This window comes from Canibacter zhoujuaniae (genome assembly GCF_011752015.1).
GTDB lineage: Bacteria > Actinomycetota > Actinomycetes > Actinomycetales > Microbacteriaceae > Canibacter > Canibacter zhoujuaniae.
This window is the reverse complement of record NZ_JAAIKA010000001.1, coordinates 346,029-807,401: the sequence shown is the minus strand read 5'-3', so window position 1 is coordinate 807,401 and position 461,373 is coordinate 346,029. Positions and strand designations below refer to the sequence as shown.

The 461,373-nt window shown below is 54.2% G+C and carries 418 protein-coding genes, 9 tRNA genes, 1 other RNA gene, 1 pseudogene and 2 riboswitches (2 of these 431 running past the window's edge); of the genes and pseudogenes, 289 read left to right on the top strand and 140 right to left on the bottom strand.

Annotated features, from left to right (window positions below; genetic code table 11):
- The 10 genes from secY to rplQ all read left to right on the top strand — a co-directional run.
- Positions 1–853, top strand: partial view of a preprotein translocase subunit SecY gene (gene secY / locus HCQ99_RS03755; RefSeq protein WP_166985885.1) — the 3' portion only. It extends 467 nt beyond the left edge of the window; only the last 853 of its 1,320 coding nucleotides appear in the window; the start codon falls outside the window, past its left edge; the stop codon is at positions 851–853.
- Between the two features lie 3 nt (positions 854–856).
- A complete protein-coding gene (locus HCQ99_RS03750) occupies positions 857–1,444 on the top strand; it encodes an adenylate kinase (RefSeq protein WP_166985883.1) in 588 nt (195 codons plus the stop codon).
- A gap of 8 nt (positions 1,445–1,452) precedes the next feature.
- Positions 1,453–2,292: a type I methionyl aminopeptidase gene (gene map / locus HCQ99_RS03745; RefSeq protein WP_166985881.1), complete on the top strand. Its 840-nt coding sequence runs from the start codon at positions 1,453–1,455 to the stop codon at positions 2,290–2,292.
- A 7-nt stretch (positions 2,293–2,299) separates the two neighbouring features.
- Complete coding sequence (locus HCQ99_RS03740; protein WP_166985879.1) at positions 2,300–3,115, top strand: PP2C family protein-serine/threonine phosphatase; 816 nt, start codon at positions 2,300–2,302, stop codon at positions 3,113–3,115.
- Positions 3,116–3,305: 190 nt separating this feature from the next.
- The gene (infA, locus tag HCQ99_RS03735; RefSeq protein ID WP_166985876.1) at positions 3,306–3,527 is read left to right on the top strand and encodes a translation initiation factor IF-1; all 222 of its coding nucleotides are present in this window, start codon (positions 3,306–3,308) and stop codon (positions 3,525–3,527) included.
- Between the two features lie 65 nt (positions 3,528–3,592).
- Entirely contained in the window at positions 3,593–3,706 is a 114-nt protein-coding gene (gene rpmJ / locus HCQ99_RS03730; protein WP_108715249.1) for a 50S ribosomal protein L36, read from the top strand.
- Between the two features lie 156 nt (positions 3,707–3,862).
- A complete protein-coding gene (rpsM, locus tag HCQ99_RS03725) occupies positions 3,863–4,231 on the top strand; it encodes a 30S ribosomal protein S13 (protein WP_166985874.1) in 369 nt (122 codons plus the stop codon).
- 35 nt (positions 4,232–4,266) lie between these two features.
- A complete protein-coding gene (gene rpsK, locus HCQ99_RS03720; RefSeq protein WP_166985872.1) occupies positions 4,267–4,665 on the top strand; it encodes a 30S ribosomal protein S11 in 399 nt (132 codons plus the stop codon).
- Between the two features lie 108 nt (positions 4,666–4,773).
- Positions 4,774–5,757 carry a DNA-directed RNA polymerase subunit alpha gene (locus HCQ99_RS03715; RefSeq protein ID WP_166985870.1) on the top strand — a complete coding sequence of 328 codons (984 nt, stop codon included), beginning with the start codon at positions 4,774–4,776 and terminating at the stop codon, positions 5,755–5,757.
- Positions 5,758–5,797: 40 nt separating this feature from the next.
- Positions 5,798–6,325, top strand: a complete 528-nt coding sequence (rplQ, locus tag HCQ99_RS03710; protein WP_166985868.1) for a 50S ribosomal protein L17 — start codon at positions 5,798–5,800, stop codon at positions 6,323–6,325.
- Between the two features lie 107 nt (positions 6,326–6,432).
- Here the strand turns inward: rplQ and HCQ99_RS03705 are convergent, their stop codons facing one another.
- On the bottom strand, positions 6,433–8,340 hold the full coding sequence (locus HCQ99_RS03705) for an acyltransferase family protein (protein WP_166985866.1): 1,908 nt from the start codon (positions 8,338–8,340) through the stop codon (positions 6,433–6,435).
- Positions 8,341–8,540: 200 nt separating this feature from the next.
- Between HCQ99_RS03705 and rplM the strand changes: the two genes are divergently transcribed.
- From rplM to glmM, 3 genes are read left to right on the top strand one after another with little or no spacing between them, the layout of a single operon-like run.
- Positions 8,541–8,987: a 50S ribosomal protein L13 gene (rplM, locus tag HCQ99_RS03700; RefSeq protein WP_166985864.1), complete on the top strand. Its 447-nt coding sequence runs from the start codon at positions 8,541–8,543 to the stop codon at positions 8,985–8,987.
- A gap of 31 nt (positions 8,988–9,018) precedes the next feature.
- Positions 9,019–9,495 carry a 30S ribosomal protein S9 gene (gene rpsI / locus HCQ99_RS03695; protein WP_166985862.1) on the top strand — a complete coding sequence of 159 codons (477 nt, stop codon included), beginning with the start codon at positions 9,019–9,021 and terminating at the stop codon, positions 9,493–9,495.
- Positions 9,496–9,516: 21 nt separating this feature from the next.
- The gene (glmM, locus tag HCQ99_RS03690) at positions 9,517–10,866 is read left to right on the top strand and encodes a phosphoglucosamine mutase (RefSeq protein WP_166985860.1); all 1,350 of its coding nucleotides are present in this window, start codon (positions 9,517–9,519) and stop codon (positions 10,864–10,866) included.
- A 6-nt stretch (positions 10,867–10,872) separates the two neighbouring features.
- On the opposite strand, the gene coaA is transcribed toward glmM, so the two are convergent.
- Positions 10,873–11,826: a type I pantothenate kinase gene (gene coaA / locus HCQ99_RS03685; protein ID WP_166985858.1), complete on the bottom strand. Its 954-nt coding sequence runs from the start codon at positions 11,824–11,826 to the stop codon at positions 10,873–10,875.
- Positions 11,827–11,921: 95 nt separating this feature from the next.
- Here coaA and glmS point away from each other — a divergent pair, with 95 nt between their 5' ends.
- The 7 genes from glmS to tsaD all read left to right on the top strand — a co-directional run bounded on the left by glmS (position 11,922) and on the right by tsaD (position 18,067).
- Positions 11,922–13,766, top strand: a complete 1,845-nt coding sequence (glmS, locus tag HCQ99_RS03680) for a glutamine--fructose-6-phosphate transaminase (isomerizing) (RefSeq protein WP_166985856.1) — start codon at positions 11,922–11,924, stop codon at positions 13,764–13,766.
- A gap of 5 nt (positions 13,767–13,771) precedes the next feature.
- Positions 13,772–14,134 carry a holo-ACP synthase gene (locus HCQ99_RS03675; protein ID WP_166985854.1) on the top strand — a complete coding sequence of 121 codons (363 nt, stop codon included), beginning with the start codon at positions 13,772–13,774 and terminating at the stop codon, positions 14,132–14,134.
- A complete protein-coding gene (alr, locus tag HCQ99_RS03670; protein ID WP_243854779.1) occupies positions 14,135–15,271 on the top strand; it encodes an alanine racemase in 1,137 nt (378 codons plus the stop codon). It begins immediately after the preceding gene.
- 118 nt (positions 15,272–15,389) lie between these two features.
- Entirely contained in the window at positions 15,390–15,866 is a 477-nt protein-coding gene (gene tsaE, locus HCQ99_RS03665) for a tRNA (adenosine(37)-N6)-threonylcarbamoyltransferase complex ATPase subunit type 1 TsaE (RefSeq protein ID WP_166986576.1), read from the top strand.
- Positions 15,866–16,534 (top strand): tRNA (adenosine(37)-N6)-threonylcarbamoyltransferase complex dimerization subunit type 1 TsaB, encoded by a 669-nt coding sequence (gene tsaB / locus HCQ99_RS03660; RefSeq protein WP_166985851.1) that lies wholly within the window; start codon positions 15,866–15,868, stop codon positions 16,532–16,534. The genes tsaE and tsaB overlap by 1 nt, the downstream gene beginning before the upstream one ends.
- Entirely contained in the window at positions 16,531–17,019 is a 489-nt protein-coding gene (gene rimI / locus HCQ99_RS03655; protein WP_166985848.1) for a ribosomal protein S18-alanine N-acetyltransferase, read from the top strand. The genes tsaB and rimI overlap by 4 nt, the downstream gene beginning before the upstream one ends.
- Positions 17,003–18,067, top strand: coding sequence for a tRNA (adenosine(37)-N6)-threonylcarbamoyltransferase complex transferase subunit TsaD (gene tsaD / locus HCQ99_RS03650; protein ID WP_166985846.1), 1,065 nt, complete (start codon positions 17,003–17,005; stop codon positions 18,065–18,067). The genes rimI and tsaD overlap by 17 nt, the downstream gene beginning before the upstream one ends.
- Before the next feature lie 3 nt (positions 18,068–18,070).
- On the opposite strand, the gene HCQ99_RS03645 is transcribed toward tsaD, so the two are convergent.
- From HCQ99_RS03645 to purU, 7 genes are all read right to left on the bottom strand, one after another.
- A complete protein-coding gene (locus HCQ99_RS03645) occupies positions 18,071–18,706 on the bottom strand; it encodes a hypothetical protein (protein ID WP_166985843.1) in 636 nt (211 codons plus the stop codon).
- Between the two features lie 109 nt (positions 18,707–18,815).
- On the bottom strand, positions 18,816–20,033 hold the full coding sequence (locus HCQ99_RS03640; RefSeq protein WP_166985840.1) for a cobalamin-independent methionine synthase II family protein: 1,218 nt from the start codon (positions 20,031–20,033) through the stop codon (positions 18,816–18,818).
- Between the two features lie 142 nt (positions 20,034–20,175).
- Positions 20,176–21,096, bottom strand: a complete 921-nt coding sequence (ppk2, locus tag HCQ99_RS03635; protein WP_243854563.1) for a polyphosphate kinase 2 — start codon at positions 21,094–21,096, stop codon at positions 20,176–20,178.
- A gap of 89 nt (positions 21,097–21,185) precedes the next feature.
- Positions 21,186–22,208 carry an EamA family transporter gene (locus tag HCQ99_RS03630; RefSeq protein ID WP_166985832.1) on the bottom strand — a complete coding sequence of 341 codons (1,023 nt, stop codon included), beginning with the start codon at positions 22,206–22,208 and terminating at the stop codon, positions 21,186–21,188.
- Positions 22,209–22,219: 11 nt separating this feature from the next.
- Positions 22,220–22,681 carry a GNAT family N-acetyltransferase gene (locus HCQ99_RS03625; RefSeq protein ID WP_166985830.1) on the bottom strand — a complete coding sequence of 154 codons (462 nt, stop codon included), beginning with the start codon at positions 22,679–22,681 and terminating at the stop codon, positions 22,220–22,222.
- Between the two features lie 20 nt (positions 22,682–22,701).
- Positions 22,702–23,061 carry a DUF2568 domain-containing protein gene (locus HCQ99_RS03620; protein ID WP_166985827.1) on the bottom strand — a complete coding sequence of 120 codons (360 nt, stop codon included), beginning with the start codon at positions 23,059–23,061 and terminating at the stop codon, positions 22,702–22,704.
- Between the two features lie 16 nt (positions 23,062–23,077).
- The gene (gene purU / locus HCQ99_RS03615; RefSeq protein ID WP_166985825.1) at positions 23,078–23,938 is read right to left on the bottom strand and encodes a formyltetrahydrofolate deformylase; all 861 of its coding nucleotides are present in this window, start codon (positions 23,936–23,938) and stop codon (positions 23,078–23,080) included.
- Positions 23,939–23,975: 37 nt separating this feature from the next.
- Positions 23,976–24,057: riboswitch (ZMP/ZTP riboswitch) on the top strand.
- Between the two features lie 44 nt (positions 24,058–24,101).
- Here purU and glyA point away from each other — a divergent pair.
- From glyA to HCQ99_RS07025, 5 genes are all read left to right on the top strand, one after another.
- Positions 24,102–25,385, top strand: a complete 1,284-nt coding sequence (gene glyA / locus HCQ99_RS03610) for a serine hydroxymethyltransferase (RefSeq protein WP_166985822.1) — start codon at positions 24,102–24,104, stop codon at positions 25,383–25,385.
- Between the two features lie 64 nt (positions 25,386–25,449).
- Positions 25,450–26,328 (top strand): bifunctional methylenetetrahydrofolate dehydrogenase/methenyltetrahydrofolate cyclohydrolase, encoded by an 879-nt coding sequence (locus tag HCQ99_RS03605; protein WP_166985819.1) that lies wholly within the window; start codon positions 25,450–25,452, stop codon positions 26,326–26,328.
- Positions 26,325–26,855: an adenine phosphoribosyltransferase gene (locus tag HCQ99_RS03600; protein WP_166985817.1), complete on the top strand. Its 531-nt coding sequence runs from the start codon at positions 26,325–26,327 to the stop codon at positions 26,853–26,855. The genes HCQ99_RS03605 and HCQ99_RS03600 overlap by 4 nt, the downstream gene beginning before the upstream one ends.
- 26 nt (positions 26,856–26,881) lie before the next feature.
- Positions 26,882–27,793 (top strand): mycothiol synthase, encoded by a 912-nt coding sequence (mshD, locus tag HCQ99_RS03595; RefSeq protein ID WP_166985813.1) that lies wholly within the window; start codon positions 26,882–26,884, stop codon positions 27,791–27,793.
- Positions 27,794–27,922: 129 nt separating this feature from the next.
- The gene (locus HCQ99_RS07025) at positions 27,923–29,287 is read left to right on the top strand and encodes a peptidoglycan DD-metalloendopeptidase family protein (protein ID WP_166985811.1); all 1,365 of its coding nucleotides are present in this window, start codon (positions 27,923–27,925) and stop codon (positions 29,285–29,287) included.
- 73 nt (positions 29,288–29,360) lie between these two features.
- Here the strand turns inward: HCQ99_RS07025 and ppa are convergent, their stop codons facing one another.
- A complete protein-coding gene (gene ppa, locus HCQ99_RS03585; protein ID WP_166985808.1) occupies positions 29,361–29,855 on the bottom strand; it encodes an inorganic diphosphatase in 495 nt (164 codons plus the stop codon).
- Positions 29,856–29,934: 79 nt separating this feature from the next.
- Between ppa and tilS the strand changes: the two genes are divergently transcribed.
- The 14 genes from tilS to HCQ99_RS03515 all read left to right on the top strand — a co-directional run bounded on the left by tilS (position 29,935) and on the right by HCQ99_RS03515 (position 45,296).
- Positions 29,935–30,942: a tRNA lysidine(34) synthetase TilS gene (gene tilS, locus HCQ99_RS03580; RefSeq protein WP_166985805.1), complete on the top strand. Its 1,008-nt coding sequence runs from the start codon at positions 29,935–29,937 to the stop codon at positions 30,940–30,942.
- Positions 30,943–30,951: 9 nt separating this feature from the next.
- Positions 30,952–31,503: a hypoxanthine phosphoribosyltransferase gene (hpt, locus tag HCQ99_RS03575; protein WP_166985803.1), complete on the top strand. Its 552-nt coding sequence runs from the start codon at positions 30,952–30,954 to the stop codon at positions 31,501–31,503.
- A 191-nt stretch (positions 31,504–31,694) separates the two neighbouring features.
- Complete coding sequence (gene ftsH, locus HCQ99_RS03570) at positions 31,695–33,629, top strand: ATP-dependent zinc metalloprotease FtsH (RefSeq protein WP_166986573.1); 1,935 nt, start codon at positions 31,695–31,697, stop codon at positions 33,627–33,629.
- Positions 33,630–33,634: 5 nt separating this feature from the next.
- A complete protein-coding gene (gene folE, locus HCQ99_RS03565; protein WP_166985800.1) occupies positions 33,635–34,213 on the top strand; it encodes a GTP cyclohydrolase I in 579 nt (192 codons plus the stop codon).
- Positions 34,210–35,433, top strand: a complete 1,224-nt coding sequence (gene folP, locus HCQ99_RS03560; RefSeq protein ID WP_208317154.1) for a dihydropteroate synthase — start codon at positions 34,210–34,212, stop codon at positions 35,431–35,433. Before folE ends, folP begins: the two co-directional genes overlap by 4 nt.
- On the top strand, positions 35,421–35,948 hold the full coding sequence (gene folK, locus HCQ99_RS03555; protein WP_166985797.1) for a 2-amino-4-hydroxy-6-hydroxymethyldihydropteridine diphosphokinase: 528 nt from the start codon (positions 35,421–35,423) through the stop codon (positions 35,946–35,948). The genes folP and folK overlap by 13 nt, the downstream gene beginning before the upstream one ends.
- On the top strand, positions 35,935–36,468 hold the full coding sequence (locus HCQ99_RS03550) for a DUF3180 domain-containing protein (protein ID WP_166985794.1): 534 nt from the start codon (positions 35,935–35,937) through the stop codon (positions 36,466–36,468). Before folK ends, HCQ99_RS03550 begins: the two co-directional genes overlap by 14 nt.
- Positions 36,469–36,529: 61 nt before the next feature.
- Positions 36,530–37,117 (top strand): PH domain-containing protein, encoded by a 588-nt coding sequence (locus HCQ99_RS03545; RefSeq protein WP_243854778.1) that lies wholly within the window; start codon positions 36,530–36,532, stop codon positions 37,115–37,117.
- A 6-nt stretch (positions 37,118–37,123) separates the two neighbouring features.
- On the top strand, positions 37,124–38,665 hold the full coding sequence (locus HCQ99_RS03540; protein WP_166985791.1) for a PH domain-containing protein: 1,542 nt from the start codon (positions 37,124–37,126) through the stop codon (positions 38,663–38,665).
- Positions 38,655–39,356, top strand: coding sequence for an NAD(P)-binding domain-containing protein (locus HCQ99_RS03535; protein WP_166985788.1), 702 nt, complete (start codon positions 38,655–38,657; stop codon positions 39,354–39,356). Before HCQ99_RS03540 ends, HCQ99_RS03535 begins: the two co-directional genes overlap by 11 nt.
- A gap of 131 nt (positions 39,357–39,487) precedes the next feature.
- Positions 39,488–41,029, top strand: coding sequence for a lysine--tRNA ligase (lysS, locus tag HCQ99_RS03530; RefSeq protein WP_166985785.1), 1,542 nt, complete (start codon positions 39,488–39,490; stop codon positions 41,027–41,029).
- Positions 41,030–41,039: 10 nt separating this feature from the next.
- Positions 41,040–41,210 carry a hypothetical protein gene (locus HCQ99_RS03525; RefSeq protein ID WP_166985783.1) on the top strand — a complete coding sequence of 57 codons (171 nt, stop codon included), beginning with the start codon at positions 41,040–41,042 and terminating at the stop codon, positions 41,208–41,210.
- A 3-nt stretch (positions 41,211–41,213) separates the two neighbouring features.
- Complete coding sequence (gene cls, locus HCQ99_RS03520) at positions 41,214–42,689, top strand: cardiolipin synthase (RefSeq protein WP_166985780.1); 1,476 nt, start codon at positions 41,214–41,216, stop codon at positions 42,687–42,689.
- Positions 42,690–42,779: 90 nt separating this feature from the next.
- A complete protein-coding gene (locus HCQ99_RS03515) occupies positions 42,780–45,296 on the top strand; it encodes an ATP-dependent Clp protease ATP-binding subunit (protein WP_166985777.1) in 2,517 nt (838 codons plus the stop codon).
- 82 nt (positions 45,297–45,378) lie between these two features.
- Here the strand turns inward: HCQ99_RS03515 and HCQ99_RS03510 are convergent, their stop codons facing one another.
- Positions 45,379–47,061, bottom strand: coding sequence for an FAD-binding dehydrogenase (locus tag HCQ99_RS03510; RefSeq protein ID WP_166985774.1), 1,683 nt, complete (start codon positions 47,059–47,061; stop codon positions 45,379–45,381).
- 1 nt (position 47,062) lies between these two features.
- Positions 47,063–48,298, bottom strand: a complete 1,236-nt coding sequence (locus tag HCQ99_RS03505) for a MalY/PatB family protein (RefSeq protein ID WP_166985771.1) — start codon at positions 48,296–48,298, stop codon at positions 47,063–47,065.
- A 41-nt stretch (positions 48,299–48,339) separates the two neighbouring features.
- Here HCQ99_RS03505 and HCQ99_RS03500 point away from each other — a divergent pair, with 41 nt between their 5' ends.
- A complete protein-coding gene (locus HCQ99_RS03500) occupies positions 48,340–48,954 on the top strand; it encodes a class II aldolase/adducin family protein (protein ID WP_166985767.1) in 615 nt (204 codons plus the stop codon).
- 9 nt (positions 48,955–48,963) lie between these two features.
- On the opposite strand, the gene HCQ99_RS03495 is transcribed toward HCQ99_RS03500, so the two are convergent.
- A complete protein-coding gene (locus HCQ99_RS03495; RefSeq protein WP_166985763.1) occupies positions 48,964–49,644 on the bottom strand; it encodes an NUDIX hydrolase in 681 nt (226 codons plus the stop codon).
- On the bottom strand, positions 49,644–50,258 hold the full coding sequence (locus HCQ99_RS03490; RefSeq protein WP_166985760.1) for a 5-formyltetrahydrofolate cyclo-ligase: 615 nt from the start codon (positions 50,256–50,258) through the stop codon (positions 49,644–49,646). The genes HCQ99_RS03495 and HCQ99_RS03490 overlap by 1 nt, the downstream gene beginning before the upstream one ends.
- Positions 50,259–50,345: 87 nt before the next feature.
- Here HCQ99_RS03490 and HCQ99_RS03485 point away from each other — a divergent pair, with 87 nt between their 5' ends.
- Together HCQ99_RS03485 and HCQ99_RS03480 are read left to right on the top strand one after the other, a co-directional pair.
- Positions 50,346–51,242 (top strand): UTP--glucose-1-phosphate uridylyltransferase, encoded by an 897-nt coding sequence (locus HCQ99_RS03485; RefSeq protein WP_166985758.1) that lies wholly within the window; start codon positions 50,346–50,348, stop codon positions 51,240–51,242.
- Between the two features lie 57 nt (positions 51,243–51,299).
- Positions 51,300–52,310, top strand: coding sequence for a hypothetical protein (locus HCQ99_RS03480; protein ID WP_166985755.1), 1,011 nt, complete (start codon positions 51,300–51,302; stop codon positions 52,308–52,310).
- Between the two features lie 15 nt (positions 52,311–52,325).
- Here the strand turns inward: HCQ99_RS03480 and HCQ99_RS03475 are convergent, their stop codons facing one another.
- Positions 52,326–53,048, bottom strand: a complete 723-nt coding sequence (locus tag HCQ99_RS03475) for a FadR/GntR family transcriptional regulator (protein WP_208317153.1) — start codon at positions 53,046–53,048, stop codon at positions 52,326–52,328.
- A 182-nt stretch (positions 53,049–53,230) separates the two neighbouring features.
- On the opposite strand from HCQ99_RS03475, the gene HCQ99_RS03470 reads away from it, so the two are divergent.
- The 10 genes from HCQ99_RS03470 to HCQ99_RS03425 all read left to right on the top strand — a co-directional run bounded on the left by HCQ99_RS03470 (position 53,231) and on the right by HCQ99_RS03425 (position 64,919).
- Positions 53,231–54,838: an ABC transporter substrate-binding protein gene (locus HCQ99_RS03470; RefSeq protein ID WP_166985753.1), complete on the top strand. Its 1,608-nt coding sequence runs from the start codon at positions 53,231–53,233 to the stop codon at positions 54,836–54,838.
- 97 nt (positions 54,839–54,935) lie between these two features.
- Positions 54,936–55,883: an ABC transporter permease gene (locus tag HCQ99_RS03465; RefSeq protein WP_166985750.1), complete on the top strand. Its 948-nt coding sequence runs from the start codon at positions 54,936–54,938 to the stop codon at positions 55,881–55,883.
- A 5-nt stretch (positions 55,884–55,888) separates the two neighbouring features.
- On the top strand, positions 55,889–57,928 hold the full coding sequence (locus tag HCQ99_RS03460) for a dipeptide/oligopeptide/nickel ABC transporter permease/ATP-binding protein (protein ID WP_166985748.1): 2,040 nt from the start codon (positions 55,889–55,891) through the stop codon (positions 57,926–57,928).
- Between the two features lie 2 nt (positions 57,929–57,930).
- Entirely contained in the window at positions 57,931–58,746 is an 816-nt protein-coding gene (locus tag HCQ99_RS03455; protein WP_166985745.1) for an ABC transporter ATP-binding protein, read from the top strand.
- 111 nt (positions 58,747–58,857) lie between these two features.
- Positions 58,858–59,778: a dihydrodipicolinate synthase family protein gene (locus tag HCQ99_RS03450; protein ID WP_166985743.1), complete on the top strand. Its 921-nt coding sequence runs from the start codon at positions 58,858–58,860 to the stop codon at positions 59,776–59,778.
- Positions 59,779–59,789: 11 nt separating this feature from the next.
- Positions 59,790–60,683: an ROK family protein gene (locus HCQ99_RS03445; protein ID WP_166985741.1), complete on the top strand. Its 894-nt coding sequence runs from the start codon at positions 59,790–59,792 to the stop codon at positions 60,681–60,683.
- Positions 60,680–61,366 (top strand): N-acetylmannosamine-6-phosphate 2-epimerase, encoded by a 687-nt coding sequence (locus HCQ99_RS03440; RefSeq protein WP_166985738.1) that lies wholly within the window; start codon positions 60,680–60,682, stop codon positions 61,364–61,366. Before HCQ99_RS03445 ends, HCQ99_RS03440 begins: the two co-directional genes overlap by 4 nt.
- A gap of 163 nt (positions 61,367–61,529) precedes the next feature.
- Positions 61,530–62,960 carry a hypothetical protein gene (locus HCQ99_RS07000; protein WP_166985736.1) on the top strand — a complete coding sequence of 477 codons (1,431 nt, stop codon included), beginning with the start codon at positions 61,530–61,532 and terminating at the stop codon, positions 62,958–62,960.
- A 1-nt stretch (position 62,961) separates the two neighbouring features.
- The gene (locus HCQ99_RS03430) at positions 62,962–63,990 is read left to right on the top strand and encodes an HAD-IIA family hydrolase (RefSeq protein WP_166985733.1); all 1,029 of its coding nucleotides are present in this window, start codon (positions 62,962–62,964) and stop codon (positions 63,988–63,990) included.
- 203 nt (positions 63,991–64,193) lie between these two features.
- Positions 64,194–64,919: an NlpC/P60 family protein gene (locus tag HCQ99_RS03425; RefSeq protein ID WP_166985731.1), complete on the top strand. Its 726-nt coding sequence runs from the start codon at positions 64,194–64,196 to the stop codon at positions 64,917–64,919.
- A gap of 378 nt (positions 64,920–65,297) precedes the next feature.
- On the opposite strand, the gene HCQ99_RS03420 is transcribed toward HCQ99_RS03425, so the two are convergent.
- Complete coding sequence (locus HCQ99_RS03420; protein WP_166985729.1) at positions 65,298–65,591, bottom strand: hypothetical protein; 294 nt, start codon at positions 65,589–65,591, stop codon at positions 65,298–65,300.
- A 145-nt stretch (positions 65,592–65,736) separates the two neighbouring features.
- On the opposite strand from HCQ99_RS03420, the gene HCQ99_RS03415 reads away from it, so the two are divergent.
- Genes HCQ99_RS03415 through HCQ99_RS03390 form a run of 6 tightly spaced genes read left to right on the top strand, consistent with a single transcriptional unit; the run spans position 65,737 to position 73,144 of the window.
- Positions 65,737–66,621, top strand: a complete 885-nt coding sequence (locus HCQ99_RS03415) for a TlyA family RNA methyltransferase (protein WP_166985726.1) — start codon at positions 65,737–65,739, stop codon at positions 66,619–66,621.
- A 2-nt stretch (positions 66,622–66,623) separates the two neighbouring features.
- Positions 66,624–67,529: an NAD kinase gene (locus HCQ99_RS03410; protein ID WP_341747198.1), complete on the top strand. Its 906-nt coding sequence runs from the start codon at positions 66,624–66,626 to the stop codon at positions 67,527–67,529.
- Positions 67,526–69,220 (top strand): DNA repair protein RecN, encoded by a 1,695-nt coding sequence (gene recN / locus HCQ99_RS03405; RefSeq protein WP_166985721.1) that lies wholly within the window; start codon positions 67,526–67,528, stop codon positions 69,218–69,220. Before HCQ99_RS03410 ends, recN begins: the two co-directional genes overlap by 4 nt.
- Positions 69,221–69,242: 22 nt before the next feature.
- Positions 69,243–70,493: an AI-2E family transporter gene (locus HCQ99_RS03400; RefSeq protein WP_166985719.1), complete on the top strand. Its 1,251-nt coding sequence runs from the start codon at positions 69,243–69,245 to the stop codon at positions 70,491–70,493.
- A gap of 31 nt (positions 70,494–70,524) precedes the next feature.
- Complete coding sequence (locus HCQ99_RS03395; protein ID WP_279586868.1) at positions 70,525–72,177, top strand: CTP synthase; 1,653 nt, start codon at positions 70,525–70,527, stop codon at positions 72,175–72,177.
- Entirely contained in the window at positions 72,155–73,144 is a 990-nt protein-coding gene (locus tag HCQ99_RS03390; RefSeq protein WP_243854777.1) for a site-specific tyrosine recombinase XerD, read from the top strand. The genes HCQ99_RS03395 and HCQ99_RS03390 overlap by 23 nt, the downstream gene beginning before the upstream one ends.
- Positions 73,145–73,156: 12 nt before the next feature.
- On the opposite strand, the gene HCQ99_RS03385 is transcribed toward HCQ99_RS03390, so the two are convergent.
- From HCQ99_RS03385 to HCQ99_RS03375, 3 genes are read right to left on the bottom strand one after another with little or no spacing between them, the layout of a single operon-like run.
- On the bottom strand, positions 73,157–74,332 hold the full coding sequence (locus HCQ99_RS03385; protein ID WP_166985715.1) for a hypothetical protein: 1,176 nt from the start codon (positions 74,330–74,332) through the stop codon (positions 73,157–73,159).
- On the bottom strand, positions 74,329–75,087 hold the full coding sequence (locus HCQ99_RS03380; RefSeq protein WP_166985713.1) for a TIGR03943 family putative permease subunit: 759 nt from the start codon (positions 75,085–75,087) through the stop codon (positions 74,329–74,331). The genes HCQ99_RS03385 and HCQ99_RS03380 overlap by 4 nt, the downstream gene beginning before the upstream one ends.
- Positions 75,080–76,117, bottom strand: a complete 1,038-nt coding sequence (locus HCQ99_RS03375) for a permease (RefSeq protein WP_166985710.1) — start codon at positions 76,115–76,117, stop codon at positions 75,080–75,082. Before HCQ99_RS03375 ends, HCQ99_RS03380 begins: the two co-directional genes overlap by 8 nt.
- Before the next feature lie 102 nt (positions 76,118–76,219).
- Between HCQ99_RS03375 and HCQ99_RS03370 the strand changes: the two genes are divergently transcribed.
- From HCQ99_RS03370 to HCQ99_RS03345, 6 genes are all read left to right on the top strand, one after another.
- A complete protein-coding gene (locus tag HCQ99_RS03370; RefSeq protein WP_166985708.1) occupies positions 76,220–77,071 on the top strand; it encodes a ParA family protein in 852 nt (283 codons plus the stop codon).
- Complete coding sequence (locus tag HCQ99_RS03365; protein ID WP_166986558.1) at positions 77,064–77,969, top strand: pseudouridine synthase; 906 nt, start codon at positions 77,064–77,066, stop codon at positions 77,967–77,969. Before HCQ99_RS03370 ends, HCQ99_RS03365 begins: the two co-directional genes overlap by 8 nt.
- Complete coding sequence (locus tag HCQ99_RS03360; RefSeq protein WP_166985706.1) at positions 77,966–79,087, top strand: prephenate dehydrogenase; 1,122 nt, start codon at positions 77,966–77,968, stop codon at positions 79,085–79,087. The genes HCQ99_RS03365 and HCQ99_RS03360 overlap by 4 nt, the downstream gene beginning before the upstream one ends.
- Positions 79,084–79,773, top strand: coding sequence for a (d)CMP kinase (cmk, locus tag HCQ99_RS03355; RefSeq protein WP_208317152.1), 690 nt, complete (start codon positions 79,084–79,086; stop codon positions 79,771–79,773). The genes HCQ99_RS03360 and cmk overlap by 4 nt, the downstream gene beginning before the upstream one ends.
- Before the next feature lie 2 nt (positions 79,774–79,775).
- Complete coding sequence (gene der, locus HCQ99_RS03350) at positions 79,776–81,314, top strand: ribosome biogenesis GTPase Der (RefSeq protein ID WP_166985703.1); 1,539 nt, start codon at positions 79,776–79,778, stop codon at positions 81,312–81,314.
- 106 nt (positions 81,315–81,420) lie between these two features.
- Positions 81,421–81,494: transfer RNA gene (locus tag HCQ99_RS03345), tRNA-Pro, on the top strand.
- 66 nt (positions 81,495–81,560) lie between these two features.
- On the opposite strand, the gene HCQ99_RS03340 is transcribed toward HCQ99_RS03345, so the two are convergent.
- Positions 81,561–82,082 (bottom strand): Lrp/AsnC family transcriptional regulator, encoded by a 522-nt coding sequence (locus tag HCQ99_RS03340; RefSeq protein ID WP_166985699.1) that lies wholly within the window; start codon positions 82,080–82,082, stop codon positions 81,561–81,563.
- Positions 82,083–82,276: 194 nt separating this feature from the next.
- Here HCQ99_RS03340 and HCQ99_RS03335 point away from each other — a divergent pair, with 194 nt between their 5' ends.
- The 6 genes from HCQ99_RS03335 to HCQ99_RS03310 are packed head-to-tail and all read left to right on the top strand — an operon-like array spanning position 82,277 to position 87,815.
- A complete protein-coding gene (locus HCQ99_RS03335) occupies positions 82,277–83,845 on the top strand; it encodes an ABC transporter substrate-binding protein (RefSeq protein WP_166985696.1) in 1,569 nt (522 codons plus the stop codon).
- Positions 83,829–84,920: an ABC transporter permease gene (locus tag HCQ99_RS03330; protein WP_243854556.1), complete on the top strand. Its 1,092-nt coding sequence runs from the start codon at positions 83,829–83,831 to the stop codon at positions 84,918–84,920. The genes HCQ99_RS03335 and HCQ99_RS03330 overlap by 17 nt, the downstream gene beginning before the upstream one ends.
- 9 nt (positions 84,921–84,929) lie before the next feature.
- Positions 84,930–85,811 (top strand): ABC transporter permease, encoded by an 882-nt coding sequence (locus HCQ99_RS03325; RefSeq protein ID WP_166985693.1) that lies wholly within the window; start codon positions 84,930–84,932, stop codon positions 85,809–85,811.
- Positions 85,812–86,669, top strand: a complete 858-nt coding sequence (locus HCQ99_RS03320; RefSeq protein ID WP_166985690.1) for an ABC transporter ATP-binding protein — start codon at positions 85,812–85,814, stop codon at positions 86,667–86,669. It abuts the gene before it with no gap.
- Position 86,670: 1 nt separating this feature from the next.
- On the top strand, positions 86,671–87,477 hold the full coding sequence (locus HCQ99_RS03315) for an ABC transporter ATP-binding protein (RefSeq protein ID WP_166985687.1): 807 nt from the start codon (positions 86,671–86,673) through the stop codon (positions 87,475–87,477).
- Between the two features lie 20 nt (positions 87,478–87,497).
- A complete protein-coding gene (locus HCQ99_RS03310) occupies positions 87,498–87,815 on the top strand; it encodes a hypothetical protein (RefSeq protein ID WP_166985684.1) in 318 nt (105 codons plus the stop codon).
- Positions 87,816–87,851: 36 nt separating this feature from the next.
- On the opposite strand, the gene HCQ99_RS03305 is transcribed toward HCQ99_RS03310, so the two are convergent.
- Positions 87,852–88,784 carry a LysR family transcriptional regulator gene (locus tag HCQ99_RS03305; protein WP_166985681.1) on the bottom strand — a complete coding sequence of 311 codons (933 nt, stop codon included), beginning with the start codon at positions 88,782–88,784 and terminating at the stop codon, positions 87,852–87,854.
- Between the two features lie 194 nt (positions 88,785–88,978).
- On the opposite strand from HCQ99_RS03305, the gene HCQ99_RS03300 reads away from it, so the two are divergent.
- The gene (locus HCQ99_RS03300) at positions 88,979–92,548 is read left to right on the top strand and encodes a proline dehydrogenase family protein (RefSeq protein ID WP_166985678.1); all 3,570 of its coding nucleotides are present in this window, start codon (positions 88,979–88,981) and stop codon (positions 92,546–92,548) included.
- 70 nt (positions 92,549–92,618) lie between these two features.
- Here the strand turns inward: HCQ99_RS03300 and HCQ99_RS03295 are convergent, their stop codons facing one another.
- Positions 92,619–93,986: an APC family permease gene (locus HCQ99_RS03295; RefSeq protein WP_166985675.1), complete on the bottom strand. Its 1,368-nt coding sequence runs from the start codon at positions 93,984–93,986 to the stop codon at positions 92,619–92,621.
- A gap of 156 nt (positions 93,987–94,142) precedes the next feature.
- Here HCQ99_RS03295 and HCQ99_RS03290 point away from each other — a divergent pair, with 156 nt between their 5' ends.
- From HCQ99_RS03290 to HCQ99_RS03235, 12 genes are all read left to right on the top strand, one after another.
- Positions 94,143–94,853, top strand: a complete 711-nt coding sequence (locus HCQ99_RS03290; protein ID WP_166985672.1) for an alpha/beta hydrolase — start codon at positions 94,143–94,145, stop codon at positions 94,851–94,853.
- Between the two features lie 90 nt (positions 94,854–94,943).
- Positions 94,944–95,675, top strand: coding sequence for a glutamine amidotransferase (locus HCQ99_RS03285; protein WP_166985669.1), 732 nt, complete (start codon positions 94,944–94,946; stop codon positions 95,673–95,675).
- A 172-nt stretch (positions 95,676–95,847) separates the two neighbouring features.
- Positions 95,848–99,297: a DNA-directed RNA polymerase subunit beta gene (rpoB, locus tag HCQ99_RS03280; RefSeq protein WP_166985666.1), complete on the top strand. Its 3,450-nt coding sequence runs from the start codon at positions 95,848–95,850 to the stop codon at positions 99,295–99,297.
- Positions 99,298–99,352: 55 nt separating this feature from the next.
- A complete protein-coding gene (gene rpoC, locus HCQ99_RS03275) occupies positions 99,353–103,246 on the top strand; it encodes a DNA-directed RNA polymerase subunit beta' (RefSeq protein WP_166985663.1) in 3,894 nt (1,297 codons plus the stop codon).
- Positions 103,247–103,442: 196 nt separating this feature from the next.
- Positions 103,443–104,552 carry a hypothetical protein gene (locus HCQ99_RS03270; RefSeq protein WP_166985660.1) on the top strand — a complete coding sequence of 370 codons (1,110 nt, stop codon included), beginning with the start codon at positions 103,443–103,445 and terminating at the stop codon, positions 104,550–104,552.
- 24 nt (positions 104,553–104,576) lie between these two features.
- Positions 104,577–105,110, top strand: a complete 534-nt coding sequence (locus tag HCQ99_RS03265; protein WP_166985657.1) for a hypothetical protein — start codon at positions 104,577–104,579, stop codon at positions 105,108–105,110.
- Positions 105,103–105,762: a spermidine/putrescine ABC transporter substrate-binding protein gene (locus HCQ99_RS03260; protein WP_166985654.1), complete on the top strand. Its 660-nt coding sequence runs from the start codon at positions 105,103–105,105 to the stop codon at positions 105,760–105,762. The genes HCQ99_RS03265 and HCQ99_RS03260 overlap by 8 nt, the downstream gene beginning before the upstream one ends.
- 126 nt (positions 105,763–105,888) lie before the next feature.
- The gene (locus HCQ99_RS03255) at positions 105,889–107,694 is read left to right on the top strand and encodes an ABC transporter family substrate-binding protein (protein ID WP_166985651.1); all 1,806 of its coding nucleotides are present in this window, start codon (positions 105,889–105,891) and stop codon (positions 107,692–107,694) included.
- Positions 107,695–107,880: 186 nt separating this feature from the next.
- Positions 107,881–109,401, top strand: a complete 1,521-nt coding sequence (locus HCQ99_RS03250) for an ABC transporter permease (RefSeq protein WP_166985648.1) — start codon at positions 107,881–107,883, stop codon at positions 109,399–109,401.
- 5 nt (positions 109,402–109,406) lie between these two features.
- The gene (locus HCQ99_RS03245; RefSeq protein ID WP_424945198.1) at positions 109,407–110,498 is read left to right on the top strand and encodes an ABC transporter permease; all 1,092 of its coding nucleotides are present in this window, start codon (positions 109,407–109,409) and stop codon (positions 110,496–110,498) included.
- Entirely contained in the window at positions 110,491–112,212 is a 1,722-nt protein-coding gene (locus tag HCQ99_RS03240) for an ABC transporter ATP-binding protein (protein WP_166985645.1), read from the top strand. Before HCQ99_RS03245 ends, HCQ99_RS03240 begins: the two co-directional genes overlap by 8 nt.
- Positions 112,213–112,219: 7 nt before the next feature.
- Positions 112,220–113,920 (top strand): DUF885 domain-containing protein, encoded by a 1,701-nt coding sequence (locus HCQ99_RS03235; RefSeq protein ID WP_166985642.1) that lies wholly within the window; start codon positions 112,220–112,222, stop codon positions 113,918–113,920.
- 27 nt (positions 113,921–113,947) lie between these two features.
- Here the strand turns inward: HCQ99_RS03235 and HCQ99_RS03230 are convergent, their stop codons facing one another.
- Positions 113,948–114,736 (bottom strand): HAD-IIB family hydrolase, encoded by a 789-nt coding sequence (locus HCQ99_RS03230; protein WP_166985640.1) that lies wholly within the window; start codon positions 114,734–114,736, stop codon positions 113,948–113,950.
- A 146-nt stretch (positions 114,737–114,882) separates the two neighbouring features.
- Here HCQ99_RS03230 and HCQ99_RS03225 point away from each other — a divergent pair, with 146 nt between their 5' ends.
- Complete coding sequence (locus tag HCQ99_RS03225; protein ID WP_166985637.1) at positions 114,883–115,320, top strand: DUF4190 domain-containing protein; 438 nt, start codon at positions 114,883–114,885, stop codon at positions 115,318–115,320.
- A 2-nt stretch (positions 115,321–115,322) separates the two neighbouring features.
- Here HCQ99_RS03225 and HCQ99_RS03220 read toward each other — a convergent pair whose 3' ends face one another.
- Entirely contained in the window at positions 115,323–116,564 is a 1,242-nt protein-coding gene (locus HCQ99_RS03220) for a class I SAM-dependent methyltransferase (RefSeq protein ID WP_166985634.1), read from the bottom strand.
- 156 nt (positions 116,565–116,720) lie between these two features.
- Between HCQ99_RS03220 and groES the strand changes: the two genes are divergently transcribed.
- The 6 genes from groES (at position 116,721) to guaA (ending at position 122,885) form a co-directional block, all read left to right on the top strand.
- A complete protein-coding gene (groES, locus tag HCQ99_RS03215) occupies positions 116,721–117,017 on the top strand; it encodes a co-chaperone GroES (RefSeq protein ID WP_166985631.1) in 297 nt (98 codons plus the stop codon).
- A gap of 159 nt (positions 117,018–117,176) precedes the next feature.
- Positions 117,177–118,679: an IMP dehydrogenase gene (gene guaB, locus HCQ99_RS03210; protein ID WP_166985628.1), complete on the top strand. Its 1,503-nt coding sequence runs from the start codon at positions 117,177–117,179 to the stop codon at positions 118,677–118,679.
- Positions 118,680–118,722: 43 nt separating this feature from the next.
- Complete coding sequence (locus tag HCQ99_RS03205; RefSeq protein WP_166985625.1) at positions 118,723–119,844, top strand: GuaB3 family IMP dehydrogenase-related protein; 1,122 nt, start codon at positions 118,723–118,725, stop codon at positions 119,842–119,844.
- A gap of 14 nt (positions 119,845–119,858) precedes the next feature.
- A complete protein-coding gene (locus HCQ99_RS03200) occupies positions 119,859–120,737 on the top strand; it encodes an SURF1 family cytochrome oxidase biogenesis protein (RefSeq protein WP_166985622.1) in 879 nt (292 codons plus the stop codon).
- A complete protein-coding gene (locus HCQ99_RS03195; RefSeq protein WP_166985619.1) occupies positions 120,730–121,209 on the top strand; it encodes a DUF3817 domain-containing protein in 480 nt (159 codons plus the stop codon). The genes HCQ99_RS03200 and HCQ99_RS03195 overlap by 8 nt, the downstream gene beginning before the upstream one ends.
- Before the next feature lie 89 nt (positions 121,210–121,298).
- Positions 121,299–122,885 (top strand): glutamine-hydrolyzing GMP synthase, encoded by a 1,587-nt coding sequence (gene guaA, locus HCQ99_RS03190; protein WP_166985616.1) that lies wholly within the window; start codon positions 121,299–121,301, stop codon positions 122,883–122,885.
- 49 nt (positions 122,886–122,934) lie between these two features.
- Here guaA and HCQ99_RS03185 read toward each other — a convergent pair whose 3' ends face one another.
- A complete protein-coding gene (locus HCQ99_RS03185) occupies positions 122,935–123,762 on the bottom strand; it encodes a Bax inhibitor-1/YccA family protein (protein WP_208317151.1) in 828 nt (275 codons plus the stop codon).
- Between the two features lie 209 nt (positions 123,763–123,971).
- Here HCQ99_RS03185 and HCQ99_RS03180 point away from each other — a divergent pair, with 209 nt between their 5' ends.
- From HCQ99_RS03180 to sucD, 3 genes are all read left to right on the top strand, one after another.
- Positions 123,972–126,620 (top strand): ATP-dependent helicase, encoded by a 2,649-nt coding sequence (locus tag HCQ99_RS03180; RefSeq protein ID WP_166985613.1) that lies wholly within the window; start codon positions 123,972–123,974, stop codon positions 126,618–126,620.
- A 163-nt stretch (positions 126,621–126,783) separates the two neighbouring features.
- Positions 126,784–127,953 carry an ADP-forming succinate--CoA ligase subunit beta gene (sucC, locus tag HCQ99_RS03175; RefSeq protein WP_166985609.1) on the top strand — a complete coding sequence of 390 codons (1,170 nt, stop codon included), beginning with the start codon at positions 126,784–126,786 and terminating at the stop codon, positions 127,951–127,953.
- A gap of 23 nt (positions 127,954–127,976) precedes the next feature.
- Positions 127,977–128,879 carry a succinate--CoA ligase subunit alpha gene (gene sucD, locus HCQ99_RS03170; RefSeq protein WP_166985606.1) on the top strand — a complete coding sequence of 301 codons (903 nt, stop codon included), beginning with the start codon at positions 127,977–127,979 and terminating at the stop codon, positions 128,877–128,879.
- Between the two features lie 204 nt (positions 128,880–129,083).
- Here sucD and HCQ99_RS03165 read toward each other — a convergent pair whose 3' ends face one another.
- Positions 129,084–131,270 carry an NADP-dependent isocitrate dehydrogenase gene (locus tag HCQ99_RS03165; RefSeq protein ID WP_166985603.1) on the bottom strand — a complete coding sequence of 729 codons (2,187 nt, stop codon included), beginning with the start codon at positions 131,268–131,270 and terminating at the stop codon, positions 129,084–129,086.
- Between the two features lie 137 nt (positions 131,271–131,407).
- Between HCQ99_RS03165 and HCQ99_RS03160 the strand changes: the two genes are divergently transcribed.
- The 8 genes from HCQ99_RS03160 (at position 131,408) to HCQ99_RS03125 (ending at position 140,592) form a co-directional block, all read left to right on the top strand.
- Positions 131,408–132,970, top strand: a complete 1,563-nt coding sequence (locus HCQ99_RS03160; RefSeq protein ID WP_166985600.1) for a cell division protein PerM — start codon at positions 131,408–131,410, stop codon at positions 132,968–132,970.
- A 137-nt stretch (positions 132,971–133,107) separates the two neighbouring features.
- Positions 133,108–133,217: riboswitch (TPP riboswitch) on the top strand.
- A complete protein-coding gene (locus HCQ99_RS03155; RefSeq protein WP_243854557.1) occupies positions 133,209–134,291 on the top strand; it encodes a thiamine ABC transporter substrate-binding protein in 1,083 nt (360 codons plus the stop codon). Its footprint overlaps the riboswitch before it by 9 nt.
- Before the next feature lie 2 nt (positions 134,292–134,293).
- Entirely contained in the window at positions 134,294–135,937 is a 1,644-nt protein-coding gene (locus HCQ99_RS03150; RefSeq protein ID WP_166985597.1) for an ABC transporter permease, read from the top strand.
- Entirely contained in the window at positions 135,930–136,586 is a 657-nt protein-coding gene (locus HCQ99_RS03145; RefSeq protein ID WP_166985594.1) for an ABC transporter ATP-binding protein, read from the top strand. The genes HCQ99_RS03150 and HCQ99_RS03145 overlap by 8 nt, the downstream gene beginning before the upstream one ends.
- A 9-nt stretch (positions 136,587–136,595) precedes the next feature.
- Complete coding sequence (locus HCQ99_RS03140; RefSeq protein ID WP_166985591.1) at positions 136,596–137,849, top strand: glycosyltransferase family 4 protein; 1,254 nt, start codon at positions 136,596–136,598, stop codon at positions 137,847–137,849.
- A gap of 9 nt (positions 137,850–137,858) precedes the next feature.
- Positions 137,859–138,443, top strand: a complete 585-nt coding sequence (gene purN, locus HCQ99_RS03135; RefSeq protein WP_243854775.1) for a phosphoribosylglycinamide formyltransferase — start codon at positions 137,859–137,861, stop codon at positions 138,441–138,443.
- 64 nt (positions 138,444–138,507) lie between these two features.
- Positions 138,508–140,172: a bifunctional phosphoribosylaminoimidazolecarboxamide formyltransferase/IMP cyclohydrolase gene (purH, locus tag HCQ99_RS03130; protein ID WP_166985585.1), complete on the top strand. Its 1,665-nt coding sequence runs from the start codon at positions 138,508–138,510 to the stop codon at positions 140,170–140,172.
- A 69-nt stretch (positions 140,173–140,241) separates the two neighbouring features.
- On the top strand, positions 140,242–140,592 hold the full coding sequence (locus HCQ99_RS03125; protein WP_166985582.1) for a hypothetical protein: 351 nt from the start codon (positions 140,242–140,244) through the stop codon (positions 140,590–140,592).
- Positions 140,593–140,693: 101 nt separating this feature from the next.
- Here the strand turns inward: HCQ99_RS03125 and HCQ99_RS03120 are convergent, their stop codons facing one another.
- Positions 140,694–141,716, bottom strand: a complete 1,023-nt coding sequence (locus HCQ99_RS03120; protein ID WP_166986540.1) for an agmatine deiminase family protein — start codon at positions 141,714–141,716, stop codon at positions 140,694–140,696.
- An 87-nt stretch (positions 141,717–141,803) separates the two neighbouring features.
- Positions 141,804–145,511 (bottom strand): multifunctional oxoglutarate decarboxylase/oxoglutarate dehydrogenase thiamine pyrophosphate-binding subunit/dihydrolipoyllysine-residue succinyltransferase subunit, encoded by a 3,708-nt coding sequence (locus HCQ99_RS03115; RefSeq protein ID WP_166985579.1) that lies wholly within the window; start codon positions 145,509–145,511, stop codon positions 141,804–141,806.
- Positions 145,512–145,738: 227 nt separating this feature from the next.
- Between HCQ99_RS03115 and HCQ99_RS03110 the strand changes: the two genes are divergently transcribed.
- Both HCQ99_RS03110 and HCQ99_RS03105 read left to right on the top strand, forming a co-directional pair.
- The gene (locus HCQ99_RS03110) at positions 145,739–147,118 is read left to right on the top strand and encodes a hemolysin family protein (protein WP_166985576.1); all 1,380 of its coding nucleotides are present in this window, start codon (positions 145,739–145,741) and stop codon (positions 147,116–147,118) included.
- A complete protein-coding gene (locus tag HCQ99_RS03105; RefSeq protein ID WP_166985573.1) occupies positions 147,115–148,161 on the top strand; it encodes a hemolysin family protein in 1,047 nt (348 codons plus the stop codon). Before HCQ99_RS03110 ends, HCQ99_RS03105 begins: the two co-directional genes overlap by 4 nt.
- A gap of 38 nt (positions 148,162–148,199) precedes the next feature.
- Here the strand turns inward: HCQ99_RS03105 and metX are convergent, their stop codons facing one another.
- Positions 148,200–149,414: a homoserine O-acetyltransferase MetX gene (gene metX, locus HCQ99_RS03100; RefSeq protein WP_166985570.1), complete on the bottom strand. Its 1,215-nt coding sequence runs from the start codon at positions 149,412–149,414 to the stop codon at positions 148,200–148,202.
- 76 nt (positions 149,415–149,490) lie between these two features.
- The gene (locus tag HCQ99_RS03095) at positions 149,491–150,783 is read right to left on the bottom strand and encodes a bifunctional o-acetylhomoserine/o-acetylserine sulfhydrylase (RefSeq protein ID WP_166985567.1); all 1,293 of its coding nucleotides are present in this window, start codon (positions 150,781–150,783) and stop codon (positions 149,491–149,493) included.
- Positions 150,784–150,891: 108 nt separating this feature from the next.
- On the opposite strand from HCQ99_RS03095, the gene HCQ99_RS03090 reads away from it, so the two are divergent.
- The gene (locus HCQ99_RS03090; RefSeq protein WP_243854774.1) at positions 150,892–151,653 is read left to right on the top strand and encodes a uracil-DNA glycosylase; all 762 of its coding nucleotides are present in this window, start codon (positions 150,892–150,894) and stop codon (positions 151,651–151,653) included.
- 102 nt (positions 151,654–151,755) lie between these two features.
- Here HCQ99_RS03090 and HCQ99_RS03085 read toward each other — a convergent pair whose 3' ends face one another.
- Together HCQ99_RS03085 and HCQ99_RS03080 are read right to left on the bottom strand one after the other, a co-directional pair.
- Positions 151,756–153,108 carry an NAD-dependent succinate-semialdehyde dehydrogenase gene (locus HCQ99_RS03085; protein WP_166985564.1) on the bottom strand — a complete coding sequence of 451 codons (1,353 nt, stop codon included), beginning with the start codon at positions 153,106–153,108 and terminating at the stop codon, positions 151,756–151,758.
- A 113-nt stretch (positions 153,109–153,221) separates the two neighbouring features.
- Positions 153,222–154,442, bottom strand: a complete 1,221-nt coding sequence (locus HCQ99_RS03080; RefSeq protein ID WP_166985561.1) for an MFS transporter — start codon at positions 154,440–154,442, stop codon at positions 153,222–153,224.
- 119 nt (positions 154,443–154,561) lie between these two features.
- Between HCQ99_RS03080 and HCQ99_RS03075 the strand changes: the two genes are divergently transcribed.
- A complete protein-coding gene (locus HCQ99_RS03075) occupies positions 154,562–155,707 on the top strand; it encodes an AI-2E family transporter (RefSeq protein WP_243854559.1) in 1,146 nt (381 codons plus the stop codon).
- Positions 155,708–155,785: 78 nt separating this feature from the next.
- On the opposite strand, the gene sufU is transcribed toward HCQ99_RS03075, so the two are convergent.
- Both sufU and HCQ99_RS03065 read right to left on the bottom strand, forming a co-directional pair.
- Entirely contained in the window at positions 155,786–156,256 is a 471-nt protein-coding gene (gene sufU, locus HCQ99_RS03070) for a Fe-S cluster assembly sulfur transfer protein SufU (RefSeq protein ID WP_166985558.1), read from the bottom strand.
- Positions 156,257–156,258: 2 nt separating this feature from the next.
- Positions 156,259–157,593 (bottom strand): aminotransferase class V-fold PLP-dependent enzyme, encoded by a 1,335-nt coding sequence (locus tag HCQ99_RS03065; RefSeq protein WP_166985555.1) that lies wholly within the window; start codon positions 157,591–157,593, stop codon positions 156,259–156,261.
- Positions 157,594–157,673: 80 nt separating this feature from the next.
- Between HCQ99_RS03065 and HCQ99_RS03060 the strand changes: the two genes are divergently transcribed.
- On the top strand, positions 157,674–158,327 hold the full coding sequence (locus HCQ99_RS03060) for a trimeric intracellular cation channel family protein (protein ID WP_166985552.1): 654 nt from the start codon (positions 157,674–157,676) through the stop codon (positions 158,325–158,327).
- On the opposite strand, the gene HCQ99_RS03055 is transcribed toward HCQ99_RS03060, so the two are convergent.
- Entirely contained in the window at positions 158,247–159,440 is a 1,194-nt protein-coding gene (locus tag HCQ99_RS03055) for an MFS transporter (RefSeq protein ID WP_166985549.1), read from the bottom strand. The two genes, HCQ99_RS03060 and HCQ99_RS03055, sit on opposite strands and share 81 nt — an antisense overlap.
- A gap of 55 nt (positions 159,441–159,495) precedes the next feature.
- Here HCQ99_RS03055 and rsmI point away from each other — a divergent pair, with 55 nt between their 5' ends.
- The 14 genes from rsmI (at position 159,496) to HCQ99_RS02985 (ending at position 175,970) form a co-directional block, all read left to right on the top strand.
- The gene (gene rsmI, locus HCQ99_RS03050) at positions 159,496–160,344 is read left to right on the top strand and encodes a 16S rRNA (cytidine(1402)-2'-O)-methyltransferase (RefSeq protein WP_166985546.1); all 849 of its coding nucleotides are present in this window, start codon (positions 159,496–159,498) and stop codon (positions 160,342–160,344) included.
- A gap of 126 nt (positions 160,345–160,470) precedes the next feature.
- Positions 160,471–161,457, top strand: coding sequence for an FKBP-type peptidyl-prolyl cis-trans isomerase (locus HCQ99_RS03045; RefSeq protein ID WP_166985543.1), 987 nt, complete (start codon positions 160,471–160,473; stop codon positions 161,455–161,457).
- A gap of 15 nt (positions 161,458–161,472) precedes the next feature.
- On the top strand, positions 161,473–162,801 hold the full coding sequence (locus tag HCQ99_RS03040) for a M50 family metallopeptidase (protein WP_166986530.1): 1,329 nt from the start codon (positions 161,473–161,475) through the stop codon (positions 162,799–162,801).
- A gap of 88 nt (positions 162,802–162,889) precedes the next feature.
- Positions 162,890–163,606, top strand: coding sequence for a tRNA (guanosine(46)-N7)-methyltransferase TrmB (gene trmB, locus HCQ99_RS03035; protein WP_424945204.1), 717 nt, complete (start codon positions 162,890–162,892; stop codon positions 163,604–163,606).
- Positions 163,607–163,649: 43 nt separating this feature from the next.
- Positions 163,650–163,722 (top strand) — tRNA-Arg (locus HCQ99_RS03030).
- A gap of 92 nt (positions 163,723–163,814) precedes the next feature.
- On the top strand, positions 163,815–165,263 hold the full coding sequence (locus HCQ99_RS03025) for a purine-cytosine permease family protein (RefSeq protein ID WP_166985537.1): 1,449 nt from the start codon (positions 163,815–163,817) through the stop codon (positions 165,261–165,263).
- Between the two features lie 9 nt (positions 165,264–165,272).
- Positions 165,273–166,931 (top strand): arginine--tRNA ligase, encoded by a 1,659-nt coding sequence (locus HCQ99_RS03020; RefSeq protein WP_166985534.1) that lies wholly within the window; start codon positions 165,273–165,275, stop codon positions 166,929–166,931.
- Positions 166,932–167,708: an LmeA family phospholipid-binding protein gene (locus tag HCQ99_RS03015; protein WP_166985531.1), complete on the top strand. Its 777-nt coding sequence runs from the start codon at positions 166,932–166,934 to the stop codon at positions 167,706–167,708.
- Positions 167,709–167,740: 32 nt separating this feature from the next.
- On the top strand, positions 167,741–169,123 hold the full coding sequence (lysA, locus tag HCQ99_RS03010) for a diaminopimelate decarboxylase (protein WP_243854772.1): 1,383 nt from the start codon (positions 167,741–167,743) through the stop codon (positions 169,121–169,123).
- A 53-nt stretch (positions 169,124–169,176) separates the two neighbouring features.
- Positions 169,177–170,490 (top strand): homoserine dehydrogenase, encoded by a 1,314-nt coding sequence (locus HCQ99_RS03005; RefSeq protein ID WP_166985525.1) that lies wholly within the window; start codon positions 169,177–169,179, stop codon positions 170,488–170,490.
- On the top strand, positions 170,490–171,398 hold the full coding sequence (gene thrB / locus HCQ99_RS03000) for a homoserine kinase (RefSeq protein ID WP_166985522.1): 909 nt from the start codon (positions 170,490–170,492) through the stop codon (positions 171,396–171,398). Before HCQ99_RS03005 ends, thrB begins: the two co-directional genes overlap by 1 nt.
- 119 nt (positions 171,399–171,517) lie before the next feature.
- Positions 171,518–173,467, top strand: a complete 1,950-nt coding sequence (locus HCQ99_RS02995; RefSeq protein WP_166985519.1) for a hypothetical protein — start codon at positions 171,518–171,520, stop codon at positions 173,465–173,467.
- Between the two features lie 19 nt (positions 173,468–173,486).
- Positions 173,487–174,560: a peptide chain release factor 1 gene (gene prfA / locus HCQ99_RS02990; RefSeq protein WP_166985516.1), complete on the top strand. Its 1,074-nt coding sequence runs from the start codon at positions 173,487–173,489 to the stop codon at positions 174,558–174,560.
- 15 nt (positions 174,561–174,575) lie between these two features.
- Positions 174,576–175,970 (top strand): MFS transporter, encoded by a 1,395-nt coding sequence (locus HCQ99_RS02985; RefSeq protein WP_166985513.1) that lies wholly within the window; start codon positions 174,576–174,578, stop codon positions 175,968–175,970.
- Positions 175,971–175,989: 19 nt separating this feature from the next.
- Here the strand turns inward: HCQ99_RS02985 and epsC are convergent, their stop codons facing one another.
- Both epsC and cysK read right to left on the bottom strand, forming a co-directional pair.
- Positions 175,990–176,562: a serine O-acetyltransferase EpsC gene (epsC, locus tag HCQ99_RS02980; protein WP_166985510.1), complete on the bottom strand. Its 573-nt coding sequence runs from the start codon at positions 176,560–176,562 to the stop codon at positions 175,990–175,992.
- A gap of 9 nt (positions 176,563–176,571) precedes the next feature.
- Positions 176,572–177,507 carry a cysteine synthase A gene (gene cysK / locus HCQ99_RS02975; protein WP_166985507.1) on the bottom strand — a complete coding sequence of 312 codons (936 nt, stop codon included), beginning with the start codon at positions 177,505–177,507 and terminating at the stop codon, positions 176,572–176,574.
- Positions 177,508–177,700: 193 nt separating this feature from the next.
- On the opposite strand from cysK, the gene prmC reads away from it, so the two are divergent.
- The 15 genes from prmC (at position 177,701) to ypfJ (ending at position 190,745) form a co-directional block, all read left to right on the top strand.
- Positions 177,701–178,573, top strand: a complete 873-nt coding sequence (prmC, locus tag HCQ99_RS02970) for a peptide chain release factor N(5)-glutamine methyltransferase (protein ID WP_166985504.1) — start codon at positions 177,701–177,703, stop codon at positions 178,571–178,573.
- 3 nt (positions 178,574–178,576) lie between these two features.
- Positions 178,577–179,242 carry an L-threonylcarbamoyladenylate synthase gene (locus HCQ99_RS02965; RefSeq protein ID WP_166985501.1) on the top strand — a complete coding sequence of 222 codons (666 nt, stop codon included), beginning with the start codon at positions 178,577–178,579 and terminating at the stop codon, positions 179,240–179,242.
- 3 nt (positions 179,243–179,245) lie between these two features.
- Positions 179,246–180,361 carry an MraY family glycosyltransferase gene (locus HCQ99_RS02960; protein ID WP_166985499.1) on the top strand — a complete coding sequence of 372 codons (1,116 nt, stop codon included), beginning with the start codon at positions 179,246–179,248 and terminating at the stop codon, positions 180,359–180,361.
- 18 nt (positions 180,362–180,379) lie between these two features.
- A complete protein-coding gene (locus tag HCQ99_RS02955; RefSeq protein WP_166985497.1) occupies positions 180,380–180,841 on the top strand; it encodes a Cg1360 family ATP-synthase-associated protein in 462 nt (153 codons plus the stop codon).
- A gap of 141 nt (positions 180,842–180,982) precedes the next feature.
- The gene (gene atpB, locus HCQ99_RS02950; protein ID WP_166985494.1) at positions 180,983–181,804 is read left to right on the top strand and encodes a F0F1 ATP synthase subunit A; all 822 of its coding nucleotides are present in this window, start codon (positions 180,983–180,985) and stop codon (positions 181,802–181,804) included.
- Between the two features lie 61 nt (positions 181,805–181,865).
- A complete protein-coding gene (gene atpE, locus HCQ99_RS02945) occupies positions 181,866–182,087 on the top strand; it encodes an ATP synthase F0 subunit C (RefSeq protein WP_166985491.1) in 222 nt (73 codons plus the stop codon).
- 41 nt (positions 182,088–182,128) lie between these two features.
- On the top strand, positions 182,129–182,695 hold the full coding sequence (locus HCQ99_RS02940) for a F0F1 ATP synthase subunit B (protein ID WP_166985488.1): 567 nt from the start codon (positions 182,129–182,131) through the stop codon (positions 182,693–182,695).
- A gap of 2 nt (positions 182,696–182,697) precedes the next feature.
- Positions 182,698–183,474, top strand: a complete 777-nt coding sequence (atpH, locus tag HCQ99_RS02935) for an ATP synthase F1 subunit delta (protein WP_166985485.1) — start codon at positions 182,698–182,700, stop codon at positions 183,472–183,474.
- A gap of 51 nt (positions 183,475–183,525) precedes the next feature.
- Positions 183,526–185,154, top strand: a complete 1,629-nt coding sequence (gene atpA / locus HCQ99_RS02930; RefSeq protein WP_166985481.1) for a F0F1 ATP synthase subunit alpha — start codon at positions 183,526–183,528, stop codon at positions 185,152–185,154.
- 74 nt (positions 185,155–185,228) lie between these two features.
- Positions 185,229–186,113 carry a F0F1 ATP synthase subunit gamma gene (locus HCQ99_RS02925; RefSeq protein ID WP_166985478.1) on the top strand — a complete coding sequence of 295 codons (885 nt, stop codon included), beginning with the start codon at positions 185,229–185,231 and terminating at the stop codon, positions 186,111–186,113.
- 23 nt (positions 186,114–186,136) lie between these two features.
- On the top strand, positions 186,137–187,585 hold the full coding sequence (atpD, locus tag HCQ99_RS02920; RefSeq protein WP_166985475.1) for a F0F1 ATP synthase subunit beta: 1,449 nt from the start codon (positions 186,137–186,139) through the stop codon (positions 187,583–187,585).
- 2 nt (positions 187,586–187,587) lie between these two features.
- A complete protein-coding gene (locus HCQ99_RS02915) occupies positions 187,588–187,851 on the top strand; it encodes a F0F1 ATP synthase subunit epsilon (RefSeq protein ID WP_166985472.1) in 264 nt (87 codons plus the stop codon).
- Positions 187,852–187,965: 114 nt separating this feature from the next.
- A complete protein-coding gene (locus tag HCQ99_RS02910; protein ID WP_166985469.1) occupies positions 187,966–188,802 on the top strand; it encodes a YaaA family protein in 837 nt (278 codons plus the stop codon).
- Between the two features lie 62 nt (positions 188,803–188,864).
- Complete coding sequence (locus HCQ99_RS02905; RefSeq protein ID WP_166985466.1) at positions 188,865–189,806, top strand: PP2C family protein-serine/threonine phosphatase; 942 nt, start codon at positions 188,865–188,867, stop codon at positions 189,804–189,806.
- A gap of 18 nt (positions 189,807–189,824) precedes the next feature.
- A complete protein-coding gene (gene ypfJ, locus HCQ99_RS02900) occupies positions 189,825–190,745 on the top strand; it encodes a KPN_02809 family neutral zinc metallopeptidase (protein ID WP_243854468.1) in 921 nt (306 codons plus the stop codon).
- Between the two features lie 60 nt (positions 190,746–190,805).
- Here ypfJ and HCQ99_RS02895 read toward each other — a convergent pair whose 3' ends face one another.
- Positions 190,806–191,825, bottom strand: a complete 1,020-nt coding sequence (locus HCQ99_RS02895) for an asparaginase (protein ID WP_166985463.1) — start codon at positions 191,823–191,825, stop codon at positions 190,806–190,808.
- 68 nt (positions 191,826–191,893) lie between these two features.
- Positions 191,894–193,231, bottom strand: coding sequence for an aminotransferase class III-fold pyridoxal phosphate-dependent enzyme (locus HCQ99_RS02890; protein ID WP_166985460.1), 1,338 nt, complete (start codon positions 193,229–193,231; stop codon positions 191,894–191,896).
- A 179-nt stretch (positions 193,232–193,410) separates the two neighbouring features.
- Between HCQ99_RS02890 and metG the strand changes: the two genes are divergently transcribed.
- Genes metG through rsmA form a run of 3 tightly spaced genes read left to right on the top strand, consistent with a single transcriptional unit; the run spans position 193,411 to position 196,888 of the window.
- On the top strand, positions 193,411–194,994 hold the full coding sequence (gene metG, locus HCQ99_RS02885; protein WP_166985457.1) for a methionine--tRNA ligase: 1,584 nt from the start codon (positions 193,411–193,413) through the stop codon (positions 194,992–194,994).
- Between the two features lie 56 nt (positions 194,995–195,050).
- The gene (locus HCQ99_RS02880; protein WP_208317164.1) at positions 195,051–195,950 is read left to right on the top strand and encodes a TatD family hydrolase; all 900 of its coding nucleotides are present in this window, start codon (positions 195,051–195,053) and stop codon (positions 195,948–195,950) included.
- Complete coding sequence (gene rsmA, locus HCQ99_RS02875) at positions 195,950–196,888, top strand: 16S rRNA (adenine(1518)-N(6)/adenine(1519)-N(6))-dimethyltransferase RsmA (protein ID WP_208317150.1); 939 nt, start codon at positions 195,950–195,952, stop codon at positions 196,886–196,888. Before HCQ99_RS02880 ends, rsmA begins: the two co-directional genes overlap by 1 nt.
- Before the next feature lie 19 nt (positions 196,889–196,907).
- On the opposite strand, the gene HCQ99_RS02870 is transcribed toward rsmA, so the two are convergent.
- The 7 genes from HCQ99_RS02870 to HCQ99_RS02840 form a co-directional block, all read right to left on the bottom strand.
- Positions 196,908–197,768: a metal ABC transporter permease gene (locus tag HCQ99_RS02870; RefSeq protein WP_166985454.1), complete on the bottom strand. Its 861-nt coding sequence runs from the start codon at positions 197,766–197,768 to the stop codon at positions 196,908–196,910.
- Positions 197,765–198,649, bottom strand: a complete 885-nt coding sequence (locus tag HCQ99_RS02865) for a metal ABC transporter permease (RefSeq protein ID WP_166985451.1) — start codon at positions 198,647–198,649, stop codon at positions 197,765–197,767. The genes HCQ99_RS02870 and HCQ99_RS02865 overlap by 4 nt, the downstream gene beginning before the upstream one ends.
- Positions 198,636–199,442, bottom strand: coding sequence for a metal ABC transporter ATP-binding protein (locus HCQ99_RS02860; protein ID WP_166985448.1), 807 nt, complete (start codon positions 199,440–199,442; stop codon positions 198,636–198,638). The genes HCQ99_RS02865 and HCQ99_RS02860 overlap by 14 nt, the downstream gene beginning before the upstream one ends.
- A 4-nt stretch (positions 199,443–199,446) precedes the next feature.
- Complete coding sequence (locus HCQ99_RS02855; RefSeq protein WP_166985445.1) at positions 199,447–200,394, bottom strand: metal ABC transporter substrate-binding protein; 948 nt, start codon at positions 200,392–200,394, stop codon at positions 199,447–199,449.
- 159 nt (positions 200,395–200,553) lie between these two features.
- Positions 200,554–202,374, bottom strand: coding sequence for an ABC-F family ATP-binding cassette domain-containing protein (locus HCQ99_RS02850; RefSeq protein WP_166985442.1), 1,821 nt, complete (start codon positions 202,372–202,374; stop codon positions 200,554–200,556).
- Positions 202,375–202,409: 35 nt separating this feature from the next.
- Positions 202,410–203,831 (bottom strand): amino acid permease, encoded by a 1,422-nt coding sequence (locus HCQ99_RS02845; protein WP_166985439.1) that lies wholly within the window; start codon positions 203,829–203,831, stop codon positions 202,410–202,412.
- 48 nt (positions 203,832–203,879) lie between these two features.
- Positions 203,880–205,388 (bottom strand): aminotransferase class I/II-fold pyridoxal phosphate-dependent enzyme, encoded by a 1,509-nt coding sequence (locus HCQ99_RS02840; protein WP_166985437.1) that lies wholly within the window; start codon positions 205,386–205,388, stop codon positions 203,880–203,882.
- 99 nt (positions 205,389–205,487) lie between these two features.
- Between HCQ99_RS02840 and HCQ99_RS02835 the strand changes: the two genes are divergently transcribed.
- Both HCQ99_RS02835 and HCQ99_RS02830 read left to right on the top strand, forming a co-directional pair.
- Positions 205,488–206,381 (top strand): LysR family transcriptional regulator, encoded by an 894-nt coding sequence (locus HCQ99_RS02835; RefSeq protein ID WP_166985434.1) that lies wholly within the window; start codon positions 205,488–205,490, stop codon positions 206,379–206,381.
- A gap of 3 nt (positions 206,382–206,384) precedes the next feature.
- A complete protein-coding gene (locus tag HCQ99_RS02830) occupies positions 206,385–208,379 on the top strand; it encodes an amidase (protein ID WP_243854771.1) in 1,995 nt (664 codons plus the stop codon).
- On the opposite strand, the gene HCQ99_RS02825 is transcribed toward HCQ99_RS02830, so the two are convergent.
- Positions 208,353–208,853: a MarR family winged helix-turn-helix transcriptional regulator gene (locus HCQ99_RS02825; RefSeq protein WP_166986514.1), complete on the bottom strand. Its 501-nt coding sequence runs from the start codon at positions 208,851–208,853 to the stop codon at positions 208,353–208,355. The two genes, HCQ99_RS02830 and HCQ99_RS02825, sit on opposite strands and share 27 nt — an antisense overlap.
- A gap of 87 nt (positions 208,854–208,940) precedes the next feature.
- On the opposite strand from HCQ99_RS02825, the gene HCQ99_RS02820 reads away from it, so the two are divergent.
- The 15 genes from HCQ99_RS02820 to HCQ99_RS02750 all read left to right on the top strand — a co-directional run bounded on the left by HCQ99_RS02820 (position 208,941) and on the right by HCQ99_RS02750 (position 226,982).
- Positions 208,941–209,012, top strand: a tRNA-Gln gene (locus tag HCQ99_RS02820).
- 48 nt (positions 209,013–209,060) lie between these two features.
- Positions 209,061–210,506, top strand: a complete 1,446-nt coding sequence (gene glmU, locus HCQ99_RS02815) for a bifunctional UDP-N-acetylglucosamine diphosphorylase/glucosamine-1-phosphate N-acetyltransferase GlmU (protein WP_166985431.1) — start codon at positions 209,061–209,063, stop codon at positions 210,504–210,506.
- A gap of 6 nt (positions 210,507–210,512) precedes the next feature.
- Complete coding sequence (locus HCQ99_RS02810; RefSeq protein ID WP_166985428.1) at positions 210,513–211,493, top strand: ribose-phosphate diphosphokinase; 981 nt, start codon at positions 210,513–210,515, stop codon at positions 211,491–211,493.
- A gap of 242 nt (positions 211,494–211,735) precedes the next feature.
- Complete coding sequence (locus tag HCQ99_RS02805) at positions 211,736–212,377, top strand: 50S ribosomal protein L25/general stress protein Ctc (protein WP_166985425.1); 642 nt, start codon at positions 211,736–211,738, stop codon at positions 212,375–212,377.
- Positions 212,378–212,488: 111 nt separating this feature from the next.
- Positions 212,489–213,070 carry an aminoacyl-tRNA hydrolase gene (gene pth, locus HCQ99_RS02800; RefSeq protein WP_166985422.1) on the top strand — a complete coding sequence of 194 codons (582 nt, stop codon included), beginning with the start codon at positions 212,489–212,491 and terminating at the stop codon, positions 213,068–213,070.
- Positions 213,071–213,088: 18 nt separating this feature from the next.
- The gene (gene mfd, locus HCQ99_RS02795) at positions 213,089–216,682 is read left to right on the top strand and encodes a transcription-repair coupling factor (RefSeq protein WP_166985419.1); all 3,594 of its coding nucleotides are present in this window, start codon (positions 213,089–213,091) and stop codon (positions 216,680–216,682) included.
- Positions 216,683–216,787: 105 nt separating this feature from the next.
- Positions 216,788–217,786: a dihydroxyacetone kinase subunit DhaK gene (gene dhaK, locus HCQ99_RS02790; protein ID WP_166985416.1), complete on the top strand. Its 999-nt coding sequence runs from the start codon at positions 216,788–216,790 to the stop codon at positions 217,784–217,786.
- Complete coding sequence (gene dhaL / locus HCQ99_RS02785; protein WP_166985413.1) at positions 217,786–218,421, top strand: dihydroxyacetone kinase subunit DhaL; 636 nt, start codon at positions 217,786–217,788, stop codon at positions 218,419–218,421. The genes dhaK and dhaL overlap by 1 nt, the downstream gene beginning before the upstream one ends.
- A gap of 113 nt (positions 218,422–218,534) precedes the next feature.
- Positions 218,535–220,991: a phosphoenolpyruvate--protein phosphotransferase gene (ptsP, locus tag HCQ99_RS02780; RefSeq protein WP_166985410.1), complete on the top strand. Its 2,457-nt coding sequence runs from the start codon at positions 218,535–218,537 to the stop codon at positions 220,989–220,991.
- Complete coding sequence (locus tag HCQ99_RS02775) at positions 220,988–221,710, top strand: MazG nucleotide pyrophosphohydrolase domain-containing protein (RefSeq protein ID WP_243854471.1); 723 nt, start codon at positions 220,988–220,990, stop codon at positions 221,708–221,710. Before ptsP ends, HCQ99_RS02775 begins: the two co-directional genes overlap by 4 nt.
- A 5-nt stretch (positions 221,711–221,715) precedes the next feature.
- Entirely contained in the window at positions 221,716–223,026 is a 1,311-nt protein-coding gene (hisS, locus tag HCQ99_RS02770; protein WP_166985403.1) for a histidine--tRNA ligase, read from the top strand.
- Positions 223,027–223,097: 71 nt separating this feature from the next.
- Complete coding sequence (gene eno / locus HCQ99_RS02765) at positions 223,098–224,378, top strand: phosphopyruvate hydratase (protein WP_166985400.1); 1,281 nt, start codon at positions 223,098–223,100, stop codon at positions 224,376–224,378.
- Between the two features lie 134 nt (positions 224,379–224,512).
- Positions 224,513–225,040 (top strand): FtsB family cell division protein, encoded by a 528-nt coding sequence (locus HCQ99_RS02760; protein ID WP_166985396.1) that lies wholly within the window; start codon positions 224,513–224,515, stop codon positions 225,038–225,040.
- Positions 225,041–225,047: 7 nt separating this feature from the next.
- Positions 225,048–225,539 (top strand): DUF501 domain-containing protein, encoded by a 492-nt coding sequence (locus HCQ99_RS02755; RefSeq protein WP_166985393.1) that lies wholly within the window; start codon positions 225,048–225,050, stop codon positions 225,537–225,539.
- 108 nt (positions 225,540–225,647) lie between these two features.
- The gene (locus HCQ99_RS02750; protein ID WP_166985390.1) at positions 225,648–226,982 is read left to right on the top strand and encodes an NAD(P)/FAD-dependent oxidoreductase; all 1,335 of its coding nucleotides are present in this window, start codon (positions 225,648–225,650) and stop codon (positions 226,980–226,982) included.
- Between the two features lie 91 nt (positions 226,983–227,073).
- Here the strand turns inward: HCQ99_RS02750 and HCQ99_RS02745 are convergent, their stop codons facing one another.
- Positions 227,074–228,594 carry a helix-turn-helix transcriptional regulator gene (locus tag HCQ99_RS02745; RefSeq protein WP_166985387.1) on the bottom strand — a complete coding sequence of 507 codons (1,521 nt, stop codon included), beginning with the start codon at positions 228,592–228,594 and terminating at the stop codon, positions 227,074–227,076.
- Between the two features lie 136 nt (positions 228,595–228,730).
- On the opposite strand from HCQ99_RS02745, the gene HCQ99_RS02740 reads away from it, so the two are divergent.
- Positions 228,731–230,536, top strand: coding sequence for a phosphoenolpyruvate carboxykinase (GTP) (locus tag HCQ99_RS02740; protein WP_166985384.1), 1,806 nt, complete (start codon positions 228,731–228,733; stop codon positions 230,534–230,536).
- A 190-nt stretch (positions 230,537–230,726) separates the two neighbouring features.
- On the opposite strand, the gene HCQ99_RS02735 is transcribed toward HCQ99_RS02740, so the two are convergent.
- Genes HCQ99_RS02735 through HCQ99_RS02725 form a run of 3 tightly spaced genes read right to left on the bottom strand, consistent with a single transcriptional unit; the run spans position 230,727 to position 232,631 of the window.
- On the bottom strand, positions 230,727–231,338 hold the full coding sequence (locus HCQ99_RS02735) for a CbiQ family ECF transporter T component (protein WP_166985381.1): 612 nt from the start codon (positions 231,336–231,338) through the stop codon (positions 230,727–230,729).
- Entirely contained in the window at positions 231,331–231,999 is a 669-nt protein-coding gene (locus HCQ99_RS02730; protein WP_166985378.1) for an energy-coupling factor ABC transporter ATP-binding protein, read from the bottom strand. Before HCQ99_RS02730 ends, HCQ99_RS02735 begins: the two co-directional genes overlap by 8 nt.
- A gap of 32 nt (positions 232,000–232,031) precedes the next feature.
- Positions 232,032–232,631: a biotin transporter BioY gene (locus HCQ99_RS02725; RefSeq protein ID WP_166985375.1), complete on the bottom strand. Its 600-nt coding sequence runs from the start codon at positions 232,629–232,631 to the stop codon at positions 232,032–232,034.
- A 115-nt stretch (positions 232,632–232,746) separates the two neighbouring features.
- Here HCQ99_RS02725 and HCQ99_RS02720 point away from each other — a divergent pair.
- Positions 232,747–232,828, top strand: a tRNA-Leu gene (locus tag HCQ99_RS02720).
- 43 nt (positions 232,829–232,871) lie between these two features.
- Here the strand turns inward: HCQ99_RS02720 and HCQ99_RS02715 are convergent.
- Positions 232,872–233,510, bottom strand: coding sequence for an SDR family oxidoreductase (locus tag HCQ99_RS02715; RefSeq protein WP_166985372.1), 639 nt, complete (start codon positions 233,508–233,510; stop codon positions 232,872–232,874).
- 159 nt (positions 233,511–233,669) lie between these two features.
- On the opposite strand from HCQ99_RS02715, the gene HCQ99_RS02710 reads away from it, so the two are divergent.
- The 3 genes from HCQ99_RS02710 (at position 233,670) to HCQ99_RS02700 (ending at position 236,792) form a co-directional block, all read left to right on the top strand.
- Entirely contained in the window at positions 233,670–234,245 is a 576-nt protein-coding gene (locus HCQ99_RS02710; RefSeq protein WP_166985369.1) for a LemA family protein, read from the top strand.
- Between the two features lie 20 nt (positions 234,246–234,265).
- Positions 234,266–235,141, top strand: coding sequence for a M48 family metalloprotease (locus HCQ99_RS02705; protein WP_166985366.1), 876 nt, complete (start codon positions 234,266–234,268; stop codon positions 235,139–235,141).
- A gap of 160 nt (positions 235,142–235,301) precedes the next feature.
- Positions 235,302–236,792: an aspartate ammonia-lyase gene (locus HCQ99_RS02700; protein WP_166985363.1), complete on the top strand. Its 1,491-nt coding sequence runs from the start codon at positions 235,302–235,304 to the stop codon at positions 236,790–236,792.
- Positions 236,793–236,900: 108 nt separating this feature from the next.
- Here the strand turns inward: HCQ99_RS02700 and HCQ99_RS02695 are convergent, their stop codons facing one another.
- A complete protein-coding gene (locus tag HCQ99_RS02695; RefSeq protein WP_166985360.1) occupies positions 236,901–237,767 on the bottom strand; it encodes a fumarylacetoacetate hydrolase family protein in 867 nt (288 codons plus the stop codon).
- Between the two features lie 59 nt (positions 237,768–237,826).
- Here HCQ99_RS02695 and HCQ99_RS02690 point away from each other — a divergent pair, with 59 nt between their 5' ends.
- Entirely contained in the window at positions 237,827–238,192 is a 366-nt protein-coding gene (locus HCQ99_RS02690; RefSeq protein WP_166985357.1) for an FKBP-type peptidyl-prolyl cis-trans isomerase, read from the top strand.
- 7 nt (positions 238,193–238,199) lie between these two features.
- Here HCQ99_RS02690 and HCQ99_RS02685 read toward each other — a convergent pair whose 3' ends face one another.
- The gene (locus tag HCQ99_RS02685) at positions 238,200–239,039 is read right to left on the bottom strand and encodes an inositol monophosphatase family protein (protein ID WP_166985354.1); all 840 of its coding nucleotides are present in this window, start codon (positions 239,037–239,039) and stop codon (positions 238,200–238,202) included.
- 163 nt (positions 239,040–239,202) lie between these two features.
- Here HCQ99_RS02685 and rpsO point away from each other — a divergent pair, with 163 nt between their 5' ends.
- Positions 239,203–239,472 (top strand): 30S ribosomal protein S15, encoded by a 270-nt coding sequence (gene rpsO / locus HCQ99_RS02680; protein ID WP_166985351.1) that lies wholly within the window; start codon positions 239,203–239,205, stop codon positions 239,470–239,472.
- 169 nt (positions 239,473–239,641) lie between these two features.
- Here rpsO and HCQ99_RS02675 read toward each other — a convergent pair whose 3' ends face one another.
- From HCQ99_RS02675 to HCQ99_RS02665, 3 genes are all read right to left on the bottom strand, one after another.
- Entirely contained in the window at positions 239,642–241,159 is a 1,518-nt protein-coding gene (locus HCQ99_RS02675) for an NCS2 family permease (protein ID WP_166985348.1), read from the bottom strand.
- A 157-nt stretch (positions 241,160–241,316) separates the two neighbouring features.
- Entirely contained in the window at positions 241,317–242,711 is a 1,395-nt protein-coding gene (locus HCQ99_RS02670) for an aspartate aminotransferase family protein (protein WP_166985345.1), read from the bottom strand.
- Positions 242,712–242,713: 2 nt separating this feature from the next.
- Positions 242,714–243,178 (bottom strand): Lrp/AsnC family transcriptional regulator, encoded by a 465-nt coding sequence (locus HCQ99_RS02665; protein ID WP_243854473.1) that lies wholly within the window; start codon positions 243,176–243,178, stop codon positions 242,714–242,716.
- Between the two features lie 132 nt (positions 243,179–243,310).
- Here HCQ99_RS02665 and prfB point away from each other — a divergent pair, with 132 nt between their 5' ends.
- The 7 genes from prfB to HCQ99_RS02630 all read left to right on the top strand — a co-directional run bounded on the left by prfB (position 243,311) and on the right by HCQ99_RS02630 (position 248,656).
- Entirely contained in the window at positions 243,311–244,429 is a 1,119-nt protein-coding gene (prfB, locus tag HCQ99_RS02660) for a peptide chain release factor 2 (RefSeq protein WP_166985342.1), read from the top strand.
- A 65-nt stretch (positions 244,430–244,494) separates the two neighbouring features.
- On the top strand, positions 244,495–245,475 hold the full coding sequence (ftsE, locus tag HCQ99_RS02655) for a cell division ATP-binding protein FtsE (protein WP_166985339.1): 981 nt from the start codon (positions 244,495–244,497) through the stop codon (positions 245,473–245,475).
- The gene (ftsX, locus tag HCQ99_RS02650; RefSeq protein WP_166985336.1) at positions 245,472–246,386 is read left to right on the top strand and encodes a permease-like cell division protein FtsX; all 915 of its coding nucleotides are present in this window, start codon (positions 245,472–245,474) and stop codon (positions 246,384–246,386) included. Before ftsE ends, ftsX begins: the two co-directional genes overlap by 4 nt.
- Positions 246,387–246,866: an SsrA-binding protein SmpB gene (gene smpB / locus HCQ99_RS02645; RefSeq protein WP_166985333.1), complete on the top strand. Its 480-nt coding sequence runs from the start codon at positions 246,387–246,389 to the stop codon at positions 246,864–246,866. It abuts the gene before it with no gap.
- Positions 246,863–247,429, top strand: coding sequence for a 1-acyl-sn-glycerol-3-phosphate acyltransferase (locus HCQ99_RS02640; protein ID WP_166985330.1), 567 nt, complete (start codon positions 246,863–246,865; stop codon positions 247,427–247,429). The genes smpB and HCQ99_RS02640 overlap by 4 nt, the downstream gene beginning before the upstream one ends.
- A gap of 83 nt (positions 247,430–247,512) precedes the next feature.
- Positions 247,513–248,106, top strand: a complete 594-nt coding sequence (locus HCQ99_RS02635; RefSeq protein WP_166985327.1) for a hypothetical protein — start codon at positions 247,513–247,515, stop codon at positions 248,104–248,106.
- Between the two features lie 22 nt (positions 248,107–248,128).
- Positions 248,129–248,656, top strand: a complete 528-nt coding sequence (locus tag HCQ99_RS02630; RefSeq protein WP_166985324.1) for a methylated-DNA--[protein]-cysteine S-methyltransferase — start codon at positions 248,129–248,131, stop codon at positions 248,654–248,656.
- A 69-nt stretch (positions 248,657–248,725) separates the two neighbouring features.
- Here HCQ99_RS02630 and HCQ99_RS02625 read toward each other — a convergent pair whose 3' ends face one another.
- The 5 genes from HCQ99_RS02625 to HCQ99_RS02605 all read right to left on the bottom strand — a co-directional run bounded on the left by HCQ99_RS02625 (position 248,726) and on the right by HCQ99_RS02605 (position 256,505).
- Positions 248,726–249,607, bottom strand: coding sequence for a carbohydrate ABC transporter permease (locus HCQ99_RS02625; protein ID WP_243854768.1), 882 nt, complete (start codon positions 249,605–249,607; stop codon positions 248,726–248,728).
- A 1-nt stretch (position 249,608) separates the two neighbouring features.
- Entirely contained in the window at positions 249,609–250,340 is a 732-nt protein-coding gene (locus HCQ99_RS02620) for a carbohydrate ABC transporter permease (protein WP_243854475.1), read from the bottom strand.
- A gap of 320 nt (positions 250,341–250,660) precedes the next feature.
- Entirely contained in the window at positions 250,661–251,914 is a 1,254-nt protein-coding gene (locus HCQ99_RS02615; protein ID WP_166985318.1) for an ABC transporter substrate-binding protein, read from the bottom strand.
- 163 nt (positions 251,915–252,077) lie between these two features.
- The gene (locus tag HCQ99_RS02610; RefSeq protein WP_166985315.1) at positions 252,078–254,132 is read right to left on the bottom strand and encodes a prealbumin-like fold domain-containing protein; all 2,055 of its coding nucleotides are present in this window, start codon (positions 254,130–254,132) and stop codon (positions 252,078–252,080) included.
- A 297-nt stretch (positions 254,133–254,429) separates the two neighbouring features.
- Entirely contained in the window at positions 254,430–256,505 is a 2,076-nt protein-coding gene (locus HCQ99_RS02605; RefSeq protein WP_166985312.1) for a hypothetical protein, read from the bottom strand.
- A gap of 401 nt (positions 256,506–256,906) precedes the next feature.
- Between HCQ99_RS02605 and HCQ99_RS02600 the strand changes: the two genes are divergently transcribed.
- The 5 genes from HCQ99_RS02600 (at position 256,907) to HCQ99_RS02580 (ending at position 261,043) form a co-directional block, all read left to right on the top strand.
- Positions 256,907–257,164 (top strand): hypothetical protein, encoded by a 258-nt coding sequence (locus HCQ99_RS02600; RefSeq protein ID WP_166985309.1) that lies wholly within the window; start codon positions 256,907–256,909, stop codon positions 257,162–257,164.
- A 189-nt stretch (positions 257,165–257,353) separates the two neighbouring features.
- Entirely contained in the window at positions 257,354–257,626 is a 273-nt protein-coding gene (locus HCQ99_RS02595) for a hypothetical protein (protein WP_166985306.1), read from the top strand.
- Between the two features lie 3 nt (positions 257,627–257,629).
- Positions 257,630–259,300, top strand: a complete 1,671-nt coding sequence (locus HCQ99_RS02590) for a cytochrome c biogenesis protein DipZ (RefSeq protein WP_166985303.1) — start codon at positions 257,630–257,632, stop codon at positions 259,298–259,300.
- Positions 259,281–260,009, top strand: a complete 729-nt coding sequence (locus HCQ99_RS02585; protein ID WP_166985300.1) for a response regulator transcription factor — start codon at positions 259,281–259,283, stop codon at positions 260,007–260,009. Before HCQ99_RS02590 ends, HCQ99_RS02585 begins: the two co-directional genes overlap by 20 nt.
- Positions 260,009–261,043, top strand: a complete 1,035-nt coding sequence (locus tag HCQ99_RS02580; protein ID WP_166985297.1) for a sensor histidine kinase — start codon at positions 260,009–260,011, stop codon at positions 261,041–261,043. Before HCQ99_RS02585 ends, HCQ99_RS02580 begins: the two co-directional genes overlap by 1 nt.
- Before the next feature lie 341 nt (positions 261,044–261,384).
- Here HCQ99_RS02580 and HCQ99_RS02575 read toward each other — a convergent pair whose 3' ends face one another.
- Both HCQ99_RS02575 and HCQ99_RS02570 read right to left on the bottom strand, forming a co-directional pair.
- On the bottom strand, positions 261,385–262,044 hold the full coding sequence (locus HCQ99_RS02575; protein ID WP_166985294.1) for a response regulator transcription factor: 660 nt from the start codon (positions 262,042–262,044) through the stop codon (positions 261,385–261,387).
- Positions 262,037–263,185 carry a sensor histidine kinase gene (locus tag HCQ99_RS02570; RefSeq protein WP_166985291.1) on the bottom strand — a complete coding sequence of 383 codons (1,149 nt, stop codon included), beginning with the start codon at positions 263,183–263,185 and terminating at the stop codon, positions 262,037–262,039. The genes HCQ99_RS02575 and HCQ99_RS02570 overlap by 8 nt, the downstream gene beginning before the upstream one ends.
- A gap of 445 nt (positions 263,186–263,630) precedes the next feature.
- Between HCQ99_RS02570 and HCQ99_RS02565 the strand changes: the two genes are divergently transcribed.
- Together HCQ99_RS02565 and HCQ99_RS02560 are read left to right on the top strand one after the other, a co-directional pair.
- Positions 263,631–264,452, top strand: a complete 822-nt coding sequence (locus HCQ99_RS02565; protein WP_166985288.1) for a hypothetical protein — start codon at positions 263,631–263,633, stop codon at positions 264,450–264,452.
- Positions 264,452–264,739 (top strand): hypothetical protein, encoded by a 288-nt coding sequence (locus HCQ99_RS02560; RefSeq protein ID WP_166985285.1) that lies wholly within the window; start codon positions 264,452–264,454, stop codon positions 264,737–264,739. The genes HCQ99_RS02565 and HCQ99_RS02560 overlap by 1 nt, the downstream gene beginning before the upstream one ends.
- 87 nt (positions 264,740–264,826) lie before the next feature.
- On the opposite strand, the gene HCQ99_RS02555 is transcribed toward HCQ99_RS02560, so the two are convergent.
- The 3 genes from HCQ99_RS02555 to ssrA all read right to left on the bottom strand — a co-directional run bounded on the left by HCQ99_RS02555 (position 264,827) and on the right by ssrA (position 266,785).
- On the bottom strand, positions 264,827–265,573 hold the full coding sequence (locus HCQ99_RS02555) for an ABC transporter permease (RefSeq protein ID WP_166985282.1): 747 nt from the start codon (positions 265,571–265,573) through the stop codon (positions 264,827–264,829).
- A gap of 3 nt (positions 265,574–265,576) precedes the next feature.
- The gene (locus tag HCQ99_RS02550; protein WP_166985278.1) at positions 265,577–266,290 is read right to left on the bottom strand and encodes an ATP-binding cassette domain-containing protein; all 714 of its coding nucleotides are present in this window, start codon (positions 266,288–266,290) and stop codon (positions 265,577–265,579) included.
- A 122-nt stretch (positions 266,291–266,412) separates the two neighbouring features.
- Positions 266,413–266,785: a transfer-messenger RNA gene (gene ssrA, locus HCQ99_RS02545) on the bottom strand.
- A 193-nt stretch (positions 266,786–266,978) separates the two neighbouring features.
- Here ssrA and HCQ99_RS02540 point away from each other — a divergent pair.
- The 3 genes from HCQ99_RS02540 to HCQ99_RS02530 all read left to right on the top strand — a co-directional run bounded on the left by HCQ99_RS02540 (position 266,979) and on the right by HCQ99_RS02530 (position 269,105).
- The gene (locus HCQ99_RS02540) at positions 266,979–267,437 is read left to right on the top strand and encodes a carboxymuconolactone decarboxylase family protein (protein ID WP_208317147.1); all 459 of its coding nucleotides are present in this window, start codon (positions 266,979–266,981) and stop codon (positions 267,435–267,437) included.
- A 61-nt stretch (positions 267,438–267,498) separates the two neighbouring features.
- Positions 267,499–268,698, top strand: a complete 1,200-nt coding sequence (locus tag HCQ99_RS02535; protein WP_166985275.1) for a trans-sulfuration enzyme family protein — start codon at positions 267,499–267,501, stop codon at positions 268,696–268,698.
- Positions 268,695–269,105 carry a DUF4870 domain-containing protein gene (locus HCQ99_RS02530; RefSeq protein WP_166985272.1) on the top strand — a complete coding sequence of 137 codons (411 nt, stop codon included), beginning with the start codon at positions 268,695–268,697 and terminating at the stop codon, positions 269,103–269,105. The genes HCQ99_RS02535 and HCQ99_RS02530 overlap by 4 nt, the downstream gene beginning before the upstream one ends.
- Before the next feature lie 159 nt (positions 269,106–269,264).
- Here the strand turns inward: HCQ99_RS02530 and HCQ99_RS02525 are convergent, their stop codons facing one another.
- The 3 genes from HCQ99_RS02525 to pdxY are packed head-to-tail and all read right to left on the bottom strand — an operon-like array spanning position 269,265 to position 272,536.
- Positions 269,265–270,914: an inorganic phosphate transporter gene (locus tag HCQ99_RS02525; protein WP_166985269.1), complete on the bottom strand. Its 1,650-nt coding sequence runs from the start codon at positions 270,912–270,914 to the stop codon at positions 269,265–269,267.
- Between the two features lie 57 nt (positions 270,915–270,971).
- Positions 270,972–271,682, bottom strand: coding sequence for an SDR family oxidoreductase (locus tag HCQ99_RS02520; protein ID WP_166985267.1), 711 nt, complete (start codon positions 271,680–271,682; stop codon positions 270,972–270,974).
- Between the two features lie 2 nt (positions 271,683–271,684).
- Entirely contained in the window at positions 271,685–272,536 is an 852-nt protein-coding gene (gene pdxY, locus HCQ99_RS02515; protein ID WP_166985264.1) for a pyridoxal kinase PdxY, read from the bottom strand.
- 55 nt (positions 272,537–272,591) lie between these two features.
- On the opposite strand from pdxY, the gene HCQ99_RS02510 reads away from it, so the two are divergent.
- The 7 genes from HCQ99_RS02510 (at position 272,592) to HCQ99_RS02480 (ending at position 280,167) form a co-directional block, all read left to right on the top strand.
- Complete coding sequence (locus HCQ99_RS02510) at positions 272,592–273,425, top strand: ABC transporter ATP-binding protein (RefSeq protein WP_424945184.1); 834 nt, start codon at positions 272,592–272,594, stop codon at positions 273,423–273,425.
- Positions 273,410–275,053, top strand: coding sequence for a hypothetical protein (locus tag HCQ99_RS02505; protein WP_166985261.1), 1,644 nt, complete (start codon positions 273,410–273,412; stop codon positions 275,051–275,053). The genes HCQ99_RS02510 and HCQ99_RS02505 overlap by 16 nt, the downstream gene beginning before the upstream one ends.
- A 26-nt stretch (positions 275,054–275,079) precedes the next feature.
- Positions 275,080–275,775, top strand: a complete 696-nt coding sequence (hemQ, locus tag HCQ99_RS02500) for a hydrogen peroxide-dependent heme synthase (protein ID WP_166985258.1) — start codon at positions 275,080–275,082, stop codon at positions 275,773–275,775.
- A gap of 160 nt (positions 275,776–275,935) precedes the next feature.
- Positions 275,936–276,808 carry a MetQ/NlpA family ABC transporter substrate-binding protein gene (locus HCQ99_RS02495; RefSeq protein WP_166985255.1) on the top strand — a complete coding sequence of 291 codons (873 nt, stop codon included), beginning with the start codon at positions 275,936–275,938 and terminating at the stop codon, positions 276,806–276,808.
- A 75-nt stretch (positions 276,809–276,883) separates the two neighbouring features.
- The gene (locus tag HCQ99_RS02490; protein WP_166985252.1) at positions 276,884–277,924 is read left to right on the top strand and encodes a methionine ABC transporter ATP-binding protein; all 1,041 of its coding nucleotides are present in this window, start codon (positions 276,884–276,886) and stop codon (positions 277,922–277,924) included.
- Positions 277,921–278,592 (top strand): methionine ABC transporter permease, encoded by a 672-nt coding sequence (locus tag HCQ99_RS02485; protein WP_166985249.1) that lies wholly within the window; start codon positions 277,921–277,923, stop codon positions 278,590–278,592. Before HCQ99_RS02490 ends, HCQ99_RS02485 begins: the two co-directional genes overlap by 4 nt.
- A 9-nt stretch (positions 278,593–278,601) precedes the next feature.
- Entirely contained in the window at positions 278,602–280,167 is a 1,566-nt protein-coding gene (locus HCQ99_RS02480) for a UDP-N-acetylmuramoyl-L-alanyl-D-glutamate--2,6-diaminopimelate ligase (protein ID WP_166985246.1), read from the top strand.
- Between the two features lie 30 nt (positions 280,168–280,197).
- On the opposite strand, the gene pdxR is transcribed toward HCQ99_RS02480, so the two are convergent.
- Positions 280,198–281,562 carry a MocR-like pyridoxine biosynthesis transcription factor PdxR gene (pdxR, locus tag HCQ99_RS02475; RefSeq protein WP_166985244.1) on the bottom strand — a complete coding sequence of 455 codons (1,365 nt, stop codon included), beginning with the start codon at positions 281,560–281,562 and terminating at the stop codon, positions 280,198–280,200.
- 83 nt (positions 281,563–281,645) lie between these two features.
- On the opposite strand from pdxR, the gene pdxS reads away from it, so the two are divergent.
- The 3 genes from pdxS to HCQ99_RS02460 are packed head-to-tail and all read left to right on the top strand — an operon-like array spanning position 281,646 to position 284,728.
- Positions 281,646–282,542 (top strand): pyridoxal 5'-phosphate synthase lyase subunit PdxS, encoded by an 897-nt coding sequence (gene pdxS / locus HCQ99_RS02470; protein WP_166985241.1) that lies wholly within the window; start codon positions 281,646–281,648, stop codon positions 282,540–282,542.
- The gene (gene pdxT, locus HCQ99_RS02465) at positions 282,536–283,147 is read left to right on the top strand and encodes a pyridoxal 5'-phosphate synthase glutaminase subunit PdxT (protein ID WP_166985238.1); all 612 of its coding nucleotides are present in this window, start codon (positions 282,536–282,538) and stop codon (positions 283,145–283,147) included. The genes pdxS and pdxT overlap by 7 nt, the downstream gene beginning before the upstream one ends.
- Positions 283,148–283,207: 60 nt before the next feature.
- Positions 283,208–284,728: an APC family permease gene (locus HCQ99_RS02460; RefSeq protein ID WP_166985235.1), complete on the top strand. Its 1,521-nt coding sequence runs from the start codon at positions 283,208–283,210 to the stop codon at positions 284,726–284,728.
- Positions 284,729–284,773: 45 nt separating this feature from the next.
- On the opposite strand, the gene HCQ99_RS02455 is transcribed toward HCQ99_RS02460, so the two are convergent.
- Positions 284,774–285,592 (bottom strand): inositol monophosphatase family protein, encoded by an 819-nt coding sequence (locus HCQ99_RS02455; RefSeq protein WP_166985232.1) that lies wholly within the window; start codon positions 285,590–285,592, stop codon positions 284,774–284,776.
- 499 nt (positions 285,593–286,091) lie between these two features.
- Between HCQ99_RS02455 and HCQ99_RS02450 the strand changes: the two genes are divergently transcribed.
- Entirely contained in the window at positions 286,092–286,646 is a 555-nt protein-coding gene (locus HCQ99_RS02450) for a tyrosine-type recombinase/integrase (protein ID WP_208317146.1), read from the top strand.
- On the opposite strand, the gene HCQ99_RS02445 is transcribed toward HCQ99_RS02450, so the two are convergent.
- From HCQ99_RS02445 to HCQ99_RS02355, 19 genes are all read right to left on the bottom strand, one after another.
- Positions 286,620–286,829 (bottom strand): phage holin, encoded by a 210-nt coding sequence (locus tag HCQ99_RS02445; RefSeq protein WP_166985226.1) that lies wholly within the window; start codon positions 286,827–286,829, stop codon positions 286,620–286,622. The two genes, HCQ99_RS02450 and HCQ99_RS02445, sit on opposite strands and share 27 nt — an antisense overlap.
- A gap of 10 nt (positions 286,830–286,839) precedes the next feature.
- Complete coding sequence (locus HCQ99_RS02440; RefSeq protein WP_166985223.1) at positions 286,840–287,145, bottom strand: hypothetical protein; 306 nt, start codon at positions 287,143–287,145, stop codon at positions 286,840–286,842.
- Complete coding sequence (locus tag HCQ99_RS02435) at positions 287,145–287,942, bottom strand: N-acetylmuramoyl-L-alanine amidase (RefSeq protein ID WP_166985220.1); 798 nt, start codon at positions 287,940–287,942, stop codon at positions 287,145–287,147. Before HCQ99_RS02435 ends, HCQ99_RS02440 begins: the two co-directional genes overlap by 1 nt.
- Positions 287,943–287,953: 11 nt before the next feature.
- Entirely contained in the window at positions 287,954–288,550 is a 597-nt protein-coding gene (locus HCQ99_RS02430; RefSeq protein WP_166985217.1) for a hypothetical protein, read from the bottom strand.
- A gap of 2 nt (positions 288,551–288,552) precedes the next feature.
- Complete coding sequence (locus HCQ99_RS02425; RefSeq protein ID WP_166985214.1) at positions 288,553–290,019, bottom strand: hypothetical protein; 1,467 nt, start codon at positions 290,017–290,019, stop codon at positions 288,553–288,555.
- The gene (locus tag HCQ99_RS02420; RefSeq protein WP_166985211.1) at positions 290,019–292,010 is read right to left on the bottom strand and encodes a phage tail tape measure protein; all 1,992 of its coding nucleotides are present in this window, start codon (positions 292,008–292,010) and stop codon (positions 290,019–290,021) included. Before HCQ99_RS02420 ends, HCQ99_RS02425 begins: the two co-directional genes overlap by 1 nt.
- A 148-nt stretch (positions 292,011–292,158) precedes the next feature.
- Positions 292,159–292,482: a hypothetical protein gene (locus tag HCQ99_RS02415; protein WP_166985209.1), complete on the bottom strand. Its 324-nt coding sequence runs from the start codon at positions 292,480–292,482 to the stop codon at positions 292,159–292,161.
- Positions 292,483–292,484: 2 nt separating this feature from the next.
- The gene (locus HCQ99_RS02410) at positions 292,485–292,868 is read right to left on the bottom strand and encodes an HK97-gp10 family putative phage morphogenesis protein (protein WP_166985206.1); all 384 of its coding nucleotides are present in this window, start codon (positions 292,866–292,868) and stop codon (positions 292,485–292,487) included.
- A 3-nt stretch (positions 292,869–292,871) separates the two neighbouring features.
- A complete protein-coding gene (locus tag HCQ99_RS02405; RefSeq protein WP_166985204.1) occupies positions 292,872–293,297 on the bottom strand; it encodes a hypothetical protein in 426 nt (141 codons plus the stop codon).
- A 2-nt stretch (positions 293,298–293,299) separates the two neighbouring features.
- Positions 293,300–293,647 (bottom strand): hypothetical protein, encoded by a 348-nt coding sequence (locus HCQ99_RS02400; protein ID WP_166985201.1) that lies wholly within the window; start codon positions 293,645–293,647, stop codon positions 293,300–293,302.
- Between the two features lie 2 nt (positions 293,648–293,649).
- Entirely contained in the window at positions 293,650–293,955 is a 306-nt protein-coding gene (locus tag HCQ99_RS02395; RefSeq protein ID WP_166985197.1) for a hypothetical protein, read from the bottom strand.
- 2 nt (positions 293,956–293,957) lie between these two features.
- A complete protein-coding gene (locus HCQ99_RS02390) occupies positions 293,958–295,469 on the bottom strand; it encodes an HK97 family phage prohead protease (RefSeq protein ID WP_166985194.1) in 1,512 nt (503 codons plus the stop codon).
- The gene (locus tag HCQ99_RS02385) at positions 295,462–296,592 is read right to left on the bottom strand and encodes a phage portal protein (RefSeq protein WP_166985191.1); all 1,131 of its coding nucleotides are present in this window, start codon (positions 296,590–296,592) and stop codon (positions 295,462–295,464) included. The genes HCQ99_RS02390 and HCQ99_RS02385 overlap by 8 nt, the downstream gene beginning before the upstream one ends.
- 238 nt (positions 296,593–296,830) lie before the next feature.
- Positions 296,831–298,291, bottom strand: a complete 1,461-nt coding sequence (locus HCQ99_RS02380; protein ID WP_166985188.1) for a hypothetical protein — start codon at positions 298,289–298,291, stop codon at positions 296,831–296,833.
- Positions 298,281–298,541 (bottom strand): hypothetical protein, encoded by a 261-nt coding sequence (locus tag HCQ99_RS02375; RefSeq protein WP_166985185.1) that lies wholly within the window; start codon positions 298,539–298,541, stop codon positions 298,281–298,283. Before HCQ99_RS02375 ends, HCQ99_RS02380 begins: the two co-directional genes overlap by 11 nt.
- Before the next feature lie 186 nt (positions 298,542–298,727).
- Complete coding sequence (locus tag HCQ99_RS07045) at positions 298,728–299,015, bottom strand: HNH endonuclease (RefSeq protein ID WP_166985182.1); 288 nt, start codon at positions 299,013–299,015, stop codon at positions 298,728–298,730.
- Positions 299,008–299,358: a hypothetical protein gene (locus HCQ99_RS02365; RefSeq protein ID WP_166985179.1), complete on the bottom strand. Its 351-nt coding sequence runs from the start codon at positions 299,356–299,358 to the stop codon at positions 299,008–299,010. Before HCQ99_RS02365 ends, HCQ99_RS07045 begins: the two co-directional genes overlap by 8 nt.
- 429 nt (positions 299,359–299,787) lie before the next feature.
- A complete protein-coding gene (locus tag HCQ99_RS02360) occupies positions 299,788–300,111 on the bottom strand; it encodes a hypothetical protein (protein ID WP_166985176.1) in 324 nt (107 codons plus the stop codon).
- A complete protein-coding gene (locus HCQ99_RS02355; protein ID WP_279586870.1) occupies positions 300,108–300,293 on the bottom strand; it encodes a helix-turn-helix domain-containing protein in 186 nt (61 codons plus the stop codon). The genes HCQ99_RS02360 and HCQ99_RS02355 overlap by 4 nt, the downstream gene beginning before the upstream one ends.
- 143 nt (positions 300,294–300,436) lie before the next feature.
- Between HCQ99_RS02355 and HCQ99_RS07040 the strand changes: the two genes are divergently transcribed.
- Positions 300,437–300,736 (top strand): helix-turn-helix domain-containing protein, encoded by a 300-nt coding sequence (locus tag HCQ99_RS07040; protein WP_166986499.1) that lies wholly within the window; start codon positions 300,437–300,439, stop codon positions 300,734–300,736.
- On the opposite strand, the gene HCQ99_RS02345 is transcribed toward HCQ99_RS07040, so the two are convergent.
- The 3 genes from HCQ99_RS02345 to HCQ99_RS02335 form a co-directional block, all read right to left on the bottom strand.
- Positions 300,698–300,770, bottom strand: a tRNA-Lys gene (locus HCQ99_RS02345). The two genes, HCQ99_RS07040 and HCQ99_RS02345, sit on opposite strands and share 39 nt — an antisense overlap.
- A gap of 121 nt (positions 300,771–300,891) precedes the next feature.
- Positions 300,892–302,196 carry a Na+/H+ antiporter NhaA gene (gene nhaA, locus HCQ99_RS02340; RefSeq protein ID WP_166985170.1) on the bottom strand — a complete coding sequence of 435 codons (1,305 nt, stop codon included), beginning with the start codon at positions 302,194–302,196 and terminating at the stop codon, positions 300,892–300,894.
- 114 nt (positions 302,197–302,310) lie between these two features.
- On the bottom strand, positions 302,311–302,577 hold the full coding sequence (locus tag HCQ99_RS02335) for a hypothetical protein (protein WP_166984537.1): 267 nt from the start codon (positions 302,575–302,577) through the stop codon (positions 302,311–302,313).
- Between the two features lie 97 nt (positions 302,578–302,674).
- On the opposite strand from HCQ99_RS02335, the gene ilvD reads away from it, so the two are divergent.
- The 17 genes from ilvD (at position 302,675) to HCQ99_RS02250 (ending at position 322,792) form a co-directional block, all read left to right on the top strand.
- Complete coding sequence (gene ilvD, locus HCQ99_RS02330; protein WP_166985167.1) at positions 302,675–304,369, top strand: dihydroxy-acid dehydratase; 1,695 nt, start codon at positions 302,675–302,677, stop codon at positions 304,367–304,369.
- A 41-nt stretch (positions 304,370–304,410) separates the two neighbouring features.
- Positions 304,411–306,207 carry an acetolactate synthase large subunit gene (locus tag HCQ99_RS02325; protein ID WP_166985164.1) on the top strand — a complete coding sequence of 599 codons (1,797 nt, stop codon included), beginning with the start codon at positions 304,411–304,413 and terminating at the stop codon, positions 306,205–306,207.
- Between the two features lie 6 nt (positions 306,208–306,213).
- A complete protein-coding gene (gene ilvN / locus HCQ99_RS02320; RefSeq protein WP_208317145.1) occupies positions 306,214–306,720 on the top strand; it encodes an acetolactate synthase small subunit in 507 nt (168 codons plus the stop codon).
- Positions 306,721–306,830: 110 nt separating this feature from the next.
- Positions 306,831–307,847 (top strand): ketol-acid reductoisomerase, encoded by a 1,017-nt coding sequence (gene ilvC, locus HCQ99_RS02315; RefSeq protein ID WP_424945192.1) that lies wholly within the window; start codon positions 306,831–306,833, stop codon positions 307,845–307,847.
- 87 nt (positions 307,848–307,934) lie between these two features.
- On the top strand, positions 307,935–308,378 hold the full coding sequence (locus HCQ99_RS02310) for a hypothetical protein (RefSeq protein WP_166985159.1): 444 nt from the start codon (positions 307,935–307,937) through the stop codon (positions 308,376–308,378).
- Positions 308,371–308,715 carry a hypothetical protein gene (locus HCQ99_RS02305; RefSeq protein WP_166985156.1) on the top strand — a complete coding sequence of 115 codons (345 nt, stop codon included), beginning with the start codon at positions 308,371–308,373 and terminating at the stop codon, positions 308,713–308,715. Before HCQ99_RS02310 ends, HCQ99_RS02305 begins: the two co-directional genes overlap by 8 nt.
- A 68-nt stretch (positions 308,716–308,783) precedes the next feature.
- Positions 308,784–310,376: a phosphoglycerate dehydrogenase gene (gene serA, locus HCQ99_RS02300; RefSeq protein ID WP_166985153.1), complete on the top strand. Its 1,593-nt coding sequence runs from the start codon at positions 308,784–308,786 to the stop codon at positions 310,374–310,376.
- Positions 310,377–310,688: 312 nt separating this feature from the next.
- Positions 310,689–312,974: a polyribonucleotide nucleotidyltransferase gene (locus tag HCQ99_RS02295; RefSeq protein WP_166985150.1), complete on the top strand. Its 2,286-nt coding sequence runs from the start codon at positions 310,689–310,691 to the stop codon at positions 312,972–312,974.
- A 173-nt stretch (positions 312,975–313,147) separates the two neighbouring features.
- The gene (locus HCQ99_RS02290) at positions 313,148–314,497 is read left to right on the top strand and encodes a M16 family metallopeptidase (protein ID WP_243854766.1); all 1,350 of its coding nucleotides are present in this window, start codon (positions 313,148–313,150) and stop codon (positions 314,495–314,497) included.
- Positions 314,498–314,524: 27 nt separating this feature from the next.
- A complete protein-coding gene (gene dapB, locus HCQ99_RS02285) occupies positions 314,525–315,274 on the top strand; it encodes a 4-hydroxy-tetrahydrodipicolinate reductase (protein WP_166985147.1) in 750 nt (249 codons plus the stop codon).
- Positions 315,274–315,750: a tetratricopeptide repeat protein gene (locus HCQ99_RS02280; RefSeq protein WP_166985144.1), complete on the top strand. Its 477-nt coding sequence runs from the start codon at positions 315,274–315,276 to the stop codon at positions 315,748–315,750. The genes dapB and HCQ99_RS02280 overlap by 1 nt, the downstream gene beginning before the upstream one ends.
- Before the next feature lie 145 nt (positions 315,751–315,895).
- Complete coding sequence (locus tag HCQ99_RS02275) at positions 315,896–317,473, top strand: APC family permease (protein ID WP_166985141.1); 1,578 nt, start codon at positions 315,896–315,898, stop codon at positions 317,471–317,473.
- A 28-nt stretch (positions 317,474–317,501) separates the two neighbouring features.
- The gene (locus HCQ99_RS02270; protein ID WP_166985138.1) at positions 317,502–318,308 is read left to right on the top strand and encodes a thymidylate synthase; all 807 of its coding nucleotides are present in this window, start codon (positions 317,502–317,504) and stop codon (positions 318,306–318,308) included.
- Positions 318,309–318,331: 23 nt separating this feature from the next.
- A complete protein-coding gene (locus tag HCQ99_RS02265) occupies positions 318,332–318,967 on the top strand; it encodes a dihydrofolate reductase (protein ID WP_166985135.1) in 636 nt (211 codons plus the stop codon).
- Positions 318,968–319,031: 64 nt separating this feature from the next.
- Positions 319,032–320,075 carry a lipid II:glycine glycyltransferase FemX gene (locus tag HCQ99_RS02260; protein ID WP_166985132.1) on the top strand — a complete coding sequence of 348 codons (1,044 nt, stop codon included), beginning with the start codon at positions 319,032–319,034 and terminating at the stop codon, positions 320,073–320,075.
- Positions 320,076–320,091: 16 nt separating this feature from the next.
- Complete coding sequence (gene dapA, locus HCQ99_RS02255) at positions 320,092–321,069, top strand: 4-hydroxy-tetrahydrodipicolinate synthase (protein WP_166985129.1); 978 nt, start codon at positions 320,092–320,094, stop codon at positions 321,067–321,069.
- A 22-nt stretch (positions 321,070–321,091) separates the two neighbouring features.
- Positions 321,092–322,792 carry a ribonuclease J gene (locus HCQ99_RS02250; RefSeq protein ID WP_166986489.1) on the top strand — a complete coding sequence of 567 codons (1,701 nt, stop codon included), beginning with the start codon at positions 321,092–321,094 and terminating at the stop codon, positions 322,790–322,792.
- An 83-nt stretch (positions 322,793–322,875) separates the two neighbouring features.
- On the opposite strand, the gene HCQ99_RS02245 is transcribed toward HCQ99_RS02250, so the two are convergent.
- Positions 322,876–324,039 carry a lipid II:glycine glycyltransferase FemX gene (locus HCQ99_RS02245; protein WP_166985125.1) on the bottom strand — a complete coding sequence of 388 codons (1,164 nt, stop codon included), beginning with the start codon at positions 324,037–324,039 and terminating at the stop codon, positions 322,876–322,878.
- A 55-nt stretch (positions 324,040–324,094) separates the two neighbouring features.
- The gene (gene murJ / locus HCQ99_RS02240) at positions 324,095–325,780 is read right to left on the bottom strand and encodes a murein biosynthesis integral membrane protein MurJ (RefSeq protein WP_166985122.1); all 1,686 of its coding nucleotides are present in this window, start codon (positions 325,778–325,780) and stop codon (positions 324,095–324,097) included.
- Between the two features lie 107 nt (positions 325,781–325,887).
- Between murJ and HCQ99_RS02235 the strand changes: the two genes are divergently transcribed.
- The 10 genes from HCQ99_RS02235 (at position 325,888) to dapF (ending at position 336,110) form a co-directional block, all read left to right on the top strand.
- Positions 325,888–328,731 carry a DNA translocase FtsK gene (locus HCQ99_RS02235; protein WP_166985119.1) on the top strand — a complete coding sequence of 948 codons (2,844 nt, stop codon included), beginning with the start codon at positions 325,888–325,890 and terminating at the stop codon, positions 328,729–328,731.
- A 13-nt stretch (positions 328,732–328,744) separates the two neighbouring features.
- The gene (gene pgsA / locus HCQ99_RS02230) at positions 328,745–329,317 is read left to right on the top strand and encodes a CDP-diacylglycerol--glycerol-3-phosphate 3-phosphatidyltransferase (protein WP_166985116.1); all 573 of its coding nucleotides are present in this window, start codon (positions 328,745–328,747) and stop codon (positions 329,315–329,317) included.
- Position 329,318: 1 nt separating this feature from the next.
- Positions 329,319–329,822: a CinA family protein gene (locus HCQ99_RS02225; protein WP_243854478.1), complete on the top strand. Its 504-nt coding sequence runs from the start codon at positions 329,319–329,321 to the stop codon at positions 329,820–329,822.
- Positions 329,823–329,951: 129 nt separating this feature from the next.
- Positions 329,952–330,275 (top strand): helix-turn-helix domain-containing protein, encoded by a 324-nt coding sequence (locus tag HCQ99_RS02220; RefSeq protein WP_166985113.1) that lies wholly within the window; start codon positions 329,952–329,954, stop codon positions 330,273–330,275.
- An 8-nt stretch (positions 330,276–330,283) separates the two neighbouring features.
- On the top strand, positions 330,284–330,505 hold the full coding sequence (locus HCQ99_RS02215) for a DUF3046 domain-containing protein (RefSeq protein ID WP_166985110.1): 222 nt from the start codon (positions 330,284–330,286) through the stop codon (positions 330,503–330,505).
- 257 nt (positions 330,506–330,762) lie between these two features.
- A complete protein-coding gene (gene recA, locus HCQ99_RS02210) occupies positions 330,763–331,815 on the top strand; it encodes a recombinase RecA (RefSeq protein WP_166985107.1) in 1,053 nt (350 codons plus the stop codon).
- 29 nt (positions 331,816–331,844) lie between these two features.
- Entirely contained in the window at positions 331,845–332,627 is a 783-nt protein-coding gene (locus HCQ99_RS02205; protein ID WP_166985104.1) for a regulatory protein RecX, read from the top strand.
- A gap of 24 nt (positions 332,628–332,651) precedes the next feature.
- Positions 332,652–334,199, top strand: coding sequence for a tRNA (N6-isopentenyl adenosine(37)-C2)-methylthiotransferase MiaB (gene miaB, locus HCQ99_RS02200; protein ID WP_166985101.1), 1,548 nt, complete (start codon positions 332,652–332,654; stop codon positions 334,197–334,199).
- A gap of 36 nt (positions 334,200–334,235) precedes the next feature.
- On the top strand, positions 334,236–335,213 hold the full coding sequence (miaA, locus tag HCQ99_RS02195) for a tRNA (adenosine(37)-N6)-dimethylallyltransferase MiaA (protein ID WP_166985098.1): 978 nt from the start codon (positions 334,236–334,238) through the stop codon (positions 335,211–335,213).
- Between the two features lie 9 nt (positions 335,214–335,222).
- Positions 335,223–336,110 (top strand): diaminopimelate epimerase, encoded by an 888-nt coding sequence (dapF, locus tag HCQ99_RS02190; protein ID WP_166985095.1) that lies wholly within the window; start codon positions 335,223–335,225, stop codon positions 336,108–336,110.
- Positions 336,111–336,145: 35 nt separating this feature from the next.
- Here the strand turns inward: dapF and HCQ99_RS02185 are convergent, their stop codons facing one another.
- A complete protein-coding gene (locus HCQ99_RS02185) occupies positions 336,146–336,757 on the bottom strand; it encodes a class I SAM-dependent methyltransferase (RefSeq protein ID WP_166985092.1) in 612 nt (203 codons plus the stop codon).
- A 63-nt stretch (positions 336,758–336,820) separates the two neighbouring features.
- Between HCQ99_RS02185 and hflX the strand changes: the two genes are divergently transcribed.
- On the top strand, positions 336,821–338,350 hold the full coding sequence (gene hflX, locus HCQ99_RS02180; protein WP_166985089.1) for a GTPase HflX: 1,530 nt from the start codon (positions 336,821–336,823) through the stop codon (positions 338,348–338,350).
- A 63-nt stretch (positions 338,351–338,413) separates the two neighbouring features.
- On the opposite strand, the gene lexA is transcribed toward hflX, so the two are convergent.
- Positions 338,414–339,124 (bottom strand): transcriptional repressor LexA, encoded by a 711-nt coding sequence (gene lexA, locus HCQ99_RS02175; RefSeq protein WP_166985086.1) that lies wholly within the window; start codon positions 339,122–339,124, stop codon positions 338,414–338,416.
- 210 nt (positions 339,125–339,334) lie between these two features.
- Here lexA and HCQ99_RS02170 point away from each other — a divergent pair, with 210 nt between their 5' ends.
- Genes HCQ99_RS02170 through HCQ99_RS02145 form a run of 6 tightly spaced genes read left to right on the top strand, consistent with a single transcriptional unit; the run spans position 339,335 to position 343,820 of the window.
- Positions 339,335–339,733 carry a hypothetical protein gene (locus HCQ99_RS02170; RefSeq protein WP_166985083.1) on the top strand — a complete coding sequence of 133 codons (399 nt, stop codon included), beginning with the start codon at positions 339,335–339,337 and terminating at the stop codon, positions 339,731–339,733.
- A gap of 12 nt (positions 339,734–339,745) precedes the next feature.
- Positions 339,746–340,819: a histidinol-phosphate transaminase gene (locus HCQ99_RS02165; protein ID WP_166985080.1), complete on the top strand. Its 1,074-nt coding sequence runs from the start codon at positions 339,746–339,748 to the stop codon at positions 340,817–340,819.
- A 29-nt stretch (positions 340,820–340,848) separates the two neighbouring features.
- Complete coding sequence (hisB, locus tag HCQ99_RS02160; RefSeq protein ID WP_166985077.1) at positions 340,849–341,457, top strand: imidazoleglycerol-phosphate dehydratase HisB; 609 nt, start codon at positions 340,849–340,851, stop codon at positions 341,455–341,457.
- A 3-nt stretch (positions 341,458–341,460) separates the two neighbouring features.
- Positions 341,461–342,117 carry an imidazole glycerol phosphate synthase subunit HisH gene (hisH, locus tag HCQ99_RS02155; RefSeq protein WP_166985074.1) on the top strand — a complete coding sequence of 219 codons (657 nt, stop codon included), beginning with the start codon at positions 341,461–341,463 and terminating at the stop codon, positions 342,115–342,117.
- A 40-nt stretch (positions 342,118–342,157) separates the two neighbouring features.
- Positions 342,158–342,895 (top strand): bifunctional 1-(5-phosphoribosyl)-5-((5-phosphoribosylamino)methylideneamino)imidazole-4-carboxamide isomerase/phosphoribosylanthranilate isomerase PriA, encoded by a 738-nt coding sequence (priA, locus tag HCQ99_RS02150; protein WP_166985071.1) that lies wholly within the window; start codon positions 342,158–342,160, stop codon positions 342,893–342,895.
- Between the two features lies 1 nt (position 342,896).
- Positions 342,897–343,820, top strand: coding sequence for an SseB family protein (locus tag HCQ99_RS02145; RefSeq protein WP_166985068.1), 924 nt, complete (start codon positions 342,897–342,899; stop codon positions 343,818–343,820).
- A gap of 11 nt (positions 343,821–343,831) precedes the next feature.
- Here the strand turns inward: HCQ99_RS02145 and HCQ99_RS02140 are convergent, their stop codons facing one another.
- Genes HCQ99_RS02140 through HCQ99_RS02130 form a run of 3 tightly spaced genes read right to left on the bottom strand, consistent with a single transcriptional unit; the run spans position 343,832 to position 345,253 of the window.
- Positions 343,832–344,161 carry a branched-chain amino acid transporter permease gene (locus tag HCQ99_RS02140; RefSeq protein ID WP_166985065.1) on the bottom strand — a complete coding sequence of 110 codons (330 nt, stop codon included), beginning with the start codon at positions 344,159–344,161 and terminating at the stop codon, positions 343,832–343,834.
- Positions 344,161–344,868: an AzlC family ABC transporter permease gene (locus HCQ99_RS02135; protein WP_166985062.1), complete on the bottom strand. Its 708-nt coding sequence runs from the start codon at positions 344,866–344,868 to the stop codon at positions 344,161–344,163. Before HCQ99_RS02135 ends, HCQ99_RS02140 begins: the two co-directional genes overlap by 1 nt.
- Positions 344,869–344,878: 10 nt before the next feature.
- A complete protein-coding gene (locus HCQ99_RS02130; RefSeq protein ID WP_424945193.1) occupies positions 344,879–345,253 on the bottom strand; it encodes a DUF1844 domain-containing protein in 375 nt (124 codons plus the stop codon).
- 237 nt (positions 345,254–345,490) lie between these two features.
- On the opposite strand from HCQ99_RS02130, the gene infC reads away from it, so the two are divergent.
- From infC to HCQ99_RS02110, 4 genes are all read left to right on the top strand, one after another.
- Positions 345,491–346,096, top strand: a complete 606-nt coding sequence (gene infC, locus HCQ99_RS02125; RefSeq protein ID WP_166986483.1) for a translation initiation factor IF-3 — start codon at positions 345,491–345,493, stop codon at positions 346,094–346,096.
- A 63-nt stretch (positions 346,097–346,159) separates the two neighbouring features.
- Positions 346,160–346,354, top strand: a complete 195-nt coding sequence (gene rpmI, locus HCQ99_RS02120; RefSeq protein WP_166985056.1) for a 50S ribosomal protein L35 — start codon at positions 346,160–346,162, stop codon at positions 346,352–346,354.
- 62 nt (positions 346,355–346,416) lie between these two features.
- A complete protein-coding gene (gene rplT / locus HCQ99_RS02115) occupies positions 346,417–346,797 on the top strand; it encodes a 50S ribosomal protein L20 (RefSeq protein WP_166985053.1) in 381 nt (126 codons plus the stop codon).
- Positions 346,798–346,877: 80 nt separating this feature from the next.
- Positions 346,878–347,675, top strand: a complete 798-nt coding sequence (locus HCQ99_RS02110) for a TrmH family RNA methyltransferase (protein WP_166985050.1) — start codon at positions 346,878–346,880, stop codon at positions 347,673–347,675.
- A gap of 6 nt (positions 347,676–347,681) precedes the next feature.
- Here the strand turns inward: HCQ99_RS02110 and HCQ99_RS02105 are convergent, their stop codons facing one another.
- From HCQ99_RS02105 to HCQ99_RS02090, 4 genes are read right to left on the bottom strand one after another with little or no spacing between them, the layout of a single operon-like run.
- Complete coding sequence (locus HCQ99_RS02105) at positions 347,682–348,911, bottom strand: Dyp-type peroxidase (protein ID WP_166985047.1); 1,230 nt, start codon at positions 348,909–348,911, stop codon at positions 347,682–347,684.
- The gene (locus tag HCQ99_RS02100; RefSeq protein WP_166985044.1) at positions 348,911–349,477 is read right to left on the bottom strand and encodes a copper chaperone PCu(A)C; all 567 of its coding nucleotides are present in this window, start codon (positions 349,475–349,477) and stop codon (positions 348,911–348,913) included. The genes HCQ99_RS02105 and HCQ99_RS02100 overlap by 1 nt, the downstream gene beginning before the upstream one ends.
- Before the next feature lie 43 nt (positions 349,478–349,520).
- Complete coding sequence (locus HCQ99_RS02095; RefSeq protein ID WP_166985042.1) at positions 349,521–350,093, bottom strand: copper resistance CopC family protein; 573 nt, start codon at positions 350,091–350,093, stop codon at positions 349,521–349,523.
- Positions 350,094–350,118: 25 nt separating this feature from the next.
- Positions 350,119–350,763, bottom strand: a complete 645-nt coding sequence (locus HCQ99_RS02090; protein WP_166985039.1) for a hypothetical protein — start codon at positions 350,761–350,763, stop codon at positions 350,119–350,121.
- A 109-nt stretch (positions 350,764–350,872) separates the two neighbouring features.
- On the opposite strand from HCQ99_RS02090, the gene pheS reads away from it, so the two are divergent.
- The 9 genes from pheS to HCQ99_RS02045 all read left to right on the top strand — a co-directional run bounded on the left by pheS (position 350,873) and on the right by HCQ99_RS02045 (position 360,991).
- Positions 350,873–351,913, top strand: a complete 1,041-nt coding sequence (pheS, locus tag HCQ99_RS02085; RefSeq protein WP_166985036.1) for a phenylalanine--tRNA ligase subunit alpha — start codon at positions 350,873–350,875, stop codon at positions 351,911–351,913.
- Positions 351,913–354,450: a phenylalanine--tRNA ligase subunit beta gene (gene pheT / locus HCQ99_RS02080; protein WP_166985033.1), complete on the top strand. Its 2,538-nt coding sequence runs from the start codon at positions 351,913–351,915 to the stop codon at positions 354,448–354,450. Before pheS ends, pheT begins: the two co-directional genes overlap by 1 nt.
- A gap of 2 nt (positions 354,451–354,452) precedes the next feature.
- Positions 354,453–355,526 carry an N-acetyl-gamma-glutamyl-phosphate reductase gene (gene argC, locus HCQ99_RS02075; protein WP_166985031.1) on the top strand — a complete coding sequence of 358 codons (1,074 nt, stop codon included), beginning with the start codon at positions 354,453–354,455 and terminating at the stop codon, positions 355,524–355,526.
- Positions 355,523–356,725, top strand: a complete 1,203-nt coding sequence (gene argJ / locus HCQ99_RS02070) for a bifunctional glutamate N-acetyltransferase/amino-acid acetyltransferase ArgJ (protein WP_166985029.1) — start codon at positions 355,523–355,525, stop codon at positions 356,723–356,725. The genes argC and argJ overlap by 4 nt, the downstream gene beginning before the upstream one ends.
- Positions 356,726–356,733: 8 nt before the next feature.
- Positions 356,734–357,684, top strand: coding sequence for an acetylglutamate kinase (gene argB / locus HCQ99_RS02065; protein ID WP_166985027.1), 951 nt, complete (start codon positions 356,734–356,736; stop codon positions 357,682–357,684).
- 5 nt (positions 357,685–357,689) lie between these two features.
- A complete protein-coding gene (locus HCQ99_RS02060; protein WP_166985025.1) occupies positions 357,690–358,184 on the top strand; it encodes a prepilin peptidase in 495 nt (164 codons plus the stop codon).
- A 9-nt stretch (positions 358,185–358,193) separates the two neighbouring features.
- Positions 358,194–358,514, top strand: a complete 321-nt coding sequence (fdxA, locus tag HCQ99_RS02055; RefSeq protein WP_166985023.1) for a ferredoxin — start codon at positions 358,194–358,196, stop codon at positions 358,512–358,514.
- Positions 358,514–359,620, top strand: a complete 1,107-nt coding sequence (gene dapC, locus HCQ99_RS02050; protein ID WP_166985021.1) for a succinyldiaminopimelate transaminase — start codon at positions 358,514–358,516, stop codon at positions 359,618–359,620. The genes fdxA and dapC overlap by 1 nt, the downstream gene beginning before the upstream one ends.
- A 72-nt stretch (positions 359,621–359,692) precedes the next feature.
- Positions 359,693–360,991, top strand: coding sequence for a citrate synthase (locus HCQ99_RS02045; RefSeq protein WP_424945185.1), 1,299 nt, complete (start codon positions 359,693–359,695; stop codon positions 360,989–360,991).
- Between the two features lie 94 nt (positions 360,992–361,085).
- Here HCQ99_RS02045 and dapD read toward each other — a convergent pair whose 3' ends face one another.
- Positions 361,086–362,057, bottom strand: coding sequence for a 2,3,4,5-tetrahydropyridine-2,6-dicarboxylate N-succinyltransferase (gene dapD / locus HCQ99_RS02040; RefSeq protein WP_166985019.1), 972 nt, complete (start codon positions 362,055–362,057; stop codon positions 361,086–361,088).
- A 38-nt stretch (positions 362,058–362,095) separates the two neighbouring features.
- On the opposite strand from dapD, the gene dapE reads away from it, so the two are divergent.
- Both dapE and HCQ99_RS02030 read left to right on the top strand, forming a co-directional pair.
- The gene (gene dapE, locus HCQ99_RS02035; protein WP_166985017.1) at positions 362,096–363,199 is read left to right on the top strand and encodes a succinyl-diaminopimelate desuccinylase; all 1,104 of its coding nucleotides are present in this window, start codon (positions 362,096–362,098) and stop codon (positions 363,197–363,199) included.
- 102 nt (positions 363,200–363,301) lie between these two features.
- Positions 363,302–363,469 carry a DUF3117 domain-containing protein gene (locus HCQ99_RS02030; RefSeq protein ID WP_166985015.1) on the top strand — a complete coding sequence of 56 codons (168 nt, stop codon included), beginning with the start codon at positions 363,302–363,304 and terminating at the stop codon, positions 363,467–363,469.
- 2 nt (positions 363,470–363,471) lie between these two features.
- Here the strand turns inward: HCQ99_RS02030 and HCQ99_RS02025 are convergent, their stop codons facing one another.
- Positions 363,472–364,101 (bottom strand): O-methyltransferase, encoded by a 630-nt coding sequence (locus HCQ99_RS02025; protein WP_166985013.1) that lies wholly within the window; start codon positions 364,099–364,101, stop codon positions 363,472–363,474.
- A 61-nt stretch (positions 364,102–364,162) separates the two neighbouring features.
- Here HCQ99_RS02025 and HCQ99_RS02020 point away from each other — a divergent pair, with 61 nt between their 5' ends.
- Entirely contained in the window at positions 364,163–364,594 is a 432-nt protein-coding gene (locus tag HCQ99_RS02020) for a twin-arginine translocase TatA/TatE family subunit (protein ID WP_166985012.1), read from the top strand.
- A gap of 37 nt (positions 364,595–364,631) precedes the next feature.
- On the opposite strand, the gene HCQ99_RS02015 is transcribed toward HCQ99_RS02020, so the two are convergent.
- From HCQ99_RS02015 to HCQ99_RS02005, 3 genes and pseudogenes are all read right to left on the bottom strand, one after another.
- Positions 364,632–365,744 (bottom strand): Mrp/NBP35 family ATP-binding protein, encoded by a 1,113-nt coding sequence (locus HCQ99_RS02015; protein ID WP_243854479.1) that lies wholly within the window; start codon positions 365,742–365,744, stop codon positions 364,632–364,634.
- A 186-nt stretch (positions 365,745–365,930) separates the two neighbouring features.
- A pseudogene (locus HCQ99_RS02010) lies at positions 365,931–366,407 on the bottom strand (DUF1003 domain-containing protein); the annotation flags it as partial.
- Complete coding sequence (locus HCQ99_RS02005) at positions 366,407–367,657, bottom strand: magnesium transporter MgtE N-terminal domain-containing protein (RefSeq protein ID WP_166985010.1); 1,251 nt, start codon at positions 367,655–367,657, stop codon at positions 366,407–366,409. The pseudogene HCQ99_RS02010 and the gene HCQ99_RS02005, both read right to left, overlap by 1 nt.
- Before the next feature lie 107 nt (positions 367,658–367,764).
- On the opposite strand from HCQ99_RS02005, the gene HCQ99_RS02000 reads away from it, so the two are divergent.
- Positions 367,765–368,283 carry a general stress protein gene (locus HCQ99_RS02000; RefSeq protein ID WP_166985009.1) on the top strand — a complete coding sequence of 173 codons (519 nt, stop codon included), beginning with the start codon at positions 367,765–367,767 and terminating at the stop codon, positions 368,281–368,283.
- Here HCQ99_RS02000 and HCQ99_RS01995 read toward each other — a convergent pair.
- Positions 368,280–369,692 carry an aminopeptidase P family protein gene (locus HCQ99_RS01995; protein WP_166985008.1) on the bottom strand — a complete coding sequence of 471 codons (1,413 nt, stop codon included), beginning with the start codon at positions 369,690–369,692 and terminating at the stop codon, positions 368,280–368,282. The genes HCQ99_RS02000 and HCQ99_RS01995 overlap by 4 nt on opposite strands.
- Positions 369,693–369,765: 73 nt before the next feature.
- Here HCQ99_RS01995 and HCQ99_RS01990 point away from each other — a divergent pair, with 73 nt between their 5' ends.
- Positions 369,766–370,602 (top strand): PHP domain-containing protein, encoded by an 837-nt coding sequence (locus tag HCQ99_RS01990; RefSeq protein ID WP_166985007.1) that lies wholly within the window; start codon positions 369,766–369,768, stop codon positions 370,600–370,602.
- Here HCQ99_RS01990 and HCQ99_RS01985 read toward each other — a convergent pair.
- Positions 370,583–371,980: a DEAD/DEAH box helicase gene (locus HCQ99_RS01985; RefSeq protein ID WP_166985006.1), complete on the bottom strand. Its 1,398-nt coding sequence runs from the start codon at positions 371,978–371,980 to the stop codon at positions 370,583–370,585. The two genes, HCQ99_RS01990 and HCQ99_RS01985, sit on opposite strands and share 20 nt — an antisense overlap.
- A 145-nt stretch (positions 371,981–372,125) precedes the next feature.
- Here HCQ99_RS01985 and HCQ99_RS01980 point away from each other — a divergent pair, with 145 nt between their 5' ends.
- The gene (locus tag HCQ99_RS01980; RefSeq protein WP_166985005.1) at positions 372,126–372,842 is read left to right on the top strand and encodes a ferritin-like fold-containing protein; all 717 of its coding nucleotides are present in this window, start codon (positions 372,126–372,128) and stop codon (positions 372,840–372,842) included.
- A gap of 56 nt (positions 372,843–372,898) precedes the next feature.
- Entirely contained in the window at positions 372,899–374,038 is a 1,140-nt protein-coding gene (gene rlmD / locus HCQ99_RS01975) for a 23S rRNA (uracil(1939)-C(5))-methyltransferase RlmD (RefSeq protein WP_243854765.1), read from the top strand.
- Positions 374,039–374,053: 15 nt separating this feature from the next.
- Here the strand turns inward: rlmD and HCQ99_RS01970 are convergent, their stop codons facing one another.
- Positions 374,054–374,278 (bottom strand): DUF3107 domain-containing protein, encoded by a 225-nt coding sequence (locus tag HCQ99_RS01970; protein WP_166985003.1) that lies wholly within the window; start codon positions 374,276–374,278, stop codon positions 374,054–374,056.
- A gap of 153 nt (positions 374,279–374,431) precedes the next feature.
- Here HCQ99_RS01970 and HCQ99_RS01965 point away from each other — a divergent pair, with 153 nt between their 5' ends.
- Both HCQ99_RS01965 and HCQ99_RS01960 read left to right on the top strand, forming a co-directional pair.
- Complete coding sequence (locus tag HCQ99_RS01965) at positions 374,432–377,578, top strand: PD-(D/E)XK nuclease family protein (RefSeq protein WP_166985001.1); 3,147 nt, start codon at positions 374,432–374,434, stop codon at positions 377,576–377,578.
- Complete coding sequence (locus HCQ99_RS01960) at positions 377,568–381,350, top strand: ATP-dependent helicase (RefSeq protein WP_166984999.1); 3,783 nt, start codon at positions 377,568–377,570, stop codon at positions 381,348–381,350. Before HCQ99_RS01965 ends, HCQ99_RS01960 begins: the two co-directional genes overlap by 11 nt.
- On the opposite strand, the gene HCQ99_RS01955 is transcribed toward HCQ99_RS01960, so the two are convergent.
- On the bottom strand, positions 381,347–382,486 hold the full coding sequence (locus HCQ99_RS01955) for a phosphotransferase (protein ID WP_166984997.1): 1,140 nt from the start codon (positions 382,484–382,486) through the stop codon (positions 381,347–381,349). The genes HCQ99_RS01960 and HCQ99_RS01955 overlap by 4 nt on opposite strands.
- Positions 382,487–382,586: 100 nt before the next feature.
- Here HCQ99_RS01955 and HCQ99_RS01950 point away from each other — a divergent pair, with 100 nt between their 5' ends.
- On the top strand, positions 382,587–384,263 hold the full coding sequence (locus HCQ99_RS01950) for an ATP-dependent helicase (protein WP_166984995.1): 1,677 nt from the start codon (positions 382,587–382,589) through the stop codon (positions 384,261–384,263).
- Here the strand turns inward: HCQ99_RS01950 and HCQ99_RS01945 are convergent.
- Positions 384,219–385,100 (bottom strand): hypothetical protein, encoded by an 882-nt coding sequence (locus tag HCQ99_RS01945; RefSeq protein WP_166984993.1) that lies wholly within the window; start codon positions 385,098–385,100, stop codon positions 384,219–384,221. The genes HCQ99_RS01950 and HCQ99_RS01945 overlap by 45 nt on opposite strands.
- Before the next feature lie 55 nt (positions 385,101–385,155).
- Positions 385,156–386,490 (bottom strand): zinc-dependent metalloprotease, encoded by a 1,335-nt coding sequence (locus HCQ99_RS01940; RefSeq protein ID WP_243854481.1) that lies wholly within the window; start codon positions 386,488–386,490, stop codon positions 385,156–385,158.
- 74 nt (positions 386,491–386,564) lie between these two features.
- Here HCQ99_RS01940 and HCQ99_RS01935 point away from each other — a divergent pair, with 74 nt between their 5' ends.
- The 6 genes from HCQ99_RS01935 to HCQ99_RS01910 all read left to right on the top strand — a co-directional run bounded on the left by HCQ99_RS01935 (position 386,565) and on the right by HCQ99_RS01910 (position 398,280).
- The gene (locus tag HCQ99_RS01935) at positions 386,565–387,704 is read left to right on the top strand and encodes a YlbL family protein (RefSeq protein ID WP_166984989.1); all 1,140 of its coding nucleotides are present in this window, start codon (positions 386,565–386,567) and stop codon (positions 387,702–387,704) included.
- 73 nt (positions 387,705–387,777) lie between these two features.
- Complete coding sequence (locus tag HCQ99_RS01930) at positions 387,778–390,831, top strand: UPF0182 family membrane protein (protein WP_208317144.1); 3,054 nt, start codon at positions 387,778–387,780, stop codon at positions 390,829–390,831.
- 114 nt (positions 390,832–390,945) lie between these two features.
- On the top strand, positions 390,946–391,872 hold the full coding sequence (locus tag HCQ99_RS01925; protein WP_166984987.1) for a hypothetical protein: 927 nt from the start codon (positions 390,946–390,948) through the stop codon (positions 391,870–391,872).
- Positions 391,873–391,922: 50 nt separating this feature from the next.
- Positions 391,923–393,161, top strand: a complete 1,239-nt coding sequence (locus HCQ99_RS01920) for a DUF6161 domain-containing protein (protein WP_166984986.1) — start codon at positions 391,923–391,925, stop codon at positions 393,159–393,161.
- 484 nt (positions 393,162–393,645) lie between these two features.
- Complete coding sequence (locus HCQ99_RS01915) at positions 393,646–395,292, top strand: site-specific DNA-methyltransferase (protein ID WP_243854764.1); 1,647 nt, start codon at positions 393,646–393,648, stop codon at positions 395,290–395,292.
- A gap of 15 nt (positions 395,293–395,307) precedes the next feature.
- Positions 395,308–398,280, top strand: coding sequence for a restriction endonuclease (locus tag HCQ99_RS01910; protein ID WP_166984984.1), 2,973 nt, complete (start codon positions 395,308–395,310; stop codon positions 398,278–398,280).
- Between the two features lie 24 nt (positions 398,281–398,304).
- On the opposite strand, the gene HCQ99_RS01905 is transcribed toward HCQ99_RS01910, so the two are convergent.
- Positions 398,305–398,658: a hypothetical protein gene (locus HCQ99_RS01905; protein WP_166984982.1), complete on the bottom strand. Its 354-nt coding sequence runs from the start codon at positions 398,656–398,658 to the stop codon at positions 398,305–398,307.
- Positions 398,659–398,687: 29 nt separating this feature from the next.
- Complete coding sequence (locus tag HCQ99_RS01900; protein WP_166984980.1) at positions 398,688–399,329, bottom strand: hypothetical protein; 642 nt, start codon at positions 399,327–399,329, stop codon at positions 398,688–398,690.
- Between the two features lie 313 nt (positions 399,330–399,642).
- On the opposite strand from HCQ99_RS01900, the gene HCQ99_RS01895 reads away from it, so the two are divergent.
- Positions 399,643–399,852 (top strand): hypothetical protein, encoded by a 210-nt coding sequence (locus tag HCQ99_RS01895; RefSeq protein WP_166984978.1) that lies wholly within the window; start codon positions 399,643–399,645, stop codon positions 399,850–399,852.
- A gap of 82 nt (positions 399,853–399,934) precedes the next feature.
- Here the strand turns inward: HCQ99_RS01895 and HCQ99_RS01890 are convergent.
- A tRNA-Met gene (locus tag HCQ99_RS01890) sits at positions 399,935–400,008 on the bottom strand.
- Between the two features lie 146 nt (positions 400,009–400,154).
- Between HCQ99_RS01890 and HCQ99_RS07020 the strand changes: the two genes are divergently transcribed.
- Both HCQ99_RS07020 and HCQ99_RS01880 read left to right on the top strand, forming a co-directional pair.
- Positions 400,155–401,690 carry a S1C family serine protease gene (locus tag HCQ99_RS07020; RefSeq protein WP_166984976.1) on the top strand — a complete coding sequence of 512 codons (1,536 nt, stop codon included), beginning with the start codon at positions 400,155–400,157 and terminating at the stop codon, positions 401,688–401,690.
- A gap of 32 nt (positions 401,691–401,722) precedes the next feature.
- Positions 401,723–404,179, top strand: coding sequence for a CDP-glycerol glycerophosphotransferase family protein (locus HCQ99_RS01880; RefSeq protein WP_166984974.1), 2,457 nt, complete (start codon positions 401,723–401,725; stop codon positions 404,177–404,179).
- On the opposite strand, the gene HCQ99_RS01875 is transcribed toward HCQ99_RS01880, so the two are convergent.
- On the bottom strand, positions 404,114–405,160 hold the full coding sequence (locus HCQ99_RS01875) for a glycosyltransferase family 2 protein (RefSeq protein WP_243854763.1): 1,047 nt from the start codon (positions 405,158–405,160) through the stop codon (positions 404,114–404,116). The genes HCQ99_RS01880 and HCQ99_RS01875 overlap by 66 nt on opposite strands.
- A gap of 88 nt (positions 405,161–405,248) precedes the next feature.
- Between HCQ99_RS01875 and HCQ99_RS01870 the strand changes: the two genes are divergently transcribed.
- Both HCQ99_RS01870 and HCQ99_RS01865 read left to right on the top strand, forming a co-directional pair.
- The gene (locus HCQ99_RS01870; RefSeq protein WP_166984973.1) at positions 405,249–406,868 is read left to right on the top strand and encodes a stealth family protein; all 1,620 of its coding nucleotides are present in this window, start codon (positions 405,249–405,251) and stop codon (positions 406,866–406,868) included.
- 18 nt (positions 406,869–406,886) lie between these two features.
- The gene (locus tag HCQ99_RS01865) at positions 406,887–407,159 is read left to right on the top strand and encodes a DUF3039 domain-containing protein (protein ID WP_166984972.1); all 273 of its coding nucleotides are present in this window, start codon (positions 406,887–406,889) and stop codon (positions 407,157–407,159) included.
- A gap of 138 nt (positions 407,160–407,297) precedes the next feature.
- Here the strand turns inward: HCQ99_RS01865 and HCQ99_RS01860 are convergent, their stop codons facing one another.
- Positions 407,298–408,623, bottom strand: coding sequence for a nicotinate phosphoribosyltransferase (locus HCQ99_RS01860; protein WP_166984971.1), 1,326 nt, complete (start codon positions 408,621–408,623; stop codon positions 407,298–407,300).
- Between the two features lie 47 nt (positions 408,624–408,670).
- A complete protein-coding gene (locus HCQ99_RS01855) occupies positions 408,671–409,120 on the bottom strand; it encodes an MmcQ/YjbR family DNA-binding protein (protein ID WP_208317143.1) in 450 nt (149 codons plus the stop codon).
- Positions 409,121–409,199: 79 nt separating this feature from the next.
- On the opposite strand from HCQ99_RS01855, the gene HCQ99_RS01850 reads away from it, so the two are divergent.
- The 5 genes from HCQ99_RS01850 to HCQ99_RS01830 all read left to right on the top strand — a co-directional run bounded on the left by HCQ99_RS01850 (position 409,200) and on the right by HCQ99_RS01830 (position 413,911).
- Positions 409,200–409,523: a DUF2469 family protein gene (locus HCQ99_RS01850; RefSeq protein ID WP_166984970.1), complete on the top strand. Its 324-nt coding sequence runs from the start codon at positions 409,200–409,202 to the stop codon at positions 409,521–409,523.
- A gap of 155 nt (positions 409,524–409,678) precedes the next feature.
- Entirely contained in the window at positions 409,679–410,143 is a 465-nt protein-coding gene (locus HCQ99_RS01845; protein ID WP_166984969.1) for a YraN family protein, read from the top strand.
- Complete coding sequence (locus HCQ99_RS01840; protein ID WP_166984968.1) at positions 410,136–411,671, top strand: YifB family Mg chelatase-like AAA ATPase; 1,536 nt, start codon at positions 410,136–410,138, stop codon at positions 411,669–411,671. The genes HCQ99_RS01845 and HCQ99_RS01840 overlap by 8 nt, the downstream gene beginning before the upstream one ends.
- A complete protein-coding gene (gene dprA, locus HCQ99_RS01835) occupies positions 411,668–412,930 on the top strand; it encodes a DNA-processing protein DprA (protein ID WP_166984966.1) in 1,263 nt (420 codons plus the stop codon). The genes HCQ99_RS01840 and dprA overlap by 4 nt, the downstream gene beginning before the upstream one ends.
- 54 nt (positions 412,931–412,984) lie before the next feature.
- A complete protein-coding gene (locus HCQ99_RS01830; protein WP_166984964.1) occupies positions 412,985–413,911 on the top strand; it encodes a tyrosine-type recombinase/integrase in 927 nt (308 codons plus the stop codon).
- 33 nt (positions 413,912–413,944) lie between these two features.
- Here the strand turns inward: HCQ99_RS01830 and HCQ99_RS01825 are convergent, their stop codons facing one another.
- A complete protein-coding gene (locus HCQ99_RS01825) occupies positions 413,945–414,475 on the bottom strand; it encodes a M23 family metallopeptidase (protein WP_166984962.1) in 531 nt (176 codons plus the stop codon).
- 137 nt (positions 414,476–414,612) lie between these two features.
- Positions 414,613–415,878, bottom strand: coding sequence for a hypothetical protein (locus tag HCQ99_RS01820; protein WP_243854762.1), 1,266 nt, complete (start codon positions 415,876–415,878; stop codon positions 414,613–414,615).
- 297 nt (positions 415,879–416,175) lie between these two features.
- Between HCQ99_RS01820 and rpsB the strand changes: the two genes are divergently transcribed.
- The 7 genes from rpsB (at position 416,176) to HCQ99_RS01785 (ending at position 421,553) form a co-directional block, all read left to right on the top strand.
- Positions 416,176–417,000, top strand: coding sequence for a 30S ribosomal protein S2 (gene rpsB, locus HCQ99_RS01815; protein WP_166984960.1), 825 nt, complete (start codon positions 416,176–416,178; stop codon positions 416,998–417,000).
- A gap of 37 nt (positions 417,001–417,037) precedes the next feature.
- Entirely contained in the window at positions 417,038–417,865 is an 828-nt protein-coding gene (tsf, locus tag HCQ99_RS01810) for a translation elongation factor Ts (protein WP_166984954.1), read from the top strand.
- Positions 417,866–418,024: 159 nt separating this feature from the next.
- Complete coding sequence (gene pyrH, locus HCQ99_RS01805; RefSeq protein ID WP_166984952.1) at positions 418,025–418,735, top strand: UMP kinase; 711 nt, start codon at positions 418,025–418,027, stop codon at positions 418,733–418,735.
- A 100-nt stretch (positions 418,736–418,835) separates the two neighbouring features.
- Positions 418,836–419,390 (top strand): ribosome recycling factor, encoded by a 555-nt coding sequence (frr, locus tag HCQ99_RS01800; protein WP_424945194.1) that lies wholly within the window; start codon positions 418,836–418,838, stop codon positions 419,388–419,390.
- Between the two features lie 6 nt (positions 419,391–419,396).
- Complete coding sequence (locus HCQ99_RS01795; RefSeq protein WP_166984948.1) at positions 419,397–420,314, top strand: phosphatidate cytidylyltransferase; 918 nt, start codon at positions 419,397–419,399, stop codon at positions 420,312–420,314.
- Positions 420,311–420,868 (top strand): DivIVA domain-containing protein, encoded by a 558-nt coding sequence (locus HCQ99_RS01790; RefSeq protein ID WP_166984946.1) that lies wholly within the window; start codon positions 420,311–420,313, stop codon positions 420,866–420,868. The genes HCQ99_RS01795 and HCQ99_RS01790 overlap by 4 nt, the downstream gene beginning before the upstream one ends.
- Positions 420,869–420,920: 52 nt before the next feature.
- Positions 420,921–421,553 (top strand): aggregation-promoting factor C-terminal-like domain-containing protein, encoded by a 633-nt coding sequence (locus HCQ99_RS01785; protein WP_243854484.1) that lies wholly within the window; start codon positions 420,921–420,923, stop codon positions 421,551–421,553.
- Between the two features lie 280 nt (positions 421,554–421,833).
- Here the strand turns inward: HCQ99_RS01785 and HCQ99_RS06985 are convergent, their stop codons facing one another.
- Positions 421,834–422,436 carry an RNase H family protein gene (locus tag HCQ99_RS06985; RefSeq protein WP_166984944.1) on the bottom strand — a complete coding sequence of 201 codons (603 nt, stop codon included), beginning with the start codon at positions 422,434–422,436 and terminating at the stop codon, positions 421,834–421,836.
- On the bottom strand, positions 422,433–424,871 hold the full coding sequence (locus HCQ99_RS01775; RefSeq protein WP_166984942.1) for a hypothetical protein: 2,439 nt from the start codon (positions 424,869–424,871) through the stop codon (positions 422,433–422,435). Before HCQ99_RS01775 ends, HCQ99_RS06985 begins: the two co-directional genes overlap by 4 nt.
- 172 nt (positions 424,872–425,043) lie before the next feature.
- On the opposite strand from HCQ99_RS01775, the gene HCQ99_RS01770 reads away from it, so the two are divergent.
- The 4 genes from HCQ99_RS01770 to mnmA all read left to right on the top strand — a co-directional run bounded on the left by HCQ99_RS01770 (position 425,044) and on the right by mnmA (position 430,185).
- Positions 425,044–426,849: a DUF8094 domain-containing protein gene (locus HCQ99_RS01770; protein ID WP_166984940.1), complete on the top strand. Its 1,806-nt coding sequence runs from the start codon at positions 425,044–425,046 to the stop codon at positions 426,847–426,849.
- A gap of 1 nt (position 426,850) precedes the next feature.
- Complete coding sequence (locus HCQ99_RS01765) at positions 426,851–427,798, top strand: tetratricopeptide repeat protein (RefSeq protein WP_166984938.1); 948 nt, start codon at positions 426,851–426,853, stop codon at positions 427,796–427,798.
- Positions 427,799–427,808: 10 nt separating this feature from the next.
- A complete protein-coding gene (locus tag HCQ99_RS01760) occupies positions 427,809–428,981 on the top strand; it encodes a cysteine desulfurase family protein (protein WP_166984936.1) in 1,173 nt (390 codons plus the stop codon).
- Positions 428,982–429,045: 64 nt separating this feature from the next.
- A complete protein-coding gene (mnmA, locus tag HCQ99_RS01755; protein WP_208317142.1) occupies positions 429,046–430,185 on the top strand; it encodes a tRNA 2-thiouridine(34) synthase MnmA in 1,140 nt (379 codons plus the stop codon).
- Positions 430,186–430,307: 122 nt separating this feature from the next.
- Here the strand turns inward: mnmA and glpK are convergent, their stop codons facing one another.
- The 3 genes from glpK to HCQ99_RS01740 all read right to left on the bottom strand — a co-directional run bounded on the left by glpK (position 430,308) and on the right by HCQ99_RS01740 (position 434,398).
- Positions 430,308–431,819, bottom strand: coding sequence for a glycerol kinase GlpK (gene glpK, locus HCQ99_RS01750; protein ID WP_166984934.1), 1,512 nt, complete (start codon positions 431,817–431,819; stop codon positions 430,308–430,310).
- A 25-nt stretch (positions 431,820–431,844) separates the two neighbouring features.
- Complete coding sequence (locus HCQ99_RS01745) at positions 431,845–432,597, bottom strand: MIP/aquaporin family protein (RefSeq protein ID WP_166984932.1); 753 nt, start codon at positions 432,595–432,597, stop codon at positions 431,845–431,847.
- A 73-nt stretch (positions 432,598–432,670) separates the two neighbouring features.
- Positions 432,671–434,398, bottom strand: a complete 1,728-nt coding sequence (locus HCQ99_RS01740; RefSeq protein ID WP_243854761.1) for a glycerol-3-phosphate dehydrogenase/oxidase — start codon at positions 434,396–434,398, stop codon at positions 432,671–432,673.
- Between the two features lie 180 nt (positions 434,399–434,578).
- On the opposite strand from HCQ99_RS01740, the gene HCQ99_RS01735 reads away from it, so the two are divergent.
- Entirely contained in the window at positions 434,579–435,544 is a 966-nt protein-coding gene (locus HCQ99_RS01735; RefSeq protein ID WP_166984930.1) for a sugar-binding transcriptional regulator, read from the top strand.
- A gap of 33 nt (positions 435,545–435,577) precedes the next feature.
- Here HCQ99_RS01735 and HCQ99_RS01730 read toward each other — a convergent pair.
- Together HCQ99_RS01730 and orn are read right to left on the bottom strand one after the other, a co-directional pair.
- Positions 435,578–435,653: transfer RNA gene (locus HCQ99_RS01730), tRNA-His, on the bottom strand.
- Between the two features lie 68 nt (positions 435,654–435,721).
- The gene (orn, locus tag HCQ99_RS01725; protein ID WP_166984928.1) at positions 435,722–436,396 is read right to left on the bottom strand and encodes an oligoribonuclease; all 675 of its coding nucleotides are present in this window, start codon (positions 436,394–436,396) and stop codon (positions 435,722–435,724) included.
- Positions 436,397–436,468: 72 nt separating this feature from the next.
- Between orn and def the strand changes: the two genes are divergently transcribed.
- On the top strand, positions 436,469–437,035 hold the full coding sequence (def, locus tag HCQ99_RS01720) for a peptide deformylase (protein ID WP_166984926.1): 567 nt from the start codon (positions 436,469–436,471) through the stop codon (positions 437,033–437,035).
- Here def and HCQ99_RS01715 read toward each other — a convergent pair.
- Positions 437,032–438,354: an MFS transporter gene (locus tag HCQ99_RS01715; protein ID WP_166984924.1), complete on the bottom strand. Its 1,323-nt coding sequence runs from the start codon at positions 438,352–438,354 to the stop codon at positions 437,032–437,034. The genes def and HCQ99_RS01715 overlap by 4 nt on opposite strands.
- A gap of 39 nt (positions 438,355–438,393) precedes the next feature.
- Positions 438,394–438,466, bottom strand: a tRNA-Arg gene (locus HCQ99_RS01710).
- Positions 438,467–438,566: 100 nt separating this feature from the next.
- Between HCQ99_RS01710 and HCQ99_RS01705 the strand changes: the two genes are divergently transcribed.
- The 7 genes from HCQ99_RS01705 to HCQ99_RS01675 all read left to right on the top strand — a co-directional run bounded on the left by HCQ99_RS01705 (position 438,567) and on the right by HCQ99_RS01675 (position 444,323).
- Positions 438,567–438,797 (top strand): DUF6704 family protein, encoded by a 231-nt coding sequence (locus HCQ99_RS01705; protein WP_166984922.1) that lies wholly within the window; start codon positions 438,567–438,569, stop codon positions 438,795–438,797.
- A gap of 6 nt (positions 438,798–438,803) precedes the next feature.
- Complete coding sequence (gene trpC / locus HCQ99_RS01700) at positions 438,804–439,580, top strand: indole-3-glycerol phosphate synthase TrpC (RefSeq protein WP_166984920.1); 777 nt, start codon at positions 438,804–438,806, stop codon at positions 439,578–439,580.
- A 70-nt stretch (positions 439,581–439,650) separates the two neighbouring features.
- Positions 439,651–440,883 carry a tryptophan synthase subunit beta gene (gene trpB, locus HCQ99_RS01695; protein ID WP_166984918.1) on the top strand — a complete coding sequence of 411 codons (1,233 nt, stop codon included), beginning with the start codon at positions 439,651–439,653 and terminating at the stop codon, positions 440,881–440,883.
- Positions 440,880–441,674 carry a tryptophan synthase subunit alpha gene (gene trpA, locus HCQ99_RS01690; RefSeq protein ID WP_166984916.1) on the top strand — a complete coding sequence of 265 codons (795 nt, stop codon included), beginning with the start codon at positions 440,880–440,882 and terminating at the stop codon, positions 441,672–441,674. The genes trpB (HCQ99_RS01695) and trpA overlap by 4 nt, the downstream gene beginning before the upstream one ends.
- Before the next feature lie 68 nt (positions 441,675–441,742).
- Positions 441,743–442,705: a prolipoprotein diacylglyceryl transferase gene (lgt, locus tag HCQ99_RS01685; RefSeq protein ID WP_166984914.1), complete on the top strand. Its 963-nt coding sequence runs from the start codon at positions 441,743–441,745 to the stop codon at positions 442,703–442,705.
- 11 nt (positions 442,706–442,716) lie between these two features.
- Positions 442,717–444,186, top strand: a complete 1,470-nt coding sequence (pyk, locus tag HCQ99_RS01680) for a pyruvate kinase (protein ID WP_166984912.1) — start codon at positions 442,717–442,719, stop codon at positions 444,184–444,186.
- 55 nt (positions 444,187–444,241) lie between these two features.
- Positions 444,242–444,323: transfer RNA gene (locus HCQ99_RS01675), tRNA-Leu, on the top strand.
- Between the two features lie 149 nt (positions 444,324–444,472).
- Here the strand turns inward: HCQ99_RS01675 and HCQ99_RS01670 are convergent.
- The 5 genes from HCQ99_RS01670 to trpB (HCQ99_RS01650) form a co-directional block, all read right to left on the bottom strand.
- The gene (locus HCQ99_RS01670) at positions 444,473–446,158 is read right to left on the bottom strand and encodes a hypothetical protein (RefSeq protein WP_166984910.1); all 1,686 of its coding nucleotides are present in this window, start codon (positions 446,156–446,158) and stop codon (positions 444,473–444,475) included.
- Entirely contained in the window at positions 446,151–448,748 is a 2,598-nt protein-coding gene (locus HCQ99_RS01665) for a hypothetical protein (protein WP_208317141.1), read from the bottom strand. Before HCQ99_RS01665 ends, HCQ99_RS01670 begins: the two co-directional genes overlap by 8 nt.
- 333 nt (positions 448,749–449,081) lie before the next feature.
- Entirely contained in the window at positions 449,082–450,581 is a 1,500-nt protein-coding gene (locus HCQ99_RS01660) for a tetratricopeptide repeat protein (RefSeq protein WP_166984906.1), read from the bottom strand.
- A 370-nt stretch (positions 450,582–450,951) separates the two neighbouring features.
- Positions 450,952–451,341: an iron chaperone gene (locus tag HCQ99_RS01655; RefSeq protein WP_208317140.1), complete on the bottom strand. Its 390-nt coding sequence runs from the start codon at positions 451,339–451,341 to the stop codon at positions 450,952–450,954.
- Between the two features lie 199 nt (positions 451,342–451,540).
- Positions 451,541–452,746, bottom strand: coding sequence for a tryptophan synthase subunit beta (trpB, locus tag HCQ99_RS01650; protein ID WP_166984902.1), 1,206 nt, complete (start codon positions 452,744–452,746; stop codon positions 451,541–451,543).
- 85 nt (positions 452,747–452,831) lie between these two features.
- Here trpB (HCQ99_RS01650) and HCQ99_RS01645 point away from each other — a divergent pair, with 85 nt between their 5' ends.
- Positions 452,832–453,680, top strand: coding sequence for an aldo/keto reductase (locus tag HCQ99_RS01645; protein WP_166984900.1), 849 nt, complete (start codon positions 452,832–452,834; stop codon positions 453,678–453,680).
- 56 nt (positions 453,681–453,736) lie between these two features.
- Positions 453,737–454,336, top strand: coding sequence for an ANTAR domain-containing response regulator (locus HCQ99_RS01640; RefSeq protein ID WP_166984898.1), 600 nt, complete (start codon positions 453,737–453,739; stop codon positions 454,334–454,336).
- A gap of 53 nt (positions 454,337–454,389) precedes the next feature.
- Here HCQ99_RS01640 and HCQ99_RS01635 read toward each other — a convergent pair whose 3' ends face one another.
- On the bottom strand, positions 454,390–454,824 hold the full coding sequence (locus HCQ99_RS01635) for a hotdog fold thioesterase (RefSeq protein ID WP_166984896.1): 435 nt from the start codon (positions 454,822–454,824) through the stop codon (positions 454,390–454,392).
- An 86-nt stretch (positions 454,825–454,910) separates the two neighbouring features.
- On the opposite strand from HCQ99_RS01635, the gene polA reads away from it, so the two are divergent.
- The gene (polA, locus tag HCQ99_RS01630; RefSeq protein ID WP_166986447.1) at positions 454,911–457,598 is read left to right on the top strand and encodes a DNA polymerase I; all 2,688 of its coding nucleotides are present in this window, start codon (positions 454,911–454,913) and stop codon (positions 457,596–457,598) included.
- A gap of 55 nt (positions 457,599–457,653) precedes the next feature.
- On the opposite strand, the gene HCQ99_RS01625 is transcribed toward polA, so the two are convergent.
- Positions 457,654–458,568, bottom strand: coding sequence for a cutinase family protein (locus tag HCQ99_RS01625; protein WP_166984894.1), 915 nt, complete (start codon positions 458,566–458,568; stop codon positions 457,654–457,656).
- Positions 458,569–458,700: 132 nt separating this feature from the next.
- Here HCQ99_RS01625 and HCQ99_RS01620 point away from each other — a divergent pair, with 132 nt between their 5' ends.
- Both HCQ99_RS01620 and HCQ99_RS01615 read left to right on the top strand, forming a co-directional pair.
- Positions 458,701–459,339: a TetR/AcrR family transcriptional regulator gene (locus HCQ99_RS01620; protein ID WP_166984892.1), complete on the top strand. Its 639-nt coding sequence runs from the start codon at positions 458,701–458,703 to the stop codon at positions 459,337–459,339.
- An 18-nt stretch (positions 459,340–459,357) separates the two neighbouring features.
- A protein-coding gene (locus HCQ99_RS01615) for an MMPL family transporter (RefSeq protein WP_166984890.1) crosses the window boundary here: on the top strand, positions 459,358–461,373 show its 5' portion. 546 nt of this gene lie beyond the right edge of the window; only the first 2,016 of its 2,562 coding nucleotides appear in the window; its start codon is at positions 459,358–459,360; its stop codon lies off the right edge, out of view.

The following is a 461,373-nucleotide window of genomic DNA, read 5'->3' as shown; positions in this document are numbered from 1 at the left end:
TGAGTGGTGGGCGATGATTATTCAGATCCTCACCATGACAGCCGGCACCGGACTGGTGATGTGGTTCGGTGAGATGATCACCGAGCGCGGCATCGGTAACGGCATGTCCCTGCTCATTTTCACTTCGATCGCGGCGGGTTTCCCGGGTGCGCTGTGGGCGATCCAGCAGGCACGAGGTTGGGAAGTTTTTGCGGTTGTGATGGTGCTCGGGCTTCTTGTGATGATTGCGGTTGTGTTCGTTGAGCAGTCGCAGCGTCGCATCCCGGTGCAGTACGCGAAACGCGTTGTGGGCCGCCGCACTTACGGTGGCACCTCTACATACATTCCGATCAAAGTGAATATGGCCGGCGTGATTCCAGTAATTTTCGCGTCATCAATTCTCTTTATGCCTATGTTGGTCACCCAGTTCAACCAGCCCGCACCGGGGCAGGAGCCAGCTGCGTGGGTTGTATGGATCCAAAACAACCTTGTTTACGGTGATCAGCCGCTCTACATGGCGCTGTTCTTTGTGCTGGTAATCGCCTTCGCCTTCTTCTACATCAGCATCACCTTCAACCCTGAAGAGGTTGCTGACAACATGAAGCGCTACGGCGGCTTTATTCCAGGAATTCGCGCGGGTCGTCCGACAGCAGAATATCTGGCATACGTTATCAACCGGATTACCAGCGCTGGCGCACTGTACCTCGGTATTATTGCGCTGCTGCCGTTGTTCGCGTTGAGCTTCTTCAACGCCAACCAGAACTTCCCGTTCGGCGGCGCTTCGATTTTGATTATCGTGGGTGTTGGCCTTGAAACGGTGAAACAGATCGATGCGCAGTTGCAGCAGCGCCACTACGAAGGGCTTTTAAAGTAACTTATGACTCAAGCAACTCATCTTTTAATCGTTGGACCACCGGGTGCCGGCAAAGGCACACAGGCGGGGAAAATTGCGGAACGTTACGGTGTTCCCGCCATTTCAACCGGTGATATTTTTCGCGAGAATATAAAAAACCAAACTCCGCTTGGCAAACAGGTTGCTGCGATCATTGAGCGTGGCGAGCTGGTTCCAGATGAGATCACAAACGCTATTGTTGCCGACCGCATCGCGCTTGACGACGCGCAGCAGGGATTTCTGCTCGACGGCTACCCTCGCACAGTAGATCAGGTGCATGCGCTGGATAAAACACTTGAGCCTGCCGGCGGGCAGCTTGACGCTGTAGTGCTGCTTGAGGCCGACACTGAAGAGGTTGTGCAGCGCCTCCTGAAGCGAGCAGTTGAGCAGGGTCGTGCAGACGATACCGAAGAGGTTATTCGCCACCGCCAAAATGTGTATGCTGCCGAGACCGCGCCGCTTATTGAACTCTTTAAAGAGCGCGGCATTTTGGTCGCAGTAGACGGGCTTGGGACGATAGACGAAGTAGCAGAGCGCATCGCTGCTGCTCTGAAAGAAAAATTGGGTCGCTAAGTTTCATTATGGTTCGCTCACTCCGCAAATCTATTTATAAATCTCCCGCTCAGCTGCGACTGATGCAGGAGCCCAACCGCATTACGGCCTTGGCGCTGCAAGCAGCGAAAGAGGCCTGTGTGGCTGGCGCAACCCTGCTGGATGTTGATCGCGCAGCAGAGGCGAAGATCCGCGAGCTTGGAGCAGAGCCAAATTTCATGCTGGAGCCGGGCTACAAGCACACGATCTGCGCAAACGTAAACGACCGAGTTGTGCACGCGGTGCCGGATGATTACGTGATCCAGCCGGGGGATATTGTGTCGATCGACTGCGGTGCTGTTTTTAACGGATGGCACGGTGACAGCGCACTTACTGTGGTTGTCCCAGACCCTGATAATCCAGAAACTGTTGCCCGCCGTCAGGCATTGAGCGATCACACCAAAGAAGCTATGTGGCGAGCGATAGCCGCCCTCGCAACCGCTAAAGAGCTAAACTCAGTCGGCGGAGCGGTGGAAGATTATATTTCTGAAAACACCGACTACTCAATCGTTGAAGAGTACATTGGCCACGGTATTGGCCGCTCGATGCACGAGGCGCCGCCGGTCTACACATACTGGGTGAACGGTCGCACCGCAGAGGTTAAACCCGGTCTGTGTGTCGCAATTGAGCCAATCATCGCTGCCGGCAGGCCTGAAACCGTCACCGATAAGAATGACGGCTGGACTGTGCGCATGGCCGATGGCAAAGATTCTTGCCAGTGGGAGCACTCTGTCGCAGTGCACAAAGAGGGAATTTGGGTGCTCACCGCACTCGACGGTGGTAAAGAGGGGCTTGCGCCATTTGGTGTCACCCCGGTTCCCATTCCGTAAGTAAGCTATGAAAACTCCAAACATTGCTGTTGCAGGGCGCAGCCATGTGGGAAACTACCGCGCCATAAACGAGGATGCGGTGCTTACTGCAGCGCCTGTTTTTCTGGTTGCTGACGGTATGGGTGGGCATCAAGCGGGTGCGCTGGCAGCGCAAACCGCTGTTGCCTCGTTTCGCGAAACAGTTGCAGGGTTTCCGGCTCTTACTCAGAGGGTGTTTGAACAGGCGCTGGCCTACGCGCGCCAGCGGGTTGCTAAAATCTCAGCCTCGGTGGAGGGGATCGCCGGCTGCACACTCTCCGGGGTTGCGGTAATTGCTGGGGAGAGCGGTTATGAGTGGTTGGTTGCGAACATTGGAGACTCCAGGGTCTACCTGTTGCGTGACAATAAGCTGTCGCTGATCACCAACGATCATTCACTTCTGAATGAAATGCTGCAGGCAGGTTACGATATTTCGGATCCGCGGCTGCCTAAAGCAAATATAATCACTCGCGCGCTGGGCTCAGACGCTTCGCAGGCGGATCTCTGGCGGCTTGAGATGGAACTCGGTGACCGGCTGCTGATCTGCACTGACGGGCTGTCCGGGCAACTAGATGAGAGCACTCTGCTGGAGTGGTTGCGCAGGGGGTCGGTTGAGCTTGCCGCTGACCTGCTTATGGAGACAGTGCTTGAGGGTGAGGCGCCCGATAATGTCAGTGTTATTGTGCTCGAAGTTGCCACTGAGGGTGAGTTTTCAGAAGGGGAGCTGGCGCAGCTGCAGGCAGCGCTGCCGCTCGATTTTGAGCGTCGCCGCAGGGAACACCTCGCCAAAGATGTAACTCCATAATTTTTGCGGATCGCTGCGCGCGAGCTATGTTACCTGTGCTCTAGGCTGCGGCAGAAAAATTTAGAAACGCCGAAGAAAATGCGCTTCAATTAGACAAATTTCCTTTTGCGTGGTTCAATTGATCTTTGGTGCTTTGTGTCTACACGAAGCATTCGCAGAGTGATTAATTACTTTAAACGATTGTGAGTATATGGCCGCAAAAGAAGGCGTAATTGAGATGGAGGGTCGCGTACTCGAGGCCCTGCGTAATGCAAATTTCCGCGTTGAGCTTGATAACGGGCACATTGTGACCGCCCACATCGCCGGAAAGATGCGCAAGCACTACATCCGTATTCTTCCCGAAGATCGCGTGATCGTAGAGCTCACCCCGTACGACCTCACCCGCGGCCGCATTAGCTATCGCTACAAGTAAGTCTTCACGAAGTAACGGCCTGCGGCACCCCGCGGGTACGAAGACAGCGAATCTAAGGAAACATCATGAAAGTAAAGCCAAGTGTTAAGCGGATCTGCGATAAGTGCAAGGTGATCCGCCGTCACGGACGCGTCATGGTTATCTGCGAGAACCCACGTCACAAACAGCGTCAGGGCTAATTCCCTGCAGCGTGACGGCTCGCGAAAATCAAAACTAAATAATTACCAAGTGCATCGAAGACCCCACGGATAAAAACCGTGGGTGACACCTTGAGACAGGGGCTCAGGCACCCGGTGCGCTCCACACCTCTGACATAACAACAAGGAGAAGCCACCATGGCACGTCTCGCCGGAGTTGACATTCCACGTGAAAAACGCGTTGAAGTTGCTCTTACTTACATTTACGGCGTCGGGCGCACTCGCGCGCTGAAGACCCTTGCAGAAACCGGCATCGACGGTAACACCCGCGTGAAAGATCTGACCGACGATCAGCTCGTTGCGCTGCGCGACTACATTGAAGGTAACTTCAAGGTGGAGGGTGACTTGCGCCGTGAGGTTGCAGCAGACATCCGTCGCAAGGTTGAAATTGGAAGCTACCAGGGTCTGCGTCACCGCAGAGGGCTACCAGTGCACGGTCAGCGCACCAAGACTAACGCTCGCACTCGCAAGGGTCCAAAGAAGACCGTTGCTGGTAAGAAGAAGTAACCCACCCGTTTTTAAGCTTTCAGGAGAAACTTTCAATGGCTGCACCAAAAGCCGCGGCGCGTAAGCCTCGCCGCAAAGACAAAAAGAACGTTGTAGTGGGTCAGGCTCACATCAAGTCAACCTTCAACAACACCATCGTTTCTATCACCGACACCACTGGCGCTGTTATCAGCTGGCAGTCTTCAGGTGGTGTGGGCTTTAAAGGTTCACGTAAATCTACTCCATTCGCTGCGCAGTTGGCTGCTGAGTCTGCTGCAAAGAAGGCGCAGGAGCACGGAATGAAGAAGGTAGATATTTTCGTAAAGGGTCCAGGCTCAGGCCGCGAGACCGCTATCCGTTCACTGCAGGCTGCGGGACTTGAGGTTGGTTCTATCACCGACGTTACCCCGCAGACACACAACGGCTGCCGTCCACCGAAGCGCCGTCGCGTATAAGGTGAGCACCCGATTTCTAGCGGTTAACCGTTATAAATCACCAAAATTATCAACCTTTTAGCCCGCATTTGAGTCATATAGCGGACTCATCAGCGAAAGGATTTTATAGTGCTCATCGCACAGCGACCAACTCTTACAGAAGAATCAGTATCAGAATTCCGCTCACGTTTTGTTATCGAACCGCTCGAGCCCGGCTTCGGTTACACCCTCGGTAATTCACTGCGCCGCACCCTGCTGTCATCGATCCCGGGCGCTGCTGTAACCAGCGTTCGTTTTGAGGGTGTTGCACATGAGTTCACCACCATCCCGCACGTGACTGAAGATGTAACCGAAATCATCCTCAACATCAAGGGACTTGTTGTTTCAAGTGAGCATGACGAGCCAGTAAGCGCCTACCTGCGCAAATCGGGTGAGGGCGTTGTTACCGCGGCTGATATTTCAGCTCCTGCCGGTGTTGAAATTCACAACCCAGACTTGGTTATTGCAACCCTGGGTGAAGATGCTCAGTTCGAGCTCGATCTGACGATTGAGCGCGGCCGTGGCTACGTTTCAAACAGCCAGAACCGAAATGATGACGCAGAGGTTGGCCGGATCCCTGTCGACTCAATCTACTCACCAGTGCTAAAGGTTAGCTACCGTGTGGAAGCTACACGTGCCGGTGAGCGTACCGACTTCGATCGTCTCGTTGTCGATGTTGAGACCAAGCCAGCTATTAGCCCACGTGACGCAGTGGCATCTGCCGGTTCAACGCTTGTTGAGCTCTTCGGTCTTGCGCGTGAGCTGAACACCGCTGCTGAGGGTGTTGAAATCGGTCAGCCGGTTGTAGAGGTTGCAACAGACAGTGAGCTTGCAATTCCAATTGAGAATCTCGAGCTTTCAGTGCGCAGCTACAACTGCCTTAAGCGTGAGGGCATCAACACCGTGAGTGAGCTCGTAGCGCTCTCAGAAGCCCAGTTAATGAACATTCGCAACTTTGGTCAGAAGTCAGTTGTGGAGATCCGCGAGAAACTCACTGAAATGGGTCTCTCACTCAAGGATGCCGTGCCTGGTTTTGACGGTTCGAATTTGTACAGCTACGAAGAAGACAACTAATAGAGCTCGTTTAACGACTCATTCCTAGGAGTAATGAATTATGCCTAAGCCAACTAAGGGTGCACGCCTCGGTGGCGGTCCAACCCACGAGCGCATGATCCTCAATCAATTGGCTGCGCAGCTTTTCGAGCACAAGCGCATCCAAACCACTGAAACCAAAGCAAAGCGTCTGCAGCCGGTGGCAGAGCGTCTGGTGACTTTCGCGAAGCGTGGTGACCTGCACGCACGTCGTCGTGTTATGCGTCAGATTCTCGACAAGTCTGTTGTGCACGAGCTCTTCACCGAGATCGCGCCGCAGCTTGCTGAGCGTGAGGGTGGTTACACCCGCGTTGTTAAGACTGGGTTCCGCAAGGGCGACAATGCGCCAATGGCGGTTATTGAGCTTGTGCTTGAGCCAGTGGTAAAGAAACAGCGCGCTGCAAAGCCAGCTGAGGAGCCTGTTGCAGAAGAGGCCGCTGAAGAAGCTGCCGCAGAGGAAACCACTGAAGCTCCTGCTGAAGAAGCTGCCGCAGAAGAGACCGTTGAGGCTCCTGCTGAAGAAGCAACCGAAGAGGAGAAATCAGAGTAATCTGCGCTCTATCTTTCTAAGAAGAACCCGTCACGATCGTGTGGCGGGTTCTTTTTTGTATAGCAAAACCAACTTACGAACGCGGAAAGAAGCTTTAACCGCGCGACTTAAAAACGGGGAATTGCAACCCGGCGCATCTCCGCAGGATCTGTTACTAGCTTGCCTAAAGCCGCACGGATTGATTCCGCATAAACTGTGCCACCGGCAGGGTGCGGATGGATCCCGTCGCCCGCTAAGAGTTCAGGGTGCGGTGAGACGCTACCCGTCCAGTCAGCTAGTGCAATCCCTCTATTTTCAGTGCTCACTCTTGCTAGAGCCTCGTTTACTCCCGGAATCCAATCGCGCTCAGCGTGCGCGTTGATCAGCACGATCCGATGTGTTTTAGCCAGCTCACAAATATATGCGAGATCTGCATCCGTAATGGCGCCGTTAGTGCCGAGCCCGAACACGACTGTTTCGCGGAGGGTGCCTGCCGCAGACTGCTCTTTTGCAAGCTCTAAGCCCGCAGTCATGGAACGAGAAACAGCGGCGTCAAGCTCGATCCCTGGGAACTCATCGTATAGCTCTCCCGCTGCAGCGAGCATCACTGAGTCGCCGATTGCGCTAATTTGTGTGCCGCTTGGGAGCACCGGAGCAGTTGGATCAAAATCAGCGGCCGCCTGGGCGGCTGCCTGCGCTTTAGCTGCCTCTTGTTTGGCAGCCTGCTGAGCGGCCTCCTGAGCCTTTCGTTTTGCCTCAGCCGCCGCCTTTTCGCCCCGTTCTATCGCAATCTGCGTGGAAGTTTTAGCCGGCTGATTTGCTAGTGCCCAGCCGGTCGCGGGGACGCAAACGATACTCACCGCTACAAGACAGGCCAGAATTAGTCTGGCTCTTGAATTGTGCGCGCGTGGACTGATCGCAAGTTTTACCACGCCACGGATGCCGTGGCGACGAATAGGCTGCTCAACGAAGCGGAAAGAGAGGTGTGCAATCGCAAAAGTGCTCGCAGCCACTATGGTAGCGACGGTCAGCTGCCGCAGAGTGCCCTCTCCTGGGCCAAAGGCTGCATCAGTAATAACAAGGATCGGCCAGTGCCAGAGATAGATGCCGTATGAGCGCATCCCGATATAGCGCATAACCGGGTTGTCGAAGAGCCTGCCTGGGAGGCTCCCATCCCGCGTAATGACAGCGACTGTCAGCAGACTTAAGAGTGTGGCGCTTAGAATTCCACCTTGAAATATGAATGATGAATCTTCGTGCAGGGTGAAAGCAAGAGTAAGCAGCCCGCCTATGCCGATGACTGTTCCGGCCAGATACAGGGTTTGTTTCAGAAACCCTGGCTTACGGTAGGGGTGGGGCGCTGTGTGCAGGATGATTGCGAGCACCGCACCAAAGATAAGACCGAAGCTGTGGGTGTCGCTGCCGAAATAGATGCGGCTCGCCGCCGATCCGCCCAAAGACAGTAGGTGCATAGCGGTAGCCGAAAGCAGACCTAAGGAGCCGAGCACAGCAATCAGCTTGCGGCGACTTGGCCGCCTGAGCAGAAAGAGCAGCACGAGCGGAAGCAGTAAATAGAACTGTTCTTCAACACCCAGAGACCAAGTATTGCGAAAGAGCTCAGGCGTGTCTTTCGTGAAATAATCGGCACCGCTGGCAACAAAAAACCAGTTGCTAACAAAAAAGACTGTAGAAAAAAGCTGCCCACCCAAAGCGTAGAGCAGATCGCCGCCGAAGATGCTTGCTACTGCGGAGCAAACAAGCAGTGTTAGGAACAGAGCGGGCAAAAGTCGCCGCGCGCGTCGCTGCCAGAACGCAGGTAGATTTATGCTGCCCGAAATTGTGTGTTCACGCAGGATGAGGGATGTAATCAGGAAGCCTGAAATTGCAAAGAAAACATCTACACCAAGAAAACCACCCGGCAGTGCATCAGGAAGGAGATGGTAAATCAGCACCAGGAGCACGGCAATTGCGCGCAAGCCGTCAAGGCCGGGGAAAACCCGATATTTAGCGGCTGCTGGTTTTTGGGGCTGAGACAATTGGTATCCTCACTGGCGTTTGAGGGAGCATAGATAATAATTATATGGAATTTGTCTGCTGCCCAATTCACGTGATAGTCTAAACCCTTGGTGCACATTGTTGCGCCCGAATGTGAGCCCTCCGCCGGCACCAGCGCCTTTGCGAAGTGTCAGGAGTGGGATCCACGAACATCTCCATTTCGACAGAAAGCAGCACTTCAGTGACTCGCACATATTCACCAAAGAAAGCTGATCAGCAGCATGATTGGCTGATCATTGACGCAACAGATGTAGTTCTTGGTCGTCTTGCTTCACAGGCAGCAGCTCTGCTCCGTGGCAAGCACAAGACAACCTTTGCTCCGCACATGGACATGGGTGACTACGTAATCATCATCAACGCTGACAAGGTTGTTCTGACCAACAACAAGGCTACAAAGAAGCTTGCTTACCGCCACTCAGGTTACCCAGGTGGTCTGCGCTCAGTCAGCTACACCGAACTGCTCGACAAGAACCCTGAGCGCGCAGTTGAGAAGGCTATCCGTGGCATGCTGCCAAAGAACTCACTTGGCCGTGACCAGTTCCGCAAGCTGAAGGTGTACGCAGGTGCAGAGCATCCGCACGCCGCACAGCAGCCGACCGTATACAACATCGACCAGGTTGCACAGTAACCCCGCGGCGAGCAAGTAAAGGATTATTAAAGTGACCGAAGAGCAGACAGTAGCAGAGAGCTACACCACCGAGACCCCTGCAAGCGAAGCTGCAACAGCTGCAAATCGCCCAGCGCTTACCGTTCCGGGAGCGGCGATTGGCCGCCGCAAGCAGGCAGTTGCCCGTGTGCGCCTGGTTCCAGGCAGCGGCACCATCACTGTTAACGGCCGTGAGTTTGCAGAATACTTCCCAAACAAGCTGCACCAGCAGCTAATCACCGATCCATTCACCGTGCTCGAGCTTGGTGGCGCATATGATGTGACCGCACGCATCGTAGGCGGCGGCCCATCAGGCCAGGCAGGTGCTTTGCGTCTCGCGATCGCTCGTGCACTGAACGAGATTGACGCTGAAAACAACCGCCCAACCCTGAAGAAGGCTGGCTTCTTGAGCCGCGATGCGCGCATCAAGGAACGTAAGAAGGCCGGTCTCAAGAAGGCACGTAAGGCACCACAGTACTCAAAGCGTTAAGCGCTGGAAAGTATTACTGCAATGGCTCGTCTGTTTGGTACGGATGGCGTTCGGGGCCTAGCCGGGGTAGATGTTACCGCCGAGCTGGCTTTGAACCTCTCCAAAGCGGCCGCGTTCGTTCTCGGACGCGAAGCTCGCTTCGAAAGCAGGCGAGCCACTGCTGTGCTTGCACGCGACCCGCGTGTGTCCGGTGAGTTTATTTCAGCAGCGGTTGCTGCCGGCCTCGCCAGCGCCGGCGTCGATGTGTTAGATGCGGGTGTCCTGCCGACACCGGCTGCCGCATATCTTGTGGCAGATACAAAGGCAGATTTCGGGGTGATGATCTCTGCGTCACACAACCCCGCTCCAGATAATGGCATCAAGTTTTTTGCCCGTGGCGGAAAGAAACTCGCTGACGATATCGAAGACGATATTGAAGCCGCTCTCGCGCGCCCGCTGGCCGGCACAACCGGACGTGAGGTTGGGCGGATCCGCCGCTTCTCAGACGCCGAAGATCGCTACCTTGTGCACCTTCTCGGCACGCTTGAAGGGCAGCGCCTTGATGGTTTAAAGATTGTTTTAGACTGCGCGCACGGTGCTGCCGCCGGTATTTCGCCCGATGCATTCAGTGATGCAGGCGCCCAGGTGGTTGTTATCGGCAACGACCCAGACGGTTTTAACATAAATGACGGGATCGGCTCAACCCACCTCGAGCTCCTGCAAGAGACGGTGGTGAAAGAGCAGGCAGATTTCGGGATCGCGCACGACGGAGATGCCGATCGCTGCCTCGCGGTTGACGGCGATGGCAACATAATTGACGGCGACATGATTATGGCGATTCTCGCTCTCTCAATGTCAAACCGCGGCAAACTCGAGCGCAACACCCTCGTTGCGACTGTTATGAGCAACCTCGGCTTAAAACTTGCGATGGCCGATAACGGCATCGACATCGTTGAGACGGGCGTCGGTGACCGGTATGTGCTTGAGGCACTCAACGAACACGGTCTGTCGCTCGGCGGTGAACAGTCTGGTCACGTCATTATGAGCGATTACGCGACAACCGGTGACGGCATCCTCACAGGTATGCACATTGCTGCTGAGGTTGCACGCACAGGTAAAAGCCTTACCGAGCTTGCCAGCTGTATGCGAGTCTACCCGCAGGTGCTCGTGAACGTACGCGGCGTTGATCGTAATGGTGTCAACGGTGACGAGGTTATTGCTCAGGCTGTGCATCAGGCTGAGCTCGCGCTTGCGGGCAGCGGTCGTGTGCTGCTGCGCCCGAGCGGCACCGAGCCGGTTGTGCGAGTTATGGTTGAGGCCGCCTCGGAAGAGCAAGCGCAGCAGCTCGCAGACGACCTTGCCGAAATCGTTAAAGAGCGGCTTGCGATTTAGTTCGCGCTAGAGTTTTCTAAGCAGCACTTTTTGGACGCGATGATCCGCCTCTTTCCGCAAAATTAGCGACGCACGCGCTCTGGTTGGGCGAATATTTTGGATCAGATTCGGCTGATTAATGTCATCCCAAAACCCTAACGCGGTTTGAATCGCCTCATCGTCTGACAGAGCTGCAAAGGGTTTAAAGTAAGAATCTGGATCGGTAAAAGCGCTTTCACGCAGTCGCAGGAAGCGCTCCAGGAACCAGCGGCGAATATCTGACTGCCTGGCGTCTACGTAGATCGAGAAGTCGAAAAGATCACTGACGGCAAGTGGGCGGCCGGCACCCGGTGGCTGCAGCACGTTAATGCCCTCGATAATTACGATGTCTGGTTGCTTAACAACGGTGAACTGGTCGGGCACAACATCATAAATTAAATGGCTGTAAACGGGTGCCTTCACCGTCGGAACACCGGCTTTAATCTGCGCGACAAACCTGAGCAGGGCGCGGCGGTCATAAGATTCAGGAAAACCCTTGCGGGCAGCGATACCGCGTTTTTCGAGCTCCGCATTTGGAAGCAGGAACCCGTCAGTTGTGACTAGATCGACGCGGGGAGTTTCCGGCCAACGTGCCAAGAGATCGCGGAGCACGCGCGCTACCGTCGACTTGCCCACAGCAACTGAGCCGGCGATACCGATTACAAAAGGTGTTTTGCGCTCATCCTGCTGCCCTAGAAAATTGCGGGTGCGACGGTGCATCTCTTGGGCGGCGATCGCATACTGATTGAGCAGCCGACTGAGCGGCAGATAAACATCGGTCAGCTCATTTGTGTCGAGCCGTTCCCCGATGCCTGACAGGCGCGCCAGGTCGCTGTCTGTGAGAGGTGAGCGCATCCCCTGTGCGAGCTCAGCCCACTTCTGTCGCGGAATCTCGGTGTAGGGAGAGGGGAGTTCGGCTGTTTGGCTGTGCTTCTCAGTCATCACTGTTAATCGTGCCAGACCTTAGCGCTGCTTCGCATTTGGGCGCGCCCAATGCCTCATCGTTTACGGAGGTTTTGCCGATTATTATTAGCGCTATGTGTGGAATAGTAGGTTATGTAGGGCCAAACAGTACCTCAGAGGTTTTGATCGCGGGGTTAGCGCGGCTTGAGTATCGAGGTTATGACTCAGCCGGTATAGCAATTCTCGATAGCGATCATGAGATTGATGTGCGCAAACGCTCCGGGAAGCTAAAAGAGTTGCGTGAGCTGCTCAAAGATAGCCCAATAAAACACGGCAACACCGGTATCGGGCACACTCGCTGGGCAACGCACGGCGGCCCTACTGACGAGAATGCGCACCCGCACCTGAGCGAAGACGGCAGCGTTGCGCTGATCCACAATGGCATTATTGAGAATTTTGCTGAACTGCGTGAAGAGCTTGCTGGCGCTGAGTTTAAAAGCGACACCGACACCGAAGTTGTGGCGGTTTTACTAGGCCGTGAACTGGCGCAAACCGGCGATCTAGAAACCGCGTTTCGCAATATCGTAAAACGTCTGCACGGCACCTTTACGCTGCTTGCGTTTGCAACCGCAGAGCCGGGCAAAATTGTTGCAGCACGGCATCATTCGCCGCTTGTGATTGGGCTTGGCGAGGGCGAGAATTTCCTCGGATCCGATGTTGCCGCTTTCGTTGAGTACACTCGTCGCGCGATCGCAGTTGAAGAAGACAGCATTGCTGTGATTACCCCCGACAGCGTGCAGGTTACCGATTTTGACGGCAATACCGTAGCGACAGAAGAATTTGCGGTTGCTTGGGATCCGGCAGCGGCTGACAAGGGTGGCTGGCCGTCATTTATGGCAAAAGAGATCAGCGAGCAGCCTGAAGCTGTCGCAAACACTGTGCGCGGCCGCATTAAAGATGGGCTGGTTGAGATTCCAGAGCTGGCCGCACTCGGCGATGACTATCTGCAGAACATCAACCGCATTATCGTCCTCGCCTGCGGCACAGCCGCATATGCGGGTCAGGTGGGCCGCTATGCGATTGAAAAATGGGCGCGTGTGCCGGTCGAGATTGAACTCAGCCATGAGTTTAGGTACCGTGATCCGATCGTGGACGAGAACACCCTGGTTATTTCAATTAGCCAGTCGGGCGAGACGATGGACACTTTCCTCGCAGTCAGCTATGCGAAAGAGCTGGGCTTAAAGACTGTCTCGGTGTGCAACACGCAGGCGGCAACTATCCCGCGTGAGAGCGACGCAGCGATCTATACGCATGCCGGCCCTGAGGTTGCGGTGGCGTCTACAAAAGCGTTTATGGCACAGGTTGTCGCGCTCCAGCTTTTCGCGCTGCATCTTGGGCGGGTGCGTGGTGTGCTGGCAGACTCGGATCACCGGCGCGCTGTTACGCAGCTTGAGACGCTGCCTGATAAGGTGCAGCAGGCGGTTGAATCGCAGGAACAGATTCAGCAGCTCGCGCACTGGATGGCTGACACCAGATCTGTGCTCTTCCTCGGCAGGCATGTGGGCTTCCCGGTCGCGCTTGAAGGAGCGCTCAAGCTCAAAGAAATTGCGTATATTCACGCCGAAGGCTTTGCTGCCGGTGAACTGAAGCACGGCCCGATTGCGCTCATTGATCACGGTCAACCCGTTTTTGTGTTGGTTCCGAGCCCCCGCACCTCACCAACCATGCACTCTAAGGTTGTTTCTAATATCCAGGAGATTCGCTCACGCGGTGCGCGTGTTATCGCGATCGTTGAAACTGGTGACACTGCGGTGCTGCCGTATGCAGACGAGGTAATTCGTGTGCCGCTGGCCGATCCGCTGTTTGAACCGCTGCTGCACATTATCCCGATGCAGTGGTTTGCGCTTGAGCTGTCAACTGCGAAGGGTCTTGATGTTGACCAGCCTCGCAACCTTGCAAAGTCCGTGACGGTTGAGTAAAGCTTATGAGCCAGGGGATCTTCGGCATCGGCTGCGATATTGTCGATGTGTCGCGTTTTGCGGCCCAGCTCGAAAAATCCCCTGGCTTGAAAGCGCGGCTCTTCACGAGCGCAGAGATTGGGCTTCCCCTACGCAGTCTGGCTGCGCGATTCGCCGCAAAAGAGGCGTTAATTAAAGCTCTCGGCGGTGATCACGGGCTGCGCTGGCACGATATTGAAGTGCCTCGAGTGGCAGATGAGCGCCCGAGTTTTTCGGCCACCGCGACGCTGCAACAGCGGCTTGCGGATCTCGGTGTCGCACGCCTACATTTGAGTCTCAGTCACGAAACTGAAACAGCCATTGCCTATGTGGTCGCGGAAGGGGGTTAAATGCGCACAGGAAGTATGCGTTTTGCTGAGGTGAGCCGTAGTGCTATTGCCCACAACGTGCGCCGTGTGCAAGAGGTAACCGGCGCGAATGTTATTGCGGTTTTGAAAGCCAACGGTTACGGACACGGTGCGAATATAGCTGCTGAGGCTGCGCTCGCGGGCGGTGCGCGAATTCTTGGGGTGGCTGACATTGAAGAGGCTTTAGCGCTTAGAGAAGCGGGATTTTTGTCTGATCGTGCAGACATTCTATGCTGGTTGCACGGCGCCGATGCAGATTTCACTGCTGCGGTGGCGGCGGATATTGAGTTGGGTGTCAGCCATGTTGAGCAGCTTGAGGCGGTCGCAAATGCTGCAAGACAGTTGAATAAAACCGCGGTGCTGCATTTGAAGTTGGATACCGGCTTGAGTCGCAACGGTGCTGGCCCCGAAGAATGGCGCGAATTTTTCGCTCGGGCAGCTGAACTCGAGAGCACCGGCACTGTGTGGGTGCGCGGTATATTTACCCACCTTGCAAACACCAGTGAGCAAGCAGACCTCGAACAGGGCCGAGTCTTCGATGCGGCGGTCGCGCTTGCCAGAAAGAGCGGCATCGAGCCAGAACTTTTGCATGTGGCAGCATCCGCCGCTAGTTTCACAAGACCGCAGTTATATTACAATGCGGTCCGCGTTGGGGTTGCAATTTACGGCCTCAGCCCATTTGCAGATCGCACCTCCGCAGAACTGGGGTTACGCCCTGCGCTGAAGCTGATCGCAGAGATTGTTGCGTTGCGAGAGGTGCCTGCCGGCACAGGTGTGTCTTACGGATCCACCTACAGAACCGAGGCCGATACGGTGCTCGCACTAGTGCCGGTTGGCTACGCTGACGGAATGCCGCGTGCGCTTAACAACACCGACGCCACAGTTAGCGTCGGGGGTGTGAAGCGGCCGATTGTTGGGCGTATCGGTATGGATCAGTGTGTTATCGATTTAGGTAAAGAGCTTGGCGCGCAAGCGAGGCTCGGTGACAGAGTGGTGCTGTTTGGCGACGCAGCAGCTGGTGAGCCGCCGGTAGAAGAGTGGTCGAATCGTTTGCACACAATCAATTATGAGGTTATCGCCAGGCTCGGCGCGCGGCTGCATCGCATCGCTGCCGACTAATTCTCGAGCTTTCTAATCAGTTAGCTGGGCTAATTTTTATTCGCCCCAAATGCTGCTCAGGTAAGGTTGAAGGGTGCGCACGGATACCGTTACAGTGAAGATCAAAACAGCAGACCAAATGCATGATTTTGGTGTGCAATTGGGGCGTGTGTTGCGTGCCGGTGATTTGCTTCTTTTAACCGGCGAGTTGGGCGCAGGAAAAACCACGCTCACACGCGGTATCGGCGAGGGATTAAACGTGCGTGGGCCTGTTACCAGCCCAACTTTTGTGCTGGCGCGCACACACCCGTCGCTGAACGGTGGGCCACAGCTTGTGCATATCGATGCCTACCGTCTCGGCGACTCAAGCGAGCTTGAAGATCTAGATATCGACTTTAAAAACGCTGTCGTTGTTGCTGAGTGGGGAGCAGGGCTTGTTGATGAGGAAGCTGTTGCGCTCGAAATTGTGATTCATAGACCGGTCGGTGCTGCAACTGAAGCGAGTGCGGCAGCTGATGATATGGAGCTGGTTGAGCCGCGACTCCTTGAGATTACAGGCGTTGGGGAGCGCTGGCAGAGCGTAGATTTTGCCGCAATCGCCGCAGAGGAGAACTAATGCCAGAAATATATGCAAAATCTGGAATACTTGAAAATCTTGCAGGCAACCAGAATCTGATAGCTATCGATACCTCCCTCGGAAGCCTTGTTGCTGTTAACAACGGAAACAAATACTGGGAGTTTGGCAGCAGCGATCCACTCGCACACGCTGAGGTAATTAGCGAGTTAATTTCCCGCGCTTTGGATGCTGCGGATCTTAACTCTGCCACACTCACAGGTGTTGTTATGGGAGTGGGGCCGGGCCCGTTTACCGGTTTGCGGATTGGTATGGCGGCTGCCACAGCCTACGCATTGGGCGCAAATCTACCGCTGCTACCGGTCGTGAGTCATGAGGCTGGTGCGCTGGGAAAGGCTATCGAGACCGGTTATACAGGCGCGCTCGCAGTAGTTCAGGATGCGCGACGTAAAGAACTTTTTATTACCGCCTACGAAATTGCAGATGCGCATACAATTCCAAACCCCTTGCGCGAGTCGTATGTAGTGAAGCGCGCCGAGCATCAGGAGAGCCTGCCAGAATTTTGGCCGGAAGCTGTTTCCGGCGTGGGTCTGCTCAGCGCAGCACATTTGCGGCTGCAGGCCGGGGGAGAGTTCGGCAGCCGCGATCCGCTCTATCTACGGGATCCAGATGTGCGACCGCCAGCGGGCGTAAAACCGGTGGTGCGATGAGCGCAAATGTGATGCTAGCTCCCGCTGCAGAGTCTGATGCCGCAGCGGTTTTTGCGCTTGAGCAGCAGATATTTACTGAAGACGCCTGGAGCCTTGCGCTGATAAAAGATGAGCTGACGGCAAGCTACCGCCGTTACTTTAAACTTGAGCAAGATGCAAAGCTTGTTGGGTACGCCGGTGTTTTAGTTGTGGGCGATGAAGCAGACGTGCAAACAATCGCCGTCTCTGCAGAGCTGCGCGGTCAGGGCTGGGGTAAAAAACTGTTGCAGCGCCTCGCAGATGAGGCGGTTTCACAGGGCGCGAAACAGATTTTTCTTGAGGTGCGGGCTGATAACCCTGCAGCAATCGGACTGTATCAGCACAGCGGCTTTAAACAGATAGCGGTGCGACCACAGTACTATCAGCCGGCGGGTGTTGATGCTCTCATTATGCGGGCCCAGCTACCGCTCAAATGGAAGGAGATAGCGGATGCGCAGAATCGTTGATACGGACAACGCTGTTGTGCTGGGGATCGAAACCAGCTGCGATGAAACTGGTGTGGGCATTGTGCGCGGCCGCAAGCTCCTCGCGAATGTTATCGCTTCTTCAATGGACGAGCATGCCCGATTTGGTGGAGTTGTTCCTGAGGTTGCCGCGCGCGCACATCTTGAAGCACTGCAGGGCACAATTGCAGAGGCGCTGCGAGTTGCGGGTGTGACACTGCAAGAGATTGACGCTGTTGCGGTCACCGCTGGCCCCGGGTTAGCTGGCGCGCTGATGGTTGGAGTGGCTGCGGCGAAGGGGCTTGCTCTGGCGCTTGATGTGCCGCTCTACGGTGTCAATCATTTGGTCGGGCATGTTGGGGCAGAGCTGTTAGCGAGCGAGGCTGAGCTAGAGGTGCCGACCGTTGCGCTGCTTGTGAGCGGCGGCCACACGTCTCTGCTGCTTGTCAGGGATCTGGTCACTGACGTTGAAATGCTTGGCGAAACGATAGATGATGCTGCGGGAGAAGCGTTTGATAAGGTGGCGCGTGTGCTTGGGCTGCCGTACCCTGGTGGGCCGCACATTGATCGAGTCGCCGCTACCGGATCACCCACAGCAATTAAATTTCCGCGCGGGTTAACCAAATCAAATGATCTAATTAAGCACCGCTATGATTTTTCCTTTTCAGGATTAAAGACCTCCGTTGCACGCTGGGTAGAGCGCGAACAGGCGGCGGGTAACACCGTGCCGATTGCTGATGTTGCGGCAAGCTTTCGTGAAGCGGTTGTTGATGTGCTAATTAATAAAGCTATAGCGGCTTGTAAAGCCTACAGTGTGCCGCGGCTGTTGCTCGGCGGTGGTGTGGTTGCCAACGCGCGGTTGCGTGAGTATGCGACGGAGCGCTGCGCGGCGGAAGGCATCGAATTGCGCATTCCGCCGCTCAGCTTGTGCACCGATAATGGCGCAATGATTGCCTCGCTTGCAGCGCAGCTAATTGCGGCAGGGCGTGAGCCCTCTGGTCTTAGTTTCGGAGCAGATTCGACGCTGCCGGTCACTGAAATTCAGGTGTAGCTGCTAGAGCAGAGCGCCAGTTGTGGCATCGACTATTGTTCTCACCTGTTTCTTGTCGCTGCCGTAATAATCAACCTTCCAAGCTATTTGCCTGTTGTGGTGAGTGAGATCGAATTCATCAATTAGAGCGTCGGCAGGGAGTGCCGCAAAATTAGCTGCGGCAAGAATATCGACGGTGGCGCTTGCATATTTTGCGCGATCATCATTATCGGCCGTTTCTGACTTGCTCTTAAACACAGAGGTGCCGTCAGCGCTAACAGTGTATTCAAGCTCATTGGTGCCATCGAATGCCTCGATATCCCAGTGCTGATCACTGCTATCAAATTCAGCTTTAATAATTTGCGCATTGTTTGATTGCTGCGCAACCGTATTTAACGCAGCTTCAAACGACTCACGAGTGCCGCCGGGCGCAACAGTATTGGCTGTAGCGCCTGTTGAATTTGTGTTCTGCTGCTGTGAGCCTGTGGTTGTCTTACTCTGGGCCGGTGCCTGCATCGTGGTTTGTGAGTGTGCTGAGCCAGCATTTGATTGGGCAGAATTATTGTTGTTTGAGAGTGCCAACGCGGTAATCCCGCTGCCGAGAGCGATACCGGTGATGCCGATCAGCACCCCAGCTAAAATTTTTGTGTTTTTCTTCATCCCTAGAGACTAAAACGGCTGTCTATGAATTAGGTCAATGAAGAAAAAAAGAATGTGCGCTGTCTAAAAACTAAACAGCGCACATTCTTATCAGTGGTGAAGCTTTTAATTAGCCGAAGAGACGTTTGGCGGCGATTTGTGCGCCCTCGCCCAATGATTCAAGCTTTGCCCATGCGATGTCGGGGTGGATCCGCCCACCAAGACCGCAGTCGGTGGAGGCGATAACATTTTCTGGCCCGACGATATTTGCGAAGTTTTCGATACGATCCGCAACAAGCTCTGGGTGCTCAACCACGTTGGTGGCGTGGCTGACTATCCCCGGTACAAGCACCTTACCCTTCGGGAGCTCAATATCTTTCCAGATCTTCCACTCGTGCTCGTGACGCACATTTGCCGCCTCGAAAGAGTAGTACTTTGCGTTGATTTGGAGCATCAGATCGGCGATGTGCTTGAACTCAATATCGGTAACGTGCGGGCCGTGCCATGACCCCCAACAGAGGTGGAAGCGCACTCTTTCAGGGTCGATCCCCTCGAGTGCGTAGTTCAAGGCGTCTATTCGCAGCTGCGTAAACTCACGATACTCATCGATGGTTGGCTCAGGATTGATCTGATCCCAGTTTTCGGCGATTGAAGGATCATCAATCTGGAGGATCAGGCCGCCATCAACGATCGCCCGATACTCTTCGCGCTGGCTTTCTGCCCAAGCCCAGAGGTGGTCGCGATCATTGCCGTAGTATTGATCAGCGATGCGCGCACCAGAGCCTGGTGAGAGCGCCGTGATAAAGCCATTTTCAACACCCTGTGCGTCTAGGGCTGAACGCAAGTTTGTAACATCGTTAGCAACAGCTTCGTGCCCCTTGTAGCTCAACGGGCCGGTAGTGGTGGGAAACGCGGTTGCAATTTTACCGGTAGTGATTGGATGCTCTGTATCACTGTAGGCTGCGGCAAAAAGATTGCGGTCGCGACGGTCCGGGAAGCTTGTGAGACGCACATTTCCGGGGGTTGAGCGCAGCGGCTGCTGCTCCCAGATTTCTGCGCCGGTTACTTCAAGACCGTTGGTGCGCTGAAATGAATAGGACCACCAAGCACCGTAGTCGACAGCGCTAGACATTGCTTTGCCGTATTCACCGTCACCCGGGATGGTGATTCCCGCGGCAAGCTGTCTCGCAACCAGCTGTTCGACCGCGTTTGCAAGCAGCTCATCAAACTCCGCAGTGCGCTCGAGGGTGAGACCGTCTTCGGCAAAAGTGCGGGCGGCGTTGGCTGCGATTAGTTCTGCTGAGCGTGGCAGGCTGCCGGCGTGGGAGGTTTCAATCTTGTTCGTCATTCTGTCTGCTTTCTCTAAAAGTGCCAGTGACAACAGATTAAAAACGAATAAATAGGGCTTCAAGCCGACTGTAGCATTACGTAATAATGGGCTGCCAGCAAACCGCTAACAGCCCATTAATCTTTAGGGTAGCGCCCTAGTTTCAGCTATTTTTCACAATTGGAAAAGCGCCGGTCTTAGGGGCTTCACCCTGATCGTAAATATCTACCGGGCTGCCGATTATGAGTTTGTCGGGGGTGCCAACTACGTCTGCGTCTTTACCGGTGTAATCAAACTGGTTCAGCACCCAGCGGATAGCTTCGAGGCGTGCGCGCTTTTTATCGTTTGACTTGATGACAGTCCAAGGTGCGTGCGGGGTGTCAGTGTAAAAGAACATCGCCTCTTTCGCCTCTGTGTAGGCGTCCCACTTATCGAGTGAGGCAAGGTCGGTTGGGCTCAGCTTCCACTGTTTAACCGGATCTGTTGAGCGAGACAGGAAGCGTGAACGCTGTTCAGCCTTCCCAACGGAGAACCAGAACTTAATCAGGTGAATATCAGACTGCACGAGCATGCGCTCAAACTCAGGCGCGCTCCGGGTGAATTCGAGATATTCCTGCGGTGTGCAGTACCCCATTACGCGCTCAACACCGGCGCGGTTGTACCAAGAGCGGTCAAATAGCGCGATCTCTCCGCCGGCGGGGAGGTGCTGCACGTAACGCTGGAAGTACCACTGTGTCTGTTCGCGCTCTGTCGGTTTCTCAAGAGCAACAGTGCGTGCGCCACGTGGGTTCATGTGCTCCATAAACCGTTTAATCGCGCCACCCTTGCCCGCTGCGTCGCGGCCTTCAAAGATGATCACAACTTTCTGCTTATTTTCTTTTACCCACGCCTGGAACTTCAGCAGCTCAATTTGGAGTTTTCGTTTTTGCTTCTCATACTCCTTGCGACTAATTTTTTTGTCGTAGGGGTATCCGATGCGCCACGCATCTGGGTCGGCGTCTTCGGAGTCCGGATCTAGCAGGTGCTCCAGCTCAGAAATCTCGTCAATTTCGGGAGTAACGTCTGGTTGGGCGGCATCCGCCATTTCAAAGCTGTCGCCTTTAACTGACTGGGTGTGCTCTCCTGACATAGGGCCTCTTTCTATGTAGAAACGGGGATACACCCAGTTTACAGCTAATTTTCAGACTCGTCCTCTGGCTGAATTATTGGGATGCTGCCGGTGGCTGGTGCCGGTTGATCTGTGATAACCGGCGTGATCGCTTTACCGAGTTTTGCGATTTCACGCGCCCGTCGCCTCTCGATCCGCATTTCCTTGGCACTCACCGCAATGATTATGATGATCGCGACCCAGATACAGATGTAGAGCGGGTACTCCGCTGGGGTGATTCGTTCGCCGAGCAGCAGTGACACCCCCATAAGCAGAGCCGGCTCGAGATACGAAAGCATTCCGAAAGTGCTAATCGGAAGCAGTTTAGAAGACAGGATCCAGCTCACGAGCGAAGCGGATCCAATGAAAGCGACGCCGGGAACAATCAGCCAGATGTTTGGCGGCAGTTCGAGATCTGACACCTGCGGCATGTACCAGATAATAAAAATTGATGCAGGAACACACATGGCTAGCATCTCCCAGAACATGCCACCGAGGTTGTTCATGCCTATTGCGCGACGCAAAATAAAGTAGATAGGGTAGGTGCCCACAACCCATAAGGCAGCTGGTGACAGACCGCCAGCGCGCACAACTTCTTGGGTAACACCTGCCGCTGCCAGCCCGATCGCCACCCAATGCCAGACGCTCAGCTTATCCTTATATAAAACTCGGCCCACGACCACCAGCGCGAGCGGCAGCAGTAAGAACCCGAGCGCAACCTGCAGGCCAAGACCGTTCATCGGCCCGTAAGCAAACAGCCACAGTTGCGAGGTGAGGATCGATCCGCACAAAATAAGCGCCAAAAAACGCACCGGTTTAGCGCACAGGTGCCGCCAGCTGTCAGCGATAAGCTGCGGCTGCCGTTGAGCAGCAAAGAGAGCAATCAGCGATAGAACGCCGAGCGGCAGGCGCATCGCCACCAAAAAAGCCGGATCCAACGGATCGATTAGTGGCGTCCAGAGGTAGAGCAGCCCGAAACCAAGCGAACTTAAAACAGACAGGAGTGTGCCGCGGCCGATCGCGTATTCCTGCTGTTGCGCGGCGCTCATGCTCGTTATTGCTATGCGCTAGTGAGATCGTAGGCTGCGATAATCTCGCCGTACTCGGTTTCACCCTCAGGCTTGAAACCAACGTTCAGGAAGAACTGCTCAGGCCCCTCATCGCCTGCTTCGTAAAGCACTGTGAGCTTTTCAATTCCGCGCGACCGTGCCTCTTTGATGAGCTCGTTTACGATAAATGTGCCAACACCGGTGCCCTGCTGCTTGGCATCAACGTTGATGCGCCAGAGCGCCGCACGGAACTCAGGGCGTGAGTTCTCAGCATCAAAATTAGCGTGAATGAAGCCAACCACGCGGTCATCTCGCACGGCGACGCGCTGCCAGGCTGTGTTAGCTGGTGTGACCGCCAGAGCGGCGGCATAAGACACTGGGGTGATGAACTGTTCCTGGCCGGGTTTTAAGCTCAGGCGGTTTACAGCAACAATCGTTGAGGCACTTAGTTCTTCTAATCGCAGCTCGCTCATAGTAGCACTCTAGCGGATACCTATCGGCGGCGCACAACCGCTGTCAACTCCATATAACTAACAGCGAATGCGAGCAGCAGAAGAGGGGCCACAACAAACCAGGACGCGCCCGCGTTTAAGGCAGCGGCAGCACCAACAGTGCTGAACACCAGGCCGAGTAGCGCGCGGACATATCTATCAGTGTGCAGCACCGGGCGGGGCGACAGGAAGAGTGCCCACACAACCACAGCCGCAAGCACCGCTCCCACAGCTACTGCGATTCCCGGCAGCGGGAGCGGCCAGCGCAAAAGACCCCAGGCTCCAATGGCAACAACAGCCACTAAGTCAAGTGCGGTGCGGATCGTGGCAATAATCGAGACTTGCTTGTCGGTGCGTGCCAAAGCCTGCTCTCCTTAATTATTTAAAAATTACGGTGCGGTCACCATCGAGCAGCACCCGGTTTTCAGCAAACCAGCCAACCGCCCGGCGCAGGGTGCGCGCCTCCTCATCTTGGCCCAGCTGCTGTAGCTGCTGCGGCGTGAAGGTGTGGTCTACCCGCACTACGTCCTGCTCAATAATAGGGCCTTCGTCAAGGTCTGTGGTAACAAAGTGTGCGGTTGCGCCAATAAGTTTCACACCGCGCGCGTGCGCCTGCCGATAGGGGTTTGCGCCCTTAAAACCGGGCAGGAAGGAGTGATGGATGTTGATTGCCTTACCGGCAAGCTCTGCGCAGAGCTCGGGGGAGAGGATCTGCATATAGCGTGCGAGCACAACCAATTCGATGCTGTGCTCGGCAATGATCTGGCGCACACGATCCTCAAATTTCTGTTTATCAGCCTCGCCGGTTATTGCGATGTGCTCGAACGGCACACCGTAAAAATTAGCGAGCTCTGCTGGATCCGTATGGTTTGCGAGGATCAGCGGCACGTCGATTGCGAGCTGGCCGCTGCGCTGGCGATAGAGCAGGTCATTGATGCAGTGGGTCGCTTTTGAAGCCAAGATCAGCGTGCGCAGGCGTCTGCCCGCGCGTGTGAGCTCCCACTGCATGCCGTACTTAGCGACGATTGGGGCGAGCAGGATGCGAAATCTCTCTTCGAAACTGTCGTCTGCGTTAACGGCGGAAACCTCGATGCGCATAAAGAAAATACCGGTATCGCCCGACGCAAACTGCTGGCTCTGCTCAATGTTGCCGCCAGCATTTACCACAGCACCGCTCAGGGCGTGCACGATTCCGGGCTGGTCTACGCATCTAAGTTTTAACACCCACGCCTGTTCCATAAGTAGTGATGTTACACGGCGCAAACTCCGATAGAATTATGACAGTCGCAACTGGCGTAAAGATGGCTAACCATCGGGGAGCGACAAGCATGAAAAGGCCGCTCGCCTGGGTCGCAAGAAATATTGCTACTTTGCTCCATTTGCAGCAACAGAGAGGTCAAAAATGTCTACCGATTCATTCTTCAATTTGCCGCTGGCAGAGGTTGATCCTGAGATTGCTGGTGTGCTCGATGCTGAGCTAGATCGGCAGCGCGACACCCTTGAGATGATCGCGAGCGAAAACTTCGTGCCCCGTGCTGTGCTCGAGGCTGTTGGCAGTGTGCTCACTAACAAGTATGCGGAGGGTTACCCGGGGCGGCGCTACTACGGCGGCTGCGAAGCGGTTGATGTTGCCGAAGATCTTGCACGCGACCGTGTTAAGAGCCTGTTCGGCGCAGCCTATGCGAATGTGCAGCCACACTCGGGTGCGTCGGCAAACGCTGCTGTGCTCAGCGCAATTGCTGAACCTGGCGATACTATTCTCGGTCTCGACCTGGCACACGGCGGGCACCTTACGCACGGTATGAAACTGAACTTTTCCGGCAAGCTCTATAACGTGGTTGCCTACGGTGTGAACGCTGAAACTATGCGCATCGACATGGATAATGTGCGCGATCTTGCCCGTCAGCACAAGCCGAGCGTGATTATTGCGGGCTGGTCGGCATATCCGCGTCATCTTGATTTTGCGCTGTTCCGTGAAATTGCTGATGAAGTTGGGGCCACGCTCTGGGTCGATATGGCGCACTTCGCCGGTCTCGTAGCCGCTGGCCTGCACCCCAACCCAGTGCCGCACGCACACGTTGTGTCATCAACCGTGCACAAAACCATTGGCGGCCCGCGCTCGGGCATCATTCTGACCAATGATCTCGATATTTACAAGCGTATTAACAGCAATGTTTTCCCGGGGCAGCAGGGCGGCCCGCTGATGCACGTTATCGCCGGTAAAGCTGTTGCTTTTAAGCTTGCGGCAACTGCTGAGTTTAAAGCACGCCAAGAGCGCACACTCGCCGGCGCAAAACTGCTGGCCGAAGCGTTGACCAGTCAGGAGTCGAAGGCTGCGGGTGTTGACGTGCTCACCGGCGGCACTGACGTGCACCTTGTGCTTGCCGATCTACGTAATTCAGAGATGAACGGCCAGCAGGCCGAAGATGCACTGCACGCTGCGGGCATCACAGTGAACCGCAACTCGGTACCGTTTGACCCACGCCCGCCGATGGTCACCAGTGGCGTGCGCATCGGCACCCCAGCATTGGCAACCCGCGGGTTCGGCGAGGCGGAGTTTGCTGAAGTTGCAGACATCGTGGCCAAGACACTGCAGGGGGCTGATCCGGCTGAGCAGCGCGAGCGTGTGGCGGCGCTGACCGCTAAATTCCCGCTGTACCCGGGCATTGAAAAACTTTTGAAGTAAATCTAGAACGGTCTCTCCCAGCTGCTTTGTGCGGTTGGGAGATTTCGACTGTGAGGAGAAGATTATGGCTGCAAATATTCTTGACGGTAAAGTTGCCGCCGCCGCGATTAAAGAGGATCTGCACGGCCGGGTTGCGGCGCTAAGCGCTGCCGGTAAGCAGTGCGGTTTAGCTACCGTGCTCGTCGGAGAAGATCCCGGTTCTAAGTGGTATGTTGCCGGTAAGCACCGGGACTGTGCTGAGGTGGGGATCGCATCGATCCGCCGCGACCTGCCAGAAGAGGTGAGCCAGGAAGAGCTTGAAGCGGTAATTCTTGAGCTTAACGAAAATCCTGAGGTGACCGGATACATCGTGCAGTTACCGCTTCCGAAGCACCTGAATACCGACAGAGTGCTGGAATTGATCGATCCCGCCAAAGACGCTGACGGTCTGCACCCAACAAACCTCGGCAAACTGGTGTTGAACGTGAATAGCGAGATCGATACGCCGCTACCGTGCACACCGCGTGGGGTAATAGAGCTAGCGGAACACTACGGCCTTGACTGGAGCGGTAAGCACGTTGTTGTGGTTGGAAGAGGTATCACCGTGGGGCGTCCAATCGGCCCGCTGCTCACTCGCCGCGAACACAACGCAACAGTTGTTCTCACTCACACCGGCACACAGAATCTGCCCGAACTGCTGCGTGAAGCAGACGTCATCGTGGCTGCTTCCGGTGTGGCACGCCTAATTAAAGCTGAGGATGTGCGGCCGGGGGCCGTTGTTTTCGATGTTGGTGTGTCACGCGAGACTGATCCGGAAACTGGCAAATCGCGTGTTGTTGGTGACGTCGATCCGGCTGTTGCAGAGGTTGCCGGTTGGGTGTCACCTAACCCCGGCGGCGTTGGGCCGATGACTCGTGCACTGCTTTTAAAAAATGTTGTTGAGATGGCGGAGCGTGCCGCATGATCGAACGTCAGCTCTCACAGGAGTTGCAGCACGCGGCAGCACAAATTCGCCTGATCGAAGACTATCCCGAAGACGGCGTGCTGTTTCGTGATATCACGCCGGTGCTCGCAGACGGTCCCGCGCTCGCGGCCGTGGTTGCAGATCTTGCGGCGCACTGCCCTGAGTTTGATGTGGTTGCCGGCATTGAAGCGCGAGGCTTTATTCTTGCGGGTGCGCTCGGTGTGCACACACAGTGCGGTGCGCTCTCTGTGCGTAAAGCCGGTAAACTGCCCGCCCCGGCGGCAGCGGCCAGCTACTCACTTGAATACGGTGAGGCGACGGTGGAGGTGCAGCAGGATATCAAACCAGGCGCGCGGGTTTTGATTCTCGATGACGTTCTCGCGACCGGTGGCACAGCCGATGCCGCCAGACGCGTCATTGAGGCAATAGGCGGCGAGGTTGTCGGGTTTGGTATGCTCTGCGAAGTTGCTGGCTTAGGCGGCAGAGAAAAACTTGGGGATCTGCCAATCCACGTGGTTTTCCCCTAACGCCCCTGGCGCTGTTCGGAGTTTATATGGTTAAACGCCTAGAGAGTGGCTCACCTGAGGTTAGGGTCGCGGTTACCGCCGCTATTAAGGCAGCAGAGAATGCTGGCGAGGCGATACCTTTTAACGATGATTCGCTGCGAAATTTGGATACTCGCACAGTCTTTACTACCGCAGAGTCTGTGCAGACGGAGTCTGGGAGTGCGCCAGCTGGTGTCGCTGTAGCGTGGTTGACCGCCGATAAAACACGGCTAGAGGCAGAGCTTTTCGTGCACCCAGAGGTCAGACGTCAGGGGCTTGGTGCTCGCCTGACCGCGGCGCTCAGAAACTATGCCAGCGAGAATAAAGCTGCCCTGCACTTGTGGGCGCATGGCGAGTCAGAAGCGGCGACAGCTTTTCTGGGGGCGCTGGGCGCGAGTCGCATGCGGCAGTTATTGAAAATGTCAGCCCCGCTAGCTGGCTGGGCAAGCTGTTCTGCTGACGCCCATATTGATGAGCTTGAAAAAAGCGGGTTTGCGGTTGCATCGTTCAACTATGAGCGGGACGCCAGCGATTGGGTGGCGCTTAACTCTAAGGTGTTCGCCGATCATCCAGAACAGGGAGCGGTTACCCTCGCAGCGCTCGAACGCTACACCCAAACGGATTGGTTTGACGCGACCGCGTTTTTCTTAGTGCGCCAGGAAGGGCGGCTGCTGGCCTACGCCTGGCTGAAGCTCACCAGCTCAGAAGCAGAGCTTTATGTGCTCGGAGTAGCTCGAGAGATTGCGGGGCGGGGGCTTGGTAAAAAACTCGTAGAGTTAGCAAAAGCGGTGGCGGCAGAGCGCGGCTATGCCGAGCTGACGCTGTATGTGGAGGGCGATAATGCGCCCGCCCTGCGCGTTTATAACAGTCAGGGTTTTGTGCCGGTATGGCGCGATGGCCTGTATTTGCTGTCGCGATAGTTTCTTAATTCTGCTGCTTCCGGTGCGGATAGTGCGCTAATTCAGGTGTGCCTGATAGGGTAGCTCTACTGAGGAATCTTTAAAGCTAACCTTTAAGCTTTGTGTACCAGTCCCGGAAGGGGATCAAGTTTGAAGCACACCGGAAAACGTCTGCGTGCTACGCGTCTTATCGCAATCGGTGCTGGGGCGGCACTGCTCGGGGCCACCCTAAATATCGCTCCGAATCCGCACACGATCTCAGCCGCTTTTGCTCTTGATCTGCCCACTTGGTCAGATGTTGAAGCGGCAAAGCAGGACGAGGCGGCCACTGCTGCAAAGATCGCTGAGGTTGAAAAGCTGCTCGGACAGGTGCGCACAGAGGTTGAATCGGCGCAATCTGCGGCTGAGGTTGCATCGCAGATAGCGATGACTGCGCAGTCTGAGTTTGAGACGGCCGATCAGCGGCAACAGGCTTTATACGGTCAGGTAGAGGAGAAGAGAGCGGAGGCGAATCGTGCCGCCGATGCAGCAGCTAACGTTGTTGCGGAAATGTATCGCTCTGGCGGTGTAGACCGCAGCATGGAGTTCTTCCTCGAGGGTGACCCCGATGCTTCAGATGCGCTGCTCGAGCGGTTGGCAATGATGTCAAAAGCTACCGAACGTAACACCCGTGTTGCGCAGGAAGCGACACGAGCACAGCTTACGGTCGCTGATTTGCAGCGCCAAGCGGAAGAGGCGGCTGTTAAACGACAGGAGCTCTACGAAGTAGCGCAGGGCGAGTTTGAGGCGGCTGCCTCGGCTGTTGAAGCGGCGCGGCAGCGCCAGCAGACAGCTGAAACCAACCAGCGTGTGCTGGAAACACAGCTGGCTGCGCTAAAAGACAAAACTGCTGAAACCGTTGCCGGATATCAGGAGCGTCTGCGCATTGAAGAAGAGCAGCGCCGCAAGGCTGAGGAGGAAGCGCGTCGACGTGCGGCCGAAGAGGCTGAGCGTGCCCGGCGTGCTGCGGCGGAAGCCGCACGACAGGAGGCTGCTCGCCAGGAAGCTGCGCGAAAAGCGGCGGCCAGCCAGTGGCAGGCACCAGCCCCGGCACCGCGGCCAGCCCCTCCAGCACCGGTGGTGTCTGGAAACTGGACAGCTCCGTTGACACCGGGAAGCTATAGCGTCAGCTGCCCGTGGCGCTGCTATCCGGGACACAACGGTCACGACATGGCCACCTCTCCGTGGACTCCAATATACGCTGCCGGGGCGGGAGTTGTTATTGCTGCAGGCTATACGGGTATCAACGGCAACTATGTGTTTATCGACCACGGTAACGGTGTGCACACCTGGTACGCTCATATGGTGCAAGCCCCATCAGTGAGCTACGGCCAGTGGGTAGGGCCCGGCCAAATTATTGGCTACGTTGGGTCAACCGGGTTGGCAACCGGCCCGCACCTGCACTTTGAAGTTCGCATCTGGGGCACCCCAACCCCGGCTGACGGTTTTATGGCCCAGCAGGGTATCTACATATAGAGCAAAGAGCAATAAGTTGGCTCCCGCCTGAGTGTTTCAAGCGGGAGCCAACTTATATTGACAGCCTAACGGTTTAGTGACTGCCCTCTGACTGCAACCGTTCGATTGCCTCTTCGATGAGCTTCTCTGCGTCAGCAGCCGAACCCCAAGCATCAACCTTGACCCACTTACCCGGTTCAAGATCTTTGTAACGCTCAAAGAAATGCTCGATCTCCTTGCGGGTGTATTCAGGAATATCTGCAACATCCTGAATATGCTGCCAGCGTGGATCCTTCGCCTGCACCGCGATAACCTTGTCGTCACCGCCAGCCTCATCGCTCATGCGCAGCACCCCAACCGGGCGCACTTTAACGCCAACCCCTGGGAACACCGGGTAGTCGAGCAGCACAAGCACATCGAGCGGGTCACCATCTTCCCCGAGAGTGTTCTCAAAGAAACCATAGTCGGTCGGGTAAACAAAGTTGGTGTACAGCACGCGATCGAGATACACGCGACCGGTTTCGTGATCTACCTCGTATTTGTTGCGGCTCCCCTTTGGGATCTCGATAACGGCATCGTAGCTAGCCATCTTTTTCCTTTCATCGCAAAAACGCCTACTGCGCCAGTTTACTAAGTGCCTGTTTATTTTCCGACTACGCTTAAGACCTATGGGCGGTAAATTAGCTCCGGTTGTTGCAAAAACCCGTAACGCAGTGCGTAAAAACCTGCCGGAATTCGGGCCTCTAGTGGTCGCGCTCTCAGGAGGTGCAGACTCGCTCGCGCTCGCAGCCGCTGTCGCATTCGAAGCGCCTCGCCGGGGGCTGCAAGCGCATGCTGTGGTTGTCGACCACCAACTGCAGCCTGATTCAGCGCGCATTGCTCGAGTGGCGGCGCAGCAGGCTAGCGACATGGGGTTAATTAGCGAGGTTCAGGCTGTCGAGGTGACATATTCCGGTAAAGGCATAGAGGCTGACGCGCGCCGGGCCCGCTATGCGGCACTCGCGGATTACTGCGCAAAAATCGATGCTACCGCACTGTTTACGGGGCACACCAAAAACGATCAAACAGAACAGGTGCTTTTGGGTTTGGTGCGCGGCTCGGGAACTCGTGCGCTGTCGGGTATTGCGCCCGAACGGGGCATAATTAAACGACCCTTTCTAAGGGTAACCCGCGCTGAAACAGAAGCTGCCTGCCAAGCGCAGGGGCTCAGCTACTGGAGTGATCCGCACAACGAAGATCCGAGATACACTCGCGTGCGTGTGCGCCAAACAGTTTTGCCAGTATTTACTCGAGAGCTTGGCAGCGGCGTAATCGCGGGGTTGGCGCGTTCGGCGCAGCTTGCGCGTGAAGATGCTGATGCGCTCGACCTGTTCGCCGCCAAGGTGCTTGACGCACTACAGCAGCATGACCATTTTGTGCAGGGCGAGCAGGATACACCGACAGTTGTGCCGATCCGCACCCTTGAAAGTGAGCCGCGGGCGATTGCAAAACGTGTGCTGCGGCAGTTGCTCATCTATGCGGGTGCCGAAGAAGTTACTTTTAAACACACAGAAGAGGTTATGGCGCTTTTAGAAAACTGGCACGGCCAGCAGATGCTGCAGCTGCCCGGAGTGCGTGTCTGGCGGCAGGGGAAGCGACTTTTTATGCTCCGTGTGTTGCAGTCAGCGGCACAGTAAACTGAATTTATGGACGCAAGCGCACTAGGAAACGAACTATCTGAAATCTTGCACACCGAGGCTGAGCTGAAACAGCGGCTGAGTGAGCTCGCACGCGACATCGAGGCAGACTATGGGGATCAGCCACCGCTGTTGGTTGGTGTGCTAAAAGGCGCGGTTATGGTTATGGCAGATCTCGCTCGCGAATTGCGTTTTCAAGCCGAAATGGACTGGATGGCGGTGTCAAGCTATGGGACGGGCACAAAATCTTCCGGTGTGGTGCGCATTCTAAAAGACCTGGATGCTGACCTAACAGATCGTGCAGTGCTGATCGTTGAAGACATCATTGACTCGGGTCTTACGCTGTCATGGCTGAAAGAGAATCTGCTCACTCGCGGCGCGAAGAGTGTCAAAATCTGCACAATGCTGCGCAAACCAGATGCGCTAAAAGTAGACATTGATGTTGAATACGTAGGCTTTGACATTCCAAATGAGTTCGTTGTTGGGTACGGCCTCGACTACGCAGAAAAATACCGCAATTTACGTGATGTGGCGATTCTCGCACCGCACGTTTACTCATAAAACCGTGCTTTTTGCACGAATCTTTAGTTACTGTGACACTGTTTGCAGTTCGCCTCTGGCAAACATTCAGGCGCGGGCAGCATCTGCTGGGATAAATTAGGCAGCAACGATATTTTCGAAAGTGAGGCTTCTGCGTGGCTGAAGTTAAAAAGAAGCGGAAGTTTTTCCAGCGTGCCCCATTTATTTACGCGATGGTCGCGGTGCTGATTACCCTAATCGGTTTAAATATGCTGACAGCTGGCAATAATCCGCGCATTAGCACCGAGCAGGGGCTCTCCCTATTAGCAGACGCAGAACTAAAAAAAGTTGAAATAGTTGACGGTGAGCAAAAAGTAAATCTGGAGCTTACACGACCCGAAGAAAAAACCGGTGCTACCAGCGTCCACTTCCTCTACGTCGACGGCCGTCAGCCTGACGTTATCGCAGCGGTAAACAGCGCGAACATCGATGAAGAATTCACCGACTCAGTAGCTCGCCCAAGCGCACTGTGGACGATCCTGCAGCTTCTGTTCCCGCTTTTGATGCTGGGGCTCTTATTCTGGTTCTTCATGAATGCTGCTGGTGGCGGCGGTCGAATGGCCCAATTCGGCAAATCTCGCGCCCGACTTGCCTCGAAAGAAACCCCGCAGGTGCGCTTTACAGATGTGGCCGGCGCTGAAGAGGCCGTTGAAGAACTTGAGGAAATCAAAGACTTCCTGCAGGACGCCGCACGCTTCCAAGCAGTCGGTGCGCGCGTGCCAAAGGGAGTGCTGCTCTACGGGCCTCCGGGCACAGGTAAGACGCTGCTTGCACGAGCGGTAGCGGGTGAAGCAGGGGTGCCTTTCTACTCCATTTCAGGCTCAGATTTCGTTGAAATGTTCGTCGGCGTTGGCGCTAGTCGCGTGCGCGACCTTTTTAAAGAAGCGAAAGCAAACGCGCCTGCGATTATTTTCGTTGACGAAATCGACGCTGTTGGCCAGCGCCGCGGGCACGGCATGGGTGGCGGCCACGACGAACGTGAGCAGACGCTGAACCAGCTCCTTGTCGAGATGGACGGTTTCGACCCGAAAGTTAACGTTATTGTGATCGCGGCTACCAACCGTGCCGACACCCTCGATCCAGCGCTGCTGCGCCCCGGCCGCTTTGACCGTCAGATCGGTGTTGACGCACCATCCCTAAAGGGGCGTAAAGCAATTCTTGAGGTGCATGCGAAGGGGAAGCCGCTTGCTCCAAGCGTTGATCTAGAAGCGGTTGCCCGCAAAACTCCCGGCTACACGGGAGCTGATTTGGCAAACGTCCTGAACGAGGCAGCTCTGCTCACCGCACGCTCTAACGCGCAACTAATCGATAATCGCGCCTTAGATGAGGCAATTGACCGTGTGATGGCGGGCCCGCAGCGTCGCACGCGCATTATGAAAGATCACGAGCGCCTGGTGACCGCATATCATGAGGGCGGTCACGCGCTGGTGGCGGCCGGTCTCAACCACACCGACCCCGTCACAAAAATCACAATTCTGCCGCGCGGGCGGGCGCTCGGATACACCCTGGTTGTGCCGCTCGACGACAAGGTTTCTGTCAGCCGTAATGAGCTGCTCGACCAGATCGCTTACGCGCTTGGTGGGCGCGTTGCCGAAGAGCTTGTTTTCCACGATCCAACAACCGGTGCGGGAAACGATATCGACAAAGCAACCGCAACAGCGCGCCGCATGGTTACCGATTACGGTATGTCAGCGACGCTCGGTCCTATCAAATTCGGCGATGCAGACGTGTCACCGTTTATGGGGGCAGCCGGAGGTGGCGCACCAAAATACTCTGGGCAGGTAGCTCAGCGTATCGACGAAGAGGTGCGTGAAATTATTGAGCAGGCGCACAACGAGGCCTATGAGGTGCTCACTAAGAACCGCCACATCCTCGATCGGCTTGCTGCTGAACTGCTAGAAAAAGAAACTCTCGACCACAACCAGATCGCTGAGATCTTCAAAGATGTCGAGAAGCTTGCGCCGCGCCCAACCTGGCTGTCAAGCGCGGACCGTCCGGTTTCAACGCAACCCCCGATTGCGATACCCAGTGCTGCTATAACCGATGTGCCGGTTGCTGAGATCTCAGAGGCGCAGGCAGACGGCGACGAAGAATCAGAAACAGAGTAATCGAAATGACTGTGGATCATAGGGCCGCAGCTGCAGCTGTTGCGCAGCTGTTGCGCGCCCTTGGTGAGGATCCGACATCAGCCAGATTGAGTGGCACGCCAGCCAGGGTCGCTGACACTCTAGCCGAATTTGTTTCAGGGAAAAACCGCGACGCAGCCGCTGTTTTCGATAACGCAATGCAACTGGAGCAGGTTGCTGCCAAAGATGAAATAGTGGCGCTCAAAGGCCTGCAGTTCACGAGCCTGTGCGAGCATCATCTGCTGCCTTTTAGTGGCAGTATCGATATTGCCTATGTGCCAGGCAGTAAGGTTGCCGGTTTTGGTGCCTTCTCGCGTCTCGTGCAGACCGTCGCGCTGCGTCTGCAAATGCAGGAGCGCATCACAGCGGAGATTGCTGACGGAGTGATGATGGGGCTTGACGCCCGCGGCGTGCTGGTGTTTATAGAAGCCCGGCACGGCTGTGTTTCGGCGCGCGGCCCGCGCGAAACACAGGCAACCGCTGTGACGACCGTGTCGCGTGGCGTTTTAGATGAGCCAGCGCAGCGACTAATCGCGCTCGAACAACTGCGCAGGAGTGAGCCATGACACTTATTATGGGGGTGCTAAACCTCACCCCGGACAGCTTTAGTGATGGCGGTAGTTATGTCGATACTGCCACCGCTGTTGCACGGGCGCGCGAGATGGTAGCGGCCGGAGCCGAGATTATTGACGTCGGGGGTGAGAGCACCCGGCCCGGTTCAGTGCGTGTCGACCCAGATACAGAATGGGAGCGGATCGCTGACGTTGTAAAAACACTGGTGTCGCTCGGTATCACCGTGTCTGTCGATACCGTGCACGCAGCAACTGCACAGCGCGCGATTGCTGCGGGTGTGCAGTACATTAACGATGTTTCCGGTGGTTTACACGATCCGAAAATTTTACGAGTGGTAGCCGACAGCGCAGCACACTATATTGCGGGGCACTGGCGAGGTTTTCCAAGCGCAACCGAGTATCGAGATCAGTATCGTGATGTGGTTACAGATGTTATTGCGGATCTTGCGGATCGCGTAGCTGACGCGATCACTGCGGGTATTGCGCCAGAACGGATCGTGTTAGATCCGGGCCTCGGATTCGATAAAAACACCGAACAGTGTTGGGAAATTTTAAGCCGCCTGCAAGAGTTTAAAGTATTGAACGCCCCGCTGTTAATCGGAGCAAGCCGCAAGCGAATGCTCGCAGACCTCTTGCACGGTGCGCCGCCAGATGCGCGAGATGTAGCAACCGCAGCAGTATCCATGCACTGTGCTGCTGCGGGTGTGTGGGGTGTGCGCGTGCACAATGTTAAAGCTTCGAGCGATACCGTGAAAGTTGCGCAGAAACTGCACGCTGTAAAAGCAGGTCTGCCTGCTGGTATTTCTGCGGCTGTTACGCAGCATAAAGCACCGGTCGCAGACCGTATAACGCTGACCGGTCTTGAAGTTTTTGCCCATCACGGAGTTTTCGACTTCGAGCGCGAAAAAGGGCAAAAATTCTTGATAGACGCAACGGTCACCCTCGAGAAGCTTGCCGGCGATGCGGCAGACAGTCTGCAAAACACTGTGCACTATGGAGATTTGGCAGAGGCTCTGCATAAAGCAGCAGCCACCGCGCCGGTAGATTTGATCGAGACCCTTGCTGACCGTCTCGTTCATGTGGCACTGCAATTCACTGGTGTAGCGGCGGCAGAGATCACTGTGCACAAACCCGAAGCGCCGATCCGCAAGAATTTTACCGATGTGAGCATCACCGTAAGCAGAGAAAAAACGGGGGAGCAGTGCGACAGATAGCGCCTATTTTGCTGGCCTTCGGTGCCAATCTCGGCGATCGTGCTGGTGCAATTCGTGCTGCGCAGGCTGAACTGGCCGCGCACCCCGAGATTCATGAGTTTGACTCTAGCCCCTTGCGCGAAACAATCGCGCTTACTGAGCACGGCCCCGACCCGGAAGCGCCGCGCTACTTAAACGGGGTGGCGCAGGCTGTCACCACCTTAGAGCCCCTGGCGCTACTGCGACTTGTGCAGCAGGTGGAAACAAAATACGGCCGCACCCGCACAACCCGGTGGGGAGATCGCACACTAGATATTGATGTGATTAGCTATGCCGGTCTGGTGCAGCGCACCCCGGAACTCACCCTGCCGCATCCACACGCACACGAGCGGGACTTTGTGCTGTCGCCGTGGCTCGCGCTCGATCCGAATGCGGTGCTGCTCAGGCACGGACGTGTGGCGGATCTGCTCGAGCGGATCGGCGATACAACGCTGCCCTACACAGAAAATGAAAGCGCGGGTGGTGAGCGTGTATAACCAGACGCTACCGCTGCGGTGGGGATTTTTAACAGCAGTGTTTGCCGTAGCAGCCGGCTACCTCGCGCAGCAACTGCGCACCAACTTCGGGCATCCCCTGCTCTCACCGAGCTATCTGCTGGCGGTGCTGTTAGTGGCTGTCGCAGTGGTGCTGCTGATCACGGGGTTGCAGCTGCGGAAGCGTCTGTTAGAGCGGGAGAAACGGCCCGATCCGTTTGTGGCAGTTCGGCTATTGGCGGCGAGTCGCGCAGGGCAGATTCTCGGGGCATTCTGGACTGGTTTCGGGCTCGGTCTCTTTATTTGGGTGGCGCCGCGCTTGGCTGAAACGGCTGCCGAGCTGTGGCTGCCGATGGTGGCGCTGCTGCTAACAGGAGCGCTGCTCTGGGTTATTGCACCGCTGGTAGAGCGGATGTGCAAAGTGCCGCCGGGCTCAGACGATGGAGACAGCGGGCGTGATGCGGATCCGGATACACTGCCCGATGTTGTTCCCGAGTCATTATCCAGTGAAGCGAAGCTCTGAGCTGACGCATTTTGCTGCTTACTATAATGGGTCGGGTAGTCGTAAACTGAGGGAGACATTTATGGATGCGATGCCAGAAGATCCCGAAATTCGGGCGTTTGAAACAACTGGCTCTGCGGTGAAACCACTCGGCCCGAAGGATGACTGGCCCTATGAGCGCGGTGTTTGGAATCGTCTTGATGCACGCTACGCGTGGGTCGATTTGGTGGGCAATTTAATTCCTGTTCTCCTTTTTGCTCTCGTGTTCGTGCTGCCCATAATTGACGCGGAGCACGGGCTCGGTGGTTTTTTCGAGTGGATCCCTGCGTGGGCTAGATATATGGCGCTAGTTATCGCGGGGTTGTTTCTCTGTAACGCCGCCCTTGCCTTTAGGCGGGTGCGCACAATGGGGTGGGTGATGCGTCAGGATGATTTTGTGTTTCGGCGCGGCCTCCTCTTTCAGCGCACCAGTGCGGTGCCTTACGGGCGCTTGCAGCTGGTGGATATCAGCCAGGGGCCGCTGCAGCGTAAGCTCGGCTTAGCGTCACTAAAGTTTTTAACTGCGGCAGCCAGTGGCACACAGGTGCTGCCCGGACTGTCAGCTGAAGATGCTGATCGCTTGCGTGATGAGCTGATTAGCGTAGCTGAATCTCGACGCAGCGGGGTTTAAGCATAAATGGCTGAGATGACTCACGACTGGCGGAAGCTGCATCCGCTGTCACCTATTTTGCGTGCCGGTTTCACGCTGCTGATTGTTATTGGGTTGTTGCTAGCAAACATGCGAGACCTGATTTTAAACAATCTTTATAAAGTGCTCGGAGTTGACGATTATGCAGTCGAGGGCGGCGACCCGGTTGATGATGCCCTGCAGTTTGCCAGTCATGCGCAGCTGGGTTGGTTGATTATTACCGGCGGTGTTCTCGCGGTTTTGCTGCTGATCGCATTTTTTTCGTGGCTGAGTTGGCGGTTCACTAAGTTCCGGATCACCGAGAACACGATTGAGCTTCGCACGGGTGTGATCTTTCGCGGGCGCAAAGAAACAACGCTCAACCGGATTCAGGCTGTTGACTTAGAGCGGCCTTTTTTGGCTCGCGTATTCGGGCTGACAGCTCTGCGCATCGGCACAGCCGCAGGAGATATGCAGTTGCAGTATTTAGCGCACGCTGAGGCTGTTGAGCTGCGACGGGATCTCTTGCTGTTACTGGTAGAAAAAGACATCGTTTCCGATAGCGATGTTGCTGCCGCCGTGCAGGAAGCCGAGGACGCAGGTGTGGCAGAGACACAATCTTCGCTGCTTGCGGATCGCGCCAAAGACGTTATTGACCAAGATCTTGACGGCGAAGCATTAAAACAGGATACCGGGCGTTTAATTTTGGGCTATCTCCTGAAGCTGCCGCTTATTATTATCGTGCTTACGTTGACCGGTGGGTCAATTGTGCTTGGGTTTTTCATCAAAGATAAAGGTGATTCGCTTCTGCTCTTAATACCTGTTGTGGTGCCGATGCTGTTTGTTTTCGGCGCGCAGTTAATAGGAGCGTTGAATAAGCAGTGGAATACCGCAGTTCAGGTGCAGGAGCGCGAGCTAAGGATGCGCTCAGGTCTGACCACGACAAAGTCAGAATCGGTGAAGTTGGATCGTGTGCACACTGTTGCGGTTAGCCAGCCGTTGCTGTGGCGAATTCCCGGCTGGTACAAAGTGCGGATTTACACTTCAGGTTTTCAAACAGTCGGTGCTGGCCGGTCTTATGAGGTAATGCCAACGGCTTCGGCCTCCCAAGTGCAGCAGCTGGTGTCCTGGATTCTGCCGGGTCGAGTAACAGAAACAGAGCTTGCCCGTGTTGCGCAGTTTGCGAAGCTTGAGCCACTTAACTATAAAGCCGAGCGGAAGGCCTTCCCACTCTTGTTGTGGTCTCCAAAACGAGAGGGTGCTGAGCTTATCTTTTCTGAGAAAGATAAAACACCGCTTCTGGCGCTGCGCGGCGGCATCGCCCCGCGGCAGACAAGCTTAATTAAACTCGAGCTAGCGCAGGGGATAACGGTAGCCAGCAGCTTCGGGCACAGACTGTTTGGGCTCGCTGCGGTAACGGTGCACTGCACTGGTGCGGTAAATAAGAACACTGTGCGCGCTCTCGATATTGCTGCGGCGAAAGAAGCATTCACGAGAGTGAATAGCGAAATTGTCGGAGCAATTAAACGGGAGAGTATGAGTGCCGAATAAAAAGCCGGGACGGTTGGCTGTTGGCGTTGTCGGGAGCGGCAAGGTCGGCCCGGTGCTTGCGCGCGCGCTAGCCGGCGCGGGGCATGAGATTACTGCGATTACAGCAAGTGACGACGCCGCCCGTGAGCGGGTTGAATCAATGCTTCCAGGTGTGCCGGTTAGGCCCCTGGATGTTGTTGTGCGCGACTCCCAGTTGGTGCTTTTCGCGATTCCCGGGCACGAGCTGCCCCAGTTAGTTGCCGGTCTTACCACGGCAAAAATTTGGCAGCCGGGTCAGCTTCTCGTGCACACCGCACCAGAGCATGGCTACTCAGTTTTTAATCCCGCAACGGCCGTCGGAGCCATCCCGCTTGCGCTGCATCCGGCCCTGGTTTTCACCGGCACGAGCCTCGATTTAGCGCGCCTGAGCGAATCTACAATTGCAGTTACTGCGCCCGATATAGTGCTCCCTATTGGGCAGGCGCTCGCAGTTGAAATGGGCGGTGAGCCGGTTGTGATATCTGATGCGGATCGCCCGGCATACGCCGACATGCTCGACGCCGCCCGTGAAATGAGCGCAGCAATTGTGAAACAAACTGTGAGCGGATTGCGCGAACTCGGAGCTGCAATGCCCGAGCGCATAGTTGCCGGAGTTGCAAACGCAGCTGTCGCAGAAGCCCTGCGAGTAGCGGAACAGTATTCGGCTGAATAATATTTGTCTGCTCTTGCGTGCTGTAATGCTCGGCACACCGCTTTTCTACGCTGTGATTTCAAGGCTAGAAAACAGCTGGAAGCGCTAAGATTGGCGGGTAAAGATTTTTATCAAATGGAGGATTGCCACACATGGGTGAGCAGCGGTCGCAGGCAGCAGAATCGGGTGTCGAACAGAACGTGCACGAGCAAAAAGCTGTGCGCATGGCAAAACGTGAAAAATTGATTGCTGCAGGTGACCTCGCAGGTGGTGCATATCCGGTAACAGTGCCGGTAACAGACACAATCCGCAATGTGCGCACTAAGTGGGAGCATCTGACAGAAAGCCCGGATCAAAAATCTGGCGAGGTTGTAGGTATCGCAGGCCGGGTTGTGTTTCAGCGTAACACCGGCAAACTTTGCTTTGCTGCGCTGCAGGCGGGTGACGGCACCCGTATTCAGGCAATGTTTAGCCAAGCAGAATTGGGCGAAGAGCTACTCGCAGACTTCAAGGCGCTCGTCGATCTGGGTGATCACCTCTTTGTTAAAGGTGAGGTTATCTCCAGTCGGCGCGGCGAGCTGTCGGTTATGGTCGCTGACTGGCAGATTGCTTCGAAGGCTCTTGCGCCGCTCCCAAACGCCTTTAACGAAGACCTCAACGAGGAAACCCGTGTGCGGCAGCGCTACCTTGATCTGATCGTGCGTGAGCAGGCGCGTGTAAACGTGCTGACGCGCGCTAAAACAATGGCGAGCTTGCGCAAAACCTTCGCCGAGAAAGACTTCGTAGAGGTTGAGACCCCAATGCTGCAGACAATGCATGGTGGCGCCTCAGCTAGGCCTTTCGTCACTCACTCAAACGCTTTTGACACTGAGCTGTATCTGCGTATCGCGCCGGAGCTCTACCTAAAACGTGCGCTAGTTGGTGGTTTGGAAAGAGTTTTTGAAATCAACCGCAACTTCCGCAATGAAGGAGCCGACTCAACCCACTCACCTGAGTTTGCGATGCTTGAGTCTTACCAGGCATACACCGACTACAACGGCATCGCCGACCTCACTCAAGAGCTGATTCAAAATGCTGCGCTTGCGGTTAATGAGGGCACAGACCGCGAGGGCACGCATGTTGTGAAGTGGGCAGACGGTACGCTCTTTGATCTTGGCGGCAACTGGGATCGAATCTCAATGTACGACACCCTCTCAGAAGCCTGCGGCGTGAAGATTACACCGCAAACCTCAGTAGCTGACCTTAAGGCAATCGCCGATAAGGAGGGTGTGGAGGTGAAGCTTCCGAATCACGGCAAGCTGGTTGAAGAGCTGTGGGAACACTTTGTAAAAGACGGTCTCGACAGGCCAACTTTCGTCATGGACTTCCCAGTAGAAACAAGCCCGCTGACCAGGCATCATCGCTCGATTGAGGGTGTTGTCGAAAAGTGGGATCTTTATGTGCGCGGTTTTGAGTTGGCGACCGGATACTCAGAGCTTGCCGATCCTGTTGTGCAACGGGAGCGTTTTGTCGAGCAGGCAAAAATGGGTGCTGCAGGCGATGATGAGGCGATGCGCGTTGATGAGGAGTTCTTGCGCGCAATGGAGCACGGTATGCCGCCCGCCGGTGGCATGGGTATGGGCATGGATCGTCTGTTGATGGCGCTGACGGGTCTTGGTATTCGTGAAACAATTCTCTTCCCGCTTGTAAAGTAGGGTGGCAGGTATGGACTGGTTGAGTAACGCTGTTTGGTCGCTGATTCCGACAATTTTTGCGGGTCTGGTGCTCTGGATTATCTTGCGTGCTGTTTTGCGCGCAGATCGCACTGAGCGCCGAGTTTATAAGCAAATTGAGGCTGAAGAGCGGGCAAAGGCGGGGCTGCCCCCGAAAGAGTAGTTTATGCGTCTGCTCTTGCAACTACTGGAACAGTTGCCGCTTTTTGTTGTCGTCATCGATACGATTATTCGTATTCTTGCGCTTTTTATTGTGCCGCGAAATCGTCGCCCCTCATCCGGCACTGCCTGGCTGCTGTTTATTTTTGCGCTCCCGATTCCGGGCGCTCTGCTTTTTGCCGTCATCGGCAGCAGGCGTTTGCCGGCGATCCGTCGTGCACGACACGACTTTATTCACGAAAAATTGCAGGCGGCGATTACCGACGCAGCTGTGGCGAGTTTCCCGCTGCCCCCAGAGCCGCGTTCGGAGGGGCTTGAGAACGCGGTGCGGATCGGCCGCGCGCTTGGTGCATTCCCGATGCTCGGCGGCAATAAGGCCTCTTTGCACTACGACTACAAAGAGTCGATTCAACAGATGGCTGATGCGATAGATCTAGCTCAGTCGCACGTTAACGTTGAGTTTTATATTCTCGTTAGCGACAGCACAACTGAACCGGTTTTTTCTGCCCTCCGCCGCGCAACAGCGCGAGGCGTGAAAGTGCGAGTACTAATTGACCACGTCGCTGCAATCATGAACCCGGGCATGTTGCGCACCCGCAGACAGCTGCATGAGATTGGCGCTGAACTCTATTACATGCTGCCGCTCAGGCCCTGGCGGCTGCAGTATCAGCGCCCAGACCTGCGCAACCACCGCAAGCTGCTTACCGTTGACGGCTGCATTGGTTTTATGGGCTCGCAAAACCTCATTGACTCAAGCTACAACAAACTTAAAAACCGCTGGCGTGGTCTGCACTGGAAAGATCTGATGGTGCGCGTTGAGGGGCCTACTGTGCTCGCCTTAGACATGATGTTTCTAAAAGACTGGTACGCCGAGAGCGGGGAGCTGCTTGATTTTGCGACCGACGAGTTTCCTGTTGTGCACCAAGAATCTCGCTTAGAAACACAGCTGCTGCCGTCTGGCCCTGGTTATGCAACAGAAAACAACCTGCAGGTGTTTGTTGCGCTGCTGTACACTGCCAGACGCCGGATTAGCATCACCAGCCCGTATTTTGTGCCGGATGGTGCGCTTATGGCAGCCATTAAAGCTGCCACTGCGCGGGGTGTTGAGGTTGAGCTGTTCGTTTCAGAGATTGGTGATCAACCGGTTGTCTACCATGCGCAGCGCTCTTACTATGAGGAGCTGTTAGAAGCGAATGTGCGCATCTTCATGTTCCGGCCGCCCTTTATCCTGCACGCAAAACATTTCACGGTTGATGATGATGTCGCGGTTATCGGATCCTCAAATATGGATCAGCGCTCCTTTAACTTGAACTTTGAAATTTCTCTTGTGGTGCACGGAGCTGATTTTGTGACAGAACTTGACGGTGTGAACGACTACTATCGTGAGCACTCTCGCGAGCTCACCCTTGAAGAGTGGAATAAGCGCAATATTTTCGCGCAGCTTGCTGACAATGTTGCCCGTCTCACTAGCTCTTTACAGTAGTAATTTTCAGCTCACGTAAGCCCTCGGCGAACACCGCCCAATTTCAAGCTAAACCCCCGTATCGTGGTAACCAGATAAACGGAGGAAACTATGTTTGAGAGATTTACAGACCGTGCGCGCCGTGTGATTGTGCTTGCCCAGGAAGAGGCAAAACTGCTTAATCATAACTACATCGGCACTGAGCACATCCTGCTCGGCCTGATTCATGAGGGCGGCGGTGTAGCCGCGAAGGCTCTCGAGCAGCTCGAGATTTCGCTCGAGGCCGTGCGGGAACAGGTGACTGAGATGATCGGTAAGGGGTCTCAAACGCCGTCAGGGCACATCCCGTTCACTCCGCGTGCAAAGAAGGTGCTCGAGCTCAGCCTGCGCGAAGCTCTCCAGCTCGGCCACAACTATATTGGCACCGAGCATATGCTGCTGGGCTTGTTGCGTGAGGGTGAGGGCGTTGCAGCCCAGGTGCTGGTAAAACTCGGCGCAGACTTAAACCGTGCGCGGCAGACCGTGATCCAACTGCTGTCTGGCAATCAAGATAGCGGCCGAGAGCCAGTGGCTGTCGGTGGCGGGGAGTCTGATGCTGCCAAAGAAAAGGGCTCTCAGGTTCTCGATAAATTTGGCACCAACCTGACACAGGCTGCGCGTGACGGCAAGCTCGACCCTGTAGTTGGGCGGGAAAAAGAGGTTGAGCGTGTGATGCAGATTCTGTCGCGTCGCACTAAGAACAACCCGGTATTAATTGGTGAACCGGGGGTCGGTAAGACCGCAGTTATTGAGGGTCTTGCGCAGGCTATTGTGAGCGGCAGCGTGCCGGAGACTCTGAAAAATAAGAAGCTGTATGTGCTCGATCTCGGCTCTCTGATCGCCGGTAGTCGATACCGCGGTGACTTTGAAGAACGCTTGAAAAAGGTGATGAAGGAGATCCGGACCCGCGGCGACATCATTATCTTTATTGATGAGATTCACACCCTGGTTGGCGCGGGGGCGGCAGAGGGGGCGATTGACGCAGCAAATATTCTGAAGCCAATGCTTGCACGCGGCGAGCTGCAGACTATTGGTGCGACAACACTTGACGAGTTCCGCAAGCACTTTGAGAAGGATGCCGCCTTAGAGCGTCGCTTCCAATCGGTAATGGTGAATGAGCCAACTCCGGCGCACGCTATTAACATTCTGAAGGGGCTGCGCAAGCAGTACGAGGAATTCCACAAAGTTAAGATCACCGATGAGGCAATCGAAGCTGCTGTAAACATGTCAGCTCGCTATATTCAGGATCGCTTCCTGCCGGACAAAGCTATTGACCTTATTGATGAGGCCGGGGCTCGGTTGCGCCTGAGCGCACTGTCAAATCCGCCTGAGTTACAAGAGCTCGAAGAGCAGATTAAACTCGCTCGCGCCGCCAAAGAAAAGGCTATTGAGGATCAGGATTACGACCTCGCCGCAACAAAACGTGACGAAGAAAAACAGCTTACCGGTAAACGCCTGCAGCTTGAAAAAGAATTGCGGGCGGGCAACGGCGGCGAGTTTGGTGTCGTAACTGAGAGCGTGATCGCTGAGGTGCTGGCTAATGCAACGGGCATTCCAGTCTTTAAGCTGACCGCGGAAGAAACAGCTCGGCTGCGTTTTATGGAGGATGCTCTGCACGAACGCGTGATCGGCCAAAACGAAGCAATTTCAGCGCTTTCTCGCACGATTCGCCGCCAGCGAGCTGGTTTGAAAGATCCGAAGCGCCCCTCAGGCTCATTCATTTTCGCTGGCCCCACAGGTGTTGGTAAAACCGAGCTTGCTAAGGCGCTTGCTGAATTCCTGTTTGACGACGAAGACTCACTCATTTCTCTCGATATGTCAGAGTACGGTGAGAAGCACACTGTGTCACGTCTGTTTGGCGCAGCACCAGGATTCGTTGGCTATGAAGAGGGTGGGCAGCTGACCGAGAAAGTGCGTCGCAAGCCGTTCTCAGTCATTCTGTTCGACGAAGTTGAGAAAGCGCACCCGGATATTTTCAACACGCTGTTGCAGATACTCGAAGAGGGGCGTCTGACAGACGGTCAGGGGCGCGAAGTTGACTTCAAGAACACTGTAATCATCATGACCACCAATCTCGGCTCAAAGGGCATTGCGGGCGGCCCGGTCGGTTTCTCAATGGGAGCAGACACCGAGGCCGGCTATGAAGCAATGCGCGCTAAGGTAAACGAAGAGCTGAAACAGCACTTCAAGCCTGAGTTCTTGAACCGTGTCGATGAGACCATCGTGTTCCCGCAGCTGAAGAAGGACGAACTCCTGCAGGTTGTTGGCATCTTTATACGACACCTGCGCGAGCGACTGCTCGACCGTGAGATTGGTCTGGAGGTTACTGACGCAGCCCGCGAACGTCTGGCTGAAGTTGGCTATGACCCTGCGATGGGCGCGCGTCCGCTGCGTCGCACTGTGCAGCGGATGATAGAAGATCCGATCTCAGAGAAGATTATTGCCGGTGAGATTACCGATAACAGCCTCTTGAAGGTTGATTTTGTCGACGGTGAGTTTGTCTTCGAGATTGAGGGCCAGCAGGTTGATGCCGGCCAGGCAGCGGCGGATGCCGCAGCAGCGATCGCGCAGAACGGGCAGGAGCAGTAGGGGTAGTACTGCGTTTAGAGCGGGGCGCGAGCTGCTTTCCATCTTCTGGAAGCAGCTCGCGCCCCGTTTTGTGATTATCTAGCTACCCGTCTGCTACAACAGCGCGGCCTGCGGCTCGGCCGCTAAACAGGCAACCACCGAGGAAAGTGCCCTCTAGTGCGTTGTATCCGTGCACGCCGCCGCCACCGAATCCGGCAGCCTCGCCAACGGCGTAGAGCCCGGGGATCACACTGCCTGAGCTGTCGAGTGCGCGTGAGTGCAGGTCGGTTTGGATGCCACCCAGCGACTTCCGAGTTATCATATACATTTTTATTGCGATAAGCGGGCCGTGTTCTGGATCAAGCAGCCGGTGCGGTTTTGTTGTGCGCGATAGCTTGTCTCCGATGTAGCGGCGTGAATTGTGCACGCTCATCGCCTGCGCGTCTTTCGCGAAGGGGTTGACAAATTCATTATCCCGCGCCCCGATTACCCGGTGCACGCTGTCTGCATCAAGTAAATCTTCATCGGTTAGCGCATTCATCTTCGCCACCAGCTCGGGCACAGTATCAGCGCTAACCCAATCTTCGCTCCAATCAATAAATGCCTGCACCGGCGCAGGGACACCCTTCCCTAAACGAGTTTTGAGCAGCAGTTTACGATCATGGTTTGTGATGTCAGGGTTTTGTTCACTGCCGCTTAAGGCAAACTCTTTTGCCGCCACTGTGCTTGAAACAATAAACCAGCTGTGGTCGTAGTCGGCAATAGCAGGATCAGTGCGCAACATGCGCAGAGTGCTCAAAGTGTCGTGTCCCGGTAAACCGGGCGCCGGTAGACGCCGCCCGAGTGCGTCCAACCACAGAGGAGAAGGGCCGGGCAGTATCCGAATTGCGTGCCCGGGCCAGACGGGATCCCAGTTTTTGACACCCTCGGTGTAGTGCCACATGCGGTCACGGTTAACCAGCCGGGAGCCAGCAGCTGCAGCAACATCAAGCATGCGCCCGTCAACATACTCAGGAACACCGGTGAGCATTTTGCGCGGTGGCTTTCCTAAGCGTTCTGGCCAGTATTTACGGATGAGTTCGTGGTTTCCGCCGATACCGCCAGAGGCGACAATAACATTTGCGGCGCGCAGTTCAAAATCGTCTACCACGGTGTTATTTGAGGCCTCACCGCGGGCCCCGTTATCAGCTGCGAGCACGCTGCCACGCACGCCTGCCACCCTGCCATCTTCAACGATTATTTCTTCGACCCTGTGCCGGTAGCGCACCTCAGTTTTCCCAGCTGCGACGGCTTCGTGCAGTGCGTCAATAAACGGGCCGACAACACCTGTGCCGGTGCCCCATGGCACGTGAAAGCGGGGCACTGAGTTGCCGTGTCCGGTGGCGCTTAAATCTCCACGCTCAGCCCATCCAACGACGGGGGTCAGCTTAATTCCCACCTGATCCAACCATGACCGCTTCTCGCCTGCAGCCCACTCAACATAGGCGCGGCCCCATTTTGCTGCCCATTCGTCTTCCGGATGCTTCCCAGCAAGCCGATCCCACGCAGCAGAGCCCTTCCAATCCTGCCAAGCGAGGGCAAAAGAATCTTTCACCCCGAGCCGGCGCTGCTCCGGCGAGTCCACTAAAAAGAGGCCGCCAAATGACCACCACGCCTGCCCGCCAAGATTTTGGTCAGACTCCTGATCAAGAACTAGAGTTTGCTTCCCGCCAAGAAACATCTCTCTGGCAGCGACGAGGCCTGAAAGACCCGCGCCGATCACAATCGCATCTACGTCGTGCGCCATATTAGTTCCTTCCGATAGCAGTATTTATCCTGCGTGCGCCCTCTATCACCATTTCTGGGGCGCACCCGACATTAAAGCGTGCAAATCCCTGCCCGCCGCGCCCGTAGACATCGCCGTCGGCGAGTTTAATGCGCTGCTGCGAGAGGAGTGTTTGGGTGGGGGAATCTCCCAGACCAAGATTTCTTAAATCTAGCCATGCCAGATAGCTGGCGTTAGGTGTTGAGACTGGAATGGCAGGATCGAGAGTTTCGCGCAGCAGTATCTGGTTGGCCTCGATTCGCTCAATAGCGCGCTCAAGCCAGGCTTCGCCTGCTGTAAAAGCTGCAAGGTTACCGAGATAGCCAAAGCGATCAAATCCAGCGTTGATAGGTGTTGGAAAGTCTGCGAGGATCGCGGTTTCAGCTGTGCCAGCGGCGATAAGGAGCGCGCACTTTGTGCCCGGGATGTTCCAACTTTTACTAGCTGATGTTGTGACGAAACAGGGCACACCGTGTTTCGCAGCGATGGGCGCGAACGGGATAAATGTCGCATCTCGGTGTGTCAGCGGGGCGTGGATCTCGTCAGAAACAACTGCAACGCGGTATTTTGCACACAGCTGTGCCAGGCGTTCCAATTCAGCTGCGCTCCACACGCGGCCGAACGGATTGTGCGGGTTGCAGAGCACAAAGACGTCTACGCTTGCAGTGCGGAAATACTCTTCAAGAGCCGCATAATCAATGTCAATCGAGATGGTTTGACGGCCGTCACTTATCGCTATCGTCTGCTGCAATTCGAGCTGGCTGACTTTGGCCTGCGGGAGCGCTGAAAACATCACTGCAAAACCGTTATAGTTTGGGGTGTGCAGGGCGATATGCCCGCCATTTTCCGGTAAAAATAAATGCAGAGCATCGCGCACAGCCTGGTAAACGTCTCGGGTCGCATGCATCTGCTCTAACTTAAGATCCCAACCCCAGCGTCGCTTGGCGAAGGTCGCGAACCCCTCGCGCAGGCGCAGGCTTTCGTGCACGTAGCCGATACTGCCGCTCGCAATTGCATCCGTCCACGCATCGCGAATCTCTTGCGCTGGCGGAAAATCCATTTCAGCAATCCAGAACGGCAGCACATCGCTGTCAACCATCTGGTATTTTGCGTTGTCATAACGTGTGTGCAGCAGTGGGGAGGTGAGCTCATCCCAAGCTGTTCCGCTGGGTTCTGGCGCATTTGAATTTGGATACGACACTTGACCTCCGTTGCTCATGTCTTTAATTCTGCCATGAGTGTGCGAGATAATTGAGCATCATGAAGCACGACGAGACCCTCTTAGATGAACTCATCGCTGTGGGCGCTGACGCAGCTAGGCGGGGGCTTGTGTTGGCCTCCGCCGGTAATTTTTCTGTGCGGCTGAGCGATGACACCTTTGCGATAACAGGCTCGGGAGTCTGGTTTGACCGGCTCTCCCGCGCTGATTTTGCGACAATGAATTTGACGGGTGAGCATCTTAGAGGTGTCACCCCGTCGAGTGAGTGGCGCTTACACCGCGAGGTCTATAAGAGACGGCCAGATGTTAAATGCGTGCTCCATCTGCATCCGGAATACGCGACGCTGCTGCCAACACTGGGGCACAAAATCCGTCTTTTAACACTCGATCACGCGTTTTATGCGGGTGAGATAGGTGTGACAGAGTTTTACCCGAATGGGTCTGACGCGCTGGCCGAAACGGCAGCTGCCGAACTGGAAACTAAAAACTGCGTAATTATGAAGCATCACGGGTGTTCGGTTGTTGCGGACACCGTTGAGATGGCCTACCGGCGTGCTCTCAATTTAGAGGGGGCTGCGCGAATGTCTTTTAACGCACTCCAGTTGCAAGATAGCGAAACGGTGTTCCCCGATGGCGCAGCTGCGCATCACGCATAAATAGGGCACCTAGCGAGTTGGTAAATATAGCTGGCGACTCTCATCCCAAGGAATCTCCCAGCCCAGCTCGGATATCACACCGTCAAAAACCATCGCGGTAAAACCCCACAGCAGGGTTTTACCGTGCGGGGAAGAGATTTCAAAGGCCGGTGTGCCGACCTTTTTGTCGTCAAATTTTAAAGTCAGTGTGCCGCGGTTCTCAGGGTTTAGCAGCTCAGCGAGTGAAGCACGGAAGGCGCTTATCGCCTCTACCTGATCCGCACGAATTTCGCTTCGCGTGTGTCGCCACCCAAGCACAGGAGTGACCAGGTTGTTGCTCACCGGTAAAAACAACGGTTGTAGCTCACCCAGGGGAGTTACCTGCGAGCCTGGTACGCCAGTTTCTTCATGATTTTCGCGCAGCGCGGTGTCTGTGTGGTTCTGATCCTGCGGCTCAACACCGCCACCCGGGAAGGATATTTGCCCAGCATGGTAGCGCAGATTCGGGCTGCGCTGAATGAGCAGAATATCAAGGTCTGTTGGAGTTTGCGGAGGGTGGTTGCTTGATTCTCCAAACAGCAGCAACACCGCAGATTTGCGGATCGCTCCCGCGTCATCTGGCACAGCCGCTAGCGCTTTAAACGGTATTTTGAAATCCCTGGTGCCCAGCAATTTCAGCTGAGCTACCGGATCGAATTCCGTTCTGGGCATCAGCTTTCGAGATCGAGTTTTAACGGTTTACGGTCTAGGTAGCGGATGCCCTGCGGCTGCACCACGCCGGTGACGGGAACATCGTGTGTTTCGCGCGGTAGATCGGGAACCAACTCATCGTCATAGAGCAGTGCGAAAGTATCGGGCACCTGTTGCGTTGAACCGAGTGTGCGGTCGTAGTAGCCGCCACCCCATCCGAGTCGGGTGCCGGATTCATCAACCGCAGCAGCGGGAAGCAGAATTAGATCACAGTTGTCTATCTCCATTGGGCTAAAAACTTTGCCAATAGGTTCGGGGATGCCGTTCGCGCCGATAATAGTTTCTGAGCTGCTCGGCTCGATCCAGTCCATTAGCATGTCAGGTCTGCATGACGGCAGCAAGATTCGAACGCTGTTTTCTTTCGCCCAGGATATAAATTGGCTTGTGTCTGGTTCTGAGCGCACCGGGAGATAGGCGGCGACGGTGCGGGCGCCGCGCGCAACAACCAACTCTTGCATGTTGGCTGTGAGGGCTTGGGCCGCGGCAGATTTTTGTGCATCTGTCAGCGCTAAGCGTTTAGCTTTTACGGTCGCTCGAATCTCGCGCTTAATTTGGTGCATCTTGTCAATCTGCATGTCTCAATTCTCTCAAAATCCGCTCAAATGTTGCTGGAGTCCTCGCACTTCTCAGGAAATTTAGAATATTTGGGATACCCTCGGGGTATGAGTAAGTCAGTGATCAAAGCAGTAATTCCCGCTGCCGGGCTCGGAACCCGCTTCCTGCCTGCTACAAAAGCCACTCCGAAAGAGATGCTTCCGATTGTCGATAAGCCAGCAATCCAGTATGTGGTTGAGGAGGCGGCCGCCAGTGGACTGCATGATGTATTGATAATTATTGGCCGCAACAAAGGCAACATCGTTGACCACTTTGATAGCGTGCCTGAGCTTGAACAGACTCTGCATAAAAAAGGTGATAACACCAAACTCGGCATGGTGAAAGACGCGAGCGATATCGCTGACGTGCACTTCCTGCGGCAGGGGCAGCCGCTCGGCCTCGGCCACGCCGTCGGTCGCGCAGAGCAGCATGTTGGGCAGGAAAGTTTTGCGGTGCTGCTCGGTGACGACCTGATCGACGCACGTGATCCTCTGCTGCCAACGATGATTGCTGAGCACGACGCGCGCGGTGCGACCATTATCGCTTTGATGGAGGTGCCGCAGGAGCAGATCCACATGTACGGTTGCGCCGCGGTTGAGCCGACGGAGAACTCGGAAGTTGTGCGAATCACCTCGCTCGTTGAAAAACCGACGGCAGCAGAAGCGCCCTCCAACCTCGCCGTGATTGGCCGCTATGTGTTACGGCCAGAAATTTTTGAGCTGCTCGCAAAGCAAGAACCCGGGCGTGGTGGTGAAATTCAGCTGACCGACGCGTTAAACACACTGGCTCGCGGTGAAGCTGGGGAGAGCGCTGGCCCTGTTTACGGAGTAATTTTCCGCGGCCGCCGTTACGATACCGGGGATAAAGGCGACTGGATCAAAGCAAATGTGCAGGTGGGGATCGAAAGCCCCGGTGTCGGTGACGATCTAAAAGCCTGGCTGAAAGAGTTTGCAGCACAGTTGTAGCATGTCTTCCGCGTGTTAAAAGCGGATATATTCTAGTTTCCGAATACAGTTGTGGCTATGGGTGCAATTGGCGGCGGATTACTGGTTGGCTTAGCTATTATTTTGTGGGCTGGAATTTTAATTCCTGCCTTGATTGAACGTCGTCGCACTCTGAAGGCTGAGCTGTATGCCGGACGTCTCCAACGGGCGATGCGGCGGCTTGCGAATCAGGCTGAGATCTCAGCCGAGCGAGCGATTGTTGAAGAGGCTAAGCAGGTGCTGCAGAAGGAACGAAAACTGCACGCTGAACAGCAAGCAGCGTTAGCGGCAAGACGTGCCGATCTGGCGCAGGCGAAAGCTAAACAGCGCATCGCAGAGCTGGAGGCTAAACGACAGATGCGCTCACAGGCTGCGCTTGTGCGCGCGGAAAAACTGCGTGGCGCTCTGCCAAAATCTCTTCGCCTCGTGTTCCTGGCGATCGGTGTGCTGTCACTGATCGCCGCTGTTGTTGGAATCGGCCTGGCTCTCGGTGGTCAGGGTGCTGCGCTGCTTGTCGCCTCCGGCGGATCCTTTATCGTCTGTTTGGCGATGCTTGTGCTGTTAGCTCCCGGTCGTGCAGCGCAGCGTGCGCAGCGGGCTCGGCGGGATGCGCGCTCCTTGCGGGCGGCTTCTGCTGGCGGCGGGAGCCACTCTGCTGTTGTGGTGAAGCAAGAGCCTGCGACAAACGCAGCTAATCCGACTCTCAGTGCTGCTGAAGTAGCACGCGCGCAGGCGCGTCAGCATGCTGCAGCTCAGGCGGCTGCAGCGCAGCGGATCGCCGAGGCTCGTGCCAAACAGTTGGCGCGTGTGCGGCGACCGGAAGTGGTGCTAGAGAACCAGACGGACTCAATTCTGTTGCGGCAAGCAGCCCCCAAAACTGCATCTAAAGCAGTCGCCGCTGAGGCAACCTCGACACCTGCGCCGGTAACTGCTAATACTGCCCCAACAACTGAGCTTAAGCGTCGTCTGCACGAGGTTGGAGTTATCGACCCGAGACAGGGCGGTGGGGTTAACCTTGATGCCGCGCTGCGCCGCCGCCGCGCGAGCTAGAACTGTTTGGTGAAACTAGCCTCTAGCTTCCTCTATGACCGTTCGTAACACGGCTTTGAGCGGGTGAAAATGGGCTCGCACTGCTGTGCGATAACCCTCTAAATCGCCAGATTCGGCGGCGCGCAGCATGGCTGCGTGTGCGTTAACAGTATCCATTAGATCGCTGGGTGTTGGGGTGCTGTTCAGCACGATACTTTCCTGATGCACCGTCCACATCGCTATTTGCATTTGCTCAAGCACCGAATTATCAAGGCAAGCGCTGAGTTTTGTGTGAAATTCAATGTCTTTTTCTAAGAAACTGCGCCCTTGGTTGGCGTGACTCTGCATCTCTGAAACGGTGGCGTGCAGTTCTTCATTACGAGTGCCAGCCAGTTTTGCAACAACCTCTTCAGCCATTCCAAGCTCCAGCACTTCTCGGAGCAGCACCACCTGCAGCAGCGCCTCGGCGGAATCGGGCGCAGCTGATGAGCGCATTAAGAGGGTGCGCACCAGTGGACGCAAACTCATTTCTCCGACTACCGCGCCGCGCCCTTGCTTAATAGAAACAATTTCGAGGGCTTCAAGCTGCCTCAGAGCCTCACGCGCAGACGATCTAGACACGCCGAGTGCTTTGCACAGTTCGCTTTCGCTCGGCAGAGCATCACCCGGTTTTAATTGGTGCTGCAGAATGTACTCTTCAATCGCCCGCGCGGTCGCGTTAAAACGTGATCCGAGATCGAGTTTGCGGCTTGAAATCAAAGGAGACTCGCTATCTGCGTGAGTTTCGTCAGGTTTACAGTTAGGTCACGCAATAGAAAATGTTTGCAAAATTTGTAATTTAACTCGTTTCATAAGTTAACATAGGGCTGTTAGTACGATCTGTCTGATGTCTGACAAGTTAATACCAAAAGTAACTCAAACTCAAGGAAGAGGAGGGGTCGATGTCATTCACCCGCACTCGAAAAGCACTCGTGACTGTTGCCTCAGTTGCGCTTGCTGCGTCACTGGTTGCTTGCGCAAGCAAGGGTGGCTCATCATCAGAGGATGCAGCCGCTAAACCAGAAACTAACACTATTGGTGCTCCGCTGACGGCCGGTGTTGCATATGACACCACTAATTTCCACCCGTCAAACACCACTTCAGCTCTCGCAATGGGCACCAACCTGCACGTTGTTGAAGGTTTTTGGGAGCTTGACTACACAAATAACGCTTCTGCTGTGCCAGCTCTGGCAGCGGGCGATCCGGTAGAGGTCGGTGAGAACACCTACGAAATTACGCTGCGTGATGGAGCAAAGTTCTCTGATGGCACACCTGTTACCGCAGCAGATGTTGAGTCTTCATACAAGCGCATTGTCGACCCTGAAGCGGGCAGCTTGTATGCTGGCTTCCTCACCTTCATCAAGTCCATTGAGGCTAAAGATGACATGACTGTTACTGTAACCCTGTCATCACCTTTCGGGCAGCTGAAAGAACGTCTTGCGCTGATTAAGATCGTTCCTTCAGCGGCGACCGATGAGGAGCTTACTGCAAAGCCGATTGGTTCAGGGCCTTACAAGTACGAGTCTGTTGACGGCGCTGCTGAAGTCACCGCTGTGCCGAACGAGCACTACAACGGTCCACGCCCTGCTACCTCCGAGAAACTCACTTGGTTGGTGCAGAAAGACGACACCGCTCGCACCACGGCAGCGTCTGACGGCACGATCGATGTTATTGAGAATGTGCCAGCAGGAAACCGTGAGGTGCTTGAAGCAGCCGGCCTTAAAGTTGACTCAACTCCGGGCTTCGGCGTTGCGTTCATGATGTTTAACACCGCTAAGGCTCCTTTCGACAACGCTAAGGTGCGACAGGCATTCCACTATGCAATCGACACCCAAAAGTTGATCGACAACAACCTCGGTGGTGAAGCTACTGAAGCAAGCTCATTCCTGAATGAAGGGCACCCGAACTACAAGCGTGCATCACACGTTTACACCCACGACACCGCTAAAGCAAAAGAGCTGCTGGCAAGCGCGGGTGTTTCTGGTCTCACTGTTAACATTTTGACCACCGACCACCCGTGGGTTGCTGAGCTTGCGCCACAGATCAAGAACGATTTGGCCGCTGCTGGTATTGAAGCAACCATCGAGAGCATGGCTACTGCAGACCTTTACCCAAACCGGGCGGCTGGTAACGCAGCTGAGGGCAATGTGCCTAACTTTGATGTCATCGTGGCTCCTGGTGATCCTTCAGTGTTTGGCACCGACCCGGCTCTGCTGTTCGGATGGTGGCTTGGCGATAATGCTTGGACTCAGGAACGTTCAAACTGGAAGAACAGCGATCCTGAGAAATTCGCTGAATTCCAGGAGTTGCTGAATGCTGGTGCGTCTGCAACAGACGCTGCAGATGCACAGAAGAAGTGGGAAGCTGTGCAGGATTTCGCATCTGAGGAAGTAGCGATTTATCCACTCTTCCACCGTTCTATCCTGACCGGTTACAGCGCAGATGTTTCTGGTTTCAAGGCGATTGGAACCACAGGCCTGACTCTGCTCGGCGCTCATAAAGCTGAATAAAGAAGCGGCTTTTAACAGCTGAGCTGTTACGGCGGGAGAGCTTTTGCTCTCCCGCCGTAACCGTCACACAGAACAACTTGTTAGAGGGAGCCCACCGGTGAATAACCTCCTCAGGCTGATTGGCCGCCGACTTTTGATGCTGCCGATCACCATCCTCGGCGTCACTTTTTTAGTGTTCGCGCTGATGTCGCTGTCGCCCATTGATCCGGCATATTCAGCGCTTGGTGATACAGCATCTCAGGTGCAACTTGACGCGTATCGCGAACTGCACGGTCTAAACCAACCGTTTCTCGTGCAGTACTTCAACTACATTATTAATCTGTTTCAGGGCGATCTAGGTGTCTACGGTCAGGCTTCACAGTCTGTTTCCGACAAGGTTTTTACTGCGCTACCGCTGACAATACAACTGACCTTCTTAGGTCTGGCAATTGCACTTATCGTGGCATTTCCGCTGGGCATTATCGCAGCTATTTTCAGGGATAAATGGCCCGACCAGGTGATCCGACTGCTGTCGGTGGCAAGTATTGCAACTCCGTCTTTTTGGCTTGCCATTCTTTTAGTTGTTACGTTCATCGGCAAGCTTCCCGTCTCCGGTAAGCTGCCTGAATTCTCTGACAATCCCGGCGGTTGGCTGCTCCGGATGCTCCTGCCAGCGTGTGCTCTCGCAGTGCCGGTCATCGGACAGCTGACGCGTGTTGTGCGCACGTCGATGGTGGAAGAGCTGAACCGTGACTATGTGCGCACCGCTCTCGGCGCTGGTATTCCAAAGAACATTGTTATCGGCCGCAATGTGCTGCGTAACGCGCTCATCACTCCAGTCACAGTAATTGGCTTGCGGGTGGGCTATCTGATGGGCGGCGCAGTTGTGATTGAAATCATCTTTGGTTTGGCCGGCATGGGCCGGGTGCTTGTTGAGGGGATTCAACAGAACTGGGTCACAGTTGTGCAGGGCGCAGCGTTAGTGGTTGCGCTTGCATTCGTCATCATAAACATCTTGGTTGACCTGCTCTATGTGGTCATTAACCCACGAATTCGGGGGGTCTAAATATCATGAGCCGTAAACAACTCACCGAAAAAATGGCTCAGCCAGGAGTGCGTCTCAAACCCTTCTCACGCATGAATCGCAGCTCAAAGGTTGCGTTGGTTGTGTTGGCGCTCGTGGTTGTGATCTCAGTTATCGCGCCGTTTATCGCACCACACGATCCTGAGTTTATTGATGCTAAAGGCATTGCTCCCAACAGCACCTACTGGTTTGGCACGGATCATCTCGGTCGCGATGTTTTTAGCCGGGTGCTTTACGGTGGCCGTTACTCACTTGCAGTGGGTCTAGCTGCAACAGGGATTGCGCTGATATTTGGTGCGATTATTGGTTCGATCGCGGCGGTTGTGCGAAAATCGCTGTCTGAAATAATTATGCGGGCCATGGATATCGTTATGGCCGTCCCGGGAATAGCCCTCGCGGCTGTGCTCGTAGTGGTTTTCCGCGATGCAAAAAACCCTGAATCACTGGTTTTCGTTATTATCATGGCGATCGCGGCGGTCTATGTGCCGCAGCTAACACGTATTGTGCGAGCTAATGTGATCGCCGCGTACGGCGAGGACTATGTCAACGCAGTTGTCGTGTCTGGTGCGCGTGCGCCGTGGATTCTTGCAAAGCATGTTGTGCGCAACACTGCGGCACCTGTGCTTGTCTTTGCCACTGTGCTGGTGGCTGACGCGATTATTCTTGAAGCCTCACTCACCTTCATTGGTGCTGGCTTGCAAGAACCTATCGCAACTTGGGGCAATATCCTCTCTGGTGCGCAGGCTGGCATGATTCGCGGCTGGTGGTGGCAGGCCCTGTTCCCTGGCCTTGCGATCATGATCACAGTGCTCTGCCTCAACATTCTGTCTGAGGGCATTACCGACGCGATGGTTGCTGCGCCGAAAGGGAAGCTGCGCGATGCGCCGCGCTCAGACGCCGAGCGTGAAGCAGATCGTTTGCTCAACGACCCGGTTAAAGCACACGCTGCACAGGAGAGTGCGCTTGCTGCATCACTGGCGGCCTTGCGTGTCACAGAATCTCACCGTTCTGATCGCACCCACAAAACATTCGATGGTGAGCCACTGCTAGAGGTTAAAGACCTCTGCATTAAGTTCCCACGACACGGTGATGTAAATGTGGTTGATCACGTGAGCTTCGCAGTGCGACCGGGTGAGACTATGGGTCTTGTGGGTGAATCCGGCTGTGGTAAATCGATCACCTCTTTGGCAATTATGGGTCTGCTCGATCCGCAGGCGGAAATCTCGGGCGAGATCCTCTATCAAGGTCGAGATTTACTGCAAATGTCAGAGAAAGAGCGTCAGTCGCTGCTTGGGCATGAGTTCGCCATGATCTATCAGGATGCGCTGAGCTCTTTGAATCCGTCGATGCTAATTCGGTCACAGTTGAAGCAGCTGACCAGCCGCGGCGGCACCCGCACTGCGGAAGAACTCCTAACTTTGGTGGGTCTCGATCCGAAACGCACTCTTGCGTCATATCCGCATGAGCTGTCGGGCGGTCAGCGGCAGCGGGTGCTCATCGCTATGGCGCTGACACGCGACCCGAAGCTCATTATCGCTGATGAGCCGACAACCGCGCTTGATGTAACAGTGCAAAAACAGGTAATTGAGCTGCTCAATAATCTGCGGCACAAACTTGGATTCGCAATGGTTTTCGTGTCACACGACCTCGCGCTCGAAGCAGAGGTGGCTGATGCGGTTACAGTTATGTACGCTGGACAGGTTGTTGAGCAGGCGCCAACACGCGAACTACTGCAGAATCCAGTGCACGAATACACCCGCGGTCTGCTCGGATCCGTGCTCTCAATTGAAGCGGGGGAGGGTCGTCTGCATCAGGTGCCCGGCACCGTCCCATCGCCGAAGGATTTCCCGATTGGCGACCGCTTTGTGCCCCGCTCATCGCACCCAGATGTTGGTCTTGATGTGCCGCCGATACGCCTGCATATTCCGGGCACCGATCATTTCTACTCCAGCGCAGTAGACGCGGATGGAAAGCCTCTCAACCCGGTTGAGAAAGTGCTCGCAGACCGTGATCAGGAAGGGTCATAGTGATGACTCAAGATAGCACCCCAATTATTGAATTAAAAGATGTGCGCGTCACTTACAACGCTCGCACTGGTTCGATTTTCAAGCCGAACAAGGTGAACGCGATAGCGGGAATAGATCTGGCGTTGATGCCGAAAGAAACTATCGGTATCGTTGGCGAATCAGGCTGCGGCAAGTCAACCACCGCGAACGTAATGTGCGGTCTTTTGGCGCCATCAAGCGGTGAAGTGCTTTTCAAAGGCAAGTCTGTCACGAAACGTACAGCCGCCGACCGCCGTCGCATCGGGCGGGTGGTGTCTGTTGTGTTCCAAGACCCAGCCACCGCACTCAACGCTCGGATGGCTGTGCGTGACCAACTTTTGGATCCGCTGCTTGTGCATAAGATTGGCACCAAGGAGTCGCGTGAGGCGCGAGTTAAAGACCTTATTGCGATGGTTGGGTTGCCAGATTCCGCTCTTGATGCCCTGCCCGGGCAGCTCTCAGGCGGTCAACGGCAGCGTGTTGCAATCGCGCGAGCGCTCTCGATAAGCCCAGACGCGATTATCGCTGACGAGCCAACCAGCGCGCTAGATGTGTCGGTGCGCGCGCAAATTCTGAATCTGTTGAGCGATCTGAAAGAAGAACTCGGCCTCTCGATGGTGTTTATTTCGCATGATATTCAGACTGTGCGCTATGTTTCAGATCGCATCGTTGTGATGAACGCTGGCAAAATAGTTGAATCCGGTGAGGCACAGGCTTTGCTTGCCAACCCGCGGGATGCCTACACCAAGAAACTGCTTGGCGCAGCCCCATCACTGCTGCACCCGCCACAGCAGGTTTAGATTTGCGTGATGCGCGGCGGTTTACCCCCCCACCCAGACCGCCGCGTGTCCGCAAGCCCCTATAAACCACTGAAAACTCACTAATTTAATACCAAAGAAAGTGCGCGTGAAATGTCTGAAAAGCTTCGCGGTGTTGTGCCGCCGGTGATTACTCCGCTTCGAGCCGACGGCAGCTTTGATGAGGCTTCGTTTGAGCGGCAACTAGAGCGGTTAATTGCGGCTGGAGTGCACGGGCTTTTTATTTTGGGATCCTCTGGCGAGGTGGCATTTTCTACAACTGCACGCCGTCGTGAGGTTATGGCGACGACCCAGCGTGTTGTCGCCGGCCGCGTGCCGGTGCTGGTGGGTGTTATTGACACACAGACAGAGCGCGTAATTGAGCACATTAAAATGGCTGAAGAGTATGGCGCTGACGGGGTTGTTGCGACCGCGCCATTTTATGCCTTGGGTGGGTTTGCGCAGGTCGAGCGCCATTTCCGTGCGCTGCGCGAGGCAACACAGCTGCCAATTTATGCCTACGACATCCCGATTTGTGTGCATGTGAAGTTACCGTTGGATATGCTCATCACCCTCGGCCAAGACGGAGTAATCCAGGGTGTTAAAGACTCGTCGGGTGACGACGTCAACTTTCGCCTGCTGGCGCTGCGGAACGAAGCTGTTGGGCATCCGCTGCAGCTTTTTACCGGGCATGAGATTGTTGTTGACGGTGCCTACATGTCTGGTGCAGACGGTTCAGTGCCGGGTCTCGCAAACGTTGATCCCGAGGGTTATGTGCGGCAGTGGAATGCCTTCCAGGCGGGTGACTGGGAGGCTGTGCGGGCGGAGCAGGATCGGCTCGCAGACCTGATGTCACTCGCGTTTTGTGCTCGCAGCATAGTCGGCTACGGCGCGGGTGTCGGCGGTTTTAAGACGGCCCTCTGGCAGATGGGTGTGCTCGAAACTAACGCAATGCCAGAACCTGTTGCGGCGCTTACAGGTGATGATGCGGAAGCGGTGCGGCAGGTGCTCCTGCGGCACGGACTTGTTTCTTAAAGAGGTAGCGCGTGAGCATTCTCGCGTTCGATATTGGCGGAACTAAGATTCGTGCCGGGCTGGTTGATGGAGATCAGGTTGTAGACCCCCGTGTTGTGCCCACTGAGGCGCATCTTGGTGGCCGCCAAATTATGGCAAAGCTGCAGCAGATCGCTAATTCCTACACCGCTTATGAGGGTATCGCTGTGGCTGCTGCTGGCGTGATAAAGGACGGCGTGGTTGTCTCGTCGAGTGCGCTGCTGCCGGGGTGGCAGGGCACGAATATTACTGGAGAGCTTGCGGACGCTGCCGGGTGTGCGGTCGCAGCTTTGGGTGATGTGCATGCGCACGGTCTCGGTGAAGCAATCTATGGTGCCGGCAGAGGGTTTGCATCCTGCCTTACGATCGGCTTGGGAACCGGCATCGGCGGCGCATTCACCGAAGGTGATAGAGTGCAGCGCGGTGTGGTTGGGCTGGCCGGTCATTTTGGGCATATGACCGTGCCGGAGGCTGTTGCAGAGAAACTTGTGTGTTCCTGTGGGCATATCGGGCATATTGAACCGCTTGCTTCCGGCTCCGGTCTAATCGCGCGCTACCAGAAGGCAACCGGAGAGAAGCTCAGCGGTGCCGAAATCGCAGCTCGTGCGGCTGCCGGTGATGGTGTGGCAGCAAAAATAGTTTTCGGATCGGCGCGTGCGCTGGGTGTGCTCATCGGTGATTCTGTAAATCTGTTAGACCCGGGTGCGGTTGTGCTGAGTGGCTCGGTTGTGAACGCCGGTGCCGGTTGGTGGCAGGCGGTGCGTGAGGGATATGCATCCTCTGTCATTCCGGTAGCGTTACAAACGCCGATTGTGCGCGGCGAATTGCAAGAGAATGCGCCTCTAATCGGTGCGGCTGTGCACTATCGAAGGGAGCATGCAAAATGAATGAATTAGAGCCGGTGATCGCCGGGTTGCAGGGCAAGCTAATCGTATCTGTGCAGGCTTATCCGGGCGAACCGCTGCGGGATCCTGCAACGATCGCACGCATGGCTGCCGCCTGCGAACAGGGTGGTGCTGCAGCGATCCGCTGTCAGGGTTTGGCTGATATTGCTGCCGTCAAAGGGCAGGTTAGTGTGCCCGTTATTGGGCTGTGGAAAGAGGGGGATGCAGGAGTTTACATCACCCCGACTCTTAGGCATGCGCGCGCTTGCTCACTGGCTGGGGCTGATATTGTCGCGGTTGATGCGACCCGTCGTGCGCGCCCAGACGGGCTGAGCTATGCAGAGGTCGTTGCGGCACTGCACGCCGAAAAAATTCTTGTGATGGCAGACTGTGGCTCGCTCGAAGATGCGCGGATGGCTGCTGCGGCGGGCAGCGATATTATTTCAACAACACTTGCCGGTTACACCGGTGAGCGTGAAAAGACTGCCGGCCCTGATTTTGAGCTGCTCGAGCAGTGCGTCGCGGAGTTCGATATTCCGGTTATTGCTGAGGGGCGATTCTATTCGCCAGAAGAAGCGGCAAAGGCGATCGATTTGGGTGCCTGGGCGGTTGTTGTTGGGACAGCTATTACGCATCCAACCACGATTACTAACTGGTTTACTGATGCGGTTGCTAGCCGGGCTTAAGCCGGCAAGATTATTTTCTGTCTGAGCGCGAAACAGACAATCTGAACTTTTGTCGCGCTACTTAAAGCTGAGTGTGCAAGGATGGAAGAGAACTGATCGCGCATTTTCTGGCGCTAGCGCACTCGCAATCTCCTGCGGGGCTCACAATCTAACAGAGGATACCATGACTGAGAAGAATTTTGACGCGCCGCAAAATCGCGGGAAGCGTCGCGGGCCGAATGATCGTAGCCGAGACAGTCGTGGATCCTCGCGGGCGGGTGGTTCCCGTGGGTTCGAGCGCGACAGGCCACGCAAGGATGACCGCCCACGTCGAGACGATCGTCCCAGTCGAGATGACCGGCCACGACGCGAGGAGCGTTCGTCTCGCGCTGGTGGGCAGCGCCGTGACGGTGATTTCCGCGGCGGCGGGAGGGGAGAATTCCGCTCTTACCGTGACCGCAATAGTGGTGAGCATCGCGGCGGTAAAAAAACTGAGCATGACAGTCGCGCACCCCGGGGCTCGCACGGCAGCAATAGACAGGATGATCGCGGTGACCGTCGTTCCGGTGAGCGTCGTTTTAGTGACCGTGGTGAACGTCGTTTCAGTGACCGCGGTGACCGTCGCTTTAATGATGGCGGCAAGCGCGGATCCGCAAGCAAACTTGGCCGTGGCGGCACACGCGGCAACAACCGCAGTGACCGCGGCGGCATTAAGCGTGAGTTTACCGAAGCCGAGCGCCTGCAGCATGAGCTACGCCCGGTGCGTGGTGAGCACCGCGACCCGGAGATTCCACAGGAAGTAACGGCGAAAGACCTTAATCCCGGTGCCCGCAACGAATTGAAAACACTTGAGAAAGAAAACGCTGAGCGGGTTGCCCGCCACCTTGCGATGGTGAGCTTAGTCATCAACATCGATCCTGAACTTGCGCATCAGCACGCAATTAGCGCAGCACGCAAAGCCGGTCGTATTCCAGTGGTGCGCGAAACCTTGGCGATGACAGCCTACGCCCTCGAAGATTTTGCGATGGCGCTACGCGAATTGCGCACCTATCGCAGGATCAGCGGAAAAGATATGCACATTGCGCTTGAGGTTGACTGTGAGCGTGGTTTGGGGCGCCCGGAGAAGGCGCTTGAGGTTGCCCGTCAGGTTGATCCGAAAAAACTTTCGGATCAAGAACGCGTTTATCTCGCGATCGCTGTTTCTGGCGCGCGGCTCGACCTTGGCCAGCTGGATGCTGCTTTGGCAGAGCTCGAGATTCCACAGTTAAACCCGAAAAAGGTGTTTCCGTGGAGCCCCGAACTCTTTAGCGCCTACGCTGCTGTGCTCGAAGATCTTGGGCGGGCCGGTGAAGCTGCTAAGTGGGAACAGCTGGCTAGCCGAGCTAGTGAGGCCCTACTAGAGCACGCAGGAGGTGACCGTCTGGAAGTTACTGACGCTGCCGCATACGGGCGCGAACTGGCAGAAATTGAGGCCGAGATTGCCGCTGCAGAAACTGTTGCAGCAGAGGATGTCGCAGAAGATACTGCAGAAACTGCTGCGCTAACACAAGAGGATCCCGGGGAAGCCGAGGCCGAAACCGAAGCCGGAGAAGAAGCCGAAGCGGAAGAGGTGTAGCGTGGCGTTGTTTCGGAAAGATGGCGTAACTCCGCTTGCGGGCGTAGAACTGCTGTTGGCAGACCTCGACGGTGTTGTCTATCGTGGACCGGACGCCATCCCCGGTGCTGTCGAGTGCTTAAACAGGGCGGCAAACGAGACGAGATTAGCGTATCTCACAAATAATGCTTCACGCACCGATGAACAGGTGGCAGAGCATTTGCGTGAACTTGGCTTACGTGTTGCAGCGCAAGATATTGTTACAAGCCCGCAAGCGGCGGTGACTGTGCTTGCAAAACATGTGCAGCCGGGCGCGAAAGTTTTGGTTGTTGGTGGTGAGGGGATCACCGTTGAGCTTGAAAAAGCGGGTTATGTGGTGACCCGCAGTGCTGATGATGAGCCTGACGCGGTGATGCAGGGCTTTGCGCCGCATGTTGGGTGGGAACATCTAGCAGAGGCTGCTTTTGCGCTCGCAGAAGTAGAGGGAAGGCCGCTGATTCCGTGGGTTGCGACAAATACTGACTGGACGATTCCGGTCGCCCGCGGCCTCGCTCCCGGTAACGGCACACTGGTTTCTGCCGTGCACACAGCGGTGGCGCGACTGCCGGAGTTCGCCGGTAAGCCAGAAAAGCCGATGTATGAGACGGCGTTCGCCCGGTTTGGAACACAAAACGCGCTGATGATTGGTGACCGTCTCGACACCGACACTAAAGGTGGCCGTGCCGCCGGCATTAAAACCCTGCATGTGCTCACCGGTGTCGACAGGCCGAAACAGCTGCTGGCTGCCTCAAAGGATATGCAGCCAGACTATATAGTTGGATCGCTCGCAGAACTGTTTGAGCCATACCCGGAAACTCGGGTAACGCGCGATGGCGTGCACAGAGTTGGTGGCGCAAAAGTGCGAATGCAGGGTCACATCGTGAAAATTGTTGCTGAGGGAGACAGCCCGCTGAATCTGTTGCGCGCTGCCTGCTCAGCGATCTACGCTTCAGGGCTGGCAATTTATGGTCTTAAAGTGCCGGAAATTTTGGTCAAAGACCATTGGAAGTAGTGGCGCGCTGTAACTCTTCGCAAAATTTTTTATAAAAAGTTTTCCTTATATATACGGGCCTGAAGCGGGGAAACTTTAGAAAAATAACGAATTTATTTATCTGAGTGTGACATTTCCGTTATTTTCCACTATTGTTATTCAAGTGCGGTTATAAGACCGTAATAAAACTTTTGTAATTTAGGCAGAGTAGGGAAGCTAAAGGTATGAACTTCACCCCAAGCACCGAGGTTGATCTAGTATCAAAATCCGCCCCAGCACCACGCCGTCGTGGTGTGCGTTCACTAGCTGCAGCCGTGCTCTCACTTGGCCTTGCAACAACCTTCGCAGTTCCTGCCTACGCAAACTCAGGTGAGGACGGCCAGGATCCGGTCGCCTTCGCGGTGCGCACTGGCGGCCTGACACAGAACTTCGTTGCTGCTGAAGCAGACGTTGCTCTGCCAAACGTTGCTCTCGAGCTCGCTGAGATTGAAGCTCCGGAGCCACTCGAAGAGACCACCCCTGCTAACGAGCGTGATGCACAGGCGGCTGCTGGCAATGGCGGCGAGGTGGCTGCTGCTAAGTCTAAGGCTCCTGCGGTAGCTGCGGGTAGCGGCAGTGGCGCTGCTTTGCTCGCTGCTGCATACGCGCAGATCGGTATTAACCAGGACTGTACTGACATGGTTCAGAACGCCCTGGCAGCACTCGGTTACACCACTCGACGCGATCAGGGTGGCTACGACCACGGTGTGCAGGACTTCGCAAGATACGGCACTCCAGTAGCGCTTTCTGACGCACAGCCTGGTGACATCATGATTTCAGGTGGTCACGTATCAATTTACGCAGGTAACGGCACAGCTGTTCACGGTGGCTGGAACGGCTTCCAGACAGCTGAGTTCACCGGTGGCCCATCAATGCCATCTTTCTACCACACCATCGTGCGTCTGCCATAAGTTTTATCCGGCAGTAATCAAACTTTTAATACCCGCTACTTCTTTTTGATGTAGCGGGTATTTTGCTGCGCGCTGTGAATTGCACTGAGAGAGTGCTCTGTGCTGGCAGAGTGTGCTGTATGGAAAGTCTCGGTGCTACACGGAAGCTCTGTGCTGTATGGGGAAACTGTGCGCAGCGCAGAGGTGCTACACAAGCTGCTGTAGTGTCGCGTAAGGGCGTAAGGGTGTAAAGGCGCGTAAGGCGCAGGGGTGCAAGAGCGCAGGGCCGTCAGAGTGCCAAGGGTGTCAGGGTGCGGAGCTCAGGAGGGGCATTATTAGGGATAATAAAAAACGTCCCCGATACTGCTTAGCATCGGGGACGTTTTAAAAGCTAGTAGATTACTGATCCAGCGCCATCTTTTCACGCCCTGGAATGAAGCTGAAAGCGAGCCAGAACCCGATAGCATCGCAGAGCAAGCCGGCTGCGAAGACGGTGAATGCATTCCAGCCGCCGGGCTCGATTGTGTTGCTTTCAGATACTGAAGCAATATCGAAAGCGTGACCGAACAGTGCGAAGCCGCCGAACACGAGTGCCGCTGCGACGATGAAGAGTAAAATTGTGCTAAATGAGGCGCGTGGGCGGGTGCCCTGCGCAAACAGGTTTTCGTTTTCAGTGCGCTTTGCAGCGGTCACAGTGACCTCCGTGTGTGAATTAATTCGTGTTTTAGCGTTAGCCAATGGTCATAATTATATCATTTACAGCAAATTCTAAGCTCAGATGTGGTCTCTGGCTGGGCAACTGTGATCAGTGTGAGCGTGCACAATCTAAGGTAGATGTATGAGTGTTGCAGCGATCTCGAGTCAACAGAAAGCTCGTTTTGTTGCCCACTCTGCAGAAACTGTGTGGAGAGGGCCGCAAACGCGCTTAGATCGCGCTTTGGTCGCGACGGGCATGGTTGACACCCGCAATCGAGCACAGGCGGTTATCGCTGCTGGGCTGGTGCTTGTCGCTAACAGAGTGCAGCGCAAACCCAGCTACAGCGTAACCGAAGGGCAGCTGCTGACGCTGCAGGGAGCGCACCGCTATGTCAGCAGAGCCGCACAAAAACTGGAAAGCGCGCTAACAAAGTTTAAGATAGACCCAGCAGAACTCTCAACCCTCGATCTGGGCGCTTCAACGGGTGGGTTTACGCAGGTGCTCGCAGAAAGAGGAGCGGCACATATTCTGGCCGTTGATGTTGGTCACGGGCAGATGCACCCGAGTGTTGCAAGCCTTGCAAACGTCACAAATATTGAGGGTGAAAACGCCAGAGACTTAACGCGCCGCCGCTGGCAGCAGCTCACAGCGGCACCCTTGCCACAGCTCATAGTCGGTGATCTGTCGTTTATTTCACTGCAGCTCATCTTTCCCGTAGTGACAGAACTATTGGGGAAAAACCCGAGCGCGAGCGCAGTGCTGCTGATCAAACCACAGTTTGAAGCGGGTAAACAGCGTGTCAAAGACGGGGTGCTCCGCGATCCGCAAGCCAGATTTGAGGCGGTGTGGGAGGTAGTGCAGGCTGCCGCCGCTAACGGCCTGCAGCTAACAGCTTTTGCACGGTCACCGATCGCGGGCAACCAGGGCAACATAGAGTTTTTGGCGCAGTGGGTACCAAGCAACGCCCCAAACACGGAAGAATGGAAGACAGAAGTTGCGTCCGTTTGTTTGCGAGAGGAGTCATAGCTGTGTCGCCCGATAACAATCGCAAAATGCTTGTAACCTCCCACACTGCCCGCCCGGAGGCCATCAGCGCAACCAGAGAAACTCTGGCGCAGCTGCACGCACACGGTGTTGTGCCGGTGATGCTTGCATCAGATATTGCTGATTTTGCAAACCATGTGGAAACAACGCAAATTCGGAAACTGCACACCGAGGTAGAGTTAGCCGATATTGAAGCGGCTATTGTGCTCGGCGGTGACGGAACTATTTTGCGAGCGGCAGAAACTGTGCGCGGATCGCAAGTGCCGATTGTTGGTGTGAATCTTGGCCATGTCGGATTTCTGGCAGAGATGGAACACCACAATCTTGCTGAAACCGTGCGCCGTGTGCTCGCCCGTGAATACACGGTTGAAGAGCGCGCAACCCTGGACGTGGCAGTGCACGATGGTGACGACACTGTGCATAAAACATTTGCGGTAAACGAAGCAACGGTTGAAAAAACCTCGCGCATGATAGAGGTTGCCGTCGGAGTTGACTCCCGCCCGCTCACCGCATTTGGGTGTGATGGTGTTGTGGTTGCTACAGCAACCGGGTCTACCGCCTACGGCTTCTCGGCAGGTGGGCCGGTGATGTGGCCTGAGGTTGATGCGATGCTGGTTGTGCCGCTCGCCGCGCACGCGCTCTTTAATCGCCCACTGGTGCTGGGCCCAAATCAGGTAGTGGAGATTCGTTATCAGCGACGCAACAAAGACAGTGCTGCGCTGTGGTGTGATGGCCGGCGCCGCATTGCGCTTGCGCCCGGGCAGCGGGCGGTAATTAAACGCAGCAGCGAACCGTTAAGACTTGCACGGCTGGACACGGGCGTCTTTACTGATCGCCTGGTCAATAAATTTAAACTCCCGGTCGAAGGGTGGCGAGGTGCGGCAGCATGATCGAAGAGCTTGAAATTAAAGATCTTGGTGTTATCGCGCAAACAACGCTGCCGCTCGGCCCGGGGTTTACGACTATTACCGGTGAGACTGGCGCAGGTAAAACGATGGTTGTTACTGCGCTCAGTCTCTTAATGGGGGCGCGCAGCGATAGCTCGCTCGTGCGCAGTGGCGCTGCGCAGGCGCGGATCGGCGGTGTCATCGGGCGTCTCAACATTCCCGCCGTCGCGGCGCTGGTCGACGAAGCAGGCGGCGAGATTGAAGAGGGTGAGCTGCTTTTAAGCAGAACCGTGCGGGCTGAGGGCGCAAGCCGTGCAACAGTTGGCGGTGTGCGCGCGCCGGCCAGTGTGCTGTCACAACTCGCACAGCACCTATTTTGTCTGCACGGGCAGTCTGATCAGCTTCGTCTGCGCTCACAAACAGAACAGCGTGAGACCTTAGATAGATTCGGCGGATCTGCGATTGGTGAGGCGCTGACCAAATACATTTCCGCATATGAGCGTCTGTCTGCGCTCCAGCAAGAGGTTAGTGAGATTGCCGAAAACCGTGCTGCGAGGTGTCGTGAAGCAGAGCAGTTGCGGGCTGAAATCAACGAGATAAGCGCAGTCGATCCGCAAGAAAATGAGACTGCTGAAGTAACCGCTCTGGTAGAGAAACTAGCGCACGCAGAACAACTGCGCGCGGCGGTAGCTGGCGCGGCTAATGCGCTCTCCGGTGATGACTCTGGCGCTGACAGTGTTGATGCGCTCTCAATTCTCTCTATCGCTATCGAGCAGGTGCGTGAGGGGGCGCACATCGACAGCACGCTTGCAGACAGTCTCAACGAGCTGGAAAGCGTGCTGGCGCAGACGCAGAGCGTGGCGCGGGATCTTTTTGCGTACGGCGCAGATCTTGAAGCAGGTGGGCCAGCAGAGCTTGCGGCCGCCCAGCAGCGACTGGCTGATTTGAAGCAGTTAGAGCGCAATTACGGCCCGGAATTAAGCGATGTGCTCGCCTATTTTGCAGCAGCGAACGACCGGCTGCTGCTGCTGGATCAAGACGACGACCGACTTGCTATTTTAGAGAGCGAACTTAACACCGCTAGGGAAGATCACGCAGCTGCTGCCACCGAACTAAGCGAACTGCGCAGCACGGCAGCTGCCCGTCTGTCGCAACTTGTAACAGCGGAATTAAAGCATCTTGCTCTGCCTGAGGCAGCGCTGGAGATTTCTGTAGCGCCGCGTGAAGCAGGCTCGCACGGCGCAGACGAAGTGCTTTTTCTGCTGCGTTCTCATCAGGGCGCGACACCCGCGCCGCTTGCCCGCGCCGCATCCGGTGGTGAGCTGTCACGCATAATGCTCGCAATCGAGGTGGTGCTAGCGGGCACCGATCCTGTTCCAACATTCGTGTTTGATGAAATTGACGCCGGCATTGGTGGGGCGGCAGCGATTGAGGTGGGGCGACGTTTGAAAAAACTGTCCCAAACCGCGCAGGTTATAGTAGTGACACATCTACCGCAGGTTGCGGCATTTGCCGATAATCACCTGCGGGTGCTCAAGGACAGCGCCGGCGGATACACCGAAAGCAGCTGTCAGCAGCTTGTGGGAGAAGAGCGCGAAAAAGAAATAGCGCGTCTGCTCTCCGGCCTTACCGATTCAGACTCGGCTCGGGAGCATGCGCGAGAGCTTCTTGATATGGGCGTTAGTAACTTATAGTGCGCGCCGCTATTGTTAAACTATGAAACTTCCGGTCCGTTTTAAAATGCCGCAGCAGGTGAAGCTGCAGCAAATCTTACCAGTTAAAGAGGAACACCCCGAGATTAAGCGGGTTGATATCGAAAAGCTCGACGAGAAGACCACCGAGCTTTATCTGGATGCGCGCCAGGCGGCAGAAGATGCGGAGCGTGAGGCCGCCAACCCGAATGCTGAACGTCCAAAACAGTTCTTTATTCGTGCACCCTTTCAACTGGGTTTTGTGACCGCGCTTGGCGTGCTCACCGCTTTAGGGTTAATCGCGGCACTCCAGTCGGCGAGCACAGTGCTTGTGTATATCGCCGGTGCTCTGTTTATTGCGCTCGGGCTGGATCCGGTGGTGCGCAAGCTTGAATCTTGGAAATTTAAACGACCACTGGCAATCGCCACGGTTTTTGTTGTGTTCCTCGGGCTTATCGCAGGCGTGATTAGCATTATCCTGCCGGCGATTATCGAGCAGGTGACACAGGTTGTGCAGCTGGCACCGGGGTATTTGAGCTCGCTGCCGCGCCAGAGTTGGTTCCACGATGTGCAACAGCGGTTTGGTGAATACGCTGATTTCGATGAGATAATTCGTATTTCCAGGGAGTTCGTTTCAAACCCAGACAACCTCACAACCGTGGCCGGTGGAGTCTGGCAGGCTGGAATTGGGATCGCAAACGGTGTCACCGCGACGATAATTGTGCTCATCTTGAGCCTCTACTTCCTGGCATCTCTGCCAGCAATGAAGCGCGGTTTTTACCTTGTGAGCCCGCGCAGCAAGCGGGCCCGCGTCATCGATATCACCGAACAGGTGACAGAATCTGTCGGCGGGTTTATTAGCGGGCAGGTAATTATTGCGACAACAAACGCGACACTGGGCTTCATTATGATGAGCATTATTGGGGTGCCATATGCTGCGGTTGTCGCCGTGGTGGTTTTTATGCTGGCGCTAATTCCGTTGATTGGTGCGATCTCTGCAACCGCTGTCGTAACCCTTATCGCCCTGTTCAACTCTCCGGGCACCGCGCTGATAGCGCTTATCTACTACCTGATCTACATGCAGCTTGAGGCATACGTTTTGACTCCGATCGTGATGCGTCGTGTTGTGTCGGTGCCCGGGGCGTTTGTTGTGATCGGCGCGCTGACCGGTGGTACGCTCCTGGGGTTGTTGGGTGCGCTAACTGCGATCCCTGTGACCGCTGCGCTGCTGATGATCGTGAAGCAGGTGTGGGTGCCGCGTCAGGACGAAAGATAAAACTCAGTCACTACTGATAGGATAGAAGTCCGTGGGTAATACAGCTAAAATCACAAAGCAAATTTTCGTTACCGGCGGTGTTGTGTCATCGCTTGGCAAAGGTTTGACGGCGGCGAGCCTCGGTAATCTTCTGACGGCACGCGGTCTGCGCGTTGCGATGCAAAAGCTTGACCCGTATCTGAATGTCGACCCTGGCACAATGAACCCGTTTCAGCACGGTGAGGTTTTTGTGACCGACGACGGCGCTGAAACCGATCTCGATATTGGCCACTATGAGAGATTTCTCGGACACAATCTATCAGGTGCTGCTAACGTCACAACCGGCCAAGTCTATTCAGAGGTAATAGCCGCCGAACGCCGCGGTGACTATCTTGGGCAGACGGTGCAGGTGATCCCGCACATTACCAACGAAATTAAGCGTCGTATGCGTCTGCAGGCGGAAGAAGACCCGCAACCAGACGTGATTATTACAGAAGTTGGCGGCACTGTTGGTGATATTGAGTCGCAGCCCTTCCTCGAGAGCGCTCGTCAGGTGCGACATGAGCTAGGCCGAAACAACGTGATCTTTGTGCACGTCTCACTGGTGCCGTTCATGGGGGCCTCGGGTGAGCAGAAGACCAAACCCACCCAGCACTCTGTAGCGGCTTTGCGTTCAATAGGTATTCAGCCGGATGCGCTCGTGCTGCGCAGTGATCGGCCGGTCACACCCGACAACCTTGCCAAGATTGCACTCATGTGTGACGTTGACGAAAAAGCGGTTGTTAACGCGATAGATGTGCCAAGCATCTACAATCTACCAAGCCTTTTGCACTCCCAAGGTCTTGACGAGACAATTGTGCAGCATCTGCAGCTGCAAGACAAAGCTCGGGAAGTGGACTGGACCCGGTGGCAGCCGGTGCTTGATGCGGTAGAGAGCCCGAAGCATGAGGTCACCATCGGTCTGATCGGTAAATACATCGACCTGCCAGACGCCTACCTCTCAGTTACTGAAGCATTGCGCGCCGGTGGTTTTGCGCACGGTTCAAAAGTCAACATTAAGTGGATTGTGTCAGCCGATTGCGAGACTCAAGCCGGCGCTGCAGAGCAGCTCAGCGACGTCGATGCAATCTGTGTCCCCGGTGGTTTTGGAGTGCGCGGTGTTGACGGCAAAATTAGTGCGTTGCGCTACGCGCGCGAAAATAAAATCCCGACCCTCGGTCTCTGCCTGGGGCTGCAGGCAATGGTGATGGAATACGCGCGCAATATCGCCGGGCTTAAAGGCGCAAGCTCCACTGAGTTTGATCCCGAGACGCCAGTGCCGGTTATTGCAACAATGGAGGAGCAACTGGCGCACATCGACGGTGGTGATCTCGGTGGCACCATGCGGCTCGGACAGTACGAAGCAAAGTTTACTGAAGGATCGCTCGCAGCAGAACTGTATGGCGCAGACAGCGCTATGGAGCGGCACCGGCACCGCTACGAGGTAAACAACAAATACCGTGAGCAGATTGCGAATGCCGGTCTTATTTTCTCAGGCACCAGCCCAGACGGTCAGCTGGTTGAGTTTGTTGAACTGCCACGCGAGGTGCACCCATTCTATATTTCAACCCAGGCGCATCCTGAGCTAAAGAGCCGCCCGAGCGATCCGCATCCGCTGTTTGCTGGTTTGGCTGGCGCAGCTATTGCGCGTAAGACCGGTGCTTAGTCCGGAAGCGGGAGCCAACAGATATCTTAAATATCTGTCTCTTGAACGGCGGATCAGAAAAAATACGCAGCTGGCCTATGAGCGAGACCTTGCAGTTTACTGTGAGTGGCTGCGGGCGCAGCAGATCGACGATCTTGAGGCGGTCACAAAGGCGCACCTGAGTGATTTTGTAACCACAATTTCAGCGGAGCGGCGCGCAAGTAAAGCAACGCTAACCCGTCGTATTTCGACCGTGCGCGGTCTGCATCGGTTTTTGTATCTTGAAGGGTGTGTGACTGAGTTTGCTGCCAGTGCATTGCGCTCCCCAAAGCCTGCAAAAAATCTGCCGTACGCCCTAACCATTAGCGAAGTTGAATCTTTGCTCGCAGCGGTTGGCGGTGATGGCGCAAAGGACGCAGCCGCATCCCCTGTTGCGCTGCGCGATCGCGCACTGCTTGAGCTTTTGTATGCCAGCGGGATGCGTGTTAGTGAGGCGTTGGCGCTTGATGTTGATGATCTTTTCAACACAGATGGTCAGGCGTTTGAAAACTTGGCTGACGGCGGCTTTATTCGTGTGCAGGGAAAGGGTGGAAAGCAGCGGCTTGTGCCGTTTGGTTCGTATGCTGGCCGTGCGTTAGGGGCCTACCTCACAAGAGCACGGCCGATTTTTGCGACGCAGAGCGAAACTGGCAGGGCGAAGGCCGACGCCCGCGGTGCGCTGTTTCTCGGTCCCCGCGGCGGGCGGGTGAGTCGGCAGACGGCTTGGCTGGTGATTCAGAAAGCGGCAGAAGTTGCGGGGATTAAGCAGAAAATTTCCCCGCACTCACTGCGGCACAGTTTTGCAACACACCTTCTTGAAGGGGGTGCGGATGTGCGGGCAGTGCAAGAGCTGCTCGGTCACGCGAGCGTGAACACAACCCAGATTTATACCCATGTGTCCCGGGCGACACTGCAGGAACACTATCAGCTAGCGCATCCACGCAAATAGTTTTGTTTATAGCTAGCCGCACCACGAAGCAACGGTGCCCGGCAGGGTAGCAAGCAGCACCCCAGTGCTGCGTGCTATAACGGCCTGCTGCGGGGTAGCGGATGCTTCACCGCTGTCTGCTGGCACCACCTCAACGGCAACAAACTGTTTGTTTGGGCTCAAACAAATACGTGAAACTTTCGAGCTTGGTGCTGCGGGCTGGTAAATAATCTCACCCTGTGCGTTAACAACAGTGCGCTCAGATTCAATATGCAGCTCGGATCCGTTCCACTGCGGTTTACTGCGATCCGCCAGCGGAATCCAAGGATCGTCTGTCAGCTGTGGTACGCCATCAAGCCCAACCGTATAGTGGTCACCGCTCTGGGTTAGCACGTGCGCTGTGTTGCTATTTTGCTCGAAATACCAGTCTGCAACCTTTAGCTGGGTCACTTCATCAAGCTGCACAACCCGCCCACCGAAGGTGCTAATGTTTGCGAGCGATTGCAGTGCCAACACATCGTGTGACACCAGGTCATATTTCATGCCAAGCAGGGTGCCATCGGGACTGAATTGAATTTGATGATCGCGCTCTGACTTAAAAATCGGCAGCTCGACTTGTTCGGAGCTGTCCTGCTGTTTCACTGTCAGCACGAAGTCGCCGGTAGCTCGCTCGCGGGCGGCCGCAACCCAGTTTCCGCCAACTGCGTAGTCATAGATCCCGTCTGCTGTAAGCACCTCTTTTGGCTTTCCCCCGGGCACTTCGTATGCGACGATTCTGCTGCCTGGGCCATCTCCGACGCGAGTCACAAGGCGCTGCGCAGCTGTTTTAAAGCTTGTTGAAAACACGCCAGAAGCCCCGGTGGCAAGGCTGGTCGCGTCACCGCTGACGCGATATTCCTGTGCAGCCAATAGCGGCTCGTGAAAGGTGACGGTGATTTGCGCGCCGCTCGCACTAACATCAAACTTTGGGGAGTGCGTTTCTGAGGCAATCGCCAAGTTTGTGGGCGCGGCAGATAGTGGCTGGTTAAACGTCAGAGTGAGTCGCTGCCCGGCAAGTTCCACAACTCTTTCCGGCTGGATCCCGGTATCGCGCAGCTGCGGTGCGCGCACGGCCCCGGTTGCGGCACCGGCTACCGTGAGCAGCAAGAGAACTAAGCCAGTTAGCGCTGCCACCAGTTGAAAACGTCTTTGCGGTTGTGCGCCCGTCATAGACCGCTCCCGTCAGTTGTTAGGTACGGGTTTGCGGGCTCAAGACCGGGGGTTATCGTGTCTAATACAAGCACAGTAGCTGCTGCAGTTTCTGCGCTCGGACTGCTCGCAAAATACCCGGATAGCTGAACCCAATCACCCGCCGTAAAATCTTTCTGCCAATCGGGGGCGTAGACGGTGACGAACACAGCCTGCGCGTCAACAACACAGCAGGTGACACTGTATCGGGTGAGACGGAAAAAATCCTCCGGCACATCAGGGTCTGGTGTTATGAAGCCCAAGAGCTTTGCGCTGCGCCCGGCGAGCGCCGTTGCATCGGCGCCGGTAGCAAGCTCCTGCGCCCAATCCAGCACAGTGCGATTTTCATCTGCGACATCTGAGACTGGCGGTGCAGCTGGTGTGCTGCTGCCAGAAATAGGTGTGTTGCTTGTTGAGAGCGCACGATCCGTAGAGAGCGTGGCGGTGGGCAGCAGCACCAGGGGAACCACGAGCAAGAACGCGATAAATCCCCCAACAGTTTGCAGCGCAGAGCTGCGATTCGGTTGCGCTTGTTGCGCCCGTTGTCTGCGAGCTGCCGCGCTGATTATTAACGGCAGTGCGATAATCGCCATCGCGGTGGTAAACAGGGTGTAACGCGGATGCACATACATCCCCAACTTCCCCGTCAGCACAAGATAAATAAGAGTTGCGATGCCGACGATGGCCAGTGCCCAGCCGATCAGCTCAGACTTTAGGAGGGGTGATTTTTTAGACAAAGAGATTCACCCCAAATCCGATTGCGAGAGCCCCAAGCAGAGCGAGCGCGGTGACAGCAGCGAGAGTTCTCGTGGTGAACGTTGTGCGCAACAGGAGCAGCATTTTAATGTCGATCATCGCCCCAAAAATCAGGAAGGCGACGATCCCGCCAGGTAAAAAGATGCTTGCGAATGCGAGCATGAAGAAAGCGTCAACGGTTGAGCAGATCGAAACGGTAAACGCGAGAACTGTCAGGGCAAGCACACTGTAAATCGGGTGTGCGCCGAGAGTCGCCAGAAAATCAGTTGGAATTCCCGTTTGGATCGCCCCCGCCAGCAGACTACCGAGCGCTAGGGCGGGCATGAGCAGCAGGAGCTCGCTTGTAAAACTTGCGGATGCGCGCTGCCATTGCGACTTCCAAGGTAGTTTCGCGGCATCGCTGCTGTGCTCATGAGCGTGATCGTGGCTCGCGCAGCTGACCGCAAAGTCTGGCTCTAAAATAAGCTGCTGATTACTGTGGTGTGAGAAAACCCAGCCAATCAGATTGGCTATCAGAAAGCCCCCCATAATGCGTGCAATGAGGATGCCATCACCAAACCCAAACGCCTGATAGGTGGTGATGATTGTGACCGGATTGAGAATCGGTGCGGCGAGCACGAAAGTGAGGGTCTCAGCGGGTGACAAACCTTTGCGCAGGAGTCCGCGCGCGAGGGGAACGTTGCCGCACTCACACACCGGGAGCACAACACCGAGAATAGAAAGCGCTGCGCGGCGCAGCACAGCGTTTTTAGGGAGCAGCTTGAACAGCATCGTGGCGGGCACCCACAGCTGCACCGCAACTGCGATGAGCGCCCCCAAAATCACAAACGGCAGTGACTCAATGAACACCCCGGCTGCCAGGGTGCCAAGATCGCGCAACACCGTTGGCGCAGCTGTCGCGGGCAGACGATCTGTTGCAAAGCGCAGGATGAGAACGCAGATAATGGTGAGGGCAACCCCAATCGCCCCGCTGCGAAGCAGATTGTGAGGAGCCTTAGTAGTATCGCGCATAGGTATGTCTAGGTTAGAGCTTGCAGCGCGGATCCGCCCGCAAAAATGCCGATAATCTCGGGTAGGATTGATTAGAACACCCGGTAGTGGAAAGGATCCCCAGTGGTTGCGAAAAAGGAGATCGGCCCGACTGGTCGCCCAGAACGCTTTTTTGCTCCGCCAGCCAAGCTCGCCAAGCACGGCCCGGCGCGTATCATTTCGCTGTGCAACCAAAAGGGCGGGGTTGGTAAAACAACCACTTCTATTAACCTTGGGGCGGCTCTCGCTCGCTACGGTCGCAAAGTGCTCGCGGTGGATTTTGACCCCCAGGGTGCGCTGTCTGCCGGTCTCGGTGTGCAGGCGCACGACGTGCCAACTATTTATGACCTGATGCTCGGCAGCGTGAAAGACCCGCACGATGCGATTCAAACAACTGCGGTAACAAACCTAGACGTGATCCCCGCCAACATTGATCTGTCAGCGGCTGAAGTGCACCTGATAAACGAGGTTGCACGCGAGCAGATTTTGGCTGGTGTGCTGCGTAAAGTGCAAAACGAATATGATGTGATCCTGGTTGACTGCCAACCGTCACTCGGCCTGCTTGCTGTCAATGCGCTGACTGCGAGTCACGGGGTTTTGATACCTCTGGCGTGTGAGTATTTTGCGCTGCGCGGTGTTGCGCTTCTTATTGACACCGTTGAGAAAGTGCGCGACAGGCTCAATCCAGCGCTTGAGCTTGACGGCATTATCGGCACAATGTACGACAGCCGCACTCTGCACTCGCGAGAGGTGCTGGAGCGGGTCGTTGATACCTTCGGCGACAAAGTGTTTGACACTGTTATTGGTCGCACAGTGCGCATCCCCGACGCCTCTGTTGCGGCGAAACCGATCCTCGATTATGCGCCGGACAACGCCGCAGCCGAAGCCTATCTAAAACTCGCGCGTGAAATGGTTGTGCGCGGGGTGGTTGTGTAACGTGACGCAGACAGAAGAAAGGCTGCAAAAAGCGCTCGCCAACGCCGGCATTGCCAGCCGCCGCGCCTGCGAGATTCTGATTACGCGCGGCCGGGTGCGCGTTAACGGGCGGATCGTAACCGAACTCGGCACTCGCATCAACACCGAAACTGATGAGGTGCGTGTCGATAACACCGTCGTGCAGCTGGATGTCGCAAAACGCTATTTCGTGCTCAACAAACCAACCGGCGTTGTCTCCACGATGTCAGACGATCAGGGGCGGCGCGATTTGAGCGAATACGGCGCCGAGATCGGGGAGCGGCTCTACAATGTTGGCCGGCTCGACACCGACACCTCAGGGCTGTTAATCATGACAAATGATGGCAGCCTCGCACACAAACTGGCGCACCCAAGTTTTGGGGTCGAGAAAACCTATGTTGCAAAAGTGCGGGGGCTGGTGGTGCCGGGCACAGTCAAAAAGCTGCTGCATGGGTTCGAACTTGACGACGGCTATATTCAGGCGGACGCTGCGAAGGTGCTCCCCGGCAGCAACCGCGATTTTTCACTCATTGAGCTGACCCTCCACTCCGGTCGTAACAGGATCGTGCGCCGCATGCTGGCAGCGGTCGGTCACCCCGTGGTTGCGCTCGTGCGCCGCCAGTTCGGGCCGCTCCACCTAGGCTCCCTAGCATTGGGGCAGATGCGTGAACTCTCGACCGGAGAGCGTAATGCGCTGCTGACCGCAGCTGAGACTGACACAAAAACTAAACGCCCGGTGACTGCCGGTCGCCCCGGTGACGGTGCCGGCGCACGCGGGCTGCGTGGAGTGGCAAAGCCGAAACCGTTGCGCCAGAAGGCAGCTAAAAGAGTGACAAACAAAAAAGCTTCAAATGCGCATAAAAAAGGTGTGCGCAAATGAACTACGGGGGATCGGCCGTGACAGGATTGGCCAATCGGGTGACCGGCCATGTGCACATTATCGGCGCCGGGCTGCTGGGTGCCTCAATTGGGCTCAACCTCACCCAGAAGGGCACAGTTGTAACACTCGCAGACAACTCGCCAACGGCGCTTGCGCTCGCCTCCGACTACGGCGCTGGCACCCCGCTAACCGATGAGATCCTCAGTGCCGTGGGTGGTCCGCAGCTGGTGATTGTTGCAACCCCACCAGAAACTGTTGCAACGGTGGTTGCCGCAGCGTTAAAAACCTGGCCTAAAGCGGTGGTTACAGATGTTGCCAGCGTGAAACTGCCTGCGCTCAGAGAATTGCGTGCCGCAGGGATCGACACCACCCGCTATGTGGGATCACACCCGATGGCCGGTCGTGAAAAGGGAAGCGCAGTAATGGCGCGCGCAGACCTGTTTGTCGGCCGACCTTGGGTGATCTGTCGCGATCAAGAGACCCCCGCTGCTGCCCTCAACGCGGTGGAAGCGCTCGCGATTGAACTCGGAGCCGTGCCAACCGAGTGGGAGCCGCAGGAGCACGATGCGGCGGTGGCGATGGTGTCGCACCTGCCGCAGATAGTTGCCAGCGTGCTCGCCGCCCAGCTCAATAAAGCGCAGGCGCGCAACCTCAACCTGTCGGGTGGTGGTGTGCGTGACACAACTCGTATCGCCAAAAGCGACCCGGAGCTGTGGGTGCAGATTTTAGGAGCAAACCACGCTGAAATAGCGCCGTTGCTGCGTGGTTTTGCAGAGGATCTAGAGACAGTCGCCACAGCCATTGAAAACCCAGACCAGCGTGGGTCACGCAGTGCGCTCGCAGATCTTATCGACGCGGGTAATCGAGGGGTTGAAAGACTTCCCGGAAAACACGGCTCCACGCTTGCCTTCGCGAATCTGCAGGTTATTGTCGCTGACAGCCCCGGTCAGCTTGCGCGCCTCCTGACAGACCTGGAAGAGCTGAAAATTAATATGGAAGATCTTCGTCTCGAACACTCACCCGGCGCAGAAATCGGTTTTGCGAACGTTGCGGTGCTTCCTGAGGTTGCCGACCGTGCTCGGACAGCGCTCGGGGAGCGTGGTTGGAGGATCCTGTGACATGCGAAAAGCCGATTATCGTTGCGATCGATGGCCCTGCCGGTAGCGGGAAGTCATCGGTTGCGCGGGCGGTAGCTGAGAAACTCGGTTACGGTTTTCTTGACACCGGCGCCGCCTACCGTGCGCTCACATGGCTGCTGCTGCAACAGGGGGCGCTCGCAGGCCGCGCCAACCTTGCAGCAGATGCGCTTGCGGTGCTAAAAAATTGGCAGCTTGAGCTGCCTCTTGCAGCAGACGGTGAGATTCGGCTGAACGGCCAAAATATAGCGGCGCAAATCCGAGATCCAAAAACAACCGAAGCTATTAAGCATGTGTCTGCGATTGCAGCTGTGCGTGATGAGCTAAACCGTTGGTTTCGGAAATATGTATCTGTGAGCGGGCTGCCCGGAGTTGTTATTGAAGGGCGTGACATTACGACAGTTGTGATGCCGGATGCCAAGGTGCGCATAATTCTGACAGCCAGCCCCGAGGTGCGCGCCGTCCGCCGTCAAAAACAGCTGCCGCAGATGACTTTTGCGCAGGTGTTAGAAGATCTGCGGGTGCGAGATGAAGCTGATTTAAAGGTCGTAAATTTTATTGATCCGGCACCCGGTGTGAAACTGATTGACACCAGTGAGCTTGATTTTGCTGGCTCGGTAGCGGCGGTTGTTGAGTATGCCCAGGAACGCGCCGGTAAGCTGGGGTAGTTATGAATGAAGAGCAGAATTACGAAGCTGACGCTAACAGCGGTGAGTTGATCGAAGGTGACTTCGACGACATAGATTTTGAGGCGCTGGCAGATGCGGTGACCGATGAAGAGCGCACCGAAATGCTGCGCTCAAGCCTTGCGGATTTTGACTTAAGCGAAGAAGATCTTGAGCTGCTGGATGTTGAAACGCCGCTTGAGTTTGCAGAGCATTTTGAAAACCCGCCGGTTGTGGCTATCGTTGGTAGGCCAAACGTGGGCAAATCCGCGCTCGTGAATCGTATTATCGGTCGCCGTGAAGCGGTGGTTGAAGATGTGCCCGGTGTTACTCGCGATCGTGTGTCATACAGCGCGCAGTGGCAGGGACGGAAATTTACGCTGGTTGATACTGGCGGCTGGGAGCCCGATGCTAAAGGGATCGACCGCTCTGTAGCGCTGCAGTCTGAGGTTGCTTTGGAACTGTGCGATGCCGTGCTTTTTGTGGTTGATGCGCGGATTGGTGCGACGGCAACCGATGAGCGGGTTGTGCAGCTGCTGCGCCGCACGAAGAAACCAGTGTTTCTTGTTGCAAACAAGGTTGATGATGCGGTGCTTGAACCAGAGGCCGCGGTGCTGTGGTCGCTGGGGCTCGGTGAACCGCACCCAGTTTCTGCGCTGCACGGCCGTGGGGTGGCAGACCTCCTTGATGCGCTCATGCAGAAGCTGCCGAAAGAGTCTGCTGTTGCTGTGCCAAAAGCCGGCGGACCGCGCCGCGTGGCACTGTTGGGGCGCCCCAATGTTGGGAAGTCTTCGCTGCTGAATAAAGCCGCTGGTGAAGAGCGTGCGGTTGTGAGCGATCTTGCCGGCACCACCCGCGACCCGATCGACGAGCAGGTGGAGATCGCTGGACGCATCTGGACGTTTGTTGATACCGCAGGTATCAGGCGGCGGGTGCATATGACTAAGGGAGCAGACTTCTATGCTTCACTGCGCACAGCAACCGCGTTAGAAAAGGCTGAGGTTGCGGTTGTGCTGCTCGATGTCACAGAGCCGATTAGCGATCAGGATCTGCGCATTATTGATCTTGTGCTGGAGTCTGGCCGTGCACTTGTGCTGGCCTTTAACAAGTGGGATCTGCTTGATGATGAGCGGCGACGCTACCTTGAGCGGGAAATTGAGCAGGATCTCTCGCACGTTGATTGGGCGCCGCGTGTGAACATTTCGGCGCGCACCGGCCGGCATCTTGAAAAACTGGTGCCGGCTCTGGAGCTTGCGTTGGAGAGTTGGGATACGCGCATTCCAACAGCGAAATTTAATGCTTTCTTGGCGGAGCTAGTGCAGGAGCATCCGCACCCACTGCGCGGTGGTAAACAGCCGCGAGTGCTTTTTGGCACTCAGGTCTCAAACCGCCCACCAACTTTTGTTTTGTTCACTACCGGGTTTTTGGATCCGCAGTACCGCCGCTTTATGCAGCGCCGTCTGCGTGAACGCTACGGGTTTGAGGGATCGCCGCTGGTTGTGAATATGCGGATCCGTGAAAAAACACCGCGCGGTCGTAGATAGCTTGCGCTGTGTGTGGCGCACTGGTTGGGATGCAGAATTTATTGCTGCATCTTGCCCTAATGCTGCAGGTTAAGCGCTAGAATGGGTTGGTTGAAGTTTTCAACTACGGGCTATAGCGCAGCTTGGTAGCGCACTTGTCTGGGGGACAAGGGGTCGTCGGTTCAAATCCGGCTAGCCCGACAAAAAAATATTTCACTAGGGTTTTATTTTCCTTACGGGCCCCTAAACCTAGGCAGAAAATACGACCTATTTTCGTTTTATATAGCGCAGCATGCCGTCTGCTGCTGGATACTCCTGTGCAGACGGGCTGTTTTCAAGTGTGCGCGCAATATCCACAAGCGACCAGCCCTCATCCATGATGAAAACTGTTTCAGTGGTTTTGATCTCGGGCCATTGGGAGAGCTTGTTCGTCACAAGATTGTGCACGCCAGACACGCTAGTTGTGCGCACCAGCAGCATGCAGTCATAGCTGCCGGTGATGACCGCAAAATAATCAAGCTCCGCTAGATCCACAAGCTTTTCTCTAAATCTTTGCCACTGATTTTGCTGCAGTGACACAAACACCAACGCACACACCCCAACTCCCACCGCGTTGAAGTCGATGTCGATTGTCGCGCCTATAATCACCCCGGCCTCTTTTAACGCCTCAAACCGCTGATATGCGTTGGACCGTGAAATGCTGAGTTTTTCGGCGAGCGCTGCTATCGAGAGCCTGCTGTCTCTGCGCAGCAGGTCAAGCATTTGCAGATGGGTGCTATCTAATTTCATGGTTAGATTATTCCAAAAATATGCGTTAAAACAGCGAAAAATCTGGAAAATATGTAATCAAATTGCGAGAAGTAGTGTACGAAACTCCAAATTTTCCTATTTCTCTTGGATCTCTTGGGAAATTTCCAGTAATTTTAAAACAATCTCTGAAACATGTGCTGGTTTAGAGAAAGAAAGTGAATTAGGAGAATTCAATGAAGTTTTCTTTTAAGAAAGCAGTTGCAGCGGCAGGCTTAGTGACCGCGGTGACAATCGGTCTTGCCGGCTGTGCGGGGGGGGGTAGCGCCAGCAGCCAAGCGGGCAAAACTCTTGTTGTTGACGCCTCGTTTGACCTGAAAACTGCAGACCCAAACCGTTCCTACGAGACCACCGGGCAGATCATTGCGAAAGCAATGTATGAGACACTGCTCACTTTCAAGGGTTCAGACGTCACCACTCCGGTAGACGGGCTTGCAAGCTATGAGATGAACGCCGACAACACCGTGATGACGCTGACCATGAAAGACGGTCATGTTTTCTCTGACGGTAGCCCGGTCACGGTTGATGATGCCGTATTCTCACTGACCCGACTGCAGGGTATTAAAGGCAACCCATCGTTCTTGCTTGATGGGCTCACCATCGAAAAAGTAGATGACAAGACTCTAACTATAACCAGTCCCGAACCGCGACCAGAACTCCCATTTATTTTGCCAAATGGTGCGCTCTCTGTTGTTAATCAGGAGACGGTTGAGGCGCATGGCGGCACCAACACAGAAGCTGATAGCGCAGAAAGCTTCCTCAACAGTGAATCTGCTGGGTCTGGCCCATATGTGCTTGACTCATTCGACGCTGCAAAGCAGGTCGTGTTAACCGCAAACGAAAACTATACGGGCACAAAACCGAAATACGAGCGTATCGTGCTGCGCAACGTTGAAGGCCCAACACAGAAATTAAATGTGGAAAAGGGTGAATCACAGCTGGCTCTTGATCTAAACCCAGATCAGGTAGCTGAGTTAGCTGGTGCCAACGTTAACATCACCAGCAACGCATCGCGCTATATGATTTTCTTCTTCCTGAACCAGAATAAAAACGTCAACGCATGGACCAGCAACCCCGACTTCGTGCAGGCGGTTAAGCTCGGCGTCGATTATGACAAAATTGTCGCGCTCGCAGGTGAGGGTGCTGTGCGCCCAGGCGGGCCGATCCCATCCCTGTTTGTTGGTGCGCTCGACGCAGCCGCTGGCAACCAGCGTGATATAGCCGCAGCAAAGGCAGCGCTCGCAGCTTCAGGCTACAACGGAGAAGCAGTGACGCTGAACTTCCCGAACGATATTACGGTGCAGGGGCTTTCTTTCACCAGTATTGCTGAAAGCCTGCAAGCACAGCTGGCTGAAATCGGAATTAATATTCAGCTTGCGCCAGCCCCGGTAGCAACCGAGCTTGATGCATACCGCAACGGCCAAGAAACAATTGGTCTGTGGTACTGGGGTCCTGACTTCCCGCACCCATCAAACTACCTCGTGTTCTCGCCCGGTCAGCTGGTAGGTTTGCGTGCCGGTTGGGAGAGCGAAGCTGATCCAAAGATGGTCGCACTCGCTAACGCAGCCAAAACCGCAGGCGAATCTGAGGTGGAGTCTGCATACAAAGAATGGCAGGAATACCAGAATGAGGCTGGACCGTTCATTCCACTGCTGCAGCCTGGGCAGAGCATCGTGACGAGCAAGAGCATCAGCAGTGTAGTTGCAAATCCGATTTGGACTGTAGACCTTGCGCTCATCGACTAATACCGTTGCGATCGAAACCTTAGAGCGCACACCGCAAACGCGTCGCCGGGGTATCCCGCCGCTGCTGCGCTACATCGGTGTGCGCTTGGGGGTCTCAATCCTCCTAGTGCTCGGGGTGACGCTTGTTACCTTCACCCTCACCAACCTGGTGCCTTCCGATCCAGTGCAGGCAGCGCTTGGGGAGCAGGCAGCTGCTAATCCAGAAATTGTCGCGAAGTTTCGTGCGGAGCAGGGGCTCGATAAGCCACTGCCGGTGCAGTACATCACCTATGTGACCAACCTCGTGCAGGGCAATTTAGGCACTTCAACACAAACCCGGCAGCCCGTGGCAGAGGAACTCGCAAGAGCATTTCCAGCTACTATCGAGCTGGCGCTTGCAGCGATTGTCGGATCGGCTCTGCTTGGAGTAGGTCTGGGCCTGTGGGCGGCTTTGAAGCGTCGCAAATTTACCGATCAGGTAATTCGCGTTATCAGTTTGATCGGACTGTCTTGGCCGACTTTCTGGCTCGCGCTCGTGGTTTACTACGTGTTCTTCTTCCTGCTCGGTATTTTTCCGGGATCGGGGCGGCTCGATCCAGTTTTGATTCCGCCCCCGCACGTCACTGGGATGTACACTATCGACGCTCTGCTAGCAGGACAGTTCGATGTTTTCTCAGACGCCCTCTATCACTTAGTGCTGCCAGCTTCCGTGCTCGCGCTCTACACAATCGGGCTTCTGACCAGGTTTGCGCGCTCTGCGGTGCTCGAGGTGCTTGATCTTGATTTCGTTAAAGCTGCAAGGGCTAAAGGGCTGTCGAAGCGAACAGTGACATTCGGCTATGTGTTGCGCGCGGCCACCGTGCCAATTATCACCGTGCTCGGTCTTGCTTTCGGATCCCTCCTATCTGGCACAGTGCTGGTGGAGCAGGTGTACAGCTGGAACGGGATCGGCCAGTACTCATTTGCGGCGGCGACCAAACTTGATCTGCCCGCAATTATGGGGGTCGGTTTGATCGTTGGCATTGTTTATATCGGTCTGAACTTCGTGGTTGATGTGCTTTACGGCTTGATTGACCCGCGCGTTCGCGTGCAGTAGGAGACAAACATGACAGACATACTTACTGCAACCGCTGGGCGCAGAAAGCGACTGCCAATTCCAGAAGCGTTCAGGCAACCGCTTGCGATCACCGGCGGTATTGTGCTCGCACTGTGGCTGATAGTAATTATTTTTGCGCCGTTAATAGCGCCAGCAGATCCACTATCCCAGGCGTTTGACCGGTTGCAGCCGCCAAGCGCTGAGCATCTTTTCGGTACGGATCAAGTTGGGCGTGACGTGTTTAGTCGCGTAGTTTACGGCAGTCGTATCTCGCTCCCATTGGCGCTGGGGCTCGTGCTGACAGCGATGTGCGTTGGGGGCCTACTTGGAGCGATTGCCGGCTATTTTGGCAAGCTCGTGGATGAAATCATTATGCGTATCGCCGACCTAGTGTTTGCGTTCCCCACGATCATTCTCGCAATGGTTATTACAGCCGCGCTCGGCCCCAGCCTGACAAATGCTGTGATAGCGATGCTCATTGTGACCTGGCCTGCCTATGCACGCGTGACGCGGTCGCTGGTGATCACCGCTCGCAAACAGGAGTACGTAGTCGCCGGTAGGCTGCTCGGCGCAGGCCCTTTTACCTCGCTGCGCCGCGATGTGCTCCCAAACGTGCTCGCGCCAGTGTTTGTGTTGGCGATGCTCGACTTCGGCACGGCTATCCTCTTGCTGGCGGGGCTGTCCTTCCTCGGCCTCGGTGCTGTGCCGCCTGCCCCTGACTGGGGTGCGATGGTCGCTGCCGGTGTTGAGCAGTTTTCTGCCTGGTGGCTGGCTGCCTTCCCCGGCTTAGCGATATTCACAGTTGTGATGGCATTCAACTTTATCGGCGATTCACTTCGTGATTCTTTGGATCCGCGCACTAAGGGAGCGGTGCAGGGGAGGGCTGTATAAATGAGCGCAGAAGGACTACAAATTACAGGCCTTGAGCTGGAGATTAACGGCAAAGAGATTATTCAGGGTATCGATATCTCACTGCAGCCCGGAAAAATTACCGGACTTGCTGGCGAATCTGGCTCGGGTAAGTCGATGACCGGCTTGGCAATCTTGGGCTTATTACCGGAAGGATCGAGAACTAAAGGGCAGATTCAGTTTGCCGGCAAGAATCTCTTAAAAAACAGCGAAAAAGAGCAAAATAAACTGCGCGGCAATAAGATTGCCATGGTTTTCCAGGATCCGACCGCTAGCCTGCATCCGATGTTGACAATCGGCCGGCAGCTGACGGATCATCTGCGGGCACACACCGGGATTGGGAAAAAAGCAGCTCTCGAAAAAGCGGTAGAAACACTGCGGCTTGTGCAGGTCCCCGATCCAAAAACAGCGATAAAGAAGTATCCGCATCAGTTCTCTGGCGGGCAGCTGCAGCGCGTTGCTATCGCGATCGCGATTATATGTGAGCCTGAAATTTTGATCGCTGACGAGCCAACAACCGCGCTTGATGTGACTGTGCAGGCAGGCGTGCTGCGTCTGTTAAAACAGCTTGCGGAAAAACTTTCGCTTGCGGTTTTGCTTGTCACACACGATCTCGGGGTGATGAGCAGCCTCGCAGAAACTATTTACGTTATGCGGCAGGGGCAGATCGTGGAGAGCGGCCCGCGCTATGAGGTGCTGCGTCGGCCGCAGCACGCCTATACTCGCGCTCTGGTTGAAGCGCTCCCGAATCATGAACCATTCCTTGCAGGTGCTGTAGCCGCAACCGCAACAGAGGTTATTACCGTTAAGCAGCTGAGCGCAGGTGAGAGAGGGAACTAATATGAGCACACAGTTTCTGTCTGTCGATGACGTTCGTGTCACATATAAGCTGCCGGGTGGGGGCACGCTTGAGGCGGTGCGCGGGGTTAGCCTGAACGTCGATAAATCTTCGGTGGTTGGGCTGGTTGGCGAATCCGGTTGTGGGAAATCCACGCTTGCGCGCGCTATCTCCGGTTTAGAACCGATTACCGCCGGGGCGATCATCTTCAAAGGGAAAGAGATTAAGCCGCTCGGGATGCGGCGTCGTGATCCGGAACTGCTGCGCATCCAGATGGTGTTTCAAAACCCTTATGCTTCGCTAAACCCGCGGCGCACGATTGGTAGCCAGATTGCTGACGGACTGCGCATTAACCCGCATAAAGACAGCTGGTCTGTTGCTGGGTTGTTAGAAGAAGTGGAGCTGCCAGCCAGTGTGCAGTCGCGCTACCCGCATCAATTTTCGGGCGGGCAGCGCCAGCGTATCGCAATTGCGCGAGCTATTGCCTCTGGGCCAGAACTGTTAATCGGTGACGAACCCATCGCGTCGCTCGATGCGAGTCTGCAGGCAAAAGTTGCGACACTAATGCGAAATCTTGCGCTGCAGAGCGGGGCATCGCTGTTGTTTATCAGTCACGATCTCGCGGTGGTGCGGATCATCGCAGACCAGGTCGCGGTGATGCAACGGGGCCAGCTTGTAGAAACTGGCACCGCGCAGCAGGTGTGGGATAATCCCCGCCAGGATTACACGAAAAAGCTGTTAGCTTCGATTCCGGCGGTCGACGGGCTCGGCACACTGCCCGGCACTAGCGAAGCAATTTTGGCAGATTAAAGCATTAGAAACGAGTGGAAATGTATCGTTCAATACTGACTATTAAAACGACTCCGGAACAGGCAGAGAAGTTACTGCAGCTGTATCGTGATGAAGAGGTTTTGCGTGAGTCGCTCAACCTCACACGCCAGGTGAGCAGTGATATTGCTGTTGCAGCTGATGGCAGCGGCGAGATACTAGTAACTGCGAATTGGCCGGATGAGCGCGGCTACCAGGAGTGGCTTGACCACCCAAAGCGCGACCGCCTAGCACCAGAGTTTGACGAGATCCTTGGCTCTGAAGTGGAGGTTGGTGCGGGGCGTCAGTACATTGTTGATCACGCTGTGACCCGCGACTAGACGGCACGTGGTGCTAGATTCGAGAGCTTCTGACGGTTAGATTGTCTCTGTTTGAAGCGCCGCAGCCTCAGTTTCTAGCACCTGCCGAAAAGCTTTAAGGGCGGCGTTCTTCCGGCTAGATTTTCGCGCGGCGGTAAAGATCGTGCGACGCGGAGACCCCGGCAGGTCGAGCAGCTTGATATCGTTTGCTTTAGAATACGGCGACCCAAAGTGCACAAGGCTTGGAAGCAGGGCAACCGCATTTCCGGTAGCGACGAGGCGCACATGCGCCTGCAGATCTGCTGTTTCAAATCTGACATCCGGCTCAAATCCTGCTAGTCGACATGCCTGCTCTGCAAAATGTCTGGTGGCTGTGCCCTTCGGCTCCATTACCCAGGGCAGGTGTTGTGTGTCGCTGAGCGTTTTTACGCTCTGAAACTCGGGGCTGCTATCGGGGGTGCGCGGCAGTGCGAGTTGAATTTTATCGCGCGTTAGAGGTTTGCTTTCAAGCCCTGCAAACTGTTCGGTGGCGTGCTCAGGGTACTGCTCAGCGATCACCAGATCAAAATTGCGCAACCAGGTTTCGCGCAGCGCGAGCTCCGGCTCATACTGAATGAGCTCAATGTGCACACCTGGGTGGTTGCGCCTGATTCTTTGAATAGCTTGCGGTAGGAGCGCTAGCATGGCGGTCTGAAATGCGGCTACGCGCAGTTTCCCTGTCACCTGTGGTTGTTTTTGTTGCACGGCGTCAGCTGCTTGCTCTACGGCGCGCAACACATTTTCAGTTTCTGCAACCAGCACCTGTGCTGCGGGGGTGAGTTCTAAAACCCGACCACTGCGCCTCAGCAGTGTCACCCCGACCTCACGCTCGAGTAGCGCAAGCTGCTGTGAAACCGCTGACGAACTTTGGTGCAGCGCGTCTGCAACGGCGATCACAGTGCCGCGGCGATCCAACTCCCAAAGCAGTCGAAGACGTTTCACATCGAGCATAGAGGGTTTCCTTTGAACGGTTTTGGGGCTGTGGCGGCGCCCAAACAAGCCGCGCCGGTACTAAAAAATTAGTTAAGTAAAATTAAATAATAATCATAAGATTATCTCATTTTACTTATTGACAAAGAACATGCATTATTGCCATATCGGTGCGTTTTTTATGCGCGCAACAAAAATCGTGAAAGGCAAACGTTATGACCGCAAAAGCTGGCAGCAACACTCGCCCGCAGGACCTCGCTGACGACGCAATCGCGCTCGTTAAACGGTGGCTTAAAGAAGCATCACAGTATCCCGCAGATAAATCTGCTGAACGCCTCGCTGGTGTTTTGCGCGACCCAAACGGCCTAGACTTCACAGTTGGATTCGTTGACGGCGTGGTGCGCCCGGAAGATCTTGGTGCGGCCGCAAAGAAACTCAAAGAACTAACCCCGCTGACACCACAGTTCTTACCGGGATACATGCGCGGCGCGATCGGTTTGGGAGGGTTGCTTGCCAAACCATTAAAGGGCGTGGTTGTGCCAACAGCACGCAAAGTGCTGCGCGAAATGGTGAGCCACCTCATCATCGATGCCTCAGATAATAAGCTCGGCCCGGCAATCGCAAAAATTAAAAAAGACGATGTGCGTCTGAACATCAACCTGCTCGGTGAAGCTATCCTCGGTGAGCACGAGGCATCGCGTCGTCTTGCGGGCACTGAAAAGCTGCTGTCTCGCGATGACGTTGACTATGTGTCAATTAAGGTTTCGGCAACCGTAGCCCCGCACAACCATTGGGCTTTTGATGAGGCGGTCGCCCACATCACCGAAAAACTCACGCCGCTTTTCAAACTGGCAAACGACAGCACTCCGAAGAAGTTTATAAACCTCGATATGGAGGAATACAAAGATCTCGATCTTACGATCGCGGTGTTTAAGAAGCTGTTAGAAAAGCCAGAATTCCATAACCTCTCAGCCGGTATCGTGCTGCAGGCGTATCTGCCGGATGCGCTCGGCGCAATGATGAACCTGCAGGAATGGGCCGCGCAGCGTGTTGCCGACGGCGGTGCACCAATTAAGGTGCGTATCGTAAAGGGCGCAAACCTGCCAATGGAGCAGGTAGACGCGGCAATTCACGGCTGGTCTCTAGCAACCTGGCACAGCAAGCAGGCTTCTGACACCAGCTATAAGGCGGTTATCGATTACGCACTGCACCCAGAGCGCGTAAAAAACATTCGGATCGGCGTTGCCGGCCACAACCTCTTCGACGTGGCACTGGCCTGGCTGCTGGCAAAAGCCAGGGGAGCACAAGACGGTATCGAGTTTGAGATGCTGCTCGGCATGGCAACCGGACAGGCTGAGGCAGTGAAGCGAGAAGTAGGATCCTTGCTGCTTTACACCCCAGTTGTGCACCCGCAAGAGTTCGATGTGGCGATCGCTTACCTCATCCGTCGTCTCGAAGAAAGCGCAAGCCAAGACAACTTTATGTCGGCCGTGTTTGAGCTTAACGACAACAAAAAACTTTTTGAGCGTGAAAAGAATCGCTTCCTCGCTAGCCTGGCAGATCTAGCAGCTATCACCGCTGACGGTGCTGCAGAAAATTACGCAGTGCCGCCTGCAAACCGGCAGCAGGATCGCAGTAAATATGATCCGGAAAAGGCAGCTGACCGCGTTGCAGAGCGTGTTGCAGCGGGAGCGCGCGGTGAATTTGAGAACGTTCCAGACACCGACCCAGATCTGCCGGGAAACCGCGCGTGGGGGCGGGCAATCGCTGAGCGCATGGTCGAGTCACAGCTTGGTGCCGACCTGGTGCGCGATGCGCAGGTTGCAAGCGCTGACAAACTCGAAGAAATCATTGCAACCGGTGTTAGCGCCGCAGACGCTTGGCAGGCGCTGGGCGCTGATGAGCGCGCCCGCATTCTGATGCTTGCCGGTGAAAAGCTAGAGCAGCGCCGTGCAGAACTGCTTGAAGTGATGGGTTCAGAGTGTGGCAAGACCCTCGATCAGGGCGATCCGGAAGTGTCAGAGGCGATTGACTTTGCCAACTACTACGCAATGCTCGGCCAGCAGCTTGAGCAGGTGTCGGGAGCGAAGTATCAGCCAAAGAAGCTGATCGCTGTCATCCCGCCATGGAACTTCCCGGTGGCAATCCCCGCAGGCGGCGTGTTTGCTGCTTTGGCCTCAGGGGCAGCGGTGATTATCAAACCAGCAACCAACACCGCACGCTCGGGCGCAATGATGATTGAAGCCCTGTGGGAGGCCGGTGTGCCACGAGAGGTGCTGCAGTTCGTACAGTTTGCTGATCGCGATCTGGCGTCACAGCTGGTTGCCGATCCGCGAGTTGATCGTCTGATCCTCACCGGCGCATACGAAACCGCTGTAGCCTTCCGCGAACTGCGTCAGGATCTGCCAATTTTGGCAGAAACCAGTGGCAAGAATGCCATTATTGTGACCCCTAACGCAGACCTTGATCTGGCAGCGCGAGATGTTGCCCAGTCAGCGTTTGGTCACGCGGGTCAGAAGTGCTCAGCAGCTTCGCTGGTGATTCTTGTTGGTTCCGTTGCCACCTCAAAACGCTTCCGCGCACAGCTGCTCGATGCGGTGCGTTCAATTAGCGTGGGAACACCGGAAGATTTGCGCACCCAAATGAGCACTGTGGTCACCGCTCCGAGCGGCAAACTGCTGCGGGGGCTCACAACACTCGGCTCTGGCGAGCGATGGTTGATTAAACCAGAACCGATTGACAACGGCAGCCCGCTGGCCCGCGATAAGAACGGTGACATAAAACTGTGGAGCCCCGGTGTGCGCGACGGCGTAAAGCGCGGCAGTGAATACCACATGACCGAATACTTCGGTCCGATCCTGGGCATCATGACCGCTGCAACCCTCGCAGAAGCAATCGAGATCGTGAATGAGATCGACTACGGTCTGACCAGCGGCCTGCACTCACTTGACGCTGATGAGCTACGCCAGTGGGTCGACGGTATCGAGGCCGGCAACCTCTACGTCAACCGCGGCATCACCGGTGCTATTGTGCGTCGTCAGAGTTTTGGCGGTTGGAAGAAGAGCGCCATCGGAGCAGGCACCAAGGCTGGCGGGCCGAACTACCTGCACGGGCTTGGAGATTGGGCCGACGCGCCAATTACAGCCGCACAGCTTTCGGATCCGCGCCCAGAGGTGACCGGGCTATACGCAGCCGCGCAGCAGGCCGGCCTGTCAGAGTCTGATCTAGCGTGGTTGGCCGGAGCTTTCGCCTCTGATACTGATGCTTGGAACGAAGAGTTCGGTATCGCGCGAGACGCTTCACAGCTGATCGTGGAGCGGAACATGCTGCGCTACCTGCCGGTTACAACACACGTTAGGATCGCTGCCGACGCGCAACTTCGCGACGCTATTCGTGTGCTCGGTGCGGCATTGGCTGCCGGCGCAAAGCCTGTTGTGAGCACACCAACCGCGCTGCCTGAGCCTGTGCAGGTAGAGCTCAAGCGCGCCGGGGTGACTGTCGATCATCAGGATGAGACCGCGTGGCAGCAGCGCGTTGCCAAGCTTGCAGCAGTTGAGGGGCCTAAGGCAGCAGCCCGTATCCGTATTGTTGCGGGCGCATCACGTGCTGCGCAGGTAGCAGAGGTGTATGCTGCGGCAAACGGCAAGCCGGATATTGCGGTCTACGGCGGAGAAGTTGTTTCTGCTGGGCGGGTTGAAATGCTCCCGCACCTCCGTGAGCAGGCAGTGTCGATCACCGCACACCGTTTCGGTAATCTCACCAACTTCGCAAAGTTTGCGCTGTAAATAAAAGCAAACTGGCGTGTGCCGCGGGTGGGTCTCACAAGGATCTGCCCGCGGCACGTTTTTTAAACGGTTACTCTGCTTCAGAAAAATCTAATTTCGGCACAGGCTTTTTAAACCCGCGCGTCACGTAAGCGATAATCGCAAGACCGATCAGCACCCAAACGCCGCCGATTATCCAGGTAGTTGTTTCAAGCGCAGACCACAGCCAAATTGTGAGCGCGAAACCTATCAGCGGGCAAACGAGATAGCGCAAGATCTGCGTGACGCGAATCTTTTCGGCTCTGCCTCCTGACGGGAACACGTAGGTGCGAATCACCGCCAGATTCACCACCGCGAACGCGGTGAGAGCGCCAAAGCTGATCATAAACGCAACCGCGTCGAGGCTTGCAAAAAGACTTGAGAGAGCGAAGACTGACACAACAGCGGTGGCAATGTATGGTGTGCCGAAACGTTTGTTGAGTTTTGCTAGCGGGCTAGGCAGCATCCCATCACGGCCCATGGCGTAAAGGATTCTTGACACTGAAACCTGCGCGGTTAGGCCGGAGCCGAAACAGCCAACAACATAGATTGCAACAAAGAAAGTTGCGAGCACCTCGCCGCCGATGTGGGTCACAACCGTCACACCAGCAGCTTCAATTTCGGCTTTGCTGAGAGCCGACCAGTCAGGGCTGTAAGCCAGAGCTCCCGACCAAGAAACCAGAATAAACAGCAGACCACCAACCAAGGTTGCGAGAATAATCGCGCGCGGAATATCACGACGCGGGTTTTTTGCTTCTTCCGAAAGAGTTGAAATCGCGTCAAACCCTAGGAATGAGAGTGCAAGAATTGCCGCGCCGGAGGCAATGCTGCCGATCCCTCCCTCACCAAAGCTGAAAGGTTCAAGCACCCCAACAGACATATCGCCGCCGAGCGCACTCTTTAGCGCGAGCGCGAAAAATACAACAACCAACAGCACCGAGAGAGCGACAACAGTGTAGTTGGCGCCGTTGACCAGTTTGATCCCGAGCACATTAAAAGCGAACACAATCAGCAGCGCTGCGAGCGTGAAAACCCAAACAGGGACTGCCGGAAACTGTGTGTTTAAGTAGATGCCGATGAGCATAAAATTGATCATCGGAATAAACAGGTAGTCAAGCAGCATGACCCAGCCGGTGATAAACCCGACCCCGCCGCCGAATGTCTGTTGGGCATAGGTGTATGCCGACCCCGCAACAGGATACTTGCGTACCATAGCGGCGTAGCTTGCTGCGGTAAAAAGCATTGCAACAACCGCCATAATGTAGGCGGCCGGCAGATGCCCGTGGGTGACCTTGTTAACAATGCCGTAGGTTGTAAAAACGGTGACCACCGTCATATAGGTGATCCCGAAAAAAGTTAAACCGGTCAGTCCCAGTGCCCGACGCAGTTTCGGCTGCCCTGTTGCAGCAGACTCTGACAATTTATCCTCCTCGATTTGTGACGTAACTTCTTTTGAAACAGTCTTAGACTCGGGAGGGCTTGCAGACGATTAAACAATCCGGCTGCTGCAGTCTGCAACGGTGCAGGGTTAAACCTACAAAGGATAAGATTAACTGAAATCTGATCGGAGGCTTAGATGACACATCTCACACTCGACACTGCAGCAACTCAGTGGGCTGTCGACGGTAAGCTCGCTTCCGCACCGCACGCACTGACAGCACTCGCCGGCGGGAGCTCGCTATTAGTGTTGATGCACGGGCTTGGATCACACGAAAAAGACCTTATTCAGCTGGCCTCTTTTCTGCCAAAAGAGCTGGTAATAGCGAGTTTGCGCGCACCGTTAAAAGCGGCTGAGGTTGATGCAACTCTTGGTGGCTGGTCGTGGTTTCCGCTGTCGCTGCAACCGGGCGGGGTTTCCCCCGAACAGGGAGCAGCGGAGGCTGTGCAGGCGGCGCAAGCGGTTATTGACTGGGTGCACCAGCTAAAGGAGCAGGTCGGTGGGATCAGGCAGATTGCGCCGATGGGTTTTTCGCAGGGTGGGGTGATGACCACCACAATGCTTAGGCTTGCGCCGGGAGAGTTTGTGTGCGGTGTTAACTGCTCCGGGTACATTGCGCCGGGTGAGTTTATGGGCGATGCAGCGCTGAAAGATCTGCAGACTCCGCTGTTTTGGGGGCGCGATCTTGTAGACCCTGCAATCGGTCATGCGGCTGTAGAGTTGACCGCCGCATGGGCGCCGCAGCACACAGCTCTTGAAGCGCACACATATAAAGGGATTGGGCACTCTATCGGGCGCACAGAACTTTCCGATATTCACTTATTTTTAACGCGCCATTTCGGCTTTTAAATGGACACAGTTGCGCGCGATCCGCAAGCAGTTTGTAACAAATCTTAATATGGTTGCTCGTTTTAAAATCTCGCCCTAAAGTTTGAAGTTATGAAACCGTTCCTATTAATTACAACCCGTGATGATGACGCGGTTGTTCTTCCTGAGGTGCGGTCGTATCAGAAACTGACCGGTCTTACTGACGCCGAAATGGTGTGGCATCGCGCAGAAGCGCAAAGCCTAGACAGTGTGAACGTGCACGACTACTCCGGCATTATTCTGGCCGGATCGCCGTTTACGGTGAGCGAACCAGACGAAAAAAAGAGCGCGGTAGAGAAGCGAGTGGAGCTTGATTTACAACGGCTGCTGGATCGTGTGCTTGCCGATGATATTCCGTTTTTGGGTGTCTGCTACGGGGTTGGCACGCTCGGCCGACACCAGGGTGCGGTGGTGGATCAAACTCACGGTGAACCAACTCAGGCAGCAGAGATAAGACTGACAGAAGCGGGTTTGCGTGACCGCCTGTTTGCTGAGCTGCCGCCGAGTTTCTATGCGTATGTGGGGCATAAGGAAGCGCTGAGTTCAGTGCCCGACCATGTGGAAGTTTTGGCAACCAGTCAGAGCTGCCCGATTCAAGCGTTTCGGATTGGGCGCAATGTCTATGCGACACAGTTTCATCCGGAAATGGATGCGCCGGCAATCAGTGAGCGTATTCACGCCTACGTCGATCACGGATATTTTGATCCGGCGCGTCTTGACGAGCTGCTTGAGCACGTGAACGAGGCTGATGTGCGCGCGAGCCACTTAGTGCTGGGGCGCTTCATCGAAGAGTATGCAAAATAGCCATTTGCATTTACCATCTTTCTAGCGTAATGTGGGTATTTGCGCTTTGGGTGAGTTGTGCCTTCATATAGTGGTTGGTAATTACACGCAGACATCACAGAGTCTTAAGACCCAAAGCAGTTCACAAAAGACTCAGTAAATTAGCCTGATTAGGCTCACGGAGGTAGGTTCCTTGGCTGCTGCAAACACTGCAACCAACACGCCGAAGAACGGTCGCGACCACAAGCGGCTTTCATTCGCAAAAATTTCTGACACCATCGAAGTTCCGGATCTGCTTGCGTTGCAGACTCAGAGCTTTAAGTGGCTTGTTGGCAACGAAGAAAATCAGGATCAGGGAAGCGGTCTTGAGGAAGTCTTTGACGAGATTTCACCAATCGAAGACAACACCAAACAGATGAAACTGTTTATGCGTCAGCCTTCACTTGGTGACCCAAAGCACAGCATCGACGAGTGTAAAGAACGCGGCAAGACCTATGCCGCACCGCTGTACGTAAAAGCTGAATTCTTTAACAAAGGCACCGGTGAGACCAAGTCTCAAACCGTGTTCATTGGTGACTTCCCGCTGATGACCGACCGCGGCACATTCATTATCAACGGTTCTGAACGTGTCATTGTGTCGCAGCTGGTGCGTTCACCGGGTGTTTACTTTGAGCGCACCCCAGAGAAAAACAGCGATAAAGACGTTTTCTCTGCGCGTGTTATTCCGAGCCGCGGTGCTTGGCTGGAGTTTGAAATTGATAAACGTGACCAGGTTTCTGTGCGCATCGACCGCAAGCGGAAGCAGAGCGCTACTGTATTCCTAAAGGCTCTGGGCTTAAGCAGCGCGAAGATCCGGAAGGCTTTCGCAGGGTACGAGTCAATTCTGAGCACCCTGGAAAAAGACAGCGTTGAGACGCAGGAAGAAGCGCAAAAGGAGCTCTACAGCAAGCAGCGTCCGGGTGAGCAGGTTGCTATGGAAGCAGCGCGCACCCTCATCTCAAGCAGCTACCAGACTCCAAAACGCTACGACCTTGCAAAAGTTGGTCGCTACAAGATCAACCGCAAGCTCGGTCTTGAGCTGCCTATCTCTGAATCAACACTGACAACTGACGACATCGTTGCAACCCTGCAGTACCTCGTGGCGCTGCACGCAGGTGTTGAAACCATTCCGGGCACGCGCGATGGTAAGAAGATCGAGGTGCGCGTTGATGTGGATGATATCGACCACTTCGGCAACCGCCGCATTCGTGGTGTTGGTGAGCTCATCCAAGCACAGCTGCGCACCGGTCTGAGCCGCATGGAGCGTGTTGTGCGTGAGCGCATGACAACGCAAGATGTTGAAGCAATTATTCCTAATACTCTGATCAATACCCGCCCAGTAATGGCGGCGATCAAGGAATTCTTCGGCACCAGCCAGCTGTCACAGTTCATGGATCAGAACAACCCGCTTGCGGGGCTGACCAACAAGCGTCGTCTCTCGGCGCTCGGTCCGGGCGGTCTGTCACGCGACCGTGCGGGTGTTGAGGTGCGAGATGTGCACCCATCACACTACGGCCGCATGTGCCCGATTGAAACCCCTGAAGGCCCAAACATTGGTCTGATTGGTGCGCTTGCAACCTTCGCGCGCATTAACTCATTCGGCTTTATCGAGACCCCGTACCGTCGTGTCAACAACGGCCAGGTAACCGATCAGATCGACTACCTGTCAGCGCACGAAGAAGACGAATTCTTGATTGCGCAGGCGGGTGCGAAGCTTGACGCACAGGGCAATTTTGAAGACGACTTTGTGCTTGCCCGGCCAAAGGGTTCTGAGGTGCAGCTCGTTGATGCAAAGAGCGTTGAATACATGGACGTTTCGCCACGTCAGATGGTTTCTGTTGCGACCTCACTGATTCCGTTCCTTGAGCACGACGACGCAAACCGTGCGCTCATGGGCGCTAACATGCAGCGCCAGGCTGTGCCGCTGTTACGCGCCGAGAGCCCACTCGTTGGCACCGGTATGGAGGGTTACGCTGCCATTGACGCCGGTGACGTAGTTACTGCTGAAGCAGCCGGTGTTGTCTCTGCCGTGTCTGCTGACAAGGTCACACTGCAGCTCGATGAGGGCGGCACGAAGACCTACTACATGCGCAAGTTCGACCGCTCAAACCAGGGCACCAACTACAACCACCACGTCATCGTGCGTGTTGGTGACCGCGTTGAAGCTGGCGAGGTTATCGCTGACGGCCCAGCGACTGAAAACGGTGAACTGGCACTCGGTAAGAACCTGCTCGTGGCGTTTATGCCGTGGGAGGGTCTCAACTATGAGGACGCCATCATTCTGAGCCAAAACCTGGTGAAAGACGACACCCTGTCGTCTATCCACATCGAAGAGTACGATGTGGACGCACGTGACACCAAGCTCGGTAAGGAAGAAATCACCCGCGACCTGCCAAATGCTTCACAGGAAGCATTGAAAGATCTCGACGAGCGAGGCATCATTCGGATCGGTGCTGAGGTGCGTCAGGGTGACATCCTGGTTGGTAAGGTGACCCCGAAGGGTGAGACAGAGCTCAGCGCTGAAGAGCGTCTGCTGCGCGCCATCTTCAATGAGAAGAGTCGCGAGGTGCGCGATACCTCACTCCGTGTCCCACACGGTGTTTCGGGTACGGTTACCGCCGTTAAGGTGTTTGAGCAGTCTGAAGACGGCGATGACGCTCTCGGCTCAGGTGTAAACCAGCGCGTTATCGTATTTATCGCGCAGAAGCGTAAGATCACTGAGGGCGATAAGCTTGCCGGTCGTCACGGTAATAAGGGTGTTATTTCAAAGATTCTCCCTGTTGAAGATATGCCATTCTTGGCAGACGGCACCCCGGTTGACGTGATCCTGAACCCACTGGGTATTCCAGGTCGAATGAACTTCGGGCAGGTGCTTGAAACCCACCTTGGCTGGATCGCGAAGCAGGGCTGGAAGATCGAGGGCACCCCAGAGTGGGCTGCGCAGCTGCCGGCTGACGCGTTTGAAGCAGCGCCTGGCACGAAAGTTGCTACGCCTGTATTCGACGGTGCCTCAGAAGCTGAGATCGCGGGGCTGTTGGATTCAACCCTGCCAAACCGTGACGGCAGCCGCATGATTGATTCAAGCGGTAAAACACAGCTGTTTGACGGACGCTCTGGCGAGCCGTTCCCATACCCAATCTCGGTTGGCTACATGTACATCCTGAAGCTCCACCACCTGGTAGACGACAAGATTCACGCTCGTTCAACAGGCCCTTACTCAATGATTACGCAGCAGCCGCTCGGTGGTAAGGCACAGTTCGGTGGGCAGCGTTTCGGTGAGATGGAAGTTTGGGCGCTTGAGGCGTACGGTGCCGCATACGCGCTGCAGGAGCTTTTGACCGTCAAGTCAGATGACATCCTCGGCCGTGTGAAGGTCTACGAGGCAATCGTGCGTGGCGAGAACATTCCAGAGCCGGGCATCCCAGAGTCCTTCCGCGTTCTGATGAAGGAAATGCAGTCGCTCGGTCTGAATGTTGAGGTGCTCGGTGCTGACGGCGCCGCAGTGGTCCTGAAAGATTCTTCCGATGAGGCAGCACGCACTTCTGAAGAGATCGGGATCAACCTTTCTAGCAGCTTCGAAACTTCTTCTGCTGAAGAAATCTAAGCTCAGCCAACCATACTCAAATAAGATTTTTCAGTCTTCCATCAGAGGAGAATAAGTGCTCGAAGGAACAAGTTTTAGCGAGCTGCAGATTCGTCTGGCAACCGCCGACGATATCCGCAACTGGTCATATGGTGAGGTTAAAAAGCCAGAGACCATCAACTACCGCACTCTCAAGCCAGAGCGCGACGGTCTGTTCGGTGAGCAGATCTTCGGCCCAACCCGCGACTACGAATGCGCCTGTGGTCGATACAAGCGTGTGCGCGATAAGGGTGTTGTCTGTGAGCGTTGTGGCGTTGAAGTAAACAAAGCCAATGTGCGTCGCGAACGGATGGGCCACATTGAATTGGCCGCACCCGTTACCCACATTTGGTACTTCAAAGGTGTGCCATCACGTCTTGGATACCTGCTCGATTTGGCGCCAAAGGATCTTGAAAAAGTAATTTACTTTGCCGCCTACATGGTTATTCATGTTGACGAGAAAGCCCGTCACGAAGATCTAGCTGAGCTCGAGGCAGAACTGCGTCTTGAACTCAAGCAGCTTGAGGACGACCGCGATCTGGCTGTTGCTAAACGTCAGCAGGCGCTCGAGGAAACCCTTGAAGCTCTTGAAGCTAAGGGTGCAAAGGCGAGCGAAAAAGATAAGGCGAAGAACGAGGCTGAGAAAGAGATCGCTAAGATCCGCCGCGCCGCCAACCAAGAAATTGAGCGCATCACCACAGCTTGGGACGAGTTCCGCAATCTGAAAGAGGGCGACCTCAAGGGTGAAGATGAGATCTTCAACGAAATGCAGGATCGCTTTGGTGACTACTTCGAGGCCTACATGGGTGCTGAGGCGATTAAGCGTCGCCTGCAAGCTATCGACCTGAAAGCCGAGAGCGAAGACCTGCACCAGCAGATTGCTGAGGGTAAGGGTCAGAAGAAGATCCGCGCTATTAAGCGCCTGCGCGTTGTGAATAGCTTCTTGCAGACTGGTGCCAGCCCAGCTGCAATGGTGCTTGACGTAGTTCCTGTGCTGCCGCCGGAGCTACGCCCGATGGTGCAGCTTGATGGTGGCCGTTTCGCAACCAGCGACCTGAACGATCTCTACCGCCGCGTTATCAACCGTAACAACCGCCTGCGCCGCCTGCTCGACCTGGGTGCGCCAGAGATGATCGTAAACAACGAAAAGCGCATGCTCCAGGAAGCTGTTGACGCGCTCTTTGACAACGGTCGTCGCGGTCGTGCGGTAACCGGCACTGGAAACCGTGCTTTGAAGTCTCTGAGCGACATGCTCAAGGGTAAGCAGGGTCGTTTCCGTCAGAACCTGCTCGGTAAGCGTGTTGACTACTCTGGCCGTTCTGTTATTGTTGTCGGTCCGCAGCTGAAACTGCATCAGTGTGGTCTGCCAAAGCAGATGGCGCTTGAGCTCTTTAAGCCGTTTGTTATTAAGCGTCTGATGGAGCTCTCTCTAGCACAGAACGTGCGCGCTGCAAAACGTATGGTGGAGCGTGCGCACGCTGAAGTTTGGGAAGTGCTGGAGTACGTAATCCGTGAGCGTCCAGTTCTTTTGAACCGTGCTCCGACTCTGCACCGCTTGGGTATTCAGGCGTTTGAGCCGCAGCTTGTTGAGGGTAAGGCGATCCAGCTGCACCCGCTCGTGTGTGCCGCATTTAACGCCGACTTCGACGGTGACCAGATGGCTGTGCACCTGCCGCTCTCTGTTGAGGCGCAGGCAGAGGCGCGTATGCTCATGCTGGCTTCTAACAACATTCTGAAGCCGTCTGACGGTCGCCCAGTTACCCTGCCTGCGCAGGATATGATTATCGGCCTGCACCACCTTACAACCGTTAAAGCTGGTGCAACAGGCGAAGGGCGTGCTTTCGGATCAATCGCTGAAGCGATTCTCGCGTTTGATCAGGGCACTCTGGATCTCGGCGCGATGGCAAAGATCCGTATTGCGGATTACACCAACGCGAAGGGCGAGGTTGCTGAGGGTCTCACCCTTGTTGACACCACCCTCGGCCGCGCACTCTTTAATGAGGCGCTGCCTGCTGATTACCCTTACTTCGATAAGGTTGCAGATAAGGGCACTCTGTCAAACCTGGTGAACGACCTCGCAGAGCGCTACGCAAAGGTTGATGTTGCGGCAACTCTTGACGCAATCAAGGATGCTGGCTTCTACTGGGCGAGCCGCTCGGGGGTAACCGTTGCGTTGAGCGACATCGTGACCCCAAGCAACAAGGCTGAAATTCTTTCAAAGCATGAAGCTGAAGCAGCTGCCGTGCAGAAGAAGTTTGACCGCGGTATGATCACCGAAGCTGAGCGCCACCGCGAGCTCGTTGAGATCTGGACTGAAGCCACCGATGAGGTTGCGCAGGCGATGCGCGAGGCTTTCCCAGAAGACAACACAATCTTCCGGATGGTTTCTTCAGGTGCCCGTGGTAACTGGCTGCAGATCCGCAACATTGCGGGTATGCGTGGTCTGGTGAGCGATCCGAAGGGTGAAATTATTCCACGCCCGATCGTCTCCTCATACCGCGAGGGCCTGTCAGTGGCCGAGTACTTTATTGCAACTCACGGTGCGCGTAAGGGTCTTGCTGACACCGCGCTGCGCACAGCAGACTCGGGTTATCTAACCCGTCGTCTGGTTGACGTTTCGCAGGATGTCATCATTCGCGAAGCTGACTGTGGCACCAAACGCGGCCTGGACTTCCCGATCGCAACTGCGAACGAAGCCGGTGAGCTTGTGTTGCACGAAGATGTAGAAAGCTCGGTCTACGCGCGCACACTCGCTACCGACGCAGTAGATGCTGATGGCAACGTTGTGATTGCCGCCGGCACCGATGTTGGTGACATCGCTATCAATAAGATGATTGACGCGGGCATCGTTGAGATTAAGGTGCGCTCAGTGCTCACCTGTGAGTCTGCTGTCGGTGTTTGTGCAAGCTGCTACGGCCGCTCACTGGCAACCGGACAGCGTGTTGATATCGGTGAGGCTGTGGGTATTATCGCTGCGCAGTCGATTGGTGAGCCTGGTACACAGCTCACAATGCGTACCTTCCACACTGGTGGTTCTGCGTCAGCTGACGATATTACTCAGGGTCTGCCACGCGTGCAGGAGCTCTTTGAAGCACGTACTCCAAAGGGTGCGTCACCGATCGCGGAAGCGTCCGGTCGCATCACTATCGAGGACACCGAAAAGCAGCGCCGTCTGGTGCTCACCCCGGATGACGGCTCAGAAGAGAAGATCTACCCAGTTCTGAAGCGTGCGACGCTGCTGGTTGCAGACGGCGATCACGTTGAGCTCGGGCAGCCGTTTATTCAGGGCACGCTCGACCCGAAAGATGTGCTCCAGGTTGGCGCTACCGAGAACGGCAAGCACGTTCCTGGTGAGCGAGCTGTGCAGAAGTACCTCGTTGGTGGTGTGCAGGGTGTTTACCGCTCACAGGGTGTGCCGATCCACGACAAGCACATTGAGGTTATCGTGCGCCAGATGCTGCGGAAGGTTACTGTGGTTGACCACGGTGAAACCGAACTGCTGCCGGGTGAGTTAGTAGACCGTGCACGCTACCAGCGCATTAACCGTGAGGCGCTGATGGAGGGCAAGAAGCCTGCCACCGCGCGTCCAGAGGTTATGGGTATCACTAAGGCGTCTCTTGCAACTGAGTCTTGGCTCTCTGCGGCCTCCTTCCAGGAGACCACTCGAGTGCTTACTCAAGCAGCAACTGAGGGCAGCAAGGATCCGCTCATCGGCCTCAAAGAGAACGTCATCATCGGTAAGCTCATTCCAGCCGGCACCGGTTTGGATACCTACCGTCAGGTTAAGGTTGAGCCAACCGAAGCAGCGCGTCAGGAAAACTACCCGAACCGCTTATTCGCTGGTGAAGGCATTTTCGATGAAAGCGATCTCTCGTTTGTTGATTTCGACACCTATCAGGCAGAAGAGATTAACCTTGGAGAGCTAGACTAATCGCTAGCTAGATAACGAGCATGAGCGCCCACTCGACACAGTCGGGTGGGCGCTTTCTCGTTAAAACGTGGGCTTGCGCCGCTGTGTAAATCTGATGAATTAGAGGCGAAATTTGTCAAATCGGGAAAATTATCCGCCAAACCAGGTAACTACTTGGTAGCTTTGGCTTAATTACTGTCAAACGAGAGGCGAAGCAATGACAGAGAATCGTGATCCGCAGCTGCCGGGTGCACCTATTGATGAAACAGCACCAACACCTGATGAAGTTGCCGAAGCGATTGCGCGTGCAAATTCAGAACAGGTTGCAGGAGCAAATCAGGCAACATCCGAGGGCGCTACAGCTAGCGCCCCTACACAGTCGGGTGATGATCTTGCAGGACAGGACGCAGTCGATGGTGTTGTGAACGTGCCTGCGGAAGAAGCAGAACAGGCTGCTGCAATGCAGGCTGCAGCGCAGAGCGGGGGAGAAGCAGCCAGTGCAGAGACAGACATCGCACCCGTGGAGCTGCCTTCCGCTGCTGCGGACAGCGGCTCGATGACTGCTGCACAAGCCGATGACGGCACTGACTACGCGGCATTCCAGACTCGCCCGTACACTGAGGCCGAGGTGGCAGCGCTGCAGGCAGACGGCATGGCCGCAGCAGGAGCAGGCGTAAACGGTGCGTCTGCCACAAGCACCACGCCTGACGGGGCAGTGATGATCCCCGCTGATCACCCAATGGCTAACTTTTACCGTGAAGAACCAGAGCCGCCAGTTATTAAGGGAAATCGCGCCGCCGGTGTGCTTATCTCGCTTCTTGCAACGGTGATATTTGCGGCCGTGTATGCGGGAGTGATTGCACTATTCGAGCTGCGCTATTTCCGCCCTGAAGCGCTTTTGAGTGAGAGCAATCTGATTCCAACACTGCTGTCGCCCGGTTTCTTTGGTGCGGTCGGTGGATTCTTCCTCGGCATGGTGCTGCTTGTGCTTGTGTTTGGTCGTTCGGGCTGGTGGGCGTATGTGCTCGGTGGGTTCCTCGTCGGTGTTTTAGCCTGGGTGGGAGCAACGCTCGGGTTCGTAGTTTCACACAACCTGCACGGTATCGATGTTTCACTGCGCGCACTCGTCAGCCTTGACAGAACTGCGGTGCTTGGCGCTCTTGAAGTGGGCACTCTCGTCAGAGTGCTCGCAGCCGGTGTTGTTGCGCGTGAGGTAGCGGTGTGGTTTGGCGCTTGGATCGGCGGTCGCGGCCGTCGCATTAAAGCAAAGAACGCTGCTGCGGTTGCAGAATATGAAGCCAAGTGTGAAGCGCTCACTGCAAAATAAGCGGTTTTAGTTAGGGAGGCCGTCGTGTCAAACTCAATGGAGCGCTCATCGCCTCTAGCGCCCGTTGCGAGTTTGGTGCGGCGGCCTACTCGCGCGTATGTGTTGGGTTTAATCGTATTTGCGACAGCGGGTACGGTGTCTCTAACGGTTGCCTCCTGGGGGCTAATTGCGCTCGGTTTAGATCTTGAACCGGTAACCGCCCCTGCGCCCGGATGGCTGCTGCTGGTAGTAGTGCCGCTTGCGGCAGCGATAATGGCTTACAGTGCTTGGTTGCAGAGTCTCAAACTATTGCGGGCGGATCGCGCTTTTCCTGTGCTGCACATACTGCTGCCCGCAATTTTGGTGCTGCATCTCTGGCTTTTTATTAACCGGTACACACCCTGGATTTTCGGCATCACGCTTGCTTTATCTCTCAGTGTTTCACAGGTAATCGCCTGGTTCGTGCTGTTTAGGTTTATTTTTACGAAGCGTCACACTCCCAGGTGGCCTTGGGAGAATCGTGAGGTTATCGAACGTGAATTAGAGGAGATCTTTGACACGGAGCGGCCCCATGACTGAGTTTTTTTATGATGCTGCAGACTGGGATTGCGCAGTTGAGATTAAAAAAGCAGTAACGGAATGGACGCTGTGGGCGCAGCGCTGGGAACCGTCCCGTGCTCGGGTTCGGCAGCGGCTGTGTCGTCTCTGTTACGGTTCTCCGATAGTTGCTGCGGCCGGGTTTCCGGATGATGTGCCGCATCAGGTGAAACACGCTCTGGTTGCGCGCGTTCACCGTCTGATAGATAAGCGTGTGGCTGAGGTTACCGCTGCAAAACTTCCGCTGCTGCACGCAGAACTTACAGCAGCGGAGCAGTGGCAGGCCGGTCGTTTCGATCCGCGCACAGGTCTCGGCCCGGAGCTGGACGGCATGGATCTTGATCCGGAGCCTGATGACGCATCTGCGCCTTTTCTGTTTACGCTGGAAGATATGGCAAATGCGACGGCGGCTCCGGTGCTGCCACAACCGCCACTGACGCGGGAAGAAAAAGAACGGCTGCGCTATGAGATTGACCTGGCGGATCAGATATCACAGGCAGCCGGCACCGCAGTGTGTTTTGCACTAATGGAGTTACAGGCGCAGATTCGCTTAACTGTTGTGCGTTATATTGAGCCACAACTGCGTGTATTGCTTGAAGAATTAAGCAAACATCTTGATGTGCCGGGCAGCTAGCAATTATTACATTTAGGTTTCATACTCTTCTGGGTTCGTATTCTCTCCTGGAATCGACTATCTTTATAGCAAGGCTGAAACTATGTTTTTAGTCCGCGCCTTTTTATAAACAAGGAGTAAATTTCAATGGAGAATCGTAAGGTATACGCGGGGTTAGCAATTCTTGCAAGCTCGACACTCCTGCTTTCGGCTTGTGCGCCGGCAGGGCCAACAACTGATAACAGTGCCGATGCAAGCAAAACCAGCGGTCAGGTTTACACAGTAGAGCCTACTGATACCGGTCTTGCTGATTTGGGCGACTACGAAACAAAACCGGGCGAGATTCGCTGGGCATCAGGTGACAACGTCACCAGCTACAACTATCTGAACTCTGATAACTACTCAACCTACAACGGGTACGCTTATGATCTGATGTCATCAGGCTTTGTGTACTACGGCACCGACGGCACTCTTTACGAAGAGGGTGACCTTGGCAAGATGGAGCTAGTGTCAGAAGATCCGCTTAAGGTGAAGTACACCATTAACAAGGACGCTGTCTGGTCAGATGGCACCCCGATCACCGTAAATGACTTCTGGTTGAAGTGGGCTGCTGAAAACCCTGAAACTGTTGACGCTAGCGGTGCTACCGTGTTCGATCCGGTTTCAGTTGACTTCGGTGAGTTGATTAAGAACGGTCCTGAAGTTAATGGCGATAAAGAGTTCACCGTTACCTACGAAAAGCCGTACGCCGACTGGAAGATCATGATGGGCGGTATTCTCCCAGCTCACGTCGTGGCAAAGCAGGCCGGTCTTTCTGTTGAAGAACTGGTTGAGCTGGCAAAGAAGAAGGACGGCGAAGGTCTTAAGAAAGCCGCCGAGTTCTGGAACAGCGGCTGGAACTACACCAATGCTCTGCCTGATGAGAGCTTGATTCCGTCTTACGGCCCATACAAACTTACGTCATTTAGCCCAGGTCAGTCTGTTACTTTGACAGCTAATGACAAGTACTGGGGCAAGCACAAGGCGGCTACCGAAACAGTCACAATTCGTGTAGCTGACCCTTCAACCCACGCTCAGGCGCTGCAGAACGGTGACGTTAACGCGATTGAGCCACAGGCTACCGAAGACACTGTAAACCAGCTCAATGCTCTTGGTGATCAGGTTATTGTGCACCAGTTCTCATCAATGACCTACGAACACCTCGACTACAACTTTAAGGCTGGTATTTTCGCAGACAGCCCAGAGCTGCGTGAAGCATTTGCGCTCTGTGTGCCACGTCAGCAGATCGTTGACAACATCATTAAGCCGATCAACCCAGAAGCTGAGATTTTGAACTCACGTGGTGAGCGCTACAACTTCCAGGATGATTACAAAGAGTATGTTTCTGCAATCTATGACGGCCGCTATGACGAGGTTGACATTGATCGCGCTAAGGAGCTTATCGAAAAGTCTGGTGTTAAAGACCTGACCGTGCGTATCGGCTCAAACGGTAACGAACGTCGCACCAACACAGTAGCCCTCATCAAGGACTCATGTGACAAGGCCGGCTTTAACATTCAGGACGCCGGTTCACAAAACTTCTTCTCTCCTGACGGCGACCTCTCAAGCGGAAATTACGATATCGCACTGTTCGCTTGGGCTGGTTCTGGTCAGAAGACTTCAGGTCAAAACATCTCGACCACAAACAGGCCACAAAACTACGGTGGCTACTCTAACGCTGAGGTTGACGCAGCATGGGAGCGCGCAGCCAGCACAACGAATGAAGATGAAATCACCGCTGCTGTCCAGGATGTAGAAAAGCAGCTCTGGAAAGATCTGTTTAGCCTGCCTCTCTACGCAGCGCCAGGTGTTGCTGCTAACGATGCGAAGCTTGCAAACGTTCGTGCAAACTCAACTCAGTCTGGTCTAGTTTGGAACCTGGTTCAGTGGAGCTGGGTTGACAAAGCTGAGTAGTCGGAGTTAAAAACAAGTTACAATTACTACCAAACTGTTAGTTCCGCGTAGTTATTGTGAACAGCTGTGGGGCTCAGGATATTTTCCAAGGCCCCACAGTTGTTTACCCGCAGAAGCCCCCGCGCTTTTGCACAGATAGTGCCAGCAGCTTTGTGAGCACTCCATCTGTAACAGAAAGTATCGTTAATGCTTAGATTTATTCTGCGTCGCTTTGGCAGCTCTCTGCTTGTGATGTTGGGCGCATCTCTTTTGATGTATGTGCTCGTCATCAACTCCGGAGACCCGCTCGCCGACTTGCGTGAAAGTACCTCTAGTAACCGTGAACAGCTGATCGCACAGCGTACTAAATCCTTAGGTCTCGATCTGCCCTGGTACCAGCGCTACTGGACTTGGCTTACCGGAGTTAGTAAGTGTGTGATTGGTGCCTGTGACTTCGGGCTTAACCGGCAGGGGCTGCACGTTAATGACCTGCTTGGCTTGGCTGTCAGCTCAACAATGCGACTGGTGATTATTGCAACTGTGTTAGCTATTTTCATCGGTATTGCAGTCGGTATTATCACCGCCATTAGACAGTATTCTGGGCTTGATTACGCTGTTACATTCTTAACTTTCCTATTTTTCTCACTTCCTGTGTTCTGGGCGGCTGTGCTGCTTAAGGAATATCTCGCGATCGGCTTTAATAACTGGATCGCAAACCCCACTTACCCCCTTCTCGCAACACTAATAATTGCGGTAGTTCTGGGAATTGTTGCACAGGCTGTGCTGGGTGGTAACGCAAAACGGCGACTTCTCACTTTCGGAGCAACACTCGGCTTTGTTGTTTTGGTCTTGCAGATTTTGGCCTGGACCAACTTTGCTCGCACTCCGCGTGTGGGCCCTGCAGTCGTTCTGCTGCTCGCAGCAGCAACCGCTGTTGGTGCGACTGTGCTGTTAGCCGGTTTGCACAACCGTCGTGTTCTCTATGCGGGTCTTATCTCTGCCGGGCTGAGCCTTCCGATCTATTACGCAACTCATGGGCTGCTGTTGGAGCCTAACTGGACGCTGCTACTTCTGCTGGGTCTGTCAACCATTGTTGTGGGCATTATTATCGGCCAACTGGTGGGTGGTTTCTCGAAGCGAGTAGCTTCTACGGTTGCGGCAATAACCGCGTTTGTATCTGGCTTGATAATTCTTGTTGACAAAGTTTTGGTCTACTACTGGCCTGTCTACCTCGGCCGGATTTCTCGCCCGATCGGCACCATTGGTTCTGAAACTCCGAATTTTAGCGGCACATTTTGGGAGGAGTTCATTGACAAGGGCACACAGCTGTTGCTTCCAACAATTCTTCTCACACTGATCTCTATCGCAAGCTATTCACGCTACACTCGCGGTTCAATGCTTGAAGTGAGTAAGCAAGACTATATTCGCACTGCTCGCGCTAAAGGTCTGTCAGAGCGACAGGTGATTATCAAACACGCTTTCCGCAACTCTTTGATTCCGATCACCACTATCATGGCCTTCGACTTTGCGGGTCTTATTGGCGGCGCAGTGATTACAGAGCGCGTTTTTGGTTGGAAGGGCATGGGTGATCTCTTCTCGCAAGCGCTCACCGCTGTCGACCCGAACCCGGTGATGGCCTTCTTCGTAGTCACTGGTGCTTCTGCAATTTTCTTTAACCTCGTCGCCGATATTCTCTATGCGGTGCTTGACCCACGGATTCGAGTGTGAGTTAGATGAACGAAAAAATGGAGAACGAAAAAGCTCCCGGAGTAGACACCGGAGCGCTCTCGACAGCCACAACTGCTGTTGACCTGCACAATCTGGCAGAGGTTGAAGACGCCAAACTGCGTAAAATGACCGGAAAGTCATACTCGCAGGGGCAGCTGGTGTGGAGACGTTTTCGCAGCCATCGCGCTGCGATGATTTCCCTCGTCATCCTCGGCTGCATTGTTTTGATCGCTTTCACGTCGATCGGACTCGGTGGAATTCCCGGCTGGTGGGACAAGCCGTTTTCGGCGACCGGAGCTGTTGTTAACGGTGGTCGCCCAAGCTTTGCGGACGGGCACCCATTCGGGCAAGACAGTCTTGGCCGCGATTACTTTGCGATGGTGATGCGCGGCACGCAACAGTCGCTGGTTGTGGCGTTCATCGTAGGTATTGTCTCGACCACTCTCGGTGCGTTGATCGGCGCTATCGCAGGATACTTCCGCGGCTGGGTTGATGCAGTGCTCATGCGTCTGACCGACCTCGTTATTGTTGTTCCGCTGCTCGTGCTTGCAGCGGTGCTCGGTAAAATCTCTAACGGCGGCATTCTCACTCTCTCATTTGTGCTCGGACTTGTAACCTGGACGGGGCTTGCTCGTCTTGTGCGCGGTGAGGTGCTGTCGCTTCGAGAAAAAGAGTATGTTGCTGCAGCTATCTCAATGGGTGCAAAACCAGCGCGTGTGATCTTTAAGCACCTTCTCCCAAACACCATCGGTGTGATTGTGGTGAACGCTACTTTTGCAATATCTTCTGCGATCCTCTTGGAAACCTCGCTCTCATACCTGGGCTTCGGGGTGCAGCCGCCAGACACTTCGCTGGGTCTTTTGATCAGCCAAAACGAGAAGGCGTTCACAACTCGTCCGTGGCTGTTCTGGTGGCCCGGTCTGACGATTTTGACAATCGCACTGACGGTGAACTTTATTGGTGACGGTCTCCGAGACGCCTTTGATCCGCGCCAAACTGGAAAGCTATCGCGAAAGCGGTTACTCGGGCTCTCAAGCCGCGAAAAAGCGCTTAAACCGGTAACTAAGAAAGCAGCTAAGGGGTCTGAGAATGTCTAAAACAGCTATTACTACCTCGAACGATGTGCTTTACCCAAACAGTGAGCGCGATGGCAAGCCGATTCTTACGTTTACCGATCTGCGAGTTAGCTTCACAACCGATTTCGGGCAGGTGGACGCTGTTAAAGGCGTCACATTTGATGTGAAACCCGGTGAGGTTGTTGCGCTGGTGGGCGAGTCTGGTTCGGGCAAGTCGGTCACCTCTTCAACCGCAATGGGGTTGCTCCCTAAGAATGCAAACATCAGCGGTTCTGTGAAACTGGGTGATGACGAAATTACCCGGTTTGATGCGAAACAGCTGCGCCGCATTCGCGGTCGCCGTGTGGCGATGGTGTTCCAGGAGCCAATGACCGCTTTGAATCCGGTGCTCACTGTTGGCGATCAGCTGACGGAGTCGTTGATTGTGCACGACATTGCCTACGGCGAAGAAGCGAAGCGTCGCGCAATTGAGTTGCTGGACATGGTCGGGATCCCCGACGCAAAGAATCGACTGAAGCAGTACCCGCATCAGTTCTCGGGCGGTCAGCGGCAGCGTATCGTTATCGCGATGGCGATAGCCTGCTCACCAGAGGTGATTATTGCAGATGAGCCAACCACAGCTCTTGATGTGACAGTGCAAGCTGAAATCTTGGAACTGCTGCGCAGCCTCAAAGATAAACTCAACACCGGTATTTTGCTGATCACGCACAACATGGGTGTGGTTGCTGATATGGCTGATCGAGTCTGCGTGATGCTCCGCGGTGAGCTGGTTGAAACCGGCTCTGTTGCGCAGGTTATGAAAGCCCCGCAACACCCGTATACGCAAAAACTGCTTGCCGCAGTGCCAAAGCTCGGCACCAGTTTAGAGGTGGCAGAGCCAGAACCTGTCACACACTCTGTGAAGGTCGATGCGAAGTATGCTGTGGAGGCGAAAGATATCTCTATCGCCTACGAGCACCGTGGCAAAAAGAACGTTGTTGTGCACGATGTTTCTTTCACCCTCGCACCCGGCGAGATTCTTGGTCTGGTTGGAGAATCAGGCTCTGGCAAATCAACAATCGCAAAGTCAGTATTGGGGTTGTTGCCCATTACACAGGGATCGTTGAAGCTCTACGGTAAAGAGCTCACCAGCATGGGCAAGGCTGAGCTGCGCAAGATTCGGAAGCAAATCGGCGTGGTGTTCCAGGATCCTGCTGCCTCACTAGACCCGCGTTTCCCGATCGGTGATGTTATCACCGAGCCAATGGTGATTCACAACGTTGGTGACAAGAAGAGCCGCATTGAGCGGGCTTATGAGTTGTTAGATGCTGTGAAGCTGCCGCGCTCGGTTGTGAACCGCTATCCGCACGAGCTGTCGGGTGGTCAGCGACAGCGCATCTCAATTGCGCGCGCTTTGGCTCTTGATCCTGATGTGCTGATTGCTGACGAACCGACTTCAGCGCTTGACGTGTCGGTGCAGGCTGCTGTGCTCGATATGTTTGCTGAGCTGCAGAGCAGATATGAGTTTGCGTGCTTCTTCGTATCACACGATCTTGCTGTAGTAGACATGCTCGCGCATAAGGTCGTTGTGCTGAAGGAGGGTCGTGAGGTTGAATCAGGGCCTACCGATACCGTGCTGCACAACCCGCGTGAAGAGTACACTAAACGACTCCTCGCTGCTGCGCCGGTGCCAGACCCAGACGAGCAGCGTTTGCGTCGCGAAGCAAACCGCCGATTGCTTTTGAGTGGAGAATAGGGGAAAGATGTCTGAGGCAGTGCACGATTTACCGCAAGCTCTAAAAATAGAGCGTGCGAAAACCGCGATTGACGAACTTGCAAACCGCTACTATGACCGGTCGCTTGAGTTGAGCCCGGTTAGCGCAACATACTCTGGCGTTAAAGGGTTTGAGACAGAGTATGATGACTACTCTGTCGCGGGTGAGCAAAAATATGTCGATCTCGCCCGTGAAACTCTTAAGGAGCTTGAGCAGCTGACACCGGTTGATGATGTTGACCGTGTAACTGTCGATGTGATGCAGGAACGTCTCGGCCTCATCTTGGAGCACGCAGCTGCCGGTCTCGGCAGCTGGGAGCTAAACCCCTTAGCAACGCAGGCGCACTCAATTCGTTCGGTGTTTGACATGATGCCGAAGCAGAGTGCAGCCGACTACGCGCATATCGTTGGGCGACTGGAAAACGTGAATGCCGCTATTACACAGTTTGGCGATTACCTACGCGACTGTGCAGCTGAAGGCAAAGTTGCTGCAAAGCGTCAGGTGCGCCTGCTCAGTGAGCAGTTTGCTGCGTACGCTGCTGACGACGGCTTTTTCGACGATCTTGCGGCAGCTGCAAGTGAGGCGGATCCTGAGCTCAAAGAACGCGGCGCAGCCGCAGCAGAGAGCGCCAAGCAGGGGTTCCGTAACTTTTCTACGTTTCTTGCCAACGAACTGCTAGATCAAGCACCTGAACAAGACGCAGTAGGTGCTGAGCGCTATCAGCTGCACTCTCGGTCGTTCCTCGGCACAACAATCGACCTCGCTGAAACCTATCAGTGGGGTGTTGAGGAGCTCGCGCGCATAATCGCTGAGCAGGAGAGCGTCGCAAACGAGATTAAGCCGGGCGCTACCATCGCTGAGGCGAAAGAGGTGCTCAACAGCGATCCAGCACGGAAACTGCACGGCACTAAGGCCTTGCGTGAGTGGATGCAAGAGCTGAGCGATCGTGCGGTGGCAGAGCTTGCTAAAGAGCACTTCGTAATTGAGGGGCCGATGCGTCGCCTCGAGTGCATGATCGCACCAACCCAAGATGGTGGCATCTACTACACCGGCCCATCAAGTGATTGGGAGCGTCCCGGCCGCATGTGGTGGTCGGTGCCACCCGGCGAAGAAGAGTTCACAACCTGGGGCGAGGTCTCAACTGTTTACCATGAGGGTGTGCCCGGACACCACCTGCAGATCGCTACCGCGACCGCTATGGCTGATTCGCTGAATAAATGGCGTGCTGAGGGTGTGTGGGTCTCCGGTCATGGCGAAGGCTGGGCGCTGTATGCTGAGCGTCTCATGGAAGAGTTCGGTTATCTTGACGATCCGGGAGATCGCATGGGCATGCTTGATGCGCAGCGGATGCGTGCGGCCCGCGTTGTCTTCGACATCGGTGTGCACTGCGGTTTTGAGATTCCTACCGAGTGGGAAGAAGCTGTGGGTGCTACGGGCGTGTGGACCGCAGAAGCCGGATATAAGTTCCTGGAAATAAATCTCGCAACCAGCAAGGGCCAGCTTGATTTCGAGTTCAACCGCTACCTTGGGTGGCCGGGTCAGGCGCCGAGCTATAAGATCGGTCAGCGTGTCTGGGAACAGTTGCGTGCCGATGCCGAAGCCCGCGGCCAAAGCCTAAAAGAGTTTCACACAGAAGCGCTGAAACTGGGCACTATGGGGCTAGATTCCCTTAAGCGCGCCCTCAGTTAGAGAGCGCTAGCTTTAGCCGTTTAGGTGTTAAAGCGGCGGTAACACTGTAATCTCACCCGTCTCAATGAGGCGGGTGAGATTTTTTACGGTCTGCTCCCAGCCGTGCACAGAGTGGCTTTTAACGCCCAGCGCGTACACCGGGTAGTCATTGCCGGCAGGGTCGAGTCTGTCGCCGACAAAGAGCATATCGTCTAAGGCAATGCCCGTCGCTTCTTTAAGCTTTCGCATACCGTACGCTTTATCAATACCCTTAGCGGTAATGTCGACGCTGGTTGATCCGCCGGAACGCACCTCGAGGTGGGGAAGTAGCTCTTGCACAGCTGCAGCAAGTCTGTTCTTTTTCGTGCCGTCAGGATCCCAAGCTGCTTTAGCGGCGACCGGAGCCTTTTGCCCTAAGGCAGAGAACGTAATTTGAGAGAGGCGATCCTCAAGAATATTTCCCCAAGTGTCTGCCTCCCAAACCCCCTGCTCGCGCGCGGTTGCTGCAAGCGTTTCGAGAGCTAGTTTGCGATCTGCCTCTGACAGCTGTTCTTGATAGACGGTTTGCCACTTGCCGTCTATAAAACGCTCATAGTGGGTGCCGCAAGTGGGAAGGAGGTGCAGATTTTGCAGCTGCGCAGATGAGAGTCGCTGCGCTGTCAGCCCAGTGAGCAACTGTGTCTGAAACTGCTGAAAATTACCGCCTGAAATGATTGCGACCTGCGTCACAGAGAGGAGCCTGCTGAGCATCTCTAGCACGGGCTGGGGTACTGGCGACTTTGATGGTGCGAGGGTGTCGTCAAGGTCGAAGGCGACCAGCTTTGGCAGTGTGTGCATGTGTCTATTTTGGCAGATTGAAAATTAATATCTGGCACTTAATAGTGGTCTTAACAGCAAGCGGTCGATATGATAGGAAAACACGCTCGCCGCCAGTCTAGGCGCTGCTAGTGTACTTAGAGAACACGACGACGAAAGACATTTAAATGAATCAGGACGCGCCACAATACCCGCAAAACACAAGCCAGCAGCCAAGTCAGCCGTACAGTGCGCCCGCGCAGCCCCCGCTTATTGACGGATACACTGTGACAGAAAAAAACGGCAACGGTCTGGCAATCACCTCACTGGTTACCGGTATCCTCGCTTTTCTGTTCTCCTGGGTTACTTTCTTTGGTGGCCCAGCAGGTCTCGTAGCGGTTATCACAGGCATTCTTGCAGGCCGAAAGAAGCAGCGTAAAGGGCTGTGGATCACCGGTATCGTGCTCGGTGCAATCGGTTTGATTTTCGTTGTGGTGTGGATTCTGCTCAGCGTTTGGGCGTTGTCTATGCTCGCTGACCCAGAAGCCCTGCGAAACCTTGGTCTGAGCGAGGCTGAGGTGCAGGAAATCCTAAATCAGCTGCGCATGGCAGGTGTTACTGAATAAAACTAAACCCGTGCAGCGATAATCGCTGCATGCTTATCTTGGATCCGCGTTAGGAAAACAGTTAATTCCAAACGCGGATCCTTTTTCTTTGCAGGTGGCAGCTTGAGCGCTTTCCGAAACTCTTGCAGATCTGCGCTCACCCCGCGTTTCTTTAACTCAGCGCTGGTTGCGCCGCGCTCGAGCAGAGCTTGACGCACGGCCTTTGGTTTGAGAGAGGTGACATCGAGCACTTTAAAAGAAGCGACAAACGGGTGCGGGGTGGGGGGTTGCGTCTCCCCTGTCAGGTATGCGATGCCTGGTGAGAGCATTCCGGCACTAAGCTCAGTGGCGATAGCGCCAATCTGCCTGGCGCGAATAATTGTCGGATCGGGCTCGAAAATATAGCTGCCTAAGTTGCGCACTGCGGCGTCGGGCGCGTCTGCTGCAGCGGCGATTGTCTGCCACTGATTATCTTTAAAAGCGGTCGCCCGTCGCGTTATGTTTGGGGTGCGCAAGGTGCCCGACCAGAGCAGTGTCTCAAGCGCTTGCGAGTTGATGCTGACCCACTCGGCCTCAGTGTGAGCTGGAATTAGTTCGCGATCAAAACCGGGGCCGAGTTTTACTGCGGTGTTGTGTGTTGCGGTGACCGCAAAAACGAAGTCGAGGCTGGGAGAGTAGTCGCTTGGGTGCACTCTCTGACTGTTGCGATTGCCGAGGGTGCGCCTTGCGGGGTCAATAAAAACCGCTGAATCTGTGGTATTAAATTCAGCGAGGTCAACCGCAAGAGCATTTTGGCAGAGCACTTGAGCGTTTGGATATTCCCGCAGATTGTGAGCTGCAAAGGTTGCGGTCAGCTCATCTATCTCAACCGCTGTTACCTGTAACCCTGCCTGCGCAAATGCGAGTGATTCAGCACCGATTCCGGCTCCCAGATCTAAGACTTTTGTGATCCCGTGCGCCTTAAGCCGTGCCGCGTGATGCTGCGCAACAGGAAATCGCGTGGCCTGTTCGAGTCCGGTGGGGGTGAAGAGCATTTGCGCTGCTGCTTGGCTAAATTTCGCAACGCCTTTTGTGCGTAAATCTTGCTGTGCTAATGTCGCTGCAACAAGCTCGGGGTCGCTAAAACTTTTGCGTAATTCACGCTGCAGATCTGCCGGAGTAGCCCCGCCAGCTACGAGGCTATCAGCTGCTTGGAGTGCTGCGTGCCCGAGGGGTGTTGTGAGCTTAGTCCAGGAAGTGAGCAGCTGATCCGCGCGGAAATTCATATTTCAATTGTGGCAGAGGTAGAAAAGCTTAATAGTTGCTTAGTTTTTGATGAAAAGTTAGCACTCGCCTTGCGAGAGTGCTAACCCCGCCGTAAACTTGTGTGCAGTGCCCGGTAATTTGCGGGCGAAACAGACTTTAGAGAAAAGGGGTCAGCCGTGTCGGTTGGAATTAAGCCGCTCGAAGATCGCATTGTTATCCGTCAGGTTGCAGCTGAGCAGACCACTGCTTCAGGTCTTGTTATTCCGGATAGTGCGCAAGAGAAACCACAGATTGCTGAGGTGCTTGCAGTTGGGCCGGGTCGTATCGACGACAACGGCAACCGTGTGCCTGTTGATGTTGCGGTAGGTGACAAGGTTATCTACTCAAAGTACGGTGGCACCGAAATTAAGTACGGTGGCGAGGAATACCTAATTCTCTCAGTGCGGGATCTGCTCGCAGTGGTTGAGGGTTAATTAAATTTTTTACGATTGCAGCCGTCCGGGTTTAGACTCGGGCGGCTTCATTCATTAGTGCTGTGTGCATTAGACTTAAGGCAGCGGAATAGACCCGGGTCGAAGCCTGTTTCAGGTAGATAATATAGACCCGAAACAGTCTCGAGAAGAAGGTTGTCAATGGAACAGCGTGACCCGTTTGCACTTAAAGGCCTAACCTACGATGATGTGCTGCTCCTGCCGGCACACACCGACGTAATTCCGAGTGAAGCAGATACTTCAACGCAGCTGACGCGCAACGTGCGCATCGGGGTTCCGTTAATTTCTGCGGCGATGGACACTGTCACCGAAACCCGCATGGCTATCGCGATGGCACGCAACGGTGGTCTCGGCATTTTGCATCGCAATCTCTCTATTGCCGATCAGGCAAATATGGTCGACCTTGTGAAGCGTTCTGAAGCCGGTATGATCACAAATCCGGTGATCACCACCGTTGACGCAACAGTCGCAGAAGTGGATAAGATCTGCGGTGAGTACAAGGTCAGCGGTTTGCCGGTCGTTGACAACTCGGGAAAACTGGTGGGAATTATCACCAACCGAGATATGCGCTGGGTTGATCCGGCTGCGCGAGCCACCACAAAAGTTGGCGACGCAATGACAACTATGCCTCTGGTCACCGGTAAAACCGGTATCACTCGTGCTGAAGCACTGTCGCTTTTTAAAAAACACCGTATCGAAAAACTGCCGCTCGTTGATGATTCCGGCAAGCTCACCGGTCTGATCACTGTGAAAGATTTTGAAAAAGTTGAGCAGTATCCGAATGCTACGAAAGATGATGCCGGTCGTTTGCGGGTTGGAGCTGCGGTCGGTTTCTTCGGTGACGCTTGGGAGCGTGCAACAACTCTGTTAGAGGCGGGAGTTGATGTGCTGGTTGTTGACACCGCGAACGGTGACTCAGCCGGTGTGCTCGACATCATTAAGAAGATTAAATCTGATTCTGCGTTTAATGGCGTTGACGTGATCGGCGGTAACGTCGCAACCTACAGCGGCGCAAAGGCTCTTGTTGAAGCCGGCGCAGATGCGATCAAAGTTGGTGTTGGCCCGGGTTCAATCTGCACCACTCGTGTTATCGCTGGTGTCGGTGTGCCGCAGGTTACCGCTGTTTACGAAGCAGCAAAAGCGGCAACGCCAGCGGGTGTGCCGGTCATCGCCGATGGTGGGTTGCAGTATTCTGGCGACATTGCGAAGGCTCTTGTTGCGGGCGCAAGCTCGGTAATGATTGGCTCACTGCTGGCTGGCACAGACGAAAGCCCCGGCGATCTTGTGTTCGTAGGCGGTAAGCAGTTTAAGAACTATCGAGGCATGGGCTCTCTCGGTGCTCTGCAAACTCGTGGTGAACGCACCTCATACTCGAAAGACCGCTACTTCCAGGCAGATGTGCCGAGCAACGAGAAACTGATCCCGGAGGGCATTGAGGGGCAGGTGCCTTACCGCGGCCCGGTTGCTTCGGTGCTGTATCAGCTGACCGGTGGCTTGCGTCAGTCAATGTTCTACACAGGAAGCCGCACAATTCCGGAGTTGAAGGAACGTGGCAACTTCGTGCAAATTACTTCAGCAGGTTTGAAAGAATCGCACCCGCACGATATTCAGATGGTTGTTGAAGCACCAAATTACCGAGGTTAGCGCGCAAGTCGCAGGCCTATAAGCGCAGAGATAAAGGGACAGTTTGAGTAACGAAATTGAAATTGGACACGGCAAACGTGCGCGTCGCGTTTACTCATTTGATGAAATTGGGGTGGTGCCCAGCCGTCGCACTCGCGATCCGGAGTTGGTGTCAACATCCTGGAGCCTAGACGCCTATCAGTTTGAAATCCCTGTGCTCGGCGCGCCGATGGATTCTGTCATGTCACCAGCTACTGCTATCGAGCTGGGCAAACTGGGCGGTCTTGGGGTGCTCAACCTTGAGGGCCTCTGGACACGCTATGCTGATCCGCAGCCGCTGCTTGATGAGCTGGCTTCGCTCGATGACAGCAAACAAGCTGTGCAGCGTATGCGTGAAATTTATGCAGAACCGATCAAATCAGAGCTTATCACCGAGCGGATCGCCGAAATACGTGCAGCTGGTGTGACGGTAGCCGGCAGCCTGTCTCCGCATCGCACAGCAGAACACTATGAGACCGTTGTAAAAGCCGGCGTAGATCTGTTCGTGATTCGTGGCAACACGGTCTCAGCTGAGCATGTTGCGGTTGAGGGCAAAGAACCGCTTAATCTCAAGAAGTTCATTTATGAGCTTGATGTGCCGGTGATTGTCGGCGGAGCTGCAACCTATCGTTCAGCTCTGCACCTTATGCGCACAGGCGCAGCCGCGGTGCTTGTTGGATTTGGCGGGGGTGCCAGCTCAACTACGCGAGCAACTCTCGGCATTAGTCAGCCAATGGCAACTGCGATCGCCGATGTGGCGGGAGCGCGTTCTGACTATCTTGACGAGTCTGGCGGGCGTTACGTCCATGTGATCGCTGATGGTGGCCTCGGAACTTCAGGTGAGGTTGTGAAAGCGATCGCCTGCGGCGCAGACGCTGTGATGCTCGGCTCGCTGCTTGCGCGCGCAGCTGAAGCACCCGGAGGCGGTTGGCACTGGGGGCAAGAAGCGCATCATGATTCACTGCTGCGCGGGCAGCGAGTAGCAGTGGAGCAGGTTGCACCGCTTTCTGAGATACTGAACGGTCCGTCACAGATTGCTGATGGCACCGCGAACCTTATTGGAGCGTTACGCACCGCACTAGCGACAACCGGCTATTCAGATTTGAAAGAATTCCAGCGCGTTGGAATTGTGCACACCGCTAAATAGATAGTGTGCCGCATATGACCTCAGCACCGGCTGCCCCGAAAAATACTAAACGGCCTCGTTATTCAGGTGAGCCCACGCTCGGGCAGATTATGCGTCGCCCAAAGTGGATTTTCGCGCTCATTTTGGTGCTCTCCGTTGCTTCGGGGTTTGCTTGGCTGGCACAGTGGCAGTTGGGTAACGCCATTACCCTTGACGATAAGGCGCAGATTGACACCGAGACTGTGATACCGCTTGCAGAATTGGTTGAGCCGGCCCAACCGTTAAACGATGTGGCTGCGGGGCACAGAGTATCAATTAAAGCTAGCCTTGTTCCAAATGAATTTGTGATTGTCGGTAATCGCGCTAACTCTGGTGCGGTGGGCTACTGGGTTGTAACACAGGCATATGCGGAAACTGCCGCAGCGGAGCATGATACGCAAGACCTAGCCAACCTGGCGGTTGCGATTGGCTGGGCAGCTACAGCTGACGAAGCCGCTGCGGCTATTGAGAAACTTGAAGCAGCGGGGATCAGCGAAAACCGCACACTGTATGAGGGGCGGCTCAATCCGCTTGAGACACCGGGCGCCCCTGAAATGCAGGGGGAGCTAACGGTTTACCCAAGCGTTGTTCCGGCGCAGCTTTTGAATCTCTGGCAAAATCCGCTGCCTAAGACCTACGCGGGTTACGTTGTGCTAGAAACAGATAACGGGCTGCGTGAGGTATCCGGGCTGCAGGCAATTGATTCTATTCCCCCAACCCCGCCTGAGACCGTGAACTGGATAAACTTGTTTTACGGTTTGGAGTGGGTGTTGTTTGCCGGCTTTGCGGTCTATTTTTGGGTGCGACTCTGCAGAGATGCGCACGAGCGCGAGCACGAACTAAAACTGCAAGAAGAGGAGAAACTCAATGGCTGAATTACTGCCACGCCCGGAAACCTATCCGTCGATTCGTAAATCTCTAAAGTTTTTTAAGATCTCGTCGATGATTACCGGGGTGATGCTGTTCGGTCTGTACATCATCTCCGGGATTCGCTGGTTTATGCATTCAGACGTATATGTCAACACAGGTAGTGCACTATTCGAGTTGGTGCAGTTGCCGCCAGAGGGTGTGGAGCTTGATTTTGAGCCTGCCGGTGTTAACTTCACAACTATATTCCTAATTGCGCATGGTTGGTTTTATGTTGTTTATGTCATCGCATCGTTCACTGTCTGGAGCGGCATGCGTTGGCCTTTCTGGCGCTTCATTTTGCTCGCACTCGCAGGTTGCGTGATTATCGTGTCGTTTATTGCCGAACGCTGGGTGGTGCGTGATGTGGAAGCAAGACTTAATGACGGCCGTGATCGAGTTCAAAATCAAAATCATAGTGAAGCCTCACCCGCGGTTTAAATAAACCGTGGCAGGCGATGATCCTTCCCTAAAAACCCGGTAGATTTTTAATTAGATAAATCCGTTGCTAAACCTGTGAAAGGTTATCGATGACAAACCAAACACTTGAAGCGCCGCGCCCGGTGCTCGTAGTTGACTTCGGGGCACAGTATGCGCAGCTTATCGCGCGTCGCGTTCGTGAAGCAGGTGTTTATTCAGAGCTCGTGCCGCACACAATTACTGCTGCTGAAGTGCTTGCGAAAAAGCCGCTTGGCCTTGTGCTCTCAGGTGGGCCTTCTTCGGTTTATGCGGAAGGTGCCCCAACCTTTGACGACAGTATTTTTGAGTTGGGCATCCCGACGTTCGGAATTTGCTACGGTTTTCAGGTTATGGCGCAAGCCCTTGGCGGTGTAGTGGGTCACACCGGTGACCGTGAATACGGCGCAACTGATGTGGTGCTGTCAAATACGGCAGATGCTATTCTGCAGGGCCAGCCTGTTGAGCAGAACGTGTGGATGAGCCACGGTGACGCTGTGCAGCAGGCGCCAGAGGGTTTTGAAGTTTTGGCTTCTACCGCTGTAACTCCGGTAGCTGCTTTCGGATCTAAAGAACGTCGTATGTACGGCGTGCAATGGCACCCAGAGGTGAAACATTCGGATCACGGTCAGGCTCTGTTAGAAAACTTCCTGCGTTTTATCGCTGATATTCCGGCGGAGTGGAACGCTGAGAATGTTATTGAAGATCAGGTTGCTCGCATCCGTGCGCAGGTTGGTGACGGCAAAGTGATTTGTGGTCTGTCTGGCGGGGTCGACTCTGCTGTGGCAGCCGCCCTCGTGCATCGGGCAGTTGGCGATCAGCTGACATGTGTTTTTGTGGATCACGGTCTCTTGCGTCAGGGAGAGCGGGAGCAGGTTGAGGTTGATTACGTCGCATCAACCGGTGTGCGTTTGGTCACAGTAGATGCGCGCGAGAAATTCTTAACTGCGTTGCAGGGTGTGACCGATCCGGAAACAAAGCGCAAGATAATCGGGCGTGAATTTATTCGCACCTTTGAAGAAGCCGAGGCGCAGCTCGTGGCTGAAGCTGCTGAAAGTGATGGCAGTCCGATCCGATTCCTGGTGCAGGGCACACTCTACCCGGATGTTGTTGAGTCTGGCGGCGGCAGTGGCACGGCAAACATTAAGAGTCACCACAATGTGGGAGGGCTGCCAGAAGACCTAACTTTCGAGCTTGTTGAGCCACTGCGCACCCTGTTCAAAGATGAGGTGCGTGAGATTGGGCGACAGCTCGGTTTGCCGGAGGTGATTGTTTCGCGTCAGCCTTTCCCAGGCCCCGGTCTGGGCATTCGCATTATCGGTGAGGTTACTGAAGATCGTCTTGAAACCTTACGCGCGGCCGATGCGATCGCGCGCGAAGAGTTGACGGCGGCCGGGTTAGATGCTGAAATTTGGCAGTGCCCGGTGGTGTTGCTCGCTGATGTGCGGTCGGTTGGCGTGCAGGGTGACGGGCGCACCTACGGCCATCCGATTGTGCTTCGTCCGGTGTCGTCTGAAGACGCGATGACCGCCGACTGGACTCGTCTACCGTATGATGTGCTTGCACGCATTTCTAACAAGATCACCAACCAGGTGCCAGATGTAAATCGTGTAGTGCTTGATGTTACTTCAAAACCACCAGGAACTATTGAGTGGGAATAAATAAATAAATGCCGGCCCTGGAGCCGGCATTTATTTTGTTGGGGCGTGGTTAATCCTGGCTGCGCAAGATTGCGATTAGGCGCAGAATTTCAACATAGATCCAAACGATGGTGACCATCAGACCCCAGGCTGCCTGCCAGCCGTAAATTTTTGGTAGGCGGTTGCGCTCTCCGTTTGCGATAAATTCAAAATCGCCGACAAGAGTGTATGCGGCAAGACCAATTGCGAGGAGGCCGATTATTACGCCGAGTGGAATTCCGAAGATTTCGATGCCGCGCAAGCCCCACGGATCGCTCATTGCACCGGTCCATACCAGAGCGAGATTAATCAGCGAGAAGGCGAGATAAGACAGGATCGCGATCATTACAATCTTGTTCATGCGAGGGCTGGTGCGCACTTTACCGCTGCGGAACAGGATGAGGGTGACGGCGACAACCACCAGGGTGCCGAGCAGCGCCTGAAAGATGATGCCTGAATAGGCTCCCTCAAAGATGCGGGAGATGCCACCGACGAAGAGCCCTTCGATTGCGGCGTATGCCATGATGAGGCCGGGTGAGATCTTTTTACGGAAACCGATAACCAAACCAAGCACCAGAGCGACAAGAGCTGCTGGCAGTGACACAGCCGGGAAGATCCACCCAACAACAGCGGTCGTTAGGAGAATAGCAAAAAGACCGACTGTCTTTTGGATCGTGTTCTCAATTGTCATCGGATCCGAAGCGCCGCCGAGCACCTCAGCAGCTGTTGGTGCCGGACGGCTCGGATCTTGCTGCACCGTCTTCTCTGCGGCAGGAGTGTTATAAAGTTTCTCAAGCTCTGCTGAGGTGAGCGTGCGACTCGAGAAAGCCGGATTGTTGCTCAGGGCTGGGCTGCTCAATATGATCCTCTCAATTAGGAGTTAGCTATTGCACATAGCCTATTGCGTCTTGTCGAAAAGTGGCTGAAAGATAAGACTCACAAAGATGCTTGCACCCAGCTTCTCGGTGATAAATAACGGATGCGTCGACAGTATAAGAGGGGCGGAGATGCGGCTGGATAGTTTAAGTCCGAGATAAAGTCATAGACCACTCTCATAGACTTGAATACATGACAGATTTCACCATTCCGGAAGACAGCGGCGCTCTTAATTTATGGGGTGAGCGCGTTGGCGCTACTGCATCCGCATCCGATAGCGGTTGGGAGCAGTTTTTAGGTAATGGCGAGAGCCTGACGGCAGGGCTTAATGAGCAGCAGCGGCGTGCGGTTGAGTCTCGCTCTCGAGCGCTTTTGGTTGTGGCCGGCGCAGGGTCCGGAAAAACAAAGGTGTTGACACACCGCATTGCACATTTAGTGCGACAGCGTGATGCGTGGCCGAGCCAAATTCTTGCAATTACGTTCACCAACAAAGCGGCAGCTGAGATGAAAGAACGGTTAGCTGCGCTACTTGGCAAAGAAGCTGAACGCATGTGGATCAGCACATTTCACTCAGCGTGTGTGCGCATTTTGCGAAAAGAAGCTGAACGGTTTGGTTACAACTCAGGATTCACCATCTATGACACAGGCGACACTCGTGCGTTGATGAAATCACTCATTAAGCAGCACGCTGCGGATGTGTTTGGGTTTAAGCCGGCCAGTGTGTTGAGTCGCATTTCAAAAGCCAAGTGTGAGCTACGTGATGCTTCAGATGTGGCGCGAGAAGCTGATATGAGCAACCCGCGTGAAGCTATGTTTGCGCAGCTTTTCACCGATTATGAAGCGAGCCTTAGGCGTGCTCGAGCAATGGACTTTGACGATCTGTTAGCACAAACTGTGCATCTATTTCGCGCATTTCCTGACGTGGCGGCCCGCTATCAACGCCGATTCAGGTGGATTTTGGTTGATGAGTATCAAGACACTAACCGTGCACAGTATGCGCTAATCAGTGAGCTGACAAAACCAATTAGAAGAGAAAATCAGGATCATTTACAGCCGCCGGTCAGAGTGGCTGAGCTGAACGAACTTGGTGAAATTCCCTCTGCCGCCCTGACCGTTGTGGGCGATTCAGACCAGTCAATATACTCCTTCCGCGGTGCTGACATTCGCAATATCCAAGACTTTGAGCAAGACTTTCCTGACGCCGAGGTGGTGGTGCTAGAGCAAAACTACCGCTCAACGCAGAATATTTTGTCAGCCGCAAACGCTGTAATCTCACACAACTTCGATAGACAAGACAAGAAGCTCTGGTCTGATCTGGGTGACGGTGAGAAAATTCAAGGTTTTGCGGGATACTCACCGCGAGATGAGGCAAGATTTGTTGCCGATGAAATCGAGACACTGGCAAATCGAGGCCGTGCATACGGCGATCTTGCAATCTTGTATCGCACCAACACCCAATCGCGTGTGCTCGAAGAGGCTTTGGTGCGTTCTGCAATCCCATATCGTGTGTTTGGGGGGACGAAGTTTTACGACCGTTCCGAGGTTAAGGATGTGCTGGCTTACCTGCACTGCGTCGTGAATCCGTACGACCCAATTGCCTGGTCTCGAATGCTTTCAAGCCCCAAGCGGGGTGTCGGGCCGGCAGCTGAGGCGGCCATCGCAATGTTTCAAGAGCAAAACGACATCAGCTTCCACGAGGCAATGCTTAGAGCAGCTGAGATTCCGGGGATCACCGGTCAAAAGTTGAAAACCGTGCGGGCGCTTGGCGAAATGTTTGCCGCCGCTAGTGAGATGGCTTTCGGAAACGCAGAAAAAGAATTGCAACCAAAAGGTGCGGGCGCCATCGTTGAGTACTTGATGAAAGAAACCCAATACGTTGAAAAGCTGAAAGCAAAACCTGACCCGCAGGAGCATGCACGCGCCGAAAACGTGGAAGAGTTTATGCTGCACGCCAATGAGTTCGATGCAGAAAACACCGAGGCAACCCTGATTGATTTTCTGACAGAGGTTGCGCTTGTGTCAGACGGCGGGCAGAGCGAAGACGGTTCTGGTGAAGTTTCGTTGATGACACTGCACTCGGCCAAAGGGCTCGAGTTTCCGACAGTGTTTTTTGTTGGTTTCGAGGAGGGGCTGCTGCCGCACGCAACAAGTGTTGAAGAGCCCGGCGGAATCAGTGAGGAGCGGCGTCTTACATACGTTGGTATCACGCGGGCAAAAGAGCAGCTTTACATTACCCTGGCTGCAACCAGGGATACCTACACAGGTGAAACGCACCCAACAGCTGAATCTCGTTTCCTGAATGATATTCCCGAAGATCTGATAGTTTGGCGCCAACATATTGATGAAGTCTCAGGCTCGACCGGATTTCGCGGCGGGTGGTCGAGCGCGGTGGCGACTAGCAGCGGCGAGGGCTGGGGTGGATCCGAAAATTCAAACTACGGTTGGGGTTCTGGTAGATCTTCCGAAAATGTTTGGAGCGGTGACGCAGACAGCTCGCTCGGGTATTCTAGACGTCTCTCACAAAAATCTGCGGGTCAGCGACGAGGTCGTGTGCGCGGCGATAATAGCGCAACAGCTAAGTGGGAAGAGCGCAAGCGAGAAGCGCGACAGGGGCTGGCGAAGGGGCAGGGCTTCACGAATATCATCGACCCGAGTAAAGCAGCAGCTGCCGGGGTTAATCTAGCCGTCGGCGATAGCGTTGAGCACGATATGTACGGTGTCGGCGAGGTCTTTAAACTTGCGGGAACCGGTGCAAAACAGGTGGCCTTCGTGCGCTTCCCAGAAGTCGGTGAAAAGAAACTGCTCGTGTCGCTCGCTCCGATGCGCAAACTCGACCAGTAAAGCTCGCCTTAGAGAGGCTTAAACCTCTAATAGTTTTCACAGATAAAAGCCGTTACAACGGCAGAAATTCAAGTCTTAGCCGGTGTAAACTGAGAGGGCAAGAAACCTCAAACCATTGCCAGTGCGGGCAATTGTCTGCGCGGCAAAAATTGATTGGAATAGCGTGGATCTATACGAATACCAAGCACGAGACTTGTTCGAGTCCTATGATGTGCCAGTGCTTGCCGGAATTATCGCAGACACTCCAGACGAGGCGCGTCAAGCCGCTGAACGGCTCGGCGGCGGAGTGGTCGTCGTGAAAGCTCAGGTGAAAACGGGCGGCCGAGGTAAGGCTGGCGGCGTCAAAGTTGCGAAGAATCCAGACGAAGCACACGCCGCGGCAGAAGCGATCCTCGGGCTCGACATTAAGGGTCATGAGGTAAAGCGCGTGATGGTTGCCGAAGGTGCGCGCATCGCGCAGGAGTTCTACTTCTCAGTGCTGCTTGACCGCGCTAACCGATCACTGCTATCCCTCTGCTCTGTTGAGGGCGGCATGGAGATTGAGCAGCTTGCGGTAGAGAAGCCAGAAGCACTCGCGCGTGTTGAGATTGATCCAATCAAAGGCATCGACGCCGAAAAGGCGCTCGAAATTGCGAAAGCCGCGAACTTCCCAGAGGAGCTGCAGCAGAAGGTTGCAGACGTTTTCGTGAAGCTCTACAAGGTTTATGAGTCAGAAGACGCAACACTCGTCGAGGTGAACCCGCTTGTTCTAACAGAAGAGGGCAACATTATTGCGCTTGACGGCAAAGTTTCGCTTGATGCGAACGCAGAGTTCCGTCAGGCGGGGCACGCGGCGCTCGAAGACAAGGCCGCCACCGATCCGCTCGAAGCGAAGGCTAAAGAGCACGACCTCAACTATGTGAAACTTGACGGTGAAGTCGGCATCATTGGTAATGGTGCGGGTCTTGTGATGTCAACTCTTGACGTGGTTGCCTACGCTGGTGAAAATCACGGTGGTGTGAAGCCAGCAAACTTCCTCGATATCGGTGGCGGTGCATCAGCTGAGGTTATGGCTCAGGGGCTCGATATCATCCTGGGCGATCCGCAGGTAAAGAGTGTGTTTGTAAACGTTTTTGGTGGCATCACCGCATGCGATGCTGTGGCAAACGGTATCGTTGGTGCGCTTGAAAAACTCGGTGATAAGGCAAACAAACCACTCGTTGTGCGCCTGGACGGCAACAATGTTGAAGAGGGGCGCCGTATCCTCAACGAAGCAAACCACCCACTTGTGATCCAGATGCCAACTATGGACGAGGGCGCCGACAAGGCAGCTGAGCTCGCGAACGCCCGCTAAGAGATTTTTGGAGATTTAAGAAAATGGCTATCTTCCTAACTAAGGATTCAAAGATCATCGTGCAGGGTATCACCGGCGGTGAGGGAACCAAACACACTGCGCGTATGCTTGCGGCAGGCAGCAACATTGTTGGCGGTGTTAACGCCCGTAAGGCTGGAACCACTGTGTCACACGTAAACGCAGCCGGTGAGACAGTTGAACTGCCTGTTTTCGCAACGGTTGCAGAAGCGATGGAACAGACCGGCGCAGACGTGTCAGTCGCTTTTGTGCCACCTGCTTTCACCAAAGACGCTGCAATTGAGGCTATTGATGCAGGGATCGGCCTGCTGGTGATTATCACCGAGGGTGTGCCGGTAAAAGATACTGCACAACTGTGGGCTCACGCGAAAGCGACGGGCAACAAAACTCGTATCATCGGCCCAAACTGCCCGGGAATTATTACCCCTGAGGAGGCTCTCGCAGGCATCACACCGGCAAACATTACCGGGAAAGGCCCGATCGGTCTTGTGTCAAAGTCAGGCACTCTGACCTATCAGATGATGTACGAACTGCGCGAGATTGGTATCTCAACCGCCATCGGTATCGGCGGAGACCCAATTATCGGCACAACCCATATTGACGCACTTGCTGCGTTTGAAGCTGACCCAGAGACCAAAGCCATCGTGATGATTGGCGAAATTGGTGGCGACGCAGAAGAGCGCGCAGCTGAGTTCATTAAAGAGAATGTAACTAAGCCGGTGGTTGGCTATGTTGCAGGCTTTACCGCACCCGAAGGTAAGACTATGGGGCACGCCGGTGCGATCGTGTCAGGCTCTGCCGGCACAGCGCAGGCAAAGAAAGAAGCTCTCGAAGCAGCTGGAGTAAAGGTCGGTAAAACACCAACTGAAACCGCGAACCTCATGAAAGAGATCTTCGCGTCACTCTAAACACATATAGGATCGGGGCGCCACCTGAGTGGCCAGCTCCGAATATGAAATGGCGGTTCGGAAACACCCGAACCGCCATTTTCGCGTTTCAAACACGTTCTAACTTCTTCGAGCTTTGTTGAGTCTTCAGCGGTGCAGGGTAATAAAAAGAGCGGGATTCTTAAAACGAACCCCGCTCCCTTTAAGGACCTAGCCGCTGTGGCTTTAGATCGAATCGATGATCTTGTTGAACGTGGCGCTTGGGCGCATTACCGCATCAGTTTTAGCGGCGTCTACCCTGTAGTATCCGCCGAGGTCAGCGGCCTCACCTTGCGCCTGAAGCAACTCAGTCTCAATAGTCTCTGAGTCAGCAATCAGCTGCTCAGCAACAGGAGCCAGTTTTTCGGCAAGCTCAGCGTCGTTAGACTCTGCTGCAGCCTCAGCCCAGAAGCGAGTCAGCCAGAAGTGGCTGCCACGGTTGTCGAGCTCACCAGCCTTACGTGAAGGTGATTTATTTTCATTCAGGAAGCGGGCGGTTGCTGTTTCAAGTGCGTCCGCTAAAGAGTCTGCGCCAGCGTGTCGCAAAGACTCTGCTAACGCCATAAACTCACCGAGTGAATCCCAACGCAGGTGGTTCTCGGTAACAACCTGTTCCACATGCTTCGGAGCTGATCCGCCCGCACCCGTCTCGAAGAGACCACCACCGGCAAGCAGTGGCACCACCGAAAGCATTTTTGCGCTGGTGCCGAGCTCCAGAATTGGGAAAAGGTCGGTGTTGTAGTCGCGCAGCACGTTACCGGTCACGCTGATGGTGTCTTCGCCGCGACGAATGCGCTCGACAGAGAGAGCGGTAGCAGCCGCGGGTGCAAGAATTTGAATATCGAGACCGTCGGTGTCGTGATCTGCGAGGTAAACCTCTACCTTTTTGATGAGTTCCGCGTCGTGTGCACGGCTGCTGTCGAGCCAGAACACTGCGGGGGTCAAAGACGCACGAGCACGGGTGACAGCGAGTTTTACCCAGTCACGCACCGCATCATCTTTGGTCTGGCAGGCGCGCCAGATGTCACCGACTGCCACCTCGTGCGACAGCACAACCTCGCCTGCTTGGTTCACAACTTCAACCACACCGGCAGATTCAAGCTTGAAGGTTTTGTCGTGTGAGCCGTATTCTTCCGCTTTCTTGGCCATCAAACCAACGTTTGGCACAGTGCCCATGGTGCGCGGATCGTAGGCTCCGTGCTTGCGGCAGTCATCGATAACCACCTGGTAAATCGAAGCATATGAAGAATCTGGAATAACCGCGAGAGTGTCCTGCTGCGCGCCTGCTGCATTCCACATCTGACCGGAGGAGCGGATCATGGCAGGCATCGAAGCATCAACAATAACGTCACTCGGAACGTGCAGGTTTGTAATGCCTTTATCGCTGTTTACCATTGCAAGAGCTGGGCCGTTTGCAAGATCGGCATCGATTGCGGCGCGAATCTCGGCCTCGTTCTCCCAGCCCTGGATGCCGGCGAGCACCGCACCTAGGCCGTTTTCACCATTCAGACCTGCGGCGATTAGCTCAGCACCAAATTTTTTGAAGGTCTCAGCGAAGTAGGCTCGCACAACATGCCCAAAGATAATCGGGTCAGAAACCTTCATCATTGTTGCCTTCAGATGCACCGAAAACAGCACACCCTCTTCTTTAGCGCGTTTGATCTGCGCAGCAAGGAAGTCATCAAGCCGTGCCACGCTCATAAACGTTGCGTCCAAGATCTCGCCGGAAAGCACCTTCAGACCTTCACGCAAAACAGTTTCTGTGCCGTCAGCTGCACGGTGACGAATAACAAGCTCGTCAGCAGCATCGAAGGTAACCGACTTCTCGTTGCTCGCAAAGTCGTCAGCGCCCATTGTCGCAACATTCGTCTTTGACTCGGTCGACCACTCACCCATAGTGTGCGGATGCGCCTTAGCGTATTCCTTCACTGCTTTAGGTGCGCGTCGGTCGCTGTTACCCTCACGCAAAACCGGGTTTACAGCAGAGCCCTTCACCGCGTCATAGCGGGCGCGCACATCTTTATCAGCATCGCTTTCTATCTCATCTGGATAGTCAGGCAGCTCAAAACCTTTTTCCTGCAGCTCAGCAATTGCTGCTTTGAGCTGCGGCACAGAGGCAGATATGTTGGGCAGTTTAATGATGTTAGCTTCCGCAGTTTTTGCCAGGTCACCAAGCTCTGCGAGAGCGTCGGGCACCTGCTGTGCTGCCGGGAGCAGATCATTGAAAGCGGCGAGGATGCGGCCGGCGAGCGAAATGTCGCGGGTGGCTACTTCTACGTCCGCAGTTTTTGCGAACGCCTGCACAATCGGCAGAAATGAGTGTGTTGCCAGCATCGGCGCTTCGTCGGTATAGGTGTAGATGATACGTGCCACAGAAAGCTCCTTAAGTTAAGCCTGCAAGCCGGCGCTGATGCGCAAACTAGTTTGACATCAAGATTTTACCGCGAATTCCTTAGCAGCTGCCGCACGCCCGATCCACATTCCAGTGCTGGCCCGGTAAACTGCGTTTAATGAAGTACTTATTAGCCGCAATCGCAGCAGCTGTTGAAGCGCTCGCAGTAGCTCTGTCAGGGCTTGCGGTGATTGCGGTGCCGGCCACACTGTTGTGGATTATCACTTACAAGCTCGCAGCGGGTGCTGAGGTTGTAGCCGCACTGGTCTCTGGCGCCTGGTTGTGGGGGCACGGTGCACCGCTGCAGTTTGATTTCACCGCCCAACAGATAGTTGATATCGGTGCCGGGCAAGAGGCGGTACGTTTCCCCCTCTCTCTACCGCTGCTCGGCATCGCCTGCCTCACTGTTGCTGGGGGAGTGCGGGCAGGTCGCCGTATACACGCGGCGGGTGGCGCGAACCCTGCGCAGCTCTTTATTTCGTGCGGATCGGCCGCAGCTGGTTTTCTTTTAATTTCAACTATTGCGGCATCTTTGGCGTATTCCCTTTCGCCTCACTCGATGTGGATGCTCGCATTCAGGCCGTTATGGTTGTTTTTAATGGCACTGTTTGGTGGTGTGCTGTGGGCAGCCCGTGAGATGCTGCCTGATCTCATAGAAGAAAAAATACTGCCCAAGTTTGGGGTGCAGCAGCAGGCAGCATTTTCGATATCGCAGGTGTTTGGTAACGCCGCAGTGATTTTTGCTGCTGTGGCGCTCGGCCTGGTTGCGCTCAGCGCTCTGCTGCTGTTCTTTAATATCGCTATTAATTTCGTTGATTATGTGCGCTTAAGCCAAAGCCTGCACTTTGATCTAATGGGCGTCATTATTAGTTTTCTTGCGCAGCTGCTGTTTTTGCCAGTTGCTCTCATTTGGGCTCTTGCGTGGGTCTCTGGCGTCGGGTTCTCAATTGGCGAAGCAACCCTGTTTTCACCATTCCAGCTTGCCTCAGGGCCCCTGCCCGCGTTACCAATTTTTGCGTGGGTGCCAGCAGACTGGGGCAGCTTTGGCATTGTCGCCCCGCTCATCGTAACTGTGGTTGCGCTGAGCATGACACTGCTTTTTAGATCGCGTTTGAAAGGATTGACCCCAGGGCAGCGCCTGGCTACGGCGCTGTTGGTAGCTGCGCTCTCGTGGGTTTGCGGGTTTATCCTATTCGGAATCGCTCGAGGGTCTTTAGGCCCCGGAACTTTGGTTTACACAGGCAGCGATCCGGTTAGCGCTGCTAGCGCTATCGCGGTTGAAGTTTTAATCGGTGTAGCGTTTGGTGCTTGGGCATATCGCTCATCGCCGCTCACAAAGTTAACGGAGACTGGAACATTTTTCACAAGTTTTAGGCGCCGCTCTCTGACAGAAACAGATGAGGCGCAGACGCTGGAAACTGAGCCGCTTGACACAACAGATGTCGATTCGGGATTCGGTTTGCTTGCAGCACGAGCGCGGGAGGATTTCCTAGCAGAGCAGGATCGTGAATCTAAACGGGATGCGCCGGTCTCCAACGACACCGCGTCTGAGCACTCAGATGACAGCGCCGAACTTGGGGAGTATGAGAGCCTCGACGAAGTGGTCGGCCAAGAGCAGGAACAGTATGACACTGCAGAACTGCTGCGCAACTTTGAGTGGAACAAAAACGACCGCGCTTAAAAAGACCAAAGCCCGTAGGAGTGCTTAGAGCGCTTTGGTTAATTAAGGATCCGATAATTTTTGCACACTGTCTGAGAATGGATCAGCTCAGTGCGCATACAAGCATGGGAAGTGTGTTAACTTTGTAGTGCTTCAACTTGAAGCAGCACGGGAGCCTTAACTGGAGGGCTGAGAGAGAGCGCCTATTGCTCTGACCGTTAAACCTGATCTGGGTAATGCCAGCGTAGGAAGGAATATTTTGGCATACGTATATCGCAATCGAACCGCAATTCTTGCTGTTTTGGGAGCAACCGTTCTTTTGGCCGGCTGCGCGCAGGGCAACGCGGGCAACACCGCTTCTCAAGATGACTCTAGTAGCAGCGATGCGGCTAAAACCGTGACAATAGCCGTGCACGACAGCTTTCCCGGTGACGAATTTGCTGCCGCTGCGAGCAAAGCCACCGGTTATGATGTGAAGGTTGTTGAAACTGGTGATGGCTCTGAGCTGGCGAACAAGCTTGTTTTGACTAAAGACGCCCCAATCGCTGACGCATTCTTTGGCGTGACCAACCTGCGTGCGGCGAAACTGGTGGAAGAGGGCGCAGTTGCGCCGTACAAGCCTGCGAAGCAGTCAGCAAACGCCGCTAATTTCGCGTTTGATAAAGCTGACAGCATAACCCCTATCGATGAGGGTTCGGTGTGTTTCAACATAGATCCGGCTTGGTTTGTGGAAAAGGGTATTCCTGAGCCGAAAACATTTGAAGACCTAACAGCAGAGACCTACAAAGGACTCACCGCTATCATCGATCCGAGCGCTTCTGATACGGGCCGCGCACTGCTAGCTGGAACGGTTGCTAAATTTGGTGAAGAAGGCTACCTCGATTACTGGAAGCAGCTGCTAGACAACGGTGCGCGCCTTGAACAGGGCTGGTCAGCAGCTTATAACGGTCAGTTCACTCAGGGCGGCGAAAACGGCACATTCCCAATCGTGCTGTCATACGCGTCAAGCCCAGCTTGGACCGTAAACGATGAGGGCACAGAATCTAGCACCAAAGCGCTGCTCGAAACATGCACCGATGTTGTGGAGTATGCAGGTGTGCTTGCCGGCGCATCTAACGAAGCGGGTGCGAAAGCCGTGATTGACTACATGGTGAGCGGTGAATTCCAGGCAACCATTCCAGACACCATGTACATGTACCCGGTTGATGATTCTGTCGAGCTGCCAGAAGAGTGGGCAAAGTTTGCACCGCGTCCAACTACTCGCTGGAATGTGCCTGCAGAACGCGTTGGCAAAGAAATTGAAACGTGGGTGCGTGACTGGCTGAACAACTTCAGCGAGTAGGCATGCAAAAACAGCTCCAACAGCTTGGCACCCTAATTTTTTGGGTGTTACTGGCGACAATTCCAGTAGCGCTGTTGGGGCTGTTTTTCTTTTGGCCGCTCGGGGTGTTGCTCGCGCGCGGGCTCGGCGATCCGCTTAGCGCGGCGGCGGTGTTTGCCGAGGCACGCACTTTAAAAGTATTGAGCAACACCCTGCTGCAGGCGCTCGGCGCAACGATGATATCGGTTGTAATTGGTGTGCCTGCGGGGTTTGTCACCCACTGCCTCAGGTTTCCTGGGGTGCGTCTTTTGCGGGGTTTATTAATGATCCCGTTTATTATGCCAACGGTGGTGGTGGCTCTCGCCTTCGGCGCTCTTTACGGGCCGGGTGGTGCGTTTGAGTGGCTCGGTCTTGACCGCAGTTTCATCCTGGTCTTAATGGCGATGGCGTTTTTTAACATCACGCTCATCTCCCGCAGCACTGGCTCCCTCTGGGAGGTGCTTGATCCGAGACTGACGCAAGCAGCCCGCACGCTCGGCGCTAGCCGGTGGCGGGCATTTCGCACAGTAACGCTCCCGCAGCTGCTGCCGGCCATCGCCTCATCCGCAGCGCTTGTATTCTTTTACTGTGCATCAAGTTTTGGCATTGTGCTGATTCTTGGCGGGCGTAAATTTGCGAATCTCGAGAGTGAAATATACACCGCCGCGACAGTGTTCCTCGACTTTGAAACCGCTATCGCGCTGACCCTGCTCCAGTGCGTTATTGTCGCAGCCGCTCTTGCTCTCTCGCATCGGATGCGTCGCCGCGGTGAGGGTTTAAAGCTCACTGTCTCGCAGGCGCGCCAGATTACTGTGACGGATATTCCGCTGCTTGTTGCCACTCTGGCCGTTTTAGCAGTGCTGCAAATTACCCCCATCATCGGGCTGCTCGTGCGCTCAGTGAAACGGGACGGCAGATGGACGTTTGAAAACTATCGTGCGCTTGCAACCCCGATGAATAATTTTGGTGGTTCGGTGCTCGATGCGGCTGTTGTTTCTGTGCGGCTAGCGGCAATAGCCACTGTTTTGACGCTCGTGCTAGCTGTGCCCGCGGCAATTCTGGCATCGCGTCGCCCAGCAACCAGGTTCGGGAAACTCAGTGTCTCCGCTTTTGATTTCGCGGTGATGCTGCCGGTCGGAATCTCGGCGGTAACCCTCGGTTTCGGTATGCTGCTCGCAATGCACAACCCCTGGGGCACAACGCTCGATCTGCGCTCGAGCGGACTGGTTATCGCAATTGCGCAAACATTTGGCGCGCTGCCGCTGGTGCTGCGGTTGCTCACACCGATTCTGCGCGGAGTTCCCAAAGCTCAGCTTGAGGTGGCGGCAACACTCGGCGCGAGTAGCGTCAGACGTCTTTTCACAGTCGAACTGCCGCAGCTGCGTCACGCGCTGGGAGTGGCAGCCGGCTTCACTTTTGCGATTGCGCTTGGCGAGTTCGGGGCAGCCAGTTTTTTGGTGCGACCGGGCAGCACGACACTGCCGGTCGTGATTGGTCAACTAGCGTCACGTCCGGGCGATGCTAACTACGGCACCGCAATCGCGGCGGCGGTGCTGCTCGGCGTTATCGCCTCGACGGTAATGCTGATGGCTGAACTGAGCAGCAGAAAGGCACACAGCTTTGCTTGAACTTATTGATCTTAAAGTTGCTGCCCCTGACGGGCGCACCCTGCTTGAAAACGTTAATTTACAGGTTGTTTCCGGAGAGACTATCGCCCTGCTTGGCGCCTCTGGTTCAGGTAAGTCAACCCTGCTGCGCGCTGTGACGGGGCTAGCAAAAGTTACCGGCGGAGATATTCGCTGGTGCGGCGCATCGGTGCTTGATACGCCCCCACACCGACGCGGTTTCGGCATGGTGTTTCAGGATGCGCAGTTGTTTGAAAATCGCTCTGTTGCAGGCAATATCGCATACGGGCTTGAGGTTAAACAGGCAGACGGTAGCAGACTTACAAAGCAGCAGCGGCAGCTGCGCGTTAACGAAATGCTGCAGTTGGTGGGCCTGTCAGGGTTTGCGGATCGGCGCCCCTCAACACTCTCTGGCGGGCAAGCGCAGCGGATCGCACTCGCCCGCGCCCTCGCGCCGAAACCCGCCGCACTCATGCTGGACGAACCGCTTTCTGCGCTCGACTCAGACCTGCGCGTGCGTTTGGCTGCCGAACTGAAACTGCTCCTCAAAAACACCACCGCTATTTTTGTTACGCACGACAAAGAAGAGGCGGCGCTTGTTGCCGACCGGATCGTGCGCATAGAGGATATCGCCACGCAAACGGCTGGGTAAACTTAGAGAGTGGAACTAACTAAGGCTCGCGTTAACCCGATACACAGGGTCGCTTTGGTTATCGACTATTCCCTGTCATACCTTGGGGGAGCTCAAAGCGCGTTTTTAGATCAAGCGCACGCGCTCGCTGGTTACGGGCACCGTGTAACGATTATCGCTCCCGGCACCAAAGACGATGCCTGGGTTAAAGAGTGGGGTGGCAGTGCGCTACCGATTAAACCCGCTGGAACGCTGCCAGGCCTTGACCTTCCTATTATCCGCAACCGAGCGGGTTTGCGCGCCCAGCTTGCAGACTACCTGCGGCGGCTGCACATTGATATCGTGCACACACACTCTGAGTTTGGGCTGTCTGCTGCCGCGGTGAGCGCGGCACGCGACGAGGATATTCCGGTTGTGCACACCGTGCACACTTTCTTCTGGCAGGCGCGCCTTGCAGGGCCGGTCGATATGCTCGGCGCCGCTGCGGTGCGCAGCGGAATAAACTGGTTAACCCGCGGGGAAGCAGCGCTCGGAAAAGCAACCCCCGGCAGCGGGGTATGGCCTAATAAACGCACCGATGCGCTGTTGCAGGAGGTAACCGCCTCAGCTGCGAGCCGGGCAGATGTCACTATTTCACCGTCTGCTCATCAGGCAGATAAACTGCGCGCTGCCGGTGTCGGTGAAGTGCGGGTGATACCGAACGTGAACACACGCAGTGATTTTGGTGCGCCACTAACGGCAGTGGAGGCACCCTTACGTCTGGTCTGGGTGGGGCGACTGGTCGCAGAAAAACGTGTGCTCGAGTTTATTCAGGCTATCGACGCAGTTGTTAAAACTTTAGGATCTGCGGCGCTTACTGTGCAGATTATCGGGGCGGGGCCGCTGGAGCACGCCGCACGGAGGAGCGCTGCGCACCTACCGATAACCTTCACCGGCCGACTGTCGCGCGAAGAGGTGACGCAGCAAATGCGCGCTGCGCACGCGACGGTGCTAACAAGTTTTGGTTTTGACAATCAGCCGGTGACAATTATTGAGTCTGTGCACGCTAGAAGACCGGTCATAGTCTGCGATCCGCAGCTGCGGGAGGGCCTTACCCACAGTGGAATCTATGCTGCAGGGCCTAATCCAGCAGAGATGGCCGCAAAAATAGTGGAGCTGGTGCGCGATCCGGCCAAGCTGATTTCTGCAAGCGAGGCGACGGTCATTGACGCGACAGATTTTGACCCCGCCAATCACGTGGCAAAGCTTCGGGCAGTCTATGCGCAGGCTGAGTTAGCGAGTTAAAATTAAATGGTGCTAGACATTGTTGTGCTCATCTCCGGTTCTGGAAGCAACCTAAAATCCCTGCTCGAACAGGCCGCAGCTGGAGCGCCGTTTCGGGTGGTAGCGGTAGGTGCTGACTGTGACGCTCCAGGGCTCGCTTACGCAGAAGCACACAGTGTTCCAAACTTTATTGTGAAGCCGTCAGACTACACAGATCGTGCTGCTTGGGGTGCAGAATTCGCCGAAAAAATTAAAGAATTTGGTGTCGATGCGGCAAAGGGGCTGGTGGTGTCAGCGGGTTTGATGCGTATTTTGCCACCGAATTTTATCGCTGAGTTTAGCCCGCGCCTGATAAACACTCATCCCGCGCTGCTACCCTTATTTCCGGGTGCGCATGCCGTGCGTGATGCGTTAGCTGCCGGGGCTACTGAAACCGGGGTTACTGTGCACCACATCGATGAGGGCGTTGATACCGGCCCGGTTATCGCGCAAACGGCCGTGCCAGTATTAGACGGCGACGATGAAGCAACCCTCCACGAACGCATCAAGGTAGCAGAGCGACAGCTGCTCGGCCGAGTGATCTCCCAATTCGCTCGCGGAGAACGTAATTTTTAGCGCCAGAGACTAAGCGGGTGTGCAAAGCGCTGATCCGCAAGAAACTAAAACCAAAGGAGCACCAGTGGCAGTAGCCAGCAAAGATCCGAGCCTCTACAAGCACCGCGACCAGATTGCGGTTAAACGAGCACTAATATCGGTGAGTGATAAAACCGGGCTGCTTGAACTTGCTGCGGCGCTTAACAGTGCGGGCGTAGAGATTGTTTCGACCGGCTCAACTGCAGCGCAGATCCGTGCAGCAGGCTACCCCGTGCGGGATGTCTCAGAGGTGACCGGTTTTCGGGAGGCACTCGACGGGCGCGTGAAGACTCTGCACCCAGCGGTGCACGCAGGCCTGCTCGCCGATCTTCGACTTGAAGATCATCAGCAGCAGCTCGTAGAGCTCGGCTATGCCGGATTTGAGCTCGTTGTTGTGAACCTGTATCCATTCGCAGAGACGGTTGGCGCGGGTAAACCAGCCGCAGATATCATCGAAAATATCGATATTGGTGGCCCTGCGATGGTGCGGGCGAGCGCGAAGAATCACGCAAATGTTGCGATCGTTGTATCACCCTCCCGCTACCCGGATATTATCGCCGCAATCGAAAACGGTGGCACAACCCTAAATCAGCGTCGCGCCTTAGCGACCGAAGCTTTTATTCACACCGCAAACTATGACGGTGCTGTTGCAAACTGGATGCTCGACCAGGAGCAAAACGCTTGGGGTGAGAGCGATCTTGCCGTTGACTCTTATGACGCCGAAGACAACGCTGATGTGATTTTCGAGCCGGTTGAAAACGCTGTGGTGACATATGATCTCAGCGGTGTTCGCGAAACTGTTTTGCGTTACGGTGAAAATAGCCACCAGCGGGCGGCCTTGTTTGCTGATCTTGACTCCACCGGTATCGCACAGGCAGAGCAATTGCACGGCAAAGAAATGTCATACAACAACTATGTTGATGCTGATGCTGCTCTGCGTGCGGCATACGATCACCAGCAGCCAGCGGTTGCAATTATTAAGCATCAAAACCCGTGCGGCATTGCTGTGGCGCCCGCAGATGCTGCAGATGCGATCGCTGCAGCCCATAAACTTGCGCACGCCTGCGACCCTGTGTCAGCTTTCGGCGGAGTAATCGCTGCGAACCGTGAGGTGACCGAGGAAATGGCCAAGACTGTTGCCGAGATCTTCACTGAGGTTATTGTGGCCCCCGGGTTTACCCCGGAGGCGTTAGCGATTCTGACGCAGAAGAAGAATTTGCGCCTGTTGCAGCTCCCGGCTGATTTTGCACAGTCAAAGACTGAGGTGCGCCCGGTTTCTGGGGGCTTCCTGGTGCAGGATGCGGATCGCAGCTTCAAGCCGGCTAGCCAGTGGGAGCTTGCTGCGGGTGAACCTGCTGCGCCAGAGGTGCTTAGCGACCTAGAGTTTGCTTGGCGGGCGTGCCGTGCTGTTAAGTCGAATGCGATTTTGCTTGCAGCTGGCGGCGCGAGTGTCGGTGTCGGCATGGGGCAGGTAAACCGTGTAGATTCAGCGCGTCTCGCAGTGTCACGTGCGGGGGAGCGAGCCGCCGGCAGCGTTGCTGCATCGGATGCCTTCTTCCCGTTTGCAGACGGTTTGCAGGTGCTCATTGACGCTGGTGTGACAGCGGTAGTGCAGCCCGGTGGCAGCGTGCGCGATGAAGAGGTAATCGCTGCCGCTAAAGCAGCCGGGGTAACCATGTACTTTACCGGCGAGCGTCACTTCTTCCACTAGTATTGGAAGGCTTACCTAAAGCTACTCATTTTGAGCACGTCAAAACTGTGAAAAGGTTACTGTAGAAGAATGGTTATTCTAAAAAGTATTGTTCTTGTTCTGCATCTTTTATCATTCGGTGCTATTTTTGGCGCATTAATTGGCCAGTTTAAAAACGCAAAAACTGGTAAAGCAGTTATTTCTAATGGCATAATGCACGCCACCACTGCGTTGTTGGTGACCGGGCTGCTGCTCGTTGGCTTGATTTACGCCCTCGGCAGCGAACCGAACAACATGAAGATCGGTGTGAAGACTGCCGTGCTGCTCGTAATTTTCGGTCTAGTGATTGCGAACCGGAAAAAAGAGAATGTATCAGCCGGTGTGCTCGGTGGTATTGCCGGTTTGCTCGCGCTAAACGTAGCGCTTGCAGTGATGTGGTAGGTCTTAATTAGATTAAAAATCGCCACTTCCCGTGACCTGTTTATTTAAAAAGTTTGGGAAGTGGCGATTTTTTATGCGCACAGCGCAGTTAGCGCAGAGGGCTAGTTATCACCCTGGGTTTGTGGCTGCTGCTGGGTAATGCAGTGAATACCACCGCCACGAGCGAAGATCGGGCGGGCGTCTATTCCCACAATCTTGCGGCCGGGGTAGACTTCCCCGAGCACCGACTGTGCATAATCGTCTGCAGCCGCGTCTCCAAACGCGCAAGCGATAACAGCATCGTTGATAACAACGTGATTGATATAGCTGTAATCAACAAAATCCTCTGCATCGCGCAACTGAGACGGTGCCGGCAGCGTGATAATCTCTGTTTTGTCACCGCGTTCGGCAAGCCATTTCTTCGCGATTTCGAGATTATTGCGTGCGATTTCGTGATCTGGGTGGCTGGTGTCACGCTGCTCATGCATGAGCAGCACCTCGGGGGTTGCAAACGCAGCGAGAATATCACTGTGCCCGCGGGTGCCGAACTCGTCGTGATCGCGATACAGCCCACGAGGGAGCCAGAGCACGCTATCGGTGCCGATAGTGCGCTGGAGTTCTGCCTCAACCATTTCTTTCGTGTATTCGGGGTTGCGACCCGGATCAAGCTGCACAGTTTCTGTGATGATGACACGGCCGGTGCCGTCTACCTGGATGCCGCCGCCCTCATTCACCATGTCAGAGTTGATAAGCGTTGCTCCGCTTGCTTCGGCGATGATGCGGCCGATGTGTTGGTCTTTATCCCACTCTGCCCACTCCTGTTGGCCCCAGCCGTTGAAGACATAGTTCACCGCACCCAGTCGGCCATCTGTATCGAGCACAAAGCTCGGGCCGATGTCGCGCATCCAAGCATCGTTGAGCGGTGCAGTCAGAAGCTCAATAGAGCTGCTGAGATACTTGCGAGCAATCTTTTCATCTCCAGGATTTACAACCACGGTGACAGCTTGAAACTCACTCGCCGCGTTAGCAACAGCTGCCCAAGTCGTGTGTGCCTCCGCAGCAAACTCAGCAGTGTCGCCAAGGAGATAACCACCGGTAGGCCACGCCATCCAGAGGCGTTCCTGCTTGTGTCCTTCTATCGGCATACGCCAAGTGCTTGTCACTCGTGCTCCTTTTGCTCTGTTGTGTTAATCCACAATATTTATGATCGCTTTTAGCGGTGCTGTCTGTGTTTACAGTGAAGTTGCCGCAGCTATCAGTTGCTCCTGCTCAACTGCGTGCACTTTCGCGCTACCTGTGGACGGCGATGCCGCCTCCGGGCGAGATACAACACGGGTTTCGGCGAGCGTCGGAATCTGGCGGAACTTGTTCTGCAAGAACGGCCAAGCCCCCTGATTCTCAGGCTCATCCTGAACCCAAACGAACTCGGCGCCGCGGTAGCGCTCAAGCGCAGAGAGCAGCTCCGTTTCAGGGAGCGGGTAGAACTGCTCCAGCCGCACGATAGCGATGCGATCTTCGCCCTGTTTTGCAATCTCGTTTTTCAGATCGTAGTAGACCTTGCCGGCGGTGAGCAGCACACGCTTTACCTTGGTTGCATCGGCAGTGTTATCGCCAATCACCGGACGGAAGCGACCCTGTGTGAATTCGGCGACACCGCTTGTCGCACCGCGCAGGCGCAGCATTGACTTCGGGCTGAAGACAATGAGCGGTTTGCGCGGCCGCTGATATGCCTGGCGACGCAGCAGGTGGAAGTGGTTTGCCGGGGTTGAAGGCCGCGCAACGATCATGTTCTCCTGCGCACACATTTGCAGGTAACGTTCGATACGTGCTGAAGAATGGTCTGGCCCCTGACCCTCATAGCCGTGCGGTAAGAGCATAACAACTGAAGAACTCTGACCCCATTTTTGTTCAGCGGATGAGATAAACTCGTCAACCACCGTCTGCGCACCGTTAGCAAAATCACCAAACTGTGCTTCCCAGATTACGAGTGCGTCTTCACGCTGCAGTGAGTAGCCGTACTCGTAAGCTAGCGCTGCATACTCTGACAGCAGTGAGTCGTAAATCCAGAAACGAGCCTGATCTTCAGACAGGTTCAGCAGAGGCAGCCACTCTTGGCCGTTCTTGTAGTCGTGGAATGCGGCGTGCCGCTGCGCAAATGTGCCGCGCCGTGCATCCTGACCTGCGAAGCGTACCGGGGTGCCCTCAAGCAGCAGAGAGCCAAGAGCGAGGATCTCGCCAAAGCCCCAGTCAATGCCACCATCACGGCTCATCTTTGCACGCTTCTGAATCAGCTGTTCAAGCTTCGGATGCACAGTGAAACCGTCTGGTTTGTTCAGGTGCGCGTCACCGATTTTCTCTATAACTTCGGTCGATACAGCGGTGTCAACCGGGTCAGCATCGGCAAGAGATGGGACCTCTTTGGCCTTCTCCAGCTCAGTGTTGATAACACCGGTCTGCGCAACATGTGTCTCGTCAAAAGCCTGCTCGAGCTTCTTTCTGAAGCTTAGCTTTGCCTGCTCGTACTGCTCTTCGGTGATATCACCGCGGCCAACAAGTGCTTCCGTGTAGAGCTTTCGAGTTGAGCGTTTCGCCTCTATTAGTGAGGTCATCATAGGCTGGGTCATCGACGGATCGTCACCCTCATTGTGACCGCGACGGCGGTAGCAGACCAGGTCGATGATGACGTCTTTGTGGAACTTCTGCCGGAACCTAAACGCTAACTCAGCAACGCGCACAACCGACTCAGGATCATCGCCGTTAACGTGGAAAATCGGTGTCTGTACTGTCTTGCCAACATCGGTTGAGTAGACACTAGAGCGTGAGTCGATTGGCAGAGTTGTGAAGCCAACCTGATTGTTTACGATGATGTGAATCGTGCCACCTGTGCGGTAACCGCGCAGCTGACTCATTTGCAGTACTTCGTAAACAATTCCCTGACCGCTGAATGCGGCGTCGCCGTGCACAAGAACCGGCAGAGTGGCGAACGAACCGATCGGTTTTAGATCCTGTTTTGCGCGGACGATACCGCTGAGCACACCGTTCACAACCTCAAGATGTGAGGGGTTTGCGGCCAGGTGAATTGGCACCTGAGTGCCGTTCGGCGCTGTGAATACACCGGAAGCGCCGAGATGGTACTTCACGTCACCGGAGGCACCGGCCTCTGATTGTGATCCTTCAAATTCACGGAAGATCTGGCCGTAGCTCTTCCCGGCAATGTTTGAGAGCACGCTCAAGCGGCCGCGGTGAGCCATGCCGATATCAACCGACTCAACGCCGTCTTCAGCAGCATCGATGAGCATCGCATCGAGCAGCGGAATCAGCGACTCACCGCCCTCCAAGCTGAAGCGTTTTTGCCCCACGTACTTGGTTTGCAGGAATGTCTCAAACGCCTCAGCCTCGTTCAATTTTTCGAGAATGCGCATCTGAGTTTCTTTTCCAGGCTTCTCATACGGGCGCTCGAGCTGATCGCGCAACCAGAGCCGCTGCTCAGGATCCTGGATGTGCATGTACTCGATGCCGATCTTGCGGCAGTAAGAGTCGCGCATTACGCCAAGGATGTCGCGCAGCTTCATAACATTGCGGCCACCAATACCGCCAGCTACAAACTCGCGATCGAGATCCCAGAAGGTGAGACCGTGGTTCTCAATCTCAAGGTCGGGGTGCGTATGCTGCTGGTATTCGAGCGGATCGATGTCTGCCATCAGATGCCCGCGCACACGGAAGGAGTTAACCAGCTCCTGCACACGCGCGTTCTTGTCAACATTGCCCTGGTGGCTGTCAATATGAATATCGGTTGCCCACTTCACCGGAGCGTATGGGAGGCGAAGAGCAGCGAAAATTTCTTCATAGAATTCGTGCTGGCCAATTAGATGCTCGTGCACAATTTTTAAGAACTCACCAGAGCCGGCACCCTGAATCACACGGTGGTCGTAGGTGCTGGTCAGGGTGATTGTCTTTGAAACACCGAGGTTGGCAAGAGTCTCTGCAGCAGCGCCTTGATACTGGGCGGGGTATTCAAGAGCACCTGCGCCCACAATGCAACCCTGACCGTTCATTAGCCGCGGGATAGAGTGCACAGTGCCAATGCCGCCCGGGTTCGTGAGAGAAATGGTTGCACCCTGGAAATCTGTGGCGGTGAGCTTGCCCGCACGGGCGCGCTTAACGAGATCTTCGTACGCTGCAAGATACTCATTAAAGTTGAGGGTCTCTGCCTGCTTAATTGCAGGCACCATCAACTGGCGTGAACCGTCAGGTTTTGGCAAGTCGATTGCGATCCCCAAACCAATGTGCGCAGGGGTGACGAGCGCCGGCTTGCCGTCAACCTCAGTGTATGCGACGTTTTGGCTCGGGAACTGTTTCAGAGTCTTGATCAGTGCCCACCCGATGAGATGGGTGAAAGACACCTTGCCACCGCGCGTGCGACGCAGGTGGTTGTTGATCACGATCCGGTTGTCGATCATCAGCTTTGCCGGAATAGTGCGCACGCTTGTTGCGGTCGGAATTGAGAGGCTCGCATCCATGTTTTTTGAGATGGTGCGGGCAACACCCTTAAGAGGTGTGATCACATCTTCGGCAGCTTCAACATCGCCCTTGGGAGCTACTTTTGGAGCGTCTGCGGGGATCGGGGTGGTGCGTGGTGCCTGATTTGTAGTTTTTGCAGCAACACTGGCATTTGCGGTAGGTGCGGCGCTGCCTGTCGTTGCTGCTGGGCCGGAGTTTGCAGGAGCAGTTGTTGGCTGTGCCTGGCTTGGGGTGCTTGCCGGCTTGCTAGCCGGCGATGCTGAAGAAGTGCCGGTCACCTTATCGATGTCACCGCCAGCTGCCGTAACCTTCTCCATGACAGGCCACCAAGACTCATCCACGGAGTTTTTATCGGTCTGATACTGCTTATAAAGCTCCTCGACTAGCCAGGCGTTAGCGCCAAATGCTGAATCAGTCACGGTAGCTGCCTCTTTCTGCTGGGGATAGCTGCGTTGGTATTACCACGAGTGTTTAAGCGGCAAGTGGAGTTTGCCTACACGTATGTCTAGCCTACCTAAAATTTAGGGTCGTGTGGGTGGCTAAAAGTTAATTTTCACAGCTAATTTAGGTACAGTTATACGGTTATGGATTCATTGCCTCGAAGTAGTAAGCCTTGCCAGTGTGGCGAGGCCTTTTTGGAGTTACTGTGAACGAGTGGCTTCTGCTGATAATCGGGATTGTGCTAACTTTTGGCACCGGTGTTTTTGTTGCCGCTGAATTCTCTTTAGTTGCCTTAGATAGGCATGAGCTGGAACGCCAGCAAGCGGCCGGTGAGAAGCGACTGGGTCCAGTTATTAAAGCCTTGCGGATCACCTCAACCCACCTATCAAGCGCACAGCTTGGTATTACTCTAACTACTTTGCTTGCCGGCTATACGCTGGAGCCAGCGTTTTCAAAGATGCTGTCGCGACCGCTTTCTAGTCTTGGAGTTGCAGAGAATTTGCTGCCGGTCATCACAGTTCCGGTCGCAGTTGCAGTTGCAACGCTGCTGTCAATGATTATCGGCGAGCTAGTGCCGAAAAATTTTGCGCTTGCGGTGCCTCTGGCAACAGCAAAACTTGTTGTGCCGATCCAAACAGCTTTTACAACGATCTTTAAACCGGCAATTATCGTTTTGAACGGCAGCGCCAACGCTATGCTGCGCGGCATCGGGATAGATCCGAAGGAAGAACTCTCTGGCGCGAGATCCGCAGAAGAACTTGCCTCTTTGGTGCGCCACTCGGCGGCATCGGGAGTTTTAGAGGCTGACACCGCAACTCTGCTCGACCGCACCCTGCATCTTTCTGAGCTGGCTGCAGCCGATGCGATGACACCCCGCTTGAAGATGGAATCAGTGCAGCGTCTTGAGATGGTGCCTGAACTGATTGAGCTCTCGGGTAAGACCGGTTTTTCTCGCTTCCCGGTCATAGATGAGGATCGCGACGATATTGTTGGAGTTGCGCACGTTAAGCAGGCAATTGCAATTCCGCGGGAGAAGCGCGGTGAGGTGCCGGTTGCTGCGATCACTGAAGAGGTGACGCGCGTGCCGGAAACTATGCCACTCGACCTGCTGCTTGCTGAGCTGCGCGACGCCGTCTATCAGTGCGCGATTGTGGTTGATGAATACGGCGGCACAGCTGGCTTTGTGACGCTTGAAGATCTGGTTGAAGAACTGATCGGTGAGGTTGCCGACGAACACGATCGCGCACAAACCGGAATTATCGGATCTGCCGATAAACTCTTGATTCCTGGTGAACTGCGGCCAGACGAACTCGCGCAGCAATCGGGTGTTGTGATCCCTGAGAGCGGTGAATACGACACTGTGGCCGGTTTTATGCTGTCAGAGCTTGGAAAGATTCCGGTGCCGGGCGATGAAATATCCCTCGCAGATGGCGCAACACTGCGCGTGGAGCGAATGGACGGGCGCCGTATCGCGCGCATTCGCTATCAGGGGCCGCCGCTGCCTGAGGGCTATGAAAATGGTGAGTCAACTGAAACCGGGACAATAGTTTTGCCGCATCTGCGTGACAGGGAGGTGGAACGATGAGTGACTGGGCTGGAATTATCTGGCTGTTTGTGCTGCTTGCCTGCAACGCATTTTTTGTGGCGGCCGAGTTCGCAGTTATTTCTGCACGTCGCTCGCAGATTGAACCGCACGCTGAAAACGGCTCACGCGCCGCAAAGACTGCGCTCTGGGCGATGGAGCATGCGACGTTGATGCTCGCCACCAGCCAGCTGGGGATAACCGTTTGCTCGCTTTTGATTCTGAACGTATCTGAACCAGCGATTCACCATCTGCTGGAGGTGCCGCTTAAAGCCACGGGTCTTAGCGCCGACATGGTGGTGATTATTTCATTTGTGCTGACACTGCTTTTGGTGACCTACCTGCACGTAGTTTTTGGTGAAATGATGCCGAAAAATGCGGCGTTTTCGATTCCGGATCGCGCGGTGCTGCTGTTAGCTCCGCCGCTGGTTGCGCTCTCGCGCGCCGTGAAGCCAATCATCTGGTTTATGAATGCAATTGCGAACGGTGTGCTGCGCCTGTTTCGAGTGCAACCGAAGTCTGAGGCTAACTCGACATTCACGCTCGAAGAGGTTGAGAGTATCGTAGCGAATTCAACCCGCGAGGGCATGCTCGAAGATCGCTCCGGGGCACTCAAAGCAGCCTTCGAGTTTACGAATAAACAGGCGAAAGATCTAGCTGTGCCGCGCGATGAGTTGGTGATGCTAACGGAAGAAGCAACACCGCTCGATGTTGAAGCTGCGGTCACAAAGCACGGGTTCTCACGCTATCTCATTGTTGACAGCAGTAGTGAGCTTGTTGGTTACGTGCACATTAAAGACCTTTTACGCACGAGTGAGAAGCGTCTTGCTGAGCCGATCCCCGCTAAAAGGTGGCGGCAAATGGTGACGGTTAACGCTGATACGGATCTTGAAGATGTGCTGCACAGACTGCAGAGCAAAGGCACTCACCTTGCTAGAGTGCACGACTCCACCGGCGTAGAACTCGGCGTGCTGTTTCTCGAAGATGTTATCGAAGAGTTGGTGGGCGAGGTTAACGACGCAACTACACGACGCCGCTACAGCTAGTTAGCTTGCGGATCCGCTAGCGCATTCCTGCCGGAAGATTATGTCGTTTGCGTGTCGAGTAGATCAGCCAGTGCGGCGCCGACTCGTTCATGCTCGATGAGGAATGCGTCGTGTCCGTAGGGGCTGTCCAGTTCCAATGCCGTCTCGCCGGTGAGGCTACCGGGAACTGCGGCTGCGATACGATGCTGCCCATCAATAGTAAACAGACGATCCGACGGAATACCGACCACGAGCGTGGGAACTGTAATAACGCTTAGGGCCTCGGCAACACCGCCACGGTCGCGCCCAACATCGTGTGAGTTCATCGCCTGCACAAGAGTGAGGTAGCTGCCGGCGTCAAACCGTCTTGTGAATTTATTGCCGTGAAAATCTAGGTATGACTCAACAGCGAATCGACCGCCGCCACCTAAGGGGTTTAGCGTTGACTGCCATGCGCGCCCGAATCTGGAATCTAACTCAGTGTTCGATCGATAGTTTAAGAGGGCTAGCCTGCGCGCGGTGGCGAGCCCGTTGTGAGGGCCCTGACCGTGGGGTAGGTCGTAGTAGTTGCCGCCGTGAAAATTTGGATCCGACCGAATCGCCTCGAGCTGCACGAGATTCAGCCCTATTTGATCGGCCGTCAGCACCGGGGGAGCCGCGATTGTTGCGATGCGCTCAGCCCTGTCGGGAAACATTATCGCCCACTCTAGTGAGTGCATGCCGCCCATCGAGCCGCCGATAACCGCGGCGAATTTGTGAACACCTAATTTATCAGCCCAGGCGGCAGCTGCTTTCACCTGGTCTCGAATTGTGAGAAACGGGAAGCGGCCGCCCCATTCAGTGCCGTCTTGTGCCAGCGATGAGGGGCCGGTTGAACCTTGGCAGCCGCCGAGCACGTTGGGCGCGAGCACACAGTATTTTTCAGTATCGAGTGGTTTGCCGGGGCCGACAACATCCTCCCACCAGCCGGCGGTTGAATGTCCCGGTGCAGCCGGGCCGATCAGATGGCTGTCGCCTGTAAGTGCGTGAAAGACGAGAATAGCGTTGTCCCGGGTGTCGTTGAGCTCGCCAAACTGCTCATAGGCGATGACCGATTCGGGCAGGGTTTCTTTGCTTTCAGTTTCAAACGCACCGATTTTTACAAACTTTCGATTACCAACAGGGTCACCTGTGCGCCAGGCTCCCGTCACCGGTGGCTTGCCTAGGAGTGCCCGCAGTTGGGCATCCGTAATAAAATCAGCCTGCGCCGAGTCTTCGTGTGTTTGCCAGTCCATGGTCTTTCTAGCAGATAATTTTATCGGGTGTGAGAGCGCTAGAGGCTCTCACACCCGACTTCCTGAGGAGGGAGATTTATGCGGTTGCGGCAGCCAAAGCCTTTTCTAGGTCTGCCTTAATGTCGGCAATGCTTTCGATACCGATTGAGAGACGCACCAGCCCGGGGGTGACACCCGCCTGTGCCTGCTGCTCCGGGGTCAACTGCTGGTGAGTTGTAGAGGCCGGGTGGATTGCGAGTGAGCGTGCATCGCCAATGTTTGCAACGTGGCTGAAAAGCTCGAGTGCGTTGATGAACTTCTTGCCAGCTTCAACCCCGCCCTTTAGCTCAAATGACAGCACTGCGCCAGCACCCTTAGGAGCGTATTTATTTGCATTCTCATACCATCTGCTTGATGGCAGGCCAGCGTAGAAAACAGTTGAAACAGCATCGTGGTTCTCGAGCCATTCAGCTACCTGCTGCGCATTTTCAACGTGCCGTTCGATGCGGAGAGACAGAGTTTCAACACCCTGCAACAGCTGCCATGATGAGTCTGCTGAGAGAGCTGCTCCGACGTCGCGCAGTAGCTGCACACGTGCCTTAATAATGTAGGCAATTTCGTCGCCGACCGCGTCAGTGTAAACAACTCCGTGATACGACTCATCTGGCGCGGTCAGGCCTGGGTAGCGCTCGGCATGTTCAGACCACTTAAACTTACCGCCGTCAACGATGACACCAGCAACGGTGGTGCCATGACCGCCTAAGAACTTAGTTGCTGAGTGCACAACAATGTCAGCGCCGTGCTCGAGCGGGCGAATCAGATATGGGGTTGCAATAGTGTTGTCAACAATCAGTGGCAGACCGTTTTCGTGCGCAACTTCAGCGACAGCCTCGATGTCTAACACGCTAATTTGTGGATTGGTAATGGTTTCAGCAAAAAAGAGTTTAGTGTTTGGTTTTACTGCTTTTTGCCACGCTGCGATATCGTCCTGGTCGACAAAGGTAACCTCGATGCCGAGCTTCTGAAGTGTGTATTTGAAAAGATTGTAGGTGCCACCGTAAATCGCGGTTGATGACACAATGTGGTCACCAGCTTTAGCAATGTTCAGGACTGCAAAAGTTGTTGCTGCCTGACCGGAGCCAACAGCGAGCGCAGCTGATCCGCCCTCTAACGCAGCTATGCGCTGTTCAAAAACATCGTTGGTGGGGTTCATGAGGCGGCTGTAAATATTGCCAAACTCAGACAGCGAGAAGAGTGACGCGGCATGATCTGTGCTGTTGAACTGGTAGGCGGTTGAGCGATACACCGGTACCGCGCGAGCGTTGGTGGCTGGGTCGACCTGCTGGCCGGCGTGAATTTGCTTTGTTTCAAAGCTCCAGTTTTCTGACATTTTGTGCTCCTTGTGAGGTTAGTGCGATGCGATTGATGTGTTGTAAGAATATTAAGTTCACGCGGTAAATGGGCGCTACTTGAAATTCATACTCTGTAACATTGGAGAGTGGATAACACCGATTTCACCGTAAACACGGTGCTTGCGGGTGTGCATGCCTCATGGCTGCCTGTGCTTGATGAAACTCGCCCGCAGTTAGTAGAAGTGCTGCAGAAAGTGTCTGCGGATCGCGCGGCAGGGCGACAGATTCTGCCAGAGCCGGCGCGAGTTTTCGCTGCCCTAGCGGAGCCTTTTGACAGTGTGCGGGTGCTGATTATCGGGCAGGATCCGTATCCCACCCCGGGCCATGCGGTGGGGGTTGCGTTCGGGTGCGCCGCTGATGTGCGGCCGCTGCCGGCATCGCTGCGCAATATTTATAAAGAACTGGAGAGTGACCTTAACGTTGCTGCTCCCGCAACTGGGGATCTTGCTGCTTGGCAGCAGCAGGGGGTGCTGCTACTGAACACCGCGCTGACAGTGCGCGCGGGGGAGGCCGGCTCACACGCACGGTTTGGTTGGTACGCTATCGTTGAGCACCTCGTGCGAGCGCTGACAAGGCGCACCACCAAGGACGGGCAGCAACTGCCGCTTGTCGCAATTCTGTGGGGGAAGCACGCACAGCGTTTTCGGAGTGTGTTAGTGCCGGAAAGCTCCAACTGTGACATCCGGGTTGCTGCTACGTCTGCTGTGCGCATCATAGAGTCTGCGCATCCGTCTCCGCTTTCTGCGTCACGCGGGTTTTTCGGTTCCCGTCCGTTTAGTAGCGCAAACACTCTGCTGGAATCCCTGGGCGCGCCAGCTGTTGTGTGGGCGGCGCAGCATGACGTGTAACAGCTGATAAATATAGCGGGTATACAAGAGGGGTCAGCGTAGAGAGTGACTCGGCGCTGACCCCGATGCTGCCGTAGAGCGGCAGCTCAATTATGCGATAGCTTACGCAGCGAAGCGGTAGAGCTTCTTGTTTGTGAACTCGTCGATACCGTACTTACCGATTTCACGGCCGTAGCCTGACTTCTTTACGCCACCGAATGGCACGTCGACGCCCTCAAGCCCTGAAGCGTTGATGAACACCATGCCCACCTCGAGCTGGTCACCAACACGCTCTGCGCGCTCAACATCGTCGCACATAACGACAGAGCCGAGCCCGTACTGTGAGGAGTTAGCAAGCTCGATAGCCTCTTCATCGCTTGACACCTTGTAAAGCTGAGCGACAGGCCCGAAGAGCTCTTCGCTGTAGGCATCCATGCCCGGCTTCACGCCGCTGAGAATGCTCGGGGTGAACCAGTTGCCGTCAGGCTCTGCATCGCCGACAACGAGCTCAGCACCCTGCGCAACTGCGTTCTGCACCTGCTGCTTCAAAGTCTCGGTTGCTTTTGCGCTTGACAGTGGGCCGTAGTCGCCGTTGTCTGCATTCTGGTTAGCGATTGCAGCCTTGAACTTCTCTGCAAACTCGTCATAAACGGTGTCGAGCACAACAATGCGCTTTGAGCCGTTGCAGGCCTGGCCGGTGTTTTCCATACGGCCGCCAACTGCATACTCAACAGCTGCGTCTACGTCTTTTACATCGAGCACGATGAAAACGTCTGAGCCGCCAAGCTCGAGCACACACTTCTTGAGTGCGCGACCTGCTTGCTCAGCAACAATTGCGCCAGCACGCTCTGAACCGGTCAGTGACACAGCTGCGATGCGATCGTCAGCAATAATGGTTGAAATCTGGTCGTGTGTCGCAAAGACATTCACGTATGCACCTTCAGGGAAGCCAGCATCGCGGAAAATTTTCTCGAGGAACAGTGCTGTCTCTGGGCACTGGTCGGCGTGCTTGAGCACAACGGTGTTACCAACCGCAAGCACAGGTGCTGCAAAGCGAGCAATCTGGTAGACAGGGTAGTTCCAAGGCATGATGCCGAGTATCGCACCAATTGGCTTACGCTTCACTACGGTCTTCAAGCCGTCTTCTACCGTGAGCTCGTCATCCTTGAGCCACTCTTCAGCATTGTTTGCAAAAGCCTCGATAATTCCGGCTGAGAATTCTACCTCGCCCTTCGCCTGCTCGAGCGGCTTTCCCATTTCGCGGTTGAAGATTGCTGCTAACTCGTCCTGGCGTTCCATGTGCAGCTGGGCGACCTTCTTCAAAAGTTCTGCGCGTTCAGCAACAGTGGTTGTTTTGCCCCAATTCTGATAGGTCGCGTGTGCGCTTTCCAGCGCTGCTTCAATCTGCGCATCGGTTGCGGTGTCGTATGTTTTGACAACTTCACCTGTAGCCGGGTTGGTTACTGCGTAGTTCATTTTTCTCCAATCAGTGAAACAGCGGTGTCTACTGTCACTAGATAGTGTTGCATAAATCCGCTGAAAACACACTCAAAGCGGCTTAGTAGACACAGTAAAAATTGCCTCACCGCTTAGCCGATAGCCTCAGGTGGGGTAATCGCGGTGAACTGCTCGGTGTCTGCGATTGGGCTCGCATCGCGACCGCGCAAATCTGGCACCACCGGGATTGCCAGCAGCGAGATAAAGACGGTTAGCGCCCCTGCTACAGCTGCGACAACAAAAGCGCCGGTCGGCCCGAGGCTGTCGATGAAGACACCCGCTAACGCTGACCCGAGCGCAGCTCCGATCAGCTGGCCTGTGTTGCTCCAACCAAAGGCTTCTGCGGTTTCTGAAAATTTTACGGTTGATGAAATCAAACTTGCGATAGACGCTAACGCTGGCGCCATACCGAACCCGGCAACCATAAGCCAGGCCGCCAACCACCAAAAATTGGTGCTGAAAATGCACATTACAATTCCGACAGTGACGATGCCAAGCCGGCTTGGCAGACTCCATTTGTGCAGTGCACGATGGCCCATAAAGACACCACCCAGCAGTGATGCTGCTGCACTCATTCCTAGCAGGACGCCACCCTCGAGACCTTCGTGGCCGTAGATGGCCACAATCCCCGCCTCAAGCGCCGCATAGGCGGTTATGAAAGCAAAGCCTATAAGGGTTGCGAATAGCACTGTTTTTCGAGTCAGCACAGCGCCAAAACGCCTGCGTGCTGTCGGGATTGCGACGCGACTAACTTCGGGGTTAGAGAGGAACCAGGTCGTGCCCAAGATAAGAATTAAAACAGCAATTGTGAGACCCCACGGTGGGCCAAACTGGACAGCTGTAAAAACTGCAACAACAGGGCCGATAACCCAGATTATCTCCTGTGCGGCAGCATCGAGCGCGTAAAGAGCAGAGAGTTGCTTGCCGGGCACCATCTTCGGATAGATTGTCCGCGCCGCAGGTGCGACTGGCGGGGCGAAACCGGAAACGATAGCGGCAGCTACGATCCAGATAATATTTGCCGGCGCGTAAGCGATTGCAAGCAGAGCACAGGCGGTTACGAGGGTTGATACAGCAAGCACCGGGCGCATACCGTATTTGCCCATCATGCGGCTTAATACGGGGCCAGCAACAGCCGCAGAAATTGAGCTTGCTGCAAGCGCAATGCCGGCCTCAGTGTAGCGGTGAAAGAGCTGCTCAACATGCAACAGGATGATGAGCGACGTCATCCCCCAAGGGAAACGTGCAACAAGTTGGGCTATGAGTACTCGATAAACACCTTGCGAAGAACGCAGATCCCGATAAACACCCATGGCGCAAATTCTAGCGGTGATTGAATTGTCAGCGCTAATAGAGCGCCCGTTAACTAAGCCGCACAAGCCGTTGCTAGAATAATGGAAAAATTTTAGACCGAGAACAGGCTAGGAGAGAAGTGCTAGGTAGACTATTCCGCTCACACACAGAAGCGCAGCGGGTTGAAGACACCCGCCGCATGGTGGGCGCCTGGGGTGACGGTTTTGGCCTATTTGCTACTCGCTCCCTGCAGATTATTATCATCTTGATTCTTGCAACTGCAGCAACTCTAGGTCTCGGTTATCTAAAATCCATATTTATTCCTGTTCTGATAGCAGTGATTCTCGCAAGCACCTTCAACCCGGTTATGGTTTGGTTGCGCGCTCGCAAAGTGCCCAGTGTGCTGGCAACGCTGATTGTGCTGCTGGGCGTTCTTGCAGCCTTCGTCGGAATGGGTTGGCTGATTGTGTGGGCGGTGCAGAACCAGTGGGCCGAGCTCTCACAGCGTGCGGAAGAAGGCTATAACAAGGTGCTCGTATTTGTGCGAGACCTGCCTTTTGAAATCCCGGTCGATCGGTTTGAAGAAGTGCGCGACCAGGCTGTTGAATACGCAACGAGCAGCGGTTTCTTGAGCGGTGTGGCCGGCGGTCTCTCGTCAGCTGGTACCGGTGCAACGGCTGTCGTGCTAACTATCGTTGTGCTGTTCTTCTTTTTGAAAGATGGACAAAAGATTTGGGCTTTCCTGTGCCGCCCATTCCGTGGTGAAAACTATGCGCGAGTGCAGCGCATCGGAGCCGCATCAGTCGATACTTTCGGGGCTTATGTGCGTGGTACAGCAATGGTGGCTTTGGTTGACGCTGTTGGTATCGGGATCGGTCTGTTGATCCTGCAGGTGCCGCTTGCGCTGCCGTTAGCTGTGTTGGTGTTTGTGCTTGCGTTTATCCCGATCGTTGGTGCGGTTACCGCCGGTGTGCTCGCTGCGCTTGTCGCATTGGTCTCTAACGGGCTCACCAGCGCCCTGATTGTGGTCGCGCTTGTGATCCTCGTGAACCAGCTTGAGGGAAACCTGTTGCAGCCGGTGCTGATGGGCAACGCCCTCAGCCTGCACGCTCTTGTTGTGTTGCTCGCTCTTGCTGTGGGTACCGTCACCAACGGCATCCTCGGTGCTGTGCTTGCAGCTCCTCTGCTTGCGGTTGTGTGGGGTGCTGTGAAGGTTTGGAACGGCAAGGATGAGCCGGCAGATTGGGCAAAACCGAGCGCCCGAGAAAAAGCGATGTATAAATAGGGTGGCTTAAGAAACACCTACATGAACCTTGCGCACAGTTGTAACTGTTAAGCACCTGCGCAAAGTTTAAGCCGCCGTTCATTCGCTGAGCTGCGCTTCTAGCTGACGCAGATCTGCCTCAAGCGCAACCCACGAGAGCATTGCGCACTTAACGCGCATCACAAACTTTGCGACGCCTTGAAACGCGACAGCATCACCGAGCAGCTGTTCATTCGGTTCACCCTCGCCGCGCGACTGTAGCATCTCGCGGAAAGCGTCGATGCGCTCTTGTGCTTCTGCGATAGTCAGAGGTTTTTCTTCGAGGAGTTCGGTGAGGATCGAAGCGCTCGACTGTGAGATAGAACAGCCCTGCCCGCGCCACTTAACCTCTGTGATCGTGCCGCTTTGCGCATCATAGGCAACATCGAAGGTGATCTCGTCACCGCAGCTTGGGTTTAATTCATGGTGTGATGCGGTGTGGCCCGTCTCTGATTCAAGCTCACCCTGGCCGTGTGGGCGCTTAGAGTGGTCGAGAATAAGCTCTTGGTAGAGCGAATCAAGTGCAGACATGTTTACACCCCTCCAAAGTAACGCTGTGCTTCTTTCAATCCAGCGATGAACTGTTCAACCTCAGTGTCCGTATTTGTAAAGTGCACACTCGCGCGCACAGAGGCGGTGATACCGAGCTCGCGGTGCAGTGGTTGTGCGCAGTGATGGCCAACACGAACCATAACTCCGAGTGTGTCGAGAACCTGCCCGATATCGTGTGCGTGAATACCGCTCACATCAACCGCTGCGAGCGCAACACGCTGCTCTGGGTTGCTCGGCCCGAGCAACCGCACACCGTTTAAACCTGCGATGCCTTCGACAAGCTGTGTGACCAGTTGGTGCTCTGTTGCGGCAGCGCGGCCGGCATTGACACTGTCCAGATAGTCAATTGCAGCTCCCAGCCCGACTGCTTGTGACACAGGTTGGGTGCCCGGTTCGAAACGGTGGGGAGCTGGCAAAAATTCGGCGTGCTCGAGCGACACCTTGGTAATCGCAGAACCGCCAACCCGGATTGGCGGCAGAGCGTTTAAAAGTTCGGTTTTGCCCACCAGTGCTCCGATACCGTATGGTGCAAACAGTTTGTGACCTGAAAAAACCATGAAGTCAACACCGAGATCGGTGAAGTTGATTGGAATGTGTGGCGCCGACTGGCAGGCATCGAGCACAATAACCGCACGCTCATTTGCGTGTTTGCGTGTTGCAGCAACAAGCTCGTGCACCGGTGCGATCCAGCCGGTGACGTTTGAAATGTGGGTGAATGCAACGATTCTTGTGCGGTTATTGAGTCTCGCGACGAACTCATCGAGCTCCCAAATACCGTCAGGGGTTACCGGCACGACAACAAGTTTTGCACCTGTGCGCTGCGCTAGTCGCTGCCAGGGAATAAGATTCGCGTGGTGTTCGGCGGCGGTAACAACGATTTCAGCGTCACTATCAAGTGCGAAACGGTCAGAGCCTGGCACTGCCAGAGCGGGGGAGGTGACAGCGAGGCTGGCCTCACTAAAGCCACCTGCGAGAGTGTTTAGCGCATCGGTTGCGTTGCTCGACCACACAACTGTTGCATCACTTGGTGCACCAACGAACTTGTGCACTTTATCGCGCGCGCCCTCAAAAGCGAGCGTCGCTGCGCCAACCACGGCGCTCGTGCCCCGGTGCACCGCCGCATTGCTCTCGCGCAAGAATTTATTTTCTGCATTAATTACTGTTTCTGGGCGCTGTGCTGTTGCAGCAGTGTCAAGGTAGATTGCGCGATCCGCCGCAAATGCGCTGAAATCCTGTCGCAGCTCTGCTACCTCGGTGGGGGAAAACGGTGCTGCCGCCCGTAACTTAGCAAGTTCTAACTCTGCACGATAAGTCATAGTGCTTCTATTCTGGCACCCCTGCCCGAGTGAAACCTAGAGTGTTCGCCGCACGCGAAAGGCTCGCTAAAATTAGAGGCGTGTACGGCGAAGTAATAAACCAGATTTTGCAATTTGCGGGAATTTTGGCCTTTGCGATTTCTGGCGCGCTCGTCGGTGTGCGACAGAATCTTGATCTGCTTGGCATCATCGTAGTGGGCTCCTCAACCGGAATCGGCGGAGGCATTCTGCGCGACGTGCTGCTCGGAATCAACCCACCTACGAGTCTTGTGTTTTGGCCGAATGCAGCCGTCGCAGTTGCCGGCTCACTGCTGGTGTTCTTCTTTCACCCCGGCATCACCCGCAACCGTCACTTTGAGGTGGTCTTTGATGCGTGGGGGCTCGGGCTCTTCAGCGCCAATGGCGCAGCCTGGGCAATTTCAGAGGGGCACACCTTGCTAACTGCGGTGTTTGTGGGCACAATCACCGCAATCGGTGGCGGAGTTGTGCGCGATGTGCTCGTGAATCAGGTGCCTGGTGTGCTCACTCGTGAACTGTATGCGGTGTCTGCGTTTACGGGAGCGTTTGTCGCAGCAATTCTGCAGATGCTGACGGGCCGCATTGTGCTTGCGAGCGTAGTCGGCGTTATTTTTGGGATCACCCTGCGTTTACTGTCATACTCGCGTGGTTGGAATCTGCCGCGCCCGCCGCGCCCGTTCGGCCAGAGCATCCCAAACGGCGATCAGCAGCATTAGCCCGCCCGCTGCAAGTGGTAAATGCAGCGCCAGCTCAACACCCCAGCGATCCGCTGCAAAACCTGTCAACGCAGAGCTGACAGACTGACCGAGTGTCAGCGCAGCTCCCAAAACAGTCATCACCGTAGCTGCGCGCCCGGCCGGCGAGCGTAAAGACGCGAGACTGTAGATTGTGACTAACGCAGGGCCGACCCCAACACCAATGAGGAGCATTGCTGCCGCAAGCCCAAAACCCGTTGGGGTGACAGAGTAGAGCACAGCACCAGCAATTACTATCACCCCTGCCACCAGCCAGCGTAGATTTTGTGAGATGTGTGCGGGTAGGCGACCCACCAGCCAGGCGCAGACTGCTGACCCAACCCCCATCAGTGAATACCAGATACCCGCTTGACTCTCTTCGCCGCTCAGCTGCATCAGTGCGGTCAGTGAGACCAGAGTGCTGCCGAAACAGAATCCGATAGCGAGGAGGCCGAGCGCTGTGGTTAAAACAGGGCGGTGCAGCAGGTGACTCAGCGGTGCGGCGGGTGCGGTAGCTTGCGTCACAGCTGTGACAGTATTGGCGGAGCTGTGCAGAGCGAAGGCGGTGCACAGAACGATTGTTAGCGCCGCTGCCACAACTAACGGAGTTGCCGCACTAAAGGCTGTTGCGAGCATACCCACCACGAGTGGGCCGAACACAAAACTGATTTCATCAAGCATCGCCTCTGTTGCAAACGCGCGGTTTCGGTCGTGCAGATTAGGTGTTGCGGCGGCAGTGCGGGTGCGGGAGAGCGGCCCGACACAGGGGGCAGAAGCACCCAGCACAAACGCGCCTATCAGTAGCAGCCAGTCAGGCGCAGAGCTGTAAGCGAGGACGGCGAGATTTAGCATCGCTAGTGTGTTCACAATGGTCGCGCTGAGCACCACCCGGCGCTGCCCGAAACGATCTGCTAACGCGCCAATAACACCGGCAAATGAGGCGTGCCCAATGCCGAGAACTGCGGCGTTGTAGCCACCAAGGGTGACAGACTCTCGGGCGGCAACAACCACTGTCAGCGACCCGATTATAAGCATTGCAAACGGAAAACGTGCCGCAAAAGAAAGCAAAAAATAACTAGAACCGAGTGGTCGCATACGCTCAATTTTATGCTTAGCCGCGGTAATCGAGCGGCAGAGTAGACTGAAGGGCATGCTAATTCTCGCGGCAACTCCGATTGGCAACCTCGGTGATGCCTCACCCCGACTGCGTGAGACGCTCGCCGCGGCAGATATTATCGCAGCCGAAGACACCCGTACCACCGGTCAGCTGTTGAAGCTGCTCGACATCAAGCACAGTGCAAAGCTTGTGCCCCTGCACGATCACAATGAGCGACAGAAGGCGGATGAACTTGCAGCAGCTGCGGTGACACAGCTGGTTGTGCTTGTGAGTGACGCCGGTATGCCAACCGTATCTGACCCTGGATTTCGGGTGGTTGCTGCGGCTATTGCGCGTGACGTTGAGATTAGCAGCATTCCCGGCCCGAGCGCGCCAGTGACGGCGCTTGCTGTGTCTGGGATTCCGACAGACCGCTGGAGTTTTGAAGGGTTTGTGCCGCGTAAAAGCGGTGACAAGCGCAAACTGTTTGCGTCTCTCGCAAACGAAACGCGCACCATGCTGTTTTTTGAGAGTCCGCACCGGGTGCATGAGACGCTGCAGGCTATGCAGCAGTATTTTGGTGCAGAGCGGCAGGCCGCACTGTGTCGGGAACTTACTAAGCTGCATGAAGAAGTCATCAGAGGCACGCTGCAGAAGCTAACAGCTGCGACGGCAGCGGGTGTGCGCGGCGAGATTGTCTTGGTTGTGGCCGGCGCAGATCCGCAAATTGATACTCCGGAAACTGCGCTTCAGCGGGTGCTTGAGCGAGTGGCAAGCGGTGAGCGCGTCAAGGACGCGACGCGTGCAGTTGCTGCGACCAGTGGTATTCCAGCACGAGAACTGTATGCGATGGTGACAGCTATGAAAGATAGTGCCCGTCGTGGCGCACTGAACGAAAAATAGTAGAGATTGTCGGCGCGGGTTCAGCTAATTCATATTTAGTTGCTACAGACTCTTAGTGTTAAATGCGGTTTATCCGCTCTGAAAATGCCGTGCTGCGCACGTGCTATGAAGAGGATAGGAATTATTTTGAAGCGTTCACTCGCCCTTGTTGCAGGAGCAGCAACCGTGTTAACCCTCGGGGCATGTGCAGATCAAACCCTCGCTACTGGCGCCGGCTGCGTTGTGCCGGAAAGCGCGACCTTAAAGAAGATTGAGGTTGCGCCGGGCGAAGACGGCCAGAATATGCTGAAGGGCAAGCTGCCAATCACCGCTCCTGAAACCCAGCAGGTGTTTGTTGTGGAAAAGGGTGATGGCGGCAAAGTTATCGGTGATGTAGAGGGCCGCACCGAACAGTACAAACTTGTAATAACCGCATACAACGGCAACACCGGAAAGCAGATTGTGCAGCAGCCGGTGCAGACTTCTGTCGGTGAGTCATCCGGGCTTAAATTCCTCACTAATGTTGCCGGTTGCGTGACAGACAACGGTAAATTACTGACTGTTACTAAGGCCAGCGATGTTTGGCCAACCGCAGATCAAATGTTCCAAGATCTTGCTGGCGACGACGCTGTGGTCTTAGAAGTCGACTATGAAGGTAAGGTGCCGGCACCGCTGACTGACGATCAGCTCCTGCCACAGGCAGAAGGAAAAGCGGCTAAGCTTCCGGCCGATTTCCCGCAGGTTGACGTAGCCAAAAACGGTGAACCAACAATCACGATTAAAGATGCCGCAGCAAAACCAGCTGAGCTTAAAGTTGCAAACCTAATTGAGGGTGATGGCGAGACCGTAGAGCCTGGCGCACTGACCTATGTGCACTATAAGGGTGTGCTGTGGTCAACCGGGAAAGAGTTCGACTCGAGCTGGTCACGTGGCGGGAAGGCAGCTAGCTTCCCAACTGACGGCGTGATCGAAGGCTTCCGGAAAGCACTTGAGGGTCAGAAGGTGGGCTCCCGTGTGGTCGTGCTCGTGCCGCCCGCTGAGGGCTATGGCGCAGACTGGAATAAGCAGCAGGGTGGCACAGAAGACGATGTGATGGTGTTTGTGCTAGACATCGTTGGCGCCCAGAACAAGTAGCGGCGAGTGGCGCTTTTGCAAGACCTGGTGCCTTTCATAGTAGGTGTGCTCATTGTGGCGCTCGGTGTCGCCGCATCTATTGCACTGCACGAAGTTGGGCACCTGGTTCCTGCAAAAGTTTTTGGGGTTAAAGTAACCCGTTTCATGGTTGGTTTTGGCCGGACGCTGTGGTCGAAACAGCGTGGTGAAACCGAATACGGAATAAAACTTTTACCCTTCGGTGGGTACGTGCAAATGATTGGCATGTATCCACCAAAGAAACCGGGTGAGGCTCCGCGTGAAGCCTCGACTGGTTTCCTAGACTCAATGGCGAACGATGCGCGAGAGTTTAGCGCTGAAACCATTACTCCGGGAGACGAGAAGCGGTCGTTTTATCTTTTGCCGGCATGGAAAAAGATAATCATCATGCTGGGCGGGCCGCTAATGAACCTTGTGCTTGGCGTGGTGCTTTATGCGGTGCTGCTCTCAGGCATCGGAGTCGCCTCAACTACAACAACTGTTGCCGCGCTGAACGAATGCCTAAAACCGGTCACAGCTGCAGAGCAGACCTGTGCACCCGGTGATCCGACCGCACCTGGAGTGGCTGCTGGATTAGCCGCAGGGGACACGATCACAGCGATTTCTGGGAAAAATATCAACACATGGGATGAGCTGCGCGAAATTATTGCCGCCAACCCAAACACTCCGCTTGAAATTACCTACGAACGGGCGGGAGAAACTCGCTCGACGGTGCTCACACCCGCCCTCACGGAGCGCGCCGTATACACTGACGCGGGGCAGCCCGTTCTTGATGCAAACGGTGATCCGCAGCTTGAATCTGTGGGAATGATCGGTGCGCTACCTGAGACCGCGATTCAACGCCAGCCGCTGAGTGCGGTGCCGCGCTATGTGGGAGATAACGTTTCGGGTGTCGTTAATGTTATTCTGCACCTGCCGCATCGTTTAATAGATGTGTGGAACGCGGCGTTTGGAACGGAAGAGCGCGACCCGAACGGCCCGATCAGTGTTGTCGGGGTGGGGCGCATCGCTGGTGAAATTGCCAGCCATGACGGGATTGAAGTAAAGAGCAAAGTCTCGGCGATGGTGGGCTTGCTCGCCGGTTTAAATATTGCGCTCTTCGTGTTCAACCTGATCCCCCTGCTGCCGCTCGATGGTGGGCACGTTGCCGGCGCCGTCTACGAATCAGCGAAGCGCCGCCTCTACAGGCTTTTTGGAAAACCAGATCCCGGCCCAATAGATACGGCCAAGATGGTGCCGTTCACCTTTGCGATGGTGCTCGTTTTTGGTGCTATGAGCCTGCTGTTGATATACGCTGACCTCGTCAAGCCCATTACGCTGCAGTAGCCCGTAGCCACTGCGCTAGGGTGGAGGGGTGAATGATGTTACCTCTGAAAACTCATCGACAGCTACCGGCGCAAACAGGCAGCATCGGCTGCTGTCTTTTGTGCGTCGTGGCGGCCGTCTCACCTCCGGGCAGGAACGGGCCTTAAACGAGCTTGCGCCCGAGTATCTGATAGAGCCTAAGCGAGGTGACGGAGTAACTTCAATTGCTGCCGATCAGGAAACCGATCCGGCTCGCTGGTTCGGCCGCAAAGCTCCGCTCGTAGTGGAGATCGGATCGGGGCAGGGGCACCAAATAACACACGCCGCCGCTGCCACACCTGAGCGTGACTTCTTGGCGCTTGAGGTGTTTACTGGCGGGTTGGCGCGCACAATGGTGCTGGCAGAGCAGCTTGATGTGCACAATTTGCGCCTGATAGAAGCAAACGCACCGGAAGTGCTGGAACATTTGCTGCCCGCAGCCTCTGCCAATGAGATCTGGATATTTTTCCCAGATCCGTGGCACAAAGCTAGGCACAATAAACGTCGTTTAATTAACGATAGTTTTGTGCCGCTCATCGCTCGCGCCTTACAGCCCGGTGGGATAGTGCGCATGGCGACTGACTGGGAAGAATACGCTGAGCAGATGCGTGAGGTGTTTGACAGAGCGGACGGTTTTAAGCGCGGCTTCGACGGCGAGTGGGCTGAGCGATTCAACGGACGCGTGCTCACCGCATTTGAGAAGAAAGGTATTGCGAAAGGGCGCAACATTCGCGATCTCAGCTACATCAGAGTTGCCGAGGGCGCGACACAGTCTAAAATCGGGTAGACTAAAGCGGTTGCTTTGGTGCGTCTGCAACAGATGCGCTTTTGCCCCCGTAGCTCAGTGGATAGAGCGCCGGTTTCCGGTACCGTAGGTCGGAGGTTCGATTCCTCTCGGGGGCGCAAATCATTTTTCACCCTGCTGTGGCTCGCACTCGCTCGTTAATTACGGTAACCAAGTTGAAAAGCGCGCAAATTCCGGCAAAGATTAGCTTATGACTATCTCTGCGAAGCACACCGGCGTGGAGATCGCCGGAATCGAAGTTGTCAGCGAAAATGAGCGCACAGCACGGCCGCGTGATCTGTTTTGGCCGTGGTTTGCTGCGAATGTTTCGGTGTTCGGCATCTCGTATGCGGCCTGGGTGCTCGGTTTTGGCATTTCTTTCTGGCAGGCAACAGTGGTTACCGTGATTGGTGTCACCATCTCGTTTCTGCTGTGCGGTGTTATCGCTATCGCAGGTAAACGCGGTTCTGCACCAACCATGATCCTGTCGCGCGCTGCTTTCGGCGTGAAGGGTCAGAAAATACCCGGCATTTTTTCGTGGCTTATCTCGATGGGCTGGGAAACAATTCTTGCAATTCTTGCGGTGCTCGCAACCGCCACGATTCTCACCCGGCTGGGTCTTGAGGGTGAGCTGTTAATAAAAATTATCGCGACTATCGTCATAGCTGCGCTCATTGTCGGAGCCTCCGTAGCCGGGTATCACATCATTATGCGACTGCAGAAGATCTTTACCTGGGTTACCGCGGCGATTACGATTATTTACGTTGTTTTGGTTGCGCCGAGCATCGACATGCAGCGGGTGCTTGCAATGGAGTCTGGTGGATCTACCCAGGTTATCGGTGCCTTAGTGATGGTGATGACCGGGTTTGGTTTGGGATGGATCAATATTGCCGCAGACTGGTCACGCTACCAGCGACGTGATGCGAGCAACAGCAAAATAGTGTTCTGGAACACCTTCGGTGGCGCGACCTCCCCGATCATTCTGGTCATCTGCGGTTGTTTGATCATCGGCAGCAACCCGGAACTAATGGACGGTATTGCCTACGATCCGATCGGCACCCTGGCAGACCTCCTGCCAACCTGGGTGCTGCTGCCGTTTCTGATTGCTTCCGTGCTCGCACTGGTTTCTGGGGCGGTGCTCGGAATCTACTCATCCGGTCTCACCCTGTTAAGTTTGGGCGTGAAGCTACCGCGCCCGGCGGCGGCTGGTATCGACGGCACTATCCTGACCTTGGGCACTATCTATGTTGTGTTCTTTGCTGCAAACTTCCGCGATCCTTTCGAATCCTTCCTCATCACCCTCGGCGTGCCAATCGCAGCATGGGCGGGTATCATGATCGCAGATATCGCCCTGCGGAAGCAGCCGTATGATGAAGCCGCCCTGTTTGATGCGCGCGGTCGCTACGGATCTATTGATTGGATCTCCGTTGGCACAATGCTGTTTGCGATGTTTGTTGGCTGGGGGCTTGTTGTCAACTCATACGCTGAGACAGTGGCCTGGAATAACTGGCAGGGATATCTGCTGGGGCCGCTCGGATTGGGTGGGCGTGAAGGCGACTGGGCGTGGGCTAATCTCGGTGTTATCGTGGCGCTGTTGATTGGCTTTATCGTGACATTCATCGCTCGGCGCGGCATTGTTGCAAAACAAGAAAAGAACTAAGGTTAAACTGTGACTCCAGACAAAATCGCCAGTGAACTGCATAGAATTCTCACCTCGATAGCCGCCGCAAACAGCGCAGATATTGAGATTACCGAACAGCAGCTGCAACTTGAGCGACCAAAGAATCGTGCGCACGGAGACTGGGCGTCAAACGCGGCGATGCAGTTTGGCAAGCGGCTCGGCATGAACCCGCGTGCTCTTGCTGAGCAAATTGCGGCTGAGCTCAAACTGGTAGACGGCATTGCAGTCGTTGAGATAGCAGGGCCGGGCTTTATTAATATCACGCTAGATGTTGCTGCGGCCGGTCAAATCGCGCAAGATATTGTGCTGGCAGGTGCCGCATACGGGCGCAACAGTTTGCTTTCCGGGCAGAGCATTAACCTTGAGTTTGTTTCTGCGAACCCGACAGGCCCCGTGCATCTCGGGCACACCCGCTGGGCGGCGCTCGGTGATTCGCTCGCGCGAGTTCTGAAAGCGGCCGGCGCAGACATTGTAAGCGAGTATTACATTAACGACGCAGGTGCCCAGATGCAGAAATTTGGGCGCTCAGTGCTCGCTGCGGCACTAAACCAACCAGCACCAGAAGACGGGTATCCGGGTAAATACATTCAGGTGCTCGGTGAAAAAGTTCTTAAAGAGCGCCCAGACCTCGTTGAATTGAGCCCAGCAGAGCAGCTTGACGTGACAACTGAAATTGCTTATCGCCTGCAGTTAGATGAGATTAAGAGCTCCCTGGCAAACTTCAACGTCAACTTTGACGTGTGGTTTTCAGAGCGCACTCTGCACGAACAGACGGACGGCGGCAAAAGCAAAATCGAAATCGCGCTCGACCGCTTGCGTGAAGCCGGGCATGTTTATGAAGAGGGCGGCGCCACCTGGGTGCGCACCTCCACCTTCGGCGACGATAAAGATCGGGTCTTCACCCGCGGTAACGGCATCTACACTTATTTTGCCGCTGATGCCGCCTATCTGCTTTCTAAATCGTCTCGCGGCTCCTATGAAAAGATCTATCTGTTAGGCGCCGACCACCACGGCTATGTGGGGCGGCTAAAAGCTCTGTCTGCTGTTGCGGGCGAGGATCCAGAACGTCAGATGACCGTGCTGATCGGTCAACTGGTGATGCTGAATGGTGCTCGCCTGTCTAAACGTGCCGGCAATATTGTGGAGCTTGACGATCTGCTCGAGTGGGTCGGCTCAGATGCCTTGCGTTTTTGGCTGTCTCGCTACCCGGCCGACTCGCCGCTGTCGCTAGAGGGCGAAAAACTGCGCAGCCGCACAAACGACAACCCCGTGTTTTATGTGCAGTACGCCCACGCACGCACCTGCGCTGTAGACCGCAATGCTGCCGCTGTAGGGCTGCAGCGTGATGTTTTTCAGCCGGAACTGCTCACCCATACGAGCGAAACCGAACTTCTCGGTAAGCTGCAGCAGTATCCGGGGATTGTCGCTGGCGCCGCACAATTACGTGAGCCGCATCGGATCACACGCTACCTTGAAGAGCTGGCGGGCAGCTACCACAGATGGTATGACCAGTGTCGGGTGCTGCCGCAGGGTGATGAGGCTATCCAACCTCTGCACCAAACCCGCCTGTGGCTAAACGATGCAGCTCAGCAGGTGCTAGCAAACGGTCTCGATCTAATCGGTGTTAGCGCACCGGAGCGGCTCTAGGTGAGTAAGCGAAAGCGCTGGCTTATCACAACCGCGGTTGTGGTTGGCATAGTCAGCATGATCGTGGCCGTGGTTGAGATTGCGGGGCGGCCCCTAGTAAAGAGTGTGGCTGCTGGCGCAATCCGAGAAAACCTGCACATACCTGCGACAGTTCCTGTTGAGGTGGATCTCGATGGTTCGCTGACATGGCAGCTGCTGACCGGAAAATTTCGCAATGTGGGTCTGCAGGTGCCAAACTACACCGTTGCTGACGGTGTTACTGTCAACGTGAACGCAACCTTTGCTGGAATCGGAGTAAACCCAACTGCGAGCACGCTAGATAACGGGTGGGCGTATGTGAGTATGACTCACGAACAGTTCCGTGAAATGGCAATAACCCTGGCCGGTGACTGGGTTGATGACGTTGAATTTCATGACAACCGCATTATCGTGCATAAGTCTTTGACCGCTTTTGGCTCAAGCGTCGATGCGAGTGTTGAGGTGCAACCCTTAGCCGGTGCGGGGCAGACTCTGCTGCTGAACCCGGTGCAGATTAGCGCCGGCGGGATCACAACAACCCCAGAACAGCTGAGCCACCTCTCTGGCGGCCTACTCGGTGAAGTCGCATCCAGCTTCATTGAGCCTTACGATATTTGCTTTATCAACTACATCCCACAGGGTTTGCAGCTGCGTCGCGTAGCTGTGACAGAGAAAGAGGTGCGGGCGAGTTTCCAAATTGATCCGGAGTTTCTCCGCGATCCGCAGAAAAGACAACCCGGCACCTGCGCTGAGCACTAATTTCAACACCAGCCACAACCATGAGGAGCACCATGAGCACCGACCTCAACGCTATCAATCAGGCGATATTCCCCAGCACCGCAGCCCGCAATGCCGAAGGTGAGTTGGAGATTGGGGGAGTGGCAGCAACCGCGCTCGCATCTGACTACGGCACTCCGCTGTTTGTGTTTGATGAGCGAGAGTTTCGTGCCCGCGCGAAGAACACCGTCACAGCGCTGCGGTCTGAGTTTCAGCGTATTGGTGCGGACGCAAAAGTCTACTACTCAAGCAAAGCATTTTTGTGTGTTGAGGTTGCGCGCTGGGCGATAGAAGAAGGGCTCCACATTGATGTTGCCAGTGGCGGCGAGCTTGCTGTCGTGTTGGCAGCGGGTATCGACCCGAAGCTTATTGCCATGCAGGGCAACAACAAGTCGCGTGCAGAGCTGCGTGAAGCGATCGAAATTGGTATCGGCAGCATCGTCATTGATAGCGCGCATGAGATTGAGCGGCTGAGTGAGGAGGCTGCGAAGCTTGGCAAGACAGTGCGTGTTTTCTTGCGGGTCAACAGCGGTGTGCACGCAACAACCCACAGTTTCCTAGCAACCGCGCATGAGGATCAAAAATTTGGGGTACCGCTGACGCAGGCAGCTGAGTTGATCGAGCGTATTCGCTCTGATGCAAACATGGATCTGCGCGGTGTGCACTGCCACATTGGCTCTCAAATTCACGCGGTTGATGGATTTGTTGAATCGGCTGCCCGCATGACTGAGCTGGTTGCCGAGCTGAGCAAAACGGGCCCGGTGCCAGAGCTGAATCTCGGCGGCGGTTTTGGTATTGCCTACAATCAGGCTGAGGTAGAGAGCGCGCCAAACATTTTCGAGCTTGCCAAGCAGCTGGCAGATACAGTTGCTGTCGCCTGTGAACGCGCCGGCATTCCGGTGCCGCTCTTAAGCTTTGAGCCGGGTCGTTCAATTGCCGCCCCAGCGGGAGTCACCCTCTATACGGTAGGAAATATTAAAACCGTTGACCTCACCGTTAGTGACAAGGCAGCTGACCCGGCAGATTTGGGTTATACCGAACGTCGCTACATCAGTATCGACGGCGGTATGAGCGACAACCTTCGCCCGGCTTTCTACAACGCCACCTACACTGCACGCCTCGCAAACCGGACAAGCAGTGCGCCACCCGCCCTGTCTCGTGTTGTTGGTAAACACTGTGAAACGGGCGATATCGTGCTGCACCGCGCGCTTTTGCAGAGTGATATTAGTGAAGGGGATCTTATCGCGTTTGCGGCCACAGGCGCTTATGGCTGGGTGCTTGCGAGCAACTACAACTATGTGCCGCGCCCGGCAGTGGTTGCTGTGCGAGACGGTGAATCACGCTTGATAGTGCGCGGAGAAACAATTAAAGACTTGGTGGCGCGCAGCGTCTACTAAACTTTTAACATTGACTTTTACCCAAATAAACGAATCAGAAAAGAGTGAGTTTCGTGAGCGAATTGCGCAATCTTCGGGTGGCTCTGTTGGGAAGCGGATCGGTTGGTTCTCAAGTGGCGAGGTTGCTGCTTGAACACAGCGAAGAGCTCTCCGCTCGGATCGGTGCAAAGCTGGAGCTCGCCGGAATTGCCGTGCGCAACCTGGATGCTAAGCGGGATGTTGAATTGCCGCAGGAGCTTTACACAACCGACGCCGAGCGGCTGATCCTCGGCGCAGATATTGTTGTGGAGGTTATGGGCGGTATTGAGCCGGCAAGAACCCTGATCCTTACCGCACTGCAGCAGGGTTCAGATGTGATCACCGCCAATAAGGCGCTGCTTGCGGCGCACGGGGAAGAGCTGCAGGCAGCCGCTGATCGTGTTGGCGCGCAGCTGTCTTACGAAGCAGCGGTTGCGGGGGCGATTCCGATCATTCGACCGCTTTTGAACAGCCTCGCAGGCGACAATATTAAGCGCGCAATGGGGATCGTAAACGGATCAACCAACTATATTCTCGACAGCATGGATCGCTTCGGGCAGACCACAGAGGAGGCAATGAAGATTGCCAGCGACCTTGGCTATCTGGAAGCGGATCCGACCCTCGACGTCGAAGGCTATGACGCCGCACAGAAGGCAGCAATTCTGGCGCGCATTGCCTTCCACACGGAGCTGCCCGCAGACGCAGTTTATCGCGAGGGAATCACGAAGATAACCGCTGAGGATATCGCGACAGCAAAACAGAACGGGCAGACTATTAAACTGCTCGCGGTGGTTGAGCGTGTCGAGCGCGAAGATGGATCTGAGGGCGTATCAGCACGTGTTTATCCGGCGCTAATCTCCCGTGAGCATCCGCTGGCTGCTGTGCACGGCGGAAAGAATGCGATCTTTGTCGAAGCTGAGAGCGCCGGCGAGCTAATGTTTTACGGTGCGGGCGCCGGCGGTGTGGAAACCGCCTCTGCTGTGCTGGGTGATCTGGTTTCCGCTGCGCGCCGCCATGTAGCAGGCGGGCCGGGTGTCTCGTTTAAGAGCTACGCAAATCTGCCGGTGCTTACAATCGGGGAGATTCTCACCGCATATCAGCTGCGGCTGACAGTTGCTGATCAACCGGGTGTGCTGCAACAGATCGCCGGTGTGTTTGCTGAGAATAACGTCTCGCTTGCGACGGTGCAGCAGAGCCCGAGCAAAGACACTGCAGACGCCGCAACTCTTGTTATCGGAACCTATCGTGCGCGCGAGGCGGAGCTAAAAGCAACCCTAGAAAGAATCGCTGCGCTTGATGCTGTGTTGTCTGTCGACAGCACTCTGCGTGTTGCTGAGGTCTCTGCATAATGCGCAAAGTACGGGTGCGTGTGCCCGCCACGAGCGCTAACTTAGGGCCGGGCTTTGACACATTTGGACTGGGGCTCTCATACGCTGACGAGCACACCGCTGAGGTGCTACCGGCAGGCTCTGAAACAGTTGTGCGGATCAGCGGTAACGGTGCTGGAGAGCTTCCCACCGATGCCAGCAACCTGATGGCAAAGTCGGTTGCGCATGTGTTCAAACGGGTGGGTCGGGAAGTGCCGCCGCTTGAAATTCATGCGCACAACCGGATCCCGCACGGACGCGGTATGGGATCTTCTGGCGCCGCAATTGTTGCGGGTGTGATGATGGCGAAGGGTTTGCTTGCTGGCGAGGTGGAGCTTTCGGATCAGGCTCTGTTGGATTACGCAACAGAGCTGGAAGGGCATCCTGACAATGTTGCGCCGGCTCTTATGGGCGGGTTAACTATTGCTTGGACGAGCGAGAACGGCCCGCGGGCAAAAAAACTTGCTGTGCACAGGAGTATCGCGCCGTTGGTTTTGGTGCCAGATTTTCAAGTCTCAACTAAACTTGCCCGCTCCCTGCAGCCGGACAGTGTGCCCCACGTTGACGCTGTGTTTAACGTTTCGCGCTCCTCACTGTTGGTGGCAGCGCTGACTCAAAGCCCGGATCTTTTGTTTGCCGCGACAGAAGACAAACTGCATCAAAACTATCGTGGCGAGGCTATGCCACGCACCCGAGATCTGGTTGCTGCGCTGCGTGCACAAGGGTTCCCATCGGTAGTTTCAGGTGCTGGCCCGTCAATTTTGGTGTTGAACGAAAGTTCAAGTCAGAGGCTTGAAGCGGTCGATTATGTTACTGAAAACGCACCCGATTGGCAGCGTTTAGTGCTGGCTGTCGATATTCAAGGTGCTACAGTAGAAGAAGTTGTTTAGCAATTTGCGCAGTCGCGCGGTTAACTGGCTAACACTATTTACTACGGAATAACACGCAGTTTGGAATGTGCTCAGCTGAGCATTTGCGTGATTTACTATCCCGTCTGGAAGGACTGAAAATGGTTGAAGAAACAACCGAGACCGAAACTCCGAAGCGTCGCAGCCGTCGCGTTTCAACACCAACTGTTGACACAGCGGCCGCAGTTGATGCTGCTACCGCAGCACCAACTGATTCTGCCGCAGTGGTTGAGGAGGCGCCGAAGAAGACTACGCGTCGTCGCACCACTAAGAAGGCTGATGCTGAAGCGCCTGCGGCTGATGCTGCTGTTGTAGCGGAGGAAGCTGCTGTGGTTGAGGAGGCGCCGAAGAAGACTACGCGTCGTCGCACCACTAAGAAGGCTGATGCTGAAGCGCCTGCGGCTGATGCTGCTGTTGTAGCGGAGGAAGCTGCTGTGGTTGAGGAGGCGCCGAAGAAGACTACGCGTCGTCGCACCACTAAAAAGACTGCTGCTGCAAGCAGTGAAGCACCAGCTGCAGAAAACGCCGAGACAGGTGCGGCTCCGGCGCAAAAAGACGCTGACGCGTCTGAAGCAGCCGACGCGGCGGAAAAACCGAAGCGCGGTCGCCGTCGTGCAACTGCAAGCAGCACTAAAGCTAACGCAAAGCAAGAAGAGACGGCGGAAAGCGAGAAAAACGAAGATGCTGTCGAGAGCACCAACACTGTCGAGAGTGCCGCAGCTGATGCCGACAAGCACGGTGATGTAGATAAGTCGAGTGACGCTGCGAAGTTGGGTGACAGTGAGAAACCCGGTGACACAGACGGCGACAATCAAAAATCAGACCGCGAGATGCGCAATGGACGGCAGCGCACGCGGCAACGCGACCGCAAGCGTCGCAACACTGATGACAGCGAAGAGCTGACTGAATCAGACGTGCTGCTGCCGATTGCGGGGATTCTTGACGTGCTCGACAATTACGCATTCGTGCGCACCACCGGTTACCTGCCGGGCGCCACAGACGTGTATGTGTCACTGAGCCAGGTTAAGCGGCACAACCTCCGCAAGGGTGACGCAATAGTTGGTGCCATTCGGCAGCCACGTGAGGGTGAAAACGGCGGCCGTCAGAAGTACAACGCACTTATTAAAATTGATACCATCAACGGCCAGTCTGTTGAAGAGGCGGCAAGTCGCGGTGAATTCAGCAGCCTGACTCCGATATCGCCCGATCAGACCGTGGTAGCCAGTTCTGCAAACAACTCCGTTGTGTCCCGGTTATTTGACCTGTTTGCACCCCTCGCTCTCGGTCAGCGTGGGCTCATTGAAGCACAGAGCGGTACTGGAGCAACTGAAACACTGTTAGAAATTGGGAAGAGCTTCGGCGCTGCATCACCAGAAACTCACGTTATGCACGTCTTAGTGAGTGCGCGACCTGAGGAAGTAACAGAACTCAGCCGTCGTGTTGACGGCGAGCTTATCGCCGCAGCCGCAGATAGCCCGACCGACGATAAACTCACTGTTGTTGAACTCGCTCTCGAACGCGCCAAGCGACTTGTGGAGCTCGGTCACGATGTTGTGCTGCTGATTGACCGTTTGTCTGATCTTGCTATTGCACACGAGTCAGCGTTGATGATGGGCAAAAATTCAACCGCTCTTATGATCGGTGGAAACCCCACCTCACCCGGAAACCAGTTGATCCGGCAGGTGTTTGCGACCGCTCGCAACGTTGAAAACGGCGGTTCCCTGGCAATTTATGCTGCGGTGGATACGCTGAGCGCCTTCGGAATCGACCTGCCAAGTCTCGCCAACTGGCAGATCAGCCTCGATGAAGGTCGCGCACTCCTAGGTAACTTCCCAAATATTAGTGTGTCGCGCGCTAAGGTTCGCGGTGCGGCCGCTCTGCAGGGTGAAAATGTGTACCACACCGTAAAGAGCGCAATCAAAGCCGTGTCACCCGCAGAAGGGCCCGGAGATGCTTTCTTCGGAGATCCGACAGCTGACATCGAGCTCACCGATATTGTTGCAAACGCGAAGACTCTTGACGACGCCCTGATCGCGCTCGCTAAGCGTTAATTAGGTAACAGGAGAAAGCATGTTTGAACAGGTTGAAGTGCTCCTGGTAGAGCACGCTGACTTGCAGGAGCAGCTTGCCGATCCGGAGCTGCACGCAGATCAGGCGCGCGCAAAAAAGGTTAATCGCCGCTACGCTGAGCTGTCAAAGATTAAGGCCGCTTACGAAGCTTGGCAGCAGCTGGGGGACGACCTCGAAGCCGCTCGTGAGCTTGCTAAAGAAGATTCAGCCTTTGCTGATGAACTCCCAACACTCGAGGAGGGGCTGGCAGAGGCACAGGAGAGGGTGCGCCGGCTCCTCATTCCGCGTGATCCGGATGACGCTCGCGATGTGATTCTTGAAATTAAGGGTGGCGAAGGTGGCGCGGAGTCGGCACTGTTTGCGGCTGATTTGCTGCGCATGTACACCTACTACGCAGAGTCAAAGGGTTGGAAAACTGAGATTTTAGAGCGCGACGAGAGCGATCTTGGCGGTTTTAAAAATGTGCAGGTTGCAATTAAGGGCAACGCGAGCGATCCGAGCCAGGGTGTGTGGGCGCATCTGAAGTTTGAGGGCGGTGTGCATCGTGTGCAGCGTGTGCCCGTGACCGAAACCCAGGGCCGTATCCACACGTCAACAACCGGTGTGCTCGTGTTTCCAGAGGTTGATGAACCCGAAGAAATTGAGATCAACCAGAACGACTTAAAGATCGATGTTTTCCGTTCTTCAGGCCCCGGTGGGCAGTCGGTTAACACAACCGACTCTGCTGTGCGAATCACGCACCTGCCAACCGGCATAGTGGTTTCGATGCAGAATGAGAAATCACAAATTCAGAACCGTGAAGCTGCGATGCGTGTTCTCCGTGCGCGCCTGCTTGCCGTGCAGCAGGAAGAAGCTGAAGCCGCAGCAAGTGCGCACCGCAAGAGTCAGATCCGCACCATGGATCGATCTGAGCGTATTCGCACCTATAACTTCCCGGAAAACCGGATTGCAGATCACCGCACCGGCTATAAGGCATACAACCTGGATCAGGTTATGAACGGTGCGCTCGGGCCGGTAATCGACTCATGTATTCACGCAGATGAAGAGGCTCGCTTAGCGGATCTCGGAAACTAGAATTAGGAGGGGCAGTTGTCTATACGTAATAAACGCCGGATGGCAATGTTTGTGTGGGTAATCGGCCTCTTCGGCTACGTTTGTGCGGTTATTAACCGCACCTCGCTAGCATCCTTGGGTTTGGAAGCGCAGCATCATTTCGGTATTGAAGCAACTGCGCTTTCTTCGTTTGTGGTGCTGCAGCTTGTTGTCTATGCGGGGGCGCAGATTCCTGTCGGAGCGTTAATTGACCGCTTTGGATCGGCTCCCGTGATGGTCGCCGGCCTGTTTTTTATGACGGTTGGGCAGACAGTGATGGCGCTCGCCGATACCTTGGGTGGTGGGTTGATCGCGCGCGGTCTTGTTGGTGTTGGTGACGCCGGAATTTTTGTCGCACTCGTGCGGCTGATGGCGAACTGGATGCCGCCACAGCGCATGCCTGTCGTGACGCAGATGACGGGTCTTGTGGGGTTGAGCGGTCAGTTTGTTTCAGTGACTCCGCTGGCCCTGGTGGTCAGCGGATTTGGCTGGCAAACGGGGTATCTGGCGTTAGCGGCTGTCACTGCAGTGGCTGCCGCCGCATCGTTCACCCTGTTACGCGAGTTTTACGGTGGGCTAACACTGTTTGAACGAGCTGTGCTGGGTCGTCGTGTGGATACGCCCGAAACTGAGATCCTGGAAAACGCTGACGGGCGCGTGCGTGACGCTTTGGGAGATCTTACGCCAGTGACAGAGCCGATCCCGATTGTAGGGCGGCGTGGAACAGCCTGGAAAACCTTTATTGGTGTGGTGCGCAGGCCCGGGGCGCGGCTCGGATTTTGGGCGCACTTTACTCCGGCGGCTGCCTTGAATAGTTTTTTACTGCTCTGGGGAACACCGTTCTTAAGAGCAGGGCAGGGATTGAGTGCGCCTGAGGCCGGTGGAATTTTAATGACCGCCATCACAGTGGCGATGATCTCAGGGCCGTTCATCGGCATGTTTACATCTCGATATCCTAAGCTTCGAGTGCCGTATGTTTTTGTTCTTACGCTCTTGATTGCGATCGCTTGGCTGACTGTTTTGCTGCTACCGGGTGGTGCCCCGCTGTGGCTTTTGCTTCTGACCGCATTTTTTACCGGCCTTGGGGGGCCAAGCTCTCTTGTTGGTTTGGAGGTTGTGCGTTCGCACGTGCATCGCCGTCAGCTGGGCCTGGCAAGCGGATTTGTTAATGGAGGCTCGTTTATGGGTGGTCTGCTTATGATCCTGTTTATTGGGTTGCTGCTCGACTGGCAGGGCGCTGGTTCCCCTGAAACCTATAACCATGAGGCTTTTCGCAATGCGATGTTGAGCCAATTCTTGGTCTGGGGGATCGGCCTAGTTGGTATTGCGGTTGAGTTTCCGAAAGCTCGCCGCGAGATTTGTCGCCGTCGGGGTGACGGAATACATCCTTGAGATATGCTTTAAGAGCAAACTAGATCTCATAGAACCCCGGCTCATTGGGGTATTCGTATGTGGGTGCGGCAGGGGCGCCACGACGGGGGCGGACACGAGCAGGAACGCCCACCAGAGTTGAAAACTTCGGGGCATCTCGCACGACAACAGCATTCGCGCCGATCGCTGAATCTGATCCAATGGTGATATTTCCCAGCACTTTTGCGCCCGCCCCGACAACCACGCGATCACCGAGTGTTGGGTGGCGCTTACCGGGTTCGAGGCCTGTTCCGCCGAGGGTGACCTGATGGTAAAGCATTACGTCATCGCCGATAACGGAGGTCTCACCGATCACTACCCCCATACCGTGATCGATAAAGAGACGCCGCCCAATGACCGCGCCGGGGTGAATTTCTATGCCGGTTAAAAATCTGGCAAGCTGCGAGTTCAGTCGGGCGAGTGGCTTTAGGCGGTGTTGCCAGAGCCAGTGGGAGATGCGATGCGCCCACACCGCGTGGGTGCCGGGGTAGAACATGAAAACACCGAGGCTGGAACGCGCCGCAGGGTCGCGATGCTTCGCAGCCTCGATGTCTTCTTTAATTGTGCGAAACATTAAGAGTGATTAAACGTCGAGGTTTTCGTATAGCACTGTTGAGAAGTAGCGCTCACCAAAGTCTGGCACGATAACGACGATCTTTTTGCCAGCGTTCTCAGGTCGCTTTGCAACCTCAAGCGCTGCCCAGACCGCTGCACCGCCGGAAATACCGGCGAGAATGCCCTCATCGGTGCCGAGTGCGCGGCCTGTTGTGAGCGCGTCATCGAGCGCAACATCGATAACCTCGTCATAGATCTTTCGATCAAGCACCTCGGGCACAAAGTTTGCGCCGAGCCCCTGGATTTTGTGAGGGCCCGCTTTCCCCTCGGTTAAGAGCGGAGAATCCTTAGGCTCAACTGCGATTATCTGCACATTAGGATTGTGCGCTTTTAGTGCCCCGCCAGCACCGGTGATGGTGCCACCTGTTCCAATACCCGCAACAAAGATATCCACTGTGCCGTCGGTGTCATTCCAAATTTCTTCGCCGGTGGTTGCGCGGTGCACTGCCGGATTAGCCTCGTTCGCAAATTGGCGTGCCAGCACTGCTCCCTCAGTCTCAGCTGCGATCTCTTCGGCTTTTGCAACCGCACCCTTCATGCCGAGCGGGCCCTCTGTGAGCACTATCTCAGCGCCGTAAGCGCGCAGCACCTTACGGCGCTCAACACTCATTGTTTCAGGCATGGTCAAAATCACGCGGTATCCACGCGCTGCGCCGGCCATCGCGAGCGCAATACCGGTGTTGCCGCTGGTGCCTTCAACAATTGCGCCACCCGGTTTTAGTGCGCCAGACTTTTCAGCGGCGTCAATGATCGCGATGCCGATGCGATCCTTAACACTGCCTGCTGGGTTGTAGAACTCTAATTTTGCAAGCACGGTTGCCTGATCTGCGCCAGCCAGATGGTTTAGCTTTACAAGTGGGGTGTTACCGAAAGCTTCGGTAATGTTTGCAAGTTCACGAGCCACTTTGGGTCTCACTTTCTGAATAAAAATTTTTGTTAAAAGACTTTAATTTTGAAAATTTATGCGAGCGCTAAGACAACATCGCTGCGCGGTAGGAGTTTCAAACACAATTAAAAACTTTAGCAAAAGTTATTTGTCAGTTTCACTTTAGTTATGAATTGTCGGTGGATTTTCAGTTTCGGATACAGTTGGGAGGGTGATCGAAATCTCTGTCGCGCTGCGCGAAACCGCCAAAACGCTTGCAAACGCCGGTGTCGACAGTTTCCAGGCCGAGGCTGAACTGCTGCTCGCAGAGCTGCTCAACACATCGCGGGGTGGGGCGCAGGTGGCAGCGCTCACCGGGAAAACACTGGATGAGGATCAGGCGGAACAGCTTGGCATATGGGTTGCAAGACGCGCCGCCCGTGAGCCGCTGCAGCATATTCTCGGCAGCGCACCGTTCATGGACTTTGAAGTCGCGGTGGGGCCGGGCGTTTTTATCCCCCGCCCGGAAACCGAACAGGTTATCGCCGCAGCAGTGCACTTCAAGCAGATGTCAGCAGGATCCCAGCCGGTTCGGCGGGCACTCGATCTTTGTGCGGGATCGGGTGTTATCGCACTCGCGCTTGCCAGAACATACCCGCAGGCAGAAGTTCTTGCAGTAGAAAAAGAGACGGCAGCACTCCACTGGGCAAAACAAAACATAGATAGTCTCGGCGGTAACAGAGTGCATCTCATGCAGGCCGATATCTGCGAGCTGACAAGCGCTGAGCTGGGGGAGCCCTTCGACATAATTGTCTCGAACCCACCGTATGTGCCGGCAGACTGCATTCCGCAACAGGCTGAAACAGCTAAGCACGATCCCGCTAGTGCGCTGTATTCAGGATCAGACGGCCTGACACTGATCCGCAAACTTATCCCCTTAGCTGTTACAGCGGCTGCACCTGGATGCGTTATCGCAATAGAGCATACGGAAGAGCAGGGGGCAGCAGTGTGTGCGCTATTAACTGCGGCTGGTTGGCTTGACGCGCACACTGTGAACGACCTGAGTGGGCGGCCGCGCGCGAGCCTCGGTCGTTTAGAATTGTGAGTTATGGCAGAGGTTTTTGATATAAAAGACGCCACGCGCTTGCTTCCCGCTGTTCGCACAGCTCGCAACGCAATCCGGCGTGGTGAACTAATTGTGCTGCCAACAGACACCGTGTACGGCGTAGCAGCTGACGCCTTTAACCCTGGGGCGGTGCAGGATCTGCTCGCTGCTAAGGGGCGCACTCGCCAGTCACCGCCGCCCGTTTTAATCCCGAACCTGGGCACTCTGCACGCGCTCGCAGCTGAAGTTAGTGAGTCTGTTGCGAAGCTCGCAGAGGCATTTTGGCCGGGCCCGCTGACTCTGATTATGGTTGCTCAGCCCTCGCTGAGCTGGGATCTGGGGGAGACGCGCGGCACAGTTGCGCTGCGAATGCCAAATCATGAGCTGACCCTGCAGCTGCTGTCGGAAATTGGGCCGCTCGCTGTTTCTTCTGCTAATATAACCGGTGAACCGGCCGCGCAAACAGCAGCTGAGGCTGAGGCTATGCTCGGCGAAAGCATTACCGTATATCTCGAAGACGGCCTCGTCAGTGGTGACGGCACCCCCTCAACAATTCTCGATGTGACCGGTCTGCACCAAGCTAACGGCGTGATTCGCGTGCTGCGCGATGGCGCCCTGAGCAGAGAGCAAATCGAGGCAGTGCTGCCGGAAGCGACACTCATAGGGTAGCGCTTGACCTGGTTTGCTGTTGTTTTAGCGGTTGCGGCGGGAGTGAGTTTCTTGCTCTCTTTTGCTGTGCTGAAACTCGCGCATAAATTTCACCTTGTATCAGCCGTGCGCGGCCGCGACGTGCACAAGCAACCAACCCCTCGCCTCGGCGGAGTAGCGATGTATGGTGGGTTTCTTGTTGCCTTTATTTTTGCCTATTTTACTCCCGCGTTGCGCGGTGTAATCCACGAACCCAGAACCATTATCGGTCTGCTTGCGGCGGCTACAATCGTTTGTTTTGTCGGTGTGCTCGATGATCTTTTTGACCTTGACTGGATGGTGAAACTCGGTGCGCAGTTTCTTGCCGCCGGCGTGCTCGTTTGGCAGGGGGTGCAGTTTCTCTCGCTTCCGCTTGGAGACACCCTGCTGATTGGAAGCCCCGCGGTGAACATGCTCATCACAGTGTTTTTGATCGCGCTGACAATGAATGCCGTAAATTTCATTGACGGTATGGATGGGCTTGCCGCGGGTTTTGCGATTATTGCTGCCGCTTCGTTTTTTATTTATACGCGGATCCTGGCTGCTCAGACGGGAGAGAGCTCGGCGGTGAATCTGGCGAGTCTCATCGTTGCGATCCTGGCGGGTGTTTGCCTGGGGTTTCTGCCCTATAACTGGCATCAGGCAAAAATGTTCATGGGAGATACCGGCGCACTGTTGATAGGGCTGTTACTCGCCGCAGCAACGATTACAGCGACCGGGCAGCTCAACCCTGCCGCGCTCTCACCAAAACTGGTGATCGCAAGTTACATGCCAATAATTCTGCCGATCCTGCTCATGGCGTTACCACTGGCTGATATGACGCTCGCGGTTATTCGCAGGTTGCGCGCGGGGCAGTCGCCGTTTACCGCGGATCGGAAGCACCTGCATCACCGATTATTGGATATGGGACATTCGCCGGTGCAGGTTGTGATGATCTTCTACCTCGGCTCGGCGGTGCTAGCGGCAACAAGCTTGTTGGTGTTTACCGCTAATAGTTTGCTTGTGCCGCTCTTGGTTTTCTTGTTTGGATCGGCCCTCTGCCTTGCTGTTACCCTGGTGCCGGCACGGCGCGCGCGAGGCCTACTCAGCAGGAAGCAATAGCCGATTAATATTCGTAGTATGACTAATTCAGAGACCGAGTCTGCCACAACTCACATGCCTGCGTCACAGCCAGTTCTGATGCGAATAATTTGGGCAACACTGTTGGGGGCTCTGCTGCTGGCAATTGTTGCTGGCGCAATTGCCTACTTTACTGTTGGCGTCACAGGTCTGTGGGCGGCACTTGCTGCTGCCGCTTTGGTTGCTCTTATGATGTCGCTGTCGGCGGGCAGCATGGCGTTTGCAAACCGTTTTGTGCACACTGAGAGTTTCGTGCCCGTTTTCTTTGGCAGCGTGCTGGGCACACTGCTTGTGAAAATGATCGCATTTTTAATTGCTCTTTATTTTTTGCCAAAGCAGGAGTGGGTGCACTCAGTGACCCTATTTTTCGTGCTTGTGGTAGGTCTTTTGCTCTCGCTCGCGCTGGATATGTGGCTAATTTACAAAGCCCGTATTCCAAACGTCAGTGATGTGCAGGTTTAGTGCTAAATAAAGGTGCGCGTGACCGGTAATCTTTGGTATTATCGACGGAGGTACCCCACCACGATTGCCTTGCGGGTAATTCGGGTTGCTTTGGGTGTAATTGTTCGCTGATGCGTCTAGAACGCATTCTGAGACAGGAGAATGGCGCTGTTTACTAACGCTGTGCAACTCGTAAGCAAGGTGCTAGTCGCGGCAGATACGGAGTTCCACGCTCCGAGCCTCGAAGAGTTCTTCCCTCCAGCGGTGCTGTTTGAGGGAACACCGTTCGAGATCAACCGAATTATGTTGATCCGTTTCTTCATGACCGCTCTGGTGGTTTTGATCTTCGTGCTCGGCACCCGTAACCTCAAGCTAGTGCCAACCCGTGGCCAGTCAGTAATTGAGCTTGGTCTGGGCTTTGTGCGTGAGAACATTGCTGAAGAAATGCTCGGCAAAAAAGACGCTAAGCGCTTCCTGCCGCTTTTAACCTCAATGTTCTTTATTATTCTTGCGTTCAATATCACCGGTATCGTTCCCGGCTTTAATATTGCGGCCTCATCAGTTTTCGGTTTGCCACTCGTGCTCGCGCTGATAGCGTACGTTGCTTTCATTTACGCGGGTCTCAAAAAACACCCAGGCACTTTCTTGCGCAACTCACTGTTCCCGCCAGGGGTGCCGGTGTGGCTCTACCCGATTGTGACCCCGATCGAGCTGCTCTCGACTTTTATTATCCGCCCGATCACCCTTTCATTGCGTCTTCTAATGAACATGATTGTGGGGCACCTCCTGCTTGTGCTGCTTTTCGGCGCAACCCACTTCCTATTCCTTGGGGCAGACGGCTGGCTGAAGGGCCTCGGCCTCGGAACCCTCGCCGGCGGCCTTGTATTTACACTTTTTGAGATACTTGTTGCTTTCTTGCAGGCATACGTCTTTACAGTTTTGACCGCGGTTTACATCCAGCTTGCGCTGGCTGAAGACCACTAATCAAATACCAACATGAGACCCAGCAAAGGCTGAGTCTCACAACCGGAAGGAAACACGAAACGTGTCAGTTCTTGCTGAAATTTCAGGCAATATTGCAACCGTAGGTTACGGTCTTGCAGCGATTGGCCCTGCTATTGGTGTGGGCATCATCGTCGGTAAGACGGTTGAGGCAATGGCACGCCAGCCAGAGATGGCCGGCCGTCTGCAGGTGACCATGTTCATTGGTGTTGCGTTTGCTGAGGCGCTTGCGTTCATCGGCATCGCAGCAGGCTTTATCTTCTAATTTGCAGATCACCATAATTTCTGGTCTCGAAAGGGACACGCATGATTAACACATTTAACGCGCTCGTCAACGCAGCACCTCGGGTTGCAGCAGGTGACGCGCCGCATCCGTTGATTCCTGCTACTTATGACATCATTTGGTCTGCAGTCTGCTTTGCAGTTGTGCTCTTCGCCTTCTGGAAGTTTGTGCTTCCAAAAATGCAGCGTCTGCTTGATGAGCGAGCAGCAGCTATTGAAGGTAACATCGCGAAGGCTGATGAGGCGCAGGCTAAAGCTGAGGCAGCCCTCCAGGAATACACAAACCAACTTGCCACCGCTCGTGCAGAGGCTGGTGAGATTCGTGAGGCTGCGCGGGTAGACGCAAACAAGATCGTGGCGCAAGCTAAAGAAGACGCGATTGCCGAACAGGCGCGTATTCAGGCTGCTGCTCAGGCACAGATTGAAGCAGAGCGCCAGAGCGCTGTTGTTTCACTGCGTCAGGAAGTTGGCACACTCGCTATCGATCTAGCTTCAGGTGTAGTTGGTGAATCACTGCAGGATGACGCTAAGGCTAATGCGTTGGTTGATCGCTTCCTGGCTGATCTCGAGAAGAGTGAGACGGTAGCTTAGCAATGGGTAGCGCATCACGCGAAGCATTAGCAAAAGTAGTAAAACTGTTAGACGGCCCGGTTGCGGAGGCCGCCGGTTCAGAGCTACTGTCTGCTGCCGAAGAACTGCGCAGCAATCAGCAACTTAGCGCAGCTCTAATCGATAACGCTGCTTCTGTTGCAGATAAGGCAACGCTGGTTAGCCGCGTTTTCGGCGGCTTTAGTGGGAGCGCCCGCAGCGTGCTCATTGAAGCAACCGGTGAGCGTTGGTCTAACGCCGCTGAGTTTGCAGCCGGTATTGAAGAGCTGGGCATTCGAGCTGTTGCTGCTACCGATCGCGACCTCAGCGATGAACTCATTGCAGTCGCTAACGTAGTCGATAGCAGTCACGATCTCGAGCTGAACCTGGGCAGCAAACTTGCAGATCCAACCGCCAAAACGGCTGCCGCAAAGCAGCTTTTTGGTAATAAAGTTTCTGCTGGTGCTTTGACCGTGGTAACCCATCTGGTGAGCAACCCAGCGGGTGGTCGTCTCAGCCCTGCTCTGCGTGAGGCAGCGCGTGTTGCTGCTGATCAGACAGGTGCCACACTGGCTACCGTTACCGCAGCGGCTCCGCTTGATGCCGAACGCCTGGAGCGTCTCGGCCGAGCCTTGACCCGTATTGCTGGTCGTCAAGTCAAGATCAGCACCATCATTGACCCGACCCTGGTTGGTGGGCTCCGCGTTCAAATTGCCGATGAAATAATCGACGGCAGCGTGAGCGCGCGACTCGACGACCTTCGACTTCAGCTGGCCGGTTAAGGCAGCACAACCACGACCCGATTATTGCGGGTCGAGACTAGAGGAAACGAAATGGCAGAACTCTCAATCAGCCCCGATGAGATTCGCGATGCGCTGAAAGATTTCGCAGCATCATATGAGCCTGCGGCGGTCGAGAAGACTGAGGTAGGCACCGTTGTTGACGCTGCAGACGGCATCGCACACGTTGAGGGCCTTCCTAACGTAATGGCTAACGAACTTGTTCGTTTCGCCGACGGCACCCTGGGCCTTGCACAAAACCTTGAAGAAAACGAGCTTGGCGTCGTTGTGCTCGGTGACTTTACCGGCATCGAAGAGGGTCAGCAGGTTACCCGCACCGGCGAGGTGCTCTCAGTTCCGGTTGGTGAGGGCTACCTTGGGCGCGTTGTTGATCCGCTCGGTAACCCGATTGACGGCCTCGGTGAGATCACCGGTGTAGAAGGACGTCGTGCGCTCGAGCTGCAGGCTCCTGGCGTAATGCAGCGTAAGTCAGTGCATGAGCCGCTGCAGACCGGTATCAAGGCTATCGACGCAATGATTCCAGTAGGCCGTGGTCAGCGTCAGTTGATTATCGGTGACCGCCAGACGGGTAAAACCGCGATTGCAATTGACACCATCATCAACCAGAAAGCTAACTGGGAATCAGGTGATGTAAACAAGCAGGTGCGCTGCATTTACGTCGCAATCGGTCAGAAGGGTTCAACCATCGCTGCCGTAAAGGGTGCGCTGGAGGAAGCTGGCGCGATGGAGTACACCACCATCGTCGCTTCGCCCGCATCTGATCCTGCTGGCTTTAAGTACCTCGCGCCTTACACCGGTTCTGCGATCGGGCAGCACTGGATGTACGGCGGCAAGCACGTGCTTATTGTGTTCGACGATCTTTCAAAGCAGGCTGAGGCATACCGTGCAGTGTCCCTGCTGCTGCGCCGCCCACCAGGCCGTGAAGCATACCCAGGTGACGTTTTCTACCTGCACTCACGTCTGCTAGAGCGTTGTGCAAAGCTCTCTGATGAGCTCGGCGCTGGCTCAATGACCGGTCTGCCAATCATCGAGACCAAGGCAAACGACGTATCAGCGTACATTCCGACCAACGTAATTTCTATTACCGACGGCCAGATCTTCCTGCAGTCAGACCTGTTTAACTCAAACCAGCGTCCGGCAGTAGATGTGGGTATTTCGGTTTCTCGTGTTGGTGGTGACGCACAGGTTAAGTCGATTAAGAAGGTTTCAGGTACTTTGAAGCTTGAGCTCGCACAGTACCGTGCACTCGAGGCATTCGCTATGTTCGCTTCAGACCTCGATGCTGCGAGCCGTCGTCAGCTTGAGCGTGGTGCTCGTCTGACCGAGCTCCTGAAGCAGCCGCAGTACTCTCCGTACTCGGTTGAGGAGCAGGTGGTTTCTATTTGGGCAGGCACCAACGGCAAACTTGATGAGGTTCCTGTTGCGGATATCCTCCGCTTCGAGCGTGAGTTCCTCGATTACCTCGGGCGCAACTCAAACGCACTGAGCACTCTACGCGAGACCAACGTGCTTGAAGATGAAACTGTTGCTGAAATCAGTGCGCAGATTGATAAATTCAAGAGCGAGTTCCGCACCTCTGAAGGCAAAAGTCTGAACGAGAAGTTCGACGCGATCGATGCCGATGAGATTAAACAGGAACAGCTGGTCGTAAAGAAAAAGTAAGTTTTGTGTGGGAGGGGTAACTAAGCTCCCTCCCACATCTAAACTAAGTAGTCAAAACAAAGCACAGGAGAGACATGGGAGCGCAACTTCGGGTCTACCGCCAGAAAATTCGTTCTGCGCAGACGACCAAGAAGATCACCCGTGCGATGGAGCTCATCGCGGCGTCTCGCATTCAGAAGGCGAAGGCTCGTGTTGAAGCCTCTACGCCTTACGCGAAAGCGATTACCCGCGCAGTGTCAGCCGTTGCAAACCACTCAAACCAGGATCATCCGCTGGTGACTGAGGCCGAAAATATTGTCCGCGCTGCGGTCGTGATTTTCACCTCGGATCGCGGTCTTGCTGGCGCCTTCAACTCGCAAGTACTCCGTGAAGCAGAAGAGCTGGCTGAGCGCCTCCGTGGTGAGGGCAAGGAAGTTGTCTACTATCTCATCGGCCGTAAAGCTGTTGGATACTTCAGTTTCCGTAACCGTCCCGCGGTGCGCACCTGGATTGGTGAAACTGAAAACCCAAGCTTCGAACTTGCCAAAGAGGTGAGTGATGCGGTGCTGGAAGCTTACGCCACTGACGCTGCGTCCGGTGGTGTGCAGGAGATTCACTTAGTACACAACCGCCTGATCAGCATGGTGAGTCAGTTGCCGCAGGTTGTGCGTCTCTTGCCGCTTGAGCTAGTTGAGGGAGACTCGGATGAGAGCAGTCTAGATCCGCTGTACGCATTTGAGCCGGATCCAGAGACCGTGCTCGATGCTTTGTTGCCCGCCTACATCGAATCTCGTATTTTCAATGCGATGCTCGAGTCTGCCGCTGCGAAGCACGCAGCAACCCAGAAGGCAATGAAGTCTGCAACTGATAACGCAGACGCTCTGATCCGTGACTACACCCGACTTGCTAACAACGCTCGTCAGGCTGAAATTACCCAGCAGATTTCTGAGATCGTCGGCGGCGCTGACGCGCTGTCATAAGCCCACTAAGAAAGCATAAAGAAATGACTAATACTGCAGAGCAGACCCAGACTGTGGGTCGTATTGCCCGCGTAACCGGTCCCGTCGTCGACATCGAGTTCCCGCACGACGCGATCCCAGGTGTTTACAACGCTCTGGAAACCACCGTTAGCCTCGGTGAGGGGCAGGAAGAATTTAAGCTCGTTCTCGAGGTTGCACAGCACCTCGGTGACAACCTGATTCGCGCGATTGCTTTGAAGCCGACCGATGGTCTCGTGCGCGGTCAGGAAGTGCGCGATACCGGTAGTCCAATCACCGTGCCAGTTGGTGACGTCACCAAGGGTAAGGTGTTCAACGTAACCGGTGATGTGCTCAACCTGCCTGAGGGTGAGACTCTTGAGGTTACCGAACGTTGGAGCATCCACCGCGAGCCACCAGCTTTCGATCAGCTTGAGTCAAAGACACAGCTCTTCGAGACCGGTATTAAATCTATTGACCTGCTAACCCCGTACGTGCAGGGTGGCAAGATCGGTCTGTTCGGTGGTGCCGGTGTTGGTAAGACCGTGCTTATTCAGGAGATGATCCAGCGTGTAGCGCAGGATCACGGTGGTGTGTCGGTGTTCGCTGGTGTTGGTGAGCGCACCCGTGAGGGTAACGACCTGATCCACGAAATGGAAGACGCCGGTGTGTTTGACAAGACCGCACTCGTGTTCGGTCAGATGGACGAGCCACCTGGCACCCGTCTGCGCGTTGCACTGTCAGCGCTGACCATGGCTGAGTACTTCCGTGACGTGCAGAAGCAGGACGTGCTGCTCTTTATCGACAACATCTTCCGTTTCACACAGGCCGGTTCTGAGGTGTCAACGCTGCTTGGTCGCATGCCATCTGCTGTGGGCTACCAGCCTAACCTTGCTGACGAGATGGGTATCCTCCAGGAGCGCATTACCTCTACCCGCGGTCACTCAATTACCTCACTGCAGGCAATTTACGTGCCGGCTGACGACTACACCGATCCGGCACCAGCGACCACCTTCGCGCACCTTGACGCAACCACTGAGTTGTCACGTGAAATTGCGTCTAAGGGCTTGTACCCGGCGATTGATCCGCTGACTTCAACCTCTCGTATTCTCGACCCACGCTACTTGGGTGAGGATCACTACCGCGTTGCAACCAGCGTGAAGCAGATTCTCCAGAAGAACAAAGAACTCCAAGAAATCATCGCGATTCTCGGTGTTGATGAGCTGTCTGAAGAAGACAAGATTACCGTTGCACGTGCGCGTCGTATCGAGCAGTTCCTGTCACAGAACACATACATGGCGAAGAAATTCACCGGTGTTGAAGGTTCAACCGTGCCGCTGAAGGAGACCATCGAGTCGTTCGATGCGATCGTTAAGGGTGAGTTTGACCACGTGGCAGAGCAGGCATTCTTTAACGTCGGTGGTATCAGCGACGTTGAAGAAAAGTGGGCAAAGATTCAGAAGGAGAATGGCTAATCATGGCCCTTCTGCACGTTAGCGTTGTAGCCGCGGATCGCGAGATTTGGGTCGGTGAAGCTAAGCAGGTTAGCGCAAAAACCAGCGAGGGTGAAATTGGTATCCTCGCAGGTCACGAGCCGGTGCTTGCGACGCTCGCTCACGGCGAAGTGCGCGTTACCACAGCCCACGGTGAAAAGATCGTTGTTGATGCTGAGGGAGGCTTCTTCTCAGTAGATCACGATCAGGTTCAGGTGGTTGCGGGACGCGCGGCTCTCGTCGCCTAGTCACTCTAGTTACTTCAAAAATCCGCCGTTGCCTATCCAGGCAGCGGCGGATTTTTGTGTGTGCCGAATATAAAGCACGGGTGATCGTTAGTGCGCGCTCCATAAAATATAAGAGTGTTAGTTCTTTTACCACCATCAGAGACTAAGAACACTGCTGCACCCGACGCTCAGGTGCCGGATAGTGTTGTTATTTCCGCAACTTTACAAACCGCAAAGTTAGAGCCCACCCATAGGCGAGTAAAACGTGCGCTGGTGCAACTGTCTAAACAGCCGGATAGTGCCGCTCATAAAACCCTTAAATTGAAGCCGGGCAAAGCCGCCGAACAGGCTTTCGCTGCTAACCGGCAGCTGACAGCTCGGGCGCACCCAGCACCACTAATGCCAGCTATTTTGCGATACACAGGTGTTGTTTATGACCACCTTGATTTTTCTTCACTCAGCCAGGCTGCAAAAAAATGGGTGAGTGACAGTGTTGCGATCCAGTCTGCTCTTTACGGGTTGACGCCTGCGGCAGAGCCGATAGCGAACTACCGTCTCAGCGCAGGAAGCGTCCTCCCGGAGTTAGAGGGAAGCCTAAAACGTGTGTGGCGAGAAGCACATGCGCAGCTAAACTGGCCCGCCGTCGAATTCGTGCTTGATTTGCGTTCTAACGATTATGTTGCCCTAGCACCGGTGCCGGAGAATGTAACGCTTGTTACAATTCGCGTTGCGCAGCGTTTGGCAGCGGGAGAGATAAAAGCACTGAACCACTTTAATAAAGCAGCAAAAGGTGCTCTGGTGCGAAAACTGGCTGAGACGGACGCCAGTTTTACTACGATCGCTGAATTTGAGCAGTGGATTAGAGACAAGAGTGGTCTTGAGATTAAGGCAGACGGAGAGCGCGCTGAGCTAGACCACAGCCAGCACATATACACGTTGGTCACCGAGTTGGGGGCGCCGCAGCAGAAGTAGTGTGCGGCTGAGGCGAAACCGCTAGAATAGTGTAGTTGATTCGGCTTATTAAGGGGAGCGAGATGACCGGCAAAGGGGAAAACGGCAGTCGAAGAAAACTGCGTTACCGTCCCGACAGCGATGTCACCATTGAACTCTCCTGGTTCGGTATTACCAACGTTGGCATGCGGCGTGAAAATAATCAGGACGCATTTGTTGTTGCGCCCCCTATTTTTGCCGTTGCCGATGGTATGGGCGGTCACGCGGGCGGAGAAATTGCGAGCGCAGCGGTTGCGCGACAGTTGTTTAAACTCGGTGGCCGGCAGCAGCTCACCCGCGACGATATTACCGAACAGCTAACACTGGCAGTTGCTGATATTGCGGTTGAAGCTGGTGAGGCAGCAATGAGTGCCGGCACCACTGTTACCGGTGTCTATTTCGGTGAGGTTGCAGAACACCCGAGTTGGACGGTTTTTAACATCGGTGACTCTCGTGTTTACCAGTATTTCAAAGGATCGCTGGCGCAGGTTACCACCGATCATTCTGTCGTGCAGCATCTGGTTGATACAGGCGCGATCACCCCTGCAGAAGCTGAGGTGCACCCCCACGCGAATGTTGTGACCCGTGCGGTTGGTCTCAACGAGGCCCCGATACCAGATTCTGTAGAGCTTGCGCTGATTCCCGGCCAGCGGATTTTGATCTGTTCAGACGGTTTGACTAAAGAGCTCACCAATCTTGGTTTGCAGCACTATTTGGCAGAGGCTGAGAGTGCTGAGGCGGCCGCTACTGTGCTGATGGAGCAGGCGCTCGAGAACGCTGGGCGAGATAACATCACCCTGATCGTTATTGAGGTGCACGCCGTTGGTGATATGCGCGACACTTCAGATGTGTTGGTTGAGCTTCCGACTGAGAACGATGAGTCTGATGAATCTGACGCACAGCCCGATAGCGCTGCAGAGGCAGCCGCAGACGCTGAAACAGCGACGGAATCACCCGCACAAAATACCGCAGCCGAGAATTCTTAAATAGGCGGTGCAGAGACAGTGGCGTTTAACGACAACTCATCTTTTGATTCGCGAAGCGTGCGTCGTCGTTCTGGCGGAGGCGGGTTTCGCCCCTCTGGTCGCGGCGCCGCGATTGGTGGTGGCGGGGGCCTGCTGCTCTTAATAATCGGCTTCCTGTCAGTTCAGTACCTGGGAGTCGACGTCACACAGCTTTTAAATGGCGGTGCCAGCTACGGCTCAAACTCGTATCAGCCCGCCTACCAGGATGAAGATTTTTCATGCACCGGTGCTGAGGCAAACAGCAACCAAGATTGCCGTTTTGAGGGTGCTGCCTATACCTTAGAGCAGTATTGGGCGAAAAGCGCTGCACAGGTTGGTGTGGAATCGTATCACGATCCAAAAACTATCCTCTACAACGGTTCAACCTCCAGTGCCTGTGGTGCTGCTTCAAACGCTGTCGGTCCGTTCTACTGCTCTGCAGATGAGAGTATTTACATCGACGGTAATTTTTTTGAGATTTTAAAGCAGCGTTACGGTGCCCAGGGCGGGCCGCTCGCCGAAATGTATGTTCTCGCGCATGAGTGGGGTCATCACATTCAGCATTTGCAGGGTGTTTTGCGTCAGGTGGATCATCGTGACGTAGGCCCAGACAGTGGTATGGTGCGTCTTGAGCTGCAGGCAGACTGCTATGCCGGTGCCTGGATGGGAGAAGCTTCCCAGGTTGAGGATGCCTCAGGAAATCGCGTTTTATACCCACCGACCGAAGCGGAGTTGCTGCAGACGGTTTCAGCGGCGCAAGCGGTGGGCGATGACAACATCCAGCAGCAGTCGGGCATGAGCGTTGAGCCGGAAACATTCTCGCACGGCAGCAGCGAACAGCGTGTGCGTTGGTTAATGCGTGGGTATGAGAACGGCGCAACCTCCTGCGACACTTTTGCGGTTGCGGGCAATCAGTTATAGCGTTTAAACGCTACCTGTTTTGTGACCGTGTAGTGTCGGGAGCGCTCGCTGACGCTAAATTTATCGCGCGCTGAGCTTCGGGATTGAAACTCGGATATCCCCGACTTTTTGACCGCCACCGGTGATTGCCAGTGGCATTGCTGCAAGCGCAGCAGCGAGCTGCCGCCGGGTTACCGCTCCTGCATAGGTCAGGAGTGACAGTGTCACCGCGCGTGAGGCGCGACTGTTACCGTCGAGAATTTTCACTGCAGCAACTGTGCCATCGGCAGCAGCCATGACGCTCACGCCTTCGGCGCCAAACTTTGCAAAAACAGGCGCATGCTGCATAGCGATGGTGTCCATACCGTTTGGCCCCTCAACCATTTCCGGATGTTGCATGCCAGCCTGCAGCAGTGCGCGCATTGTGCGATTAATTGGGAAAGGGGATTTCGGATCAGCGGTTGCCATGCGACGATATCCTCGCGCAAGGCCTGCAAGCGACAGCCCTAAAACAGGCGCGCCACAACCGTCAACAGCGATTGGAGACGGGTTTTCAGCGGTCATGCGCTGCACAGTGGCAATGATGTGCTGCTGTAGCGGATGCTCCGGATGAGTGTATTGGATCACCGGCCAACCAGCTGCGAGGCAGGTGCGCAGCATCGCAGCGTGTTTGCCCGAGCAGCAGTGATTTATTGGGCTCGGCTGGTTACCGTGAGCGATCATGCGATGCTTCGCCGCTGTGTCTGCCGGCCAGTCTGGTGGACACAGCAGGTGTGACTCGCCGAGACCTGCGTCTGCCAAAATTTCCCGCACAGCTGAGGTGTGGGTTGGCGTGCCACTGTGGCTTGCGAACGACAGCGCAGTTTGCCGAGCATCGGGCAGGCTGAGCCCGGCCTCGTGCATTGCGAGCGACTGTAAAGGCTTTAACGCAGAACGGGTGAGGATTGTGGCGTTTGGGTCGCCGAGCGCCACCACTACATCACCGGCGGGCGATAACACAATCGCTGATCCCGCGTGCCGTGACTCGATAAAGCCGCCGCGTGTGGTTACCGCGAGTTCATCAGCGGCAGAGACAGCAAAGGTTCCGGCGTTTTTTGGCATATTAATAATTCTAACGAAAACTGCTCCGCCCCCTTTCGCGGGAGCGGAGCAGTTTAACGCACTAGTCTTTAAGCGGTTGCCGCTGTGAGAGCCTCATCGAGAACGTTTAGAACATCCTCAATAAGCTCATTTGAGAGGGTCAGTGGTGGCAGGAAGCGGATAATGTTTCCTGACAGACCTGCGTTAAGCAGCAGCACACCCTTCTGGCCAGCTTCAGCAATCACCTTTGTAACTACGTCAGCGGCAGGCTTGAGGGTGCCAGGCTCAGTCAGCTCAATTGCGAGCATTGCGCCCTTACCGCGCACCTCTGCAATGCTTGGGTGCTTTTCCTGCAGCTTGCGCAAGCCTCCACCAAGCTTCTCTTCGATACGCTTAGCGTCTTCCAGCACGCCGCCAGCTTCGATCTGTTCGAAAACTGAGATCGCTGCAGCACAGGCAACCGGGTTGCCTGAGTAGGTGCCACCGAGGCTGCCGGGGCCGGTGCAGTCCATAATTTCCTGGCGACCGGTAACAGCTGAGATTGGCAGACCACCGGCGATGCCCTTAGCAGTCAGCACGATGTCTGGCTCTAGGCCGAACTGTTCTGATGCGTAGACGGTGCCGGTGCGGGCGATGCCAGACTGCACCTCGTCTGCGATGAAAACAACGTTATTTTCACGGCACCACTTAGCAAGAGCAGGAAGGTAGCCGTCAGCTGGCACAGTGAAACCACCTTCGCCCTGAATCGGCTCTGCAATGAGACAGGCGAGGTCACCAGCGGTGATTGCCTTCTCAATGTATTTAATAGTGCGTGCCGCTGCCTCTTCACCTGACAGGCCATCGTGTAGCGGGTATGAGTTTGGCACACGGTGGATGTCACCAGCGCGTGGACCAAAGCCCGCTGAATATGGCACTGCTTTGTGGGTCATAGAAGAGGTCAGCATAGTGCGACCGTGGTATGCGCACTCGAGCACAGCAACACCGTTCTTGCCGGTGTACTTACGTGAGATCTTTACAGCGTTTTCAACTGCCTCAGCACCAGAGTTGATGAGCAGAGACTTTGTTGGGCCCGGCACAGGTGAGTGCTTTGAGAGGTACTCAGCCACACGCACATACTCTTCGTAAGGGCTGACGGTAATCAGAGTGTGGGTGAAGTCGTCAAGCTGCTTCTTAGCTGCTTCGCGCACGCCCTCATTGCCGTGGCCGATGGTCACAACGCCGATACCTGAACCCATATCGACAATTTGGTTACCGTCTACGTCAACGAGAATCGCGCCCTCGGCGCGCTCAATGAAAGCAGGCAGTGCGGTGCCGATGCCGGTTGAGAGTACGGCATTGCGGCGCTCCATCAGTTCCTGTGATTTAGGCCCTGGGATTGCGGTTACTACACGTCGTTCCTGAACGACTGGTTCTCGTTTTTCTGTCATGTTTCACATCATACTCCTGATTTAAGAGAGCAAAATACACCCTAATTTGTGGAAAACGTACAATAATTAGCCGCCACTGTTTTTCGATTCAACTTAGATTTTCGCGGCCTGATCCCACCCGCTGTAAAGATTGCACGTCAGCGCGCACACCCCGCCCACCACGCCGTAGAATAGAAGCTATGTCTTCTCCGTCGCAGTACTTTACAACGCCTATCTTTTACGTAAATGATGCACCACATATCGGGCACGCCTACACCGAAGTGGCTACCGATGTGCTTGCGCGCTGGAATCGACAGCGCGGCACAGACACCCGACTGCTGACCGGCACAGACGAGCACGGGCAAAAAATCTTGCGCACCGCCTCAGCCCACAACACCGATCCGCAAGCGTGGGCGGATAAGCTCGTTCGTGAGGCGTGGGAGCCGCTTTTAGCTGAGGTCAACATCTCAAACGACGATTTCATTCGCACAACAGACGAACGCCATGAAAAGGGTGTGCAGGCATTCTTACAGAAACTGTACGATGACGGCTATATCTACGCCGGTGAATTCGACGGTCTCTACTGTGTCGGCTGTGAAGAATTTAAAACGAAGACCGACGTTGCAGAGGGCACCGGTGCGTTTGCTGGCGAGCAGGTCTGCAAGATTCACTCTAAGCCGCTTGAGCTGCTGCAAGAGAAGAACTACTTCTTTAAAATGAGTGCCTTTCAAGATCGACTGCTTGCGCTATACGAAGAGCGCCCCGATTTTGTGCAGCCTGCCAGCGCTCGTAACGAGGTTGTGGCGTTTGTGCAGCAGGATCTTGCAGATCTTTCTATCTCACGCACCAGCTTTGACTGGGGTATTCCAATTCCGTGGGATAACTCGCACGTCACCTACGTGTGGTTTGATGCGCTGCTGAACTACATCACCGCGCTCAACTATGGCACAGAAGATGAGTCACTTCTTGAACGCTACTGGCCAGCCAACCATATCGTTGGAAAAGATATTTTGCGCTTCCACGCAGTAATCTGGCCGGCAATGCTGATGGCTGCTGGGCTGGAGGTGCCAAAGCACGTATTCGGGCACGGTTGGCTTTTGGTTGGCGGCGAGAAAATGTCAAAATCTAAACTCACCGGCATCGCCCCAAATGAGATCACCGAAACTTTTGGCACTGATGCGTTCCGCTACTACTTTATGCGCGCCATCAGCTTCGGCCAGGATGGCTCTTTCAGCTGGGAAGATATCGCTGCTAGGTATCAGGCTGAACTAGCAAACGGTTTTGGTAATTTGGCTAGTCGTGTGCTGGCGATGAACGCAAAATACTTTGACAGTGCCCAACCAGAAAGCGCAGAATCAGCGGCAGCGGATCGCGCGATTGCCGAACTTGTTGCTGATGTTGTTGCGCGAGCCGAAGCTGCCATTGACCGATTCGCAATTCATGAGGCGCTGGCTGCGGTGTGGGAGATTGTTGACGCGCTGAACGGGTACATTACTGAGCAGGAACCGTGGGTGCTCGCAAAAGATGCGGCACAGCGGGATCGTCTTGGCACAGTGCTCGCCACCGCAACTGAGGGGTTGCGCGCGCTTGCTGTGCTGTTAAACCCGGTGATTCCGGTTGCCGCCGAAAAACTTTGGGTGGCGCTCGGCGCAGCCGATGCTATTGGTGCGCTCAACGAGCAGCCGCTTGGCGAAGTTGGGAATTGGGGTCAGCTGCCAGCTGGCACCAAGCAAACTCAGCTGGAGGTGCTCTTCCCGCGCGTTGAGATTAACGAGGCTAAATAAGCGTGTGTGAAAATCACGACTCTGGCGTTTTTAGCGGGCTGCGCGATAGCGGGAAAATTACGGCTGCGGCAGAGTTTGCAGCAAATCAGATTCGTTTCTGGGGAGACGCTGAGCGTAAATGGGAGTGGCCCGCCGATCCAGACACTCTGCCGGTATCGGTTGTCGATAACCACTGCCATTTAGATTTTGCGGCAGGGCCTGAGGCGCTGCACCCCTTTGCGGCGCTCGACCGTGCTGAAAGTGTTGGAGTGGGGCGCATTGTGCAGGTGGGCACAGATCTTGAAACTTCTGTCTGGTCTGCCAAGTTTGCCGCAATAGAGCCGCGAGTGTTGGCCGCGGTTGCGCTGCACCCAAACGACGCACCCGATGTCGCTGCGCAGGGCAAATTAGAATTTCAGATCGGCGAGTTAGACCGGCTAGCAGCTCAGCCGCGTGTCCGGGCGATCGGAGAGACCGGGCTAGACTACTTCCGCACACAAGAAAACGGGCGCAGCGCACAGGCCGCCTCTTTTGAAGCGCACATCGCACTCGCTAAGAAGCACGAGATTGCCCTGCAGATTCACGACCGTGATGCGCACGATGATGTTGTAGAGACGCTCTTACGTGTTGGGGCTCCTGCGAAAACTGTTTTCCACTGCTTTTCTGGGGATGTGGAACTTGCGCGCATCTGCAACGATAACGGCTGGTATATGAGTTTTAGTGGCACGGCCACATTCAAGAATGCGCCCTACCTGCGTGAAGCCTTTGAAATTGCTGATAAGGCGCTGGTGTTGGTTGAAACCGATTCGCCGTTCTTAACACCTGAGCCGGTGCGCGGGCGACCTAATGCCCCGTATTTAATGCCGCACACTGTGCGCCGGTTAGCCGCGGTGGCAGATCTGCCGGTAGCTGAAATGTGTGAAATTTTTAATCGCAACACTGAGGCTGTTTACGGCTCTTGGGAAGCGGGGCTCTAGTGTCTGGTGAGAGTTCTCAAGGGCTGTTAAGCCCTGCTCTGGTGCGAGAACTCGCCTCTCAGTTTGGGGTGACCCCGACAAAGAAACTCGGGCAAAATTTTGTGCACGATGCGAACACAGTGCGCAAGATTGTGCGGATCGCGGGTGTTAAAGCCCACGACACCGTGCTTGAGGTGGGGCCGGGGCTCGGCTCTCTCACACTCGGCCTGACCGAAACCGGAGCTAGTGTTACCGCTATTGAACTGGATGCGGTGCTTGCCTCCCAGATTGAAAACACTGTTGTGAGGCTGCAACCTGAGGCGAAGTTTCGTGTGATTCACGACGACGCGCTGCGAGTGACGGAGCTGCCGGAGCAGCCGAACATCCTCGTTGCTAATTTGCCCTACAACGTCAGCGTGCCAATTCTGATGCACCTGTTGGAGACCTTCCCTTCGATTCAGCGAGTGCTGGTGATGGTGCAGCTTGAAGTGGGGGAGCGGATCGCGGCTGCACCCGGCTCCAAAGCCTATGGTGCGCCCAGCGCTAAAGCAGCCTGGTACGGCCCGTGGCAGCTTGCCGGCACCGTCTCTCGCAAAATTTTCTGGCCGGTACCGGGGGTTGACTCGGTGCTAGTCGGATTCACAAAACTTGCTGCGCCGCGCGGTTCTGCAACTGAGAAGTGGCTCACCTTCGAGATCATTAACGCCGCTTTTGCGACGCGGAGGAAGATGCTGCGCCAGTCTCTCCAGGCGGTGCGTCCCGCTCTCGTAAGTGATACATGGGCTGCACAGTCTGACGTACATATTCCTAATGCACAAGCTACTGCTGCGCAGTTTGTGAGCGCAGATGCGATTAGCGCACTATTAGAAGAGTGCGGTATCGATCCAACATCTCGGGCCGAGCAGCTCGCTGTTGCAGACTTCCACCGCATTGCAATTGCTGCTCTGCACAAGAACTAGACTCACATATTTTAGAGCGCTAACTGCGAGCTCTGGAACTGTGTGCCTTGCGTAGGTGCCATCCGAGTGCCGCAAAAAATGCGATACCGTACGTGAAGGCGATCGCCGCGCTGGTTGGCAGGTTGAGGTAGTAAGCGATCCAAAAACCAGATTGCGCGATAACAACTGCGATGCCAAGAGCATACAGCACAAGTAGTTTAATTGTGTGTGTCAAAAGTCTCGCGATTGCAGCGGGGGCAACGGCCATTGTGATCGCGAGAATCGACCCTGTTGCAGCAAATGCGGCTGTCACAGTGATTGCGGTGAGCAGCATCAGCACACTAAGAGCTAACCCAGGTCGGAGGGAGCGCGTTAGCGCAAAGTTGTAGTCAAAAACGGCGGCCATGAGATGCCGTCTGGCAAACCAGGCAAAAATGAGGTTTATCAGCAGCAGCCCCGCCAGCACCCAAGACTGCCGTGGGCCAAAGCAAGAGTCGCCTAAACAGAGTTCTTCGAACGCAACTAGGTTTGGATCCCCAACCAGGATGGTGTGCCCGTCTAAGTGTAAGTTTCTGGCAAACGCGGTCACCAAAATAACACCCACAGCAAGCAGGGCGGGGGCGATCATGCCCTGTGATGCGCCCTCAGCGAGGAGACCAGAGCGTGCCAGCGCTGTGTTGGCAATAGTCACAATCAGTGCCGACAGTGTCGCAAGCATAAAGAGCAGCGGGGAGCTGAAGTCGTGTGTGAGCAGGTAACCGATGACTATTCCCGGCAGCAGGGAATGGCTGATGGCGTCGATGAGCATAGCTCGGTTGCTGAGCGTGAGGTACACCCCGGGCACTGCGCAGGCGAGGGCGGCAAGACAGGTGAGAATTGAAACAGAGACGGCGAAGCTCATAAGCGACCTCGAAGAGCTTTAGCGATAAGACCGCGCTGCGGCGCAAAAGCGATCGAAAACAAGAAAATTAGAGTGAGCAGCAAAACCACTAGGGGGCCGGTGGGTAGCGCGAAAACGGCGATAGAAAGATAGCTGCCGAAAAGAGCGGCGCCGCAGGCGAACGCAACAGCAGTGACGGTTGTGCTGCGCAGAGTTTTACACCACTGTCTGGCAGCAGCTGGAGCGATCACAGTAAAACCAATAATAAGGAGCAGACCGACCGCGCGCATACCGGCAACGGTTGCTGCTGCGAGCAGTAAAAACAGTAGCTGATCGTAGGTGGCTAGTTTGATGCCACGTGTGGCACTGAACTGTCTGTCAAAGGTTGTTAGCTGGAAGGCGCGCCAGTTTATAGCGAGTGTGCCAAAGAGTAGCGCGGCGATAACGGCGCTGAGAATGATGTCAGCCTGTGTTAACTGCCCAGCAGAGCCGAAAAGATAGGAGGTGATGCCGCCCTTCTGCGCAAAATTTCCCTGCTGGATATAGCCCAACAGCAGCATGCCCCCCGCAAACATAACAGTTGCTATGAGTGCCATTGCCGTGGTTTCTGTGATGGGGGTGAGTTTTGCGATGCGGTGCCCTAAATATGCGCCTAACAGGCCGGTAATCAGTGCACCGGCGGTCAGTAGCGGCAGCGACCTGGCATCAGTGACAAGGGAGGATCCGATAATAAAGGCGATGAGGGTGCCTGGAAGTGCGGAATGGGCGACTACGTCACCGAGCGGAGCTTGCCGTCGCAGGTAAATCAGAGTGCCAACCGCCGCGCTTGATGCAGCAGCAAGCGCAACACCTATCACAACAGTGAGGTAGGTGTGATTCGTTAAGAACTCAATGAGCGTCATCGTGATTCAGAATGTTTGTATCACCAGATGCAATAATCCGGATAGCGCCCGTCGCGGTTGAAACACCGGCGGCAAGCTCTGCTGAGAAAGGAATTTCAAAGGTTTCTGCAATGTTAGCCGGCGTCAAAATTTCTGCTGTGGGCCCGAAGTGCTGCACTGTTTTATTCATAAGCGCGACATGGCTGAAGTATTTTGGTGCGGTGTGCAGATCGTGATGCACAATTAAAACCGTCGTGCCAGACTCTTGAAACTCTCTAAGCGCTCGCATAATAAAGCGCTCGCTCGGTGCATCAACCCCTGTGAAAGGCTCGTCAAGCAGCAGCAGCTCGGGTTTTGCAACTAGCGCGCGGGCGACAAACACCCGCTGCCGTTGCCCACCAGAGAGCTTTCCGATCGGTTTATCCTGGATTTTTCCAATTGCGGTGCGCCATAGCGCATTCTCGAGTGCGGCCGCTCGATCCGCCCGTTTTTTTAGATGCGGAACACCGAACGTGCCCATTTCCACAACATCTTTTGCCGTTGCAGGAAAATCCCAGTCGACGCTTTTAAGCTGCGGCACATACCCGACGCGCCACGGTGCCCTGCGCAGCGGTGCCCCGAAAAACAGTGCCCTGCCACGCGATGGTTTTTGCAGACCAAGTGCTGCTTTTAAGAGCGTCGATTTACCGGCTCCGTTGGGGCCGAGCACCCCCGTCATGGAGCCTGCGGGAACTGTTAAATTTGCTTTTTGGAGCGCATGATTACTGCCATAGCTAACTGACAAATTTTCGATAGTGAGTGGGGCAGTGCTCATCTTTCTAGCTTAATGCCGTTGCTATCGCTCGTGCATTGTGCAACAGCACTTCTGTGTAGCTATCAACTTCAGGTGCTGCACCCAGGGTGTCTGCGAACAGCTCATCGCGCGCAATTACAACGCGCCAACCTTTGGATTTCACCGCTTCCGCCAGGCTCTTAATCGCCTGCGGGTTTGCCTGATTATCGTGGAAAATTTGTGGAATCTTATTTTTTGCGATTAGTTCTGCAAGCTCATCAATCGCGGTTGCGCTTAGGCTTGCCTCGGTTGAAATAAAGTCTGTTGCGCGCACATCGAGGTTATAGGTGCGCCCAAAATAGTTGAATGCATCGTGTCCGGTAACCAAGATTCGCGGCTCTGGAACCGCTGCCAGAAGCGTGCTGGCCTCAGCGTGAGCGGTTGCTATTTCAGCGTTGTAGTCTGCGGCGTGGGTGCGGTAGGTGTCTGCGTTTGTCTCATCAACCTGAGCTAATTTATCGGCGATTGCGGTAACTACGAGCTGCCACAGTTCGGGATCGTTCCAGATATGCGGATCGTAAACCTCGGGAGCTTTTTTCGCCTGCTCAGAGCCTGTCGACTCGACTGGGATAAGCGTTGTGTTTCCCTCTTCTAACAGAGCTTCTCCCACCGCAAACTGTGAGTCGCCGAGACTCTCTAACTGCCGCACCATCTGCGCTTCTAGGTGTAGACCGTTCCACAGCACCAGATCTGCGTCACGCATATTTTCGATGTCTTTGGTTGTTGGTTGGTAGGTGTGCGGATCGCCGCCGGGGCCAACCATAGTTATGACTTCAGCCTCCGGCGCAATGTTGCTGACCGCGTCTGCAAGGTATCCGGTCGTTGCGAATATTTTCAGATGCTCATGCTGTGCTTGTGTAGTTGCTGTTGCGCAAGCGCTCAAAAACAGAGCGCCCGCTAGGGCACATACTGCGAGCAGACGTGCGCGTGTCATATTTTTTAGTGGTGCGGTGTGAAGTCTCATAAGTTTCACAGTAGGCCTGTTTTTAAGTTTCGGATAGTGGTTGTTGCAAAAAGTTTTCAATAATTTTACAGACGCCGGTCACAGGCAGTTTTATTCGGCAGAAATTCTGGTTTAGTCTGAGCAAGCTAGCTATCCGACGGCCTCGCTAAGTTCTAGCCAGCGCTCTTCTGCAGCGCTGATCTCGTTTTGCACCTCGGTTAGTTCAGAGGTAATCTCAGCAAGCCCAATGAAGTCTGTCTGGTCGTGGGCTGCCAATTTTTGGTGCAGAGCGGCAACTGCGGTTTCAAGCTTTGAAATTTTGCGCTCCAACGCAGCAAGCTCTTTTTCAGCTGCGCGCAGCTGAGCACCTGAGAGTTTTTTGGAGGCATTAGCGGTGGTGCTCGGTGCTTGAGAAGCAGATTTTGTCTGTTTAGAAGAGACGTTTTCTAATCCTGCGGCGGTTGTTTCGCTGGCGCGCAGCCGCAGATATTCGTCGACTCCGCCGGGGAGGTGACGCAGCCGGCCGTCAAGAATTGCGTACTGTTGATCGGTGACCCGCTCAAGCAGATATCGGTCGTGGCTCACAACGAGCAGGGTGCCCGGCCACGAGTCGAGCAGATCCTCCATCGCAGCGAGCATGTCAGCATCGACATCATTGGTTGGCTCGTCCAAAATTAAAACGTTTGGTTGCTCCAGCAGAATCAGTAAAAGCTGCAGCCGCCGTTTTTGCCCACCCGAGAGACTGGCCACTGGGGTTGAGAGCTGCTCTCTGCGAAAGCCCAATCTTTCGAGCAGCTGTGACGGTGTCAGCTCTTTTCCGTCAACCTCGAACACTGTTTTGTATCTGGCCAGCACTTCGCGCACTCTATCGTTCCCGATTTCGGCGAGCTGACTAAAACGCTGATCTAAAATGCCGATATTTACAGTTTTGCCGTGCTTCACTCTGCCAGTGGTGGGCTTAAGAGTGCCAGAAATTAGCGATAGCAGAGTTGATTTACCGGCGCCATTCGGCCCTAAAATGCCGGTGCGTTCACCGGGTGCGATATTCCAGGTGATGTCGCGCAAAATTTGACGTTCAGGGCCAAAGCTCACTCCCGCATCCGTTAGACGCACAACGTCTTTACCGAGACGCGCCACAGCCATTTTCTGTAGCTGCACTGTGTCTCTGAGCGGCGGCACATCAGCGATTAGAGCGTTAGCCGCATCGATCCGAAATTTTGGCTTTGAGGTGCGCGCAGGGGCGCCGCGCCGCAGCCAGGCTAACTCTTTGCGCAACAAATTTTGCCGTTTTTGTTCAGTCGCAGCCGCGATCCGGTTGCGTTCGACGCGCTGCAGCACATAAGCGGCGTAACCGCCTTCAAAAGGCTCAACGAAGCCGTCGTGCACTTCCCATGTGGTGTTGCACACCTCATCAAGAAACCATCTATCGTGGGTGATAACAAGCAGGGCGCCTTGCGAGCGCGGCCAGCGATTTTTTAGGTGCTCTGCGAGCCATGCAATGCCCTCAACATCGAGATGGTTTGTGGGTTCGTCGAGCGCAAGAATGTCCCACTCGCCAACCAGCAGGGCCGCTAATGCGACGCGACGGCGCTGCCCACCCGAGAGGTTTGCGACCGAGCCTTGCCAGTCTAGATCGCTCACGAGTCCAGAAATAATATCGCGCACGCGGGCATCGCCCGCCCACTCATACTCTGGTCGGTCGCCAACAATGTTTTCTGCAACCGTTGCGTGTTCAGTGAGCTGATCTGTTTGTGACAGCACCCCGAATCTAACACCGCCGCGTTTGGTTACCCGCCCTGAACTGGGTTGAAGCTCGCCAGTAAGCATTGCTAAAAGTGAGGTTTTACCATCACCGTTGCGGCCGACGATGCCGATCCGATCACCCTCTGCGATACCGAGAGTTACACCCTCGAATACCCGTCTAGTTGGGTATTCGAGGGTGATATTTTCAGCTCCAAGAAGATGCGCCATAAAGCCAGCCTATCGGCTCTGCTTTACCATCTTCATTACCGCTCGTCTTCGGTTACCACCGGTACTGAGCGGGTCAGTGGGCGTCCCGCTTTAGTCAGGACGCTCTTACGCCACAGCCACAGGCCGGTGAGAATCACAAACCAGAGCGGCGCAATCAGGGCTGGCACGCGGGTGGCGTCACTGAGCAGCAGCGTGAAGTAGATGAAGACGAAGAATACTAGAATCAGCCACGGCATGACCTTGCCAAGCGGCATCTTAAAATCAGATTTCTCGTGCCGCTCAGGGTGCTTCATACGATACGCGATGTAGCTGCAGACGATTGAACCCCAGGTGAAGAGGATGAAGGTCGAAGACACTGTTGAAATCATTGTGAATGCTTCCATCACAGTGCCGCCGATTGCCATCAGTGGGATGCTCAAGAACACCAGCAGACCGGAGAAAATTGCGGCGCTCTGCGGGATGTTGTTCTTTGAAACCTTTGAGAAAATCGCTGGTGCGTGTCCGTCACGTGACAGGCCAAAGAGCATGCGGGTGCCTGAGTAGAGACCTGAGTTTGCGCTTGAGGCGGCAGAAGTTAGCACTACGAGGTTGATTGCGGCGGCGGCGAGACCGAAGCCTGCAAGTGACAGAGTCAGCACGAAGGGGCTTTTATCGCCAGAAAGTTCGTTCCAAGGGGTGATAGAAAGGATCACTGCGAGAGCGCCGATATAGAAAATCGTGATGCGCATAACGATTGAGTTTACGGCCTTCGGCAGAGTCTTGTGCGGGTTCTTTGTCTCAGCAGAAGCAGTGCCAACCAGCTCGACGCCGATGAAGCCAAAGATACCCATCTGGAAGCCTAAGAGGAAGCCGTGCAGGCCGGTTGGGAACAGGCCACCGTGCTCCCAGAGGTTGCGCACAGACGCCTGGGTGCCGCTCGGGCTTGTGAAGCCGGTTGCGATGAGATAAATACCAACAGCGATAAGGCTAAGAATTGCGACAATCTTAATGAGCGCAAACCAGAATTCAGTTTCGCCGAACCACTTCACCGGCTGCAGATTGAGTAGCAGGAGGAGAGTTGCGGCGATAACGGCTGGGATCCAGAATGGAATATTTTCGTTGAAGTACTGCACATAACCGACGATGGCGACAATATCGGCGATACACGCAACGATCCAAGAAAGCCAGTATGTCCAGCTGACAAAGAAGCCGGCCCACGGGCCGAGCAGGTCTTTCGCGATGTCACCGAAGGTGTGATAGTTCAGATTGCTAAGAAGCAGCTCACCGAGCGCTCGCATGATGAAGAATACAAAGAAACCAATCACCATGTAAACAAAGAGGATCGCGGGGCCGCTGACGCTGGCGAGACGGCCTGAGCCCATAAACAGGCCCGTGCCGATAGCGCCGCCGATGGCGATGAGTTGGAGATGTCGATTACTGAGTCCGCGCTGCAGATCTGCTTGTTGAGTTTCTGACATAAAATTCCTTATGTTTTCGTCTTCTTTAACGTGTTATTTAATAGCTGTCTAGCCGAGGATTTCTTGATCGTGTGCCACCACCCGGAAGGTGTCGAGTGCGGGGTCGCTTGCGCCGCGCACGTAACCGCTTTCGGCGGCCGCAGTGCCTCGCAGATACATGATCGCTTCCGGAGTCAACCGCTCGCCCGGGAGCACGTTTGGCACACCCGGAGGGTAGGCGGCCAGCGAGTCTGCTGAGATGCGACCGGCTGCTTCTTCCCAACTCACGAGCTCATTGGGAGCGAAAAATGCCTCATCAAGCGGCATAACGCTCTCGAGTTTGTCGGGCATCGCAAGTAAGCGCTCGGGTTCTTCATCGCTCGGTGGGAGCGACTCAAGTGCTTTAATAAAGCGGTCGACATCTGGCGGAGATGCAGCTCCGATAAGCAGCAGGAGTGCCGCCGGCGTGGCTAGCTCACAGTAGATAGCGTGGTCGCGGATCAGCTCATACTGCAGTTGAGTTCCGGTGATACCTGCGCCGCGGGTGTCAATGGCGATTTTAAGCGGATCGTACGCGAAAGCATCTGGCATGCCCTGTACATCAGGGGTGGCGTCACGGAAGCGCCAATCCTCCTTTATATATTTGCGGATCCGAGCTGCCCCGGCGAGTGCTGCGCCTATTTGTTTTTCGCCGTTCACAGCGATGTTGCGGCGGGCCTCATCCAGTGAAGCAAGCAGTAGCGCGCTAGTGCTCGTTGATTGGTAGGATCGCACAACACGATCTACGAGTGATTCGAGCGCCTGCGCGTGCGGGCCGTGTCCGAGCTGGATCATGCCTGTCTGGGTGAGCGAACCTACACTCTTGTGGGTTGAGGAGATAACAAGATCGGCCCCCAGCTGCACAGCGTTCAGCGGTAGCTCAGGGTGCAGGCCAAGGTGTGAGCCCCAAGCCTCATCAACTATTAAAGGTACGTTGTGGCTGTGGGCAATATCGGCGATCGCCGCAATATCTGCGATCGCGCCAAAGTATGAGGGGCTGACGAGGTAAACCGCCGCTGCCTGGGGGTGTGTTTGCAGCGCGGTTTCGATCTGTTCGGGTGTCACGCCGTGTGAAGCGCCGAGCCCGGTATCAACGGAGCCGTACACGAAGTGCGGTGTGAGCCCGACGTGAGTTATGCCATCAATCACGCTTGAGTGCACACTGCGCTGCACAATAAACTCACGGCCGAGACCGCGCACAACGTTTGTGGCGATATGGTTGCCGCCGGAAGCGCCGTTCGTAATAAACCACACGCGGCTTGCACCCCAGAGCTCAGCGGCAAGTTCTTGCGCTTCTAGGAGTGGGGTTTTGCGGCCTGGGTTGTTGAGAATCCAAGTGTTTTGATCGATGCCGCTAAAGAGCATCGGGAAGTCAAGTTGCAGAGCGTGCTCGCCAACGAGGGAGGCGACACCGGGAGCGTTTTCTGCTTTGCCGGAGTGCCCAGGAACGTGCAGCCGCTGCCAGGGGTGGCTGGCGAGGCGGCGGATCGCGTCTGCGTGGGGTGCGGTTGTTTGCGCGGCGGAGAGAATTCGTTTCACAGACTATGAATAGCACAGCTTTATCAATATACGCAATATCAGTATTTTGTAAGTATTTATATACTGTGTATATGGCTTGAGGCTTGCTATTCTTAGAGCATGTTGACCCTGCAGCAGCTTCGTGTGCTTATTGCTGTCTCTGAAGCTAAAAGCCTGAGCGGCGCCGCTCACGATCTCGGCTATGGTCTGCCAACGATAATGCATCACATTGAAGCGTTGGAGGCCGAGCTGGGCACTGAGCTGGTCAACCGCACTCCCCGGGGCACTACAGTAACTGCCGCCGGTGAGATTATGCTGCGTGAGGCAATCAGTATTCTCGCCCGCCTCAACAGCGCAACGCAGCAGATCCGCAAGCTCACCGAAAACGGGCGTGCGACTATGACGATCGGGTTGTATCCCTCTCTCGGCGCACAGCTGATTCCCAAGCTGATTGTTGAATTAGAAAAACTGCGCGAGCTGCAGATCGAGATAATTGAGGGTGAGCCAAGCGAAGTGCTCGCAATGCTGGAGGACGGCACAATTAATCTTGGACTCATTTACGAGTTTGACGCAGATCCGCTGCCGATAAATCGCAGTCGATTCTTTATCGATGAGCTGATTAATGAGCCGTTTATGGTTGCTGTTGGTGAGTGTCACCCGCTCGCCGAAGCAACTGAGATTGACTTCGCCGAGATCCGGGATGTGCCGTGGATCATGAGTCGCTCTGACACTGAAGCGAGTGATCGTGTGCTGCGGCACGTCTGCTCAACGCAGGGTTACAGCCCTACCGCTCTTGTGCGCACTGACGATATTACGATGATTCACGGCCTTGTTAGAGCAGGTCTCGCCTTTGCCTTAAGCACCGAAGCCTCTTTCGGTGCCCTTGAGGGGGTGCGCATGCTGCCCGCAAAGCAGTCGCTCGGGCAGCGCCGCACAAGCGTCATCCACAATCGTATTGAAACTTTTGAAGCGATTAAACCAGCTGTCCGTCTACTAAAAGAAATTGTGAGTTAAATTGTGAGTGCTGAAATTAATCTCTACGAAATCTCTATCGACGAGCTGCTGCTGAACTATGCACACGGGCTGCTCAGCCCGGTGCAGGTGCTTGCAGCGTATATGCGCCGAATCGCAGAGTTTGATCACGGCGGCGCAGCCCTCAATTCGATTATCGTATTCAACCCGGAGATGTTCGCCGCTGCGCGTGAGTCGCACGAACGCTGGGCGAACGGCACCGCTCGCCCCCTAGAAGGTGTGCCCTACACGATTAAAGACTCATATATGGCAGAGGGCTTGACAGTTGCCAGCGGTTCACCGGCGTTTCAGGGGCTTGTAGCGCAGTGGGACGCCTTCACTGTTGCACAGCTAAAAGCCGCAGGCGCCGTGTTGATTGGTAAGACAAACATGCCGCCGATGGCAGACGGGGGTATGCAGCGCGGTGTTTACGGGCGGGCAGAGAATCCATACAATCGCAACTATCTCGCAGCTGCTTACGCTTCCGGCTCTTCAAACGGATCAGCTGTTGCCACAGCAGCAAATTTTGCGGTGTTCGGGATGGGAGAAGAAACCGTTTCCTCAGGTCGCAGCCCAGCCTCAAACAACGGTTTGTGCGCCTACACTCCGAGCTGGGGCGTGCTGTCTATCCGCGGCAACTGGCCGCTGTTTCCAGCGCGCGACGTGGTTGTGCCGCACACCCGTTCTATGGCAGACATGCTGCGTATTTTGAACACACTGGTCGCTGATGACAGTGAGACACGCGGCGATTTTTGGCGGCACCAAAACGTTATCGACATACCGAAACCGAGCGCACACCGTCCGGCAGATTACGCTCTCCTGTTTGACAGTGAGGCACTGCAGGGTAAAACCTTCGCTGCGCCGCGCATGTACCTCGGTAAAGATCCGAACTTCCCAATGCCGGTGCGCGAGAGTGTGCTAGAGCTCTGGGCCGAAACCGTTAAACGCCTCGAAGAATGCGGGGCAACCGTGGTTGAAACCGACTTCCCGCTCATTGAGCAGTATGAGGGAGACAAACCCGCAGGTGAGAATGTTGCGCGCCTCGGTGTGCTCCCAGACGGCTGGATGGACACCGAATTTAATCACTTCCTGGCATTCGGTTGGAATGACTTCCTGCTGGCGAACGGTGATCCAAACATTCCAGACCTTACTGCGGTCGACCCAGACACGATTTTCCCGCTCTGGCCGGGCACTCTGCCCGACCGCTATGAGGAAGTTGAAGACTACGAAAATCGGTATCGTGCGGTTGTAAAATATGCGCAGGAGGGGCTTGCGGATCCGCGCGAACGAACAGATTTTGCTGACGGTTTACGCGCGCTTGTGAAGCTTCGTGAAGAACTGTTTGAAAGCTGGCTCGCCGCTAACGGATATGACGGAATCGTGTTCCCTGCAAACGCAGATATCGGTGCCGAAGACTCTGAGCGGGAGCAGGCCGCGAATGATCACACCTGGCTTAACGGTGTGCTCTTCTCCAATGGCAATTACGCGCTGCGCCACTTTGGCATCCCATCGGTAACTGTGTCGATGGGGGCAATGTCAGACACCGGAGTGCCCATCGGAGTTACTTTGGCTGGCCGTGCCTACGACGACATCGCGCTGTTGCAGTACGCGACGCTACTAGACGGATACGGCACACGCCCAACCCCCGCTACGGCACCCAAATTACCGGGTGATAGCCTGCAAAACTTTGAGGGCGTCGAGTTTGCTTTGCGAGAAGTTTATGCTGCCTCCTTTGAAGTGCGTGATGCTGGCGCAGCCTGGGAGGTTATCGCCCGCGGTAAAACCAACATTGCAGAGGCTGAGATTCGTGTGCAGCTGGCAGCTGCTGCGGCCACTGCTAAAGCTTCAGAGCAGGGAGACTGGGAAGTGCAGGTGCTGGTGGAAAAACCAGATTATGGCCTGAACCCAGCTTTCGGCGCCCTTGTTGGTGTCGTTGAAGCGCAGGGAGCTAACGGTGCATACGCAGCAGAGCTGCTACTCGTTAGCACTGACGACAACTGACAGCTTCGTTAGGAGGCTTGCGAGACGGTCGCGCTCTGCACGGGTCATTCCGCTCAGCAGCGCCGCTTCGGCGGCGGTGAGGTTTTCTACCGCACGGTCAACCAAATCACGTCCGGTGGCGGTCATCTCAACGAGCACGCCACGACCATCGTCCGGGTTTTGGGTGCGCACAACCAGGCCCCGCCGCACCATGCGATCGATACGGTTTGTCATGGTGCCGCTGGTGACCATAGTCTCGCTCACTAAAACCTTGGTGCTGACACGGTGCGGAGCGCCGGCGCGCCGCAGCACGGCTAACACATCAAACTCCCAGAGTTCGAGACCAGCATCCTCGAACGCTGCCCCGCGTGCGCGATTGAGCTGTTTCGCGACGCGATGCAGGCGCGAAAACACTGCTAGGGGGGAGAAATCAAGGTCGGGTCGCGACTGACTCCATTCCTGGAGGATGCGGGTGACCTCGTCTGCTTTTGTCATAAGAATAAAGTTTGCCAGAAATTTCACGCTACGAAATGTTTCTGGCAGAATAGAACGCGGTGACAGCCGCACCGCGGTTGCCACTGTTCCGCCTTAGTGTAACGGCAGCACAGCAGCCTTTGGAGCTGTTAGGTCCAGGTTCGAATCCTGGAGGCGGAGCGATCAGCAACAGCTGATATAACCTATTCGCTTGAGGCAGGTACTTAGATGCGTGATGGCCGGGCAGTAGCGGTTGTGATTTTGGCCGCGGGTCAGGGTACGCGAATGAAATCTTCATTGCCGAAAGTGCTGCACCCGATCGGCGGTCGCGCTTTGATTGAGCACGTGCTCACAACCGCCGAGGGCCTAAATCCAGAATATATTGTGGCGGTTGTGCGACACGAAAAAGAACGGGTTGCTGCAACCATTAGCGCATTCGCGCCAGACGTTCTAATTGTTGAGCAGGATGAGATACCGGGCACCGGACGTGCTGTTGAGAGCGCTCTTGGTGCGCTCCCTGAACACTTTCAGGGCGATGTGGTCGTGCTCTCCGGAGATGTGCCGTTAATTGACGTTGCCACACTTGAGAACCTGCTCGCTGGGCACAGCGAAGCGGGCGCGCAGATGTCTATTTTGTCTGCTATATTCGACGATCCGAAAGGCCTGGGGCGCATTATTCGCGATGAGAGCGGCGACGTTATTGGCATCGTGGAAGAAAAAGACGCAAGCGTCTTAGAGCGCCAGATAACCGAAATTAACGGCGGAATTTATGTTTTCGACACCGCCGCGTTAGCTGCTGCGCTGCAAACTATCGACACCAACAACGCGCAGGGAGAAAAATACCTGACCGACGCGGCCGCGAAGATTCTTGCAAGCGGCGGTAGGGTGCTCGCGCACGCAACCGACGACAGCTGGGTTATTGCGGGCGTCAACGATCGCGTGCAGCTTGCGGCAGCTGGCACAGAGCTCAACCGCCGCACTATCGAGCAGCATCAAAGAAATGGTGTGACCTTCACAGACCCGGCCGCAAGTTACGTAGACGTTACTGTGCAAATTGCAGCCGACGCTGTTATCGAGCCCGGTTCGATACTGCGCGGTAACACAGTTATTGAATCCGGTGCGGTTGTGGGGCCGGCAACAACTCTCGCAGACACATTTGTTGGCGCGGATGCGCTCGTGCTGCGCTCAGAGGTGCACGGCGCAACAATCGCTGCGAATGCGACAGTCGGGCCATTCTCATACATCCGCCCGGGCACCACCCTCGGCGTCGCAGGTAAGATCGGCGCCTTTGTGGAATCAAAAAACACACAGATTGGTGACGGGGCGAAAGTGCCTCACCTAAGTTATGTGGGAGACGCCAGCATCGGCGCAGAAGCTAATATCGGCGCTGGCACTATCATCGCCAACTATGACGGCGTAAACAAACACCGCACCAATATCGGGGAGAGCGCCCGCGTTGGATCGAAGAGTGTGCTTGTTGCGCCGGTCACAATTGGAGCAGGAGCTTACACAGCGGCAGGAGCCGTTGTGCGTAAGGAGGTTGCGCCGGGCGCGCTCGCAATGAGTGTTGCCGCGCAGCGTAACTTTGAGGGGTGGGTGGCAGCTAACCGCCCAGATACTACTTCAGCAAAAGCCGCAGCAGCAGCAAATATTCCCAAAGATGGAGAGCGTTAACTTATTATGAGCGGAATTGAAAAGGCCGGGCAGAAGAAGCTTGTTCTAGTTACGGGTCGCGCCTACCCTGAGCTTGCACACAACGTTGCAGCTGAACTGGGCGCAGAGGTGCTAGAAACCGAGATTCGCACTTTTGCGAGCGGCGAGATTTACGCACGTTTTAATGAAAGCGTGCGCGGCACCGACGCCTTTGTGTTGCAGTCGCACATCGACCCCATCAACGAGAATGTGATGGAACAGCTGATTATGGTCGATGCTCTAAAGCGCGCCTCAGCTAAACGCATTACCGTTGTTGTGCCGTTCTATCCATACTCGCGGCAGGACAAAAAAGGTCGCGGCCGTGAGCCAATTTCAGCCCGTCTGATTGCGGATCTCTTTAAGGCGGCAGGCGCCGATCGGATTATGTCGGTCGATCTGCACGCCGCGCAGATTCAGGGCTTCTTTGACGGTCCGGTGGATCATCTGTTTGCGATGCCGGTGCTGCTCGAGCACTTCCGTGCTCAGTTTAAGGATCGCGACGACCTCACCATTGTGTCACCAGACATGGGTCGTGTGCGTGTGGCTGACGTGTGGAGCGATCAGCTTGGTGCGCCGCTGGCAATTATTCACAAGCGTCGCGACCCGAAGGTGGCAAACCAGGTCAGCGTGCATGAAATTGTGGGTGATGTGAAGGATCGCTGGTGCCTTATGGTTGACGACATGATTGACACCGGTGGCACAATCGCAAAGGCAGCTGAGGCACTTGTAAAGAACGGTGCGCGCGGCGTCACTATTGCAGCAACCCACCCGATTTTCTCTGGCAAAGCACCTGAGGTGTTAAACGCGCCGCATATTAACGAGGTGGTTGTGACCGATACTCTGCCTGTTCCAGCAGAAAAGCAGTTCGACAACCTCACCGTGCTGTCAATAGCACCGCTGCTGGCCGCAGCCATTCGTGAGGTGTTCGAAGACGGCTCAGTAACCTCAATGTTTGAGGGCGCAGCTTAAGCAGAGTGGCTCTGATGTAGCGTGCTGCGGGTGCGCTGTATCTGTTAATACGGTATGCTTATACGGTACTTCGGCGAGGGAGGCTGGTGCGCGTAGCGGATCTGTCGCAGCGCAGCAAAAATCAGCACTCCGTTATCGACGCGGGCGCCCAGACTTTCTGGTTTCCGTGTGTCTCGACGAGAGCACAAACACAGTTTGGGCAAACACCATCTTCGGTGCCGCCCGTTAGTAAGGAGTAAATTATGAGCAATGCAAGCAAGCTCGACGCAGTTGTGCGCGAGAGCTTTGGTAAGGGTGTAGCGCGTAAGCTACGTGCAGCCGGTCAGACCCCGGTTGTTGTTTACGGCCACGGGATCGATCCACTGCACCTGACTGTAGAGACCCACCCGCTGAGCCTAATCGTACGTCACAAGAATGCGCTCGTGGAGCTCTCATTCGAGGGTGGCAAACAGCTCGCACTTGTGAAGGATGTGCAGAAGGATCCAGTGCGTCAGATCATCGAGCACGTTGATTTTGTTGTTGTCTCTAAGGGCGAAACCGTTGAGGTTGAAGTTCCTGTGCACGTTGAGGGTGAGCCATTCGCAGGCACCACCGCGCTGCAGGAGACCAACACAATCCTGGTGAGCGCACCAGCAACCGATATTCCAGAGGCCTTCAGCGTTAGCGTTGAAGGTGCTGAAGAAGGCACTCAGATTCTCGCTGGCGACGTTGAACTGCCTAAGGGCGTTGAGCTTGTTGGCGATGCTGAAGCGCTTATCGTGCAGGTAGCTATCCCTGTGGTTGAGACTGAATCAACCATTGATGAGCTTAATGAGACTGAAGAAGCTTCTGATGAAGAGTCTGCTGAAGAATCTGCAGAAGACTCAGAGGAAAGCGCTGAGTAAAGCATTCTTTAAACGAGACCCGCAGGTATTTCTGAGTAAATGCCTGCGGGTCTTTGGTCTTGTTGCATACAAAGGTCAAGATCCGGCAGTAAATAAGAAAGCAGTGATCCCGTGAGCGATACATGGTTGATAGCTGGGCTCGGAAACCCCGGTGCCCGCTATGAGGAAACGCGCCACAACATCGGCGAAATGGCGGTGCAAGAACTGGCTCACCGTATCGGAGCTCGTTTTGCCTCACATCGCACAAACAATCAGATCGCGGAGGGTTGGGAGAGGCCGGGCGGCGCAAAACTTGTGCTTGCGAAACCGCACAGCTATATGAACACCAGCGGCGGGCCGGTGGCTGCCGCTGCAAAGTACTTCAATATCGCACCCGCACGCATTATCGTGCTGCACGACGAATTAGATATTCCCTTTGACACGGTGAGACTTAAAAACGGCGGTGGGCACGGCGGTCACAACGGCCTGCGGGACATCGCAAAAGCTTTAAACACTCCAGACTTTAACCGTGTGCGGATCGGCATTGGCCGCCCACCCGGGCAGATGGATGTCGCTAATTTTGTGCTCTCGCCGTTTACAAAAACAGAGCGGGCAAACCTCGGAGCGCTCATCGCTGACGCTGCGGATGCCGCACTTGAGATCATAAACAGCGGCCTGACCGCAGCACAGCAAAAATTTCACGGTCGTGTCTAGGGTCAGGAGAAGCTTGAGATGAGCATTGCCAGCATTACAAATATTCTGCAGCACGACACCACCTTCAAGGCTGCGCTAGCAGCCGCCACAGAAGACACTAATTTTGCGCTGTTAGACGGGCTGAGAGCACCGCTGCTTGCGGCAATTTATAAACGCAGGATCCAACAGGGCAAACTTGGTGCGCTCCTATTAGTGGCGGCGACCAGTCGTGAAGCAGAGCAGCTGAGACTGTCGTTAACAGCTCTCTTGCCAGAGGCTGAAACTGTTGAACTGCCGGCTTGGGAAACACTGCCGCACGAGCGGTTGAGCCCGTCGCGCGAGACGGTTGGCAAACGCATGGTTGCGCTAAACAAACTGCGTAAGCACAACGGAAAAACCCCTCTCGTAGTGGTCGCGTCTGTGCGCGCTATTTTGCAGGCAATCTCACCGGCCGCGGCAGACGCAGAAGCTTTGCGACTCGTTAACGGGGTTAGTGTGGGCGGGCCTAACGGCTTTGCTGAAACTCTTGTGCAACTCGGCTACGACCGTGTTGATATGGTGACAAAACGTGGCGAGTTTGCTGTGCGCGGCGGTATTGTTGACGTTTTCGTGCCGGCGGCAGAATCAGCGGTGCGCATTGATTTTTTCGATGATGAGGTGGACGATCTGCGCCAGTTTGCAGTGACAGACCAGCGCAGCGCAGCCTCAATCAAACATCTAGATATCTGGCCAGCGCGTGAACTGTTGCTGACTCCTGACGTGCGCTCACGTGCGGGTGCTCTGCGCGCCACCATGCCACAACAGTCAGAACTGTTAGAAAAGATTGCCGCGGGAATCAACGCAGAAGGCATGGAGAGTTTGCTGCCGTATCTGGTTGAGCGGCAGTACGCACTAACTGAACTGCTGCCAGAAAACAGTTGGGTCACTGTTGTCTCCCCAGAAAAGGTGGTGGCGCGAGCTGACAGTCTCGCTGAAACGAACGCTGAGTTTCTTGCCGCTGCTTGGTCTGCTGCGGCAGGGGAGGGATCTAACACAGTTCCTGTCATGCCCGATGGCGATCATTCCGGTATGTTCACGCTTACCCAGGTGCGTGCGCAGGGGGTGCACACCGTCTGGCACACCATGGCAACCTTTGCAGACTCCGCCCAGAGTGTAGAAGCAACACCGCTTGAAACAAGCGTAGGAAGCGATCCGGCAGAACACACCGCAGGACTTATCAAAACTTGGCTGCAGGACAATAAATATGCGGTTGTTGTGGCAGGTTCCACCGGCGCTGCCGACCGCGCCACAGAAATTCTGCTTGAGTTCGGGCTGCCGGTTGAGAAAACACCTGCGCTGCCCGACGATCCGCAAGAAAAAATTGTGTATGTGGCGATCGGAGAAGCAGTATCCGGTTTCGCCAGCGCTGGCAGCGGCTTACTATTAGCCACCGAAACTGAACTTTTTGGCAGACAGCTCAGTCAGCAGCAGATGCGCGGAAACAAACCACTGCGTCGCCGCGGAAAAAACGTGGTTGATCCGCTGCAGTTGAAAGCGGGTGACTATGTTGTGCATGAGCGGCACGGTATTGGCCGCTTCATAGAGCTGACACAGCGTGAAATTCCCGCCGACCAACCGGGTGAGAAACCGCAGAAGCGCGAGTATTTGGTGCTCGAGTATGCGCCGAGTAAACGGGGCTTGCCTGCCGACAATCTTTTTGTTCCAACAGATCAGCTTGGGCAGCTATCGCGTTATGTTGGCGCAGAAGCACCGAAGCTTTCAAAAATGGGCGGCAGTGACTGGGCGAGTGCGAAGAAAAAAGCACGCAAGGCGGTGCGCGATATAGCTATCCAACTTGCGAAGCTTTATGCCGCACGATCGCAGGCCAAAGGGCACGCGTTCTCTCCCGATACACCGTGGCAGAACGAGCTGGAAGAAGCATTCCCGTACGTTGAAACGCAGGATCAGATGGCCGCTATTGAAGCAGTGAAACGGGATATGGAAAGCTCAAGACCGATGGACCGTTTAGTGTCTGGTGATGTCGGTTTTGGGAAAACCGAAATTGCTGTGCGTGCAGCGTTTAAGGCCGTGCAGGATAATAAACAGGTTGTTATTCTCGTGCCAACAACGCTGCTTGTAAAACAGCACTTTGAAACTTTCCAGAACCGTTTTGCCGGTTTTCCGGTGCGGTTAAAAGCACTCAGCCGTTTTCAGACAGATAAAGAAGCCAAACAGATTCTTAGCGACCTAGCCGCAGGCAGTATCGACGTGGTTATCGGCACCCATCGCTTGCTGAGTGAAAACGTTAAATACAAGGATCTTGGTCTTGTTGTTATCGATGAGGAGCAGCGTTTTGGCGTTGAGCACAAAGACGCCTTAAAAGCGTTGAAGGCGAATGTCGATGTGCTCGCAATGAGTGCAACCCCGATTCCTCGCACGCTGGAGATGGCGGTGACCGGAATTCGGGAAATGTCGACCCTGGCGACAGCGCCTGAAGACAGACACCCGATTTTAACGTTCGTCGGGCAGTTTAATGAAGCCCAGGTGGCGGCGGCGATCCGTCGTGAAATGCTGCGTGAGGGGCAAATTTTCTTCGTGCACAATCGGGTCAGTTCGATCCATCGCATTGCGAAGAAAATACAGGATTTGGTGCCGGAAGCACGTGTTGCTGTCGCGCACGGCCGGATGGCACAAAACGAGCTAGAGCAGGTGGTTGTTGACTTTTATGAGCGCCAGTATGACGTGCTGGTGACGACAACCATTGTTGAAACCGGACTGGATATCGCAAACGCGAACACGATCATTATTGACGGTGCAGAAAAATACGGTCTCAGCCAGTTGCATCAGCTGCGCGGTCGCGTGGGGCGCAGCCGGGAAAGAGCGTACGCCTACTTCCTTTACGATCCGGCGAAACCGCTGACCGAGGCTGCCTATGAGCGTCTGGACACTATCGCTCAGCACAACGAGCTTGGTGCAGGTATGCAGGTGGCGCTGAAAGACCTCGAACTGCGTGGTGCTGGCAACCTGCTCGGCGGAGAGCAGTCGGGGCATATTGCGGGTGTTGGATTCGACCTCTACCTGCGTATGATTGGCGAGGCGGTTGACACCTTTAAGGGTGAAGATATTAAAGAAAACGTTGAGCTGGTGATTGAAATTCCGGTGGATGCGCGCATTCCCGATGAGTTTATTGACTCGGAGCGGTTGCGTCTTGAGGCCTATCAGAAGCTTGCGGCGGCGGCGCACCCGAACGCTGCCGAGGGCGCAATTGATCTCGTGCTCGAAGAGTTGACAGACCGCTACGGTGCTGTGCCAGAGCAGGTTGCTGAACTGGTTAAGGTGACGCGTATACGTAAAACCGCTGCAGCCCTGGGGGCTACCAAAGTGCTTGTGTTAGACGGTGCGCTGCGGATCGAGGCGGTCACCCTGCCAGAGTCACGCCAGCTGCGCCTTGTGCGCCTCTATCCTGGGGCTGAATATGATGACAGTCGCGGCCGGATGACTGTGCCGCTCCCGCGCGGTCTGCAGAAGGGCTACGTCTCGCAGTGGGATGCACCGCAACTGTCACCTGATGAAGCCTTAGACGGAGACCTGGTTGCCTGGATTGCGAGAGTTTTTGAAAATATTTTCGCACCCCCAAAAAGCCAGACAGAATAGCTTTGCGCAATCGCCGTGTGCAACAGTTTTTCAGCAACTTAGCGGGAAAATGGAAGAGCGCTTTCGTTTTTGCGAAAAGCGAGAACTTACCGATTGGAGAGCCGCATGAAGAAACTCATAAACGATCCGGAGCAGGTTGTTGCCGAATCTCTCGCGGGTGTTGCCGCGGCGCACGATAGTGTGCGAGTGGATTTTGAACATCAGATTGTATACCGCGCTGCGGGGCCAAAGCAGGGCAAGGTTGGCGTGATTTCTGGTGGTGGCTCAGGTCACGAACCACTGCACGGCGGCTATGTCGGTGAGGGGATGCTGGACGCCGCTGTTGCCGGCCAGATGTTCACCTCACCAACCCCAGATCAAGTTGCCGCCGCGATTAAAGGCGTTGACGGCGGAGCTGGTGTGCTGCAGATCATTAAAAATTACACTGGCGACGTCATGAACTTTGAAATGGCAGCAGAGCTGGCAAACGCTGAAACCGGTGTTGAAGTTGCCAGCGTCATCGTGAACGACGATGTTGCTGTTGAAGACTCAAGCTTTACAGCCGGTCGCCGTGGCGTTGGCCTCACCGTGCTTCTCGAAAAAATTGTCGGCGCTGCCGCCGAAGCCGGGCAAGACCTTAAGAGCGTGAAGAAACTCGCCGAAGAGGTTATAGCTAACGGCCGTTCGATGGGCGTGGCTTTGACAAGCTGCACGGTGCCGCACGTCGGCCGCCCAACTTTTGAGCTGCCAGAAGACCAAATGGAGATGGGAGTTGGCATTCACGGTGAACCCGGTCGTCGCCGCGTTGCATTAGCGCCGGCAGCTGACATTGCCAAGGAGATGGTGGATTCCATCCTTGAAGAGCTCGATTTCCAAGGATCGGAGACCATCGTGATGGTGAACGGTCTCGGCGCTACGCCACAGATTGAGCTGTACCTCATGTACGGTGAGGTAGCGAAGCTGCTTGCAGAACGCGGTGTTAAAGTAGCGCGCAACCTTGTAGGTAACTACATAACAGCACTGGATATGGCCGGGTGCTCGCTCACGATCCTGAAAGCAAACGATGAGATTCTGAAGCTGTGGGACGCACCCGTAAAGACACCAGCATTAAGGTGGGGCAAGTAATGACTGAGACGGTTTCAATTGCACAGCTCACAAACTGGCTCAACACATTTCGTGACACAGTTGGTGAAAATAAAGAGTATTTAACTAATCTAGACGCAGAGATAGGTGACGCCGACCACGGCTCCAACATGGCTCGCGGCACGGCAGCTGCCGCAGATAAGCTTGCCGCTGACAACCCAGATACTGTTGCAGCGCTTGGCAAAGCCTTCGGCATGACCCTTGTAAGCACTGTCGGTGGTGCAAGCGGCCCACTGTTTGGCACTTTCTTCCTACGCTTTGGCGTTTCAGCCGGAGAGGTTACCGAACTTGATGCGGGCGCCCTTGCAGCAGCGCTGCGTGCAGGAGCTGAGGGTGTTGTAGCTCGCGGCAAAGCCGAGCTGCAGGATAAAACCATGGTTGATGTCTTGCTTCCCGCTCTCGACGAGCTAGATAAACAACTGGCAGACGGCGCTGCGCTTAGAGACGCGCTCGCGGCCGCAGCTGATAAAGCTGAGACTGCGCGTGATGCAACCGGGCCGCTAGTTGCGAAAAAGGGGCGAGCAAGCTATCTGGGAGATCGCAGTATCGGGCATATTGATCCCGGTTCAGCCTCAACCGCATATCTCTTCCGGGCGCTGGCAGACAGCGTCGCCTAAGGTAAACAACTCGGATTCACCCTGAAACCTACTGTTTTCGCAGACTGGTCGAGTTTTTAAATCCTTGATCAGTCTGCGAACTCGGTGGTAGAGATTCAAAGGACAGGATCAGTATGGCCGTTGGTATCGTCGCCGTTTCACACAGTTTGCCGCTTGCAGAGGCAGCTCGAGATCTCGCCCTGCAGATGATTTCGGGAGAGCAGCCCCCGCTTGCGCTTGCCGCTGGGACGCCAGAGGGCGAATTTGGTACCGATGCGGTTGCTGTCGCCGAAGCGATTGCTGCGGTGGACAGCGGCGACGGAGTGCTTGTGCTCGTTGATCTCGGATCAGCGATCCTGTCAGCCGAGATGGCGCTTGAGTTTCTGCCCGATCCTGACCTGGATGTGCGAATTATCTCGGCGCCGTTTGTCGAAGGTCTGCTGGCTGGTGTAGTGCGCGCTGCTACCGGTGGAAGTATCGATGAAGTGGCAGAGGAAGCACGCGCCGCCCTGATCCCGAAACAACAGCAGCTTGGCGATACCGCTGAGCAGCCGACTGTGAGCGTTGATACCGCAGCGACTGATGAAGTGCGGCGCACAGCTACGATTGTTAACGCTGCGGGGCTGCACGCGAGACCTGCTGGCCGCATCGCTGAAGAGCTTGCGCAGTTTAACGCGAGCGTCACTATTCAAAAAGCAGGACGCGACGCGGTGAGCGCCCGTAGCCCACTGATGGTGGCTGGTCTCGGCACCCGCGGTGGTGACACTGTCACACTCAGCGCAAACGGCGCAGACGCAACTGCGGCGCTCGACCATCTCGAAAACATGATCGCGGACGGCTTTGGCGAGCTAGTTGAAAATCTCGTGGAGCAACCGGCTGCTGCGGCCGCGGGTGCCGATCCACAATCTGTTGACGCTCGAAACCACAGCGCGCCAACTAGGCCTTTGGGCGTGAGCTCTGGACGAGTGCTCGGGCCTGTGGCGCGCATGGCTGCGCCGGTGAGCGAACCAATAGCACACGGCACTATCGCTGAAAATGAGCGTGCAGCCGAGAAGCAACGAGTTATTGAAGCTGTGACACAGGTGACGGCGGAATTAGAGGAGTTAGCCGCGACGGCGACGGGCACCGCTCAGGAGGTTTTAGCTGCAACCGCTAAACTTGCGGCAGATCCTGTGATCATCAGCGAAGCCGGCGCAAAAATTATCGATCAGGGCAGGCCCGCAGCAAACGCTGTGTGGGATGTTTTGCGCGATATCGCCCGGCAGTTTACGGCCGGCGGAGGCGAGCTCGCTGAGCGTGCCAGCGACGTGAGAGATGTGCGTGCGCGCATTGTGGCGAAACTGACCGGACAGCAGCTGCCCGGCATCCCGAACCTGAAGCAACCATTCATCCTGGTGGCACATGATCTAGCGCCGGCTGACACCGCAACGCTCAACCCTAAGACCTGTCTTGGTATTGTGCTCGGATCAGGTGGCCCGACCTCGCACACAGCTATTTTGGCGCGTGCACTTGGCATCCCGGCGGTGATTGATGCGGCAGCATTTGCCGAATTAGAAGACGGGGAAGAGATTGTTATAGACGGGGAGACGGCTGAGGTAATCAGGCAGCCAAACGATAGCGATAAACTGGATGCGCGCACCGCACCACAGCTTTTGAGCGACCTTCCGCCTTTTGCCGGGCCGGGTCGTTTGGCATCTGGTGAGACCGTACAGATACTTGCGAACGTTGGGAGCAGCAAGGATGTTGCCGCAGCGGTCGAACGTGGCGCTGAGGGTGTTGGTTTGTTCCGCACAGAATTCTGCTTCCTAGGCAGAGAAACAGCGCCGAGCCTGACTGAACAGGTGGCGGCGTATGCAGAAGTGTTGCAGGGTTTTAAAGGCCGAAAAGTCGTTGTGCGCACACTCGATGCCGGCAGCGATAAACCGCTTCCGTTTGTAACTCCCGCAGCTGAAGAAAACCCTGCGCTTGGTGTGCGCGGCTACCGCACAAGCTGGAACTATCCAGATGTGTTGACCACACAGCTTGCCGCGATTGCGCAGGCAGCAACTCAAGTGCCAGAAACTGATGTGTGGGTGATGGCGCCAATGATTGCAACGCTTGAAGAGACGCACAGCTTTGTCGAAGAGGCGCGCCACGCGGGCTTAAAACACGTCGGCATTATGGTTGAAACCCCAGCAGCCGTTGGCTTGGCTGACCAGATCGTTGAACTTGTGGATTTTGTCAGCGTTGGCACTAACGACCTCGCGCAATACACTATGGCCGCAGACCGAATGGCCACCGACCTCGCCCATCTTAATTCTCCGTGGCAACCGGCTCTTCTGCGACAGCTGCGCGCGCTTGGCGAAAACTGCGCTGATACAGCTGTTTCGATCGGAGTTTGCGGGGAATCCGCGAGCGATCCGCTGCTCGCAGGGGTGCTTGTCGGGCTTGGGGTAAACAGCCTCTCAATGACAGCTAATGCCGTGCCGGTGGTTGGCGCAGCGATTGCCGGTTACACTATGGAACAGTGCCAGCAGGCGGCCGCAGCCGCTTGCAATGCTGAAAGCGCAGACGCTGCAAGATGCGCTGTGAGAGAGATTCTCGCAGCGTGAGCGCAAACTCTGCAACCGGGGTCATAGGGATTGAGCGCGCCCGTGCCGTTGTGCGTCAGATGGTCTCCCCGGGTGGCTGTCCGTGGCACGCTGAGCAGACCCACACATCGCTGCTTAAATATCTGATCGAAGAGACTGCGGAAGTTGTTGAGGCGATTGAAGCAGGTGAATCCGCTGAGATTGTTGCAGAAGAACTTGGTGATGTCCTTTATCAGGTGCTCTTTCACACCGAGATTGCAGCCCAGGCAGGGGAGGGCTACAACCTAGATTCAGTTGGTGAGGCGCTCGCCGCAAAGCTCATCGCTAGACATCCGCATGTGTTCAGCGATCGCGGTTATATGTCGAGTGAGGAGCTTAAGACAGAGTGGGAAAATCTGAAACGTGATGCCACCGCTCACCGCGCGGTGCGGGGCGTGTTTGACGGGATCCCCAGCGCGATGCCGACTCTGGCCAAAGCAGCAAAAATGATGAATCGGATCGCGCACCATCAAGATGCTGCAGTGCGCAGGTCGCTGACAGCATTTCTCACTGCAGCAGAAGCCGATACGACAGACAAAAAACAGGCGAGCAATACCACCGGGAAAGAGCAAGCAATAAACGAACGCGACTTCGGGAAAGAGCTTTTGCGTTTGGTGCAGGAAGCAAACGCAGACGGTGTAGACCCCGATGCGGCGCTGCGACAGACTTTGCGAGAACTAACCGAGCGCGTGGCAAGATAGTTAGTATGGCTCAACAGGTGAATCCACCGCGTGGGATGCGCGATTTTCTTCCGGCTCAGAAACTAAAACGCGAGCGCGCGCTCGCAATCATCCGTGAGGTGTATGCGGCGCACGGTTTTGATGAGATTGAAACTCCGGTAATTGAAGACTATGCTCGCCTGCACGCAGGTCTCGGGGGTGATAATGAGAAACTGTCATTCTCCATTCTGAAGCGCGGGCTGCGTCAGGAACAGCTTGAGAATGCTGTCGTAACAGGCACAGGTGATGTGCTCTGTGATCTCGGTTTACGATTTGATTTAACAGTGCCGCTGGCCCGCTACTACGCAAGCAACCGAGCAGATTTGCCGGCAACCTTCCGGGCGGTGCACATCGGGCCGGTCTGGCGAGCCGAACGCCCGCAGAAGGGTCGCTACCGGCAGTTTGTGCAGGCCGATATTGATATCATCGGTGAGCCTGGCCTGCTCGCTGAAGCAGAGCTAATCACTGCTACAAGCGCCGCACTAGCCCGGCTTGGGCTCGCTGGGTGCGTCATCCGTATCAACGATCGCAGGTTGCTAGCTGCGCTCCTTGACTACTGCGGGTTCAACGCTGCAGACTCGGATCGAGTTCTGATAACGATTGACAAGCTAGACAAAATCGGGGTGCAGGGAGTTATTGATGAGCTGCGCGGTTTTGGTGCTGAGTTTGTGACACCTGCGGTAAAACTGGAACACATACTGAACTCTTATAGTGAAGCTGCTTGTGCGGGGGATATTGCGCTCACCGAGTCTGGCATTGCAGCAGTGCTCCCCGCCGATTTAGCGCCGGAGGTAACCAGCGCGCTCATCTCCCTCGGTGAGATGGTAGCGCCGGGGCTCCCCGCGGGCGTGCGACTAGCTTTCGATCCGACGCTGGTGCGGGGCATGGGATACTACACCGGCACAATTTTCGAGATCGCGCATCCAGGCTCTGGCAGTTCGGTCGGCGGTGGCGGGCGTTACGACGGCATGATTGGCCGCTTCCTCAGCCAGTCGGTGCCCGCTGTTGGATTCTCCATCGGCTTTGAGCGCATTATCGATCTGATTGATCTGCCACCAGCTGCGGATCAACGTGCTGTTGCACTGATCGCTGATAAGGCGGTGGATCCGGCAGTGCTTTTGCGGATCAAGGCTGAGCTTATCGCTAGCGGTGCCCGGGTGCAGATCGCTACACGCACCAAGAATGTGCGTCCGCTGTTGGATCGTTTCGAGCTTGACGGTTTCACAGAGTTTGCAAACGTGCGCCCGGAGCACACGTCGATGCACGATCTTGATTTTAAAGTTTTTGCGGAAAGTTAAAGCAACCGCTTCGTTACACTTATAGTTAGACCGGGATTGGTCGGCTATCCACCATGAAGGAGTAAAATTCAGTGGCTTATGTAGATGCAGTATTTGCCCGTGAGATTCTTGACTCACGCGGAAACCCAACCGTTGAGGTTGAGGTCGTGCTCTCAGATGATTCAGTCGGCCGCGCTGCGGTGCCGTCGGGTGCTTCAACAGGTGAGTTTGAGGCATATGAGTTGCGTGATGGTGACAAGGATCGCTACCTTGGCAAGGGCGTGCAGAAGGCTGTGGAGGGTGTTTTTTCAGTCCTCGGCCCAGCCATTGAAGGTCTGCCAGCCGACGACCAGCGTTTGATCGACCAAACCCTGATTGAAGCAGACGGCAGTGACAACAAAGAAAAAATTGGCGCTAACGCAATTCTTGGCGTCAGTCTTGCTGTTGCCGCTGCGGCCGCTGAATCGGCCGATCTGCCGTTATTCCGCTACATTGGTGGCCCGACCGCTTGCACTCTGCCGGTGCCGCTTATGAACATCATCAACGGTGGTGCGCACGCTGATACCGGTGTTGATATTCAAGAGTTTATGATTGCTCCGCTCGGCGCTGAGACCTTCTCAGAGGCGCTGCGTTGGGGTGTTGAGGTTTACCACTCTCTGAAGAAGGTTCTGCAAGAGAAGGGTCTCAACACCGGGCTTGGTGATGAGGGTGGTTTCGCGCCCGACCTGCCAAACAACGCTGCTGCGCTCGACCTGATTCTTGAAGCTATTACGCGCGCCGGTTACCAGCCAGGCACCGATATTGCGCTAGCTCTCGACGTTGCGTCAAGCGAATTCCACGAGAACGGCACCTACACCTTTGAGGGGAAGGCGCGCAGTGCGGCCGAAATGATTGAGTACTTCAAAGATCTGGTAGAGAAGTACCCGCTTGTTTCGATCGAGGATCCGCTCGACGAGAACGACTGGGACGGCTGGACTGCTCTCACCGAAGAACTCGGTCATAAGGTGCAGCTTGTGGGTGATGACCTCTTTGTTACCAACCCACAGCGTCTGGGTGATGGTATTGCATCAGGTGCGGCCAACTCACTGCTGGTGAAGGTGAATCAGATCGGCACTCTAACCGAGACCGCAGATGCGATTAAACTGGCGCAGCGCAACCAGTACACCACCATCATGTCGCACCGTTCAGGTGAAACCGAAGACACCACTATCGCAGACCTGGCGGTTGCGTTTGAAACCGGTCAGATCAAAACCGGTGCACCCGCTCGCAGTGACCGCGTTGCGAAATACAACCAGCTACTGCGCATCGAAGAGGAGCTTGGTGAATCAGCTGAGTACGCTGGCACGGAGGCTTTTCCGCGCTTCGTAGGTTAATTTTTAGAGGACGGTTCTAAAATAGTGGGGCAGACTGACGCAGTTTGCCCCACTTAATTTTGAATACAGCGCACACTAAAACTAGAACGTAAGTATCCTTAATCCCAAAAGCAAAACAAAGGTAGCGATCCCATATGGCCGAAAACCGTATTTCCCGCTGGGGTGGCTATGTGCGCGACTGGGCAGCGAGTTTGCGTTTTGGCGGCATGACAATTTTGCTTTTTGTGATCATCGTGAGTGGTGTGCTCGTGATTGGACCGCAGGTTAGTGTTTACGTGAATCAGCGGCAGGAAATTGCGCAGCTGCAACAGCAACTCACCAAGCTGAAAGAAGAGCAGGCTCGCGAACAAAAGGCCTTTGAGGCCTGGAACGACCCAAGCTATGTGCGTGCTGAGGCGCGCAACCGACTCTCTTATGTGCTGCCGGGTGAGACACAACTGAGTGTCATTATGGATATTGACCTGACGCCCACCAAACATCACAAAACTGAAGAGCAGTTAACCCAAGCGCCGCAGAGCTGGGTGACAAATCTGCTTGCATCAGCCGTTATCGCGGGAACCGCAAAACAGATTGATGCTGAAAATGCTCCGCCTGATCCCGCCACTGATGCAACAGATCCGGAAGTGGATCCCGATACTGATCCTGCCGCTCCGACCGAATAGAGAATTGATGCCTCGTCCACCGTATACAAAACCAACCGCCGTCGATATCGCCACCGTGACAGAGCAGCTTGGCCGCCAAGCTCGTGGAGTTGTTGGTATCGCTGCCCGCACCGCAAGCGGGGAGCCAACCGTTGTTGCGACGGCGCCGCGGTTAGAAGACGGCACACCGTTTCCAACGTTTTACTATCTCTGCCACCCTGCGGCGGTAGCTGCCGCATCGCGCTTGGAGGCTAGCGGATTCATGGTTGGGCTGAATGAGCGCTTGGCTGACGATGCTGAGTTGCGCGCGCAGTATGAGAGTGCGCACACATCCTTTATTGCCGATCGCGACAGTGTCGGTGAAGTTGCTGAGATTTCAGGAGTGAGCGCCGGAGGAATGCCAACCCGTGTGAAATGTCTGCACGCTCTTATTGCGCACGCGCTGGCGGCTGGCCCCGGAGTTAACCCGATCGGAGATATCGCGCTGGCAGCGAGCGATTTTGATCCCGCAGCACACTAATTGGTGACTGCAAAATTAGATAGATATAGTTGTTAATTGGGTGGAAATCCCAAATTACACGCGCAAAGCATAAAATTGCCGAGCATAAGTTCCAAGGAGCATACGTCTGTGACGAAGAAAATTCTGATCGTCGGTGGCGGTTACGCCGGTTTCTACACCGCATGGAAGCTTGAGAAGCACCTGCGTGAGGGCGAAGCAGAGGTGACCATTGTTGATCCGCTGCCGTACATGCAGTATCTGCCGTTCCTCCCAGAGGTAGCCGCGGGATCAATCGAGCCACGCCACGCCGTGGTGTCACGCCGTCGCCATCTCAAGCACACGAAAGAATTGCACGGCAAGGTAACCGGTATCAGTCACAGCGCAAAGAGTGCGACCATTCAGCTCACTGACGGCAGCACTACCGAGTTTGTCTACGATCACATTGTGATCACCACCGGCTCAGTGTCTCGCACCTTCCCAATTCCTGGTATCGCCGACAACGCAATTGGCATGAAGACGATTGAAGAGGCGGCAGCTGTGCGCGACCGTTTGGTTGGCAACTTTGAGCGTGCTGCGTCACTGCCTGCTGGTTCACCCGAGCGTCAGCGTTTGCTCACTGTGACCGTTGTTGGCGGCGGTTTTGCCGGTATTGAAACTATTTCAGAGCTGCGCAGCTTCGCAACCTCAATGCTGCAGCGTTACCCAGAGATCACTTTTGATGAAACTAAGTTTCACCTCATCGAAGCGATGGGGCGCATCATGCCAGAGGTGAGCGCAGAACTGGCTGACTGGGTGGTTGCAGACCAGACTCGTCGCGGTGTGGAAATTCACCTTAACACCCAACTGCAGGACGCGACCGACGGTAAGATTCAGCTGTCAACCGGTGAGGCATATGAATCAGACCTGATCATCTGGACAGCTGGTGTTATGCCGCGTCCGTTCCTGCGCGACACCGACCTGCCTATTGGGCCACGCGGTCACGTTATCGGCAGCCCAACACTGCAGGTGACGACCGAGGAGGGTGCTGTCGTTGAGGGTGCGTGGACAGCCGGTGACACCTCGCAAACACCGGATATCTCGAACACTCCTGGGCCTGGCGGGTTCTGTGTTCCAAACGCACAGCACGCTGTGCGTCAGGGCAAGCTGCTTGCGCGCAACATTGTTTCCGCGCTGCGCGGTGAGGGGCTTGTGGAGTACAAGCACGACAACCTTGGCGCTGTTGCCGGTCTCGGCTTGAACACCGGTGTATTCCAGTCGCGTAAAGTGCAGCTGAAGGGCTATGCTGCTTGGCTGGCGCACCGTTTCTACCACGGTATGGCGATCCCATCCTTCGAGCGCAAGGTGCGCGTATTCGGCGGCTGGGTGGGTCATTTCTTCTGGCGTCGTGACGCAGTAGGAATTGAAGCAAATCAAGAGCCGCGCGCTGTGTTTGAAGAATTTGCGGCACGCCCAAAAGGTGACTAACGGCCTAAATTTTTAAATCTTTAGTCTCGCGCGCCCGACTAGACACAAACACTAAGTTAAGTCAGTTCGGGTGCGCGAGACTTTTTACGATCTATCCTTGAAATTCTGCGTCGTGACGGGTTAAGAACTCGTACATCTCGGCCTCGTCAACGCCCGGAAAAGTGCCTGATGGCAGTGGCGAGAGTATGTGCTGGTGCATCCGGGCGCTCGCCCAGCTTTTCCCCTCCCACCGCTCAGCCATTAGCTCATCAGGCCGTTTGCAACACTCCTCAGCAGGGCACAGCGAGACTGTGCGTTTCTGCGTATCACGGCCGCGAAACCACTTGGCGTCATCAAAGCTGACACCGCACGTAATCGAAAAACCGCCGTCGGTTTCACTCTCACCAGTCTGTGCGCTCGACCAGAAAGTGCCCTCAGGGGTGTCGGTGTACTGGTAAAACTCGTTAGTGCGATTCTTTCGCTTGAACGCAGTGCGACCACCCCAGTATTTGCAGATTAGCTGCCCTTCTTCGTTCCCGTAGCCGTCTGTTGGAAATTCAAGACCGTCATTCTGGTAGCCGCGCACCAACACTCCGGCGGCAGTCGCACGATAAAAATGGACGCGTAAATCTAAATGCTCGGTCGCGAGGTTGGTGAAGCGATGCGCTGCAGCCTCATGGGTGACACCAAATGCGTCACGCAGATCCTCAATTGCGAGGTTGCGCTCGCGTTTTGCAGCCTGCAAAAAGTCGGCGGTGCGCTTCTCTGGCATCAGGCAGGCGGAAGCAAAATAGTTGATTTCAAGACGCTGCTGCAGAAACTGTGCATAATCCCAGGGCGTTTCGTGCCCGAGCACGTGGTGCGCCATTGCCTGTAGCGCGAGTGCGCGCAGCCCGTGCCCGCCCGGAATTGATGCCGGCGGTAGGTAGATCCGCCCATTTTCAAGGTCGGTTATCGAGCGGGTGTTGCTTGGCAGATCATGCACAAACACCAGGGAGAAACCAAGCTTATTTGCCAGCACATCAACTGCGCGGTGGGTTAGAGCGCCGGTTGTGTGCCCAATGCTCGCCATTAAATCTTCGGCAATCTCTTCAATTTCGGGCAGATAATTATTGCGTGAGCGCATTTTATCGCGCAGCAGGGTGTTCGCCTGTTTTGCGCCCTCTGCGGTGGCGGCGCGCTGCTGTGCTTGGCGGTGAACCTCTTTACCCAAACCCACGATTGCTTCGAGCGTATCTGTGGGGACGGATTTGGGTGAGCGGATCTGCGGCAGACCAAGATTTTTATAGATTGTTGTGCGCTGCATTTGTTCGAGCGCAATTTCTAGCGCGGATCTGCGGTTTGGGGCTTCTGTGGCAAACAGTTTCTGAATATCGGTGCCGAGTTCGCGTGCAAGGGTTTGCAGTATCGTCAGCTTCGGTTCGCGTTTGCCGTTTTCATAGAGTGAGAGCTGGCTGGCACTTAAGCCAACGCTCGCGCCGAGCTGTTCAAGCGTGAGACCTGCGGCTTTCCGAAAATGTTTTAGACGCTTCCCGAGAATTAAGTTATCGATACCGGGACGATTTGGAGTGCCAGGCCCGGACTCTGCTACAGCAGTAAATTTTGCATTTTTTGAGACCCTTAAATCACTCATTTTTTGATTATATGTCAAAAAACTGTATTTTTGCCGCAAAATTTGGTGTTGCGGGTCTGTTGCAACCCGCAAAATTGAAGTAACCAATCGTTGCCGTGCGGGCAGAGTGCGGAGCGAACAAAACACAGGGGTGCAAATGACTGAGACAGTTCAGACTACAAACCAGGAAGTAATCGATTGGGTGGAATCGATTGTTTCTCTCGTCAAACCAAAAAATATTTACTGGTGTGACGGCAGTGCAGCTGAGTGGAACCAGCTGACAGAAGAGATGGTTGCAGCTGGCAGCCTCATCAAACTCAACCGCGATATTCGCCCCAACTCCTTTTTAGCGCGCTCAAGCGCTGATGATGTGGCGCGCGTGGAAGATCGCACCTTCATCTGTTCAAAAGAGCAGATTGATGCCGGCCCCAGCAATAACTGGCGTGATCCTAAAGAAATGATGGCTGAGCTAACACCGTTGTTTGACGGTGCTATGCAGGGGCGCACTCTGTACGTGATCCCATTTGCGATGGGCCCTGTCGGTGGCGCAATTACCCAGTTGGGCTTACAAATTACTGATTCACCCTACGCTGTGCTAAACATGCACATCATGGCTCGCGTAACGCCGGAAGTTTACCGTGAAATTGAAGCGGGGAAGCAGTGGGTGCGCACCGTGCACAGTGTTGGCGCGCCGCTTGCAACTGGCGAGCAAGACTCCGCATGGCCGTGCAATGAAACAAAATACATTTGCCACTTCCCAGAGACTCTGGAAGTGTGGTCTTTTGGATCCGGTTACGGCGGCAACGCCCTGCTCTCAAAGAAGTGCTTCGCGCTGCGTATTGCGAGCGTGCTCGGCCGTAATGAGGGATGGCTCGCAGAGCATATGCTCCTGATTAAAGCCACTAACACCGAAACCAACAAAGCGTTCCACGTTGCGGCTGCGTTCCCTTCAGCCTGCGGTAAAACTAACTTTGCGATGCTGCAACCGACCATCCCCGGGTGGAAGATCGAAACCCTCGGCGACGATATTGCCTGGCTGCGCCCCGGTGCAGACGGTCGACTGTACGCGATTAACCCGGAAGCTGGGTTCTTCGGTGTTGCGCCGGGCACAGGTGAGTCAACCAACCCAACAGCTATGAACACACTCTGGGGCAACACGATTTACACAAATGTTGCGCTGACAGATGACGGTGACGTCTGGTGGGAGGGAAAAACTGACGCTGTGCCAGAGCATCTCATCGATTGGCAGGGCAATGACTGGACACCAGCAGATAACCGCCCGGCAGCACACCCGAACTCACGATTTACTGTGCCGATTACGCAGACCCCAACTCTCGCCGATGAGTGGGCGAAAGCTGACAGCGGAGTGCCAATCGACGCAATTCTGTTCGGCGGTCGCCGCGCAACAAACATCCCGCTCGTTGCCCAGTCATTCGACTGGAAGCATGGCGTGTTTATGGGCGCGACCATCTCTTCAGAAAAAACTGCGGCGCAGGAGGGCACCGTTGGCCAGCTGCGGCGTGATCCGTTCGCGATGCTGCCGTTCTGCGGATACAACATGGCAGACTACTGGGGGCACTGGCTGGAGATGGGCGAGCTCCTTGGTGATAAAGCGCCTAAGATTTTCCAGGTCAACTGGTTCCGTAAGGACGCTGACGGTAAATTCCTGTGGCCGGGCTTTGGCGATAATTCACGCGTCCTTGATTGGGTTCTCCGCTCGGTTAGCGGTGAAGTAGCCGGTGAGGCGCTAGCGATTGGGCGGGTGCCAGCAGCTGGAGAGTTAAAACTTTCCGGTCTTGAGCTGGAACAGCGTGATGTAGACGCACTCTTTGACGTTGACGCTGAGTCGTGGCTTGCAGAGTGCGATCTGACCGAAGAATTTTTCGCAAAATTCGGCGACCGCGTGCCCGGTGAGCTAAACCGACAGCTTGGGGCGTTGCGTGACAGGCTCGCAACCGCATAAAAACTTCACCTTTTCGGTAACGAACTGGTGAGCGGGCTCCCTACGGTTCTGCCCAATTTTACCGTAGGAGATACCCAAAGTAGGCCCCCGATTCTGCCCAATCGGGGGCCTACACCTATTTAGGGTAGCTGTAATTTCTTCGGCATAAGCAGCCAAAGTTTGGTGCCCGAACTCGGGCAGAGACTTGAAACTACACTAAATTGCGTGCTTGTAGGGCCTTTGCGGTGTCTTCCGCGTGCTTTACAGCGCCGAGAATAACCGGCAGGGTGCGTGCTCGGATGCTCCTTTGGAGGCCGCGCGCGGTTGCCGCAATACGAGCATCCTCAACCAGACCTAGTAGCACCGGCAGCGCGGATATTGCGATTGCGGCTGCGAGCGCAGGGCGTTCAGGATCGATTCCGAAGAGACGCAGGGGAGTGCAGCAGGTTCTAAAAAGTTCGAGGAGCTCAGAGACTCTGGTCGTCAGTATTAAAACTGTTGCGTTTAACACACAGAGGATCATCACTCCAATCACACTAAAGAAGCTTGCAACGGAGGCTAACAGTAACTGTATAACTCCGAACACGAGAATTAGCAGCCAAATCTGCTGGAGTGGGCGCACTAATTCCCGGAGCGGTAGTTTCGCGCTCAGTCCGAGAATGAGTGTGAAACAGATAAGCGCCCAAATAACTTGTGGACTGCGCACGAATGCGGCGATCGCGCTAAAGAGAATAAGCGCGCTAACTTTCACCCCAGCGGGTGTATTATGCAGCCAGCCGGAGTTTGGCCAGTAACGGCCGAGAAAATAACCGCGTTTAGCCACTCTGAGACAGCTTTCTGTAGCTGGAAATTACTGTTTCTGGGTTGCCATCTGCCGCAATTTTGCCATCCGCGATGAGCAGTATACGGTCTGTTGTGGCGGCAAGCTCAAGATCGTGAGTTGCGATAATAATCTGTACGCCACGCTCGGCTAACTGTTTGACCATACGACGCACAAGCTCGGTGTTACGCAGATCTAACAGGGTGGTTGGTTCGTCCAACACTAAAACTTCAGGATCGGTTGCCATCACTGTTGCGATGGCAACTAGTTGCTGTTGCCCCGCAGATAGCTCATACACACTGCGTGTTGCAAGATCTTCCAGCCCGAGAGACTGAAGCACCTGAAGCGCTGCGGCACGGCGTTCGCTGCGGGGCAGCTGCCGCAGCGAGAGCATAATATCTTCGATGACCGTTGGCATCAGCAACTGCACACTAGGGTCGGTAAACACAAAACCAACCCGATCGGGTGCTGAAACCGTGCCGCTTGTCGGTTTTGTGAGGCCGTTAATAAGCTGTAGCAGCGTTGATTTACCAGAGCCGTTTGCGCCGATAAGAGCGACAATTTTTTCTGAAATTGTGACGTTTATGTTTGTGAGGAGGTCGCGCGCAGGGGTGGCTGGCAGCACACCAGCCACCCTCACCGACACTGAATAAAACTTAATCACTGCTAGAAATTCTTGCGCTGTTTTGGGTGCGCTTAATCGTCAGTCAGCAGTCGCGGAAAAGCTTTGTGCACGAACACTGCAACCGCTGCAGCAGCGAAGTTTTTAATCGCGTCGCCCGGCCAGAACGGCATATCTGCCTTGATCGCGTCAGCGGGCGCGAGGTTGGCGTTTATAACTAGGCCGCCGATGCCGAGCGGGTGAATAGTGATAAAGCTAGCAACCAAACCAAGCAGGCCGAGAGTCAGCCAGAGCTTCACGCCGCTGAGTTTTAACAGACAGCGCTTTGCAACGATGCCGCACAGGAGCGCAAACAGCGGGAAGGCGATAATGTATCCGGCAGTTGGGCCGGCCAGCACGGTGAAACCGCCGGTGCCGCCAGCGAACACGGGGAGCCCAAGCAGGCCGAGTGCTACGTATAGCAGGGTTGCTGCAAAACCGCGCCAAGGCCCCAGAAGAAAGCCGGTCACGCCGATCGCAAAAGTTTGGAGGGTGATTGGCACCCCGAGCGATCCAACAGGGATCTTCAAAAACGAGAAAGCCCAAATTAATGCAGCAAACACTGCGATAAAGGCAATGTCGCGAGCGATATTTTTATTGCCGGCTCGTGCGGGCGAAGTGCTGGCTGATGACAACTATGTCTCCTTCTTTTTTAGAAATTTAACAGCAGTTATCTATTCTTGCGCAAGACATATTCCCAGCGGGTGAGATGTCGCCCAGGCGCACAAAGTGCTATGCTCGATATCTGGCGCCCCTATGGTGGAATTGGTAGACACGGCAGACTTAAAATCTGCTGCCGCAAGGTGTGTCGGTTCGAGTCCGACTGGGGGTACAAATAATCAGCTCCCTCTTTGAGCAGCTAATTGAATCTACGGCTATAAATTTGCGAGCGCTTCCTTAATGGGTGTTTCGCCATCACTCATCTGGATAATTTTTCCGATTGTGCGCGGTTGCTCTAACGCTTCCGCCAACACGTGAGCAACATTGGGAATTGTGTTGGGCTGTGACTGTGAAACATGCACCGCAATCTTGCCTGAGCCAGAGTCTGCCTCAACCAAATTTCCCGGTTGGACAATTGTGTAATCAAGTTTTGTTTGGTGCAGCAACCATTGATCCGCAAAAAATTTAGCAATGTTGTAATTGGTGATCTTTGCCAAATTTGGATCCGACCACTTTTCCGGCTCGGTCGCAAAAATAGAGCTCAGCATAATGAAGCGTGAGACGCCCGCCTGTTCTGCGGCCTGCATTAGTTTGACAGCTCCAAACGCGTCTGTTTGCAGCAGGTCTTTGCCGCGCGAGCCCGCTGTGAAATAAACCGCGTCACAGTCTTTCAGCAGCTGCGTGAGATCAGCGACGCTTGCGTGCAAGTCAAGAGCGTGCGGATTGACGCCTGGGCGGGTAAGCACCTTCTCGGGTTTGCGAGCTCCAGCCACAACGGTGTGCCCGTTTTCAGTTAACCGTTTGATCAGCTGTTCTGCGACTCGTCCAGTAGCTCCCGCAACGTATACGCGCATTATCTGCTCCTTCAATAGTAAATATTGTTGTCACGTCTAATGACTGTTTAGTGTAGAAGAATTTTCTCGGCAGTATCTGGGAGTGTTACACAGGCTGCGGTTATCCCTAGCGGCTGTAGTTTCAGCGGATCGTAACGATGCGACTGCTAGAGTTTGGGTATGGAAATTGGACTAATTCTTGGGCTCGTGGCAGTCGGTTTGTTGCTTGTGCTCGGCCTGTATGTGGTCGTCACCTACAACTCGCTGGTTAAACTGCGCAACCGGGTTGATGAAGCCTGGAGTGATATCACTGTGCAGCTGAAGCGCCGGGCAGATCTCATTCCGCAGTTGGTTGAAACCGTGAAAGGGTATGCCAGCCACGAGTCGGGTGTGTTTGAAAGCGTGACTCGCGCTAGAGCCGCGACGATTAACGCACAAACCCCGGCTGAAGCATCCCAGGCAGAGGGGCAGATGCAGCAGGCGCTGAAGAGTATCTTTGCGGTTGCCGAAGCCTATCCACAGCTGCAGGCTAGTCAGAACTTCCTTGAACTGCAGTCCGCGCTGGTTGACACAGAAAATAAAATCCAAGCCTCACGTCGTTTTTATAACGGGGGTGTGCGCGATTACAACACCAAGATCCAGCTATTCCCGAACAACATCTTTGTGCGCGGCATGGGCTTTAAAGAGCGTGATTTCTTTGAGGTTGAAGAGCTGGCGGCTATCTCTGAACCACCCCGCATTGATTTCGGCTCCTAAACACTTCACAAAGGGGGAGTATGTACAGCGCTATTCGCCGCAATAAGGTGAACACTATTCTGTATATGCTCATTTTCGTACTCATTATTGGCGGGCTTGGGCTGCTTGCCGGCTGGGCATACCGCAGCACTGCAGTGAGCGTTACTGTTGTTGCTGGCGCAATTTTATTTGCGATTTTCCAATACTTTATGGCGAGCCGGCAAGCGCTTGCGATGTCTGGCGCACAAGAGATTTCTGAACGTGACAATCCGCGTTTGTATCGCACCGTTGAGAATTTGTCTATCACAACCGGAATGCCAATGCCTAAGGTGTATGTCATTAACGACCCTGCTCCAAACGCCTTCGCCACCGGTCGCAACCCAGAGACCGCGTCAGTTGCGGCGACAACGGGCCTGCTAGAGATTCTTAACGACGCTGAGCTTGAGGGAGTTATGGCGCATGAGCTGGGACATGTGCGCAATTATGACATTCGCGTCAATATGATTGTTTACGGTCTTGTGGTTGCTGTGGGCATTCTCTCTGATGTGCTGATGCGCATGGCCTTTTTTGGGCGGCAAAATAACAATAACAACAACCCGGTAGTGCTCGTTTTTGGCCTGGTCGCGATGCTTGTGGCGCCGCTGGTTGCAACAGTTGTGCAGCTTGCGATCTCGCGGCAGAGGGAATATCTTGCAGACGCAACCGGCGCGTTCATAACCAGACACCCGACAGCTCTTGCTAGCGCGCTACACAAGATTAGTAGTCATGCGCGTCCTCTTGAGCGCCAACAGTCATCGATGGCTCATATGTGGCTCGCAGATCCAACTCGCCCCGGAGCGATGCAGCGCATGTTTTCTACCCACCCGCCGATTGCGGATCGGATCCGCCGCTTAGTTGAAAGCGAATCAAAGTTCTAGGCTAACTGCCTGCGCAGATCTGTCAAAAATAACGGAATTTGCCGTTTCAGATTTAGCGCGTTTTAGTGCACAAGAGACCTAGAGGGAGTAGCCTAGGTGCTAGCAAGTATTAGACCCCGATGCTTAGGTGTCGGCAGTGACAATGGAGTAGCAATACACAATGGCAGATTACCTCGCAACGCTAACACGCACCGAAACCGATTCACTCGGTTCAGTTGAGGTGCCAACCACTGCTTACTGGGGCGTGCACACGGCACGTGCGCTCGAGAACTTTCCGATCTCTAGGCGCCCGATCTCTGTCTATCCCGATTTTGTTAAGGCGTTCGCTTGTGTGAAGCAGGCTGCGGTGCGGGCCAACCTAGAAATTGGTGCGCTCGATGAGCAGAAAGCAACCTATATTGATCGCGCGTGTGAAGAGATCAAGGGCGGTGCGCTTATCGACCAGTTCGTTGTTGGCGTGGTGCAGGGTGGTGCCGGCACCTCGACAAACATGAACGCAAACGAGGTAATCACGAACCGTGCGCTTGAAATGGCCGGGCATCCGAAGGGTGATTACGCGTTCATTAACCCGAACGATCACACCAACCGCAGTCAGTCAACCAATGACACCTACCCGACTGCGATCAAAATTGCTTTGGTGTTTTCTATTCGCCACCTGCTTGAAGAGCTCGAACTGCTCGCAAGCTCATTCGAGAGCAAGGGCAAAGAATTTTCGAGCATTCTAAAGGTTGGTCGCACTCAGCTGCAGGACGCTGTGCCGATGACTCTCGGCCAGGAGTTCAACGCATTTGGTGTGACTCTGCGTGAGGATCTCGACCGGCTGCAGGAAGCTGTTGAGCTGCTCTATGAAGTGAATATGGGCGCCACAGCAATTGGCACCGGGATTAACGCGGCTGTCGGATACAAAGAGGCTGTTATCAAGCATCTGCGCGAGGTGACGGGTATTCCGCTTGAAACGGCCGGCGACCTTATCGAGTCAACCAGCGACACCGGCGTTTTTGTGACATTCTCAGGGGCGCTAAAGCGTCTGGGCCTGAAGCTTTCAAAAATTTCTAACGACCTTCGTCTGCTCTCTTCAGGGCCGCAGGCGGGTCTCGGTGAGATTAATCTGCCAGCTCGTCAGGCTGGCTCATCGATTATGCCCGGTAAGGTTAATCCGGTGATTCCAGAGGCGGTGTCGCAGGTTGCATACAATGTTGCCGGCGCTGATGTGACTGTTTCGATGGCTGTTGAGGCCGGGCAGTTGCAGCTGAATGCCTTCGAGCCGATTATTGCGCACTCACTGTTCCAGTCAATTACCTGGCTCGAACGCGCCTGCAAGACACTGCGTGTGAACTGTGTTGACGGTATCACCGCAAATGAGACACACCTCGCTGACACTGTTGCGCGTTCTGTCACCGTGATCACTGCTCTTGCACCGGTTATCGGTTATGCAGAGGCAGCCAAACTGGCAAAAGAGGCTCTCGCTAACAACGAACCTATTCGTGACCTGGTTGTTGCACGTGACCTGCTCGATGCAGATGAGCTTGAAGAGCTGCTGCAACCAGCGAAACTAGCGGGCCTGGCGCCAGATACCGATGCGGTGCGTGAAGCGCACAAAGTGTCGGATCGGAGCGAGGTTGACAGCACCAGCGCTCTAGGTGAGGGCTAAAAGACCTCTTAAGCGCAAAGCTAATTAAACAAATTTTGTGGGCCGGGTTGTTTCAAAAACAACCCGGCCCACAAAATTTATGCCAACCGAAGCGGCTTGGCGCATAGATTAAATCTCAACGGTGCGTGTTGTGAGCGCGCCAATACCCTCGATCGTGACAGTGCACTCGGTGCCCTCTTTGAAATAAAGCGGGGGTTTGCGGCTGCGGCCGGCACCGCCGGGGGAGCCGGTTGAAATAAGAGTGCCCGGTTGCAGTGTAGTGGCCTGCGAGAGCGACACAATCAGTTGCGCGACAGAGCGAATCATAAAACGGGTGTTTGAGTCCTGCACGCGCAGCCCGTCAAAGTCTGTTGTGATAGCAAGATTCTGTGGGTCAGGGATTTCATCAGCGGTTACCACAACCGGGCCAACCGGCGAAAAGCCGTCGAAGGATTTACAGCGTGACCACTGCGGTTCTTGAAACTGCAGATTACGGGCGGTCATATCGTTTACTACTGTGTAACCAAAAACGTAGTCGAGCGCTTCTTCAAGTTTGACGTTCTTTGCGGGTTTGCCAATGATGACGCCGAGCTCACCCTCATAATCAACCTCCCGCGTTACCGCCGTCGGAAGTTCAACGGTTGCTTCGTGTGCACCCAATGAGTTTGGAAACAGTGAGAAGAGCACCGGCCCGGAATCATTGTCCAGGCTTAATTCGCTAGCGTGCTCATCATAATTTAGGCCAACAGCTAGGGTCACCGGTGGTGCGATTACTGCTGGGCCCCAGGTGACGCTGTCTAAGGGCACTCCAGCCTCTGGGCCAGCTGAGCCTAGTGCTTCACGGAGCAGGTCAAGAGCAGTCGCACCTTGATTGATGAGTTCTTGCAGTGTGCGTGCCGACTGCCCGAGCAAAGAAACTGGGATTGCGCGGTCGCCAGACACTACAGCGAGTTCAAGAACGGAGGTTGATGAATTCTTTATGTGCGCAAACTTCACCCTTTAAGCCTACCCAGTACTGTCTGAGATTTTTCAGGCATGTTTGCAAGAATTGAAATATGACTAATTTAGAACGCCCAGAAGTTCCTTTCCCAGAAGGGCCAGCACCGACTGAGCTCGTGATTGAAGACATCGTGGTTGGCGATGGTGCCGAGGCTGTTGCATCGTCAACTGTTGACGTGCACTATCTCGGTGTTGACTACGAAACCGGTGAAGAGTTTGATTCTTCATGGAGTCGCGGCGAGAGCATCAACTTTCCGCTCGCACAGCTCGTAGAGGGCTGGAAGCAGGGCATCCCAGGCATGAAGGTTGGCGGTCGCAGGAAGCTCATTGTGCCGCCACGTCTCGCATACGGTGTGGCACCCGGCCATCCACTCGCAAAAAAGACGCTGGTATTCGTTATTGACCTGCTTGGTGTGAAGTAATCCCCAGTTACTTAAGTGCCGGCAGCAACGGCTGCAGCGCTTTAACAGTTTCGGCCGGGCCCGCGATTAATAGTGGCGTGCCCGGCTTACTGCTTATAACACCCGCTGCGGCTGCTCCGGTTACTGTCGCTCCTGCTTCACGTGCTATTAGTTCGGCAGCCGCGTAGTCCCAAACTTTTAAGCCTGCTTCATAGTAAGCGTCGAGGCGACCAGCTGCCAGTGCGCAGAGATCGTATGCAGCAGAGCCGGAACGACGGATATCTCGCACCCGGGGTAGCACCTCTAAAAGAACTTCTGCTTGACGGGCTCGCTTCTTGGCGCTGTAGCCAAATCCGGTTGCGATAAGGCTCTCAGACAGTGGCGCAGCCTCGTTGATCCGCAATTTTTTCCCGTTCAGAGTGGCACCCAATCCGGCCGCAGCTGAGAAGAGCTCTGCGCTGGTGGGCACATAGACGGCGCCGGCAACTGCGCGGTATCCTTCGCTGTAGCTGGTGTCGGCAACGCAGGCAGCGACACTAACGCAATAGTTCGGCTGGTTGTAGAAATAGTTGGTTGTGCCGTCAATCGGATCAAGGATCCAAGTGATGCCGGACGCGCCAGCGCGATTCGTGCCCTCTTCTCCGAGGATCGCGTCGCTGTGACGCCAGTCGCGCAACTCCGCAACAATAATCTGCTCTGCTGCTTGATCACCGAGCGTCACAATATCTACCGGTGAACTTTTAGCGGCAGCAACTGTTACGCCTTTTTCACGTAAGTTGCGGACGTGTGTGCCGGCATCACGAGCGACACGCTCGGCGAGACTCCTTAGCTCAGTGAGGTCGGAGTATGAGAGGGCATTGAGGTTCATAATTTTAAGCCTAGCGGGCGCTGGAGGGTGTCGTTTTGTTTGACTGTGTGGTGTTAAGTCAGATGCTAGTGCTAAGATTGAAAGGCTGCCGTATAACGGCCGCGGTTAGAGAGAGCCGGCACAAAGGGTGACCGGCGCCGCGCAGCAACACGAAAGGTGCCTCATGTCACTTGACCCGAAGGTAAAGCAGGAAATCATTGCAGAGTACGCAACCAAGCCAGGTGACACGGGTTCACCAGAGGTGCAGGTTGCTATCCTCTCACGTCGCATTAAGGATCTTACCGAGCATCTGAAGACCCACAAGCACGACCACCACTCACGTCGCGGTTTGCTGCTGCTCGTTGGTCAGCGTCGTCGTCTGCTCGGCTACCTGCAGAAGATAGATATCGAGCGCTACCGCAGCCTCATTGAGCGCCTCGGTCTGCGTCGATAAATTACGAGTTTTAATAATTACCTCGGTTTGGTTCTTGTGAACTAAACCGAGGTTTTTTATTACCGCGATATTTAACACCCATACTAAAACAGCGGATCCTTTTGTGGGGGCATCGCTAAACCGCGATACCCCCACAAAAGACTGTAGGTGGGTTTATAGGTCAGTAGGCCTAACTCAAAAGACTCTCGAGCGGCCCACGTGTGAAGAATAGGATGAACCCAGCCGCAACGATAAACAGGATTGGGTGCACCCGCTTTGCTCGGCCGCCAAATAGATTAATCAGCACGTACGAAACAAAGCCGACACCAATGCCGTTTGCAATTGAATAGGTGAGCGGCATCGCAGCTATGGTTAGGAACGCTGGCAGTGCAACATAGAAGTCACTCCACTCAATTTCTGTCACCTGACTCATCATCATGGTGCCAACAAGCACAAGGGCAGCCGAACCGATCTCAATCGGAACGAGAGCGGTGAGCGGGGTAAAGAACGCGGTCAAAAACAGAAGCGCACCTGTGGTTATCGAAGCTAGGCCGGTGCGCGCACCCTCACCAATACCGGCAGCGCTTTCAACGAAAACAGTTGTTGAGGAGCTTGAAGTAGCGCCACCAACAACCGCGCCAACACCTTCCACGAGGAAAGCGCTTTTAATGCGCGGAAACTCGCCAGCCTGATCTTGCAGACTTGCGCCTTTCGAGAGGCCGTTCATGGTGCCGATAGCATCAAAAAAGTTGGTAAAGACCAGAGTGAAGAGCAGCATCAGCGCAGAGATTATGCCAACGCGCGCGAATGATCCGAAAACATCGACCTGGCCAACGAGTGAGAAGTCTGGCAGGGTTACGATTGCCTCTGGCAGGGTGGGCACGCTCGACTCCCAGCCGATACCGTTGCTTTCCGGTGCATACTTTGAACCGATGGGGCTGATCGCCTCAAAAATAATTGATGCAATCGTGCCAATGACCAGAGCGATCAGAATAGCGCCGTTAACGCGACGGGCAACCAGCACCCCAGCGAGGATCAGGGTGAGCACAAAAATGACGGTTGGTGGGGATACGATCGAGCCGTCAGTTCCAAGCTGTACCGGTGGGCCGCCCGGGGTGCGGGTGACGAACCCGGCGTTTACAAACCCGATAAAAGCGATGAAGAAACCAATCGCAACGCTGATTGCCGCCTTTAGTGAGGCGGGTACTGCGCGGTAGATAGCCAGACGTGCGCCGGTCGCCCCTAGCAGACAGATCACTAGGCCGTTAATCACAACGATACCCATTGCCTCTTGCCAGGTGACAAGGCCCACAACATTTACTGCGAGGAATGAATTCATGCCGAGTCCGGCGGCAAAAGCAAACGGTAGGCGAGCGATAACGCCAAACAAAATGCTCATGAAGCCCGCTGCGAGGCTGGTGGCCGCGCCCACGAGCGCGGGGTCGAGTATCTGCCCGGCGATGTCTTCTTTGCCGCCGAGAATGATTGGGTTTAGCACCACGATGTAGGCCATCGCGAAGAAGGTGACGACGCCACCGCGGATTTCTTTACCGACGGTTGAGCCGCGCTTAGTGATCTCGAAGAATTTATCCAGTGCCGAGAGATTTCCGGCGGTTTTTGCTGTGCTTGTCACAGGAGTGATGTTCCTCAGGTGTATTGGACAGGGACCGCCTCCCTGCGAATTTGCTGAAAGGCTAATTTCTATCATAGGTCACGATATCTCTCGCGCAGCACGGTGGGGAGGGAAGGATCGCAGGGCAGGATTTTTCGATCAGAGCTTCTGGGCAGGTTTAAACGAAAGTGCCTCGGGAAGAAGATTCTTCCCGAGGCACTGAAACGCTAACTATTAATTAACTAGCTAGAGCTTAGAGCTGCTTCGATGCGTCCTTCAGAACTGAACGCAGGATGCCGCCGATTTCTTCGAACTCTGCTGGGCCGATAGTTAGCGGTGGTGCGAGCTGGATTACCGGGTCTCCACGGTCGTCAGCACGGCAGTAGAGGCCGGCATCCCACAGGTGCGGTGACAGGTAGTCACGCAGCAAGCGGTTTGACTCTTCCTCGTTAAAGGTTTCCTTGGTGGTCTTGTCTTTCACAAGCTCGATACCAAAGAAGTAGCCCTCACCGCGCACGTCACCAACGATATCGATGTCGAGCAGCTTCTCAAGCTCCTTGCGGAACAGTGGGCTGTTCTCAACAACGCGCTCGTTAAGCTTCTCTTCCTCAAAAATGTCGAGGTTTTCGAGCGCCGCAGCACACGATACTGGGTGACCAGCAAAAGTGAAGCCGTGGTAGAAGGTGTTGTCAGTGTTGTTGAACGGTTCGTAGATACGATCGCTCACGATTACTGCACCGAGTGGTGCATAACCTGAGGTGATGCCCTTCGCGCTGGTAATGATGTCTGGGGTGTATCCCAGTGCATTACATGCGAAGAAGTCACCGATGCGGCCGTAAGCACAGATTACCTCGTCACTGACGAGCAGCACATCGTACTGATCGCAGATTTCACGGACACGCTTGAAGTATCCCGGTGGTGGTGGGAAGCAGCCACCTGAGTTCTGTACCGGCTCCAGGAAGACAGCAGCAACTGTCTCAGGGCCCTCAAACTCAATCGCTTCAGCGATACGGTTTGCAGCCCACTCACCGAACTCTTCGATGTTTTCACTTGGAGCACCCATTTCAGCGGCGCGGTAGAAGTTGGTGTTCGGTGCACGGTGACCACCCGGAGTCAGCGGCTCGTAGAACTTCTTCATATCTGGAATACCGGTGATAGCAAGTGCGCCCTGTGGGGTGCCGTGGTAGGCAACCGAACGTGAGATCACCTTATGCTTCATTGGCTTACCCTGCAGCTTGAAGTAGTGCTTGGCAAGCTTGAAGGCAGTCTCAACGGCTTCGCCACCGCCGGTGGTGAAGAAGACGCGGTTGAGATCACCTGGTGCGTAGCCAGCCAGACGCTCTGCAAGCTCAATTGCTGCAGGGTGTGCGTATGACCAGAGTGGCATGTAGTCAAGTGCCTTCATCTGCTTCGCTGCTGCTTCAACGATGCGATCACGGCCGTGGCCAGCATTCACAACGAACAGACCTGCTAGGCCGTCAATGTACTGCTTGCCGGCAGCGTCGTAGATGTGGTGTCCCTCACCGCGGGTGATTACCGGGATGCCGTCGTTCAGCACCTTGCGTGAGGTGAAGTGTGGCCAGAGATGTTTGCCAGCACTCTCCTGTAGGGCAGCTACGTTTACTGCTGCGTTTGGATCAAAAGACATGGTTATCGTGTTCCCCAGTCGTATTTCTGTTTCTTAATTGCCAGATACATAAATGTTTCTGTCTCAGCAACGCCCTCGACTGCACGGATTTTGCCGTTCAGCACTTCAATGAGGTCGTTGTCGTCCTCGCAGACCACTTCAATCATGATGTCAAAGCCGCCCGCCACCATTACGAGGTAGGAGACTTCTGGCATGTCTGCGAGTGTCTCAGCGACAGTTCTAATGTCGCCCGAGACGCGCACCCCGATCATCGCCAAACGATTAAAGCCCAGTCGCATAGGATCTGTCACTCCAACTATCTGCGCGATTCCGGAGTCTGTGAGCTTCTGCACGCGCTGACGCACGGCAGCCTCGCTAAGTCCCACAACCTTAGCGATTTCAGCATAGCTTTTGCGACCATCGAGCTGCAGTTGCTCGATAATCTGCTTTGAAATCCCATCTAAGGTGGGGGCTTGCTTGGTGTTCACACTCCGATTCTGACATATGTTTCTGGGAAATTCCACTTATTCCGAATTTAAAACGCAAAAACACAAACGTTTTTAGTCGTTAGATACTTTTGCGTGGTGACCCAGTTGCCCTCAGCTACACTAATAGACAGTATGGCTGATTTTGAATTTAGCGCCCGTATTAGAGCGGCACGACAAACCTTCGCCGACATTGCATCGGTTTCTGATATGGGAGCGCTCGCATCACAGATTGCTGATCTCGAACAGCAGGCCGCCGCGCCAGACCTCTGGGATGATCCAGAGGCGGCGCAACAGGTAACCAGCCAGCTCTCCTATACAAAAACCAAACTCGATAAGCTCCGGCAGCTTGAGAGCCGTCTTGACGATCTTGAGGTGCTGCTCGAACTGGCCGATGAGAGCAACACAACAGAAGCGGCAGCGCTTGCAAAAGAGGCGGAGGCTGAACTTAAAGCTATTGAGACAGTAATTGCTGACCTTGAGGTGCAGACGCTGCTCTCTGGCGAATACGATGAATATCCGGCAGTGGTCACGATCCGCTCCGGTGTTGGTGGCGATGATGCAACGGATTTTGCCGAGATGATGCTGCGCATGTATTTACGCTGGGCTGAGCAGCACGGATACCAGACAAAAGTGCTGGACACCAGTTACGCCGAAGGGGCGGGCATTAAGTCAGCAACTTTCGAAGTGGACGCCCCCTATGCTTTCGGAACACTGTCCGTTGAAGCGGGCACTCACCGATTGGCGCGTATTAGTCCTTTCGGATCGGCGGACAAACGCCAAACCAGCTTTGCTGGCGTGGAGGTTATTCCGCTTATGGAGGAAGCGACAGCAGTTGAGGTTCCTGAGAGCGATATCCGGGTGGATGTTTTTCGCTCCTCAGGCCCCGGCGGGCAGTCGGTTAACACAACCGACTCTGCTGTGCGGATCACGCACCTGCCAACCGGCATAGTGGTTTCGATGCAGAATGAAAAGTCGCAGATTCAGAACCGCGCCGCTGCAATGCGAGTGCTGCAGAACCGCCTGTTGCTGCTGCAGCGGGAAGAAGAGGCAGCAAAAAAGAAAGAGCTTGCTGGCTCTGTGACAGCTAGCTGGGGAGACCAGATTCGCTCCTATTTCTTGTACGGTCAGCAGCTGGTCAAAGATCTGCGCACCGGATACGAGTCTTCGCAGCCCGATGCTGTGTTTAACGGTGACCTTGACGGTTTTATTGCAGCCGGTATTAGATGGCGTTCGATGCAAGCAAATTCCTGAGAATCAGTAGGTTCTGGGCGTGCCGAGGCTTAATCTGCCGACCCTCCGCGTAACGTTAAGAGACCATGATTACTTTCGATAATGTCACTAAGCGCTACCGCGGCAACAGTAGCCCAGCGCTCGATAGTGTGTCTCTGCAGGTAGACCGCGGCGAGTTTGTGTTCATCGTGGGTGCCTCCGGCTCGGGCAAATCGAGCTGCTTGCAGCTAATACTGCGAGAGTCGCGTGCAAGCGAAGGTAAGGTGCACGTGCTCGGGCATGATCTGAACAAGATCTCGACCCGGAAAGTGCCTTTTTTTAGACGCAATCTCGGCACTGTATTTCAGGATTTTCGCCTGCTTCAAAATAAGAGCGTTTACGAAAACGTTGCGTTCTCGCTGCAGGTGATTGGAAAGTCGCGGGGCTACATCCAAGAGGCTGTTCCCGATGTGCTTGAAATGGTGGGCCTAGGCGGTAAGGGTAAGCGCTACCCGCATGAGCTGTCTGGTGGTGAGCAGCAGCGTGTTGCGATTGCGCGCGCAATTGTGAATAAGCCCGCGATCCTCCTCGCTGATGAGCCAACCGGAAACCTTGATCCGGCAACCAGCCTCGGTATTATGCAGTTGCTGCAGGCGATTAACGCCGCAGGAACAACAGTCGTTATGGCAACTCACGAAGCGACCTTCGTGGACATCATGAAACAGCGTGTTATAGAGCTGGCCAACGGGGTCGTTGTGCGTGATGAGCAGGGCGGCGGATACGGCGAAACCGCCTCTATTCCGATCGAGGATCTGCGCAAAGCTGGTCTGCGTGTGGCGCCGCAGACAGCTGCAGTAGAAACCGTTCAGCTTGCCCCGCCAGCTGTTTCCGAGCAGGCACCAGTAGCGCAGCCGGTTGCGCCTGAGATAACCGAACCCGAGCCAGCAGTAATTGACGCTGTCAGCGCAGAGCCAACACCGCCAACACCGCCTGTGGAGCCGGTTGAGCCGGTGATTGAACCCGGAGTTGCAGAGCGTCTGGGGCTTGCGCAGCGAAACAACGACGACGAGGTGGGGCCGGTCCGATGAGATTCTCTTTTGTTATGGGCGAAGTGTTTCGTGGCTTGCGCCGCAACATCTCAGTTGTTGTGTCTGTCATTTTGGTGACCTTCGTATCGCTCACCTTCGTGGGGGCGGCAATTTTGATGCAGCTGCAGGTGCAGCAGATGAAAACCTTCTGGTATGACCGGGCGCAGGTCGCAATCTATATGTGCACCGACTTTGATGAATCTGCAACCTGTGCTGGCGCCGATGCGAACGAAGAGCAGCTTGCGGCGGTTACAAATGCGCTCGAGTCTGACAGTCTTGCGCCGTATGTTGAAGACTATTTCTTTGTCGATCACAATGCCGCATACGAAGAGTTTGTGAAGCAGTTTAAGGGCAATCCGATCGTAGAGATAACCCGCCCGGAACAGTTAAACCAAACGTATTGGGTGAAACTAAAGAATCCTTCACAGTCTGAAATTCTGGTAGAAACTTTCTCCGGGATTCCTGGTGTGCAGAGTGTTTCTGATCAGCGGAGTCTCCTTGACCGCATATTTTTGTTCCTGGGTGTTGCAAGCTACTCAGCTGTTGCGATCGCGGGTCTAATGTTGGTTGCGGCTGTGCTGTTGATCTCAACCACGATCCGACTGTCAGCCTTTAGCCGCAGGCGTGAAATTGGCATCATGCGTTTGGTGGGTGCTTCTAACCGCTTTATTCAAACCCCGTTTATTCTTGAGGGGGTTTTTGCTGCGGTTATCGGAGCGGTGCTTGCCGGCGCAGCAACTCTCGGAATAGTGAAGTTCTTTGTGCAAGACTTCCTCGTGACTCAGGTGCCGTTCACAAGCTACATCAGTCTTGAACAGGCTTTCATAGTGCCACCGATTCTATTGGTGGTTGGTATTATTCTGTCTGCCGCAGCCGCCAAAGTCGCGATTACAAGATATTTGAGGGTTTAAATGTCAAAGCAGGCTAACGGCGAGCAGCTCATCGCCTCAAATAAGCGAGCTCGGCATGACTATCACATTCTCGACACATATGAGGCGGGTGTTGTGCTGACAGGCAGCGAGGTGAAGTCGCTGCGAGAGGGTCGCGCATCTCTCAACGAGGCGTTCTGCTTTATTGAAGCTGGTGAGGCGTGGCTCGAACACGCGTATATTCCTGAATACATTAACGGCACATGGACAAACCATGCACCGCGCCGCAAACGCAAGTTACTGCTGCACAGGCAGCAGATTGACAAACTATTTTCGAAGACTCGTGACGGCGGAGTGACGATTGTGCCGCTCAAGATTTACTTCCTGGACGGGCGAGTGAAGGTGGAGATAGCGCTCGCGCGAGGCAAGCGGGAGTACGATAAACGGCAGACACTCCGTGAAAAACAGGATAAGCGCGAAGCAGAGCGCGCAATGCGGCAGCGCAATAGACTGGGGGAGTGATTAGGTATTTCCTCGCGCGCCTATTTTGGGTGGTGAGTCCGTGGAAATTACGGACGGCCCCGGCGCCAAATGAACCAACGATTCTGATTGGTGCACCGCACACTTCCAACTGGGATTTTGTGTTTATGCTCGCAATTTCGTGGCGTCTTAGGCTTCCGGTCAAATGGCTGGGCAAAGACACTCTCTTTAAGGGGTGGCGTGGGCCACTCATGCGAGGTCTTGGCGGAATCGCGGTGGATCGTAAAAACGCTGCCGGCCTGGTGCGCCGAATTATTCGCATGGCGAACTCCGGGCAGGTGTATGGCTTGGTTATCACCCCTGACGGCACACGGAAGGGGCACAGTCGTTGGAAGTCTGGGTTTTATCGGATCGCGATGGAAACAGGTATGCCCGTCACTTTAGGCTATGTTGATCGTCACACTAGAACGGTTGGGCTGGGGCCGACACTTCAGATGACCGGTGATGTTGCAGCTGATATGGATCGCATTCGGGCGTTCTATGCGGATAAATCCGGATTCCATCCCCAATATCGTGTGGAACCGCGTTTAAACTCTGAAGAGTAGGGTGCCTGCTTTTGCGGCCGTGAGCGGGATTATCTGATTCCGCGCTAAGCTTTTCTGTGTCGCTTGAACTGAGAGAAGTTGCTATGTCCGACATATTGCGCCTGATACCCAAAGCCATAAACCATCGTCCCCTGCCTCAGTCAACCGCGATAGAAGGAACAACGACGGTGCTTCTGCACGGTGCAATGGGATTTCCCGGTGAGCTTCGTAAACTTGCGCTGTCTCTCAATAAAGCTAAGATTCCATTTATCGCGCCTGTTTATGCAAAACTCGGCCCGCAGGATTTAAACGATGCTGTCGCACATATTTGCGAAGCGATGCCGGAAGGCGAAACGGTAAACGTTGTCGGTTATTCACTGGGCGGGCTGCTTGGTCTGCTTGTAGCGCAACAGTGCAGCGTGCAGAAACTCGTTGGGATTGGAGCGCCTTGGGCCGGAGAGCCTGACAGCCAGCTTGCGAAAGCGCTCTTTGGCGCTGTCACTGAGACACTGCAGCTGGATCTAAATATTACAGCGCCCGATGCGAGTAACGTTGTTTCAATATACTCAAATTCTGATCGGGTTATTAACCCTAAATTTTCTAGACGCGGCACAGAGGTGCCCTTCGACGGTATCAGTCACTGGCGGTTGCCGCGGCACTCTAAAGTTGTGCAGCGGGTGGTTGCTGAGCTGAGTTGAGTTGAGAGGCATAACGCAAGAGATGGCACGGCTCAATTACTGTGAAGTTGAATCACCGATAGGGCAGCTGCTGCTTATCGCATACGATGAAAACCTTGTGCGTATCGGATTAGACGCTGAAGATTTTGTCGAACTGCGCGCAGCCTATTCGCGAAAGTATCGACAAACGGCTGAGTGTTTTCCGGCTACTTTTGCAGACGCTGTAGCGCAGCTTAAAGCATATTTTGCGGGAGAGCTGCGGACTTTCTCGCTACCAGTTGACTTTGGGTCGGGCAGTGGTTTTCGACTGGCAGTGCAGAGATTCTTACCCCAAATAGAATACGGCCAGACGTTGAGTTATGGACAGATAGCTGAGTGCCTCGGCAATCCGGGAGCTGCGCGAGCTGTTGGAACAGCGTGCGCTTTGAACCCGCTTCCCATAGTGGTGCCCTGTCACAGAGTTGTGCGTGCCGACGGAAACATCGGACGCTACGCCGGCGGGGTGGCTGCGAAACAGTTCTTACTGCGACTGGAGAGCGCCGTAGAAAAACCTCCTGCCGGGCATCTGTAAAAGCTACCGGAGCAGATCAGTGTAAAGCCCCACGGCATCTTGCGAGGCGTGGGGCTTTACACCTGCGGTTTACTTCACAGCACCTGCAGTAAGACCACCAATTAGGCGCTTCTCGATGAGCATGAACAGAATTACCACTGGCACAACTGAAATAATCGAGACACCGAAAACATAGTGCCAAGAAGTTTCATACTGGCCAACAAACTTTGTCAGCGCCACTGATAGCGGCTGCAGCTCTGCGGAGTTGAGAAGCACAAGTGAGGCTGCGAATTCATTCCAGCAGGCAACGAACGCGAAAATGGTCGCGGTGACAATACCCGGCCAGACAAGCGGAAGGTTAATCCTTGTGAGTGTTTTCCACTGACTTGCTCCATCAACCTGCGCTGCTTCTTCAATCTCTTTCGGGATCGACGCAAAGAAAGAGTGCATGATCCATGTTGCAAATGAGAGGTTAAAAGCGGCATTAACCAGAATCATTGCAAGCCAAGTGTTATTGATGCCCAGCAAAGAAAACTCACGGAACAGACCGGCTGTCAGCACCGCGGGTTGAAGCATCTGCGTGACAATCACCAAAGAAAGGAAAACTTTCTTCATTGGAAAATTCACGCGGGCTGTATAGTAGGCCGCTGGCAGAGCAACCAGGAGCACAAGCAGGGTTGCGCCAACTGAAATGACGATCGTTGAGACTAGGTTATTGACAAGCGGAGTCTCGGGGGTGCTCCACATGTTGATGTAGTTTTCTAGATGCCATTCTTGCGGCAGATAGGTTGGGTTGACACTACGAATTTCCTGCTTTGACTTTACCGAGCCAAAGAACATAACAACATAGGGGATTAAAAATAGCACCGCCAACACCAGACCGCCACAGCAGCGCAGCAGCAACTGCGACAGCGTGAGTTGGTGTTTAGTGTATTTTTTCACACGATGACCTGTGGTTACTTTTGCGCCCAAATTAATCACCCTGCTTCAGTGGATTAACAACCTTGACATAAACTGCGACGATAATCATGACGATGATAAAACCGATTACCGAAAGCGCTGACGAGATGTGATACTGACCGCGATCTATGTATTTAAAGATCAAAGTCATCACTGTGTCAGCCTCGTTACCGGGCATTGCGCCGGCCATAACTCGCAAAATTGGAAGACTGTTAAATACGTTAATACCGTTAATTAGCACGGCCACCGCTAACGCTGAGCGCAGCTGGGGCAGCACTATTTGGAAGTATGTTCGGATCGGTCCTGCGCCGTCTACCCGAGCGGCCTCAATTACATCAGCTGGGACTGTAGCTAAGCCAGAAAGAAGGGTGTAGGTAGTGAACGGCAGTGAGACGAAAATTGCTACAACAATTGCAGCGATAAAAGCTGAGGTGGGATTTTTTGTGAAACCGTAAGGCTCGGAAATAATGCCTGTATCTACAAAAAACTTATTGAAAATACCGATGAACGGCTCGAGACCGTAGTACACAACCATTGTGGTCATAACCACTGACGCAGCCCACGGAATTACAACTATCATGCGCACTATGCGACGCCCCGGAAAAGCTTTGTTTAAAAGTTGTGCGATTGCTAACGACAGCACAACTGTGACGGCCACAACCACGACAACCCAAATGAGCGTGCGCAGAATAACACCGGGGAGTGCCGGATTCTCAAATAGGGTTGTGTAGTTTTCGAAACCCACAGAGCCTTTATCAATACCTGAGCGGGAGATCTTCCTTGTGGAGTTGAAGAACATCAACCCAGCCGGGAAGATCACTACTAAGAAAATTAGAAGCGTAGCTGGGCCAATCCAGGGTAAAGCCCGGACTGAATCACTCAGCCTAGTGCCGCGCGGTCTTAGAGCCACACCGCTGTGGGAGACCTGTTGTTTAGAAGTCATAATTCGGTTCAGTTCGACGGGATCGGAAAAGGTTTAAATCACGTAGCAGAAATAAGAGAAGTGGCCGTGCCCGTACAAGCAGGCACGGCCACTTCTGATAGTTTCAGTAACCTTAGCTGTTATTAACCAGCGTCAGCTTCCGACTGAATTTTCTTCAGCACGTCAGCAGGGTCTTGAGTGATGACGAGGCCAAAGTTCTGCTTCATCGAAACAGCAGCATCCTGCCAGTGCGGATTTGCAGATGGGTAGAAGTTTGCGTCTGGGAGCAGCTCGAGGAAGGCTTTAATGTCTTCGTTTGAGCTCATCTTTTCGTTGCCAGAATCTGTTGTTGGCAGGAAGTTTTCAGTGGTTACCCAGTCGGTGTAAACATCGGTTGAGTAGAAGTAATCGAAGAAAGCCTTGATCGCTTCTTTCTTTTCTTCGCCGCCAGTGTTAAACGCTACAAGGTGGTCGGCAACACCTAGGGTGAACGGAGAGCCGTCCTTGGTTGGGATAGATCCGACTGTGTAGTTCAGGTCTGGGTTGGTCTCTTTAATCTGCTTAACCGTTGGAGGCAGACCAATCTGGAAACCAATTTCGCCCTGGACAAAGACATCCAGCAGTGGGGTACGCTGTGAGGCCTGTGGATCAGGCTGGGTGGCCCCAGCATCGTAGAGGCCTTTAATGTACTGTGCTGCTTCGATATTCTTTGCTGAGTCGATGGTCAGCTTAGAAGCATCACCATAACCGCCTCCGGCGCCATAGAACCAGATCGCAGCTTCAGCCTGAGCTTCTTCAGACCCGAGTGGCAAGCCGTAGCCAGACTTGCCGGTGGTCTCTTTAATCTTGAGAGCTGCAGCTTTTAGGTCGTCCCAAGTCTTTGGCCACTCGGTGATGCCAGCCTTATCGAGGAGATCCTGATTTGCAAAGAGCGCACGTGCTGAAGCGATCAGCGGAGCGCCGTACTGCACGCCGTCAACAGAAGCATTCTCGATAAATGAATCAGTGAAATCGTCAAGGGTTTCTGGGCTGGTAACTTCAGAAATTGGGTAGAGTAGCTCTTCGCTCACAAAAGAGGTAAAGTCGCCGCCGTTGTAAATATCAGGAGCTTTGCCGCCCTGAATTCGGGTTGCAACGGTTTTGTCTAAGTCGTCCCATGACACAACTTCAAGGCTGACCTTCACGCCTTTATTAGCCGCTTCGAAGCCCTTAATAACTTTTTCCCACAGGCCCTTAGTAGCGTCAGAGTAGGTTGGAACGAGCATCGTCAGCTCAGTGCTGCCGGAGTCGTTGGATTCCCCGCTCGACGAAGCACCGCCGTTGGTGGCACATGCTGAGAGTCCTAGCGTGAGCGCAGAGCCAAGGGCTAATGCTTTGAGGGTACGCGTAAATTTCATTTGTTGTAAACCTTCCTTGGTTTAATCATTCCCGCACTGGAATTTGTTGCCTGCTGGCGCGTCAGCCTTGACACTCCTGCTGCACCTGAGATTGATGAGCTGTAACTCGTCTCACTCATCGCCATTCTATTGAATTCAGAAGAGTCTTTCAAATTCAATAAAACTAGTGACGATAGTTTCGGCGCAGTAGCGCACCTCCAGAAAGGATAAGAGCACCTGCGAGCACCACTAATGGGGTTAATTCTGCTCCCGTAGCTGCGAGCTTATGTGGAGCGGGTTTCGGCTCTTGAGGGCTGATTGGCGTTACCGGTTTAACAGGGTCTTCTGCAGGATTTGGTGGTGGAGTCAGATTCTGAGCTGGAACTCGCACATTTGGCACTGCAACTGTGACAGCTTCATAGCGCGTGCTGTCATCACGCTTACTAATCTCCACCAGAGTGTCAGCACTGTCAGGTAGCTGGTAACCCTGCGGCGCCTCAACTTCGCGCAGCATATAAGTGCCGGGTTCAAGCAGATAGCCACGCTCGGTTTCGATGATCCCGTTGTCATCTGCGTGCGGGAGTGAAGCAATGAAGGAATCTGTCATAACTTCGTTAAGTGGTTGACCTGCGGTGTCAAACAGTGTTATCTGACCGTTCTCATCACTTGTGAATGTTTTACCGATGAGCTTCATGCTGCCATCATGCGACCACAGTTCAAATTTTGCGCCCGCCAACGCTGCGCCGATCTCAGCATCAGTTTTTTGCGCCTGTAACTGGGCTGGAATCAACCGGAAGGTGCGGTAGAAATGCTTGCGCAGCTGCACACGCCCATCAGCGGCGTTAACCCCGTACTCAAATTCGATATTCGAAGTTTTTAGAACATCCGGGTTGTCAGCCACAGGCTCTTGTTTCAGATCGGTGCCAACAGCAACATATCCGGCTGCATTCGTTGTTGTGCGTTCTATCCACTCATTTTCAGTCATAACTAAGCCAAAGTTCGGGAACGCATCATCGAATTGACGTGCATTGAATGTATCACCCGCCCAAACTGTGCGACCAATAATATTGGCGGCCAAGATACTGTCGGGAAGATCCTCGGGGTGGTTTAGATCCAGAGGCGTAAAGCTTGCTGCCAGTTCTCGCGGCTCGATAGGCTGCGTCACATCCGGCTCACCTGCGGCGTTTACGAGTCCGCGTGCGAGACGGTAATCCTTATCAAGCACCGAGATCACCTCAACCTCTGGGATACGGTGCACACCCTCACGTAATGTGATTGTTCCGGCTGTGACACCTCTGGTCGAGAAGTTGTTGCGGAACTGGATTTGAGTGATCTGGCCTGCCGGAACGTCGAGCGTAAACTGGTAAAGCCGCTTAACTTCTGGGCCGTCTGTGTTTCGTGAGTACACTTTTTGCCAGACTGCTGTTTCGCGCCCCTGGGCATCCACAAGGATCTGTGAATCACGGGTATCAAACAGGGAGCTTGGCTGACCGTCAACCTTTAGGTCGCGTGCAGTCATGAAACTGAAAGACTCAGCATCAACAAAGGTCTGTGTGTTTGGATCTTTAACCGTGCCAGCGCCAAAGGCGAAAAGTGCTGTGCTCGCCTCTTCGTAGGCTGACCTCATGTGATTGACACGGATGTTTACTGAACGATACAGGGTGTCACCCGGGGCAAAACCTGAGAACTGCGGCGTGAATCTATTAGTTCCCGGGTAGGGGACTCCGAGACTGATCTCTCCGGTCTGTTGATTTTCGCGGAAATACATAGAGATTAGTTCGAGATCCGCAAGTCTGGATGGGGAATACCCGTTGATGAAAAAGAAACTATCGTAAACGGGTGATGTTAGAGCAGCTTGCATGCGCCCGGTTGCTGCTTGTTTTGCGTCGATATAGGCCTGTCGAACATTGCAGAACGTCCAGCTTGCGTTTACGATACGTCCATCATCGGTTGTGAACTTAATGTCATTACCATCACGGTCTTGCAGAATTTCACGCAGCTCAACTGGGCACACTTCGGCGACGTGGTTCTGACCGTCATCGAATTTGGTGAGAGGTGCCGCATTATTGAGCGGCAACCCAGCTTGGTTTTCGGGAATGCCCCAGTCAGGCTCAGCCGCATAGGCTGTGGTTGTTGCAAACATAAAACCAGCTGCCAGAAAGAGTGTCAGCAGCAGCGAGACGATTGCTTTAAGGGGACGGTTGTTTAGCGGTAGCAAACCTGGGTTGGGGCTTGGCAAACTGCACCTTCTTGTTGTGGGGTAGTGGCAGGGGTTCTGAGTATCCTGAGCAAGCCTACCGCAACGCTAAGCAACCATCAATAGTTAATTATTGGTTATTTATTCGGCTAACAGGCACAGGCCTTAGCAGCGCAAAAGTGGCTGTTTTTAATTCAAAAACCCGCTGAGTACCCTGCCCTGCTACTTAATCTATAAAGACCAATTAGCTGTGTTTTTGCAGAGTATTCAGCGGGTTTTGATTTCGTCGGCAGCCCCAATTAGGGGTGCCGTGGCAGAAGGAATAACCAGTAACGACAGTTAGTTACTGCGACGCTTAACGGTTATCATTGCTAAGCCCGATCCCAGAAGTAGCACGCTCGTCCACAGGATTGCGGTGTTTGAAGAACCGGTTTCAGCCAAAGTTTTTTTCGCTTTTACTTTGACAGGGGCCTTCGAGTTTTCCGGAGTTGTGGGCTTCTCTGGTGTTGCTGGTGGATCCTGTGGTGTTGCCGGAGGTTCTGGTGACGTTGTTGAATCATCTGGTGGTGTTACAGAATCATCATCACAGCTCACATTTGAATCAACCGGAGCTTCGTAAACAATGCGTGTTGTGCCGTCTGCAAATGATTTACCTGCTGCAACGGTAGCGGTTATCGAGCCGTCATCGCTCAGTTCCCAGGTAAGATCCTCAGTATTCTCCGGCAGCGTGTAGGCAGCATTATCAGGGCCACACTCATCTACTACAGGCGGCTTCGGAGGTGTAGGAACACAGCCCTGCCACGTTATCTCATTACCGACACGCGCATTTGTGTAAAGCGCGGTGTCTGGGTGATTGCCGGTCTCCCAGCCTGCCTGTGGCAGTGCTGGAGTTCCAGGTGCACAGTTTGGAAGATCCCCAAATGTATTCGCAGTATTCTGAGCCGTTCTTGCTGCACCAGCGTGATTAACCGCAAGTGCGGCCGATGTTGCTACCAGTGGCTGTGCGTCTGGCACGGCACTTTCCCAAGTCGCAAACTTTGGCTTTGCAACGGCATTCTCCGTTACGGTCACAGTCGCTTCAGCAGGCATGATAGGAGCATTCCAGGTGCCGCCCCCGGTCGTCGCCCAATCATAGCTTGCGCCTTCGTATGAGTAAGCACGGCGTCCAGACCAGTCAAGACCCTGCCAACCTGTTGTGTTTGCAAACTGTTGGGTGTAGGTGCCAGCCGGGTATGAAACCGTTCCACCAAATTCTTGCGTTTTGGCTACAGCGGCAGCAGCCTCCGGACCAAGATCCTTGGTGACGCTAAGCAGTGACACCTCCGGCATTGTCACCTGCCCCTGATATGGGCGAATCTGACCTGGCCGCCCAAAAGAGTTAGAGCAACCAATAGACCAGGTTTCGTACTGCAGACGCTCCCAACCTGGTTTCACATCAACGTAGATGGATGTTTTTGCACCATCGCGCACGAGGGGATACTCAGCAGAGTCTTTAGAGTATGTAAGAATCTCAAGCCCAGGTGCTTCAGCAGCAGCAATTTTTGAGACGCGTGGAACATCCAAATTGCGGGCATCACAACCCAAGGGACGAGTTGGAACCTCAACGTATGGACGCCACAGACCGTCAGTGTTTTCAGGCCGCCAAGTGTATGTCTCTGCTGAAACCGGCCAAATCTCGATCTTATCCAGCAAATCTGCCTGCGCAGGATCGGCATTAATCATCGAGTACACAGCTTTAAGCTGCCCGTCAACAACCTCATATTTTTCGAAACGCAGAGGCTGGGAAAGCTTGTAGAAAGACTTGTCGTAGGTTACAGCTTGACGTGCAACAACAGGATCCGCATCCGATTCACGGTTTACATTTTGGGTGACCCGTACAAGGTAGTCGGCGTAAGTTTTACCGAGGTTGTCTACAGCTTCAATGTAGAAATCTTCTGACTCCCAGTACTTCATGCTGAAGATTAGATAGGGGCGCCCATCTGCGGTGCGGTTTTCTGCAGGAATCGGATAGAACTTTTTAATTCGACCGTCAAAACGGCGGTTTTCTCCGCCGTCATTTTGAGTTGCGGTGTCTTCCTTAATGTATGCGCCAACAGCTCCTCTGCGGTGCAGGAACTCGACACGCACGATTAGGTTATCGCCGTCATCTGTCCAGCAGGTCACACGCGCCCAATGACCCTGCAGCACGTTTGAGCACTGGTTTTCCACGGGTTGGAAAACTGGCGCATAGTGGTATTCGCTGCGGAACTCGGGGTTAATTTGTTCGCGAGTAAACTGCGGTTGCTCTGGCGTGTAAACAGGCAGGTCTGAAGTTTCAAGCGCTGTTGCCGCGGTTGTGCCTAGGAGGATGCTGCCGCCCATAACAAGAGCCAGAGCGCTGGCTCCTGAAAATAGCCTTTTAAATCTGATGTGCATGACACTAACTTTATCCTGCGTATGTTATCAGTCAAAATTTTTTCTAAGTGGAGGTGAAACGGGATTTAAGCTGAACGTATTCGAATTCATAGGACCTAATGGGCAGCGAAATATCGAGTTCTAATCCTGTGATATTGCTGACGACACGTTGTGAAACATGACTTTTGTGGCAAAAGTTGCGTCGGGGTGATCTAATCTGAGAAAGCACACACTCTTAGGTTTACAGTGCACAGTGTAAGGGCTTTTGACCCCCGTCTTTAGCTCTTTTGGTCTTAAATTAGGGGAAATAGAATGTCTGTTCGCATGCGCATTACGACGCTGGGCGCGGTTATGCTGCTTTACGGTGTGTGCTTGGGAGGTAGGTCTTGATGTTTGGATCTAGACGATCGAAAGATGAGTTATTGGCTTGCTTGCATGATATTGAGGCGCAGCTTGCAGCTCTTCCAAGTCAAACGGAGGGAAATCTTCGCGCGCAAGAGACTATTGAGCGGTTAAAGGCTGAGGGCGTTGCGGTAGAAGAAATCAATGTCGAGTTAGCTCAACATAATCTTCCGAGTGTGGAGGAGGTTGGAAAGAATGTTGCAGCCAGCTTGTTTCCTTTGTGGAAGCTGAATCGTAAACGTCGAAAGTTGGAAAGACAGCTTGCGCAGTTTGACTAGCAGCAAGCAAATACTTAATTAGTACTTTCCTAGTGCTGCTTCATGGGAACCGGTGAGAATCGGTTCCCATTTTGTTTGCAGCAATTAGGCCTGGCTGTCGATATTCCCAATTCTTGACGGGTGCACACGTCATAATTTCGTAAGGATTTCACCCTAAAAGATGCCATATTCCCCTGTCAGACTTATGACATGAAGAAAAAACAAATTATTGCACTGGCCATCCTTCCGTTCGCTCTTGTTGGTCTGACTGCTTGCGGGCAGCAGGGCGATTCCATGATGAAAGACGATAAAAAGTCTTCGGAAGTTCAAAACGACAAGATGTCAGATGACAAGATGAGCGATGACAAGATGTCTGACGACAAGATGAGTGATGACAAGATGTCTGATGACAAGATGAGTGATGACAAGATGTCTGACGACAAAATGACCGATGACAAGATGTCGGAAGATAGCAACAACTAACCTATGCTCCTCACAGCACTTATCTCACTTCTAGCAGGCGCACTCAGTGTGCTTGCGCCCTGTGTGCTCCCGTTCTTGCCCGTGATTGTCGGAGGCAGTCTCGGGCAGAATGAGGATCGCCGTCGGCCGTTTATTATCACCGGGTCTCTGGTGGTCTCGTTGGTGCTATTCACACTGCTTCTCAAAGCGAGCACTGCGCTGATCAATATTGATCCGCGTGTATGGACGATCGGATCAGGCGTTCTTGTGATACTCCTGGGGCTTACGATCCTGTTTCCGCAACTCTGGGCGCGTGTTTCGGCACGTTTTGCGCTCACCAACAAAAGTCATAAGTTGTTACATGGAGCGCAGGAACAAAAGAGTAGTGTGCTGCAAGCAGTCGGTATCGGGGCTGCGCTTGGTCCGGTGTTCTCAAGCTGTAGCCCAACCTACGCATGGGTGATCGCAACAGTCCTCCCGGCGAGACCTGCTGAAGCGGTCTTTTATCTTTCCATGTATTGCATTGGCATGGCGGGATTATTGCTTGCGATCGCCCTGGCGGGTCGTAAACTCGTTGAAAAACTGAAATGGGCTGCAAACCCTAAGGGCTGGTTCCAGCGTGGTATTGGCGTGCTCATGATTGTTGTTGGTCTTTTTGTAGCCACCGGCTTTGATAAACAATTCCAAGCCTGGGCTGCTGACAAAGTGCCATCTGCTATCACAAATCTGGAACACTCGCTGCTGGATATGCAAAACAGCGACGAGCACGAAGAATCGAAGTCTAGTTCAGCTTCAAATTCAAACAATCAAGCACCTGATTTTCAGGAGATTGAGTCGTGGATTAACTCAGATCCTCTTAGCAAAGAAAAGCTCAAAGGTAAGGTCGTGCTGGTTGATTTCTGGACATACAGCTGTATCAACTGTGTGCGCACCCAACCATATCTGAACGAGTGGTATGAAAAGTACCACGATAAAGGATTTGAGATTGTTGGTGTGCACGCCCCCGAGTTCGCGTTTGAAAAAGTGCGTGAAAATGTGGAGCGTGCAGTGCAAGAAGCCGGTATTAAATACCCGGTCGCACTTGATAATGAATTCAAGACCTGGCGTGCCTACCAGAACCAGTATTGGCCTGCTAAGTACCTCATTGACCAAGAGGGCAATATTCAGTACACCCACTTCGGAGAGGGAGCCTATGAAGAAACAGAAAAGGAGATTCAGAAACTTCTGGGAACCTCGGGCGAAGTAACCGCTGAGAAAAACACGAAGAAGCGGATTGGTGCACAGACCCCTGAAACCTATCTCGGATATGCGCGTGCACAAAACTACGTCGGTAATCTTGAGATGGGGGAGGCAGACTACCCAGGTGCGTCTTCACTCAACTTGGATCAGTGGACATTTAAGGGAAAGTGGAACACTACCGCAGAGTCCTCTGGAGCACTCGCAGATGGAGCAGAGCTAGCTTTGCGATTCCATGCCAAAGAGGTGTTTCTCGTTATGAGTGGCACTGCGGGGGCGAATGTGCAGGTGAAAGTGAACGGCAAACCCGTTACCGGTGGTGATGTGAAAGACGGCACCCTCACGATTGACGGTGACCGAATGTATAAACTCGTTGACCTGCCTGAATATTCAGAGGATGCTACGCTTACTCTAACGTTTGAGAAAGGCGTCAAAACCCATGCATTCACGTTCGGATAACCTCGCTGGCAACGCCACGCACGGGCGCCCGAAAGTGCTAGTTGTGGACGATGACGCAACTGTGCGTAAGGTCGTTACCGACTACCTCGACGCGGCAGGTTTGACTGCTGTCGAGGCCGGTGACGGCCTTGCCGCGCTTGAACTCGCAGAGACAGTCGATTTGATTGTGCTCGACCTTATGCTGCCAAAGCTTGATGGTCTGAATGTTGTACGTCGCTTGCGCGATGCTGCAATCCATGTGCCGGTGATTATGCTCACTGCTAAGGGTGATGCTGAGGATCGCATTCTCGGGCTTGAACTTGGTGCATACGATTATGTCACTAAGCCTTTCAGTGCTCGAGAGCTGGTGTTGCGTGTGCAGTCTGTGCTTCGCCGCACCGAGCCTGTAGAACAGCCCGAGGTGACGGTATTACAGGATCGTGAGCTCGAAGTTAATCTTGTCGCACGTACGGCAACGCTTGCGGGGGAACCGGTGCCGCTGTCACTTCGTGAGTTTGACCTGCTCGCGTTCTTTATGACATACCCTGGGCGGGTATTCTCGCGTGACGAGCTGCTACACGAAGTGTGGGGGTGGGGTTTTGGTGACCCCTCAACTGTCACCGTACATATTCGTCGGCTACGCGGTAAAATCGACCGTGACCCCGCACAGGCATCACGCATCACAACCGTATGGGGACACGGCTATCGTTTTGATACGCAGGGAGCTTAATGACCGAATCACTTGTGCTCGTCGTTGTTACTGCGCTTATCACGGGTGGTCTATCTGCCGGGATAGTTGTCTTGGTTGGGAAACGTTCACTGCGTCTCGCCCTCCTGCTTGCCCCGCTTGTGTCGTTACTTTCAGTTGGTGCTGGGTTAATCGTTGGTGTCGATCGTATGCTGATTCAGGGATCGATGACCTCGATTCTGCTGATTCTTGGAGGAGCGACACCCGTAGCGATTGTGTCTGGTGCTTTTGCGGCGCACCGCGTTGCGAAACAGCTTGAGCATAACGAAAAAGCGCTTGCTGAGGAGCGTGCTGCGCGCGAACTTACTGAGAGTCGCCGTGAAATGATGGCATGGATGTCACACGATATTCGTACGCCCATTGCAGGGATTCGTGCAATGGCGGAGGCGCTGTCAGACGGTATGGCTTCTGATCCAGAGGCCTACTATCGTGAAATACTGTCACAGGCCGAACGCACTTCAGACATGGTGAGTGATCTTATGTCGCTCGCCAATCTCGAACAGAGCATTCAGGGAATGCAACGCGAACCGGTTGATATGGCAGACGTCGTATCAGACCTCGTGATGGGTTTGCGGCCGCTGACGCAGGAGCGACATATTACACTCACCGGCTCCGCAGAAGCAGTAGAGGGGAGCGCAGAGGTGCTCGGTGATGCATCACTGCTCAGCCGTGCGGTGCAGAACCTGTTGGTTAATGCGATTACCTACTCTGAGGCAGAGGGAACTGTGTCGGTGCGGGTGCGCGCCAATGATGCTGCAGTTGAAGTATGTGTGACAGACAGTTGTGGGGGGCTTGCTGCGGAGCATATCGATCGCATGACTGAACCAGGGTGGCGCGGTGACCTGGCCCGCACCCCGAGCACATCGTCAGGCAGCCCAGGTTCGGGTCTCGGCCTGGCTATTGCAAAACAAATCGTCACTGGACACGGTGGTGAGCTACGGATCGTGAACGCCGGGGAGGGGTGCGCTGTCACCCTTGCATTGCCCGCAGCGTTACGATGTTCGAGTATTTCGTAGACAAGATTTACATCGGATACAACTACCGAGAACACCGCTAAGAATTGACTTTTGCTGCGTTTACCAACTCGCTCGCTCAAACGCGAGTCAGCTTGAGTCAATAAGATCCTGGGTGACGTTATTGCTGATTCGATAATTAAGCAACTGCCTATAACTAACGTTAACTAATTCTTTTATTCAATACCTATGGCTAAAAGTACTCCATTGGGTAAACCAGTTTGACTCTTTTTCGCATATAACAAGCGAGAGATCGACACTTTCCCCTCCTGGAGCTATGCCGCTGCCGACGATGATACAAAGCGAGTATCGTGACGACAGTAGCTCGGCCAGACAGATTGTGTTTAGTATCCAGCTTTGATGGCGGTGATGGTGAGTTCGCCTCGATTGGTAAAGCCGGTGGCGGTGAAGAGTTCAGAAATATACGAACGCACTGTAGCTTCGGTAATCCCAAGCTCGCGGGCGATGGTTTTGTTTGGCAGGGCTTGAATGAGCAGATCAAACACGGCACGTAGATAGCCTGGGAGGTGGTCTACTTTTTGCCTGAAATCATCATAGGCGGGATCGTTTTTACCGGATGCCATATAAGACTCTGTGAGTATCTGGGTCGGGCGTGGCCCGAACACACGCTGGCCGCTGTGAGCTTGTTTGAGCAACTGGGCAAGCTCAGGAGCCGGAATATCTTTGGTGAGAAACCCTCGTACGTTATGTGCTAAGGAATGTGCGAGCGAACTTACATGTTCGAACGCCGTCAACATCACCACAGCAACATCGGGATACATTCGCCCGATTTCTTTTGCTGTGCCCACCCCATCTAGGACAGGCATATCCACATCTAGCAGTGCCACGTCTACTCGCTGGTCTACTAAGACCCGTAACGCCGCTTGCCCATTCTCGACAGCTGCTATCACAGTGATTCCATCTTGTAGGCTCAACAAGTTGGCAAGGCCGTCACGAATGATATGATCGTCGTCAGCGAGCAGGATACGAATGCCCTCACTCATCGGCACCTCCTACATTGCTGGGGGATAGGTTAGGAATAGTGGCGTTAATAATCCACTGGGATCCGGTAGATGCGAAACTTAAGTTTCCACCCTCGCTCTCAATCCGTGATTGCAAGTTCGCCAGTCCGAACACGCCTGTCAGTGCGTGATCAATCGGCTCTGTACTAATCTGATTACTCATCATTAACGCTACTTCGTTACCATCGAGATCCACGTAGAGCTCTACCGTGGATTCAGCTTGCCCATATTTCAGTGCATTGCTAGCTGCTTCACGCACGAATAAGGCAGCGGTAAGCAAAGTATGACGTGATAGCAGCTGGTCGATATCGACAACCATCTTCGTGTTGAGCGTGATAGATCGTAAGCGTAGCATCGCTGCGGATTCTTTTACAGCCGCGCTTAAACTTGGTGTATCTGCGCAAAGGTTGAGATCCATAATCATCGGCCGCAGCCGACGGGAAGCATCTTGAGCAATATTTGTAAGCGGATTGATTTTGCCAGCAATATCAGGGTGGGCTGCAGCAAGGTTTTGCGCCAATATCGCTATTTGGGCAAGATCCTTTGCGATCGTGTCATGCAATTGGGCAGCCAACTCGCCCCGGATTGAGTAGAGCGCTCGACGTGATTCCTCTCGAGCAGTCGCAAGCTCATGCGCAGTTTTTGATTCTTTATCGACGAATGCTCTGAGTGTTATACCGATAGCAAGCACAATTGCACCAAGAACTACTTCGCTTGCTGTGCGCGGTAATGGATTGTCGCTTAATACAATCCCGAGCAACGCCACCCCCACTAGTAACAAGCACACTCGAATTGCATGATGCTCAATCATCCAGACTACGGCGATAAGAAATATGCCAAACACGGGAAATGTGAATATGGAGCCGTAATCAGATAGACCCACGGCTACAAAAAGCGCGATATAAAAAAGATCTCCTAAAAGCCCAATCCACGGAGCCACAGCTAATACAAAAGAAAGTCCAACCAGAACAACAGTGGTGTAGTTACTCGGTGAATCAAGGCGTAGGGTCAGCATCAGTTCTAGGACTACCGTGACAGCAGCCGTATTGAAATATGCTAATTTATAGCCCCTTGTTCGTGGGCGTGTAGTACCACGAAAACCCTCGAAATCTCCTGCGCACATCACTTCTTCTTACATATACGCCAATCCGGAAACAATTTACACAATAGGTTACCGTAGCCCGCCTCCGCCACAGTCGTGCTCTTCGGTTCGATCTTTGGTTCGCCGGCAAATGCTACCGCGCCCGGCGTGGCAGTCAGCCCCATGCTCAGCAGCCCGGCAGTCGTCAGCGCCAACAACCGAGAACCAGTTTTCTTTGCAGATCCTGTCATCTCCGTCACCATAACTTTTCTGTATTGTCCAGTTTTCTTGGCTCTTCGAATCTACTAGTCGGCGGAACTTGTCAACACTGATGAATGTCAGGGTCGTACCTCGACATTCATCAGTGTTGCACGGCTGACACTTTATGGTGTGATGTCAACAGTTGCGACAAAGAACGCAGCCATGCCACTGGCATACCTGTAAGAGCACTCAGCACAGCTGACCAGACACAGAAAGGAGAGTGTACATGAAAAAGACCGTTAAAGTGTTAACTTCAATCGCGACATCAGTATCGTTGGTATTCCTAAGTTCAGGGATTACCGATGCTGCTCAAAGTGCAGATATATCTTTCGCTAACGTACAGGAGGTGGAAGCAGCGCTCGAACAAGTTGCTATTAATAATGACTCGCTCATTATCGAGTCCTCTGTAATGCCGCATGAATCAATTGGCGCTATTTCACTCGGATCCGGCGAAGTGACTATCCCGGAGAATCTCAATGAGGGAATCACGCTTGATTCTCCGGATTCTTCAAGCATTACTGTCACTCCAGCTCCATCCGTTGAATGGGAAAAGGCAGTGCCGCTAGATAAAGGAGGTGTTACATACCTAAGTGAGGATGGTTTTTCGGAGAGTGTAATTATTGGCGATGGGGGTGTGCAAATGCTAACGACAATTAACAATGCTAGCGCCCCAACGGAATATGAGTATGAAATTGATCTTGAGAAGGGACAAATACTTGAATTCAAAGATGGGGTTCCGGCGGTATTTAATGCTGACGGTTCGCTAGCAGCCTTTGTAGAGAGACCGTGGGCTATTGATGCCAAGGGTAAACCCGTGTCCACGCATTACGAAATTGCTGGCGACACCCTTATTCAGGTCGTGGATCACCAAGCACTCTCCTCAGACAGCTATCCGGTAGTAGCTGACCCATTTATTGTTCCCGTATGGCTCCTACGCTGTCTCGTAGGTATGGGTATTAATTCTGCAAGTATTCTTCAATCAGCACAAATGGGTAGTTTTTGGTTAACATTTGGTAAGGCTGCATTTTACTGTATTCGAGGTCGATGATGCTTTTTAGAAAACAAGATAGAACGCAGCTTCGTGCTGAATTGGAAGCGGTAAAAAAAGCGATTGCCGCTAATCCGCTATCGCAAGATTCTGTGCAAGAAGCGCAAGCACTCATTGAAGAGATGAAAGCAGACGGTCGTGAGGCAGAGATTGATCAGGAACTCGCTCACCGTCACCTGCCCTCGGCGAGAGAGATTGGCACGCTTATCGCGCAGCACACATTTGCTCTAATTCGGCTAAACAGGAAGCGGATCAAACTGGAACGCAAACTAGGAGACTCGCTCTAGGCATCTCTCACTTAGAAGAGTCTCTCAGAATCGCGTGATTCTGAGAGACTCTTCTAGATGGGAAAAGCAGCAAGGATAATTTTAAAATTATCTTTCTTTGCTAACTCGATCAGATCTTTGCAACGCGAAAGTTCCAATGGAAAAACATACGAGCGCCCAAACAATTGCGAAAATTAGGCTATAAACATCCGCATTCCGCACCCACTGAACGTGGTATGTAAGCGGATTAATTTGCGCAATAAAAACCAGATATTGCGGCGCAAAATCCAATTTGTAAAATAGCGGTGCGGAAAGAATAACCGGTAATGAGGTTAACGTGGATATCATGTCTCTTGTGTAGTAGCTATCGACTAGAGCGCCGATAGCCGCGCCAAGTCCAGCCCATCCCGCAACAATGAAAAATGCGATACCCACGCCTTTGAGCGTCGTTATAAATGCGTGCCCAGTAACACCCATGCCGCCCGTTAGACCCCAGGCAATCAGCAGAATTCCCACTTGCACCAAGAAAACTAAGGCGCTCACAGCAATTATCGTCAGTAGATAAGCGCCTGGGCTTCCCCCTTGCATATTGAATATCGCATAAACGCCCCACTTCCTATCATTGGAGACATCAGAGACTGTGGAAGTGAATGTCCGAAACGCTAGTAAACAGAATATGCCTGTTAACGCATACAATGCATAATCTGTGAACAGGCCGTTCGACACTATGCCAGAAATGCCAGCCACTAGGAATATGAAGTAGGCCACAGGCTCGATGATCCGGCTTAAGTAAACGCTACGCCAATTCCACAAAGAAGCAAGATGGTATTTGGTCAGAATAAGTGATCTTTTCATTACCTACGCCCGGTCTTCTACACAAGCTTTAAAGGCATCCCAGAGATCGTTGCTCTGTGGCGCATATTCCATAAATTTGGCCGCTTCGATATCTTTAATGACTCGCCCACGATCAATCGCTATTACTCGTGTGCAGTAGTTAGCAAATTTAGATGTTTCGTGAGTGCTGACCAGTGCTGTTGCACCCGCCATAGTTTGCGATTTCAAGTATTTGAACACCGTATCGATTGCTGAAGGATCTAGCCCGGTTGTTGGCTCATCCAGAATCATTAATTTTGGGTTACCGATGATAGCGCGCGCAATCTGTGTTCTGCGCAGCTCGCCGCCAGATAAAGTCTCTGCAGTTTGGTCTAAATATCCCGCCAACCCGAGTAGCGAAGCAACCTGCTCAATCTGATCAGAGCGTCGAAAAGACCCAGTTCTCAGTTCAAAACCCAGAGAAATATTTTGGCGGACAGTTAGGGACCAATCGATGACCTCACGCTGTGGACACCATCCGATTTGGGTGTTATCAACAAATGTATTTAGCACACCTTTGGTTGGCTTAATCAGGCCTCCTAAAATATCGAACAAGGTCGATTTGCCTGCGCCATTTGAGCCTATTACAGCAACCAACTCACCTGCGGAAAAATCACCATTGAATTTTTCTAAGGCATACGAGCTATTCTTGCCGTACTTCTTCGAAAGTTCCCGAGCAGAGAGTAAAAGATCGTCCATGATTCATCCTCCGGAGCAAGCCTATCAGTAGAGCCCACCCAAGCTCGTCAACCATGAAAAGCATCAAAGAGGTTTTTCCGCATAATTCTCACCAAGAATGTGATGGTGGAATGCATCCGGTCTGGTGGAGCCGCCGGGAATTGAACCCGGGTCCACTTCGATGATTCATAGCCTTCTACGAGCGTAGTTCGTTAAATGTTTTACTCGACCCCGTTCATTGTTACGAACACCTTGAACGACAGGCCCAGCTGCAGTAAAAAGTCCTGATTTAACCTGCAACACGTTAAATCAGCAAGCTCTCTGGATGACGCCAGAAGCAGGGGCGAGAGCAAACCCTGTCTGACGGACTTTCAGTCTCTCGCGCTTAGGCAGCGAGAGCGAAGTCGGTGCGCTTTGATTCTGCACCTATTTTTTGCAAGAGCGTTTACGAGATAACTTGCATCCTCGGCTCGCTTCTCTATGTCTCAAATCGACGTGTCGAAACCGATCGGCCCCTAATTATTGAGATTTGAAAGTGAAGCATTATAGCTATCAAATTTTCAACCATCATTCCACTAGCGTGGAGCTTCTAACCCTATCAAAATTATTGTTCGTCAGCAAAAGTTACGCAGGTTTTAAAAATAACAGCGAAATAAACCAATACTCTCTAGGGTTATATTTGAGACTGTAAAGACGATAGGGAGTAAAAGTGAAGCGACCATACATCGATAAGGTAACCCCAGCAGCGTGGAAATCTGCGCTGACTTATAACGATGCAGTTTACGAAGCAGTCCAGGGTCACGGCATCTCTGCGGCTGAGCGCGAGTTAATTATGGTTAGAGTTTCGCAGCTGAACGGTTGCGCATACTGCCTCGAGGCGCATACAACCGCAGCACGCGACGCGGGTCTAACATCCCAGCAGCTTGATCTGCTCCCTGCCTGGCGAGAAACAAATATTTACGATGAGCGCATGAAGGCTCTGCTCGCGGTTGCTGAAGCGGGCACACGCCTGCCACTCACAGAAGATTCTCTTGCGGATCTAGCTGGCGCACTACAGACTCTCGGCACAGAAGCATTTGCCGCCGCTGAGCTGCTCACCGCAACTATAAATATGTTTAACCGGGTGTCAATACTGTCTGGTCACCCCGTGCGAGAGCGCAAAAATTAACAACCTAATTAGCCAGCATCAGCAGCAGCCGACACAAACAACAGCGAAAGATTTTTTTAGCATGACACAACAGCCAGAGTTATCGCCAAGCACAAGACTGGTAGTGGGAGGGCGCCCAGCGCACGAGCACAATGCTCCGGTGAACCCACCAATTCAGATGTCCTCAACATACCGGCAGGTGGGGCCATCGGGAATAGACAGCTACGCGCGATTTACAAACCAGAGTTGGGATGGGCTCGAGCAGGTAATATCCGACCTTGAAGGCGGGCAGCTGCCCGGTTTGCTTTTTGCTTCCGGTATGGCGGCTGTCGCCTCCGTTCTCAACCTGGTGCCGGTCGGCGGAACTATTTTGATGCCAGCGCACACGTATATGGCTTCCGTCACGATCGCTAATCAGTTAGAGCAGCGCGGCGTTGTGAAAGTCGTTCGTCTAGATATAGAAAATACTGAGTCAGTGCTAGAAGACCTGACTAATGCTGCTGCAGCAGCGGGGGTTGATGCAAACTCGGTAAACTACGCAGCGCCAAAGGTGCTGCTGTGGCTGGAGAGCCCAACTAACCCAATGCTTGAAGTGGCTGACTTGCCTGCGATCTTATCCGCTGCGAAGAGTCTTGGTATTGTATCCGCAGTCGACAACACTTTTGCGACCCCGCTCGGGCAGCACCCGTTGGCGTTGGGCGCAGACATAGTTGCGCACTCTGCGACTAAAAGTATCGCCGGTCACTCAGACGTTTTATTGGGTATCACCGTTACATCAAATAAAGAGCTTTATGATGCAATGCAGGCATATCGCACCAGCAACGGTGCTATCGCAGGGCCGTTTGAGGCGTGGCTTGGTTTGCGCGGTGTGCGCACGCTTGCTCTGCGCGTTGAAAAAGCTAATGCGAATGCGCTTGAGCTCGCACGGCGACTAAAAGACCACCCTGCTGTGCAGGCGGTTCGATACCCGGGGCTGCCGGAAGATCCGGGCTATGAGCGGGCTGCCGCTCAGATGCAGAGTTTTGGTTGCGTGCTCTCTATCACTTTGGACGCAACCCCTGAGCAAACCGACGATGTTTTGCGGGCGCTGCAGGTGTGGACGCCCGCAACGAGCCTTGGTGGGGTAGAGTCGCTGGTTGAACGCCGGCGCCGGCACGCTGCTGAGCCTGACTCGATACCTGAATCTCTGTTGCGGCTTTCTGTGGGTATCGAAGATGTTGAAGACCTTTATGCGGATCTGGTCACCGCAATTAATGCAACAGTGCTGGGAGAAGAAAAATGAATAATATAACAAACGTAACGCCTTCAAGCGAAGAGCGAAACATGGCAGTGATATCGCATGTTGCGATGCCGATTGGAACTATATTTTCAGCTGGCACAATTGGCTGGCTGGTTCCTTTAGTGCTTTACATCTTGAATCGGAAACGCAGCCAATTTATCAGGCAGGCATCGGCAAATGCGCTTAACTTTGCCATCATGATGTTTATTTGGTCTGTGGCTGCGTGGCTGCTCATTTTAGTTGGCATTCCGCTGTCTGTGTTTGTGTTCCCTATTATTTTTGTAATCATAGGAGCCATAATCGCTTTTGCAGCTCTTGTGATGTCAATTGTGTTCCCGATTATTGCGTGTGCCGCTGCAAACCGTGGTGAGGTTTACTGCTATCCTTTAACCCCAAGTTTTGTTTCATAGTGACCGCTATAACCACAACCTGTGTGCAGTAAGTTTTCGATATTTAACTCGAATACCAACCACAGTAAAGGAAGCATTTAGTAACCTGAAGCCCCACGGGTTACTTAGCAATATGGCCTGAACGTACAAAGTACGTTCAGGCCATATTGCATTGTTGGGTTAATTAAAAATAAACTGCAGAGCGGCCACACCGATAGCGCCGATTAAAGCAGCAACTGGCAGTGTGATGACCCAGGCAAGACCAATTGGACGCATCATGCGCCAGTTGGCGGCGCTATTAACCATGCCAACGCCAAGCACTGCACCAATCAGGATGTGGGTTGAGCTAACCGGCAGACCAAACTGTGAGGCCAGCATCACAATGATGGCGGCGGCAAGTTCGGCAGCAAAACCTGAGCTTGGGTGCATCTTGGTGAGGTTGGAACCAACCGTGCGGATGACATTACGCCCAATAAACCACAGGCCAACGATTAACGCAACACCAAAGGCGAAAAGCGCAGCGCTGGGGACGACAGCCTCCTCAGACACAGCGCCGGTGCGCAGCACATCAAGCACCGCTGCAAAAGGGCCGATAGCGTTAGCGATATCGTTCGAGCCGTGAGAAAAAGCAAACGCGGCCGCTGTAAACACCTGCATCCACGAGAAGAGTATAAAGGTCGCGCGAGAAAGATTCTTATCTTTTAAGGTGTTGGCAAACACCATGAGCGCAAACCAAGTCAGCGTGCCAACCATAATCAAAATAGTTATTGTTTGCACTTGAGAAAACTCTAAGTTTAAATTCTTCAGGCCCTTAAAGAGCAGCATGCTGGTGATAATGAGCGCGCCAGCCGCACCCAGCAACGGCACCCACACTGTCAGCGCGCGGTGCGCCTGCACCTCAGAAACACCCTTATCAAGCTGTCGCAGAGCATGATCGTATTTCGCTTGAATAGTCGGATCGTCACCCTGTGCTAGAGCCTCGCGCGCTTCCTTGGCAATCGCCTTTGACTCCTGCTTTGGCAGGCGTGCGTTTGCATAAGCCGAAAGCTGAATCAGGCCGATCCGGTCGATAGACTCCTCAGAAGCATTGGTCTGCTCCATAAAATCTTGTTTGAGCTGCGCGAGACGGCGATCCGCTTTTTCGTTGTAGAGCAGAATATACCGCTTAATAAACCCGAACAGGAGGTAGGCTGCAATGCCGCCGAGCAGCGGGGAAAGCACCCAGCTCGCAGCAATTTGCCCGATTTGATTCCACTGCACTGTTCCGAGCACACCATTGTTGCCCTTGATAAATCCGGTGGTGAGTGCGGCGCCGACGATAGCTCCGATAATTGAGTGCGTGGTAGAAACCGGCAGACCAAACTTCGTTGCGATCAGCAGCCACACCGCAGCCCCCAAAAGAGCGGCCATCATGATGTAGACAAGATCTAGGGGAGAGGATGTGAAAACATCTAGATTTACGATCCCGCTGCGCACCGTTTCGGTGACCTGACCGCCCGCTATTACCGCGCCAGCTACTTCAAAAATTGCCGCAACAAGCAGCGCCTGCTTCATCGTCAGCGTGCCGGCACCTACTGAGGTGCCAAAGGAGTTAGCGACATCATTACCGCCGATGTTAAAGGCCATAAACAGCCCGAGCGCGATAGCCGCGATTAGCAACATATTGAAGTTGCCGGCGGGCACGTAACCGTGCGCCCAAACCAGGAAGAAAATAAGCGTGGCGGCCATGATCGTGCCAAAGGTCAGATGCCACCAACGATCTTCACCAAGAAACTTTTGTTTGCTCAGATCTGTTGTTTCGCTGTTCTCGGCTGAAGTGCGATTAAGCATTTAGACGTGTGCTCTCTGTTCGTAGTTTGGACTTAAGCAACACTTAATTTTAACGTGCTACAGCGGACGCACGCTAATCATATCGACGCTTGCTGCAGCGGGCGCCAGAATAGCATTTTGGATCGCAGCGGCAACTGTCTCTGGCTGCAGGTAGTCTGCCGCATGATACTCACCATGCTCTGCCGCACGTAACTGTTTCTGCATATCTGTAGCCACACGCCCCGGGTGCACGCTTGTCACCCGTACACCGTTGGGCGCTTCCTCCGCACGCAGTGAGTCGGTCACTGCCTTGAGCGCAAACTTACTGGCAGCGTATGAGGCATAGTTAGACCCTGCGTTTAGACCAGCGCCAGAGTTGACGGCAACAACCGTGCCGTGTGACTGCCGTAATTGCGGTAAAAGTCCGGCTGTCAGCTGCGCAACAGCGGTCACGTTAACCGCAAAAATATTTTGCCAGCTAGTAGCTGCTTCCTCATCAACGGCAGCTATCGGCCCGTAGCCAATGACAGCAGCTGAGTGCACTAAGGCATCGATACGATCAAGCTGCTGCAGTTGCGCCACGAGCTTGGCGGTGTCGGCCGCAGACGCAAGATCCGCCACAAAATATTGGGCGCTCGGAAAGTCAGCAGCCAGTTTCTGCAGCAGCTCGGCATTGCGCGCTACGAGAACAAGGTGGAAGCTCTCTGCCAGCAGGGTGGCGGTGGCCAGGCCGATGCCGCGGCTGGCGCCGGTGATAACAGCAACAGGACGGTTGTTTTGCAGGGCCATAATTAGAGTACGCGTTCCGCGACGAAACTGTGCTTGGGGCTGACGTATGCCTCTTGTGATTGGATCAGCTGCAGTTCGCGGGTGCCTGCGGCTCGGGTGTTTTCAAGCAGCTCAAAAACGCTAGAGGTGGTGAGCTCGAGCGCTTCTTTGAGGGATTTGCCGCCTACGAAGTGTGACGCAAAAAGAGCCTGGGTAACATCGCCAGAACCGTTGGTTTTGCCGCCGAGGCGTGGTGTCTGAATGAGCCACCCCTCATCTTCGTGCACCGCGAGCATTTCGATAGTGTCGCTTGGCGCATCAGGGCGGAAGACGCTGGTGACAAGCACAGTCTTGGGGCCTATCGCCTGCGCTTTGCGCACAGACTCGAGCGTTGATTCAAGGTCGCTCGGATCGGTGTTTGTTAAGAAACCCAGCTCAAACTGATTTGGAGTGATAATGTCTGCGTGCTGCACAACGCGATCGCGAATCAGCTCCTGCACCTCAGGAGAAACGAAGCAGCCTGAAAACCGGTTGCCGAGCACTGGATCGCAAGAATAAACAGCCTGCGGATTGCGCTCGCGCACCTTCTCAACAGCGCCAAGAATCGCATCACCTATCGTATGGCTGCCCTGATAGCCGGAGATAACCAGGTCTGTGTCTGCTAAGCCGCCGCGCTCATCAATGCCGGTGATGACGTCGGTGACATCATCGCCACTGATGAGCGGGCCGCGCCACGCGCCGTAACCGGTGTGATTGGAGAACAGCACAGTGTTGACAGGCATCACCTCATGCCCCATGCGCTGCAGCGGGAAAACCGCCGCAGAATTGCCGACATGACCGTATGACACCGCTGATTGGATAGACAAAATACGCATACCGCTAACAATAGTGGAAATTATCTCGGCAGCCGATTTTTACTATCTTGCGTAAATGAACAGCACTGCTAGCCTTGAAAGTATGGATGATGAAGTGCTCAAAACAGTTGACGAAAATAACGATGATGCGAGCGCTGCAGCTCCTGCTTTGGTGATGCAGGAGCTGGCGAAATCTTACAGCGGGCGTTGGGTTGTGCAGGGCTTATCGCTCACAATCCCACGCGGATCGTGCTACGGCATTGTCGGACCAAACGGGGCCGGTAAAACTACTGCGTTAAGTATGGCTACCGGTCTTCTGCGCCCGGAGCAGGGGAGTGCGTCGGTGCTCGGGCACGATGTGTGGCGCGATCCCAACACTGCGAAATCTAAGATGGGTGTGCTCGCAGACGGTCTGCCCACTTTTGACCGGCTGACCGGTCGTGAGCTTTTAACTTACGTCGGTCTTATTCGTGGTCTGGATGCAGATACTGTTGAGCAGCGCACTAACTCACTGCTGGAGACTCTCGGTCTGGCAGACGCTGAGGGCAAACTCGTGACCGACTATTCAGCGGGTATGACAAAAAAAATTCTGCTCGCTTGTGCGCTCATTCACGCGCCACAGCTGCTAATTCTAGATGAGCCTTTGGAAGCAGTTGATCCTGTTTCAGCGCAGACGATTCGTGACTTTTTAACGGAGTATGTAAAGCGCGGGGGCACTGTTGTGATCTCCAGCCATGTAATGGAATTGGTTGAAGGTTTCTGCACGCACGTCGCGATTATTGCTGAGGGTCAGGTGCGTGCGGCGGGCACCCTAGACGAGGTGCGTGCTGGCGGCACTCTCACCCAACGATTCATTGAAATCGTTGGGGCCGAAGCACACCAGGGAGATTTGTCATGGCTGAATCAGTGAAATTAATTACTGGGCTGCGGTGGAAGCTGCTGTCGCGCAGTTTTAAAAACAACTGGAACGTCATTCTAACAACCGGTTTGCTGATGCTCTATGGCCTAATGGCCTTAGTGGGTTATGGTGCATTCCTGGTTTATACAACTGTAAGTGGTACGTATCTTACTAATGAATTTTTCTTTAACGTTGCCCGCGTTGGAGTGCTGATAGCTGTGCTGTGGCTTTCTGCTGCGTTTTTTTCGCTCGGCGGTGATAGCGCACTCGACGCCCGCAGGTTTGCAACCTTTGGTCGCAGCGCTAAATCTCTGCAGAAGCCGCTGCTTATTGCGGCAGCGATTTCTATTCCCTTCTGGGTGCTGGCTGTAGTAGTAGTGGTGCAAACCGTATTTCAGCTTATTTGGGGTTTCCAATTGCTCGGCACGGGGGCATTGAACGGGCTGAATGTCGTTCTATATTTGATCGTTTTGATTCCGGCAAACGCAGCCGGTCTGCTGCTGATGCTGCTCATTACCCAGACGATTAGCGCCTGGCGTGTGGGCCTACGTCTCTCAAAGCGTAAACGTGAACTTCTCACCGCTCTCAGTATCGTTGCGCTGATAATTGTTGCTTACGGCACCTCCCTACTGTTCCAGGCAGCAGATACGGATCTACTTACATCTATTGTGGAGGTCGGCGGCATATTTGCAGAAATTCTCAGCTGGACACCACTCGGCGGGGCTTTCGCAATCGCTCCGGCGCTTGGATCTGGTGATTTTCTCGGCGCGATTCTGCGAGTTTTTGTGCTGTGTGCGAGCGCTGCAATCCTATGGAAACTGTGGGAGGTGGCTTTCGAACGCGGCCAACAGATGGCGTTATCCGGCAGCAGTGAAACAAAAGCTGCAAAGGTGACGGCTTTGGTGCCGCGCTGGTTACCGCAGAATGCACTTGGCGCGGTTGCAGGAAAGGCGCTGCGCTACTGGCGTCGCGATATACGCTACAGTTTGGCAATTTTGCTCACACCAGTGATGGCTGCGTTTTTTATTATGATGTCGGTGGTCCAAGATACCCCGTTTATGGGCTTTATGGGTGTGTTAATCGTGGCGTGGATGGGCGGTCTGATGCTAGCGAACGAGATTGGACAAGACGGCCCAAGCTCATGGGTGAACATCACGGCTGGTATTAATAACCGCGCTAATCTGCTTGGGCGCTACGTAGCGGCTGGCAGCGTGATGGCGCCGATGGTTTGCCTTGCGGCGATTATTGTGCCGGTGCTGCATAAGACACCACAATACATTGGAGTGATACTGCCGCTTGCGCTCGGCTTCCTGCTTGGCTGCTGGGGGGTCGCAATGCTTGTTTCGGTCTATCTGCCATACCCTGCGCCTGAGCCTGGGAGCGCCAAAAATAGTGGCGGTGGTGACGCGATAATTTCTAGTTTTGCTGCCATGTTCTTGGTGTTTGTGCCGTCTCTGCCGGCGCTCATTGTGATCGGTGTCGGTATCTTTACTGAAAATCTGACACTCATGATCGGCGGTGCCGCACTAGCGTTAGTCATAGGTGCTCTCACCTTCTATATTGCTTTGATATTCGCCGCAAAACGTCTTGATTCTCACTACGATATTGCGTTCCAAAAAACTAAGACCTTCACAAGTTAAGACTGCTACTAATAAGGGGCAAGTAGATGACAGCGATTGATCACTCAGCAGTAGCTGAAGAGGTAAACGCAGGAATAAACTACACAATTTACGCCGTTTTTCGGGTGGATCGCGGCAAGTCAGCACACACCCAGAACCCGACCGCAGAGATTCTGCAGCGCATGTCACAGCTGCCGGAGCTCACTATTCGCGGTTGGTACGATTTGGCCGGCTATCGAGCTGATGCAGATTTGCTGCTGTGGGCTCACGCTCCGAACCCTGAAGTGCTGCAGGAGGCATATCGCGTTATTGCCGAGGTGGGAGCTGGCCGTTTAGTTCCGGTCTGGTCAAACATGGCTGTGCACCGTGCAGCGGAGTTTAATCGGGGTCACGTTCCGGCGTTTCTCGCAGGGGAAACACCGCGTGATTATGTTTGTGTTTATCCTTTTGTGCGCAGCTACGACTGGTATCTCTTGCCGGATGAAGAGCGTCGGCAGCTCTTGCGTGAGCACGGACTCGCCGCACGTAACTACGGTGACGTTCTCGCAAACACGATGGCCTCATTTGCGTTGGGAGACTACGAATGGCTGTTAGCGTTTGAAGCTAACGACCTGCTGCGCATCGTTGACCTCATGCGAGAATTGCGTGCAACCGGCGCACGCCGTCATGTGCGCGAAGAGACCCCGTTTTTCACCGGTCGGCGAGAAGCAGCAGAGCAGTTACTGTCGCGTCTATTCGCCTAGCTCAGCACGTGTGGTCACTGACTAGCGCAGCCGATTGTTACGAGCGTATATTACGAAATATTAAATACTAATTGAAGCGTGCCTAAAGTGTTTCATACGCTAATAGGGTCACAGGCTGAAGCACGGCCTGCTTAAATCGATAGACAATTAAGGAAACACAATGGCAAGTTTTAAGAAACTATTTGCAGCAGCTGGCGTACTGGCATTGGCCGCAGGTCTCGCTGCCTGCTCGGGTGAGAGCAAGTCAGAAACCGTGCGGATCGGCGTAGTTGGCGCATCTGATGAATATTGGACCACTTTCGAAGAAGCAGTTGAGGCTGAGGGCATCGATGTTGAGCTCGTAGACTTCGGTGAGTACTCTCTGCCAAACCCGGCACTTGCTGATGGTGAGCTCGATATCAACCAGTTCCAGCATATTTTCTACCTCGCTAACCACAATGTGCAGTCTGGCGACGATCTAACCACTCTTGGCTCAACCGCGATCTACCCACTCGGTCTTTACTCAACCAAGCATGATTCGGTTGCAGACATTCCAGAGGGTGGAAAGGTTGCTATCCCTAACGATCCGGTTAACCGCGGTCGTGGACTGCTTGTGCTGCAGTCAGCTGGGTTGCTGAAGCTGAAGGATGGCGGCCACCCATTCGCAACCACCGAAGACATTGAGACAACAAAGGTTGAAATCACTGAGCTTGATGCTGCGCAGCTCGCACCCGCACTCGCCGATGTTGATGCAGCGATCATCAACAATGACTTCCTTGGTAACGCCGGTCTTACCGCCGGTGATGCGATCGCGCAGGACGACCCTAACGATCCAGCGGCTTTCCCATACGTTAACGTCTTCGCCGTAAAGAAGGGCGACGAAAACAACGAAACCTACAAGAAGATCGTTGAAATCTACCAGAACACCAAAGCTGTTCAGGACGGCGTAGTTGAAAACTCAGGTGGCACCGCAGTGCTGCTAAAGATCGACAACAAAGAGTTGCAGGACTCGCTGGCTAAGACCGAAGAGGCTGTTCGAAACAACAGCAAGTAGGCATAAAACAGAGGTTGCTGTGGCACGAAACGCTGATCGCGGGTCGTGCCGCAGCTTCGTTCTTGGAGGAAGCACATGTCAATGATCTCAATTCGAGATGTCTCGAAGATATACCCGGCAAGACGGAAGAATCAGGCCGATATTACCGCCGTTGACAGCGTCAGCCTTGAAATTCCACAGGGCAGCATCTACGGTGTTATCGGATACTCAGGCGCGGGAAAATCAACCCTTGTGCGGTTGATTAATGCGCTCGACCCGGCAACTAAAGGCTCTATAGTTGTCGATGGTCACGAAGTTGTTGGTGCGAGTGAAAAATCGTTGCAGGCACTGCGCACTGAGATTGGCATGATCTTCCAGCAGTTCAATCTGTTTAACTCGCGCACAGTTGCGGGGAATGTTGCGTTTCCGATGAAAATCGCAGGAATCCCGGAAGCAGAGCGGAAAGAGCGGGTGCGGGAGCTGCTCGAGTTTGTTGGGCTTGCGGATCGCGCCGACGCCTACCCTGATCAGCTGTCAGGCGGGCAGAAACAGCGGGTTGGTATCGCCCGGGCGCTGTCCACGAACCCAAAAGTGCTGTTGGCGGATGAAGCCACTAGCGCACTGGATCCGCAAACCACCTCTGATGTGCTCGAACTGTTACGGCGAGTAAATCGCGAATTGGGGATCACAATTCTCGTTATTACTCACGAAATGGATGTTATTAAGCACCTTGCAACCCACGTTGCTGTGATGGAAAACGGCCGTGTGATTGAAGAGGGGCCGGTCGAGCAGGTGTTCTCGAGCCCCGAGCATAAAACCACGCGCCGTTTTGTGAGCACCGTGATCCCTGGTATTCCCGTTGGGAAAGACCTCGAGCGCCTGATAGAAAAACACGGCGAGAATCTAATTACCGTTAGCCTTGGAGATTCAGCGGCGGCACGCACCGAAATTTTGGGGCGCTTAGTGCGCTCAGGCGCTGATGCTGAACTCGTCTACGGCAGTGTGAATGAGATCAATAATTATACTTTCGGGCATCTCACCTTTGCGCTGCACGGCACCGCCGAACAGATTGCGCAGGCAAAGCGTGCGGTGGCTGAAATCGCTGCTGTGCAGGAGCTTGGAGGGGAGGCAAAATGAACGACAAATTTGGTGACCTGATCAAACTGCTGCCGATGCTGCCAGAGCAGCTGTTGGCAACGCTGACACTGTCTGCCATCGCGCTGACAATCGGTGGCCTGGCGGGTCTGGTGCTGGGTGTTGCGCTCTATGCAACCCGACCGGGTAACGTGCTGGAAAATAGGGCGATTTACAGCATCTTGAACTTCTTGGTCAACTTTGTGCGACCAATCCCGTTCATTATTCTGTTGGTGGCGCTGCAGCCTGTGGCGCGCGCGATTTTAGGAAGCGGAATCGGCACGCCGATGGCCGCGCTCGCGATGGTTGTTGCATCAACCTTTGGTATTTCCCGTCTGGTTGAGCAGAATCTCGTTACTGTGCCGCCGGGCGTTGTAGAAGCTGCGCGGGCGGCGGGTGCGAGCCGGTTTAGAACCCTGCTGACGGTGGTTATCCCCGAGGGCTTGGGGTCACTGATCCTCGGTTACACCTATGCTTTCATTGCGATTATTGACATGTCTGCGATGGCGGGTGCGATTGGCGCAAACGGTCTTGGTTTCTTCGCACTGCAATACGGCTTCCGGCAGTACAATACGTGGGTTACCTGGGTTGCGGTGCTGTTGATAGTGATCCTGGTGCAGCTTGTGCAGTTTGCCGGTAACCGTCTTGCACGGAAGGTTATGCGCCGATAAACTGACGGCATGTTTTTGCCTGAACTTGCTGAGCTGCTTGGAGCCCGCATCGTCCCTGTTAGGAGCGGTGCGGGCTCCGCAGTGTGTGATACGAAACTGCTGGATGCTGCAGCGTTTAACAAAACTGAGGTAACCGCAGTAACCCATAATTCTCAGTGGGTTACCCCGGGTGCGCTATTCGTGGCTATAAACGGTGATTCAGTAGACGGGCACAAGTTTGCTGCTGCGGCAGAGCAGGCCGGAGCTGTTGCTGTGCTTGGTGAAGGCAGAACCGCAGCTGACGAAAGCAACCTACCCTATTTACAGGTGCCCAATGCGAGACAGGCTCTCGCAGATGCCGCGGTAGCGCTCACAGGTGATCCAAGCGCTGACCTTCGAGTGATAGGTATCACCGGCACAGACGGAAAAACAACCACCAGTTGGCTGACGAGATATATTCTGCGCGCTACGGGCACCTCAGTTGGGATGCTGTCAACGGCCGGATACGAGCTTGCAGACGGCGAATTGCAGCAATTTGAAGGGCGTTTTACCACCCCAGAGGCGCCGCAGGTGCAGCAGATTCTTGGTGAGATGCGAGATCAGGGGGCGACTGCCGCGGTGATCGAATCTTCCAGCCATGCGCTGCTCATGGAGCGGGTGCGCGGGGTGAAGTGGGATGTTGCTATCTGGACGCACATCAGCCCAGAGCATCTCAACACTCACGGCGGTATGGAGGGCTACTTCGCAGATAAGCGCAAGCTTATCGAAGCTGCCCCTTTTGCGGTGTTGAACGCTGATGATCCCTGGTGTGAGCGACTGCGCGGTATTGCGCCGGAAGAGAGCACCTACGGTGTCGACAGTGACGCAGAATGGCGTGCGCTAGATATTACGGAAACAGCATCGGGAATCGACTTCACGCTGCAATACCCCGGTGATGACCGCGAGGCCGATAACGTTGATGCCTTTGCGCAGACACAGGCACATCTGCCAATGCTCGGAAGATATAACGCATACAACGCACTAGCAGCTATTGCAGCGGTTAATCGACTTGGCGTGTCTGTGCCTGATGCGCTTAGAGCCTTGCGTGAGTTCCCGGGTGTTCCTGGGCGCATGCAAACTGTGCAAGAGCCGCAGTCTGACATCAACGTTGTGATTGATTTTGCGCACGCAGAGAAGTCGCTTGAAAAAGCCTTGCAGGCGTTGCGCGAGGTGACCGAGACTGAGCTGTGGGTTGTTGTTGGCGCTGCGGGCGGCACACGCGACCCCAGTAAACGTGAACCCATGGGTAGGATTGCGACAACGATCGCCGATCATGTTGTGTTTACCGAGGATGACCCCTACTTCACTCCAGTGCAGGAGATTGTTGCGCAAATGACAGCGGGGGCGGATGCTGCCGGTAATAGCAACTACACGGTTATTGAGGATCGCACTGCAGCGATTAATTTTGCCGTTGCAAACGCGCCAGCAGGAGCAGTGGTTTTGCTCGCGGGCAAAGGGCCAGAAAGCACGATTGAACGCGCGCATGGATCCGCCCCCTGGTCGGAAATTGCAGCAGCTAAAACCGCTCTGAATCTACGCAACTCTATGCGCGGATAGTGTTTAACGGGCCACCCAGCTGTTAAACCTCTATGCCTTAGCGGCTGCGGTAATTGCGTGCAGTGCGCTGATTAGCTCAGCATCTGGTAGCGCGCCAAAACCGAACACAATACCGTTTTGGTAGTTTTGGCCAGCCCAGTATGCATCCAGTGTGCGCACGCGGTACCCTTGCGCTGCTACAGCGGCTGTCACTAATTCAGCGGGGCGCTCTGTCAGCAGAACACTGTGCAGACCGGCGTTTATCGGCAGCAGTTTTGCGGCATTTAAATTGCTCAGCAGCTCTTGCACTAAATTGCGGCGGCGTTGATAGACGCGTCTGGCGCGCTGCGTGTGACGCTTTAGATGACCGCGTGCGAGAAACTCAGCGAGGGCTGCTGCGGTGACAGTGTTTACGGGAGAGCCAAGATCTTGCTGCGTTCGTTGTAGCAGGGGGCGCATGGCTGGGGGCGCGATGAGATATCCAACATTTAGCTCGGGATCGAGCAGGGCTGAGAAACTCCCCAACAGTATTGTGTGCTGTGGCGCGAGACTTGCTAGCGTTGGGAGCGCTGAACCGTTATACCGCAGCTCTGAATTAAAGTCATCTTCAATTAAGAGTGTGTTGGTCTGGGCGGCCCATGTAGCTAACGCCACTCGCTGCTCGCCCGCTAACGGGTCGCCGCTGGGATACTGGTGATTGGGAGTGACCAGGGCTGCATCGGGAGCACTCACTGCCGAAAGTTTGGGTGAGATTGTGGTCATGTGTTTACCCAGTGCGGAAAGCGCCAGACGCAGGCCCGGGTAGCCGGGTTGTTCCACTCCCACCGTGCTGATTGCCGCGCCGAGTGTTGTGCTTAAGAGCTGCAGGCCGCTTCTTGCTCCAGCCGTTAAAATTACATCTTTCGGATCCACCAGCATGCCGCGACTGTGGCGCAGGTGGTCGGTGATTTGAATGCGCAGATTTGTCAGCGGATCAGCTTGGGTGTGTTTTAGTGCATCGCGCCAGACGGCGCGCCAGGCGGGAGTGTTGAGGAGAGTAACGTCGGGGGCGCCCGGTTTTAGGTCGATGAGATCGGGTGCACTGTCGTATGCCTCACTTGGTGCTGCATATTGGTTTTTGAGCGCGGTTGCTGCCGAGTACTCTGAAAATGCGAGTGCCGGATTTACGCGCGTGCCCGAACCTCTTAGCGGCAGGAGAATTCCTTCGGCTGCAAGCTCTTCAAAAGCTGCGATCATTGAACCGCGTGACACTCCCAGCTGCCCGGCGAGCGTGCGGGTGCTCGGAAGGTTGTCTCCCGGGGTTAGTGCTCCTGTTTGCAGCAGAGAGCGAATCCCCTCCGCGATTTGTAGGGGCACGGCTAGCTCTCTGCTCTTATCGACTGTTATCGAGATTTCTGTGGTCGTTTCAGATCGCACACTCAAACCTGCCTAAGTGGTCTATTGCAACACGCAAAGTTTGGCATATTGCTTAGACCACTTTAGCGCGATTGAATGTTGCTATGACTGATAACAACACTCAAACAGCAGGCACTCGTGTGAAGCGGGGTCTCGCAGACATGCTCAAAAACGGTGTCATTATGGACGTCGTAACCCCGGAACAGGCGCGCATCGCTGAAGATGCCGGCGCCAGCGCAGTAATGGCACTGGAGCGCGTGCCGGCCGATATTCGCGCGCAGGGAGGCGTTGCTCGCATGAGCGATCCCGACCTAATCGACGGAATCGTAAATGCTGTCTCGATCCCGGTAATGGCAAAGGCGCGTATCGGTCACACCGTGGAAGCGCAGATTTTGGAATCGCTCGGCGTCGATTTTATTGATGAGTCAGAGGTGCTGAGCCCCGCTGATTACACACACCACATTAATAAATGGAATTTTGATGTGCCATTCGTGTGTGGCGCAACAAACCTCGGCGAAGCGCTGCGCCGCATCACAGAAGGCGCGGCAATGATTCGTTCTAAGGGCGAAGCCGGCACCGGTGACGTGTCTGAAGCGGTGCGCCATATGCGAACTATCCGCGGTGAGATTAACCGCTTGCGCAGCCTCGACCGAGATGAGCTCTTTGTTGCTGCCAAAGAATTGCAGGCGCCATACGACCTGGTGGCTGAGGTTGCAGAAACCGGCAAACTCCCGGTTGTGATGTTTGTCGCCGGGGGAGTTGCAACTCCTGCTGATGCTGCTCTTGTGCGGCAGATGGGCGCTGAGGGTGTCTTTGTTGGATCCGGTATCTTCAAATCAGACAATCCAGAAAAGCGCGCAGCGGCAATCGTAAAGGCAACAACCCTCTACGACGATCCGGCAGCACTGGCTGAGGTCAGCCGTAATCTCGGCGAAGCAATGGTCGGTATCAACGTCGCCGATATTCCCGCCCCGCATCGACTCGCGGAACGTGGATGGTAGCCGGCGCAGAATCCACCACTGCTGCGAGCACACTGCTGATTGGTGTGCTCGCACTGCAGGGTGGGGTAGAGGAGCATATTGCTGTGCTGACAGAGCTCGGCATTGCAACGCGCAGAGTGCGCAGGCCCCTCGATCTTGCGGAGCTTGACGGGATTATTATTCCCGGCGGTGAATCCACTGTGATTGATAAATTGGCGCGCTCATTCGGGCTTGCTGAGCCTTTGAAAAACGCTATAACTGATGGGCTACCAGTATTTGCAACCTGTGCCGGGTTAATCTATCTCGCACAGAATATCGAGGGGAAAGCTCCGGGGCAGGAAACACTCGGAGTGCTGCCTGTCACAGTCAGGCGCAATGCGTTCGGGCGGCAGACAGAATCGTTTGAGACAAGCCTTGTTGTTGACGATCTAGAGGTGCCGGCTACCTTTATTAGGGCCCCTGAGGTGGTGTCGGTTGCTCCTGGAGTTGAAACTATTGCGCAGCTACCTGGTGGGCGTGTTGTCGGGGTGCGTGCCGGTAATATAACAGCCTTTTCTTTTCATCCAGAAGTAGATCGAGATGCTCGTTTGCACCAGCAGTGGGTGGCTAGGATCCCTCGAAAATAGCGATCCCTGCCCGTTAAGAGTATGATTTTAGCGGAACAACACAACTGCGAAGGAGCAGGCATGGAGAGATCTGCACTCAGCACTGAGGCACAAAGTGGCGGTAAGAACCTCGGTAAAGGCTTAGCAAACGGCGCTCTAGGGGTGGTCGGCTCAACCATAATCGGTCTCGCCTCAACCGCGCCGCTTTACTCACTTGCTGCGACTTTGGGGTATGTAATCATCGCGGTTGGAGCACAGGCGCCAATCGTGTTTATTATCGCCAGCATCCCGATGATTTTCGCCGCATTGGCCTATCAGGAGTTAAACCGCGAGATGCCCGATTGCGGCACCACTTTTGTTTGGGGCACAAAAGCTTTCGGGCCGGTCATCGGCTGGCTTGGTGGCTGGTCTGTTGCCGTCTCCTCGGTGATGGTGCTCGCGAACGTCGGTGAGATTACCGGCCAATACTTCTGGCTTCTGCTCGGTAATGAAGAATTCGCTAGCAACCGGGCCATTGTTGTGACCACCTCTGTGATTTTTATTGCTGTGATGGTGGGAATCAGCATTATTGGTGTGCAAATCGGTGAGAAGCTTCAGATGGTTCTCGTTGGGATCCAGATATTTGCGATGGTGCTGTTTGCGGTGCTTGCTCTCGTGCACGCTTTGAAAGGCACATACGAAGGATCAACTGACTTCGACTGGGCATGGTTTGATGTCACGCAAATCAACAGCTACTCAGGGTTTATTGAGGCCGTGCTGCTCGTCCTCTTCATCTACTGGGGTTGGGACACCTGCCTCGCGCTTAACGAAGAAACCAAAAACCCACGCACCACTCCAGGCAGAGCTGCGATGCTGTGCATCATCGTCTTGATTGTGCTGTACGTGGGTGCCGGGGTTACCGCAATGATGTTTGCCGGTTTTGGTGATACCGAGTTTGGCTTGACGAACGCTGCACACCTGGATGATGTGTTTAGCGTTCTCGGTAGCGCACTGTTTGGCCCGTGGGGTTGGTTCCTGCTGCTGTCGGTGATGCTGTCTGCGGCGTCATCAACACAGACCACGATCCTGCCCACCGCACGCGGCACCCTGTCGATGGCGGTGTATCGTGCGCTGCCAGATAAATTTGCGCAGCTGCACCCACGCTGGAAGACGCCGTGGTTTTCAACTCTAACTCTGGGCATTGCTGCTATCGGCTACTATGTGCTTGTCTCAGCAATCTCTGAAGATGTGCTGGCCGACTCTCTCACCTCAATGGGGCTCGCAGTTGCGCTCTACTATGCGATTACCTCATTTGCGTGTGTCTGGTACTACCGTGACACGCTGAAAGACAGTGCTCGAAACCTGTGGATGCGCGGCATTATCCCAGCTCTCGGCGGTCTGATGCTCGGTTATGCTTTCATCCAGAGCGCGCTAGATATGCTCTCAGAGGGATACAGTGAGACGGTTATCCTTGGGCTTGGTGGCGCCTTCGTGATAGGAATCGGAGCCATCCTCTTCGGTATGCTGCTGATGGCGGTGTGGTCTCTCTTCCCTGGAAGCAAACCATTTTTCCAGGGCCGCAGTCTAAACCGCGACACCCCTGTGCTGGTGCCAGACGAGTAGACCGGAGCGGAGTGTAACGCAGCGCAGATGATCGGGTAGCGAGGGTTAACGCACCATCTCTAATACCCTGTCGTGTAGTTTGCCGTTGCTTGCAAAAGCGCTACCCGACCAGGCGGTCTCGTTGCCCTCGATATCCGTGAATTTGCCACCTGCTTCGCTCACAACAACTGCAACAGCGGCAACATCGTATGATTTGATATCGAACTCACCGACGATATCGAGCAGACCTTCGGCAAGCGCCATATAAGAGTATGCGTCACCGTAAGCGCGATCACGCCACACTGCGCGGCGCAAGTTTAATAGCGCATCCAGTTTGCCAGCCTCTTCCCACTGTTGGATGCTTTGAAAACTGAGAGATGCGTCTGCCAAATCAGCGACCCCGCTCACAGACAGCCGCTGTGGCGGATTGGTGCCAACCTGTTTAAACGCACCGTGCCCCTTTAACGCCCACCAGCGAGTATTCAGAGCGGGCATAGACACAACCCCGAGCTCCGGTTTGCCATCGACCTCTAAGGCGAGCAGCGTTGCCCAGTTAAAGATGCCGCGTAAGAAGTTATTTGTGCCGTCGATTGGGTCAAGAATCCATTTTCGAGTGCTCGTGCTGTTGGCTTCAGGGTCGGTGTGAGCAGGGCTGTTTCCCGCACCGGTTTCTTCACCAAAAAATTGGTCGTTCGGGCGATCCGCAAGAATTTTTGCGCGCAGTGCCTCTTCCACCGCTTTGTCGGCATCTGTGACGTAGGTGCGGTCAGGTTTGGTGCTGACTTGTAGGTCTGCAGCTTGGAAGCGGGGGAGTGCGATACTGTCAGCGAGAGAAGCGAGTGAGAGCGCGAACTCTAAATCGGCTGTGGTTGCAGAGCTAGACATCTTCGGCCTTTCGTGAAAGCGGGTGCTGCAGAAATTAGTATAGGGACTATCGAGTAGAGAAAGTAAAAACCCTGGAAAATCAATGATTTTCCAGGGTTTTTCGTACACCCCCCGGGACTTGAACCCGGAACCCACTGATTACCGACTCAAACTATCCTCGATACCGTTTATTTTTGCGCCACATATCGGTAAATTGCCGCGCCGCTGCTAGCCCCTATATCTTTCGAGCATGTACACACTTCCTTACCTAACACAATGGCGTTACGCTCTAGAACCGTGGCACACATCACAGGCCGCGAGCGGATACTCTGCCGACACAATTAAGCTTCGCAACCATCAACTTCGGCGCTTTTGGCACACCGCTGATATCGCTAACCCGCTTACTGTTACATATAACGAAATAGTCGAATACCTGAGCCGCCCGGGATGGAGCGCGGCCACACGACGCAGCGCATCTACTGCGATAAAAACGTTTTACCGATACGCTTTCGAACACGGAATGATTACAACCAACCCGGCGGAGCAACTACCGCGCGTCAAAATAGCGCCCGGCAAGCCCAGACCCGCCGGGGAAGTCGCGATTTATGCTGCGTTGAAAGCTGCCCCTGCGCGGGTGCGTCTGATGATAAGACTTGGTGCAGAGCTTGGGCTAAGAAGCTGCGAAATAGCTCGCATACATAGCAAAGACATTGAAAATGACTTGCTCGGCTATACTCTGATAGTTCACGGTAAGGGCGGCAAGATACGCCGCGTGCCATGCTCAAACGATATAGCTAAAGTCATTCAGCATGCTAACGGCTGGCTCTTCACCGGCAAGATTGACGGGCACCTAAGCGGCGCGCACGTTTCTAAGCTCATCAGCCGTGCCCTACCGGACGGTGTCACCGCGCACATGCTTAGACACCGCGCAGCTGGCCAGTTCTATCGCGCTACTTCTCACGATATCCGCGCGGTGCAAGAACTCTTAGGACACGCAAGCGTAGCTACAACACAGATTTACACACCAGCAGATAACAATCAGTTGCGTTTAGCTGTCGCGGGCGCTCGACTTTAAACGCTGTGTGTCGTCGTCGTCCGGGCTCATGTTTGAAAGCGCGAGCCCGGGCACACCAAGCCCTACCGCAACTAGCCCTATCCACGCTGCCGCTTGTTCTTCGGTAAGCACACCATATATGACAAGTAGCGCGGTTAGGGCTATCGACAGTCTGTAGATTAGTTGGCGGCGCTTGTAAGTCAAAAATTTCTTTTTACCGTTCATCGATTTCTCGCTGTGTGTTGAATAAGCGTTGTACTCGTGGTGAGGGCAGCGGCGGTTCTATGTTGTGCTTTAGACAAGCGTTTAATAGGTCGCTGTTATAGAGCCAGAGCGCGCGCACATCACGTTCTAGTTCGTCGTTATTGCGTTCTAGCTCGTTGTTGCGTTCCTCGAGCCTTTCAATTCGTTCAAATAATCGGCCTTGCTGATGTTGAAGATATGTGAACGCAGCTGTAACAAGCACACCAAAGAACGTGACAATTGCGGCTGCGACTGTAAAAAACTCTCCAACAATCATTAACGCAATCCCAATTGTCTATTAACTTCAGCTTGTACGAGTGGATAAAGCCCGCCGAGTCGTCGCCGGCGTTCCTCACCGTTGCCATATTTACCGGCGATTACCTCGCGCGCGATTTTCGCGATATCCGGTTTTGGTGCTGTTCCGGTTCCTAATTGTCTATTTACTTCGGCTTGCACTTTTGCGGGGTCGTAACCTGCTGTACGTAACCTGCTTACTCGGTCTGCACCGTTGCCCCAATTACCGCGAATCACTTGCTGCGCGACCTGCTGCAGGGTGAGCTTATGCACTGGTTTCGGTTTTGGTAACGGCGTGCCGCCAGCGAGTTTGTTCGCAGCGTCCGCGATAGCGCCGAGACGTGCCCAAAGGAACTCACCAGGGCAAGCAGTTGCCGCGAATTCACGATGGCCGCGCACACGCCAGCGTTCAACCCTGCCCGCCCAATAGCGTGCGCCGATGTCACCGATAAGTTTCTCGAGGGCGCGCTGTGCTGCGTCGGTTACTGGCCATACGCCGCCGGTCGCGCTGTTCTGCGTCTCGATTGTGATTGCTTGGAAATCAATCGAGTGCCCGCTCGTCCACGCCCGGTATTCTTCCGGCACTTGTTGGATTATTCGACCGTCTGAGTAGACGATATAGTTAGCGCTAACCTGCTCGTGTGGATTGAGTAGACGGCTATCGCCGCCGTGCGTGCCCGCCCAGTGATGGACTATGACGTATTGAATTTTTGCCGCGCCGCGGTAGTTAATTTTGTTGTGGTGCGGGACTGTTCCCGCCGCGTGTTTACTGATGACCATTTTTAGATTTCCTAGATAGTTGTTATCTGCCACACGAACGAAAAGCCGTTTTGCGTTGCGGCAAAAAACTGCACATGTCTTACGGTTACGATCGTGTTTGTTGCGGTTCTTCGAATATCGTGCAACCCAACGTAACCGAATCCTGAGCCTTGGGCTGAAGTAGTGATTATTAGGCTTTCGTTTGCGGCGAGCACACAGGGCAGCGTGACTGTCACCGTGCGCCCAGCACCGACAGCGGTGGAGATTGCCCAGCTTCCGCCGGGCTCGCTATGCACGCCGGCGGCTTGTGTCCAAGTGTTGCGTTGCGTACGGCGATACAGTTTGCCGTCCGCTGCGGAGTCCTGCCAGTATGCGCCGGGCTGTGCGTCTTTCCATGCGTCGCGGTCTTCTAGCGTTCCACTTCTGTAGGCTCCACGGCTTTTGTTGTCCGCTTCCTCGATAGCGCGCACCCGCTGCACTAGCCGGTTAGGTTCTTGCCCGCTATAGTCAAACTCGAGCAAAGCGGATTCGACGGTATCAGCTAAGTCTCTAAGTTCACTTCCAAGGTTGCGAATTTGCGTATCAGGTGAGGGGCTTTTGATTTTGAATTTAGGGGTTATGTGCGTCATTTTTATCCGAGCCTTTCCCAATCAGTGATTGTTTCACTGTTGTCAATATCTTTAATCGCAGTGCTGCTTTCTAGATCACGTAAATAAGCGTTTGCCGACTCCAAATATTGAGGGGTAGCCGTTGGGGTCGGTGTTACAAGCCAGCCGCTGCTGTTTGTAAACCTGATTTCCCCGCCACAGATCGCGAAAATATCCGTTACGCCGCGATAGTTCAATAGGCTTTCGTTAATGAAATACGGTTGCTGGGTGAGACCGTTTGTGCGTAAGTGAATAAACGGGGTTAAAAATCTAAAAGCCAGATCTGCGCCTATTTTCTCTACGTCTGCGTTTGTTTTAAGCTTCACCGTGAACGGTTGCGGGACTCGTCGCCCTTGCAAGTTACGCAACAGGACACGCAGGGCCCCTTGCCCTTGCAGCTGTTCTAGATATTCACCAAAATGCCAGCCTAAAGAATAATCAGTTGTGATCTGTAGCGTGCTTTGTGATTCGTTTTTATCTGCGCCGAACGCTGTTAATACATAGTTTTCCGAAGCTGAACGCCATACCTTTTCCCTAGGTGCGCCCGGTCGCCTTTCAACAAGTTCCGCACCCTCGCCGCGCACTTCAATTTCTAACCTGTTTACTTGATTAGTCGGAGACAGAGACAGCACAGGTTTACCAATACAAGCAGTTCCTGACAGAACTCTAATATCACTACCTGCTACGTGCGTTTTTTCGCCTGCTGGGTAATTCTTCCAATTCCTGCTGTATCTTCCGCTACCAGACGGGCGGAAGAAAATCACGCGATGGTTTACAGGATCATAGGCAGGGCGCGCTAGTAGATGAATCATGCGCGCAGTATTACGCAAAACTGTTAAAGCTGAAACGGTTTGAGTATGTTCGTACCCTGCGCAAGTTCCAACCGCAAGAACGCCGGTATCTCGCAAATCGTCGTTTTCGTCTAACATCATTTTTTGCCACATAATAGGCACGGGGCAACGTTCATCTAGAGCCTTGCGACGGTCTTTATTGGTTCCGCCAGCCCAGTGATAGCCCTCAGGTTTTCCGTTTCCTAAAAGGGGGTAAACGTAGCCGCGCCGGCGGTCGCGTGCCATTGCCCCTAGCGGGTCAGTGGCTTCGATCTGCACCTCCCACACCGTTTCTTGGTGATTGTTGCGGGTTATTTTTAGCGGAGACGCTTCAACCTGTGTTACCTGACCGCGAAATATATATAGTTCGCTATCTGGTGTGGGGTTGACTCTCACGGTTATGTTCGCTTTTTCCGTTCCTGCCCAGTCTTGCCAGATACCGTTTGTCTCGAGCAGGTTTAATTTAAGAATTGCTGGCTCATAGTCTTCGAACCAGTCATTTGCACCCCATTTAATAGACAGTTCACGAACCGGCAAGATATCGCCGTCAAGGTCGTTTACGTCTAGGTCAATGTCGTTAATCGCAATTATCGGCTTTAACCTGTTATCTAAATCGCTCATTATGCTATTAACCCGCTTCTATTTCGGTTGAGTTTTTCTAGCTCGTAACGTAAAACTTCAACAATTTCTCGCTTATCGCCAAGATAATTAGGCAGATTTACTGTGATGTTGTTTGTAACGGTCGCTGCTTGTTTCGCCGGTAGTTTGATTGGCCCAGCGCTAGGCGCTAACGCAGGCGCAGCAGTCACGAACGCCGGCGCATACTGTAAACCTGCACTAAACCCGAGCAGACCGCGAACGCTCGAGCCAATATTGCCGATGAAGTTCGCCGCCGACTGCAACCAGCTAAACAAGGACTGAACCCAACTAATCACACCTGAGATAGCAGCGGTAGCACTTCGAGACATCACATTAAACGCAGAGCTAAGAAACGAACTAATAAAAGCACCGACCTGCTGCACCCGCTGTAAAAGCCATTGTGCGCCACTAACTGCAACATTCCAACCAATGCGGGCAACGGCGGCTACACGGTTCCAAACATTGGAGAAAAAACCCCCGATCGAGTTGCCGATATTTTTTAACCAGTTCCAAACCGTGGTAGCTGCACCCTTAATCAGGTTCCAAGCAGCGACCGCGATATTCCCGTAAAAACGCCAATAAGCGGTGAAAGCGTTGCCAATCCACTCACCGATATTTTTTAACCAATTCCAAACGGTCGTAGCCTGTGTAGTTATCCAACCCCAAACTTCGGTTGCTACTTGCTTAATAGCGTTCCACGCGGCTGTAAAATACGGTTCAAGCTTGCTCCAATTTGCGATAATCAGCCCTACCGCAGTTACAACCAGAGTGATGATTAACCCGATCGGGTTTGCATTCATCGCTAAATTCCAAGCACGCTGCGCGACCGCTGCAACATTCTTAGCGGCGGCGAGAGCCAGGGTTACAACTTTTTGTGCCGCCATACGCGCTAGCTGCAAACTCGCTTGAGTAAGCCAAGCAGCACCGGCACGAACCCAACCCCATGTTGCGACAGCGCCAGCTTTTATTGCTTTACCAACACTTGCGACAGCGCCACCTAATGTGCCTGCTACGCCAGAGAAAGACGAAGCAGCTACCTTAGCGTTCAGCATGCCGCCTACGAACCTACCGAAGAAATTAAAAACGCCTGTGCCAACCACACCTAACGCCCCACCAACTGCACCGAGTGCAGTTACTAGGGAAGTGATAGGGGCAATAATGCTAACCGCGCCGGTTATCGCACCGAACGCGATAGCGAGATTAAACGCCAACTGCTCATTGCGTTGCACCCAGTCAGCAAACTTTATAAGCACTTCAGCGCCTTTAACAATGTAGGGCAGTAGGCGTGTACCTAGTTCAGCGCTCACGTTTTCCCACTGTGCACGCGTGCGCTGCCAAGCGCCGGCGGCGGTGTCAGCTTCGGACGCGAACATTCCGACGCTGCTCGCCGTTTGTTCAGTGAGCAGCGCAAGTGTTGCTTGCACTTCTGCGTTTCGATTGGCTTCGCCCGTGAGTCCTGCGAGCCCTAACTGTGCTTTTTTAGCTTCGATATCGGCTTGTTTAATCGAGACACCGTAGCGCTCGATTGGGTCGCGCTCACCACGCAGTAGCGAGCTTAACGCGGCGACTGCGTCGCTCGTTGTGCCACCGAATGTTGCGGCAAGGTCTGCACCCATTCGAGTTAGGTTTACTGTCTGCTCGGTCACTTGATCCATTGGTAACCCGAGGTTTTTTAACTGTGCACCAAGGATCGTTGTTGACTCGTTGAACTCTCGTTGCGAGAGTCCTAGATCACGGTAGGCAGTTTTTGAGAGTTTCGCTAGTTGGTCAGAGTGGGCACCAAATACAGCGTTCATACCGCCAATTGACTGTTCAAGGTTTGAAGCGTCTTTGACGGCGTTACCGGCGGCGAGCCCGAAAGCGGCAAACCCAACCCTAGAAGCGGTCTCTACCGCTTTAAACCCGTCGCGCAGCTTATCGGCTGATGAGCCGACTTCGTCCATATCGCGGCGTGCTTGTTTCGAGTCTGACAATATTTTGATTGTCAACACGGGTGAGCGGGCCATTATTTCGCTTTCTGATTTTCTAGTATGTCGATAGCGGTAGCTAATATGTGGTCATCACATGTCAACCAAAACTCTGGGTTGGTCTGTGAAGCTAGAGCTATTTCAAGCCGTAGCCTTACTGTGCTGCCGGGTCGAAAGGGTTAACGTCTTCCCCCTCGTCATCTACTGGCACGAGGTTCACAATCTCAGCTAGGAACTTGTCGAGGCTTTCGATTTTCAGTTCTGGTGGGCAATCCTCGGCGCGTTGGAGTGCGGCATGCGCCAGGTATCCGCCGAATAGGTTTTGTGCTTTACTTGCAGGTGGCCAGCCTTTGCGAGCGGCCATTAACTCGTAGCGAGTCATGTCATACACGGACGCTTTGACGACAATTTCGGCTAGGTTGCCGTTCTCGGTTTCGTAAACTACCGCGATTTTTGGTGTGACGAGCCTTGCGTTCATTGTTATGCTCCCTTAACTTGGTTAAGTATTTTCTGTAGTTCGTTTTGCGCGAGCCCAATCCATTGGGCCTCGGTTTCATTTGCTGCGCTGCGAATAAATTGCTGCGCTTTAATGTTTCTTTTCGGCCAACCCCAGTGAATCGGGCCGGCGTAGGGGACGCGGGCGTAACCGGCACGTATTAAGGATGCAGTTTGTGTTGCGCCGACACGTATCGTTGATTGAAGCTGTCCGCTGCGTACCGGGGCGTTGATTTTGGCGCGGTGAACAACAATGCCGCCAATCTTTCGGTGAACATCTTTGATTTGTTCCATTGATCGGCCAGCCTTGCGGAGGGACGAGCGCAGCTCGCGCGCGCCCTCCACAGTGACTTTGCTGCGCTGCGCCATTTGTTAGCTGTCTTTATTCTCGAGTAATGGCACGCCTACTAATTTGAACTCGAAATCTGTAGATGGTGTTTCGCCGACATCGCCACCGATAGCGACGGCTTCTACGACTAGCTGACCGCTGATAACTTTCGCCGCCGACCTGTTCGGGGTGAATTTAAACGGTAGTTTTTTGCCGCGATTCTCAAAACAGAACTCAACCAAGCTTTCAGACTGTCCGAAGTCGTTGAGTAGGGAACCGGAGAGTGTCCACGACTCTTTACGTTCACCCTCGATGAAATTGCCAGATAATACCTCGATATCATCGTCTTGCGAAACATCGGGTTCTAGCGTGACTGATGTAACTTGACCGTCGAAAGCGGTTAGTGAATCAGATTCACCGACTGTGAAAGTGCCGGAACCTGTGCGAGTGCGTTTAGTGGTGGTAGTCATTTTTAATCCTTTTCGTAGGTGATTTCAACTGTGCCTTGCAGGGCTGGTAGAGCGTCCGCGGACTGTGAGGATAGGGCAAGCGTGGTTGGTTGCCATTCGTGTGTTTCGTGCCGTAGGTCGTAGCCAATATTGCCGATATCGTTCAATGCGTGCCGGGTGGCATCACCGTTGCCGATTATCCACACAGCCACCGTGATAGTGCACCGATCGCCATCCAATACCTCAAACGTGATATTTTCGGGGGAAACTAGCACGCCGGGCAGTGTCAGATCACCTGCGTCTATTTCTACGGGTGCTGAGGTGCGTTCGCGTAGATAGCTAGCGTATTCTTCTAGTGCTGTGCCGAGCATCGCTAACCTACCTGCGGTTTCTGGAATCCGTCTATCTGCAACATGCGGCTAATATCGCTGTCGTATCTAGCTATGTAGGTTACGGTCACGTCTGTTGCCGCTTCCACACCGTTTGGGCTATTGCGACGGCGGAGCCAGCGCGCTAGCAGCATAGTTGCCGCTAACGTCACTGTGTCGCTCCATTCGCCGCCGTTGTCCGCTACGATTGCGAGCCCTGACACGTAAGCGTTAACGGCGCGTATTCCTGCGTCGAGGTTTGCTGGGCTCGACTCTCGAACCCACGCGCCCACATTGTCAGGGGTCAGCATGATTAACCGTCGAGACCTGGGGCTGTGATCTTGAACACGGCTCGCGGATCGTTAACGATCTGCGCAGTGTAGCCATAGAGTCCTAGATCGATAGCGCCGTTACCGATATTCACTGCTTCTACACGCACCATGTCCGGAAGCTCGTAAGGCGTGTAGGCGCGTGAGTCAGCGGCCAGAATTGTGCCTGCTGGTAGATCAGGGTTAACAGCGAAACTAATGTTGCCAGCCTTGCCGGTGGTGTTGTTGAGGTTGAGCTCGCCTTGATTACGGAGGAACCATGGCACTTCGTCAGACTTCAAAGCGGCGAACTTCAACCACAGGTCAGCAGACATGTCGACGACATCGAGACGGGAACCGAGCGCGCCGGCCTGTGTGCCTAGCTTTGCGAGAGTCTCAGCAAAGTTTGTGCCTGCTTCTATAGCGGTAGCTTCTGCTAGCAGCTCTTTCACTAGTGCTGCTTCGGTCTGCTTTAAATATGACTCCATGCCTGCCGTGAATACTGATTCGATGAAGTCACGAGACCCAAGGTCAACAAAAGCGCGGTCTACAGTCCAACCGCCGGCGCGGCGTTTTGCGTCTTTAACTACACGTTCGGTTTCAATCTTGCCTTTTGAGGTGATAGCGGTCGCGTTACCGTTGTACTCTGAAACTTCTGGCAATTCTTCGTGCTTGTAGCGCCACCCTTCAACACTTAGGCTGGTTAGAGCTCGTTTAGCTTCTGGGTGAGCGTCAAAGAATCGGCGTTCAGTACGGCGGGCACGCCATAGCTCGTCTACAAACTGTGGCCGGAAGATAACTTTAGCGCTGTCTTGTTCTGGTACTTGCTTAGTTAGTGCGGCTTCAATACGCCGATTCAGAGTGCTGGCAATACTGTCTACGGTTTTACCGTCGGAATACATTTGTGCGAACTGTCCTGCAACGCTTGCGAGACTGAAATCTGCGGGGAGTGCAGCGGGTGCTGCAGGTGGTGTAATTGCAGGCGCTGCGGCGGTGATAGTGGTCATTAGGGTTTCTTCCTGTTCATAGTGTGTCGAGTTTGACGCGAGCGAGGTTACACGCGCGTTTTCAAAGGCTGGGATTGTAACTAGAGATACTTCGTGGAGTTCTGCTTCTAATACTTTGAGGGTTGTGCTGTCTTCGTCGTATTCGTAGTCGATAATCGTGACACCGACGCTGAGCCCGTCTCTGAGCCCGTCCCGGGCTTCGATTAATGCCCGGTCGCCTGCTTCGCTTTCAGGTACACGGAATGTTGCGAGGACTTTTGGGCCGTCGGTTTCGATAGCGGTCATATAGCCGATCGCTGCGAGGTTGCGGTTATGATCGCTTAAGAGTTTGACGCGGCTTAGGTCGTTCGGGGTGCGCAGCGTTCCTTCATTGAATATCGTTGTGCCACTCGAGGGGGTGCCGACAGTACCATATTCGAGGATTATGCCGGTGATTTCTCGTTTCTCGAACTCAACTTTTGGAGCTGCTGCGGCAAGCGCTACGGCTTTTGGTTGTTTCTTGTTACTCATTCTTTGGTTCTCCTGCTTCTAGGGGGACGCCGGTTTCGAGGGCGCGCACTTCCCCTGGCGTGTAAATTCCTGCACCGATAGCGGTTGCGTAGCCCTGCATACGTTCATTAAATGAACCCTGCAGCACTTTAGAAGTGTCGAAAGCGCACCATTGGCCGCGCGGCATAACGTCGTCAAGCGATAGACGGCCTGCTATTGCGTCCATATAGGGTGTTAGCGTGTAGTCGATTAGCTCACGGGTACGGCTGGGCACATTCGAATAAGTCAGGTTTGCGCCCTCGGTTTGTGCGTCTAATGCCCACGCGGGCAGGTTCATCATGCGTGCGATATTCAGGGTGAAATCGTTGCGGGCTTCAATTAGCAGATTCGCTACCGGTGTTTCATGTACTTTTGTTTCAAGTGTCTGGTTGCTGTACGCGATCCCACCGTTACGGCCTTGCCGGGCGGCGGCCCACTGGTCGATAAGCGCGCGCACTTCCTCGCTGGTCATTTGTTCGCCGCTGTTCTGGTGTAGCTCTATTTGTGGCAGCGGGTTACGGATAATTTTCCGCGTTGCTTCCTCGAGTCCGACCATATCGCGCAACACTTTTTCACCGGTTACGAGCAGTCCCTCATTTGGTGAATCAATACGTATCCAGCTACCGCGCCTTACCGCGCTACCGGCAACGTGAGTAAGTTCAGCAGTTTGCGGATCTACGGTAGCCAGCCAAGACGGCACAAACCTGAAAGAGGTTGGCCGGCCGTTGTTGTCGCGGTCAATGATTTGCAGGAATGCGCGCCCGTTGAATAGTAGCGCGTCCACTATCCACGCAAGCGTTACTGATTGCGGGCGGCCCCGCTCGAGCATACGCAAAAAGTCGGGTTGTTGTTCGAGCTTTGCAGACCCTCGATAACCGAGCAGGGGCAGGTGTGCTATTTGCCCTGTGATGATATTTCGTCCGCGTGCAACGGCTGGCAGTTGCATAGCGCGTTCACGATTTATAGTTATCGTTTCGATTTCGTCAAACACTTCTTTTAGTGTTAGCCGCACTAGCTGGTTTGACCCGTACGGTGACACGGACGGCAAATGCGCAGGGGCGAGAGATTGAGCCGCTGCGTATAGTTTGCGTTGCCGGTTGAACATGTCTTCTATCGTCGGCGGCGCTTATCCTTTTCCGGTTTCGTGTCGGCGTGTCGCTGTTCATAATCGATTCGTGCAAGCCGTCGAATTGCTTGATACTCGCCGGGGTGCGCAAGGTGTTGGTGACGTGCGCCAACTTGCCAAGCTTCGTAATCGTCGAGAGCGAACCCGTACCAGTGCGCGCACTGGTCACATTTAACAACGATCGATATATCTGATTTGTCTAGTTTGATAGGCATTTTTAGAACATCACTAACGGTTTCGGGGCGGGCGGGCGGGATTGCGAAAGTAGTCTGACGGCAACAACGGCGGCGATAGCTTCGGGTACGGGCGCACCGGTTTTGAACCGGTCGATTAGCCACCCTTGCCCGGATGGTCTCATTACTGCAGTGCTGCAAGCGTCGAGCAGCAGCGGGTCATCATCTAGAATGATTTTCTTTGCGAGTATCGCCGCCCTGAAATCTTCACAAGCGGTTGCATAGTCCCGGTGCGTGAGGGTTGTTATCGGTGTTTTGCCAACTATTTTTATATGATCGTTAATCGCACGGTTCGCGCCCTGGTCGTCTGAACCGATTACAAGCGGTCGGCGCGTATAGATTTCGGCTAGTTTCGGTTCTATGTCCTCGACACCTGCGAACCGGTCGATTATTTTCACTGTCGGTGTACCGGCATTGTCAAGCCACGCCGCCGCAATTACGGTACGGGAACGGTCGGGCGCTATCTCGAATGCAAACGCCACATTTTTCACACCGTGGGAGGGCGGCGTAATATCACGGGCTGAGACTGCAGCGGCTTCGGTCGGTGTCACCATACCTGTTGTTGCGCCACTTATCCAAGTGTTCATGTAGGCGCGTAGCCAAACTTCCGGGGCTTCATTTTCGTGCAGCTGGTGCAAGTCGTCGACCGTGATTAGGTGCCCTAGCCCGGGGTGGAATAACCAGCTAGCGGGATTATCAGGGTCGGCGTTATCAGCCATTGACCATTCGAGGTAGGCGGTGCGCGCGTCCGGGTTTTTAATGTGTTCTCGGCCTTGCTCTACTTGTTTCTTTAGATAGGTGCTGTCAGCGTTGCCAGCAGTTGAAAAGATGATTAGTTGCCGGTCGGGTTTAGTCTGCATTGCCGGGCTTACACCACCCTCAAGTTCTGTACCCTCGACAAGGCTAAATTTATAGGCCTCATCAATAGCGACATCATGCGGGGTAAACCCGTGCAAGCTATCGCTAGTAGGGGCGAACGGTTTAATAAAAGACCCGTTAGAGAATTGCAGTATGCTTGCGCCCGCACCTTTTAATAGCGTGTAATCACGGTCTTGTTCAAACCCGGCTTTATCAATGATGTCTACAAGGTCTAGCCAGCGTTGCCTCGCGTGGTGCCCGGTCTGCGCCGTGTAGTAAGCGTTACGGTTCGGAAATAGCAGACACTTCGCTGTTTGAATCGCTGCGTTGCCGGTGGTTTTACCAACCTGACGAGGGGTAGTGATAATAACCCGCTGATATCGCCAACGGGTAGGGTCGACCGGGTCGCGTTCGGTAATTATACGCGCGGCTAATCGCTGCCAAGGAATGAGGGGCTTACCTAAGATTTTTGCGACAGCTTCAACCTGCGCTAGATAGTGTTTAGCGCCGGGCGTTGGTAAAGTCGCGTATTTGGGTTGTGCGTCCTCTAGTGCGTCAAATAATGCTTGGTCTTCACTAGCCAGCATTTGCGAGCTCTTCTAACTGTTTAGTGAGTTTTGCCATAACGCTTGTTTGGTCGCCCGTTTTCGGTAGCATATCGAGAGATTCACGGAGTTCACGCGCTGCGGCTGCTGTCCCGGTGGCTCGACCGCGAGCGGCTGATAACGCGACAGCGGTAGCGAGTTCACGAATTGATTGCACGATGATTGCGTGTGAAGCGTTTAACAGTCCTGCATCATCGAGAGCTTTTAGCTGCACTTCAACGGCGTTCGACATAGCGTTATTTCCGTTTGAGGGTTCCAAGCCTTCTAAAAAAGTGCCGTTCATGTGTCTTTTTCCTTGATTTTGCGCGGTTTTTTTGGGGGTTTGGGGTTGAAAAAAATATTTTTTGGAGAGAAAACCGGAGAAAGGCGGGGGACTTTCTCCACCCTGGCGGCTGAAAAACAGGGGGGGGGGGCTGGGTTAGTTGTTGAACCATTCAAGGCCGGGGTTGGTTATGCCTGCTGCCCGGTCTGGGTGGTAGCGGGCAATGTAGGTAGCTACTGGTAGGGTGCCGCGGCGTATGTTGCAGAGATAATGAGCCGGTCGGAGGTTGTCTAGGGTGTTGGCTCCTCCTTGGCTTCTAGGTATCAGGTGGTCTGTGCTGTTCGCGCCCGGTTTGCCGCAGAGATGGCAAGTAGTGCCGTAGGTGGCGAGGGTTTCCGCGCGGAGTCGTGCAACGTCTCTGCCAGCCCACTTTGTTTTACTCATCTGTTGAGATCCGTAGCTGTGTTTCCCGTGCGTCCTTGATTAAAGCTATTCCTAGCTGGTGTGCTTGGATCATTGACTGTATCCGGGTTCGGTCAGTTTCGCTTAGTACCGGGTGGCGGGCGATCTTGTCTAGCTCGGTAATGGCTTGGGTTAGCTCGGTTTGAGCTTTGTTTGCGTGTTGCATTGCTCTAACTAAGTAAATGATTGCTGGCCCTTTGTCTTCGTTGGTTGTTGTCATGGTTTTTTCTCTCTGTTTCGGGATTAGGAACAGGAATAGTGCGGCGACTGCCAGGGTGAGCGTTACCGTGATTAGTGGGTGATCGGGCAGTAGTAAATCGTCCAAGATTTTTAGGTTTCAGATAGTCGGGCTTTGATTGGTGAAGGCTTGAGCAGGAGGGAAGGGATTAGCCCCCCTACTCGCGCGCGTTAGCAGACAAGGCGAGTCAGCGTTAGCACGTGCGCGGGTAGGTGGGCTTTGACCGGAGCCAGGAATCACTATCAGTCGGTCATAGCGGAGCGTTACCGCTCCAAGGTCGGGCTCTGCAACCCCCTTTGTGACAGCGCGGGTACTTCCTTTTTCGCTGTCAGGTTGCAGTCCTCTGCTTCCCGGCTCTAACCCGTGTCTCGCCGCTGACCTCGCGTGCGCCTTGTTTTTGTAGCGCGCGTTTCCGGGAGCTGCGCGCGTCGCTTGTTTTACACCCTGCGACGGTCAGGTTATTAAATTGTCCGTGCCAGCTCGGCACGGTAGGGGGTTATGGTGGTTGGCGCGGGTTCATTTGGTGCCCGCTTTCGTTAGCTCCTTGCAGTGAGCGCCGAAAGCTTTGATTACAAGACCGAGAAACACTTCTTCTTTGGTGTTGTATTCGGTGCAGGAACGCCCATCTAGCTGTATGTATCCGGCAGGTTTAATGTCGTCGTTTAGCGGGGTGGAGTGGACGGCGCGACCGATTTCGCGGCCGGTTTCCACGTCTAGCAGCGTGAAAGCTTGTCGCAGGGTTGCTTTGGTATAGAACTCTTTGTGCGTGAGTGCGAAACGGCCAAAATCAAGGCCGTTATTTTCCCAGTGCGACATCCACCGCAGAATGTGTTTAGTCATTTTGAGGCCTCGCTTGCGCGTTCGGCTTCACGTTCTGCTTTCAACGCCTCAATATCCGCAGTTTTGAATAGCACTGGCCCGTTAGAGCCGCGGAGCTTCATTTGCGGAGTTATTCGGCCAGAGTCAGCCCATCTTTTAACGGTCATTCGGCTAACGCCTATCACCGCTGCGGCTTCCCGCATACTGATTAATTTCTGTTGTGTCACATGACAGATTGTGTCACCTGCTGCATTATGGCGCACGTGACACGCCGCGTCGTGTGGCACATTGTGTCATTTTGGCGTCTCGGGTTGCATATTGTGACAGTTGTCACAATGATGAAGGTATGAAACTAATGATTGCCAGCAATGAGTTATTAGAATTCGACCTCGCTGACCGTATGCGTAAGGCGTTACGAGTTGCAGATATAGGCGTGCAAGATGTCGCAGAGACACTTCAAGTGAGTCGAACAGCAGTTAGTCGCTGGATAAACGGTAGGAACGTGCCGCGCCCTCGAGACCTTGCTGCGTTTGCTGAACTTACCGGCGTTCCGGTGTATTGGCTAGAAACAGGAAAAGCCCCAGACCTTAGGCCTGAGGCTATTTCGTACACCCCCCGGGACTTGAACCCGGAACCCACTGATTAAGAGTCAGTTGCTCTGCCAATTGAGCTAGAGGTGCGCGTTGCTTTTGACAACAGATAAAACTTTAACACAGCCGCTGGTCGGAAGCAAAACACAATTTAGTCAGCGTGTCTGCGCAGTGGTTAAGCTGTAGCAGTGGCGATTCCACCGTTACGGGTTCAGTCGTCCTGTAGCTCCGACAGCTGTTTCTCGTTGCGCTCAACCGCAGCCTGTCGCTGTTTCTTCGGCTGGTAAAGCAAGATAGAAGCCAAACCTACCGCAAGGAGTGAGGCGCACATAACAGCAAGACGCGCAGTATCCTGATCTGCCGGATCGGTGAAACTGAGTTCGGCAATCAGCAGGGCAACTGTGAAGCCAATACCGGCGAGAGATGCGACACCGATGAGCTGTCGCCAGGTGATGGAGTCATCAAGGTTTGCGCCATTAAATCGTGTTACCAGCCATGTCGTGAGAGTGATCCCGATTGGCTTGCCAAGCACCAAACCGGCAATCACGCCGAGAGCAATCGGGTCAAACGGAAAACGAGCTTCTCCATGGATCGACACCCCTGCTGAGAAGAAAGCAAAGACTGGCACAGCAATTCCGGCAGAGAGCGGAGTGAAACGATAAGCCAGACGCTCAGCGAGATTCAACCCGTGTTTGCCCTTGACCGGCACAGTAAACCCGAGGATAACTCCGGCAATCGTCGCGTGCACTCCAGAGATAAGGAAGAAAGCCCACGCAACAACACCAAGAGGCAGCAGAAGAAACCAAGCTAGCCAGTGATGCTCATCGAAGAATTTTGTAAATTTTTGCGTCAGGAAAGCGTAGATAAGGATTGGGACGGCTGCCGCTGCAAGCGCCCAAAGCTGAATTTCGCTGGTGTAGAAAAGCGCGATTATGAGGATAGCTATAAGATCGTCTACCACCGCGAGTGTTAGCAAAAACATGCGCAGCGCTGTTGGCACGCCGGGAGCAATCAGCCCGAGCACAGCGACTGCGAAGGCAATATCGGTAGCGCCCGGAATGGCCCAGCCGTGAGCGCTTGGCTGCCCGAAATTGAAGGCGAGGTAAAAAAGCGCAGGAGTCGCTACACCGCCAAATGCGGCAGCGATTGGAACAATCGCGGTTGAGAATTTACGCAGTTCGCCGTGCACAAACTCGTGTTTCAGCTCGAGGCCGACGAGGAAAAAGAAAATAGCGAGCAGACCATCTGCCGCCCAGTGCCCGACGCTCAACCGCAGCCCGAGCTCTTCGGGCCCAATATAGGTGCCACGCAGGTTAAAGAACCAGTCTGCGGCGGGTGAGTTCGCGAGGATAAACCCGAGCAGTGCTGCGCCCATGATAATGAGCCCACCAATCATTTGCGAACGCAGTAATTTGCCGACGCGGTTTACCTCACGTTTGCGAGCCAGGCGCAAAATTCTGCGCCTGCGGCTTTGCTGACTGGGAGCAGACTCTACGTGCTGGGTTGTTTCTGCCACTGCTGCCTCGATTCAGGTTATAGAAACAGTAAATGTTGGAGTTCCCGAAGCGTACTGTTGCTGATTATGAAAACTAACGGTAAATAGTTTGCGTAATCGGCCGCTAGAGTGCCTTTATCTTACTCGTTTTGCGGCCTTCTTAGCCGCCTTTTCACGTTTTGCGTGCTCTTTACGAGCTGCTTTTCCACGTGCGATGTAGTCTTTGTCATTTTCTGACTTGCGCACTGACGCCACGGCGAGGATAAAGCTGAGCACCCAGCTCAACCAGACTACATAGCGGCGCCAGTCTGCTGGCATTTCTTTTGTCTGTTTGCGCACACCGAGTGCACCAAGCAGTGAGCCAATCACACCCATATTAGTAACGTAGCGACCAACACCCATTTTGCTGCCTTTCTACAGAATTTAAGCGAAAACTGACACCTAGCCTACCGTGCCGGTCTCGTCACAATCTGTGTGTTTGAGGGCTAGAATAGGTTGCATGGCTGAAATCGATATGAAACCTCGCAGTCGCGATGTTACCGACGGTATTGAAAAAGCTGCCTCGCGCGGAATGCTGCGTGCGGTCGGTATGGGTGATGCTGACTGGGATAAGCCGCAAATTGGTATCGCAAGCTCATGGAACGAGATCACTCCGTGCAACCTAAGTCTTGATCGTTTGGCACAGGGCGCTAAAGAGGGAGTGCACGCAGGAGGCGGGTATCCGTTGCAGTTTGGCACCATTTCAGTGTCAGACGGAATCTCTATGGGCCACGAGGGCATGCATTTCTCCTTGGTCTCGCGCGAGGTGATTGCTGACTCCGTTGAAACGGTAGTTATGGCAGAGCGCCTTGACGGCACTGTTGTGCTGGCCGGCTGCGATAAATCACTGCCGGGGATGCTCATGGCGGCAGCACGCCTTGATCTGGCGTCGGTTTTTCTTTATGCCGGATCGATTGCACCGGGTTGGGTGAAACTCAGTGATGGCACCGAAAAAACGGTAACTATCATCGATGCTTTCGAAGCTGTTGGCGCTTGCAAGGCGGGCACACTCTCTGAAGAAGACTTAAAGCGCGTAGAGTGTGCAATCGCCCCTGGTGAGGGTGCTTGCGGTGGAATGTATACCGCTAACACTATGGCGTGTGTTGCAGAAGCTCTTGGGATGAGTCTGCCGGGCTCAGCCGCACCACCGAGCGCTGACCGCCGTCGCGACTACTACGCGCACCGCTCTGGCGAAGCGGTCGTAAACATGCTGCGCCAGGGGATTACCGCTCGCGACATTATGACGAAAGAAGCGTTCGAGAACGCAATCGCTGTTGCGATGGTGCTTGGCGGCTCTACAAACGCTGTTTTGCACCTGTTGGCGATAGCGCGTGAGGCTGAGGTTGAGCTTACACTCGATGACTTTAACCGCATCGGTTCTAAGGTGCCGCACCTGGCCGATATGAAGCCGTTCGGTCAGTATGTTGCACAAGATTTTGATCGTGTTGGTGGCATGCCAGTGATCATGAAGGCGCTGCTTGATGCGGGTCTTTTGCACGGTGACGTCATGACAGTCACGGGTAAGACGATGCGCGAAAATCTTGAAGAGCTCAACCCTGCACCGCTCGACGGTGAGGTTGTGCGCACACTCGATAATCCACTGCACGCAAACGGCGGCCTAACCATTCTTGGTGGTTCTCTTGCACCTGAGGGTGCGGTCGTGAAAACCGCTGGTTTCTCGCTTGATGAGTTTACCGGCCCAGCCCGTGTGTTTGACCGCGAACGGGCAGCGATGGATGCGCTGACCCGTGGTGAGATCAGTCATGGTGATGTTGTGGTGATCCGATACGAAGGCCCGAAGGGTGGCCCGGGAATGCGCGAAATGCTCGCGATTACCGGCGCGATCAAGGGTGCTGGGCTCGGCAAGGATGTGCTACTCTTGACGGACGGACGATTCTCAGGTGGCACAACCGGCCTGTGTATTGGTCACGTTGCGCCAGAGGCCGTTGATGGTGGCCCTATTGCTCTGGTGCGTGATGGAGACTTAATTAAGGTTGATATCACTAATAAGACGCTCGATCTGCTGGTAGATCCCGCTGAGCTAGAAACCCGAAAGAACAATTGGGCTCCGCTGCCGCCACGCTACACTAAGGGCGTGCTCGCCAAGTATTCCAAACTTGTGCGCTCAGCCTCAGAGGGTGCCGTGACCGGCTAAAACATAAATTAGTTTTTATTTCTTCTACCAGGAAAGAGCAAATGAGCACTGTCTCAGGAAGCGAAAATCCACAGTCAATAGCCGATAGTATCCGCATGTCCGGTGCAGAAGCGGTGTTGCACAGCCTATACAACTTGGGCATCACAGACGTCTTCGGTCTGCCCGGTGGTGCACTGTTGCCGTTTTATGACGCGCTAGCAACCACTGAACTCGACCTGCGTCACATTCTTGTAAGGCACGAACAGGGCGCCGGTCACGCAGCTGAAGGTTATGCCGCTGCAAGTGGCAAGGTCGGCGTCTGTATCGCAACGAGCGGCCCGGGCGCCACGAACCTTGTGACCGCGGTCGCTGATGCCTACATGGATTCAGTGCCGATGATTGCCATCACCGGCCAGGTTTTCTCGCACCTGATGGGCACTGATGCGTTTCAAGAGGCAGACATTATTGGCATCACGATGCCAATTTCAAAGCACTCATTCCTCGTAAAGACAGCGGCTGAGGTGCCGAAGGCGCTTGCCGCGGCGTATCATCTTGCAACATCCGGCCGCCCAGGCCCCGTTGTCGTGGACATCACTAAAGATGCGCAAATTGAAGAGTTCGATTTTGTTTGGACCCCGAATGTAGACCTTGCCGGCTACCGTCCTGGCACTAAGCCGAATAGCAAGCAGATAACAGCCGCAGCAGAACTGATCGCCGAGGCTGAGCGCCCAGTGCTTTACGCCGGTGGCGGTGTAGGGCGAGCGGGAGCTTCTGCAGAGCTCAAAGCGCTTGCAGAGCTGACAGGCGCCCCGGTCGTTACCACCCTGATGGCCCGCGGCGTCTTTCCGGACTCACACCCACAGATGCTTGGAATGCCCGGTATGCACGGCACAGTGCCAGCCGTTTTGGCGCTCCAAGAAGCCGATCTGCTGATCGCGATTGGAACTCGCTTTGACGACCGTGTGACGGGGAAGGCGGCAGACTTTGCACCACTCGCAAAGGTGATCCACGCCGATATTGATCCGGCAGAAATTTCAAAGATCCGTTTCGCGGATGTGCCAATCGTGGGTGATGCAAAAGAAGTCATCTCTGATTTGATTGGTGCCGTCTCAATTCAAAAACGCAACGGGCAGGGGCGCAGCCTTGACGCATGGTGGAGCCGTCTGAACGAGCTGCGCGAAACGTATCCGCGTGGTTACCAGCCAACCAGTGACGGTCTTATCGCGCCGCAGAAGGTTATCGAGCGCTTGGCGGAGCTCTCAGGCCCAGAGGCTGTGTTTGCAACTGGTGTTGGGCAGCATCAGATGTGGGCTGCACAGTTCTTAAACCACGAACGCCCCAACGCATTCTTGAACTCAGGCGGTGCTGGCACAATGGGCTACTCCGTGCCAGCAGCGATGGGTGCAAAGGTGGCGCAACCCGATCGCGTTGTGTGGGCTATTGACGGCGATGGTTGTTTCCAGATGACCAACCAAGAGCTTGTCACCTGTGTCACAAACAATATTCCGATCAAGGTTGCAATTATCAATAACTCTAGCCTCGGTATGGTGCGACAGTGGCAGACCATGTTCTACGACGGGCGCTACTCGCACACCGAGTTGAATACCGGCCACGACACAATACGTGTGCCTGATTTCGTGAAACTCGCAGAGGCGTACTCATGCCACGCTATTCGTGTGGAGCACGAAGATGAGATTGATGACGCTATTAAAACGGCGCTGGCGATTAATGATCGCCCGGTAGTGATCGACTTTGTTGTGAGCGCAGACGCTATGGTGTGGCCGATGGTGCCCCAGGGGGTTTCCAACAGTGAAGTGCAGTACGCTCGTGAGGCGAGCCCAGAATGGGAAGAGGAGTAAATCACAATGACCCGTCGGGTACTTAGCCTCTTGGTTGAAGACAAACCGGGTATTCTCACTCGCGTTGCAGGGCTCTTCGCACGTCGCGGATTCAACATCGAATCGCTCGCTGTGGGGCCAACCGAAGTTGCTGGTCTCAGCCGCATTACAGTGGTTGCTGACGAAGATGAGCTGCTCCTAGAACAGCTCACGAAACAGCTAAACAAACTCGTTAATGTCTTGAAGATTGTCGAGCTTGAAGAATCCGCGTCGGTGCAGCGCGACCACCTATTGATTAAGGTGCGCGTTGATAACAACACCCGCTCGCAAGTGCTTGAGGCGGTAAACCTCTTCAGAGCTCGCGTTGTCGATGTTGCTAACGATGCGCTTGTTATCGAAGCTACAGGAGACAGCGGAAAAATTAACGCGCTGCTGAAGTTCCTCGAGCCTTACGGCATCAAAGAGCTCGCGCAGTCAGGGTTAATTGCTATCGGCCGCGGCCCGAAATCGATTACTGAACGGGCTTTTAAATAAGCGCCCGACGTATGGATACGGCGCCACAGGCCGCGATCCGCAAGAAAACTAAAAAGATTTGCTGGTAGCCCAGCGCAACTAAGGAAATAAAGGAGTAAGCATTGGCTGAAATGTACTACGACGATGACGCGGATCTGAGCATCATCCAGAGCAAGAAGGTAGCGATTGTTGGCTACGGCTCACAGGGTCACGCGCACGCGCTTAACCTGCGTGATTCTGGCGTTGAGGTTGCGATTGCGCTGCGTCCTGATTCAAAGTCTGTCGCAAAGGCTGAAGAAGCAGGTTTTGCTGTGAAGTCTGTTGCAGAGGCAGCTGAATGGGCTGACCTGATTATGATTCTGGCGCCGGATCAGCACCAGGCAGATATCTACAACGCAGACATCAAGCAGTATCTGACTGCAGGTAAGACGCTTGCGTTCGCGCACGGCTTCAACATTCGCTTCGGGTACATCGAAACCCCAGAGGGCGTTGACGTGATCCTTGTTGCACCAAAGGCTCCAGGTCACACTGTGCGTCGTGAATTTGAGGCTGGCCGCGGTATTCCAGACATCATCGCTGTTGAGCAGGATGCGTCTGGCTCTGCTTGGGACACCGCAAAGTCATACGCAAAGGCTATTGGTGGCACCCGCGCAGGCGTTATCAAGACCACATTTAAAGAAGAAACCGAAACCGATCTTTTCGGTGAGCAGGCGGTGCTCTGCGGTGGTGTTTCACAGCTTGTGCAGTACGGCTTTGAAACTCTGACCGAGGCCGGATACCAGCCAGAAATTGCCTACTTCGAGGTGCTGCACGAGCTGAAGCTCATCGTTGACCTGATGTGGGAGGGCGGCATCGCCAAACAGCGTTGGTCTGTCTCTGACACCGCTGAGTACGGTGACTATGTATCAGGCCCACGGGTTATTCAGCCGTCTGTCAAGGAAGCTATGCAGGAAGTGCTGGCAGATGTGCAGAGCGGTGCATTTGCGAAGCGCTTCATCGATGATCAGCGCGCAGGCGCTCCAGAGTTCAAGGAGTTGCGTGCAAAGGGTGAACAGCACCCAATCGAGAAGACCGGTGTTGAACTGCGCCGCCTCTTCGCTTGGCAGCAGCAGGACGAGGATTACACCGACGGTTCAGCCGCTCGCTAAAATCCTTATATAGCGCTTTAACCCGCTCACCGTTTGCGAACTGCAATGGTGAGCGGGTTTTTAGGTTCAGCAGGTTATGCTGGTTGGGTGCGAGACAAAAAACAGGAGTCGGCAAGTGGTGCTCTCGGCGGCGGCTGGCAGATATCTGGTGGAGCAGCGTCAGATAAAGATATAACTGAGTCAGCTTCTGCTCTTGCTCCAACTGTGAGGGTAAAAGAACGCCGCAGCATCGCGCCCACGACACTGATTTTCTCGCTGGTCTACCTGGTTATGTTTGCCGGCTGGGTGACCTGGGGTGTGTCACGTATCGCCTGGGGCTTAACACTGCAGCAGTTCACGGGTAATACCGCTCTAGTGTGGGGGCAGCTTGTCTATTTTGGTGCGGCTTTAGGGGTTTTAGCTTGGTTCGCTTTATCTCTGCTATTGCTTAAAAATAGTGCTATGACCCGTATCATTGCCCTGCTGCTCGGAGCGCTGCTTTTGATGCCGTGGCCATTTTTCTATCTGCTGTGGGGTGCTAACGGTGGTTAAAAAAAGCTTAGGACTGACATCATTTACGGGAGCGCTCGCAACTGTATTGCTTGGTGCTATGGTTTTTCTGCTTGGAGCCGCCGTTTGGGTGGCAATCGGAAATCTGATCGGCATGCTCAATTACCAGACAGCGGACGGCAAAGGATTTGTGTGGTGGGTGCTGGTGCCGCTTGTGCTGACGGTTATTGTGCCGGTTATAAGCGTAGCTTCTGCCTGGTTTATGCGAGCACGAGGCGTTTTTGTGCAGCTCCTGCTGCTCTCTTTGGGCTTGGGTCTTTTTTCGATCCTCAATATCTACACTGAAATGTTAAGTGTGCTTTGGTTGCAGCTTCGATAGCCGACTAGAATTATAGACAGAGCTTAAAATTCCGTAGCTCCCAGGTCTTTCCACAGAGGAGAATTTCATTGGCAACTCCAACTGTGCTCATCGCAGAGCAGCTGTCGCCCGCAACAATCGCCGCCCTCGGCCCAGATTTTAACGTCGTGAACGTTGACGGCACCGACCGTGCCGCGCTGCAGTCGGCGCTGGCAGAGGCTGATGCGATTCTAGTGCGTTCGGCCACGCAAGTGGATGCAGAAGCGATTAGCTGGGCTCCGAACCTGAAGGTTATCGCACGCGCAGGCGTGGGTCTCGACAATGTTGATATTCCAGCCGCAACCCAGGCTGGTGTGATGGTTGTTAATGCGCCCACCTCTAACGTGATTAGCGCAGCAGAGCTTACCGTTACCCACATTTTGGGGCTCGCGCGGAAGTTGCAGCCGGCGCACGCTTCGCTCGCCGCTGGTGAATGGAAGCGCAGCGCGTTTACCGGCACAGAAATGTATGAAAAAACCGTTGGAATTATCGGTCTGGGGCGCATTGGGGGCTTGGTTGCTGAACGCCTGAAAGCTTTTGGTGTTGAGCTGCTCGCGTATGATCCGTATGTGTCTGCAGCTCGTGCGCAACAGCTGGGAGCGCAGCTGGTCTCTCTCGAAGATCTTGTCGCAAAGTCTGACTTCATCACTATTCACATGCCGCGCACACCAGAGACGGTAGGCATGATCGGCGCAGAGCAGCTAAAGGCAATGAAAAACACCGCCTATGTTGTGAACGTTGCACGTGGTGGCTTGATTGATGAAGCAGCCCTGCTTGATGCGCTAAACGCGGGTGAGATCGCTGGTGCGGCGCTCGACGTATTTGTTCAGGAGCCGCCGGTTGATAATCCGTTAATCGGTCACCCGCTCGTGCACCTCACACCGCATCTTGGTGCTTCAACCGAAGAAGCGCAGGAAAAGGCCGGTGTTTCCGTGGCGAAAAGCGTGCGCTTGGCCCTTGCGGGGGAGCTCGTGCCAGATGCTGTAAACGTTGCCGGTGGCGCGATCGATGAGTATGTGCGCCCGGGGCTACCGCTAACCGAAAAGCTTGGTCAGGTTTTTGCCGCAGTTGCTGATGCTCCAATTGCTTCGATCGACATTAACATCTCCGGTGAACTTAGTGAATACCAGGTTGAAGTGCTGCGCTTAGCAGCTCTAAAGGGGATCTTTACGAACATCGTGAGTGAGCCGGTTTCTTACGTTAATGCTCCGCTGCTCGCTGAACAGCGCGGGGTTGAGGTGCGCTTTAACGTTAGTGGTGAAGCTGAACGCTATCGCAATATCATCGAGCTGCAGGGATCCACCGTTGATGGCACGCAAGTGTCTGTTGCCGGAACACTCACAGGTCCAAAACAGGATGAGAAGATTGTTGGCATCAACGGCTACGACCTGGAGCTGCCGCTTTCCGAGCATCTGCTTGTGCTGCAGTATGAGGATCGTCCCGGCATCGTTGCGAAGTACGGCACAGTGCTTGGTGAGGCTCAGGTTAATATTGCAGGCCTCCAAATAGCGCGTGACGACAAGAGCGGCAGAGCTTTGTCGGTGCTTGCGATTGATTCTGCGGTCACCCCTGAACAGGCGAAGCAGGTTGGTGAGGCAGTCTCCGCCGACTTTGTGCGCACTGTTGATATCACCGAGCAGTAGTCTGCGGTAGCGCAGTAAGAGTAAACCTGCCGAATTATTTAAGCTCCTGAGTTGCGTTGGTGGATGCAGAATCACCGCGTAATTTTAGCGTGCCCTGCTAGACTGACAGCAGGCGAATAGCCTAAACTGGCTGATTTTGTGGTGCTTCTATTTAACCTGAAGCTACTGCGCGATCCGCTTCCAGATAAATAGTGCATCCAGCGAGCTGGTGTTCGGTTGTTGTCTACTCGCGAGAGGGTGGGTTTCAACTGACTATCGGCTCGCTCCCAAACACTGTAATTGTGTGGGGCACTTCGATAGAAAGGAGGATCCGTGGAGGGTCCAGAAATTAAATTTGCAGAGGCCGTGATTGACAACGGCAAGTTCGGCAAACGCACCGTTCGTTTTGAAACCGGGCGTCTTGCGCAGCAGGCACAGGGCTCTGTTGCTGCATACCTTGATGAAGAGACTATGCTGCTCTCAGCTACCAGCGTTTCTAAGCAGCCTCGTGAGCACTTCGACTTTTTCCCGCTGACTGTCGACGTTGAAGAGCGCTCCTACGCAGCCGGAAAGATTCCGGGCTCATTCTTCCGTCGTGAGGGCCGCCCCTCAACCGAGGCGATCCTCGTTTGCCGGCTGATTGACCGCCCACTACGTCCGTCTTTTGTTGACGGTCTGCGCAACGAAGTACAGATTGTTGTTACTGTGCTGTCAATCGCGCCGGGGGAGTTCTACGATGCGTTAGCAATTAACGCCGCATCAGCTTCAACCCAAATTTCCGGGCTGCCATTCTCTGGCCCAATCGGCGGTGTGCGCATGGCGCTGATCGAAGATCAGTGGGTTGCGTTCCCAACTGCGAAACAGCTTGAAAGCGCTGTTTTCGATATTGTTGTTGCCGGTCGCGCGGTTACTAAAGCCGACGGGTCTAACGATATTGCAATCATGATGGTTGAGGCTGAGGCCACTGAAGTCAGCTGGGATCTCATCCAGGCTGGCGCAAAGAAGCCTGATGAGGCGGTCGTTGCAAACGGTCTCGAAGCAGCAAAACCGTTTATTGCTGAGCTTGTGCGGGCCCAGGAAGAGCTTGCACAGCAGGCTGCTAAAGAAACTGAAGACTACCCAACATTCCCGCCGTACGCCGACGAGGTGTACGCTGCAGTTGCTGAGCTTGCAGAAGCAGAGCTTGTAAATGTTTATCAGATCGCTGACAAGCTTGACCGGCAGGATGCTGACGACCAGCTCAAAGAGCGTGTGAAGGAAGCTATCGCTGAGCGTGTTGAGGCTGGCGAATTTGAAGAGAGCGCACTCGACCAGGTGTCGGCCGCATATAAGTCAGTGACCAAGAAGATAGTTCGCGGTCGCATTCTGGCTGAGGGAGCACGTATTGACGGCCGCGGTCTGCGTGATATCCGCAGCCTTGACGCAGAAGTGCAGGTGATCCCGCGCGTTCACGGTTCGGCAATCTTCCAGCGCGGCGAGACTCAGATCCTCGGTGTTACAACCCTGAACATGCTGAAGATGGAGCAGCAGATTGACTCACTGTCACCTGCTACCTCGAAGCGCTACATGCACCACTACAATTTCCCACCCTATTCAACGGGTGAGACCGGCCGCGTTGGTAGCCCGAAGCGTCGTGAGATCGGGCACGGTTTCCTAGCGGAGCGCGCGCTTGTTCCAGTGCTGCCAAGCCGTGAGGAATTCCCTTACGCGATTCGCCAAGTGTCAGAGGCGCTGGGCTCAAACGGTTCAACCTCGATGGGTTCTGTTTGCGCTTCTACTCTGTCGCTGCTAAACGCTGGCGTGCCACTGCGCGCACCGGTTGCTGGTATCGCTATGGGTCTTGTGAGCGATGAGGTTGACGGTGAAACCCGATATGCTGCGCTGACAGACATTCTTGGTGCTGAAGATGCGCTCGGTGATATGGATTTCAAGGTTGCCGGTACCAGCGACTTTATTACAGCTATTCAGCTGGATACAAAGCTTGACGGTATCCCTTCAGACGTGCTGGTTGGCGCGCTGGGTCAAGCGAAAGAAGCGCGCGAGGTAATTCTTAACCTCATCACTGATGCGATTCCAACACCGGACGAGATGGCGCCAACCGCCCCACGTATTATTACTGTGAAGATTCCGGTTGACAAGATCGGTGAGCTGATTGGCCCGAAGGGTAAGACAATCAACTCGATTCAGGATGACACTGGCGCAGAAATCTCAATCGATGAAGACGGCACCGTCTACATCGGTGCTGACAATGGGGATGCGGCTGAGGCGGCACGTGCACAGGTAAATGCCATTGCCAACCCGCAAAACCCTGAGGTTGGCGAACAGTACCTGGGCACCGTAGTCAACCTTCGTGAGGGTCTCGGTGCGTTCGTATCACTGCTGCCAGGCAAAGACGGTCTGCTGCACATCTCTGAGGTGCGCAAGCTGAACGGCGGCAAGCGAGTGAACGATCTTGAAGACATTCTCTCCGTCGGTCAGAAGATCCTCGTTGAAATTAGTCGTATCGATGATCGCGGTAAGATCTCACTGGTTCCAGTGCTGGAAGAGCAGACAGCAGCTGTAGCAGAGGGTGAAACTGCGGCAGCGAAAGATGACGCAACTGAAACCGCTGCTGAGTAGTTAAACATTTTCGTTTAACTGCGCCCGCGCTTTAAGAAGGGTAGCTACTTTTCAGTCTTTTGACTGTAGTAGTTACCCTTCTTGCGGTTTTAATGGAAGATTTTTAACGCTGGGCACCCTGTGTCTGCTGGTGTAGCGAGAGAATCGAAATAGGCGCAGGCTAGACTGGTTGCGTGCTGAACGAACCATTCTTAATGCCCTTAGAGCAGTCTGAACTGAGCGTTGATCTTGACGGATCCCTGCTGCAGCGCACAGTGTTGCCAAACGGGCTGCGCATTATTACTGAATCAATACCCGGCGCACGCAGCGCAACCATCGGATTTTGGATCGGGGTGGGCTCACGAGACGAGCAGGCTGAGAATCCGGCGGCGCCAGCAAGTTTAGGATCAACACACTTCCTCGAACATTTGCTTTTTAAAGGCACACGCACCCGCACAGCTTTTGAAATCTCAGAGGCTTTTGACCGTATCGGAGCAGACAATAATGCGTTAACCGCGAAAGAATACACCTGCTACCACGCAAAAGTGCGTGACCGGGATGTGCCGCTAGCGGTTACCCTATTAGCCGATATGGTGTGTGACAGTCTCATCGAAGAGGGAGCTTTCGAGACCGAACGCGGAGTCATCCTTGAAGAGCTCGCGATGGCAAATGACGACCTCGGTGATGTTGCGCACGAAGCTTTTTTTGAAACAGTGCTGCCAAATCATCCGCTCGGGCGCCCAATCGGGGGCACTCCCGCCGATATTAATGCAGCACAGCGCGAGAGCGTATGGGAGCACTATAGGCAACACTACAGCCCGCGCACACTCGTGGTTTGTGCAGCAGGAGCAATTACTCATACAGAATTTGTTGCACACGTCGCAAACGCTATTCAAGCAGCCGGAGGCAACTGGGCAGATGATAAGGATGCTGCTCCAGCACCGCGCCGCGATCGGCAGCAGAAGGATGCGATTACAGCTGAGCCAGCGCGTTTTGTGCAGCGTGAAAGTGAGCAGGTGCACATACTTCTTGGCGGCCCCGGCATAACCTCGAGTGACGAACGTCGCTTTGAGTTCGGTGTGCTCAATTCTATTCTCGGTGGCGGTATGAGCGGGCGACTCATGCAAGAGATTCGCGAGAAGCGAGGGTTGGCTTACACCACATACAGCTTCGGCGGCAGCTACTCGAGCGCTGGGGTGTTCGGAATTTACGCTGGTTGTGCGCCAGAGAACACTGCACAGGTGATAGAGATCGCGCGTGGCGAACTCGAAAGTATCGCAGCACACGGGGTTAGCGAACAAGAACTGCAGCGTGCACAGGGGCAACTGATAGGTGCCGCGGCGCTCGCATTTGAAGACAGCGAGACACGCATGGCTAGGCTCGCTCGAGCAGAGCTCGGATCGGGTGAATTCTGGCACCTTGATGCCTCGCAGGCAAAACTCGAGGCTGTAACCGCTGCACAGGTGCAGCAGGTCGCGGCAGATCTAGTCAAAAACTCAAACACTCTGGTGCTAGTTGGTGACGTGGCGAGCGCCGGCTACTAACTAAGCAATTTAATGCGAAGGGTAATAATGACAAAAGTAGTGATTGCTGGAGGCCGCGGCCGCCTGGGCAGTCTAATAACAGAAATTGTTGAGAAAGAGGCCGGTTTTGAACTAGCTGCCTCACTCGGACGGCAGGCCACTGCGGAAGAATATGCCGCTGGCGACATATTAATTGACGTCACCAACTATGAGGTATCAAAAGAAATAGTTTTTGCGGCGCTAGAGCGCGGCCAGCGAGTGCTTGTGGGAACCAGCGGCTGGCAGCAGGAGGCGCTTACCGAACTGCAAGAACACGCGCTAGAGTGCGGATCTGCTGTTACGGTGATTCCTAACTTTTCACTCGGCTCTGTGCTCGGCAGCGCGCTAGCAACGCTAGCCGCACCCTATTTCGAATCAGTTGAGATAGTTGAAACGCACCATGCGGCTAAAGTAGATTCGCCATCCGGCACAGCTATCCGCACTGCAGAAATGGTCGGTGCCGCCCGCAGCAAGAGCAGCATTAAAGCAGCGCACACACAGGCCGCATTTGTCGATCAGGAGGCGCGCGGGCAGCAGGTGGCGGGTGTGCCAGTGCACGCAATTCGACAGCACGGTATTCTTGCGACGCAGGAGGTGCGCTTTGGCGGCACGGGGGAGTCTCTTGAGATAGTGCACCGCACTTTTTCAAAGGAGAGCTACCGCGCGGGGGTTGTTGCCGCTCTTAAAGCATTGCAAACTCAAGACCCCGGACTTATCGTGGGGCTTGATCGCGTGCTCGGTTTGGAGTTTGCTAACTAATGACAGAAAAAACAAGCACCACAGTGCTGGCACAAAAGTTTGGTATCGCACTGATTATGCTGCTCATCACAATTTATGTGATCGCTGTTATCTGGCGGGTGGTCGCATTGGTGCAGATTGCAGACCCCATTGCGTTACTCTTCGCTCTCGGGCTGACAGTCACAGCCGGCATCGGGGTCTGGGCGGTAATTATTGAACTGCCCTTTGCTTTTCGGGCGGCTGAACTAAGCCGCAGGCTGGAAGTGGCCGGCCGCGATGTTTCCGACCTGGGCCTTGTCGCAAACGCTTCAGGGCGCCCAGATCGCGGCTCTGCGATAGCGGTGATGGATCGCCTGAACTCTGAGGTTGACGCTGATCCGCAAGACTGGATGGTATGGCATCGCCGTGGCATAGTGCGCCGAGCCGCGGGGGACGGCAGAGGAGCGCGCGCGGATGTGCGGCAGGCGATAAAACTAGCTAAAGCTAAATCTTCGTGATTTCTGCGGACTTTATTTAAAATTTCTGCAAAAAATTCAGCCCGACTAAGATGTGTCGAATGGATCTTCCGGTTTGAGTGTAAATTTAAAAAGCATTGACTCATAAGTCGACTATCTATCGGTTGTAACCGAAAGCGGAGGAACCATGTCTGCAACCACCCCTCCTACCCGTGCGCTTGATTCGGTCACCGGTATGAGCCGTAAGGGGCTCAAAACCGGTGATATCGGTGTGCTTGGCGCAATTGTCGTTGGTTTTTCTGTTTGTGCTCCTGCTTACACCCTGACCGCGTCAGTGGGCCCTGCAGCGAGCGAGGTTGGGGTGCAGACACCCGCAATTTTCCTTGTTGGCTTTATCCCCATGCTGCTTGTTGCGCTTGGCTACCGGGCGCTCAACGACGCACTTCCAGATTCAGGCACCTCATTCACTTGGGGGACCCGCGCATTCGGCCCGTGGATCGGTTGGATGGCCGGCTGGGGTTTGATCGCTGCAACCGTGCTTGTGCTGTCAAACCTTGCCGGTATAGCTGTGGAATTTCTGTTTCAAGTGATTGCAGAAATTACCGGCGACCGCGCAATCGCTAAGCTGTCAGAAAACGTCGGGATTAACATTCTCGTATGCCTCGGGTTTATGGCGCTTGCCACTTTCATCAGCTATCGCGGCATGACCAGCACTAAGGTTTTCCAGTTTATTACCGTGATTTTCCAAGGGCTTGCGCTCGTCTGGTTTATTACCGCGATGTTTATCGGCGCCGCAGACCCGGCCAACACAGCGGCGCTCACACCAGAGCTCAGCTGGTTTAACCCCTTCGCAGTGGATAGCTTCAGCGCATTTGCGGCAGGTATCGCCGTTTCAATCTTTGTCTACTGGGGTTGGGACACAGTGCTCACCATGGGTGAGGAGACAAAAGAATCTAAGGGCCGCATCTCCACTGCGTCGCTCGCTGCGCTGATCCTGGTCGTGATTATCGTGCTGCTTTATGTGGCCACCGCGACCGCAACCGTAGCTTTCGCAGGTCTTGGCGATACAGGCACGGGGCTTAGCAATCCTGAAATTCAGGAAAATGTTTTTGCGGCGCTCGCACACCCGGTAATGGGGCCGTTCGCAATCGTGCTGTTCGTTGCAATTTTGGTCTCTGCAATGGCCTCTATTAACTCAACCGCTATTTCGCCGGCGCGCACCCTGCTCGCGATGGCGCACTACGGCGCCCTCCCGCAGAAACTAAAAGAGATTCACCCGAAGTACAAATCACCGCACGTGGCGCTGCTAACCTCAGCTATCGTAGCATCAGCCTTTTATGCGATCATGCGATTCATATCTGAAGACGTGCTGTGGGACACCATCACGAGCCTGGGCATTATGGTTTGCTTCTACTACGGTATTACCGCGCTTTCAAGCGCCTGGTATTTCCGAAATACTGCATTTAAGCAGGGCATAGGCGCAGCGCTTTCAAAGGTGCTGCTGCCGGGTCTTGGCGGTGTAGTGCTGCTCGTTGTTTTCTTCAAAACGATGTTTGACTCAATCAACCCAGAGTTTGGTTCGGGCTCAAACATCGGTGGCGTCGGGCTCGTGTTCATCCTGGGTATGGTGGTCATCGGTATCGGTATTTTGCTGATGATCCTGCAAGCGGTGCGTGAACCTGGATTCTTCCGCGGCGAGACGCTGCGCAAGGGGGATGACGCAGAGACGCAGGTTATAGAGGTTTTTGACGACGGACTGGAATAATCTACATAGTAGAAAGGTTCTAGGTACCGTGACTAAAAACATCAAAACCCCTTACGAAGATCTGCTTCGAGACGTGCTTGAAAACGGCACTGCGAAAAGCGATCGCACCGGGACGGGAACGCGTAGCGTGTTTGGAAGGCAGATCCGTTTCGACTTAAACGAAGCGTTTCCGCTTATTACAACCAAACGAGTGCACTTTAAGTCTGTTGCGATTGAGCTTCTGTGGTTTTTGCGCGGTGAGAGCAACACCAAGTATCTAACCGACAACGGCGTGACCATCTGGGATGAGTGGGCTGATGAAAACGGTGATCTGGGGCCGGTTTACGGTGTGCAGTGGCGCAACTGGCCAACTCCAGACGGTGAATACATCGATCAGATTGCAACACTGGTTGAAAATCTAAAACGTGACCCAGACAGCCGCCGGCATATTGTGTCAGCTTGGAACGTTGCAGCTCTGCCAGAGATGGCTTTGGCGCCGTGTCACGCATTCTTCCAGTTTTATGTTGCCGACGGTAAGCTGAGCTGTCAGCTGTATCAGCGGTCGGCGGATATGTTCTTAGGGGTGCCGTTCAACATTGCCTCCTACGCACTGCTAACAATGATGCTTGCACAGCAAACAGGTCTAGAACTTGGCGAGTTTGTCTGGACCGGCGGTGACTGCCACATTTATGACAACCACGTCGAGCAGGTGCGCACCCAGCTTGCACGTGCGCCATACCCATACCCGCAGTTGAAAATTAAACAGCGCGACAGTATCTTCGATTACGAGTTTGAGGACTTCGAACTTATCGGTTACGAACACCATCCGGGCATCAAAGCTCCGGTAGCGGTTTAGTAAAACAGTTTGCGGATCCTGCGATGAATACCGATACCCGGAAACACGACTGCAGCCCTGAAGTGCTATTTAACGTGCCTGTTGCAGAGCTTGCTGAACTAGCGCGACAGGCTCTAAACCCTGGTGATATCGGTCTTATTTGGGCGCAGGCGAGTGGCACTTTACCCGGCTGGGAGCAGACGCCTGGCGGGGGAGCGATCGGACGTGCCGGACAGATGCCCTGGCACGTTCCTGCCGATCTCGCCTGGTTTAAACAGGTCACCTTTGGTGCTCCGGTGATTATGGGACGGCGCACCTGGGAGTCGCTGCCGGAGCGATTCAGGCCGCTTCCGGGACGCAAAAACTATGTTGTAACAAGTGCTCATGCCGACACAGTAAACAGTGCGACATTTGCGGGCGCAAACATTTTGCGATCCTTAGACGAATTGGACAGCCAGGCTGCCGCCACACCGGTTTGGGTTATCGGCGGCGGGCAGCTCTACCAGACAGCGCTCCCTCGAGCGAAAGCTGTGGTTATCTCGCAGTTCAGTCTTGCGGTTGCAGATGCTGATACCTGGGCTCCGTCGCTTGATCCGCAAGAATGGTGTTTGGCGGCGGTGTCTGAGCCTAGTGCGCACACAGAATTTCCGGTGCGCTTCTCGCTGTGGCGCAGGCGCTAGTTGCTGTTTATTTGGGGGCGAAGAGATCAGCTCCTATACAAGCTCTGCTGGTAGTGTTGAATATATGACTGCCCGGTGGGAAATTAGGAGTGTTAATAGCCGTGAGTATGCAGACTCCGCCGAGAAGGCAGGGCTTAATCTTCCGATAGAGCAAACAGAACACTGGAGTCGTGTTGACGAAATCCAAGCAAATCGGAAACACCTAGGCTACTACTTAGTGTTTTTTGATGGCGATTTGGTAGCGCAGTTTCGGGCGACCAAAATGGACTGGCGTGCAACATTTTTTGTGTGGCTGCGCCACGGCCCGGTTTGGCTTGCGAAGCCGAGCGCGGAGCTTGAAAAAGGCTTTTTAGAAACCCTGCAGCAGTTTGCAAAACAAGAATGGCAGGGAGCGCTGCACTTACGGCTAGATCTGTTCCATCGCGCGGTGCACAACAGTTATATGCCCTATTCGCTATCAACGCACGACCGCACCGTCGTTATTGACACTACTGTTTCTGACAGGGCAGCTGCTGACGAAGTATTGCAGGAAGAAATTATCGCAAAGTTTAAGTCGCGCGGCCGCAAGCAGGCGAGACAGTCATTGCGTGACACAGAGATTGTCTGTGCAGATGAGACGGATGCAGCGTTTAGAGACTTCAGCCCCTACCATCGGGTTCTGGTTGAAACGAGCAACCGTGACGGTTTCACAGCCTGGAGTAGTCAGCACTATCAGGAGATGCTGGAGGCATTGGGGAAAGAAAATGCGCGTCTCTATGCTTCTCGAATTGACGGAGAGCTCACCTCGTGGATGCTCGTGACGCTCAGCGGTAAATACGCCTGCTACTTTTACGGAGCTTCAACAACCGCATCAATGAAGCGCAGCGTCAACGAACGACTGGTTGTGTTTGTGTGTGTTGATATCGCCAAACGAGGGTGCGAAGCTATGGACATGATGGGGATCGGCTCAGAACTGAACCCGTCATTAAACGGTTTAAATGTGTATAAAACAAAGTTTTCTACTGCGGTGGTGGAAGTTGCCCCAACTCAAGATGTGCCGCTTGCAGTATTCCGTTACAGGTTAATGATGGCCGCTCGTGCGACACTGCAGCGGTTAAAGCAACGCTAAACGATAGGCTAGATAGGTGATTAAACAAGAAAACCCCTTTGGGCAGGTATTGGTTGCGCTTGTCACTCCAATGGATAAGGACGGCGAGGTTGACTGGGACGCGACGGAAGCGCATATCGACCGTTGTATTTCTGATGGCGCTGACGGCATCGTCGTGACCGGCACCACAGGCGAGACTTCAACTCTGACCGACCCTGAAAAAATTAAGCTCGTTGAGGTAGCAAAGTCTGTTTCAGCGGGCAGAGCAAAAATAATTACCGGCGGTGGCTCAAACGAGACCGCCCATGCGATCGAGCTCTATCAAGCCAGCGAGAAAGCGGGTGCTGACGGGGTTATGGTTGTGACCCCGTACTACAACAAGCCGACACAGGCCGGACTTTTAACGCACTTCAGAATGGTGGCAGACGCAACCGATTTGCCGGTTCTGCTCTATGACATTCCCGGTCGCACCGGCGTTCCAATTAAATACGAAACTATTTTGCGGTTGGCAAAACACCCAAACATTCTTGGTGTGAAAGACGCTAAAGGCGACTTCAGCGAGGTTAGCCGTGTGCTGAATCAAACTGACCTCCTATACTTCTCAGGAGATGACGCAAACGTTTTGCCGCATCTTGCTATCGGCGCAACCGGTTTGGTCGGTGTGACAGCGAACATTGCCGCCGGGCCGTACCGCACGATTGTTGATGCGGTTAATAGGGGAGATTTGCACGCCGCACGCGAGATGCATAAACAGCTGGAGCCGCTTGTGCGCGCAGTTATGACCCACGTGCCCGGCACTATTTCAGCTAAATACATTTTGCATGGTCTGGGGCGCATCGGTAGCCCGCGCGTGCGTTTGCCGCTAGTCGGCCCAGAAGAGTGGGAGGCAGCGACAATTGAAGATGACTTGGCGCTTGTGAAAAACCTGCCGGGGGTAGATTTCTCAAACTTCCGACCAGATCGCAACGCCGCTGCCGGGGGCGCTCTACCAAAAATCGCCGGCACCACCCGTTAGTTTATTTGCCGTTAAGGGAGCAATTTTGATCGAAATACAGTCACCGCCCAAACTCAAAAAGGGGGCGCTGCGCACCTATCCACTAGGAGGCCTGGGTGAGGTTGGGCGCAACATGACTGTTTATGAATTCGATGGCAAATTGCTTATCGTAGACTGTGGTGTGCTCTTCCCAGAGGTTGAGCAGCCGGGCATCGATCTAATTCTGCCCGACATCACACTACTCGATAATCGACTCCAAGACATCGTTGGGGTGGTGCTCACTCACGGGCATGAGGATCATATCGGCGGCATCCCTTACCTGCTCAAGCGCCGCGCCGATATTCCACTCTACGGCTCGCAGCTGACGCTGGCTTTGGTTGCAGCAAAGTGTAAAGAACACCGTCTGCAACCAAAGTTAAACGTCGTTGCCGAGGGCGATAGGGTTGCAGCTGGCGGCGGTTTCGACCTCGAATTCGTGGCGGTAAATCATTCGATTCCTGACGCGCTCGCTGTCGCTATTCGCACCCCAGCTGGGCTGGTGCTTGCAACCGGCGATTTTAAGATGGATCAGCTGCCGCTCGATGGGCGGATTACCGATCTCAGGGCGTTTGCGAGGCTCGGGGAAGAGGGCGTAGACCTCTTTCAAACCGACAGCACAAATGCTGATATTCCCGGGTTCACGCCGCTCGAAAAAGAAATTGGGCCGGTGCTCGAGAGTGTGATTGCGGGCACTCCTGGAAAAGTTGTTGTGGCGAGTTTCTCAAGTCATGTGCACCGCGTGCAGCAGGTTTTGGAGGCGGCTGCACACAACCAACGCAAGGTTGTTTTGCTTGGCCGCTCAATGCTTAGAAACATGAAGATCGCTGAAGAACTTGGGTACCTAGACGTGCCGCCGGGCGTTTTAGTGACTCTCAAAGATGCCGAGGAAATTCCAGATGAGCATCTCGTATACATGTCTACCGGTTCGCAGGGGGAACCGATGGCGGTGCTCAGCCGGATCGTAAAGGGCAATCACCAGGTTAGTGTCTCACACGGTGACACTGTGATCCTGGCCTCCAGTTTGATACCTGGAAACGAAAACGCAGTGTTCCGAGTGATCGATGGTCTCATGCGACTCGGCGCAAAGGTTGTGCACAAAGGAAACGCCCGTGTGCATGTTTCTGGCCACGCTGCGGCGGGGGAGCTGCTTTACTGCTACAACATTGTGCAACCAAAAAACGTGATGCCCATACACGGTGAATATCGCCATCTTGTTGCAAACGCAGCACTCGCGATTGAAACCGGCGTGCCAACCACGCGCACTCTGATCTGTCAGAACGGAACCGTTGTTGACCTGCAAGACGGCAGGGCTAAAATTACGGGTCAGCTGGAGGTTGGATCCCTCTACGTAGACGGTCAGACGGTTGGTAAGGTAACCGACGATGATCTGCACGAGCGGCGTGTGCTAGGGACCGAAGGATTCGTCTCGATTATCACCGTCGTGTCTAAAAAGACAGGGCAGATAGTCTCAGGCCCGGATATTCACACCAAGGGAATGGCAGAAGACGATAGCGAATTTGACGTTATCAAACCAAAGATAGTTAACGGCATACAGGATGCCTTCCAAGCGGCAAAGCGCGATGGTGCAGCCGCGCCAGACAGGCAGAAACTGCAGCAGGTTGTGCGCCGTATCGTTGGCCGGTGGGTGGGAACCAAACTGCGCCGCCGGGCGATGATCGTGCCGGTCGTTGTGGAGGTTGACTAAGAAAACCTCTGCGCTACTAACTGAGTGAGAGTTTAATAAAATACCGGGCAGAAGATTTCTGCCCGGTATTGTTTTTACAGCCCTTAAATCATTTGTGAATCTTTATATTTTCGCGCATGCAAGCGAGAAGCAATGCCAGCGCCGACCCTGCTCCACAGCTTGTATTTCTTTTCGTTGAAGATCAGTTCAACGCGACCAACAAGAGTGCTGCGCCGTTTACTAAAAGACAGCTTAAAACGCCCAAGCGAGTAGTTAATGTGGTCGGTGTCACTCTGTGCGGTGACTGGGGCCACACCGAACATATTGTAAGAAGTTGCGCCTAGTTTCTGCATTTCGAGCATGATTCGCCAATGCAGATAGTTTGCAGAGCCAGCAGACTGCAGAGCGCGATCCGATCCGCCATCTTTGTAGGTTGCGTTTTTGCCTGTTAACACAACGAATGCGAGCACAGAAATTTCACCTTTATCAACGGCAGCGTAGAAGCGCCCACGACCCTGGTCAGCAAAACCCCTCCAATAGCTTTCAAGATAGGCGCGCGGCCGAATAACAAGATCGGTGCGGCCACCACCCACCTTGTGCATGAGCTCCCACATCTTATCGAACGTCTCTTGCGTGGCCGGCAACTCCCTAAACTCGACCCCTTCACGCTCCCCACGACGCACCATATTGCGACACTTCTTATCGAATGACGCGAGGAGCTCATCCGCTGTCTGATCGAGGTCAATCACAGCGGTGATAGCGTCCATGCGGCCACGCTTCAGATCTGTCACGGGCACCGATAGTCGGCTTTTAATAGTGTCAAGAGCCTCTTTTTCAGGAATTAAAGATGCAAAACTCGGTGGGAGAGTGTGGCGCCCTGCGACAGTATCTGGATCATCGGCCGGAATGACGGGCAGAGTTGGCTCAGCGCTCACCGCAAAAACAGTCGGCTCATGTGTTTTAACGTATTCTTCAAGCGCCTTTAACCCCGCACCAACCTCTGCTGCATCTTGCAGAGCCGGCGCGGTTGGAAGATACCAAAACTTCCCCAGAAGGGGAATCCGGCGTTCAAGCACAAGACCAGCAAACGCGGGTTTGCCGTCCGTTTCCCAGATAAGAAAGCGAGGGTGCCAACCGTACTGTGATTTCACTTTTGCAAAAACTCTGGAGTTGCTGAATTCGCCGCCGAGAGGATTCTGCTCGCTTAACTCATCCCAGTTTTCTTGCTCGGCACGCGAGGCTGCACGCACTGTGTAGACGGATGTCATGAATATTCCTTAAGTCGCTGTTCTGTCACCCAAAGCCTAATTTGTTGTAACTGGTTTACGGACGTGACTGTCGGTGTGTGAGTTTTTTGCGCAGCGCAAGTGTAGCGGAATGTCCGCTGATGAGGAGGAACAAGACGTAAAGCGCAAGCGTCAGTATGCCAACTACGACACAGATCAAAATTGAGCCGACGAAATTTATTTCTGTCCCGATAACGTTGGGGAGCGCTAACGGCGTTATCAGAGGATCTAACTGCAGGGTGATTCCGAGCACGGAGACGGAATCGGGGATCACATAACGCGCCATCAGAAGCAGCGCTAATAATATTGCTGCAGCAGTTGCAAACAGTGCACGCAAACTGTCTTTTAGAGTCTCAGCGTCGAGCACAGCGCCGATATGCCGCTTTAGCGTTAAGTGAGTTAGCGTATAGAAGAGAATATAGCCGAATGATACTGCAAGACAGGCGAGCCAGGCTGCGTCAGCAGTTTCAAAAGCGAAGGTAAAGCTGACAAGAATAATAATTACGCTTGTGTGCAAAACATTTAATAAGAAGGGGGTTTTTGTGTTGCTCCGCGCGAAGAAGCCGCGATTTAACACGAACACCAGACTGTACGGCAGCTGACTGATTGACAGAGCGAGTAAAACTATCGCAACCGATCCGACCACAGCAGAGTCAGCTGTGGGCTGCAGCACTCGTGAAATAGGGAATGAGAGCAGCGCAAAAATTGCGATGATTGGGGCGGTTATAAGCACTGTTAACGAGAACGCTCGGCGCAGTTGCATCCGATAACCGTGTTCATCACCGTTCTGCACCTTTTCACTCATCGAAGTGAAGGAAGCCATAACTAGCGAGACAACAATTGTGGCGTGTGGCAGGCTGAGAATCAGTGTGGCAAGCTCTACCGCCGCAAGACCAGCCTCTCCAGACTGCGCACGGTTCATCGCAATGCCCTGATAGATACCGGTTATCTGAGTGGCAACCATTGAAGCCAGCGTCCATGATGCAACACGGCCAATCTCACCGAGACCAAAGCCACGCCATTTAAAGTCGAGCTGCATTTTTATACCAGCCCGTTTAAACGCAAACAGCAGCACAATCGCCTGGGCTGCAACACCGAGGCTTGCCGCGCCCGCAATCAAAAACTGCGGCGCAAAATCAGTGCTCCCAAACACCCGTTCACCGTTTGGATCGGCGCCAAAGAAATAGATGAAAAGCAGCAGTGCGCTAATGTGAATCACATTGTTTAAAACAGGAGCCCAAGTGTACGGCCCAAAAACGCTCTTTGCGTTAAGCACCTCACCGGCAACCGTATAGAGCACAAAAAAGAGCACCTGTGGAGCCAGCCACAGTGCAAAGGCGAGCGCGAGACCGCGATGCTCGGCAGACCAGTCCGGTGTTAAAAGACGCACAATGAGCGGTGAGATGAGGGCGGTTAAGAGAGTAAGCGCTGATCCGACAACAAGTGAGAGCGTAATTAGCTTCTGAATATAGGCCTGACCGCGATCCTTTGCGAGCGCCGCCTTCGTTATCTGCGGCACCAGCACAGCGGTTAGGGCGCCGGTTATCACCAGTGAATAAACCAGACCGGGAATGCGTGTTGCAGCAGAGTAGGAGTTCGCGACAAAACCGAGCGAACCGATCGCGTAGACGAGCAGCATCTGCCGCATAAGCCCTAAGACTCGTGACGTAAGAGTGCCAGCTGCGATGAGAGCGCTAGAGCGACCGAAACCTTGTTTTGCCATCAATACCAAGAATAGCCGCAAGCTCTTGCTCTTCGAGAGCCAAAGAAAAAGGGGCGCGCCGCCTAGGCACAGATAAAGTTATTTACCGCTCGTTTAGATTAGTAGCTATGAGTTCGTCTAGTTCTAAGCGCGGGAATACGCGGAAAACCGGGGGTGCTAGGAGCACCTCCACCGCTCGCACCCGAAAGCTTCCGGAAACCGCAGCTAAGGAGGTTGCAAAACCTGAAAAAAACGCTTTGGTTACCGTCTGGACGGCTTCCGCCCACGGTGCCGGGGCGCTGGCGCGTGCCTTTCGCCTAGAAAAGATGGATCCGGCAGATAGGCGAGACGGATTTCCGTTTGCTTTGCTGCTGTTGGGTGTTGTTGGAATTGCGCTTGAGTGGTTTTTAGCGGGCAATCAAACCGCTCAAGTGATCAGCGATTGGACCCTTGGCGGCATGTTTGGGCAGCTTGTATTTGGCTTGCCGCTCTTAATGATCGCCTTTGCGTTGTGGCTTTTTAACAACCCGTCAACAGTGCACGATAATCGCCGCATCGCTGTTGGCCTGACGCTACTCGTGTTAAGCGCCTCTGGTATCGCCCACGCGCTCGCCACAGTACGGCCGCAGCCGGCTGAGGGCCTGCCCGCACTCGCTGCTGCTGGCGGCTTGTTGGGCTGGTTGTTGGGTGAACCGTTGGCGTTGGTGCACAAATGGTTTGCTGTGCCGGTGCTAGCGCTGCTTGTGGTGCTCAGTCTCCTGATCATCACCAAGACTCCGCCAACGCGAATTGGTCGGCGTCTTATTGAAGTCTGGGACTGGCTGTTGGGTGAGCCGCGCGAAGCTGAGGTACAAAAAGACCAGTCTGGTGGGGGCAGCCCAGACACCGCGGTGATGCCACCGCACTTCGCTGAGCAGCAGGAACTTGAAGGGCAGACACTTGCTGCAGCGCAAGAGGCAAAACCGAAGCGGCGGCGCAAGAAAAACGAAACAGTTCTTTTTGACGTTGAGAGTTTTGAACCGCAGGAGCCGCGCATTCCAACCGACAAACTGCCGTGGTGGCGCAAACCAAATTCTGAGGGTGCGGGACTCACCGAAAACTTTGTGGATCCGCACGAGTTGTTGGACGGCGGAAACCCCGAATCTGGTGTGCACGGTGAGGTTGCTTTTGAAAGCGCGTTAGAGGGTGAGCCCACTGTGTCACAGCGGCACACCGCTGATGTGATTGCTGAGCTTGAGGCAGCGGAACAGATGCTGCGCGATACCGGTAATATGGGGCATCGGTCGAGCGGCCTGTACGCCGATGAAGAAAGTGATAACGCAGAGTCGGCAACTGTGGAAACACCGGCGGGGCCGCAGGATCGTCCGTTTTCGTTTAATCCGCCAGAGGCCGCAAGCGATGAGCAGCGATACGTGCTGCCGAGTGTGCAAACGCTAAACCGCGGCGAAGCACCAAAGACAGACTCAGCTGCCAACAGTGAGATTATTGCCGCAATTGATAGAGTATTTGCGTCGTTTAAGGTCGATGCGAAGGTCGTGGGTTTTTCTCGCGGCCCGACGGTTACCCAGTATGAGGTAGAGGTCGGCGCTGGGACAAAGGTTGAACGCGTAACTGCGCTCGCAAAGAACATCTCATATGAGGTTGCCTCGAATGAGGTTAGTATTCTGTCGCCGATCCCGGGCAAAAAAGCTATCGGCATTGAAATTCCCAATCGCGACCGTGAAAATGTGGTGCTCGGCGACGTGCTGCGCTCTCCGAAGGCCGCTTCGTCAACCCACCCGCTCACTATCGGTGTTGGTAAAGACGTTGAGGGCGGTTTTGTTGTCGCCAATCTCGCAAAAATGCCGCACCTCTTAGTTGCCGGTTCAACCGGGTCTGGTAAATCAAGCTTTATCAATTCGATGATTACAAGCCTGCTTGTGCGCTCGACCCCCGAAGAAGTGCGCATGGTGCTCGTTGATCCAAAGCGCGTGGAACTTAGCAACTATCAAGGGGTGCCGCACCTAATAACCCCAATCATCACCAACCCGAAGAAAGCTGCAGAAGCTCTGCAGTGGGTTGTGAAAGAGATGGATATGCGTTACGACGATCTTGAAAGCTTTGGCTTCAAGCACGTCGACGACTTCAACAAAGCTGTGCGCGATGGCTCGATTCGGCTGCCAGAGGGAAGTAAGCGGGTTTTGAAACCGTACCCTTACTTACTGACTGTGGTAGATGAGCTTGCGGATCTGATGCTGGTTGCGCCCCGCGACGTTGAAGAATCCATCGTCAGAATCACACAGCTAGCGCGCGCCGCTGGGATCCATCTTGTGCTTGCAACGCAGCGACCATCCGTCGATGTGGTAACCGGCCTAATTAAGGCAAACGTGCCGAGCAGGCTCGCCTTCGCTGTTGCTTCTGCAACCGATTCGCGAGTTATTCTGGACCAAACAGGTGCAGAAAAACTAATCGGTCAGGGTGATGGTTTGTTCTTACCGATGGGCGCAGGGCATCCGGTGCGTGTGCAGGGTGCCTGGGTGACTGAAAGCGAAATTCGCAGTGTTGTGGAGCACGTGAAGTCGCAAGCACGCCCTGAGTACCGCAAAGATGTTGAACAGGTTGTTGCGAAGAAAGAGATCGACGCCGACATCGGTGACGACCTTGAGGTGCTACTGGCAGCTATTGAGCTGGTTGTTAACAGCCAGCTTGGTTCCACTTCAATGCTGCAGCGTAAACTACGCGTTGGTTTCGCTAAAGCGGGTCGCATCATGGACCTAATGGAATCGCGTGAAATTGTTGGCCCCTCGCAGGGCTCGAAACCGCGTGATGTGCTCGTAACTCCCGACCAATTGGAAGAAATTTTGGCGCGAGTTAGCGGTCAGGAACCGCCTACACGAGCAGATCATTCTGAAAACACAGATTTTGCAGAGACAAATTCAGATGCAGAATCGGAAGACGCTTGGCAGCTAACCGGGCGTGACGATAGATTCTGAGGTGGTGAGAGCGGTGACTACCAAACAGCCAAACCTTAACCTTCCGAACACAATAACCGTGCTCCGTATTTTTGCGACACCTATTGTGCTGTGGCTGCTGCTGACTGACAGGGGTGAACTCGGGCCGGAACGCTGGTGGGGTGCAATACTGTTCATAATTTTTATGGCGAGCGACGCATTCGACGGCTACTGGGCGCGTTCGCGTGGATTGGTCACCGACCTGGGCAAGCTTCTAGATCCGATCGCCGATAAGGTGCTGACCGGTGGTGCCTTGGTTGTGCTCTCAATCTTGGGGGAATTACCCTGGTGGGTGACAATTGTTGTGTTAATCCGTGAGATCGGGATCACGATTCACCGTTTACTAGCCGCGCATACAGTAGTTCTTGCAGCGGCATGGTTGGGTAAGGTTAAGACTGTGCTGCAGTCGATAGCGATCCCTCTTGCAATTGTGCCGCACTGGATCTGGACGGGTGAGCCCGGGATTTGGGTAAACACACTAATTATGAGTGCCGCAGTTGTTATGACTATTGTCAGCGGTATTGACTACATAGTGAAACTACCCGCTGCAAAGAAGAAGGCAGAGTAACTTGGCCCTGTCTTCTGAGCTGACATCTCTTGCTGCGGAAGTGGTTAAGAGGCTAGCGGAAAAGGGTGAACGCGTTGCGGTGGCTGAATCGTTGACGGGCGGACTGTTAGCGGCAACATTGGTTTCTGTGCCGGGCGCCTCAAAGGTGTTTGTTGGCGGGGCGGTGACATACGCCACGGAAGTAAAACACGCTCTGCTCGGAGTGTCATCGGATGTGTTAGGCACATACGGCCCGGTGTGTGCTGACGTGGCAGAACAAATGGCCAGCGCTGTGCGTGAAAAGCTTGGGGTGACAGCTGACTACGGTGTTTCCACAACGGGGGTAGCAGGCCCCGATCCAGATGCCTTTTCTGGAATCGAGGCGGGCGTTTTCTACATCGCTTGCGCGACTGGTCGGGGTGTTTTAGCAGAGCGTCATAAAGTTGCAGGGGATCGTGAAACGGTGCGAAAATCGGCAGTGACGGCCGCTCTACATTTGCTTCTTAACCAGATTGCGGCGGCGTAACTGTTTTCAGCGGTTTGTGAACTTGAGTGGATTATTATCAAATTCATAAGCTTGTGGGAATAATTATCGTCCCCCGTTGTTGTAGGTTTTAAGTCCTGAATTAAACGAAGTTTAAGAGAAGAGGTCAAGATGGTATTGCTGCGAGAGCAACTTGGCGATGTTTTGCGTGATTTCCGCACCCAGCAGAACCAGACTCTTCGAGCTGTGTCTGGCGAGGCGCGTGTTGCTCCCGGGTATCTGAGCGAAATTGAACGCGGTCAAAAAGAGGTTTCCAGTGAAATACTGCTTGCTGTTTCGACCGCGCTGCAGGTTCCGCTGTCGGTGATCCTCAATGAGGTGAGCGAGCGGGTGGCGATGCGTGAGCAGTTGAATTCCGGAGTGTCTCCGATAATTCCAGATACTGTGCCTGCCGATTTGCTCAAAAAGTATCATGGCTCTGAATTAATCGGTTAGCGGCGCAATTGAAAGCTAGTGAGTTTCGGCGCGCTGTAGAGGAAGAGTTTGGTGTTAGCTACAGCTCTGTGCTGATACGCGATCATTGGCTTGTTGCGCTTGGTGGAACTGCGCAGGAAGCTCTCGAAGCCGGAGTTCCGGCAAAAACTGTGTGGCTCGCGCTCTGTGATGATTTTGCAATTCCTGAAGATCGTCGGCACGGGCGTGGGCTGATTGATCCGCAGAAATAACAGTTTCAGACGTAACCTAAACTTTCTCGGCGCGCCAAAATCGAATAAATGTTCGATATTGGGTATGTTTGTAACAGCACAGCTGCTGAGATAGTTCTCCACAGATCTAATAAGGCCACTATAAAGTCATATACCTCTGGGGTAGCTTCAAAGTAACTGGCTACTTGCCTTGTCTGCGCTAATTAATTTTGGCGTCGAGACAGTCTGTAGGCGGCAACCCAGGTGCGCTACTGCCACCGCGACTTGATGGAGGAAAAATGGCCGATAAAACTAAAATAAATTCACTCGAAACTGCGCTTGCTCAGATTGACAAGCAGTTTGGCAAAGGCGCAATTATGCGCATGGGTCAGATTGAGCGTGAAGCGGTGGAGGTGATCCCAACCGGGTCGGTAACGCTTGATGTCGCGCTCGGCATTGGTGGTTTGCCGCGTGGGCGCATTATTGAGATTTTTGGGCCTGAATCCTCTGGTAAAACAACCCTGACTTTGCACGCTATCGCCAATGTGCAGGCTGCTGGTGGAATTGCAGCATTTATTGACGCAGAGCACGCCTTAGACCCCGTTTACGCACAGAAACTCGGGGTGAATATTGATGAGCTGCTTGTGTCGCAGCCCGACAACGGCGAGCAGGCGCTAGAAATCGCAGATATGCTGATTCGCTCTGGCTCTGTCGACTTGATTGTTATCGACTCTGTTGCCGCACTGGTGCCCGCTGCTGAAATCAAGGGTGAGATGGGTGACTCACACGTTGGTCTCCAAGCCCGGCTTATGTCGCAGGCGCTGCGTAAGATTACTGGTGGCCTGCACAACACAAACACAACAGCTATTTTCATTAACCAGCTGCGTGAGAAGGTTGGTGTGATGTTTGGCAGTCCGGAAACCACCGCGGGCGGAAAGGCGTTGAAATTCTATGCCTCAGTGCGGCTTGACATTCGCCGTGTGCAAACCATTAAAGAAGGCAGTGATGCCGTCGGCAACCGCACTAAGGTTAAGGTCGTTAAGAACAAGATGGCGCCGCCGTTTAAGATCGCAGAGTTTGACATCCTCTATGGTGAGGGCATCTCTCGGGAAGGATCACTTATCGACCTGGGTGTCGAGAACAATATCATCAAAAAGAGCGGTGCTTGGTTTACCTATGATGGTGATCAGCTCGGGCAGGGCATGGAAAAAGCTCGCCGCTTTTTGAAGGAGAACCCAGAGGTTGCTGCCGAGATTGAGCAGAAAATTTTGATTAAGCTCGGAGTGATTGAAGATCCGGCTGCGCAGAATCAAGAGGCAGCTGAAGGATCCGCAGAGGTCAAATCAGCGTAATGCCGGTTAGGTTCGAAGATGATGATGCTATGGCGGATAACTCCGCCATAGCATCTGGAATTGAAACTGCAAACGCTTGGACAGCGCGGCGTGCCAGGTCGCAGCAGGGTGCAAAAGTCACCGATATTAGTGCATGGCGGGCGCGTGCTGAAAACGAGCAAACCGCCGAAAAAACTCAAGACAATAAACCCCGCAGCTCAAAAGACACAGTCATCGCCTCGCTTCAAAAACAACTAAAAACGCTAGACAAGCCTTCGCAGCCGCTTCCACCTGCGGAGCGTGTGCGAAATGAGCAGATCATAGATGAGCAGAATCTTATCTCGGTAGATTTTGGTGATCGGGCTACTCGTGAGGCCGCAAAAGATGCTGCAATTAAGTTGTTAGCCAGAAAACAACTGTCTGTTAAAGAGCTCGAAAATGAGTTGCAAAAACAGGAGTTCAACCACACACTGTGCGCTGAGGTAGCCGCTGAATGCGAAGCTGAAATGCTGATCGATGAGCTGGCACTCGCCAGAGCGATCGTAGAGAACAATCGCGGCCGCAAAGGTAAAAGTGCGCAGCAGATTAAACAGAAATTAGTGCAGAGACGACTCAGCGAGAGTGCGATAGCAGCAGCACTTGCAGAAATCGACGAAGCAGAAGAAAAGCAGCTAATTTGCGACACAGCGTTCGACAGAGCGCAGCGCTTAAATGATCTAGACTTTGCGACAGCAGAACGCAGACTTCTAGCTTTTCTAGCAAGACGCGGCTGGAGCGGTTATGAGACACGCGAAATAGCCCGTGAGGCATTGCGTGCCGCGGGCATTGATTAATGGGGTTTATTAGGATAGGTAGTTATGACCATCGACCTCAACAAGCCATTAAAGATTGATCTGTCACCGGCAGCATTGCGTGCAGATGGTAGCCCACGCACATATGAGGTGACCACATACGGTTGTCAAATGAATGTGCACGATTCAGAGCGGCTCTCAGGAGCGCTGGAGGCAGCCGGATACATTAAGAATCCCGCTGGTGAACAGGCTGATGTGGTGGTCATCAACACCTGTGCGGTGCGTGAAAATGCTGATAATCGTCTTTATGGCAACCTCGGAATTCTTGCGAGTAAGAAACGACAGCATGAGGGTATGCAGATTGCGGTCGGTGGCTGTCTAGCGCAGAAAGATCAGGGCACAATCTTAAAGAAAGCACCCTGGGTTGATGTTGTGTTTGGAACGCATAACATGGGTTCACTGCCTGTGTTGCTTGAGCGTGCATGGCACAATAAAGAAGCTGAAATCGAGATTCTTGAATCACTTGAAACTTTTCCCTCGACACTCCCCACCAAGCGTGATTCGGCTTCAAGCGGCTGGGTGTCTATTTCAGTAGGTTGTAACAACACCTGCACCTTTTGTATTGTGCCGAGCCTGCGCGGCAAAGAAAATGATCGCCGCCCGGGCGATATTTTGAAAGAAGTGCAGGCACTGGTTGATGACGGCGCGATCGAAGTAACTCTGCTCGGGCAGAACGTCAACAGCTACGGAGTTTCTTTCGGAGACCGGCAGGCTTTTAGCAAGTTGCTGCGCACCATGGGCACGATTGAGGGCTTAGAGCGCGTCCGGTTTACCAGCCCGCACCCGGCGGCATTCACCGATGATGTTATTGACGCTATGGCAGAAACCCCCAACATAATGCCGCAGCTGCATATGCCTTTGCAGTCTGGATCAGACCGCGTGTTGCGGGCGATGCGCCGCTCATACCGCAGCAAGAAATTCTTAGGCATCTTAGAAAAAGTGCGCACCAAAATTCCGCACGCCGCAATCACAACCGACATCATCGTCGGGTTTCCCGGTGAGACAGAAGAAGATTTTCAGGAGACCATGCGTGTTGTTGAGCAGGCACGGTTCCAAAGTGCCTTCACTTTCCAATACTCCATCAGGCCCGGCACACCAGCAGCAACAATGGAGAATCAAATACCAAAAGAGGTTGTGCAGGAACGGTATGAGAGGCTGGTTGCCCTGCAAGACCGGATCGCTTTTGAAGAAAACCAAAAACTTGTTGGAACTCCTGTTGAGGTTCTCGTAACTGCCAGCGAAGGCAGAAAATCTGCAGAGACCAACCGTCTCGCTGGTCGCGCAAGAGACAATAGACTCGTGCACTTCGTTGTGCCAGAGGGAGCCGACGCACCCAGGCCTGGTGATATTGTGAACACAACCGTCACCTCGGCGGCGCCATTCTTCCTAATAGCGGATGATTACGAGAACTACAGGCTGCGTCGCACCCGCTCAGGTGACGCATGGGATCGCAGCCAAGCTGAGACCTGTGGGGCACCAACACCGGGGGCTGCCGGCGGGCGTGGTGGTGCGGTGAATCTCGGTATGCCAACAATTGGTGTGCGCAGAGCCTAAGCTGCTGCACGGGAACACGGTAGATTTTAGGGCCTAATGTCGCATCTTAAAGGTCTAACCGCGATAGCGCCGCCGGTTGTCGCAGTTTTCGGCGCAACCGCAACCGGAAAAAGCGCGCTGGCCGTTAACCTTGCCTGCAAGCTACGTGCGCTGGGCTCTCCTGCCGAGGTTATAGGTGCCGACGCAATGCAGCTCTATCGGGGGATGGATATCGGCACTGCAAAACTTACAGCGGAAGAGATGCGGGGTGTACCACACCATCAAATTGACGTTCTCGATCCGCGTGAGGAAGCGAGCGTTTTCGCCTATAAGAATCAAGTAGCAGAATTGATTAGCAAGCAGCGTGCAAGCGGTATCGTGCCGATAGTAGCCGGCGGCTCCGGGCTCTACGTAAATGCTGCGCTTTATGACTTAGAGTTTGCGCCGCACAGCAGCAGTGTCAGAGAAGAATTAGAAACCTACTACGCTGAAAAAGGCTTACAAGAACTGCAGCGGCTGATAGAGCGCGAAGATCCAGAGGCTGCAAAGGGCGTTGACCTGCGCAATCCACGCCGTATTATCCGTGCCTTAGAGATAAAAAGAATCACCGGCAAAAGCGCCATAACATCCCTCCCAGAAGCGCCGAAACTCAAGCATCCGACACTTTTGGTGCACACCGTAGAGGATCGTGCAACACTGGTTAACCGGATAGATACCCGGGTTGAGGCGATGTGGGCGGACGGCATAATCGATGAGGTAAAACGCCTTGAAAAGTTGGGCATCAGAGAGGGTAAAACCGCAAGCCAGGCGATCGGCTATGCGCAGGCGCTGCAGCAGCTTGACGGTGAAATTATCGAGGCTGCTGCAATCGCTGAAACCCAGCTTCTGACACGACGCTACGCACGCCGCCAGGTGAGCTGGTTTAAACGCTTAGCTCTGCAAAAAGAGGTGAGCAGCGCAGACTCGAGAAGCGAACTGGCGCAAACCGCCCTGCTCGCAGACATTCTTAAAATTTGGCGTGAGTCTGCAAGCTAGGATTTAAACATGTCCATCACTCTCCAGTTTGCGAAAGCTCACGGCACCGGTAACGACTTTGTGCTTTACACCGATGCCGACGGGGCAAATCAGCTCTCCCCAGAACAGATCGCGTTCCTATGCGACCGCCGGTTTGGTGTCGGCGGTGATGGGCTCATTCGTGCTGTGCGCACACGCAATCTTCCTGAAGCAAAAGAACTAGCGGCAGCTCACCCAGAAGCCGAGTGGTTTATGGACTACTACAACGCTGATGGTTCTACAGCGCAAATGTGCGGCAACGGTGTGCGCGCTTATGTGCACTATCTTCTGACCGAGGGCCTGATAGATCCGGAACGTCGGGAAACTATAGCTATTGGAACTCGCGCAGGGGTAAAGGATGTTCTCGTCGGTCGCGGTGGCTACAGCGTCGACCTTGGTCGTTGGCGGTTGGATGGCAGTGCAGAAGTGACCACGCAGTGTGAGACGGTCGCCCGCCCTACGCTCGGCATTAATCTTGGCAATCCGCATGCGGTTGCTGCGGTTCCCGACAAAAATGTTTTAAACAGTCTCGACCTCACTAAAGCACCTGCGCTTAATCCAGCTCCGGCAGAGGGAGCAAACGTTGAATTTGTTGCCCCAGACGAGCAACTTATTAAAGATGGGGTTGGCCAGATCTCTATGAGAGTTTTTGAGCGTGGTGTCGGCGAAACTCTTTCTTGTGGCACCGGCGCCGTTGCAGCGGCGCTCGCCTTTCGACAGTGGGGTGGCAGCGAAATGCCGAATAATTGGCGTGTCGGTGTGCCTGGCGGCGTGCTGGCCGTGCGCATGTTCCCGACTGAAGAGGGAGAACACGTCTCGCTGAGCGGGCCTGCAGAGATTGTTTACAGAGGAGAAATCACACTCCCAGCAGCAGTCTAAGAGGATCAACTGCTGCTGTTCTTACTGTTTTTATGTCAGGCTGTGCGTGTTACAGCGATAACATGGAAGCCTTTGTCGCGAGCAAACCGTGACACAGTGTGGGTGCTAGCAAATTCAGTTGCAAGCCACTTTTCAAACGACAGCGCCCCAAGATTCTTAGCGACAACCAGGTAGGCGATTCCGCCAACGACAAGACGCGGTAGATAAGTGCGCATCAAACTGTGTAGCACCTCTTTGCCAACCCGAATCGGTGGGTTAGAACGAATTTCATCAAACATTACGTCTTGCGGAAGCTGATCCGCCCGGAGAGCACGGACATGATCGAGAGCGAGTTTTTCAGCATTGCGCGCTGTGAGCTCTAGCGCCCGCTCGTTGACATCGAGCGCAAACACATCAAGCTCTGGGGAGTTGAGCGCCGCATCCAGCGAGATTGCGCCCCACCCGCAGCCGATATCCAACAAGTTTCCGGCACCCGGTGGCGCGGGCACAGACCGCAGCAGCACCGCTGTGCCGCGATCCAAACCATCGTGGCTGAAGACGCCGCGCGCAGAGAGCACTTCATGCTCGCGGCCGCCAAGCGCAACCGAGATGGGGTAGGGCGTAAACTCGCCTCCCGGCGTTGCAGAAAAATAATGCTCGCTCACCATATGAGTATCGCACTAATCGATCCGGTATTCCTAGTCAGGTGTATAGCGTAAGATTTAGGGAAGATGGACACTGAAAAATTCAACGCTGAAGATGATTTCTCGCAATCTGATGATGTGATCAAGCGGATCCTTTCGCGCTCTCAAAACAGCGCGCATGTGATTCGCGATGGTCGCGCCCAAGCATTAGGTGACGAAAGTTTTGATGCGCTCACAGATGCAGATATTGACATCGCGCTTGAGCGTGAAGAGCGTGCCGGTATGCGGCGCGTTTCGGGTCTATCAACTCAGCTGGACGATATTACCGAGGTGGAGTATCGCGATCTGCAGCTTGAGAACGTGGTTTTGGTTGGGGTTTATTCACAGGGGAGTCTTGCTGATGCAGAAAACTCTCTTCGCGAGCTTGCAGCACTTGCCGAAACTGCTGGCGCCAAGGTGCTTGAGGGGCTTTTGCAGCGCCGGCCGCATCCGGATCCTGCGACATACCTCGGGAAGGGAAAGGCGCAGGAGCTGAGAGAGCTTGTTGCCGAGCTGCGTGCCGATACTGTGATTGCCGACTCTGAGTTGGCTCCGAGTCAGCGTCGTGCGCTTGAAGATGTTGTGAAAGTGAAGGTTATCGACCGCACAGCTGTGATCCTTGATATTTTTTCGCAGCACGCGAAGAGCCGTGAGGGCAAAGCGCAGGTGGAGCTTGCGCAGCTTGAATATCTGTTGCCGCGATTGCGTGGCTGGGGTGAGTCGATGTCGCGGCAGGCTGGCGGTCAGGTTGGTGCTGGCGGTGCGGGTATGGGTTCTCGCGGTCCGGGCGAAACTAAAATTGAGCTTGATCGCCGCCGTATTAATACCCGCATGGCGAAGTTGCGGCGTGAAATTGCGCAGATGGCACCCGCGCGCCAGACTAAGCGTGCCACGCGCAGACGGGGTGATGTTCCCACAGTGGCTATTGCGGGATACACGAACGCTGGTAAGTCGAGTCTGTTGAACCGTCTCACCGGCGCCGGTGCGCTGGTGCAAAACCAGTTGTTTGCAACTCTTGATACGACTGTGCGCCAGGCTACCGCTGCAGACGGCCGCAATTTCACCTACGTCGACACGGTTGGATTCGTGCGCTCTCTGCCGCATCAGTTGGTCGAGGCTTTTCGGTCGACCTTTGAAGAGGTCTCTGAGGCGGATGTGATTTTGCACGTGGTTGATGCTTCACACCCCGATCCCGCATCTCAATTAAAGGTTGTGCGTGAGGTGATCGGTGAGGTTGATGCGGCTGATATTCCAGAGATTGTGGCTTTTAATAAGGCTGATCTGATAGATGATAATCAACGCTTAGTGCTGTTGGGCTTAGCTCCCCGAGCAATTTTTGTTTCTGCAAAAACCGGTGCTGGTGTAGATGAGTTGCGTGCTGCTGTGGATGCAACCCTGCCCAGACCAGCGCACGAGGTTGTTGCGGTAATTCCATACGAGCACGGCGAAGTGGTCTCAGAACTCCACGAACGTAACCGGGTGATTTCGCTTGATTATGTTGAAAATGGAACTCGTGTGCGCGCACAGGTATCTGATGAAATGTATGCGAGGCTGCAGCCCTACCTAATCGATGGTTAAAAGGCTTGCGGATCAGCTAGCGCAAAAAATTTAACAGGGGATTGCTGCTGCTCTTGCCTGTCGTTACACCGCGCGGAACACAGCAATCACCTTGCCGAGAATTTGGGCGGTATCTCCCAGAATCGGCTCGTAGGCAGAGTTTTGTGGCAGCAGCCAAAGGTGGCCGTCACGGCGTCGGAAAGTTTTGACCGTAGCCTCGCCATCAAGCATTGCCGCGACTATTTCACCATTTTGGGCATCAGCCTGCTCGCGGATCACTACATAATCACCATTGCAGATTGCCGCGTCGATCATTGAATCGCCAACGACTCGCAGCATGAAGATGTTGCCCTCACCAACAAGAGACTTTGGCAGCGGCATGGTGTCTTCGACCTGTTCTTCGGCGGTGATCGGCACACCCGCAGCGATTTGCCCAAGCAGTGGCACCATAGTGAACGATTCACGCAGTAAAGCGACTGAAGTCTGTTCATTGTGCGCGGGGTCAACGGTGGGGCGCTGCTGTGGTTTGGTGGTGAGATTGCTTGTAGTGTCAGCGGTAGCTTCTGTGTCAATGATTTCGAGGGCGCGGCTGCGGCCCTGCGCACGACGAATGTAGCCACCGACTTCAAGCACTTTGATCTGATGTGAGACGCTCGCTAGCGAGTTTAGATCGCAATGAATGCCGATCTCACGCAGTGAGGGAGCGTAACCGTGCGCGCCAACATATTCAGTTATGTAGTCGAGCACCGCTTGGGTGCGTTTTTTGAGCGGCTTATTCTCGTCAGACTGGCGCATTCTCGGTGCTCCTGAATTTAAGGGCGTTATAAAGTCATACACCCTCATGATTAGCTGGTTGTTAATTAACACCGTAGGCGCAAACACTTGATTTTACAAGTCAAAACGCCTCGTTATAGAAACTTTATTCCAAAAATTTGTTCTAATAAAGTTTTCGGAATAAACTGAACATATGTTCCGAACAAATGTTCGGCAATTGGAGGGTTAAAAATGAGCAACACAATTTACAACACCACTGTTCAAGACTCTCAGTCCACGCACTTGAGACTCACGCGCAGAGGTAAGGCTGTGTTTTCTGCATTCGGCCTTGGTGCACTGCTAGCCGGCGGTTTATTTATTTCTGCTATCAACTCAACGGCCGCTGAGGCGACCGCCGAAGTGTCGGGGGCTGAGTTCGGTTATGTTGTTCCAATGCCGGGGGAGTCACTGTGGCAGATTGCTGCTGAGATTGCACCAAAAGCAGACCCGCGTGACACTGTTGCCGACATTGTCGCTTTGAACCAACTACCATCGTCTGCAGTGCAGGCGTATGAGCCGGTTGCAGTGCCGCTTGAGTTTAATGATGCTGAGCGTGTTTTTAGTGCCGCTGAGGTTGGGATTCTCGACTGATAGCATCTTAATATGACAGATCTGCAAGACTTGCCGCTGCGTGATAGCCTCCGCGGGCAGACTCCTTACGGTGCTCCACAGCTTGATGTTCCGATTGCGCTCAACGTAAACGAGAACACGCACGGGGTGCATCCGGAGGTGCAGAAGCAGATTCTTGCTGCGCTGTCTGACGAGCTTAGCGGCCTCAATCGTTATCCCGACCGTGAGTTTAGGCCGCTGCGCGAAGCACTTGCAGACTATTTAGGTGATGGTCTGAGCGCAGATAATATTTGGGCAGCTAACGGTTCTAACGAAGTGCTGCAGCATATTCTGCAGGCCTTTGCTGGTCCCGGCCGCTCAGTTCTGAGTTTCGGGCCGACCTATTCTATGTATCCGCTGCTCGCAGCAGGCACCGACTCTGAATATATTGAAATCCCTCGCGAAGAAGGTTTTCTGCTCAGCCCAGAGTTTGTGGCTGCCAAGATTGCTCAGCACAAGCCGGACGTGGTTCTGCTGTGCGGCCCAAATAACCCAACCGGCACAACGCTGTCGCGCGAAGCGATTATTGCAGCATATGATGCCTTTGATGGAGTGCTCGTAATTGACGAGGCATACCATGAGTTTGAGACAGATCTCCCAAGCGCAACCACTCTGCTTAACGGCCGCCCACGGTTGGCGGTGTCGCGCACGACGAGCAAAGCTTTTGCCTTTGCTGGTGTGCGGCTCGGGTATTTAGCGGCCGATCCTGCTTTTATCGATGCTTTGCGATTGGTGCGCCTGCCGTATCACCTCTCTGCATTGACGCAGGCGGCAGCGCTAACAGCGGTGCGCAACGCACCTCTCATGCTTGAAGCAGTGGCAGAGATCCGTGCGCAGCGTGCGTTAGTCGTTGCCGAGCTGCAGAGTTTGGGGTTGCGACCGTGGCAGTCGGGCGCAAACTTTTTGCTCATTGACGGCTTCGATAACCCGTCCGCTGTCTTTGACGCGCTCCTCGACCGAGGCATTCTGGTGCGTAAAGTTGCAATACCCGGGCACTTACGTCTCACAATAGGCACCGCAGCTGAGAATAAAGCGGTGCTGGCAGCGCTTCGCGATATTCTTAAATGAGACACATCAGGTGATATAGAAAGAACGTCATGGTTGCAACTGCACGGCAGATCACTAAGTCCCGTAAGACCAGTGAGTCGCAGATTTCCTTAGACCTAAATCTCGACGGCTCAGGTCTGGCTGACATCGATACCGGAGTGCCTTTTTTTGATCACATGCTTGATGCCTTTGCTAGGCACTCGTTAATCGACCTGCGTGTTCGTGCGTCGGGAGACACACACATTGACGTGCATCACACAGTTGAAGACACCGGAATTCTCTTAGGCCAGGCAATTCTCGAAGCGCTCGGTGATAAGACCGGTATCTCCCGCTACGGTGACGCTCTAGTGCCACTTGATGAGGCACTCGCGCAGGCGGTTGTTGATATTTCTGGTCGCCCATACCTCGTGCATACAGGCGAGCCAGAGGGCTTTGAATACCACCTTATTGGAGGACACTTCACCGGCTCGATGGTGCGGCATTTCTTTGAAGCACTCACTTTCAATGCGCGTCTAACCGTGCATCTGCGGCTGCTAAACGGTCGGGATCCGCACCACATTGCTGAGGCCGAGTTCAAAGCATTTGCCAGAGCTTTCCGCACCGCAAAGACGATTGATCCGAATATTAAGGGTGTTCCTTCAACTAAGGGCGTTCTCTAGCGTATGAACAGCCCGGTGGTTGCGGTTCTCGCATACGGATCAGGCAATGTGCACAGCGCAGTAAAAGCGCTGCAGGCAGCTGGCGCAGAGGTTAGGCTGACCGCTGATCCAAAATTTATTGCGACAGCAGATGGTTTGTTTGTTCCCGGTGTTGGGGCGTTTGACGCTGTAATGCAGCAGCTGACCGCGGTAAACGGTGTTGCAGCTATCAACGAACGCCTCGCAGACGGTAAACCCGTTATGGGCATCTGCGTGGGGCAGCAAATACTATTTGAATCAGGCACTGAGCGGCAGGTGCATTCCGCTGGTCTCGGCATCCTGTCCGGCAGCGTTGCAGCATTGCCGGCAAAAACACTGCCGCACATGGGGTGGAACACCGTCGCAGTCGATCCGCGTTCAACGCTGTTTGCAGGCCTTGCAGACGAAGCTTTTTACTTCGTGCACAGCAACGCAGTAAGCAGCTACGAGAACGGTGGGGTAAGAGCTCTGTCTCCCGCTCTCGCGGGTGAAGAGGTGCTGCTAACAACAGCCGAACATGAAGGAGCGAAATTTATCGCCGCTGTTGAGTGCGGGCCATTGAGCGCAACCCAGTTTCACCCTGAAAAATCAGGCTCTGCCGGGCTGAAGCTGCTGTCAAACTGGATAAACTCGCTTAGGTAGCTCATTTAAAAATACGCCACTCACACACGTCAGGAATCTTATGACCGAAAACAACGCCAAGCTTGAACTTCTGCCCGCTGTCGATGTACGCGAGGGGCAGGCCGTCAGACTCGTGCAGGGAGCAGCCGACGCGGTTACCGGCTATGGTAGCCCTGTTGATGCGGCACTGGATTGGGTTAATGCCGGCGCTGAGTGGATTCACCTGGTTGATCTAGACGCAGCTTTTGGTACCGGTAGCAACACCGAAGTGTTGCGTGAAGTGATGGCGGCTACCGGTGATGTAAAGATCGAGCTTTCGGGTGGTATCCGCGACGATGAGAGTCTGCAGCGGGCTCTTAAACTAGGCGCTACCCGTGTGAACCTCGGCACCGCTGCGCTCGAAAATCCCGACTGGACTGCGAAGGTTATTTCAGAATACGGCGAGAAAATAGCCGTCGGGTTAGATGTGCGTGGTGACACCCTTGCCGCTCGTGGCTGGGTAAAAGAGGGCGGAAACCTCTGGGAGGTGCTGGATCGTCTCGAAGCTGCCGGCTGTGCTCGGTATATTGTGACCGATGTTGCAAAAGATGGCACTCTTGCCGGCCCAAATCTTAATCTGCTGCAGCGCGTGTTAGAGCGCACTAACAAGCCCGTTGTTGCTTCGGGCGGGGTTGCTGAGCTTGCAGATATCGAAGCTCTGCGCACACTTGTTCCGCTCGGTCTGGAGGGCGCAATTGTGGGTAAAGCACTCTACGCCGGTAAGTTCACACTCGAAGAGGCTCTTGCAGTAGCTTCATAACATGGCAATCAAAAAACTTCCGTCAACCGGTGATCGGCCGCAACACACGCCGACTCCAACCGGTCTGCCCCAGGGGCAGACCGCGGGGGGAAGTGGTGACTCGGCGGGTTTCCCTTGGGCGGGGCGCAGCTTCGACCACCACGGCACAGCTTTTGCTAACGACGACGGCCAGACCCCTGCAGAGTATGCCGGTGCCAGAGAGCGCTTTATTGCACGAGTTGCTGGCTATACGGACGCTGTCGCCGCTGCTGATCCGACACTCGTAGCGCAGGCTCTCACGCGATTAGCGGAAGCTGAGAGAAAGCTGCTTGCAGAGTTTGCAAAAATTCGGGTTTTGATTCCACTCGTTGCTGAGGGAGGTGACTTTGGTGTCACCGACTCCGGGAAAATTGTCGAAAAAACCCAAGAGCTTTCTATTGTGACGGTAGCCGCGCCCGACGGCCGCACCGCAATGCCTGTTTTCACCTCAACAGAAACTATGCGCGCCTGGGATGGCACGGCAAGACCCATTCCAGTGCCGGTGCCGCAGGCGGTTATCGCAGCCGCTCAAGAGGAGACACCCTTAATCGTTATTGACCCTGCAAGCTCTGCTACGCGAGTGGGGGTTAGAGCTCCACGGTTTGAAGAGATCGCCAGCGGAAAGGTCTTACTTCCTGGCTGGGCTGATAATCAGTTTGCGAAAACGGTGCAAGAATTTGCAACCAGCGCAGATAAGCGGGTCAGATTCGCGACTTTGATGCCATTAGATCCGCGTTTGGATCTCACCAATGTTGAGGCTGAACTCGTGCTTGGGATTGCGCCGGGTCACTCGCGTGAAGCAGTGCAGAGTATCGCTGCAAACATTAGTGCGGCATGGGAGTCAAACACTGTGCTTTCGAAGCGAATTGATAGTGTAAGGCTTAAATTTGTGCCTGCCGGTAACTAGCTGCAGAGCCGTTATAGCAGATTAGTTAAAACAACGAAGGTCACAGTTCCTGCAACAACTGACAGGGTTGTGTTGCGCTTGGTCAGAAGATGAACGATAACTGTGACCGCTAAAGATACCGGCGCAATCCACCACTGTTCGGAAGCTGTAAATGAATCACGAAAAGTGATCGCCGACAGAATTAGCAGGATGCCAACCGGCATCCAGGCGCCGAATAGGCGCACCACAACAGACCGTCGCAGTGGACGAAGAATCATGAAGGGCACAGCGCGTAATAGAAAGGTGATAGCGCCGCTCAATAGCGCAGCGATAATTATATAAATTGAATTTGGCTGGTGCATTAAACCTCGCCTCCCAAAGCCGGCCCTTTGGCAGACCTGTAGTTAAACACTGCGCGCACCGCAAGCAGAGCAGCAAAGATAAGCAGTGATAACAGCAGGTCGAAGTCTCCCGGCATTAACATTCCGGCTGTCACGGCGATACCCGCTAATACTGAGCTCGGCAACTGTCGGCGACTGCTGAACGCGTCGATAAACATCACCGTAAACAGCGCGCAGAGAGCAAACTCAAAACCGTGTAGATCAACTGGCAGAGCTGAGGCAATAACCACACCGAGCAGTGATCCCCCCAACCAATAGAGGTGACTGATTACCTGCATGGTGACAACACGAGTGCCGGTGAGTTCAGCGGTGTCTTTACCCGCGTAAGTGGCGTAAACCTCATCGATCAGGCCAAACACCGAGTAAAAACGAGCCACCGGGTTTTTCACCAGATGGAGAGGGAAGGAGAATGCGTAAAACACATGCCTGAAATTTATTGCAAACACCAGCGCTGCAATTGTTAAAAGTGATGCGTCTGAGGCAAACAGTGAGAGCAGCATAAACTCGACACTGCCAGCATAAACAACGAGGCTGGTGAGCGGCGCAACCCACCACTGCAGGTCGAGCTCAATTGCAAGCATGCCGAGGGCGATCCCGAGCGGAAAAATACCAAGCCCAACCGATAGAGAGTCTTGAAAACCGAGTTTAAACTGTGCTGTTTCCGTCATCCTACTGAAGTTAGATAACCGAACCGGTCCACTTCTCGCCCGGGCCAGCGCCGGGGGCGTCGGGGAAAGTTGATGCTTCGCGGAATGCAAGCTGCACTGAGCGCAGCCCGTCGCGGAGACCGCGCGCGTGCACGTCACTAATCTCCGGTGCTGCTGCTGTGATGAGGCCTGCAAGTGCGTTGATCAGTTTGCGCGCCTCGTCCAAATCGGTTTCTTCCTCTGGATTGTCTGCCAAACCAACCTTTATCGCAGCGGCGCTTAACAGGTGCACGGCAGCGGTTGTGATAACCTCAACCGCTGGCACCTCAGCAATATCGCGGGTTGCGTTAGCCACATCTGCCGCTGCATGAGTGTTCACATTTTCAGAGTTTGATGCCCCAGTCATGCTCATAATTAAACCCTACAACCTGCTATAGTTGGAAGTGGCTCTCAGAAATTCTGAGATTTGAAGCGGATAATCTCCCACCTGCGCACTCGTTAATAAAGAGGTTGCGGGTAGTTGGCACTCCGTCCCGGCAGCCAGTCGGGATAGCTTGAGGGTGCAGAGTAGTTCCTACTCTATGTTCGTTTCGTGGTGTGCTTAAAGCAAGCGCACAGCCGTCACCAAACGAAGGAGCTAGCAATCAGCGAACCACGTACGAATGAGCGAATCCGCGCCCGCGAGGTAAGACTCGTAGGTCCAAGCGGAGAGCAGGTGGGTGTCGTCGATATCAACACCGCACTCAATCTTGCCCAGCAAGCGGATCTCGACCTCGTCGAGGTTGCCCCTAATTCAAAACCGCCGGTAGCCAAGATTATGGACTACGGCAAGTTTAAATACGAGGCAGCGCAGAAAGCGAAAGAGGCTCGTCGCAATCAGGCGAATACAGTGCTTAAAGAAGTGCGTTTCCGCCTGAAGATTGACACTCACGACTACGAAACAAAAATGAAGCGCGCTATTGGATTCCTCTCAGCGGGAGACAAGGTCAAGGCGATGATTCAGTTCCGTGGTCGCGAACAGTCTCGGCCAGAGCTCGGCGTGCAGCTGTTGCAAAAATTTGCTCAGGATATTTCTGAGCACGGCTCCGTAGAGTCAAACCCACGCATCGACGGGCGAAACATGGTGATGGTTATTGCACCGCTAAAGAACAAGTCTGAAGCACGTGCCGCGCAGAACGCGCGCCGTGCAGAAGAGAAGGCTAATCGTCGCGCTGCTCGTGCAGAGAAGAGCGGCCAGTCTGCCTCTTAAGAAAGACTAGCTCTAACTTTTACTGCGCGCCTTTCGTGCAGTACTAACTCACAAGGAGAAATAATGCCTAAGCAGAAGACCCATTCGGGCGCTAAAAAGCGTTTCCGTGTAACCGGCAGCGGCAAGATCATGAAGCAGCAGGCTGGTATGCGTCACAACCTCGAGGTGAAGGCGTCTAAGCGTAAGCGCCGCCTGAACGCTGACCAGGTACTGGCTAAGGGTGACGTCAAGCAGGCTAAGAAGCTGCTCGGCCTTTAAAGGCTGGGGCAGGAAGTATTTCGCCGCTTAAGGTTAAAAGAATTTAAAGGAAATAAACACAAATGGCAAGAGTAAAGCGCGCAGTCAACGCGCACAAGAAGCGTCGTACAGTTCTCGATCGCGCATCAGGCTACCGCGGTCAGCGGTCACGTCTCTACCGCAAGGCTAAAGAGCAGCTGCTCCACTCATACGAGTACTCATTCAACGATCGCCGTAAAAACAAGGGCAACTTCCGTCGCCTTTGGATCCAGCGCATCAACGCCGGTGCTCGTGCAAACGGCCTTACCTACAACCGTTTTATCCAGGGCCTGTCTCTGGCGGGTATCGAGGTAGACCGTCGCATCCTGTCAGAGCTTGCTACCAACGAGCCAGCAACCTTCGCACAGCTTGTGCAGGCGGCTAAAGACGCTTTGCCTGAAGACACTTCTGCACCAAAGGCATAACCTGTAGGTGTTTTGTGGATCGGGCCGCTCTTTTGGGAGCGGCCCGATTTGTGTTTAGAAGTTCACTGTAAAGTTTTTATGTGATCGAAAACCCAAAATCTGCACAAATTAAAAAAGCGGCAGCACTGCAGCAGAAAAAGCAGCGGCTCCTGACAGGGCGTTTTATCGTTGAAGGCCCACACGCCGTGGAGGAAGCATTGCGCTTCCAGCCTGCGGGGGTGCGGGTTATTTACACAACGCACGCCGGCCGCTCACGTTTCGAGAACTTGGATCGTGATGCTGATGCCGCCGGTGTGCGGATCGAAATGGTTAGTGAACAGGTGCTTGCCGCTCTCAGTGACACTGTAACACCGCAGGGGGTTGTTGCTGTTGTAGATATTCAAAACCCGTCTGTTGCTGAAACGGTGACAGGTGCAAAACTTGTGGCTGTGTTAATTGATGTGCGTGACCCGGGGAATGCCGGAGCTGTGCTGCGGGCGGCAGACGCTGCCGGAGCTGACGCCGTAATTTTTGCGGGGGAGAGCATCGATCCGTGGCACCCGAAAGTGGTGCGAGCCACAACCGGTTCACTGTTTCACCTCCCAATCAGCTATGAGCGTGACAGTGTGCAAGTTTTAGACACACTCACAGCTGCGGGTCTGCTAACGATTGCGGCAGACATTCGCGGCACCGATTTGCAGCCGGTTGACCCGATACTCAGTCAGCGCACCGCATGGATTTTTGGTAATGAAGCACACGGTTTAAAAAGCGAAGAACGTGAACGCTGTGATCATGTGCGAAAACTCCCCATATACGGGCAGGCTGAGTCACTAAATCTTGCTACCGCTGCTGCTGTCTGTCTCTACACGAGTGCCTTCCAACAGCAGGCTGGTGCGTGAATTAGGCTAAGCAAACAGGGTTTCCCCGAGCATTCCGCCTTTCTGCCAACCGGGCGGAAGTGCAAACACCGCTGATCCAATATGTGTCACCCAGGTGTTGAGCAGATCAAGCTCATCTAACCGCTGCTGAATCGGCACGAACTGGCGCAAGGGATCCTGTTGAAAACAGATAAACAGCAGCCCCTGTTCGATGCCCGCATCATAGTTGTATGAGCGACGCAGAATCCGTTCTGCGCTCTGTGTGCTGTGCGCTCTGCGAATGTGCGCACCTGCATGAATTATCGGTAGCCCAACAGCGTTGGTGGCCTCAAAGTCGGGTTCGTCAAACTCTGAATTTCCGGTGAGGGGAGAACCGTTTGCAAGCGTGCGCCCAACAACATTTTCACGCCCGACACGATCTACCTGATCCCAGGTGTCCATCTCCATACGGATGCGCCGCAGCACAAAAGCTGTGCCACCGGAGAGCCAGCTGGCAGCAGAATCTAGCCAAACAGTCTCACTCATGTCACTGTCGCTAGTAACATTTGGGTTTACTGTGCCGTCTATTTGACCCATTAAGTTACGCATCGTGGTTCCGCTCTTTTCAGAACCGTAAGCGCGTCTGAAGCCGTCTTGACACCAGAAGAGGGATGCAAAACCGCGCACCGTTTTTTGCAGCATACGTGATGCGTGCGCAACAGTGAGCGCATCGTCGCTGCATATTTGGAGCAACAGATCGCCACCAACAAACTCTTCCTGCAGTGCATCACGGCTGAAATCCGGCAGCGGGGCAAGCCACTCCGGAAGACGCCGCGGATTAACACGTCTTACTAATTCTGCGCCGAAACCAACTGTGACTGTGAGACCTGCCGGGCTTGCCGCTAGCTGTGGTTCGTTATCAGCGAGTGCTCCCTGCCCGGTCGTCAAAGCTTCAATGTCGTCCGTTAGCACGCGCAGCAGACGTTTTAATGCAGCAGCGTCTGTTGCAGCGTGCAGATTAAACGCCAGCAGCCTGGCGTGACTCTGCGGCTCAGTCGTGATACCCGCTTGATGCACACCGTGACAGGGGATTACCGTGTCACCGTTAAGAGACTGCTCAGCATGTTTCGGGGCGCGTGCTGAGCTGTTTAAGGCGTGCGCCGCAAAGACGGAGGCTGCGCCAACACCGAAACCCGCTGCCGCACCAGCCAAAAGTGAGCGACGGCTGACACCGGTTGTTACACCAGCGTCAGCCTGCGCATCTTTATCGCTTGTCATTAGTGGTCGTGATCGTGATCGTGGTCGTGTTCTGCCTCATGCTCGGCATAACCCTCTTCTGCGCCAGCGTAATCGCGTGCTTCGGCTGTCAGTTCAAAAGTCGAGCCGTCGCTGAAGGTGAGGGTGAGAGCCACTGAATCACCGGCGAGGATATCGCGCTTCAGATCCATCAGCATGAAGTGATACCCGCCCGGCTCAAAGGCGACCGTCTCGTCTGGCCCAATCACGAGATTAGTTGCGGTCTCCTGCATCATGCCGTTTACAACCTCATGCACCTGAACTGAGCCAGCGCTGTCGCTGGTCACACCGGTCAGTTCGAGCGGAGTTTCCCCCTCGTTGTGCAGCTCGCCAAAGACAGCCGTCATCTCACCGGCAGCGGCAGATTTTACCCAAGTGTGATGGGTGTGCATATGCGCTTCATTGTGAGCGTGCGACTCATGCTCCGCGTGTGACTCGTGTGCGTCTGTCGATGCTGCATCGGTGTTGTTAGCGCAAGCACCTGTAGCGAGCGCGAGGGCGACAAGAGCGGTCGCAGCGGCTGATTTACGAACAGATGATTTAAACATAGAAATGTCCTTAAAAATTTTTCAAAACTTAAATTAATCTTGATTATTTGCGCGCGCTGTTATTGCGCTGGTACCAGACGATAACCGCGATAACAATCGCAGCAAAGACGAGCACAGCGATTGAAGCCCAAACTACTGCTGCCGCACCGGGAGGCTCCTCTTCGGCCGCAGTGGCAGCCTGGCCTACCGGCTGGTTCTTAAGCTCTGCAGCGTAGTCGGCGAGCTCTTTGGCTGTGACATCACCAACGCCAAACACATAGCTTCCCTCTATCGGGTGACCGTCTGACGAGACAACACGCCAAGCAACCGAATAGAGCCCGTTCAGCTCAGCAGAAATCGGCAGAGTCAGAGTGTCACCGTCAATCTTTAACTCACCCGTCGAAACCTCACCCTGCTGCTTTGCACTAATGGTGACCACATTGCCGCCCGCGATCTCTGTCACCGCTGCGCTAAAACGCAGTGTCAATTCGCTGGGAGACGCGCCCAAAATTTCATTTGCGGCGGGTGTGGAATCAACAAGTCTGTCGTGCGCAGACGCCGCCGTAACCGGCAGCACAGTCGCAAAAACTAAAACGCACAGCGCGACTAGAGGGCGCAAAATTTTACTAATAGACATATTTTCCCCTAGAAACAATTATTTGTTAGCAATAACTGTTGTGCGCTGGCGGTCCACGAAAGCGCATACCGGAGAAAGTAAAATCCTTAATTTTTAGGTAGGATCGATGCTCCGCACCCGGCAGCTCAACAGAGAGCTTGGGGGGCAAAATGTGCGATACGGTTGCACGATGCAGACAAAACTGCAGCCTGTGCCGCAGATATGACACGGTCTGCTGCACACGATCCGCACCCTTAGCAGCGTTGAGCAGAAGCAGCGTAGTGAGAGCAGCTACCAGAGCGTGCGCGAAAAACATTTGCGCACCACTCAAGAACAGCTCGCCGGCATGACCGGTGACGTTAAAAACAAACTTAGGCACAGCATGCGAATGCTGGTGTGAGCTGGCAAGAAACCCGGTCGGCGAGAGGCCGGCCATCCCAACAAACACCCAGTGGAAGAGAGTCTGCGTTAACAGCACAGACAGCGTCAACAGCGGAGCACGCCAGCGGCGACCGGTTGCAAGCAACGCAAATGGCCAGGCAACGAGAGTGGTGCACACAATCGCTGTGAGACTTGGTGCAGCAGCACCGGCGAGCGTATGCGCCAAAGCACCGACACTGCTTGCAAACAGCGCAATCACACCAGCGACAAAACCGCGACTGGCGTGACTTTCAGAAACACTAGCTTGCATACTGCTTAAATTATAGATCTATTGCACAGCTAGCTTGCGAGCACGCGCACCCGCACCGCCAGTGTGCGCACATAGCCGGCCGTTCAAAACGGCACTAGAATGAGTATTTGTGTCAGATGTGAACCCAATTAGCCAAGAAACCGTTCAAGAAGCTGTCGCGCTCGCGCTCGCAGCGTGTGAGGCCGCACAGAATCTATCTGAGTTAAAGGCGGCAAAAACTCAGCACACAGGTGAGCAGTCTGCTCTTGCGAAACTAAATTCGCTGATGCGTGAGGTGCCAAAGGAGCTGAAAGCTGAAACCGGCAAACTAATGGGGCAGGCGCGCGGCCGGGTGGAAAGCGCCTACGCACAGCGCGAAGCAGTTTTGGCAAAACAGGAAGCGGAAGCGCGGCTGCGCGCAGAAACTGTTGACGTGACCGCCACCGCACCGCGTCGCGCGGTGGGGGCGAGGCATCCGCTTGCGCAGTTGATGGAAGAAATTTCAGACATCTTCATCGCTATGGGTTGGGAAGTGGCCGAAGGCCCAGAGCTCGAACATGAGTGGTACAACTTTGACGCCTTAGGTTTTGATCCGGATCATCCCGCCCGCGCTGAAGCTGACACTTTCTATGTCAGCCCAACTGACGCACACCTGTTGCTTCGCACGCACACATCTCCAGTGCAGGTGCGTGCCTTGTTGGATCGCGAGCTGCCGCTTTACGTTGTTGCCCCGGGTCGCGTCTATCGCACAGACGAGCTGGACGCAACGCACACGCCTGTGTTCCATCAGATCGAGGGAATCGCCATCGACCGAGGTTTAACGATGGCGCATTTGAAGGGCACGCTTGAGCACTTTGCGCGGCGCATGTTTGGTGAGGAAGCCAGGATCCGGCTGCGGCCAAACTTTTTCCCGTTTACCGAGCCGAGCGCAGAGATGGACGTCTGGTTTCCGAATGCACGCGGCGGCGCGAGATGGATCGAGTGGGGTGGCTGTGGCATGGTTGACCCCAACGAGCTGCTTGCGGTTGGCTTAGATCCTAATGAATACCAGGGGTTTGCGTTTGGTATGGGTATCGAGCGGACCCTCCAATTCAGGAACAACATCAACGATATGCGCGACATGGTTGAGGGCGATGTGCGCTTCAATGCACAGTTCGGAGGACTTATCTAATGCGTATCCCACTCAGCTGGTTGAACGAGCACGTAGAGCTTAAGGACCCATCGCTTGACGCTGTGCACGCTGCGCTTGTGAGCGTTGGTTTTGAAGAAGAAGACACACACAGCTTTGATTTTTCCGGGCCGATTGTTGTTGGTGAGGTGCTGGAACGCACTCCCGAAGAGCACTCGAACGGTAAAACAATTAACTGGTGTCAGGTGCGCGTTGCGCCCGCCGGTGAAACCGCAGCAGATGGCGGCGCGGATGTGCGGGGTATCGTCTGCGGTGCACACAATTTTGAGGTTGGCGATAAAGTCATCACAACCCTGCCCGGTGCTGTGCTGCCCGGCAACTTCCAGATCGCCGCGCGCAAAACATACGGGCACGTCTCTGACGGGATGCTTGCATCCGCCCGCGAATTAGGTTTGGGTGAGGATCATGACGGCATTATCACCCTCCGCAGGTTAGGGCTTGATGCGCCGGTTGGAACACCTGCGCATGACGTGCTTGGCACCGGTGACAGTGCGGTGGAAATAAATGTCACCCCGGATCGCGGATACGCTTTTAGCATCCGCGGTGTAGCTCGCGAATACTCACACGCAACCGGCGCAAAGTTTACCGATCCAGCAATCGAACTGACTGCGCGCAGTAAGCAGTCTGAGTTTTCCGGTTTCCCTGTGAAACTTGACGATCAGGCACCGATTCGCGGTCGTGCTGGTGTGCAGGGCTTTATCGTGCGCAAAGTAACAGGCGTAGATCAGTCGCGCCCGACACCGCAGTGGATGGTTGCGCGCCTGCTGCTAGCCGGTCAGCGCCCGTTGAGTCTTGCCGCTGACATCTCAAACTACGTCATGCTTGAACTTGGCAACCCACTGCACGCATACGATGCCGCAAAGGTTCAGGGTGGCCTCGGTGTGCGTCGCGCCACCGCGGGAGAAACCCTGGTCACGCTTGACGGAACCACACGCAAACTTGATGCAGAAGATCTCGTTATCGTTGATGACAGCGGCGTAATCGGTCTGGCCGGTGTTATGGGCGGCGAGAGCACTAAGACCACCGCGGAAACAACCGAGGTGCTAATCGAGGCGGCCACTTTTGACCCTGTTTCAATTGCGCGCTCTGTGCGTCGCCACAAACTGCCGAGTGAGGCGGCGAAGCGTTTTGAGCGTAGCGTTGATCCGTTGGTTGCTGAAGCGGCAGCGCAGCGTATGGTTGACCTGCTCGTTGAATACGGTGGTGGTTCTGCCTCTGCAGAGGGTGCGCGGCTTACCGCAGCGCATGAACCTGTGACGATAGAGCTAGCAGCTGATGCGCCGCAAAAACTTGTTGGTGTTGACTACAGCGCTGACAGCATAACTACGGCACTAGAAATGATTGGTTGTGAGGTTGCTGCTGTAGACGGCGGCTACCGAGTTACCGCACCGAGCTGGCGCGCAGATCTGACACGTCCGGCAGATCTTATCGAAGAGATAGCGCGTATCAACGGCTACGATCAAATTCCATCGCAGCTGCCTGTTGCACCTCCAGGGCGCGGGCTCACCCGTGCGCAGCAGCTGCGGCGACGTGCAGCAAACTTTGCTGCAGCGGCCGGATTAACAGAGGTTATTATCGCGCCTTTTGTTAGCCAGGCACAGCTTGAAACTTTTGCTGCCGAGGATTTTAACTACAAAGTAAACGCGGTGCGGCTCACTAACCCGCTGGACGGTCAGGCACCGTATCTGCGGGTGTCACTGCTGCCGGGGCTTATCACAGCAGCGCAGCGCAACCACTCCCGCGGGCTGGTTGATGTGGCGCTGATAGAGTTTGGTTCAATCTTTGTGGCAGAAAACGGCAACACGAAGATCGGCACCAAGACTGTGCCGCCGATGGCACAGTTGCCGTCTCCTGAGGTTATCGCTGAACTTAATGCATCACTGCCTGACCAGCCGCGCATGGTTGCCGCCCTCATGACCGGGGCTGCGCAGCAGACTGGTGCCGCGCAAACGCAACGCACCTACGACTGGGCTGACGCACTTGAAACGGCTCGCGGTATCGCATGGTCGTTCGGCGCACAGCTTGATGTGCGGCAGGCTAGCAGGCCGGGTTTTCATCCCGGGCGCACCGCCGAGCTGCTTTTAGCGGGTGAGGTTATCGGAGTTGCAGGTGAACTGCACCCAGAGGTGGTTGCGGCTGCGCACCTGCCGTTTGCTGTTGCAGCGCTCGAAATGAACCTCGATAGGTTGATTGAGCTCGCACCGCAGGTGACGCAGGCACAACAGCTTTCGACAATGCCTGCCGCAACACAGGACGTCACCCTCCTGGTTGCCGCTGACATTCCTGCTGCCGCTGTGCAGACAGCATTTGCTGCTGGTGCGGGTGACCTGCTCGAGTCGGTGCGGTTGGTTGATGACTACCGTGGTGACAGTGTGAGTGAGGGTGAGAAAGCACTGACTTTCAAACTGCGTTTCCGTGCTGCGGATCGCACGCTGAAAGCTGAGGAAGCAAGCGAGGCCAAGCTGCAGGGCGTAGCGCGCGCGGCAGAAACCGTTGGCGCTCGTCTGCGTGAGGTGTGATTGTGTCTTATCGAGTTGCGGTCGCTGGCGCTAGCGGATACGCCGGAGGTGAGTTGCTGCGTCTTCTCGCAGGTCACCCTGATTTTGAGGTTGTCACGGTCGCCGGGCACTCTAGCGCTGGTGACCTGCTGGGGCAGCATCAGCCGCAGTTGCGGTCGCTGGCGCACTTACGGCTGCAGAAAATTAGTGCTGAAGTGCTTGACGGGCATGACATTGTGTTTTTTGCGCTACCGCACGGGGCGTCAGGTGCAATAACTGCAAAACTAAAAAACACGCAGCTTGTGGTTGATTGCGGCGCAGATCACCGTCTTGAAAATGCGGCAGACTGGCAGGAGTATTACGGCTCAGAATTTGCTGGCACCTGGGCTTACGGTGTGCCTGAGCTGATTATTGATGCGGCGCATGGCACCCGGCAGCGAGAGGTGCTCGCGCGCGAACTAACAGAGGGTAGGGGGCGGATCGCGGCTCCCGGATGCAACGCTTCAACTGTTGCGCTGTCATTAGCGCCCGGATTTGCAGCCGGGGTGCTCGCAGAGGACGCCGATATTGTGACGGCTTTAGCGGTTGGCCCGTCAGGTGCCGGCAAAACTTTAAAGCCGCACCTGCTTGCCGCCGAGATGCTGGGATCGGCAAGCCCCTACGCGGTTGGCGGCAGTCACCGACACATTCCCGAGATTTTGCAATCACTGCGCAAAGCGGGAGCCTCTGAGCGGGTAACTTTAAGTTTCACCCCGATGCTGGTGCCGATGGCGCGCGGTATTCTCGCCACCAGCACCGCTAAACTCTGTGCCGGGGTGACTGCCGATGCGGTGCGCGCTGCCTGGGAGAATGCATACGCTGACGAACCTTTTGTGCACGTGCTACCAGCGGGTGTAGAGCCGCGAGTTGCCGATACTATCGGTGCGAACACCTGCGTTATGAGTGTTGCGGTTGATGAAAAAGCTAAGCGTGTAGTGGTTGTGGCAGCTCTCGACAATCTTGCAAAGGGCACCGCCGGTGCTGCCGTGCAGTCAGCTAATATTGCGCTTGGACTGCCGGAAGCTGCTGGCTTGACTATGAACGGAATCGCGCCATGAACGTCACACACCCAAAAGGATTTGTTGCTGCCGGTGTTGCGGCCGGTATCAAGCAAAACGGCAAGCTTGATTTTGCTGCAGTTGTTAATCTTGGCCAGAATCCTGTGGGAGCGGCGGTTTATACAAGCAACAGGGCCAAAGCAAACCCGATTCTGTGGTCTGAGAGCGTAGACATTGAAAATACTCGTGCGGTTGTATTAAATTCAGGCGGCGCAAACTGCTTTACCGGTGAGTTTGGCTATGAGACAACGAAGCAAACCGCTAACCGCGCAGCTCACCTAATCACAGAGCGTTTTGGTGGGGAACTCGGTGAAACGCACCCAGCACAAATTCAAGTGTGTTCGACCGGTCTCATCGGCGCCGGCGGCGCAGATTTTCGTGCCGCAGTTCTTAACGGCGTTGAGTGCGCTATAATGCAGCTTGCCTCTGATAGCGCGGCGGGTGACGCAGCTGCGCAAGCAATTATGACAACCGACACCGTTATTAAAACAGCCCACATCGAGGGTGAAAACGGATACCGTATCGGTGCGATCGCTAAGGGTGCCGGAATGCTTGCGCCGGGTCTTGCAACGATGCTGGTGGTGATTACAACAGACGCCAGACTTGCGCCGCAAGAACTGCAGCAGGCGCTTGAGGCAGCTGTCGGCCAGACGATCAACCGCCTCGACTCCGACGGTTGCATGTCTACAAACGATCAGGTGACGCTGCTGTCTAGCGGGGTCAGTGACGCAGATGTTGATGTGACAGAATTTACCCGCAATCTCACCGCCGTCTGTGACTCACTCGCTGCGCAACTGCAGGCGGATGCAGAGGGCGCCAGCCACACGATCGACATTACGGTAACAGGTGCTAAGAGCGAAAGAGACGCAGAAGAGGTTGGGCGTGCACTGGCGCGCAACAATCTTTTCAAAACAGCGATATTCGGCAATGATCCGAACTGGGGCCGGGTGCTCGCAGCGATCGGCACCACAAACGCGGTGTTTGATCCATACAAGGTTGATGTCAGCTTTAACGGCGTGCGCCTGTGCAGCAATGGCGGGCCGGATCGACCGGTTGCAGAGTGCGACCTGCGACCAAAACACACACTGGTTGAAATCAATCTGTTTGCGGCTGTGGGTGACAGCTCGTACACCGCGACTATTCGCACCAACGACCTGACAACAGACTACGTGCACGAAAACAGTGCATATTCAAGCTAGGTGAGTTGATGAGCGTTTTTCATGATCACAGCGACCCCGAACTGGTCCGTCTGAAAGCTGCTGCTTTAGTTGAAAGCCTGCCGTGGTTGAAAAAATACAACGGTAAGATCATGGTGATCAAATTTGGCGGTAACGCAATGGTTGATCCGAAACTATTCCAAGCGTTTGCAGAAGATGTGGTTTTTCTGCGCTTGGCCGGTATTCGTCCGGTGATAGTGCACGGCGGCGGGCCACAAATCAATGAAATGCTCACAAAACTGGGTATTCAGAGTGAGTTTCGGGGAGGGTATCGCGTCACAACTCCAGAAGCAATGGAGGTTGTGCGAATGGTGCTCACCGGTAAGGTTAATCCGCGCTTGGTGGATGAGATAAACACGCACTCACCGTTCGCTATCGGGCTCAGCGGTGTTGACGCCGGCCTTTTTAACGCCGTAAAACGGGAGCCGCAGCGGGTTGACGGCGAGCTAATCGACTTTGGGCAGGTGGGCGATATTATCAGCGTGCGTGTTGATCCTGTCTTAGCGATGCTTGATCGTGGGCTTATCCCGGTGGTGTCATCAATTGCCGCCGACCAAAAACAGACCGGCGTAGCGTTAAATATTAACGCCGATGCAGCCGCAGGAGCGCTCGCTTCAACTCTCGGGGCAGAAAAACTGGTTATTCTGACAGATGTTAAGGGCGTCTATGCAAACTGGCCAGACACCGCGTCTCTGATCAGCAGCATGAGCGTTTCGGAGCTTGAAGAGTTGCTCCCAAACCTTGCCGGTGGCATGATTCCAAAGATGAAAGCGTGTATCGGCGCAGTGCGCGGGGGTGTGCCGCAGGCCGCTGTTATCGATGGTCGCGAGCCACACTCGGTGCTGCTGGAGATTCTTACCGATAATGGCATCGGCACTGCGGTTGTGGCAGATGAGATTGCGACACCCGCAACCAGTTCTATCCCGGTAATCACAGGGTAACAGCGATGTTTGCCGGGCTTTCTGTGTGGCAGCTGGTGTTGCACGGAGCCCTGCTCGCTATACATATTTGCTTGGTGCGGATCGATTTTGCTGAGCGTCGCCTGCCAAACCCGCTGGTATTAAGCGCTACCGTCTGCAGTGTTTTACTGTGGTTTGCAGAAGGTGCTTCTGCTGCACATTTGCTGTGGGCGCTAAGTGTTTCTGCTGTGCTGCTTGTTGTGAAACTTTTTGCGCCACAGACTATCGGTTGGGGCGATGTCAAACTGTTTCCGTCCCTCCTGCTCGGAATGCTCACATATGTGGCGCCTGCTGTAATAGTTATTTACTGTGCGTTGGTTTCACTGTTTTTGTTTGTGACGCTAAAGATCGCGGTAAAAGCAGCGGATGGGCGGTTGATATCGCGCGATCCGCAAGCTCGAAAATTTATTGCTGCAGGGCCCGCGCTAATTTTCTCCTACTGGGTGGTAGTTCTGAGCGCGCTCTTATTGAAAGCTGTCTAGGATAGACGTATGACTTACGTGATCGCCCTGCCGTGTGTAGATGTGAAAGACCGTGCATGTGTCGATGAGTGCCCGGTTGACTGTATTTATGAGGGCGAACGCTCACTCTATATTCACCCCGATGAGTGTGTCGACTGCGGTGCTTGCGAGCCTGTGTGCCCGGTAGAAGCGATTTACTACGAAGACGACCTGCCTGATGAGTGGCAGGAATACTACAACGCCAACGTTGAGTTTTTTGACGAGATAGGCTCACCTGGCGGAGCCGCAAAAGTTGGCGCCTATGATTTTGACCACCCGCTCATAGCAGCGCTGCCACCGCAGGGGGAGTAATGCGACAGCTGCCTGAATACCCCTGGGATACTCTTAAGCCTTACGTTGATAGGGCAAAGGCTCACCCGGAGGGCGCAGTCGATCTTTCTGTCGGATCGCCGGTTGACGCCACCCCCGACAGTGCCCGTGCGGCACTTGCAGACGCGAGTGCGGCGCAGGCGTATCCGGCGACGGTGGGCAGTCTTGAACTGCGTGAGGCGATAGTCGCCTGGTATCAGCGGCGCCGCGGGGTGCAGCTGGCGGAAACGAATGTGCTGCCGACCGTCGGGTCAAAAGAACTGGTGGCGCTGCTGCCGTTTTTGCTCGGGCTTGGTGCGGGTGATGCCGTAGTGTATCCGGAAATTGCATATCCGAGCTATGAAATGGGGGCCGCGTTAGTGGGCGCTGCGGCCGTGCCGTGTGATGATCCCGCTAACTGGCCGGAGAAAACTAAACTTGTGTGGGTCAACTCACCCGCGAACCCGCACGGCCGAGTATTGAGTTTGGAGCAGTTGCGGGAGGCTGTCACTCGCGCGCGTGAACTTGGGGCGGTGTTGGTTTCTGATGAGTGCTATGCCGAGTTTGGTTGGGAAGCCCCCTGGGATTTAGAACCGATTCCATCTGTGCTAGACGCGCGTGTTGTGGGGGAAGAGATGACCGGCGTGCTGGCTGCGTACTCACTCAGCAAGCAATCTAATCTTGCCGGATATCGAGCCGCTTTTGTGGCTGGGGATGCCGAACTTATATCGCAGCTACTCGTTGTGCGGAAGCACGCAGGCTTAATGGTGCCTGCTCCGATTCAGGCGGCAACCGTCGCGGCGCTTGCTGACGACAGCGCGGTTAGTGCGCAGAAACAGCGATATCAGGCGCGTCGAGAGGTGCTCTTACCAGCTTTGCAGAGAGGTGGCTGGCAGATAAGTCACAGCGAGGCCGGCCTCTACCTGTGGGCGACGCAGGGGGTTGACTGTTGGGATTCGATCAGTTTCCTGGCTGAGCGTGGCATTATTGCTGGGCCGGGTATCTTCTATGGCGCAGCAGGCGCTAAACACGTCCGTTTTGCGCTCACCGCCACCGACGAAAAGATAGCAGCCGCGGCAGATCGCTTACGTTCAGCAAATTTCAGATAGGCTATTTAGAAGTGCCAGCGATGACACCCTTTCGCTTGCAGTAACACTTCCGCGCCAAAGCAAGGAGATAATGTGAGCCCGAAGAATATACCTGGATCAGGTGCTTCAGCAAAGCTTGAGATTAACGGTGTAACCACTGAACTGCCGATTATTGAGGCTACGGACGGCAAGTCTGCGTTAGATATTAGCGCGCTTGCAAAAGATACCGGGCATATAACGGTCGACTACGGGTTTGTAAACACCGCACCATCACGTTCGGCTATCACCTATATTGACGGTGATGAGGGTATTCTGCGCTATCGCGGCTATCCGATCGCAGAGCTTGCAGAAAAGAGCACCTTCCTTGAGGTGGCTTACCTGCTGATCTACGGCGAACTGCCAACCGCTGAACAGATGGCGAGTTTTGACGCTGAAATTCGTCGTCACACACTGCTCCACGAAGATATGCGCTATTACTTTGAGGGAATGCCGCACACTGCACACCCGATGGCAGTGCTCTCTGGCGGTATTCAAGCGCTGTCAACCTTCTATGAGTCATCGCTGAACACAAGTGATCCTGAGCTTGTTGAGGTAAACACTATCCGCTTGCTTGCAAAGCTTCCGGTGGTCGCAGCTTATGCGCATAAAAAATCTGTTGGTCAGGCGTTCCTGTATCCAGACAATTCGCTCAGCTACGTTGAGAACTTCCTGCGCTTAAACTTTGGTTTACGCTCTGAAGAATACGAGATTAACCCGGTGCTGGTGAAGGCCTTAGATCGCCTGCTGATTCTGCACGCCGACCATGAATTCAACGCTTCAACCTCGACCGTGCGTCTTGTCGGGTCGACCGGCGCAAATATGTTCTCTTCGATTTCTGCCGGCATTAATGCGCTGTCTGGCCCGCTCCACGGCGGCGCTAATGAAGCTGTGCTGACTATGCTCGCACAGATTCGTGACTCGGGTGAGGGTGTTCAGGCCTTTGTTGAAAAGGTGAAGCGCAAAGAAGAGGGCGTGAAGCTGATGGGCTTCGGGCACCGTGTTTACAAGAACTATGATCCACGTGCGCGTATTGTGAAGGAAAGCGCGGATCAGGTGCTCGATCTGCTCGGTATCCACGATCCGCTGCTTGATATCGCGAAGAAACTTGAACAGATTGCGCTTGAAGATGACTACTTCAAAGAGCGGCGCCTCTACCCGAACGTGGATTTCTACACCGGTGTTATCTACCGGGCTATGGGCTTTGATCCACGCATGTTTACTGTGCTCTTCGCGATCGGTCGTCTCCCGGGTTGGATTGCGCACTGGCGTGAGGCCCAGCAAGACAGCCTGACCAAAATCGGTCGACCACAGCAGGTCTATATTGGTGAGACTCTGCGCCACCTCGAGCGCTAGTTAGGCATCAATAAGCTGTTATAGTGCGCGAAAAAGGCTACCGAAAATTTATTTCGGTAGCCTTTTCATGCAAATGCATCTGGTTACTTAAGGGTTAAGCGTGCAGATCCTTGTTTAGCGTGATACCTGCGCCGGTGCGGGGCAGTGCCTCAACTGATCCGGTAGTTGAATTGCGACGGAAGAGCAGATTAGCAACACCTGAGAGCTCGACCGCCTTCACAGTGAGTGGTTCTGGATGCTCTGCTCCAAGACCCTTCGGAAGGTGCACCTTAGTGCCCGCTGTGACGTAGAGGCCCGCTTCAACGACGCTGTCATCACCGATAGAGATGCCGATGCCTGAGTTCGCGCCGAGCAGGGCGCGCTCACCAATTGTGACCCGCTGCTTTCCGCCACCGGAGAGGGTGCCCATAATTGATGCGCCACCTCCAATGTCACTGCCGTCACCCACAACAACACCCTGCGAGATGCGACCCTCAACCATTGAAGTGCCGAGCGTGCCCGCATTAAAGTTAACGAAGCCTTCGTGCATCACGGTGGTGCCTGGAGCGAGGTATGCGCCCAAACGGATGCGAGACGTGTCAGCGATGCGCACCCCGCTCGGCGCAACATAGTCGGTGAGCCGCGGAAATTTATCGAGCCCCACCGCCGTTAACCCGGCACGCTTTAAACGGGGTAGATTCGCAGCATAGTAGTCGGCAGCGATTGGCCCTGAGCTTGTCCAGACAACGTTAGGGAGGTGACCGAAAATACCGTCAAGGTTAATGCTGTTTGGCAGCACAACTCGATGAGACAAAAGATGCAGTCGCAGATATGCATCTTTCGTGTCTGCGACAGGCTGCTGCAGATTTATGGTTATACGTTCAGTGCTGAACACTACGTCACGCAGAGAATCGCGTTCCTCGCTTGGCTGCACTGCTTCTGGAGCTATCTGATCCTTATCGGCGCTGCTTGGTGCACCCAATTTCGGATCTGGAAACCACGCGTCAAGCGTTGTTCCGCTGCTGGTGCTAGTGACCAAGGCCCAACCCCAGGCGGTTTCTTCGGAGACAATAGTTGCGTTAGTCATACCCTCAAGAATAGGGCTTAATATGTAGAGTTGAAAGTATGTCTAACACTTTTTCACCCCGTAAGCTTTCCGCGCGCACAGATCCTGTCTTCCTCACGCAAGAGATTTGTGACATCGAATCGGTGTCGGGCAATGAAAAAACTCTGGCAGATAATATTCAGGCGCTGCTTGAGACAGCATTGCACCTAAAGGTGGTGCGTGACGGTGACACGATCGTTGCCCGCACAGAGCTTGGTCGCGACCAAAGAATTATTATCGCTGGGCATATCGATACTGTGCCGTTGAACAATAATTTGCCAACCCGGTTTGAAACTGACGCAACTGGCAGAAAAATGTTGTGGGGCCGCGGCACTGTTGATATGAAAGCTGGTGTCGGTGTGCAGTTAGTGTTAGCTCTCGAGCTCACAGAACCGGCTTTCGACATCACCTGGGTGTGGTATGACCATGAAGAAGTCTCGAGTGATCTGAACGGGCTCGGCCGCACGCTGCGGAACAATCCAGAGCTATTCACGGGTGATCTTGCAATTCTGGGTGAGCCAACCAACGGCACGATTGAGGGTGGCTGTAACGGCACTCTGCGAGCTGAAGTTATTTTCACCGGTAAGCGTGCGCACTCTGCACGAGCGTGGCGCGGTGTTAACGCGATACACAAGGCGGCAGCGGCTCTAACAAAGCTTGAAGCTTTTGAAGCTGCGGCTGTAGAAGTGGACGGTCTGGTGTATCGCGAAGGTCTGAGCGCGGTGCGGATCAACGGCGGTGTTGCCGGAAACGTGATTCCAGATCTTGTGACAGTGGAGGTGAACTACAGATTCGCGCCGAATAAGTCGGCGGATGATGCGGCGGCGTTTGTCACAGACTTTTTCGCAGATACGGCAGCCGATGAGGTTAAAATTGTGGATCTTGCCTCGGGTGCACGCCCCGGTCTTGATGCTGCGTTAGCGCAGGCATTGGTGGCAGCGGTTGGGGAGGAGCCGCAGGCAAAAGTTGGGTGGACAGATGTTGCGCGCTTTAGTGAAATGGGAATTCCCGCGATAAACTTTGGCCCGGGCGACCCGCTGCTTGCGCACGCCGATGCGGAGGCGGTGCCGGTGCAGCAGATAACCGACTGCTATGACTCTCTGCGCAAGTTTCTATTGGGCTAACTTCAGAAGGCTAAAGAGTGCTCTCGCTCAGGCTTTCGCCAGCGACGCAATCGGAGCGCGCGCTAAAATAGAGACTGTATTCATCTGCAACAAGGAGGAACAATGGCAGCAATGAAACCACGCACCGGCGATGGGCCGATGGAAGCCGAACGCGAAGGTCGGGTAATTGTGTTGCGAGTGCCTCTTGAGGGTGGCGGCCGCCTCGTTGTCTCAATCAATGACGATGAAGCGACCGAAATGCGTGATGTGCTGACCCGCGTGGTTGGGTAACTTTAAGGCAGTCTGGTCAGTGTTAACAGGCCGTTCCCGATAGGGGAAAGCTGGCTTGAAACGGCGGGTGAATCGGCCATCATCTCAAGCAGATCACGGAAGTTTTGTGTCACCTCATCGCGCGCAGCAGGGTCAGAAACGTGACCCTCGTTAAACGCATTTGGCACAATGATCGAACCACCGGGGCGAATCACCTGCAGACCAAACTCAACATAGGCGAGCAGATTCTTCGGATCGGCGTCGATAACGAGCAGATCATAAGAACCGGTGTTTAGCCGAGGGAGCACCTCCATAGCATCCCCCTGGATCATGCGCAGCCGGCTGCCCGAGACGCCAGCCTCCTCAAATAGCGGGCGAGACTGTCGCTGATACTCGGGTTCGATATCGATTGAGGTCAGATGGGCCTGCGGAGCGTAGCGCAGCAGCGCTAAGCCAGATACACCAAGGCCGCTTCCCAACTCACAAATCTGTTTTGCCCGCGAGATGAGCACAGTGTTGCTGAGTGCTGCTGCAATGGAGCGACTGACAGGCGTGACACCCAGCTCTAGAGAGAGCCGTCGTGCCTTCGCCAGATGCTCAGTCTCTACGGGGAACTGCTCGGTGTACTGCCAGTTGCTCTCGATTTTGCTCACGTTATAAGCATAGGGCACGAATAAACGAGCGACAGATAGTTAAAGAGTAAAATAGAAATTTATGGGCCTCTCCTTCGACAAAATCATTGTGATCCTAGTTATTGCGGTGGTGATTATTGGCCCTGAGCGACTGCCTGAGATAACTGCGCGCTTCACCGAGTTTGTGAAAAATCTGCGGCGCATGACGATGACCGCAAAAGAGCGCATGCAGGAAGAAATGGGTGAGGAGTTCAACAGCGTTGACTGGAAACAGCTTGATCCCAGGCAGTATGATCCGCGCCGTATAATTCGCGATGCGCTTGCTGAAGGCGATCTTGAGGATGCAGCCGCGATAGCTCGCAAGAGAGCGGCAGCAGCTCCAAGATCCGTGCAGGTGACATCTTCTGGTGAAACAGCAGAGGGGGTGAGCGGTGCTGCAATAACCGCAGCTGCTCTCAACTCTCAGATTGAAAACGGCGCAGGTGCGCTGCCGTTTGATTCTGAAGCAACCTAAAAAATAGTTGCTTGTGAGTCCGCTTTAAATTAAGTGGCTACAGGACGCCGAGGGGGAGTTTTTTACCCGCCAAATTGCGCCCGCGCGCATCAATATCCTGTGCAATTTGCACGAGCGCCTGGCTTGCGGGGTCGGTTTGTGCGGCTAACACCGCTGGGATGCCGCGCTCTCCCGCAGATCCGAACGCGGGGGAGAGAGGCAGCTTTCCAAGCAGCGGAACGCTCAATGAGTTAGCAACCGTTTGCCCACCGCCAGAGCCAAAAATTTCTACCACGGAGCCGTCTGCGCCGGTGTAGCCACTCATGGTTTCGATGATCCCCAACAGTTTTTGGCCAGCGTTTTTAGCTAGCTCGCCCGAGCGCATTGCAACCTCTGCAGCCTGCAACTGTGGTGTGGTTACCACCAGCACTTCGGCGCGGGGCAGCAGCTGAGAAACTGAAATTGCGATATCACCTGTGCCGGGCGGCAGGTCTAAGAGCAGATAGTCAAGATCTCCGAACCACACATCGCGTAAAAACTGTTCGATTGTGCGATGCAGCATTGGCCCGCGCCAGGACACGGCCCTTCCGGCGTTTTCTGGCCCGAGAAACATGCCAATCGAGATTGCGCGCACACCGTGTGCGGCGGGTGGCATAATCATGTCACCGACTTTAGTTGGCCTGTTTTCAGGTTTTTCTTCGTGCAAACCCAATAAACGGGGAATTGAAAAGCCGAAGACATCGGCATCGACAACTCCAACACTGCGACCCATTTGCGCTAACGCCACCGCAAGATTTGCGGTAACCGTAGACTTGCCGACGCCCCCCTTGCCGCTTGTGACGGCTATCACCCGAGTGAGAGAATCAGGGCCAAACTGGTCACGCTTGCCGCCGCGCAATTTTTCGATCAACGCTTTGCGCTGCGCAGGATCCATAACACCCATTTTGAGCTCATAGCCTGTTAACCCTGCGACCGTGTCTAGCGCCTGACACACCTCGTTTTCAATCCGGTTTGCCGCTGGACAGCCAAGAATAGTGAGATCAATTTTGACTGTTGCAAAGCTATCGGTAACAGTCACTTCGCGCACCATGTCTAGCTCAGTTAGCGGGCGCCGAATTTCCGGATCGATAACCGTCTCAAGCGCACGATAGATTGCCTTTTCTAGGCTCACGCAGCACGCCTAACTGTCTTCTGGGCGAACAATATCAATGCGACCGGTTAAAGGATCTTGTTCAAGCTTAATTGCCCGAGTCTGCTCTTGGGGTTTCACGAGCTGATCCTCCGCGGTTGAGTCGGGTAAGACTTCTGTAGCGGGCTCAGCTGCTGTTGAATCGTCATCTGCTGTGGTATTTTGCGCCTCCCGTTCCTGCTCCAGCTCTTGCAGCATTGTGCGCAGTTCTTGGCGAATCCAGTCGCGGTCGGGTAGATCCTGGAGAGCAATACGCAGCGCAACAACCTCGCGGGCCATAAACTCCGTGTCGGCAAGATTGCGCTCTGCCTGCCGCCTGTCTTGCGCGATTTGCACGCGGTCACGGTCGTCCTGCCGGTTCTGCGCGAGCAGCAGCATAGGTGCCGCATAGCTTGCCTGCAGTGAGAGGATCAGGGTCAGCGCCGTAAAACCGATAGCAGCGGAGTCAAAACGCCAGCTCTCCGGTGCGTAAGTGTTCCACAGCAGCCAGGCTGCACAGAACAGTGTCAGGATCACCAAAAAGGCCGGGGTGCCCATTGCGCGGGCAATGCTTTCAGACCACTGCCCGAAACGATCAGAGCGGGAGGGCTGTGGCGTCTGATTGTCGTCACTGGGTTCGTTGAATGAATTATTTTTACGTGCCATTACTTACCTCCCCGCATATCTTCATCAGCGTGACGCCAGTCATCAGGCAACAAATGATCGAGCACATCATCGATTGTGACAACCCCGAGAAGATTGTTGTGCTGATCAACAATCGGCACAGCTACAAGATCGTAACTGGCGAGCCTGCGCGCCACCTCCGCTGCACTCTGATCAACGCGCACCGGCTCAATCTCATCATCGAGCAGAGTGCTCAGCGTTTCGTGTGGCGGGTAGCGCAGCATCCGCTGAAAGTGAACGATCCCTTTAAACTCACCCGTTGGGGTTTCAAACGGGGGAAGTGTGACATAAACAGCAGCCGCCATAGCCGCCGGCACTTCAGAGTTGCGAATGTGCGCCATCGCCTCAGCAACTGTTGACTCAGCAGAGAGCACAATGGGGGATGGGTTCATCAAACCGCCGGCGGTATCCTGCTCGTAGGCTAGCAGGCGTCGCACGTCTTCAGCCTCTTCCGGCTCCATCAGCCCCAAAAGCTCTTCACCGTGCTGGTCGGGCAACGCACTGATGAGGTCGGCTGCGTCATCCGGCTCCATCTGATCGAGCACGCCAGCTGCACGATCCGAATTTAACCAGGCAAGAATTGCGAGCTGATCTGCCTCATCCATCTCCTCAAGCGCATCTGCGACCATATCGTCTGGCAGCTGAGACACGACTTCTTTACGGCGACTAGACGGCAGCTCCAGCAGTGCTTCGGCAAGATCGGCCGGTTTTAGGTCGACAAGCTCTTGAATGAGGTGCTCAGCAGAGTTGGGGTCTGTCTGATTCTCTCGATGCTGGAGCTCACCCCAGGTCACGACCTTACTAACCGGACGCGCAAAAGGCCCCGTGTTTTTCGGAATTTTTACAAACAGTTCTGAGATAACCCACTCACCGCTGCGGGTCTGCTCGAGAGCAGCGTCTTCAATGCGAGCACTCTCAGCACCCGCGACAAGCGGCCGCACACGGCCAACGATTTCAGCGATAACGCGGTGTTCGCCGCCGCGCTGCTCAAAACGGCGCACATTAATCAGACCGTTCGAGATAACCTGCCCGCTCTCCACTGAAACAATGTCAGAAATAGGCACAAATACGCGCTTACGGCCGGGGATCTCAATCACGAAACCAACCACTCTGGGCGGATCATCTTTGCGCTCAACAACAACAACGTCACGCACTTTGCCGATTCGATCACCGTATGGATCGAAGACAGGGCGGCTGGCTAAACGAGTAATAAAGACGCGATTGTTTGACACGAAACTAGCCTACCGTTTCGCTTGTATTTTTGCGTTTACAGCTGTGGTTTAGCGCGTTTACGGGTATTCCAAAGATTTCTAAAGCCGCCAGGTGCTTCAATAGAAGGGTGAATGTTCCAATTGTGCGCGACCGACGTAAACCACTAGAAGCTCTCCCAGAGCTAAGAAACAGCGAGGTTGTTTCAACCTACGATGATATTCGTGCAGCAGAACATGCGGTTGATGTGCTCTCTGAAAACGGGAGTGTGCCCGCAACTGAGATGCAGATTGTGGGCAGCGGACTGCAGCTGGTTGAGCGCCCACTCGTGCGTTTAACATACGGTAAGGTCGTGCTCCAGGGAGCCTTTACCGGTCTCTATTTCGGTTTGGGCATCGGTATGATCTGGGCCTTCACCGAGGTTGTCACAACCGGCGCATTTTCTCTTGCCGCGATCCTGCCAGCGGTTTTACTCGGGCTTGGTCTCGGTGCGCTGCTTGCGATTGTGCGCTTTGCTACCGGACGCACCAGCAGGTTTGTGGCGGCGACACAGCTGCGGCCGGACCGTTTTGAATTACAAACCCTGCCGCAGCATGTGCACCGGGCGCGCTCGATATTGAACCAGCACGCCTACGACTCACACCGTTAGCGTTTACCCGTCTTGACCCAAGCCTCAACCGCGTCAGCTGTGCGCGGAATATCAGCTGAGAGGTTTCGCACGCCGTCCTTAGTGACAACAACGTCGTCCTCGATCCGCACACCGATACCCCAGTATTCTTCCGGCACGGTCGCATCGCCCGGGTGGAAGTAGAGGCCTGGCTCAATGGTAAACACCATGCCCTCTTCCAGCACGCCGTCGTAATACATTTCACGGCGTGCTTCAGCGCAGTCGTGCACATCGATACCGAGGTGGTGGCAGGTGCCGTGAATCATAAAACGCTTGTGGAACGGCACATCAGGGTCTGGCTCAGCAGGAATTAGACCCCACTCACGCACACGCTCCTCAATAACTGCGAGCGCGGCATCGTGCACCTCATGAAACTTTACGCCCGGCTTTGCAGCTGCAAACGCGGCTTCAGCAGCGTCGTAAACTGCTTGATAGACCTTGCGCTGCAGCGGTGAGAACTCACCAGAAACAGGCAGTGTGCGTGTGATGTCAGCGGTGTACAGGCTGTCAACCTCAACACCTGCGTCGAGCAGCAGCAGGTCGCCAGCATTAACCGGCCCGTTGTTTGCACCCCAGTGCAGCACACAGGCGTGAGCTCCGCTGGCGGCGATGGTTTCATAACCCACCCAGTGACCCTCAAGACGCGCCCTGGCGTGGAACACTCCGTCAACAATACGTTCGCCGCGCGCGTGCGCGATTGCGCGCGGTAGATTTTCCACAACATCGTCAAAGCCGAGCGCAGTGGCGTCAACAGCAGCCTGCATCTCGCGCACCTCATACTCATCTTTCACTAAGCGCATTTCAGCAAGCACGCGGCTGAGTTCGGCATCTTCCAGCCCGAGGTCGTCATCGCCGGCTACAAACTCGCTCAAATCGGCAGTGTTAATGCCGAGATGCTTACTAATGTGCTGCAGCGATGGGCGCGGGCCAACCCAGAATTCACCAATATCTGCGCGGTCGAAAAATTCTGTTGAACCGCGGCCTGCTGGTGCCAGTGAGTAGAGCGTCACCCTGTGACTAGCACCGTCATTTGCAGCTTCTTCGATCGGATCAAAAACCAAAACTGCGCCCGGTTCTGCATCTGAACCCCAACCGGTGAGATGACTAAAAGCGGTGTTAGCACGGAACACATAGTTAGTGTCGTTTGCACGCTGTTTCAAGATCCCTGCTGGAATAACAAGCCGTTTCCCGGGAAAAGCCGCGCTTAAAACAGCACGACGCTTTGCAGCGTACGGTGCAACCTCAGCCTCGCTTGGTTCAGAAACCGGAAGATTCTCCCAATGGGAGCTCATGTATGCGGTGAAGGCATCGCTTTTTGTTAGCGTTGCACGAGCCTCATTGCTGATCTCAGCCTCGTGGGTTTTTGGAGTGCTCTTGGTAGTTTCAGTCATGTAATCAAGTATTGCAGGGAACTTCATAACGCGCATTAAAGCGAACTTCATAACGCACATTAAACTGAAAGCCGTGAGCCTTGAGCAGTACGACCTCCACACCCACTCCAGATACTCTGACGGCACAACAAGTGTGTCTGAAATTGCACGACTGGTAAAAGCGCAGGGCCTTAAAGGTTTCGCGCTCACCGATCATGACACAATGCGCGGCTGGGAAGAGGGGCGCAGCGCTGCGAGCGAACTGCAGTTAGATTTTGTTCCCGGAGTGGAGCTCACTACCAGACTGGGATCGCTCGGCGTGCACCTGCTGGGATACGGTTTTGACAGTGCGGATCCGCGGCTCACCCTAAGGCTCAGGCAGATTAGAGAGGCGCGCTCGCACCGCGCTGAGGAAATGGTGCAGCGCCTGGCGCAAGATTTTCCAATTGACTGGGAAGAGATTGTCGCTAACTCCTCTGAATCTATTGGGCGCCCACACATCGCTGATGCGCTTGTGCGGCAGGGGATTGTCAGAGATCGCGGCGCAGCGTTTGCGACGCTGCTCAGCCACACCAGCAAATACTACGTGCCTAACGATATGTTCGATACGGTCGAAGCCGTTGAGATTGTGACCGGGGCGGGTGGGGTTACAGTTGTTGCGCACCCGGCCGCGATCCGCAATGATGAGGTGCTTGATCGGCGAGAAATTGCGTTGCTCGTCGATGCGGGACTGCGAGGGATAGAGCTGAGACACCCGGAAAACAATCCGCAGCACATTCCGGCTTTAGGGCAGATTGCCAAAGATATGGATCTGTTGATAACCGGCTCCAGCGACTTTCACGGCGCAGGCAAAGCAAACCGCATCGGCGATGAAACCACTGATGCGGCCACGGTTTACAAACTCCGTGAGGCTATGCGCTTTCCGAATTAGTGCGATTGCGGCGACGTGTCCTGCGGCGTGTGCGCACCGGCTGTGCTGTTTTCTCGGCACCAGCTTTAGTGTCGGTCTCGGCGCTTGGTTGCCGGCGGCGCGTGCGCTGACGTGCGCGTTTCTCGTGCTGCTCGGCAGGATTTTTGTGAGAGCGTTTTGAAGACTGCCCAGCAGCGCTACCAGCGCGCCCAGCGGAGGCTAAGCGACCTTTGGTGCCGGAAGGAATATTCAGATCGGCAAAAAAGTGCGGGCTCGATGAGTATGTCTCTGGCGGTTCGGGAAGATTGAAGTTTAGCGCACTGTTAATAAGCGCCCACTTGTGCATATCTTCCCAGTCAATAAAAGTAACAGCGATGCCTGTGTTGCCAGCGCGACCGGTGCGCCCAACACGGTGCAGATAGGTTTTTTCATCGTCTGGAACCGTGTGGTTAATCACATGCGTCACATCATTAACGTCGATGCCGCGCGCTGCGACATCGGTGGCGATAAGAATATCTTTCTTGCCGGATTTAAACTCGGCCATCTGCCGCTCTCTTAGATCCTGGCGCAGATCACCGTGCACCGCGGCAGTCGGAAATCCTCTGTCTTTCAGCTCTTCCTGCAGTTTTGCGGCGGCACGCTTGGTGCGTGTGAAAATAACAGTCTTGCAGCGTCCCTCAGCCTGCAGAATGCGGCCGATCATCTCGTCTTTATCGAGTGCGTGTGCGCGATAGATTACGTGTTTAATGTTTGCCTGGGTTTCGCCCTCATCTGGATCGGTCGCTCGAATGTGGATCGGGCGGCGCATAAAGCGGCGCGCGAGCGCGACGATGGTGCCCGGCATTGTTGCCGAAAAGAGCATTGTGTGGCGGTCGTGTGGGGTGAGCGAAAAAAGTTTTTCGATGTCTGCAAGAAACCCTAAATCAAGCATCTTGTCAGCTTCATCGAGCACCATCTGGCTGATTTTGCTCAGGTCGAGCAGACGCTGCCCGGCAAGGTCGAGCAGGCGACCGGGGGTGCCGACAACAACCTGTGCACCCGCCTTCAGCTGTGCTATCTGCTCTGTGTATGCCTTACCGCCATAGATGGGCACTATTTTGGTGCTGCGTTTTTTTGCAGCGACTGCTAGATCTTCATAAACCTGCACTGCAAGCTCACGGGTTGGTACAACGACAAGAGCTTTCACACCCGGATCTGGGTTTGCGCCGAGGCGCTGCAGCAGGGGGAGACCGAAACCGAATGTTTTACCGGTGCCGGTTTTTGCCTGTCCGATAATGTCCTGGCCCGAAATGGCAAGGGGGATAGTCTGTTCTTGAATCGGAAAGGCTTCTATGATTCCGGTGTCTGCTAAAGCACTGGCGAGATCGTTGTCGATGCCGAGTTCTGTGAATGTGGTCAAGATTCTGTTCCTGTTCTGCGTGGCGTCAAAACAGTCTTGACACCGGTTTTTCTGTCGCGGCGGCAGGAGCTCTGCACGAGAATTGACTCGCCCGCTCCCGTGATTGAATGCAATTAATTTGCATCGCAGCCGGTAAACTATCAGCGTGTTCGATTGGTTGCGCCGCCTTAAGAAGCCTACGGCATCTTCGCGTTCAATGCTTGGAAATAGCACTGAACCGGTCGTTCGTGTTGAAGTTGCAGAGTTTGCGCCGGGCATAATCCCGTATCTTGGGGTGGTTGCGATTGCGCAGCTTGCGCTCTACGAGGCTGCAACACAGGCGGTGCTTGGCGCATCAAAGCTGGAAGCGAAAGAGGCGCTTGCCGAAATTGCTGCCGATGCTCTCGCAAAACATCAAGCTTTTGTGACTGAGCTGAGTCGCCGCGGTGAAGAACCGCATCAGGTGATGCGCCCATTTACTAACACAGTGAACCGTTTTCGCGCGCGTCTGGCAGTGCCCGACTGGCACCAGCACGTGTTAAGCGTGTGGCTTGTCGGTGGTCTCTTTGATGGTTTCTTTGCCTCCCTCGCCGAAGGGCTAAATGACAACTACCGTAAAGAAGCGATCCGAGTGCTGCACGATGAAACCGGACGCGGCCGCCTGCAGCAGCTGCTTGGGCAGGAAATAGCGGCTGATCCGCGTCTGTCTGATCGTCTCGCACTGTGGGGGCGGCGCCTTGTCGGTGACACTCTGTTGCTCGCAAGTGAGGTGCTGACACTGAGTGAGCGGCGTGAATTCGATCCGGCCGGTATGGAACCTATTTTTACCGAAATTACCGCAGAACATATGCGGCGCATGGATTCACTGGGTCTAACCGCTTGAGTGCGCGAGATTTGCGTTTAACTGTTGCAGATAATTCTGCAGCACTTAGCAGCGAGATGCTGAACTGCGTTAAATATGACGCCGGTCTGTGCGCCTCATGCACACAAATCCAGGTGCCGTATCATGAGCAGATTCTTCTGAAACAGCAGGCTGCCGCACAGCTGCTCGCAGAGGTGGCCGGGCAGCAGGGGTTTGAATGGTTGCCGCCTGCTAAAAGCGAACTTGCAGGTTTTCGCAACAAAGCGAAGTTTGTTGTGGGTGGCAGAGGCGGTGATTTGACCCTCGGGCTTGTGCGGCCAGATGGAGAGCCGGTAGATCTAACTGACTGCCCAATTCAAGATCCCAGAATAAATAGCGCCGCCAGCATTTTGCGCGAGTTTTTAAACAGCACCAGGCTTTCGCCATACAGCGTGACAGAAAAACGTGGTGAACTAAAGTTTGTGTTGGTGACGGTGTCGCCTTTAGGGCAGCTGCTTGTGCGTTTTGTTGTGCGGTCACTGCGCGCTGTGCGAAAGCTTGCGGCACGGGCTAGCACGCTGCGTGAGACACTTCCGGAAGCGGTGACTGTCACAGTTAATCTGCTGCCCGAACACAAAGCAGTGCTCGAGGGTGAAGAAGAGTTGGTGCTTTGGGGCGCAGAGCTGGCAATGCAACTTGAAGATGTCACCCTCTATCTGCTGCCGCAGAGTTTTTTCCAGACGAACACTGAGGTCGCAATCGCGCTCTATCAGCAGGCGCAAAACTGGGCAAAACAGGTGGGGCCGCGCCGCGTTTTGGATTTATATTGCGGAGTTGGTGGTTTTAGTTTGTTTCTTGCGCCGGAAGCGGGCGAGGTGCAGGGAGTTGAGATCAGTGCGGCGGCGGTAAAAGCTGCACGCAAAGCGGCGCGACGGCAGCACAGTAATGCCCGCTTTGTGGCCGCAGACGCAACAAAATACGCGCTGCAGTTGCCGCCGGAGAAGCGACCGGATCTGCTTGTCGTTAATCCGCCGCGCAGAGGAATTGGAACAGAGCTTGCAGACTGGATCAGAGAAAGCCCAGAAATAGAGTGGGTGGTTTACTCCAGTTGCAATCCGCGCTCACTCGCCGCAGACATTGCGCGTCTGAAAAATTTTCGGATCGAAAGCGCCCGACTGTTTGATATGTTTGCCCACACCGCACACGCTGAGGTGGCTGTGTTGTTGTATCGACAGTAGCGTCGGCTGCGGAAACTAGTTGATAAAGCCCACTTTACGAGGCTGATCCGCACCAATCTCAATGTGTGTGATGGCTTCAACAACAATCACTATTTCGCGGCCCTTATCGTCCTTTAAAGATACGACTTTTTCACCGCTGTTTAGCGCGCTGGTGAGTTGATCCTTAATCGCAGCAGCTGATTCAGAGCTTTCAAAGCTGATAACTGATGGGTTGTTGCGAATGCCTACGCGAATCTCCAATTTTTGCACACTTTCTGTAGTTGTCCTTTGTGGCTCTAGCCTAGCCAGCTGTGCTGGAAATTTAGGTGATTACAGCAGAAGTTCGCTCAGAGCGCACCGGCTGTGACTTAAGGTCGTTATAAAGTTATATACCCCACAGGTAAGTTTGATGACATGCGAAATCATAAAGCTGTGCACCTCGCTTTAGAGGCTGATACCCCGGTGCTATCGCCGCGGCAGAACGTGCTGATTTCGGGTGCTGCTGGCACGGGTAAAAGCTCTTTTCTCTGGCGCTCGGTAGCGGCTGTGACACAACACTCTGTAGCTTTTTTAAGCCCGAGCAGGCAGGCCGCTGTTGTGCACTTAAACAACTATCGTGCCGGTAAATATTTTGCAGACAGTGTGCGCCCGTCTGATATTAGAGCCGTCAACTCACTCGCTTTTCATGTGCTCGCTTCAGATGCGGCGCGGTTAGATGCAACACCACCCCGGTTATTAAACGCGGGCGAGCAAGAAAATCTATTGCGGCTAGTGCTTGAAGCTCAAATTAGCGCGGCAGATGCTGTGCACCCCCTGGCTGTGTTGCGAGAGTCGGCGCTGCTCTACTCACAACTGAGAGATTTTTGGGGCATTGTTGAAACTTACGGCGCAGATGCCGTGCGAGAAGTTTGCAAGCAAAGAATCGATTCAAAAATATGGGAAAGCTGCCACACCGTTATAGCGGAAGCGCAAAGGCGGGCAGCCAACGACAACGCCTACACCGCTGAAAGCTTGGTAAATGCTGCAGCAGGGGTGCTACAGCAAAACTCCAGCGAGATTCCAGAGCTTATGATTGTTGATAATGCAGAGCAGCTTACAATTCCGATGGTGCGTTTTCTTCTGGCTTGTGTGCGTGCGGGTAAACGATTGTGGCTTGCCGGAGATGAGGCGGCAGAAACCACTCCGGCAAACGGTATCACTGCGAAGGCACTGCTGCTTTTTCGGGAGGCTCTGCCGCAAATCCCCGGTGTTGAGTATCGTGAAATTGTGTGTGACAGGGGTCAGCACAGGCAGAGTGTAGAAGTAGGTGAGTTTATCTCTAATCTGTTTCTGCCGCTTGCTGAACTGCGCAAAACAGCATCTGAAAAGCATGATGTTTATGCTGCTCCCGACTATCCAATTAAATCGTTTCTGAGCGATTCAAGCTCAGAGTTGTTTGATAGCTTGGCGCTCGATTTGCGTCAGCGTCGAGTTCTTGCTGCAGAGGGCCAAAACGTAGCATGGGAAGAAATGCTCGTGGTTTGTCGGGATCGTGAGCATGTGGATCGCACTGTGGCTGCATTAAATTTGCGCCGTGTGCCCGCGCACTCAACCGGTGGTGGGGTGGTGCTGTCAGAAATTAGTGCGAGCAGACACCTCTTGGAGATGATGCTGCTGTGCTATAGCGGGCGGTCTGCCTCTTGGGCTGAGGCGGCCGAGTGGCTGCGTGGGCCGTTGTTTAACCTGCGTGAGAGTGAGATTCGGAAGATCCGGTCTGCGATGCTGGTCGCAGGGTGTGCGGCCAAAGGAAGTGCTTCGAAGCCTGCTGTCACAGCGGTGCTTGAAGAGCTGCTTGCGCGCGCTAGCGCTGGCGCAGACGATACTGCAATACCCGACGCGATCGAGCCACAGTTTCGTAAACTTCTGACAACGCTGAGCCGTGCACGTCATGCGACAGAGCAGGGCACCGCCTCTCCGTCGCAAGTGTTTTGGGCGGTGTGGGATAGTCTCAACCTGGCTGATAAGTTGCAGACGCAGGCCATCGAGGGTGGGCACCTAGAAAAGATGCACGCCAACCAGATATTGGATGCGGTTGTGGCGCTGCAAAATGTGATCACACGCTATGAAGAGCAGTCGCAAACAAAAGATCCTGCAGCCTTTGTTGCTGAGCTTCTTTTTAGCGATGTTCCGCAGGATGTGCTCTCCACAGCACAGCATCGTAAGGGTGTGCGTGTTGCAACACCGCACGCTGTTATTGGCACAGAATTTAAACACGTGGCGCTGCTCGGGTTGCAGGAGGGCCTCTGGCCAAACTTGAGACTACGCGGTTCACTGCTAGAGCTGCCGCAGCTCCTCGACCGTTTAGAAGCACAGCGGTGGGGCACTCCGGCAGAGACTGATCCGACGGTGTTACGGGCGCTGCGCAGAAACCAACTTTTTGCAGAGGAATTGGCGCTGCTGTATCTTGCTGCATCGCGTGCTAGCTGTTCTATAGCGGCTTTCGGGCTCGACAATGAGGCAGAGCCACTGAGTGTGTTTTGGAGTTTCTTTGCACCCTACTTAGCTGTTGGGAAAGAGCTTGGAAGCGACTCTCTAGAGGGGCAGGTTGCGTTTTTGCGGTCGCGCCTCGAGTTAAATCCATCAGACACGGTTGCTGCGTCGCAGCTGGCTGCGCTGGCGGCTAACGGGGTTGTTGCAGCAAGACCAGAAAATTGGTTCGGGCTGCGTGAAAAATTAGAGAGCGATCCACTCTACGCGACGCAAGAGGCGCTTCGACTCAGCCCCTCAAAACTGCAAACTGCTGCAGAGTGCGCGGTTAACGCAGTGGTGCGTGATTTAACGGGCGACAAGCAGGGGAACAAATTTGCTGCACACCGCGGCATGTTGGTGCATGAAATTGCTGAGCTGATTGTCGCCGGTGAAACCAATTTAGAGAAGCTGAAAAATTTTATTGATAGAGCGTGGGAGGCGGTTGGTGCAGACGCTGCCCATCCAGAATCAGAGCTTCTGATAACCAAGCAGATGGCTGAGAATCTGCTCAAGCACAGTTCTGATTGGGAGGGTGATGAGACAAAAGCTGAGGCGGAGCTTTCGGGGGTTGTAAACCTCGACCTCGATGGGGAGAGCGCAGCTGTGCTTTTGCAGGGGCGCGCAGATTTGCTGCAACAGGCGACGGGCGCTGGTGAGCCGATGCAGCGCGTTATAGACATTAAGACGAGCAGAAGCGCGACGGAAATAGCGCGCGCTAAACTGCAGCTAGAGGCCTATTTATATTTGCTCCTGACGCAGGGCGCGCCGCCTGCTGGCGAGTATGCAGCCGGTATTCTGCAACCGCATCCGTATGCTGAAAAAAATAATTTTCAAAAAGTTTCAGACGCTAACTTAGCGAGCAGCGAAGCATTTATTAAACAGTTTGAAGATACTGTGCGAGACATTATCGCAAATCTGAAAGGGAGCACATTTCTAGCCGAACCAGCGTCGCACTGTTCACGACACCTGCCAGGGGGTTTTGCACACGCGTGCGCTGAGATGGTGGTGCCGCCGGTTAGTTTTCAAGCAAAGGAAAACGATCTTGACCGATAAATACCAAGTGTTTTCAGCCTTCGAGATAGCGCGTGCGCTCGGAAATTTCACCAACTATTTTCGGCCCACCGAAGAGCAGACCGCAATTATTGAGCATCCTGTTTCTTCCGAGCACGGTAGACAGGTGTTGGTGTTAGCCGGTGCGGGGTCGGGTAAAACAGCGACGCTTGCGCAACGCGTAGTTTGGCTAATTGCGAACGGGCACGCGCGCCCCAGTGAAATTTTAGGGCTCACGTTTACAAATAAAGCAACTAACGAGTTGCGGGCGCGGATCACAAAAAACGTGCTTGAGTTTTTTGATGCAGTGCTAAACCCTGTTAACTTTGCACACTTCACGCAGGAACAGATTGCGCATGCTGAGTCACTGCAGCAGGCGGTTTCTTTTGACATAGAACGGCCGGAGATATCCAGCTACAACGCCTTTGCTAGCCGCATCGTGCACGAATACGGGCACTACACGGGCCGTAAAGTCGCCGCAATTATTGATGAGCCTATAGCTCTAAACCTCGCGCAGCAAGTGCTTGCAGAGGGCAGCAGAGAAGAGCTGCTAGCGCTTGAAGGTTTACGCTCAGACCTGCCACAGATTCTATTGCGCCTTGAAAATGAGATTGTTGACAACGGTTTTATACGGTGGAGTGACGACAGATTAAAGTTTCGGCAGGCGCTTGAGACGGCTGTCTCTGACGGGTTTAGCACCGTGGCACGCAATGAGACAGCGCGACAGCTGTTCGTGAGAAATCTTATTAAGCAACTGGATAAAACCGATGCGCTGCTGCCATTCGTTGCAAGACTGCGCAAACTGAAGCAAGAAAAGGGAATGATGCAGTTCTCTGATCAGGTTGCGCAGGCGATAGATATTTTGGTGCAGCCTGACTCAATCGCGCGAGCGGAGCTGAGAGACAGTTTTAAATTTGTGCTGCTTGATGAGGTGCAGGATACTTCCGCCGGTCAGACGCAAATGTTGCAGCACCTTTTCGCAGGCAAAAACATTATGGCGGTTGGTGATCCGCATCAGTCAATCTACGGTTGGCGCGGTGCCTCAGCCTCGGCTCTCACAAAATTCGGTGAGCATTTTGCTGAAGATCCTGGCAGTTTTGAGGTGCTTAATCTCAGTATCAGTTGGCGCAATGCCGCCCCGATACTGGAGGTCGCCAACCACACAGTGTCACCGCTGCGGAAGGAGCTAGAGGTTAGAGGGGCATCTCTTAAGGGAGCTGATATTCGAGTGCAACCGCTGAGGCACCCTGACGAGGCTCTTGCTGAGAGATCCGCTAACCGACTGGCTGCTGAGAGTGAACCAGAAACCAACACCGCAGGAGTGACGGTTGGGTTGTTTGCACACGACAGTGATGAGGTTGAGTTTATTGCGGATGAAATCTTGCGCATTAGAAGCACTGCCAGCGCAGATAAACAAAAAACTATTGCTGTTATCACCCGCAATCGTGGTGTGATGCCGACTGTCGAGCAGGCGCTGACGCGACGCGGGATTAAATCAGAAATTGTTGGCGGCGGTGGGCTTTTGAGCACACCTGAGATTACAGAAATTCAGGCGGTGCTGCGCTGCCTGGGAGACGCTGACGCAGGCGAATCACTGGTGCGGGTGCTGACCGGGCCGCGCTTTGAGGTGCCGTTAACAGACATCAGGGCGCTCAGTGTATACGCACGGAAGCTTACGAAAGCAAACAGAGAAAACAGCTCCCTAGCGCAGGCGGAGGGAAGTGAGGCTCTTAAATACAGTGTTGATGACATTGTTAGCAACATTTCTGCGCTCTATGAGCTGCCGGTAAAACGACCTGCGGGGTGTGATTTTTCTAACCACGGATACGCTCGCCTGCAGGAAGCGCAAGCGGTTTTTCAACGTCTGCACGGGTACGTTAACTCCGACATTACAACCCTCATCGAGCAGATAGTTCGCGAGATGCGGCTGTGGGTTGAGTTAGCGGCGCACCCTAAAAACCGGGAACACACTGGCGCGCTGAAACCTCACACACACGGCAATATTTATGCGTTTACCGAGTATCTGCTTGGCTACCAGAGCGCTACCGGAGACACATCAATTACCGGTTTGCTGCGCTGGCTGCGTGCATCACAGGCGGAGGATCGGGAGAGTCAGGCAGAGATTAAACCCAGTTTAGATACGGTGCAAATAATTACCGGACACGCGGCAAAGGGTCTTGAATGGGATGTTGTGTTTGCGCCGTTTCAATACCAAAGTGCGTTCCCGGGACAGGTGACACCAAAGCTCGGTTGGATGACAGAAGGTCGCTTAGACTACGCTTCTAGGCTAGACTCTGACGATCTGCCGCAAATAGATGTAAACGGAACACCCAGTGAGGTGCTGCAAAAAAGCGACCTGCCCGGTGAGCGGTTGCGAAAACAGCTTGATAGGCGTGTTGACTCATACAGTCTGCGCGAAGCTCTCGAAAAACTGCTTAAGAGTTTTCCAGCAGATGAAGCGCAAGTGTCAGAAAAAGACATAAAAAAACTTGATGCAGAGCGTGCGAAGCACTTCAGATGGCGAAAGCCGCCCTATGTTTCAGATGTTTTTCTCAGACACATTAATGATGAGCGCCGAATTGCATATGTGATGTACACCAGAGCAAAAGAGACGCTGTATATCACCAGCAGTTACTTTAGGGGCAACGGGAAACGTGCTGAAAAGCCGAGTGTGTTTTTAACCGAGGCGCTGCATATCGTTGAAAATCATTTGGATCACAACAGCAGCTCTCAAACACCCGTCAGTGTTGCAGCGATTAAGCTTGTGAATGCCTCTCGGGTGCGCGAAAGCGGTGTGCCGTGTGCGGCGTGCGCAGCCTACGACAGCCGCGGTTTTGCCTCCCACGCCGAGTTTCAGCTCAGCGACGACGCGCTCCCAGAATACGCTGACACGAGCGACATCGAGGTGCCAAAAGAGAACCCTAAGGCTGAGACTGTGAGACAGTTTATCTCCTGGCCGCATGATGCATTGGGGGAGAGAAGACAGCAGGTAGAGGCGAGCGCTGCGGCGGTGCGAGAGCAGCTGACCCGCTTTGATACAGGCGATACTGCGGGGATAGTCGGGGCTGAGGTTTTAAGTGACTGGCAAAAATTACTGCTCTTAGAGCGAGAGACACACCAGTTAAAGCAGCCGACGCGGCCGGAATACCTCAACACGAGCGAGGTCGCTGATTTTCTAGACGATCCACAAAAACTGTTGCGTAACAAACTGCGGCCGATACCTGCAAGGCCTTTCAGCGCAACGGTTCTCGGCACGCAGTTTCATGAGTGGGTTGAGCGTCGACTCACATCAGCGGGGGCGAGTGCGCAAAAGCTGGCTCTGTTTGAAACCGTTCCCGACCCGCATCCGGGCGCAACCCTTGCAGAAAGCAGGGAACTTAACGAACTGATCCAAAAGTTTGAAGCATCTCGCTTCACGAGTCTAAAAGCGCTTGAGGTTGAGCAGGATTATGCAGCTTCGGTAGCAGGCGTGCCACTGCAGGCAAAAATTGACGCGGTATTTCTGATTTCAGAAGAACCAGAACGCTATGAGATTGTTGACTGGAAAACGGGTAAAGCGCCGGTTACTGACAGCGAGAAAGCACGAAGCCTAACACAGGTGGAAATCTATCGTGAACTATTCGCCGCCCACAATGCGCTCAATCTAGAGCAGGTGCGCGCAACTCTGTTCTACGTCAGAGAGGGGATAGAGATTTCTACCGCCAGCGCACCTAGCGGCCGGCAGCTGCACCGTCTGACTAAGGCGCTTGGAAAACTCGACGAGGTTATGAATTAAGCCTGATTCTGCTCAGAAGATTCCTGCTCTTCAGACTGTTGTGCAGGAGTTAACTCTTCGGGCAGCGGCTCAATGAAGTCAGTGTCTTGGTTAAAAACGCGATCATCGTCAAGACCGTCAAGAGCTGCAAGATCGTCAGTTGCGCTGCCGGTGCTTGCGGCAACAGCTGGGGTGCTGGAGATAACATCTTTTGCAAGCTGCTCGTTCGTTACCCGCCGCACTGGCGCTACTGTTGAGGTGGTAACTTTCTCTACCAGACCGTCAAGCAGCTCAACGGCATCATCGATAATCTCCTGATTGTGGGTCTCGATACCGTGCAGCAGCCATTTTGCCAGTTCTAATTCGTGGTAGAGCAGGGCGCGACGTGCGAGAGACTCCTGCGCCATATCGGTGCGCTCAGAGTAGCGTCGCACAACCTCTTCAAGCACACCGGCGGGTGCGCCGTACAACCAAGCAAAATCACGGGCGGGATCACCAACCTGGAGGCTGCCGAAACCGAGAATTCCGGTGACAGCGTTGTCGTGAACTAAAAACTGTGAGGCGTCTAAGGAGCCATGAATTGGTGTTGCCGCAAAATCCCAGAGCGCCTGCTCGCGGATAATGCCCAGCCAGTATTCTCTGATTGCGACAGGCAGCAACCCGCTTGCGCTTGCCCGCTCAACCAGACGCAAAGCGTTAGCTCGGCACTGTTCGTTATTGTTGACCGGCAGCCCGGCATCAGAGACCAGGTGCCCGGGCAGGCTGTGCAAAGCATCTAGGCAGGCGGCAATTGATGCCACTAGAAGGGCGTCAGGCGATAGATCGCCGACCGCAAATTTTGCGCCGCTGATAAAGGTTGAAACCACCGCGCGTGAATCCCCCGACCGGGTAACCCCTAACACCTCTGGCACAGCGAAGGGCAGCTGTGCGCGTGCACCACCGGTCAGCGCATTCTGCCCCAAAATAGCGGCCGAGAGCTCAGCGTTTGCGGTGTCGTTCATCGGGACACGTACAATCACTTCATTGTGATCTGTTGTGACAACAACAGAGGTGCACTCACCATCTTCATTAAGAGTGTGCTTGCGCGCAGCCACTGCGTTTAGATTCGCCACTGCGCTGGTTGCTAAAGCAGCTAAAATTAAAGGGGTGCTTGTCATAGTTTCCAGCGTAAACTGCCTTCCTGAGTGACCATCTAGGCACGCCATGGCAGAGCCTGAAAACAGGCTTTTGTTTAATTAGATAGCCTAAGGAGGCAGGGTGACATTAAACCCCGAAGACATTCTGCGCTCACTCGATGAATCTCAGCGTGCTGTTGCGAAACAGCTAATCGGGCCTGTTGTGGTGCGTGCGGGTGCTGGATCCGGTAAAACACGAGCGATAACACACCGGATTGCCTATGGGGTGCAGACCGGAGTCTATGCCGCAGAGCATGTTTTAGCGATCACATACACGCGCAAGGCGATGCTCGAGATGAAACACCGTCTCCGCTCTTTGGGGATCACCGGGGTGACTGTGAATACGATCCATGCGGAGGCTATGCAGCAGCTGGCTGCCGGCTGGCACAAAACGACAAACTCTTCGCTGCCCGAGCTGATTCTCAACAATCAACCGCTGCTTCAGGAGGTTGCTGTTGAGCAGGGGCTCGCGGTTAATGAGACAAGCCTTGAAAGATTGGCTGAAGAGGTCGACTACCGGAAGGTGTCGCTGCTCACCATCGAAGAATATGCGGCACACGCTACCGCGACCGACCGGTTGCGGGGAGATCTTGATGTGGCTGATGTGTTGCGCGTCATGCAGGCTTATGAAGATCGCAAACTTGAACAGCGGTTAATGGACTGGAATGATGTGCTTAGTTTGACAGCTGGAATGCTGTTGCACGATCCGCAGCTGCTCGGTGAGGTGCACAAGAAGTATCGGTTTTTTACTGTTGATGAGTTTCAAGATATTTCTCCGCTGCAGTACGAGCTGCTTAATATCTGGCTTGGCGATAGGGAAAATATTTGTGTGGTTGGTGACGCGAGCCAAACTATCTACTCGTTCTCTGGCGCAAATCAGCGTTTCCTGCTTGATTTTGGCAGGGAGCATCCCTTGGCCCAGGAGTTTCTGCTGCAGCAAAACTATCGCTCGGCAGCAGAAATTGTTACCAGCGCAAACACTCTAATTGCGGATCGGCCCGGCGCTCTCACCCTCAGTGCTGTGCGCGGGCGCAGCGGCTACCCGGTGCGTGGGGCGGTGTTTGAAACTCGCAGTGAGGAAGTGCAGGCTGTTTTGACAGCGATCAGCGCTGACCTTAAAAGCGGCATAAAACCCAGCGAGATAGCGATCTTGGCGCGCACCAGCTTTGATCTCACAGAGTTTGCGGCGGCGCTTAGGGCAAACGGGATTGCGTGCGAGACAAAAACTGATATACCGTTCTTCTCTGCCCAAGAGATTATGAAGTTTACCGCTCTTTTGCAGCAGTACAGCAGTCATGCGCATGCGGATTCACCGGCGCACACCGAGAGGTTGCTTGCGGAAATAATGCATGCGGTATCGGGCAGCACCAAAACGCCGGAGTCTATTCGCCTTACTGCCGTTCTGGGAGAGTTTGAGCGGTTGGCGGGTGAGAGCCGGGTTTCTTTGAATGCGTTTCGAAAACATTTAAATGAGTTAGAGAATGCGGGTCTGAGCCCCGCGATGGAGCAGGTGCGTTTGCTCACAATTCACGCTGCGAAGGGTCTAGAGTGGTCTCGCGTTTATTTAGTTAACGCAACAGACAGCAGCCTGCCAAATCGGCGGGCGCACAGCAAGCAGGCGGTTGCGGAAGAGCGACGTCTAGCCTATGTTGCAATAACTAGAGCCAGAGATGTGCTTAGAATTTCACTCGCCCAAGAGGGGCAGGAAAAGCCGTCACGTTTTCTGCGTGAGGCAAAGATTCCCGTCTCTTACTTCTAGTGGGCTGTCACTGCACAAACAATCAGGGTTTGCTGTAATCTCTTGCGCTTCGGCAAAAAGTGGGGGCGGCGAGGTGAAATCAAAAACATACTGTTTGCTGCCAACCGTGCTGGCTGCGCCGCCAAGCGCGGCCTGACAGAGCTGCGCAACGGTGGGGGCAATCAGGGCGATGCTCAGCGGAGATTCAGTGAGCGGTTTGCGGCTCATAAGCTGCGCTGCGAGAAGCGGTTTTTCGGGATCTGCCGCAACTCGACTGTGCTCTAGACAGCTGACACACGGGAAACCGAGTTTATTAATTGTGGGGCCGATTCTGATGTCACAGTCAGCGAAAATAACCGGCAAAACCGGTCTTGCTAACTGTTCCTTGGCATCAGCATTTGTTTTGGTCAGCAGATATCTGCTGAGCTTAATGCACACCTGGGGATCCTCATTAACAACGCGCAGCCCGAGACCCTCCAAAGCCGACTGTAAGAGTTTGACGGTTTGTGCGCCGTCAGCGTGCGACAGTGGCGCTGCTGCAATGCTAACCCTGCAGCCGTGCGGTAGCAGCTCTTCGAGGTTTGTGTCCGGCAGGTCAGGCAATCTATCAAGCACAGGGGAGAGCAGCTGCAGAAGCTCTGTGAGCTCTTCCCTGCCCACACCCTGCCGAGCGGCGTGACGTTCGATGGTAGCGAGGCTTGCCCCCTGCAAAAGCAGAGATATAACGCTTTCTATTGCCGTTGTCATGTTGCCCATAATCAACTGCGGGGAGCTGAAACCAAATCTTAACGATTTTGGCGTAAGCCAAGCTGCGGCAAACAGTGGGCTGATCCGTAAAAAGTCTGTGCTGAGATACATGCATAACAGTATTCAGTGCTATTTTTACGAATTAACGGTTGTTAACAGCTGTTAACTAGCGGTCAAAGTCACCGCGTAACAGTTTGCGTAGATCGTCATCCAGATCGTTTTCTGCTGTGGCGGCACCCGCACCCCCACCAAGGCCGAGCCGTTCAAGCAGCGCCCCGTGATTTTCCACCTCAGCGATGGTCGGCAGCAGATCCGGGTGATCCCACAGACTGTCACGCAGCTGAATATCACCGCGGTCAGCAATCAGAGCCCAAAGCTCACAAGCCTCACGCAGTTTGCGCGGCCGCAACTCCAAACCAACTAGCGTGCCAAACACCTGTTCAGCAGGCCCACCGACAGCACTCTTCCGCCGAATCATTTCAGCAATTGCTGGCGCCGCAGGCAAATTCTTGGTGGCGGCATCTGTTACCGCATCAACCCAACCACCGATGAGAGCCAGCATATGCCCGAGACGCGCGAGCGCCTGCTCCTGCTGCTCTGTGCGCGGCGGAATTAGCGCCCCCGAGCTCAATAGCTCATTAACACCCTCAGGGTGTGCAGGATCAAAATCGTGCGCCAGATCCTGCAATTGAGAGGTGTCTAGGGTGATTCCTTGCGCATATTCTGTGATCGCTGATAGAACGTGCGGGCGCAACCACTTCGCATGACGGAAGAGGCGGGCAAACGCGAGCTCCCGCACAGCTAAATAGAGCGCAATATCAGTTGTAGAAATATCTAAGTCTGCGCCAAAAAAAGTGATGTTTTCTAACACAAAAGTGCCGCCCGCGTGAGCCTCACCGCTCACAACCGGCACCGCAATATCGCCGCCAGCAAGCACCTCCTGCGCGAGTCTACCAATCACGCTCCCGAGCTGGGAGGCAAATATCGTGCCGGCAATACGCTCAAGAATTTTAGTTGCCCCACCAACCATCTCACGCATTTCTTCCGGAATCTGCTCTGCCAACGAGGCACGCATCGCTAAGGCCACCGAGTCAGCAACCGGGGCCGCAAACTGCACCCAAGTGTCAACGCTTGCGGTGACCCACTCCACCCGATCAATAACCCGGGGTGCGTGCGGGGTGGATCCAATCGCGGTCGCCTCATCAAGCCAGAGCATTGCAGGGGTTATCGCCTGCAGCAGCGCAGCCCGATACTCTTCACTGCTGGCTGCTGAAGGCTTCGTCGCCTGCGAGAGCGTCTCTAATGCGCTTTTACGGGCAACAGACCAGTCTATCCCGTCGTCAGAGTGCGATCCGCCCTGAAAAGCAGAAAAAATTTGACCGAAGAACTGCGCGCCCTCTGCGTTCACACCAGCACCCTGACCGCCCAGCATCTGCTCTAACATGCGGCGAATTTCTTCTGGATCAAAACCAAACGGATTAGATTTGTTGCCCTCGCTCAAAGCAATCCCTTCATCAAGTATTAATCTAAAACTACTAGCAGAAACACGGCGAATCCTGCTGATAGTCTGCATTTGTGAATATTGATGACACGCCAACAGCGAACGGTCAGCGGGGGCAGTCGAGCGCTAACCAGCAGCCGCTGCAAAAGACGCGCAAACGATCCCGCAAAATCTATTGGGCTGCTGGGGTCGTAGTTTTTGCCGTGCTCGCTGCTGTGACACCGGTTGACTATGTTGTGGAGCGCCCAGGCATAGTGCTAAACACTCTCGGTGAGCTCAACTCAGGCGAACCAAACGCAAAACATATGGATTTTGTGCAGGTAAAAGACGCCGCAGATGCTGCAAACACTGGCGCCTTCAACCTAGTGGCGGTCAACAGCTTCGGCAACCCCAGCTCAAAACCGACGCTGGCAAGTCTTATTCCAGCCCTGCTGGATCCGGCACAAGATATTGTGCCGATGAGTCAAATCTATCCAGAAAACACCAACTTCGACGACTATCTGCAACAGCAGCAGGCAGCAATGACCTCAGCGCAGCAAACAGCAGCGGTCGCCGCACTCAACTATCTTGGCGCAAACATTCCAGTCAAATTCGAGGTTGCAGGCTTTTTCGATAACTCGAAATTCATCGACCTTCTTAAAGAGGGCGATCAAATTCTCACAGTAAACGGCAAACCGGTCACTTCAGCGGAACAGATTAGTCAAATAATTAACAGCAGTAAGCAGGCAAACACCAAAGTAGAGGTGCTGCGCGCAGGCGAAAAACTTTCCGTCACCGCAGAAACCGTAGAGGTTGAGGGTCGAAAACTTATTGGAATCTTCACCAAAACAAATTTCGACGCCCCTGAAGAGGTCGCCTACGCTATCGAAGATATTGGCGGGCCGAGCGCCGGAGCGGTTTTCGCGCTCGCAGTGCTTGACAAGAAACTGCCCGAAGATTTGACGCACGGTCACAATATAACTGTGACCGGCACAGTTGACACCGCCGGAACAATCGGCGCGATCGGCGGTTTGAAGCAGAAAATTTATGCGGCGCAGCGAAAGGGGAGCGACTTGATGCTTTTCCCGGTGACTAACTGTCGCGATCTGCCACAGGATCTGCCAGCGGGAATCACCCTGCGCGCGGTGAAAAATCTTGATGAAGCGCTCACCGCTATTCGTGATTTTGCGAACGGTGTGAATGCTGACAGCGAAATACTCGGCTGTGAGGTTTGAACTCTCAAGACATTAGGTGTTTGCCCCGCTAGGATAGGGGCAACATTTGAATTGAAACACCTAAAGGGGAGCAATGGCTAATCCAGCACCGTCGGTAAGTGCTCGAAAAAGAAAACCTTCACCGCTACTTATCTCGGTGCTGATCGTGGGTGCCCTGGTGCTCTTATTGAGCGCCGCTGCCAACTTCTACACAGATATTTTATGGTTTACGCAGCTGGGTTTTGAGAGCGTGCTGTTCACGCAGTGGATCGCAACCGCTGTCGCATTTATAGCCGGTTTTCTTGGCATGTTTGTGCCGGTTTTCTTATCGCTTGAGATTGCATTTAGAAAGCGCCCGGTTTACGCGAAGATCTCAAATCAGATTGCACAGTATCAGCAGATTGTAGAGCCGTTACGTAAACTGCTGCGCTGGCTCTTCCCCGCATTCTTCGGTGCTATTGCCGGTTTTAACGTGGCGGCTAATTGGCGTGAAATTCTGCTGTTTATAAACAGTGAACCTACCGGGCAGACTGACGCGGTGTTTGGTCTTGACACCCAGTTCTTCATGTTCCAAGCTCCCGTTATCGTCTCGCTAATCTCCTACCTGCAGCTGGTTGTGCTTGTCTGCTTAATTGCCTCTCTTGCAGTGTCTTATGTTTACGGCGGTATCGAAATCACCGGCCGTGTTTTCCGCATCTCAAAGAGTGTGCGGATCCAGGCTCTGATCCTCGCCGCAATTTGGGTGCTGCTGACCGGCCTGCAGCACTGGATGGGGCAGTACCTTCTGCTGTCGGATAGCAGCGGGCGTTTTACCGGCCCGGGTTTTGCTGACGCTAATGCGCTGATCCCAGGTTTGCAGATTCTTGCAGGGATTGGTGTGGTCGTTGCGATCCTCTTTATCATTACCGCTAGCAACGGTAAATGGCGGGTATCGGTGATCGGTGCTGCGCTTTTTGTTGTGTCGTCGTTGGTGCTCACAACAGCAGTGCCGTGGGGTGTGCAGCAGTTCCGTGTCGGGCCAGACGAGAAGAGCCTGGAGTCAGAGTTTATTGCCCACAACATAGCCGCCACCCGCAAAGCATTCGGTCTTGAGAATGTTGAAGTGCAGCGGTATGAGGCAGTCACCAACGCTGAGGCGGGGGCGCTGCGCAACGATGCTGTCGCGGCAGCAAATATTAGGATCATGGATCCTGCTGTTGTTGCACCAACATTTGCGCAGCTGGAGCAGAGCAAGCAATACTACCGTTTCGGTAATTCTTTGAGCGTTGACCGTTACGAAATTGATGGCCGTATCGAAGACACTGTGTCTGCGCCGCGTGAAATCGATATCAGCGCGCAGGACGGTTGGTACAACCGGACGCTGGTTTACACGCACGGCTACGGTCTGGTTGCAGCTTTCGGTAATCAGCGGTCACCGGGTGGGGAGCCGGTTTTCCTTGAGAACGGCATTCCAACCAGCGGTAAGCTTGGCGAGTTTGAGCCACGCATTTACTTTGGTTTGAACTCACCCCCATACTCAATTGTTGGCGGTGAACGCGAGCACCCAATTGAGGTGGATTTCCCTGCCGATGCTGAGTCTGCTGCAGAAGCGAGTGTTGCCGAAGCTACAGAATCAAACGATGTGCAGGCTGATGCTGCAGAAGAAGCGCAGAGCGCTGATGGGGAGCGCCAGAATCTCACAATCTTTAACGGTGATGGTGGCCCGGTGCTGCATGGAATTTTTGAGAAGCTGATTTACGCGCTCAAATTCCAGTCAATGGAGCTGCTGCTTTCTGAAGCTGTTGTAGATGGATCGCAGATTCTCTATAACCGCAACCCGATGGAGCGCGTCTCAGCTGTGGCACCGTATCTCACGCTTGACCAGCATCCGTACGCCTCAGTTGTGGATGGCCGTGTGGTGTGGATCATCGACGGTTACACGACAAGCGCTAACTATCCTTACGCAAAGCAGATAAATCTTGGCAGCACTCTTGTTGACGCTGACAACCCGAACCAGCGCAATAATCAGACCGTAAACTACATTCGCAACGCGGTGAAAGCGACCGTTGACGCGTATGACGGCAGTGTCAAGCTTTATGCCTGGGATACAGAAGATCCGGTGCTGAAAGCATGGCAGAATATCTACCCGAACACTCTGACTAACATGTCAGAGATGAGCGCTGATCTTTTGAGCCACGTGCGCTACCCGAATGACCTGTTTAAGGTGCAGCGTGAGGTCTTAAGCGAATACCACGTGACAGACCCTGGCGCGTTCTACTCTATGGAGGATGCGTGGCGCACACCGGAAAACCCGGGCCGTGCTGCTGCGGCTGGAGCTGCTACCGAGATTGATCCTGCAACAGGTGAGCCGGTGCAGGGCCGTGCTGCTACTCCAGCACAGCCGCCCTACTATTTGACGCTGTCTGCGGGGCCTGACGCTGACCCGAGCTTCTCGATTTATTCGACCTATATTCCGAATCAGACGGGCGCTAATGCCCGCGATATTCTGACCGGCTATCTTGCCGCTGATGCAAACGCGGGCACCGGTCAAGACGGTGTGGTGAATGAAAACTACGGCAAACTGCGACTTTTGGTTTTGCCGAAGGGATCGACTATTAACGGCCCGGGTCAGGTGCAGAACAGCTTCAACACCGACCCAGAAGTGTCACGTGTTTTGAACATTCTGCGGCAGGGTGAAACCGATGTGATCAGCGGCAACCTGCTGACCCTGCCGGTTGGTGGTGGCCTGCTGTATGTGCAGCCGGTCTATGTGCAGGGTAAGTCGCGCGGCTTCCCGCTGCTGCAAAAGGTGCTGGTGTCATTTGGTGACAAAATTGCCTTCGAGAATACGCTTGATGAGGCGCTCGATAAGCTCTTTGGCGGCAACTCTGGTGTTGCAGCGGGGGACGCAACGGTTGCAGCTGAAGCTACCGACCCTGTTGCCGATGAGGCAGGCAGCGATGCTGGCGCAAGTGAGAGCGGCACTACCGATGCGGCAGGCAGCAGCCCGACGGTGGAAGCTAACTCGCTTGCTGAGGCGCTAGCTGAAATGCAAAAGGCGCTCTCGGATCGCGACGCGGCCATGAAGGCGGGGGATTGGAGCGCTTACGGCGCAGCTGATGCCCGGCTTAAGGCAGCGCTTGAAAAAGCACTGACGCTGAGTGAGTAGGCGTTAAACTCGCGCACTATGCTATCTGTGAGGTAACACCTGCTGAAACTGATTCGAAAGGGAATGCATGAGCCAGCTTGATGTGAAGAAACAGGTTGACCACCAAACTTCAACATGACCATCAATGATTTCAAGGGTAAAGGTGATTCTAATAGCGTGGCCTACGAGGTCAGAGTCGTTCCGCCACCGCGCACGCTCGCAACTAAAGAGATTACGCACCACTACGAGTTGATTGAAAAAGACCCTTCTGAGCCGGTCAAATTCGACCTCGAACACCTGGATCTTGAGAGATACCTGGTCAAGGTTCACGGGATCGCCACGCTGCGGCGTGAGCAGGCTGCTAAGTCGCGTACGGATACTTCTCTCAATGATTCACGGCAGTTCAGTGAATTGACCCTGGTGGCTGAGGGTGCAAGGTATCTCAACATGAAAGCGCTGGACGTTAAACGCTATCTCGGTGCGTCGGTTGATGGAATGGGGAAGATTATCGAGATAGTCTCGACCTACAACGAGGTCTTCTACGATGTGATCATTCCTGGCCTGTTTAACCACCTGTGGGAAGTGCGTTCCACCCAAGAAATTAACGATCGCGAAGTCGTGCTCCTCAAAGCCCCCAAGGATGCCGACTGCTACACGTTCCGTGCGAAACCAGGGCTCGTTATCACTCAATACAGTTCTACGCTTAGCAAAGATGAAAAATCCAAGACTTTCCACGCTGACACCTACTGCTTAGATTCCAAGCCCGAGCGGGAATGCTTCTCGCAATACTACGACCCCGACTCCCAGCGTATCCGTTCCTACTACCCGGACCTTCTGGCCAAGATGACAGACGGTTCATACCAGCTTATCGAGGTCAAGGATGACAACAAGATCTACGACCGCATCGTCAAGGCCAAAGCCAAAGCGGCCACAGAAGTAGATACCGCCTCCAACATCGAATACATCATGTACGCCGGTAGTTACCTAATGAACAGCAACGTGCTCACAGATACCGATGATTCAGATTCGATTTTGAAGCTCAACGAAAGGGTGCCTTTCTGATGCATATGGGTAGGTTTAACTGTCTGATGCAACGGAAGTTCCGATTTCGTTTGGAGATCGACAAAGAGCTTTCGATCGACTGCTCATCTATGGAAATCACCTATTCTGAGTTGAAAACCATCACCCGGCAGAACATCGATGCGCTTCAGAAGTACGCGGATGCCTCAGCCGATTATGTAATAGAATCCTGGCTAAAAATTAACGAGTGCATCAAACAGCTAATCGAGGCTGCACGTGAATTTCAACTACCGGAAGAAGAAGACCAAAACGAGGAACAAGTCTGGATAGAGCTCAAGAGGATCATCAAGGAGACATTCAGCCCCGTAGGAACTATCTACGAGCCTACCGATGAGAAAATAAAAGACGGTATGAGCCTCGGGATTGAAAGTCCCTGCATCTCAGACAAAGGCTACGAGCAAATCTCATTCTTCCTTGATCATCTTCTCAAAGAGAAGGAACGACGAGGTTGGGAGATTGAATTTGCGGATTCCTTGACTCGTTACATCAAATACTCGAACGAGCCGAGGTACCTGTTCCAGGACAGTCACCCAAGTAACTTGGATGCAGCCGAACACCTAGCACTTCTCTACTCCCTAGAAGAGGAGTTTGCGCAGAGGAACTTCCAATGGAAGGACGTGGCTGAAGCTGTAACGCCACTACGTAAGGAGGTTGAATCTTCCCGTAGGCTCCTCGAGGGGACTAGCAGAGACTTTTGGTCGCAAATTCAAGTCCAAGAAAACCGAATGGAAGACTACAAAACTTCCGTCGATAAATGGATATCACAAAAAGAGGACTCCATAAAAAATCTCGAGAGAGTGTATAACGAAAAACTCGCTCTGGCTAAACCCAAAGAACACTGGGACTCTCGCGCCAAGCAAGAGGCCAAAAACACTAAAAAATGGGCGAAATGCACGGCCATCGTGACAGGGTTGGCAGTAGTGCTTTCAACCGCAGCGATTGTCACCCTGTACAGTTTCGAAATGCCTAAAATCCCGTTCCTCTCAACATCTTTTATCGCTATCGCGCTCATTACCTTCATGGTTTATTTGGTAAGAGTGTTTGTGAAGATCACCTTGTCGAGCCGTCACCTACAGATGGCGTATGAACAGAAATCCGCACTTACTTACTTCTACCTCTCACTCGGGAAGCATGAAGGCGAACTTACCGAAGAGGAACGAGTACTGGTCATTCAGTCATTGTTCACTCCAGTAGAGACGGGTCTGGTCAAGTCATCAGAACTCCCAGATTTCAATGCAGCCCTCGCGCTTATCACAAAACGTGTCAACTAGAAGTCGTTAAGCTCAGGCTGCCGATCCCTCCCGTGCTTTACCCACACTGGTAGCTCTGGAGCAGTATGCAGATTAATTCATATCATCAACAACACGCTATGACCAAAGAAGGCCACCGGGTCTCTGTCGGCCTATCTTAGAGCAATGGAGCAATCAATGTCTGACAGGATCAACCAAATTCCCAAAACCACACCAGACTTCACCACAGAAGCAGGGAAGAAACTCGCCGAGCTTTTCCCGGAAATAGTTGCAGACGGCAAGATTAATCTGGATAAGCTGAAATTGCTACTATCTTGCGGGGGGGGGGGACCTCGAAGATGGCCCCGAGCGTTTTGGCCTGACTTGGCCGGGTAAACGTCAAGCTATCCGCGCTGCGCAAACACCCACCACGGCTACACTCGCGCCAGATAAAGAAAACTCCATAAATTGGGACGAGGCCCAAAACATTTTCATCGAGGGCGACAACCTCGAAGTGCTCAAGATCTTGCAGAAGCACTACTACGGCAAGATCAAAATGATCTACATCGACCCGCCATACAACACGGGGAACGACTTCGTTTACAACGATAACTACGCTGACTCGATCGGCTCCTACCTCGAACTCACTGGACAAATCGACGGCGATGGAAAACTCTCCACTAACTCCGAGTCAGCTGGACGCTTCCACTCCAGCTGGCTCAATATGATGTACCCGCGCCTGAAGCTCGCAAGGAATCTACTTACTCCTGATGGTGCGGTTTTCATTTCGATCGATGAAGCCGAAATCGGAAATTTGAAGCAGATTTGTAATGAGGTTTTCGGGGAAAATAACCTGATTGGTTCGATAATATGGGCTGCTGGACGCAAGAACGATTCCAAGTTTATCTCGGCCTCACACGAGTACATTCTGTGCTATGCACGGAGTAAGAGCGTTCTATTAGAGAATGGCATCACGTGGAAGGTGCGGAAGAAGGGGCTTGACGCTATTTACGTGGCAGTTGAAAAGTTCGTCCGTGAATCTGGTGGTGACTATGATGTTTCCTCGGCGGCTCTTAAAGCTTGGTACAAGAGCCTTGCTGATGGAGATGCTTCTAAGAAGCACAAGCACTACTCGCGGATAGATGAGCGTGGTGTCTACTTCCCAGGTGATATTTCGTGGCCGGGCGGTGGTGGACCTACGTACGAGGTATTACACCCTGTTACCGGTCAACCAGTGAAGGTTCCTTCTAGAGGTTGGAGGTTCCAGAAGGATGTAATGAATCAACATATTGAAGATAATCGAGTGCTGTTTGGTGCGACTGAAGACGCAGTTCCGACGTTCAAGAGGTATCTCAAAGATACTGAACTCGAAGTTCCATATAGCGTCTTTTACCAAGACGGGCGTGCTGCAACAAAACGCTTGACTAGTCTGATGGGCAGTAAAGTTTTCGACTTTCCAAAGGATGAGTACGTTCTTCAGACTCTCCTTGCAATGACAACTGAAAACCACGACATCGTCCTCGATTTCTTCGCTGGCTCTGGCACCACTGCGCATGCGGTGATGCAACTGAATGCGGAGGATGGTGGGAGCCGCAGGTGTATTTCGGTTCAGCTCCCAGAACCAACGAGTGAGAAGTCCGAGGCGCGTAAGGCTGGGTACTCCACTATCTCTGAGATTACTCGGGAGCGTATTCGTCGAGCGGGTATGAAGATCATCGAGGAAGAATCTGCCAAGCTGGACGGTCAGGCACTAGATGTTGGTTTCCGAGCATACAAGCTGGTGGATACCAACTTCACGAAGTGGAAGGTTGATTCTGACCTATCCGAGGATGAGCTCACGAGCTTGTTTACAAATTTTGAAGATTCTGCGAATGATGGCGCCCTCCCGGAGGCTTTACTTACTGAGGTGCTGTTGAAACTCGGGTTTTCGCTTACGGAGAAGATCGAGTCCATTGAAGTTGCTGGTTTGAGCGTGTTCAGTGTTGCATATGGCCTGGTAATGGCCTACCTCGATGAGCAGACCCAGCCGACCTTGGATCAGTTGCGTGCGCTTGTAGCACTGGAGCCTGAGCGGCTCGTGATCCTTGATGATGCGTTTCATGGCAATGACGAGTTGAAAACGAACCTGGTTCAGGAATGCCGTGCGCACAATGTTGATCTGTGGACGGCGTAAGGCGAGGACGGAAATATGCGATTCCAGTTTGACCCACGCCAGCCCTACCAGACCAGCGCGATCGAGGCCGTCACCGACTTGTTCGATGGGCAACCAGTCGACGCTGCTCAACTGTTGACTAGATTTCAATATGCCCCGTCTTTACTGCAGTCTGCCCCCGATCTTCCTGATTTAAGTGATGCGATAGGTTTTGACGTCTTTGAGGAGATTGGCGCTTATGGCAACAACCTCGTTTTGAACGAGGACACGATTCTACAGAACCTGCAACGCGTGCAGGATAGGAACGGCTTAGAAATAGGCAACAGCCTGGTAGACGGCCTGCAGTTTGATATTGAGATGGAAACCGGTACGGGTAAGACGTATGTCTATCTGCGGACCGCGTTCGAGCTGGCCACGAAGTATAGGTTCAACAAGTTTATTATTCTGGTGCCGTCGGTGGCGATCCGTGAGGGCGTGAAGACCAGCATCGAATTGATGCGCGAGCACTTCCGTCACCTATACCCGCAGATCAATATGGACTACACGGTGTATTCGGGTGATCATGCTGAAGAAGTGCGTGACTTTGCTACGGCTACCTCTTTGCAGTTCATGGTGATGACGATCGATTCGATTAGGGGAGATAAGAACACCCGTATTATTCATCAGCAGCGCGATAAGCTCTCTGGCTTACGCCCACTGGATTTTTTGCAGGCCACACACCCTGTGGTGATTATGGATGAGCCGCAGAACATGGAGTCTTTGCTGGCTCAGTCTGCCGTGGCGGATCTGAATCCGATGTGTACGCTGCGATATTCGGCCACGCATCGCACGACCCGTAACGTGGTGTACCGGCTTGATCCGCTCGATGCTCACCGGTTGGAGCTGGTGAAGAAGATTGTTGTTTCGGATGCCCAGGAGCTTGGTAGTGCGGCCAAACCGTATGTGAAGCTGCTAGGGGTCAAGCGTGATCCGAGCTTTAAGGCTAGCTTGGAACTGATCTGTTGTAAGAAGGATGGTTCTTATACAAAGCGTAAGGTCAGCGCTACTCAGGGTGCTGACCTGGAGCGAATCTCCGGTGGTAACCCGGCCTATGAAGGCAACTGGCGAATCAATGAGATCAGCGTGACGCCCGAGCAGATCGAGTTGAGTAACTACGGTTACCTGCGTGTTGGTGAAGAAATCGGCGGCAATCAGAATGCTGTTTTTCAGGCAATGATTCGTGAAACTGTGCGCGAGCACATCCGTAAACAGGAGCAGGTGCACTCCCAAGGGATCAAAGTATTGTCATTGTTCTTCATCGACAAGGTTGCCTCCTATCTGGGTGAGGGAGTGAACAACCTCGATGCGAATGGCGATTTCGCTGCATGGTTTGACACCGCCTACCGGGAGGAACGAGACAAGAATCCTGCTTCACACGTGTTTTTGCCTGCTGATCCAGTTGCAGCCCGTTCTGGGTATTTCGCGCAGATGAAGAGCGGTAAGGGCAAAACTGCGCGGATAACGTTCAAAGATTCCTCGGGTAAGACCAAAGCTGATGATGATGCCTATGAGTTAATCATGAAAGATAAGGCTCGTTTGCTGGATATGGGTGAGCCGGTGCGATTCATTTTCTCGCACTCTGCGCTGCGTGAGGGCTGGGATAATCCAAACGTGTTCCAGATCTGCACGCTGCGTGACATGTCCACGGAGACCGAGCGTCGTCAGACGATTGGGCGCGGACTGCGCCTGCCGGTGAACCAAGCTGGTGAGCGGGTCAAGGATGCGGGTATTGCGCAGTTGACGGTGGTGGCGAACGAATCTTATGCGGCGTTTGCATCCGCGTTGCAAGACGAATATAAACGCGCTGGTGTTGCGGTTGGTTACGTTCGCAAAACCGAGTTTGCTGAACTACCTGTGGTCGAGGGCGATAAAGAATCTCGTCTTGGCACTCGCCGATCAGCCCAGATTTGGAGGTGCCTACACGAGCGCGGGTATATCAACGATGATGGTGAGGTCCTGGATACTTGGGTGCCTGACCGCCTTGGCTTTACTGTTGGTTTGCCTGAAGAGTATGCAGCCTATGAAGCAGAGGTCATTGATCTGGTCGAGCGGTGCAAGATCGAAATGCTTATTAAGCCGAAACGTCAGCGGGTGGTTCGGTCCCTGAACAAACAGGTCTATGCTACTGCAGAATTTGAAGAGTTTTGGGAGAGGATCACCTCCCGCACAACCTATCGCGTGAACCTTGATCGCACGGATTTGGTGCAGCGTTGTGTAGCGCGTATCAAAGACGCCCCGCAGATCGATCCGATCCGTATTCAAGTGACCCGTACGGGCTTGGAGCTGACCCGTGGCGGCCCGAAGGGCTCGATTCTTGGGTCTCGTGACGAAGTGCTTAAAGAGGCTTATCCGCTGCCGGACATTGTCGGCCAGCTTCAGGAGTCCACCTCGCTGACCCGTAAGACCATTATTGACATCCTGTTGGGCTCTGGGCGTGTGGCTGAGTTTCTGAGTAACCCGAATGACTTTATCAAGATGGTCACCGGCTGTGTTGAGACTGAGCTTGCGCACACTCTGATCGATGGGATCCAGTATGAGCCGATCGGCGGCAGTATCTATGAGCTTCGTGAACTGCAAGCGGACGGACTCGAAGAGAAGGACCGTTTCATTGATCAGTTGTACAGAGTGACCAATAAAGAGAAGACAGATTTTGATTACGTGGTCTTTGACTCGGCGGTGGAGAAGCAGTTCGCCCAATATTTGGATGGGCGCGAGGACATCAAGCTGTTCATGAAACTGCCCGACAAGTTCCGTATTCCCACTCCGGTTGGGGACTATAACCCAGACTGGGCGATCATCAAGATTGAAGATGGCAGTGAACACTTGTATTTGGTGCGTGAGACGAAATCGAGTCAAGATCCGTCAAAGCGTCGTCCGAGCGAGAATGCGAAGATCAAGGCCGCGATGAAACACTTTGATGCTATCGGTGTGGGCTACATGGTGAGTGCTCCTGATCGTTGGGAAATCTAGGAGACGAATGCGTGTTGCAGCGCTTTAGGTGTAACCGGAACCTTTCGACGCAGTACGCGCTCTTTCAGTCAGAACCCAGATTGTCATCGTGGCAATACCGACAATCACAATCAAAGCTGGAGCAAATGAGGCTCGAGTGGCGCCCACTGCATACAAGGCAAGCAGAGCTAGAATTCCTCGCAATGCTGTGCTAGCAGCAATCTTCTGGCGACGTACGCCAAGGAGAAGGTATGTAAGCATGCCGATGATAAACAAGCCGTGAATCCCATAGAAAATAATGGGATACTCCAAGTCGAACCGTTCACGCATCTCAGTGCTAGCTGCCAACGCAAAACCACACATAATAGCGAAACTTATAATCTTGTGTTTCAACTTCATGGTGATCGCCTCCTCTCACAAAAGAACAGTTACTCAATCGCAACCGTCAAAGGTGGGAAGTCCCACTGCGGATAGAAGGCGACACCTTTGCCCTGGGCTAATGCTCCAGTGATTTTCAGTGCCAAGGCGATAAAGAACCCAGTACCAAGAAGAGCTACACCGCCACCGATAATACTGCCGACAGGGCCACCCATCAGTGACGAAACTCCTACGAACGCAGCCGCAAGAGCTTCAGGCCCTGCCTCTGCGGCTATTGCGAGTGCAGCAAACGCTCCTGCTTTCAGATCCTCATTCGAAATGTAGAAACGAGCGGAGCGTTCAGCATAGACACCTACTGGAGGTGCTGGCGGCTTGTAGGTGCCAGCCAAGATCTCCCGAAAATCTGCGACTTGCGCACTAGTGAAACCATAATCGGTAACTAGCTGCGCGTCGGTGAGTGTGGTGGTCAACGACCGGCCATCGGAGCCGAACTTCAGATAACTGCTGATATCAACGATCTTGCACAGCAGTTCACTGTCTGCCCATGTGTTATGGAGAGTTTCAACCGTACACACCACCTGGTTGTTAGGAACTTCAATTTCAGCAGCAGATGCAGGCGTAATTCCCACAAACGTCAGAGCAGTCGTAACAGTCAGACCCACCAGTGGGAGGGCGATTTTCTGGATAGTCATGCTTTTCTCCTTTCACATGATTCCAGAATCTGGGATAGTAAGCATGGACGAATGAGATTAGATCAAAAATCTCAAACACAGATAGAGCAGGATTCTCTACCTAGTTCTACAGCACTTCCCATAGGCGCCTCCGCTTGATCCGCTGCGGCAGTCAAACACCGGCTAACGTCGATCTTTGACGTAACTTGCACGCTCAAGCCTACTCGTGGTAAAGCAGTCTTGCAAAACTTGTAGCGGTGCTCTATAGATCAATAGTCCTCGCTCGTCATACACGGAGTGCGCCGGCGGCCAGTTTGTGAGATAAGCTCCGGGTATGAGGGAAAAAAGAATTTCACAGCCCGGCTTCTACGCTCGTCTGGCTATCGGCATCTGCATTGGCGCGCTCGCAGGCGTAGTGCTTGGGTACATTACTGACGACCACAATTTTTGGCTTATAGTCGGCTTAAGCCTGGGCTTTGTCTACGCATTCGTAACTGAAGGAGCTAAACGAGTTAACAAGGGTAAAAATAAGCACGAAAGCTAAGAGGGATCCTTCAGAAGTCATCCATTGCCTCATTTGGGTAAAACAAAACCCGGTATCAACTCGCCTAGATACCGGGTTTTAGTTGCGGGGACAGGATTTGAACCTGCGACCTCCGGGTTATGAGCCCGGCGAGCTACCGAACTGCTCCACCCCGCGGCACAAGAATTAACTATACATTTGTTTTTAACGCAACGCAAATTCTTGATGTGAAGCAAAATTTTGGGAGATACAAATCTAATTCATAGATAAGAGTTGGAGTATAAGAGCAGCAGTAATCGAATTATCGAGAAAGCGTAAGAATCGTGAATGATGATGAGCAGCTAAACACTGAAGCAGATCGCGTTGCACTGAATGACAGTCTGTCTCACAACGAGCGCGCAGACGCAGCCGTGGAGGGCTTCAAGCAGCAGAATCAGCTTGAGCAACAGACTCAGCAAGACCAGGAAGCTCAGCAGGATCAGCAGAATCAGCTGGAGCAGTATGGCCAGCAGACCCAGCAGGATCAACAAGTGCAGCAGGGCCAGGGTGACCGGCAGGAGTTACCCACAGCGATATACGCACCACCGGTAAACACTGCCGTTCTGCACGAGACGCCGCCGTCTGATCCGCAAGAGCTGCAAGAACAGCAAGCACCGAAAGAACCGAAATCGAAAAATAGGGGAGGGGTGCTGCTCCTTTCCGGCCTCCTGATTGGCGGTCTGATTGGCGGTGTCAGCGGCGGCGTTGTGGCCGCAAACGTTGTCGGAAACAACACCGGCAGCGCGAGCACCGGCGTCAGCGCCGTCAAGATCTCTAACCCTGATACCGCAACCGTCGTTTCTGCCGTTGCGGCACAGCGTGTTGAAAGCGTTGTAACACTGCAGGTGCGGGGTCAACGATCCGGCGGCAGCGGCTCGGGTGTTGTCTATTCGCGCGATGGATACATTGTCACAAACGCGCATGTGGTGCTTGCAGAGCCTGGCAACATGCGCCCCGATATCACCGTGCGCTTTGCCGACGGCAAACTGCTGAAGGGTGAGCTTGTTGGCGTTGATCCGCTCGCTGACTTAGCGGTTGTGAAGGTGAAAGCTGACAACCTGAAACCGATCCCGCTGGCAGACTCAAACGCCACCAACGTCGGCGATGTAACCGTTGCAATCGGTGCGCCTTTGGAGCTCAACAGCACTGTAACCAGCGGCGTTGTCAGCGCTGTTAACCGCGGCATCTCTGTCGCCAATTCACTTGTCGAAGACGGCCGCCGCGCACCGGAAGATAACGGTGATAGCGAACGCAACAGCCCGTTCGACTTCTATCTGCAGCCGCCACCGGAGCAGCAGCAAACCCCACGAGCTGACGCAAGCCGGGTCACCCTGCCCGTTATCCAAACCGATGCCTCGATCAACCCCGGCAACTCTGGCGGTGCGCTGTTAAACACAGAAGGTGAACTCATCGGCATAAACGTCGCAATCGCATCAACGCGATCCTCCGAGACAACAGCGGGCTCGGTTGGCTTGGGCTTTGCGATCCCCGCAAACCTTGTAAAGCGAGTTGTTGACGGGCTGATCGCGGGCGAAAAACCAACCCATGGGCTGTTGGGTGCGAGCGTTAGCGATGCTGCACAGACGCAGGGGGCCACCCACGCGGGCGGTTACGTCGCTGAAGTTGTGCCAGATTCTGCTGCAGCAAAAGCAGGGATCCGCGCCGGTGATGTGATCACAGCGGTGGAGGGCATTCCGGCAGCAGACGGCACCGCGGTATCCGCCTTGGTGCGGATGCATCCCGGTGGCGCTGAGCTCAATCTCACAGTGCTTAGAAACGGTAAGCCGCAAGACGTTAAAGTAACACTCGGCACACTCTAAGCACAAAGATTTTCGGGATAGAATTACTCGGTATGACGGGGTCTGCAACAAAGTTTGATTTTGCCACTGGCAATTTCTTAAAACTGTTGCGGATCCCGCTCTATTTTTTCGGGTTTCTGCTCTGTTTACTGATTCCCCGCGATAAAGAACGCTGGGTTTTTGCTTCCGCAGCCGGTTTCGGTGAGGGCGCAAGACCGTTAGCTGAAAAACTGCGCGAGCAGCACGCCGAAGCAAAAATCACCTGGCTGGCAGCAGATAAAACCGTGCAACAAGATATCGAGCAGCACGGCTTTAGCGCGGTTTTACAAAAAAGCTGGGCTGGATTTTGGGCCACCGCACGCGCCGGGCAGGTGATCGTGACCCACGGGTTGGGCGATGCAAACCGCTACGGAATTTTTGGTGCGCGGGTTGTGCAACTCTGGCACGGAGCTCCTCTCAAAAAACTCCACCTGGACAGCAGCGCAACAACTAAGCTCGGCGCCCCCGCCATCTTCAAACAGCTCCTGAACCGCATGTATCGCTTCGGAGCGGCAACCGTTGACCTCTATGTTGCAGGATCCTACACCGCAGCAACCAGGCTGCGCACCGCCTTCCGCGTGCTGCCGGGCAGGGTGCAAATTCTTGGAGACCCGCGGCACGATCCGCTCATAAAAATTTTGCGTGATGCTGCGACGCTAGCAGAACAGCGCAATCAGTTGCTTGCTGCGTTAGAGGGTGCGGATCGAGGGCGCGTGGCCGCAACCGACTGGGTGCTGTATGCGCCAACTTGGCGTGACGGCGAGGCAGACCCCGGAGTGCCGACCCAGGAAGAAGCAAAACAGCTTGCCGCGTTTGCCGAGCAGTGCGGGGTAACCGTTTTTGTCAGGCCCCATCCACTCGCTGTGGGAGACTATTGCCATCTTGCAGAGCACCCAGAGATAGTGCTTTTAACAGCCGACAGGGTGCGAGATTTAACCCCGCAGCTGGGGCAGTTTGCTGCTGTGGTGACAGACTATTCTTCTGTCGCGCTTGACTTCTCACTGACCGAACGCCCGATTGTGTGGTTTGCGCCTGATGTTGCGCGATACTCGAAAACAAGGGGGCTCTATGAGCCGTTTTCGGTCACAACAGACGGTCGCTTTGTCACCAGCTGGGAGGCGTGCACGGCAGCACTGCAGCAGATTTTCACCGACCGCAAAGCACGCTCGCTAGCTGCGCAGGCTACTGTGCGACTGCGCTCAAGGTTTCATAAATACAGTGACGGCTGTGCGTCTGAGCGGGTGATTCAAGCTATCTATGAGCTGCGCACCCCGCTAGCAGATATGGTGCCTGAAAACGCAGTCTATTTTGAGAGCTTCTACGGCAAACAGGCCTCAGACAATCCCTTAGCGTTAGACCGTGAGATCGCAGCAACACTGCCGCAGGTGCCGCGTTTCTGGGCGATTGCCGATGAGACGGTGAGTGTGCCCGCGGGCGCGACCCCGGTGATGATCGGATCCCGCCTCTGGGTTGCAGCACGCAAACACGCGAAACTTTTAATAGTGAACGATTGGCTGCGGTTTAATTTCAAGCGCGGCAAACAGCAGACAGTGCTGCAAACCTGGCACGGCACAATGCTGAAAAAACTCGCTCTTGCGCGCGACGACACAACGCTACGGTCGCGAATTGCTGTGCATCGTGAATCGCGCCGCTGGTCACTTTTGCTGTCACAGAACCCACACTCAAGCGAGCAATTTAGAAGCTCTTACGCATATCGTGGTGAGATTCTTGCGAGCGGTTATCCGCGGGTTGATGTCTTAGCGAATGCCGTTTTGCTGCAGGGGCAAAAACGGCAGGTGAATCCGGTGGTGCGGCGTGCCGCGCGGGAGCGTCTCGGTGTGCGCACCAGGTTTGTTGTCTCATATATTCCAACCTGGCGGGCAAACGGTGCTGCGGTGCGGCTGTTAGATGCTGACGAGCTGTCGCAGTCACTGGGCGAAGAGTGGACGATCCTACTGCGCGGGCACACCAGATCTGCAAAAGGCATGCAACCGGCTGCATCTGGAAACTCAGATACCGCAGCTATTGTGCAAGATACTTCTAACCACGCTGACTTAAACGATGTTTTGCTCGCCTCTGACATTGTGATCACCGACTATTCATCCGTCATGTTTGATGCGAGCGTTGCCGGGCTGCCGCAGATTTACTTCGTGCCCGATAAAAACACGTATTTACAGCAGGAGCGCGGGTTCACATTTGACTTTGATGCTGTCGCTCCAGGGCCGCAGCTAACCAAAACCTCCCAGGTGGCTGCAGCACTTAGAGAGTATGCGGTTTTAGGTGAAAAGGCTGCCTGGATTGTTGCGCACGAAGCGCAGCTAACAGCGTGGCGGGCACGGTTTAACCCGTGGGATGACGGCGCCGCAGCTAGTAGGGTGGTGGCTGAATTGCAGCAGCGCAGCGCACTACCGCAAACGGGAACGGTCAACGCTGGATCCGCCCCCGAACAGAAAACCACGCCAAAACCCTAAACCCCAGCTCAAATGCATAACAGGCAGCGCACTCAGACGCAGCAGCGCCGCGCGTATATTCTGCGGCCGCATTGTGAAAACAGCAAAAATCAGCCCGAGCAGATAGCTGACAGGAAGAGCCAAACCCAAAAACAGCAGTGTCAGATTACCGTTATTAGTAAAACCGACCCCGCCAATAACAGTGATAATCGCTGAAAAGAGGAGCGCCGCAACCAGCAGACCTGGCGCAAAGAAACGGGCCGGGTGTTCAGAAAGATAGCGGCGCATAATCACCGCACGCCACACACCGGTCGCCCAAAACTGCTTCGCCAGCGCACGAAAACTGTCTCTCGGGTAGTAGGTCACTTTCAGCTGCGGATCAAACCAAACTTTTTCACCCAAGTTTCTAATGCGCCGATTAAGCTCCCAATCTTCGCCGCGCAGAATTGTCTCGTCAAAACCGCCCGCCTGCACAGCAGCTGCACGGTTAAAAACTCCAAGATAGGCTGATTCTGCCTTCCCAGCCGGCGCCTCACCGTGATACACCCCGCCACCGAGACCGAACGGGCTGTTGTAGCAGTCTGCAATCGCCTGCTGTTTTTTAGTGCGGCCAGCAGCCCGCATAACACCGCCGATGTTTGCAGCCCCGGTGCGTAGGAGCTCAGTGACCGCCCGCTCAACATAGCCGGAATTTAGTTTAGAGTGTGCGTCAACCCTGACAATAACACTGTGTTTGGCAGCATTAAACCCAAGATTTAGGGCGGCCGGAATATGGTTAGTGGGGTTGTTGATGAGGCGGATCTGCGGGTGCTTTTCTGCCAGCTCTGCTGCCAAAGCGGTTGTTCCGTCAGTGGAGTTGCCGAGCACAAGCAGCAGCTCAAACTCGTTTGGATAGTTTTGCGCAAAAATGCTTGCGACAGCTTCAGCAATATAAGCTGCTTCGTTTAACACCGGCATAACAAAAGAAACCGGCGGGAGCATCAGCGAGGCTGCAGGAGTCACCCCTCAATTTTGGCACGAAACAACACTCTAAGTTATTTCAAAAGCCCAGGGTCTAGCATTGAGGGGATACAGTGTTAGGAGTTTCTTTTTGAGCATCAAGTCTCGTTTGCGCATGTGGGCGGCACGCAACCTTTCTGAACAGCAGAAACGACAGATTAGAGAAATCACGAGTCTCGCATTTCTGTCAGATCGCGCGAAAGTTGTTACCGAATTTGGCAAAAAGCACCCGGTGCACAGTTTTGATGCGTTCAAAAATATTGCCGCCGATCTAGAGTTTTTGCGAGGCACTCTAAAAAAGCACGATATTGAGTGGGCTGAGCTGCCGGCAGATAAACTGCTGCGCACGAATCTGGTTATCGCTGATCGCGACCTAGAAAAGTTTGTGACAGCCGTGCGGCCGCTCGCAGAAACTGGCGCATGGAGCATTCGCGCTGTGCTGAAGCAGGGTTTTCAGGTCAGCATCACAAACCAGAGGCTAAAACTAGCAGAAGTGCAGTCTATTATCTGCCGCAGTCACCATTTTGCGCCCTCTGGCAGGCAGCTTTCTACCGCTGCGGAACAGATTATTGTTGAGCCGTGGCGCATCGCATCAGACGGCGAGTTTCGTGCAGACGGAAACACACACCTGCCTGGCACTTTGATCCGCAAAATACCTTTGCGAAACACCCTATTAGAATACTTAACCCCGGCAGCCTGGCAGCGGGCGCAAGAGCACCCCGAGCATCGTGTGTTGCATGAGTTTCCGCACATGTATGAGATTACCCAGCCGATTGATGTGGTTTACACGTGGGTTGACGGCAACGATCCTGCCTGGGCTGCCCGCAAACAGGAAGCACTTGGTGGTGTCGCTAGCGAGAATTTTAACTCAACCGCCCTAAATCAGTCGCGCTTCCAGTCGCGTGACGAACTGCGCTACTCGCTGCGGTCACTGGAATACTATGCGAGCTGGGTCAACCATATTTACATTGTTACCGACCAGCAGATACCGAGTTGGTTAAACACAGAGCATCCAAAAATTACGGTTGTCGACCATAAAGATATTTTTTCGGATCGCAGCAAGCTGCCGGTGTTTAACTCACACGCGATTGAATCGCAGCTGCACCATATTGCAGGGTTGAGCGAACAGTATCTCTATATGAACGACGACATCGTGTTTATGCGACCGGTGGAGCCGTCTCTGTTTTTCACAGCAAATGGGCTGTCGAAGTATTTCCCCTCCAATGCTTCGCTGGATATCGATGAGCCAAGCGCACGGGATATGCCCGTGCTGTCAGCCGCAAAACGAAACAGACGCCTGCTTGAAGAAAAATACGGGCGCACAGTCACCAACAAGTTCAAACACACGCCGCATCCGCAACTAAAGTCGGTGCTAGAGCAGTTTGAAGCAGAAAACCCTGAGCTTTTTGCAGCCGTTTCAGCCTCGAAGTTTCGGCATCCGGAAGACTACTCGATTCCATCAGCTCTCTACCACTACATTGCCTATGCGCAGGGGAGAGCGATTAACAGCACCGCAATTAAATACGGCTATTTAGATATTGCAAGCGCTGATGCGGAAGAGAAACTTGCGAGCCTTTCTAAGCATCAGAAGTTGGACGTTCTCTGTCTGAACGACACCGCCACCGAACCGGAACAAATAGCGCACGTGAACGCAATCATGCATGACTTTCTCGCGGAGCGTTTCCCGCTTAAGAGCTCTTTTGAGGTTTAACCAAGTATTATTAACGACATGACTTTCAACAGCAGCACACTAGCCCCGGCAGGCGGCGCAGACGTGCTTGATCGAGAGCTTTCAGAGCTGCTCGAAGAAAAGCAGCTTGAAGACGGCGATCACGACCGTTTCTCGCACTATGTGCCAAAAGATAAGATCGTCGAGTCTGCTATCACCGGGAAACCTGTGCGGGCGCTGTGCGGCAAGAAGTGGGTGCCAAACCGCGATCCTGAAAAATTTCCTGTCTGCGCAGAATGCAAACATATTTACGAGACTGTGATTAACCCGTAACTGTTTTATTGGGCAGTCGCTAGCGGCAGAGTGCGCGTCTTAGGCACTGTCTTGCGAGATGTCGAATAGTCTGCTGCACGATAGGGCTGCGCCCAATCAGAGGGCTGTCTTAGCGCGACGCCTGCTCTGTGCTGCAGCTTAGTTGCCGATGTATTCGATTTGCAGGGCAGGATCGCCGCGCTGCAAGCTCATCGCGATCAGAGGCAGCTCTTGTAGGCGCTGTGCGTGACGCTCTCTTGCTGCTTCGAGACCTGCGGCACCAAGGTGCTCTTGATGAATGTTTCCGTCTGTGATGAGGGGGACGGTGATCTGCTCAAGATTTTCACGCCCCGGCACGCCAGCGGTGTCGGTGCCGTCTTGCGCTTGCACCTCAAACAGTTCTGCAATAGCGCGCCCGTTTTTAAACTCCCGGTAGGCAATTTTCTTACCGCCAACCGATCCTTTATTTTCAGATTTTTTAGCAACTGAAACCCACTGACCGTCGTCTCCCTGGCGCGCAACCAGCTTGTAGACCATATTCATTGTGGGGGAACCTGAGCCGGTCACAACAGATGTGCCAACACCGAAATTATCTACCGGGCTAGCGGCGAGAGCGGCAATTGTGTGCTCATCCAGATCGTTTGTGACTGTGATTTTCGTGTTTTTTGCGCCGAGGGAGTCTAGTAGTTCACGCACTCTGGCAACAACGACCGGCAGATCACCTGAGTCGATGCGCACCGCACCAAGCTCAGGGCCTGCAATTTCGATTGCGTTTTTTACTCCCTGCTCTATATCGTAGGTGTCTATTAGCAGCGTGGTTTGCGGCCCGAAAGCAGCAATCTGCGCCCGAAAAGCCTCTTCTTCGCTATCGTGCAAAAGCGTGAATGAGTGGGCTGCTGTGCCCATTGTTGGCAGACCGTAGGTGCGCCCTGCCTCAAGGTTGCTGGTTGCTGAGAAGCCCGCCAAATATGCTGCGCGTGCGGCATACACGGCGTTAATCTCACTTGTGCGACGTGAGCCCATTTCGGCCAGCGGTTTACCTTTTGCGGCTGTGTGCATACGAGATGCTGCCGTTGCGACGGCTGAATCGTAGTTCAGAATGCTTAATGCGAGCGTCTCAAGCACAACGCCCTCGGCAAAAGTTGATTCTACGGTTAAAAGTGGTGAGCCAGGAAAGAACACCTCACCCTCTGCATACCCGGTTATATTTCCGTTAAATCGGTAGTTTGCGAGCCAGTCGAGAGTTTCACTGTGCAGAAAGTTTCTGTCACGCAACCAGTTCAGCTCAGCATCGGTGTAGCGGAAGTTTTCAATTGCTGCTAGGAGCCTGCCCGTGCCCGCAAGCACACCGTATTTTCGTGCACCCGAAAGTCTGCGGGTGAAGAGTTCGAAAACACTTTTACGGTGCGCTGTGCCTGAACGCAGAGCGGCGTCAACCATTGTGAGTTCGTAGTGGTCTGTGTGGAATGCTGTCGATTTGCTCACAGTTCTAAGTCTAGTGTCGCTTATGTAAACTCGCGCTTAAATCCCGCTTAAACTCCCGCGACTTTTGATCGCATATTGCCAACCAGGTAGGGTCGTTTCGCTTTCGGTAATCCGGCGATGATCAGCGCATAGGAGTCGGTTATCAACTCGGAGAGGAACTGAGAGTCAATGTCTTCACCGGCGGTGATTGTAATCCAGTGGGTCTTGTTCATGTGGTAACCCGGGCCAATCGAAGCATATGCCTCGCGCAATGCGATGACATCACTCGGGTCTGCTTTGACATTGATCAACTGGCGACCGTGTAGTTCGGTGGCGACCATGAACCACTTGCCAGCTACCCGTACTGCGGTCCAGCCTGGAGCATACTCTCGCTCCTGTGCTCCAGGCAACTCCAACGCATGACGCATAGCCGTTTGATATAGCTGCACATCGTCCATACCCACAATCCTAAATCCTGCGGAGGTGCCGTTGAGTTTGTTTAACTGGCTACGCGCCACAAACTTTACACCACTTATGTGATGCAGTAAATAGAAATACCTAAAAATAAAGCAAAAGACACATATTAGGATTGAATTTGTGGATGACGAAGAACGCGGAGATTTTGAGCGCGAAGCTGAGCAAGCGCTGTTTCGTGAATACCGTGACGTGGTAGGGCAGTTTAGATACGCCGTCGAGACAGATCGCCGCTTCTACCTCGCCAATGAAGTTGAGGTTATAGAGCACGAGCGAGGCACGCAGGTGCATTTTGAGCTTAATCTGCGCGATGTTTGGGTGTGGGATATTTATCGCCCTGACCGCTTTGTGAAAAATGCGCGCGTGCTAACATTCCGTGATCTAAACATTGAAGAGCTCAATCATCAAGAGCTGCAGCTGCCTGACGCTCTCGCCTTTGAAGAATAACTAGCATCGCCAAAAGCGTGCGCACACGCCCTTTTTAACGAGCGTGTTTAATAGCCCGTTTGTAACAGGGGAGACCGGGGAGTGTTATCCCCAGATTTTTACGTAATCTAAATTTCTACAACCTGCCACATCGATGCTTGTTGTGGAGGTAGAAAATGTTGATTACAAGCGCAGAAAAGCTTGCGGATCGGGCTGAAAAACCTGCATCTGCGTCGCGCTCCGGCAGCTGGTGCACCCACGAGAAAAAACACCTGATAGGGCAGCTGAAGCAGTGTCTTGGGGCGCAGGGTGAAGAGCATGTTGCCCGCCACTGTGTTGCAAAAGGGTATCGCGTGCTCGCACGCAACTGGCGAGCTGCGCACGGCGAGATTGATTTAATTGTTCAAGACGGTCGCACAGTTGTCGCTGTTGAAGTAAAAACACGTTCCGGTGTTGGGCTTGGGAGCCCGTTTCATGCGATCACTCCGCGCAAACTGCAGAGACTGCAGAGTCTGCTTTTTCAGTGGATGCAGGTTAACGGCTATGCGCATTATCGTGCACGCGTTGATGCGGCAGCGGTGCTTATGCGACCCGGTCAAAAGATTGCGCTCGAATATTTGAAAGCAGCAACTCATGGATAGAGTCGCCCGGGTCACAACTATTGCACTCTCAGGAGTGTCTGGCACGCCGGTCACGGTGGAAACCGCAGTCACAAACCAGCTGCCCGGAATTGCGATTATTGGCCTGCCGGACACCGCGCTTGCAGAAGCAAAACTACGGGTGAAGCTGGCCTGCGCACAGGCGGGTTACCCGTTAAAAGACCAGTTCATAACAGTTAATTTATCGCCGGCAGCGCTACCGAAGCACGGCTCAGCTTTTGATTTGGGTATCGCGATTGCCTGTATGAGTGCGTGTAAATATTTGCCAAAACTAACCGGTAAAACCTGTGCGTATATTGGAGAGTTGAGCCTCGACGGTGAACTGCGCCGCCCCAACGGTTTGCTCAGTGCCGTGCGGGCGGCTAGAGAGCACGGCTATCAGCAGGTGATGGTTCCTGCGGTGGGAGCAGTTGAGGCTGCTTTAGTGCCAAACATCACAGTAATCGCTGTGCAGAATCTGGCTGGGGCAGTGAACTGGCACCACGGTAAACCTGCAGGGTGGTTTATACAGAGCCCCGCCGATAGCAGCGAGACGCCACACCAACAGAGTGAAATACTGCCAGACCTAGCCGAAATTATTGGCCAGCCAGAAGCGGTTGAGGCTTTGCAGATTGCGGCGGCAGGCAGACACAATATGGCGATGATCGGCCCACCCGGTGTCGGGAAGACAATGATTGCCTCGGCGCTGCCCGGAATTCTGCCAGAGCTTGAAGATATTGCTGCCTTAGAAACAAGCTGTGTGGCATCACTTGCGGACACTCCAATCGTGCAGTTGTGTCGACTGCCTCCGTTTGAAGCACCACACCACTCTGCAACCAGTGCAGCGATTTTGGGCGGGGGCAGCGGCAGGCTGGTTCCCGGCGCTATCACCCGTGCGCACAACGGAGTGCTTTTTCTAGATGAAGCACCAGAGTTTAATCGCGGTGTGCTTGACGCTTTACGGCAGCCACTTGAACAGGGTGAAATTAAACTGCAGCGCGCCCACAGCAGCGCAGCGTTCCCCGCAAAGTTTCAACTTTTGTTAGCGGCAAACCCCTGCCCGTGCGGTTTTGCTTATTCGCTCAACCCAAAGCAGGTTTGCACCTGCCCGCCAGCAAAAGTTATTAGATATTTAAACAAAATATCCGGCCCGCTGCGCGACCGGATAGACCTGACAGTAAAGCTCAACCCGGTGATTAGCTCCGTCGCCGATAAAAACCTTGCAGTGAGCACAAAAACCGCGAAACAGCGAGTGCAAACAGCGCGACAGCGACAGCGAGACAGATATCAAAACTGTGCTTGGAGCCTGAACTCTGAAACACCCGGAGTGTGGCTTAGAGACCCAGAAAACAGACCAAGCAGACAGGCGCTAGCCATCCTCGACCAGTCGCTAGCGAACGGGGCTCTCAGTCTGCGGGGATACGACCGTGTGCTCAGAGTCGCTTGGACAATTGCAGATCTCGCTGAGAAAGCTAAACCCGAACGTGAAGAAATCACACAAGCCCTGCTACTGAGAGGAAACCAGCGATGACAAACAGCCCGCCGCAGCTAAAAGAGATGCTTCCAGCAGTGCAGGATCTATTGCACCAAGTGATAACCGGGGCAGGTGCTGCCAGCTCTAAAACGATACCGGTCGAAACACAGCAAGAGGTGCTGAGCCGTATTGCCTGGAATGCCTTAACTGAGCCCAATGAATACATTAGCCGCACACTCATCGATAACTACAGCGGCAGCGCTGCACTCACAGTGCTGCAGAGCGACAACACCGCACATGAAATTAATCAGCTCCTGGACGCAGCAGGCATCACTGTGACACAGCAGCTAGCGCAGAAAGCTATTGAAAGATGGCAGGCCAGGCTAATGGATCGAAGCCTCTTAGACCTTGTGCGCGACACCCTACAAACAGCGGTAAAAACGGGTCTGCGCGTGCTCACACCGCAACTGCCAGGCTGGCCGGAAAAACTCAGTGCACTCGGCGAAAATCAACCAATACTGTTATGGGCAAAAGGCGACATTGAAACCATCAAACACAGGTTTATCGCAGTAGTTGGCGCTAGGGCACTAACACCCTACGGTGAAACAGTTACAAACTATTTCACCGAGTATCTGTGCAAACAAAACCTTGGCATTATTTCAGGCGGAGCATACGGAGCAGACGGCCTCGCACACCGCATAGCGCTCAATCATAAGACACCCACAATAGCGGTGCTAGCAGGCGGAATAGACCGCCCGTACCCGAGCGGACACACAGAACTCTTCCGCAAAATTGTGCAGACAGGAAACCTGATAGTAACCGAGGCAGCCCCCGGATCCGCCCCCACAAGATGGCGCTTTCTACTGCGAAACCGCTTAATCGCCGCCCTCAGTGAGGGAGTGTTGGTAACAGAAGCAGGAATGCGATCAGGATCAATCAACACAGCCAACCATGCAGCAGAACTCGGAATCCCACTCGGCGCAATACCCGGCAGCGTTATGCTCGGCTCAAGCGCAGGGGCGCACCAACTAATACGCGATCATAAAGCCGAGTTGATTGCCAACACTGCACAACTCGATGAGCTGCTGCACCTTCAAGAAACAACCGACAGCACAGAAAACACAAGAAACATTGCCCACCTCCTAGTGCTCGACGCCCTCCCCCTAACAAAAAGCGCAGCAGTGGAACAGATTGCCAGTAGGGCAGGAATCAGCCATAAAGAATGCACCGGCATTCTCGCAGAGCTAGAACTTCTTGGGAAAGTCGCACAAGAACACGGAAAATGGCCGCCACGCTGGCGCCTAGTCAGAGAGTAGGCTATAAAACGCAGAGCCGGATAGCGTTAGACCGCTTGCAAAGAGAGGAAGCAGATGCGCCTAACTCAAGCGATATCCCAGTTTTTGCAAACCGTCGAGCACCAATACGGTTACTCAGCCCACACAGTGCGCGCCTACCAAAACGACCTAGACAGATTTGCGGCACATCTTAAAACAAAACACGCACAGACACTCGAAAACGTTGCAACCATCACACTAGAAATAATGCGAGACTGGCTTTGGGAGCTACAAGAACAGGGTAAAAGCACCGCAACCATCAGTCGCAACATCGCAACACTAAAGTCATTCGGCAAATGGCTCGAAGAGCGAGAACTAGTCGAAATCAACCCAGCCACCAGACTGAGCACACCAAAAAAACAGCACACCCTGCCGCGAGTCATAGGCGAAAAACAGATAGAAAACCTGCTTATAAACCTGAGACAGGCGGCGCTCGCAGGCGAGGCTGCTGCGCAACGTGATTACGCGATCCTTGAACTGTTATACGCTAGCGCTATTCGCGTGTCTGAGCTGGTGGGTCTAACAGACAGCGATATCAACTTAGCGGAATATACTCTGCGGGTCACAGGCAAAGGGAATAAGCAGCGGATAGTGCCGTTTGGCAAACCCGCTGCCGCAGCCTTAAAACTGTATCTCGAAGCGGGGCGTTTGCAGTTAGCCTCTAAAAATTCAGCCGGCTTAGCAAGCAGCAAGATATTTCTTGGCAATCGTGGGGGAGCGCTCAGCTCGTCAGGTGTTTATCGCATCGTGGCGAAGCATCTTAAAAGCCTGTCCGGCGGTGGCCCGCAGGGGCCGCACACGCTGCGCCACTCTGCCGCGACACACCTTTTAAATGGCGGAGCTGAGTTGCGTGTTGTGCAGGAGATGCTGGGGCACTCTAACCTTGCCAGCACACAAATATATACGCATGTGTCGACAGAGCGGCTTGCGCAAACTTTTAAACAGGCGCACCCGCGAGCGTGATTACCTCCCGAGAGTGACTATGCGCACCGTAGGTTAGTGCAAAGGCAGTAGAACCGGCTTGCGGCGGAAAAATCTGATCGGATTAATATAGTCGTCATTTTTGCGCACACCAATATGAATTGCAGCATCTGCTGTATGCCCGGCTCCTTCAACTGTGCCAAGGGCTTGACACCTTGTAACCTTGTCACCGACCTGTAAATCTGTTGCTACCGGTTCGATTGAATACACCAACTCTGGCGACACCTGCACTGAAATAACGTGCCGGTCAACAACTTTGCCAACAAACGAGACGGTGCCCCCGGCCGGGGCTCGCACGGGAGCAGAGGTGGGTTGTTTTGCGATGTCTATCCCGCGATGCCCGGCAGCATAGTAAAAAGGTAAATCAAAATAGCGGGTCACGTTAAGCGGGGCATCAAAAGGCGTGCACCACAGATCTGCGTTCTGCACTGTTTGCGGCGACACCTGATGCGCGGTTTCTGACTGGGGCGTGAAAAAGCTGTCTGCGCTGCCGATGGCAGCTGCGATTAGGAGTGCGAGGCTAGCAAAAAGATGCGTTTTAAACATGCCACTAGCTTTGCAAGGGGAGCGAGGTGAGAATGCGCTTCAGCAAAACATGTGGAGAAACGCCACAGGAACCGACTTGTGCACAGTTGTGACAAGCGATTCCTGTGGCGCTATAAACAAGGAAGATTTAGGTTAGTTTATTTTCCGGCTACAATCTCCATTTCTACAACTGGCTTATCAAGCGAGATACGTTTCGTTACTTCAAATGAGGTGAGGTCAACAACGGCGAGTTCTTTCTTAACTGCGTCGGTGATGTAAGCCCAGCTACCGTTAACCTTCAGGATTGGTCCCGGCTCCTGCCAGTCTGCTTTCTCTTCCCATTCGCCAATTACTGGCACGCGGTTTGTCACCTCACCGGTGTTCTGATCAATTACATTCAGATTGCCGTCGTAGGTGAGCACGAGACCCTCACCAGCGGGGCCGCGACCCAGTGAACGGAACCAGTACGCTGAATTCAACTCAACCAGCTTCAGGCTGACAGCTTCGGTGTCGATCAGCGCAACGCGAGTCGGGCGCTCAACCGGATCAGCGTTAGGATCAACCTTGTAATCGCCAAGCACGATTGGTGAGTCTGGGTGGCCCGCAAGATTGCCAGAGCGTGAGTAAGCATCTGCTACAGGAACTTTGTGGAACTGGCCATCTTTAAAGACGAATGGGCCGTTCTGGCAACCCATAACCACAACGTCGCCGTTAGCGTTCGGCTTAGCGGTAGCCTCACCGTGGCTGCCCGGGCAGTCTTCGGTAACTGCAACGGTTTTTTCACCGTTTACTACGCGCAGCACTGAGCGCGCATCTGGGTGACCCTCAGTGTGGAAAATGCTGCCGTCACTTAAGCGCACCGCAACGCCGTGGTGTGCGTCACCAGTCTTATGCAGTTCGGCATCTTCTGTGCCGTGCTTAATGTGCTCGGTTGGAACAACCTGGAATGTGCCATCACCGTCAGCAAAGAGCGTTGTGTAGCCGTCATGCACAGTAACGTGGCCAGCTTTTTCTGCTGGGAATCTGACGTCGGTGAGCTTTGGGTCACCTTCAAAGTAGTGGAAGTGGTCGCCGTGTGCTTCGGCAACTAGGCCGGTGTCGAAGAGCTGAAATTCGTTGCCCTTGCTGACTAGAAGGTGGCGGTTATCGCCTGCCTGGTTGAGGCGCAGGAAGCCGTCTTGCTTAACCTCGTTAACCACTTCACCGGTTGCAAGATTTACTGTGACGAGACCGCCCTCAACGGCAAGCACGGCGCGCCGTTCAAGTTTCGATACCTCAGTCAGACCCTCTTCAACTTCGATCCCGTGCTCATGATCGTGGTGGTCGTGATCCGCCTCTTCCATCGATGCGGAATTATTACCTGCGCAACCAGCTAGCAACAGAGCTGCTGCGCTGGCGGCTATTAGTGCTTTGTATTTCTTCATGCAGACAATCGTATATGAAATGATAATGATTATCAAAACGGCGTGGCGGCGAGGTTTAATTCCGCTGGCAGCAACTTAGGTGAGTTTTAATATCGCTGGCAACAACTTCAGTGGCAATAAACTGGTATCCTTAAAGAGCGCCTCGTAAGAGGTGACTTCGCGTGCCTAATAAAACTGCCCGGCCAACGGTCTTACACGGTAAGTGGTGGGGCATTAGGCACCAGGGCCTGTGGTAAACACAGGTGTTTTAAACCGTAAGCGCGTGTAAAACACGCATAACACAAAGGAATATCTGTAATGGCAGTAGTAACCATTCGCCAGCTCCTTGACGCTGGTGTGCACTTCGGGCATCAGACCCGCCGCTGGAACCCAAAGATGAAGAACTTTATCTTCGCTGAGCGTTCAGGCAACCACATCATCGACCTCCAGCAGTCACTCGGTTACATTGACGAGGCATACGAGTTCGTAAAGAACACAGTTGCTCGCGGTGGCCAGATTCTTTTCGTCGGCACCAAGAAGCAGGCGCAGGGCGCAATCGTTGAGCAGGCAGCACGCGTAAACCAGCCATATGTTAACTTCCGCTGGCTGGGTGGTTTGCTCACCAACTTCCAGACCGTTACCGGTCGCCTAGAGCGCATGAAAGAGCTTGAAGCACTCGACTATGAGGGTGGCACCACCGGCTTTACCAAGAAAGAGCTGCTGCTGAAGAAGCGCGAGCTTGAGAAGCTGCAGAAGTCACTGGGCGGTATCCGCCACATGTCTAAGACCCCTTCAGCTCTGTGGGTTGTTGACACCAATAAAGAAAGCCTCGCTATTGAAGAGGCAAAGAAGCTGGGCATTCCGGTTATCGCTATTCTCGACAGCAACTGCGACCCAGACGACGTAACCTACCCAATTCCAGGTAACGACGACTCTATCCGTTCAGTTGGCCTGCTCACCCGTATCATCGCTGACGCAGCAGCTCAGGGCATGCTTGAGCGCCACCAGAAGCCGGTTGACGGCGAAGCTGCAGAGCCGCTCGCAGAGTGGGAAGTTGAGCTGCTTAACGCTGAGAGCCAGGATGCTCCAGAGGCTGCAGCTGCAACCGAAGAAGCTGCGGCAGAAGCACCAGCTGCTGAATAATTTGTAATTTTTATAACACTAACTACTTAGGAGTGACATGGCTGCAGTAACTATGGCCGCTGTGAAAGAACTTCGCGAGCGTCTCGGCGCTGGCATGATGGACAGCAAGAAGGCACTCGAAGAGGCTAACGGCGATATCGAAAAGGCGATCGAGATCCTGCGCTTGCAGGGCGCCAAGGGTGTTGCAAAGCGTGAGGGTCGCGCAACCACCGAGGGTCTCGTTGCTGTCTCAGAAAACGAGGGCTCAGCAACTCTGATCGAGCTTGCTTGCGAGACCGACTTCGTTGCAAAGAACGCTAAGTTCGTTGAGCTTGGCGAGAAGGTGCTCGCCGCTGTTGTTGCCGCAGGTGCAGAAGACCTAGAGTCTGCGCTTGCAGCAGACGCTGACGGTCAGACCGTTGCAGAGCTCATCAACGATGACGCTGCGATTATCGGCGAAAAACTTGAACTGCGTCGCGTTGCAGTTGTAAAGGGCGACAAGGTTGCCGTTTACATGCACCGCACCTCAAAAGATCTGCCACCACAGGTTGGCGTAGTCGTTGCATACTCAGGCAGCGATGATGAGACTGCTCGCGCGATTGCACAGCACATTTCATTCGCTGATCCTGTCTACCTCAGCCGTGAAGATGTTCCGGCTGAAGAGGTGAAGAAGGAAGAAGAGATCGTGACCGAGATCGCGAAGGGTGAGGGCAAGCCAGAGGCTGCTCTGCCAAAGATCATCGAGGGTCGCCTCACCGGTTTCTTCAAGAACATTGCGCTGCTCGAGCAGCCTTACGCACGCGACAACAAGCTCAGCGTGCAGCAGGTTGTTGATCAGGCTGGCATCACCATCCAGGGCTTTGCGCGCCTGAAGGTTGGCGCATAAGCCTAGCGGCTTAGATTAGAGATGGCCTCCGGGTTTTCCCGGGGGCCATTTTCTTGCGGATCGGCGGCCAACACGTATGAAATTAGTCCTCTGCGAGTGGGGCCCGCGTCCATTATTATTGGAGAAGCAGAATATGGGTAAACGGTGAAGGGCGGCAAGATGTCAGAACAAAAACGTCGGGTTCTATTGAAGCTTTCAGGCGAGGCATTCGGCGCCGGTGCACTCGGTGTAAACCCTAGTGTTGTCAGTCAAATAGCTGCTGAAATTGCAGAAGCAAGCAAACAAGCGCAGATCGCTGTCGTTGTTGGCGGTGGCAACTTTTTCCGCGGCGCTGAGCTCTCACAGGGCGGTATCGACCGTGCACGCGCCGACTATATGGGTATGCTCGGCACCGTTATGAACGCCCTCGCGCTGCAAGATTTTATCGAGCAGGCGGGTGTGCCGAGCCGGGTGCAGTCGGCGATCGCGATGACGCAGGTGGCAGAAAACTATGTTCCGCTGCGCGCTATTCGACACCTCGAAAAAGATAGGGTGGTGATCTTTGGGGCCGGGGCCGGTCTGCCATACTTCTCAACCGACACAGTTGCAGCACAGCGTGCGCTTGAAATTGGCGCAGACGAGGTGCTTGTTGCGAAAAACGGTGTTGATGGCGTGTATACCGCTGATCCGAATAAAGACCCAAACGCGACTAAGATCGATGAAATCACCTATGCTGATGCACTGCGGCAGGGTCTGAAGGTTGTTGACGCCACCGCATTTAGCCTGTGCATGGACAACAAGATGCCAATGCGTGTTTTCGGAATGCAACCAGAGGGAAATATTACTCGTGCGATTCTTGGCGCAGAGATTGGCACCTCGGTGCGAGCATAGCGCGCACTCTAAATAGTTAAATCCTGCGTGAGGCAAACGCGGTCTCACGTAGGCGAGTGGGTATGCTTTAAGCATTGATCCAATAGGAATGGAGTTAAGGGTGATTAACGAAGTCTTTACAGATGTGAAAGATCGCATGGCCAAAGCTGTTGAAGCAGTGAAAGAGGGTTTTGCTGGAGTGCGCACCGGGCGCGCAAACCCAGCGCTGCTGCAGAATGTGATGGTTGACTACTACGGCACTCCAACCCCGCTGCCACAGCTTGCCTCAGTGCAGAATCAGGACGCACGCAGCCTCCTAATTAGCCCCTACGATAAAGGCGCTCTGACCGAAATCGAAAAGGCAATCCGTGACATGCCGAATCTCGGCGCAAACCCGACTAACGACGGCAATGTTGTGCGCGTAACCCTGCCAGAGCTAACAGAAGAGCGTCGTCGCGACTATGTGAAGATGGTAAAGAACAGGGCTGAAGAAGGCCGTGTTGCGGTGCGCGGCGCACGTCGCAAGGCGAAGGACGAGCTCGACGCTTTGAAGAGCGAAGTCGGCGAAGACGAGATTGCGCGTGCCGAAAAAGAACTGGAGAGCGTGACCAAGTCATTTATCGATCAGATTGATGCCGCTCTCGCGGGTAAAGAAGCTGAGCTTCTCGAGGTTTAACTCTTAATGCAACAAAAGGATCGCCGCCAACTGCGGGCTCAGTTTGAAGCAAATCGGCAGAAATTTGATGCAGCTAATGCGCGGGTCACAGAACGCGTCGGCCGCAACCTGGTTTTTGCGCTTGCTTCCGGCCTGCTATTAGCGGCGATCTTTCTAATTAGTGTCTTTGTCTGGACACCGCTGCTGCTTGTTGTGGCGCTGCTGTTTGGGATCATGGCGATGATCGAACTGGCAACCGCTTTCCGCCAGGCCGGCCGGCGTGTGCCGCGTATCGGTGTTTCACTGGGCGGGGCTGCTATTCTAATCGGCGCCTATTTCTGGGGCCTTGAAGGCTTACTCTGGTCCCTCTTCGGAGCAGCACTGTTTTTGATGCTCTGGCGTGCTGTTGAAAGCATCATTCCCGGTTGGAAAGTGCCCTGGCGCACTCTAATTGCTGATCTTGCATCCGGTGTTTTTACGCTTGTTTATATTCCGTTTTTGCTCGGTATCGCGGTTAACTTCGTCAAGATTGAACCCTACGGTGAATGGTGGGTTTTCACGCTTGTGCTGCTTCCTGTTGTCTGCGATATTGGTGCGTGGGCGGCGGGCGTCTCATTTGGCAAACACAAGATGGCGCCGCGCATCAGCCCTAATAAAACCTGGGAGGGTTTTGCCGGTGCCGCTGCAACTGCGGTTATAGCTGGTGCTTTGGCAGCTCATTTTTTCCTGCAGCAGCCTTGGTGGCTTGGCGTAATTCTGGGGCTTGCTGTGCTGATCACAGCGACAGCCGGCGATCTTGTGGAGTCACTAATTAAACGGAATTTGAACGTTAAGGATATGAGCAACCTGATTCCGGGACACGGGGGTCTTTTGGATCGGCTGGACTCGATACTTCCCTCTGTGATTCCAGTGTTTATGGCCGCTTTTTTGATCGGAGTGATATGAGCCGTAATGAGGAAGCGCTTCCGCTTGCTGTGGGTGGTGAGCTTGGATACAACACAGCGCAGGTCGATGAGTTGTTCGCGAAGGCACGCGCAGCCTATGAGGGCGAGCAAGACGGTGCAGTTACCGCTGATGATTTGCGCACGGTGTCTTTTAAACTACAAAAAAACGGCTATGCGGCCCGCTATGTTGATGCTGCCCTCGAGCGGTTAGAGGATGTTTTTGCTGCACGAGCAGGTCGCAACTCAAACGCAAACTCTGAATCTGCTGTGATTGAAGCCGAAAAAAATCAGTTAGCGCGTGAGGTTGCAAACCGGCTTATGCGCCCGCGTGGCGAAAAATTCCGTCGGCGCAACCTGCTCACTTTTGGTTACCGGCGCAGCCAGGTTGATGCTTTTCTCGAACGTGTGGCAGCAGGTCTCGCGGGGGAGAGCAAGCTGTCTATCAGCCAGGTGCGCGAAGCGGTATTTTTCTCAGAGTGGCGCGGCTATGACGAGGCACAGGTTGATGCGCTGCTCGATAGTGTGGTTGAGCTGCTGCTATACGCCCGCTCTTAACTGAGAGAGCGCGATCGCAGCCGTTGTAATCAAATGGTAATATAAACACATTGTGACTGATTTAAAACAGCTAACACCACGAAAGAAGCAACGCCGAGCCGGTCGCGGTCTCTTGGCTGCTGTTTCTGCTGTCGCCGTGGCGGGTGTTTTTGCAATTGCGCCTGTTTCAGGCCTCAACTACGCCTCAGCTGAAGTGATCCCGCTGGCCCCCGGCGAGACGCTGAATCAGGAACTTATGGCTGCCGCAACAGCACAGGTTGAGTTTGAGCTGCCGCCGCTTGAAATTGCTGAGATTCCAAAGCCGGAGCCTGAACCAAAAGCTGTCACGACGTCTGATGCTGCAAGCGGTGGGGGTGCTGCGCCTGCCTTCGCTCCGCCAGCTCCTGCTGTGTCACCAGGCTCTGCGCAAGAAATAGCTCGCGGCTATGTAGCTAACGATCAGGAATTTGCCTGCCTGGTTTCACTCTGGCAGCGTGAGTCAAACTGGAACCCGAGCGCAATGAATGCATCTTCTGGCGCATACGGAATCCCGCAAGCACTCCCCGGTGAAAAAATGGCCTCAGCTGGCGCTGACTGGCGCACCAACCCTGATACTCAAATTCGTTGGGGTCTGGGTTATATCGTCGCCCGATACGGCTCACCGTGTGGCGCGTGGGGTCACTCAGAGTCGGTCGGCTGGTATTAACAGTGGGGCGCAGAAATCGTCGTGCGCCGCAAGCAAAGATCCGAGATGTTAGTTTTCTCGCTAACGGTGGCGCCGCAATTCAAAGCCGGCGCGGCGAAGAGTATTTTGTGCGACAAATTCCTGCTGACAGGGCGATAAAAAACTACACATGCCCAGGGTGCAATAATTTAATTCCGGTAGGTCAGGCACACGTTGTTGTTTGGCAAAAAGAAGGATTTTTCGGATCGGCTGCCGCTGTGGCCGACCGGCGTCACTGGCACAGTCACTGCTGGCGATTAGCTTAAAACAGTTTATTAGCCGCCGAACTGTGCACCGTATTTTCTAATTCTGCAACACGTGCCTCGAGCGCTGTAAGGCGTGCGAGGAGATCAGAAGTGTCGTCAGTCTTTGCTGCTACCGCTGGTGCTGCTGTTTCGGTCGTATCCGCAAGCCCAGGGCCGGTCTGCAGAGTCTGATTAGTCTTAAAAGACTTTGCCGCATCGTTTGCGATCCTGTCTGCCATTTCATTTAGCGGATGCCCGGCATGCCCCTTAACCCATTCGAAACGCACATCTCGACCCTGCACGGCCGCATCGAGATCCTGCATAATTTCTAAATTGAGGACGGGGGAGCCGTCAGCCTTCCGCCAGCCGCGACGTTTCCACCCGGCCATCCACTTTGTGATTGAATCGATCGCATACTTGCTGTCTGTCAGAATTACAAGCTCTTCATCGATGTGCGCGGTTGCGTGTAATAGTTCAAGGATCGCGGTGAGCTCGGCTTTATTATTGGTTGCTGACTGCCACCCACCGGCAGCCCAGTTGTCTGCATCAATAACCCATGCCCAGCCTGCCGGCCCTGGATTGTTTAGCGCTGACCCATCGGTCGCTGCCCGTAATGTCATTTATCCTCTAACTTTGTGTCTGGCAGAATGCTGCCGAGACTTTCAAAATATCTCGCAACCGCGCCACGCTCAACCTTCAGCTGATTCATGCGATCCTCAGCAGCGGCGACAACACGTCCTGCCCGCTCTTCTGCAGCGGTGAAGGTGTTGTGCGCCCGTCGCTTGGCCTCTGCGATGATCTGCTGAGATTCTTCGCTCGCCGCTGTCACCAGACGATCAGCTTCCGCAACTGCGTTGCTGTGCAATTCAGTTATTTCAGCACGCTTTGCTTCTGCTTCCTGCCGCAGCTGTTCTAGATCCGCGTTTGCGTTCCTCACAGCCTCGTCGATTCGCTGCTGCGCAGCTTCATTTTGAGCTTTAATATCGGCATCAAATTCTGCGCGTTTTTCAACCAGTTCGGTTTGCGCGGTGAGTTTTTCAGCTTCTATCAGCTCACGACTTGTGCGCGCATACTCATCGGCCTCAAAACGCAGGGCGGCAATCTCCTGCGCGACGCGATTTTTTTCCAGTTCGAGCTGGGCATACACCTCAGAGCGACGCCGTTCGAGATCACTGTTTAGACTCTGTGCTGCAAGCGCTGCCTCCTCAGTCAGGGAACGCTTATGCTCTGCCAGTTCGCGGCTCAGGTTTTCTTCCTGCGTGGCTCTTGCTGCAGCTAGCTCTCGCTCCTGGGCTTTGCGCCTTGCGGCGGCGGCTTCTTTCGCAACTATCTGCGCAGCTTGCAGCTGCAAAGCCGCAGCTTCTTTAGCTAAGGCCAATGATGAAGCTGTTAGATCCCGTTCCGCTGCGAGCTGTGCATGCTGCTCGGCAGCGAGAGAGGCGAGCTGATCCTCGGTGGTTGTTTTTTGGCGCAGCAGCTCGCGTTCGGTCGCAGCGGTAAGCGCCTGCAGTGTTTCTTCGTGTGCTGCTTGGCTGCGCTGCTGTTCAGCGGTGAACGCTGCTCTATTACGTGCGAACTGTTCTTGCTGCTCCTGCGCTGCTTGCAGTAGCTGTGCTTCCTGAAGCTGTCGATCCGCAAGCAGCTGCTGCAGGAAATTTTCTCGTTCCGTATTTAGCTCTGCGGTCTGCTGCTCGCGCTTTTCAGCCAGCTGCAGATCAAAGTTCTCGCGTTCATACTGTAAGCGCTCATTGTGCTCTTTCAGCTCACGCGCTAACTCAGCTGTTTGCGCCTCGCGCTCTGCTTTTAGGCGGGCATTGTGATCGGCAAGCTCGGCGCTCAGACGTGCAAAGTGTGCGGTCACCTGTTCTGCGAGACGCTTATCGTGCGCATCTTTTGCCAGCGCTAACTCTTCAAGCTGCATTGCTTCACGCTCTTCGAGATTAGCTGTGAATGTCGCAAGCTCTGTTGTGCGCCTGTCCAGTTCTGTCTGCCGGGCGGCCTGCAGTTCGACCTCGAGATCAGCGCGTCTCTGCGATGCTGTTTCGGCCTCGCGCGCTTCTTCAAGGCGCAGCCGCTTATTATGCTCACGCAACTCTGCTGCGATACGCGACTCATGCTCGGCTGTTTCACGCGCAAGTTTAGCGGTGTGCTCGCTTGTTTCACGAGAAATTTTTTCACGCAACTCAAGCTCTTGCTGCTCGAGTGAGTTAAGCAGCGTTTTATATTCAGTCTCCAGCTGTAGCCGCTTTGCAGCGTATTCTGTCGCAAGAGTGTGCTCTCGCTGAGCTTGCGCAGTTGTAAACGCTGCACGACTCTGCTCAGCCTCGTCTAACAGCCGAGTCTGAATTTCAACGGTATCTCGCTCAAAATCAGCTTGCTGCTTGGCAACTGCCGCTGCCAGCACTTGCGCATTTGCTTCAAGCGCCGCAACCTCCTCATGCGCGGCGTCGAGGATTTTGGCAGCCTCAGCTTGTGCTGCAGAGATGATGCTTTTAGCCTCGTTCTGGGCCTTATTAACCGCAGCTTCGCTCTCTCGTTTCTGCTGCAGCTTGGCTAGCTCTAGAGCGCGAGTTGATTCCCGCTCCAGCTGCTCACGCTGTATTTTTGCCTGCGTATTTAGTGCGTCTGTATCGGTGCGAGCTCGGGCGCGCAGACGGTCTGCTTCTTCGATGCTGTGCTGCAGAGTTAGATCGGCACGCTCCTGCGCATCACGCAACAGTCGTTCAGCTTCTGCCTCTGTCTGTCGCCGCAGTTTTTCAGCGTCTGCATCTGCCTGCGCCATTAGTGTGTGCGCAGTTTCTTCGGCGGCCTTCAGACTTTTTTCAACGCGCAACCCCAAACCTGCGTAACCTGTTGCGCCGAGCGCTTCAAGCTGAGTTTGCAGGTCGACAACAAAGGCGCGCTGCTCATCTAACTCTTTGGATGTTTTAGCAAATGCGGCCTGCAGAGAGTGTGACTGCTCACTGAGATCAGCAATCTGTTTGTTCAGATCGGCGACGGTAGCGTCAACCTGTTTCCGGTTGTAACCGCGCATTGCGCTATCAAATTGAGTCACGTTGCTTACTCTCCTCGGGTGGCTGTCTATTTTAATGATAATTCACTGCGTCTAAGGTCTCTCAAGTTCTATTTCGCTGCTTCAGGTAGGCTATACCCTTATAGAGGTGTGCCCGCATCGGTTTAACTTTGTTATTCACACCAGTTAGATATTTAACTTAGTAGGAGAAGAATTGCGATACCTTTTATCGTTAAGCGCAATTATTTTCGGTGCGGTGCTGCTGGTAATCGCTGCCGGGCAGCGTGCAATTCTGGGTGGGCCTGCAAACATTGAAGTGCAGAGTGAAACCGTGAAGGTGGCAGAGTATGTTGTTATCCCCGGTGAGGAACTCGCAAAAATTAATGGCAAGCCGCACCTGTCTGCCGGTCACAACGTCGGCGCCATAGCAACAGGGTCGCTCAGCGATGTCACCGCATGGGCTGCGCCGTACGGCTACACAAAGCTTGTTGTTGATCCAGAATCGAATCGTCTTACCTCTGAAACTGTCGCTCCTGCTGCAGATGAAAAACCCGATCCAAATTTTGAAAGCAGTGATCTCTGGCGCTCCTACGCCGGGTTTGACGGTTCAACAGCCTTTGAATCAACGATCATTGCAGATGAGAATGAAGCCGCAATCGTTTACAGCGATACAGCAGAAGACAAAGCGGCTACACCGATAGATTTGAAATGGGAACAGGTGCGCTACACGCCCTGGGTTGGCCCCTTCTTAACCGCGGGCGGGTTTTTTCTCCTGCTCGGGATCGTGCTCTACATAGTATTTGTGGATCGGGATCGACGCGGTCTCGGTCCGCGTCGCGGTCGCCGGGGGCCGCTTGTTGGCATCAGAAATATGTTCAAACGTAAAAAACCGGTCAACCCACGCTATAGCGGTGGGTCAGCGATGCAGCGTGTGAGCAAATTTACCGCAGTAGGCGTTTTATCAGCTTTGGCCCTAACCGGCTGCTCCGCAGAGCTTTGGCCGCAGCGTATGGAAGAAAAAGCTGATGTAGTTTCTGAAGCACTGCCGCCGACTGTTGCAGAGGAACAGATAGCACGCATTCTAAAAGACATTAGTGCAGTTGCCACTGCAGCGGATGAGGGCCTTGATGCTGGCGGCCTTGAAGCACGTTTTTCAGGTGATGCGCTAAATCAACGGCGTGCAAACTATGCGATCCGCAATGCAAACGCCGACTATAACCTGCGCCCGCCTTTTATTACCACCGAACGGCTTGGGTATGAGCTCGTGCAGCACACCAGCACCTGGCCGCGCTCAATCCTTATGACCGTTGCATCATCAGACACAGCTCCTGATCCGAACGCAACACAAATATCAGACAGCGCAGAAGATACTTCTGAGAGCGTCGAAACAGCGCCGCAGAGCGCATCTCCATCACTGGCCCTGCTGCTAACGCAAGAGAACGCACACGCACCGTTTAAAGTGCGCAATATTGTCTCCCTGCGCGGTGGCCAGCAGATGCCTGCTGCCGCGCCAGCCGATGAGGGAACAGCGCTCCTGGATAACGAAACCGAACTGTTGACTGTGAAGCCAGCCGAGCTTGGCGGGCTTTACGCAGCCGCGCTGGTCGAGGGTGTCGAGAGCGAAGCTGCGGCGAATTTTGAAACTGTTGACGACGTTATCCTGACTCGCGGCGGTGCAGCTTGGGTGGCCGCAGAAAACGAACGCACCCGCGACTCGCAGGGGAAGGCAACATTTTCTGTCCGGGCCGAGCAAGCAGGTGAGCCTACCGCAATCTCGACAGGCACAGGCGGTGCCCTGGTGGTGCTGACCGTCAACGAATTGCGCACAACAGCCGCAGACGATGACTCTGAGCTGCCGATCAGCGACACAATCGCAGCGATCTCAGATCTGGAGGGTGCGCAGCGGAGCATTACACAAATCGTGGCTCACCAGTTGCTGTTCTATGTGCCGCGCGTGGGCAGTGAAGAAAAGATCTTATTGCTAGGTTCAACGAGCGAGCTTGTAGGAGCATCAAAATAAAATGGCAGATAACCGCTATATTGGCCGTGGGCTTGATCTCAGCTATCTTGCAAACCAGAACCAATCCGCAGCTGCAACAGCGACCCCAGATAGTGGCCAGCAGGCTGCTGGCCAAACAATAGATATTCCAGCTGCAGTATTTACTGTTACTGAGCAGAGCTTCCAGGGTGTAATGCAGCTCTCGCAGGTGGTGCCGGTCATTCTGCTATTCGTAAACCCAGCAGATCAGGCGACTGTCGCGCTGCACGATGCGCTTGCAACGGGAGTTCGTGGGGCGGGCGGCAAACTCACCTTAGGTGTGATTGACGCAACCGCAAGCCCGAGCCTGGTGCAGGCCTTCTCTGTGCAGACTGTGCCGACAGCGGCGCTTGTGCTGGCGGGGCAGCCAGAACTACTGTTCCAGGGGCAGCAGGATCCTAACGCAGTTGTAACCGTGCTACCGCAGATTGTGTCACTCGCAGCTGCGCAGGGCATGACCGGCACAGTTAACGCACCCGACCTCGGCGAGACCGCACCAGCTGAGACGCAGAATCCGGTTAATCCAGAACATCAAAAGGCGTTAGATGCCGCTGAGGCGGGCGACTATAAGACTGCGATTGCTGAATATAAAAACGTGTTGGCACGCAATCCGCGCGATAACGAAGCTAGCGCAGCACTCGCCCAGGTTGAACTGCTTGAACGTTTGAGCGGTAAATCAGCGCAGGAGATCCGCGAGGCCGCCGCAAACTCACCACACGGTTTGAGCGAGCAGATGGCGGTCAGCGACCTCGACATCGCCGGGGGGCATATAGAAGACGGTTTCTTGCGTCTGCTTGATCTGTTTGAAAACAGCACCCCAGATGATCGTGCTCACATTCAAGAACGGCTCTTAAAACTATTTGAAGTGGTTGGTGTCATAGATCCGCGCGTGAGCGCAGCACGCCGGAAGCTAGCAAACCTCCTTTATTAGAGGGGGTTTTGTGCGCGCATATTTTGACCACGCAGCCACCAGTCCAATGCCACTGGTGGTGCGCAAAGCTTTTTTTGATGCCTTAGGCACGGTCGGCAACCCCGCCTCACAGCACGCTGACGGGCAGGCAGCGCGAGACGTTCTCGAATCAGCGCGTGAAATACTTGCGCGCACCCTGCATGTCACCAGCGCTGAAGTTGTGTTTACATCAGGCGGCACAGAGTCTATTAATTTGGCATTGAAGGGGCTGTTTTGGGCACGGAATAGTGGGGCTGATAGCAGACCGGTTATTCTCGTTGCAGACGGTGAGCATCATGCAACAATCGATACCGTAGAGTGGCTGGTCGCACACACCGGTGCCGAAGCAGAGTGGCTGCCGCTTAACAGTGACGGTGTGTTACTGCCCGAAGTGCTTGAAGCAGCTATCACTAAACACGGTGCTGAAAGAATTGCGCTTGCAACGGTGCTTTGGGCAAACAATGAAATCGGCACTATTCAACCGGTTAGCTCACTCAATCAGATCTGTGAGAGACATGGAATTCCGCTGCACATCGATGCGGTGTCTGCGCTCGGGTACATAGATATTTCTGCTGTGCACCCTGCCGCGCTGAGTCTTTCTGCCCATAAAATTGGTGGGCCAGTCTCCAGCGGGGCACTAATTCTCGGCCGCAAATGGCAGGTTGTGCCATTAATCCACGGTGGATCGCAGCAGCGTGCACGCTCTGGCACCCAGGATGCGGCTGCGGCAACCGCTTTTGCAACCGCATTAGAGCTGGCATACCAGGATTTAGACCGAAAGCACGCCCGCCTGCAACAAATACAGCAGCGGTTGATAACCGCGATCCGAGAGACTGACGGTACCGCTGTTTTGCGCGGACCGGAACCGGGGGAGATGCGACTAGCGTCTAATGTGCACTTTACCTTCCCCGGCTGTCAGGGAGATTCGCTCCTCTTTCTGTTAGATATGGCTGGGGTCTCGGTGTCAACCGGCTCTGCCTGCACAGCAGGAGTTGCCGAAGTATCACATGTGATGACAGCTATCGGTCTTGATGATGTGAGCGCAGCTGGAGCTCTTCGCTTTACCTTTAGCGCCGATACGACCGACGCAGAAATTGAGATGCTGCTAACCGCCCTGCCACAAGCAATCTTGCAAGCGCGCAGAGCCGGAATTACCGCTGTTTAAGCCGCACAGAAAGCTCTGCGATTCTTAACGATTTACCCAGCTAGTGAGCCGGTAGACTACACGAGTGAAGATTTTGGCAGCAATGAGCGGAGGCGTGGACAGCGCCGTTGCAGCGGCACGTGCAAAAGAAGCGGGGCATGATGTTGTCGGGGTGCATTTGGCGTTGAGCCGGATGCCCGGCACCTTACGCACCGGCAGTCGTGGGTGTTGCACGGTGGAAGATGCGATGGACGCGCGCCGGGTAGCGAACCTGCTAGATATCCCGTTTTATGTGTGGGATTTTTCCGAACGCTTTAAAGCCGATGTGGTTGATGATTTTGTGGCAGAGTATGAGGCCGGTCGCACCCCAAACCCATGCTTGCGCTGCAACGAAAAAATTAAGTTTGAGGCGCTGCTGGACAAAGCAATTGCGCTCGGCTTTGATGCGGTTGCTACCGGCCACTACGCCAATGTTTTAGAGACTGAAAACGGTATCGAGCTGCATCGGGCGAGCGCTGAAGCAAAAGACCAGTCGTATGTTTTGGGTGTGCTTACACAAAATCAGCTGCGTCACTGCTATTTCCCGCTGGGGGACACCCCGTCAAAAACTCTAGTTCGGCAAGAAGCAGCTGAGCGCGGCATACAGATTGCGCAAAAACCTGACAGCTACGATATTTGTTTTATCCCGGAGGGCGACACACGCGCCTGGCTCGATGAGCATATGCATCGTGAACCAGGTGACATAGTCGATCAGGACGGTAACGTTATTGGCGGGCATGACGGTGCACAGGGATACACGGTAGGGCAGCGTCGCGGTCTTGCAATAGGCCGCCCAGCGCCGGACGGAAAACCGCGCTATGTGCTCTCTATCCGGCCGGTTTCAAACCAAGTGGTTGTCGGGCCGAAAGAAGCGTTAAATGTCGCAACGATTGCCGGTGGTCGCTACTCTCTCACCAGTGAACCGGGGTTTGATCTTGCTTCCCCGTTTAGGTGTGAGGTGCAGATTCGCGCACACGCTGACCCGGCGCCAGCAACAGCGCAGCTGATAGAGATTAACGAGGCAGAGCGCACTGAGAATCACCGCGCTGAGGCAACACACGAGATTGTTGTGACGGTGGATGAGCCCCTGACAGGAGTGGCACCAGGACAGTCAGCTGTGCTCTATATTGGCACGCGGGTGCTTGGGCAGTTCACGATAGATCGCGCAATTTCTGCGAGGGCCTAGCGTCTTCTAGGTTGTGTAGCACTGCTGCAGCTACTTAAGTTCTCTTTAAATAAGTGTGAGCCCTGAGAAAGTTTCCCAGGGCTCACACTTATTAATAAAGGCAGCTGTTAGCTGGTGTTGGGTTAGTCAACATCCTCATCAACCCAAGCCTGTGACTTGGTGATTGCCTTCTTCCAGTTGCGCAGCAGACGGTCGCGCTCGGCATCCTCCATCTGTGGCTCCCAACGACGATCCTCCTGCCAGTTGGCTGAAAGCTCATCTTTGTCTGCCCAGAAACCAACCGCAAGACCTGCTGCGTATGCAGCGCCGAGAGCTGTGGTCTCTGCAACAACAGGGCGCACAACCGGCACGCCAAGCACATCAGCCTGGAACTGCATGAGAGTGTCATTTGCAATCATGCCACCGTCTACCTTCAGCTCGGTCAGATCTACACCGGCGTCTGCGTTAACAGCGTCGAGTACGTCGCGAGTCTGGTAGGCCACTGCTTCCAGCGCCGCACGTGCGATGTGGTTCTTGTTTGAGTAGCGGGTCAGACCGGCAATCGTGCCGCGCGCTGTTGAATCCCAGTAGGGGGCAAAAAGCCCTGAGAACGCTGGCACAATGTAAACGCCGCCGTTGTCTTCGACTTCCTTGGCGAGGGTCTCAACCTCAGGTGCATCCTTGATGATTCCGAGCTGGTCGCGCAGCCACTGAATCAGTGAGCCGGTCACCGCAATCGAACCCTCGAGAGCGTAGTGTGCTGGCTCATCACCGATCTTGTAACCAACGGTGGTGAGCAGGCCATTATCTGAGTGCACGATTTCTTCACCGGTCTGGAAGATCAAGAAACAGCCTGTGCCGTAGGTGTTCTTGCTTTCGCCAGCCTCGAATGCGGCCTGACCGAAGGTTGCTGCCTGCTGGTCACCGAGGATGCCTGCGATTGGAGTCTCGCGCAGCAGTGAGTTGTCACGTGCGTGACCGTAAACCTCAGAGCTAGAGCGAATCTCAGGCATCATTGATAGCGGCACACCGAAGTCTGCGAGAATTTCTTCATCCCAGCTCAGTGTCTTCAGATCCATGAAGAGAGTGCGCGACGCATTTGTAACGTCTGTTGCGTGCACGCCGCCCTGTGAGCCGCCGGTCAGGTTCCAGAGCACCCAGCAGTCGGTGGTTCCAAATAGGAGATCGCCAGCCTCTGCCTTTTCGCGTGCACCCTCGACGTTGTCCAGAATCCATTTAATTTTTGTGCCCGAGAAGTAGGTGGCCAGCGGCAGACCCACACGATCCTTGTAACGGTCGGTGTCGCCGTCTGCGAGCTCGTCTACGATTTTCTGGGTGCGGGTGTCCTGCCACACGATTGCATTGTAAACAGGCTGACCGGTGTTCTTATCCCAAACAACGGTGGTCTCGCGCTGGTTTGTGATACCGATGGCGGCCACGTCGTGACGAGTGATGTCGGCGTTAGCGAGGGCTACACCGATCACCTCCTGGGTGTTTTTCCAGATTTCGATCGGATCGTGCTCAACCCAGCCAGCTTTTGGCATGATCTGCTCATGCTCTTTCTGGCCGACTGAAATTACGCTGCCAGACTTATCGAAAACAATTGCACGGCTTGAAGTGGTGCCCTGGTCGATTGCAATTACATATTTAGACATTTTTGTACCTCTTTAGGCTCTTAAATTAAACCGCTACTGCGAGCAGAACTGGCGCAGCGAGTGCGGCAAGTAGGCCACCAACGAGTGGGCCTGCAACAGGCACCCATGAGTATGCCCAGTCGCTTGAACCCTTGCCCTTAATTGGCAGGATTGCGTGTGCGATACGTGGACCGAGGTCACGAGCAGGGTTGATAGCGTAACCGGTTGGGCCACCGAGTGATGCACCGATACCAACAACGAGCAGAGCTACTGGCAGAGCGGTGAGCGCACCAAGACCGCCTGGCACACCGATTTCTGCAACACCAGAGTTAGCGAATGCGAAGATTACGAAAACGAGCACGAAAGTAGCGATAACCTCGGTGATGAAGTTCCAAGCGTATGAGCGGTTTGCAGGGCCTGTTGAGAATACGCCCAGCTTGTTTGCTGGGTCTTCTTCGAGGTCGAAGTGCTCCTTGTATGCGAGCCAGCACAGCACAGCACCGATGACGGCGCCAACAAGCTGAGCGGCAACAGCTGTAAAGAACTGTGCAGCAGTGATTGAACCTGCGGTGAGCAGGCCGAGAGACACTGCTGGGTTGAGCTGTGCGCCGGAGTAAACAGACACTAGCACACCCGCGTAAACCGCGAGGCCCCAGCCCCAGTTGATCATGAGGGTGCCGCCACCGTTGCCTTTAGTGCCCTTCAGCACTACGTTTGCGACAACGCCACAGCCAAGCAGGATAAGCATGGCGGTGCCAACAGCCTCAGACAGGAAGTACAAGCCGAGATTAGTATCCATGTCGACATTGACCTTTCTTTATTGTTATTTGGTTTATTGCTGATTATTCAGCGGTTTCTAACGTTACTTAGACCTATTGTGCCGCTTCCGGCTCAGGCGCTACACCTGGCTCGCCGAGGATGACACGCTGTTCTATCCTTAGCTTTTCGGTGGTTCGCTCAATTTCAGCCTGCTGCCGGTTTTCATCCCACCCAAGCGCAGCTGCAATTGCATCGGTAACCTGCTGCAGAGTCTCATCTGTCATGCCGCCGCGGAAAGCGATATGGGTGCGCCGCAGGAGCATATCGTCAAGGTGCACAACCTGCTCGTGCTCGGCCAGGTAGGCGAGTTCTTCTGCTGTGTAGCCTGGCACAGCGCTGAGTTTAGTTTCAGTCTCTGGCAGGCTTGCGATGATGTCTTTTGCGCGGGTGCCGTAGCGTTCGAGCAGCTGTTCCACGCGATTGGCGGAGTGATCTCCTTTATGCTTCGCGATCCACTTGGTGCGTGCTTTATCACCCTTTGGATAGTTGCGGCCGCCACCAATTGGCATTTCGACGGTGTTTGCTTTGCGGCGCACATCAAGCTCTTTGAGGGTGTCGTCTGCCAGATGCTCTGAGAGGGCACGGAAGGTTGTCCACTTTCCACCAACCAGGCTGAGCACTGGCACACCAAACATCTGCTGGCGTTCGATGCGGTAGTCGCGGCTGACGAAGCCGGGAGCGGTGTCATCGTGTTTTGGCAGCGGGCGGATCCCTGAGAAGGTGTAAACAATCTGCTCACGCTCCAGCTTGATGCGCGGGAAGATGTGCTTTACCAGGTCAAAGAAGTATTCGATTTCACTGTCGGTGCAAACCGTAAGTTTTGCTGGATCCGCGTCGATATCGGTGGTGCCCACAAGCACGCGATTCTTGAAAGGATAAATGAGCACGATACGACCGTCTGAATGCTCAAAGAAGATTTCGTTACCGTTTGTTGCGGCGTAGAGTTCTGGGTTGTCGAGCACAATGTGTGAACCCTTTGTGCCGCCCATAAACTGTGTGTCATTGCCGAGTGACTCATTGGTGAGGTCAGTCCAAGAGCCAGAGACGTTCAGCACCACGTCTGCCTTAAAGTTGAACTCTTTTCCGCTCAGGTTGTCGCGAAGCACAGTCTCGCCGTTTTCGAAGCCAACTGCCTCAACGTAGTTTGCGGCGCGCGCTTTCTCACCACCCAGCAACTCACCATCGGCCAAAACATCAAGTGCGATGCGCTCAGGATCGTGCATAGAGGCGTCGTAGTAGGTGGCTGTGTATTTCACATCGTCGCGCATCTGTGGGAATTCAGCGCGGCTCTTTTTCGCGCCCACAAACCGGTGACGGGGGACTGCTCCGCCGTCGCGTGAGAAAAGATCATACAGCGTGAGGCCGGTTTTAATGAGGGCTGCGCCACGCTCTTTTGGCTTCCCGGTGCCGTGGCTGACCAGCAGTCGATACGGCGCGGCTAAAATGCCTGAAAATGTTGAAAAGATTGGGATCGTGGTGCGCAGCGGCTTGACGTAGTGCGGCGCGTTTTTAATGAGACGGTTGCGCTCAACGACAGCCTCCTGCACGAGACGGAATTCACCGTTTTCGAGGTAGCGAATGCCGCCGTGCACCATATGGCTTGATGCGGAGGAGGCTCCCGAAACGAAGTCATGGCGTTCGACTAGGGCGACATCGACACCCTGCAGAGATAGGTCGCGGAAGGTTGCGAGACCGTTGATGCCCCCGCCAATAATCAGAACGTCTGCGTGCGGGCGATCCTGCAGCGACTTTACCGCGCTACGGGTAACTTCGATGTTCACTCTCTAGCTCCTTAGGTTAGCTTCGAAGATCTTGTGGATCACGTTGGCGTACACCACAACCAATCATTGCCTACAGCCTTACGCCTTGAGAATATTTTTGCAAACGAATTGCACATATGTGCAAGAATTTTCGCATGTACACTGAAATCACAGCTTAGAGTTACATGCTAGGACGGCAATATGGTTCGTGGTAATGAAAATTTGCGCATTAAAGATGCACTGTTTGCGGCCAAACTTTACTACGAGAAAAACGAAAAAATGGCGGCTATTGCCCGTGCGCTGGGAACCTCGCGCTCAACGGTTTCGAGACTGTTGGCATACGCGCGCGAGCAGGGGCTGGTTGAGATACAGATACACGCGCCCACAGGGGATCGCAGCCGTCTTGAAGAGCGGTTAAACAAAAAATTTGATGTGCTTGCCACAGTTGTGCCAGCTTCAAGCCGGGTGAATGAGCTCGAACGGTTAGATAGAACGGCGCGTGTTGCCGCAAAAGCTGTTGCCGCAGCGATTGACTCGAGACTGACCGTCGGTGTTGCCTGGGGGGCAACCCTGTCAGCAATTACTAGGCACCTGCCCACGAAAGACGTATTTGATGTCAACGTGGTGCAGATGAACGGCGCTGCGAATGTGCGCACCAGTGGGGTCTCCTATACGGGCAGTATTTTTGGCAAGTTCGCCCAAGCTTTCGGAGCCTCACTGCATCAGTTTCCTGTGCCCGCGCTGTTTGATGATCCGCGCACAAAAGAGGCCATGTGGCGTGAGAGATCGGTGCGCAGTGTGCTTGATCTGCAGCAGCGCGCCGGTCTTTTTGTCTTCGGTCTCGGCTCACCAAAAGCAGGCCTTCCCTCGCATGTTTTCGCCGATGAGTATCTTGATGGTGCAGATCGGGAGCAGATTAAAACCGAAGCGATTGTGGGTGATTGTGCGACAACCTTCTATCGTGTAGACGGTAGCACCGATGGTATTGCGCTGAATCAGCGTTCGAGCGGGCCGAGCTTCGAGCAGATCCGCAGCATTCCGAGCCGCCTGTGTGTGGTGGCGAGCCCCACAAAACGGTATTCACTGCTTGGTGCTTTACGGGCAGGGTTAATTACGGAACTGGTGGTCGATGAGCAGTGCGCGCGAGCTGTGCTGGCTGAACGGTGAAATAAAAAAGACCTACCGGAGTAGGTCTTTAACTGGGGTGGCTAACGGGACTTGAACCCGCGACCACCGGCACCACAAGCCGGTGCTCTACCAACTGAGCTATAGCCACCATGTGTCGACAACTGTTGCCGCCGACAACTATGCCAGCATAGCGCAACTAAATCTCTTGTTCCAAGTTTAGGCAGTTTCGGCGTGCCGCGTGTCTTGCAGCGAGACTCCTGAGTCTTCTAACAACTCTTTAAACGCTTTTTGAGTGTGCAGCTGCGCTTCTTTCAACTGCGCAGTGTCGGCGTCGATACCACTATTTTGGAAGATCACACGACGGAAGTATGCAAGCTCCTGGATAGATTCAGCAATATCAGCAAGCGCACGATGCCCGCCAAACTTTGGTGGTGAATAGTCGAAAGCTGTGGGAAACCAGCGTCTTGCTAACTCTTTAACGGTTGACACATCTATGCTGCGGTAGTGCAGTAGTGCATCAAAATTCGGCAGATATGTGCTGATAAAACGACGATCCATTCCGATAGTGTTGCCCGCCACCAGTGGCCGCCTGTTACCGCTTACGTATTTCTTCAAATATGCAATGACCTCAGCCTCAGCGTCTGCAAGCGTTTTTCCGCTCGGTATTGACTCAAGCAGCCCTGATTTTGTGTGCATGTCACGCACAAATTCGTTCATATTTTCAAGCGCTGCTGCGCCTGGATTAATCACAACTTCGAGCCCGGGAGCCACCGGCTGTAGGTCAAAATCGGTGATGATCAGTGCAATTTCGACAAGTGCGTCTTTGCTGACGTCTAAGCCTGTCATCTCGCAGTCGATCCAGACTATTTTGTCTGAGGGGTAATTTGTCATTATTTGTCTCTAACGTAATAGGGGAGAGTAAGGGGGTATCTACTCATCTTACTGAGCGATTATTCTTGAGGTATGGCTATTCTTCCAATAACAATTTGTGGTGAACCGGTTTTGCACACCCCCGCAAGCCCTGTGACAGAGTTCGATGCGGCGCTGCGCAAACTTGTTGACGACATGTATGAAACGACCGTTGCAGCCCCGGGAGTTGGGCTCGCAGCTCCCCAAGTTGGAATTGGAAAGCGTATTTTCGTGTGGGATTATGCCGACCAAGATGTCGCACCCGCGCAGGGGGTTGCGATCAATCCCGTGCTGCTAATTTCACCCCCGCAGCCTGGGGATCCCGATCAAGAGCTTGAGGTTGAGGGTTGCCTGTCGTTCCCGGGTGAGCGGTTTGCGCTGCGTCGAGCCGAGCGTGCTCTGCTCACCGCGCAGGACATTGACGGCAGAGAGTTTCAAATAGATGCAACCGGATGGTTTGCGCGCATCATGCAGCACGAATACGACCACCTGAATGGCTACCTCTATATCGATCGGCTCGGAGATTTTGACTACCGCGAAGCAATGCGAATTAAGCGTAAACGCAAGTGGGGCAAACCAGGGCTGACCTGGCTTCCGGGGCAGGATAATCTCGAAGGCTAATCTTCTTCCGATTTTTCTTGCGGATCAAAACCGGCAATCGGGATCGATCCCGTTGTCTCCGGTAGTTCAACGATTGAGATAGCGCCGGTTGCAGGAGCAATATCTGGGCTAACTGTTGGCAGCACTTCAGAGCTCTGCTTGGTGTGAAGTCGCAGCGGTTCCGGGCTAAATACCCAAACCGTGCAGGTTATTAGCATCATCAGAGCACAGGCCCAGAACGCGGCGAGCGGGCTCACTCCGTCCAGTAGCGCGCCGACGGCAACAGGGCCGATCACCACCCCAAGGTCTGTCACCATAGAAAGGCTCGCTATCAGTTTCGCTGAACCGCGCTTACCTGCAACGTCAGCTACTGTTGCGTTGATTCCCGGGTTGGCGAGTGCGCCCGCCATACCGATAATGGCGACCACGATAATCATCAAGATAATCTCTGTGCTGAACGGGAGCAGCAGCAGTGCCACAGCGCTGACGAGTGTTCCAATAATAATTAGCGGCCTGCGGCCGAGCCGGTCGTTCAACCTGCCCGCAGGCACGACGAGTAGCGCATTTCCGGCCGCATAGGCGGCCATAGCCCAACCAGCGGCGGCCGGATCCTTCGAAATATACGATGCGATAAACAGGGGCAGGATGGCCATGCGCATACCCCAGACAATGCCGTTTGAAAAACCGCCGATGAGTGAACCTCGAAAGCTTTGAAAGCGCAACCCCTCGCCAAGCGTCATCGCGGAATTTTTTGCGGCGCGGCTATCAGGTTTGCGCCCAACGCGGCTGCTGCGCAAGAGCACGGCAATCAGTGCCGCTGTAAGAGCCAATATGACGCCGTAGACAATAAACGGTGCGCGCATACCAAAGGGAACCAGCAGCGCGCCAAGCAGCGGGCCAATGATGTTACCCGACAGAAAAGCTGCAGCGTTTAAGCTGACAATCTGTGCGCGGGCGGTTGCTGGGGCGAGCCCAAAAAGCATGACACTACTGGCTACCGAGAATGTCACTGAGCCTATGCCTCCGAGTGCGCGCCACACCAGCAGCTCTGTCATGCTTGCAGCGTATGCGCAGAAAATTGTTGTGACAGTCACTATAGAGAGGCCGACTAGCAGACCCGGCAGCCCACCAAATCGTGTAGTGAAGAAGCTTGCGAGTGGTCCAGCAACAAAACGCATCGCCGCAAAGACACTGACCACAAGCCCGGCAACAGCAAAGCTAACCCCAAAAGAGTTTGCGAGCAGCGGCATGACCGGAGCTACGATGCCGTAACCCAAGGCGATCATGAAGGAGCCGCCGAGCAGAACCCACGCTTCTTTTGGAAACTTTGTGCGCTTCATCAACAGAGGCCGTTCTCACTAGTTTCGCATGCACACACGCGCCCCCAGCTGGATTCGAACCAGCGACCAACAGATTAGAAGGCTGTTGCTCTATCCACTGAGCTATGGAGGCTCGAGGCTATCTTAGCCTATTGCCAGGTGTGTCTGCTCTCACGCGGGGCCACAGTATTAGATAAGATTGGGGGAGTTCGAGTATTACTTCGGAGGATTCCTTGAATAACCCAATTAATGATCCAGGTCACGGTGATTCACCAGCAGCGTGGACTGCAGTGATAATAATTCTGCTTGCTTTTGTTGCCGGCGCTTTTTTCTTCTTTTTCGATAAGCCGGTTGCTGTGTTTATCTGTGCAGGCGTAGCAGCTTTCGGTTTGCTCTTGGGCTTCATACTGTCAAAGGCGGGCTACGGAGTAAACGGCCCGAAGTACACGCCAAAGGGTCATTAATCTCCCGTGCTTAGTGACTTATACGCGGGTGCTCTTGAAGACGCTAAAGCCCGTGAGGCAGCAACCACCATTAGTGAGCTAGAAGCAGCGATTGCAGCGAGCCCGCAACCGCTGGACGTGCTTAGCGCTCTCGCGCCAGACGAAACTATTAAGGTCATTGCTGAAGTGAAGCGCGCTTCTCCGTCGAAGGGGGAGCTGGCTGATATTCGCGACCCGCAGTCGCTAGCGCAACAGTATGAAGCTGGCGGGGCGGCAGCGATATCGGTGCTGACAGAGAGTCGCAAATTTAAAGGCTCGCTTGCAGATCTTGCCGAGGTGAAGCGTGGGGTATCGATTCCGGTGCTCCGCAAAGACTTTATCGCTACCGAGTTTCAGCTTCTTGAGGCGCGGGCAGCTGGGGCGGATATGGCCCTGCTCATCGTTGCCGGCTTAGAGCAGCCTTTGCTGCAGAGGCTTTATGACTTCTCGATGCAGCTCGGAATCACCCCGCTGGTCGAAACTCACTCTGCTGAAGAGGTTGCACGAGCGGTAGACATTGGTGCTGAGATCATTGGCGTGAACGCCCGCAATCTTTCAACCTTTGAGCTCGACCGTGATCTATTTGCCTCAGTCGCTGATCATATTCCTTCCGGGGTTATTCGTGTTGCTGAATCAGCTGTAGCCTCGGTTGCAGATGTCGCGCACTACCGGGCAGGTGGTGCTGACGTTGTGCTGGTTGGCGAGGCTCTTGTGCGCGACGGTGATCCTGCAGCAGCTGTAGCCGCATTTTCAGCGGTAGCCTAGATAGACTTGGTAAATTAATGTAGTTCGCGCGACAGCGCGACGTCCATCACTTTAAAGTCTGGAGTTTTTCGTGTCATTGAGCACAGCATCTGGTCCGTTCTTTGGTGAATATGGCGGGCGTTATATGCCTGAATCATTAATTGCGGCGATCGATGATCTGAGCAGACAGCATGAGATCGCGCTTAATGACAAAGACTTCCAAGCTGAGCTAGCTGAGCTACTGACACACTATGCGGGGCGCCCATCTGAGCTAACGGAGGTGCCACGTTTTGCTGCAGCTGCGCGTGAAAAGCTTGGTTTAAGCGGCAAAGGGCCGCGTTTTTTTCTGAAGCGCGAAGATCTCAACCACACCGGCTCGCACAAAATCAATAACGTGCTCGGTCAGGCGCTGCTGACCAAACGGCTCGGGAAAACTCGTGTAATTGCTGAAACAGGCGCCGGCCAACACGGTGTTGCTACCGCCACAGCCGCGGCTCTTTTAGGCCTTGATTGCACAATATACATGGGTGGTCTCGACACTGAACGGCAGGCTCTGAACGTCGCTAGAATGCGTCTTTTGGGTGCTGAGGTTGTTGCGGTTAATTCTGGGAGTCGCACACTTAAAGACGCTATTAACGACGCGTTTCGTGATTGGGTGGCCACGGTTGAAACCACAAACTATATTTTCGGGACGGCCGCCGGCCCTCACCCCTTCCCAACGTTGGTGCGTGATTTTCAAAAAATTATTGGGGAAGAAGCGCGAGAACAAATGATTTCGCGCACCGGCGCCCTGCCGAACGCAGTTGTTGCCTGTATCGGTGGTGGATCCAACGCAATCGGAATGTTTAATGCTTTCCTTGACGATGCTGAGGTCGCTATTTACGGAGTTGAGGCTGCGGGTAAGGGTCTAGATACCACCGAAACCGCGGCATCTATCGAACGTGGGCGGCCGGGTGTTTTGCACGGTGCGCAGACTTACATCCTGCAAGACGAAGACGGTCAAACAATCGAGTCACACTCAATATCAGCCGGTCTAGACTATCCGGGCGTTGGCCCGCAGCACGCGTGGCTCAATGATATTGGGCGAGTGAGCTACATCGGTGCAACCGACGACGAAGCGATGCAAGCACTCCGCATGCTCACTCGCTGCGAGGGTATTATCCCGGCGATTGAGTCGGCGCACGCGCTTGCAGGAGCGATTGAAGTTTCACGCGATATGGACGAATCAGAAACTATCGTTATCTGCCTCTCAGGCCGTGGCGACAAAGATATGCATACCGCAGCTAAATATTTCAACTTGATTGACGAAGGAGCCGAGGGATGAGCCGGGTAACCGCTGCAATCGAGGCTGCACAAGCTGCCGGTCGCGCTGCTTTGGTGGGGTATCTGCCGCTTGGCTTCCCCGATATTGAAACAAGCGTTGCAGCTGCAGTTACTTTGGTTGAGTCTGGCGCCGATATTATTGAGCTTGGGCCGCCCTATTCTGACCCGGTTATGGACGGCGCAGTCATCCAAGAAGCAACAACTATTGCTTTGCAAAACGGTTTCCGTGTGCGTGATATTTTTCCTGCGATTAAAGCAATCTCAGAGCGGGTGGCAGCACCAATTCTTGTTATGAGCTACTGGAACCTGATTCTGCAGTATGGGGTGGATCGCTTTGCTGCAGATTTGCGGGATGCGGGTGGCGCGGGGCTGATTACCCCAGATATCACTCCTGAGTTCGCTGGTGAATGGATCGCTGCTGCAGAGAAATACGATCTTGATCGAGTGTTTCTTGCGGCACAGACCTCGACCGATGAGCGGCTCAAGTTGATCGCTGAAAACAGTCGCGGTTTTGTTTACGCGGTTTCAACTATGGGCATTACCGGAGCGCGTGAAGAGCTTGATGCCGCTGCTGAAAGTTTGGTGCAGCGCTTACGTGCCGCAGGTGCAAAACACGTGTGTGTCGGCATCGGAATCACAAACGCCGAGCATGTGAAAGCTGTTGCTGGTTACGCGGACGGCGCGATCGTTGGCACCGCACTCGTAAAAGCACTGCGTGACGGTGGGATAGATAGGCTCAGTTCTGTTGCGGCAGAATTAGCAACAGGAACCAAGCGTTTGCGTGACTCGTAAACTAGCACAGTGTAATGCAGACGAACTAAGTTAAAAGTAGCCTCGTAAGATACCGAAAAAGGCAAGAGATGCACAGTTTTTATATTCCAAGCCCAGATATTAACGCGTTTAATCTTGGGCCGTTGCAGATTAAATTTTATTCAGTCACTATGCTGCTTGCCATCGTAGTCGCGACTGTATACACCGCGCGACGTTTAACGAAGCGTGGCGGTCATGAAGATGCGATGTTTTACTTCCTGGTCTCCGCAGTTTTTTTCGGTATCGTCGGGGCTCGCCTGTATCACGTCATCACTCACTGGGATGAGTTCTTTTATGAGGGCGCCAATCCTTTAGAGGTGTTTGCAATCTGGAACGGCGGAATCGCTATCTTCGGCGCGCTGCTTGGTGGTGCACTCGGTGTTTTTCTTGCATCACGCCTGACCGGTGTCAGGTTTTGGTCACTGGCAGATGCTTTAGTTCCCGGGCTGCTTTTGGCGCAAGCTATTGGCCGTATCGGTAACTATTTCAACCAAGAACTTTTCGGATCACCAACTACCCTCCCGTGGGGTCTTGAGATTGATCCGGGCAATCCTGCTCTGCCGGTTGGTGCACCTGCCGGTGTCTATTTCCATCCGGTGTTTTTGTATGAGATCCTCTGGAACCTGCTCGGCTTAGCCGTGCTGCTGACGCTCGAAAAGAAACTGCAGCCGCGGTGGGGTAAATTCTTTGGCATGTACCTGATCTGGTATGGCCTGGGGCGCATGGCGCTTGAAGGAATTCGCTTGGATCCGTCATACGAGTTTTTCGGTCTGCGCACCAACGGATTAACGGCGCTAGCAGCTATCTTGCTGGGTGTTTTGATTATCTTTATCCAATCACGCCGCCACACAGGCAGGGAAATTAGTGTCTACAGGGATGGTGTTGACCGACCCGGAAAATCAACCCTGAAAGACACCGCCGATGGTGAAAAATATCACCACATTCTTAACCATCCAGAGGTTTCTAATGTCAGTGCACATGAAACCATGGATTCGATGAATCAGAAAGTTTAGGCTTAAAAATTATGCGTCACGCAAAAATTGTTGCTACTTGGGGGCCGGCGGTTGCCAGCTTTGAAAACACGCTGGAGCTTATTACTGCTGGAGTGAACGTTGCTCGTTTAAACATGTCGCACGGCACCCATCTTGTGCATGAAGGGATCTACCGGAATATTCGCAGAGCCGAACAGCAGGTTGGCAGGCCTGTTGCGGTGCTCGCAGATTTGCAGGGCCCGAAGATTCGACTCGGGAAGTTTGACGGTGGGCCCTACGAACTCGAGGTCGGTGATCCTTTCGCGATCACAACTCGTGACGTAGTTGGAACGCGTGAGCTTGTCGGAACAACGCACAAGGGTCTGCCGGGAGATGTGCGCGTTGGGGATCCGCTCCTAATCGACGATGGCAAAGTTGTTTTGCGTGCTACTGAAGTGACAGACGACACCGTGCACGCTGTGGTTGAGGTGCCCGGCGCGGTGAGCAATAACAAGGGAATCAACCTGCCCGGTGTTGCTGTTAATGTGCCAGCACTGTCTGAAAAAGACGAGGAAGATCTGCGGTTTGCACTAAAACTTGGCGCTGACTACATCGCACTCTCTTTTGTGCGCAATGCTGCAGACATCAAGCGTGTGCACGAAATTATGGCGGAAGAGGGTATTCACCGTCCGGTAATTGCAAAGATCGAGAAGCCACAAGCGGTCACAAATCTCGAGGAGATTATTCAAGCCTTTGACGGCATTATGGTTGCCCGCGGGGATCTTGGTGTTGAACTACCGCTCGAAGAGGTGCCGCTGGTGCAGATGGATGCGATTCAGCTTGCCCGACAGAATGCGAAACCTGTTATTGTTGCAACGCAGGTGTTCGAGTCGATGATAGAAAACCCACGCCCGACACGGGCGGAAGCATCTGACTGCGCAAACGCAATCATTAACGGTGCTGACGCTGTGATGCTCTCTGGCGAAACCAGCGTAGGTGCGCACCCTGTGCAGGCAGTGTCGATTATGGCGAAGGTTATCGAAGCGACTGAGGAGAAAGCGCTCGGACGCATCGAACCTATTGCGACTAAACCGCGCACTCAAGGCGGTGCACTGACGCTTGCTGCGGGAGAGGTTGCTGACTTCGTTGGAGCGAAGTTTGTTTGTGTGTTTACGGAGTCGGGGGATACCGTGCGCCGTATGTCACGCCTGCGCGGATCCGTGCCAATTTTTGGTTTCACTCCATCACTAGATATTGTGCGCCGTATGCAGCTTACCTGGGGTGCGAAGAGCTATCAGGAGCCGCGTGTTAGCACCACTGATGAGATGTTTGAGCAGGTCGATAATGTCTTACTCGGCGACGGCTCCGCACAGGTGGGGGATCTCTGCATCGTCATTTGTGGCACACCTCCGGGAATAATTGGCACCACTAACACTATGCGTATTCATCGTATAGGCGAGGCGACTGGTCGTCTGCCTGAAGCTGGGCCGCGGAAACACGTGTTGGAGGCTGCAAGACAGTAAAGTTTGCGCTATGCTGGAGCAGGCAGACTGTTTGGCCTATGCTTCAGCAGCGCCAGCCGGAATGGCGGAATTGGTAGACGCACCGCACTCAAAATGCGGCGCCGCAAGGTGTGTGGGTTCGAGTCCCACTTCCGGCACTATTAGGACTACTTTTGTGATACAAATCACGATGGTAGTCCTTTTCATTTCCAGTGGTTCACCCCACAAAGACGCTCTGAGAAACCTGAGTAGGAGTACTCCATTCAGTATGATGTATGGCTTGCTGTAATAGCAGTGCATACTTTAATCAAAGTGCCTCGAGTAGTACGTTAGTTAAAAATTTGCGAGATGACTCAGCGATGATCTCGATATCTTCAAGAATCGTCGCAAAGTGTCCACCTCCTGGCAGCCACACTCGCTCCCAAGGGTTCTGCCGCTCCTCCCACTGTTCTGCTAATTCATTCGCCAGCTGAACGGGGCAATTCATGTCATCTACGCCGTGCATTTCCAGCACCTGTACGTTTGTGGTAAACCCATTCACGCCGTTGAAGAAGTTGGCGTCGCTGCCCGTTAAATCGAACCGTCGTGTAAACCAGTCATAGTGCGTAGAATCTATAGTCATCGCATGATTAACATGTTTTACCAAGTCACCCATAGTCGCTCCGAGCAGCAGACCTCTTACTCGTTCACTGGATGCGCCGAGCGCCAGAGATATTGCAGCTCCGAAGCTCCACCCCGCCAGCACTAGGGGGCCAGAGGTTAATTTGAGGGCTCCCGAAAAATCCTCTTGCAGTGTGGATTGCCATCTGTGCCATGCTGAACGTGTGTAGGCAGGATCTGGCATGAGCGATCCCTGATAGTTCACCCCAATCCAGTCTAAGCCGTGCGAGTTGCACCATTGAGGAAGTCCAAATAGTCGGCTTTCTGGCACTTCGTATCCCTCAGGGCCGCCGTGGAAATGAATTACAGCGCCAATAGTTTTTCCTAATGCACGAGATACCACGTATTCGTCGCTTATTGAGTAAGTGCTACTTGTAGCGGATGGATGAGTTGGTTGTGACAGTTGACTTTGCATACTAGGAGTAGGTGCAATTGTAAGTGCATCTTTGAATCCGCGAACTATGTAAAGTTCACCATCGGGTGACAGTGCTTTATACCCTTCGGGAGCATCTATATGATGCACCGATAATCTGCCATTTTCACCTTCAGTAATACCACGTAATTTTGTGTCTTTACCCGTGAAAACTGATAGCACAGCTCGGTTGGAGTTGCCTCCTGCCTCTATTACAGGCCCGTCAGTCTCTAGGAATGACTTCTTCCCCTCGGCAAATACGTAAAGACCATGCTGATGATTATCAACTGTTGGATCACTGTCTGTGATAGAAAAAACACGCCCTAAAGCAGCGAAGGAGTAAGTAGATCGAACACGCCACGTCATCTGAGTTACCAGATCCACAACATTCAGGTAAGAACCCCTGACACCTAGATCCTCCGCAAACGTTACCATCTTCCCAGAACTGAACAGAAGTTCGCCATCAGGCCTTGATGCGACCGTTGCAATTTCTTTTTTCCCGCTGCCGTTAGAGACAGTCCAAATTCTCTGGCACAGTTTTGCCGTGTCTAACCACAGTTCGACACCTCCGTCGACACCAAGAACTATAAGATCGTCACTATCCAAGTCCTGTATATCTACGATGCAAGGCTCACCATCAGGGTGGAATGCCTCAGCCTCAAATCGATATTCCTGGACACGAAAGCAGCCTCCGTCAAACCAGCATGCGCAGATTCTGGCGTCACTGGTTAATATAACTTCGTCAGCATCAGGAATATCCAACGGTATGGCTTCATGATCAGTTTTACACAGAGAGAAACCATACTCGTTTATAAGGAGTGCCGAGGAATCGGTTATCGTAACGGGTGTAGCCCTGTAAATCCGGCCTTCATCCTTAATCGTTTTTGGATAAAAGCGTACCATCTGTGTCAGTTCACTCATCCAGATTAACCACTGCCTTGAAACAATCAAGGTTAGAACGTGAATGAAGAACGACCACAGCCTGTTTCCCAGCTTTTTCGAGAGCGCAGGCTAGCGATTCAAGCTCAGCACGTTCTGCTGCAGGGGTGAGTTTCTTCAAAGTCTCGTCTAGCAGAATAAGTTGGCTTGTCCCTTCGTGCAGGACCGATCGGGCAAGCGCGACACCGCTCAAACCTGATTCTTCAGACGCAAACGGGTCTATATCAGGCACAATAGCTACTTCGCCCTCAGGACGCTGACGATATAAAGCATCAAGTATGACAGATTTCCCTACGCCAGTTGACCCAATCAGCGCGACCATCGGATATTTCTTATCAAGAGCGTCCTCGAGTCGTTTCAGGTCAGCGGGTCTAACTGTTGGAACCGCACGAGACGACTGAACCTCTTCAAGCATTCTGATACGCTCTGCAGTCAAACTAACTACACCAACTTCCTGCAGCGTTTCCACCGTGGATTGAATACCAGAAGATAGTGTCACAGCAAAGTAGATTACGGCAGCGGAAGTAACTAACGAATTTGAATTACCGTACAACAGCACTAGTATCACGGCAGAAATATTCAACAAGAGCACTAGTAGCTGAATCAGTCCTGTACGGAGCGCGTAAGCGTTAGCTAGCTGAACAGAAGTTCTGACATATGCTGCTTCTGAACTAGCATAGGCATCCTCCCCGGCCCGACGGAGCCCGGCACTCACGGGTAGAGTGTGCATACCCGCCTGTGCGCCAACTGCTCCGATGAATTCTCCTCGACTATTTGCGGTCGCTGTTGAAGCAGGAAGAATCCATTTTGAACCTTGACGCATAGCAAGAACCGCTAGGGGAGCAACCGCTAGCACAACAATAATAAACAGTGGGGCGCCAGCAACTGCACCGCCAATGAGCATAACGGTCTGTACGATTACCAGGAAGACTGCGCCTAGGGCGCTAGGTACTGACATTTGGAGATCAGAAAAGTCCTCACCAATTCGTCCCACAACCGAACCACTTGTCCTAGGGCTAGCGAAACGGTCAATCCTTTGCACAACCCTGCTGTGCAGGCTGCTTAACCTCGCAATAGGGGCTCGGTAGAGCGAGCCAAAGAACAGCACAGATCCGATTACTGCTGCCAGCGCGCACGCAGCTGAAACAGTAGCGAGCAGAGTAGATAACTCGTCAGATTGAGCAAGTGTTAAGGCAAAAGCGACTTCGGAACCTGCCAGCAGCAGAGCGCCAACTAAAACCCAAACCACGTGAGGGCCAAACAACAGCCTCACTGATCTACGGAAAGTTGCCTGCTTCGGCTGCGGATCTGGAAGATCCACTGTCTCATTTGTATCCGCAGAACCAGCTTCTACTGCTCCCACAGCTCTCGGAACGCCACCCTCTAGCCCCTTATTTTTTTGTTCTCCACTGTCGGAAGTAAACAAGTTAGGAACGTATTCTTCGGAGCTAGTTAAAAGCGTACACGCGGGCACAAGCTCCAGAATTTTTTTGGCGACGATTTCACGCGTAAACGGGTCGAGAGCTGTGAACGTGTCGTCTAGCACCAACCATTCTGGTTCGTCCACCAAGACCAGAGCGATAGCTGCGCGGTGTCTTTCGCCAGAAGATAGAGTCTTTGCATCTACCCAGAACCGTTCTATCGCGTCTTTTTTCACCCCCATGTCTAAAGCAAAATTCGTAAACCGGGATATTTCTTCATTCGATGCAGAATTTTGCCACGCTAGCAACACTGTCTGGGGCATTTCCGGGTTGCTAGGTACGAAAGCTGCATCGCTGCCGGTTGCGGATTTGCGTAAAGCATCAGCGCGATCAGAAGCAGAATCAAGCACCTCTACACCTTTCGAAGGAGGTGACACTAGATTCTGACTATCAGTGGTAGTTTCCAGAGTCTTCTCTAGCCTGTCAAGTTCGTGCATCATCGGCTTAGCCAAGCGAATAACCCGATAATTAACAATGTTGTTCTGCACTGCCGCGTACAGGTAACGGGCCGCCAAAATAATTCCAATGCCGAAGCTTGCGGCAGGGAAAAGCCACGCACCGAGAATAGCAACAAGAGCAAGTACAGTGGTCAAGGCTCCCTGCTCGAGGAATCCATTCAAAACCTGTAACCGTACGCGCTTTTTCAGGAGCTGCTCTTCGGATTTTCTGATGCTTAAAACCTTGCCCAGGGCGCCAGTCCAACTGGGGATAGCACGCCCGCGGGGTAACGCATCAACTAGCCGTTGAATCCAGCGTCTACGCTCTCCCTCCAAAGATACATACTGCTCCCACAGGTTTCCAACCAGCTTCACGAGTTTGACACTAATGAAAACTAATCCAGCAATAAGTAATGCAGCAACCGCACCGCCTGCACCATACAGCGCGAGTGAAATAGCGAGGAAAGCAACAATCTGAACCGTTGAAACAGTAAAGTCAACAACATATGCAAACTGACTGATCTGCGCCGGGTACGTTAGTACATGCTCGTGTGCTTGCTTAGGAGGATTTGAACGCTTAAAAATTTCGCTAAACCGCCGATAAGTCAGTTGGCGCACTGCTAACGTCAGAAGACTCTCCTGACGTTCTTTCACCCAATACCCAAAACTTTCAGCTAGAAACCCTAAAACAAGCAACCAGATAACACTGACTGGAGTGACAGAATCCGATGACACTCTACCGATGCTCATCGTGATAGCTAGAGAACCTGCAACGCTCAACAGGCCTGCTGCGAAGACTATGAAACTCGTTCTTGCCGGGGCAAAAACAAAAGCAAACCAACGCAACCGTTTTGGTAAAGTCTTCACGAGTCGCTGATAACGCTCAAACATTGAAATCATATTCATAGCTACTCACCTATATTTAGAAAATGTTGAGTACATAACTTACTGTTGCTGAAACAAATTTTTTTACCGTCATACCGTTAGTTATTCAGCTTTGTTTAAGACTAAAGCTTCACCAATAAGCTCATCATTTGGGAAGCGCGTTTGGAGATGTTTTAGTTCTACATATACATCCAGGCTTGGGTCGAGAGCACTCCTAGCCTGGGCGAGTAGTAACTCTGCTTCAGCTCTAGACTTCACATCTAATTGCGCTTGTGCGACGCGGTCTCTAAATTGAATAGTCCATTCAGGTGTATCCGCCTCATATGATGCTCTCAACATATCTAGCACAGCCATATCATCTCCAATATTTGCTGCTTTTGCATATTCATCTCTAGCCCGAAGCGGATCCCCTAACTGCATGAGAATGAATCCGAGGAGACGATATGCCTCAGGCATGCTTGGATCGATTTCGATTGTCCGTCTGGCCTCTTCAGCAGCTTCCTCAAATCGACCCATATCGCTCAAGAATGATGCGAGATCCTGGTGGTATTCGGCAAATAGAGGATCCATCGCAATCGCCTCGCGAAACAACCACTCTGCCTTTCGGAAGTCTCCCATCGACGCTATAACGCGAGCTAAGTTCGATGTCAGCACCGTATGATGTAGTTTTTCTGCATACCCAGACCCTTGAAGCGAAGCGATTCCCGCCTCGAGTACTGCTTTAGCCTCTGCATATTTCCCCTGTCGGAATAGCAGTAGAGCCATACCGTTGCGGTTAAAAACGCTCTCGTATGTTGTCTGCGGGGTTATCGGGAGTCCTTTAAGTCTGCTCCAGGCTCGGTTAAGGTTTTCTGCAGCACCTACCGGATCCAGTAGAGCTCGCGGATTGTGTCGCGCTTGCAGCATTGCAAGAGAGTAGCGAGCTCGTGCTTCATCAATAGCTGAAGCTGTGAGCCATTTCTCCCAGATTAGTTTTGCCATCCCAGTATCGCCCTGCAAAGCGTATGTGATTCCTAGTGCGTCTGCTAAGGCGGTCTCAATTTCACTGACTACACTAAGGTAGACATCAGCTATAAGCTTGGCAGTCCACGAATCACCGTAACTTAAGAGTAAATTCAAGTACTTCGATAGGTCGTTTGAGGTTAGTGTTCCGTCTTTAATACTGGTGATTACACTGTAAAATTTTGATGATTGCTGATCGTATTTAAGCTCATTTGCTTCCAGTTCAAAGCTAATTTCTACCTTGAATTTACCTTTCGCACCTAGCCACTCAACGAACCTGGTATCTGGATCAGCAGGAAATGATGGAAGACGTAAAACGATGTTTTTATCGAGCCTAGAGGCATAGTCATAGGCAATCTGTCTTAACCCTCGGAATACTCTTTCGCTTGTATAGTAACGCAACTGGTCATCGGGTGTTTGGCGATCACTAAGGTTTTCACCTTCTCGGCCTGCACGATGGAACACAGCTCTAGATAGTGGGGAATTTTGCCAGTTTGCCCCTACAAGATCGTCGAGCTCTAATATCAGTGTGCGTATAAGCGAAAGTGGAACAGCCAAATCTGTTCCACTGTAGTTAAGGTTGAAAGTTTCCCCTAGCATTAGAATCTTCTTTGATTAGACTGGGGACTGACCCGGATAGTAATTCCCGGGCCAGTCCAACCTATTTTGGCATTAGATAATAATTAGTTTTATTTCTTTGCCTTATAGCAGTACATGACAGCCATATTAGTCTTTGGTTTTGTAACCTTGCGTGTCTTGATTTTCATAATTTACCTCCTAATGTTGTCAGTTGACATTAAGTAAATATAAAACTAAAGATACACCGTGTCTATCACACTCTGGTTTAAATGTCAAATAAGACTTATGTGCGTGTGCCCATTTTATTAAATTAACTGTATACGGAAACCTGTTTTTAAGTCCGGCTGCATCCTTGACTTTGAAGAGCTCTTATTTCCTAGGCCGTTGGTAACTAACGCCAGAAACCTGTCACTGATTTCTTATCTTCAATATTGAACTCAATTACGCTTCGCAACAGATCATACGGTGGTTCAGCACCCCACGGGATCCGAAACAAGTTTGGCGTATAGGATAATTTCAGTTTCTTCAGTGATTCTTCGCAATACGCGATGCCAGCCTGCTCCGGTGACACCGACAGATGTTTAGAAGCAAAAGACAAACCGATGATGTATGTGTCATGGTCCGTAAACATGGGCTGATTCCATGCGATCCGCGCCTTAAGGTTTGGGAATTCGCGGTGAATCCACTGAAGAATCTCTAGCGCCTGTGCTCTGTGTGCGGGAACCTTAATCTTCGCCAAAACAGGGGAGAAGAATTCCTGCAAAATTTCTCCCTGAGACATTTCAACAGTCATAGTTCCAAGTATTACACGGAGAAATGCCGTCATTAGCTAGTTGGGATTGGGATCTCACCGGTCAGGTGAGATCCCAGAAAACCACGAAACAGCAGAAGCAGTTCCTTCAATCCAGCTGAACTGTCGTGATTAGTTTCTGAAAAATGTGCCGACAGCAGTCTGCACTGCTTTTTGATAAACAGTGAGCCTACAGACCGAGTTTTTCGGCAACGTAGTCAATATCTTTATCACCACGACCCGACAGATTCACAATAATAATCTTGTCTTTATCAAGGGTGGCAGCCAGTTTTAGCGCGTAGGCAACGGCGTGACAAGACTCAAGCGCGGGAATAATGCCCTCATATTTACACAGCGCCTTAAACGCTTCGAGCGTCTCAGCGTCACTCGCTGTTTCATAAGTCACACGCCCCTCCTGCTTCAAGAAAGCGTGTTGCGGGCCGACGCCAGGATAGTCGAGACCAGAGGCGATAGAGTGCACCGGAGCGGGGGAGCCCGACTCATCCTGCAACACCAGTGTCTGCATCCCGTGAATCACACCGTCTGTGCCGAAGGTTATAGTCGCGGCGTGCTCACCGACAGTGTTTAAATCTTTACCGGCCGGCTCCACCCCATAAATTGCGACCGACTCATCGTCAAGAAATTCGGTAAACAAACCAAGCGCGTTTGATCCGCCCCCAACTGCGGCAACCAGTGCGTCTGGCAGACGACCCTCGTGCGCAAGAATTTGCTCTTTAGCTTCGCGCCCGACGATCGACTGAAAGTCACGCACCATATTTGGGTACGGATCAGGGCCAACCACCGATCCGATAGCAAACATAGTATCTTCATAGTCGCGCGCAAAAACATCGAAAGCAGAGTCTACTGCCTCTTTCAGCGCACCCCCACCAGCGACATTTTCACCAACTGGCACAACTTTTGCACCCAGCAGCTGCATGCGCACCACATTAGGTCGTTGCTTCGCAACATCGATAGCACCCATATGAATTTCGCACTCGAGCCCAACCAGCGCCGCAGCAGTGGCGAGCGCGACACCGTGCTGGCCGGCACCTGTTTCAGCAATAACCTTCTTTTTGCCCATCCGTTTTGCGAGCAGAGCCTCGCCGATACAGTGGTTGATTTTGTGTGCACCGGTGTGATTAAGATCTTCACGCTTCAAATAAATCTTTGCGCCACCGGCATGTTTCGAAAGTTTCTCAGCAAAATAAAGAGGTGATGGACGACCGACGTATTCGGCGAGTAACCGCTCCCACTCTGCTATGAATTCCGGATCTTTAAGCGCCTCAGCATAGGCCTCCGCAACCTCAGCAATTGGGCGTTCTAACTGCGGCGGCAAGAAGCGCCCACCGTAGTTTCCGAAGTATCCCTGTGCGTCCGATTTCTTAAAACTCACCATGAGTATGAGTATATTCCTGCACAGCACGGGAGTGAGGCGTGCGACACCCAGGATAATGCAAGCAGTTGCCTGATAAATTGACGCTATGAGTATCAATAATCCAGTTTCCCTTGCAAACGGCAACACTATTCCAAACGTGGGGTTTGGAACCTTTCAGACACCCCCTGACGAAACGAAAACAGCCGTTGCCGAGGCGATTAAAGCTGGTTACCGCCATATTGATACCGCAGCAATTTACGGTAATGAGGTTGGTGTGGGTGAAGCGGTGCGTGAGAGCGGCGTTGGCCGAGGCGAATTTTTTATCACCACAAAAGTTTGGAACACCGAGCGCGGCTTTGAAAAAACTCTCGCTGCAGCTGAAGGCTCACTCGAGAAGCTAGGTCTTGATTATGTCGACCTGCTGCTTGTGCACTGGCCAGCAAACTACCTGCAGTTTGGCGCGGAAGCAAAAGCATTAAATGCTGATACGTGGCGGGCATTCGAGCACCTTTACGAGCAGGGCAGAGCAAAAGCTATCGGAGTCTCAAACTTTATGGCGCACCACCTAGAAGCGCTTGAAGAAACCGCAAAAGTGCGGCCGATGGTGAATCAGATTGAGGTGCACCCGGGTTGGTATCAAGCAAACGCCATAAAATGGTGCCAAGATCACGATATTGTGGTGGAGGCTTGGAGCCCGCTCGGGCAGCAGGCTGTGCTAGCGCATCCGGTGCTCCAGGAGATTGCAGACCGTCACGGTAAAGAAACTGCACAGGTTAGCTTACGTTGGGCATTGCAACACGGGCTTATTCCACTGCCGAAGTCGGTTACCCCCGCTCGCATTAGGTCAAACACTGAGCTATTTGATTTCGTTCTTTCTGTGGAAGAAATTCAGGCTATAGACAAGCTTGAAAACATTGGCGGACCGTGCCTGCGCCCAGATGATGTTTTGTTTTAGTATTTGAAATTAATAAACACAGTAGTTTCGAGTCCCCGACTAGATGGAAGGTAATCATGAGTGAAACGAGCGCGCAGCGTCGTGTAGTGGTTGCAGAAGATGAATCATTGATTCGTCTTGATATTGTTGAGACGCTAAAAGATAACGGCTACGACGTTGTTGGCGAAGCCGGCGACGGTGAGGAAGCTGTGCGCCTTGTAGAGGAACTGCACCCCGACGTTGTTGTTATGGATGTGAAGATGCCGAAGCTTGACGGCATCTCAGCAGCCGAGAAAATAAACAAGGAACGCATCGCCCCGGTGGTGCTGCTGACCGCCTTTAGCCAGCGGGAATTGGTAGAGCGTGCAGCTGAAGCGGGAGCGCTTGCCTATGTTGTAAAACCATTCACTCCAGACGATTTGCTTCCTGCAATAGAAATCGCAGTTTCCCGTTTCCAGCAGATTCTAACCCTTGAAAACGAGGTGCAGGATCTGGCAGAGCGCTTTGAAACTCGCAAACTTGTGGATCGTGCGAAGGGTATCCTAAATGACAAAATGGGGTTGAGCGAGCCAGAAGCATTCCGTTGGATTCAGAAGGCATCGATGGATCGCCGGCTGACAATGCAGGATGTTGCCAAAACCATTATTGATCAACTGGGTGCTAAGAAAGACGACTAGTTCTTAACTAAATAAGTGTGGCGCGTCCTTCGGGGTGCGCCACACTTATTTAGTTAAGGTTTTCTCTCAAGCTTTTTATAAAAGTTGGTGATCCGAATTGTTGAGCAGCGTTTACCATCACTATCACGGGTTATAACTATCTCATGCACAGTGAGTGAGCGGCCAACGTGCACCGGCACGCAAACACCAGTCACCGTGCCACTAATAGCCGAATTAGTGTGAGTTGCATTGATGTCAACGCCCACCGCGACGTAGCCTTCAGGGGCGATGAAGTTTGCGTGCATTGAACCGAGAGACTCACCGAGCACAACATAAGCACCCCCGTGCAAAAGTCCGATCGGTTGCGTGTTGCCCTCTACAGGCATTGTCGCCACTGCGCGCTCAGAATTAAACTCTTTGACTTTAATACCCATTCGCTCAGCCAACCTGCCGAATGTGCGTTCCGCAGCCCATAACATGCCGTCTTTAACCTGCTGATTCTCAGCCATTACTGACCTTTCTAACCGGAAGGTGATTATAAACTCACACACTGGAGCGGTAGCCTTGAAGTGTGTCTAATACAAAGCCTACCTTGATGATTATCGACGGCCACTCACTCGCGTTTAGAGCCTACTACGGGGTGCCGGTAGAGCGCTTTCAGAACTCTGAGGGGCAGCACACCAATGCGATTCATGGTTTTATCGCGATGCTGCTTGCCCTGCTAGAGCAGTACGAACCAGATGCGTTAGCGGTGGCTTTTGATATTTCAAGGCACTCATTTAGAACTGAGGAATATCCGGAATACAAAGGAAATCGCGGTGAAACTCCGGAGGAGTTTAAAGGGCAGGTGCCACTTCTAAAAGAGGCGCTTGCCGCCCTCGGCATCATCACACTCGAGCAGGAGGGGTTTGAAGCTGACGATATTCTGGCGACGCTGTCTGTAATTGGGCGCGACAACGGATATAGGGTGTTGGTGGTTTCTGGCGACCGCGATACTATCCAGCTAATCAACGATGATGTAACCCTCCTTTATCCGGCAGCGCAGGGCGTAAAAAAGTTAAAGGAGTATGACGCTCAGGCGGTGAAAGAAAAATATGACGTCTACCCGCACCAGTATCAGGATTTAGCTGCGCTTGTCGGTGAGACCAGCGATAATCTTCCGGGGGTGCCGCTTTGGGGGCCAAAAACAGCTGCTAAATGGATCAATCACTACGGCTCACTCACAGAAATTCTGGCCCATCGTGATGAGATCAAAGGCAAAGCCGGTGAAAATTTGCGCACCTTCGTCGAAAACGCTGAGCGCAACCGACGCTTAAACGAGCTGAGACGTGATTTAGATTTACCCGTCGTGATTTCACAGTTAGAGCGACAGCCTGTTGATATTTCAGCTGTAACAGAAATTTTTGGCAAGCTGGAGTTTAGAACGCTGCTGACCCGCGTAAAAAAGTTTGCCGGCCTCGATAGTAATGGTACTGCCGTAGCTGATGATGCACATAGTGCAGCGGGGCAGCGATCCTCTAAAGTTGCGTTTAGTAATGACAGCGCGCAGGCACCTACGCCGCAGGTTTTTACACCACCGATTCACCTCATTGACGAAGAGCTGGTGACATGGTTAAAGAAGGCTGACAGGCCTGCGCTCTATTTTTGGGATATTAATCGCGACGGTGTAATTCGAGTGGGCGTTGCGGCGGCAAACGGCACAGTTGAATTTGACTGGAAACCGGGCACTGCTGACTACCGTGAGTTTGAAACATGGCTGAAAAGCGAGCAAGAGAAAATCGTATTCGACGCTAAAGCGTTGCTGCACCTGCTTGCTAAATTAACAACCCCAGAGCTTGGAAATTTCAGCGATGCCCAGCTGCTGGCCTCTATTTGGCGCCCTGATTTCACAGACCGTTCATTTAAGGGGTTTGCAAAGAAGCTGTTGCAGTTTGAAGTTGTTGAGCCTGATATGAGTCAGCTCGTGCCAGACCTTGAGGCTGCAACCGGTGCAGCGAAGCGCGCCTGGCTGACACGTCAAATTCACGAGCGAGCGCTTGAATCACTCCACGATGCGGGGCTGAAGCTCTATTACAGCACTGAACTGCCACTTGTGAAGGTGCTGTTTAACCTTGAACACAGGGGAGTTGCGATAGATACACCGCTGCTTGCAGCGCAACAGGCGGAGCTGCGCGATGCAATCGCAGAGTACGAACAGCGTGCCTATCAGGTGATCGGTCGTGAGGTTAATCTAGGATCGCCGAAGCAGCTGCAGACGGTGCTGTTTGACGAACTACAGATGCCAAAGACCAGGAAGATTAAGAGCGGATTTTCTACAGATGCGGCATCACTGCATGAGCTGCAGGCAAAGAGCCCGCATCCGTTTCTGGATGCGCTGCTAGCACACCGTGAAACAACCAAGCTCTCACAAATTATCACCTCGCTTGAAGAAGCGGTCGCAGCTGACGGTCGCATTCACTCCACGCTCTACCAGGTGGGGGCGGCAACAGGGCGCTTAGCGTCTAACTCGCCAAATCTGCAAAACATTCCAACCCGTTCCGAAGCGGGTAACAGGATTCGCGGAGCCTTCACACACGGTTCCGAATACATTGGTCTGTTGACCGCAGACTACTCCCAGATTGAAATGCGGGTGATGGCGCACCTCTCTGAAGACCAGGCGCTCATCGAAGCGTTCAATGACGGTGAGGATCTGCACCGTTCAGTTGGTGCACGAGTCTTCGGAGTTACAGCAGCGGAGGTCACTCCTGTTATGCGCGCAAAAGTGAAAGCGATGTCTTACGGTCTCGCTTATGGTTTGGGCCCGTTTGGGCTCGCCAAGCAGTTGGGGATCAGCCAAGCTGAAGCGAAACAACTGATGACAGACTACTTCGCACGATTTGGAAAAATTCGAGACTATTTGATGCAGGTAGTGGAAACAGCTCGGGCTGACGGCTACACAGAAACACTTTTTGGGCGCCACAGGCCATTCCCAGAGCTAAATTCACCAAATCGTGTGCTGCGGGCAACCGCAGAACGTGCCGCCTTAAACGCTCCAATTCAAGGCACCGCAGCTGACATTATTAAAATCGCGATGCTGAAAGTTGAAAGTGAAATTGCGGCTGCTGGGCTTAAATCGCGAATGCTCCTCCAAATTCATGACGAACTAATGTTTGAAGTGGCGCCGGGAGAGCGCGAGGTTTTGGAGAAGCTGGTGCGTGACAAGATGGCCTCGGCCGCAAAACTTGCTGTGCCGCTGGAAGTGTCGGTCGGCTTTGGTCCAGACTGGCAGCAGGCGGAACACTAGCGAGACTCCGCAGGCTGATAAGTGGGAGGCATCAAAAGTCAAATAGATGCTGCGATTATTTAGCGTCTAAGTGATCGAGAATAAACTCCACTCCCTCTTCACGCATACCGTTATCGAAGTAGGCGATGTGCCCTTCTTCATTAAATGAGTCGCGAGTTTGGCAGACAATATCTTCGGCTACACAAAAAGAGCGTATACGATCCGCCGCCCTGTCTAATGCGCCCGGAAGCCGCGGCAGAGCGCCATCAACCGACTCTTTGAAGGTGCCGTAAGCAAAAGAGTCTGACCCGAGGAAGCGGGGATCGCCGTAAAAAATGATCGCTTTCACCCGGTCGAGTGCGGCATCTGAGATGACACCGACGCCCCGCCCTAAGAGACGAGAGTCAGGGTCTGTAAGCGCTTCACCAATTACATAGGCGCCCTGCGAGTAGCCAATGAGAGCTATCTCTTGTTTTGGGCACTCTGTGCTGTGCATCTCAAGGATGTCAATGAGCTTCCGCATGCCTTCGGGTGCGCTCTCGCCAAACTCAGAGCTGGCCGGGTAGTCAACGTCGATTAACTCATAACCGACTTTGCTTGCTGCTGAATCAAATGCAGAGCTTGCATCACTGTCAGACTGCGAAGTTTCAGATTGAGAGCGTTTAGAGTCACTCTCAGGTTTGAAGGGATCGCTCTTTTTGTCTTCTGACGCCTCCAGTTTCTTTTTCAGCATGTTTGAAATGCTGACGACCAGACTTTTTTCACCGTACGGTTCTGCCGTGCCGCGCACAGTCACCGTCAGCACATCGCTGCAAGTCTCAGGAACTTCGGCGGTGGTGTCAGGAAGCTCTGCCAGCGTCCAAGCAGTGCCGGCCACTGGCAGGTCTGTTTCAGATACTTTTTCGAGTGCAGCAACTTCGGCAGCAGCGGCAACACCGGGTGTGTGTGTCGAGCAGGCAGACACTAGGAGGATGCTGCACAGTGATGCCATTAAAGCGGCAAATTTTGGAGAGTGTGAAGCTGGGCGCATAAAAATTAATAATAGGACGAAATAGCATCTTGCTGCGGAAATAAACTGCATTTCCTCCTTGCACTGAGTGCATTTGAGGATTACACTGGATGTATGGAATCGTTGTCACCACTCGGTGTGCCGAAATCAAAAACTGATGCTGCGCTATTAATTGTTGCCGCAGCTAATCGTTTGATGCGCGCAGATAACAACGCATTCTCCGCTACTGAATTGGCTTCGGCGGCGGGTGTCTCGCGACGAACCGTATTTAATCACTTCGCCTCACTCGATGATGTAAAAGTTGCGGTTGCCTTAGAGCATGTGCGTGAATTTACAGCGTCGTTTTTGCAGTCGCGCGGCGAATCAGATCCGACGCCCTACGCTAGCTACTCTGAAGCAATTACCGATCTTGAAGCACTGCTGCGCAGCTCTAAACTGCAGAATCTGCTGGTGACCCTGGCGCAGATGCTCGACTGGCGTGAGGGCTCTGATAGGCAGAGCAATGCAATGTTTGCTGACTCAGTGCGGTTGCTCGTGCAGGAGGCAGTGCATCAAAAATTCCAGGTTGTTTCTCCCAGCAAACGACTGGAAGTGATCTTTTTTGCCGCTACTCTGCATGTCTATCTTGCTGAATCTGCACTGTTGTGGCTTGCAAATTTCCGAGATTCACCAGAAGCTGATGCTCATTGGCAAGAGCTGATCTCGGTCGCAATTGATCTTTTGCGTGGTGCCTTTGCGCGCAAATCGTTTTAGGTAAATAAAGTAGGACTAATGGCTAAATTTCTTTACAAACTCGGTCGGTTTGCAGCACAAAAAGCATGGGCTGTCATTCTTATTTGGACGGTCGTGTTGGCTGCCGGCGTTGGGTCTTTCTTCGCCTTTTCTGGCACTCTCACGAATGCGGTAAACATTCCGGAAACAGAAACTGAGAAGGTTGCGGATCAGATCGCTGCTGAGATCCCTGAAGCTGCCGGTGGTTCAGCAGTTGTTGTGCTCAAGGCGAAGAGCGAATTTACAGCCGATCAGCGGGCGGATCTTGCCGCTCTTTTCAGTGAAGTTTCTGATTTACCAGGTGTTGACCGCGTGGTTGATCCCTTCGCTACCGAGGCTGATCTCATGCAGCAGCGAGAGCAGGTGACCGCAGGCGAAGCGCAGATTGCGGATGGCCGCACACAGTTGAATGCCGGAGAGCAGCAGCTTACTGCAGCTGAGACTGAGCTAAAGGCTGGTCGTGACCAGGCGGCCGCCGGTCGCAGCCAGCTTGAAGGAGCCATCGCGCAACTGCAGGCAGCTGGTATCGATCCGCAAGCAAATCCGCAGATAGCCGCACAAACTGCACAGCTTGAGGCCGCAGAAGAACAGCTGAAAGCAGGAGAAGAGCAGCTTAATAGTTCTAGAGCAGAGCTAGAGGCACGGAAAGCAGAGCTTCAAGCCGCAGAAGAGAAACTTACACTCGGTAAGCAGTTGCTTGACTATGCCGCAGACGCGCGGGTTATTTCAGACAGTGGCACCACCGCGCTTGTCAACGTTGTGCTTGAGAAACAGTTCTATGAACTGTTAGACACTGAGCGGGACGGCATTGTTTCAGCTTTTGAAAACGGTGTGCCCGATGGGGTAGACGTGCACTTCAGCCAACAGCTGGCCCAGACAGTGCCAGAACTTATCGGTGTTGGTGAAATAGTTGGTCTTGCGGTAGCGATTATTGTGCTGCTTGTGCTGATGCGTGCGGTGCTGCCGGCTGTTATCCCAGTGCTCAGCGCGATCGTTGGTGTCGGCGTTGGTGTAACCGCCTCGCTGTCGCTCTCAGGAAGCATCGAGATGATGTCGGTGACCCCCGTGCTGGGCATCATGCTTGGGCTTGCAGTTGGTATTGACTACTCACTTTTCATTATTAACCGTCATCGCAAGCAGCTTGCACAGCGTGTGCCGCTTTTGGAATCGATCGGATTGGCGAATGGAACCAGCGGTAACGCAGTAGTTTTTGCCGGTATTACGGTTATTATCGCCCTCCTAGCTTTGGGCACCACCGGAATTCCGTTCCTCGGCCTGATGGGCTATGTTGCAGCGGGCTGTGTCGCTATTGCGGTGCTTGTTTCAATCACCCTCACCCCAGCGTTGCTCGGTTTAATCGGAATGCGTGTTATTAGTCGTGCCGATCGTCGCAAGGCTGCCGCGGGCCAGTTCCGGGATGAAAAGCCGGTGCGGGAGATGTCTCGCGGCCGGGCAATCGCCTCGGTGCTACTGCCGGTGGTTGGGCTTGGGCTCATCGGGTTACCTGCGCTTGGTATGAAGCTGGGGCTGCCAACCGGAATTTCAGAGCCGGCAGAAACCACACAGCACAAGGCGTATGTTGCAATCGCTGAGGAGTTTGGTGAGGGTGCAAACGCGCCGCTTATTGTTGTTGCAAATCACAAACCTTTGAACGAGAGTGATTTTGCTGATGCTGAAGCAATTGTGCTGAAGAATCAGGCTGAGACTGCCGGAAAGCTGGCTGATCACGACGCGGTTGTTGCTGTTGCCCCAATCGCTAATAACATAAAGACCGGCACATACGCCTTCCAAGTGTTGCCTTCGGGAGATCAAGACGCAGATACGACCCGTGCGCTCGTGTCAGAACTGCGTGATGAGGGATACGGTGTTGCAGGCAACGCCTCTGCTGCTATTGACGTATCCAATAAATTGCAGGCGGCGCTCCCCGTATATCTTGCGCTGGTTGTCGGATTCTCGCTGATTGTGCTGATTCTGGTGTTCCGTTCGATTCTGGTGCCGCTGATAGCCACAGCAGGC

Bases quoted from the DNA above. Each gene is read 5' to 3' on its own strand.
- HCQ99_RS03750 (WP_166985883.1), top strand. From the start codon at position 857: ATGACTCAAGCAACTCATCTTTTAATCGTTGGACCACCGGGTGCCGGC.
- map (WP_166985881.1), top strand. From the start codon at position 1,453: ATGGTTCGCTCACTCCGCAAATCTATTTATAAATCTCCCGCTCAGCTG.
- HCQ99_RS03740 (WP_166985879.1), top strand. From the start codon at position 2,300: ATGAAAACTCCAAACATTGCTGTTGCAGGGCGCAGCCATGTGGGAAAC.
- infA (WP_166985876.1), top strand. From the start codon at position 3,306: ATGGCCGCAAAAGAAGGCGTAATTGAGATGGAGGGTCGCGTACTCGAG.
- rpmJ (WP_108715249.1), top strand. From the start codon at position 3,593: ATGAAAGTAAAGCCAAGTGTTAAGCGGATCTGCGATAAGTGCAAGGTG.
- rpsM (WP_166985874.1), top strand. From the start codon at position 3,863: ATGGCACGTCTCGCCGGAGTTGACATTCCACGTGAAAAACGCGTTGAA.
- rpsK (WP_166985872.1), top strand. From the start codon at position 4,267: ATGGCTGCACCAAAAGCCGCGGCGCGTAAGCCTCGCCGCAAAGACAAA.
- rplQ (WP_166985868.1), top strand. From the start codon at position 5,798: ATGCCTAAGCCAACTAAGGGTGCACGCCTCGGTGGCGGTCCAACCCAC.
- glmM (WP_166985860.1), top strand. From the start codon at position 9,517: ATGGCTCGTCTGTTTGGTACGGATGGCGTTCGGGGCCTAGCCGGGGTA.
- coaA (WP_166985858.1), bottom strand. From the start codon at position 11,826: ATGACTGAGAAGCACAGCCAAACAGCCGAACTCCCCTCTCCCTACACC.
- glmS (WP_166985856.1), top strand. From the start codon at position 11,922: ATGTGTGGAATAGTAGGTTATGTAGGGCCAAACAGTACCTCAGAGGTT.
- HCQ99_RS03675 (WP_166985854.1), top strand. From the start codon at position 13,772: ATGAGCCAGGGGATCTTCGGCATCGGCTGCGATATTGTCGATGTGTCG.
- alr (WP_243854779.1), top strand. From the start codon at position 14,135: ATGCGCACAGGAAGTATGCGTTTTGCTGAGGTGAGCCGTAGTGCTATT.
- tsaE (WP_166986576.1), top strand. From the start codon at position 15,390: ATGCATGATTTTGGTGTGCAATTGGGGCGTGTGTTGCGTGCCGGTGAT.
- tsaB (WP_166985851.1), top strand. From the start codon at position 15,866: ATGCCAGAAATATATGCAAAATCTGGAATACTTGAAAATCTTGCAGGC.
- rimI (WP_166985848.1), top strand. From the start codon at position 16,531: ATGAGCGCAAATGTGATGCTAGCTCCCGCTGCAGAGTCTGATGCCGCA.
- tsaD (WP_166985846.1), top strand. From the start codon at position 17,003: ATGCGCAGAATCGTTGATACGGACAACGCTGTTGTGCTGGGGATCGAA.
- HCQ99_RS03645 (WP_166985843.1), bottom strand. From the start codon at position 18,706: ATGAAGAAAAACACAAAAATTTTAGCTGGGGTGCTGATCGGCATCACC.
- HCQ99_RS03640 (WP_166985840.1), bottom strand. From the start codon at position 20,033: ATGACGAACAAGATTGAAACCTCCCACGCCGGCAGCCTGCCACGCTCA.
- ppk2 (WP_243854563.1), bottom strand. From the start codon at position 21,096: ATGGCGGATGCCGCCCAACCAGACGTTACTCCCGAAATTGACGAGATT.
- HCQ99_RS03630 (WP_166985832.1), bottom strand. From the start codon at position 22,208: ATGAGCGCCGCGCAACAGCAGGAATACGCGATCGGCCGCGGCACACTC.
- HCQ99_RS03625 (WP_166985830.1), bottom strand. From the start codon at position 22,681: ATGAGCGAGCTGCGATTAGAAGAACTAAGTGCCTCAACGATTGTTGCT.
- purU (WP_166985825.1), bottom strand. From the start codon at position 23,938: ATGGAACAGGCGTGGGTGTTAAAACTTAGATGCGTAGACCAGCCCGGA.
- glyA (WP_166985822.1), top strand. From the start codon at position 24,102: ATGTCTACCGATTCATTCTTCAATTTGCCGCTGGCAGAGGTTGATCCT.
- HCQ99_RS03605 (WP_166985819.1), top strand. From the start codon at position 25,450: ATGGCTGCAAATATTCTTGACGGTAAAGTTGCCGCCGCCGCGATTAAA.
- HCQ99_RS03600 (WP_166985817.1), top strand. From the start codon at position 26,325: ATGATCGAACGTCAGCTCTCACAGGAGTTGCAGCACGCGGCAGCACAA.
- mshD (WP_166985813.1), top strand. From the start codon at position 26,882: ATGGTTAAACGCCTAGAGAGTGGCTCACCTGAGGTTAGGGTCGCGGTT.
- ppa (WP_166985808.1), bottom strand. From the start codon at position 29,855: ATGGCTAGCTACGATGCCGTTATCGAGATCCCAAAGGGGAGCCGCAAC.
- tilS (WP_166985805.1), top strand. From the start codon at position 29,935: ATGGGCGGTAAATTAGCTCCGGTTGTTGCAAAAACCCGTAACGCAGTG.
- hpt (WP_166985803.1), top strand. From the start codon at position 30,952: ATGGACGCAAGCGCACTAGGAAACGAACTATCTGAAATCTTGCACACC.
- ftsH (WP_166986573.1), top strand. From the start codon at position 31,695: ATGGTCGCGGTGCTGATTACCCTAATCGGTTTAAATATGCTGACAGCT.
- folE (WP_166985800.1), top strand. From the start codon at position 33,635: ATGACTGTGGATCATAGGGCCGCAGCTGCAGCTGTTGCGCAGCTGTTG.
- folP (WP_208317154.1), top strand. From the start codon at position 34,210: ATGACACTTATTATGGGGGTGCTAAACCTCACCCCGGACAGCTTTAGT.
- HCQ99_RS03545 (WP_243854778.1), top strand. From the start codon at position 36,530: ATGGATGCGATGCCAGAAGATCCCGAAATTCGGGCGTTTGAAACAACT.
- HCQ99_RS03540 (WP_166985791.1), top strand. From the start codon at position 37,124: ATGGCTGAGATGACTCACGACTGGCGGAAGCTGCATCCGCTGTCACCT.
- lysS (WP_166985785.1), top strand. From the start codon at position 39,488: ATGGGTGAGCAGCGGTCGCAGGCAGCAGAATCGGGTGTCGAACAGAAC.
- HCQ99_RS03525 (WP_166985783.1), top strand. From the start codon at position 41,040: ATGGACTGGTTGAGTAACGCTGTTTGGTCGCTGATTCCGACAATTTTT.
- cls (WP_166985780.1), top strand. From the start codon at position 41,214: ATGCGTCTGCTCTTGCAACTACTGGAACAGTTGCCGCTTTTTGTTGTC.
- HCQ99_RS03515 (WP_166985777.1), top strand. From the start codon at position 42,780: ATGTTTGAGAGATTTACAGACCGTGCGCGCCGTGTGATTGTGCTTGCC.
- HCQ99_RS03510 (WP_166985774.1), bottom strand. From the start codon at position 47,061: ATGGCGCACGACGTAGATGCGATTGTGATCGGCGCGGGTCTTTCAGGC.
- HCQ99_RS03505 (WP_166985771.1), bottom strand. From the start codon at position 48,298: ATGAGCAACGGAGGTCAAGTGTCGTATCCAAATTCAAATGCGCCAGAA.
- HCQ99_RS03500 (WP_166985767.1), top strand. From the start codon at position 48,340: ATGAAGCACGACGAGACCCTCTTAGATGAACTCATCGCTGTGGGCGCT.
- HCQ99_RS03495 (WP_166985763.1), bottom strand. From the start codon at position 49,644: ATGCCCAGAACGGAATTCGATCCGGTAGCTCAGCTGAAATTGCTGGGC.
- HCQ99_RS03490 (WP_166985760.1), bottom strand. From the start codon at position 50,258: ATGCAGATTGACAAGATGCACCAAATTAAGCGCGAGATTCGAGCGACC.
- HCQ99_RS03485 (WP_166985758.1), top strand. From the start codon at position 50,346: ATGAGTAAGTCAGTGATCAAAGCAGTAATTCCCGCTGCCGGGCTCGGA.
- HCQ99_RS03480 (WP_166985755.1), top strand. From the start codon at position 51,300: ATGGGTGCAATTGGCGGCGGATTACTGGTTGGCTTAGCTATTATTTTG.
- HCQ99_RS03470 (WP_166985753.1), top strand. From the start codon at position 53,231: ATGTCATTCACCCGCACTCGAAAAGCACTCGTGACTGTTGCCTCAGTT.
- HCQ99_RS03460 (WP_166985748.1), top strand. From the start codon at position 55,889: ATGAGCCGTAAACAACTCACCGAAAAAATGGCTCAGCCAGGAGTGCGT.
- HCQ99_RS03455 (WP_166985745.1), top strand. From the start codon at position 57,931: ATGACTCAAGATAGCACCCCAATTATTGAATTAAAAGATGTGCGCGTC.
- HCQ99_RS03450 (WP_166985743.1), top strand. From the start codon at position 58,858: ATGTCTGAAAAGCTTCGCGGTGTTGTGCCGCCGGTGATTACTCCGCTT.
- HCQ99_RS03440 (WP_166985738.1), top strand. From the start codon at position 60,680: ATGAATGAATTAGAGCCGGTGATCGCCGGGTTGCAGGGCAAGCTAATC.
- HCQ99_RS07000 (WP_166985736.1), top strand. From the start codon at position 61,530: ATGACTGAGAAGAATTTTGACGCGCCGCAAAATCGCGGGAAGCGTCGC.
- HCQ99_RS03425 (WP_166985731.1), top strand. From the start codon at position 64,194: ATGAACTTCACCCCAAGCACCGAGGTTGATCTAGTATCAAAATCCGCC.
- HCQ99_RS03415 (WP_166985726.1), top strand. From the start codon at position 65,737: ATGAGTGTTGCAGCGATCTCGAGTCAACAGAAAGCTCGTTTTGTTGCC.
- recN (WP_166985721.1), top strand. From the start codon at position 67,526: ATGATCGAAGAGCTTGAAATTAAAGATCTTGGTGTTATCGCGCAAACA.
- HCQ99_RS03400 (WP_166985719.1), top strand. From the start codon at position 69,243: ATGAAACTTCCGGTCCGTTTTAAAATGCCGCAGCAGGTGAAGCTGCAG.
- HCQ99_RS03385 (WP_166985715.1), bottom strand. From the start codon at position 74,332: ATGACGGGCGCACAACCGCAAAGACGTTTTCAACTGGTGGCAGCGCTA.
- HCQ99_RS03375 (WP_166985710.1), bottom strand. From the start codon at position 76,117: ATGCGCGATACTACTAAGGCTCCTCACAATCTGCTTCGCAGCGGGGCG.
- HCQ99_RS03360 (WP_166985706.1), top strand. From the start codon at position 77,966: ATGAACTACGGGGGATCGGCCGTGACAGGATTGGCCAATCGGGTGACC.
- der (WP_166985703.1), top strand. From the start codon at position 79,776: ATGAATGAAGAGCAGAATTACGAAGCTGACGCTAACAGCGGTGAGTTG.
- HCQ99_RS03340 (WP_166985699.1), bottom strand. From the start codon at position 82,082: ATGAAATTAGATAGCACCCATCTGCAAATGCTTGACCTGCTGCGCAGA.
- HCQ99_RS03335 (WP_166985696.1), top strand. From the start codon at position 82,277: ATGAAGTTTTCTTTTAAGAAAGCAGTTGCAGCGGCAGGCTTAGTGACC.
- HCQ99_RS03325 (WP_166985693.1), top strand. From the start codon at position 84,930: ATGACAGACATACTTACTGCAACCGCTGGGCGCAGAAAGCGACTGCCA.
- HCQ99_RS03320 (WP_166985690.1), top strand. From the start codon at position 85,812: ATGAGCGCAGAAGGACTACAAATTACAGGCCTTGAGCTGGAGATTAAC.
- HCQ99_RS03315 (WP_166985687.1), top strand. From the start codon at position 86,671: ATGAGCACACAGTTTCTGTCTGTCGATGACGTTCGTGTCACATATAAG.
- HCQ99_RS03310 (WP_166985684.1), top strand. From the start codon at position 87,498: ATGTATCGTTCAATACTGACTATTAAAACGACTCCGGAACAGGCAGAG.
- HCQ99_RS03305 (WP_166985681.1), bottom strand. From the start codon at position 88,784: ATGCTCGATGTGAAACGTCTTCGACTGCTTTGGGAGTTGGATCGCCGC.
- HCQ99_RS03300 (WP_166985678.1), top strand. From the start codon at position 88,979: ATGACCGCAAAAGCTGGCAGCAACACTCGCCCGCAGGACCTCGCTGAC.
- HCQ99_RS03290 (WP_166985672.1), top strand. From the start codon at position 94,143: ATGACACATCTCACACTCGACACTGCAGCAACTCAGTGGGCTGTCGAC.
- HCQ99_RS03285 (WP_166985669.1), top strand. From the start codon at position 94,944: ATGAAACCGTTCCTATTAATTACAACCCGTGATGATGACGCGGTTGTT.
- HCQ99_RS03270 (WP_166985660.1), top strand. From the start codon at position 103,443: ATGACAGAGAATCGTGATCCGCAGCTGCCGGGTGCACCTATTGATGAA.
- HCQ99_RS03260 (WP_166985654.1), top strand. From the start codon at position 105,103: ATGACTGAGTTTTTTTATGATGCTGCAGACTGGGATTGCGCAGTTGAG.
- HCQ99_RS03255 (WP_166985651.1), top strand. From the start codon at position 105,889: ATGGAGAATCGTAAGGTATACGCGGGGTTAGCAATTCTTGCAAGCTCG.
- HCQ99_RS03250 (WP_166985648.1), top strand. From the start codon at position 107,881: ATGCTTAGATTTATTCTGCGTCGCTTTGGCAGCTCTCTGCTTGTGATG.
- HCQ99_RS03245 (WP_424945198.1), top strand. From the start codon at position 109,407: ATGAACGAAAAAATGGAGAACGAAAAAGCTCCCGGAGTAGACACCGGA.
- HCQ99_RS03240 (WP_166985645.1), top strand. From the start codon at position 110,491: ATGTCTAAAACAGCTATTACTACCTCGAACGATGTGCTTTACCCAAAC.
- HCQ99_RS03235 (WP_166985642.1), top strand. From the start codon at position 112,220: ATGTCTGAGGCAGTGCACGATTTACCGCAAGCTCTAAAAATAGAGCGT.
- HCQ99_RS03230 (WP_166985640.1), bottom strand. From the start codon at position 114,736: ATGCACACACTGCCAAAGCTGGTCGCCTTCGACCTTGACGACACCCTC.
- HCQ99_RS03225 (WP_166985637.1), top strand. From the start codon at position 114,883: ATGAATCAGGACGCGCCACAATACCCGCAAAACACAAGCCAGCAGCCA.
- HCQ99_RS03220 (WP_166985634.1), bottom strand. From the start codon at position 116,564: ATGAATTTCCGCGCGGATCAGCTGCTCACTTCCTGGACTAAGCTCACA.
- guaB (WP_166985628.1), top strand. From the start codon at position 117,177: ATGGAACAGCGTGACCCGTTTGCACTTAAAGGCCTAACCTACGATGAT.
- HCQ99_RS03200 (WP_166985622.1), top strand. From the start codon at position 119,859: ATGACCTCAGCACCGGCTGCCCCGAAAAATACTAAACGGCCTCGTTAT.
- HCQ99_RS03195 (WP_166985619.1), top strand. From the start codon at position 120,730: ATGGCTGAATTACTGCCACGCCCGGAAACCTATCCGTCGATTCGTAAA.
- guaA (WP_166985616.1), top strand. From the start codon at position 121,299: ATGACAAACCAAACACTTGAAGCGCCGCGCCCGGTGCTCGTAGTTGAC.
- HCQ99_RS03180 (WP_166985613.1), top strand. From the start codon at position 123,972: ATGACAGATTTCACCATTCCGGAAGACAGCGGCGCTCTTAATTTATGG.
- sucD (WP_166985606.1), top strand. From the start codon at position 127,977: ATGGCTATCTTCCTAACTAAGGATTCAAAGATCATCGTGCAGGGTATC.
- HCQ99_RS03160 (WP_166985600.1), top strand. From the start codon at position 131,408: ATGAAGTACTTATTAGCCGCAATCGCAGCAGCTGTTGAAGCGCTCGCA.
- HCQ99_RS03150 (WP_166985597.1), top strand. From the start codon at position 134,294: ATGCAAAAACAGCTCCAACAGCTTGGCACCCTAATTTTTTGGGTGTTA.
- HCQ99_RS03125 (WP_166985582.1), top strand. From the start codon at position 140,242: ATGGTTATTCTAAAAAGTATTGTTCTTGTTCTGCATCTTTTATCATTC.
- HCQ99_RS03120 (WP_166986540.1), bottom strand. From the start codon at position 141,716: ATGCCGATAGAAGGACACAAGCAGGAACGCCTCTGGATGGCGTGGCCT.
- HCQ99_RS03105 (WP_166985573.1), top strand. From the start codon at position 147,115: ATGAGTGACTGGGCTGGAATTATCTGGCTGTTTGTGCTGCTTGCCTGC.
- metX (WP_166985570.1), bottom strand. From the start codon at position 149,414: ATGGACTGGCAAACACACGAAGACTCGGCGCAGGCTGATTTTATTACG.
- HCQ99_RS03095 (WP_166985567.1), bottom strand. From the start codon at position 150,783: ATGTCAGAAAACTGGAGCTTTGAAACAAAGCAAATTCACGCCGGCCAG.
- HCQ99_RS03085 (WP_166985564.1), bottom strand. From the start codon at position 153,108: ATGAACTACGCAGTAACCAACCCGGCTACAGGTGAAGTTGTCAAAACA.
- HCQ99_RS03080 (WP_166985561.1), bottom strand. From the start codon at position 154,442: ATGGGTGTTTATCGGGATCTGCGTTCTTCGCAAGGTGTTTATCGAGTA.
- sufU (WP_166985558.1), bottom strand. From the start codon at position 156,256: ATGTCTGCACTTGATTCGCTCTACCAAGAGCTTATTCTCGACCACTCT.
- HCQ99_RS03065 (WP_166985555.1), bottom strand. From the start codon at position 157,593: ATGACTTATCGTGCAGAGTTAGAACTTGCTAAGTTACGGGCGGCAGCA.
- HCQ99_RS03055 (WP_166985549.1), bottom strand. From the start codon at position 159,440: ATGCGACCACTCGGTTCTAGTTATTTTTTGCTTTCTTTTGCGGCACGT.
- rsmI (WP_166985546.1), top strand. From the start codon at position 159,496: ATGCTAATTCTCGCGGCAACTCCGATTGGCAACCTCGGTGATGCCTCA.
- HCQ99_RS03025 (WP_166985537.1), top strand. From the start codon at position 163,815: ATGACTATCTCTGCGAAGCACACCGGCGTGGAGATCGCCGGAATCGAA.
- lysA (WP_243854772.1), top strand. From the start codon at position 167,741: ATGAGCACCGACCTCAACGCTATCAATCAGGCGATATTCCCCAGCACC.
- thrB (WP_166985522.1), top strand. From the start codon at position 170,490: ATGCGCAAAGTACGGGTGCGTGTGCCCGCCACGAGCGCTAACTTAGGG.
- HCQ99_RS02995 (WP_166985519.1), top strand. From the start codon at position 171,518: ATGGTTGAAGAAACAACCGAGACCGAAACTCCGAAGCGTCGCAGCCGT.
- prfA (WP_166985516.1), top strand. From the start codon at position 173,487: ATGTTTGAACAGGTTGAAGTGCTCCTGGTAGAGCACGCTGACTTGCAG.
- epsC (WP_166985510.1), bottom strand. From the start codon at position 176,562: ATGTTTCGCACAATTAAAGAAGACATCGAGGCTGCGAAGCATCGCGAC.
- HCQ99_RS02965 (WP_166985501.1), top strand. From the start codon at position 178,577: ATGGCAGAGGTTTTTGATATAAAAGACGCCACGCGCTTGCTTCCCGCT.
- HCQ99_RS02955 (WP_166985497.1), top strand. From the start codon at position 180,380: ATGACTAATTCAGAGACCGAGTCTGCCACAACTCACATGCCTGCGTCA.
- atpB (WP_166985494.1), top strand. From the start codon at position 180,983: ATGGCGCTGTTTACTAACGCTGTGCAACTCGTAAGCAAGGTGCTAGTC.
- HCQ99_RS02940 (WP_166985488.1), top strand. From the start codon at position 182,129: ATGATTAACACATTTAACGCGCTCGTCAACGCAGCACCTCGGGTTGCA.
- atpH (WP_166985485.1), top strand. From the start codon at position 182,698: ATGGGTAGCGCATCACGCGAAGCATTAGCAAAAGTAGTAAAACTGTTA.
- atpA (WP_166985481.1), top strand. From the start codon at position 183,526: ATGGCAGAACTCTCAATCAGCCCCGATGAGATTCGCGATGCGCTGAAA.
- HCQ99_RS02925 (WP_166985478.1), top strand. From the start codon at position 185,229: ATGGGAGCGCAACTTCGGGTCTACCGCCAGAAAATTCGTTCTGCGCAG.
- atpD (WP_166985475.1), top strand. From the start codon at position 186,137: ATGACTAATACTGCAGAGCAGACCCAGACTGTGGGTCGTATTGCCCGC.
- HCQ99_RS02915 (WP_166985472.1), top strand. From the start codon at position 187,588: ATGGCCCTTCTGCACGTTAGCGTTGTAGCCGCGGATCGCGAGATTTGG.
- HCQ99_RS02905 (WP_166985466.1), top strand. From the start codon at position 188,865: ATGACCGGCAAAGGGGAAAACGGCAGTCGAAGAAAACTGCGTTACCGT.
- HCQ99_RS02895 (WP_166985463.1), bottom strand. From the start codon at position 191,825: ATGCCAAAAAACGCCGGAACCTTTGCTGTCTCTGCCGCTGATGAACTC.
- HCQ99_RS02890 (WP_166985460.1), bottom strand. From the start codon at position 193,231: ATGACAGAAAAACGAGAACCAGTCGTTCAGGAACGACGTGTAGTAACC.
- metG (WP_166985457.1), top strand. From the start codon at position 193,411: ATGTCTTCTCCGTCGCAGTACTTTACAACGCCTATCTTTTACGTAAAT.
- HCQ99_RS02870 (WP_166985454.1), bottom strand. From the start codon at position 197,768: ATGAGCTTCGCCGTCTCTGTTTCAATTCTCACCTGTCTTGCCGCCCTC.
- HCQ99_RS02865 (WP_166985451.1), bottom strand. From the start codon at position 198,649: ATGACGCTCATTGAGTTCTTAACGAATCACACCTACCTCACTGTTGTG.
- HCQ99_RS02860 (WP_166985448.1), bottom strand. From the start codon at position 199,442: ATGAGCACTGCCCCACTCACTATCGAAAATTTGTCAGTTAGCTATGGC.
- HCQ99_RS02855 (WP_166985445.1), bottom strand. From the start codon at position 200,394: ATGACACGCGCACGTCTGCTCGCAGTATGTGCCCTAGCGGGCGCTCTG.
- HCQ99_RS02850 (WP_166985442.1), bottom strand. From the start codon at position 202,374: ATGGCGCATCTTCTTGGAGCTGAAAATATCACCCTCGAATACCCAACT.
- HCQ99_RS02845 (WP_166985439.1), bottom strand. From the start codon at position 203,831: ATGTCAGAAACTCAACAAGCAGATCTGCAGCGCGGACTCAGTAATCGA.
- HCQ99_RS02835 (WP_166985434.1), top strand. From the start codon at position 205,488: ATGTTGACCCTGCAGCAGCTTCGTGTGCTTATTGCTGTCTCTGAAGCT.
- HCQ99_RS02825 (WP_166986514.1), bottom strand. From the start codon at position 208,853: ATGACAAAAGCAGACGAGGTCACCCGCATCCTCCAGGAATGGAGTCAG.
- glmU (WP_166985431.1), top strand. From the start codon at position 209,061: ATGCGTGATGGCCGGGCAGTAGCGGTTGTGATTTTGGCCGCGGGTCAG.
- HCQ99_RS02810 (WP_166985428.1), top strand. From the start codon at position 210,513: ATGAGCGGAATTGAAAAGGCCGGGCAGAAGAAGCTTGTTCTAGTTACG.
- HCQ99_RS02805 (WP_166985425.1), top strand. From the start codon at position 211,736: ATGAGCAATGCAAGCAAGCTCGACGCAGTTGTGCGCGAGAGCTTTGGT.
- mfd (WP_166985419.1), top strand. From the start codon at position 213,089: ATGAGCATTGCCAGCATTACAAATATTCTGCAGCACGACACCACCTTC.
- dhaK (WP_166985416.1), top strand. From the start codon at position 216,788: ATGAAGAAACTCATAAACGATCCGGAGCAGGTTGTTGCCGAATCTCTC.
- dhaL (WP_166985413.1), top strand. From the start codon at position 217,786: ATGACTGAGACGGTTTCAATTGCACAGCTCACAAACTGGCTCAACACA.
- ptsP (WP_166985410.1), top strand. From the start codon at position 218,535: ATGGCCGTTGGTATCGTCGCCGTTTCACACAGTTTGCCGCTTGCAGAG.
- hisS (WP_166985403.1), top strand. From the start codon at position 221,716: ATGGCTCAACAGGTGAATCCACCGCGTGGGATGCGCGATTTTCTTCCG.
- HCQ99_RS02760 (WP_166985396.1), top strand. From the start codon at position 224,513: ATGGCCGAAAACCGTATTTCCCGCTGGGGTGGCTATGTGCGCGACTGG.
- HCQ99_RS02755 (WP_166985393.1), top strand. From the start codon at position 225,048: ATGCCTCGTCCACCGTATACAAAACCAACCGCCGTCGATATCGCCACC.
- HCQ99_RS02745 (WP_166985387.1), bottom strand. From the start codon at position 228,594: ATGAGTGATTTAAGGGTCTCAAAAAATGCAAAATTTACTGCTGTAGCA.
- HCQ99_RS02740 (WP_166985384.1), top strand. From the start codon at position 228,731: ATGACTGAGACAGTTCAGACTACAAACCAGGAAGTAATCGATTGGGTG.
- HCQ99_RS02715 (WP_166985372.1), bottom strand. From the start codon at position 233,510: ATGCGCGTATACGTTGCGGGAGCTACTGGACGAGTCGCAGAACAGCTG.
- HCQ99_RS02710 (WP_166985369.1), top strand. From the start codon at position 233,670: ATGGAAATTGGACTAATTCTTGGGCTCGTGGCAGTCGGTTTGTTGCTT.
- HCQ99_RS02705 (WP_166985366.1), top strand. From the start codon at position 234,266: ATGTACAGCGCTATTCGCCGCAATAAGGTGAACACTATTCTGTATATG.
- HCQ99_RS02700 (WP_166985363.1), top strand. From the start codon at position 235,302: ATGGCAGATTACCTCGCAACGCTAACACGCACCGAAACCGATTCACTC.
- HCQ99_RS02690 (WP_166985357.1), top strand. From the start codon at position 237,827: ATGACTAATTTAGAACGCCCAGAAGTTCCTTTCCCAGAAGGGCCAGCA.
- HCQ99_RS02685 (WP_166985354.1), bottom strand. From the start codon at position 239,039: ATGAACCTCAATGCCCTCTCATACTCCGACCTCACTGAGCTAAGGAGT.
- rpsO (WP_166985351.1), top strand. From the start codon at position 239,203: ATGTCACTTGACCCGAAGGTAAAGCAGGAAATCATTGCAGAGTACGCA.
- HCQ99_RS02675 (WP_166985348.1), bottom strand. From the start codon at position 241,159: ATGATAGAAATTAGCCTTTCAGCAAATTCGCAGGGAGGCGGTCCCTGT.
- HCQ99_RS02670 (WP_166985345.1), bottom strand. From the start codon at position 242,711: ATGTCTTTTGATCCAAACGCAGCAGTAAACGTAGCTGCCCTACAGGAG.
- prfB (WP_166985342.1), top strand. From the start codon at position 243,311: ATGGCTGATTTTGAATTTAGCGCCCGTATTAGAGCGGCACGACAAACC.
- ftsE (WP_166985339.1), top strand. From the start codon at position 244,495: ATGATTACTTTCGATAATGTCACTAAGCGCTACCGCGGCAACAGTAGC.
- ftsX (WP_166985336.1), top strand. From the start codon at position 245,472: ATGAGATTCTCTTTTGTTATGGGCGAAGTGTTTCGTGGCTTGCGCCGC.
- smpB (WP_166985333.1), top strand. From the start codon at position 246,387: ATGTCAAAGCAGGCTAACGGCGAGCAGCTCATCGCCTCAAATAAGCGA.
- HCQ99_RS02635 (WP_166985327.1), top strand. From the start codon at position 247,513: ATGTCCGACATATTGCGCCTGATACCCAAAGCCATAAACCATCGTCCC.
- HCQ99_RS02630 (WP_166985324.1), top strand. From the start codon at position 248,129: ATGGCACGGCTCAATTACTGTGAAGTTGAATCACCGATAGGGCAGCTG.
- HCQ99_RS02615 (WP_166985318.1), bottom strand. From the start codon at position 251,914: ATGAAATTTACGCGTACCCTCAAAGCATTAGCCCTTGGCTCTGCGCTC.
- HCQ99_RS02605 (WP_166985312.1), bottom strand. From the start codon at position 256,505: ATGCACATCAGATTTAAAAGGCTATTTTCAGGAGCCAGCGCTCTGGCT.
- HCQ99_RS02595 (WP_166985306.1), top strand. From the start codon at position 257,354: ATGAAGAAAAAACAAATTATTGCACTGGCCATCCTTCCGTTCGCTCTT.
- HCQ99_RS02590 (WP_166985303.1), top strand. From the start codon at position 257,630: ATGCTCCTCACAGCACTTATCTCACTTCTAGCAGGCGCACTCAGTGTG.
- HCQ99_RS02585 (WP_166985300.1), top strand. From the start codon at position 259,281: ATGCATTCACGTTCGGATAACCTCGCTGGCAACGCCACGCACGGGCGC.
- HCQ99_RS02580 (WP_166985297.1), top strand. From the start codon at position 260,009: ATGACCGAATCACTTGTGCTCGTCGTTGTTACTGCGCTTATCACGGGT.
- HCQ99_RS02575 (WP_166985294.1), bottom strand. From the start codon at position 262,044: ATGAGTGAGGGCATTCGTATCCTGCTCGCTGACGACGATCATATCATT.
- HCQ99_RS02570 (WP_166985291.1), bottom strand. From the start codon at position 263,185: ATGTGCGCAGGAGATTTCGAGGGTTTTCGTGGTACTACACGCCCACGA.
- HCQ99_RS02565 (WP_166985288.1), top strand. From the start codon at position 263,631: ATGAAAAAGACCGTTAAAGTGTTAACTTCAATCGCGACATCAGTATCG.
- HCQ99_RS02560 (WP_166985285.1), top strand. From the start codon at position 264,452: ATGCTTTTTAGAAAACAAGATAGAACGCAGCTTCGTGCTGAATTGGAA.
- HCQ99_RS02555 (WP_166985282.1), bottom strand. From the start codon at position 265,573: ATGAAAAGATCACTTATTCTGACCAAATACCATCTTGCTTCTTTGTGG.
- HCQ99_RS02550 (WP_166985278.1), bottom strand. From the start codon at position 266,290: ATGGACGATCTTTTACTCTCTGCTCGGGAACTTTCGAAGAAGTACGGC.
- HCQ99_RS02535 (WP_166985275.1), top strand. From the start codon at position 267,499: ATGACACAACAGCCAGAGTTATCGCCAAGCACAAGACTGGTAGTGGGA.
- HCQ99_RS02530 (WP_166985272.1), top strand. From the start codon at position 268,695: ATGAATAATATAACAAACGTAACGCCTTCAAGCGAAGAGCGAAACATG.
- HCQ99_RS02525 (WP_166985269.1), bottom strand. From the start codon at position 270,914: ATGCTTAATCGCACTTCAGCCGAGAACAGCGAAACAACAGATCTGAGC.
- HCQ99_RS02520 (WP_166985267.1), bottom strand. From the start codon at position 271,682: ATGGCCCTGCAAAACAACCGTCCTGTTGCTGTTATCACCGGCGCCAGC.
- pdxY (WP_166985264.1), bottom strand. From the start codon at position 272,536: ATGCGTATTTTGTCTATCCAATCAGCGGTGTCATACGGTCATGTCGGC.
- HCQ99_RS02510 (WP_424945184.1), top strand. From the start codon at position 272,592: ATGAACAGCACTGCTAGCCTTGAAAGTATGGATGATGAAGTGCTCAAA.
- HCQ99_RS02505 (WP_166985261.1), top strand. From the start codon at position 273,410: ATGGCTGAATCAGTGAAATTAATTACTGGGCTGCGGTGGAAGCTGCTG.
- hemQ (WP_166985258.1), top strand. From the start codon at position 275,080: ATGACAGCGATTGATCACTCAGCAGTAGCTGAAGAGGTAAACGCAGGA.
- HCQ99_RS02495 (WP_166985255.1), top strand. From the start codon at position 275,936: ATGGCAAGTTTTAAGAAACTATTTGCAGCAGCTGGCGTACTGGCATTG.
- HCQ99_RS02490 (WP_166985252.1), top strand. From the start codon at position 276,884: ATGTCAATGATCTCAATTCGAGATGTCTCGAAGATATACCCGGCAAGA.
- HCQ99_RS02485 (WP_166985249.1), top strand. From the start codon at position 277,921: ATGAACGACAAATTTGGTGACCTGATCAAACTGCTGCCGATGCTGCCA.
- HCQ99_RS02480 (WP_166985246.1), top strand. From the start codon at position 278,602: ATGTTTTTGCCTGAACTTGCTGAGCTGCTTGGAGCCCGCATCGTCCCT.
- pdxS (WP_166985241.1), top strand. From the start codon at position 281,646: ATGACTGATAACAACACTCAAACAGCAGGCACTCGTGTGAAGCGGGGT.
- pdxT (WP_166985238.1), top strand. From the start codon at position 282,536: ATGGTAGCCGGCGCAGAATCCACCACTGCTGCGAGCACACTGCTGATT.
- HCQ99_RS02460 (WP_166985235.1), top strand. From the start codon at position 283,208: ATGGAGAGATCTGCACTCAGCACTGAGGCACAAAGTGGCGGTAAGAAC.
- HCQ99_RS02455 (WP_166985232.1), bottom strand. From the start codon at position 285,592: ATGTCTAGCTCTGCAACCACAGCCGATTTAGAGTTCGCGCTCTCACTC.
- HCQ99_RS02450 (WP_208317146.1), top strand. From the start codon at position 286,092: ATGATTACAACCAACCCGGCGGAGCAACTACCGCGCGTCAAAATAGCG.
- HCQ99_RS02440 (WP_166985223.1), bottom strand. From the start codon at position 287,145: ATGATTGTTGGAGAGTTTTTTACAGTCGCAGCCGCAATTGTCACGTTC.
- HCQ99_RS02435 (WP_166985220.1), bottom strand. From the start codon at position 287,942: ATGGTCATCAGTAAACACGCGGCGGGAACAGTCCCGCACCACAACAAA.
- HCQ99_RS02430 (WP_166985217.1), bottom strand. From the start codon at position 288,550: ATGACGCACATAACCCCTAAATTCAAAATCAAAAGCCCCTCACCTGAT.
- HCQ99_RS02425 (WP_166985214.1), bottom strand. From the start codon at position 290,019: ATGAGCGATTTAGATAACAGGTTAAAGCCGATAATTGCGATTAACGAC.
- HCQ99_RS02415 (WP_166985209.1), bottom strand. From the start codon at position 292,482: ATGAACGCAAGGCTCGTCACACCAAAAATCGCGGTAGTTTACGAAACC.
- HCQ99_RS02410 (WP_166985206.1), bottom strand. From the start codon at position 292,868: ATGGCGCAGCGCAGCAAAGTCACTGTGGAGGGCGCGCGCGAGCTGCGC.
- HCQ99_RS02405 (WP_166985204.1), bottom strand. From the start codon at position 293,297: ATGACTACCACCACTAAACGCACTCGCACAGGTTCCGGCACTTTCACA.
- HCQ99_RS02400 (WP_166985201.1), bottom strand. From the start codon at position 293,647: ATGCTCGGCACAGCACTAGAAGAATACGCTAGCTATCTACGCGAACGC.
- HCQ99_RS02395 (WP_166985197.1), bottom strand. From the start codon at position 293,955: ATGCTGACCCCTGACAATGTGGGCGCGTGGGTTCGAGAGTCGAGCCCA.
- HCQ99_RS02390 (WP_166985194.1), bottom strand. From the start codon at position 295,469: ATGAGTAACAAGAAACAACCAAAAGCCGTAGCGCTTGCCGCAGCAGCT.
- HCQ99_RS02385 (WP_166985191.1), bottom strand. From the start codon at position 296,592: ATGTTCAACCGGCAACGCAAACTATACGCAGCGGCTCAATCTCTCGCC.
- HCQ99_RS02380 (WP_166985188.1), bottom strand. From the start codon at position 298,291: ATGCTGGCTAGTGAAGACCAAGCATTATTTGACGCACTAGAGGACGCA.
- HCQ99_RS02375 (WP_166985185.1), bottom strand. From the start codon at position 298,541: ATGTCGAACGCCGTTGAAGTGCAGCTAAAAGCTCTCGATGATGCAGGA.
- HCQ99_RS07045 (WP_166985182.1), bottom strand. From the start codon at position 299,015: ATGAGTAAAACAAAGTGGGCTGGCAGAGACGTTGCACGACTCCGCGCG.
- HCQ99_RS02360 (WP_166985176.1), bottom strand. From the start codon at position 300,111: ATGACTAAACACATTCTGCGGTGGATGTCGCACTGGGAAAATAACGGC.
- HCQ99_RS02355 (WP_279586870.1), bottom strand. From the start codon at position 300,293: ATGCGGGAAGCCGCAGCGGTGATAGGCGTTAGCCGAATGACCGTTAAA.
- HCQ99_RS07040 (WP_166986499.1), top strand. From the start codon at position 300,437: ATGAAACTAATGATTGCCAGCAATGAGTTATTAGAATTCGACCTCGCT.
- HCQ99_RS02335 (WP_166984537.1), bottom strand. From the start codon at position 302,577: ATGGGTGTTGGTCGCTACGTTACTAATATGGGTGTGATTGGCTCACTG.
- ilvD (WP_166985167.1), top strand. From the start codon at position 302,675: ATGGCTGAAATCGATATGAAACCTCGCAGTCGCGATGTTACCGACGGT.
- HCQ99_RS02325 (WP_166985164.1), top strand. From the start codon at position 304,411: ATGAGCACTGTCTCAGGAAGCGAAAATCCACAGTCAATAGCCGATAGT.
- ilvN (WP_208317145.1), top strand. From the start codon at position 306,214: ATGACCCGTCGGGTACTTAGCCTCTTGGTTGAAGACAAACCGGGTATT.
- ilvC (WP_424945192.1), top strand. From the start codon at position 306,831: ATGTACTACGACGATGACGCGGATCTGAGCATCATCCAGAGCAAGAAG.
- dapB (WP_166985147.1), top strand. From the start codon at position 314,525: ATGACAAAAGTAGTGATTGCTGGAGGCCGCGGCCGCCTGGGCAGTCTA.
- HCQ99_RS02280 (WP_166985144.1), top strand. From the start codon at position 315,274: ATGACAGAAAAAACAAGCACCACAGTGCTGGCACAAAAGTTTGGTATC.
- HCQ99_RS02275 (WP_166985141.1), top strand. From the start codon at position 315,896: ATGTCTGCAACCACCCCTCCTACCCGTGCGCTTGATTCGGTCACCGGT.
- HCQ99_RS02265 (WP_166985135.1), top strand. From the start codon at position 318,332: ATGAATACCGATACCCGGAAACACGACTGCAGCCCTGAAGTGCTATTT.
- HCQ99_RS02260 (WP_166985132.1), top strand. From the start codon at position 319,032: ATGACTGCCCGGTGGGAAATTAGGAGTGTTAATAGCCGTGAGTATGCA.
- HCQ99_RS02245 (WP_166985125.1), bottom strand. From the start codon at position 324,039: ATGACATCCGTCTACACAGTGCGTGCAGCCTCGCGTGCCGAGCAAGAA.
- murJ (WP_166985122.1), bottom strand. From the start codon at position 325,780: ATGGCAAAACAAGGTTTCGGTCGCTCTAGCGCTCTCATCGCAGCTGGC.
- HCQ99_RS02235 (WP_166985119.1), top strand. From the start codon at position 325,888: ATGAGTTCGTCTAGTTCTAAGCGCGGGAATACGCGGAAAACCGGGGGT.
- HCQ99_RS02220 (WP_166985113.1), top strand. From the start codon at position 329,952: ATGGTATTGCTGCGAGAGCAACTTGGCGATGTTTTGCGTGATTTCCGC.
- recA (WP_166985107.1), top strand. From the start codon at position 330,763: ATGGCCGATAAAACTAAAATAAATTCACTCGAAACTGCGCTTGCTCAG.
- HCQ99_RS02205 (WP_166985104.1), top strand. From the start codon at position 331,845: ATGGCGGATAACTCCGCCATAGCATCTGGAATTGAAACTGCAAACGCT.
- miaB (WP_166985101.1), top strand. From the start codon at position 332,652: ATGACCATCGACCTCAACAAGCCATTAAAGATTGATCTGTCACCGGCA.
- miaA (WP_166985098.1), top strand. From the start codon at position 334,236: ATGTCGCATCTTAAAGGTCTAACCGCGATAGCGCCGCCGGTTGTCGCA.
- dapF (WP_166985095.1), top strand. From the start codon at position 335,223: ATGTCCATCACTCTCCAGTTTGCGAAAGCTCACGGCACCGGTAACGAC.
- HCQ99_RS02185 (WP_166985092.1), bottom strand. From the start codon at position 336,757: ATGGTGAGCGAGCATTATTTTTCTGCAACGCCGGGAGGCGAGTTTACG.
- hflX (WP_166985089.1), top strand. From the start codon at position 336,821: ATGGACACTGAAAAATTCAACGCTGAAGATGATTTCTCGCAATCTGAT.
- lexA (WP_166985086.1), bottom strand. From the start codon at position 339,124: ATGCGCCAGTCTGACGAGAATAAGCCGCTCAAAAAACGCACCCAAGCG.
- HCQ99_RS02170 (WP_166985083.1), top strand. From the start codon at position 339,335: ATGAGCAACACAATTTACAACACCACTGTTCAAGACTCTCAGTCCACG.
- HCQ99_RS02165 (WP_166985080.1), top strand. From the start codon at position 339,746: ATGACAGATCTGCAAGACTTGCCGCTGCGTGATAGCCTCCGCGGGCAG.
- hisB (WP_166985077.1), top strand. From the start codon at position 340,849: ATGGTTGCAACTGCACGGCAGATCACTAAGTCCCGTAAGACCAGTGAG.
- hisH (WP_166985074.1), top strand. From the start codon at position 341,461: ATGAACAGCCCGGTGGTTGCGGTTCTCGCATACGGATCAGGCAATGTG.
- priA (WP_166985071.1), top strand. From the start codon at position 342,158: ATGACCGAAAACAACGCCAAGCTTGAACTTCTGCCCGCTGTCGATGTA.
- HCQ99_RS02145 (WP_166985068.1), top strand. From the start codon at position 342,897: ATGGCAATCAAAAAACTTCCGTCAACCGGTGATCGGCCGCAACACACG.
- HCQ99_RS02140 (WP_166985065.1), bottom strand. From the start codon at position 344,161: ATGCACCAGCCAAATTCAATTTATATAATTATCGCTGCGCTATTGAGC.
- HCQ99_RS02135 (WP_166985062.1), bottom strand. From the start codon at position 344,868: ATGACGGAAACAGCACAGTTTAAACTCGGTTTTCAAGACTCTCTATCG.
- HCQ99_RS02130 (WP_424945193.1), bottom strand. From the start codon at position 345,253: ATGACTGGGGCATCAAACTCTGAAAATGTGAACACTCATGCAGCGGCA.
- rpmI (WP_166985056.1), top strand. From the start codon at position 346,160: ATGCCTAAGCAGAAGACCCATTCGGGCGCTAAAAAGCGTTTCCGTGTA.
- rplT (WP_166985053.1), top strand. From the start codon at position 346,417: ATGGCAAGAGTAAAGCGCGCAGTCAACGCGCACAAGAAGCGTCGTACA.
- HCQ99_RS02105 (WP_166985047.1), bottom strand. From the start codon at position 348,911: ATGACAAGCGATAAAGATGCGCAGGCTGACGCTGGTGTAACAACCGGT.
- HCQ99_RS02100 (WP_166985044.1), bottom strand. From the start codon at position 349,477: ATGTTTAAATCATCTGTTCGTAAATCAGCCGCTGCGACCGCTCTTGTC.
- HCQ99_RS02095 (WP_166985042.1), bottom strand. From the start codon at position 350,093: ATGTCTATTAGTAAAATTTTGCGCCCTCTAGTCGCGCTGTGCGTTTTA.
- HCQ99_RS02090 (WP_166985039.1), bottom strand. From the start codon at position 350,763: ATGCAAGCTAGTGTTTCTGAAAGTCACGCCAGTCGCGGTTTTGTCGCT.
- pheT (WP_166985033.1), top strand. From the start codon at position 351,913: ATGCGTATCCCACTCAGCTGGTTGAACGAGCACGTAGAGCTTAAGGAC.
- argJ (WP_166985029.1), top strand. From the start codon at position 355,523: ATGAACGTCACACACCCAAAAGGATTTGTTGCTGCCGGTGTTGCGGCC.
- argB (WP_166985027.1), top strand. From the start codon at position 356,734: ATGAGCGTTTTTCATGATCACAGCGACCCCGAACTGGTCCGTCTGAAA.
- HCQ99_RS02060 (WP_166985025.1), top strand. From the start codon at position 357,690: ATGTTTGCCGGGCTTTCTGTGTGGCAGCTGGTGTTGCACGGAGCCCTG.
- fdxA (WP_166985023.1), top strand. From the start codon at position 358,194: ATGACTTACGTGATCGCCCTGCCGTGTGTAGATGTGAAAGACCGTGCA.
- dapC (WP_166985021.1), top strand. From the start codon at position 358,514: ATGCGACAGCTGCCTGAATACCCCTGGGATACTCTTAAGCCTTACGTT.
- dapD (WP_166985019.1), bottom strand. From the start codon at position 362,057: ATGACTAACGCAACTATTGTCTCCGAAGAAACCGCCTGGGGTTGGGCC.
- dapE (WP_166985017.1), top strand. From the start codon at position 362,096: ATGTCTAACACTTTTTCACCCCGTAAGCTTTCCGCGCGCACAGATCCT.
- HCQ99_RS02030 (WP_166985015.1), top strand. From the start codon at position 363,302: ATGGCAGCAATGAAACCACGCACCGGCGATGGGCCGATGGAAGCCGAA.
- HCQ99_RS02020 (WP_166985012.1), top strand. From the start codon at position 364,163: ATGGGCCTCTCCTTCGACAAAATCATTGTGATCCTAGTTATTGCGGTG.
- HCQ99_RS01995 (WP_166985008.1), bottom strand. From the start codon at position 369,692: ATGACTGAAACTACCAAGAGCACTCCAAAAACCCACGAGGCTGAGATC.
- rlmD (WP_243854765.1), top strand. From the start codon at position 372,899: ATGCTGAACTGCGTTAAATATGACGCCGGTCTGTGCGCCTCATGCACA.
- HCQ99_RS01965 (WP_166985001.1), top strand. From the start codon at position 374,432: ATGCGAAATCATAAAGCTGTGCACCTCGCTTTAGAGGCTGATACCCCG.
- HCQ99_RS01955 (WP_166984997.1), bottom strand. From the start codon at position 382,486: ATGACAAGCACCCCTTTAATTTTAGCTGCTTTAGCAACCAGCGCAGTG.
- HCQ99_RS01945 (WP_166984993.1), bottom strand. From the start codon at position 385,100: ATGTATCTCAGCACAGACTTTTTACGGATCAGCCCACTGTTTGCCGCA.
- HCQ99_RS01930 (WP_208317144.1), top strand. From the start codon at position 387,778: ATGGCTAATCCAGCACCGTCGGTAAGTGCTCGAAAAAGAAAACCTTCA.
- HCQ99_RS01925 (WP_166984987.1), top strand. From the start codon at position 390,946: ATGACCATCAATGATTTCAAGGGTAAAGGTGATTCTAATAGCGTGGCC.
- HCQ99_RS01910 (WP_166984984.1), top strand. From the start codon at position 395,308: ATGCGATTCCAGTTTGACCCACGCCAGCCCTACCAGACCAGCGCGATC.
- HCQ99_RS01905 (WP_166984982.1), bottom strand. From the start codon at position 398,658: ATGAAGTTGAAACACAAGATTATAAGTTTCGCTATTATGTGTGGTTTT.
- HCQ99_RS01900 (WP_166984980.1), bottom strand. From the start codon at position 399,329: ATGACTATCCAGAAAATCGCCCTCCCACTGGTGGGTCTGACTGTTACG.
- HCQ99_RS01895 (WP_166984978.1), top strand. From the start codon at position 399,643: ATGAGGGAAAAAAGAATTTCACAGCCCGGCTTCTACGCTCGTCTGGCT.
- HCQ99_RS01880 (WP_166984974.1), top strand. From the start codon at position 401,723: ATGACGGGGTCTGCAACAAAGTTTGATTTTGCCACTGGCAATTTCTTA.
- HCQ99_RS01865 (WP_166984972.1), top strand. From the start codon at position 406,887: ATGACTTTCAACAGCAGCACACTAGCCCCGGCAGGCGGCGCAGACGTG.
- HCQ99_RS01845 (WP_166984969.1), top strand. From the start codon at position 409,679: ATGTTGATTACAAGCGCAGAAAAGCTTGCGGATCGGGCTGAAAAACCT.
- HCQ99_RS01840 (WP_166984968.1), top strand. From the start codon at position 410,136: ATGGATAGAGTCGCCCGGGTCACAACTATTGCACTCTCAGGAGTGTCT.
- dprA (WP_166984966.1), top strand. From the start codon at position 411,668: ATGACAAACAGCCCGCCGCAGCTAAAAGAGATGCTTCCAGCAGTGCAG.
- HCQ99_RS01830 (WP_166984964.1), top strand. From the start codon at position 412,985: ATGCGCCTAACTCAAGCGATATCCCAGTTTTTGCAAACCGTCGAGCAC.
- HCQ99_RS01825 (WP_166984962.1), bottom strand. From the start codon at position 414,475: ATGTTTAAAACGCATCTTTTTGCTAGCCTCGCACTCCTAATCGCAGCT.
- HCQ99_RS01820 (WP_243854762.1), bottom strand. From the start codon at position 415,878: ATGAAGAAATACAAAGCACTAATAGCCGCCAGCGCAGCAGCTCTGTTG.
- rpsB (WP_166984960.1), top strand. From the start codon at position 416,176: ATGGCAGTAGTAACCATTCGCCAGCTCCTTGACGCTGGTGTGCACTTC.
- tsf (WP_166984954.1), top strand. From the start codon at position 417,038: ATGGCTGCAGTAACTATGGCCGCTGTGAAAGAACTTCGCGAGCGTCTC.
- pyrH (WP_166984952.1), top strand. From the start codon at position 418,025: ATGTCAGAACAAAAACGTCGGGTTCTATTGAAGCTTTCAGGCGAGGCA.
- HCQ99_RS01795 (WP_166984948.1), top strand. From the start codon at position 419,397: ATGCAACAAAAGGATCGCCGCCAACTGCGGGCTCAGTTTGAAGCAAAT.
- HCQ99_RS01790 (WP_166984946.1), top strand. From the start codon at position 420,311: ATGAGCCGTAATGAGGAAGCGCTTCCGCTTGCTGTGGGTGGTGAGCTT.
- HCQ99_RS06985 (WP_166984944.1), bottom strand. From the start codon at position 422,436: ATGACATTACGGGCAGCGACCGATGGGTCAGCGCTAAACAATCCAGGG.
- HCQ99_RS01765 (WP_166984938.1), top strand. From the start codon at position 426,851: ATGGCAGATAACCGCTATATTGGCCGTGGGCTTGATCTCAGCTATCTT.
- glpK (WP_166984934.1), bottom strand. From the start codon at position 431,819: ATGTCTAAATATGTAATTGCAATCGACCAGGGCACCACTTCAAGCCGT.
- HCQ99_RS01745 (WP_166984932.1), bottom strand. From the start codon at position 432,597: ATGGATACTAATCTCGGCTTGTACTTCCTGTCTGAGGCTGTTGGCACC.
- HCQ99_RS01735 (WP_166984930.1), top strand. From the start codon at position 434,579: ATGGTTCGTGGTAATGAAAATTTGCGCATTAAAGATGCACTGTTTGCG.
- orn (WP_166984928.1), bottom strand. From the start codon at position 436,396: ATGACAAATTACCCCTCAGACAAAATAGTCTGGATCGACTGCGAGATG.
- def (WP_166984926.1), top strand. From the start codon at position 436,469: ATGGCTATTCTTCCAATAACAATTTGTGGTGAACCGGTTTTGCACACC.
- HCQ99_RS01715 (WP_166984924.1), bottom strand. From the start codon at position 438,354: ATGAAGCGCACAAAGTTTCCAAAAGAAGCGTGGGTTCTGCTCGGCGGC.
- trpA (WP_166984916.1), top strand. From the start codon at position 440,880: ATGAGCCGGGTAACCGCTGCAATCGAGGCTGCACAAGCTGCCGGTCGC.
- lgt (WP_166984914.1), top strand. From the start codon at position 441,743: ATGCACAGTTTTTATATTCCAAGCCCAGATATTAACGCGTTTAATCTT.
- pyk (WP_166984912.1), top strand. From the start codon at position 442,717: ATGCGTCACGCAAAAATTGTTGCTACTTGGGGGCCGGCGGTTGCCAGC.
- HCQ99_RS01670 (WP_166984910.1), bottom strand. From the start codon at position 446,158: ATGAGTGAACTGACACAGATGGTACGCTTTTATCCAAAAACGATTAAG.
- HCQ99_RS01660 (WP_166984906.1), bottom strand. From the start codon at position 450,581: ATGCTAGGGGAAACTTTCAACCTTAACTACAGTGGAACAGATTTGGCT.
- HCQ99_RS01655 (WP_208317140.1), bottom strand. From the start codon at position 451,341: ATGTCTCAGGGAGAAATTTTGCAGGAATTCTTCTCCCCTGTTTTGGCG.
- trpB (WP_166984902.1), bottom strand. From the start codon at position 452,746: ATGGTGAGTTTTAAGAAATCGGACGCACAGGGATACTTCGGAAACTAC.
- HCQ99_RS01645 (WP_166984900.1), top strand. From the start codon at position 452,832: ATGAGTATCAATAATCCAGTTTCCCTTGCAAACGGCAACACTATTCCA.
- HCQ99_RS01640 (WP_166984898.1), top strand. From the start codon at position 453,737: ATGAGTGAAACGAGCGCGCAGCGTCGTGTAGTGGTTGCAGAAGATGAA.
- HCQ99_RS01635 (WP_166984896.1), bottom strand. From the start codon at position 454,824: ATGGCTGAGAATCAGCAGGTTAAAGACGGCATGTTATGGGCTGCGGAA.
- polA (WP_166986447.1), top strand. From the start codon at position 454,911: ATGATTATCGACGGCCACTCACTCGCGTTTAGAGCCTACTACGGGGTG.
- HCQ99_RS01625 (WP_166984894.1), bottom strand. From the start codon at position 458,568: ATGGCATCACTGTGCAGCATCCTCCTAGTGTCTGCCTGCTCGACACAC.
- HCQ99_RS01620 (WP_166984892.1), top strand. From the start codon at position 458,701: ATGGAATCGTTGTCACCACTCGGTGTGCCGAAATCAAAAACTGATGCT.